The following is a 459,422-nucleotide window of genomic DNA, read 5'->3' as shown; positions in this document are numbered from 1 at the left end:
AACCACAGATTGTAAACTCCACAATCAGCACGGGGCCGTTGGGATCCGGACGATAGACCGTCTCGATCTCGCTGTCGGGAAGCAGCGACACATAGAACTCGGCCGCCTCCTCTCCCTTTTCCTTGAAAAACAGGCAGGTCCGCGCTTTCGCGCTGAAGTCGATCGAGCTGGCCGAGGCGCCCTCTTTCGCAGCTGTAGAGCGGGCCAGTTCGGCAAGCTGCGCCGATGCGGCCTTCCAGCCTTCCTCGAACCCCATTTCCAGATGCTTGTCGCGGGTGGCTTCCGTTGCGTGGCGGGCGCCCCAGACGAGGCGCGTGCCGCCATCCGGCAGGTCCGAGAGCTCGACGTAACCAGTCATGAAGGCATTTTCCCGCGGAACGAAATCTTCCGCAAAGGCGTCGGTAAAGGTCAGGCGTTTGCCGTCCACGACCTCCAGGAACATTCCAACGTTGTCAAAACGCTCGCCTTCCGGGCCGGCAAAAACACTGTTCATGCGGCCACCCGGACGCACGTCGAAATCAGCTTCGGCAACCGCCCAGGGTTTCGGGCAGAACCATTGCTTCAACAGGTCCGTATCCGTCCAGCAGCGCCAGACGACATGACGGGGAGCTGCGATCTTGCGGGTGATTTCAAGCGTCAGCCCGTCTTTGCGGATTTCAAAGTCACTCATTGTCTTCTCCCTTGCTGGCGACCCCTTTGCAGGAGTTCGAAACTGTATTTCAGGTGACCGGCGCCGTCCGCAGCAATCGTCGGCTCGCTCCCGGCCCTCACGTGAAGGAGGTCATCGGCCCCTCACCCACAGCAAACATACCGACTGGTTGGTATGCCGTCAACATACTCGGTCGCGCGCCGGTGGATTTCCTGTCTCCAGGGCATGATGCGACTGAGGACATGGCCTTGGGTCCGGCCCCATGCGCGAGGCGTTCACGCAGGTGGTCTGCTCCACGAGGAACACCCGTCGCGGCACATGGCCGGCCCCGGCGGAACCGCTACTGCGCGGGCAAGACGATCAGGGGAAAGTGATCAGTGCCGGTCGGCGACGGAGAGCGCCATGTTGCACAGCATTTCAAACATGACGGAGACGCCGAGAAACGCGGTTGCCCCGCTCGGGTCGAACGGCGGCGAGACTTCCACAAGATCCGCGCCGATGATGTTCACTCCGTCCAGGAGCCGTGCGACCTGCAGGGCCTGGAACGAATTCGGTCCGCCGACTTCCGGCGTTCCCGTTCCCGGAGCAAAGGCCGGATCGACAAAGTCGATATCATAGGAAACATAGGTCTCCCGCTCCCCGACGATGTCCCTGGCTTCCGCCATCACGTCCTCCGGGCCTCTGGCATGGAACTCCTCGATCGGCACCACCCTCACGCCGGCGCTGTCGGCAAACTCGCGGTCTTCATTGTCGTAGGCGGTGCCGCGTATGCCGATCTGGATCACGCGCTTGGGATCCAGAAGCCCTTCCTCCACCGCCCTGCGGAATGGCGTTCCGTGCGTGTATTGCATGCCACCGAAATAGCTCTTGTAGAGGTCCGTGTGGCTGTCGAAATGGATCATTCCCACGGACCCGTCCTTTGCCAGGGACCGCAGGATCGGCAGTGAACACAGATGATCGCCACCGGCCGTCAGCGGCATGATACCGGCGGCCACCACCCGATCGTAGAAAGCCGTCATCCGCTTGAGGCTGTCGTCGACGCTGGCCGGATTCGGACCGACATCGCCCAGATCCGCACAATTGACCAGCTCAAACGGCCGGACGCCGGTCGCCCCGTTCTGCGCGCGGATCATCGTCGAAAGGTCCCGGAGCTGGCGCGGCCCGTGCCGAGGCCCCGGCCGGTTGGTCGTCCCGCCATCCCAGGGCGCTCCGATGATGCCGATTCGGACGTCCCTTATCCGCGGATTGTCGAGGTCCACGAGCGGCAGACGCATGAAGGTCGGCACGCCGGCAAAGCGGGGAAGCTCGAAGCCTGATACGGGATGGAAGAAGGAGTCCGGCATCTGCACCACCTTTGGGAAGACATGTTTCTGCGGATCTAAGCAGATGACGCCGGCCCCGCCAACAGTGCTTTCAAAACAGGGGAACGGACCTTGGCTCAAGAGCGGCGTCTCCGCGACTGCTCACACCGTCGCGGCCCAGATCCCCTCGACAAATTCCGCCTCGCCCTCTCCCGGCCAAGGCGGCATTGCGATGCAGATGAATTTCAGCGGAACCATGCCCGTATTGCGGTATTGAAATGCCGTGCCGGCCGGAATGTCGATGGAAACGCCCGGCTCCAGGTCGACAGTGCCTTCCTCCGCTCCGCCGCGGCGCCATATCTGCCCGTGGCCTTCAAGAACGTGCCAGATTTCACTGACCGACTTGTGCCGGGTTGCCCGGTTGATCTGGCCCGGCGGCACGGTCGAATGGATCATGTTGCCCGTCGGACCATCCATGACGAACCGAATATCGGCGCCTGCCGGAGATTTCGCGTCCGGATGCTCCGGCAGCTTCGTTTGCTTCATCTCACCCTCACCTGTCAGGTGGTCTTGCCGAAAATTTCCCGGCCGATCAGCATGCGCCGGATTTCCGAGGTTCCGGCGCCGATCTCGTAAAGCTTGGCGTCGCGCAGCAGACGGCCGGTCGGGTATTCGTTGATGTAACCGTTGCCGCCAAGCAACTGAATGGCATCGAGCGCGATCTTGGTGGCGTTTTCGGCGGCATAAAGTATGGCACCGGCCGCGTCTTCACGGGTGGTCTCTCCCCGGTCGCAGGCCCTGGCGACCGCGTAGACGTAAGACTTGGTGGCATTCATCGTGACATACATGTCCGCCACCTTGCCCTGGACGAGCTGGAAGGTGCCGATCGGCTGGCCGAACTGTTCGCGCTCGTGGATATAGGGAATGACCACGTCCATCGCCGCCTGCATGATGCCGACCGCGCCGGCGGCAAGAACCGTCCGTTCATAGTCGAGGCCCGACATCAGGATAGTGACGCCCTTGCCGACCTCGCCCAGCACGTTCTCTTCCGGCACCTCGCAGTCGCGGAACACCAGTTCGCCGGTCTCCGATCCGCGCATGCCGAGCTTGTCCAGCTTCTGGGCAACGGAAAAGCCCGGAAATTCCCTTTCAACCAGGAATGCCGTGATGCCCTTGGGCCCGGCGTTCGGATCGGTCTTGGCATAGATGATCATGGTGTCGGCCGACGGGCCGTTGGTGATCCACATCTTGGAGCCGTTCAGGATGTAGCGGTCACCCTTCTTGTCGGCGCGCAGCTTCATGGAGACGACGTCGGACCCCGCGCCGGTCTCCGACATTGCCAGCGCGCCCAGATGCTCGCCCGTGATCAGCTTGCCAAGGTAGCGCTTTTTCTGATCGTCATTCCCCCAGCGCCGAAGCTGGTTGACGCAAAGGTTCGAATGGGCGCCGTAGCTGAGCCCGATGGATGCGGAGGCCCGGCTGACCTCCTCCATGGCGATGCAGTGCTCGAGATAGCCGAGACCGGAGCCGCCCCATTCTTCTTCCACGGTGATGCCGTGCAGGCCGAGTTCGCCCATTTCCGGCCAGAGCTCGCGGGGAAACCAGTCCTCCCGGTCGATCTTCTCCGCCAGGGGCGCGATACGGTCCTGACTGTAGGAACGGACCGTGTCGCGCAGCATGTCTGCGGTTTCGCCGAGGTCGAAGTTGAAACTCGGAAAATCGTTGCGGATCATTTCAATTCCTCCCAGGGCTCCTGCCGTCAGGAGCGCTCATTATCGAACAAGTCTTTCGTCCGGCTCAGTCCCTGACGCCGGAAACGCCCATCAGCGTGAAGAGGCCGGTCGCAACGTGCACCTGCGTACCGTCGTCCAGGCCGTAGACATCCGCCTTGGCAATGGTCAGGGTTCTGCCCGGCTTCACGACCCTGCCCCGCGCCAGCAAGATCTGCTGCCTTGCCGGATTGAGCAGGTTGATCTTGAATTCACTGGTCAGCACGCCGATCCCGGCAGCGAACAGGCTGAGAGCCGCATAACCGGCCGCGCTGTCGGCGATCGAGGTTGTTGCGCCCGCATGGAAAAATCCGTGCTGCTGGGTCACTTCAGGACGCAGTTTCAATTCCAGATCCACCGCGCCCGGTGCCAGGTGCACCAGTTCCGCCCCCAGATGGGCCATGAATTTCTGGGCGGAAAAACTCGCCCTGACGCGGGCCTGCCAATCCGGATCCTTCGGCGCAAACTCCATCACACCTCCTCCGAAGGCATGTCGGCGCAGAGTTCCGAGATGCGCGCCCGGGCGCCGGCTTCCACGTCATCGAGTTCCAGCAGGGTCAGTTCGATATCGCGCTGCTTTTCCAGAAGCTCTTCGCGGCGGGCGGCGATCCTGTCGAGCAGCAAACGCAGCTGGCCGGCTTCCCCCGGGGCGCTGCGATACATTTCGATCATATCCTTGATCTCGTTCAGGGAAAAACCGAGGCGCTTGCCGCGCAGGATCAACTTTATGCGCGTGCGGTCGCCGGGCGCGTAAAGGCGCTGCCGCCCCCGCCGGTGCGGTGAAACCAGGCCCTGCGCCTCGTAAAACCGCAAGGTCCGGGTGGTGATGTCGAATTCCTGCGTGAGTTGGGTGATAGTGTAATAGCGTTGCATGCCCGATCCTTCTTGCCGGGCACAATTCCGTCTTTTTACGTTAAAGTCAACAGATCGTTTTTACGTTTTAAATTACAAATAGTTACTCGTCACAATCTCAGGCCGTCGAGAGTCTCCCGAGAGTGGAGGACGTTCAGGTCCACATCGCCTTCGACGCCCTTCACCGATCCCCGGTTATGATACTGCCAGGCCACCCACTCCTCACCATAGCCGGGTGAGCGCCAGAGCGAACGTGCCCACAGCCGCCGATTCAATCCCTTCCCCTTGAGGTAGGCGCGGTAGAAATCTTCGGGAGAATAGAAGACGACCTCTTTCCCCCGCGCCCGCTCCACAACAGCGGTGAAGTCGGTGATTTCACGCAGCACTTCCTCGACCGGCGGGCGGCGGGCGCAATTGCCCGAGAATTCGAGATCCAGCATGGGCGCCAGCATGTCCTGCTCTTCCGGCAGCACGCTCAGGAAATTCTCCGCCTGCAACCGGCCCGGCTTGCACAGACTGAAAAAATGATATGCGCCGCGTGCCAGACCTGCAGCGCCGGAGCCGGCCCAATTGCGCGCAAACGCCCCGTCCTTGAAATCTCCGCCTTCACTGGCCTTCATGTAGACGAAGGCAACGTCATCCGCGGCCACCATGTTCCAGTCGATCTCACCCTGGTGATGAGAGACGTCGATGCCGCGAATGGGAAAATCGTCCCGGTCAGGTTCCCAGTTCATGAAGAAAAAGGCCGCTCCCACAATCGAGATCACTCCGCCGACCACAGTGTAGAACAGGGTCCGCAATGCCGCCTGCATGAAATTCATTCCGCCCCACACACAAAATCCCCGAAAGGCGCTGAGCCATCAGCACCTGCTGCCCGTTTCCGGACAATTCCATGGGATTATCGCCGGGGCTCGCTCAAAATCCGTTAAAACTCGGGATAGAAATTCGGCCAAAGCGGAGCAGCTGCCAGTTCCAGCACGTTGCCGTCCGGGTCGTGGAAATAAAGGCTTGTGCCACCGGCCGGCCAGGTGACCTCGCTGATGATATCGACCCCCTGCTCCTTCAGATAGCTGCGCCAGGGCTGCAGCTGATCCTCGGCAATCCTGAAGGCGAAATGGGAGGGGCCGGTCAGATCGTGTCCGGGCACGACACCCCCTTCCGTTTCGACATCCTCTCCCGTATGGCCGCGATGAAAGATCAGCAAGGCTTGGGCGGGACCAGCATCATAGGCATAAAGGCGATCGCCCGACACCATCCGTTTCAGCCCGAGAACGCGTGAGTAGAAGGCATGGGCGGCGTCCATGTCATCCACGTAGACGGACGTTTCAAGAATGCCGTCGATCATCGGCCTGGACATCGCATCAAGCTCCCGGCGTGAACCATGTGAAGTTTCATCTTAACTTGCAGCAGAACCCTTGCAAGACACGATGGTTCCGATACGCCGGTGACCGCATGTCAGGACCGGAACCGACTCCTGATCGCAGAAGCGGTTCCGGATTTCACCTGACATGGCCGCAATTCGCTCAGACCACGGTCAGCTTCACATCGATATTGTTGCGGGTTGCGTTGGAATAAGGGCAAACCTGATGCGCCTTGGCCACCAGATCTTCGGCCGTCGCCTTGTCGAGCCCCGGCAGAGAGATCTCCAGAGCGACCTTAAGACCGAAACCACCTTCGGACCGCGGGCCGATGCCGACGGTCGAGGTAATGGCGGTATCGGCCGGCACGGCAATTTTCTCCTGACCGCCGACGAATTTCATTGCCCCGATGAAGCAGGCCGCATAGCCGGCGGCAAACAGCTCTTCCGGATTGTTGCCATCCCCGCCGGCACCGCCGAGTTCCTCCGGCGTCGACAGCTTGACCTTGAAGGACCCGCTCAACGTCTCCGCCGCGCCATCCCGGCCACCGGTTGCCTTCGCCCTGGTTTCATAAAGCACATCTACGGCCATCAGCCTTCTCCATCATTTATCCGAAAAACTCAACATTATCATCGCAAAAGATATTATCGTGTGCGATATAAATTATTCACATATACCGATCGCCGTAACTGGTCAACTTGTTGCGACCATATCGCGCGCGATTTATAAGGTGGCGCATGAGTGAAACGAACAACCAGATGTCGCTGCTGGACGCGATCGGTTTTTCCGCGTCCGAGCCGACCCCAAACCCCAAGAGATCCTCCAGCAGGCCCGGCGGCAAGACTGCAGGCGGGCACAAGGCGAAGGGATCCGAAGACGCGGCCGGCGTGAATGCGGCTGGCGGCCCGCCACCGACAAGTCCGGACGAAGCGCCCGCTTCACCCCCGGACCTTGCCGGAGAACCGCTGACGCTCGACAGGCATTTGTGCTTTGCGCTCTATTCAGCCAACCATGCCATGCATGGCGTCTACAAGGCGCTCTTGAAGGAAGTCGGCCTTACCTATCCGCAGTTCCTGGCCATGACCGTGCTCTGGGAGACCAACAATGTGCCGGTCGGGACGATCACGTCCAAACTTCAGCTCGACACCAACACGCTGACGCCGCTCCTGAAGCGCCTGGAAGCCATGGGCCTTGTCACGCGCACCCGCAACACCAAGGACGAGCGTCAGGTGATCCTGAAACTGACCCGCAAGGGCCGCGCCCTGCAGAAGAAGACGGAGCATTTCGGCAACTGCATCTTCTCGGCCACGGGTCTGAGACCCGAAGAGGTCGCCGAACTGCAGAAAAAGGTCATGCAACTGCGCGACAACCTGCGCGCCGCGGGGGTGGAGACCTAGGGCCGGAGGTCACCAGCGACCCGCTCAATGCTACATTCACCTCTTTTCCGGGACCGAAGCAGGAGGCGGGACTATGCCGAAACCAGCATACTGGAGGCCCGAGCGGCGGAACCGAAACATAGGGACCGCGGCGTCCGGATACGATCAGTCGAATGAGATGACGATCCCGGAAGCCCGGCGCGACAGGTTCGGGCAATTCACAACATGCTATTTCGAGCGACTGAAGCCAGACCACATCCAGACCGTTGAGATCGGCACGCAGTCCATCAAGCTCATTTACGAGAGCCCGCGGGAGGGCTTCACTTACGGCTGCACACCGCCAGACGTCATGAAGATGCTGGATAGCAGTGTTGAGCATATTCCGATATTTCCGGACATTATTGCATTGCGCCAACCGACGCGAAAACAGCGCAGCATGGAGCCGGTCTGGGGCCGTTGCCTCTATTTTGCCGAGTTCGGAATCTGCGAGGGATCGGCGATTATTCTCGAGTCGCAAGACATGTCGGGTCTGCAAAGGTATCCCAAACGTATGTCACTGCAGGACGGCGCGGAGCTTGAACGTCTCAGGAATGACGGCCATCGCGTCACTGAAACCAGACGCTACTTCGAGGCAGGTTTCGAACCGTCAGCGGTCCGAAACACCGTCTTGTACCGGACGCTACTACATGAACTCGGACATTGGGATCAGTACTGCAGGGAGGTACTTGACCCTACATCCCGCCTCGCAGGCAGTGAGGAGGCCGCCTGGGAACTGTATTGCTCCAAACCGGCGTCCGAGAAGGAAGTCTATGCCCATAAATTTGCAGAAGCGCTTGCCCAAAAGCTGCGCGCGTCCGGCACTATCCCCTTTGACCCGCAACCATTCGTGGCGAACTCTAACGGACCAAGTTGACGCCTACAGCGGCAATTGGAACCACAACGCTGCGATGCCGAGGAAGGCGAAGAAACCGATAACGTCCGTCACGGTGGTCACGAAGACGCTGGAGGCGATGGCCGGGTCGACGTTCATCCGGTCGAGCACGATTGGGATCAGGAGACCCGAGAGCCCGGCGAACAGCATATTGATAATGATCGCCCCGCCAATCACGATGCCGAGGCCGATATTGTCGAACCACAGCCAGGCGGTCAGCCCGATCAGCAGGGCCAGGGCAACTCCGTTCAGCAGGCTTACAAGAATTTCCCGGTTGAGCACCCGCACCAGGTTGCGGGCACTGAGTTCCTGGGTGGCGATGCCGCGCACGGCGACGGTCATCGTCTGCGTGCCGGCGTTTCCGCCCATGGAGGCGACAATCGGCATCAGAACGGCGAGCGCGACCATCGCCTCGATCGTGTTCTCGAACAGGGCGATCACAACCGATGCCAGGATAGCCGTGCCGAGATTGACGACGAGCCAGGTGAGGCGCGATCCGGCGATCGTCATCACGGTGTCGGATATCTCTTCGTCCCCCACCCCGGCCAGGGCGCGCAGGTCTTCTTCCGCCTCCTCCTGGATGACGTCGACGATGTCATCGACGGTCAGGACACCGACCAGCCGTTCGTTTTCATCGACGACGGCCGAGGAAACCAGATTGTAGCGCTCGAACCGGCGGGCGACCTCTTCCTGGTCTTCCGTCGCCAGGACCGCCTGGCGGGTTTCCTCCATGACGGAGGCGACCTTTTCGTTGCGTTTTGTCCGCAGGATCTTGTCGAGATGCACGGAGCCGAGCAGCTTGAACGCCGGGTCGACCACGTAGATCTCGTAGAAACTGTCCGGCAGGTCTCGCGCCTCGCGCATGTAGTCGATGGTCTGCCCGACCGTCCAGTACTGGGCGACGGCGATGAACTCGGTCTGCATGCGCCGTCCGGCGCTGTCTTCGGGATAGTCGAGCGCCTTCTGCAACTGCGCGCGATCGGCATAGGGCAGCTCTTCGAGAATGGCCGCCTGGTCGTCCTCGTGCAGATCTTCCAGAATGTAGACGGCATCGTCGGAATCGAGGTCGCCGAGACCCTCCGCGATGACTTCCTTCGGCAGGTGCTCCAGAAGCTGGAGGCGGACCGCCTCGTCAATCTCGGTGAGGGCCGTGTAGTCGAAATCCTCACCCAGGAGCCGGATGAAGGCGCCTCGGTCTTCAGCCTCGAGGGTTTCGAGAAGGTCGCCCGTGTCGGCTTCGTGGAGATCGGCGGCAAGCGTTCTGAGCCCGGCCTCGTCATTCGCTTCGATGGCCGCTTCGACGGCAGCGATGAAGTCCGGATTGAGATGCCCTTCCTCATCACGCACCGGGATTGCCGGTTCGGAAGAGACTGTGGCATCGAGCTCAGTTGCTTCGCTCATCGGCTCCCCCTTGGTGCCCGTCTACCTCCTCCGGCCCTCGCCGCCGGATGCTTTGGACCACAACTAGCGTCTGCCATTCGAAAGCGCTACCGCAAATGCGAAATCCGGAGCACAGAACCGGTGCATGAGGCCGGAACCGTATTCAAGGACCGGAGCACTCCTTGTGCCTGGCCACAGCCCTGAGTTTTTTCAGATAGTCGCGCGTCTTGTCGGACAGGATGGCTTCGTCCGGCGAAATGCAGCGCCCTGCCCGCCGGAATGCCCGCCGTGCCCGCTCGCTCTTGAGACACACCTGTCCTTCTGCGAGCACTTCCTGTTCGACGTACCAGAGCTGCTGGCAGGTCATGGCCCCGAAGGTGCCCGGGTTCGCCGAAAAGGTTTGGGCAGCCGCGGGAAACACAGCAGCGGCGGCCAGGGCCGTGCCGGCAAAAGCCAGGTAGCGAAACAAGGAAACGTCCATGAATGTTCGATCGAATCGATTCTGTTTGAAAAGCATGGAAGAGCACAATCCGGGCCCAAAAAGGGCAGCCCCGATGCCGCTTGCCACGTCGCTATTCGGGCGCGCACTCGGGCGGCCGCGTATCCATGGTCCAATTGCCGACAACCGTTGCCGGCAGCGCCGTCTTGAATGATTTGCCCTTGTGGGTCCCCTTGCCGGTCAGGAGATTGACGTCGCACACCCCGTTATGGTCCGGATCCAGCGTTTCGTAATAGGTGTACGTATAGCCGGCCACCTGGAACTCTCCCTTCCGATAGGCGATCGTCAGCACCTGCTCCCACCGGTCCCGCCCGACCGAAGAATTCTCCGAATGGATCTTCAGGGATCCGCTTTCCGTCGCTTCAAGCCACGGCCCCTGCCCGGAGAGGCTGCCGCGCCAGACAATCTCCGGCGCATGAACCGCTTGTTGCCAGCCGCTTCCGGCCTCGGTGAAGATGTAGAGATCCGCCCCCTCTTCCGTCTCGACGAGAACCGCGCGGTAGTGATCGATATCGCCGTCTATCGGCACGGTTTCCACGCCGGCAACATCCATTGCGGGAACCATCGGCTGCTGCGCGGCGGCTGCCCCGGGCAACGTCAGACAGGCAAATGCGGAAATTGCACCGGCAACGGCTATTCTTGATCTCGGCACCATGGGCTCCTCGCCTTCCATCTGTAATCCGGCCACTGCTTCGTGAACCACACTACACGCGAATTGCACTGGAGCCCAAGGCCTGGGGCAGCCGAGACAAACGAAACCCACAAAGCAAAAAGGCTGCCCGGGGGCAGCCTCAGACTGCTGACAAACCCGCCGATTTCGGCGGGTTTGTTTTTTGAGATTTGTTTTGCCGTTATTTCTGGGTTTTGAATTTAGCGTGGTCGGGCTTTTTGCCTGTCAGGCCCGTACTTGTTTGGGTGGTTTGGTGAGGGCCATCGCGATCTTCTTGATGTTCTGGGCGGCGGCGGCGAGGAGGCACTGCATCTGGACGCGCACCAGACTTCGGAACCTGGCGTATCTGTGGCCATGGAGCTGTTTGGCATCGGCAAACGAACGCTCCACGGTTTCCTTTCGACGCTTGTAAACAGCCTTGCCCCAGGGTGTCAGGCGATATGTATCGCTTCGCTCCCTGCTCTCCTGCCAGACATGGCGGGTGATGGTGCGCTCAGCCCTGGCATTGGAGGTGCAGGAGGCCAGAAGCGGACACTTTTTGCAGATGGCAGGGTCGGAGCGGTAGTGTTTGTAGCCGTTCCTGTCCGTCGTTGCATAGGTCAGCAGCCGGCCTTCGGGACAACGGTAGCCATCGGTTTGCTCCTCGTAAGCGAAGCTTGATTTGCGCATCATGCCGGGCTTTGGGGCAGACGGGCGGCGGTATCCGGTCACCCCCAGAATATCCCGCTCCTCCAGTCCCCGGGCTATCGCTGAAGTGGCATAGCCCGCATCAAGACCAACCGCCTTGACCTGGAAGCTGAAGCGGTGTGCCTGACGGTCCAGCCGGTTCAGATAAACAATGCTGTCATGGACATTGGCCGGTGTGGTGAAGGTGTCCGTGACGATCCCCAATTTACCGTCCACCGTGCGGTGGTCCAGATAGAAGAAGCCCTTTGGCTTGCCCTCACGCACCATGTAGCCGCTGTCCGGATCCGTGCGGCTCACCTTGGTTTGCTTGACCTCAGGAGAGCGCTCCTGCTCCTTTAGCGGCTTCTGGCCATGCAGCCTGCGTTCCGCCTCAACCGCCCGGTCCAGGTCCGCCCAATAATCGGCCCGTGACTTCTCGATTTGAGCCAGATCGTATTTGCCTTTGTTGGCATTCGCCTTCAGATGTGTCGAATCCGTATAAAGCACCGTGCCGTCTACAAGGCCATGAGCGATCGCCTGCTCGACAATGTGGTCGAAGATATCCTGGGCGACAGACGCGTCGTTGTAGCGACGCCGCCGGTTCTGGCTCAGTGTCGAGGCGTCGAACACCTTGTCCGTCAGCTTCAGCCGCAAGAACCAGCGGTAGGCGACATTCACCTCGATCTCGCGCACCAACTGGCGCTCCGAGCGGATGCCGAACAGGTAACCGATGAACAACGCCTTGAACATCAACGTCGGATCCAGCGGTGGACGGCCGTTGTCTGCGCAGTAGAGCGCCGAGACACGGTCATGGACGAACGAAAAGTCGATCACCGCGTCAATCTTGCGCAAAAGGTGATCGGCGGGAACAAGCTGCTCGAGTGTAACCATCTCGAGCGCTGTCTGATCGGGGCCGGGCTTCTTCAACATCTAAACAGTGAATCAAAAACCCCTGGACAATGCCAGGGGTTTGTCAGCAGTCTGAGGCGGCCCGGGGGCAGCCTTTTGGAGCAGGATGTCCTGCTGAATTTGGTGCGGTCGAGAAGACTCGAACTTCCACGGGTTTTACCCCACAGCGACCTCAACGCTGCGCGTCTACCAATTCCGCCACGACCGCATATCTGGTAGTTCCCGGCGCCTCTCGGCGTCGAGGCGCTCCATGTAGCAAAAGGATTTTGGGGGCGCAAGAGCCGAAATCGGAATAATTCACAGGCGCCCGACATTTCTTCCGCTATGCCGTCAAAGCGGCCCGTCCGTCCGCATCGGCCGGATCTCCGGCGGGCGCATCAGCACTTCCGTGATGGAGATACCGATCCGTTCCCCAAGGAGCACCACCTGCCCCTTTGCAACGAGCGTATTGTTGGCGTAGATCTTCACGTCGTCGTCCTCGGCGACATCGAGATCGATCACGGCGCCACGGCCCATGCGCAAGAGCTGATGAACCGGCATTTCGGATTCGCCGAGCACAACGGAGATGTCGACATTGATCTCATCAAAGGTGGTCATAAGACGACTGGATCCTTACATAGGGCGATACCCGCCAGCACTCACCATACCACGGCAAGGCAAGCCTGCTCAAAAAACAAAGAAGTGTCATCCACATGTCACCTGCCGATCGCGACGCCATTTCCCTCAGTTTTCTGCCGCAACCCGGCGCACTGCCGGTGGAATGGCGTATTTCAGATGATCTGGTCGACTACGGCACGGCGATCGCGGAGATGGATGACAGGGTTGCGAGAATCATTGCAGGCGAGGCTTGCGAGCAGGTATGGCTGCTCGAACACCCGCCGCTTTACACCGCCGGCACCAGCGCCAACGACGGCGATCTCGTCGCGCCGGACCGGTTTCCGGTCTACCGCACCGGCCGCGGCGGCCAGCACACCTATCACGGCCCCGGGCAGCGGGTCGCCTATGTGATGCTGGATCTGAAGCGGCGCCGGCAGGATGTGCGCGCCTTCGTCTCGGCCCTTGAAGCCTGGCTCATCAACACGCTCTGGCAGTATCACATCCGGGGCGAGCGACGGGAGGACCGGGTCGGGGTCTGGGTCCGGCGGCCCGATCGCGACGCCACGGCGGAAGACAAGATCGCCGCGATCGGCATTCGCCTGCGCAAATGGGTCACCTTTCACGGCATCAGCTTCAATGTCGAACCGGACCTGGAGCATTTTTCCGGCATCGTCCCATGCGGCGTCACCGACCACGGTGTCACCAGCCTCGTGGATCTCGGCATTCCGGTCACCATGGCCGAAAACGACAGCGTCCTGCGCGCCGAATTCGAGAAGATCTTCGGAGAAACCATTTCGCTCTGAGGCCGGATTTCAGGTCAGCGACCGCAGGAAGGCCTGCAGCCTGGTCGTGCCTCCAGGTGCCCAGCCGAGCGCTTTCAGATTGCCGGCCTCCATCACCCCCACAGGACCTTCCCCGCGCGCCGGCAAGAGCCCCGTGAGGCCTTTGATGCCGGCATAAAGCCCCAGAAGGTCCCGGCGGTCGAGCAGGATGTCGGAAACGTTGAAAACCTCGAACGGCGCGTCCGGCCGCATGCGCAGGACCAGCGCGACCGCTTCGGCCAGATCCTCGCCGTGAACTTCCGTCGCAAGCCGCGGCGCGACGGCCTCGCCGCGTTCGAAAGCGTCAAACAGGCCGGACCATTTGTGGCTCTGTGTCCCTGGCGGCGTTCCATAGACGCCGGTCACCCGAAAGACGGTCCCGCGGAAGCCGGCGCCACACACCATCTTCAGAGCTTCCTCCCCCGCGAGCTTCACCTGGCCGTAAAGAGTTCCGGGTTTGGTTTCGGCGTCCTCCTTGAGAACGGCCCAGTCACCAGCGTCCGAATAGACCGCCCGGCTGGAAAGAAACACGCTGTGCCTGACCCCTGCCGACCGTGCCGCGTCGAACAGGCGCTGAGTTCCTTCGGCGTTGAGCCTTATGAAACCGTGCGGATCATCCCCTTCCCCGCCCCGGTATTTCCCCGGAACGTGCGAAAGCGCGCAGTGAACCAGGGCATCGGCGACCGGCAACCTGACGTCTTCTTGCGAAAGATCCCACGCCTGAAACCCGGCCCCCGGCTGATCAGGCGGCTTTCGCCCGAGAACAGTCAGCCGGTGCCCCTCCCTTGACAGGCGGGCTGCAATAAACCGGCCCAGCGAGCCGCTGGCGCCTGTCATCAGGACATGCATTCAGGACGCCTGCCTCTTTCCCGGGAATTCCGGACCGGGCAAGGCCGAGAGATCCGGCGGAATGCCGTCGCCCGTCGCAAAGGCGCGCCACAGGTCGATCAGCGGCCCCAGCCGGTCGGCCTTGTCGTGCCCACTCTGCCAAGGCTTTTCATACTGATAGTGCAACACGTGGATCTGCTTCCAGTCCCAGAGTTCCGGCAGGTTGAACCAGACATATTGCAGCATGTTGTAGAAAACCGGCAGGCCGTGCCAGTCCGGAAAGAAACTTTCCAGGAATGTCTGGTCGGTGCGCCGCCAGAAGGCGTCCCGCTGATCAAGGCGCGCAAGCATGGCCTCGAAGGTGGCCTGATCCGGCCTCGCCGTGAAGACGCCGCTGTTCATGCGTTGGAAGTCGGCAAGGCTTTCGTAAACATTGGGGGCCGCGCAGAATTCGGGGTAGCCGAACAGCTTGTCGCAGTTCTTCAGGACAAGCGCATCGGCATCGATGAAGACCACCTTCTCGTAATCCTCAAGCTGCCACAGCCGCAGCTTCACGAAATTGTCGAGCGGCGTGTGGAACACCGGTTTGCCGCCCTTGGTGAAGGGGGCGGCCGCGTGCAGCCGTCCGCGTTCATGGCGCTCGTTGAACGCCGCCGTCGTCGGCAGTCGCTCACAACGCCCGAGCCGCGGATTGAAGGGCCGCAGCAGCTCAAGATCCTGTTCCTCAACGCCCGGCGTGAACAGGACGACCAGATCGGCCCCGGTATCCGTCCGCCGGAGAGAGCGCAGAAGAGCGGACGCCCCGAGCACGTAGTCCCGGTTCGTTACCAGCGTGACATAGGCGAAGGTACCGGAGGGGGCCCGGTCGAACTCGGGTGCGTCGCTCATCGATAGGCCTCAGGAGACCGATTTCAGCCGCGGATGCTCCGGATCTCGCTCGATTTCTTCCGCAATCTCCCTGGTCCATGCGGAGACCGCCGGCACGCGGGAGCGGTCCACCCGATAGGCATATGTCTTGGCCACATCCACCACTTCGCTGAGCAGCCCCTCTTCCAGGGTGATCGGATCGAGCCCGAGCTCCAGGAACTGCTTGTTCTCGACCACGAGATCGTTTTCCGGAGCCTCCTTGCGCGGGTTCGGCAGATAGGCGACCTTTGCGCCGGAAAGGCGCGAAATCAGCTCGGCCAGATCGCGCACCCGGTGGGTTTCCGTCATCTGGTTGAAGACCTTCACCCGCTCGCCCTTGCCTGGCGCGTTTTCCAGGGCAAGCTCGATGCAGCGCACCGAATCCTGAATGTGAATGAATGCTCTGGTCTGGCCGCCCGTGCCGTGAACCGTCAGCGGATAACCGATCGCCGCCTGTATGAGGAAGCGGTTGAGCACGGTGCCGTAGTCGCCGTCATAGTCGAAGCGGTTGATCAACTGCTTGTGGCGCAAGGTCTGTTCCGTGTGCGTCCCCCAGACGATGCCCTGGTGAAGATCGGTGATCCGCAGGCCGTCATTCTTCGCGTAGAACTGGAACAGCAGCTGATCCAGGCACTTGGTCATGTGATAGATCGACCCGGGATTGGCCGGATAGAGGATTTCCTGCGCCGCCTTGTCGCCGCTCAGCGTTTCCACATCGACGCTCAGATAGCCTTCCGGAATGGCGGCACCCACACTGGAATAACCATAGACGCCCATTGTGCCGAGATGGACGAGATGCGCATCCAGGTCCAGGTCCACCATGGCGTTCAGAAGGTGGTGGGTGGCATTGACGTTGTTGGTGACGGTGTAATTCTTGTGGTGGTCCGACTTCATCGAATAAGGCGCCGCGCGCTGCTCGGCGAAGTGAATGATCGCATCCGGCCGCTGATCGGCAAGCCAGGACTTGAAGACTTCATAGTCCCGGGCAATGTCGATCAGATGGAAGTGGATGGTGTTGCCGGTTTCTTGCTTCCAGATACGGGTGCGTTCCTGAATGGAATCCATCGGGGTCAGGGACTGGACACCGAGTTCCGCATCGATCCAGCGACGGCTGAGATTGTCGATGATGTGGACTTCGTGGCCCTTGTCCGACAGATGCAGGGATGTAGGCCATCCGACGAAACCGTCGCCACCGAGAATCGCAATCTTCACAAGAAATCTCCCTGGGTTACGCTGCAAAGAAAAAAGCAAACAGCTCTCATTGTTCCATGCGAAAGACCAGATCATTGCGATAATTCAATGACAAGACAACTTCGAATTCCGAAATTGATATAGTTTTTCCGGTCGGCGCTGGTGTCAGCCGATGTCGCGGACTTCGAACGGACCACGCGCCGGTTCGGTTGCGTCCAGGTCCTTGATCAGGTTCACCCTGGCCAGGGACGGCCCCATCCAGAGCGCATCCAGCATGTCCACGACTGTGTCGGACGGTCCTGTGAAGACCGCCTCCACGGCGCCGGATTCCAGGTTCCGGACCCAGCCGGACAAGTCCCTCGCTTCAGCTTCCTCCGCGCACCAGGCTCTGTACCCGACCCCTTGCACACGGCCTTCGATCAGCACATGAACGGTCAACGGATCGGTTGTCATCAAGTTCTCCTGTCGCTGATTGCCTTGTCAGCTTAGTTCAGATTACCGCAGACGGAAATGTCTCCGCACAGCCAAAGCGTTCAGCCCCGGACGGCGGCCGCGGATTGCCGGGCGGACTTCTTCTGTTCATCCATCATGACCAGCAATGATGCCCCCACTATGACGAGCGCGCCGGGCCAGAAGGCGCCGGAAGGGGCAAAGCCGAATGCAAGAAATCCGACAGCGATGTTGAGCGGCAGTTTGAGATGATCGAACGGCTGCACGAACGCCGCATCCGCCTGCTGATAGGCCAGTGTCAGAAGGAAGTTTGCCAGCACCGTCAGTAGGCCGGCCGCAACAAGAAGCCAAAGCGCGAGACCGGACGGCACGATGCCGCCGTCGCCCAGTGCCAGCACGGCGTTGACCGGCGTCAGCAGCAGGAGAAGATAGACGGTAATGGAATCGGCTTGTTCGGTCTGGGTGAGCTTCTTGGTCACAAGCGAGGTGCCCGCCCAGAAAGCGGCCGCCGCGACCGGCAGCACCGCTCCCCACTGGAACACGTCTTTCCATGGCTCCAGGATGATCATCCCGCCGGTGAACCCCGCAACGGTGGCGAGCCAGCGGACCGGCCCGACCCGCTCGCGGAAAAACAGCTTTGCGCCGATGATGACAAAGAACGGCGAGGTCATTACCAGCGCAATCGCCTGCCAGATTTCCACGCGCGCAAGACCGGCAACCCACATTTGAATGCCGATGACGGCCAGCGCCGCGCGCAGAAGGTGCCAGCCTATCTGCCGGGTTCTCAAGGCCGTAAGGCCGCGCCTCAGCACCCAGGGCAAGGCAACAAGAAGGCCCAGCGCATATTGCCAAAAGGCGGCGGAGGTCGATGGCACACCCAGTTGCATGGTCGAGGCCTGCAGGGCGCCGTTGACCAGGGCGAAAGATGCCCCCGCCCCGATCATTGCCAGGGCTGCGAGCAGCGGTTTGTGTGATGACTTTGCATTCAAGGCGGTCATGTCGTGGTCCGTTCCAGTTTATCGTCCAGAACAGCCTCAAAAGACACGCGCCCGCAGATCCCGGGAGACCCGCGGCCAAGTTCTCTCCCATCCGGACTGTTACCGTCGGCTCCGGCCTCTCACCGGATCTGCTGACCCCTGGAACACCTATCCGTATTCCAGGGCGCTCGCGGGCTCCAGGTCTCCCTGATACCGCCGGTGGGGAATTTCACCCCGCCCCGAGAACTGTTCTCATGTATTTTCAGTATCGCTGAAAGCACCGAAAGGCAATCGCAAACTGGTTCCGGGCACCGGCGATGGGACCTTGTCTTCGCGTATCACGCCGTGCAGACCCGGTTTCTGCCCTTGTCCTTGGCCTGGTACAGCGACTGGTCGGCGCGGATGATCGCCTGGCTCAATTTCTCGCCATTGCCGACATCCGCAACGCCGATGCTGATCTCAAGCGATATATCCAGACCATCGAAACTGACGGGAGCGGTCTCGACCCGTTTGCGAACGCGCTCCGCGATCCGGTAGGCCTTCCGCAGGTCGCAGTCGTAAAGCAGGCAATAGAACTCCTCCCCTCCGGCTCTTGCGAAAATGTGCGGCTCGGCAAGTTCCGCGTCGAGGATGGTGACGAGGTGACACAGGGCGGCGTCTCCGCACGCATGACCGAAATGGTCGTTGATCTGCTTGAAATGATCAACGTCCACGACAAGCACCGACAAGGCAATGGCGTCCTGCCGGCACCGGGCCTCGATCTCGCCCGCCAGCTCGAAGAACCGCCGCCGGTTGTAGGCGTTGGTGAGGTCATCCCGTTCCGCTGCCCGCTTCAGCCGCTCCTCGAGCTGCTTGCGCTCGGTGATGTCCAGCATGGCGCCGGCAAGTCCGTTCACCCGACCGGTGGTCTTGTCGCGCGTGACGGCCTTGTGAAAGGTCACATGGCGATACTCGCCGGTCGCGAACCTGACCTCCGCATCGTAAATCTGGACACCGCCCGCCTGCATCAGCTTCTCGTCGGCGGCCTCGTAGACCTGTGCCAGTTCCTGCGGGGCGACATCATAAACACTGGAACCGCGCACTTTGTCCGCGGGCAATCTGATGAATCGCTCAAAGGCCTTGTTGCAGCCACGATAGATGCCATCCCGGTCCTTGAAGAAGATCGGCGAAGGCAGGTTGTCTATGGCTGACTGCAGGATGTCCCGTTCATTGGCGGTTTCCCGGCACCGATGGTTCGCCCGTTCCGCGCGCGCGATCGCCTTTTCCGCGCGCTTCAAGGCAATGGCCATCGTCGCGCTGTCGCACGCGGACACGACATCATCCGCTCCCGCTTCCAGCAGTGCCATCTGGGTCTCGGCATCCGGCATCTCATCGGCACAGGCGATGAAGATGCAATCCTCCCCAAGCAGCGAAACCGCCTCGCCCAAAAGGCTCGTCAGTTCACCGGGCTCAGCCGCCACCAGGCAGATACGGAACGTACTGATTTCAGTGTGGAGATAGGGATCGATCGGATGAAGATCATAGCCGCGGGGCAGAACAGGCGGCAGCCTTCCGGCGCGGGTACAATAGCCAACGCCCACCGCCCCGCGGGACGGCGTCGCTCTATCGCCCGTATCCGCAGCGTCCATTCGTACCCGCCTCGTTCAGAATTATGCGTTCACTTACCTTAAGGAACACGGTCTGAATCAGGGGTTAAAATGACGGCGAGGATTGAGGAGAACCCATGCGACGAAGGCGGCACGCGACGTCAATCCCGGCCTGGTGCCTGTCAGGCTGCTGGCAACGCTGCCGCTTGAAGATACGAAATCATCTCGGCAGGCCTTTCGGCGATCAGGACCGGGTTTTCCGCCGCGAGTTCGTCGCGGCTGCCATATCCCCACAGCACCCCTATGCCGGCCACCCCATTGGCATTGGCACCGGCAAGATCATGCTTGCGGTCGCCGATCATGATCGTTCGGGACGCCGCGATCTTCTCTTCCTCGAGAACATGCGCGATCAGCTCTGTCTTGGCGGATCGGGTGCCGTCGAGTTCGGATCCGTGTACCTTGCCGAAATAGGGCATCAGCCCGAAGTGCTCCACGATCTTGCCGGCATAGGCATGGGGCTTGGAAGTGCAGACATGCAGGCGGATGCCGGCGCTCTGCAATTGCTCAAGGGCTAGGGGAATGCCTTCGATCAGCGCATTCTCGAACAGACCGGTAACCGTATAGCGTTCCCGGTAGAATGCGACGGCATGATCCAGCCGCCCTTTCTCATCGGTCTCAAGCAGCACCTTGAAACTGTCCCAGAGCGGCGGCCCGATGCACCAGCGCAGATCCTCCGCCGGCGGCGCGAACCTTCCCATCTTCTCCATTGCGAACTGGATCGACCGGACAATACCGTCGAAGGGATCGGTCAGGGTCCCGTCCAGGTCGAATAATGCGGTCAGAAGCGGCATATGGCCCCCGGGAAAGAAGGTGCGTCCTGTAACTTTACCATTACGAGTTGCCGTACCGTGTACGAGGTTCCGCTGTCAAATCAGGTGCCGGCCCCTCAAGAGAACTCCATGATCACTGCATCCACAGCCAGGCTGTCGCCCGGTGCCGCCTTGACCGCGGTAACGACGCAGTCCCGCTCCGCGCGCAGCACATTCTCCATCTTCATGGCCTCGACCACCGCCAGTTGCTCTCCGGCTTTGACTTCCTGCCCTTCGGCAACATGAATGGAGACGACGAGCCCCGGCATCGGACAAAGGAGCATCTTGGAGGTGTCGGGCGGCAGTTTATCCGGCATCAGCCGGTCCAGTTCGGCAATGCGCGGTGTCATCACCTTGGCGGTGACGGAGTAACCCTGCCAGTCCAGACGATAGCCGCCGGGCAGCTTTCGCACCTGAACCGTCACCGACCGCGAACCTACCCTGCCCGACCATAGCGGTTCGCCCGGTGCCCAGTCGGATCTCGACATTCATGACCGGACCGTCGCCGATCGCGACATCGATTTCCACCGGCGTTCCCGGATATCCCGCCGCCAGCCGGATCGGCAGATATGTCTTGTCCAGCTTGATCACCCAGTCCTCGCGCACCGCGCCCGAATGCGGACGCAGGCGCCCGGGCAGATGGTCCAGGCGCTCCCGCTCCAGCGCGCCCATGGAAAGCACCACCGCGGCGAAAACGGCGTAGGCATCATCGTCCGGAGTGGCGGCAAAGAAGCCGTCGGGATACTCGTCGGCAATGAAACTGGTCGACAGATCACCGGCCTTCCAGCGCGCATGGTTCATGAGCGCCGTCAGGAACGGGACGTTGTGCTGAATGCCATCCACGTAAAAGGCGTCGAGCGCCGAACTCATCGCATCGATCGCTTCTGCTCGCGTCGACGCATGGGTGATCAGCTTGGCGATCATCGGATCGTAGAACATGGAAATCTCCGACCCTTCCACGACGCCCGTATCGTTGCGGATCGACAATTCGTCGGAAAACACCTCCTCCGGCGGCCGGTAGCGCACCAGCCGTCCGATGGAGGGCAGGAAACCCCTATAGGGATCTTCAGCATAGATCCGGCTTTCCACCGCCCAGCCGTTCAGCTTCACCTCGTCCTGCGTCAGGGACAGTTCCTCGCCCGCCGCAACCCGGATCATCTGCTCGACGAGATCGACACCGGTGACCAGTTCCGTGACCGGGTGTTCCACCTGAAGGCGGGTATTCATCTCCAGGAAATAGAAGCTCTTGTCCTGACCGGCAACGAATTCGACCGTTCCGGCGCTGTCATAGTCGACGGCCTTGGCCAGCGCCACGGCCTGCTCGCCCATCCTGCGGCGGGTCTCCTCGTCCAGGAGCGGCGACGGCGCTTCCTCGATGACTTTCTGGTTGCGCCGCTGGATGGAGCATTCCCGCTCTCCAAGGTAGATCACGTTGCCGTGCTTGTCGCCGAGGACCTGGATTTCGATGTGGCGCGGATTTTCGATGAACTTCTCGATGAAGACGCGGTCGTCTCCGAAGGAAGACGCGGCTTCGGATTTCGAACGGGCATAGCCATCGCGCACTTCCGCCGCGTTCCAGGCAATGCGCATGCCCTTGCCGCCGCCGCCGGCCGATGCCTTGATCATCACCGGATAGCCGATTTCCTCCGCGATCCGGACCGCCTCCTCGATGGACTCGATCACGCCGAGATAGCCGGGAACCGTACTGACCCGGGCCTCATTGGCAAATTTCTTGGATCTCGATCTTGTCGCCCATCGCCTCGATGGCACGCTTATTGGGACCGATCCAGACGATCCCCGCAGTATTAAGCGCGTCCGGAAAACTGGCCCGTTCGGACAGAAACCCGTAGCCGGGATGAACGGCCTCCGCACCGGTCTGCTTGCAGGCGGCAATGATCTTGTCGGCAACCAGGTAGGATTGGGACGCGGAGGCCGGGCCGATATGAACCGCCTCATCCGCCATCTCGACATGCACGGCATCGCGATCGGCGTCGGAATAGACTGCGACCGTCTTGATTCCCATGCGGCGCGCCGTCTTGATGACCCGGCACGCGATCTCGCCGCGATTGGCGATAAGAATTTTCGAGAACATGCGTTTCCACCCAGCTGGATCGGATTTTTTGGCGTTAAATCAGTTGTCGTCGATCATGACACATCCGGCTCACCCTATCGGAATTCGGCCAGACGGCCCAATGAAGATGCGAGCGCGCGACCGGACGCCATAACAACAACAACCGGTATAAGCCTCCGTCCTGTCGCTGCGCAACTTATCCAAATGGCGAGACGGGTCTTTGCGGATAGCGCGCCTTTCGCCGATGGCAAACACCGGGATGTGCGCTTGATCACAATTCCGGCATACAGCGCGCTGTACACTCCTCCCGTGACCTTACCCAAGATACAATCCGATAGAGTTGACTTCAGACGGGAGCTAAGGAATGCGGAAATGCCACCTTTTGACAGCAGCACTTGTGCTCGCAGGCATGGGCGTGACCACAGCAGCGGACGCCGCGCGCCCCGACCTTCGCCAGATGACCTGCGCCCAGGCGCAGGAAATGGTTCGCCGGCACGGCGCCGTGGTCTTCACGACGGGCCGGCATACCTATTCGATGTTCGTCTCGAACATCAGCTACTGCGATCGTAATCAGCGGCTATTCGTCCAATACGGCCCGACGCGCGACCACCCCCAGTGCCCGGTTGCGTATGAATGCAAGGAACCCTTGTTCCCGCACGGCCTTTGGGATTGATGCGATCCACCCTGCTTCCGGTGACCTGGCGATAACCGTCAAGCTCGTCATGACGGCTCCGACACTCCGGATCTCAAAGCGGGATGTTGTCGTGTTTCTTCCAGGGCATTTCGACTTTCTTGGAACGCAGCAGGGCAAGCGCCTTTGCCACGCGCCGGCGGGTCGAATGCGGCCGGATGACGTCGTCGATATAGCCGCGTTCCGCCGCCACGAACGGATTGGCGAAACGGTCTTCGTATTCCCTGGTCCGCTTGGCGATCTTGTCCTTGTTGCCCAGCTCGGACCTGTAGAGTATTTCCACCGCTCCCTTTGCCCCCATCACCGCAATTTCCGCCGTAGGCCAGGCGTAGTTGATGTCGCCGCGGATATGCTTGGAGCTCATCACGTCATAGGCGCCGCCATACGCCTTGCGGGTAATCACGGTGATTTTCGGCACGGTTGCCTCCGCATAGGCAAACAGCAGCTTGGCACCGTGCTTGATGAGGCCGCCATATTCCTGCGACGTTCCCGGCAGAAAGCCCGGAACATCAACGAAGGTGACGATCGGAATGCCGAAACAGTCGCAGAAGCGGACGAACCGGGAGGCCTTCCGGCTGGCGTCTGAATCGAGCACACCGGCCAGGACCATCGGCTGGTTGGCGACGATGCCGACCGTGCGGCCTTCCACCCGCCCGAAGCCGGTTATGATATTCTTTGCAAAATTGCCCTGAATCTCGAAGAAGTCGCTCTCATCGACCGTTTTCAGAACGAGTTCCTTCATGTCGTAGGGCTTGTTCGGGTTGTCGGGGATGAGCGTATCGAGACTCATGTCGATCCGGTCCGGATCGTCGTGGTTCGTCAGTTCCGGCAGGTCCGCCAGATTGTTCATGGGCAGAAAGTCGATCAGCCTGCGCATTTGCTGCAGGGCCTCAACGTCATTGTCGAAGGCGCCATCGGCGATCGAGGACTTGGTCGTGTGGATCGAGGCACCGCCCAGTTCTTCGGCCGTCACGGTCTCGTTGGTCACCGTCTTCACCACATCCGGCCCGGTCACGAACATGTAGGAGGTGTCCCGCACCATGAAGATGAAATCCGTCATGGCGGGCGAGTAGACGTCCCCCCCGGCACACGGTCCCATGATCAGGGAGATCTGCGGAATGACGCCGGAGGCCAGGACATTGCGCTGAAACACTTCCCCGTAGCCGCCGAGAGCCGCAACGCCCTCCTGGATGCGGGCGCCCCCCGCGTCGAACAGGCCGATAATCGGCGCGCGGTTCTGCAGGGCCATGTCCTGGATCTTGGTGATCTTTTCCGCGTGCGCTTCGGAAAGCGAGCCGCCGAACACCGTGAAGTCCTTGGAAAACACGTAGACGGTGCGACCATTGACCGTTCCCCAGCCCGTCACGACGCCGTCGCCCGGTATATGCTGTTCATGCATGCCGAAATCGGTGCAGCGATGCTGCTTGAACATGTCGAACTCTTCAAACGAGCCCTCGTCCAGCAGGATTTCTATGCGTTCACGCGCCGTCAGCTTCCCCTTGGAATGCTGCGCATCGATCCGCCGCTGTCCGCCGCCCAGCCGCGCCGTATCGCGGCGCCTTTCCAATTCGGCCAGAACTTCTTTCATCCGGTCCTCCACAACCTTGCTTGGGACACGCCGTACCATGATCCAGGAACCGAGAACAGTCAGCACATGGGCTTATGGTTCCCAGGGGTCACTCCGCATTCCGCCAAAACATGATCTGCAACACATTTGCGCGCTCGGACTCCTCTTGATCTGCGGGACCCGGGGTCAGCTCCACTATTCGACCCCAGATAGATTGCGTTTGGGGCAAATCCGTAGCGTAATGATCATGGTTCCATCAAAACTCATGCACACGGAAACAATGTTTTGTTGCATGCTGGCGGAGGGGTTTTGCGATGTCTTTATACAGTCCCGACACAACCTGGATGGCTCTCTTGGGCGGCGGGTTCTCCGGATCGGTTCTTGCCGGCGGCAGCGTGTTTCAATTCGACCTCTGGAACCTGGGCGCACAGCGGCTGCCGGTTCAGGTCCTGGTGACCGGAAAGCGGGCCGGCATCATGGCGGAGGTTGGAACCGCGATGGCCGTCCTTCTGGTGACGGGCTGCAAGACGGAGCGGGATATGGACGGCATCACATCCTCCGGTCTCGATTGGGAATTTTCCTTCGGCGGAGATGCCGATGCCGTGGCCAAGACGGGCGTGAAGGTGTTCAGGGAGGTCATGAGCGCCGCCGGCAAGAAAACCGGCGAATGGGCGGCGCAGGAATCCGCCAAGCGGCTTGCCCAGTACATCGTTGGCGATCTGGGTGTCGTTCAGGCGGGGCGGCAATTCAACCTGCTGCCGACGCCTCTCTCCCTGTCGGCGGGCGCCGGTATCTTCTACGAGTGGCAGACCCTTCGTGTCCTGGACGGGGAAATCGGCTGGAACTACATCTCGCCGAAATGGTCGGTCGAGAACCGCGGCGGCGACGTCTACATGCGGATGAAGGACATTCCGGTCCAAAACGGTGCCACCATCCATCTTGGTTTCGCGGTTGATGAGTCGTTCCAGATCGACCCGGATCTCAAGTGGACGCGAACGCCTTCCGGCCCCAGAATTGGCAGCAGCAGTCTGCACATCGAGTGTGCAGTTTACGGTGGAGAGCTCTACCAGACGAGCAATCCGAACGCGGAGCCGGGCATCAACCTGAGTGCGCTGCAACCGATCGGGAGAAGCGAAACCGGCATGCTCTCGGTGACCCAGACCACTGAGGTGGAGAAGAACGGGAAACTCACCATTTACCCGAAGATTTTCAAGTTCACCAACTATGCGTACTGGTCGGCAGACGACACTATGAAGGTGCATGTGGACGCCCAGGGAAAAATCAAAAAAGTAGAGGGGACAACGGCTTATCGGGACTGATATTCACCGTATGCCTATTTGGCGGGCAGTGCCGCTGCGAGATTGCGCTTTGACACCTACAAGAATTTCGCCATGATTGCTGTAACAAGCATGACGAGGCATAAGGGGAGGCAATGGCGGACGCTCGCAGTTTCTTTAACGAAATGCTCGACGAGTCCGGCAGGCCGCGTCAGCCCTATGCCAGGATTTCCGAGTGGCTTGAAGAAAAGCCTTCCAACTTCCTGACGAAGAAAAGCCGGGATGCCGAAACCATATTCCGGCGGCTCGGCATCACCTTTGCGGTCTACGGCGCGGAGGAAGCGACCGAGCGGCTGATACCGTTTGATCCCATTCCGCGCATCATATCGGCATCCGAGTGGCGGCGCCTGTCGGCCGGCATCGACCAGCGCGTGAGGGCCCTCAACGCCTTCATGCACGACATCTACCACCGCCAGGAAATCCTGCGGGCCGGCAGGGTTCCGGCGGATCTCGTCTTGCAGAACGACGCCTTCCTCCCGGAAATGGCCGGGTTCACGCCGGCACGGAAGGTCTACGCACACATCATCGGAACCGATCTCGTGCGTGTGTCCGAGGACGAATTCTATGTCCTGGAGGACAATACCCGCACACCTTCCGGCGTCTCCTACATGATGGAAAACCGGGAAACGATGATGCGGCTCTTCCCCGAGCTCTTCCAGACACACCACGTCAGCCCAGTCGAGCAATACCCGGAGAACCTGCGCCAGACGCTGGAAAGCGTTGCGCCGGACCCGTCCAAATCGACCCAGACCATCGTCGTCCTGACGCCGGGCATCTACAATTCCGCTTATTTCGAACACGCGTTCCTGGCCGACTCCATGGGCGTCGAACTCGTGGAGGGCCGCGATCTGTTCGTGGATGCCGGCAAGGTTTTCATGCGCACGACGCGTGAACCCAAACAGGTCGACGTGATCTACCGGCGCATCGACGACGCGTTCCTCGACCCCCTCACCTTCAATCCCGGCAGCATGCTCGGCGTGCCCGGGCTGTTCGACGCCTACAGGGCCGGCAACGTCACCATCTGCAACGCACCGGGAACCGGCATTGCCGACGACAAGGCCATCTACGCGTACGTTCCCGACATCATCGAGTTCTATACGGGCCAGAAGCCGATCCTGAACAACGTGCCCACCTGGAACTGTTCGCGTCCGGACGATCTGGCCTATGTGCTCGACAATCTGGAGGACATCGTCGTCAAGGAAGTGCACGGCTCCGGCGGCTACGGCATGCTGATCGGACCGACGGCCAGCAAGCGCCAGATCGCCGAGTTCCGGAAGATCCTGGAATCCAACCCGGGCAATTATATCGCCCAGCCCACACTGGCGCTCTCCGCCTGCCCGACCCATGTGGCCACCGGGATTGCTCCGCGCCATGTGGATCTGCGCCCCTTCGTCCTGATCGGCGACCAGGTGCGCATCACGCCGGGCGGCCTGACCCGTGTAGCGCTGAAGAAAGGCTCCCTCGTCGTCAATTCCAGCCAGGGCGGCGGAACCAAAGACACCTGGGTACTTGAGGACTGAGAATCGGATGCTCGGAAGAACCGCCTCTTCGCTGTTTTGGATGTCCCGCTATCACGAGCGCGCGCAGAACCTGACCCGCCTGCTGGAAGTCGCCTATCGCGGCGCCATCATGTCCCATGCCGGACAGGACGCCGGAACCCACTGGACCTTTGCGCTCGCAAATGCCGGCTGCGACGACCGCTACGCGCAAAGATACGATGAGGTGAACATCCGCAACATCAGCGCGTTCATGATCTTTTCGAAGGACAACCCGTTAAGCGTGCGCACGTGCCTGGAACTGGCGCGCAACAATGCAAGGGCAGTGCGCACCAGCATCACGGCCGAGCTCTGGGAGGCCATCAACACCACCTGGATCGAATTCACCGATGTCAGCCAGCAGAGCGTCACGCCCGAAAGGCTTCCCGACTTCCTGGCCTGGGTGAACCAGCGCGCGCATCTGTTCCGCGGTGCGCTGTTGAACACCATCCTGCGCGACGACGGATATTTCTTCAGCCAGATGGGCAACTTCATCGAGCGTGCGGACAACACCGCACGGATATTGAACACCCAGTACTGGACATTGCTGCCGGACAGCGACATTGCCGATGACGGGGCGATGGATCGCTATCAGTGGTCGGCGATCCTGCGTGCCCTGTCCGGGCGCCGCAGCTACCGCTTCGCCTACCCGAACGCCCGGTTGAAAGCCTTCAACATCGCCGAATTCCTCATTCTGCGCCAGGAAATGCCCCGCTCACTCGCCCATTGTTATGCGTGGCTTGCCGATACCGCCGAGGATCTGGCCCAGTTCTACGGGTCACGCGAGCCGAGTCTCGATCTGGCAGCCGAGATCTTCCGCACGTTGTCGGAAAAACAGATGCGCGAAATCTATCAGGAAGGGCTGCACGAGTTCCTGACGGATATCGTCGGCAAGAACAACCAGTTGGCCCATCAACTGAGCCAGGACTACAATTTCGCCTGACCTTCGAACCCGCAGATCGGTGCCGCATGCGATTATCCGTCCGACATACAACCCGCTACCGTTACGATACGCCGCTCACCAATGCCATGCAGCAGCTGCGTCTGACGCCGGAAGACGGCCCGACGCAGAAAATCGTCGAGTGGTCCATCCAGGCCCCCGGCATCGAGCGTGCAACCACCTATAAGGATGCCTTCGGCAACCAGGTCCATATGGTCTCAGGGGGCGGTACGGTTCACGACGTGGAAATCACCGCATCCGGAGTGGTCGATACAATCGACACCAACGGTATTCTGGGGCATGAGCCGGATGCCGGGATACCGCCGCGCATCTTCACCAGGATCACGCCGCTGACCCAGGCCAACCAGGCGATCCGCAGGCTGGCGTCGCAGGCGGAAACCGACGACAGGGTCGCCGGCTTTCACGCGCTCATGCATACCATCCGGGAGCGGGTCGACTACAAGGTCGGCGTGACGGAAACTCACGCTTCCGCAACTTCCGCGCTGGCGGCCGGTGAAGGCGTCTGCCAGGATCATGCGCACATTTTCATCGCCGCGGCACGGTCCATCGGCATTCCGGCCCGCTATGTCTCGGGCTATCTGCTGCTGGAAGACGAGCAGGCATCGGAAGCCCATCACGCCTGGGCCGAAGTGTTCCTTGACGGCCTTGGATGGACCGGCTTCGACATATCCAACGATATGTGTCCGACAGACCGCTATATCCGCTTGACGGTGGGCCTCGATTCCCGTTCAGCTGCTCCGATCAGGGGTATCCGCTTTGGCGGACTGGAAGAAAACCTTCACGTTGAAGTGGACGTCGCTCAAGCGGCTTTCCAACAGCAGCAATAGCTGTCATCTTCCGCACGCCATGGCCGGCCCCGCGCGCCGGGCAGTTAAAGGGCAAGGAAATGACCTATTGTGTCGGCTTAAAACTGGATCGCGGCCTCGTCTTCGCCGCTGACACAAGAACCAATGCCGGTGTCGACAACATCTCCAGCTTCAAGAAACTCAGTGTCTGGGATGAACCGGGAGAGCGTGTGATCACGTTGCTTTCATCGGGCAATCTCGCCGTCACCCAGGCGGTCATCTCCCTGCTTAGCGAACACATCACCACGGCGGAGACCGACCGGACGACGCTGATGACCGCCAGGACAATGTTTCAGGTCGCCCGCCTGGTTGGCAGCGCGGTCCGCGAAGTCAAGGCGATCGACGGCGAAGCCCTCGCCGCCAGCGCCGAAAGCTTCTCTGTCACCTTCATCCTGGGCGGCCAGATCAAGGGGGAACGGCCGCGCCTGTTTCAGATCTATGCCGCCGGCAACTTCATCGAAGTCTGCGACGACACGCCGTTTCTGCAGATCGGTGAGCACAAATACGGCAAGCCGATCCTCGACCGCGTGACGCGTCCCGACATGCGTCTTGGCGAGGCCGCAAAACTGGTGCTGCTGTCCTTCGACTCCACCTTGCGTTCCAATCTTTCGGTCGGCATGCCCATCGACATGCTGCTTTACAACACCGATTCCTTTTCCACCGAACGCCAGGTCCGTATCGAGCAGGACAACCCCTATTTTCAGAAGTTGTCCCGCACATGGTCCGACAAGCTGCGCGAAGCCTTTGCCGATATCGAAGAATTCGAGATCTGAACGTTTGACGGACTTCAGAAGCGATGCGGAGTCCTAGGTCCCCGCTTTCGCGGGGATGACAGTGTGTGTAATTTGTGGCCAACACACTGATGGCACGCCATGCGATACCACACTTATTTTACATATATTCTTGCGAGTAGACCGGGCGGAACACTTTATGTAGGCGTGACCAATGATTTGGTTCGGAACTATGCAGCATCGTGACGAATCAGCAAGCAGTTTCACACGACGATACGGCGTACATCGTCTTGTCTACTTTGAAGCCCACACTGGTGTCGAATATGCAATCAAGCGCGAAAAGAATATCAAGAAGTGGAATCGAGTCTGGAAAGTTGAGCTGATTTCCGAATTCAATCCAGATTGGCACGATCTTCTTCCTGGTCTTATTGGACCGGCCTAAAGCCAACTAAAGTTGTCATCCCCGCGAAAGCGGGGACCCAGGACTCCTCGTCTTCCAATATTGCTCAAGCGGGCATCAGCTCGTTTGTACGCAAATAGTCCCGGCGCGCTTACGCCTCGCGCAGGATCAGCACTGCCGCATCGAACTCGGTCCGCTTATAGGCCCGCACGCGCGCTGCCTCCGCGTCCTCGCCCCACCGTTCGATGTTGAAATCCTCTTCGACATGCGCGGCTTTCCAGACGCTGTCGGCATCAAGATGGCTTTCCCGCAAGGCGAGCGCCAGAAGCGCCGAGCCGGTGAGGCTGGTGATGGTGTGGAGGGCGGCAAGGCGGAGAGGCGTTTCGCCGGAGATCCGTGCCCGGTAGGCCGCAAGCAGGGCATCGGGCTGCGGCGCATGGATAATGCCTTCGATCAGCACGAACCGTCCGCCAAGCAGCATTCCGGCCCAATCGACCACCGGATCCCAGAGCCTGCACTGCGTGTCGATCAGGCTTTCGGGATCGTCCGCGCGGTAGCAGAGCGCATCGTTGCCGGCAAAGCGGACGATATCGTCGGCCACTTCGTCAAACCGCACGGAGACCGCATCCAGGGCCGAATTGGCAATGCGGGTCAGCGGCATTCTGGCCGGATTGATTTCCTTCTCCTGGGCGGCCCATTCGGCCGCAACCGCTGCGCCCAGCCTGTCGCTCGGCAGTAGCAATGTCTGCTTTCCGGGCGTTTTCACCGGGCGGCCGTCCAGGTGGATCGCATAGCCGCCTTCCGTTTCCCGGTGGGCTGCCTCCTTGTAGAACCGTTTGGGCAACTCGCGCCGGGAGAGTTCGCGTGCGCGCTGCTCCGGATCCTTCCCGATTTCTTCGTGCAGCGTCTGAACAAAATCGCGCATCAGACTGGTTCCTCGTCAAAATCCAACACTTCGGCCAGAGCCCGTTCCAGCTCGGGGAAGCTGTGAATGATCCGGTCCGCCCCGCTCGCGGTCAGCATCGCCTGATCATGGTAACCCCAGGTGACCCCGATCGAACGCGCCCCGGCCGCCCTGGCCATCTCCATGTCGAAAGCGGTATCGCCGATCATGAGCGTGCGATGCGGCTCGGCGCCCGTCTCCGCCATCGCCCGCAGGATCATGTCCGGATGCGGTTTGGAGGGCGACGTGTCGGCTGTCTGGATGGTGACGAACCAATCGTGGAGGTCATGGGTGTCCTGCATGTGCCGGACGCCGCGCAACGCCTTGCCGGTCGCAATGCCCAGCAGAAAATCCGCCCGGGCACGGAGGCTCCCGATCGCCTCTCGTGCGCCGGGATAGAGCGGGTCGATGTCGAGCCCCTGTCCGCGCCGGGAGATCTTGGACTGCCGGTAGGCCTCCGCCATTGCCGGAACCAGATCGATGCGGGTCGGGCCGACCAGATCCGCGAACGCTTCGTTGAGCGAACGGCCGACGATCGACAGGGCGGTCCGCCGGTCCGGCATCGGCAGGCCGACGGCTTCAAACCCCACCTGCAGACCGTGCAGGATGGTGTTCTGGCTGTCCACCAGCGTGCCGTCGACGTCAAAGATGATCAGGTACATGAAAGGCCTTCCGCAAGCGTTCGCCACGCATGTGCCGGGTTTTGACCCGGGGGTCAAGAGGCCCGGCCAAATCGGGCAGCCCGGCCGATTTCACATAAGATCCACAGGCCGGCGCATGAGACCCTGCAATCTTTGGATATCTCCGAATTGGCGGGAACGCCCGAAATTCGCCGCTTTAGAGTGCTTGGAGATCGGATGATCTGCCGCGCACCGGTGCGTAAACCCCTTGGTTACCATGTTTTGCGATAGTTCGTGCGCGGGTGGGCATGATCGCTTGGGACAAATTTGTCGCCAAACAATACGGATCTTGGACCGCAGCCTTATCGGCTGCGGGCAGCGGAATGGTGTTGCCTGAATGCAGCAAAGAAAACAGCTATTGAATCGAAAGGGCGGCAAGAGCGCCCTGGGGAGAGAGCGGACTTTCTACGCGGTTCTGGCAGCAGCCAGTCTACTGGTGTCCGGTCTGGCCGTGGCGGCGACCCTGCTGGGTCCCGCGCTGGCGCCTTCCCATTTCTCCAACGTGACCCCGGCGGCGGAAGCACTGACGCTCTCGCATGTCGCGCAGACATCCGGCGTGCCGGTTTCAGCGGCAATGAAAGCGGGCCGGCAAACGGCGCAGCGCGCCGGGAACGACACGCCGGTCCAGTCCCCTCCTTCGCCGGCTGAACCAGAACTGGCGGCTTTGGCGGAGGCCGAACAACGGCAAACCGAAACCAAGCTGGCCGCAGCCAAAGCGGAAGAAACCGAACGGCAGACTGAAGCGGCAAAGGCGGCCGAAGCTCAGCAGTCTGCCAAACAGACGCTCGCGGCCAAACTGACCAGGGTCAATCAGGCGCGCACGCTGCAATTGGCCCGGGCTGCCGAGGCGCGTACGCAGGCTCTGGAAAATGCCGAGGAAGCGGCCACTACGGTCGCCGCAATCCCGGAAGTCCCTGCAGCACCGGCGCAAAAACAGGCCGAGGCCGCACCGAATACCCAGCCGATGCCTGCTGTCGCCCTCGCCTCGCTCGAACGGCCCGCGATGCGCTCGCTTGCACGAGCCGCTCCGGAAAAGCCGGGAGCAATCGTGCCGCGCGTGCCCGCCGTCAAGCCAGAACCGCCCCAGCGTGCAGAACGCACGACTCCCGAACCCGCCGTCCAGAAGCCGGACGAAAAGCCGGAAGCGGCTGTCCTCGCCTATGCAACGCCAGGCAATCCGGAAGATGAGGAAAACGACGTTTTCAGCGGCATCGGAAAACTGTTCGGCGGCGGCACGGCTGCGCCGGGGCGCGGAATTGCCGTCTACGACATCAGTGCCGCGACCGTGCACATGCCCGACGGCAGCAAACTGGAAGCCCATTCCGGCATCGGAAACAGGATGGACGATCCCAAGCACGCCTACGTGAAGAACTACGGACCGACCCCGCCGAATGTCTACAAGTTGCGCATGCGCGAACGGCTGTTCCACGGCGTGGAGGCCATCCGGATGCTCCCCTATGACCGGACGGCCATGAAGGGCCGTGACGGCATGCTCACGCACACGCGCCTGCTGCGCCGGTCCATCGGTTCCCACGGCTGCGTGGCCTTCAAGGACTACAACAAGTTCCTCACGGCCTTCAAACAGGGCAAGGTCAAGACCCTGATCGTGGTGCCGTCAATGAACGACCTGCCGAGATACATGGCAATGCATGAGCGCGGCTATCAGGCCTAATATCAACCGTCATAATCTATGACAGTTGGCATGACAGGCTTGCGGCCCGCGGGCGGATTGGTTATGCCGCAAGGCATGGCCATTTCCACCCCGGATCTAGGCTGATCTAGCCGGAGCGCTTTGTGACCAAGATCATCCTGGTACTTCTGTTGCTGACCGCCGCAATCCAGGTCATCAAGCCGCTCGGCTGGCCCGGTCTCAAAAAGCGCGCAGACGCCTGGAAACTGGTCGCGGGCGTTGTCGGCGTCGCCTTCGTATCGGTGATACTGGCCGCATTGTTTCAGGGGTTTTGAGCAGACGGCCCGGTCAGCGTTTGATCACGCTCTCGTCCGGATCGTCGGCCTCCGGATCGTATTCCCTGGCATCGAAGCCGAGTAGATTCCAGGTCTGCTGCATATGCGGCGGCAGGGGTGCGGAGACGTCGATCATGCCGCTGCCGGAGGGATGCGGGATGACGATCCGCCGGGCCAGCAGATGCAGCCGGTTCTGAATGCCGCCGGGCAGCTCCCAGTTTTCGATATTGAAATACTTGTCGTCGCCGATGATCGGATGACCGATATGGGCGGCATGGGCGCGCAACTGGTGCGTCCGGCCGGTCACCGGTTTCATCGTCACCCAGGATAGCTTCTGGGCCGACTGCTCGAAAACCGAGTAGAGTGAGACCGCGTGCTGGGCATCTTCGTCCCCCTGACGCACGATCTGCATGCGCTCCTCGCCTTCGTTGCGGGCAATGAAGGTCGAAATCCGGCCCTGGCGCGGCTTCGGCACACCCGCCAGCATCGCCCAGTAGATCTTGCGGGTATTGCGGTGACGGAAGGACTTGGTGAGTTCCTGGGCCGCCTGACGGGTGCGCGCGACGAGGATGATGCCGGAGGTCTCACGGTCGAGGCGGTGCACGAGGCGCGGCTTGTTGCCCTTGGCATCCTTGAAGGCATCCAGCATGCCGTCTAGATGGCGGCTCAGTCCCGACCCGCCCTGAACGGCAAGGCCGGCCGGCTTGTTCAGCACCATCACCTGATTGTCTTCGTAGAGCAGCATGTCCTCCACGGCCCTGCGGTCATCGGCAATCAGCTTGGTCGATTTCGGTCTTGCGTTCTTCTTGTCGTCCGCCGGCAGTTCGACGCCGAGCGGCGGAATGCGGACCATCTGGCCCTTTGCAATCCGCGTGCTGGCTTCCACCCGTTTGCCGTCCACACGCACTTGTCCGGTGCGCAGCAGTTTCTGCAGGCGGCCGAAACCGAGACCCGGATAGTGGGCCTTGAACCAACGGTCGAGGCGCATGCCCGCCTCGTCGGCGGCCACTTGTTTCTGTTCAATCGCGGACATGTTGTTCTCAAATTCGCCGGCAGGACGCATCCGGTCCCGCGCAATCCCCGGCCCGGCTGATACCGCACCGGGCGAAATTCGTTCCGGAGCGTATAGGCGTATTTGCCTTCAAATGAAAGGAAAACTTAGCTTCCCGCCACGCGCATGATCATCAGGCCGGCGAAAACGGCTAAGATCGACAGGACGACGGATGCCAGCACATAGATCAGCGCCAGGTGGGTATCTCCACGCTCCCAGAGAACGGAGGCGTCGAGGGAAAAGGCGGAGAAGGTGGTAAAGCCGCCGAGAATGCCGGTGGCAACGAAATAGCGCAGGGACTGCAGATTGCCGCCCTCCTGCTTCACCAGCCAGCCGATAAAAAGTCCCATTACCAGCGAGCCGGCGACGTTCACGGTCAGCGTGCCGACCGGAAATCCCGGGCCGAACAGGCGCAGTGTTGCGAGCGACACCAGATGCCGCCCTCCGGCGCCTATTCCGCCACCCAGCATGACCAGAAGAAGATGCTTCAAATTACTGCCCCGACGTTGATTGCCGTTTGTCGTCCCGGCCGGAGCGACGCGCATAGCCGGGCTCGGGTACCCGGCCGTTCCTGCGGGCACCACCATCTCGCGTAGACAGATCCCTGCCCCCGCTAGGATGACAAGTCAATGGTGCATTTGACGGGTTTTAGCGAGATCCCGCGGTCCGCTATCGGGCTGCGGACTTCATCACTGCGGCCAAACGTGCCGCAGGCTGCGATCGGACAGGAAATCACGTTCCTCCCCTGCCGTGCGGTCAAGCCTCCTCCGCCACATGGGCGAAGTCGGGATAGATTGTCCGGATCAGAACATCGACCCTTTCGAGTTCCTCCGAGATTTCAGTCAGCTTGCCGCGCTCTTCCTCCAGGATCGCCAGAAAGATCCTGGCGCGGGCCTGGTTGATCTGCATCTGTGGCAAGGCGCCGCCGCCCGCGGCAGACAGGACGACGCTGACAAGCCGGTCGGCCGCATTCAGCCGCCCCCACAGATAGTCATGCTCGCGCCAGCCACGGTTGAAGAAAGCCCCGAAGGCATTCAGCGATTTGCCCTTCAGGTCGAATCCTTCGGTATAGAGGCTGTCGGCATCCCGCGGGCTGATCCGGTCGACAAGGATTTCGGTGACTTCCGAAAAGTCGTTCCGCTGCAGCACCGGGAATGTAATCAGGTCGTAAAACCCGAAGCCGATATATGCGCGCAGCAGAGAAGCGTGACGTTCCTTGTCCAGCAATTCCCGCGCCGTCTCCGCAAAAAGCTCGTCATGCAGCCGGTCAAGATCCGCCAGTCCCATCATCTGGGTCAGGCTGGCGACCAGTTGAACGACCTGGTCGCGGCTGGTGGGCCGGCCGGCCGCGAGATCGCTCACAAGCTGCGCGGCCATGCCCCGGCAACTGCTGCCGAAAAACAGCTCCTTCCAGCGCCAGCCCAAGTGGTCGATCTGATCGTAGAAGAGGCCCTTCATGTGGTCGAGCGCTTCCGTATCGGGAGGCGGAAGTCCTGATTCCGGTTCGAAGTGGTAGAATCCGTTCAACTTGCGGACCACGAACCGCAGACGGCGGATGCGGTAGTCGACATCCAATCCGCGCAACAGTGCCAGGATGTAGGGATCCGTGCGGCCCAGAAGGTCCGTGCTTTCCACGGTCAGCCGGGAAAAGTGCTGGGAAAACCGTGCAAGCACGGCTTCCTCATGTTTCTGGGCGCCGATTATTCCGCTGAGCTCGACCGTCAGCCCGGCAAGCCGTTCGGCAAGGGCATGCAGCTTCAGCGACTGGTAGTTCAAAAAGGCGAAGCCGGCCTGCTCGAAGGCGGCCCCCGTTGCATCCTTGCGGCATTTGGAAAGCATTTCCGGGGTTACCGTTCGCCGCTTTGGCAACAGCCCCTTCACCGCCTCTTCCACCATCGGTCCGGCGGAATCGATCAGCTGTGCCAACCAGCGGCTGCGCCGGTTGCTCTGTTCCAGTTCCTTCAGATCGTCGCCGATCGGTTCGTTGCGCGGGATATGGGCCAGTGAGGCGAGGATCACCCTGAAAAAGCCAGGCACCTCGCGCGCAAGACCATTGGTTTCGGCGGGCTCGACCGGCGCCGGATCGACGTAAATCAACCGCCGCGCCACCTCGCGGGCCGCCGGCCGGTCCTGGATCACCTGGATCACCGGCGCGAAAGGCTTGTTCATGACAACGCTGCCGTCCACGAAACAATGCTGCGAAACCACTTCCGGAGCCAGGCCCAGTCCACGTTGCAGAAACGCATCCCGGTGCTTCCAGGGCAGGTCATACCGCTCCAGGACGCGCTCCATTTCCGCGACTGTGGACGGCGGAAAGGCCCCGGGGAACGAGGATGTCGCCCGCGCGGCAAACACCAGCTCGGGAATGTTTTCGGTCGCGAACTGGCTTTCGACGAGCCCGGGAGAACGGTGGACGGCGTGGAAATTCAGGATCCGCCGGTGATCCCATTCCTCGACGAAATCGGGGTCATCCAGATGAATCCGCCGCTTGATCCCGTTGTAATCGGTAAGGGTGACGAACAGATCCAGCGTCTGCCCGCGCGGTATCAGCGTGCGCTGCTCCTCTCCGTCCCGTTCCATTTTCTGGCACGCATCCAGCATCCAGCCGATGAACCTCTTGCCCGAGAACGGCGGCGTGAACCATCTTGCCTGCATGAAGTGACGCAGCTTCTCGCGCGTTTCGGCGCTTTCGATCTGCTTGTCCAGACGCGTGGAAATCAGCTGATCCAGGACCGGCGAAATCGAGATCTTGAGATAGCGCGACAGGCCGGATTGCGGGCGCGCGAGACGCGTGACGTCGGCCTTCTCGAGCCACATCCGGCTGTGGCTGTCGAGCGGCAGGTCATGGGCGATGGCTCTTGCCAGCATGATGCCGTTGACCCCGCCGGCGGATGCGCCGGCAATCGCGTCGACGACGACCCGGACATCGGCGGCGCCGGAGACGAGATCAAGGAGTTCGGTGAATGCGCTCTGGACCGGAGACAGGTCCGGCCCGGCCGTTTCCTGGCCCGTTCCGTTGGTTCGCCGGTCGAGACGGTAGCTCGATGCGCGAACCAGGTTCAGAACCTCCCGGCTGACCCCATGCATATAAATGGCGAGCGAAACGCCGCCATAAAATACGAGAGCAAGTCTGAGCTCGATTTCCTTCATGAGGTCACTGCACCGGTTTCCATTCTTTGTAGCACAAAAGAATGGTCGAATTCTTTATCGGGCGGCGAAATCGGAACTGCGAGGGCACCTCGCGCGACACTATGACCATGGCGGTGGCCACACGTTATGCCCGGCTGAGACTTTGCTCCCGGACAACGGAAAACAGTCAAAGGCGGAACATACCCCGGCACCAAGCGGCTCACGCCGCCTGTCAGCCGCGCTCCTTGCGCAGCTTGTCCCAATACTCCAGCCGCTTGCGCAATTCCCGTTCGAAGCCGCGTTGCGGGGGATCGTAATAGCTCTGCCGGCCGAGCTGTTCGGGAAAATAGTCCTGTCCGGAAAAGCCGTCCGGCGCGTCATGGTCGTATTGATAGCCCTCGCCGTAGCCCTCCTGCTTCATCAGCTTGGTCGGGGCATTCAGGATATGCTTGGGCGGCAGCAGGGATCCGCTGGTTTTGGCATCGCGCATGGCCGCCTTGTAGGCCACATAGGCGCCGTTTGATTTCGGTGCCGTCGCCAGGTAGATGACCGATTGCGCCAGGGCCAGTTCGCCTTCCGGTGAGCCGAGCATCTGGTAGGCGTCGCGGGCGGCGTTGGCCTGCACGAGGGCGTTGGGGTCGGCAAGGCCGATATCCTCGACCGCCATGCGGATCAGCCGGCGGGCGAGATACATCGGATCTTCACCCCGTCCAGCATGCGGCAGAACCAGTAAAGCGCCGCGTCCGGATCGGAGCCGCGCACGGATTTGTGCAGCGCGGAGATCAGATTGTAGTGCCCGTCGGCGCTCTTGTCGTAGATTGGCGCGCGCCGCTGAACGATCTCCTGCAGGCGATCCACATCGAACACCTCGTCATCCGCCGCAGCGCGCCAGACGTCCTCGGCCAGTGTCAGGGCCGAACGGCCGTCTCCGTCCGCCATGCGGATCAGGACCATTCGGGCATCCGCATCCAGCGGCAGTTTCTTGCCTTCCGCTTCCTCCGCCCGGGTCAGAAGCCTGTCGATCGCCTCCATGGAAAGCGAATGGAACGTCATCACATGCGAGCGCGACAGAAGCGCCGCATTCAGCTCAAAGGACGGATTTTCCGTCGTCGCGCCGACAAGCGTGATGGTGCCGTCTTCCATCACGGGCAGGAAGCTGTCCTGCTGGGCGCGGTTGAAGCGATGGATCTCGTCCACGAAAAGCAGTGTCGCCCGCCCGCCCATGCGGCGCGCACGCGCGGCCTCGAAAACCTTTTTCAGGTCGGCAACGCCGGAGAAGATCGCCGAGGTCTGCTCGAACGCCAGATCGGTCTCGTTGGCAAGCAGCCGCGCGATGGTGGTTTTGCCCGTACCCGGCGGGCCCCAGAAGATGAGCGATCCGAGCGTGCGGGTCTTCAGCATGCGCGAAAGCGTTCCCTCCGGCCCGAGAAGATGGTCCTGCCCCACCACGTCCGAAAGCCTGGTCGGCCGCATCCGATCGGCCAGCGGCCTTGGACCGGCTTTGGACAAACCCGAGGCTTCAAAAAGATCGCTCACGCCGGCCTTTACCCTCGCAAAATGATCTGGGACACCTTGCCGTCCCGCTCGATTTCGAGCTGCCAGACGCGCGGTGGCGCTTTGGTGATCGCCTCCAGCATGCGCGTTGACTCGATCGGCTGCTCGTTGACGCCGCGGATGATGTCACCCGGCCGCAGGCCCACCCGGTCCGCCGTGCTGCCGCGCTCGACCTCGGCGATGACGACGCCTTCGAACAGCCCTTCAATGCCGAGTTCTTCCGCAACAGCGGGCGACAGGTTCATAACCGTCGTTCCTTCGAACGGCGAATAGCTCCGCAGTTCCCTCGTGTCCCGCGGCACCGATTCCGGTGCCGGCTTGAGAGGCACGGACAAGGTAACCTCCTTGCCGCCGCGCAGCACCACGAATTCCACGCTCTCACCGATCATTTTCGTGGCGAACCGGTAGCCGAAGGAATTCGGATCGGTCACTTCCTTGCCGTCAACCGCAATCACGAGGTCACTGACCTTGAGACCGGATCGTTCGGCCGGGGAGCCTTCGAAAACCGCCGTCACAAGAACGCCGCGCGGCCTGTCCAGGGAAAGAGCCTCGGCAATCTCGGAATTGACCATCTGCACCGTCGCCCCGAGCCAGGGCCGCTGCACCTTGCCGCCATGATCGGCGGCATCGGCGACGAACCGGGCCATATGAGCGGGAATGGCAAAGCCGATGCCGTTGGAGCCGCCTGAGCGGGAAAAGATCGCCGTATTGATGCCGACCAGCTTGCCGGCCATGTCCACGAGCGCGCCGCCGGAATTGCCCGGATTGATCGCGGCATCTGTCTGGATGAAGAACTGGAAGTCCGTCACGCCCACCTGGGTCCGCGCCGTCGCCGACACGATCCCCTGGGTGACTGTCTGCCCGACGCCGAACGGGTTGCCGATCGCCAGCACGATGTCGCCGACGTCCAGATTGTCGGAGTCGGCAAATTCCACGTGCTCGAACGGACCGTCTGCCTTGATCTTCAGCACGGCAAGATCCGTGCGCTCATCCATCAGGACGATGTCCGCGTCGAACTCGCGCCGGTCGCTCAGGGCAACGCGCACCTTGTCGGCGTCCTTGATGACGTGGTGGTTGGTGATCACCGTTCCGTCTTGGGAGATGATCACGCCGGAGCCGAGCGAGGATTCCACCCGTTCCCGCGGACGGCCAAACCCGCCGCCCGGTTGCCCGAAGAACCGGCGGAAGAAGGGATCGTCGAAAAAGGGCGAAATCTGCTGGCGCTGCACGACCTTCCGGCTGGCATAGACGTTGACGACCGCCGGGGCGACCTTCTTGACGATCGGGGCGAAGGACAGCTTGATCTGTGCTTCGCTCTGCGGAACGAGGCGCAAGTCGCTCGACGACGTCTGCGCAAATCCCGCTGCGGACCAGAGGACGATCAGCCCCGCAAGTGCTGCTCGGACCAGGAATCCTGTAGTGCCAGTTTTTGCCAGGCGCATGGCCGGAAGCCCTCTTCTTCGAATCTTTCGGATCGTTTGGCGTTACATGGCAGATAGGGAGGAAAAGAGGCAAATACAAAAGCAAAGAGCCGCCGGAAAACCGGCGGCTCAGACTGCTGACAAACCCGCCGATTTCGGCGGGTTTGTTTTTTGAGATTTGTTTTGCCGTTATTTCTGGGTTTTGAATTTAGCGTGGTCGGGCTTTTTGCCTGTCAGGCCCGTACTTGTTTGGGTGGTTTGGTGAGGGCCATCGCGATCTTCTTGATGTTCTGGGCGGCGGCGGCGAGGAGGCACTGCATCTGGACGCGCACCAGACTTCGGAACCTGGCGTATCTGTGGCCATGGAGCTGTTTGGCATCGGCAAACGAACGCTCCACGGTTTCCTTTCGACGCTTGTAAACAGCCTTGCCCCAGGGTGTCAGGCGATATGTATCGCTTCGCTCCCTGCTCTCCTGCCAGACATGGCGGGTGATGGTGCGCTCAGCCCTGGCATTGGAGGTGCAGGAGGCCAGAAGCGGACACTTTTTGCAGATGGCAGGGTCGGAGCGGTAGTGTTTGTAGCCGTTCCTGTCCGTCGTTGCATAGGTCAGCAGCCGGCCTTCGGGACAACGGTAGCCATCGGTTTGCTCCTCGTAAGCGAAGCTTGATTTGCGCATCATGCCGGGCTTTGGGGCAGACGGGCGGCGGTATCCGGTCACCCCCAGAATATCCCGCTCCTCCAGTCCCCGGGCTATCGCTGAAGTGGCATAGCCCGCATCAAGACCAACCGCCTTGACCTGGAAGCTGAAGCGGTGTGCCTGACGGTCCAGCCGGTTCAGATAAACAATGCTGTCATGGACATTGGCCGGTGTGGTGAAGGTGTCCGTGACGATCCCCAATTTACCGTCCACCGTGCGGTGGTCCAGATAGAAGAAGCCCTTTGGCTTGCCCTCACGCACCATGTAGCCGCTGTCCGGATCCGTGCGGCTCACCTTGGTTTGCTTGACCTCAGGAGAGCGCTCCTGCTCCTTTAGCGGCTTCTGGCCATGCAGCCTGCGTTCCGCCTCAACCGCCCGGTCCAGGTCCGCCCAATAATCGGCCCGTGACTTCTCGATTTGAGCCAGATCGTATTTGCCTTTGTTGGCATTCGCCTTCAGATGTGTCGAATCCGTATAAAGCACCGTGCCGTCTACAAGGCCATGAGCGATCGCCTGCTCGACAATGTGGTCGAAGATATCCTGGGCGACAGACGCGTCGTTGTAGCGACGCCGCCGGTTCTGGCTCAGTGTCGAGGCGTCGAACACCTTGTCCGTCAGCTTCAGCCGCAAGAACCAGCGGTAGGCGACATTCACCTCGATCTCGCGCACCAACTGGCGCTCCGAGCGGATGCCGAACAGGTAACCGATGAACAACGCCTTGAACATCAACGTCGGATCCAGCGGTGGACGGCCGTTGTCTGCGCAGTAGAGCGCCGAGACACGGTCATGGACGAACGAAAAGTCGATCACCGCGTCAATCTTGCGCAAAAGGTGATCGGCGGGAACAAGCTGCTCGAGTGTAACCATCTCGAGCGCTGTCTGATCGGGGCCGGGCTTCTTCAACATCTAAACAGTGAATCAAAAACCCCTGGACAATGCCAGGGGTTTGTCAGCAGTCTGAGCCGCCGGAAAACCGGCGGCTCTTCGCAATTCCGCCCGCTGGCGCTATGCGGAGCGCACCTGAGACAGGAAGCTGCGCACTTCCTTGTCCAGTTGCTCCGCTTCCATTGCCATGTCGGCAGCTTCTTCGGAGAAGTTCTGCGCGGCCATGTTGGTATCGTTGGAAAGCGCGGAGACGTTGCGGATGTCTTCGGTCACCTTGGAGGTGCCGCCGGCGGCCCGCTGCGTGTTTTCCGCAATGCCCTGCGTGGCGTAGCTCTGCTCGGTCACAGCAGCAGCAACATCGCTCACCGACTGGGTGATCTCGTCGATGGTCTTCTGAATGTCGCTGATCGCACCAACGGCGTCTTCCGTCGCGCTGCGGATTGCGTCGATCTGTTGCTGGATCTCGCCGGTTGCCTTGCCGGTCTGCGAGGCAAGCTCCTTCACTTCAGCGGCAACCACTGCAAAGCCCTTCCCGGCCTCCCCGGCGCGGGCCGCCTCGATGGTGGCATTCAACGCCAGAAGGTTGGTCTGGTCCGCAATGTCGCTGATAAGGGTGACGACCTCACCGATCCGGTTGGCCGCTTCGGCAAGCGACTTGACCGTTTCGTTGGTGGTTTCGGCACGCTTGGTCGCGTCAACGGCAACGCTGGACGAGCGTTCTATAAGCGTGGAGATTTCCTGGATCGAGCTTGAGAGCTGGTCGGAAGCTGCTGCGATGGATTCCACTTCAGACAGGGTTTCTTGCGACATCGTCGCGGCATTGGCCGACGTCTCGCCGGCGACATCGGTCATATCGCGCATCTTGCCGGCGGACTCGCGCAGCTTTGCAGCAGACCGGGCCACCTTGTCGACAACAGTGCCCACCGTCGCCTCGAAGTCGCCGGCAAGACTTGCCAGCATCTCCTGGCGCTGCTCGGCCTGACGCCGGGAGGCATCCGCCTCTTCCGCGGCGCGGCGCTCGTTGTCTTCGGCGGCGTTCTGGCGGATCTGCAGGACCGCCCGGCCGATATCGCCGATTTCGTCCTTGCGGTAGGCCGCCGTGATTTCCGCTCCCAGATCTCCGGATGCAATTGCATTCAATGCGCCGACGAGCGTGGACAGCGGGCGGGTGATGGATTGGGAGAAGAAGAGCGCGATCACCGCCGCCACCGCGATGGTCGCCAGCGACCACATGAACATCTGGTCGCGCATGTTCATGACTGCCGAGAGGGTCTCTTCGACGCTCTTTTCAGCGACGATCGCCCAGGTCTGCCCCCGGAAGGTCAATGGCCGCGCCACCATCAGGTCTGCAACGCCATCCGCACCGGTGACGATCCCGGCCGCTTCGGAACCGCTCGCGGCCGCCAGTGCCGGCTCCGCATCGGAAGTAGCGGCAAGCGCCGTCCGTTCGGCAGCCAACGGCATGTCGCTGAGCACCAGGCCGTCCTGGTCGATCAGGTAGACCTGGCCCGTGTCACCGAGGTCTTCCCGGTTGGCGACAACCTTGTTGAGGAAGGAAGGATCGAGACGGAGCGCAACGACGCCGCTCATGCTCACTTCGCCAAAGGAACTCATATAGACGGGAGAAGCGAGAAACAGAGAGCTCTCGCCACCTGCCGGACCATAGGCTTCAAAGGCGCTTGCGACGATCTCGCCCTCGGCCAGTTCCTTGGCGGCATTGTAGATCGCGTCCAGTCCGGTGTCGCCGGCAACGCCGCCCTCCAGCCGGGAGAGAAACTCGCCGCCCTTGGTCACCGAATAGAGAACAAGCCCGTTTGCGTCGATCATGTAGATATCCGCATAGCCGCCGTTCTTCCAGACATTGAAGAGTGCCGGATGCGCCTCGGAATGGCGCCAGGCATACATCGTCTTCTGTTCCTTGCCGGAAATGCTTGCCCGCTCCATCGCCGTTTGACCGCTATGGAACAGGTCGAGAATTTCGTCCTTTTCCTTGTCGATGTTCATGGTCGCATTGCCGAGGTTGCCCATGACATCCGCGACGCTCGAGGCAAGGTTGACCGTCTCCGCGGCAGCGGCCTGAAGTCTGGATTCCAGCAAGGCGGATCGGGCGGTGATCACCATGCCGAGTTCCGCCTGCGCAGCCTTCTGCAGGCCATCCCGGCCGGTCATGTAACCGATCACGCCGACCGCCGTACAGGCGGCGACGGTAACCAGTATCATCAATGCCGGAATAACAAAGGAAAGACGAAGAGAAGATGAAAACCTCTTCGAACTCGAATTTTTTCTGCCAAACACTGCGAATCTCCCCAGCCTTGCATTCCTCTGCCTCGAATGCGCCGAAAAGATAAGTGCCTGTTCCTTAAATCATTGATAATCTCAGGTAGAATTACGTAGGCGATCCCGCAGCAAACTGCTAAGCCGCGCAGACAGCAAAAAAGGGCGGACCTGAGGCCCGCCCTGTTCTTCAATGCGCTTTTGCAGATCTTACGCTGCGTTCTCGGCCGCTTCTGCAGCTTCGGCACGGGCGCGGTCTTCTGCGCCGCGAGCCGCCGGATCCCGGTCGACCAGCTCGATGACAGCCATCGGAGCATTGTCGCCGTAACGGAAACCGGCTTTCAGAACGCGCGAGTAGCCGCCGCTGCGGTCCTTGTAACGCTCACCGAGCGTGTCGAACAGCTTTGCGACCATCGCCGTATCGCGGATCTGCGAAATGGCCTGACGACGCGCATGAAGATCACCGCGCTTGCCCAATGTGATGAGCTTGTCGATGATCGGCTTCATTTCCTTGGCCTTCGGCAGGGTCGTGACGATCTGTTCGTGATTGATCAGCGACGCTGCCATGTTCGCGAACATAGCCTTGCGGTGGCTAGAGGTCCGGTTGAGCTTGCGGCCGGATTTACCGTGGCGCATGGCCCTCTCCTTTTTCTGTCAGGCAGTCTGCTAATCTCTTCAAAGCACTTGCCTGGTTGATGCTCCAGGGACGCGTACGTCCCTCAGTACTGATGGTCTTCGTAACGCTTGGCGAGATCGTCGATGTTCTCAGGCGGCCAGTTGGCGACTTCCATGCCGAGATGCAGACCCATCTGGGCGAGAACTTCCTTGATTTCGTTGAGCGACTTGCGGCCGAAATTCGGCGTCCGCAGCATTTCCGCTTCGGTCTTCTGAATGAGATCGCCAATATAAACGATATTGTCGTTCTTCAGGCAGTTTGCAGACCGTACCGACAGTTCCAGTTCGTCGACCTTCTTCAGAAGCGCCGGGTTGAACGCCAGTTCCGGGACAGAGTCCTCGGCAACCTCGCGCTGCGGCTCTTCGAAGTTGACGAAGATCGAGAGCTGATCCTGCAGAATGCGCGCTGCATAGGCCACGGCATCGTCCGGCTTCACGGAACCATCGGTTTCGACAGTCAGGGTCAGCTTGTCATAGTCAAGAACCTGGCCTTCACGGGTGTTTTCCACCTTGTAGGAGACCTTCTTGACCGGAGAGTAAAGGCTGTCGACCGGGATCAACCCGATCGGTGCGTCTTCCGGGCGGTTGCGGTCGGAAGAAACATAGCCTTTGCCGGTGTTGACGGTGAATTCCATGCGGATTTCAGCGCCTTCGTCCAGCGTGCAGAGGACCAGTTCCGGGTTCAGAACTTCGACGTCGCCGACAGTCTGAATGTCACCTGCGGTCACAACACCCGGGCCCTGCTTGCGCACGACCATGCGCTTGGGACCTTCGCCTTCCATGCGGATGGCGATTTCCTTGATGTTGAGCACGATATCGGTGACATCTTCCCGCACGCCCGGGATCGACGAGAACTCGTGCAGAACACCGTCGATCTGAACCGCGGTGACGGCTGCCCCCTGCAGGGAGGACAGCAGGATACGGCGCAACGCGTTGCCCAAGGTCAGACCGTAGCCACGCTCGAGAGGCTCGGCAACGACCGTTGCCAGGTAGCGAGAATCGTCGCCCGGCTTGACCTCGAGCTTGGTCGGCTTGATCAACTCTTGCCAGTTTTTTTGAATGGTCACGTTTTCGTCCCTTCGGCTATCCCGCCTGGCGCTTCGGGGCCAGGCCATTCTTTGCCATTTGGAGAAACAAGTACCTAAAGCTGGGAAGCCTTAGACGCGGCGGCGCTTGCGCGGACGGCAGCCATTGTGCGGGATCGGCGTCACGTCACGGATGGACGTGATGAGGAAACCGGCGGCCTGTAGCGCGCGAAGAGCGGATTCACGACCGGAACCCGGGCCACGAACTTCAACTTCCAGCGTGCGCATGCCGTGTTCGGCAGCTTTTTTCGCAGCGTCTTCCGCAGCAACCTGGGCTGCATACGGCGTGGACTTGCGGGAGCCCTTGAAACCGAGCGTTCCGGCGGACGACCAGGAGATCGTATTGCCCTGTGCATCGGTAATCGTGATCATGGTGTTGTTGAACGTGGAGTTCACATGCGCGACGCCAGAAGAAATGTTCTTGCGTTCGCGGCGACGCACGCGCGTCGTGTCTTTAGCCATTCTTTTGTCCTTGTTTTGATCTCGTCACTGCCGTAGTTCCGGCAGCTCCACCAACAATCGCAGTGCGATGTTATTTCTTCTTGCCAGCGATCGGTTTCGCCGGACCCTTGCGGGTACGTGCGTTCGTGTGCGTCCGCTGCCCGCGAACCGGAAGGCCGCGGCGGTGACGAAGGCCGCGGTAGCAGCCAAGGTCCATAAGACGCTTGATGTTCATTGCCGTCTCACGGCGAAGGTCACCTTCCACCATGTAGTCACGGTCGATGGTTTCGCGGATGGACAGCACTTCGGCATCCGACAGCTCGTTGACACGGCGCGACGGGTCGATGTTGTTCTTTTCGATGATTTCCTGCGCGAATTTCGCGCCGATGCCGTGAATATACTGAAGAGCGATCACGGTGCGCTTATTCGTCGGGATGTTAACGCCAGCAATACGTGCCACGTTGTATCTCCATGTTGAGCGGCGGGCCAAGGCCTAACCGCAGTGAGCAAAACCCGCGTCCGGTGGAGGCCGGCCCTTGCGGGTGTACGAAAATGCCGGGGTACCCCGACACAGAGAATGCCGGTCCCACATGCATGGAACCGGCTCAACTGTAAGGTAGAGCGGGTCGTTTAGCGGCTCTATACCTTTTCGTCAAGTCCTTGCAGCACGGTTTCTATAGAGGCCGTGACTTCGTCAATGGACTGCATGCCGTCGATCACGGAAAGTAGACCGGCTTTCTCGTAATAAGGCACAATAACTGCGGTATCGCGGTTGTAAGCTTCGAGGCGCTGCTTGAAAACTTCCGGGTCGTCATCCTTGCGGACCGGTTCGCCAGCGGCCTTGGCATCTTCCGCCCGCTTGATGATCCGGTCTACCAGCTTTGTCTGGTCGACCCGCAGTTCTATGACGGCGTCGAGCTCCAGATTTCCCGACTTCAGCATCACGTCCAGAGCTTCCGCCTGGGCGAGCGTGCGGGGGAAACCGTCCAGAATGAAGCCCTTCTTGGCGTCGTCTTCCGCGATCCGGTCCCGGATGATGCCGACAACGATCTCGTCGGAAACGAGACCACCGGCATCCATCACTTCCTTCGCCTTGAGGCCGACCGGGGTGCGGGCAGCAACGGCGGCGCGCAACATGTCGCCGGTTGAAAGCTGAGGGATGTCGTAGTTCTCGACGAGGCGTGCGGCCTGTGTCCCCTTACCCGCTCCTGGCGGTCCTACCAGAATAAGCCTCATCGGCGCCTCCCCCTGAGTTTCGCTTTTTTCACCAGACCCTCATACTGATGCGCAAGCAAATGGCCCTGGATCTGCGATACGGTATCCATTGTCACGCTCACGACAATCAACAGTGAGGTTCCTCCGAAATAGAACGGAACGCCCGTCGCGGATATGAGGAATTCGGGTAATAGACAAACGATGGTGATGTATATCGCGCCGACGGTCGTGATGCGCGTCAGGACATAGTCGATATACTGAGCCGTCCGCTCGCCGGGCCGGATTCCCGGGATAAAGCCGCCATGTTTCTTCAGATTGTCGGCCGTATCGCTCGGATTGAAGACGATCGCCGTGTAGAAGAAGCAGAAGAAAATGATCATCCCGGCATAGGCAACCATGAACAGTGGCTGCCCGTGACCGAGTGCCGCAGTGATGTAGGTCAGCCACTCATTGCCCGAGCCCTGGCCGAAACCGGCAAGCGTTGCCGGGACGAGCAGAAGCGAAGAGGCGAAGATCGGCGGAATGACACCGGCGGTGTTGAGCTTCAGCGGCAGGAACGAGGTGTTGCCCTCGAACATGCGGTTGCCCATCTGGCGCTTCGGATATTGGATCAGCAGGCGGCGCTGCGCCCGCTCCATGAATACGATGAACCCGATCACGACGACGGCCAGAATGATGACCGCAAGAATGATCCAGGTTGCCAGGGAGCCCTGACGGCCGAGTTCCAGGGTCTGCACCACCGCCGCCGGAAGGCCCGCGACGATGCCCGCGAAGATGATCAGCGAGATGCCGTTGCCGATGCCGCGGGACGTGATCTGTTCGCCCAGCCACATCAGGAACATGGTTCCGCCGACCAGCGTGATGACCGTGGAAGCGCGGAAGAACCAGCCCGGATCGGTCACGACATTCGCCGCCCCTTCCAGACCGATGGCAATGCCGTAGGCCTGGAACGCGGCGAGAATCACGGTTCCGTAGCGCGTATACTGGTTGATGACCTTCCGGCCCTGCTCGCCTTCCTTTTTCATCTGCTCCAGCGACGGCACGACGGTCGTCATGAGCTGCATGATAATGGAGGCGGAAATATAGGGCATGATGCCGAGGGCAAAGATCGCCATACGCTCGACGGCGCCGCCGGCAAACATGTTGAACATGCCGATGATGCCGGACTGCGCCTGGTTGAACGCCTGCGCGAACGCCTCGGGATTGATGCCGGGCATGGGAATATAGGTGCCCAGTCGATAAACCAAAAGCGCCCCCAGCGTGAACCAGATGCGCTTCTTGAGCTCTTCAGCCTTGGCGAAAGCTGAGAAATTGAGATTAGACGCCAGTTGCTCGGCGGCGGATGCCATGCCCTACTCCGGTCAGATACTTGCCCACAAACGGGAAAGCCCAGGCTGTTAAGCCTGAGCTCCCAGAACGGCCACTTTGCCGCCCGCTTTTTCGATTGCTGCAACAGCACCCTTGGAGGCACCTGCAACTTCAAAGGTCACCGCAGCGGTGAGTTCACCGTTGGCGACGATGCGCACACCGTCACGGATCCGCTTGACGACGCCGGCAGCCTTCAGTGCTTCGACGGTGACCGTCTCGGAAGCATTGAGCTTGCCCGCATCGATGGCCTTCTGAACGCGGCCGACGGATACAGTGTTGTAGTCGTTGGCAAAGATGTTCGTGAATCCGCGCTTCGGCAGGCGGCGGTGAATCGGCATCTGGCCGCCTTCAAAGCCTTTGATCGCCACGCCGGACCGGGACTTCTGACCCTTCACACCGCGGCCGCCGGTCTTGCCTTTGCCGGACCCGATGCCGCGGCCAACGCGGATGCGGTCTTTGACGGCACCTTCGTTGTCACGAAGTTCATTGAGCTTCATGTTTTCTCTCCTCACCCCGTCCTTACGCGTCGTCTTCGACGACACGAACGAGATGCTGGACCTTATTGATCATGCCGCGCACTTCGGGAGTGTCCTTCAGTGTGGAACGGCGGTGCATCTTGTTCAGGCCGAGACCGATGAGCGTCGCGCGCTGATCCTTCGGACGGCGCAGCGGGCTGCCGATCTGTTCGACCGTAACAGTCATTTCGGTGTTCGCCATGGAACCTACCCTCTTTCAGCTGGGGACCGGAGCCGCCAAGGTCAAGCCTCGGCGGCAGCCGGAGCCGCCTCATCGGTGTTGTCCCGGCGCCGAGACTGCAGCACGGAGACCTTGAGGCCCCGGCGGGCAGCCACGGAACGCGGGCTGTCTTCCTTGGTCAGTGCAGCAAAGGTTGCACGGACCATGTTGTAGGGGTTTGAGGTCCCCAGCGACTTTGCCACAACGTCCTGAACGCCGAGCGTCTCGAAGACGGCGCGCATCGGGCCGCCTGCGATGATGCCGGTACCGGCCGGAGCTGCACGCAGCAGCACCTTGCCTGCCCCGTGACGGCCCTCGACATCGTGGTGGAGTGTCCGGCCTTCACGCAGCGGCACGCGGATCATCGTGCGCTTTGCAGCTTCCGTTGCCTTGCGGATGGCTTCCGGCACTTCGCGTGCCTTGCCATGACCAAATCCGACACGGCCCTTCTGGTCACCAACCACGACGAGTGCTGCGAAGCCGAACCGGCGGCCACCCTTGACCACTTTCGCAACGCGGTTGATGTGAACGAGCTTGTCAACGAATTCGCTGTCTCGCTCGTCGCGATCGCGATTATCCTGTCTCGCCATATTATACGTCTTCCGTTCTTAAGAGCGCCAACGGGCGCTGGTCAGAATTCAAGTCCACCTTCGCGGGCTGCATCAGCAAGCGCTCTCACGCGCCCGTGGTACATGTACCCGCCACGGTCGAACACGACCTGCTTGACACCGGCGGCAACTGCACGCTCGGCGACAAGCTTGCCAACGGCTGCGGCCGCAGCAACGTCGGCGCCCGTCTTCAGGCTGCCCTTGAGATCTTTTTCGATCGTTGAAGCAGAGACAATCGTATGTCCCTTCGCGTCGTCGATGATCTGGGCGTAGATCTGCTTCGACGAGCGGAAGATAGAAAGGCGCGGACGGCCGTTCGCGGCTTTCTGGATCGAACGGCGCACGCGATCGCGGCGGCGCTCGAAAGCTTGTTTGCTGTTCGCCATGATCTGGGTCCGTTACTTCTTCTTGCCTTCTTTGCGGACGATTTGCTCGTCTGCATATCGAACGCCTTTGCCCTTGTAGGGCTCCGGCGGGCGGAATTCACGGATTTCGGCGGCAACCTGGCCGACAACCTGGCGGTCGGTACCGGTTACGCTGATTTCCGTCGGTTTCGGGCACACGATGTCGATGCCTTCCGGGATCGGATAGACAACATCGTGCGAGAAACCCAGTGCCAGCTGAAGATTCTTACCCTGGACCTGCGCGCGGTACCCGACGCCGGTGATGGCGAGGTCTTTCTTGAAGCCCTCGGTCACGCCGGTGATCAGGTTCGACACCATCGACCGGCTCATGCCCCACATGGAGCGGGCCGGCTTGGTGTTGTTGCGCGGATCGATCTTGATTCCATCGTCCGTCATTTCGGCCAGAACCAAGTCGTTGAGCACGAAAGACTTTTCGCCTTTCGGGCCCTTGACCGTAACCTTCTGACCGTCGATCGATGCCGTTACCCCGCTTGGCACGGGGACTGGCTTTTTGCCAATACGAGACATTTGACCAACCTTGTCGTTTATCTAAAGTAAGGGAGCTGCATCAGAAGACGCGGCAAAGAACCTCACCACCTACGTTCTCTTCCCGCGCCTGATGGTCGCTCATGACGCCGCGCGGGGTCGAAATGATCGACACGCCCAGGCCATTGGAGACATGCGGGATGTTTCTCACCGACGAGTAAACGCGGCGGCCCGGCTTTGAAACCCGCTCAATCGTGCGGATAACCGGTTCACCGTCGAAATACTTCAGTTCGATTTCCAACTCGGACTTGCCGCCCTCGTATTCCACCGTGGTGTAGCCACGGATGTACCCCTCTTTTGCCAGCACATCAAGTACATGTGCACGCAATTTGGAGTTTGGTGAGCTGACCTTGTTCTTGCGACGCATTTGCGCGTTGCGAATCCGGGTCAGCATATCCCCCAACGGATCAGAAATTGCCATCGGAGTTTCTCCTTACCAGCTCGACTTGACCAGGCCTGGGATCTTGCCCAGGGAACCCAGTTCACGAAGCGCAATACGCGACATCTTCAGCTTGCGGTAGTAACCGCGCGGACGGCCGGACACTTCGCAGCGGTTGCGAATGCGGTTCGGCGCGGAATTCCGCGGCAGTTTCGCCAGCTTCAGGCGGGCATTGAAACGCTCTTCAAGCGACAGACTTTCGTCTTTTGCCATTGCCTTCAGAGCGGCGCGCTTTTCAGCGTATTTCTTGACAAGCCGCTCGCGGTGCTTGTTTTTTTCGACTGCGCTTTTCTTCGCCATCGTCGGTCCCTTCCTTGCCCGTTACTTCGTGAACGGGAAGTTGAACGCGCGCAGAAGCTCGCGCGCTTCGTCATCACTCGGCGCCGTTGTGCAAATGATCACGTCCATGCCCCAGATCTGGTCGACCTTGTCGTACTCGATTTCCGGGAACACGATGTGTTCCTTGATGCCCATGGCGTAGTTGCCGCGACCGTCGAAGCTCTTCGGATTCAGACCACGGAAGTCACGCACGCGCGGCAGCGCGATGTTGACCAGACGGTCCAGGAACTCGAACATCTGCTGGCGGCGCAGGGTCACCTTGGCACCAAGCGGCATGCCTTCGCGAACCTTGAAGGTCGCGATGGATTTCTTCGCCGTGGTGATCACCGGCCTCTGGCCGGCGATGAGAGCCAGGTCGTCTGCAGCGATGCGGGCCTTCTTGGAATCGGCAACCGCTTCGCCGATGCCGATGTTCAACACGACCTTTTCCAGCCGCGGAACCTGCATGACGTTCTTGTACTCGAACTTCTCCTGAAGCTGCTTGCGCACGACTTCATCATAATGCGTCTTCAGACGCGGCACGTAAGTGGTCTCAGCCATCGATCAGGTCTCCCGAACGCTTGGCCACACGGACCTTGGTGCCATCGTCCTTCACCTTGAAGCCGACACGCGTCGCCTTGCCGTCCGCCGGATCGGCCAGTGCGATGTTGGACAGATGGATCGGGGCTTCCTTGGCCACGATGCCGGCTGTCTGCGTCTGGGTCTGCTTCTGGTGACGGCGAACCATGTTGACACCGCGGACCAGGGCCTTGTTGTCGGCGGTCACGATCTTGATGACTTCGCCGGACTTACCCTTGTCACGGCCGGTCAGCACAACCACCGTGTCGCCTTTTTTGATTTTCGCAGCCATCAGAGCACCTCCGGCGCGAGCGAGATGATTTTCATATGGTTCTTGGCTCGGAGTTCACGCGGCACCGGACCAAAGATACGGGTGCCGATCGGCTCCTTGTTGTTGTTGACCAGCACGGCCGCATTGCGGTCGAACCGGATCACGCTGCCATCGGGACGGCGGATATCCTTTGCCGTGCGCACGACGACAGCCTTCATCACGTCGCCCTTTTTCACGCGGCCCCGCGGAATAGCCTCTTTGACGGAAACAACAATGATGTCACCGACCTGGGCGTATTTGCGCTTGGAGCCGCCGAGCACTTTGATGCACATGACACGACGGGCGCCGGAATTATCGGCGACGTCGAGGTTTGTTTGCATCTGAATCATGACTGGCTGCCTTGTTCTTCTATCGGCGCTCGTACCACGGGCGCCTGATGCTCACTGAATGGAGCGTGGTCACTGAGCGACCACGGTCCAACGTTTATTTTTGGAGATCGGCGCGCATTCTTCGATCAGAACAATGTCGCCAACCTTGTACTGGTTGGTCTCGTCGTGTGCACGGTACTTCTTGGTCCGGCGCACAGTCTTCTTCAGCAGCGGGTGCGTGAAGCGACGCTCCACATTAACCGTCACCGTTTTGTCATTGGCGTCGCTAACAACGGTGCCCTGCAGGATACGCTTCGGCATAGCCGTCTCCTTACGCGTTCGCCGACACGCGCTTTTCGCGCATGATCGTCTGAATACGCGCGATATCGCGGCGGATCTGCCGGACACGCGCTGTGTTTTCAAGCTGACCCGTTGCCTTCTGGAAGCGCAGGTTGAACTGCTCTTTCTTCAGGCCCTCAAGCTCACTGCGGAGCTCGTCGAGGGTCTTTGCCCGTACATCGGTAGCCTTCATGGCTCTAAACTCCTCGCCTGCCTACTCGCCGATACGCTGAACGAACCGGCACTTGATCGGCAGCTTGGCAGCAGCAAGACGCATGGCTTCGCGAGCCACGTCTTCCGGCACACCGTCGATTTCAAACATGATCCGGCCCGGCTTGACGCGGCAAGCCCAGTAATCCGGCGATCCCTTACCCTTACCCATGCGGACTTCGGCAGGCTTCGAAGAAACCGGAACGTCCGGGAAGATACGGATCCAAACACGACCCGCACGCTTCATGTGACGGGTCATAGCACGACGGGCCGCTTCGATCTGACGTGCAGTTACACGTTCCGGCTCAATCGCCTTCAGACCGAATGCGCCGAAGTTGAGGTCGGTGCCTCCCTTCGACAAGCCGTGGATGCGGCCTTTGTGCTGCTTGCGGAACTTTGTGCGCTTCGGTTGCAGCATCGTTCTTCTCTCGTCTTTCTTATCTTACGAGCGGCAGGCAGCTTGACTTAAGCTGCGCGCTCGCGGCCCCGATCCCGGCGTCCGCCGCGATCACCCTGGTTACCTTCGGAAGCGGAGGTCGCACGGCGTTCGGACGCCATGGGATCATGCTCCAGAATTTCACCCTTGAAGATCCAGACCTTCACACCGCACACGCCGTAAGCCGTGTGAGCGGACGCGATACCGTAGTCGATATCGGCACGCAGGGTGTGGAGCGGCACGCGGCCTTCACGGTACCATTCGATACGCGCGATTTCCGCGCCACCGAGACGGCCGCCGCAGTTGATCCGGATGCCCTGGGCGCCGAGACGCATGGCGGACTGAACGGCCCGCTTCATGGCGCGGCGGAAGGCAACACGGCGTTCCAGCTGCTGAGCGATCGAGGCGGCGACCAGCGTCGCATCGATTTCCGGCTTGCGCACTTCGATGATGTTGATGTGCACTTCCGACTTGGTGATTTCGGCGATCTTCTTGCGAAGACGTTCGATGTCGGCGCCCTTCTTGCCGATGACCACACCCGGACGACCGGAGTGAATGGACACGCGGCACTTCTTGTGTGGGCGCTCGATAACCACCTTGGAGACCGCAGCCTGCTTCAGTTCCTTCATCAGGAACTCACGGATGCGGAAGTCTTCGTGAAGAAGATCGCCGTACTCGTTCTTGTTCGCGAACCAGCGGGAGTCCCAGGTGCGGTTGATCCCGAGGCGCATGCCGATCGGGTTGACTTTGTGTCCCATCAGGCAGTCTCCTCAACTTCGCGCACGACGATGGTCAGGTTCGAGAACGGCTTCTCGATCCGTCCGACGCGGCCACGTGCACGGGCCTGGAACCGCTTGATGACAAAGGCTTTGCCAACATGAGCTTCGGCAACCATCAGGTTGTCAATGTCCAGGTCATGGTTGTTTTCCGCGTTGGCAATGGCGGACATCAACGTCTTCTTGACGTCCTGCGCGATGCGCTTGCGGGAGAATGTCAGGTCCGCGATCGCGGAACCGACTTTTTTACCACGGATCGCAGCCGCAACGAGGTTCAGCTTGCGCGGCGAAACGCGCAGCATACGGGTCATTGCCCGGGCCTCATTGTCAGCGAGCGTCCGCTCACGCTTCGGCTTGCCCATCGCTACTTCCTCTTCGCCTTCTTGTCGGCGCCGTGTCCGTAATAGGTCCGGCTCGGCGAGAACTCGCCAAACTTGTGACCGATCATCTCTTCAGACACCAGCACCGGAACGTGCTTTTGACCGTTGTAGACGCCGAAGGTCAAACCTACGAACTGCGGGAGAACCGTTGAGCGGCGGCTCCAGGTCTTGATGACCTCGTTCCGGCCGGACTCACGGACCTTGTCCGCTTTCTTCAGCAGATACCCGTCGACAAACGGACCTTTCCAGATCGAACGTGCCACGATCCTTGCCCTTTACTTCTTGCGCGCGTGGCGGCTGCGGACGATATACTTATCGGTCTGCTTATTACGCCGCGTGCGTTTACCTTTGGTCGGTTTACCCCAAGGGGTAACCGGATGACGACCGCCTGAGGTCCGGCCTTCACCACCACCATGCGGGTGGTCGATCGGGTTCATGGCAACACCGCGGGTATGCGGGCGAATGCCAAGCCAGCGAGAGCGGCCTGCTTTACCGAGGTTCACGTTCGCGTGGTCCGGATTGGACACGGCGCCAACGGTTGCCATGCAGGAGCCGAGTACACGGCGCTGCTCGCCAGACATCAGGCGCAGCGTGGTGTAACCCTGGTCGCGGCCGACGATCTGAACGAAGGCGCCGGCAGAGCGGGCGACCTGGGCGCCCTTGCCCGGCTTCAGCTCGATATTGTGTACGATCGTTCCGACCGGAATGCGCGCCAGCGGCGCGGCATTGCCAGGCTTCACGTCGACGTTTTCACCGGCAACGACAGTGTCGCCGACAGCCAGGCGCTGCGGCGCCAGGATGTAACTCAGTTCGCCGTCTTCATAACGGATGAGAGCGATGAATGCGGTCCGGTTCGGATCGTATTCGAGGCGCTCTACCGTCGCCGGCACGTCCCACTTGCGGCGCTTGAAGTCCACAAGGCGGTAAGTCCGCTTGTGACCGCCACCACGGTTCGGTGCCGTCAGGCGACCGGCGTTGTTACGCCCGCCGCTCTTGGACAGACCTTCGGTCAGCGTCTTGACCGGCTTGCCCTTCCACAGACCCGAGCGGTCAACCTGTACCAGCTGACGGCGGCCTGGGGACGTCGGGTTGAATGTCTTAAGTGCCATTTTTCTTAAGTCCCCGTCCTTAGAGCCCGGTGGTCACGTCGATGCCGTGACCTTCCTGCAGCGTTACGACGGCCTTCTTGAAGTCAGACTGACGGCCAAGACGTCCGCGGAAGCGCTTCACCTTGCCCTTGCGGACAAGAGTGTTCACTGCCGTGACTTTGACACCGAACAGCGCTTCGACCGCGGCCTTGATTTCCGGCTTGGTTGCGTCGTTGGCAACCTTGAAGACAACCTTGTTCTCTTCAGAAGCCATCGTCGACTTTTCGGTGATCACCGGGCCGACTATTTTGTCGTAGTGAGGAAGATTGCTCATTTGAAGCGCTCCTCGAGTGCGGACACCGCGGCCTTGGTCAACACAAGCGTGTTGGCCCGCAGAATGTCGTAAACGTTGATGCCCTGAACCGGCAGCACATCCAGATGCGGAATGTTGCGCGATGCCAGTGCAAAGTTGTTGTCGACTTCGGCGCCGTCAATCACCAGGGCGTTGGTCAGGCCGAGCTTTGCAAGCTGAGCCTTCAGTGCCTTGGTCTTGGATTCGGCGGCCTTTGCGTCTTCCACGACAACGATGCTGTCTGCCCGGGCTTTCGCCGACAGAGCGTGCTTCAGGCCGAGGGCGCGGACCTTCTTCGGCAGCTCATGGCTGTGGTCGCGAACGACCGGACCGAATGCCCTGCCCCCACCGCGGAACTGCGGGGCCTTCTTGTTGCCGTGACGTGCACCGCCGGAACCTTTCTGGCGAACGAATTTCTTCGTCGAACCAGTAACTTCCGAACGGCCCAGTGTTTTGTGGGTGCCGGCCTGGCGTTTCGCCAGCTGCCAACGCACCACGCGGTGGATCAAATCGGTGCGCGGCTCGAGACCGAAGATCTCGTCAGACACCGTGATCGAACCGGCCGCCCCACCTTCGAGGGTCTTGACCTGGAGTTCCATCACTCACTCTCCTTCCCGGCGGCCGCAGTCGCTTCGGATGCCTTGAAAGCACCCGGAACCGGAACGTTTTCCGGCAGCGCCTTTTTGATCGCGTCGCGAACCAGGATCCAGCCGCCCTTGGCGCCCGGAACAGAGCCCTCGACCATGATCAGGCCACGCTCAACATCAGTGCGCACAACCTTCAGGTTCTGCGTGGTCACCCGGGCATCGCCCATGTGACCGGCCATTTTCTTGCCCTTGAACACGCGGCCCGGGTCCTGACACTGACCGGTGGAACCGTGCGAACGGTGCGAGACGGAGTTACCGTGCGAGGCACGGCCGCCACCAAAGTTGTGGCGCTTCATCGCACCGGCAAAACCCTTACCGATCGAAGTCCCCGTCACGTCGACAAACTGACCTTCGACATAGTGGTCAGCGGTCAGTTCCGCACCGATGTCGATCAGGTTGTCCGCGGAAACGCGGAACTCGACCACGGTCCGCTTCGGCTCGACCTGTGCAACGGCAAAGTGGCCGCGCATCGCCTTCGGCGTGTTTTTGACTTTGCGGCCACCCGCGCCGAGCTGCAGCGCGGTGTAACCATTCTTTTCATCAGTCCGCTGAGCTACTACCTGGCAATTTTCCAGCCGCAGCACAGTGACCGGAACATGCTCGCCCGCATCGTTGTAGATGCGGGTCATGCCCACTTTCTGAGCGATCACTCCAGAACGCATGGATGTGTCCCCTTCGACCCGGCTTACAGCTTGATTTCGACGTCGACACCAGCGGCCAGATCGAGCTTCATCAGCGCGTCGACCGTCTGGGGCGTCGGATCAACGATATCGAGAAGGCGCTTATGCGTACGCATCTCGAACTGATCGCGGCTTTTCTTATCGATATGCGGTCCGCGAAGCACTGTGTACTTCTCGATCCGCGTCGGCAGCGGTACGGGACCCCGTACCTGAGCACCGGTCCGCTTGGCCGTATTGACGATCTCCTTGGTGGAGGCGTCCAGAATACGGTGGTCGAACGCCTTCAGGCGGATCCGGATGTTCTGACCGTTCATTGTTATTGTTCCCAATAAGACTGCAGGCCTGCCCGCGTAGTAATTCGGTACACCGGCAGGCCCGGCTGTCGATTATTCGATGATGGATGCGACGACGCCGGCGCCGACGGTGCGGCCGCCTTCGCGGATAGCGAAGCGCAGGCCTTCTTCCATGGCGATCGGCACGATCAGTTCGACGTCAACCGAGACGTTGTCGCCCGGCATCACCATTTCCGTGCCTTCCGGCAGCGTCACCACACCGGTCACGTCCGTCGTGCGGAAGTAGAACTGCGGGCGGTAGTTGGTGAAGAACGGGGTATGACGGCCGCCTTCTTCCTTCGTCAGGATGTAGGCCTCGGCCTTGAACTTCGTGTGCGGGGTAACCGAACCCGGCTTGCAAAGAACCTGGCCGCGCTCAACGTCGTCACGGCCGATACCGCGGATCAGCGCACCGATGTTGTCGCCCGCTTCGCCGCTGTCCAGCAGCTTGCGGAACATTTCAACGCCGGTAACCGTCGTCTTGCGGGTGTCCTTGATGCCGACGATCTCGACTTCCTCGCCCACCTTGACGATGCCACGCTCCACACGCCCGGTCACAACCGTGCCGCGGCCGGAGATCGAGAACACGTCTTCGATCGGCATCAGGAACGGCATGTCCTTCGGACGTTCCGGGGTCGGGATATACGCGTCGACCTGAGCCATCAACTCACGGATCGCATCGCGGCCGATGGCCGGATCGCGGTTTTCCACGGCCGCCAGGGCCGAACCCTTGACGATCGGAATGTCGTCGCCCGGGAACTCGTAGGAGGACAGAAGTTCGCGGACTTCCATTTCGACGAGCTCGAGCAGCTCTTCGTCGTCGACCTGGTCGACCTTGTTCATGAACACCACCAGCGCCGGAACGCCGACCTGGCGCGCCAGGAGGATGTGCTCGCGGGTCTGCGGCATCGGGCCGTCAGCCGCCGAAACCACCAGGATGCCGCCGTCCATCTGCGCCGCGCCGGTGATCATGTTCTTCACATAGTCGGCGTGGCCAGGGCAGTCGACGTGAGCGTAGTGACGGTTTTCCGTCTCGTACTCAACGTGTGCCGTGGAGATGGTGATGCCGCGGGCCTTTTCTTCAGGCGCACCGTCGATCTCGTCGTAAGCTCTCGCCGTCGCACCGCCGGTCTCGGCAAGTGTCATGGTGATTGCTGCAGTCAGCGTCGTCTTGCCATGGTCAACGTGGCCAATCGTGCCAATGTTAACGTGCGGCTTCGTGCGCTCAAATTTTTCTTTCGCCATCGGATTACTCCGTTTCTCTATTTCTTTTGACGTTAAGAAGCTGGGATCAGGCGTATTTCGCCTGAACCTCTTCGGCGACAGCCTGCGGCACTTGCTCGTAGTGATCGAACACCATCGAGTACTGGGCGCGGCCCTGAGACATGGAACGCAGGTTGTTCACATAGCCAAACATGTTGGCCAGCGGAACCATTGCGGTGATGACAGTGACGACACCCCGGTTTTCCGTACCTGCGATCTGGCCACGACGGGAGTTCAGGTCGCCGATCACATCACCCATGTAGTCTTCCGGGGTGACGACCTCGACCTTCATGATCGGCTCGAGCAGTTTCGGACCTGCCTTCTGGATGCCTTCGCGGAAACCGGCACGGCCGGCGATTTCGAAGGCCAGAACGGACGAGTCAACATCGTGATAGGCACCGTCGACCAGGGTTGCCTTGATGTCGAGCATCGGGAAGCCGGCGATCGGGCCGGACGACATGACGCTCTCGATACCTTTGGTAACGCCCGGAATGTATTCCTTCGGAACGGAACCGCCGACGATCTTGCTTTCGAAGACATAGCCCTGGTTCGGCTCTGCCGGCTCGATGATGAGCTTGATGCGAGCGAACTGGCCGGAACCACCGGACTGCTTCTTGTGGGTATAGTCCACTTCAGCAACCTTGGTGATGGTTTCGCGGTAGGCAACCTGCGGAGCACCGATGTTTGCCTCGACTTTGAACTCGCGCTTCATGCGGTCGACGATGATGTCCAGGTGCAGCTCGCCCATGCCGGCGATGATGGTCTGACCGGATTCTTCGTCGGTTTTCACGCGGAACGACGGATCTTCGGCAGCCAGGCGGTTCAGGGCAAGGCCCATTTTTTCCTGGTCACTCTTGGTCTTCGGCTCGACCGCGATCTCGATAACCGGCGCGGGGAACTCCATGCGCTCCAGGATCACCGGCTTCAGCGGATCACAAAGGGTGTCGCCGGTCGTGGTGTCCTTCAGGCCTGCGATGGCGACGATATCACCGGCATAGGCGACATCGATGTCTTCGCGCGAGTTGGAGTGCATCTGCATCATGCGGCCGACGCGCTCACGCTTTTCCTTCACGGTGTTGAGCAGGGACACGCCCTTGTTCAGAACACCGGAATAGATGCGGCAGAAAGTCAGCGAACCGACGAACGGGTCGTTTGCGATCTTGAACGCCAGGAGGCTGAGCGGCTCATCGTCGGACGACTTGCGAAGGACTTCACCTTCGGTCTTCGGATCGATACCCTTGATCGCCCGAACTTCGATCGGGCTCGGCAGGTAGTCGACAACGCCGTCCAGCAACGGCTGAACACCCTTGTTCTTGAATGCCGAACCGCAGAAGACCGGAACGAAGTCGTTGTTGATCGTGCCCTTGCGGACCAGTTCCTTCAGCTTTTCCACGGACGGCTCTTCGCCTTCCAGGTAAGCTTCCATTGCCGCTTCGTCGACTTCGACGGCCGTTTCCACCAGCAGGTCGCGCATTTCCTGCGCACGGTCCTGAAGGTCGGCCGGAATCTCGACTTCATCCCAGGCAGCACCGAGGTTTTCAGCCTCCCAGATGAGCGCCTTCATTTTCAGAAGGTCGACACAGCCGGCAAAGTCGTTTTCAGCTCCGACCGGGATCTGCATGACCAGCGGGGTCGCGCCGAGGCGCTCCTTGATCATCTTCACGCAGCGGTCGAAATCGGCGCCGAGCTTGTCCATCTTGTTGACGAAGATCATCCGCGGGACGTGATACTTGTCGGCCTGGCGCCAGACAGTCTCGGTCTGCGGCTCAACGCCTGCGTTTGCGTCCAGAAGGGCGACAGCGCCGTCAAGAACACGCAGCGAGCGCTCGACTTCAATGGTGAAGTCGACGTGACCCGGGGTGTCGATGATGTTCAGACGCTTTTCTTTCCAGAAAGCGGTGGTCGCAGCAGAGGTGATCGTGATGCCACGCTCCTGCTCCTGCTCCATCCAGTCCATGGTGGCCGCGCCGTCATGGACTTCGCCAATCTTGTGGCTCTTGCCAGTGTAGTAGAGGATCCGCTCGGTCGTAGTCGTCTTGCCGGCATCAATGTGAGCCATGATGCCGAAGTTGCGGTAGTCCTCGATATTATGCGTGCGCGCCATAGCGTCAGCCCTTCGAAGTCCTGATTACCAGCGATAGTGCGAGAACGCGCGGTTGGCATCGGCCATCCGATGCGTGTCTTCGCGCTTCTTCACTGCGGTGCCACGGTTGTTTGCCGCGTCGAGCAGCTCGCCGGAAAGACGACCAACCATCGTGGTTTCGTTGCGGTTGCGTGCAGCAGCGATCAGCCAGCGGATTGCCAGCGCCTGACGACGGTCGACACGAACCTCGACCGGCACCTGGTAGGTCGCACCACCAACGCGGCGGGAGCGCACTTCCACTTGCGGCATGACGTTCTCAAGAGCCGCGTGGAACACTTCGATCGGGTTCTCGCGGGTCTTGTTTTCAACGACGTCGAAAGCACCGTAGACGATGCGTTCTGCAACAGATTTCTTGCCGTCGTACATGATCGAGTTCATGAACTTGGTGACGACGGTATCCCCGAATTTCGGATCCGGGTTGATTTCGCGTTTTTCAGCGCGGTGACGACGGGACATCTGATGTGCTCCTTACTTCGGCCGCTTCGCGCCGTATTTCGAACGGCGCTGCTTGCGATCCTTGACGCCCTGGGTATCGAGCACACCACGAATGATGTGGTAGCGCACACCCGGCAAGTCCTTCACGCGGCCGCCACGGATCATCACCACCGAGTGTTCCTGAAGGTTGTGGCCTTCACCCGGGATGTAACCGATGACTTCAAAGCCGTTGGTCAGGCGGATCTTGGCCACCTTACGCAGAGCCGAGTTCGGCTTCTTCGGCGTCGTCGTGTAAACGCGGGTGCAAACACCACGCTTCTGGGGGCAGGCCTCCATGGCCGGCACCTTGTTCCGCTTCGGCGGATCTTTCCGCGGCTTGCGGATCAACTGGTTGATGGTCGGCATTCTTTGCCCTTTACCTTGTCCATCCAAAAATTCGTATGCAACTGCAGTCCCCGCAGATTCGACACGTCGTATAGACATGCAGAATCGCGCCCGCACGCTCTCAGGAGCGGCCGGCGCTGCGAAAAACCAGAGGACCACGAGTTGCCTCGCGGTCATGCAATCGACGCGTATTCGCCTATATAACCCGGCAGCGTTTAAGAGGATTGGGTCCTACGCTTTGGATGCGCTGGACGGTTCACTCTTACCGCCTGCCCTTGGGATGCGCGGAAACTACTCACATGCACCCATTGCGTCAAGTGCTTTGTCGAAAAAACAGCAATTCCGCCGGCTGCCGAACTGCACTCTCAATTTCCGACACGATTTCCGCCCCTTAGCGCGCGTCACCGCAACAATAGGACGGTGGTTTTGTAATTTTCTTTCGCGGCCGGCACGGCGGCCCACCGCGGATTTTGATCGTGAGCCGATCGCGCAGGTCCCGTCGGGCCGGGTTGGCGGGTATCCGCGCCCGGCGGAAGCGTTGCGACTCGCTGGAGCCGCAGGCGATTCCTTTGAGCGCGAGTACGGTCGCCGCCGCTCCTGCATGGGCAAACCTACCCTGCAGGCTCTGCCGGGCCCGTCCCGCTGTGCAGGAACGCCTTCAGCCCGTGAAGGTCACGATGGCGACATTGCCTTCAAGGGCGTCCTGATAGGCTTCCTCGTAAATCGCGTCGTCCGGTTCGCCGTCCATGATGCCGATCTGGTCGAGCTCGGCCTCCGCGTATCCCTGGGCCGACAGCGACTCGAGCGTCTTGCGGACAGCGTCGTCATCATCGGCTGCCGTCAGCAGCGCCTGGATCGTGATCGCGTCTTGCGGGGCGGCCTCTTCGTTTTCCCAAACGCGGCCGATCACGATGTACACCACCGGATCAAGTTCAGGTTCGTTATCATTCATCACTGGTCTCACCCTGGCTCAGGTTAAAAGAAAGGCCGCCCGGGGGCGGCCTTTCGATTTGTCTTCGTGAGGCCGGTTATTCGGCCCCGGTCATGTCTTCCAGCAGGCCTTCCGCCGCGCTTTCCGAAGACTGCTGCCGCTGCGCTTCCTGGATTAGGTCGTCGCGATGGACTGCAATCTGGCGGATGCGCTTCATGACCCCGCCGGTGCCGGCCGGGATCAGCCGGCCCACAATGACGTTCTCCTTCAGACCGACCAGCGGGTCGATCTTGCCATTGACGGCAGCGTCCGTAAGAACGCGGGTCGTCTCCTGGAAGGAGGCGGCCGAGAAGAAGGATCGGGTCTGCAGCGACGCCTTGGTGATCCCGAGAAGAACCGGAACGCCCTTCGCCGGATCGCGCGCAGCGTCGACCGCCTTGCGGTTGGCTTCTTCGAAGTCGATCTTGTCGACCTGCTCGCCGGAGAAGAACTCGGTGTCGCCCGTATCGGTGATCTCGATCTTCTGCAGCATCTGGCGAACGATCACCTCGATGTGCTTGTCGTTGATCGTCACACCCTGCAGACGGTAGACTTCCTGGATCTCGTTGACGAGGTAGGCAGCCAGGGCCTCCACGCCTTTGACGGCCAGAATGTCATGCGGTGCCGGGTTGCCGTCGAGGATGTATTCCCCCTTCTCGATGGCATCGCCTTCCTGCAGGTGGAAGTGCTTGCCCTTCGGGATGAGGTATTCGACGGGCTCGACACCCTCCTCTGCCGGCTCGATGATGATGCGGCGCTTGTTCTTGTAGTCGCGGCCGAAGCGGATCGTACCATCGATTTCGGCGATGATCGCATGATCCTTCGGACGGCGGGCTTCGAACAGTTCCGCAACACGCGGCAGACCACCGGTAATGTCCTTCGTCTTGGCGCTTTCCAGCGGGATACGGGACAGAACGTCACCGGCCTTGACCGATGCGCCCGGCTGAACGGACAGGATCGCATCCACCGAAAGCAGGATGCGGGCATCCGAACCGCGGGCCGACTTCTTGATCGTCCCCTTCTCGTCCTTGACGACGATGGCCGGCTTCAGATCGGCACCACGCTGGGACGAACGCCAGTCGATGACGACACGCTTGGTAATACCGGTCGCCTCGTCGGCCGTTTCCTGAACGGACGCGCCGTCGACCAGGTCTTCGAAGTCCACGATACCGTCGACTTCCGCGAGCATCGGACGGGTATACGGATCCCATTCGGCAATCCGCTGACCCCGCTTGACGGAATCGCCTTCGTCGACATGCAGCTTGGAGCCGTAGGCGACGCGATGCACGGCGCGCTCGTTGCCGTCGCTGTCGATGACAACGATGGACATGTTGCGGACCATGGCAATCAGGTTGCCTTCGGAATCGCGCTGTACCGAGCGGTTCCGGATCTTGATCGTGCCGTCGACATTGGATTCGATGAACGAACTGTCGACAACCTGGGCCGTACCACCGATATGGAAGGTACGCATGGTCAGCTGCGTGCCCGGCTCACCGATGGACTGCGCGGCGATGACGCCGACAGCCTCACCAAGGTTCACCGGCGTACCGCGTGCAAGGTCGCGGCCGTAGCAGGTCGCACACACGCCCGTCTCGGTTTCACAGGTCAGAACCGAGCGGATCTTCACCTGCTGAACCTTCGCCGCTTCGATGGCTTCAACGTCCTTCTCGTCGATCAGCTTGCCTTTCGGGACAAGCAGCTCGCCGCTCAGGTTGTCGAATACGTCTTCCGCGGTCGTACGGCCGAGAACGCGCATGCCGAGCGTGGCAATGATGTTACCCGCATCGACGATAGGCGCCACGGTAATGCCGCGCACGGAACCACAATCCGGTTCAAGGATGATGGAATCCTGCGCAACGTCCACGAGACGGCGGGTCAGGTAACCGGAGTTCGCGGTCTTCAAGGCAGTGTCGGCCAGACCCTTACGGGCACCGTGGGTGGAGTTGAAGTACTCCAGAACCGACAGGCCTTCCTTGAAGTTCGAGATGATCGGGTTCTCGATGATCGAGCCGTCCGGCTTGGCCATCAGGCCACGCATGCCGGCCAGCTGCTTCATCTGCTGGGGCGAACCACGCGCACCGGAGTGGGACATCATGTAGACCGAGTTCATCGGCTTCTGGCGTCCGGTTTCCTCATCGATCTGGACCGCCTTGATGCGGGCCATCATCTCGTCGGCGATCTTGTCGGTACATTTCGCCCAGGCGTCGACAACCTTGTTGTACTTCTCGCCCTGGGTGATCAGACCGTCATTGTACTGCTGCTCGTATTCGGTTGCGAGCGCGGACGTCTCGGCGACCAGGTTCTGCTTGGTTTCCGGGATGACCATGTCGTCCATACCGAAGGAAATGCCGGCGTTACAGGCATTCTTGAAGCCAAGCTGCATGATCCGGTCACAGAAGATGACCGTCTCCTTCTGACCGCAGGCACGGTAGACCGTGTCGATCATCTTGGAGATTTCCTTCTTGGTCATCAGCTTGTTGCAGACCTCGAACGGCACCTCGTGATGCTTGGGCAGAAGTTCCGCGATCAGCATCCGGCCCGGTGTGGTCTCGTTGATCTCGGACGTCGGATTGCCGTCCGCATCGATGGACTTGTACCGGCCCTTGATCTTCGTGTGCAGCGTGATGACCTTGTTGGCCAGCGCATGGTGGATCTCGCCGACATTGCCGAAGGCCATGCCGTCTCCCGGCTCGCCCTCTGCCATGATGGACAGGTAGTAGAGACCCAGAACAATATCCTGCGACGGCACGATGATCGGGCCACCGTTGGCCGGGTGCAGAATGTTGTTGGTGGACATCATCAGCGTACGCGCTTCCAGCTGGGCTTCCAGCGACAGCGGCACGTGAACGGCCATCTGGTCACCGTCGAAGTCGGCGTTGAACGCCGAACAGACGAGCGGGTGCAGCTGGATCGCCTTGCCTTCGATCAGCGTCGGTTCGAACGCCTGGATACCTAGGCGGTGAAGCGTCGGCGCGCGGTTCAGCAGAACCGGGTGCTCGCGGATCACCTCGTCAAGGATATCCCAGACTTCCGGGCGTTCCTTTTCCACCAGCTTCTTGGCCTGCTTGACGGTCGAGGAGAAGCCCTTGGCGTCGAGGCGCGAATAGATGAACGGCTTGAACAGCTCAAGCGCCATCTTCTTCGGCAGACCGCATTGATGCAGCTTCAGTTCTGGACCCACGGTGATCACCGAACGGCCGGAATAGTCGACGCGCTTGCCGAGCAGGTTCTGACGGAAGCGGCCCTGCTTGCCCTTCAGCATGTCGGACAGCGACTTCAGCGGACGCTTGTTGGCACCGGTGATGACCCGGCCGCGGCGGCCGTTGTCGAACAGGGCGTCAACGGACTCCTGCAGCATGCGCTTTTCGTTCCGGATGATGATGTCCGGAGCACGCAGTTCCATCAGCCGGCGCAGACGGTTGTTCCGGTTGATGACGCGGCGGTAGAGATCGTTCAGATCCGACGTCGCGAACCGGCCGCCGTCAAGCGGAACCAGCGGACGCAGATCCGGCGGGATGACCGGAACGACGGTCATGATCATCCATTCCGGACGGTTGCCCGATTCCATGAAGGCTTCGATGACCTTCAGCCGCTTGGCCAGTTTCTTCGGCTTCAGCTCGGTGGTTGCTTCGGCGATTTCCTGGCGCAGCTTTTCGCTCTCGCGCTCAAGATCCATGCTCATCAGGATCTCGCGGATCGCCTCGGCGCCGATCATTGCCGTGAAGGCATCCTCGCCATACTCGTCCTGAGCGGCGATGAAGTCTTCTTCAGACAGAAGCTGGTGCTGCTTGAGCGGCGTCAGGCCCGGCTCGAGAACCACGTAGTTCTCGAAATAGAGCACGCGCTCCAGATCCTTCAGCGTCATGTCGAGCAGCAGACCGATGCGGCTCGGCAGGGACTTCAGGAACCAGATGTGCGCAACCGGAGCTGCCAGCTCGATATGGCCCATGCGTTCACGGCGCACCCGCGACAAGGTGACTTCAACGCCACACTTTTCACAGATGACACCCTTGTATTTCATGCGCTTGTATTTGCCGCAAAGACATTCGTAGTCCTTGATCGGGCCAAAGATACGTGCGCAGAACAGACCGTCCCGTTCAGGCTTGAACGTACGGTAGTTGATGGTCTCCGGTTTTTTGATTTCACCGAAGGACCAAGACAAGATCTTTTCCGGACTCGCAAGCGATATCCGGATCTGGTCGAAGGTCTGGGCGGGAGCCTGTTGATTGAACAGGTTCATGACCTCGTGATTCATGATCCATCTCCTTCATGCGCGGTTGGGGAGCGGGCTTTAGTGCCCCTCCCCGTTACCGGCATTCCAAGTCATTTGGGGTCCGTTACCGGTGTTACTCGGCGGCGTCCGCGGTTTCTTCATCGGTAAGCAAGGGTGCATCGGAACGTTGAAGCTCAACGTTCAGCCCCAAGGACCGCATTTCCTTCACAAGCACGTTGAAGCTTTCCGGAATGCCCGCTTCGAACGTGTCGTCGCCGCGGACAATGGCCTCGTAGACCTTCGTACGGCCGGCCACGTCGTCCGACTTGACTGTGAGCATTTCCTGCAGCGTGTAGGCTGCACCGTAAGCTTCAAGAGCCCAGACCTCCATTTCCCCGAAGCGCTGGCCGCCGAACTGCGCCTTACCACCGAGCGGCTGCTGGGTGACAAGCGAGTACGGACCGATCGAACGGGCGTGGATTTTGTCATCGACCAGGTGATGGAGCTTCAGCATGTAGATGTAGCCCACGGTCACCTTGCGATCGAATTCCTCACCGGTCCGACCGTCATATAGAACGGACTGGCCGCTCGTATCGTATCCGGCGCTTTCCAGTGCCTCGACAACGTCCGGTTCACGGGCCCCGTCGAAGACCGGCGTTGCAATGGAAACGCCCTTCTTCAGCTGGTCCGCGAGGCGCTCGATGCTCTCGTCATCGTACTCCGCGACATTATCGCCCTTCATGTTGTCACCATAGATCTCGACGATCTTGCCGCGCAACTGCTCGATTTCGCCGGACTTCCTGTATTCTTCATACAGTTCGCCGATCCGGTTGCCCATGCCGCGGCAAGCCCAGCCGAGGTGGGTTTCCAGGATCTGACCGACGTTCATGCGCGAGGGCACGCCGAGCGGGTTCAGCACGATATCGACATGCGTGCCGTCTTCCAGGAACGGCATGTCCTCGCAGGGGTTAATCTTCGAGACCACACCCTTGTTCCCGTGGCGGCCGGCCATTTTGTCGCCCGGCTGGATCTTGCGCTTCACAGCGACGAAGACCTTGACCATCTTCATGACGCCCGGCGGAAGTTCGTCACCGCGCTGCAGTTTCTCCACCTTGTCGATGAACCGCTGCTCGAGCCGCTTGCGGCTGTCGTCATACTGGCCGCGCAGGGCTTCGATTTCGGACATGAACTTCTCGTCGTCGGTGGCGAACTGCCACCACTGCGAGCGCGGGAAGTCGTTGAGAACGTCCCCGGTCAGCACGGTGTCCTTCTTGAAGCCCTTCGGGCCGGCAACGGCGGTCTTGTCGATCAGCATCTCGGCCAGACGGCCATAGACGTTGCGGTCGAGGATGGCCTGTTCGTCGTCACGGTCCTTTGCGAGGCGTTCGATTTCCTCGCGCTCGATCGCCATCGCGCGCTCGTCTTTTTCAACGCCGTGGCGGTTGAAGACGCGCACTTCGACGACGGTGCCCGAGACGCCCGGCGGCAGGCGCAGGGAGGTGTCGCGGACGTCGGAGGCCTTCTCGCCGAAAATGGCGCGCAGAAGTTTTTCTTCCGGCGTCATCGGGCTTTCGCCCTTCGGCGTGATCTTTCCGACCAGGATGTCGCCCGGCTGCAGCTCGGCACCGATATAGACGATACCTGCTTCATCGAGGTTCTTCAGCGCTTCTTCCGAAACGTTCGGAATATCGCGGGTGATTTCTTCTGGACCAAGCTTGGTATCACGCGCCATCACCTCGAACTCTTCCAGGTGGATGGAGGTGAACACGTCGTCGGAGACGATGCGCTCGGACAGAAGGATCGGATCCTCGAAGTTGTAGCCGTTCCACGGCATGAACGCGACGAGCACGTTCCGGCCGAGAGCCAGATCGCCGAGGTCGGTCGACGGACCGTCCGCGATGATGTCGCCCTTGTGAACCTTGTCGCCCACACGCACCAGCGGCCGCTGGTTGATGCAGGTGTTCTGGTTGGAGCGCTGATACTTCTGCAGACGATAGATGTCGACGCCGGACTTGCCCGGATCGATCTCTTCCGTTGCACGGATGACGATACGCGTCGCGTCCACCTGGTCGACGACGCCTGCACGGCGTGCGCCGATGGCAGCACCGGAATCGCGGGCCACGATCGGCTCCATGCCGGTGCCGACGAACGGCGCTTCGGCGCGCACCAGCGGCACGGCCTGACGCTGCATGTTCGAGCCCATGAGAGCGCGGTTGGCGTCATCGTTCTCAAGGAACGGAATGAGCGCGGCCGCAACCGAAACGAGCTGCTTGGGCGACACGTCCATGAGGTCGACCTTGTCGGACGGGACCATCATGTTTTCACCGGCGTGACGGCAGGTGATCAGCTCTTCCGTGAAGCGGCCTTCCTCGTCATAGACGGCATTGGACTGCGCCACATAGTGCTTGGCTTCCTCCATCGCGGACAGATAGACGACCTCGCGGGTCACGGCGCCGCCCTTCACTTTCCGGTACGGGCTTTCGATGAAGCCGTACTTGTTCACGCGTGCGAAGGTTGCCAGCGAGTTGATCAGACCGATGTTCGGGCCTTCCGGGGTCTCGATCGGGCAGATACGGCCGTAATGCGTCGGGTGAACGTCGCGAACCTCGAAGCCCGCACGCTCGCGGGTCAGGCCGCCCGGGCCAAGCGCCGACAGGCGGCGCTTGTGAGTGACTTCCGACAGCGGGTTGGTCTGGTCCATGAACTGCGACAGCTGCGAGGAGCCGAAGAATTCACGCACGGCAGCGGCAGCCGGCTTCGCATTGATCAGGTCCTGCGGCATGACCGTGTCGATCTCGACGGAGCTCATGCGCTCCTTGATCGCGCGTTCCATGCGCAGCAGGCCGACGCGGTACTGGTTTTCCATCAGTTCGCCGACCGAGCGGACACGGCGGTTGCCGAGGTTGTCGATATCGTCGATTTCCCCCTTGCCGTCGCGCAGTTCCACGAGCACCCGGATAACCTCCAGGATGTCGTCCTTGCGCAGCGTGCGGACCGTGTCTTCGCATTCCACGTCGAGGCGCATGTTCATCTTCACGCGGCCAACGGCGGAAAGGTCGTACCGCTCCGGATCGAAGAACAGCGACTGGAACATCGCCTCGGCGGTGTCGATCGTGGGCGGCTCGCCCGGGCGCATCACGCGGTAGATGTCGAACAGCGCGTCCTCGCGGGACTCGTTCTTGTCGACCGCAAGCGTGTTGCGGATATAAGCGCCGGTGTTGATGTGGTCGATGTCGAGAATCGACAGGTCGTGATAGCCGCGCTCGACCAGCTCTTCCAGCAACTTGCCGTTGAGCTCGTCCCCGGCTTCGCAGTAGATCTCACCCGTCTTGGCGTCGACGATGTCTTCGGCAAGATACTGGCCGAAGAGGTCCTCGTCGGTGACCTTCAGCGCCTTGACGCCCTTTTCGTCGAGCTGCTTGATCGTGCGGGCGGTGATCTTGCGGCCGCCTTCGATCACCACTTCGCCGCTGTCGGCGTCGATCAGGTCATAGGACGCCTTGGTGCCCTTGAGGCGATTGCCGTCAAACGGCATGCGCCAGGAACCGTCCTTCTGACGGGTATACTCGACCCGATTGTAGAAGGTGTTGAGGATCTCCTCGCCGTCGAGGCCGAGCGCCATCAGGAGCGACGTCACAGGAATCTTGCGGCGGCGGTCGATACGCGCATGAACGACGTCCTTGGCATCGAACTCGATGTCGAGCCAGGAACCGCGATACGGGATCACCCGGGCGGCAAACAGCAGCTTGCCGGAAGAATGGGTCTTGCCCTTGTCGTGGTCGAAGAAGACCCCCGGGGAGCGGTGCATCTGGGAGACGATCACGCGCTCGGTGCCGTTGACGATAAAGGTGCCGTTGTCGGTCATGAACGGCATGTCGCCCATGTAGACATCCTGCTCCTTGATGTCCTTTACGGACTTGGCGCCGGTGTCTTCGTCGACGTCGAACACGATGAGCCGCAGGGTGACCTTCAGCGGAGCGGCGTAGGTCATGTCGCGCTGACGGCACTCGTCGACGTCGTATTTGGGAGCTTCAAATTCGTAGGAAACAAATTCCAGAAGCGAAGTACCCGCAAAATCGGAAATCGGAAATACTGACTGGAAGACCGCTTCCAGGCCTTCACTTTTGCGGCCACCGCCCGGCATCTCGTCGACCTGCAGGAACTGGTCGTAGGATGCTTTTTGAACTTCGATGAGATTGGGCATAGCCGCGACATCGCGGATGGTTCCGAAATATTTACGGACCTTTTTGCGACCGTTGAACGTTTGGGTCATTGTCGCTCCTCGTAGCAGCCGGGTAACGGCTTCCCGAAACGCCCCTTTTCCAATCGGGCCAGCGCCCGGGCGCTTCGGAAAACCGTCCCCCTGGATCAATCCGCTTTGAAGTGCCACCACTTGAAAGCAGACCGGTTAGGGGTCTGGTGCATGCCTGCCCGCGTTCACGCGGATCAAGGTTGCCCCAGTGGTACGTTCGCCCCGGAAACGGGAAGTCCCGCCGGGGCAAGTAACGGTCCCGGACGAACCGGGACCGCCTGAAAGGCAAAAGCCTTCTTACTTCAGCTCGACGGAAGCACCAGCTTCTTCGAGCTTCTTCTTCAGCTCTTCTGCTTCGTCTTTGCTAACGCCTTCCTTGACCGCCTTCGGAGCGCTTTCGACGAGCTCCTTAGCTTCCTTCAGGCCAAGACCGGTGATTGCGCGGACTTCCTTGATGACGTTGATTTTCTTGTCGCCGGCAGAAGCCAGGACCACGTCAAATTCGGTTTTCTCTTCAGCAGCAGCACCCGCATCAGCAGCAGCACCGCCAGCAGCAGCAACAGCAACCGGAGCAGCGGCGGAGACGCCCCACTTTTCTTCCAGAAGCTTGCTGAGTTCAGCAGCTTCCATAACGGTCAGTGCAGACAGTTCATCAACGAGCTTTTCAAGATCAGCCATTTTGTAAGTACCTTAGGTTCGAACCAATTCTGGTTGCGTCAGACAGTGTGTTTGGGAGCCTATGCGGCCTCATCCTTCTTGGCGTACGCGCCGAAGACGCGGGCAAGCTGCCCGGCCGGTGCGTTGACAACCTGAGCAATCCGGGTCGCCGGGGTCTGAATCATGCCAACCAGTCTCGCGCGCAGCTCATCGAGCGACGGCATGGTTGCCAGAGATTTGACCCCTTCCGGATTGAGGTTGGTCGTGCCCAGAGCACCGCCAAGGATTGCAAACTTCTCGTTTGCCTTGGCGAAATCGACGGCTGCTTTCGGAGCGGCTACCGGATCGTCGGAGTAGACGATGACGGTCGGGCCCTGAAACAGGTCGGAGATGTGCTCAAGGTCGGTGCCTTGAAGGGCGAGTTTCACAAGGCGGTTTTTTGCGACTTTCACAGTGCCGCCGGCTTCGCGCACGGATGCCCGCAATGCGGTCATCTGAGCAACCGAAAGACCTGCATAGTGCGCGACAACGACAACACCGGCATTACCCAGCTCGGCGTTGAAAGACGTCACGAACTCGTGCTTTTCCGCTCTTTCCACTTGCCTTCTCCATTTGACGGCGTTGCCGCCGCCGGTTTACCTTTGCCGCCTGACGGATGGCTCCGAACCCGGAACCGTCCTGTCGGACGACGCTCAGGGTCCTGTCCCCTTGCCTGTGCGCCGGAAGCGCGCGGCAAGGTCTGGTTCGAACCTGGTGTTCCGCTCACGGAGCGGAGAAATTCGGTTCTCACCCATCTATGCAGGCCCTCAGGGGCTTAAACCGGTTACCCGGCACCTGCAGTCTCGGACAGGGCAACCCGGCAGCGAACCGCCGGGTCTTTTCAGCCTTTCGGCCGAAATCTCTGTATCAATCCGGAGAACCCGGATTATTCGCCGGCCACGGTGGCCAGATCGACCTTCACGCCCGGGCCCATCGTCGAGGACACGGCAATGCGCCTCAGGTAGGAGCCCTTCGCACCGGCAGGCTTGGCCTTCTGAATGGCATCGATCAGAGCCTTGACGTTCTGAGTGATGGCCTCTTCAGTAAAGGACACCTTGCCGACGCCGGCATGGACGATCCCGGCCTTTTCGACGCGGAACTGCACAGCACCGCCCTTGGCATCGCGAACAGCGGACTTGACGTCCGGGGTCACGGTGCCGACCTTCGGGTTCGGCATCAGGCCGCGCGGGCCGAGCACCTTGCCGAGACGGCCGACCAGCGGCATCATGTCCGGCGTTGCAATGCAGCGATCGAAGTCGATCTTGCCGCTCTGCACTTCCTCGACGAGCTCTTCCGCACCGACGATATCGGCGCCGGCTGCCTTTGCTTCCTCGGCCTTGTCGCCACGGGCGAACACCGCAACACGGACCGACTTGCCGGTGCCGTTCGGCAGAACGCAGACGCCACGGACCATCTGGTCCGCATGGCGCGGGTCAACGCCGAGATTGATCGCAATTTCAACGGTTTCGTCGAACTTGGTCTTGGCACGCTCTTTTACCAGGCTGATCGCCTCGGTCAGCGGATACACCTTGTTGCGATCGATACCTTCGCGCGCTGCGCGGATACGTTTTCCAACCTTTGCCATGATCTTACTCCGTTACCTCGAGGCCCATGGAACGGGCGGAGCCTTCGACCATCAGCATCGCAGCTTCGACGTTGGTGGCGTTCAGGTCCTTCATCTTGGCTTCGGCGATTTCCTTCACCTGCGCCCTGGACACGGAACCGACCGTGCCGCGGCCCGGGGTCGGAGCGCCCTTCTGCACCTTCGCAGCTTTCTTCAGGAAGAAGCTGACGGGAGCCGTTTTCACTTCGAAAGTGAAGGACTTGTCGGAGTAGTATGTAATCACGGTCGGGCACGGAGCACCCTTTTCAACATCCTGGGTCTGGGCGTTGAACGCCTTGCAGAATTCCATGATGTTCAGACCACGCTGACCGAGCGCCGGCCCGATGGGCGGCGACGGTGTAGCGGAACCTGCAGGCACCTGAAGCTTCAGGAAGCCAACGATTTTTTTCGCCATGTCTTTCTCCAGTCATTCACAGCTGAACGGCAATCCAGCTGCATGGGAGTTGGTGGTGCGGTCCCTGTCAGGCGCCCGGCGATGAGCATCCGGACCTTCCACCCACTTCATCCCGGCAAAAGCGACGAGGCTTTCCACCAGGCACTCACGCCGCCCCGCCGGGCGGCAAACGGTCAGAGTTTGTCGACCTGACCGAATTCCAGTTCAACCGGCGTCGCACGTCCGAAGATGGACACCGCCACCTTGAGGCGCGCACGCTCGTCGTCAACTTCCTCGACCAGGCCGGAGAAGGACGCGAACGGCCCGTCGGACACGCGCACCTGCTCGCCGACCTCGAAGGTGACCGAAGGTTTCGGCCGGTCCACGCCTTCCTGAACCTGGTTCAGGATACGCATGGCCTCCGCTTCCGGAATCGGCATCGGCTTCTGATCCGCGCCCAGGAAGCCGGTTACCTTCGGCGTGTCCCTGATCAGGTGAAACGCCTCGTTGGTCATCTCCATCTTCACCAGGACATAGCCCGGGAAGAACTTGCGCTCAGCGTCAACCTTGCGGCCGCGGCGCACTTCGACGACCTTTTCCATCGGAACGAGAATTTCCTCAAACAGATCGGATAAACCTTTCTGCTCGGCCTTTTCGCGGATGGACTCGGCGACCTTCTTCTCGAAATTGGAATAGGCGTGCACAATGTACCAGCGCTTGGCCATAGTTCTCAGTTCCGTTTCTTGTTCTTTGTCTGCAGACCCAACAGGTGGACTTGAAATTAGCCGCCGATGCCCAGGAGATATCCGATCCCCAGGCTCATCAGCTGATCTGCCAGAAGGAAAAAGATCGAGGCGATCAACACCATGACGAACACCATCACGGTGGTCACAGCCGTCTCGCGGCGCGTCGGCCACGTCACCTTGGACGTCTCGGAGCGCACTTCCTGGATGAATTTAAAGGGATTGGTCTTCGCCATTCCGATTCCGGTCTGTGAAATACGAGTGGGCGCGCGAAAAGACTCCGCGCGCCTCACTCGAGGAAACTCTTTAAGCCCTCGAGGCGGATTAATCAAGAGCAAATTGGCAGGGGCAGCAGGGTTCGAACCCGCGACCTACGGTTTTGGAGACCGTCGCTCTACCAGCTGAGCTATACCCCTTCAAGATGATCGCTCTCGCGACCCCGCTCCTGATACCTCTTGAGCCGGCTTACCGCAACACTTAAGAGGCAGGAGTGCCGGGAACAAGTCCCGGCACTCCTGTTTCATCTTATTCGATGATGGATGCGACGACGCCGGCGCCGACGGTGCGGCCGCCTTCGCGGATAGCGAAGCGCAGGCCTTCTTCCATGGCGATCGGCACGATCAGTTCGACGTCAACCGAGACGTTGTCGCCCGGCATCACCATTTCCGTGCCTTCCGGCAGCGTCACCACACCGGTCACGTCCGTCGTGCGGAAGTAGAACTGCGGCCGGTAGTTGGTGAAGAACGGGGTATGACGGCCGCCTTCTTCCTTCGTCAGGATGTAGGCCTCGGCCTTGAACTTCGTGTGCGGGGTAACCGAACCCGGCTTGCAAAGAACCTGGCCGCGCTCAACGTCGTCACGGCCGATACCGCGGATCAGCGCACCGATGTTGTCGCCCGCTTCGCCGCTGTCCAGCAGCTTGCGGAACATTTCAACGCCGGTAACCGTCGTCTTGCGGGTGTCCTTGATGCCGACGATCTCGACTTCCTCGCCCACCTTGACGATGCCACGCTCCACACGCCCGGTCACAACCGTGCCGCGGCCGGAGATCGAGAACACGTCTTCGATCGGCATCAGGAACGGCATGTCCTTCGGACGCTCCGGGGTCGGGATATACGCATCGACCTGAGCCATCAGCTCACGGATCGCATCGCGGCCGATGGCCGGATCGCGATTTTCCACGGCCGCCAGGGCCGAACCCTTGACGATCGGAATGTCGTCGCCCGGGAACTCGTAGGAGGACAGAAGTTCGCGGACTTCCATTTCGACGAGCTCGAGCAGCTCTTCGTCGTCGACCTGGTCGACCTTGTTCATGAACACCACCAGCGCCGGAACGCCGACCTGGCGCGCCAGGAGGATGTGCTCGCGGGTCTGCGGCATCGGGCCGTCAGCCGCCGAAACCACCAGGATGCCGCCGTCCATCTGCGCCGCGCCGGTGATCATGTTCTTCACATAGTCGGCGTGGCCAGGGCAGTCGACGTGAGCGTAGTGACGGTTTTCCGTCTCATACTCAACGTGTGCCGTGGAGATGGTGATGCCGCGGGCCTTTTCTTCAGGCGCACCGTCGATCTCGTCGTAAGCTCTCGCCGTCGCACCGCCGGTTTCGGCAAGTGTCATGGTGATTGCTGCAGTCAGCGTCGTCTTGCCATGGTCAACGTGGCCAATCGTGCCAATGTTAACGTGCGGCTTCGTGCGCTCAAATTTTTCCTTCGCCATCGGCGTCGCTCTCTGTCCAATACTCTGTTCGGTCGATACAGGGCTCGAGCGGGACGCGCCCCGGCGCCTTGGACAGATCCTCGAGCGACGAAATGCTTCCCGTAGAACTTCTTGTCAGGATTTCCGGGCGAAAGAGCCTTCCGTTCCGGACACTCCGATCAGGCACCCATGATGGAGCGGGTGAAGGGAATCGAACCCTCGTCGTCAGCTTGGAAGGCTGCTGCTCTACCATTGAGCTACACCCGCACAACGAGAGAACCAGGATGGTGGAGGAGGTTGGATTCGAACCAACGTAGGCATAGCCAACGGATTTACAGTCCGTCCCCTTTAGCCACTCGGGCACTCCTCCATCTCGTCCTGCTTCACGCCGAAGCGATCAGGATGGCTTAACCGAAGAGCCCGCCCGGAAGGGGCGAGCAATCCCGTGGCGCGTGTTATGCAGATGCGGACCTGCCCTGTCAACGCTGATTTTGCAAAGAAATGAACAAAATCAGTGAGACGTCCGAAACGGCCACTTCGAACGCTTCAGATCGCCTGTGCCGGCGGCGCCCTGAAAGCGCATGGCTCAAAAAGAAGCCCCCGGATTTCCCGCGATTTTGCCATGTGGCTGCGCTCCAGCAGCCCTGACCTGTGGACAATCTCGCCAGCAGCGCCGGCATGGCGCCGGCACCGAATTCGACGCAACTCCGCCCTTTCCCGTGCCGCCTTTCGCGTCCGGGTCAAACCGCCGCTTGCGCGTTCGACATCGTTGTTGTATCTACAACAAATGACTTCAGCATTCAACGATATCGACTTCGTCCACATGGGCCGCACCTGCCTGGGCCATGCCGCCCGGCGAACGGCAAACCTGCTCACCCGGCATTACAACCGGCACATGGCCCCGCTCGGACTGGAGCTCACCCAGTGCCAGCTGCTGGCCGCGATCGCGGAAGGGTCCGCGACTTCAGCCTCGCAGATCGCCCGCTTCCTCGGCATCGACCGCTCGACGCTGGCGCGAAACCTGGAGCCGCTGGAGACCGCCGGCCTCATCGCCCGGCAAAGAACCGCCGGACGGACAGTTCTGCCAGTGCTGACGCCTGCCGGCGAAAGAAAGGTGATCGAGATCCACAGGACCTGGCAGCGGGCCCAGGCCGAGCTCTGCGACCTGCTGGGCCCGGACGCGGCCGAATCCTCCCGGAGCCAGATGTCGGCACTGCGAAAGGCCGTCCATATCCTTGAACACAGTGGTTCGCCGCAGCCCGAAGCTGCCGCAAAAACGCCAACCGCCTCTCCCTCCTCCCCGACAGGACAGCAGTCATGACTGACACCCACGTATATAAAGAAGACGGCCCGGCGCCCGGTCCCCTGCCGATGGCTGCGGTCGCCAGTCTGTCGGGCATGGACATCTTTGCAAGGATGATGGCCGGCGAACTGCCCGCCCCGCCGATCATGATGCACCTGAACATAAGAATGAAGGAATTCTCCGAAGGCCGGTCCGTCTTCACCGGCATGCCAGCCAGGGAGTTTCTCAACCCGCAAGGCACCGTGCACGGCGGCTGGATCTCGACCCTGATCGACACAGCCCTGAGCTGCGCCGTTCACACGGCTCTCAAGCCCGGTGAATTCTACACGACCACCTCCCTCACGGTGAACATGGTCCGCCCGCTCAAGACCGATAGCGGCGAAGTCACCTGCGAGGGCCGGCTGGTCCACCGTGGTTCCCGCCTTGCGACGTCCGAAGGCGACCTCAGGGACGCGCGCGGCAAGCTGATCGCCCACGGCACGGTGAGCTGCATGATTCTGCGCACCTCCTGAGCGGACACTTTCAACAGGCACGCACCGGCCTGCCCTCTTCCCCTTCCATCCATTTCCGGCTAGAGCTGCGCCATGACGGAAAACACGAAATCGGGGCGCTTCAAACCCCGCGCCGGGCACGGTTCAGGCTTTCACAAGAAGGGCGGCGGCAAGCCTGCGCCGCGCCGACCCGGCCTGCCGCCGGAAGGCCCGGTCCTTCTTTATGGTCTGCACACCGTGGAAGCGGCCTTTGCCAACAAGGACCGCAAGCGGCTGAAGCTCTTTGCCACCGACAACGCGCTGCGCCGACTGGAGGAGCGCGGTGTTGTGATCGATGTGCCGGTCGAGATGGCGATGCCGAGGGCGCTCGACCGCATGGTCACGAAGGACGCCGTCCACCAGGGCATGATTCTGGAGGCCGATCCCCTGCCCGCCTACGGCGTGGAACAATTGACGGGCGCCCGGCTCGTGCTGGCCCTCGACCAGGTGACCGACCCGCACAATGTCGGCGCCATCCTGCGCTCCGCCGTTGCGCTGGAAGCCGACGCGGTGGTCACCACCGAACGCCATGCGCCGGAAGAAGGCTCCGTGCTCGCCAAATCCGCCTCCGGCGCCCTCGACATGATCAAACATGTCCGGGTGAAGAACATGGCCCGCTTCATCACCGAAATGGGGGAAGAAGGCTTCGGCTGTATCGCGCTCGACAGTGACGGCCCGGCCCGCCTGGAAGACACCGTCTTTACCGACAAGACCGTTCTGGTGCTCGGCTCGGAGGGCAAGGGCGTACGCCAGGGCGTGCGCGAGGCCTGCGGCCAGCTCGCCCGGCTCGACATGCCAGGCAAGCTCCGCTCTCTCAATGTCTCCAACGCGGCGGTGCTGTCCCTTTATGTCGCCCGCATGAAGATGGGCCTTTGATACGCAACCGGTGTGGCCCGCACGGCAGGATTATCCACAGCGACCAGGCAATTTCGGCAAGTGCTGTAAGGACTTGCAAAATTAATAGCAGCCGGATTTGAAATTTTTCCCTTGAAGCATGGACAAGCGCGCCCAATCTGATAGAAGCCATTTCCTGCGCCGGTATAGCTCAGCTGGTAGAGCACGTGATTTGTAATCTCGGGGTCGCGGGTTCGAATCCTGCTGCCGGCACCATATTTTCCAATGTCCAGCCCGAAGACATAGGTAACAGTTTGTACCGGAGACATGGGTTACAACCTCGTGCCGAACGGGTTGTCGATTGTCTGTAGCGTTCTCTGCTCCAGGTCGATGTATCCCAGATCATAGCTCATGAAGCTGATCAGCCAAATGCCGTCGTCCACTTCGGTTATACCGAGGCGCTGACCGGCTAGTACGGTAGAGATGTTGATCTTCTTTCGATACATGCAGATCCGGCCGCATGCGGCGACCAGGACATCCCTGTCGTGGAACGGATAATCCAGCTCCGGCAGGCCCTGGTACTGTCTTGGTGAGGCCGTGTAGATCTCGGCCGGCGTCGTCATCGCCAATCCTTCGTGAGGCCGTTCCGCATTGAATTCCTTGAGGAAAGCATCGAATCTGCCTTGCTGTTGAAGGCTGTTCATGGCCGGCGGGCGGGTAGCTTCCTTCTTCAGGGTCAGTGCGCTCTTCGCGACCAAGGTTGTTCAGATAAGCAAAAATAGCGCTCTTGCATTCGTCATAAGCTTGAATGCCGACCGATATTGTTGAACCATCCGCCAGCACAACTGGCCCTGACGGCGATCCTTGCAGACGCAGGCTCCGTCTCCTTCTCAAAGCAGAACCTCGATACTGCGAATGTCACCGACGCCACTCAGCAAAACCGAGACGATGATGGCCCCATCCGGTGCAAGCAAGCACGCGCAATCCATTGTTCAGGACGCAAATGGACGTCCCTTCCGGCCATCTTAATGCCAGAACATCAGATACCAGAGAAAGATGTGAGAGAATAACTCAGATCAGCCCCTCGCAGCCAACCTCTCGGCGAAAGACACAGTCCGGTCGATGTAGTCCTTGGTGACATAGTTCACGAAGCCAAGCCGATCTCCGGCTTCGAAACTGGCCTGATAAAACTTCAGTTTAGCCACATCGCCAAGCAGCGCCAAAGCTGCGAGATGCCAGATGGGCCGAGCGCCGGGTGCATTCGTCGGCAACGCCGCATGGTCACGCAACGCCTTGTCCAAATCCTGCGCCTGCGCCCACGCTATCGACTCATCCGATGCCCGCCGGACGTGCTCTTCTGTTATGGCCGGAACCTGATAGCACAGTCCTCGTCTACGTCGCACGAGCGGCGCGTATCGCCGATGTCCAGGATCTATAGCTTTGCAGCCACATGAAAAAGCCTCCGTAGACGCTGTAACATCAGCTTCAAGCTGCTGCTCCCTGCCATACTTTCGTATTCCGTAGCCAAGATCAACCACCCGGTCTGGCAGGTGGAATAGTGAAAACTTATCCCCCACCTCGTCCGTATAGGTGTGCCAGCCCAAGGTCTTCAATAATTGCGTAACCTCTTTAGTCTTCATTGGCCTGCCCCCGGAAGCGTTCTGATTTCGATTGGAATGCCGTTTGGGTAACCTTGCTCTTTCAGTGGCACGTCCGGTTTCAATCCGAACCGAGCTGCCACCTCCCCCTCGGAATCGCGTTCCCATCCTTGATCTGCGGATAGATCTCACTCTGCCTGATCGTCAGATCTGCATTGCCGGTTTTAATCTCGATGATTCCCTTTGTCCCATCCGGCGCTTCGTAGATGATATCGGGCCGACAGCGACCTGAGCCGCAGGAACTACCAAACGATGCCTCGCGCCGTGAAACCGTATAGCCTTGCCCCTCCAACTGGTTGATTACATCGGTGCGCATCTCATTGTGATGGTCATAGTGATCTCGGACTGTCAGGCGCGGCCCCGTATTTGGAGCCTCGTTTGACCTATCGCCACTATCCCAGCCTATTGGTCCGACGAGTCTCGGTCCACCACCGCCGTTGTTATTGTCATAATCGTTATTGCGCCCCAGATCCTCATCGGTCACACGTGGACCACCATTGTCACCGATCCCCCGGCTGGCCAGTATCTGCCAAGTACGCTTCAGGGCGTCCTGACTGAGGGACTGGCCGTTCATCGCTCCACCGGTCAAGACATAGTTTCCGGTTTCGTGATCTAAGGTGAACTCCAGTGATGTAGCTGTTTGATTGCCCTCAATGGATACGGCAACCGTTCCCGCCGGACCATCGATCTTGATGTCGTAGCGGGTGCCATCGCTGTCGGTGTGTATGTATTCGGCGACATCTCCGGCAGGTCCGGTGGACCCGAGCAACGCTCCAATCGGCCCAAGGGCTCTCGTTAGCGCTTTTGCCGCGACGTTGCTGCCGATCCAGTTTGCAATATCGAGGCTGGCATCCGCCTGATCCGGTGTGAGGGAGATGGTTTGGCCGTTGGCCAAACTAATCGTGCAGATCGGCTGTGCGTGGGCGGGCGAAATGATCCAATCGAACAGGCTCCAGCCCTGCTTCTGTCCGCAACTTGCCAGTTGCTCTTTCACTTCAGGATCATTTTGGGCCTCCCGCACAACCTCTTTGAGTTTTTCGGCGTCTTCCGGTGGCAGCCTCTCTTCTGCCGCCAGCGCATCAACAACAGCATCTGCGATGTCGTTCAGCGTTTTCCCCGCAACCTCGATCGCTTCGACCGCCTTTCTGACGCTGGTATCGCTCACATAGAACTCAAACCCCTCCTCTTTCTCCGACGTCACCTCGATCACCGCATCCGGGTCCCGGTTGACGTTGGCAAGTTGGGTTTCCGTGGCAGAATTGTCCTCAGCAGCCTCCGCATCCGCCTCGGCCCGCAGGGCTTCGGCGGTTTCCAGGTCGCCGGCGGCCTCCGCTTCGTCCGCCTGTGCTTCGAGGTCCGCGGCCTTGACGCCGTCGCCGTCGCCATCATGCACCGTGATGTTTCCCTCGCCGGTGGTGGCTCGGGCGATGCCTTCTTTTTCGGAATTGGAATAGGCGCCCTCGATGGAGACGCCCGGGGTGAAGCCGCCGTCCTGGTTCGTGTTGCCGGGATTGATCGCACCGCTCTGAGAGCCTTGGCCAAGGGAGGTGCCGAGGGAGACATTCACGCCACCGGAAACCTGGGTGGAGCGGTCGTGAAGGGCGATGTCGCGGGTTTCGAGTGTATCCGTGTCGAGGGTCAGTTCACCGGAGCGTGACGCGATCACGCCGCCGGTGACAGACGTCTTCTCGCCCACATCGACATCGAGTGCGCCCTCGGTGACGATGCCGGAGGCTTCGTTTACCCACGCTTTGCTTTGCGATCCTTTCGAGCCGTTGACCCCACCGAATGCAGACACTGTCGGTGGACCGTTCGTGCTGAACCCGACGGATACGCCCGCATTGAAGCCGGCACTTTTGTTGGAGCCTTCAGCCGTGTCCAGCCGGCTTTCCACGGTCAGGTTCCGGCCGACGTTGACATCGGCGGTCTCCGCCTCCGCCCGTGCGCCGGAAAGCGTCAGGTCGCGGCCGGCATCGATGTCCAGATTACCCCCGGCGGTGACGGTGGTATTGAACTGGTTGGTTTCGGAAAGGGCGTAGCTGCCCTTCTGGCCGGAGACGTCCAGGCCGACACTGAGGCTGGGTGCCAACCCGTCTTTCGCCCCACCGACGCCAAGCGTCACGCCAATCCCGGCAGAGAACGAGGAGTTGCTGCCCTTGGCTTCAAGCGTGTTTTGGGCCGACTCCAGAGTGATGTCGCGCCCGGCTTCCAGAGTGATGTCATTACCGGCGTCGATCCGAGCGCCTTCCGCCGTGATATCGCGGCCCGCATCAATGGTCAGGTCATTGCCGGCCGAAACGGACGAACCGACGGCCTGGCTGCTGGATTGCGAAGCCTCGCTTCGTTCGCTGGTGACACCGACGCCGATCTTCACACCTGCAATCGTGCCGCCGGTGCGCATGGCGTCGAGGCTGTTGATGGCATCGACCGCGCGAAGAGCCCCGGAACCTGCGCTGATGGCCTTGTTCAATCCACTGCCGGTCCCGGACGTGACTGCCCTCGGCGTATCGATCAAGGTTTTTACTGGCGCGGAAATATTCTCGAAGGCCGACACGGTGACGGCGATCTGGTCGAGCTTGTGCTTCTCGCTGCTGGCGGCAAGATCCGCGACACTTTCAAGAGCAACATCTCCGCCGGCTTCGAGAGTGATGTTGTTTCCGGCCGACAGGATCGCCGCTTCGGATGTGATATCTTCGCCTGCCCTGATCGTCAGGTCGTTGCCGGCACTCACGGCCGAGGTGACGTTCGTCGTGCTGCTGCCCTGATAGCCGTCTTCGGTTTTCCGGTAGCCGGCGGCAAAGCCGAGGCCGCCTGGCGTGCTCTCGGCAAAGAAGCCGGACTTCTTCTGCTCATGACTGAAGGAAGAGGAGGTCTGATCCGCTTCCAGAGTGACGTTTTGCCCTTCAAGCGTTGCGTCGTTGCCGCCGACGACGGTCGAACCTTTCACACTCAGGTCCGCGCCCGACTTCAATGTCAGGTCGCCGCCGGACATGAGCAGTGACGCGGTATGGCTGGTCGAGGCTTCCTCCGTAAGAGTAGAAGACTTGCGCATGAAGCCGCTGGAGCGGGAATCGTAGAAATTATAGTGCTGAGCGGTGTCGCCCCTCACCTGCAACCCCTCCCCGGCCGTGACCGTGAGATCGTCTCCCGCGATCACGTTGCTGGCCTTCACACCGACGCCACCTCCGGCGGTAATGGTCAGGTTCCCTCCGACGTCCAAGTTGGAATCGATCACTGAGGAGTTGTCCCAGATCTGGTGTCGCAGGTCTCCGGAGGATTGGTGTTTGACTTCCTCGCGCTTGCGGTTCTGGACAGACTCTATGGTGACATCGCGGCCGGCATTCAGGTCGACCGCGCCGCCCGCGGAAACATTCGATCCGCTGATCGTGAGGTCCCTGCCCGCGTCGATGACGAGGTTTCCGCCAACAGAAAGGTTCGACGACTGGTGTTTCGTCTCATTCATTCTGTTGGTGCTGCCGTCGATATCCATGTTGAAGGCGGTTTCCGTCTTCAACGTTTCCAGGCGGACGTCACCTCCGGCCTGAAGGGACGCGTCCCCGTCGGAGGCGATATTCCCGCCGACGCTGACAATATCTTCCTCCGCGTTCAGCGCGAGAGAACCGGATGCCGCGATGCTGGCGCGCTGTTGATTGGATTGCGTGGTGCCGCCCACATAGTCTCCCGAGCGGACCAGCGTTTCGTTCCGGATGTTTGCAGCCGAGATGTCAACCGTTTCACCGCTAATGGTGCCCGAGAGGTTTGCCACGGTCTCATCGGCGCTCAGCGTGACATCCGTTGCGGTAATCGATCCTCCCCGGTTGGTCAGGTTGGTTTCTGCTTCGACCTCGAGCGAAGCGACCGCCGTCAGCGCGCCTTCGTTGTTGATCTCATTGGATTGCAGCTTGATGGAACCGCCCGTAATCCGAGACCCGGCAAGCTGGATTGTGGAACGGTTGCCGGGAGCCAGATAGAGGCGCGGCGCGAGAACCTTCTGGCCATTGACCGTGATTTCCTCCAGCCAGACAATGTCGGTGGTCAGAGCGGCAATCTGGTCAGCAGAAAGGGCAACACCCGGAACCAGTTCCAGGTCCTGCTGAGCGGTAACTGCATTCTCGTAAAGCTGTTTCACGCTGTCGTAGTCAGTCGAGGTGCCTGCGAGTGTGCGCCGACCCGCTTTCTTCAACAGTTGGTCGCGGATATAGCTGTTTTCGATATAGGCATCGCCGAGACGCTTCTGCGTGATTTCCGGCGCAAAACCTGGAAGCTGCGCCAGGAACAGATCAGAATTATAAAAGCGGCTGAGATCAACGAATTCCGCCCGGGTCTCAAAAAGGAATTTGGCTTCCGGGGCCGGATTGACGATCGTCAGAGAAGACGAAGGGGGCTGGAAAACCGGTGCATGGTCATCGGTCGAAGGCACGGCGTCGCCGGAAGACAAGCCGACTTGTCCGCCATTTTCGCGAATGCTCTCATTGTCGATTCGGTCGGTAAACGTTCCCTGTACGTTGCCGTTGGCGGAAATGGTGGCTGGAATCGAGTCAAGCGTAACAGAGGTGATCGTCGTGCCCCGGTCCCGGACATGCCTGAAGGTTTTCCGACCGTTCTTTTTCTTGTAGCGCCACTCCTTCTTGGCAATGGTGGTCGTTTCAACGATTTCCCGGCCCTGGTTGACAAGGGTGTTACCCGTCAGCGTGACGTCGCCGTTAGCAGCGACTTCCGAGTACCGGTTCTCGATCGTGTTAGCATCGATGATCAGATTGCCGCCCGATAGCAGCTTGGCGCTTTCACCGTTCTGGTCGAGCGTTTCGGTGACGACCGTGGTAACCGTTTCGTGCTGGTCGCAGATGCTACCGCCGTTCCAGTTGCAGGGCGTGATGGTCCGGGTTCTGGTGGTCGTCGTCGTGACCGTGGGTTCCGTCCCCTGGTTGACGAAGGCGGTCGCGAAGATGGAAAGGTTACCGTCGATTGCCTCAATATGGCCTTTGTCGTTGATGATTGTTCCGGCTCGGCTCTCGGCTGTTGCACCCTGGAACAAAAGGTTCCGCCCGGCCAGTATTGTGTCCGAATTGGTGAAATCGCTTGCGAATGACAGCGTAACGTCTTGCTTCGCACCAATTATGCCGTCGTTCGTCCCGTCCCCCGCCAGGCTGACGAGGGTGTTCCTGTTAGCGCTGATCGAGCCTTCGTTGGTGAAGCTCCCGGTCACCGACAGGAGCGTGTCTCGGCCCGCGCCGATTGATCCTTCGTTCAGAAGGTCGATGAAGCTGAGTATCGTGTCCTGTCCCGCGCGGAATTCGCCCTGGTTCAGTCCGTCCGCGGCAGCGATCGTTGCATTGCCGGTCTGCGTCGAGACCTTGCCGCCCTCTGCGGTTTTCAGGGAATGATCAGAATTGAGGGAAAGCGTCTCATAGGCGTTCACGGTGCCTTCGACATCCAGCAGGTTCGACGCGCTCATTGAGACCGACTGGCCCGCATTCACCGTTGTTCCGGAAGCGACGGCGATGGTGTCGTCGGCCGTCACAGTCAGCGTGCCCTCGCCTACGGCAAAGCTTCCGTCCGTATTCATGCCCGCACCGATCAGCGCCGCAGCCAGTTCGGCATCGGCTCCCGCCTCGATGTCCACATTGCCGCGCGCGCCTGCGATCACGTGGTTCAGGAAGGTCGTGCTGGCATTGCTGGTCAGGCCGAGGTCGGTTGCAGCGTGGAGGTTCTCGGTTACTTCGACGCCCGCGGAATTCGAGCGGGCCTTGATCGCGCCCTGGGACGAGGCTTTCCGCATGACGAGTTTGCCGTCGGCGGTCAGCACCATTCCGCCGGCACCTGCCGCCATGTTTTCAGGGGTGCGCACGCCAACGCCGGCTTCTGTCCCTTCCAGCGAGATCCGGTTGGCGTACATGCCGCCGAGCGCGGAGGAGTCGATGCTGAATTCCGGCTTGTCGCTGCCATCATCCGCTTTGACGGACTTCACGACCCGATTGGCATAATCAATGTCGTTCCGCCCGGTGATTACTCTGACGTCCTTGCCGTGAATGGCGCCGTTGATCGCAACGCTGCGGCTGATCACATCGAAATAGTCAGTGGACCGTGCGTCGAGCCCAAGGGCGCCAATGGAGATGGCGCCATCGTTGACGGACAGGCCGGTCAGGGCGCCGCTGGTGGGATCGAGAACCGGTGTTCCGGTCGTCAGTGTCGCCCGGGGCGTGTTGATGAAGCCGCAGCCGTTGCAGGTGATGCCGTTGGGGTTGGCCAGGACATAGTCGGCCGTGCCGCCGAAGACCTCCGTCGCGCCTTCCAGCAATGAAGGATTGGCACTGGTGACTTCGTTCAGGATGATCCGGGCGGTGGATCCTGACGCAAGGTTCGGGTTCCCCAGAATCGCTCCACCCAACTGAGACGTGCCGACCACCTTGGAATTGTTGAGAATGAGACCCTGCTGCCCGACATTGAAATCGTTGAACTTGTTGTGGGACAGACCTGATCCGTTCGGCCTGGCGATATTGACCATGGGCACGCCGTTGGGCGCTGCCGTGATCCCCGGAGTGTGTTGCGCACCCGCGGTAGGATCCGCGCTCAGCTCCTGCGCATAGGGTGCAAACGTCGTTTGCAGCAGGAAGCTGCCGGCGGTCACGAGCGTAATCGAAAGGGAAACAAATTTATTGATCAAACCGGTTGCAGGCATCGTCTTCAACTTCTTTGCTAGAATTTGCTGAGCGTGAGGCCGGCGCGCAGGCGCAGCACGGGCTCGTCATTGAAATCGTCGGGAGCAAGGAGCGGGCGTTCATAGGATATTTCACCGAAGACCCAGCCTCCCTGTAGCCGGGCGCCTATGGCGGCCCCCATCAGGTTGCGGTTGATGCCGGGAGTGCTAGGCCCCTCAAACTGCCAACCGGCGTCGAGGCCCGCGAAGAGACTGAGCTGGCCGAGATACTCCAACTGTTCTTGTGAGAAAATGTCCGGTGCGAAGGACACTTCGTTGCGGCTGTAAAATCCGTTTTCCGCCGACAGGCTGTCCGTGTCGAAGCCGCGCACGCTCGATGCGCCTCCGATGCCGAGTTGTTCGGAGCCGAAAAGGGCCACCGGGGTGTATTGCCCGCGCACGCGGGAACTCAGGAAAAGACTGCCACCGCCGGCCGCCCAACCCCGCGACAATCCAAGCTCGCCATCGAACTTGGTGAATTGGGCTTTGGGAACGCTGGAATCCGCATCGCCATTATCTACAGGCGCCCCCCATAGCGGGAGCCCCTGATCGATACCGAGCCGTGCGGAAAGCGAACCACCCAAGAACCGGCGGGTATGGGCGAACTCAAGCCGGCCCACGCTCAGGACGCGGCTGGATGTCTCCAGAAGGGCATCTTCCAGATAGTTCTCCGCCTCCTTGAAGTTCAGGCTGGCGCGCCCGTAGGTCTTGCTTACCTGGTCCCGGAACAGCAGGCGTTCGATTTCGCCTTTGTGGGACCAGTTCGTGCCGGTCGTCTTGAATGACTGTACCTGGCTCTCAACTTCCGAGAGATAATTGTAGTAGGAAGACGACCAGCGCCAGGTCCACATGCCGCGCGGCACGGTAATATAGAGCGATGTGTTCCCGCTGATTTGCGACTCGTCGAGACTCGGATCGCTGTGCTTGTGGGAGATGGAGATGGTTTCAAACTGGCCGAACAGATCTTCAATGCTGAAACTGCCCTCGAACTGGGCCTTGCCTGTACTCTCGGCACCGGAATTGTCGACGCCAACGGTCGCCTGCCAGGGCCTTGCTGAGGTAATGTCGACGACTACGATGCTCATTCCGGCCGTAGAGCCGGGTTGGAAACTGATTTTGGCATCTTTGGATGACAGGGAATTTATCTGATCCAGTCCCTGCTCAATCCTTCGGATTTGCAGAAGTTTTCCGTTCAACGACGGGAGGACGCCGTATCCCGTTTTGCGCAGTTTCCCGTTTTGACGCAGTTGGACCTGTTCGATGCGCCCCTCGACCACCTGAATGCGCAAAGTTCCGGTTGAAAGATCCTGCTCCGGAAGGTAGGCGCGGCTGGTGACGTAACCGGCATCGACATAGAGATTGGTCGTATCCCGAACCAGCCCGAATATTTGCTCCAGCGCAAAACACTTGTCGGCCGGCACCAGTTCTTGCAGCCTGGCGTCCGGGAATACGGTCGCCTTTTCGAAAACCACTGTCCCGACGTCGATGCAAGGCCCCGGTCCGGAATCGCCCGGTTGCGTGGCCGTCGGCTCCCGGTCGCTTTCCTTCACTGGGCCAACCGGCGGCAGGGTTTGTTTCAGGAGGCGATCCTGCTCGTCGAGAAGATCCCGCTGGCGTCTCTGCAACTCTTCGCTCTGCTGAATTGCATCCTGAGCGGGCATTGGAGCGGCCGAGGAAATATGCGGCCACAGAAGTAGAGTGACCCAAGGTAAGATTTTGAAACAGCGCATGAATTACCGGCAAAGCACATTTTATAATTGGAGGCCGGATTACAATTTTTGGTCGCCAATTGCAACCTGCCATTGCTGATTTTCACAGGCGCAATTGTATTTCTCGTTTCCTGTCCGTTAACAGCGACGAAGAAACCTGCCGATGCTCAGCCTACAGGGCTGACCAGGATCGTCTGTGCAGAAGCTCAATGGCTTACGACGCCGGCCACACGCCAATCGACACTTATTCGCAACGAACCAGGCTGCTCAGAACCGGTTTCCAAACGATATCGAGAGTTTACTCCTTATAACGGGATCCCAAGTCTGCTGATTTCCACCGCTCCTCAGAAATCCGCGATTTTTGGCAAGGTGTAAACTCAGTGCACGAACCGCATTTGAGTTTTTACACCTCGAATGGGGGCCGGCGATTGATTTCTAAGGGTAATTTCAAATGGCGGCAAAGCGTCCGCCGCGATCCAAGCCACTGGCGCCATCCGAACTTGCGCGCCGAGCTCCATTTAAAAATATGAGGAATGTCGAAAAACCGCGAGTTACCAGCTAATCCCACCAAATCCCGGAATAGCCATTGGTGCCATCCGTTCTTGCGCGTTACACTCGGCATCCAGACGTTAGTTAGATCGTAGCCGATCAAATTCAAAGTCCAGGTGGACGTCCGCCTCGAAGTTTGGACATCTCCGCTCAGCGCCGTAAGCCGGATGGCTTTCCTGCGCCGTTGTTTCCCTTAAGCAACCGTTCTAATTGGGCAAAAAGCTGTCAGCGGAAGGCAGTCAGCACGCGACAATCACGTACTTTGGCGATAGCTGTCAAATCTCTCTTTCGAAGCGTTTTCTACAGATGCCCTGCGAGTGCCGTTCGCTGGGCGGATTCGATCCGGATTGGCTAATTCGATGGCCCCTCATCAATAATTTTCGAATAACCCGGGTCTCCCATCAGACCGAAAATTTCAATTTAGATGCCGTGGCTTAACTGATTTTCAGCAGCCGAAGTTTCGGCTCACCGGCTCTTCAGATCGTCAACAATACCGTTTTTTCCTTGTATTTGTATGATGTTGTACAGTATGATCTTCAGCGAGTAGAAGCGAACTTTGCGCCCTTTGGCTCTTTGGTAATTGCTCTGGCTGGTGCAAGTCACCTCGGGAGGTCGGAGATTGGGTGCCGTGACGATCGCTCTTTTCTATCCCCCGCAACGCTTGGCCCAGACCAAACTGGCTCGCGCTCCATCGCGAGGCTGTGTGCAAATTCGACTGGGAGGAAATGATGATGAAGTCGACTTTTACAGCAACAGTGTTAGCACTCGCTCTCTCCACATCGGTTGAAGCCGCTGACAAGGTCAAATTTCAGCTGGATTGGCTGCCGGGAGGAGACAAGGCGCCCATCTATGTTTGTATCGAGCGCGGATTCTGTGAAAAGGCAGGTCTTGATGTCACGATCGAACCGGGTCGCGGCTCTTCCGAGGCGTTGACCAAACTGGCCACCGGCAGCTCCGATATCGGAATTTCGGGGATCGGCGCGCTCATGGCGGCCCGTGCCAACGAAGGCATCGAGGTGACCGCGGTCATGTCGGTGTTCAACAAGGGCCCGCATGCGTTTTTCACGCTCAAGGGCAACAAGATCGATGACTTCGGGGATATCGACGGCAAGAGCGTCGCGACGTCTCCGTTTACCTCGTCGAACGTCTACCTGCCGCTCGTCCTGCAGGACAACGGCATCTCGATCGACAATCTCAAACTGACCAAGTCCGATCCGGGCGCACTGGGGCCCATGCTGGTTACCGGCCAGGTCGATGCGATCATTGCCTGGCTGACGGATCTTTCGCGCTACGAGCGCCAGGCGGCTGCCGGTGGCAGGGAACTTATGATCATGCCCTGGTCCGAGGCAGGGCTCGAGATGTATGCGACATCTCTGGTTGCCTCCAATCGGTTCCTCAAGGAACGGCCTGATGTCGCCCGCCGCTTTGTAGGAGCCTTTCGAAAGTCCGTTGAATATGCCCGCGAGAATCCGGCCGATGCCGCACAGGCAGTCGCCGACGCCGTGCCGGAACTCGACGCTGCCGATGCCGAAGCAAGCCTTTCCGACGCACTGGTGCTGATATTCAATGAAGTAACCCACGCAGAAGGCCTGGGAACGCTCGATCCGGACCGTTTGGCTGCGACCTGGCAACGTGTTGCGGCAGCACAGGGCATCGAAGTCGAGGCTCTGGATCCGGAAAGCATCGTCGACCGCAACTTCATTGAGGAGAATTGAGCATGACAAACCTCACCTCTCCCGCGATCAGGTTCTGCGATGTGGAAATGAAATTCGACACGCGGGCCGGGGAATTGCTCGCCCTGCAGCATGTCGACCTGACCATCATGGATTACGAGTTCGTCGCCATACTCGGTCCGTCTGGCTGCGGCAAGTCAACGCTGATGCGGCTTGTCGCCGGCCTGCTCGAACCGACGGCCGGTCTGGTCGAGGTTCACGGAACCCGTGTGACGGAACCACGCGACAATATAGGCATCGTTTTTCAGAAACCCACGCTGCTGCCCTGGGCGACGCTCGAGGACAATGTGGTCTTTCCGATGAAACACAAATACGGCCGCGTCACCCCTGAGCAACGCGAAAGAGCACACGAGCTGCTGGAACTCGTCGGACTGGCCAATCTGGAAAAACGCCGGCCAGGACGCCTGTCCGGCGGAATGCAGCAAAGGGTCGGGATTGCCCGCGCCTTGCTGCACAATCCCGACATTCTGCTGATGGACGAGCCGTTCTCGGCACTCGACGCCCTGACGCGCGAGGAAATGGGCTTCGAGCTGCTCAATATCTGGCAGAAGCACCGCAAGACGGTGATGTTCATCACCCATTCCATCGTCGAGGCGGTTCTGCTGGCCGACCGCGTGGTCGTGATGAGCAACGGCCCCGGGGCCCGTGTGGCCGAGGACTTTCGTGTCCCGGCTCCCCGTCCGCGGACCGGCGAGTCCATGCGACTGAACGAAATGCAGGATCTCGCAGCGCATCTGCGCAGTCTCCTGATGACCCGAAAGGCAGCGTGAAATGGCCGACGCGATGAACCGTCTCAACCGAATTCCCGGCCTGCTGCCGGGTCTGACTTTCCTCACCATCCTCGTCTGCTGGGAACTGAGCACGCGATTGCTGACGATCCCGTCCTTTCTGCTTCCCGCGCCCAGCCGCATAGCGGAAGGGTTCGACGCAGTCACGGCTTCGCGCTGGCTGGCCCACGTGTGGGCAACGCTTCGCGTGGCATTGCTCGGCTTCATCACCGCCATCGCGGTGTCGCTGCCACTGGCTATCCTGCTGACACGCTCCCGCCTCGTTTCGACCGGGATCTATCCGTTGCTCGTGGTCATCCAGTCGACACCGATCGTCGCGGTGGCCCCGATCATAATCGTGACGATGGGCTCCGGCGACGTCAGCCGCGTGCTGATCACCTTCCTGATCTCCTTCTTCCCCCTGGTCGTATCGATGACCACCGGGCTGAAGGCGACACCGGAAGAGCTGATCGAACTCAGCCACTCGCTCAAGGCTCCGTTGCTTCGCGAATTCTCCCAGATCCGCATTCCGTTTGCGATTCCCTACATCTTCTCGGGTCTCAAGATTTCGGTGACGCTGTCGGTAATCGGCGCGGTGGTGGCAGAATTCGTGGCGGCGGAACAGGGCATTGGATACTTCATCCAGTTCTCCACATCGCTGTTCAAGATCCCGGAAGCCTGGGCCGGCCTCGGTATCCTGGTGGTGATGTCCTTGACCCTCTTCCAGATAATCGCACAGATCCAGCGCCGCCTTTTCCCCTGGAGCCTGCCGAGGGAGGGAAAATGACCAGCTTTCTCATCAAGAATGCTGAAGGGGTGCTGACCGGGAAAACCGGTCAGCATGCCCGGGCAACAGGCGACATTCGTGTCGAAAACGGGATCATCAGCGAGATCGGCGCACTTGAGAAGCGGCCGAACGAACGAGTGATCGATGCCAGCGGCTGCGTGGTCACGCCAGGCCTGGTCAACACTCATCATCACCTGTTCCAGAGCTGTCTCAAGGCTGTGCCTGCCGGAATGAACGAGCGGCTGGCAACCTGGTTGCGGCTGGTTCCGGTGTCGCACTGGCATCTGCTGGACGGCGACGTGATGAAGGTTTCGGCGATGGTGGGCATGGCAGAGCTTGCCTTGAGCGGTGCCACGACCGTGGCCGATCACCACTATTTCTATTCGGACCGCTATGATTTCGACCCCAACGAAGTGCTCTTCGATGTGGCGGACCGGTTCGGCATGCGTTTCCTGCTGGCCCGCGGCGGGGCGACCCAGGCTCGAAAATACGATACCGACGACGTTCCCCCGCTACCGATCGAGCCGCTGGATGACATGATCGACGCGGTGACAACCGCGGCTCAACGCTGGCACGACCCGGCACCCGACGCAATGCGCCGGGTCGCCTTCGCACCGACGACGCCCACCTTCTCCCTGCCCGACAGCGCTTTGCGCGAGGTGCGCGCGGCAACCCGCCACCTGGGGCTGAGACTGCATTCGCACCTGTCGGAAAACATGGACTATGTCGAGTATACGATGGGCAAGTATGGAATGCGGCCGGTGCACTGGCTGGCCGAACAGGACTGGCTCGGCGAGGACGTCTGGTACGCGCATATGGTCGAAATCGACGATAGCGAGATCGCCGTACTTGCCGAAACCGGCACGGCGATGTCCCATTGTCCGCAGGCAAATGCACGCCTGGGATCCGGCGTGGCGCCGACCTCCGCATTGCACGCGGCTGGTGGCACTGTCTCGCTGGCCGTGGACGGGGCAGCCGCAAACGAAGCCGCGGATATGGGCACGACGCTCTATCTCGCCTTCGCCCTGCCCCGCGCCTCGGAAAAGGAGGCCGCGGCCAGCCGCGCCGAAACCGTGCTCAGCTGGGCCACGGCCGGCGGCGCAAGAGCGCTGGGATTCGATACGATCGGCACGATCGAAGTGGGCAAGAGCGCCGACCTTGCCATCTTTGAGTTGAACCGGCCGCGTTACTTCGGTCAACACGACCAGGCAATCAGTCCGATCATCTCGGCCGGAGACCTGTCCGTGCGTCATTCCTTCGTCCGCGGAAACACGATTGTCGAGAACGGCGAGTTACCCTGGCTTGACATGGAATGGCTGCGTGCCGAGGCGCTGCGCGTCGTCAACAAGCTCAAGGCGGCCGCCTGAAAAACCGGGGAAAGGGCAAGCCCTTTCCCCTCGCCACACGCGGTTGCGTCGAGATTTCCGTCAGACATTTTCCCATCTGCTGCCGAAACGCCCGAAGACGCCTGCGCATTCCGCCGGAGCAGCCAGGCCAACAAGACGGGGCTGACAAGTCGAGCGAGCTAGCTGGTGATCAAAAGGCCCTTTCGGGAGATCTGCACGGCACCAGCACCAACACCCGGGGCCTGAGGCCGCTCACCTGTCCAGCGATGCACCTTGCCGGTATCCAGATCGAAGAGATCCAGCACGCGTCCCACCGTGTGATCCACCATTTCGTCAAGACTTTCGGGACGCGCATAGAATGCCGGCACCGGCGGGTAGACAATAGCTCCCATCTCCGTAACGGAAACCATGTTGCGCAGATGCCCCAGATGTAACGGGGTCTCGCGCACCATCAATACCAGCTTGCGCCGTTCCTTGAGCACCACGTCCGCGGACCTCGCCAGGAGGCTCGTGGTGGTGCCGCAGGCGATTTCCGCCATGGTCTTCACCGAACAGGGCGCAATGACCATGCCCATCGTCCGGAAGGACCCGGAGGCACAGGCCGCGCCGATATCCTTGTTGGAATGTGTCACGTCGGCGATCTTTTCCAGATCGCGCGGACCGAAGGCGGTCTCATGCGCCATGGTGAGGCGGGCTGCGTTGGACATGACCAAATGGGTTTCAACACCCAGTTCGCGCAATGCCTCGAGCATCCGCTTGCCGTAGATGATCCCCGAAGCGCCGGAAATGCCGACGATCATTCGCCTGGGGTTCTGGTTGTCCATCTTGTACTCCTGTCCGGCTGCCGACCTTTCCTGTGACCCGTCCGGCCGCCTCATTGCGCTGCGAACGGCTCACACTGTTCCTGATGAACTCGCCTGGAGCTGCTGCAACAGGTCTTTGGCCCGTGCCTGCGCAGCTTCGGAAATCTGAGCCCTGATGCCGTGGAAGTCGGGGCCACGGGTCGCGTCGAGCCCCATGCGCGAGGTCGTGCCTATTCCGCTGGCCGACGGATCGAGCGCATTGCCGGGCAGGCCTTCAACAATCACCACGTCGCGATGCGGCTGGAAGTGAGCGGATACCGCCCAGAGCACTTCTTCGTCGCGCGTGATGTCCACATCGGCATCGACCACGATCACGTTCTTCAGGTACTGGTCCCAGCCCATCAGCCCGAGCATCACCTGCCGCGCTTCGCCCTCCCGGCTCTGGTTCATCGCGACATAGGCGTGAAAATGCGTGCCGGAGGAAGGGTAATGCACGGCCGTCACGGACGGGAAACGCGCCTTGAGCTTTTCCACCATCTCCGCCTCGCGGGGAATCCGGCCAAGGTTCAGATGCTCGGCGGAATTGCCGCCGGCGACGCTGACCAGGATCGGCTGTTTGCGGCGGAGGATCGCCTCGACGGTGAAGAGATTATTCGTCGAGCGATCCGAGGAATAACCGGTGAATTCACCGAACGGCCCCTCTTCGACAAAGGCTTCGTGGTCGATCACGCCCTCCAGGACGATTTCGGCCTGGGCCGGAACGCGGATGCCGTATTTGGGTGTCCTTACGACCTCGAGGGGCGCGCCCATAAGCCCGCCGGCAATGTCGCGCTCGTCTTCCTCAAAAGCCAACCGTGCCGAAGCTGCCAGCATGAACAGGGGATGGCCGCCGATCACCATGGCAACGGGCATCGGGCGGCCCTTCTCTTTCGACAGGTTCAGCAGCCGCCACAGGTGGCCGCGCGAATGCAGCGAGGTGGCGAGCTGGTTGCGCGAGCGGATCATCGCGCGGTGGTAGGAGAGGTTACCTATACCTGTATCCGGATGTTCGCCGATTATGATGCCCGAAGTGATGTATTTCTGGCGATCGGTCTCAAAGTGCTTGAGCATCGGCAGGGTGTTCAGGTCGACGTCCGCTCCCGCAACCACGTGCTGCATAACCGGCCCGGTGGCGACTTCCATCGGCGCCATCGCAGCCCGAGAGCGGGCCTGATAGGCTGCGTGCAGCCCGGCCTCGCCGGTTTCGAACAGGTGCGCGATCCGCCGGCGCGATCCGAACAGATTGCAGACCACCGGCGCATCGAGACCAGTCACGTTGTTGAGCTTTAGGACGGGCTGCCGCCCCTGCCCTGCCAGTGCCCAGATAAGCGCCGTTGCGTCCTGATCATCCGAAACCGGTGCGTCGATCTCGATGATGTCGTCGGGACAGGATGCGCGATAGGCGGCCAGGAAATGCCGGACATCCTGAGGGTGGAATTCGGCGGTCTTGCCCATGAACATTACTGAAGCCTCCAGTGAGACGGAAAGGAGGCGGTGGCGCGCTGCAAACGCCACCGCCCAAGGATCAGGCCGGTTCCAGATGTTTTCCGGTCACCCGGTCCACGCCGGCATAGGTGTCTTTCAACCTGGCCTCGGCATCCTTCAGATCGCGCGGCGGCGGGGTCGGGTCGATACCGACCAGCCGGGCGATGTTGTTGCCGAGATATCCTTCAAGGTCATCTTCGGAGAGGTTCATCCCGTGCGGCGGCTCATGACAGAGCACTTCGAGCTCCCGCAGCCACATGCCGGGATCGTTGGGCGGAGAATCCGTACCGAAGACGATTTTGTTCCTGGGGAGCTGCTGGGCGAATTCCACGATGCGCGATTGGAAGCACCAGCCGCTCTCGCAATAGACATTGGGCGTGTCCATCGCCATCCAGAACGCTTCGAAGCTGTAGTTGCCGCCGGTCTGGATACCGAAATGGCCGATGATGAAATTCACCATCGGGAATTCCCGGATGATCGGATAGAACATCGTCGGTATCGTGTAGGGCCCGTCACCGGTATGGATCAGCACAACGATGCCCAGTTCGGCACATTTCTTCATTGCCGGACGCAACCAGTCGAGCGCCCGGTCCGGACGGTAGCCGTGCATGTTGGCATGAAGTTTTATCATCTTGAAACCGTATTCCTTGTGATGGAATTCGATCTCGGCGGCGCCGTTTTCCGGTCCCCAACGCGGGTTGTAATTGAAGTTGCCGATGAAGCGGTCCGGGTATTTCTGGCAGAGCTCGGCGCAGTAGGCCATGTAGTCGCGAATGCCCTCGCGGCCCATGCGATTGCCGTCGCGATATCCGGTATTGCCAGGCGGCGGCTGTATGAAGCCCATGTCGATCCGGCGCGGCTTGCCGTTGATCATGTACGGTCCGTCCATCATTTTCAGCATTCGTTCGCCGGTGAAGGGCTCGCCGGTGTGGCGCCAGGCCTCGTCCACCAGGTTGGTGGGATGGAGATGGGTGTCGATAATCATCTGTCAGTCCTTTGCATACGTTCGATGGCGCTCTATTCGGCGGGCTCCAGGGCAACCCCGTTGCCACGCAAATAAGCCTCGGCCTCTGCGAGCGAACGTGGCGGCGGGGTCGGCTCGAGTCCGATCATTCGGGCGACATTGTTGCCGAGGTAGTCCTCGAGGGTTTCCTCATCGAGGTTCAGGCCCTGGGGCGGTTCGTGGCAAAGCACTTCAAGCAGGTTGATCCACATGCCCGGCTCGTTCGGCGGGGTGTCGGTTCCGAACAGGATCTTGTGCGGCGGCAACTCCTTCGCGAATTCCACGATCCTCGACTGAAGGCACCACCCGCTTTCGGCATAGACGTTGGGTTCATCCATCGCCATCTGGAACGGTTCGAACGTGTAGACGCCTCCGGTCTGCACGCCGAAATGCGCGAGGATGAAATTCACGGAGGGGAATTCACGGATGATCGGCACGAATTCGGTGGGGATCGAATAGGGCCCATCTCCGGTATGCAGCTTGACCATCACACCAAGATCGGCACACACGCGCATTGCCGGGCGCAACCAGTCCAGCGCCCGGTCCGGGCGATAGGCATGCATATTGGCCTGCAACTGCACCATCTTGAAATCGAACTCCTTGACATAGCGTTCGATTTCTTCCGCACCATTCTGGGTGCCATAGCGCGGGTTGTAGACGAAGCATCCGATGAACCGGTCCGGATGCTCGCAGACCATTTTTTCGGTATACGCCATGTATTCGCGGATGGCGTGCTTGCCTTCCTTTTCATGGATACCGTGGGTGTAGATCGTGTTGCCCTGCGGCGGCTGGATGAACGCCTTGTCAACACGGCGGGGCTTGCCGTTCACGTAGAAAGGGCCGTCCATCATCTTCAGCAGCCGCTCTCCGGTAAATGGCTTGCCGTCGTGGCGCCAGGCCAAGTCGACGAGATCCGTCGGATAGCAACTCAGGTCGATAATCATAGGGGGTCTCCTGTGATGTGGTGCCTGGCCGCAAGACACACATCCCCAGCGCCGCCGCGGGTGTTCGCTGACGGTTTCGGAACAGCAGCGCGGGGCGCCGTGCAACAGCTTCTGATCCGATTGGAAACTTTGGGGGGATGTGACATCGCAGCCTCACCTCTCAACGGGTTGGTGAGCAATTGGCTGCGCTTCTACTCTGCCATGACCCTAAATCACGGACTTAATATTGTCAACAATCTAATTCAAGTATCTACAATCAATGATCTTTTCATCAAAAAAAGGCCCGCATCCGGGAGACGCGGGCCAGTGACCTGCCTTACGATCAGAGGAGATGGGATCAGTCGATGAGGCAGGCGGAGAGTTTGGCGGCGAGTTCCTCACGGTCCAGGTCGCGGCCAATGAACACGATCTTCGAAAGTCTCTGTTCGGCTCGCCAGGGACTGTCCGGGCGCAGATCGAAAAGCTGGTGCACTGCCTGCAAGACGAAAAAGCGGTCTTCGCCGGCGATCGACAGAATGCCCTTCGTCCGAAAGATTGCCGCCCCCCGCTCCTCAAGATAGCCGGTCAGCATGGCCTGGAGTTTTTCCAGCACAAACGGCTGGCCGAAGGTGAAGCTCACCGAACTTACGGTTTCATCATGAAGGTGTCCGTGGTGATGGTGGTCATGGTGATCGTCACCATCCAGATCGATCTGAAGGATTTCTGCGCGTTCGCGAAGATAGGAGGGCTGGAAGCCGTTGATATTCAGGATCGAGCCGAGATCGACCACGCCGTATCGGGACCGCAGGATCGGCGCTGTCTGATTGAGATTGCGCAGCTCCGATTCAAGCTTGCTCAATCCCTCGTCACACGCCAGATCCACCTTGTTGACGATGATGCGATCGGCAGCAACGATCTGGTCGACCGCCTGATTATCGCGGCCGTCGAGCACCGGATCATAGAGGTGCTGGTCGATATGCTTGGCATCCACCAGCGTCACGATCGCGTCCAGATTGACCTCCTCGGCAACGCCGCGGTCGGCGAAGAACGCCGTCGCGACGGGTGTCGGATCGGCCAGACCCGAGGTCTCGACGATGATGTGGTCGAACTTGTCCTTTTGCTTCAGGAGTTTGTTCATGACGTCTATCAGGTCATTTCGCACATCGACGAAGCAGCAGATGCAGCCGTTCTGCATCTGGTAGATTTCCTCCTCGGAGGCCAGGACGAGATCGCTGTCCACATCGACTTCGCCGAACTCGTTTTCGATCACCGCAATGCGGTATCCGTGTTTTTCCGTGAGGATATAGTTCAGGAGCGTGGTTTTCCCTGAACCCAGGAAACCGGTCAGGATCGTAATCGGGATCTTGTTCTTTTCGATCTTATGGACCTGCATCACTGATCCTCCCTTTGTTTCAATGCGTTGAGTATGTCCTCAGGCGTTATCGGATAGTGGCGGAAGCGCACGCCGATGGCGTCGTGAATCGCATTGGCGATGGCCGGGCCGATCGCGATGATCGGATCTTCGCCGACACCCTTGGCCCCCCAGGGGCCCGAGGGATCGGGAGCGGCTTCCAGAATCACGGTGTCGATTTCAGGCATGTCCATCGACAGCGGCATCTTGTAGTCGACCAGGCCCGCGTTCAGGGAGCGTCCGTTTGTCGTATCGATGACGTAGTCTTCGGTCAGCGTGTGGCCGATCCCCTGTTGGATACCGCCCTCGATTTGGCCCTGTGCGGCTATCGGGTGGATCACCTTGCCGACGTCATGAACCGGCATGACACGATCGACCTGAACGAGGCCCGTGCCGGTATCGACGGTCACTTCAACGAAATGAGCGGCAAAGGAATAGGACTTCGTCGGCTCATAGGTTCCCTTGCCCAGAATATTCGCTGCAGGGATGCCCTTCGATGGCCCCATCGCCTCGGCCACTGTCATGGTCAGGCCCGGCTGTCCGGTCACGTGGATCACCCCGTCCACCAGCATGAGCTCCTCGACCGGCACATTGGCTTTGGCCGAGGCTCGTTCCAGAACGCCCGAATGCGCCTTGCCGGCGGCGATCCTGGCGGCGCTCCCGACCAGATAGGTGGTGTGCGACGCGAAGGCACCGATATCCCACGGCACGGCATCGGTATCGCCATGGACCACCGAAACGCTCTCAAAAAGCACACCCAGCTCTTCAGCAACGATCTGCGCCAGCGCCGTATGCGCGCCTGTGCCCAGCCCGGCCGCACCGGTCATCAGCGTTATCGAACCGTCCTCGTTCACCTTGACGACCGCGTTGCCCTGCTCCTTGATGCCCGGATATGCGGACGATCCATGCATCTCGCAGCCGACGCCCCAGCCCTTGCGAATGTGAGGACGGCTCGGATCCGGACGGCGGTCCAGGCTGCGCCGGGCCTTCCAGTCGAAACCGGCGATCCCGTGCTCGATACACGCCTCCAGTCCCCGGCCGACGATCGGATGGCCGGACGGCGCGATATCGCCTTCGCCGACGGCGTTCTTCCGCTTCAGGTCGGCCGGGTCGACCCCCAGCCGCTCGGCCGCTTCATCCATCTGAATGTCAAGCGCGTAGTAGGTCTGCACCACGCCATAGCCGCGGAACGCTCCGGCAATCGGTGTGTTCGTATAGACGCATCGTCCGTCGAGCCGAACATTCTCGCAGCGATACAGCGACGTGGCGGAGTTGGTGCCGACAATGGTCACGCCCGGTCCGTGCGATCCGTAGGCTCCCGAGTCGTAGACAATCTTCATGTCGCGCGCGGTGATGGTGCCGTCGTTGCGGAATCCCTGTTTCAGCCACAGCTTGAAAGGGTGCCGCGACCGGCCGGCGATGAAGGTTTCGCGCCGGGTGAATTCCATCCGAACCGGGCGGCGGGTCGCCTTGGCCAGAAGCGCACAGAGAAACTCATGCTGGAAGCAATCCTGCTTGGCGCCGAAACCTCCGCCCATATGGTCGACCAGTACCCGCACCTTGTTGACGGGCAGGCCCAACACCTCGGCCAGGATGCCACGAACCATGAAGGCGGTCTGGGTGGAGGTCCAGAAGGTCAACTTGTTTGACCCGTCCCAGTCGGCCAGGCAAACGTTGGGCTCCATATAGGCCGGAACCGGCCGGCCGCCGGAAAACTCGCCTTCGAGGACGAAATCGGCTTCCGCAAAGCCCTTCTCGACATCGCCGCGCTCGACCCTGACCGGTTCAAGCACCAGGTTGCCGCCCGGCCCGACATCGTGGATCAACGGCGCGCCGGGCCGTATCGCCTCCTCGGGCGTGAAGACGGCGGGCAGTTCCTCATAGTCCACTTCGATAAGATCGAGCGCTTCGTCGGCGATTTCTTCGCTTATGGCGGCAACCGCGGCGACGCCCTCGCCAATAAACCTCACCTTGTTGTCGAGGATGAACTGGTCCTTTGTGCAGGACGCCGAGCGCGGGTGCGGCGAGCCGTAATGCAGCACGCGCGGCACATCCTCGTGCGTCAGCACTGCCTTGACGCCGGGATATGCGAGCGCCTTGGAAACATCGATGCGCCTGATGCGCGCATGAGCCACATCGGCGCGCTTGATCTTGCCGTACAGCATGCCGACAGGTTTCAGATCGGACACATAGCTGCCTGCGCCGGTCACCTTTTCGATCACGTCTTCACGCTTGACGCTCTTGCCTATGATCCGAAACTCGTTCTTCAGATTGGGTGTGGGCATGTTCATAAGGTGACCTCCGTCTCGCGGGTCGTGCGCATCTCCTGCGCGGCGCTGCGGATCGCATCGAAAATCTTGGTGTAACCGGTGCAGCGGCAGATGTTGCCGCTCAAGCCGAACCTGATTTCCTCGTCGGTCGGATCCGGGTTCTCTTCCAGCAGTTGTCTGGCCATCATCAGAATGCCGGGCGTGCAGAAACCGCATTGGGAGGCGCCGTGCCGCATGAAGGCATCCTGCAGCGGATGCAAGGCTCCGCTGGCGCTCTGCAGCCCCTCGACCGTTTCCACCCGCTTGCCACTGGCTTCGACGGCCAGCATCAGGCATGCATTCACCGGCTGGCCGTCCACCAGAACGGTACAGGCTCCACAGTCGCCGACATCGCAGCCTTTCTTGGTGCCCGTCAGCCCTGCCTCTTCGCGAAGCGTGTCCAGAAGCGAGCGATGTTCCTCGACGATCACGTCATGGGAATCGCCGTTGATGATCAATTCGACAATCTGTTTCATGCGGTTGCCTCCAATGCTGTTCTGACGGCACGGCGGGTCAGCACGTTCACCATTTCGCGGCGGTAATCGGCGCTGGCGCGCACGTTGCTGATGGGGGTGCAGTCGTTCATGGCCTGAACGCCGGCACGATCAATGACGTCGTCATCAAGAAGAGACCCGTTGAGGATCGCTTCGGCTCCGGTTGCCCGCACAACGGTCGGGCCGACCGCACCAAGCGCAATACGGGCCTGGGAGCAGCGATTGCCTTCACGCACGAAGCTGACCGCAACTCCGACGGTCGCCAGTTCCATTGCCTTGCGGCGGCCATGCTTGATGTATGCGCGAACGCTGTTGGCTTCGGGCGCCGGCAGGATAATGCCGGTCGCGATTTCACCGCGCTTCAAGACCGTCCGGCCCGGACCGGTAAAGAATTCGCTCAATGGCATCCGGCGCATGCCTTGCGGCGTGTAGTAGTGAATGATCGCGCCGTCGGCGATCAACGGCGGGATGGTGTCGGCGGATGGAGAAGCCCGGCAGATATTCCCGACGACTGTTGCCCTGTTGCGCACCTGGATCGATCCCAGGGACCGCAGCGCTTCGGCGAAGTTCGGGTATGTTTGCTGTACGCCTGTCAGGGTTTCCAGCTGACGGGCCGTGACCAACGCGCCCAAGGTCAATCCCGTAGCCGGATCCCAGCTGATGTCACGGATACCGGGAATGGATTTGATATTGACCAGGTGTGAGACTTTCCGCAGTCTTTCGCGGATTTCCACCAGAAGGTCGGTGCCCCCGGCAAAAACATAAGCGTCATCCCCCAGCTCGACCAGAAGCTTCGAGGCTTCCTCGAGCGTGGAAGGTTCATGATAGGCAAAGCGTCGCATGATTGCTCCCTTGGCTTGCGCACATGGCGCGCGGTTGAAAACACGGCCGCTTATCCAAAGGGGGCTACGCCAGTAAGGTTATCGCATTCAGGGCGGCGGCGGAGAGCCTCCTGAAACTTCTGCGGATCTGATGTCCCGCAACATTTCCGCCTGCAACGCGTTCAACAACTCGGTGTTGTAATGCGCCGCCTCTTCGCCGTCTCCACGTGCCAGGGCACCGAGGGTCTTGATGTGCAGCGCGTGGCCGGAAAACTCGGATACCTTTCCATCACGGAACGGCAGCAACAGCGGTTGACAGTTAATCAGGTCGTCGAGAAACCTCGACATGTACTGGTTGCCGGCGTGATGGCCGAATTCCATGTGAAAGCTGCGCGAGAGATGGCGGGCGTCCTGGATCCGCCCTTCATCATAGGCCGCCCCTTCAGCACGAACGATGTCCTGCAAGGCAGCGGCAACGGTATCGTTGTAACGTTGGGCCAACTTTCCCAGCAGCGCCGTCTCGATCACAATCCGGGTTTCGAAGACCTGAACTGCCTCCTCTGTCGTCAACTGGGCGACCCGCGCTCCCTTGTTCCTGCTGATTTCCACCAGCCCTGCATTTTTCAGCCGCAGCAATCCGTTGCGAATCGCCTGCCTGTTGGCCCGCGCAACCTCCGCGAGTTCACGCTCGACCAGACGCTCGCCCGGCAGCAGCCGTTGAGCCTGAACGGCGTCCACCACGACGGCAAAGACGCGCTCTTCTGCCTCCGGCCCGCTTTTCAGCTCGGATCTGCGCGCAGGTGGTCTGCGAAATGGCGAGTATTTCACCGGAACCTCTTCGTTTCTTTCACATCACAATATGAGCGGAAGAGATTTTTGTCAACAATCAGTTCTTATTCCATGTTTATCAGTGCTTTGTCATATAACTTGCAACATGGCTGCGGATTTCATTCCCCTCTCTGAACACCTCTCACGAGAGCATTGCGGGAATCGCAGCGGCTCAGGTCAAGACCATCAGGTCTTTTGGAGCCGCTTGCTTGACGCGTGGGAGAAATGCTCGCCGAGCGGCGGGCATCTGGACTGAGCTGCACAAGCCAATGAAGATCCCTGCTGCGGACAAGGTGTTGCGCGTCGAGGACGTTCTCTCGGCTCAGGACAAAGCAGCCAGAGCCTCTGCGTGCAGGGCAGCGCTGGCCGCGGCGACAACCTGGCCCTCCGAATGCAGGCCCAGGGCCTCGCCTTTCCAGTCGCTGATCACGCCTCCCGCACCCTCGATCACCGGAACGAGGGCCATGTAATCGTAGGGATGCAGGTTCATTTCGAAAACCAGATCAACATGGCCCGAAGCCAGCAGGCCGTAGCCGTAGCAGTCGCCCCCGAAGCGGCGCATGGCGACTTTTCGCGAGAGCGCCTCGAACTGCGCGGTTCCCGCCGCGTCGAACGTGTCGGGCGTCGTGGTATAAAGGATCGCGTCGGCCAGCCGGGTCCGGCCGCTGGTGCGGCACAGCGCACCATTCAGTGTCGACGGTTTGCCGCGCAGCCCCATCCAGCGTTCGCCGGTCGGCGGTATCGAGATGATGCCGAGTTCCGGCGTCCCGTTGAAAAGGCAGGCAATCAGGGTGCCGAAGGTCGGCATCCCGGAAACGAAACTCTTTGTGCCGTCAATCGGGTCGAGCACCCAAACGTAGTCGGCATCCAGGCGGGCGTCCCCGTGCTCTTCGCCAAGGATCCCGTGGGTCGGGAAGCGTTGGGCGATGCTTTCACGCATGGCCGCCTCGATGGCGCGGTCGGCCTGCGTGACCGGGGAGAGATCGGGCTTTTGCTCCACGTCCAAGGGCTTGCGGAAGTAGGTCATCGCCATGGCGTCGGTGACGTCGGCAAGCCCGTCGGCAAAACGCGCCAGCATCTCCGTCTCGGGCGGCGTCGTGGAGCGCTGCATGGATTTTCCTTGTCTGCGGGGGTTGGCAGGCCGCGGCGGTCGGCCTGTAAAATTAACCGTAGACAAAATCCACAAAAGTGCAAGACTACACAAATATCCCCAAGTCCGTGAGCAGCGGGCGCGGCAATCAGAAGGGGTCTCGGGAGGACCCGCAGCGATCCGGGGCAGGCAATGGCTCAGGAACGCGTGGACTAACAAGGAGAGACGACAATGAGGACTTGGACCAAATTCACCGTGGCTTCGCTGGCCGCCCTCGGCATGGCGGCAAGCGCGTCGGCGGACGTGATCACCGTCTATACCGCGCTCGAGGAAGAAGAGATCGCGGGATATATCGAGGCAGCCCAGAAGGCGATGCCCGAAACCGAAATCAACGTACTGCGCCTGTCCACGGGCAAGCTGGGCGCGCGTCTTCTGGCAGAAGCGGGGAACCCGCAGGCCGACGTGATCTGGGGATGGGCCGTCAGTGCCATGATGGACCCCCAGATCCTCGAGATGCTGGAACCCTACGCGGCCAAGGGCGTCGATGTCCTGCCTGCCACCTTCCGCGGTGAAGACGGCAAGTGGTTCGCACCGATCGGCTACATGGGGGCATTCTGCGTGAACACGGCACGGCTTGAGGAAAAGGGCCTTCCGATGCCCAAGAGCTGGAAGGATCTCGAGAACCCGGACTTCAAGGGCGAAGTCCTGATGCCCGACCCGAATTCTTCCGGCACCGGATATCTGCACGTCAACGCGGTTCTGCAAACCATGGGCGAAGAGGCCGGCTGGGCGCAGCTCGAAGCCATCGATCCCAACATGGCGCAGTATACCTCGTCCGGATCCAAACCCTGCAAGTCCGCACGCGTCGGCGAATACACCGTTGGCATCTCCCTGGCATTTACCGCGATGCAGTCCATCGAGGAAGGCTATCCGCTGGCCATGGTCTTCCCCGAGGAAGGCGTGGGCTATGAACTGGAAGCCTCGGGCCTGATGACCAGCTCCGACAACAAGGAGGCGGCGAAGGCCTTCCTCGACTGGACGATGTCGGACGAGGCAATTGACCTGTACCAGCAGTACAAGGCGCTGATCACGGTTCCGGGTGTCGATGCCTCGCAAGCGGCCGAGGAAGCGGGCCTGCCGGCCGACATATCGACCGTCCTGGCGGATATAGACTTTGTGAAAGCAGCCAAGGACCAGACGGCTGTCAAGGAAACCTGGAAGGAAAAGCTGGGCCGCTGATCCCAGGGCGGCACGAGCTGCCACCAGCTGCGCGCGGGTCTTCGCTGGAGGCCCGCGCCACTTTGACAGGAGGCCTGACCCGCCGTGTATCTGACCGTCCGCAACGCCACCAAGACCTTCGGGTCCTTCACAGCGCTCGACAACGTCTCGATCGAGATCGACCAGGGCGAATTCGTCTGTCTGCTGGGTCCGTCCGGCTGCGGGAAGACGACGCTCCTGCGGCTGATCGCGGGGCTATCGGAGCTGAACGGCGGCGAGATCCTTCTGGAGGGTGCGGCGCTTTCGGACCTTCCCGCACGAAAGCGGGGCTTCGGGATCGTGTTCCAGTCCTACTCGCTCTTTCCCAACATGACAGTGGCCGAGAACATCGGCTACGGGCTGAAGATCCGTGGCACGCCGTGGGCCGAGATCTCACGGCGTGTGATGGAGCTTCTGGAGCTGGTGAAGTTGCCGCAGGTCGCCGACAACTTCCCTGGCCAGCTGTCCGGTGGACAGCAGCAGCGGATCGCGCTGGCCCGGGCGATCGCCGTCGATCCGCGTGTGTTGCTGCTGGACGAACCCCTTTCGGCGCTGGACGCAAAGGTCCGGGCCGAGCTTCGCAGCGAGATCCGCCATGTTCAGCGCTCGCTCGGCATTCCAACCCTGATGGTGACACACGACCAGGAAGAGGCACTGGCGCTGGCGGACAAGATCATCTGCATGAATCATGGCGTCGTGGTGCAGGCCGGGACGCCGGAAGATCTCTACCACCGTCCGGCGACGCGCTTCGTCGCGGACTTCATGGGGATCAGCAATCTCGTCCCCACCGACCCGATCCGCCGCGAATTCCCGGATCTGATGGCAAAGCGGCCAGAGGGGGCGGACGCGGGGCATGTTGCCTGCATTCGCCCGGAACAGATCGGCCTGACGCCGGCGCGGGACGGTAATGCCACCGTGCGCAGCATCAGTTTCCTCGGCAATCTGCGGCGACTTGAGGTGGACAGCGCGGTCGGCCCGCTGGTCGTCGAGACACACGGCCGCAATCCCTGTCGCGAGGGCGAGCGCGTGAACCTGAGCATTCCGCCGGACGCCTGTACCTGGGTGGCTGACGACCTGGCCCGCCAACCGGCCGGGACCGCGGCATGAGCGGTGTGGAGCCGATGACCACGTCTGCGCGCAGACAACCTGATGCGGACCGGTTGCTGACGCTTGTCTGCGTCGGGCTGCCGCTGCTTGGGCTCGTCCTCTTCTTCCTCTACCCGATGGTGATCGTGTTCCTGCGCTCCTTGACGGTTGACGACGGCTACGGGCTCGACAACTACACGCGGGTTCTGGGTTCGGCGGGATTCTGGCGCGCGACCGAACATTCCCTGATCATGGGCGGCGCCACCACGGCCCTCAGCGTCTTCCTGGGTTTCATCATCGCGCACGGGCTCTATCGCTGCGCTTTCCGGGGCAAGTGGCTGATCCGCAGTGTGATCGTCCTGCCGCTGCTCGCACCCTCCCTGGTGCAGGCGCTCGGGCTGATATTCCTTCTGGGGCGCAACGGCGTCATCAGCCGTGCCCTGGGTGTCGAGATCGAAATCTACGGCTTCTGGGGTTTGCTGATCGCCAACACTCTCTATGCTCTGCCGCAGGCGGTGATGATCATCGGTGCGGCGCTGGTCCTGCTGGACGCGCGCGTTTACGAAGCGGCGGAAGTCATGGGCGCCTCGCCGTCACGCCAGTTTCGCGACCTGACCCTTCCCGCCGCGCGCTTCGGGATCCTGAACGCGGCCTTCGTCTGCTTCACAATCACGATCACCGATTTCGGCAACGCCGCGGTGATCGGCGGGGACTACTCGGTCCTAGCGACCGAAATCTACTCCCAGGTAGTCGGTCAGCGGAACTTCAACATGGGCGCAGTGGTCGGCATCATGCTGTTGCTGCCGACCGTGGTTTCCTACGCCATCGAGCGCCAGGCGATGAAACGGCAACAGATCGGACAGCCGGCCGGTCAGGTGCCATATCGGCCGTCCTTTGCACCAGTGCGCGACCTGATCATGGCGTCCCTGTCGCTGCTGATCTGCGCGGGTATCGTCGCGGTTATCGGCATCGTCGTCTATGCAAGCTTCGTCACCCTCTGGCCTTACAACATGACGCTGTCGTTCAAACACTACGACATCACGCTGGCCGGTGGCTATTCCTCGCTCTGGATGACCATCGTGATATCGCTCATGGCGGCGTCGGGAGGCACTCTGGCCGTCTTCCTCCTGTGCCTGGGGCTCCGCCGGCTTCCGCGCAGTGCCGCCCAGCCCATCCAGATGCTGGCCGCCATGCCGGCCGCCGTGCCCGGGATGGTGCTGGGGCTCGCCTATATCCTGACTTTCAATTCAACGGCGACACCGCTCTACCTTCTCTATGGCACGGCCGCCCTCATCGCGATCGTCAACTTCTACCACTATCACACGCAGAGCTTTCTGACGGTGATGACCGGCTTTCGCCAGTTGCCCCAGGCGCTCGAAGAAGCGGCGGCCAGCCTTGGCGCAGGCCTGGCCCGGACAGCCGTCGATATCGTCGCGCCCTTCATCGCGCCCATGCTCGTCTCGGTTTTCTTCTTCCTCTTCATGCGGTCCATGGTGACGCTGTCGGCGGTCGTCTTCCTCACCACCCCGGACTTGAGCGTCGCGGCAGTCACCATCATGCGGCTGGACGATGCCGGTCTGACCTCCCAGGCGGCGGCCTTTTCCACCTGCGTGATGGCGGTCGTCAGCCTGGCCCTGCTGAGCATGAAGGGAACGCTGGCATTGATGGGACGACGCAACCGGATCAAGGAGCCTGCCTGATGTGGGCAAAGGAACGTCACCGGCTCATCCTGTCCATGCTGAGCGCGAACCAGCAGGTGAGCGCCAACGACCTGGCGCAGATGCTGAACGTCTCTCGCGAGACGGTGCGCCGCGACCTGCTGGACCTCGAGGAGGCAGGACAGGTCAGCCGCGTGCATGGCGGTGCGGTTCTGCCCGAACCGCGTTCGGAGGAGCCTTTCCGCCAGCGGATGACGACGCAGATCTCGCGCCAAGTCCGAGATTGCCCGCAAGGCCGCCGGGCTGATCCAGCCCGGGCAGACGATCCTGGTGGATGCCGGCACCACCACGGCCATATTTGCACGGGAGCTGGTCAAACTGTCGGGCCTGTCAGTGATCACCAACTCCCTGGATATCGCGAGCACGCTTCAAGGGGCCGGCAAGGATGTCCTGCTGCTCGGCGGCCGGATGGCCGCCGACGTCCCGGCGACGGTGGGGGAACTCACCCTGTCCGAGATCCGCCGTTTCCGTGTCGACCTTTGCTTCTCCGCCCCGGTAGCGGTGCATCCGACCAAGGGCGCGTTCTTCTACGACCTGCAGGAAGCCGAGATCGCCATCGCCATGGCGGCTCAGGCACCGCAGACGGTGATCCTGGCCGACCAGAGCAAGCTTGGCAAAACCAGCCGGGTTCAGTCCTGGGAGGCAGGAGAGATCGGCACGCTGGTGACAAACAAGGCGGCGGCAGCAGAGCAGATAGCGGCCTTCCGTCAAACCGGTGTGGATGTCGTGACCTGAGAACCGGAAGACGCTCGACAAGCGGGGCCAATTGGCAATGCAAAGTTTTCGGTACGCGCGCCTGGTTCGGCAATCTGGTGCGGCCATTCAATGCTGTCTTTGCTCGGGCGTCGTGGGCGGAGCGGCCCCTTGCGATGGAAGGCGAGGACCTATGGACCACGAAAGGGGCGAACGGAGTAGGACACCTTGCTCTGCACCCCATCACCAACCCATTGTGGTGGATGCTCACGTTGACCAAGTCCCCATTTGAGCCAGGCATTCACCCACAGCCAACACCTAACCTGCTCCCGGCACAGTAAAAACAAAAAGTACAAGGAAAACGAGCGGAGCAAGTGATGGACGAACCTTATATGTAGTCACCGAGTTCAACCGCTTTGAGGAAATCCTGCCAATTCCCGAAGATGCGGATATCATCTTCTCCGCCAATATCGGGAGCGGATACAAACGAAATCTCACCATCTTCCACCAAAAATCCGAATTGCGTCCCTCCACCGTCTGACGCAAAAAAATGGTACTTTTCAGGGTATGCTACGAGATTTGGCTCTCTTAAGTTCGATACTTCTTGTTGTGTCCAGACAGCAAGGTATCCTTCGCCCAACCAACCTTCAGCACTAGAATAGCGCCGATAAAATTGGTTAAGTTCAAAGTCTTTCCCAAGTTCTGGCCAAATATCTGACACCTCTCCGGCGTTCTCAACAGGACGTTTCTTGCGAATAACGTCGAAACCAATCATCGCTTCAAATCCCTTTGCAAACGGTTCCACCAAGGTGTCACCTCGGACCGATGGGTTCCGCAAGGTAAATACACATTATTTGCAGGATCAGTTGGGCTGCCTCCGCATTTAACGGGCACAATCCCATGGATTTCATGGCGTTCTGGTACAACATCTTGGCGTCGTATCATCGGCTAATCCTAGTAATCCCGGAATTGCCGTCAGTACCATCCGTTCTTGCGCGTTACACCATGTCCCGCCTCGTCAGAAATTCACGGCCAGATCAGCCTGTCCGTCCTGTGACCTGACGGCCTCCGCCCGGAACACAGATCCCACGCCGATCAGAACCGGATTGTCAAACCCCAATTGCGCGACACCTGATCCAAGCTCCCCCAGCGTGCCCGTCCAGCGCCGCTCACGCTCACGCGAGATGGCGGAGACGGCGACGGCCGGGGTGTGCGGCGATAAGCCCTCGCCGATCAGCCGGGCGCTGATTTTCGCCGCCATGCGGGCGCCCATGTAAAAGACGGTGGTGGTCGCGGCATCGGTCAATCCGCGCCAGTCGACCGATTGAGGCAGATCGCCATGGCGGGAATGGCCGGTGACGAAGCGGACGGACTGGGCGTGGTCCCGGTGGGTCAGGGAGATGCCGAGGCGCGCCGCCATTGCGGACGCTGCGGTGATGCCCGGGACGACCGTTGACGGAATGCCTTCGGCGGCCAGCCGGTCGAGCTCCTCGCCGCCCCTGCCGAAGATCATCGGATCCCCGGATTTCAGCCGCACCACATGCCTGCCCTGGCGTGCCAGGGAAACCATCATGGAATTGATGTCTTCCTGCCGGCAGCTTTCCCGGCCACCGCGCTTGCCGACCAGCATGCGCTTTGCCTCCCGGCGGGCAAGCTCCAGGACGGCATCGTCGACCAGATCATCGAACAGGATCACATCCGCGGACTGCAGCGCGCGAACAGCCTTCAGTGTCAGATATTCGGCATCCCCCGGGCCCGCCCCGACCAGCGTGACCCGGCCGGTCGCCGATATTTTCGCATCGCTCACGAGCGCAGTGCCGAGCCGGTCCGCCTGCTCCTGCGGTGCCTTTTTGCCCGAGAAAGCAAGATCCGAAAACTGCTCCCAGAAACGGCGGCGCTCCTGACCCGCCTCCAGAAATGCAAGCGCCTTGCCGCGCAGCTTTCCGGCGAGTGCCGCCCAACCCTGCAGGCTTTCCGGCAACAGGGTTTCGATGCGCCTGCGGATCGCCTGACCGAGAATGGGTGCAACACCGGCGGTCGAGATACCGATCACCACCGGCGAGCGGTTGACGATGGAGCCGAACTGGAAGTCGCAATAAGGCGGGTTGTCGATGACATTCACCGGAACGCCGGCCGCGCGGGCGGCCGAAACAAAGGCGGCGGCTTCCTCGTCTCCGTCTGCATCGGCAATCGCGAGCGCCGCTTCGTGAAAACTCTCCGCCGACCATGCTCTTTCATGATGGACGAACCCGCCCTTGATACTGCCTGCCTTCAGCAAATCATCAAAAGCCGGTTCCAGCTCTTTTGCATAGACGTGAACCTCGGCCCCTGCGGCTGCCAGAAGCTCGGCCTTCCAGGCGGCCGCTTCCGTGCCGCCGGCCAGGATCACCCTGCGGCCTTCCAGCGGGAAGAACAGCGGCAGGCTTGCCAGCGCGCCGACACGTGCCGCACGGCGGCTTTCAGGCTCAACCGGCTTGCGCGATATCGCTGTCATGGAGGCTTTCCTTTGCAAACTCGTCAAGAAGCGTCTGGATTTCCGACCGGCAGGAGCCGCAATTGGTGCCGGCCCCGAGCCGTTCGCCGACTGCCCCGACGCTGTCCGCGCCGGCGCTTGCGGCCTCGGCAATCTGATTGCAGCCGATCTGGAAGCAGGAGCAGACGATGGCTCCGGGATCGGGCCGGTCCGCCGGGGCGCGCCCGGCGAGGATCCGGGTCCTCTGGTCCTTCGGCAAGGGCTCGCCGGCCAGGAGGCCGCAGGCCCATTGCCGCGAGACCTCAACCGACGTCAGCGAGAAGAAGAACGCCCCCTGAAGGATATCCTTCTCCCACCAGGCCTGACGGCTCCACCCGGCGGTGACATCCTCGATCCGCAGGAAATCGTCGCCGGACGCCCCGAGCGACGAGGCAATTTCCTTGAAATCGGCCTCGGTCCGCCCGGCAAACTCCAGCCGGTAGCCGCCTTCGATCGGGGCAATTGCCCAGTAATCCGCCGGAATATGCGCCGGCCGCGATCGGAGCACCGCAAAACCGAACCAGGCCATCTTCAGTTTCGACACCGCGACAGGTGTGAATTTCAATCCCGGCTGACCGGAATGCGGATCCGTGTCGGGCGCGACGACCGCGTCAATGCGGGCACAGGACGCGAACCGGTCCGTCCAGTGCATAGGCACATAGACTTCCCCCTCGCGCACCCGCTCGGTGATGAGCGCGCGCACATCGACCGAACCGAACGGGCTTTTCACACGCATCAGGTCGGCTGGCTGTATGTCCAGCCGCGCCGCGTCCCGCGGATGGATCTCGGCGAAGGGCTCGGCGATGTGGGATGTCAGCCGAGGGGTCTTGCCGGTTCGGGTCATGGTGTGCCACTGGTCGCGCACCCGGCCGGTGTTCAGCACGAAAGGATAAGCCCGCTCTCTCTTGCGCGGTGGCTGACAGGCAACCGGAACGAACCGCCCCTTCCGGCCTTCCGTAAAAAAGCCGCCCTCTGCGAAGAACCTGGTTTCCGCCGCTGATCCGTCGACCGCCTGGGGCCACTGGAAAGGCGGAAACGTGTCATAGGTCGTGTCAGAGGCATCCCCGTAGGCACCGATATCAAAATCGCGCGTGCCGCCATTCCTGTAGCCGGAAAGCGCGGCGTGCTCGCGGAAGATCGCCGCCGGGGTCTGATAGGCAAATGCTTCGCCATGGCCCATCTTCCGGGCAACTTCCGCCATCTGCCACCAGTCGGGACGCACATCCCTCGGCAGGTCCAGAAACCGCCTCTGTCGGGAAATCCGGCGTTCGGAATTGGTCACCGTGCCGTCCTTCTCGCCCCAGGCGGCCGCCGGCAACAGCACATCGGCATAGGGCACCGTGTCCGCGCTTCGCGTGACGTCCGAGACCACGACGAACGGACACGCCCGCAACGCCTCGGCCACGCCGTCCGCATCCGGCAGGCTGTCCACCGGGCTTGTGGCCATGATCCACAGAGCCTTGATCCTGCCGGACCTGACGGCCTGAAAAAGCTCGACGGCTTTCAGCCCCTGCTTGTCGGCAACGACCGGGCTCTTCCAGAATTCCCGGACGAGTTGGCGGTGATGGGGATCTTCCAGCGCCATGTGACCGGCGAGCATATTGGCAAGGCCGCCCACTTCCCGGCCGCCCATGGCATTCGGCTGGCCGGTGACCGAGAACGGCCCCATGCCCGGCCTGCCGATCCGGCCGGTTGCCAGATGGGTGTTGATGATTGCGTTGACCTTGTCAGTGCCCACCACAGACTGATTGACGCCCTGGCTGTAGACGGTCACCGTCTTTTCCGTGCGGGCCACCATCTTGTAGAACAGCGCGATATCCTGCCGGGAAAGGCCGGTCTTTTCCGCAATCTCACCGATTGCACATGGTCCGGCAGCTTCAACCGCCTTGTCAAATCCTTCCGTGAACCGGTTGATGTAATTGCGATCAAGGGCAGCCGCCTCGGCAAGAAACGCCAGAAGGCCGTTGAACAGGGCGACATCGCTGTCCGGCTTGAGGGCAAGGTGCAGGTCGGCGATCGAACAGGTTGCCGTCCGGCGCGGGTCGACGACCACCACCCGCATCGCCGGATTGGCCGCCTTGGCCGCTTCCAGGCGCTGAAACAGCACCGGATGGCACCAGGCAAGATTGGAGCCCACCAGAACCACCAGATCCGCAAGCTCCAGATCTTCATAGGTTCCCGGAACCGTATCGGCCCCGAAGGCGCGCCGGTGGCCGGCAACGGAAGAAGCCATGCACAGGCGCGAGTTGGTGTCGATATTCGCCGAGCCGATGAAGCCCTTCATCAGCTTGTTGGCAACGTAATAGTCCTCGGTCAGGATCTGCCCGGACACATAGAACGCAACGCTGTCGGGACCGTTCTCCCGGATCGCCTGCGTGAACCGATACGCCACAAGGTCGAGCGCGCTCTCCCAGTCGCTCCGCTTGCCGGAGACTTCCGGATAAAGCAGCCTGTCGTCGAGCGACAGCGTTTCCCCGAGGGCCGAACCCTTGGAACACAGCCGGCCGAAATTGGACGGGTGTTCCGGGTCGCCTGCAACGGTCACCGTCCCGTCTTCGTGCCGGGTGGCGAGCACACCGCAGCCGACGCCGCAATAGGGGCATGTCGTCCGGGTGGTCTTCTGGCTGGTCTCTTCTGTCATGCCGTCCTTTCCGGGCACCGGAGTTACCACGCGTTGTAGGCGAGATACTTGCCGGACATTTCGATCTTCACCCGGTCGCCCTTGGGATTTTCCACACGGGTCACCGACATGTCGAAATCGATGGCGGACATGATGCCGTCCCCGAACTTCTCGTGGATCAGCGCCTTGATGGTCGGGCCGTAGACGCCGACGATCTCGTAAAGACGGTAGATGCACGGATCCGTCGGGACGGCCTGCTCCCAGATCTTCGTCGGGCTCTCCTGCAGGATGAGGGCGGCCTCCTGGGGCAGTCCCAGAACCTCCGTCATCGCCCGCGCCTTTTCTTCCGGCATGGCATTCATGCCCATGGCGGCCGAATGGGTCCAGACGGGCGACATGCCGACCGTCTCGGCGATGCCTTCCCAGGTCAGGCCCGCCTGGCGCTTTGCCGACAGGATCATTCCGGTAACGTCTTCACGGGTGAGCGCAGTCATGATTGTCTCCTAGGAATTGCCAAAGAGTTGGTAGAAAAGAACGGCGCACAGCACCGCAAGAACGGCGGAGACCAGTTGCCAGAAGCGCACCGGATCCCTTTCGGCCAGGGGCACGAACTGGCCGGTGGTGAATGCCGCATTGGGCCGGCGCAGATCTTCAAGGAATTCGCTCAGCACCTCGTAGCGCCTGCCCGGCACCGGATGAACCGCCCGGCAAAGGGCGCCATCCACCCAATCGGGAACCCGTTCGGTCATCGAGGAAGCGCTGCGGAAGCGAAGTGCCGCCTGGGCCTTTTCGCTGGTCGCCCTGGCGACCGCCGCGCCATAGGGCAAGCGCCCGGTCAGCATCTCGTAGGCGATCACGCCGAGTGAAAAGAGATCGCTCCGCTCCGTTCCCAGATATCCGAGGAACACTTCCGGAGCCGTATACTGATGGGTCCCGAGGATCTCCGCCTTGTCGAGCGCCGGCGCCGCTTCTATCACGCCGGCAATTCGAACCGAGCCGAAATCGATGATCTTCACCGTCCCGGTCTTGTCGATCATGATGTTCTCGGGTCTGAGATCCTGGTGGACCATTTCCTTGCGATGAAACGCGCGTAGTCCCCTGGCAATCTGTTCCAGGAGACCACGCACCGTCTCCAGGTCCGGGTGGGGATTGTCCGTCATCCACTGCCGGAGGGTCTGGCCCTCGACATATTCGGTCGCGACGAAAAGGGTTTCGCGCTCCTGCGGATAGGGTGCAGCCTTGAGGACATGCGGCGACGAAATCCGGCGCGCGATCCATTCCTCCAGGGCGAAACGGCGCAGATAATCATTCTCGCCGCGCAGATCCACGGACGGGAATTTCAGCACCACCGGATCACCGGTTGCCTCGTCTTCGGCAAGATAGATGTGACTGCGGCTGCTGGAATGCAGGTTCCGGCAAAGCCGATAGCCCTCGAAGTGGCCCGGAACACGCGGCAGTGGTGCCGGCGGCAGCGTCTCCCCACCTGCCAGGAAATCGGGTGCGTCCGCCTCCGGTAGCCGGGTTACCCGTGCGATCTGGATGGTGAGGTTATCCGTACTGCCCGCTTCGAGCGCCAGCTCAACCGCGGCTTTGGCCGCGGCATCCAGATCGTCGGCGCCGGCAATCCGGGCGGCAAGCTCCTTCGGCGGCAGGAATTCATGAACCCCGTCCGTCGTCAGCACGAATATATCGCCCGCCTTTAAATCGAGCGCGAGATAATCGAGATCGATGGACTGAGCCAGCCCGAGGCCCCGGGCCAGATAGCTTTCTTCCGGCGAAACACGGACCCGGTGGTCTTCCGTCAGCTGTTCCAGGCTTTGCCCGGAGAGCCGCCAGATGCGGCTGTCGCCCGCATGGAAGAGATGCGCCCGGCGGCCCTTCAGGACCAGCGCGGAAAAGGTGCAGACATGGCCGAGGTCGCGGGAGCTTGCCTGCCTCGTCTGGCCGAAGAGCCAGGAATTCGTCGCCGAAATCACCCGGCTGCCGGCGGTCTTTACCGACCAGGCCTCGGACGTGCAGTAATAGTCGGACAGGAAGGATTTGACGGCCGTCTCGGCCGCGATCCGGGCATCCGGACTGGAAGAAATGCCGTCGGCAATCGCAAGCGCTACTCCCTTGTGCACCAGCACCTGGCCCACCGGCACCAAGGCACCGTGGAAGTCCTGGTTCTCCTGCTTCCGCCCGGCAGCGGAATACTGGCCGGTTTCAATGCCCAGGGCGTTTTTGGAGATTGCATCAGCACGGGTGGTTTTCCTCCGCAGGACAAGTCCCGCCGCCAAAGCAGGTTGAGCCGTGGCGGCGGGACGCGGGCTTATTCGGCCGGTGCGGCAGCCGGTGCCTTTTCATAGCCGGCATTGCGCTTCGGAGAGGTCTTGTAGTGAGTGGCGTAGATCATCGCGCCCACGAAGGTGAGCCCCCCGACAAGGTTGCCGATGACGGTCGGCAGTTCGTTCCACAAGATGTAGTCCATCCAGGTGAACTGGCCGCCGAGCATCAGGCCGGACGGGAACAGGAACATGTTGACGATGGAGTGTTCGAAACCGAGGTAGAAAAACACCAGGATCGGCATCCACATGGCAATGACCTTGCCGGAAACGGAGGTGGACATCATGGCGGCAACAACACCGGTGGACACCATCCAGTTGCACATCACCGCACGGACGAACAGCGTCAGCATGCCGGCCGCACCGGCGGCCTGATATCCGACCGTTCGGCTTTCGCCGATCACGCCGATTTTCTGGCCGACCGCATTGGGTTCGGTCGAGAAGCCTGTGGTGAAGATGATCGCCATGAATACCGCCACGGTCATCGCGCCGGCGAAGTTGCCGACGAAGACCAGGCCCCAGTTGCGCAGCACGCCGCCGACCGTTACGCCAGGGCGCTTGTCGAGCAGCGCCAGCGGGCACAGGGTGAAGACGCCCGTCAGAAGGTCGAAGCCCAGCAGGTAAAGCATGCAGAACCCGACCGGGAAGAGCAGCGCGCCGACCAGGAAGTCACCGGTATTGACGGCAACCGTCACAGCAAAGGCCGCCGCAAGCGCCAGGATGGCTCCGGCCATATAGGCGCGGATGAGCGTATCCTTGGTGGACATGAAAATCTTGGACTCGCCCGCGTCGATCATCTTTGTGGCGAATTCCTGGGGATTTACGTAAGACATTCGGATTCCTTTCGCAGTTGCTCCGGCAGGTCAGACAGCTTCATGTGAGAACGAGAGGTCGATGAAGATCCGGCCCTCTTCAAGCCGGACCGGAAAGGCCAGTGTCCGGCCTTCGTCGGCGCCCTGGGCGGTGCCGGTTTCCAGGGAAATTACCCAATTGTGCAACGGGCAGGTCACGCAGCCGTCATGCACGATCCCCTGGCTGAGAGGCCCGTTCCTGTGCGGGCACCTGTCTTCCAGCGCGTAGACGTCATCGGTGACGGTGCGGAACACCGCTATCGTCATCTCTCCGTTCTTCACGCAGCGCGCGCCCGCCCGGGGAATGTCGTCCAGGGATCCGATGTGGATCCAGTTGCGGATATCGGCGGTCATTCGGCAGCCTCCTTGGAAATAACGGCCATCGGGTTGAACTCGTGTTTGTCCTTGCCGGAGACGCGTTCCGACCACGGGTCGACCTGGGCAAATTTCTGGGAGAAGACGAAGCGGTCGCGGTAGGCCTTGCGCTTGTCCGCGTCCTCCATGATCTGGCGGCGGATCTCGTCGTAGCCGATGCGCCTGGCCCACTTGTAGATGCGCTCCAGGTAGTGGCCCTGCTCGCGATACATCTGAACCAGCGCCGCGATGTGCTCGAGCACGTCTTCTTCGGTCTTGACGTTGCCGAGGATTTCCGTGCCCTTGATGTCGAGGCCCGCGGCACCTGCGAAATGGATCTCGTATCCGCTGTCGACGCAGATGATGCCGACATCCTTGCAGGTGGCTTCGGCGCAGTTTCTCGGACAACCGGAAACGGCCATCTTCACCTTCGCCGGGGTCCAGGAGCCCCACATGAATTTCTCGATCCTGACGCCGAGGCCAGTGGAATCCTGCGTCCCGAAGCGGCACCACTGGGATCCGACGCAGGTCTTCACGGTGCGAAGGCCCTTTGCGTAAGCGTGACCGGAAACGAACCCGGCCTTGCCGAGGTCGTCCCAGATTGCCGGCAGGTCTTCCTTGCTGATGCCCAGCATGTCGATACGCTGACCGCCGGTGACCTTCACCATCGGGATATTGAACTTGTCCACCGCGTCGGCGATGGCCCTGAGTTCCGTGGAGGACGTAAGGCCGCCCCACATGCGCGGCACGACCGAATAGGTGCCGTCCTTCTGGATGTTGGCGTGGACGCGTTCGTTGATGAAGCGGGACTGATAGTCGTCCGCATATTCGTCCGGCCAGTCGGAGACGAGATAGTAGTTCAGCGCCGGCCGGCACTTTGCGCAGCCGCCGGAGGATTGCCACTCCAGTTCCTGCATGACGGCCGGGATGCTCTTCAGCTCCTTGGACTTGATCAGGCGGCGGACTTCGTCATGTCCGAGAGGCGTACAGCCGCACATCGGCGTAACCGCTGCCGGATTGTAGCTTTCACCGAGCGTGACCTGCAAAAGCTGTTCGACGAGCCCGGTGCAGGTGCCGCAGGAAGCGGACGCCTTGGTGTGCGCGCGCACGCCGTCGACATTGGTCAGGCCCTTTTCCGAGATGGCGGAGACGATCGTCCCCTTGCAAATGCCGTTACAGCCGCAGATCTCCGCATCATCCGGCAAGGCTGCAACGGCCGCCGTAGGGTCCAGGGGGCGCCCCCTGATACGCCTGGCCGAAAATGAGCGTTTCACGCATCTCGGAGACATCGGTCCCCTTCTTCAGCATGTCGAAGAACCAGCCGCCGTCGGACGTCTCGCCGTAAAGAACGGCGCCGAGAATGCGGTTTTCCTTCAGGACCAGACGCTTGTAGACGCCGGCGGTAGCATCGCGCAGCACGATCTCGTCGCGGTCCTCGCCGTCGGCAAAGTCACCGGCCGAATAAAGCGTCACGCCCGTGACCTTGAGTTGCGTGGCGGTTTCCACCGGGCGGAAGGCCGCCTCCTTGCCGACAAGCGTGGCCGCCGCCACCTTCGCCATGTCATAGAGGGGCGCGACGAGGCCGTAACAGGTTTTCTGGTGTTCGACACACTCGCCGACTGCCAGGATGTCGGGATCGGAGGAGCGCATCTGATCGTCGACGACGATGCCCCGTTCCACATGAATGCCGGCGTCGGTGGCGATGCGGACTTCGGGCCGGATGCCGACCGCCATGACCACAAGGTCGGCGGGATAGACGGTGCCGTCGTCCAGCAGAACCGCCTCGGCCTTGTCCTCGCCGAGGATCGCCTTGGTTTGAGCCTGGCAGTGGATCTTGATGCCCCGGCCTTCCAGATCCTTTTGCAGGAGGAAACCGGCGGCCGGATCGAGCTGGCGCTCCATCAGGTGTCCCATCAGGTGAAGCACCACGACTTCCATGCCGCGCAGCCGGAGAGCCGCAGCGGCCTCGAGCCCAAGCAGGCCACCGCCAATCACGACCGCCTTGGCGTCGGGCTTGCCTGCCGCGGCAACCATTGCGTCCACGTCGTCAAGATCGCGGAATGCGCGAACGCCCGGCAGATCCTTCCCGGCAATCGGAATGATGAACGGCGCCGACCCGGTCGCCACGACGAGCTTGTCGTAGGAGATTTCACCCTGCGCCGTAACCACGGTTTTCTTCTCGCGGTTGATGCCGGTGACAGTCTCGCCAAATCGGCAATTGACGTCGTAGCCGGCGTACCAGTCGGCGTCATGCGTAACGATCTGGTCGAATGTCTTTTCCCCCGCCAGCACGGGCGACAGCATGATGCGGTTGTAGTTTCCGCGGGGCTCTGCTCCGAAAAGCGTGACGTCATAGGCGCCGGGGAAGTTCTCGAAGAGGTGCTCCAGCATGCGGCCCGAAGCCATTCCCGCACCAACGACGACAAGTTTCTGTTTGCTCATTTTGTTTTCTCCCTCCTGATGCGCAGCGCTTATTCGGCAGCCTCGACGGCCGCCTTCTGGCGGGCCAGTCGAGCGGCTCGCTTCTGCTGGATGGATTGAAGTTGTTCCTGAGTGGGGTTCGCGCCGCCCTCATAGGCCTCCAGGAAGTCCAGAAGCTCTTCGCGGTAGGCGTAGTAATCCGGGTGAGCGAGAAGCTCCTTGCGCGAGCGCGGACGCGGCAGGTCCACTTCCATGATGTTGCCGATACGGGCATTCGGGCCGTTGGACATCATCACCACGCGGTCGGCGAGGAGGATGGCTTCATCGACGTCATGCGTGACGCAGACGGCCGTCACCTGGGTACGCTTCCAGACATCCATCAGGACGTCCTGCAGCTCCCAGCGCGTAAGGCTGTCCAGCATGCCGAAGGGCTCATCGAGCAGCAGCAGCTTCGGTGACAGCGCAAAGGCGCGGGCAATGCCGACGCGCTGCTTCATGCCGTTGGAGAGGTCTGCGGCTGCCTTGTGCATGGCATCGGCAAGGCCGACCTTGGCAAGGTAATATTCGATCACGTCGCGCTTTTCGGCCCTGGACGCATCCGGATAGACCTTGTCGACACCGAGTTCGACGTTCTCCCATGCGCTCAGCCACGGCATCAGGCTCGGCGCCTGGAACACGACAGCCCGATCAGGGCCTGCCTGCGTGACATGCGTGCCGTCCAGGACGATCGCGCCTTCCGTGATCTTGTTGAGGCCGGCAACCATGGAAAGGACCGTGGACTTGCCGCAGCCCGAGTGGCCGATCAGGGTGATGAACTCGCCCTTTTTCATCTTCAGGTCGAAGCCGTCGACAACGGTCAGCGGCCCCTTGGGCGTGGGGTAGACTTTCTTGAGCTGGGAAAACTCCAGATAGCGGTCCTGGGTTACGGCCTCCGACGCCCGCTCATAGGCGGCCGGCAGCTTGTCGCCGGCCCTGGGCCGCTGGGTGATCGGGACGATGTTCGGCAGAATGATGTCGCGTTCGAGGTCGGCACCGCGTTCGGAACCGGCCTCGATCAGATATTCGGTAACTTCCGCGCGCAGCCGGATGAAATCGTCATCGTGGTTGAGCTCGCCCCGGTCGCGCGGGCGCTTGAACGGCACTTTGAATTCAGGCCCGAGCGTGGCCGGTGTGCCGGGCTTCAGCGGGATGATCCGGTCCGCCAGCAGAATGGCCTCGTCCACATCGTTGGTGATGAGGATGATGGTCTTCTTTTCCTCTTCGCAGATCGCGGCGAACTCGTCCTGCAGCTTGGCGCGGGTGAGCGCGTCGAGCGCGGATAGCGGCTCGTCGAGAAGGAGGATCTCCGGCTGCATGGCGAGCGCCCGGGCAACGGCCACCCGCTGGCGCATGCCGCCGGAAAGCTCCGCCGGCTTGCGGTCCCTGGCATGGGCCAGTCCCACCATCTGGATATACTTGTCGCAGATGGCCTTCCGCTCGGCCCCGCTCTTCTTCTTGAAGACGCTGTCGACGGCCAGCGCCACATTGCCGGCGACGGTGAGCCAGGGCATCAGCGAATAGGACTGGAAGACGACGCCCCGGTCGGGGCTCGGACCATCGATCTCCTTGCCCTTGAAGATGACGCCGCCCTGCTCCGGCTCGATAAGCCCCGCCAGCAGGGAGATGAGCGTGGTCTTGCCGGTGCCGGAGAAGCCGACAATGGCAATGAACTCGCCCTCTTCGACCTTCAGATGGATGTTTTCCAGCACATCCGTCCGGCGGGCGCCTTCACCATACGATTTGGAGACGCCGGAGATTTCCAGAATGGACATGTCGCTCTCCCTACCGGTTCGCCGAGAATGTGAAGGCGCGCTGCAGGGCGAACATCAGCCGGTCCAGCATGAAGCCGATGATGCCGATGGTCAGAACTGCGACCATGATCTTGGCGAGCGACTGCGAAGAGCCGTTCTGGAACTCGTCCCAGACGAATTTCCCCAGACCAGGGTTCTGCGCCAGCATTTCCGCGGCGATCAACACCATCCAGCCCACACCCAAAGACAGGCGCAGGCCGGTAAAGATCAGCGGCAGCGACGACGGCAGGACGAGCTTGGTGACGGTTTTCCATGTCGGCAGCTGCAGGACGCGGCCGACATTCATCAGGTCCTTGTCGACGGATGCAACGCCCAGCGCCGTGTTGATCAGGGTCGGCCACATGGAGCAGAGCGTGACGGTGACGGCGGAAATCAGCAGCGACTTGGAGAGCCAGTCGACCGGATCGGCATAGGTCGCTGACACGATCATGGTCACGATAGGCAGCCAGGCGAGCGGCGAGACCGGCTTGAAGATCTGGATAAGCGGATTGATGGCGCCGTTGATCGAACGCGAAAGGCCCGATGCGATCCCGAGCGGCACGGCGATGAGCGTGGCGATCAGGAACCCGAGGCCGACCGTCTTGAGGGACGTGCCGATCTGGTCGATATAGGTCGGCTTGCCGGTGTAGTCTCGCCACTTGATCTTGTCCGTCTGGCCGTCCGCCTCGTATTTGGCGTTCCGTGTTTCCTGGCGGTCAAAGAAGGCCGCGGCTTTTTCCCGCTCGCGCACATGGTCTTCCCAAAGGTTGACGGTTTGCGTCCACACGGCCGCAGGTCCCGGCACCGCTCCGAGAGACGTCTGCACCTGCGGTGCCAGGACGCTCCAGAGAACGAGAAATGCCGCGATCCCCAGAAGCGGGATCAGGAGCACGCGTTTGAGTTCGCCCATCTGCTCCTTCGCACTGTCGCCCGCGGCGATTTTCAGGAGCGGCACGATCCAGGAAAGACCCAGCGCATCCAGCCAGCCGGCGGCCCTGTTGATGAGCGTAAAGAGCTTCTCCCGGCGCGCGGCGCGGGCAAGATCCTGGCTGCCTGCGGTATCGGCATTTGCCATGATGTCGATCCTTGTTCGAATATCTGCTGTTTCGTTTCAAACGGAAAAGAGGGAGCGGCGGCGCTGCATTGCCGCCGCTCCAGTTGGGAGACCTAGCCGCCGACGACCTGGTTGCCGTCGACCACCTGCTTGCCCTTCAGGCCGATCGGCAGGCTGTCGATGTAGGCGTTCGGCTGTTTTCCGTCGTAGGGAATGCCGTCGATGATGTCCTCAGCCGGGGTCGGAGCGCGGTAACCGTCGCTCTCCCAGGGGAAGTCGTCCTTGGAGACGTGCCCTTCCTCGACCAGCATCTGCGCGGCTTTCAGGTAGATGTCCGGCTGATAGACGGACTGCGCGACTTCGTCATACCAACTGTCCGGCTTGTGCTCGGAGATCTGGCCCCAGCGGCGCATCTGGGTCAGATACCAGACGGCGTCGGAGTAGTAGGGATAGGTCGCGTAGTAGCGGTAGAAGACGTTGAAGTCCGGAACGTCCCGCGTGTCGCCCTTCTCATATTCGAAGGTCCCGGTCATGGAGTTGGCGATGACTTCCTCGTCCGCGCCGACATATTCGGAGCGGGACAGGATCTCGACGGCTTCCATGCGGTTGGCGTTGTCGTTCTCGTCCAGCCACTTGGCCGCGCGGATCAGCGCCTTGGTAAGGGCAAGCGTGGTATTCGGATTTTCCTCGGTGAACTCCTTGGTAAGGCCGAAGACCTTTTCCGGGTTGTTCTTCCAGATTTCGTAATCGGTGACGACCGGAACGCCGATACCCATGAAGACCGCCTGCTGGTTCCAGGGTTCGCCCACGCAATATCCGTGGATGGTACCGGCTTCCAGCGTCGAGGGCATTTGCGGCGGCGGCGTTACCGAAAGCAGCGCATCGGCCTGGATCTGGCCGGAGATGTCGGTGCCGGAATAAAAGCCCGGGTGAATGTCACCGGAGGCGAGCCAGTAGCGCAGTTCGTAATTGTGGGTCGACACCGGGAAGACCATGCCCATCTTGAACGGCTTGCCTTCGCTCTTCAGCTTGTCGACCACCGGTTTCAGTGCGCTCGCCTTGACCGGATGCGCCGGCTTGCCGTCGTCCTGCATCTCCAGATGCGGCTTCATCATCTCCCAGATCTCATTGGAAACGGTGATGCCGTTGCCGTTCAGGTCCATGGAGAAGGGCGTCACGATATGCGCCTTGGTGCCGAAGCCGATAGTCGCGGCCAGCGGCTGGCCGGCCAGCATATGTGCTCCGTCCAGTTCGCCGGTGATCACCCGGTCCAGCAGCACTTTCCAGTTGGCCTGCGGCTCCAGCGTGACGAACAAGCCTTCTTCTTCAAAATATCCAAGTTCATAGGCAATCGCGAGCGGTGCCATATCGGTAAGTTTGATGAAGCCTATGGTCAGCTCGTCCTTTTCAACATCCAGCATCTCGGCGAAGGCACCGGAAGCAGGCACCAGAGCCGTGGCGGCCATAAAGGCGCCAAGCGCAACCCGGCGTGTGATTTTGTAAGACTTTGCCATTGTCACGTCCTGTTCCCTCTCTTGCCCCGGGCGGTCGTCGCCTGGCCCAGGTCCAAACAAAAAAGCTGCCGCCCGACCGTGCATGAATGGGAGGAGGAACCATGCAAGTCAGTGCGGCAGCTTTGCCTGAGCGCCCTTCGATGAGCGCGATATTTCATAGGCCGGCGTTGGCCACGTCTTTCTCAAAGCAGAATGCGTGCCAACTCCGGATTTCCTAGATTAACTTGTGTTTTTCAATGACTTGGAGAGATTCCGAAACTCAGGCAACTTTCGGGTTGTGCATGATTTGTTGGCGCATGGTGCAAGCAGATGATCTTTTTTTGTGCAATGCAGCGAGCCTGCCGAGAAAATGCGCACGCAATGGCGCGCGTCCGCTGACCGGGGCCGACGGGGATAGCCAGACGGGGGAAACCGGGCGTGAAGAACCGGACGTGAAGAACCGGGGATCGGGATGAATACAGGGGGACCTAGAAACGCTTTCCGTCGAACATCCGGATGGAGTTCTCCGACGGCAGGTCGGTCAGCCCCAAGGCAGAGCGGTAGGCAGCGGAGGAAAAAATCTGCTCCACCTTGCGCGCACTCTCGGCCGTCCGGTCGGTCTGGCCCCAGCGCACCATCTGCTCATAGAACCATTTGCCGTGGACAGCCATCGGTGCCGCCTTCGCACCGCCGGAAAAGGCCAGGAAATCCGGCACGTGCTTCTGCAGGTCCGGACCTAGCTGCATTCGGCCGGTCAAGGCAGGAAGACAGATCTCCCGATCGCAGGCGAGAAGGTCCGGCCGGCTGAGCAGTTCGGCGAGTTGCGGCGCGTTGTCGGGCACGGCGCACCAGTCGGCCGCAGCGGAAAAGGCGCGCACCAGCGCCGCAAGCGTGTCCGGATTGGCCTCGGCCCATTTTTCGGTCACGCCGAGAACCTTTTCCGGGCTGTCCGGCCAGATAGCCTGCTTGTAGGTGGCGATCCGCCCGGTTCCTGCCGCGACTGCCGCCGTGTTCCACGGTTCGCCCACACAGTAGCCGTCGAGTTGACCGGCCGCGAGGGCATCGGCCATCAGTTGGGGTGCGAGAACGGTGATCTCGACATCCTTGTCCGGATCTATACCGGTGGCCGCGAGCCAGTATCTCAATTCATACGCATGTCCCGAGAAGGGATGCACCACGCCGAAGCGAAGTGGCGGCGCGCCCGCCCCATGGTGGAGCGTGATGATCTCGCCCAGCGCCCGGCCCGTCGACGCGGGATCTCCGCCTGGATCGGCCCCGGCCGCAGCCATTTCCTTCCAGAGCCCGGCAGCGACCGTAATGGCATTGCCGCCAAGCCCCAGCAGCATGGGCGCCAGCATGGGAACGGAAAGACTGGTCAGGTTCAGGCTGGCAGCGATCGGCATGGGAGCGAGCATGTGGGCAATATCGAAGTGCCCGACCGCAATCCGGTCGCGGATATTTGCCCAGGAGGTTTCCCTGACGAGCTTCAGCGCGACCCCTTCCCGTTCGGCAAAGCCCAGTTCCGAGGCTGCCACGAGAACCGCGCTGTCCAGCAGCGGTATGAAACCGGCGATGACTGGTTTCAGGTTCGTTTCCATTTGCCTCCGGCCCCCTGGTTGACCGCCCCTCCCCGACCGCTATCGTTATCGAACATCGTCTAGTCCTCCAGCAGTCCGCTGGCGATCACCAGGCTCTGCGCCACATCGATGATCTTGCGGCTCTGTTTCATGGCTGTGCGCCGCAAAAGGTCATACGCCTCCTGCTCCGACAGCCCTTTGGATTTCATGACGATGCCTTTGGCCCGATCGATGGTCTTGCGGTCGGCAAGTTCGGTGCGCGCTTCCTCAAGCTCTGCCGTCAGCCTGGAGAACGCCCGGAAACGGCTGATGGCCATATCCAGGATCGGCTTGACCCGCTCCCGTTTCAGTCCGTCCACCACATAGGCGGAAACGCCGGCATCGACTGCCGCCTCGATCGAGTGGCTGTCCGCCTTGTCGACGAACATCGCGATCGGCCGCCGGACGGCCCGGGACACCTGAAACATGTGCTCCAGTTGGTCCCGATTCGGGTTCTCGAGGTCGATGACGATGACATCGGGATTGATGTCCGCGATCTGCCGTACCAGCCCGTCCATCTGGTGCACGAGAATGACCTGATCGTGCCCAGCATCGTGCAGTCCCTGCTCGATGATGGAGGCCCGGATCTTGTTATCGTCGATCACCAGAATGGAAAGCGCGCCGCTCATGCCGTTATTATGCGCAAGGCTACTTTTTATGCAACAACAATGCTGCGCCGCAACAACACAAATTGCCAAAGAATTGATAAGCTTTTGTTATTACTGGTCTATCCATCATGCGGACCATTGCTGCGGTACGAACAGGCAGTGGACGATCACGCTCACGACGCCGGTTTCCGGGACCTGAATGACCTGTATCCTGCACGGATGGGTTCAGCATATGATTCCGGCAAGGAGGATCGATGGAATGGAATCCGGAATGAGACCAGGCCGGCTCCCGGCGGAGATCGCGAGGCGCTCGAGAGCACTGCTCACTGTGGCGATACTGGCCCTTTCCGTCAGCGCCCTCGCCCCCTCGATCTCCCGCGCCGCCGAGCTCGAGGTCATCGACAGTACGCAGGCGCCCTGGCCGTCGATCGGCCGGGTGAATGTCGCCGGCTTCCGGTCGACCTCCATGTGCACCGGCACGCTGATAGCCCCGACCGTCGTCCTCACCGCCGCGCATTGTCTCCATGACCTGAGAACGCTTAAGCCGTTTCCGGCCGATGACGTGCTTTTTCTCGCCGGGGTTCGGCGGGACCAGTACGCGGCACGGCTGGAAGCGGCCTGTTTCAGGACTGCCGAGGGATTTGCTCCTGTGAAGAAGCCGACGCTCGGTGATATCCAGAAGGATGTCGGCGTCATTATCCTGAAGGAAGCCAGCACGCTGCCGCCGGTCCCGCCCCTGCAACTTCGGGACGCATCGGCGCTTGGCGCGCAAACCAGCTTTCAGTCCGCCGGATACCGGCGCAGCCGGCGCTACCTGCCGACGCTCGTCCCCGCCTGCAGGGTTCTGGGGACGGCTGAGGAAAGCTGGATCACCGATTGCACGACGGAAAGCGGCGCCTCGGGCGGCCCTCTTCTTCTGGAGACGCCGGGGGGCTTGCGGGTTGCCGGCGTGATGTCGGCCAGGATCGACGACAATCGCTCGGCCATCGTACCGTTTTCGGCATGGCAGGACTTGCTTGAAACCCTCTCCTGCGATCCTGCTGGCACGACATCCGGTCCGGCACTCAGATCCTCGCTCCCGGGGGAGGACTGAACGCAAATTTTCCCTGCCCCTGACGGCTGAGCCCGGCTATGGTGTGTATTCCCGGCGGCCAAGTTGTTTTGAGCCAACGCGTTTCAGACCCGGTTTCGAGAAAGACGCAGAGATCGATTGGACGATGAACCATTCCCCGCCCACACATCCTCCGGAGACGGTCCATTCCTTTTCGACGGACAAGCTGGCCTTTATCGCCAGCGATACCGCGGAAGCCACGGCTGCCCTTGAAAGCCTGTCGGAAAAATACGGCAATGTTGCCGCGGAAGACGCCGATGTGATCGTCGCCCTGGGCGGGGACGGGCTCATGCTCCAGACCCTTCACGCCCATATCGGCGGCGGCAAACCGATCTACGGCATGAACCGCGGCTCCGTCGGTTTCCTGATGAACGAATACCGGGAGGACAATCTCAGGGAGCGGCTCGCCAAGGCGGACATCACCACCATTCGCCCGCTTGAAATGAAGGCGACCGACGACACCGGCGCGGTGCACATGGCCATGGCCATCAACGAGGTCTCCCTGCTGCGCCAGACGTCCCAGGCCGCCCGCCTGAGAATTTCGGTCGACGGCCGCGTCAGGCTCAAGGAACTGATTTGCGACGGCATCATCGTCGCAACCCCTGCCGGCAGCACCGCCTATAACCTGTCCGCCCATGGCCCGATCCTGCCGATCACGGCCCAGCTCCTGGCCCTGACGCCGATCAGCGCGTTCCGCCCCCGCCGCTGGCGCGGCGCCCTGCTGCCCAACGGGGCTCACGTCGATATCGAAATCCTAGAACATGAAAAACGCCCTGTCAGCGCCTCTGCGGACCACAGGGAATTCCGGCGCGTCCTGCATGTCTCGATCAGGGAATCGGTCGAGACGGAGGGCCTGATCATGTTCGATTCGGACCATGGCTGGGATGAGCGTATCCTGACGGAAATGTTCCGCTACTGATACATAGCGTAATTCCGGCGGCCAAAATCATGTCCGGCAAGGGCCTGTTAAGCATGAGTGACGATACTGCCTTGGCAGGTCGTGCTGAAACCGGAGATGAGGACAAACGAACTATGACTGACACCGCGAAGGATCAGGAATATGAGATCTTGTCCCCGCCGTCCGATCTGCGCAGAAAGGTCCGGGAACTGACGCCCCGCGAAGCGAAGAAGTTCGACCCGGTGAAAGCGGCCGAAGCGGCCCTGCAGCGGCTCTCGAAGAATTTCGGCACGTGGATGGACAATGAAACCAGGGACCTGATGAGCGCCTGGGAGGCTGTCCGGAACGAAGGGCTGACGGAAGAGACCCTGGCAACACTGTTTCGTGCCGCCCACAACATCAAGGGCCAGGCCCTCACCCTCGGCTTTCCGCTGGTCGGTCAGGTCGCGGCCAATCTCTGCCATCTGATCGAAACCGTACCCGGCCCCGAATCCCTGCCACTGGGGCTCATCGGCCGCCACGTGGAAGCGATCCGCGCAATGGTCATGGAAGGCGCCAAGGACGACGCCAACAAAACCGGCGTGAAGCTGCTGGAAACGCTGCAGGGTGTCACGGACGAATATCTGGCGCAGTTTCCACCGGAGCCGGAAGAAGCCTGAGCGAAAGCTGTTCCCGAGGCTCGCCCGGTCTGCCCGGTCGATCCACGGAAAGAGAGCCTGCCGGCCGGTGTCTCCGGAAATGATATCAGGTAAATTGACCCGCGGCTGAAGCGGCACGCGGCCTCATGCGGCCGCCGTCACCCGCAGGGTGCTGTTCCTGACCAGAAGCCGCGCCTCCAGTCTCGCAACGTCGATGGCAAAGCGGCGCAGGAAGGCCATGACGTCCTCGTCGGCTCCCAGAGCACCGTCCTGCAACTCGGCAAGCAGCGTCTCGGTCAGCATCCGGGCCTCGTCGAGCGCCAGATCGTAGGTGAAGTCCGCATCCGCCTGCCGGGCAATATCGATGGCAAGCAGAAAGGCCTGATGGGCTCGCAGCGGCAATCCGGCCTTGCGCAAGATCGCCTGAAGGGCCGAACGGCGGACCGTCAGCAGCAGTTTGCACAGACGCGGCAGTGGCACCTGCCCGAGATTTGCCAGGGCCGCAGCAAAGAAGCGCAGGCGCCCGCAGCACACGGACCGCAGCAGCAGACGCGTCGTCAGCCTGCCTTGTGCCCGAAGATGCTCAACAAATGCGGGCAGCTCTTCCGCGTGTGCCTCAAGCGCGAGGCGCAGCACCACCTTGTCTTCGGCATCGCTCAGGAATGTGCGCCGCTGGTGTTCGGGAACCCGTTCGAGAACGATCGGATGGTCGTCCAGGTTTTCGGCGAGCCGCATCAGCAACTGGTAGCGCACCGGCAGCGGCAGGTCCCGTGTTTTCAGGAGCTTGTCGCAAATGTCCGGACGGTCGTCGAACCGCTGCGCCAGGCGCAGCAGCGACGATTGCAGCACTTGCGCACCGGTATTCCGAAGCAGGCTGCGGCAGGCGGCTTCGCTGCCAACCTCGCAAATCGCGGCCGCGACGGATGCAGGCAGGTTCTCCCGCTCCGCAATCGCGCATTGCACGGCGTCACTGCCCTCGGCGAAGAGATCGACCAGTTCCGCCTCGCTCAGAATGGGAGAAGACTTCAGGATCGGTATGGCGACCTCGTCGACGTCGCCGGCCAGGCACCGGATAACGTGCCCGGGAGCACGGGAACTCGTGGCCAGGGCCTTGGCGATGGCCTTCCGGACGGCCCGGCTCGGATCATCGAGAAGGATCGTCAGGGCCGCGGTCATGCCGGCCTGTTCCTGGCTGCCGGGTTCGGCAGCCAGACAGCGTTCCGCGAATTCGTGCGCGGCCAAAATGTCCAGGGTGCGCTCATCATCGTTATTCAGTTGGAATAAATCGTGTACGGTCATGCCGGTAAAACAATCTTGCCAAGGGTCTGTTCTTATTATGACATCGAAGGCTTAACGATCGGTTCACCATAATTTTTCCAGGGCTGGACCCTGCCGCTAGGCCGGCGGCAGGAGGTCCTTCTGTTCTTCTTCCGCCTTCAGGCGCAGGAAACGCGTCAGATCCATCGGAGCGCCCTGATCGGCCAATGCCAGTTCCTGGGCGGCAACACGGCTCGAAGCACCGGAAAGGCCGCCGAACATGGCCACCTCTTCGACGGCGGCGAAAGCGGACGCGAACCGCGGATTGACCGCAGCTTGCGAAGATCCCTGATCGTTGCGGAACAGTGCTTCAAACGGATTGGCGGTTTCGGTGGCCTGGAAGGCCGACAGGACGCGGCTCGTGGCATCGTCCACATCCGTTCCGTTGATCGACGATTCGCCGGGTTCGGCAGGCAGCGGCGCGGTGGCCGGTGCGCTCACCCGTTCTTCCTGCAGGAAGACAGCGCTCGCGGTTCTGCCGGCGTACCGGCTTGGACGGCCCTCCGGCAGCGGCACGGTCGTTTGCGCCAGCTCAAGCGCACTGGCATCCGGATACTCCGGGAGCGCCTGACCTGCTGAGGCGATCGCTCCGGGGGCAGCCGGTTTGGACCGCATGGCAAACGCGGCGGCCGGATCACCGGCCAGATGGTCGAAAGACTTTTGGTTGATCTGCGGCGCACCGTTGACCGGCTTTGCATTGGGCAGGGTCGCGACCTGGGTCAGTTCGCCGGAGGTGCGCAGGTTTTTCTTGCCGCTGACTTCCGCGATCATCGTCACCGCATCGTGTTTGGAGACGATGACCTCGTAGACCTCCTGCATGGACCGGGCCTTGCCGTTCCTTTCATAGAAGATCGGCTTGTTCGCCCGCGCCTGGGCCGAGAACACCTTGTCGGCCCGCATATCGGGATCCGCTGCGGCTGCATCGATCAGCTTGCTGGCGCCGTGCGCACCCAGAAAATGTGCCATGTAGAGTTCGCCATCGGTCGGCCCCCGGCCGATTTTGCGCTCAAGATAATCGGAATTCTTCTGCGTCAGTGCGCCCGCCATCATCGACGAGATTTCCGGATCCTTACGCAGGTCGAGTATTTCGCGGCGCATCTGGGGATCGCTTACGTAATATTTGCCGTTTTTGGACCGCTCGATCTGGTCGGAGTATTTTTCCAACCCATGTCGCGGTCCCGCTTCCTTCATCGTTTCCAGCCACGTGGATCTCGATAAACTGGAACAGCCCGGTCGCACTGGATGTTCTTGCCTTGGCCGTCGGATTGAACGCCGACTCCCGTGCAGCAGTCTTCACCAGGTAGTCAAATGACGTACCTGTCGAACTACTCGCAGACTGAAACGCAAGCTCGATCCGAGACGCGATCGAGGTGGTGTCAGCAACCTGCATGACCCTGTCTCCTCGACGGAACTAAGTTATACTTTATTAACCTTCAGCGTTAACTTTCGCGCCCAAAGGGTTAACAAAACCTTAACAGCACGCAGACTATGGACTGAACAAGCGGAGGCGCGACTTTTTCTTTTTCCGCTGCGCAAATCTACTGATGCGACTCGCCGGTTTTGTGGAGATCAAAGGCTTTTCCTGCCTTTTCTTGTGAAAAGCCGTCAGCGAATTCAGCTGCCACCGCATCCGATTACTGCCCTTTGCGGTGAGTCGGCAACGCCAAAATGAAAAAAGACGCCGACTCGGCCGGCGCCTTCTTCGAATTAACGCGTCGCAATGACGTGGCAAAAAGCACGCTACGTTTTCGGCCGGACCATCTGGAAAACCTCGCTCACCACCGCATAGTCCATGTAGCCCAGGCGTGCCAGCGGCTTGTATCGGGTGACGTCAACGCGGCCATCGACGATCACGTGGTCATCGATGTGAACGCCGACGACCTGGCCGAGGACCATGTAGCTGTCGGTCTCCTGGCCATCGAGACCTTTCAGGTGAATCGTCTCAAGATGTCTGCACTCAAGTGCCGTCGCGGCCCTTGCAACCCGCGGCGCCTTTATCAGCCTGGACGGTGCCGTTTCCAGCCCGGAGAGTTCGAATTCCGAGGTCTCGTGCGGCACGGTAGCGGACGAAAGGTTCATTTCATCCTTCAGATCCCAGCTCGCCATGTTGCAGACGAACTCGCCGGTGGCGTCGATATTCGCGACGCTGTCCTTGTATCCCGAGGAAGAAAACATGACAATCGGCGGCCGGTCGCAGAGACAGTTGAAGAAGCTGTAAGGTGCGAGATTGGCACGTCCGTCCTTGTCCAGGGACGAGATCCAGCCGATCGGCCGGGGCGCCACGATCGCCTTGAGCGGATTATGCGGCAGGCCATGATCGTTCTTCGCGGTTTCGTAAAACATGGCTATTCGGCCTCTGCCCAATTGGTGATGAGTTGAGAAAGCTCCGGACGGGGCCGCTCGAAAGGCGGCTGGGTCGGCGTTCCGATATGGACGAACCCGGCAAACCGCTCGCCTTCCCGGGCGCCGAGATAGCGGGCAGCCTCGTCGTCCAGGGCGTACCATTCCGTCAGCCACTGGGAGGCAAAGCCTGATGCCGCCGCGGCGGTCAGCAGGTTCATGCACACGGCGCCTGCCGAAAGCTGTTGTTCCCACACCGGAATCTTCGGGTGTTCGGCGGCCATGCTGACGACCCCGACCACGACCGGTGCCCGGGTGAAGCGGGTCAGTTCCTTCTGGCGCTGGTCCTGATCCAGCGGCCCGTTGTCACGCTCATAGCGCGCGGCAAGCGACTCGCCGATCGTTTTACCCTGATGCGCGCGGTAAAGAATGAAGCGCCAGGGCGCCAGCTTGCCATGGTCCGGCACTCTCGCCGCAATGGTGAGAATGTCCCTGATCTGCGTCTCGTCCGGCCCCGGCTCCGTCATGGTGATGGCCGGGTGTGAGCGCCTGTTTCTGAGGAATTCAAGAGTTGCCGGTGATCCGGAAGCAAAGCTCGGCATCAATTCGTCCTGTCTGGATAGTCGCATTCGCGACCATCCCCCTAATTGATTGAACGCGATTGTCAACTTTAACTGTCTGGACCAAAGGCCGTCTTGCGACGCGGCCACGCGCGTTCCATCTTGATCGCGTGCGCCGACGAAGCGGGCGGGAATGCCAATTCCCCAAAGCAACGGGTCAGCACCCTAGCACCGGCATGGGTCGTCTGCGGATCGGCCAGTGCATTCAATCTTATGGATACGGCCCTGGATTGCCTCCATGTCTTGAATTTGCCAGATTTTCAGGTCCATTAGAGAAAATGGGGCACAATCGATCACGTTTGGTGTAAAACTGAAAAGTCCGGTAAAAATTCCGGACTCAAAATGATAATGAAGTGGGCATGTTGAATTCTGAATCTGTCTCGGGCCGCATGTCATTTGGACGGGTCATCAAAAGCGCAGCCCTTTCGGTGATGCTGTGCGCCTCTCTGCTGGCCGCAAACCAGGCTGCCGTTTTCGCGCAGTCTGCCGAGGCGCCCATGCCGCCCGCGCCCAAGCCCGACCCTCGGGCAGCCGTCGTGCCGCCGGAAGAACCTATCCTGAACCTGCTCGACCGGGAGCCGGAGCCGCTGTTTTCCGACACGCTGGTTCCCTATGCCCCCGCCCATTCGGGCATGACGGGCGTAAGCGAAGGCCTCGATCAGGGCGCGCTTTACCTGATGGCGAAAGTCTCCCAGGACAGCCCTCCCCTCGATGACGGCCTCGTCTGGCGCATCTATTCCGAGACGACGACCGCCGACGGCCGCCTGCAACTGGTCGCAACGTCGGAAGGCGGCGATGCGGAATTCCGCCTGGATCCCGGCGCCTACCTGATCCACACCGCCTACGGCTACGCGCAATCGACGAACCGGATCGTGATCGGCAAGGAAGTCATGTCCAAGATGGTGACGCTGAATGCCGGCGGCATCAAATTCGGGGCTTCCCTGAAGGACGGCGAAGAGCTCAAGGGTCGCCCGGTTTCCTTCAGCATTTACGGAAGGGAGTTCGATGAGCGCGGCGAGCGCGATCTGATTGCATCCAACATCAAACCCGGCTCCATCGTCCGCCTTGCCGCCGACACGTACCACGTCGTCAGCCGCTACGGCGATGTGAACGCCGTCGTGCGCGCCGATATCCAGGTACTGCCGGGCAAGCTGACTGAAGCGACGATCTTTCACAAGGCAGCGGATATTACGCTGAAACTCGTCAACGAGCGCGGCGGCGAAGCCATTGCCAACACCACATGGTCGGTGCTGAGCCCCGGCGGCGACGTGGTCGTGGAAGCGATCGGCGCGTTCCCGGACTTCGTGCTGGCCGCCGGTGAGTACGAGGCTCTCGCCCGCAACAACGGCCGCACCTATCTGCACACGTTCGAAGTGGTGCCCGGCCATGACCGCGAAGTTGAAGTGGTCACCAGCGTGAGCGAATTGGCGAGCGAGCAGGCACAGAACTGAACGGATCGCGTTCGCTTTTGCCAACACCCCCGCAGGGCCGGAAAGATCTCAATCAAGACAACGATCGAAAAGCAGAAGGGGCGGAGAACCGCCCCTTCCGACTCGACAGATGACCACGTACGACCTCTCCATCGTTACGTATGAACGAAGCGAAGCGGAGATCCGGCATCGCAGAGTTGAGGTCTATCGGACAGAAGGCGAACGCTTGTGGCTCTCCGATCCCGGCTCTGCGCTGACGCTTGGCCGGGATGATGATGGAGAGGCTTGTCACTGGCCCGAGGAGCGGACAGTCGCTCCTTGAAACCTTAGCACCAACGTCGTTCCAGACGACTGCTGCAACGCGCATTGCCGTCAAGCCGGGACTTCTCCCATGAAACGGGGGAAGTTGGTCTACTTCAAATCAGGCGGTGTCGCTTCTTCCACGAAAGCGGCAACGGCCTCGTCCAGCCCCATCGGGGTCTGGTCCTTGGAACCGAGACGGCGGATGTTCACGGTCCGCTCTTCCGCTTCCCGCATGCCGCAGACGAGGATCACGGGCACTTTCGCGTGCGAGTGTTCGCGGACCTTGTAGTTGATCTTCTCGTTGCGGAAGTCGGTTTCCACTTTCAGTCCCTTGGATTTCAGCAGATCCGCCACTTCCTGGCCGTATGCATCGGCTTCGGAGGTAATGGTCGCCACCACGATCTGAAGCGGTGCGAACCAAAGCGGGAAATGCCCGGCATAGTTCTCGATCAGAATGCCGAGGAACCGTTCCATGGATCCGCAGATCGCCCGGTGGATCATCACCGGCGTTTTCTTCTCGCCGTTGCTGTCGACATAGAAGGCGCCGAACCGTTCCGGCAGGTTGAAGTCGACCTGGGTCGTTCCGCACTGCCATTCGCGGCCGATCGCGTCGCGCAGGGTGTACTCGAATTTGGGGCCGTAAAATGCGCCCTCACCCGGCAGGATATCCGTCTTGACCCGTCCTTCTGACTGGATCTCGATCTGCTTCAGAACCTCTTCCATGATCGTTTCGGCATGATCCCACGCCTGGTCGGTACCGACACGCTTCTCCGGCCGGGTGGACAATTTGACGACGATCTGGTCGAAGCCGAAATCCTTGTAGACCGACAGGATCAGGTCGTTGATCTTCAGGCACTCGTCCGCAAGCTGCTCTTCGGTACAGAAGACATGGGCATCGTCCTGGGTGAAGCCACGCACGCGCATCAGGCCGTGCAGGGCGCCGGAAGGCTCGTACCGGTGCACCACGCCGAATTCGGCAAGGCGCATCGGCAGATCGCGGTAACTCTTCAGGCCGTGCTTGAAGATCTGAACATGCCCGGGACAGTTCATCGGCTTCAGCGCATAGACGCGGTCGTCCTCGGCTTCCTCGTCGGCGCACTGCACGGAGAACATGTTCTCCTTGTACCAGCCCCAGTGGCCGGAGGTCTCCCAAAGCGACGTATGCAGCACCTGCGGCGCATTCACTTCCTTGTAGGTGTCCTTCAGCACCCGGCGCTTGTAGGCGATCAGGTTCTGAAACATATCCCAGCCGTTGGGATGCCAGAAGACGACGCCCGGTCCCTCCTCCTGGAAGTGGAACAGGTCCATTTCCCGGCCGAGCTTGCGGTGATCGCGCTTCTCGGCTTCTTCCAGCATATGGAGATAGGCCTTGAGGTCCTTCTCGTTATTCCAAGCCGTCGCGTAGATGCGGGTCAGCATCTCGTTGTCGGAATTGCCGCGCCAATAGGCGCCGGCCACCTTCATCAGCTTGAACGCATCGCCGATCTGCCGGGTGGACACCATGTGTGGACCGCGGCACAGGTCCAGCCACTGGCCCTGCTTGTAGATCTTGATTTCCTGATCAGCCGGAATGGCATCGACCAGTTCCACCTTGTAGTGCTCGCCCTTGGCGGCGAAATAGCGCTTGGCTTCCTCGCGGGACCAGATTTCCTTGGTGAACTGCGCGCCGCGCGCAATGATCTCGCGCATTTTCTTTTCAATGACGGGCAGCTCTTCCGGCGTGAACGGCCAGTCGTCGCCGGTATCGGGATGAACGCGTTTGAAATCGTAATAGAAGCCGTTTTCGATCACGGGACCGATCGTGACCTGGGTGCCCGGCCACAATTCCTGGACCGCTTCCGCCATCACGTGCGCCGCATCGTGACGGATCAGTTCCAGCGCGCGCGGGTCGTCACGGGTGACGATCTCGATCCGGTGGTCGGTCTCGATGGGGTCGGAGAGATCCTTGAGTTCGCCGTCCAGGGCTACTGCTACAGCCTTTTTGGCGAGCGACTTGGAAATGCCCTCGGCGACCTGGAAACCGGTGAGGCCGGACTCGTATTCGCGCACGGAGTTGTCGGGGAAGGTCAGGCTGATCATCATTTTTCTCCTGCTCACTCCTGCAGACAAGGCAGGTAAGCTGTTCAAACGCAATAGAATGGGCCGGACATAGGAGATTAGAACTGGTCCGGCAACCTTTTTCCGACCCGTTTCACTCGATTTTTTGGCGATTTGCAGGGCATTTTTCAGATCATCTGACTTCAAGCCGGCGCACGAACCAGCGGATGAGCTGATCCCAGACCGCGTCTTTTTCGGCAGAGTCTTCAACACCGTGATCAAGATTTGGATTGTCGTTGATCTCGATAACCACGACACGATCGCCGATCACCTTCAGATCGACACCGTAAAAACCGTCCCCGATCAGGCGCGCGCCCCGCACGGCGATGTCGACCACCGCCGGCGGTGCCTCCGCCAGCGAAACGGTCGTGTAGCCGCCCTCGACCGACTTCTTGCCCGCTTCATGGCGCACGATCTGCCAGTGCTTCTTGGCCATCTGATACTGGACCGCGAACAGCGGCTCACCATCCAGGACGCCGATGCGCCAGTCGAACTCCGTCGGGCAGTATTCCTGGGCGATCAGGATGGCACTTTCCTGGAAGAGTTCCTTCAGCTTTTCCCTGATCGGCTCCGCTCCGGCAACACGGAACACCCCCCGGCTGAAGGAGCCGTCCGGGATCTTGAGCACGATCGGCGAGCCGAGCTGCGCCTCCAGGTCATTGGCCTCTTTCTGGGAGGCCAGAACAATGGTCCTGGGCGTCGCGATGCCGTGGCTGTTCAGGAGTTCGGTCAGGTAGACCTTGTTCGTGCAGCGGATCATCGACACCGGATCGTCGATCACCGGCATGCCTTCCTGCACCGCCCGCCGCGCAAAACGGTAGGTGTGATTGTCGATATTGGTGGTCTCGCGGATAAACAGCGCGTCATACTGGGCGAGCTTGTCCAGGTCGCCCTTGCCGATCGGGATCACTTCGACACCGTGGCGCGCGGCGACCTTTGCCATGTGTTTGAGCGAGGCCATGCTGGAGGGCGGCAATTCCTCCTTCGGATCGGAAAGCACCGCCAGAGAGTATTTCATCACCGCCCGCTGCTTCGGCGCCCGCCAGGGCCGCGTGGTGTAGGTCTCGATGGCGGCGAGGAACCTTGCCCGTTCTTCCGGCGTCAGGTCGTCGACGGCCAGAACGCGTATCCGCTTGATGCTGCGCCACTCACCCTCTTCCAGCACCACTTCCAGGACCGGCGCCCGGAACCAGTCGAAAAGCAGGCGGGAAAAGGGCTCCAGCGCCGGATCGCTGAACTGGCCGAGGTAGACCAGCATCCGCGTGATACCGGCCGCCTGGTCCGCGGCCATCTTGCGCAGGCACCTGTTCAGCCGGTCTTCAAGTTCAGGCAGCGCATGCTGGTAAAGTTGCTTGCGCGACAGCTCGACCATCGTCTCGACAGTCGGGACAACGCGGTGCTGTCGGGCTTCGGCCAGAAGCGAGGCGTAATAGCCGGCTCCCTGATAGGCGTAGGAGCGCGAAAGGTTCAAGATGGTCGGATTGGCCCCGGCAAAAAGCTTCGGATGCATGAGATACTCACGCACCGTCATGACCTTGTGCGGCGTTTCGGTGTTGGAAACGTCTTTGAGATTGTCGACCAGAATGACCCAGGAGGACATGGGATCAGGACACCTTTCTTATCAGTATCTGCGCACGAACACCGCTGCGGCCCCAACGGGCCATACGGTCGAATTCAGCAAATGGAATGGGCAAATTGGCGGCATCCGACGGGCTTTCATAGCCCTCGTGCTCCAGCCACGGATCGTGGATGATCAGATGCCGCTCGTCCGCGTCGTGAACCAGGACCCAATGGGGCACCTTTTTGCCGAACATGCGGTACCCGGAGATCAGGACGATCGCCAGCCTGCCGCCCGCAACTTCTGCGGCGATGGCCACCGCATCAAGCGGCTGGTCCGACCGGGCGACTTGCAGCTTTTCGGCCTCGGCGCGATAACCTTCCTGCACCAGCGTCAGCACCTTGCGCTTCTCCGGATCCCGGACGGACTGGAGGAACAGCGGTTCATCGGGAAAGAGCCGTACTTCCGCGGCAAGGCCACGGCGGGCCAGCGCATTGGCCAGGCCGAAGGGACCGCACCCTCCATGGCCGGAGGCCAGATAGACGGTGGTCGCCTCGCGCCACAAGGTGAGTTCGTCAAGCGCCGCGGCCGAAATCGCAGGATCGAAATGCTTGAGCGCCATCAGCGCACAGGCGGGCCCGCAGGTGAATTCCGTGGTCTGGGAATAGTAGGGCGCCTTGCCGGATCCAAGACCCGGACCGTGCAGGAGCTTTTCCATCCGCAGCGCCGCGCAGCCGTCGTCGTAATAGTCGTCGATCCGCCCGAGGTCCCGGTAGCCGGATTTGCGGTACAGGCCGATGGCAGCCTCGTTGTCCGCGCGCACTTCCAGGCGCAGCACGATGCGATCTGCTTCAAAGGCCGCCGTTTCGGCCGCCGTCAACAGCGCTCTGCCCAGCCCCTGCCCCCGGCAGGCAGGATCGGCCGCCAGTGAATAGAGACGGGCAAGCGCCGTGCCCTGGCGCAACAGCAGGAGCGCATAACCGCAGATACCCGCCGGTCCGCAAGCGACGAGAAGGCGGGCTCTCGGACTGTCCAGAAACCTGCGGAAACTTCGCCGCGAAATACGGTCTCCCGCGAAAGCATGGTTTTCGATGCGGAAGAGGTCGGCAAGATCACCCGCAGTGGCTGCGCGGATCCCGATATCCCCGGTTGCGGCCTGGGGAGGTGCCTTGTTCATGGTGCCTTGAAAGACCCAAGTCGTCCGGTGCGCCGCGCCCGGAATCCATCCATCATTGGCGACGATCTGGAGGACGACCTCACGTTGAAATCGCTCACGCTCAAACCTATCGACGGCTATTGCCGAATACACCGATTTTCGTATGCTGTCTCTCGGTTTTTTCGCACTGATCACACATTTCCCCGACCGGACTTCGGCTGTCTTTTTTCGCTCCCCCCCCGGGCGGAGCCACGGTGTCTACCGGCGCTCCTCACCTCCGACGACCAGCGGCGGCAGGCGGCGCCGGATCGGCTGGGACTTGACGATGGACGTGCTCGTTTCCGCCTTGTCGGCAATCCGGTCCAGAATTCCGTCCAACTGATCGATGGACGGCACGGCAAGCCGGGCAATGAAGCAGTCCTCTCCGGTAACCTTGTCGCACTCGCAGAACTCCGGAATTTCCTGAATGAGCTGTTGCACGATGTGCAGTTTCCCGGGCAGCGGCCGGATGCGGACAATCGCCTGAAGACTGTAGCCGAGCGACCTTAGATCGATCTCGGCCGAAAAGCCGCGGATGACGCCGCGCTCCTGCAGCCGCCGGATCTCGCTCCGAAACGCCCGGCGATGACAGACCGGCATGGGCGGCAAGGTCCTTCAGGGACATCCGTGCATCGCTGATCAGCGCTTCGATAATTTTACGATCCGCATCATCCATCTTCATAATCCACCAAACTAACCGGTTTCACCTTAGATAATGCATTAAATATCGCAATTCACCTAATAATTCAAATGGAACGCCTCACCGATCTTTGCCACATTTGAACGAACGAAACGCAAGGAGGCAAAGATGGACAAGACTTTCCGTGGCGCGGCCGAAATGACCGCTGCAATGACCATTCTCGGCACAATTGGCCTGTTCGTGGTCCTGTCCGGCCAGGCGGCCGTCGACGTGGTGTTCTGGCGGTGCGCGTTCGGCGCCCTCGCCCTCGTGCTCATCTGTGGGGCCCAGGGCCTGCTCCGGCGCAAGATCAGCTTGAAGAAGCTCGCCATTGCGGCGGTGGGCGGCGTTGCGATCGTCGTCAACTGGGCGATGCTCTTCAGCGCCTATGGCGAGGCCTCGATTGGGGTCGCCACGGCAGTCTACAATACCCAGCCGTTCATTCTGGTCGGTTTCGGTGTGCTGTTTCTGGGCGAACGTATCACCGCGACCAAGCTCGGCTGGCTGGGCATCGCCTTTGCCGGCGTTCTGATGATCGTCCAGGCGAAACCGGGCAGCGTCGACTATGCCGGGTCGAATTACGCCCTCGGCATCGCCCTTGCCCTCGGAGCAGCGTTCTTCTGGGCCGTGGCCGCGCTTCTGACCAAAAAGCTGACCGGCACCCCGCCGCAGCTGATCGCTCTCATCCAGGTCTGTGTGGGCATCCTCATGCTCGCGCCCTTCGTCAGCTGGAACGCACTGCCCGAAGGTGGAACGGCCTGGGGCGCGCTGCTCACGCTCGGTGCCGTTCACACGGGCATCATGTACATCCTGATGTATGGCGCGGTCCAGAAGCTGCCGACCTACCTGCAGGGTGCCTTTTCGTTCATCTATCCGGTGGTGGCGATCTTTGTCGACTACGTGGCCTTCGGCCACCGGCTGCAGCCGCTGCAGCTCGTCGGCGCCGCGGCGATCATCGTGGCAGCCATGGGCATGACCTTCGGCTGGCGCCTGATCCGGCGGAAAGTCCCGGTTGGAGCGTCATAGATCAACCTCTGGCCGGGCCGGACTGAATGATAAGTCGATCGCATGATCCGTGCGTGAGCCTGCAGCGGTCTCAGGAACGCGGCAGGCTCTCACGGCAAAGCCGCCCTCGCCCGGTCCTTGCCGGCCTTGCGCAGCGCGGCGTCGCGGACCTGTCTGGCCACAGCCTCCGTCCCGCCGCGTGTTTCCCGGATCATGGCCAGGTCCTCTTCCCCCGACCCGTTCATGGGCGCAATGGCAAGATCCGTGTAGCTGCGCCGGTCCGCCGATGCCTTTACTCTCCGGTAGATCCGGTAAACCCGCCATGTGGCCGCTGCATAGGCCCAGTGCCTGACTGCGATCTCCGCCAGATAGCGCGGATAAAAGACGAAGGGACTTTCGACCGGCAGCCCGCTGCGCCGGTCCTTGCGGAATTTCAGCCGGAAGTAGCCGCCTTCCAGCGGATGCACGCCTTCGCGTTGCACCATCAGCTTGAACCACATCATCAGAAACAACTTGTTGCCCGGTCGTCCCTTCTTGTGGGCGGCCGCCCGTCGCAGCACCGTTTCGATGTGCTCATCGGAATAGTAGCTGTCCCAGGCCTGCCGGTACGCCTCCTCCCACTCCGCGTCACTCATCCTGGGGTGATGGGTCACACGATGGTTGAGATCGTATTTGTTGAGGTCCGGGTCCATCCAGGTGCCTTTCGACAGGAGCACCTTGTGGTCTTCCGATCCCGGAAGCGGCGTCAGATAAAAGAATTCAAGCAAGTCAAGCGGCAGTTCCTTCTTGATGATCTCGACATCGTGCAGAACCGCTTCTTTCGTATCTCCCGGGAACCCGATGATGTACCCGGCATAGGTTGTGGCGCCATGGTCACGCCATTTCTGCAGCATCTCCCGGTATTCGGTGATCTTGTTCTGGCGCTTCTTGGCTGCCATCAGGTTGTCGGGATTGATGTTCTCCAGGCCGATAAAGACCCGGTTCACGCCAGCCCGGGCTGCCTTTTCGATGAAGTTCTCGATCCGGTGGCAAAGCGTATCCACCTGAATGATGAACTTGATATCGAATTTTTCCTCTTCCCGCAGGAGAATCAGCCGGTCGAAGAGCGATTCCCATTCCCTGTTGCGGGCAAAATTGTCGTCGGTAATGAAAAACCGATTGATGCCCTGGGCATAATTGCCCCGGATGATCTGTTCCAGGTCGTCGGCAGATCGAAAACGGCTCTTGCGGCCCTGAACGTTGATGATCGTGCAGAACGAACACTGAAACGGGCAGCCGCGGCCGAGATCGAAACTGGAATGCGACCCGGCGGTATACTGTATATGTTTTGATGGCAGGATCGGTGTTGGCTCACCGGTGAGCGACGGCAGGTCCAACATGAAATTGTAGAGCGGCTTCAGCTCCCCTGCCCAGGCGTCGCGAAACACCATGTCCAGCCTCTGGTCTTCCGCCTCTCCTGCAAACAGGCTTACACCCTCCTTCTGCAGCTGGACCATCCCTTCCGGCATGTCGTCGAGCATGGCGATGCAGCCGGAGACGTGAAATCCGCCGATTGCGGTCGGCAGGCCCTCCTTCAGGAACCTCCGGGCCAGATCGGTGGCGCGTGGAAACTGGTTCGATTGAACGCCTACAAGAGCAATGAGGGCCTTGCCACCCTGCCTGCGGATTTCCCGGGCAATCCTCTCCGGATGCACCCGCTTGTTGGTTTCGTCGTAGGTATGCAGATGGATCTTGACGCCCTCGCCCAGGGCACCCCGCTCGCGGGCGGCTTCCGCAAGGCCGTTCAGGCTGGCCAGCGTGTTGGATGGTATTGCCGAACGCAGCCACTGGATCGGATAGCCGTCGTCGTCGTAATGGGTCGGCTTGATCATCACGAAATGGAAGTCATGCGCGTCCATGTGCCCCTCCGCCTTCAGGCTGATGGAGCGAGCTTCGCACCCAGGTTCCGCAGGGTCAAGTTTTCATGGCAATTGCCACAGTGTCGGGCTTACCGATCCAGACGATGCTCGGGAGGAATGTGGCGACCGCTCCAGCGGCCATAGCGCCAGGGCAGCAGCCAGTGGGCGTCGTCCGGCAGGGTTTCGGGCAGCGGATCGAATCCTGATGCGCCCCATGGGTTGCATCTGAGGATCCTCGCCAGGCCGATCCAGCCGCCGGCCCAGAACCCGAACCTGCGGATGGCCTGCTCGGTATAGTCGGAACAGCTCGGCGCATAGCGGCACCCCCGGCCCATGAAAAGGGACAGCGAATGGCGATAGAGCCAGATCAGCCCGATCGCCGCCCGGCCCGCGATCGAAAGTGGCCGGCCGGTCGCAGGAGGAGATTTTCTCGATGAGCACATGAACGCGGTCACACTGGCTCAAGCCGGTTGTCAGGCGGCCGCCCCGCCTGTTTTCTGTTTCGCCTCGATCTGGTCAAGTGCATCCACGACGGCATCGAATGTCAGCATGGTCGAGGCGTGCCGCGCCTTGTATTCCCTGACCGGCTCGAGGAATTTCAGATCCGCGAACCTGCCCGCCGGCGGCTCGCCGCCCTCCTTCAGCATGGCGCGCATCGTCTTTTGAACCTCACGCAACTCCTCGCTGTTTGCGCCGATCACGTTCCTGGCCATGATCGAGGAAGACGCCTGGCCGAGAGCGCAGGCTTTTACGTCATGGGCAAAATCCGTCACCAAGCCATCCTTCATGCACAAGTCGACAAGGACGGTCGATCCACAAAGCTTGGAATGAGCCTTTGCGCTCGCGTCCGGATGGTCAAGACGGCCGATCCGGGGAATATTTCCCGCGAATTCCAGGATCTTTGCATTATATATATCGTCAAGCATTCTCGCCTCATCGTGAAAGCCTGTGATGCCCGGCACATTGAAGGCACTCCAGTTTCACATATATAGATCAGACGCCACGGCAATTTCGCAAGGGGCAGAGTGGTCGCAGTTGGTAATCTTGAGTGACGCATGCGCGCTTGCAACCGGTTCGACCCGCATGGAAACTGTACGTTCGCTTTTTGCGTGGAATATGATAAGGGTCCCCCGCCTCAGTCAGTACCAGTCCGGAACAACGGTCGGACCTGGAGTATCTGAGACGTGATCCGTGCACATACGAGCGCCGTATGACGAGTGACAAGGGTAATATCGCGAGGATCCCAATGGACGCTGTCCTCAAGCCGGTTGAAAAATCGTTTGAAAGAAAAAAACCGGACCAATTGCTTCGCCCCAGCCGCGAAGAGGCTGAAGCTGCCGTTCGTACGATCATCGCCTGGACCGGGGACGACCCGGATCGCGAGGGCCTTGTCGAAACTCCGAAACGTGTCGTCAAGGCGCTGAGCCAGCTCTACGGCGGCTATTTCGAGAACGCGTCCGAACATCTAGAGCGGACATTCGAGGACGTGGGCGGCTACCACGATATCGTCCTGGTGCGCGGCATCCCGTTCCATTCCCATTGCGAACACCACATGCTGCCCTTCATCGGCGAGGCGCATATCGCCTATTATCCGGCGGAAGGTGTCGTCGGCCTGTCGAAACTGGCGCGGGTCGTCGATATCTACGCCAAGCGCCTGCAGACGCAGGAACATCTGACGGCACAGATTTCCACGGCGATTGACGATGCGCTGGCACCACGCGGCCTGGCCGTGATGATCGAAGCCGAGCATCAGTGCATGACCATGCGCGGCGTTCAAAAGCCCGGGGTTTCCACGATCACCACCCAGTTTACCGGGGTCTTCCAGGACGACCCGGCCGAACAGGTCAAGTTCATGACCATGGTGCGCGGCAAGGCCGGCTGATTTCCGGACTCCCCGCTTCGCATTTGCCAGTCTCGAGAGTATCCGCCGGATGGCGCAATGCTCTCTGGCTTGTCGTTTCCAGGCGGGATTGAACCGCTGAACCGGATCCCGCTGTGCCGGGGCTCTTCCAGGACGTTTTTTGCCATGTGCAGTTCCAGGCTTTCCGATCGCGGCGACAAAGACAGCATTGAAACCGGCGATCTCCTGATGCCCAAATTCGACGGGGACGGGCTGATCACTGCCGTCGTGACGGATGTGGCTACCGGTGAAGTGCTCATGGTCGGCTATATGAACGCCGAGGCCCTGGAGCGGACCATTGAAACCGGGGAAGCCTGGTACTGGAGCCGGTCGCGCCAGAGTTTCTGGAAAAAGGGCGAAACCTCCGGTCAGGTCCAGAAAGTGCATCAGATCCTGACCGACTGCGATCAGGACGCCCTCGTCCTCAAGGTATCCGTGGAAGGCAACGGTGCCACGTGCCATGTCGGCTACCGGTCCTGCTTCTTCCGGAAAATCGTCAATTCCGGCTCGGGTCCGCTGCGCCTGGAACGTGTCGAATCCGAGCGCGTCTATGCGCCCGAGGACGTTTACGGCAAGTCGTAAGCTGTGCCGCCCGTTCCGGTGCGGCAGCGGCGCACGCCGGCTAATTAATTGGCAAACTTACAGATTTCTGCAATTAGCACTACAACTTATAAGTAGTAGCACTTATATCGTACACCGTCCGATAATGCCTAGACTTTGTCCGGGCGCGAACAGAATGACAATTTCGGCCGCCCTCCATTTTCCGCAGACTTAGGGAGAGGTTATGGCGGACAAGGAAGCTCAAACCATTCGGGATGAGCGGATTGCGTTCATCCTGCTGGCGGTGGTCCTGGCCCCGGTGCTCTCGGTTGCAATCGTCGGGGGCTACGGATTTATCGTCTGGATGTCCCAGCTGATCCTCGGCCCGCCCACGGGCTGATGTCATGCCGGTAGACCCCGATTTTTTCCCAAGCCGCAGGGCTTTTCTCAAACTGCCTGGCGAGCCCAAAGCCGATGCGCTCCGGCCGCCCTGGACGGACGAGGAAGCTGTCGCAGCGCGTTGCACGAGCTGCTCGGCCTGCGTCGACGCCTGCCCGGAATCCATCCTGCAAACCGACCGGCAAGGCCGGCCCGTGGTCGTCTTTGACGGACGGGAATGCACCTTTTGCCGTAAATGCGCCGAAGCCTGTGAGGTATCCGTTTTCGATCTCGCGCGCCCACAACCATGGGGCCTCAAGGCGGTGATCGGCGAAGGATGTCTGCAGGACCACGGCATCAGCTGTCAGCTCTGCCGGGACAGCTGCCCGGTCTCGGCAATCCGTGTCGATCTTGGCAAGCGCCCCTTCGGCCGCCTGACGATCGACACCGGGCTTTGCACCGGCTGCGGCGCGTGTCTGAGCGTCTGCCCGCAAGAGGTTCTTTCCCTGACCGATTCCACTTCTGAAACGGAGGCCGCATGAACGATCTCGTCCATATCGCCAGCCTGCTTGTCCAGGTCCTGCCCGGAAAGCGCGCCCTCACCGAAGCTGCCATCCTTGAATTCAGCGGCGCCGAGATCGCCCATGGCGACGAGAGGGGCCGGCTGATCGTGACGCTGGAGGCCCCCAGCGAATCCCAGATCCTTCAAAACCTTACCGACATTCAGCTGCTCGCCGGCGTGGTGAGCGCTTCCCTTGTCTACCACCAGACAGACGGCGGGCCGGACCCCGTGTCCGCCGGCATCTGAGGAGAACATCATGAGCGGAATTAGCAGACGCGACGTCATCAAAGCGCAGGCGGTGGCCGCCGCGGCCGCCGCGGCCGGCATGCCCGTGCCGGCCGCCGCCCAGAACCTGGTGACCGACGCCAGACTGACGGATCTGAAATGGTCCAAGGCCCCTTGCCGCTTCTGCGGCACGGGATGCTCGATCATGGTTGCCACCAAGGCCGGACGGGTCGTTGCCACCCACGGGGATGCGGAATCGGAGGTCAACCGCGGCCTCAACTGCGTCAAGGGCTACTTCCTGTCCAAGATCATGTACGGCCGCGACCGGCTGACGACGCCGCTGCTGCGCAAGACGGACGGCAAGTACGACAAGAACGGCGCATTCGAGCCGGTCTCGTGGGACGAAGCCTTCGACATCATGGCCGAGAAGTGGAAGGCCACGCTGAAGGAGAAAGGCCCGAAGGCCATCGGCATGTTCGGCTCCGGCCAATGGACCGTCTGGGAGGGCTATGCGGCTTCCAAGCTGATGAAAGCCGGTTTCCTGTCCAATAATATCGACCCGAACGCGCGCCACTGCATGGCCTCGGCGGTTGTCGGTTTCATCCGCGCCTTCGGCATCGACGAGCCGATGGGCTGCTACGACGATTTTGAAAATGCGGATGCCTTCGTGCTCTGGGGCTCCAACATGGCCGAGATGCACCCGATCCTGTGGACCCGCGTCGCCGACCGGCGCCTCAGCCATCCCCATGTGAAGGTTGCCGTCCTGTCGGTCTTCGAGCACCGCAGCTTCGATCTGGCGGATATCCCGATCATCTTCACACCGCAATCCGACCTGATCATCGCCAACTACATCGCCAACCACATCATCCAGGCCGGTGCGGTGAACGAGGACTTCGTTTCCAGGCACATCAATTTCCGCAAGGGCGACCCGGACATCGGCTACGGGCTCAGGCCGGAAAACCTGCTGGAACAGGCCGCGGTCAACCCGGGCAGCGGCGATTCCCAGCCCATGACATTCGAGGAATACGCGGAATTCGTGAAGCCTTACACGCTGGACTATGCCGCGGAACACACCGGCGTTTCCAAGCAGCGACTGCAAGAGCTCGCCGAGCTCTACGCCGACCCGGACACCAAGGTCATGTCCTTGTGGACCATGGGCGTGAACCAGCACACCCGCGGCGTGTGGATGAACAATCTCATCTACAACCTTCACCTTCTCACCGGCAAGATCTCCCAACCGGGCAATTCCCCCTTCTCCCTGACCGGCCAGCCGTCTGCCTGCGGCACGGCGCGCGAGGTCGGCACGTTTGCCCACCGCCTGCCGGCGGACCTTGTGGTCACCAATCCGGAACACAGGGCGACGGCGGAAAAGATCTGGAAGCTGCCGCAAGGCGCGGTGCCGGATTGGGTCGGCGCCCATGCCGTCTTGCAGAACCGGATGCTGAAGGACGGCCTGATCAACTGCTACTGGGTACAGGTCAACAACAACATGCAGGCGGCCCCGAACATGATGGAGGAAGGCCTGCCGGGCTACCGCAATCCGGACAACTTCATCGTCGTGTCGGACGCCTACCCGACCGTGACCGCGGAAGCTGCCGACCTGATCCTGCCAACTGCCATGTGGGTGGAAAAGGAAGGTGCCTACGGCAACGCGGAACGCCGGACCCAGTTCTGGCACCAGCTGGTGGATGCGCCCGAGGGCGCAAGATCGGACCTGTGGCAGCTGGTGGAGTTTTCCAAGCGCTTTACCACCGACGAGGTCTGGCCGGCGGAGCTGCTCGACGCCAACCCCGATTTCAAGGGCAAGACGCTCTACGAGGTTCTTTACGAGAACGGCAAGGTCAACGCCTTTTCCAATGACGAGCGCGAGGAAGGCTATGCCAATGACGAAGCCGATGAGTTCGGCTTCTACATCCAGAAGGGCCTTTTCGAGGAATATGCCGAGTTCGGCCGCAAGCACGGCCATGACCTGGCGGATTTCGACACCTACCACAAGGTCCGCGGACTGCGCTGGCCGGTGGTGGACGGCAAGGAAACCCTCTGGCGCTACAATGGCCAATACGATCCTTACGTCAAAGCCGGCGCGGATTTCGAGTTTTACGGCAAGCCGGACGGCAAGGCTGTCGCCTTCGCCCTGCCCTTTGAACCGGCGGCGGAAATCCCGGACGAGGAATATCCGTTCTGGCTGTCCACGGGCCGCGTTCTGGAGCACTGGCATTCCGGCTCGATGACGCAGCGCGTGCCCGAACTCTACAAGGCGGTGCCCGACGCCGTCTGCTTCATGCACCCGGACGATGCCCAGATGCTCGGCGTTCGCCGGGGTTCGGAGATACGCATCAAGTCCAGGCGCGGCGAGATGCTCACCCGCGTGGAAACCCGCGGCCGCAACAAGCCGCCGAGGGGTCTCGTCTTCGTCCCCTGGTTCGACGCCCGGCAGCTGATCAACAAGGTGACGCTGGACGCGACCGATCCCCTGTCGAAACAAACCGACTTCAAGAAATGCGCCGTGCGCATTGAAGCAGTGTGAGGTGTGCCATGAAACGCATTGCAATGAGCCTCTTTGCCGCTGCCAGCCTCGTGGCCGCCACCGCATTCGCGCAGGAGAACGTTTCCACGCTGCGGCCGACCACGCCGCTGGCGGAGAACGACACACCGGCGCCCATGGCCAAACCGGTCAATTCCGATCTGCGGCAGGTGCGCAACTATCCCGAACAGCCGCCGCTGATCCCCCACTCGATCGACAATTACCAGATCGACATGAACGTCAACAAATGCCTCACCTGCCACTCTCGCACGGCCATAGAAATCAGCCAGGCGCCGATGGTGTCCATCACTCACTTCATGAACCGGGAGAACCAGTTCCTGGCGTCCGTCACGCCCCGGCGCTACTTCTGCACCCAGTGCCATGTACCGCAGACCGATGCCAGGCCGCTGGTTGAGAACGACTTCGTCGACGTGGATGCAGTCCTCGACTATATCAAATCGAAAGAGGGAACCGACTGATGATGGCGCTCCTCAAGAGGCTCTGGAACACCATACGTCGGCCCAGTGTCCACTACAGCCTGGGCTTTCTGACCCTGGGTGGATTCGTGATGGGTATCATCTTCTGGGGCGGCTTCAACACCGCGCTCGAACTGACAAACACGGAAAAGTTCTGCATCAGCTGTCATGAAATGGAGAACAACGTGTTTCAAGAAATGAAAAGCACGATCCACTACACCAACCGTTCCGGCGTGCGCGCCACCTGTCCGGATTGCCACGTTCCTCATGACTGGACCGACAAGATCGCCCGCAAGATGCAGGCCTCGAAGGAAGTCTGGGGCAAGATCTTCGGCACGATCAACACGCGGGAAAAGTTCCTGGAACACCGTCTCGAACTGGCACAGCGCGAATGGGCACGGCTGAAGGCCAACAATTCCCTGGAATGCCGGAACTGCCATTCGGCGGATTCCATGGACATCACCCGCCAAAGCGCCAGGGCATCCGAACAGCATGAGCGCTTTCTCTTCACCGGCGAGAAAACCTGCATTGACTGTCACAAGGGCATCGCCCACGAGCTACCCGACATGTCCCATTCCGCCTGGTTGCACGAGAGCGCGGACGATGCAGTGGCAAAAGCCACCATCTACCTGGCCAAAACGAAACCGGAGTGAGGAGCAGCCGGCAGGGCTCTTCCTCTCCCTGATTTCGCGGACACTGGAAGGTCAGCCGGCAGGCGTCCATTTCCCCGCAAGGGGAGACGGAGACCGAGCCGAGGAGCTGATGGATATTGGGAATAAGTCGCTAAGAACGAACCGGAATGGTTCTCGCTTTCCATCCGCTGTTTCGAAGCGAGATGAGTTCACGTCGGACCATTCGACCGGAGAACAGAGTCCGCGCTGCGCAACGAATTTGCCGGCCTTGTCGCGATGAGCCCGTGCCGAAGTTTCCAGATATGTCAGGGCATTCCGGGAACGCCCCGCCGAAGGCTTACGCCATCGTGATGTAGCTGCGCATCTGCTCGGCTTCGAGTTCGATCTGCGCGATCTTGAACTTGACCACATCGCCGATGGAAATCACGCCACTGAGGGCGCCGTCTTTCAAAACCGGCAGGTGGCGGAAGCGGCCTTCCGTCATCTGTGACATCACGGCGTTGATACTGTCTTCCTCGGTGCAGGTTTTGACGTTCTTGGTCATGACGTTCAACACGGGCTGTTTGAGTGCCGACACGCCCTGGGTGCCGATCACGCGAACGATATCGCGCTCGGACACGATCCCTTCGATCGCCTTGTCTTCACTGCAGACCAGCACGGCACCGATCTTGTGTTTCGCCAGGGTTTCGCAGACGTCGCTCACCAGCGCGTCGCTACTGACTGTAATGGTATCGTGGCCTTTCCCACTCAGGATTGCGGCAACGGTCATTTAAGAACACCTCCCATGGCATCAACCAGCCCGACACATACGGGACGACACCATCATGGCAAAAAAATCACCCGGCGCAAACTGTTGAGGCGACGCCGCGTCAAATTCGCCGTTGCGGCACTGGATCGAAGAAGGGAAACAAGACCAGACCCGCAACAAATCCGCCGATATGCGCCTGCCAGGCGACGCCGGCCGCTTCACCGGCCACCGGACCGCTCATGATTCCAAAAAACAGGTTCAACCCGAACCAGACCGCCACAAACACGAGAACCTGCTGATTCCGGAAGCATACCGAGAGCGGCTGCGCAGGAACCAGATAGGCCGCCCTGTCCGACCTGCGGATCGCCCCAAGTGGCCCCCCGAGTTCGAACACGAACCGGATTGCAGCGGCCATCTGGCCGGAAATGGCGGCTGACGCGCCGATCATCGGCGCGGTTTCGCCCCAATGGGTGGCCAGATGCGCAAGCGCGCCTCCAATCGAACACAGCACCGAGAAGAGGAGAAAACGCCCGGCGCCGAATCGGCGCGCCACCGCGCTGCCGAAAATGGCCATCCAGAGCAGGTTGAAAATGATGTGCATCGCCCCGCCATGCAGCAGGCTGTAGGTCACGCTCGCCCAGACCGCCGATGCCAGATCCAGCGGCTGAAGGTGGGACAAGGCGGCATACTTGGCGGGCCAGAAAGCAAACAGGTAGATGATCAGGTTGTCCCAGCTCGCCGGCAGCAGCAGCGAGCGGGCAACATGGATGACGACCATGGCCGCCCCCAGCCAGACAATGACATCCGGCAGGTTGAAGACGGGCGGCCCGGACGGCCGCCTGGGGCCGCTTGGCCTTTGAGCCTCTTCGCGCCGGGTACGCTCTTCATCGAATTTGTAAATGTTCATGGAGCCTGTGCCTTTTTGCTTTTTCTAAGCAAGATGGGGAACAAAACAAGGGCGCGTCCTTACCGATCCCGTCACTTCGCACAAATATGGTGAATTTGCACTTGTGTGCAGGAGGCAAAAGACAAAGCGCCGGCCATCCTGCGATGACCGGCGCTTCGCCGTGCCCCCTGAAACAGGTCGCGTCCCCACGCGCCCGGTCTAAGGCCCGATGTTCACGAGCTTGCCGGCGCTTCCACCCGAGGCGGCCTTAAGAGGCCGTTCCTGCCGGGCCCGCAGCCGGGACAACAACAGCGGCGTCCTCCCGATCGCCGCCATCCATGAACAGTTCCTTAAATTGCCGACATAAACGACCCAAGACAAGCTTTACCGAAAATTAACCTTAATTGCGCCGCCCATGCTCCTGAATCTGCGGTTTTGCGAGTTGGCACGCCCCCTGCTTGGTTCAGGCCAGAAACCTATATGGCTAGATAAAACGTCCCGTTTTGGAACAAGCGTTGTCTTGAGACGAAACACCGGACCGAAAAGGCAAAGAGGCGAAGCAAGATGAAACACGGCGTGACGCAAACTCTTTATTCCTATTGGGACAACCTTCGCGGCGCCCGCCCTGCTCCCAACCGCAGCGAAGTCGATCCGGGCGAAATCCGCGGTCTCCTGGGAGACACTTTCATTCTTGAGACAAATGGAGCTCGCGACGTGCGGTATCGCCTGGCCGGCACCCGGCTGTGCTCGGCGCATTGCCGGGAGTTGAAGGGGCGCAACTTCCTGCGCGGCTGGAACACCAAGGACAAGGAAGCGCTGGAAAGCCTGATTGCGGCCATTACCGAAGATGCCGCCGTCGCCGTCCTGGGCATCAACGGTCATACCGAACGCGACCAGATCCTGCAGATGGAAATGCTGCTGGTCCCGCTCAACGTTCCCGGCGAAGGCCGCATCCGCATACTCGGCAGCTGCGCGCCCATGGAAAAACCCTACTGGCTGGGACTGCATCCGATCCTGAGCCAGACCGTCAGCAGCCTGCGCCTGGTCTGGCCGGACGAGCGGCCGTATTTCGTCAATGGCCCGGGAACGATGAACCCGATTCTGCCGCGCTTTACAGCTGAGGGCATGTCCATGCCGACACCGCCTCTCCCGCGCGGGGCCGAGCGCAAGGTCGGCCACCTGACCGTTTATTCGGGTGGCAAATCCTGACAGCCCCTCCGGCGTGACAGACAAGCACCGGAACGGGTCCGCCCGTTCCGCAGCGTTCCGGCAAAAAAGCCTCAGAAGATCAGAGATTGCTGATGTATTTCTTACAACTTTAGCAGGTTCCGCGAGTTTTCTGTCTATTTCTACTGCCGATTGCCCCGATGAAATGAAATGCACGCTTCGACATCGGAGATCAGGATGGGCTCATCCCGCTCCAGAGACGAGGGAAACTCTTTCCGGATTTAGCGTGTTACTGGGTTCAACTTCGATCAAGTACCCGGAGCTTGCACGGAGCCTGCCCCCGGCGCCGTCCGATCCAGGTTTTCACCACACGCGCCTTCCTTTCGACACAATAAATTTCACCAGGTACTGGACCTGAGCCGCGTCTCGGCTACACTGCAATTACATATCGTTAACCCCGACAGTCTAAAGTGGTTAAGAGGACTATCGAGGATCTCTTTACCGCCCGGTGTTTGGATGCGGGTCCCATGGTTTTGGATAAAGCAGGCATGAGCGCCGGATTGGCAACAGCAACAGCGGGAAGCAGGTCGCTTCAAGTCACTGACCGCCGGCGACATCAACGGGTTCAGGTGAATATCCTGGGTCGGTTTATGCTTGAGGATCGCCGTGAATATCCCTGTCAGGTTATAGACATGTCTCCCGGAGGCATGGCGATGATAACGCCCGTCACCGGCCGCGTCGGCGAGCGGGTGATCGCCTATCTGGATCACATGAGCCGCGTGGAAGGGCGAATCGCCCGGCTGATCGATGGCGGCTTTGCCGTTCAACTGCAGAATACCGCACGCAAGCGTGACAAGATCGCGAACGTCCTGACCTGGCTCGCCAACAGGGACGAGCTCAACCTTCCGGAAGATCGTCGCCACGACCGTTTCGTGCCGAAGAATCCGATCACCAGAATGATTCTTCCGGACGGCTCCGAACACTCCTGCCGGATCGTCGACGTCTCGCTGTCGGGTGCGGCCCTGGCTACCGAAACCATTCCCGAGATGGGCGACAGCATCACGCTCGGCAAGATGCGCGCCCGCGTCGTCCGCCGGATTGAAGGCGGTATTGCCGTGGAATTCGCACCGGTACAGAATCGCGACCTTCTCGAACAGCACATCTCAATCTCCGAAAAACGCTGACCGCAGCCTGCACCGGCCGCGCGACTTGATTTCTGAAGCCCTCACCCAACGCGCAAGGGCCGGTGTTCTGACTTGATCAGTCACCACAAGCGCGCATGGGCGCCGCAGCGACGCTGCCTGCCACGGGCGACATTTTTTTCAAGAAAAACAAAAAAATTGAGCGCCAGGACGTCCAAAATGGCCCGTCCAGCGGTGCCGCGTGGCTGTTTCGCGCGCAACGGCCGTGCAGCATAAAGCGCCTGCAAAAAGCGCGGATTTCCTTTTCCTTCAAAGGCTTACAGAGGAAAGATCAAATTTTATGAAAATGCGATTCCAACTTTACTAAAACAAGCGTCAAATAAGCATAAAACAAAGAGAAAACACGGTTCAAATACCTCTATTATTTTAGGATGAAGATTTTCCGGAAGTAAAAATCATTGATGCATCGTTGCTCCAGCCTTGGGGAGGGCGTAACGATGAAACTACTTCAGAAGATCCTTTTCGCAGCAGTATTGACGGCAACCGCCGTAGCAACGGGAACGACGGCTTTTGCCGGTCCGGGCCGTTTCATGGAAATGAAGACGGTCGTCAAACCACCGATCGGCTACAAGCAGTTTTGCCGCGACAACGCCTGGGCATGCCCGAAAGAGCGATACGATCCGCTTGTCGTGCGCCTCGACGAGGCGAGATGGCAGGAGCTCATCGCCATCAATGCCGACGTCAACCGGCGCATCCGCCCGATGTCCGACGAGGACCTGTTCGGCAAAGCCGAGCACTGGACCTATCCGGCCGACGGCTATGGCGATTGTGAAGAATATGTCCTGGAGAAACAGCGCGTCCTGATGAAGGCCGGCTGGCCGAAGAGCGCGCTGCTGATCACGGTCGCAAAGGATACGAGCAATGCCGGCCATGCGGTTCTGACCGTGCGCACGGACCACGGCGACATGATCCTCGACAACCAGGTCGAGGCCGTTCTGCCCTGGTACTCGACCCCTTACCGCTACATCAAGCGTCAATCCGCCACTTCGCCCGTGGAATGGACGGGCATCGCCGATACCCGCGTGACCACGGTCAGTAGCGTGACAAGATAAGGCACAGACAGCATCGGTCCGGTCACCCGGGCCTTCAGAACGATCCGGTCGCGTCCCCACCCTCCCCATCCCTACCACGACCGGGTCCAGGGAACCGGCCCGCCCCCGCAGGCCGGTTCCCGCATTTTCCGGGTGGGAATCGGGTGTCAGATCTCCGTGAGGCCCGCCTTGAAGCGCCGCCAGTTGCGCACATAGCCTTGCGCGGATTTGCGGATATCTTCCCCAGCCTGCTCCGGCAGCGTGCGCACGATCTTGCCGGGCACACCGACGACCAGGGAATTGTCGGGAATTTCCTTGCCCTCTGCGATGAGCGCGTTTGCGCCGATGATGCAGTTCGAGCCGATAACGGCACCGTTCAATATGGTCGCGCCCATGCCCACAAGCGTGTTGTTCCCGACCGTGCAGCCGTGGAGAATGGCCCTGTGGCCGATGGTGCAGTCGGCACCGATCGTCAGCGGGAAGCCCATATCCGTGTGGAACACGGAGCCGTCCTGGACATTGGAACGCGCACCGATGGTGATAAGCTCGTTGTCCCCGCGCAAAACCGCACCAAACCAGACACTCGCCTCGTCCTCGAGACGAACGGCGCCGATCACGGCCGCATCAGGGGCAATCCAGTAGTCACCGCTTTCGGGAAAGTCGGGCTTGCGGCCGTCGAGCGCGAAAACAGGCATGGTACCTCAGGAAAATCCGAGAAGGATCAGAGCGACATTCATCACCATGACGCCCGAGCACATGCTCCACATGCCGGCGATGGTGGATGAGGCAACGAGCCAGCCAAGGGGCCGGTTCTCGATACGCCGGCCGCGAATGGCATTGCGCATGATGATGAACGGTCCGGCAAAGACGCACATGAATATGCCGGCCATAAATGCCATGAGGCCCTCGGCCGCGAAATTGAAGCGTGGCGGCTCCTTGGTGATCAGCTGATAGAGGCTGCCCAGGACGCCGGCCGCCACGAAGCCGGCGCATGCGATATATCCAACAAGAAGAAGTTCGAAGAACACGACCGTTAACCCCTTGTTAACCCTTACACCCGGAAGGTGATTAAGAAATCCTAAAGGGTCAAGTGCAAACACTGTGCCGGAAAGGCAAATGGGCGGAAACCCTCACATATGGCCGGTCGGACCGGCAGCTGGACCATCTCTGGCAGGGACAGGCGTTCCATTCCGGCACAGGTTGTCCCAGTTTTGCGCACCAGCCTCCGGCCCGGTTCATCGCCGCAGTGCGCCTGCGAACCATGGGCCGGCGGAGGCCTGCTGGTGATCCCCGTCTCCCTTCCGGCTCCGATCAACTCCCAGCCCCGCCATTTCACATTCCTCGCCCTGGCGATCTGCGTACTCGCGGCGGCTTATATCGTCGAGCGGGTAAGCTATTGGTCCCGTTACTGGCAGACCAACACGGCCGGCGCCTTGGCCAGCGAACCGGTTTCTCTCACCATCGGCACCGCGCAGTTCCGCCTGCCGGTCGGCTATATCGACACGATGCGCCAGCGCCACCAATCCCTCGGCGGGGACAGCGAATTCGAAGCGCTGCGCCTTTCGATGCACTGGCCGGACCTGGGCAGCGCGGCCTCCAGGACCCCTCAACGCGGGGCGGCAGACGAAATTCTCGTCGAGCTGGAACACAATCCCGGCCGCGAAAGCCTGCGGGCGCGGCTGGATCCGTTCTACCGCCGCCTTGCCAGGGGCGCTGAGCTCTCCGGCCCGGACGGGCTGAAGATCCTCACTCTGTCCGCCCGCCGCACGCCCAAGACCGATCTGATCGTCTACGATCCTTCGGTTCGAAACGGTTTCATCGCTCGCTGTCTGAGGAAATCAACGACGGAAAGTGCCACGTGCCACCGCGCCATCCTGTTGGCGTCGGGCCTTGAACTGCGCTACCGCTTCGATCAGGGCCTGCTACCGGACTGGCGGAAGCTGGACAGCGCCATCATCGCGAAGGTGGAAAGCTTCAGGGTTCATGCAACGGCGATGGCCCGCGGCCCGGAGCAGAACTGAAAAAGCGGCCGCTTTTCACCGGCCGCTTACACTTGCAATCAATGGACTTTCGGCTCAGACGTCTTCCAGATCAATCTCCAGAATGGCCATCTGGAAGTTCCAGCTGAGGTCTTCGTCCTCGTCGTCGCGGAAGATCACACCGATAAATTCATCACCGATATAGACTTCCGCGGAGTCGTCCTTGCGCGGCCGGGCCTTGACCTGGATGCTCGGCGAACCGAACTTCGAACGCAGGTAGGCTTCGATCTTGCGGATTTCATCGGGTTTCACGGCGCTCTCCTTGTGAATTGCTCTTGGCACTAACTGGCGCGGACCCTACAAGAGCGAGCGCAAATGCCAAAGCGTTTCCATCACCTTTCCCCGTCTTCCTGCCCCGTCCGGGCAGCGGCAGGCCTCACTCGGCCTGGCCGGTATCTTCTCCCAAGAGCTGGTTCATGCTTCTGGCCGGTTCCGCGCAGCCGGCCTTGCCGACGATCTTGGCCGGCACACCGGCGACCGTGGTGTTCGGCGGCACGTCGGACAGGACCACGGATCCGGATGCGATCCGCGAGCAATGGCCGATCTCCAGATTGCCCAGTACCTTTGCGCCGGCGCCAAGCAGGACGCCGTGGCGGATCTTCGGATGGCGGTCGCCGCCTTCCTTGCCCGTGCCGCCGAGAGTGACGCCCTGAAGGATGGAGACATCGTCCTCGATCACCGCCGTACCGCCCACGACGATGCCGGTGCCGTGATCGATGAAGATGCCGCGGCCGACCGGAACGGCCGGATGAATATCGATCTGAAAGACTTCGGAGGCGCGGCTTTGCAGATAAAGGGCGAAATCCCTGCGTCCCTGGCACCAGAGCCAGTGTGCCAGCCTGTGGGTCTGAAGGCCGTGGAAGCCCTTGAAATAAAGGACCGGCTCCAGGAAGCGGTAGCATGCCGGATCGCGGTCATAGACCGCAACGATGTCGACGCGGAAGATCTTGGCCAGTTCCGGATCGTCCGCCAGGGCCTCCAGATAGGTCTGCCGGATCAGCGATGCGGAGACGATGTCCCTGCCAAGCCGGTCGCCAAGCCGGTGGACGACGGTTTCTTCCAGACTGTCATGATTGAGCACGGTTTCGTAGACAAAGGAGGACAGGGCCGGTTCGGCCGTCACCATCGCCTGCGCTTCTTCCCGCAGCTGCTGCCAGACCGGATCATGGGTCGGAACATGCTTCAATTCGGTTTTGCCGATCGATGCCGACATGGCCTGTCTCCTTCTCAAGCCGTCATACAAGGTCCTAAAATAGGACTGACATATGATATTCCCAAATCAAACTTGCTGATATCAGATATGAACGACCATTATGAACCGTGAAGTCCAAAAAATCCAGCGACTTAACAACGCACGCCACATCCTGGGAGCCGATATGCCGACTGAAGGCCCGGAAGATGCGAATTCAGCCAATCCTCTGGTGATCGTCAAGGGGCCCGTTGCCGTGCTCCTCCTGAACGCTCGCGAGAAGAAAAATGCCCTGCCCCTTGCTGCCTGGCAGCGATTTCCCGAGGTTCTGAGCGGCCTGCAACAGGACCCGGACATCCGCGTCTGCGTCGTGAAGGGCGCGGGCGGCAAGAGCTTCTGTGCGGGCGCGGACATCTCCGAATTCGAGGCCATCCGCTCGTCCCCTGAAGCGGCGAAACGCTACGACGACATCAACGTGGCCGCATTCAAGGCCTTGAAGGCGCTTTCCGTTCCGGTCATCGCGGCGATCGAGGGCCCGTGCCTCGGCGGCGGGCTCGGGCTCGCCCTTGCCTGCGATATCAGGATCGCCGCCCAATCGGCGTTCTTCGGAATACCGGCAGCAAGGCTCGGACTGGCCTATCCCCCCGAAGCGCTGAGCGACCTTCTGGAAGCCGTTTCCCTGTCGGACGCCAAACAGCTGCTGTTCACCGCCGAGCGCGTTTCCGCGGACAAAGCCCTGCAGATCGGCCTGATCAACGAAGTCGTGGCCGAGGGCGAACTCGACCGCCGCATCGCCGCCCTGTGTGCCACGATCAGCTCGAACGCTCCGCTCTCGCTCAAGGCCGCCAAACACGCACTGGATCATCTGGCCCGGCCGACCGGTACCACCGACCTTGGCGCCGCCCTGCAGAACGCCCAGACCTGTATCGACAGCGAAGACTACCGGGAGGGATACAGGGCCTTCCTGGAAAAGCGTGCTCCCGAGTTCAAGGGACGCTGAACTTTAAAGACACGATTGCGAGATCCGTTCTCTTCCAGCGGGCCAGGGCCCTACCGGAATCGATTTTTCAGGAAATGCGGCCAAGTCTCTGCAATAGCGCAGCTATTCACTCAGGCAATCACCGCATCGGCCTTCAGGTCGAGCAGAAAATCCTCGACGGCAGCGGCGAAGATATCGTTCTTGTCGCCAGCGACCATGTGGCCCGCGTCGCGGATGTCGGTGAATCTCGCGTGGGGGACCTGTTGCTGGAACTCGCGTACATGTTCCATCGACACCAGCTCCGAGTTCTGGCCGCGCACCAGCAGTACCGGCAGGGACAGGTTTCCGGCGGCCGCGTGGATTTCATCCTGGACAGAGACCGCCTGTCCCGGATCCTGATGCTGTTTGGCTTTCAGGAAGGCAGGGTCCCAATGCCAGCGGAAACGGCCGTCGTCATGCAGCCTGAGGTTCTTGGAAAGGCCGGAGAGGTCCTTGGGGCGCGCCCGGTTGGGCAGGTACCGCGCGATCGCGTCGGCGGCCTCCTCGACGCTCGCAAAGCCTTCATCGACCCTGTCCCCCATGAAGCCGAGTATCTTGCTGACGCCGCCCATGTCGATCCGCGGCGTGATATCCACCAGCACCAGCGCCGCCAGTGCGCCGTTGCTCTCCCGTCCTTCGGCGAGCATGCCCGCAAACCCGCCGAGCGAAGCTCCCACGACGACCGGTTTGGCACGGTGGAGAGCCTGGATCTGACGGGTGACGGCGACGAGATCCTTGGCAAAGTCGAAAAAACTGTAATTGCCGCTCGCCACCCAGTCGCTCTCGCCATGGCCGCGCTGATCGAGCGAATAGACCGGATGGCCGAGCTCCGCGATGCGCGCGGAGGCCGCGTCCCAGGAATGCCGAGTCTGGCCGCCGCCGTGCAGCATGACCACCGGCTGTCCGCCCTCTCCATACCGGTCGGCGACAAGACCGTTCTTCTCGGCCCCTTGAAAGACGACACGCTTTGGACCCATGACTTCTCCCCTATGCCGGCGCCTGTTTCGGCCCCACAGTTCCTTCAGGCATCCACGTTGTTCAGGAAAGCAAGAACGCCCTGTTTGTGAACCTTGTCGCCGACGGCCAGCATATGATCGCGTCCCGGGATCTCCAGCACCTCGGCATGGGGGATCAGCGCGGCGAGCTTCTGCGGCGAGCCGGCAATATCGTCCCTGGTTCCAACGGCAACCAGAACCGGGCGCTCGATTCTGGCGACATCCTCTTCGCTGATTTTCTGGCGCGAGGAGCGCATGCAGGCAGCCAGCGCCCGGCGATCCGAACCGGTCTGCTCGGCAAAGGCGCGGAACGCACGTCCATTCCGGTCGCTCACGTCCTGCAGGCGCTCGGCCTCGAGCGCGGTGGCTATCGGCTCCGGATCGCCCACGCCTTCGATCATACCGTAACCTAGCCCGCTGAACACAGCCCGCCGGACACGGTCCGGATGATTGAGTGTCAGGAAGGCCGATATGCGCGCGCCCATGGAATAGCCCATGACATCGGCGCGCTCGATACCGAGATGATCGAGAACGCGCCTTGCATCCTCGGCCATGACCGGTGCTCCGTAGTCGGCCGGATCATGGAATTTCTGGCTGTCGCCGTGTCCGCGGTTGTCGATGGCGATCACGCGCCGACCGTCCTTCACCAGAAGGTCGACCCAGCCGGGATAGATCCAGTTCACCTGCTTGTTGGACGCAAATCCATGAATAAGCAGGATCGGGTCGCCCTCCCCTTCGTCGAGGTAGGCGATCCTCACTCCATCGGCTTCAAATTCAGGCATAAGAAGAACTGACCCTTACGTAAACGGAAAACCTCTTTATGGCTACAGTAAGAGGTTTGCACATCGATGGCAAAGCCGAATTGGCTGAAAAAGCGCAGGCAACCAATGCGGCGGTGGATCGCAGGACCATGCCCCTACCCATTCGTTTTACAAATGGATATGGTCGGAAAAATTTGTTATCGGGGCACGAAATCGAAGGCCCTTCCGTAATATCAAAGAGGAATGTGACAATGGCGGATCATGTTGTCCCGCATTTTCAGAATTCGAGCGGACACGATTCCGTGGCGATCGGCGCACGCGAGTTCATGTGCATCGGTGCCAATCCTCCCTTCGACCATCCCCACATCTTCCTGGACATGGGCACGGACAACGAGATGGTCTGCCCCTATTGCTCCACACTCTACAAGTTTGACCCAACCCTGCAGGCGCACGAGTCCTCCCCGAGGGATTGTAGCTGGACACCGGCCGCCGCTTGACCCGAAAGCGGTCTCATGACCCAAGATGGTGATGTTCAGCACCCGATCGTCATCGCCGGGGCCGGCATTGGCGGCCTTGCCGCTGCCCTGGCCCTGGCGCAACAGGGGCATCGGATCGTGCTCATGGACAGGGCCCGGCAGCTTTCGGAAGTCGGCGCGGGCCTGCAGCTGTCCCCCAATGCCTGCTCGGCCCTGGACCGGCTCGGCGTACTCGACGCCCTGAAGCCCGTTGTTTGCGCGCCGGATTCCTTGAGGATCTGGTCGGGAAGATCGGGCCGCCAACTGGGCCGCGTGCAACTCGGCAGCTTCATAGAGCAGCGCCACGGATATCCCTTCTGGGTGGTTCACCGCGCGGATCTGCAGCGCATTCTGTTGGACAAAGTCCGCGAAACGCCAGGCATCACCCTCCGGCTTGGAGCGGAGGTCCTCGACCTTGCGCCGTCCCCCTATGAACACCTTGTCTGCATCTACCAGGACGAAAACGAGACGGGAAACCTGCACTGCCGGGCGCTCATCGGCGCCGATGGCGTGTGGTCGAAGACCCGCAAGATCGTTCCCAGGCATCAGAACGCCCATTTCAGCGGCCAGGTTGCCTACCGAGCAACGATTCCGATCGACAAGGTAGCGCCGCGGTGGACCCGGGATTCGGGACTTTGGCTGCACAGCAATTCCCATCTTGTCCACTATCCGGTTCGCGGCGACCGCGAGCTCAACGTCGTGGCTTTGGCGGAAGAGGCGTGGCAGGACGAGACGTGGTCGGCAAAAGCGGACAAGGAAGCCCTGTTGCACCGGTTCAAGGACTGGCCCTCCGATGTGCGCAATCTGCTCAGGCTGCCTGAAACCTGGCTGAAATGGGCGCTGTGCAGCGTCGACGCGTTGGGACCCTGGACCCATGGCCACGTAGCTCTCATGGGAGACGCGGCCCACGCAATGCTGCCCTACATGGCCCAGGGAGCAGCCATGGCGATTGAAGACGCCATCGTTCTGGCGAGGCACCTGCCCGGGGACGTGAAGAACATACCCGCCGCACTCAGAGCCTTCGAGCGATCGCGGAAGCCGCGTGTCTCGCACATTCAGTCCATCGCCTTCCGCAACGCCAGGGTTTTCCATTATACCGGAGTTCCGGCGTTGGCCCGCGACACGGTTCTGCGCCTGTCGAAACCGGCAAGGATGACGGCGCGCTTCGACGGCATCTACAGCTGGACAGCGGACCAATGATGCCGGCTTTCGCTTGAGCTCGGCAGAAAGCTGGGATAAAGCCAATCCCCATCCATGTGTCAGGGAGTTCTTGAAGATGACCGGTGAGAAGGCAGATGATGTTGTAACCGCTGCGTTTCTGGTCATTGGCGACGAGATCCTGTCCGGCCGCACCAAGGACAAGAATATCGGCTTCGTGGCCGATTACCTGACCTCGCTCGGTATCGACCTCAGGGAGGTCCGGGTGGTTCCGGACGACAGGACCGAGATTGCAGATGCGGTCAACGCGCTGCGCGCCAGATATACCTACGTCTTCACCTCCGGCGGCATCGGGCCGACCCACGACGACATTACCGCCGAAAGCATCGCGGCAGCCTTTGGTGTTCCGCTGAACCTCGATCCACGCGCGGTCGCGCTGTTGGAAACCCACTATGCTCCCGGCCAGTTCACACCGGCGCGCCAACGCATGGCGCGCATTCCCGAGGGCGCCGACCTGATTGAAAACAAGGTCTCCAAGGCGCCGGGTTTCAGGATCGGCAACGTGCATGTCATGGCCGGCGTTCCCGCCATCATGCAGGCCATGATGGACGCCATCGCGCCCACCCTGGCGACCGGCCGGATAATGCTGTCGGAAACCGTTGCCGCCGATATGCCGGAAAGCCGGATCGCGGACCGGCTTTCCGCGATTCAGGACGCTCATCCGGAGACGCTGATCGGTTCATACCCGAGTGCTTCGGAAGGAAAATTCACCACACAGATCGTTATCCGGTCACGGAACGAGGCTGCCTTGAAAGCCGCGGCCGCGGACGTGGCCGAGGCGGTTGCCGACATCCTGGGATAACCTGAAGGACGAGATATGGAAAACCCCGCCCAAAACAAAGCATTCCCGGTGTCCTGGGACATGTTTCACCGAGATTCCCGCGCGCTGGCCTGGCGCCTGTCGAGCGAAGGCCAGTGGAGAGCCATCGTCTGCATCACCCGGGGCGGCCTCGTGCCCGCCGGTATCGTTGCGCGGGAGCTGGGGATCCGGACAATCGAGACGGTCTGCATCGCGTCCTATCACGATTATGACAACCAGGGCGAACTGAAGGTGATCAAGCCGATCGACCCGAAGGTGATCGATCTGGAATCCGGCGAAGGCAGCGGCGTACTGGTGATTGACGATCTGGTCGACACCGGAAAGACGATGATGATCGTGCGCGAGATGCTTCCCAAGGCCCATTTCGCAACCGTCTACGCCAAGCCCCAGGGCGCTCCAATGGTCGATACCTTCATCACGGAAGTCTCCCAGGACACCTGGATCTACTTCCCGTGGGACATGGGCTGGCAATTCCAGCCGCCGCTGTCAAAGGATACGGCCGGGTAAGTTTGCGCGTGGCCATCACCGGAAGGTGAAAGCTCCGCCACTTTTCCGCCAGTATGTTCGGCTTTACGCTATAAAGGACCGGTCAGACCCTGTTTGACCGGTCGTTTCGTCTGCGCGAAGACTTTGTGATCGAACACGGGATACGGAATGCTGAACCGACGACTGTTTCTTGCCTCCGCCGCGGCCAGCCTCGCCGCCGGTTGTGCTTCCAGCAGGCAGACCGGCGAACGGCTGCCCGGTACCGCCGCCGGCCCGAACAATCGAATCCCGCCGGAATACCTCTACATGTACAGGGCAATGCCCGAAGAGCGTTTTCCTATTCCCGCAGTCGACTTGACCAAGATCGACCCGGTCTATTACCGGCGCTACGTCGACTACAGTTCAACGGAGCCAGCCGGAACGATTGTCGTCGATACGCCGAACAGGTTCCTCTACCTGACCATGGAAAACGGCAAGGCAATGCGCTACGGCGTCGGCATCGGCCGTGCCGGCTTCGGATGGGGCGGACGCGCCCATATCGCCAGCAAGCAGGAATGGCCCAGATGGCACCCCCCGGGGGAAATGATCGACCGGGAGCCCGAGCTCGAGAAATACCGCGACGGGGGCATGGATCCCGGTCTGGACAACCCGCTCGGCGCCCGCGCGCTCTACATCTATGAAGGCAACCGGGACACGCTCTACCGCGTCCACGGCACGTCAGAAACCTGGTCCATCGGCAAGGCCGTGTCTTCAGGCTGCGTCCGACTCCTCCAGCAGGACGTCATAGACCTTTACAACCGGGTTCCCGAGGGGACGCCGATCGTCGTGATCCAGGACCAGCAAGCCGTTGCTGCCGGACCGGAGGTTTATTCAGGGCCTGGAGAAACTGGTGGAGTTGGTGGACCTGATGGACCTGACGTCTATTCGGATACGCAGGTCTATTCGGGACCGGTGGTCTATTGAAGCCTCGCCGTTGCGGTGCCCGATTGGGCGCCGAAAACCGGTAATACCAACCGTCATTGATTATGACTCATCTGATGGACCATATCGGTTTGCCGGCGAGGCGCGTCGCGCAGCTCGACCGTCCGGTCGGGCAAGCGATGCAACGACGTCCGGCGGGCCGATATGGTCCACCGAAGGCCCTGTTTTCGAAACGCCCGGGCGTCGTCGCACTTCTTGGCCGATGCCCCGCATCGCCCTGCGAAGAGCTCCTCGCCGGACGGTCCGAAAACTCGGTCAGATGGGTCATAATCAATGACGGTTGGTATAGATCCGCACCCTAGACGTCGATCCTCACCCGCCTGACCGCGTCAATGCCGTCCAGGCGGACGTCGCAGCCGATGGCGAACGCCTCCACGCCGGCCTCGCGGGCGGCCGCGAATGCGGCGGCATAGGCCGGGTCGAGGTCGGCAGCAAGACTGAGACTGCTGCAATCGGGGCGTTGGACCAGAAACACCATGACCGCCCGGTGGCCGTCCGCCACCATATCGGCCAGTTCGGCGAGATGCTTGGCACCTCTGGCCGTGACGCTGTCGGGAAACTCCGCAAGGCCGGCCTCGCGCATCAGGTGGACATTCTTCACCTCGACATAGGTCTTCGCGCCGTCCTCGCCTTCCAGCAGGATGTCGACGCGTGAGTTCCGGCCGTATTTCACCTCACGCCTGAGAGACTGGAAGCCGGACAGCTCTTCGATCCGGCCCGCCGCCAACGCCTCTTCCACCAGCTTGTTGGGATGCGCGGTATTGATGCCGACCAGAGCGCCGTCCGCCTCCACCACTTCCCAGGAATACTGTAATTTGCGCTTGGGATTGTCCGACCCGGACAGCCAGACCCGCGCCCCCACCTCCTTGAGGCCGAGCATGGAGCCCGGATTGGCGCAATGGGCCGTGATGGCGGAGCCGCAGTCATCGAGGATGACATCGGCCAGAAAGCGTTTGTAACGCTTGACGAGACGGCCGCTGACCAGCGGAGCGGAAAACTTCATGGGGTCCTACCCTCTTTGTGAGCAGTACAGACGAACGCCGGGAATTTACTTGGCCCAGAAATCCGGGTCCAGAAGCACCAGAACGGTGAAGAGCTCGAGACGGCCGGCAAGCATGGCAGCGGAAAGCAGCCACTTGGCCCCGTCCGGCAACGGCCCGAAGTGACCGGCGGGTCCGATCACCGGGCCGAGGCCGGGACCGACATTGCCGACCGACGTCGCGGCCGCGGAAATGGCCGTGACGAGATCGAGATCGAAGAAAGACAGGGCAACGGTGATAACGCCCACCGAGCCCAGATAGACCACCAGGAACGCCAGAACCGAGAAGGAAAGTTCCGGTGACAGGCGGGTGCTGCCATATTCTTCCGACATGATCCGGTGCGGCCGCACCATCCGGCGCAGATGCGCACGCACGGTTCCGAAGAATACCAGAAAGCGGAAAATCTTGATGCCTCCGGTCGTCGACCCGGTGCAACCGCCTACGAACATCAACAAAAGTGTGATGCCGACCACGGGCGGTCCCCACTGGGCAAAATCCCCGAGCACGTAGCCGGTCCCGGTGGTAATCGAAACCACTGTGAACGTGGCCATGAGCAAGGCATCGTCAAACTGAAGGTCCATGTTGATGCCCAGGTAGACGGTCAGCATCAGCGCCACCACCGTCAGAAAGCCGAGCAGCGCCCTGACCTGCGGATCGCGCCACATCAGAAGCGGATGGCCGCGCAAGGCCTGCACGATCAGAACGAAGGGCAGGGCTCCGACGATCATGAAGACCACTGCCACCCAGGAGGTCGCGGGGTTCTTGAAGTAGCCGAACGACACGTCATGCGTCGAGTACCCACCAGTCGCGATCGTGGTCAACGCATGATTGAACGCATCGAACAGTTCGACACCTGTCACCAGATACGCTGCAATGCACAGAACCGTCAGGAAGACATAGGCGAGCCCGATCAGACGGATCAGTTCCACGGAACGGCTTACGATTTTCTCCGACCGGTCTGAACTTTCGCTCTGGAACAGTTGCATTCCACCGATCCTCAGAAAGGGGAGCAACACGATTGCCATGACGATGATGCCGACCCCGCCCATCCATTGCATGATGGAGCGCCACACCAGGAGTCCTGGCGGAAGACTATCGAGCCCCGTCAGAACGGTAGCCCCCGTGGTCGTGAAACCCGAGACCGCTTCAAAGACGGCGTCGGCATAGCCGATGCCCAGCCACAGGAACGGCAAGGCGCCGAATGCCGGCAGCGTCGCCCAGGCCAGCGTGGTCAGGATGAATGTCTGGCGGATGTCCAGTCCGTCCTGGAGCGCCCCTCCGACGGCAATCGACAGCAGCATGCCCACCATGCCCGTCAACAAGGCCGAGAACACGAATGCCTGCCAGTCGGCATTTTTCTGCGCCACGTCGACAATGGCCGGAATGAGCATGGCCGTCGCGAGCCCGACATACAGAAACCCGAGAACGTTCAACACTGGTCTGAGAGAAATCAAGTACTGTTCTTCCCGAAAACCGCCGTCCGAAACCCCAGGCTCCAAATTCAGAACTGGCAAATTGCCCGCTTGGAGCGAGATGAGCTCTCCTCCTAGCGCCTTTCGCGGCATTTTCCAATGGGCCAGGAAACGTTCCAGGCAAGAAGCATGTCGAGCGGGCCCGTGAACGAGGGGCTGGCACCCCCTGGCAATAATACGGATTCGGGGCGCTGAAACCTGTACTTCCGGCAGTACTTCAAGTTCGAGATTGCCGTTTCCAGACAACACTATGGCTGTTTTCCGGCACATTCGGTTGCTCTGTTCAGACTTTGATAGTGAAAGAATAATACTTTAACGTGCTATAGTTCAGAGAACGTCTTATGCGTGAAATTAGCTAGGGATTGGTGCAATACACAGGCTAGGTCTACACTCGCTTGCATTCCGGATCGGTTTGATTCTGGTTATCATGGTGCTCTGCAGCATCGGACTCGTGTCCGGTCTGAGCTACCTCGAGCTTTCCAGAGCCAGTGAAGAAAACGCCGCGATCCGGATCGACCGTGCTGCCAGGGCGGCCGTTGCGCTCCTGGGATTGGGTACGGATTCGGCCTTGCGCGCTGAGTTCGACGATGCCGGGAGCCCGATTGCCATGCGCATCGCAGGCGCTGCCGATCCATTGGCGGGTGAAGAACTGACCGGGCTGGCGGAGGCGATCGGCCGAGCAAATCAGGGATCTGTCAATCTGTTCAGATGGTCGCCGGAAACCGCATCTTTCAACCGTTTTGCCAGCACCCTCACACGGCCGGACGGCGGTCCGCAGGCGGCCGTGTCAATTCAGGAGGGCCATCCGGCCTACTCCAGCCTGATCGCAGGCAAACCGTTCACAGGGCGCGTTCCCGTCGATGGCCGGTCGCGACCGGCCTATCTGGCGCCCATCCTCGCCGACGACGGCGAGGTCGCCGGTGCCTTCGCCGTTGACATCGGCCCGCTGGACGACCTGACGCGCGCCGAGAACCGTCTCAGGGGCCGCATTGCAGCCGTTGCGATATCGGTCCTGACAGGTGTCGTCCTGATCGGGGGCCTTTTCCTGCGCTTCGAGCTGCTGCCCTTGCGCAAGCTCGCCGAGACCGCCGAAGATCTTGCCGGCGGCAGGCAGCCCAAGAACGTTCCCTATACCGAACGGCAGGACGAGATCGGCGACCTCGCCCACGGCCTGGAGCGGGTAACGGACCTGCAGGACAAGCTGCACAAGCTCGCCTACACCGATCCCGTCACGACGGCCGGCAACCGCGCGCGCTATTTCCTGGATCTCAGCAACACGCTGAAGCAGGCAGAAACCGGTTCGAACTGTGCTTCCCTGATCCATATCGATTTCAACGGTTTCGCCAAGGTCAATGACACGTTCGGCCATCAGGTCGGCAATCGCGTCCTCCTCCAGGCCTATGTCCGCCTTGCCAACGTCTTTGGACCGCGCGCAAAGATCGCCCGCATTTCCGCCGACGATTTCTGCATTCTGCTGCCGTCGGACAACAAGGGGATGCTCGCCGAGGATTATGCGGTAAAGGCGATAGAAATCCTGTCGACGCCTTTCCAGGTGGAAGAAGCGGAAATACGCGTGGAGCCGTGCATCGGCATCGCCCTCCTGCCCCAGGACGCTCACGATGCGGAAAACGCTCACCGGGTTGCGGGACTGGCACTGCGCGCGGCCAAGACGAGCAAAGGCTCCCGGTACGTGTTCTTCTCCGCGCCTCTCAACGAACGCGTCCAAGCGGAAATGCTGATGGAAACGCTGTTGCGCTCGGCCCTGAAAACCGGCTTGCTGAAACTGCATTATCAGCCGCAGGTCCGCCCCACCGATGGCCGGTTGATCGGCCTGGAAGCACTGGTTCGCTGGCCGCATGTGGAACGCGGGCTCATTCCGCCGGGCGAATTCATACCGATTGCGGAGAAGACCGGGCTTATCCTGGAACTCGGGCAATATGTGCTGGAAAAGGCTTGCAAACAGGCCGCGAAATGGCGGCAAACAGGTTTTGCTTTCAACCGCGTTTCGGTGAATGTCTCGCCCCTGCAGTTCCGCCAGCCCAGATTTGCCGCAATGGTCCGGCAAATGCTGACGACCTATGGGTTGCCTGCCCGCATGCTGTGTCTGGAAGTGACTGAGAACGTCTTTCTCGACACAAGCGAACAACTGGTCCTCGACATTCTTTCCGAGCTTCAGGACATCGGTGTGCAGCTGTCCCTCGACGATTTCGGCTCGGGATATTCATCGCTGAGCTATCTGCACAGCCTGCCCTTCCAGGAACTGAAGATCGACCGCGCCTTCCTGACAGAGGCCGACCGGCATCCGCAAAAGGAACAACTGTTTGAGGCCATTGTCGGGCTGGCGCGCAGCCTGGGCCTGCGCGTCATAGCGGAAGGGGCCGAAACCGCCGGAGAGTACGTGCTGTCGGCTGAGCATCAATGCGATGCCATCCAGGGCTATTTCTGCTCGCCCGCCGTTTCGCCGGAACACATCGAGGACTGCCTCGACGAGTTCCACAAGATCCGGACGTCGCTGCACAAACAGATCGAACAGAAGCGTGCGTGAGGTGGGTCAGACCGATGGCCGACCGACTGACGGCAGAATTTCTCAATCGGGGAATTTGCCGGTCATGAGGAACGGAACGGCATCCAGCTTGTGGGCATTCATCATTTCCGCGATCTGCTCGATCGCTGAAACCAGTTGCTTGCGCTCGCCGCTGTCGAGGCTGGCGAACTTCTTCTCGAATTCGTCATGTAGCAGTCCGGGCAGGTTTGAGGCAACCGTCGCCCCCTTCTCCGTCAGTCTGGCATGCACGATCTCGCCTGTCGGACACGGACCGGTAGCGCTCGATCAGACCCTTTTCCTCCAGTTTGTCCAGGATGGTTACCACGGTCGCCGAACTCAGATCGGCATTGTCGGACAGGGCTTTCGTGGTCACCTGCCCCAGGTCACGAATTCCTTGCAACACAACGATTTGTGGTATGGTGAGGCCGGTCAGCCGGGAGACTTCCCGAGAACGCAGATCAATGGCCCTTACAATCTTCCGGATGGCCTTGACCACTTGCAACGACTCCATCGCCTCCATAATTGCACCTCATTCATTTGAACTCTAATCATTAGAGCTCTATATAGTGACCGTCTTTTCAAGAAACGGAGATAATTGTCAATATGTGCGGCATATGCGGCGAAGTTGTTTTCAATGGCACCAAGGCCGATGTTGTCCGGATCAGCCGGATGACCGACGCCATGGAGGCCCGCGGCCCGGACAGTATGGGAGTGACCCAGCGCGGCCGGGTAGCCTTTGGCCACAGGCGCCTGAAAATCATTGATTTGAGCGACCATGGTGCGCAGCCCATGACGGACACCGCCCTCGGGCTGTCCCTGGTCTTCAACGGCTGCATTTACAATTACAAGGAATTGCGCGCCGAACTGATCGAAAAGGGCTATTCCTTTTTTCAACCAGCGACACCGAAGTGATCCTGAAAGCTTGGTCGGAATGGGGCAAAGACTGCTTCTCCAGGTTCCACGGCATGTTCGCCGTCGCCATTCACGAGCACGACAGCGGCCGCTTTCATCTGGCGCGCGACCGGTTCGGCATCAAGCCGCTCTATTACAGCGAAGCCGGCGGCCGCCTGGCCTTTGCCTCCTCCCTGCCTGCCCTGCTGGCCGGAGGCAATATCGATACGTCGATCGACCGGGTCGCGCTGCACCATTACATGAGCTGGCACGCGGTGGTTCCCGCGCCCAGGACGATCCTCAACGGCGTCCGGAAGCTGCCCGCGGCAACGGTCCGCACCTTCGAGGCCGACGGCCGCTCCAGCGACTTCACCTACTGGGAACCTGTCTTTGCCAAAACACCGGAAGACCTGGCCCGCAGCGCGGAAGAGTGGCGCGACATGGTGCTTGAGGGCCTGCGCAAGTCGGTTCGCCGGCGCATGGTGGCGGACGTGCCCGTCGGCGTTCTGCTGTCCGGCGGTGTCGACTCCAGCCTGATCGTCGGCCTGCTTGCCGAAGAGGGCCAGAGGGACCTTGCGACCTTCTCGATCGGCTTCGAGGAAGCCCATGGCGAAAAGGGCGACGAGTTTCAGTATTCCGATCTGATCGCGGAGCACTACGGCACCAATCACCACAAGATCTTCATTCCCTCCTCCGAGCTCCAGGACAATCTTCCCGGAGCCATCAGGGCGATGTCGGAACCGATGGTGTCCTACGACAACATCGGCTTCTATCTGCTTTCAAGGGAGGTCTCGCGACACATCAAGGTGGTGCAATCCGGCCAGGGTGCCGACGAGGTTTTCGCAGGCTACCACTGGTATCCGAAGCTGACTGGCTCGAACAAGCCGTTGCAGGACTATGCGTCTGCCTTTTTCGACCGCACCGAGGAGCAGATGGCGGAAGCGGTCTCGCCCGCCTATCATTGCGAAAAGGACGAGAGTCTCGCCTTTGCGGAGGCCCATTTTGCAAGGCCGGGGGCGGAGGATCCCGTCGACAAGGCATTGCGCCTTGATACCAACGTGATGCTGGTGGATGATCCGGTCAAACGCGTCGACAATCACTCGATGGCCTGGGGCCTCGAAGCGCGCGTGCCGTTTCTGGACCATGAGCTCGTGGAACTGGCGGGACGGATTCCCGCGGAATTCAAACTCGCGCAGGAAGGCAAGGGTGTCTTGAAGGAAGCGGCCCGCAAGGTAGTCCCGAGTGCGGTGATCGATCGGCCGAAAGGCTATTTCCCGGTCCCGGCGCTGAAATACATCCAGGGCGACTATCTGGACATGGTGCGCGATGCGCTGAGCAGCCAGGCCGCAAGGGAGCGCGGGCTGTTCAACACCGCTTATCTGGACAAGCTCTACGCGGACCCGACGAAATATATCACCCCGTTGCGTGGATCCGAACTGTGGCAGGTTGCGTTGCTTGAGATGTGGCTGCAGGCACAGGAGGTCTGATCCATGGCCGAGCATGAACCGTCACGTCCGAAGGGGGCATTCGACCACCGCCTCAAACGCATGCGCGAACACGGCCTCAAGCCGGAATACCGGCGCGAGGAAACGGAGGCCCAGCAGAACCGCTATATCAATTGCGGCTGGGGCCGCCTCGTCTTCGCCAATACCTATCATGACACCGAAAAGCTGGTGGAGGTCCTGCGCGATGAAGGCCCCGACCGGCGCGACATCGCCTTTTACGTGCGCGATCCGCACGTGCTTGTCGGCTCCGCGCCGCAGGAGCTGTTCCTGGATCCCTCCCACACATTCCGCCTGGATCTGGCCACCTATCGCCCGGCCCGAAGCAGGCGCAAGGGCTTCACCGTCCGGCGCCTGTCCTCGCGCAGCGACGCGGAGGCGATCAACGAGCTCTACATAACCCGCGGCATGGTGCCCGTGCCGCCGGAATTCTTCTGGTCGGAACTCGACCCCAGAACCATGACGGTTCTGGTTGCCGAAGAAGATGACAGCGGACTGATTGTCGGCACCGCCATGGGCGTCGATCACAACCGCGCGACGGATGGCGCCGATCACGGCGGTTCGCTCTGGTGCCTCGCCGTCTCGCCACAGGCGCGCTTTCCGGGCATCGGAGAAGCCCTCGTGCGGCGCATGGCCGAAGTCTTCAAGGGCAAGGGCATTCCGCATCTGGACCTTTCCGTGCTGCATGACAACGACCTTGCCATCGGCCTTTACGAGAAGCTCGGCTTCGAGCGGGTGCCTTACTTCACGGTCAAGCGCAAGAACACCTTCAACGAAGCCCTGTTTGCCGGTCCCGCGGTTGAAGACAAGCTCAATCCCTATGCCACGATCATCGTCAACGAGGCGCGGCGGCGCGGCATCCTGGCGGAAATCATCGACGCCGAAGGCGGGTTCTTCCGGCTCTCCTACGGCGGCCGGTCGATCGCCTGCCGGGAATCCTTGAGCGAATTTACCAGCGCCGTCGCCATGTCGCTCTGCGACGACAAGGCCGCGACGCGGCGCATCGTCAAACGGGCAAGCGTCGAGGTGCCGGACCAGATCAAGGCCGATTCGCCGGACGAAGTCGCCGCCTTCCTGGAAAAACACGGTTCCGTGGTCGTCAAACCGGCACGCGGCGAACAGGGCAAGGGGATTGCCATCGACCTGACCACGCTTGACGAAGTCATGGCCGCCATCGACGTTGCCAAGACCTATTCCAGCGATGTCCTCATCGAGGAATTCGTCACCGGCCAGGACCTGCGACTGGTCGTGATCGACTACAAGGTTGTCGCGACGGCCCTGCGCAAACCGGCCGAGGTGACCGGCAACGGCCGGGCGACGATCCAGGAACTCATCGACAACCAGTCCCGCAGACGCTCCGCGGCAACCGGCGGCGAGATCGAAGATCCTCGTCGACGACGAGGTGCGGCGCTGCGTGAGCGCGAGCGGCTTCGAGCTGGACGATGTGCTGCCCGAAGGCCGGAAGCTTCCCGTGCGGCGGACCGCCAATCTTCATACCGGCGGCACCATCCACGACGTAACCGGAGAAACGCATCACACCCTGATAGACGCGGCGATCAAGGCGGCGCGTGCGATCGAAATTCCCGTCACAGGCATTGACTTGATGGTCAAGGACCCCCGACAACCGGAATACCGTTTCATTGAAGCCAATGAACGGCCGGGGCTTGCAAATCACGAGCCGCAGCCGACAGCAGAGCGCTTCATTGATTTCCTGTTTCCCCTGTCGGTACCTCAATCCGTCAGGACAAGCTTGAGCCGGGTTGGGACATGACACTTTTGAATATCGACATTCAATATCTGAGCGAGACGCTGGAGGGGCTTTTGAAGATCCCGAGCCCGACCGGATACACGGATGAGATTGTCCGGCACGTGTCGAAGAAACTGGAAGCTCTGGGTGTCTTTTACGAGGTCACCCGGCGCGGCGCTGTGCGCGCCAGGATCTCCGGCCGGAGCCGCAGGCCGGCCCGGGCCTTCGTTTCGCATCTCGACACGCTCGGCGCCCAGGTCAAGGCCCTGAAGGAAAATGGCCGCCTGGAACTCGTGCCGATCGGCCACTGGTCGGCGCGCTTTGCCGAAGGGGCGCGGACCACGGTCTTTTCCGAGAACGGTGCCTACACGGGCACGATCCTGCCTCTCAAGGCCTCGGGCCACACCTATAACGAAGGCATCGATAACCTTCCGATCGGCTGGAATTACGTCGAATTGCGCGTCGATGCCTATTCAAAGTCGACCGACGATCTTCACCGGCTCGGCATCGATGTCGGCGATTTCGTTGCCATCGATCCGGCTCCCGAGTTCCTCGAAAACGGCTTTATCGTCTCCCGGCATCTGGACAACAAGGCCGGAGTGGCGGTGATGCTGGCCGCCCTCAAGGCAATGACGGAATCGGATATCGAGCCGAACGTCGATATCTTCTGGCTGTTCACCATCGCCGAGGAAACGGGCCACGGCGCACAGTCGATCCTGACCCCCGACATCGCTTCCATGGTGGCCATCGACAACGGCACCACGGCACCGGGGCAGAATTCGGACGAATTCGGGGTCACCATCGCCATGGCCGACCAGACCGGCCCCTTCGACTTCCATCTGACACGCAAGATGGTCCAGCTCTGCCGTGAAAACGATATCAAGTTCCAGAAGGACGTCTTTCGCTACTACCGTTCGGACGCTGCCAGTGCAATCGAGGCCGGTGCCGACGTGCGCACGGCCCTGATCACCTTCGGCGTCGACGCCAGCCACGGCTATGAGCGCATCCACATGCATGCGCTGCGCTCGCTGGCGGAACTTGCCACCGGCTATGCCCTCAGCCCCGTCGAAATCCAGCGCGACGCCCGCGAATTCGCAGGCCTGACCGGGTTCACCCACCAGCCCAGGGAAGACGCGGACCAGCACCTCAATCCGGAGACGGAGGAACCGGAGCCGGAACCCGAACCGGAAGCCGAGCCCGTCGACGAGTAACCCCAATGCTCCACGACGTCGCGGGAGCGAAACGCTGTCGTGGCGTTTCCTCGCAGCGTTTCTCCGAGCGCCACCTGCGTATGTCTCACCGCGAGGAGAACTCGTCCAGACGCCGCGCGAAGCCCTGTCCGGCGGGACCGACAGGCTTTCGCCTGAAGAAGCCGCCACTCTCAGATCACTTGACAATAGCGATGCCTTACCCGGGGTCCCGGTCAATATATCCGTGATATGAGCGGCTTACTTGTAAACCGGCAAACCGCTTCAGTTTCGCTGTCGTAAAATTTCATAAAAGTATAATCGCATAGACATCTGACTCCCCCGCAAATCTGCTAGTTGCCTCCCGGTTTCGCGGAGGTATGAATGCTTGTCATCGAGCAACTGACGAAAGTATTTGGGGACCTGACGGCCGTCGACGGCGTCTCCCTTGCAATTCCCAAAGGCCAGATGGTCGGGGTGATCGGACGCTCCGGCGCCGGCAAGTCGACCTTGCTGCGCATGGTCAACCGGCTGACCGATCCAAGCCGGGGAACAATCATCAACGAGGGGCGGGACATCACCGCGCTCAGCGGACGGGACCTGCGCCTGTGGCGCGCGTCCTGCGCGATGATCTTCCAGCAGTTCAATCTGGTCGAGCGCATGGACGTGCTGACGAATGTCATGATCGGCCGGATCGCCCATACGGGGTTAGTCCGCTCCATGGCCCGGTCTTTCACAGATACGGATCGGGCACGGGCCATCGAGGCGCTCGACCGGCTCGATCTGGTGCCGCAGGCCCTGCAGCGCGCGGGCACGCTTTCCGGCGGACAGCAGCAGCGCGTCGCGATCGCCAAGGCGCTTGTCCAGAACCCGCGCATCATGCTTGCCGACGAGCCGATCGCCTCTCTCGATCCGGCCAATGCAAGCCGGGTGATGGAGGCCCTGCGGGAGATCAACAAGACCGACGGTCTCACCGTACTGGTCAATCTGCACACGCTCGACACGGCCCGTGCCTATTGCGACCGGATCATCGCCATGCGTGCGGGACGGGTGCAGTTCGACGGCGCGCCCGAAACCCTCACCACCGACCGGGTGCGACAGATCTACGGCACCGGGGACCTGTCCGGCGACATTGACGAGGCCGTGACGTCCACCTCCCTGACAGTGCAGGCGCCCCCGCAGCACAAACGGGCCGTCGGGGCCTGAGGCACGGATGACTTTCCTGCGTTCAGGCAAGTCGGCTGAAGGCAGGTTGATCCAAGGCAGCCGGGGCGGCCCCAGCCGCTCCGGCGCAGTTCAAGCGGCAGCGTCCGCTTCACCGCCGGCGACCCGGCATAAAAGGAGCATATCGATGAAGGCCATTCTTGCAGCAGCTGTGTCCGCAGCCGTCCTCGCAGCCTCTCCGGCATTGTCGGAAAGCTGGCAGGATCAATACAAGACCGTAAGGTTCGGCGTGCTGTCCGGTGAAAACGAAAAGGACCGGATTGCCCGCTACACCCCGTTTGAGCGTTATCTCGAGAACGAACTGGGCGTGGAAGTCGAGATCTTCACCGCCGGTTCCTATGACGGTGTCATCCAGGCGCTCGCAGCCGACCAGATCGAATTCGCATTCCTCGGCTCGTCCTCCTATGCCGCGGCCTATACCGAAACCAATGCCGGCGTGGTTCCGCTGGTGTCCCGCCTGCAGAAGGACGGTTCCACCGGTTATTTCTCCGTCATCACCGTCCGCTGCGACAGCGGCTACAAAACCCTTGAAGACCTGAAGGGAAAGACGCTGGCCTTCGCCGATCCGGACTCCACCTCCGGCTACGCGGTCCCCTTCTTCAATCTCAGCAAGCAGGGCTACGACCCGAAGACCTATTTCGGCGCGGTTCCGTTTTCCGGTGCCCATGAAACCGGCGTGCTCGGCGTCTACAACAAGCAGTATGACGCGGCAGCGACCTACATTACCAACGAAGAAGACGGCATTCCGCAGCGCATGGAAACCAAGGGCATGATCGAGGAAGGTGCGATCTGCACTATCTGGAAGTCCCCGGAAATCACTTCCGGCCCGCTGGCGGCCCGCGCCAACCTGCCCGAAGGCCTGATCAAGGATATGCGCAAAGCTGTGATGGACAGCCCGGAAAAGGATACGCTGGCCTTCATCGAAATGACCGGTGGCGAGGATTCCACCCAGGAAGGCTGGATCGAGGTCGATCACGACCGCTACGAGTGGATCGTCGAAATGCGCGACTGGCTGAAGAAGCAGCGCCGCGGCGGCTGACCCCCTTTCAAAGAGAGGCGCCGGTCGGTGCCTCTCCGTTCCTGCTTTCAATACGCGTCACGGGCCATGTCAGCACTTTCCCCCGCAATCGACCGATTCGAAACGGATTACGCGGCTGCGCGCAGGTCAGCGCGCCGGGTCAATGTCGTTTCCACCGCACTGTTTTCCATCTGTTTCCTTGCCGCCGCCTGGATGGGCGGTTTCCTTGACATGACCGAGGTCACGCTGGCGACCGGCGAACGGGTTTCCATGTGGAAGATCTGGGCGGGACTTCCCCGTCTTGGCGAATATCTCCACAAGACCCTGCCGGTGCTCCACTGGGAAACCCTGGGCGCCGATCTCGGCAGCTGGTTCTGGCGCTGGAAGGTCTGGCTGCGTCTGCTCGTCGAGACTATCCTGATTGCCTATATGGCAACGCTCCTCGGCATCGTCGGCGCGTTTCTGCTCAGCTTTCCCGCGTCCCGCAACCTTGCCCCGAACGCAGTCGTCCTGAACCTCACCCGCCGCTACCTGGAGATCCTCCGCACCGTCCCCGATCTCGTCTGGGCGCTGATCTTCGTCTTTTGCTTTGGCGTTGGCCCGCTCGCCGGTGTGCTCGCCATCGGCTTTCACGCAACCGGGGCGCTCGGCAAGCTCTATTCGGAAGCCAACGAGAATGCCGACATGCGCCCGGTTGAGGGCATCAGGGCCTCCGGCGGCTCCTGGTTCGACCAGGTGCGCTACGGCATCGTTCCCCAGGTCATTCCCAATATCATCAGCTACACGGTGCTGCGCTTCGAGATCAACGTGCGCTCGTCATCGATCATCGGTTTCGTCGGCGCCGGCGGTCTGGGCCAGGAAATCCGGGTTTCCATGTCCCTGCAGGAATACACCGACCTTTCCGCCCTCTTCCTGATCATCTTCGCGGCGGTGATCGTCATCGACACGGTCAGTGAAAAAATGCGGCACCGGATCATTGGCCTGACCGGCAAAGGAGTCTGACGGTGAAAGACATGTCCCCCGATTTGCACAGGGCGAAAAGCCTCGTGCCGGCCGCCTTCGAAACCAGCCTGAGAACGAGAATGGTCCGCATGGCGTCGTGGACGGCCTTCGTCCTGCTGACCGCCTGGTGCCTTTGGGCGTTCGGCGTCTCGCCCGCCCGGCTTGCCGAGGGCGCCCTGCGCTTCGGCAATGTCGTCTCCTTCATGTTCCCGCCGCATATCTGGACAAGCTGGGCAGAATGGCAGGAGATCCTGAAAGGCCTCGGAGAAACCGTCGCTATGGCCTTCATGGGTACGGTTCTGGGTGCTGTCGTGGCATTTCCGCTGGCATTTCTCGGCGCCAGGAACATCATGCCGTCCACCTGGTTCCGCCTCACCATCCGGCGCGGCTTCGATGCCCTGCGCGCCGTCGAGCAGCTCATCCTGGCGCTGATCTTCATCCGGGCCTTCGGCCTTGGCCCCCTTGCCGGCATCCTGGCGATCGCCGTTTCCGAAGTCGGGACCTTTTCGAAACTGTTCTCCGAGGCGATCGAAAACACATCGAAGAAACCTGTCGACGGATTGAAGGCATCGGGCGGCGGCAGCATGCAGACCATCCGCTTCGCCGTCCTCCCCCAGGCCCTGCCGGTGATCCTGTCGATCATCCTATACAATTTCGAATCCAACACCCGCTCGGGCACCATCCTCGGCATCGTCGGCGCCGGCGGCATCGGCTTCCTGCTGGCGGATCGCATCAGCGCCTACCGCTGGCCGGAAGCCTGGACGATCATTTTCCTGATCATCCTCACCGTCTACCTGATCGACGGATTTTCGGGTTTTCTCAGGAAGCGGATCATCGGAGGCGAGACGCGCAAGACCAAATGAACTGAACTGAATAGCTTGAGGAGGCTTACCGCTTGATGGCACTTCGGAGGATCGCAGAGCCGGGGCTCAGTGCATTCAATCCTGTGGGCCGCTATCCCTAAAGCACCCGCTGCCCGGCCCGCCAGGCCCGTTTGACGAAGGGGTGACCGTTGAAGAGGCCGACCTGAAGAAGGTCTGCGCGTTTGCCTTCGGCGATCTCGCCCCGGTCGGCCAGGCCGGCGACTTCCGCGGGCGTCTTCGTAACCATGCGCACGGCTTCGGCGAGATCCGCGGTGAAGGCTTCGTCGGCGGCGATCATGAACGCGCTGTCGAGCATCGAGCGGGGCACATAGTCCGAGGCCAGGATATCGACCAGGTTTTCCGCCATCAGATCGCTTACCGCCACATTGCCGGATTGCGACCCGCCCCTGAGGATGTTGGGAGCACCGCCGACGACGTGCATTCCATGTTCCTTCGCCTTGCGCGCAGCTTCCGGAGTGCAGGGAAACTCCGAAACGACAATTCCCTCCGCCGTTGCCTCGTCGATATGATGAAGCTCGGTATCGTCATGGCTGAGCAGCGGCAGGTGATGCGCGTGCGCCAGTGAGACGACGGCAGGCCGGACGATCCGGCTGACCTCGTCCGAACGGTTCAGCAGCTCCTGCGTTTCCTTCTCCACCACCGACCGGGAGAACCCGCTATCGGCCATCCGGCGTTCTATATAGGCTTTGATATTCTTGCTCTGCCGGCGTCCCGGCAGATGCTCCATCACCGAGATCATCCGCACGATGTCGCGGCCGATATTTTCCTCCGCAAGCGGAGCCGTGTCCGGATCGGTGATTTCGCAGCGCAGATGCACGAGATGCTCGGCGCGCAGCATGCCGGCGGCCTGCGCGGTTTCCAGCGCGTCGATCATCGGACCGAGGATCTCCCTGCGCTCCGGGTTCTTGATCGTCGCGCCGACGCACAGACTGTCGAAAACCGTGGTGATCCCGCTGCCGATGATCTGCGCATCATGGGCCATCGCCGCCCGCAGCGGATCCCAACGCACATGCGCACGCGGAAAGACGTGCTTTTCAAAATGATCGGTATGGATGTCGACCAGCCCGGGCAGCAGATAATCTCCCCCCAGATCCTCTCCGGCCTGGGGTGCCGCGCCCGTATCAACGCCGACAATCACTCCGTTCGAGAAGGCCGCATGACCGGATATCACCTCCCGCCCCAGAACGATCCTGGCGTTTTTCAGGACGGAAAACTCACTGCCGGTCGGCGCACGCTTGTCGGAAAAGGTCATGAAACATCCTCCCGGGGCCCGGCCCCGGTCAATTCGGTCTGGAAGCGTCTTCTACAGCTTTTCCCGGCGCAAATTGTGACAGTTCGGGAAAGAGACTGTGACAGGGCAAAGAAAGTTCAAAAATCGCGGCGCGGATGCATCGGCTCCGGCCAAGTGCTATATTGCAGGTAGGCGCTGCGGCACCCAAGCGGCCGGTGGAGCACAAACCCGCGCTCAAGCAGGCCAAGGGCCGGTAGCGCACAAACGGTGCTCAAGCAGGCCGACGGCCGGTAGCATACTTAGAATGGTGCGGGCGACGGGACTCGAACCCGTACAGCCTAGGGCCGAGGGATTTTAAGTCCCTTGTGTCTACCAGTTCCACCACGCCCGCTGTCTGTTTTCACGTAGCGGGCTTGCAACAATTACGCAAGCATGGGCGACGAGAATTCAGATTCCGCGCGGCAGGTTTCCACTTCCACGTCATTTTACTGGAACAGGAACTGGAAATTGGCACCGCCGGAAGGTATGGAACATATAAGAACCGAAGAATTCCGGGCCCCTGCTCCAGGCGGCGATCAGGCCCGGCCAATTGTGAGACAAGGTCCCGATGGTCACCTATATCGACGCGGCGGAAGCTCCATTGAAGAACACCGGACAGGTGCGCCTGTACGGACGCGAAGATTATGAAGGCATGATGCGCGCCGGACAGTTGACGGCCGCCTGTCTCGACGAGCTGGCGGATATCGTCAAACCGGGTACGACCACCGAGGAAATCGACGAGTTCGTCTACCAGTACGGCATGGATCGCGGCGCCATCCCGGCAACACTGAACTATCGCGGCTATACCAAGTCGAGTTGCACGTCGATCAACCACGTCGTCTGTCACGGCATTCCCAACAACAAGGCGCTGCGGGAAGGCGATATCGTCAATATCGACGTGACGTTCATCCTCGACGGCTGGCACGGCGATTCCAGCCGTATGTATCCGGTCGGCGAGATCAAGCGCGCAGCCGAACGCCTGATCGACGTAACCTATGAAGCGCTGATGCGCGGCGTCGATGCGGCCCGGCCCGGCAACACCACCGGCGATATCGGCGCCGCGATCCAGACCTACGTGGAGGCGGAGCGCTGCTCGGTCGTGCGCGACTTCTGCGGTCACGGTCTCGGACTTCTGTTCCACGACACACCGAATATCCTCCATTATGGCCGTCCGGGCGAAGGGGTCGAACTGAAACCCGGCATGATTTTCACCATCGAGCCGATGGTCAATCTCGGCCGTCCCCACGTGAAGGTGTTGAGCGACGGCTGGACGGCGGTCACCCGCGACCGGTCGCTATCGGCGCAGTTCGAACATTCCGTCGGCATCACGCCGGAGGGATGCGAGATTTTCACCACCTCTCCCAAAGGCATTCACAAGCCGGGTCTCCCCAACGACTAGATGTGCGGTTTCGGCGCATTGCCCTTCCGAACGCTCCCGCTGCTGGAGGACGCCGGTGCAGCGGGCAGAGAAGCGGCAGGCCTGTTTGACAAGAAAGAGAATACATCGCCGCACCGGCAGAGGAGTTTTGCGCGTGATCGACGGCGCTGATGTGAGGCAGAGACCATGAGCGCCGAAGATCACAAGGGGCACCGTCAAAGACTGCGCGACCGGTTCCGCAACACCGGCGAACAGAGCCTCGCCGATTACGAGCTTCTGGAATTCCTGCTGTTTTCCGCCCTGCCCCGCCAGGACACGAAGCCGATCGCCAAGGCTCTCCTGCAGCGCTTCGGCTCCTTTTCCGCCGCCCTTGCCGCGCCGCGTGCCCGGCTCAAGGAAATCGACGGGCTGTCGGACATCAGCGTAGACACCTTGAAGGCGGTTCATGCCGCCATCGTCCGCTACCATCGGGCGGAGCTGAACCAGCGCCGGCTTCTCGATTCCTGGTCCAAAGTCATCGACTATCTGCAGGCGTCCATGGAACACTCCGATGTGGAGCAGTTCCGGGTTCTCTATCTGGACAAGAAGAACGGCCTGATCGCCGATGAAGTCCAGCAGACCGGCACCGTCGATCACACGCCGGTCTATCCGCGCGAGGTCATCCGGCGGGCACTGGAACACTCCGCGACCGCGCTCATCCTCGTGCACAACCATCCCTCCGGAGACCCGACGCCTTCGCGGGCGGATATTCAGATGACCCAGAAGATCGTCGATATCGCCAAACCGCTCGGGATCGAAGTTCATGACCACATCATTGTCGGTCTCAGAACCAATGTCAGCTTCCGCGGCCTGCAGCTGATCTGAGTGCCGCCGGCACGCCTGTCCCGGACCGGTTAGCCTGCCTTGCCGGAATCTTTCCGGACGGTCTTTCGGTTTTTACTCTTATTTTACTAAGAATTTGGGGACATTCCTTAACCCGCATCGACAATACTCCGCCCGAATAGAACGGGCCATGCATGCATAGATCGACCAGAAATTTCGGCGGACACATAGCCAATGCGATCATCGTGCCGATGATTGTGGTTGTGCTGGTTTCCATGCTTGGCGTTTTCGGCGTGATGCACTGGTCCGCCCGCATTTCCGACGGAAGTGCTGAACAGTCGCAGCAAACGCTCGTTGCCGGAGCCCTGGAGCTCACCCGGAACTACATGACCAAGCAGCAGACCGGCGTCGTGATCTGGGAAGAGGCCTATCATCTTGTGAACCAGCCGTCCCCGGACCCGAGCTGGATCTACAACAACATGACCAACTGGCTGTTCCAGAACCATGGATTTACCAAGTCCCTCCTGGTCGGCACCGACTTCCAGGTCCAGAACGCCTACTCCTCCGACAACAGCAGCCTCTGGCTGACAGAGGGATTGGTGGAGGAGCTGAAACCGGCGGTCGCGAAGGTTCGGGCCCGCTACATCAATTCCTTCGGAAAAACGCCTTCCGGCCTTTACCGGTTTGCCCCGCCGAGTGGAGAAGCCCGCCGGTCGATTGCCGAAACGGGTGTCGTCTCCATCAGAGGCGAACCTTATCTGTTCACTGCCGCGGCCGTCGTCCCGCAGATCCTGTCGATCACGGAAGAGCGCCGCCCGCCGACTACCCTTGTGAGCCTCGTGCCGTTGAGGGGCGAGAAGCTTGCGGAGATTTCGGAAGTGTCCCGCCTGGACGGCGTCGTGCTGACCAATGCGCAAGAGAACCGGACAGGCGTCGGGCGCTATCAGTTGCGTTCGCCGGACGGGACCAATGTCGGCATCATTGCCTGGCAGGCCAATCTTCCCGGAAGCCAGATGCTCGAGCGTATCAACCCCTTCCTTGCAATCGCCGCCATCATGATATCGATCCTGGTCATCGCGGTAACGGTCTTCACCCGCCAGATGACCAAGCGCCTTGCCCGGAGCGAGAAGATGGCGACCCACGCGGCGCGCCACGACGCCTTGTCCGGCCTGCCCAACAGGTCCAGGTTCCATGCCCTCCTGAGCGATGTGCTGGAGAACGGGTTCACCAGCGGCACCAACACGGCCGTGGTCTATATCGACCTGGACCATTTCAAGGACATCAACGATACGCTCGGCCACTCGGCCGGCGACAAGGTCATCGTTGCCGTCGCGCAGCGCCTCAAGCGTGTGGTGCCCGAGGGCAGCATCGTCGCACGCATCAGCGGCGACGAGTTCACCATGGTCATCAAGAACTGCGAAAGCGACGAGTGGCTGGAATACATCCTGGATCAGGTCCAGGACGAAATCGGCCGGCCGGTGATGATCGGCAGCCGCGAATTGTTTGCCAGCCTTTCCATGGGCGTGGCAATTGCCCCGAGAGACGGCAGCAGTCCCGACGAACTTCTGCGCAGGGCCGATATCGCCCTTTACGACGCCAAGGCAAACGGCCGCAGCCGCCGCTCCTTCTTCGAACAGCACATGGAACACAACGTCCAGTCCAAGGACCGGCTGTCCCGGGACCTGCGCCTGGCGCTGAAAAACGACATGCTCGAACTAGCCTATCAGCCGCAATCCGACACGGATGCGCGGCGGATCGTTTCGGTCGAGGCTCTGGCGCGCTGGACCAAGGAAGACGGCACGGTCGTCTCCCCGTCCCAGTTCATCCCCGTCGCCGAGGAAACCGGCCTGATCAACGATCTCGGCATCTGGGTGCTGAACAAGGCCTGCGCCAGGGCGCATGACTGGCCGGGCATCATCGTGTCCGTCAACGTATCGCCCAACCAGTTCAAGCATCCGCGCTTTGTCGAAAAGGTCATGGCAATCCTGGCGGCCAACAACCTGCCGCCGCAGCGTCTGGAAATCGAGGTCACGGAAACCGTGTTTGCCGGACGCAACGACTCCGTTCTCAAGGCGCTGCGCCGGTTGAAGAACCTGGGCGTGAAGGTTGCGCTGGACGATTTCGGTTCGGGCTATTCCAGCCTGAGTTACCTGCGCCGCTTCCCGTTCGATACGCTGAAGATCGACCGGGATTTCGTGTCCGACATGAACGGCAATCCGGAGGCCGAGGCCATTCTGGTCTCGATCATCCAGCTCGGCAAGGCCCTGGGCATGACGATCGTCGCCGAGGGCATCGAGACGATCGAACAGATGCGTTTCCTGCAGGCCCATGACTGCCACCGGATGCAGGGCTATTTCATCTCCCGGCCGTTGTCGGCAACGGACATGAGCACGTTTCTCGATGCGTTTCACGGCGCAGGCAGCACCGGCTTCGGGCTCGACCTCAGCTACCAGCCGCGCGCTGTCGAGGGCTGAAAGGGTCACATCCCGAGGCGGTTGCTGATTTCCCGGGAAAAGGCCGCAAAGCTTGCAAAGGGTGCTTCCTGCGCCCTTTCCAGCCATGTAGCCGGAGCCCGCGTGGCAAGGCTAAGCCCCGTCTGGCCGAATTCGGTCCGCACCATGTCGCAAAACCACGCCTTGTGCTGCTGGCGGCGGCGCGAGATCAGAGCACCGGTTTCGCTCAGATGGACGTGATGACGCGTCATGTGGGCGACAAGCTCACCGATGCCCTCTTTTGCATGTGCCGAGACCTCGCACACGGGCACCTGCCAGGACCGGTCGTCGCCTTTGCTCAGCGACAGGGCTCCCTTGACGTCCGATGCCGCCCGGCGGGCCAGGGCACCCATGTCGGCCTTGGTGACGGCCACCACATCCGGCAATTCCATGATGCCGGCCTTCATGAATTGAAGACTGTCGCCCGAGCCGGGCTGGATACACAGGACGACCGTGTCTGCCGCCTGCTTCAGGTCCCCCTCCGACTGCCCGATGCCGACCGTTTCCACGATCACACGGTCGCAAACGCAGCGCAGGACCGCGATCGCCGCGACCGCATGATCCGACAGTCCGCCCAGGCGGTCCCGCGCCGCCATGGAGCGGACAAAGACCTGTTCGTCGGAAGGATCGGTCTTCAGCCGCGTCCGGTCGCCCAGCAGGGCCCCGCCGGATATGGCCGACGACGGGTCAATCGCCAGAACGGCGACCCTCCTGCCCTCGTCCCGGTAAGCCCTGATCAAGGCATCGGTCAGGCTGGACTTGCCGACACCGGGCGGTCCCGTCAGCCCGACGACCTGCCCGAGCGGCTCGCCGCAGATGCGGTCGAGGAAAGCGGCCGTCTCACCGTCGGAGCGGTGCGTTTCCAGCCTGGACAGGAGCCGCGCCAGCGGCCGTTTGCCGCCCGCGCGCAACTCCTCCAGCGACGGCAGCTGTCCGCTCACACCACGACCCCGCTCGCACCGGCACGCCGCAGGACCGGCATCTCTCAGCCCTGTCTGTTCTTCAGCGCCGCCTGCGCGGCCGCCAGGCGGGCGATCGGCACACGGAAGGGCGAGCAGGACACGTAGTCGAGGCCGACACGTTCGCAAAATCCGATCGAGGCCGGATCGCCGCCATGTTCGCCGCAAATGCCCAGCTTGATGTCCGGACGGGCGGACCGGCCGCGCTCCACGCCGATCCGGATCAGTTCGCCGACGCCTTCCTGGTCGAGCGAGACGAACGGATCCTGCTCCAGAATGCCCCGGCTCTGATAGGTGCCGAGGAACGAGGCGGCATCATCGCGCGAAATACCGAAGGTCGTCTGCGTCAGGTCGTTGGTGCCGAAGGAGAAGAACTCGGCCGACTGGGCAATCTCCGCCGCCTTCAGCGCGGCGCGCGGCAGTTCGACCATGGTGCCGATCTGATAGGTCAGCTCGGTGCCGCTTTCTTCCATCACCGCCTTTGCCATCGCCTCGATGCTCTGCCGGACAAGGTCGAGTTCGCCCTTCAGGCCGACCAGCGGCACCATGATTTCCGGTACCACCGGCGCTCCGGTGATCTTGGCCGCTTCGACGGCGGCTTCGAAAATGGCCCGCGCCTGCATCTCCGCAATCTCCGGATAGGAGACCAGCAGGCGGCATCCGCGGTGGCCGAGCATCGGGTTGAATTCGTCCAGCGCCAGCGCCCGGTCGCGCAGCAGTTCGGGATCGGCGTTCATCGCCTTGGCAACCTCCGCCAGTTCCTCGTCCGACTTCGGCAGGAACTCGTGCAGGGGCGGATCCAGCAGGCGGATGGTCACCGGCAGGCCGTGCATGATCTTGAAGATGTCGGTGAAGTCCTGCCGCTGCATCGGCAGCAGCTTGGCGAGCGCCGCCCGTCTTCCCGCTTCCGAATCCGCCAGGATCATTTCGCGCACGGCGATAATCCGTTCGCCTTCAAAGAACATGTGCTCGGTGCGGCAAAGGCCGATGCCTTCCGCGCCGAAGTCCCGTGCGACCTTCGCATCCTGAGGGGTTTCGGCATTGGTGCGCACCTTCATGCGCCGCACCTTGTCGGCCCAGCCCATCAGCGTTCCGAAATCACCGGACAGCGTCGGCTGCAGCATAGTGACTTCGCCGAGGAGAACCTGCCCGGTCGCCCCGTCGATCGTGATGATGTCACCTTCCTTGAGCTGCCGGCCCGCGACGTTGATGAGGCCGTTGCGGTAGTCGATCCGCAGCGTTCCGGCACCCGATACGCACGGTTTGCCCATGCCCCGGGCGACGACGGCGGCGTGGCTGGTCATGCCGCCCCGGCTGGTCAGGATGCCTTCGGCCGCATGCATGCCGTGAATGTCTTCCGGACTGGTCTCGATCCGCACCAGAATGACCTTCCTGCCCGCCGCCTTCGCTTCCTCGGCCGCATCGGAGGAAAAGACGATCGCGCCGGATGCAGCGCCCGGCGAAGCCGGCAGGCCGGTGGTCACGATGTTGCGTTCCGCTTTCGGGTCGATGGTCGGATGCAGCAACTGGTCGAGGGCCGCAGGTTCGACCCGCCCGATCGCCTGTTCTTCCGTCAGCAGGCCATCTTCGACCATGTCGACGGCGATCTTGAGGGCCGCCTTCGCCGTGCGTTTGCCGGCACGGGTCTGCAGCATCCAGAGCTTGCCTTCCTCGATGGTGAATTCCAGGTCCTGCATGTCCTTGTAGTGGGCTTCCAGCCTGCCACAGTAGGACTGGAATTCGGCAAAGGCTTCCGGCATCAGGGCTTCCAGGGACGGCATCGAAGAGCCTGCTTCCTTGCGGGCCTTTTCAGTGATGTCCTGCGGCGTGCGGATGCCTGCGACCACGTCCTCGCCCTGGGCATTGACGAGGAATTCGCCATAGAGCGCGTTTTCGCCGGTGGAAGGATTGCGGGTGAAGGCAACGCCGGTGGCCGAGGTCTGGCCCATGTTGCCGAACACCATCGCCTGGACGTTGACGGCGGTTCCCCAGTTGCCCGGGATATCGTGCAAGCGCCGGTAGGTGGCCGCGCGCGGCGTCATCCAGGATCCGAAAACCGCACCGATGGCGCCCCAGAGCTGCTCTTGCGGGTCCTGCGGAAAGGGCCGTTCCAGCGCCTCTTCGACCAGTTCCTTGAACTTCTCGATGATGCCTTGCCAGGCGTCCGCGTCGACCTGGGTATCAAGCGTCAGGTCGTTGCGCTGCTTGTAATCTTCCAGCACTTCCTCGAATTCATGGTGATCGACCCCGAGAACCACGTCGGAATACATCTGGATGAAGCGGCGGTAGCTGTCATAGGCAAAGCGCCGGTCGCCGGCCTCCGAGGCAAGAGCCTCGACTGTCTGGTCGTTGAGCCCGAGGTTGAGAACCGTGTCCATCATCCCGGGCATGGAAACCCGCGCCCCGGAGCGGACGGATACCAGAAGCGGACGTTCGAGGCCGCCGAACTCGCGGTTGGTCGCCGCGCCGATCTTCTCCAGCGCGGCGGAAACGTCGGCCGCGAGCTCTTCCGGATAGCTCTTGCCGTGTTCGTAGTACCAGGTGCAGACCTCGGTGGTGATCGTGAAACCGGGGGGCACAGGCAGGCCCAGGCTGCTCATTTCGGCAAGATTTGCGCCCTTCCCGCCAAGCAGGTTGCGCATATCCGCGGCGCCTTCCGCGGCGCCGTTGCCAAAACTGTAGACCCATTTGGCCATTTTCAACTCTCCTCACCTGGTGCAGAGACGTCCCGCCTCCGTCGTTTTTGCACTGCACATAACTGCTACGGCAGAAGACAGTCTTCAAGACCTTTTTGTCCGAAAGAGGATTCCTTTCACCTTTGGTCATGGGAATTCTTGCGTTCGGCAAAATCAAATGGATTTAAACTGACAGAAAGTTATCCGCCTTGCCTTGCCGGTCAGCCTTAAAGACGCCATTGTCAACGGCAATAAGCCATACTCCAGAACTGTCGAGCGAACCGAAGTGCGAGGATTGATGAACCAAATGACCGGCGCCGATTCCAGGATGCACCGCAGGCCCTTCAAGCTGAAGCTCCTTGCGCTGGTAAGTGCGATCGCCCTCGTGCCGGCGGCCGCCGCGGCCGAGACGAGCGCGGGCGCGGAAGCCTTGGGCACGCCGTCCGACCTGCCGCTCACACTGACCGGGAGTTATCTTTCCGGACGTCTGGCCGGATTCCAGAAAGACTACGCCCAGGGTGCCGCCTTCTTTGAAGAGTCCCTGGCAGCCGACCCGTCCAACCCGATGCTTCTGGAGCGCACCTTTCTCCTCAAGCTGGCCAATGGCGATGTCGAGCAGGCCGTTGTCTATGCCGACGAACTGGAAAAAAGCGGACTGCAGAATTTCCTGGCTCAGCTGGCCGTCGGCGCGCAGCGCATGGTCGATGGCCAATATACCGCGGCCGATGAAGCACTGGCAAAGGGCAGGAACGGCCCCCTCGCCCAGCTTTCCATCGGCATTTCCCGCGCATGGGCGCTCTACGGCAGCGGCAAGGTCGATGAGGCCGTCGCCATGATCGACGGTCTCAGCGGGCCAGACTGGTTCGAGGTCTTCAAGGCCACTCACAAGGCGCATATTCTGTTCGCCGCCGACCGGCCCCAGCAGGCTCTTGCGGCCATTGAAGACGCCTATGAGGTCGATCAGGGGGCTATTCGCGTTGTCGACGTCTATTCCCGCCTTCTTGCGGCCAATGGCCGGCAGAAAGAAGCTCTGGACGCGCTTATCCAGTACGAGGAACAGTTCCGGGGCCACCCGAAGCTTGAGCAGACGAAAGAGATTATCGAAGGCGGCGCGGTCGTCCAGCCATTGGTCACCGATCCGGCCGAAGGCATGGCGGAAATCCTCTATGGCCTCGGCTCGGTCATCGGCCGTGACGGAGGTGAGGAACTGTCGACCTCCTATCTCCAGCTTTCGCTTTACCTTGACCCGGACGCCGAATTTGCAGCCATCGCGCTTGGTGCCGTTTTCGAACGCATGGAACAGCCCGAACGGGCGATCGAGGCGCTCAAGAAGGTACCCGACGACAGTGTCCTGAAGCGCGAAGCCGAAATCCAGATCGGCCTGAACTACAATTCGCTCGACCAGATGGACGAGGCCCGTTCGCATCTTGAAACGCTGATCGAGCAGGATCCGTCCGACCTGGAAGCGGTCATCGCGCTCGGCAACATCCTGCGCGCTCACGAGATCTACGCGGATGCGGAAGCGGTCTACACCAAGGGCCTCGACACCATCGATCAGCTGGAAAAGGAGCACTGGCTCCTGCTTTATTTCCGCGGCATTGCCCGTGAACGGCTGAACAAATGGGAGCTGGCGGAGGCGGACTTCCGCAAGGCGCTGGAGCTCAATGACCAGCAGCCGCTGGTGCTGAACTACCTCGGCTATTCCCTGGTGGACCAGGGATTGAAGCTCGATGAAGCCCTGGAGATGATCAAGACCGCCGTGGACCTCCGCCCGACCGACGGTTACATCGTCGACAGCCTGGGCTGGGTCTATTATCGCCTTGGGCGCTACGAGGAAGCCGTGAAGGAACTTGAGCGGGCCATCGAGCTGCGCCCGGCGGATCCGGTGATCAACGATCACCTGGGCGATGCGTACTGGATGGTCGGGCGCCGGCATGAGGCCCGGTTCCAGTGGAACCATGCAAGGGATCTCGGTCCGGAGGAAGACGAACTGCCCAAGATCCTCGACAAGATCGCCAACGGCATGCCGGAAACCCCGAAGACGGACGCCGCCAAAGCGGAAAACGACAAAAACGGCGGCTGACCGGGGCTGCCATGACCCCCGCCCAGCCCAGCCCGTCACGGGTGTCGCCACGAGTGGAGCTTGCTCGGGCCAAAGTGAATTTGGCCCTGCACATCACCGGCCAGCGCCCGGACGGCTACCATCTGCTGGAGTCTCTGGTGGTGTTTCCGCAAATCGGCGACCGGATAGCCCTGGAACCGTCGGACAGGCTCGAACTCGTCGTGGAGGGCCCCTTTGCCCGGGATCTGAAAGGCCCTTCGGAGGACAATCTGATCCTCAAGTCGGTAAGAGCCTTTGCGGAAAGGGCCGGACTTCCCCCTCCCACCGTGCGCCTGACGCTCACCAAACGCCTGCCCGTCGCTTCCGGGATCGGCGGTGGCTCGAGCGATGCGGCAACCGCGCTGCGTCTTGTTGAGGATTTCACCGGCATATATCTGGACGACGCTGATCTCTACGCTCTGGCCCTTTCGCTCGGGGCCGACGTGCCGGTGTGCATGTATCCCGAGCCGCAGATCATGCGCGGTATCGGCGAGGAACTTGAACCCGGGCCGGACCTGCCCGCTTGCGGCATCGTTCTGGTGAACCCGAAGGTCGGCGTTTCCACCGCCGAGGCGTTCAAGGCCATGGACCGGCGGGACAACCCGCCAATGCCGCTCGTTCCGGAAAGTTTCGATACTCTGGACCAGTTGACCGGCTACCTGGCAGGCTGCCGGAACGACATGCAGGATGCCGCCGTCGGTGTCTGCAGCGCCATCGGCGACGTCCTCAGCGCACTGGAAGCCGATGACCGCGTCGAACTTGCCCGCATGTCGGGCTCGGGCGCCACCTGCTTCGCCCTGTGCGAGGTGATGAATGCGCTTGATATCGAACGGGAACTGAGAAACGGCCACCCGGAATGGTGGATCGCATCCGGACCCTTGTCGTGAGGCACCGGGACGCAATACCGCCCACCCGCTTGTGACACCGGATCGGCGGCAGGACCCCTAGGCCGGCCCACACTGCGCGAACCGCCGCTCTCAAATGCAGGTTTCGAATCGCATTCCAATAGCTTGCGCGGATCAGCTCACACGCGAGATGCAGAAGGCGACGGCATCGGCCATGGCATCGTTGTGCGCGCCCCCGGGCAGCGTTTCCAGCGCCTGCAGGGCCTTTTCGCCATAATTGCGGGCCCGTTCCACGGTATCGGCCAGAGCATCGTGTTTCTTCAGGAGCGCGATCGCCTGTTCCAGATCGCCGTCCTCGATGTCTTCGCCTTCGAGGCAGCGCCTCCAGAACGTGCGGTCCTGTTCCGAACCGCGCGCAACGGCCAGCACGACCGGAAGCGTGATCTTGCCCTCACGGAAATCGTCGCCGATGTCCTTGCCCAGATCCGCGGAAGACCCGCCATAGTCGAGCGCATCGTCCACGAGCTGGAAGGCATACCCCAGCTCCATGCCATAGGTGCGCGCTGCCTGTTTCATAGCCGCATTCTGCCCGGCGATCACCGGGCCGACCTCCGCCGCGGCGGCGAACAGCGCTGCCGTCTTGGCTTCGATCACGCGCAGATAGTCCTCTTCGGTTGTGGTGATGTTCTTGGCGGCGCCAAGTTGCAGCACTTCACCCTCGGCAATGACGGCCGAAGCGGAGGACAGGATGTGCAGCGCTTCCAGGGAACCGACATCGACCATCATCTTGAAGGCCTGGCCGAGCAGGTAATCGCCGACCAGAACGCTCGCCTGGTTGCCCCAGAGCTTGCGAGCCGCGAGCTTGCCGCGGCGCATATCGCTTTCATCGACAACGTCGTCGTGGAGCAGTGTGGCGGTGTGCATGAACTCGACGCTGGCCGCCAGGGTCACGTGACCATCGCCCTGATAACCGAACATTTCCGCACACGCGAGCGTCAGCATGGGACGCAGCCGCTTGCCGCCGGATGAAATCAGATGCTTGGCGATCTCCGGAATCAGCTCGACATTGGAGCCTGCCTTGGAGAGGATCAGCTCATTGACATCTGACATGCCCGCGGACACAAGATCCACGAGAGACTGTATGCTCGGACGGCGCGGTTGACTGTCGGAATATGTTGCAACAACGGCCACTAATGGCACTCCCCTGAATATTTGAGCGGACAATATGTTGCGACGGCGCGCTGAGCAAGACGCCAAACCGTTGACAAGGTGTTGAAATGTCCCGAACAGCGGGTTTTGCTGTACACCAGTGCTGAAAGATAGTGTCTGGCACGCCTTTCCGCCATGCTGCTAATGCAGGGAATCTTATGGAAGAACTCGTCAGAACAAACGATCCGGTCCTGATTTCGTTCCTGGAATCAATTCTGGAGGAGGCCGGCATCAAGCATTTTGTCGCAGACGGCAACATGAGCATCATGGAAGGCTCTTTGGCGATGATCCCGAGGCGGATCCTGGTCACGTCCGAGCAGATCGCGAAGGCGCGCATGCTGGTCCGGGAAGCTGGCCTGGAACACGAGTTGCGTCCGGAAGACGGGCAGATCTGACATGACCATGCCGCAGGATCCGGAGGAGCTCGAGACGACGCGCGATGCCTTTCTGGGCGGCAAGGTCTATGTGCACCAGCCCAGGCGCGGCCGTCACCGGGCGGGTCTCGACGCGGTCTATCTGGCAGCTGCCCTGCCTGACGGCGCCACGGGGCACGTGGTCGACATCGGGGCGGGCGTCGGAACTGCCGGCTTTTGCGCCGCCGCCCGCCTGCCCGGCATCAGGGTCACCCTGGTCGACGTCGATCCCACCGCCCTCGCCCTCGCCCGGCGCGGCCTCGAGGATCCCGCAAATGCTGCCTTCGCCGACCGGGTTTCGCTGGTGGAAGCGGACGTTACCGCCAAGGGCAGCCTGCGCCATGCGGCCGGCCTGAAGCCGTCCATGGCCGATCATGCCATCATGAATCCTCCCTATTACGGGGCCGACAGGTTCCGCGCCTCCCCCAATGAGGGGCGGGCCGGAGCTCACATGCTGGATGAACGGGGCCTGGAGCCCTGGGCGAGGACGGCGACGGACGTCGTCCGGGAAGGCGGCAGCCTCACGGTGATATTCCGCGCCGACGGCCTGCCCGAACTGCTGAACGTGCTGCCGGGCCGTTTCGGCTCGATAGACGTCATTCCCTTGCGCCCGCGGCCGGACGCTCCGGCAACCCGGGTCCTGATCCGCGCCATCCGGGCCAGCAAGGCCCCGATGCAGCTGCTGTCGGGCTTCGTGCTGCATGAAGGCGGCGGATCGGACTTCACCAGCCAGTCCCGCGCCATTATGCGCGATGGGGAAGGACTCGGCCTTCTCCCGCGCCGCTAGGGTATGGCACAGCTGCTTTCATCGGCTCACGGGCGAAAGCAGGCCGACCCGTCCGCCAGTTCACTTTCAGCTCAATGCATCACGAATTCGCCGTTTGCGTAGCGGAAATCCACCGGTGCAATGAGCTTTTGATGAGCGATGCGCACAGAGTGAATGCAGCCGTCTATTTCCTTTTCCCAGAAATGCAGGAACCGGTTCAGTTCCGGAAATTTCGGGGCAAGGTCTTCCGTCTGCCAGAGGAAGCTTTGCAGCAGTATCGGATGATCGGGAAGCCTGTAGTGAATCTCGGCAGTCAGCAGACCAAAGCCGAGAAGCCGCTTTTCAAAGTCTGAGATGGTATTCATGCCAGTTCTTTCCTTTCTGCAAGAAAAGAGTGTCACGGATACCCGGTTAACCAAACACAACTTTGGAACAATTATTGTTTATAAACAGCACTTTAGCAGCAACAACACGTTACTGCTAACAATGCGCCAAGGCGACGGTCACTTGGATTGGATGGTCGTCAGATAGCCTAAAAAGGCATTGATGTCATCCGGTTCGAAGGCGAACTCGGGCATATTGTCGTGACCGGTGACAATTCCCTCTGCAAGTGCCTCTTCAAGGCTCTCCAGCGGATAGAGACCGGACAGGTCTCTGAATGCGGGGGCTCCTTCCTGCGCGCTGGTATCCTCTTCGCCCACCGCATGGCAGGCGGCGCAGTGTATTTCGGCGAGCTCCCGCCCGGTCGCCACGCTTGTGGCATCAGACGGGTAAGGCCCGTCCAGGGCAAACGCCTGACTGCTGCTTGCGGCGAGGCACAGAGCAGCCCAACAGGTCTTCCAGTCAGCCATCGCGTTTCCCTCCCTTGAATCAGACCCGGCACTTATAGAGGATCGATGATCCGAAACACATTAGCAAGAACACGGGGGGTGCGATCCCTTATCGGCTGCCGGGGCATGTTCTCGCAGCCTTTCTGCCTATATAACCAACGAACACGTGCCCGTTCCGGAGGATCCATGAACCCGACACCTCTCCCCGCTTCCATTGACGATACGCTCGAGTTGCTGAACCAGGCGGGGTATGTCGCCGACCGGTCGTTGGCCACGGTCCTGCATCTTGCGCTCAGGATGAAGCGGCCGCTTTTCCTGGAAGGCGAGGCAGGAGTGGGGAAAACCGAAATCGCCAAGGTTCTCGCTTCCTCTCTCGGCCGGGATCTCATCCGCCTGCAGTGTTACGAGGGCCTGGATATCTCATCAGCGGTCTACGAGTGGAACTATCCGGCCCAGATGGTGGAGATCCGTGTCGCGGAAGCAGCCGGCGACATGGAACACACGGAGCTTTCCAAGTCGATCTTCGATGAACGCTTCCTGATCAAGCGCCCCGTGCTCCAGGCGCTGGAGCCGTCACTCGCGGGAGCGCCCGTTTTCCTGATCGACGAACTGGACCGCGCGGACGAGGCCTTCGAGGCGTTTCTCCTGGAAGTTCTGGCGGACAATCAGGTGACCATTCCCGAACTCGGGACGGTGAAAGCGGCGGAACCGCCGATCGTGATCATCACCACTAACCGCACGCGGGAAATCCACGACGCGCTGAAGCGGCGATGCCTCTATCACTGGGTCGACTACCCGGACGCGCAGCGGGAGTTGGAAATCGTCCGCCGGAAAGTGCCCGGAGCCGCAGAACGGCTCGCGGCGGAAGTCGTCGCCTTCGTGCAGAAACTGCGGGCCGACGAGGACCTGTTCAAACAGCCCGGCGTTGCGGAAACCCTCGACTGGGCGACGGCCCTGTCGGAGCTGAACGAGATTGCGCTCGATCCCGACATGGCCAGCGACACGCTCGGTGTCCTGCTGAAATACCAGGACGATATCGAACGGGTCCGCGGCTCGAAGCTGCGCCAGATGATCGACGACATCCGCAAAGAGGCACCGCACCGGCAATCCGTGCCGACGGTTTGAGGCGGTGCCCATCGTGACGAAAGGCCCCTCCTCCCTGCCCCGCCCGGCAAAGGTTTCGCCAGGAGACGCCCATGCCCGCCGATCCTGAACTGCGCTCGCGCATCACCGACAATATCGTCTATTTCGCAAGAACCTTGCGCAAGGCCGGCGTGCCGGTCGGTCCGGCTTCCGTCGTGGATGCCGTGACGGCGGTCGAAATTGCCGGAATAGAAAACCGGGAGGACCTTTACTGGACGCTGCACGCGGTCTTCGTGCGCAAGCGCGAACACAGGGTCCTCTTCGACGAGGCCTTCCGGATCTACTGGCAAAGCCGTGGCCTGATCGAGAAGATGCTGGCCATACTTTCGCCGGTCGCCCCGCCCCGCGGCACACCGGAAAAGCCCAAGGCCGGCCAGACCCGCGTCTCCCAGGCCTTCCAGGCCGCCCGGGAACGGGCAGCGGAAGAAACCGTCCCGGAAATAGAGGTGGACGCCAGGTTCACCGTGTCGGGCAAGGAACTGCTGCAGACCAAGGACTTTGCCCAGATGACCGCAGAAGAAGTCACCCAGGCCAAACAGGCGCTGCGGGCGATGGTCCTGCCGATGGACAGTATCCGGCTTCGCCGCCTGAAGGCCGCCTCAAAGGGACGCATCGACCCACGCCGCACCTTGCGCGCCTCGATGCGGGCCGGCGGCGACATCATCGACCTCAAGTTCCGCAAGCCGGTCGAAAAGCAGCCGCCACTGGTGGCCATCTGCGACATATCCGGCTCCATGAGCCAGTATTCGCGCCTGCTCCTGCACTTTCTCCACGAACTGACCGCCGTGCGGCGGGACGTGCACACGTTCCTCTTCGGCACGCGGCTGACCAACGTGACCCGGCAGCTCAGGATGAAGGACCCGGATGAAGCGCTGGAAGCCTGCACCCAAGGTGTCGAGGACTGGTCGGGCGGCACGCGAATAGCGTCGGCGCTTTACGATTTCAACCGGCACTGGTCGCGCCGCGTGCTCTCCGGCAATCCGACAGTGCTGCTGATCACCGACGGGCTGGAGCGCGATACGGACGAAGACCTCGAACGGGAAATGGACCGCCTCCACCGCTCCTGCCGCCGGCTGATCTGGCTCAATCCCCTGCTGCGCTTCGACGGGTTCGAGGCAAGAGCCAAGGGCATCCGCGCCATGCTGCCCCACGTGGACGAATTCCGCTCGGTCCATTCGCTGGACGCGGTTGCGGACCTGGTGGCGGCATTGTCGGGTACCAAGGCCCGAACGAGGGAGACAGACCCCAGAAGCTGGTTGCGGTCTCAAGGAAGATAGTGACGCCGCTCGACAGCGTCGCTCAAGGCAGGGCGACCACCGGCGTGCTGACCCCCACCCGCTGGAACAGGTCCGTAATGTCGTGATTGGCCATGCGAATGCATCCGTATGACACCGCGCGGCCGATGGAGCCCGGGCGGTTGGTGCCGTGAATGGCGTAATTGCCGTTGGACAGGGTCATGGCCGCAACACCCATCGGGTTGTTCGGCGCGCCGCCCCGGATCAGGGCGGGCAGATGCGGAAAGTCCCGGCGCACTTCCGGCGACGGCGCCCAGTCCGGCCTGATGTATTTTGCCGTGATCCGGGCCTGGCCCGTCCAGGATTTCCGGCTCTTGCCGACCGCCACCGGGTAACGGATGGCCCGGTTTCCCCCAAGCACCAGATAGAGCTGCCGTTCCGAATTCCGGATGACGATTGTCCCGGGACGGAACCTGGCATCGCTGAAGCCCACCAGATCCGCCGCCTGAGCTGACGGGGGAATTACAATGCTTATGGCGAGGGCAAGGCCAGCCAGGACTGTGAAGCGGAAGGAAGAGGCCGGATGCATGACAATCCCCTTGTTCTGAGCAGGAGATTACAGCGCCCGGCAGCTTGAAAGAACGGCAGGGTCCCTATTTTCTTACCAAAAGGTTAACGCGCGTAGTTCGCGGAGCGGATCCGTTCGGTCACATGTGCCGGTCCGACGCCGGAGGCCCCATGGGTCGCAAGCCCCGGCACACTGGCTGTGACAGCGGTCACTATGCCGGTGGGGCCAGCAGGGTGATAGTCCCGCCAGACGTCCGGCGAAGAACAGTGCCGGACGCTCCCAGCGGTTCCACCCTCTCCAGTTTGATCCGATCCAAGGACTGAAAGAATGCTCAAGTTTCGTTCCACCCTCGCAGACATCGCCCGACGGGCGGCGCAATCGCTCGCCATGCTGGCCTGCATCGCTACGCTTTCGCTCGCGCCGGCCGAGGCGGGCTCGCTGTCGGGAACATACGTCCTCGCGCCCGCAGATATCGACACCGGCTTTTCCGTAAAGGTTCTCGGCCGCGGCCCGGTCACCGGGCAGTTCCAGAAAGTTTCCGGAACAATGATCCTCAACCAGAACCGGCCGGAAAAGAGCCGCGTGACGGTGGACGTCGATCTCAGGAGTATTGAGACCGGTAGCGACAGGATTACGGACTTCTTGAAGAGTTCGGCCATGTTCAACGTGGCCAAGCACCCGATTGCCCGCTTCGAGAGCACGAGCGTGCGCATCACGGGCGAAAATTCCGCCGAAGTCGAGGGCGTCCTGACCATGCGCGGCCAGAAGAAGCGTACCAGGCTTTCGGTTACGGTGAACGGCGAGACGTCGAGCAGCCGTGTGGACTTCCAGGTATCGGGCGGGTTCTTCCGCAGCCTCTATGGCATGGAAGCCGGTCTGCCGATCTATGCCGACAAGGTCAACCTGAAGATCAACGGTACCGGGCGTCGTAGCTGAACCACTCCCGGTCCCGAATGACAGCACGCGCGCCTCACGGCCGCGTGCTCATTTCCTTCCCTGACGCGGCTCTTATTGCGCCCCTCTCAGGCGGGGACCGCCGTCACGCCATTCGTACCAGACATAGCCCGGCACGTTGCTGTCGCCGTTCTCGTCGAACGAGACCGGCCCCAGCACGGTGTCGAAAGTGCCTTGATCGAGTGCCGCGGAAACTTCTTCAAGTGCCGTGCCGCCGGCCGCTTCGGCCGCCTGTGCCCAGGCCTGAACGGCCGCGTAGGTGGTCAGCGCATAGCGATCCGCCGGCTTTCCGGCTTCTTCCAGTGCGCTTATGACAGTCCGGGCGGCCGGAATGTCCCGCGGGTTCAGCGGATAGCTCAGCAGAGTGCCGTTGGCCGCCGGGCCTGCCACCGACCAGTAGTCTTCGGTCACCAGGGCATCGCCCGCGACCAGAACCGCGCCCAGGTCCTGCCGCTCCATTTCTAGCTTGATCAGCCCGGCTTCCGGCGGATACCCGCCCAGATAGACGACGCCGATGTCTTCCAGGGCGAGCTGGGACACCAAGTAGCGGTAATCGTCATCACCCGCGTCAAAGCCAAGGGCAATGCTCTCGGTTGTTCCAAGCTCCGTCATGACGGACTTGACCGCATCGGTAAGGCCTTTGCCGTAGACGGTCTTGTCATGAAGGATCGCAATGCGTTCACCGCCGAACTCCTGCGCCAGAAGGCGGCCGGCCAGCCGGGCCTGCTGATCGTCCCTTGGCGCCATCCGGAACACGCCTTCGCCCGGCCGCTCGTCGGTATATGCGGGCAAGGTGGTACCCGGAGAAATCTGGACGATGCCGGCATTCGAATAGACATCGCTAGCCGGTATGGAAGCGGCAAAGCACAGATGCCCGGCGACGAACCGGACACCCTTGCCGACCAGCTGATTGGCCACGGCCCTGGCCGTTTCCGCGTCACAGTTATCGTCGGCAATTTCAAGAACCAGCGGTTCGCCGTTCACGCCGCCGGCGGCATTGATGTCGGCAATTGCCTGCTCGGCTCCGGCCTGCATCTGGGCGCCGAACTCCGCGAACTGGCCTTTCATCGGGCCCGCGACGGCGATCGGAATCTCGGCAGACGCCGCGCCGGGCAAAATGCAGGAAACCAGAACGGCCGCGCTGGCGGCAAGCTGCAGATATCTCATCGGCCTCCCCGGATTTCCAAGTGTTTCGTTTCTTACAGGTACCCCGAGCAGAGGCCAAGCTCAATGCGCCCGCATGCAAAATGCCGGCTGCTCCGAACAAGCGGCCTGTTCCGGAAAGCTGTGCTCCCTGGCAAGATGGATCGGGAAATCTTCAACGATCGGCCCGCTTGTCCGCTTTCTCGCCCTTTCACTTGACGGCAACTTGATCTAGGCACAGTGGAACAGGACGAATAAACTCCCGTTTCGTCAGAAGCTTGATCCGATTCCCTTGCCCCCAAGGAGCCGACAGAATGTCCTCATCCTCCTCAGATTCGACAGACCAGGGCAAGCTGACACTGGATGCACAAAGCTTTCGGGAAGCGATGAGCCGGATCGCGGCGGCCGTGCACGTGGTGACGACGGATGGCCCGGCCGGGCGCATGGGCGCCACCGTTTCCGCCGCCTGTTCGGTCAGCGATGATCCTCCAAGCATCCTCGTCTGCCTCAACCGCCTTACCCGGATCCACGCGGCCGTGCTGACGAACCGCAGTTTCTGCCTCAATACCCTGGGCGACGATCACGAGGAGATTTCCGAGGCTTTTGCCGGGCGGAACAAGCTGGAGATGGACGACCGGTTCGCAAAGGGCAGCTGGACGCGGCTCGCAACCGGCTGTCCGGCACTCGACAATGCTCGCCTCAGTGTCGATTGCGAGGTGTTTTCGGTCACCGAAATGGGCACCCATTCCATTATCGTCGGTACGGTCGCCGATTTGCGGGTTTCCGCCCCCGGCAAATCCCTGCTCTATGTGCGCCGGGGATACAAAAGCCTCGACACGTGATCTGCTTCGGATCACATTCCTCTTTCCGCTCCGTCAAACCTGGACTGACAGCTCATGGCCGGCCTGCGCAACCTCATCACCGACGTTCCCGGCCTCAAGGTCGGCAATGCCTCCGACGAGGAGCTGAAATCCGGCGCGACGGTTCTTGTCCCGGACGAGCCCGCCGTCACGTCCGTCGCAATCCATGGGGGCGCGCCCGGCACACGGGAGATCGCACTGCTGGAGCCGGAACAGACGATCGAAAAGATTGACGCCATCGTGCTCGCCGGCGGCTCCGCCTTCGGCCTCGATGCCGGTGCGGGGGTTCAGGGACGCCTGGCGGACCTCGGCTACGGCTTTCAGATCGGCCCCGTCCGGGTTCCGATCGTGCCGACCGCGATCCTGTTCGATCTCCTGAACGGCGGCGACAAGAGCTGGGGTCAGGCAGCGCCCTACCGCGATCTCGGCCGCTCCGCGCTGGACGCCATCGGCCATGAGTTTCCCCTTGGCTCGGTCGGTGCCGGGACCGGTGCGACGACCGCCAACCTGAAAGGCGGTCTCGGCTCCGCATCACAGGTGCTTCAGAACGGCGTCACGATCGGGGCGATTGTTGCGGTCAATGCGCTCGGACGGGCAACGATCGGCGACAGCGCGCATTTCTGGGCCGCACCCTTCGAAATCGACGGGGAATTCGGAGGCCGGGGAATGGCACACCCCCTGCCTGCGGACAGCACCGCCGTGCGAACGAAACTCGACGGGCTGAAGGCCGGCGCCAATACCACCATCGCAGCCGTCGCCACGGACGCGATCCTGACCAAGGGTGAAGCCAAGCGCCTTGCCGTGATGGCTCACGACGGCCTCGCCCGGGCGCTCTGGCCGGCGCACACGCCTTTGGACGGCGATCTGGTTTTCGCTCTGTCGACCGGTCAGCGCAAACTGAAAAACGGTCTGGAAGACATGGTCCAGCTCGGGGCCGCCGCAGCCGCCTGTCTTGCGCGCGCCATTGCCAGAGGCATCTATCACGCCTCCCCCGCCCCGGGCGATCCGGTCCCGACCTGGCGGCAGCGGTTCGGACGCTAGAGAAAGGCCTCAGGCAGCCCTGCGGCCCAGTTGCCCGGCGCGGCTCAGCATCTTTTCCCGGTCGCTGCCACTCGACCCGCGGACGGGTGCGAACATGTGATATCCCCTGGGCTTGAGCCCACAGAAGTCGAGGATCTGCTTTTCGGTCTGCTTGCGCGCGCCGGAGCCGTAGATCCAGCGGAAGTACCAGCCCGGCGTATCCGAGGTCACCAGCACCTCTGCCGTGCGCCCCGCAAGCAGCTTTTCCGGCAGGGGTTTTCCCGAGACATACCGGAATGCCATGCCCGGCAGCAGGATCCGGTCGAACACGCCCTTCAGCTTGGCGGGAAGCCCGCCCCACCAGAGGGGATGGACGACGACGAAGTGCTCGCACCAGACGATATCGTCCCAGAGCGCCTGAAGATCCGGTTCCCATGGCCGGGTGCCGGAAAAAGTCGACTGGCCGAAGTCGGGGTTGAACGCCATCCCGGACAGATGCCGCACGCGGACTTCGTGTCCGTTATTCCAGGCACTATGGGCGTATGCATCGCCCAGGGCCTGGCAGAAGGTATCTTTGGCCGGATGTCCGTCGAGGATCAGAATACGTGTCATCTCACACCTTTTCCGGAGCCTTCAGCGCTGGTAGGCGAACTGACTGCTCCAAGATCTTGCGATTGTTTCATTTTTCTGCATTCGCGCGGTTCGACGCGAATGCAGTTCGATCCAGCTGGTGCGGCTCAACTCTAAAATTGACCACGGTCATTTATTGACATCGTTACGCTTGTAGGTCAAGGTATTTTTTGACCGTGGTCATTTTTATGAGGATTCATGACACGCAAACCGCAGCAGCGCAGTGTTGCCACCAGAGCACGGGTGCTGCAGGCCGCCAGGGAACTGACCCATCGCCACGGCCTGGAACAGGTCACCGCCGAATCCGTCGCCGTGGAAGCCGGGGTCGCCAAGGGAACCGTGTTCGCGCATTTCGGGGATATGGACGGCCTGCTCTCACATGTGCTGCTGGACCGGCTGAACGCGCTTCACTCAACGCAGGAGGAAGAGGCTGCCTCGGCGGAAATGCCGGCGGATCCCGTCGGAAATCTGCTCCGGCGGATCATGGCCTTCATTGCGGTGATCACGGACAGCCCGACGATCCTGCGTCTGTTCCTGGACAATATCGGCGTGACGAAACCCAATTGCGCTGCGGAATTCGTCGAGACGCTCGGGGCGCTCGATGCGGATCTGGCCTCATATCTGGGAACCTGGCAGGCTGACGAAGCCGTCCGTCCGGCCTTGCGGCAAGACCGCTCTCCGGCGGAATTGGTCGATGGACTGATCGCCTTCATGATCCACGGGGCGATCCTCTTGAAAAGTCATCAATTGACCGATCGCGCCGCGCTGGAGGCCAGGCTGCGGCGACACGTGGAAGCCTATCTGCTCGCTTGCTGATGGAGAGACACTACGTTTCGTCCGAATGACGCCAGGCGGACAAAGCTCAATCGCCGTCGGGAAGTTCCGCCGGCCAGTTCACCACGTGATGCTCGTAATCCTGAAGCGCCATGCCGTCTTCGGGAACAGTCCGGCCGCGCACCGATATTCCGGCCTGGTGCACCGTCTCCGGATCGCCGGAGACCAGAGGATGCCACCAGTAGAGATCAAGCCCCTCCCTGACCAGTCGATAGGCGCATGTCGGCGGCAGCCAGGTCAGCGTGCGCACTTCTTCCGGCGTCAGCTGAATACAGTCGGGCACTGTTGCCGCCCGGTTCTCATAGTCCTTGCAGCGGCAGCTCCGACCGTCCAAAAGGGTGCAAGCGACGTCGGTCCAGACGATCTCGCCGGTGTCCCAGTCTTCCAGTTTGTTGAGACAGCACCGGGCACACCCGTCGCACAGGGACTCCCACTCGGAGGTGCTCATGTCCTCCAGGGTCTTGGTTTTCCAGAACGGCAGGTCGCCAGTGAGTGAGTCCGCTTTCATTCTTCTTTCTTTGCCGTTGGAAAGCCGGTTCCCGCCTATCATGCAAACGGCAGGGCGGCAAGCGGTTGCAAGCCTGTCCCTCGCCTTCCGGCGCCCGCTGATCCGGCCCGGAGCGGCCAGGATTCAGGAAAGATCAATAAACCATACGTCATATAGACTGCGATCCGAGACTGGTTTTCACGCACCCAAAAAACCGGTAATTTGAAATCGGCCCCTCTTGATCCCGGACACAGAGTATCGCGTGGCAGACGAACGGCAATCAAATGACAAAGACGGCAACGTTACGCTGCGCAAGCGTGGCCGTATCCGCCGGTTTTTCCTTGCGATCGATGCCCTTGTCGACACCGCGCTCTGGAAAAGCGGCACCGCGTTGCGCCGTACGATCGAAGGCTACGACGCTTTTCTGCGCCGGTTCCGCGCTCATGGGATCTGGCGCGCCTTGTCGGAGCTGTGTTCCGATGGCCTGACCTTCGGCGTCATCGGCTTCGTGATCGTGCTGGCCTTTGCCCAGCCCGCCTTCGAGGCAACCCGCTATGCCGACTGGAAGACAACCGAGGATTTCGCCGTCACCTTTCTGGACAGGTTCGGCAATGAAATCGGACGCCGGGGCATCGTACTCAACGACAGTGTTCCCCTGGAGGAGATTCCCGATTCGCTCGTCAAGGCCACACTGGCGACCGAGGACCGGCGCTTCTTCATGCATTTCGGCATCGATTTCGTCGGCACCTTCCGCGCGATGGTGGAAAATGCCCGCGCAGGCGGTGTCGTCCAGGGCGGATCGACACTGACCCAGCAGCTTGCCAAAAACCTCTTCCTGAACAACGAGCGCAGCCTGAGCCGCAAGATCAAGGAAGCGTATCTGGCCCTGTGGTTGGAGGCCAATCTCTCCAAGCAGGAAATCCTCAAGCTCTACCTGGACCGGGCCTATATGGGCGGGGGCGTTTTCGGCGTGACTGCCGCCGCGGAGTTCTATTTCAACAAGAACGTGCGCGAGCTGACACTCGCCGAAAGCGCCATGCTTGCAGGCCTCTACAAGGCGCCGACCAAATATGCCCCGCATATCAACCTTCCCGCGGCGCGCGCCCGCGCCAATGAAGTGCTGACCAACATGGTTCAGTCCGAACTCCTGACCGAAGGACAGGTGATCGGCGCCCGCCGCAACCCGGCCCTGGCGGTTGACCGCTCCCAGGAGCAATTGCCCGAATATTTCCTCGACTGGGGCCTGGAGGAGGTGAAAAAGCTCGCCCGCCGCAATCCCGCCCTCGCCCGCGACCGTATCGTGACGGTCCGGACAACCCTGGACCCGGCCCTGCAGCGCCAGGCGGCCCTGGCGGTCGAAACGGTCTTGAGAGAGAACGGCAAGCTGCGCGATGCGAACGAAGCCGCCCTGGTCTCGATGATCCCGGACGGAGCCGTGGTCGCCATGGTCGGCGGAAGGTCCTATGGCGAAAGCCAGTTCAACCGCGCCGTCAACGCCCTGCGCCAGCCGGGATCCTCCTTCAAGCCCTTCGTCTATATGACCGCGTTCCTGAACGGCTATACCCCGGAGAGTATCGTACCGGACCGGCCGGTCTGGATCGGCAACTGGTCGCCGAAGAATTACACGAGAAGCTATCGCGGCCCCGTCAGCCTGAAACTGGCGCTGACCAAGTCGATCAACACCATTCCGGTGCGCCTTTCCCTGGATTTCGGCCGGGAGAAGATCATCGAAACCGCCTATGCCATGGGCATCTCGCATGAGCTGGAGAATTCTCTCTCTCTGCCCATCGGATCATCGGAAGTGACCGTGATCGACATGGCATCGGCCTATTCCTCATTGGCCAACGGCGGGTACAAGGCCGCCCCTTACGCCATCTTGGAAGTTGCCAACAGTGCCGGTACGGTGCTCTACCGCCGGGAAAGGGATGGGCCGGAGCCAAAACGGGTGCTGCCCGAAGACAAGGTCCACCAGATCAACGATATCCTAGTCAATGTGGTCGAGGAAGGCACGGGGCGGCGGGCCCGGATCGACGGGGTTGTCGCCGCCGGCAAGACCGGCACGACCAACGCCTACAGGGACGCCTGGTTCGTCGGCTACACCGGCAACTTCACCACCGCCGTCTGGTTCGGCAATGACGACTTCACCTCGACCCGGCGCGTGACCGGCGGCAGCCTGCCTGCAATGACCTGGCATCAGTTCATGGACTATGCCCATAACGGCATTGAGCTTGCCCGGATGCCGGGCGTCGATGCCGAGACCCTTCCTCGACTCGCGCGCGCCGCCCCCACCACGCAGGCCGACGAGGACGCCGAGGCGCCACAGCCGCGCGTCTTGAAACGGCGCACGCAGGAACTGCTGCTCGGCATCGGCGACAATCTGCGAAGGATTGTGGCACAGGACAGTGCGAAGGCGGATATCGAGCCGGCTACCTCCACCGCCGCGACCGACCTGGCGGCCGCGCAATGACCGACGCCGCTCTCCGGCCGCACAAGGCCACGCATGGCGAAGCCGACTGGTACCAGGACGAACTGCCACGGGCCATACGGCCCTACCGCGGTCACCCTGTGCGCACGCTGTTTACGATCGCCGTAATCCTGGTGCTGGCGTCGCTCCTGGGAATCAGCTCAGCCTATCTGGTCATCGAGCGCGAGCAGCCCCTCGACGCGGTCACCCTCGGTCCTTGGCACGCCTATCCGAAGGCGGGCACCGCGGAAGCGGATCCCTATTCCGTCGCCATCTACACGCGCGGCGCCGTTATCCCTCTGGCCAGCGGCGAAGGGCTTGCGCTGGTCGCGCGGGAAGACAGCGCGGGGCGTCAGCTCGACCCGACCTGCGTCTACCGGATCGCGGGACAGACCCCCTCCGCAAGGCTCTGGACGATCACCACGGTGAACGGTCACGGCAATCTGGTTAAAACGCTGTCCGGACGCGTGCAATTGGTCAGCCAGAACCTCCTGCGCAATGCGGACGGCTCGTTTGAGATCACCGCCGCCAAGGCGGCCCATTCCGGCAACTGGCTGCCGCTGGCCGCCGACGCCCGAGCCGGCGACGGCCTGCGCTTCGTTCTGCGGCTCTACGATGCACCGGTCACCACGGGTGCGGCCCTCGACGGCGTCAACATGCCGGTCATAGACAGGCTGGGCTGCCCATGACGCTTTCGCCCCGCTTCAGCCTCACTGTCGGCATGCTGGCAACGCTCTGTCTTGCCGCCATCATCCACATACTGGTGGTGCTCGCCATTCCGCGCAACGTTCAGCACAGCGCCTACGACAACATCGCCAAACACGGGCCCGACCGGCAGTTCAACCTGCTGCCGGATGTCGAACCCGGCCAGGAGGCCCTGCCGGACCTCGACCCGGCGATGAAACATGCCGTCTGCCGGTTCCAGCTGGCCAACGGACCGGTGCTCTTCGACGCCAGCATTCCGGTGTCCTTCTGGTCGATCGGGCTGTTCAATTCGGCCGGGGAAGCCGTCTACAGTCTCAACAACCGCACGGCCGGCGCTGAGCGTCTCTCCATGCTGGTGCTGACCACGGAACAGCTCTCCATCCTGCGCGAGCGGCCGCCGGAGAACCTTGAGGATCTGATCGTCATCGAGACGGAAGACACCCTGAGCGGTTTTGCCCTGCTGCGGGCCTATGTTCCGCATCCTTCGAAAGCGGATGCGGTCGACGCGGCGCTGAAACGCGCGCTCTGCGGGAAGATATAGCGGCCGGCACGGCGCGCCTTGCCTTACTTGACCACCGGCGCCCTCTCCAGGCCCCACCCCTTGTAGATCCGGGATCGGCGGACCGGCTCGTCATAGCCAGAGCCGTTCGGCGTCTCGCAGCTGGCTTCGGCGAGCCTCACCTGGCCTTCCAGTTCCCGGATGGCGTTGTTGACCTTCCACAGGCGATCGCGGCTCGGCGTTTCGATTTCCAGGCCGTCCAGCGCCTTCCTGTAGGCTATGATGCGGTAGCGCAGCGCCTGGCCGACCCATTTGATCATGACCCGGTTTTCCCAGACACGCGCCTTGGCGCCTTCATAGGTTTCCTCGGTGGTGATCGGCTTGTTCTTCAGAACCCGCAGCCGCTCGTCATCCGCCGCGCGCACCCTGATCGCGACCTCGCAGAAGGGCATGACCAGTTCCGCGTCGCCCGAAGCATCCGCGGCGATCTTGTCGTAGCGGGCATCGGAGGACTTGAACCTGTCAGAGCGCAGATAGAGGAAATAGAGATCGGGCGGCACACGGCCTTCGGTTTCCGGCAGGACACGCGTGCGCGACAGTTCCACCATGGTTCCGCCGATCCAGTCCTTGGTCCAGGGCGGCCGGATCAGCGTCCAGCCGCGATTGCGCAGCAGCTTTTCATCATTGGTGTAGTTGAACTTCGAGACGGGGTCGCCGCGAAGCCGGGCAGCTTCATTTCCTACCGCCGGCATGAGATCGTCATGAATGACGGAGGGTTTCGCCCTGCCGAAATCGCCTGTCGGGCGCGTGCACGCGCTCAACGCGGTTGCGGCAACAAGCACCATCGCGGCGAGTGCCGGCGCCTGCCTGATCCATTGGCCCCTGCCCTTCACGGGCGCGGAGCCGGAATATGCCGCTTTACCTGTGCCCATCGGGCGTGTCTCCAGACGCTTGTCATGTCAGTGGTGCGGCTGGAGGGGCGGGACCGTCAGTCCTTGTCGGAGCCAGCAGGTCCAGCAGCCTTTCCGATGGTGTTGATTCGCGCGGCAAGATCAAGGTCATGACGCTCATAGCGGATACCTGGGAAGAGGATAACCTCTCCAAAGGTCTCCCGGCGCTGTGGTCGCGGATAGTTGCGGCCATGGCTCACACGTGCAGCGGGCCGGCGCGCTGATGCAAAGTCCAACAAGGTGCCCATCGTCTCCTCCTTCGGTGCCGATCTCCCGAGCGGTGTATTACCGGCCGGACACGGTCAAACGGGCGACGCATTACTTCCTGCAGCCATCATTAAGAAGCTGTCAGGGTTAACAGCATGCTAACGCTTTTCCGGCAATTTGAACGAAACAACTACTGCCGGTCGTCCGGTCTCCTGTATTTCGTAGACGGGTGTCATGCGCCAATCTCAATCCTTCAACCGTTGTGTGCCCGGTTCGGTTCCGCCTCAGAAGAACGCGGCCAGCCGGTCCTCAGATCGCGGCATTCTGCTCGCAGCGACGGAACTCTTTGTCGAGCGCTCCCGGCATGATGCTGAAGAAACTAAGATTTTTCTGGAGCTGGCGCGAAACCTCCTGCCGTCCACCGTGCCCGAAGACCGGCGCCGGATCGCCAATCTGCTGGCGGCGCATCCGGAGATGCCGGATGATTTCCTGGAGCTTCTGGCATCCGACGAGGACGAACTCACCGCCTATCCGGCGCTTCGTTGCAGTCCAAGGCTTTCTGTGGATCTCCTTTTGCGGGTTGCCAGATCCGGCCCGGACTCCTTGAGAAAGGCGATCGCCAACCGTCCCTCGCTGCGCGAATCGGTGATCAGCGCCCTGTGCCAACATGCCGGTGCGAATGTCATCAGCATCCTTCTTGATCGGGACGATGTAACTCTGACACAGGCTCAACAGACAAAATTGAGTTGTCGTAGTGACATTGTTGCTACCCTTGGTTTAGTATTAGCCGGTCAGGACGCACTCAATCCGGATGGTCTGATGGCTCAATATCTGCACTTGCCCGCCCCCTTGAAGGCGAAAGCCATCGCGGCGGCTGAAATGACCAGCCTGCTCAGGCAGGCGCAAACGCCAGGCGGAACCGCGGAGCATCGCCCGGATTCGGCGCACCTCCGGCTGCAGAGCGCGCTGGTGGAAGAAGCCGTTGCCCAGAACAGGACGCACTTTGCCGACCTGCTCGCGCAGGGCCTCGGCTTGCCGCAAAGCAGCTGCGATCTTCTGCTGCAGGCGGACCAGAGCGACGGGCTGACGATTGCGCTGAAAGCACTCGGCATGTCTGCCTCCCAGACAACCACCATCCTGATCAGACTGTTCGGCGACAGCATACCGCTGAACAGTCTGCGCAACCTGCTGCGCCTGCACGGCACGCTAAGCTTCGGATCCGCCAACGTCCTTGTCGGCCAGTGGATGCTGCAGGGGCAAGCCGACCAGACGACGGGCGCTCACAAACCGGCCCCACAGCACGCGCCGCAGTTCCAGGAGCGCCGACGCCGCGAGGACATGCCGGGCTTCCCCTCCGAAGACCGGAGCGCGCGTCAGGGCGCAAGCCACGGTCAGGGCCGCCGGGTGAGCGGCGAATAGACCGACCGGCGGCGGCCCTCTACCGCGGGTAAGAGGCAGCGTGGGAATCGACCCCACGGCGATTGCCTGCGACCGAGAGCGAGGAACACGCAGTCGTTTCTCTGGATCAGACTGGATATTCTCTGGAAATGGCGGATGCGGCACTGGTGACCTCACAGGTCCGGTCGTCGCCAGGTCGAAGTGCTGAACCGGACGCTCCGCTGCAAAAACTCTAATACCGGAACACATCCGACCCCGGCCGGGGGTCGTCGCTTGCGATGGGGAGATCGACCCGGCCATCGCGTGCTTCGATTTCGACCAGCCAGTAATCCGGGTCCATACGCGCTTCGCTGCGCAGGCGCTCGTCCAGTCCCTCCCGGCCCACCTGCGACAACACCTGTTCAAACAGACGTCCGTCCGGCAGGTCGCTGAACATTGATTGCGGGGCGGGGCCGTAGAGGTCGAAGCGGCCGTCCAGCCGATCCACGCTGACGAACACGGCGCCGGCTTCCGCCGCCCCTCTTTTTGATACGGCGGCAAATCCGCCTTCACCGAAAATGCGGCGGACAAGTGCGCTGACGAAGAATTCCGAAGTGACCCGCATTGTCAGTCCTGTGCTGGAGCGGCTGCGAGCGGCGCCGCGTCCCGCCATGATCAGATGTCGGCATCCGAGATGCAAACCTGAACGCCGGTTGCCCGGGATACGGTCCCTAATAGCAGATGTCAGCGCGAAAGCGAGCGGCCGCTGATCGTCTCGAGACGCTCGATCACCTTCGGGCCCGGCTCGCCGGTCAGCGGCAGTCCCCGGTCGAGTTCAAAGCGTTTGATGGCGGCCGTCGTGTTTTCGCCCATCACGCCGTCGGCCTTCAAAGGACCGTAGCCGAGCTCCGACAAAGCCTTCTGCACCCTCATCAGATACGGATCGGCGTCGATGTCGGAGACTGTCTCGGCCGAGGCCATCTGCGCTTCGGTCCCGGAGAATCCGGGTTTGACATCGGGAACGGGAATCTGCCCCGCAAGCGGTTCATCGCCGTGCATGAGCACGAGCGCCAACAGCGCCTCGTTCGCCTCGCCCGTCTCCATTCGGCCGGCGCGGCGCTCAAAGGCGCGGATCGCACGTTCCGTTGCCGGGCCGTTCAATCCGTCGAGCGGCCCCTTGTAGAGGCCAATCCGGCGCATGGCGATCTGCATGTCCAGCACCAGCGTGGAAATTTCCTGAACCTGTATTCCGTTGCGGCGGCCGGCAGGTTCGGGAAGCTGCATCGTGTCGTGCCGATCGCGCGTTGCAAACAGCGGCGCAGGATGCCGGCCCGGCTGCAGACCGACCGCGTTGGCGACGATCAGGCAGGCGGTCAGTCCCATGACGACGGTGCCGCCGGCTGCGACCGGATTGTCCAGCGCAACATGGCCTGCCCGCGACATGAAGGTTTCCCGGCCCTTGGCCTGTTTTGTGTTCCTTGATTGTTTTGCCATGCCGCCGCCTATGCCGTTTTCGCCAGCTGCCGGATATCCGTCACAGCTTCGGCTGAACTGACACGCAAGGCCGGATTGGAACGCACAGGCAAACACACGACGACACTTTCTCCCTGACCCAGCGTGGTGACGAGCGAAAGTCGCCCACCGGTCCGCTCAAGCAGTTCACCGGCAAAGTCGAGGACGGATCTGCAGCTCTCCGCGCTCCAGCTGAGGCTCGACTGCCGGTTCCTGACCGAAAGCACGACTTCCAGATCGCTGGGTTTCTGGGAGCCCGCATATTTCCGCTCGCCCGAGACGGTCACCGTTGCACCGCTTCCCGAGGATTCGATCATGCAGGAAAGGATGAAGCTGAACGCTTGGCGAACCCGCTTCTCATCAGCCACGGCAGCCGGCAGGTCCGGTCCGGTCCTGATTTCAATGCCGACACCCTTCCCTGCCGCGCTTTGAGCGAGTAGCTCGCGACACTGGTCCAGGCAGGACCGCAGGTCGAAAGCGCCATAGACGGGGTCAGTTCCTGCGGTAACGTCGGGCATGAAATCCAGAACGCCGCCAAGCCGCTTGAGACCCGCCTCCCCGGCCTCTTTCACCAGGCAGGCTGCATCGCGAATATCGTTCACCGGCATCCCCTCGCCGCCGGCTTCCAGCCGGGAGGCATGGGCGATGATTTCCGAAAACGCGTTGCGGGCATCAATGCCCGCGGTTTCAAGCAGCGACCTGGAAACCCTGCCGGTCCGGCTTTCCCCGAGCGAGCGGACGAATTCCGGATCGCCTTCCTGCAAGCGCTCATCCAGCGGACGGACGGACAGAAGAAGCCTTCTGGTTTCCCCGGATGACTGGTCGCCCGCCGCCGGCCTTACATGCAGGTGCAGCGAACGGTACTCCGCCTGCCCGGTCTCCCCGGGCCTCGCTGCACCGATGCGCAGCCGAATACCGAACCCGGCCGGTGCGCCGCTGTGCCGGACGTCGGACAGCCGGCTCAGATAAAGCGGCCGGTCGGCCACATGCAATCGCTGGAACAGCCAGTCTTCCCCGCCCGCCGTCGGCACCGTACCGAAGATCCGTTTGACCGGACCGCCCAGGATCCGCATCCGTCCATCCTCGTCGAGTTCGCAGAAGATCTCTGACGCACTCTGACTGATGAGCTGCCGCCTGGTCTCAGATACCTGCACCGCGTTTTGCGCCCGCTTGCGGTCCAGCGATATCCGCAGCCCCAGCATGCCGACATAAATCAGCGCGGCCAGGACCGCGATGAAGCGGACCGGCCCGGGCAGCGGTTCGAATTGCGGCAGCGGCACGGAAAGAAAGCTGATCGCGGCCAGAAGCGTGCAGCAGAGCGCGGTAATGCCGATCGCCGTCCTGCGGCTCGTCGAGAACGCTGCTTCCACCGGCGGGATCAACAGCCAGGCGAGCGCAAAGGAATCGCTGCCGCCGGTCAGCAGACAGACCCCGGCGACGAAGCAGGCGAACAGTGTTGATGACAGACCGATCGCCCGGTTCAGATCTCCGGACTGCGACAGGTAAAGCGTCTGCGGCCACTGGCTCAGCATCCAGGCCAGCACGAGAATGGCGGCGGCATGGGGCGGGCCGGCCAGGGCGAGGTGGAGCGGCAGGACGAACAGAGCGGCGGCACCGCTCACGATACCGCTGATCAGAAACGAGCGATGCAGAGGAGCCATGAATACGTCTTCGGCGGCCTGAGGATGAATCATCCCGTCGACTCGCGCAGCCCAATGCTCCAACAAATCACTCAAACAATTCAAAATCTTACGCACTCTACGCTACCACACAACAGACGCGGCGTTTTCCGCTCGCAACTCCCATGGGCTCATTGTGTGCAGCAGCACTTAAGGAACGATAAAGGATGAATCGAAATTGCCAAAAAAGTACGAAACCGGTTCGCCACAGGCGGTTGTGCGGAGATGTCTAAAACTTGAATCAATTTATCGGAAAACTCGACTTAAATACCTGTTTCATTTTACGAAAATTGGCCTCGCGGGCTCAACCGGACATTCTCATGTCGTTGTTATGGTGCAGTCATAAAACAAGCGTGCCAACGGCATAAGGCGCGCTGGACTGAACAGACTATGGGTAGCGACATGTTCTTTCTGTTGAGGACAGCCTTCTGGCTCACACTGGTGCTGGTCCTGATTCCCCTTGGATCGGGTAGCGAAAGCACGTCAGAGGAAGCTGTAGATCCCGTCTCCGCCTTTCTGGCGGCGCAGGCAGCCGTATCGGACATCGGCAGCTTCTGCGACCGCAACCCCGACGCCTGCGAAACAGGCGGCGAAGCGTTGTCGGCCATCGGCAGCCGCGCCCGCGATGGCGCCCGGATCGTCTATGAATTTCTCGACACGCAGGTTGCCGAGCGAGTGGAAAGTGATGCCCTGGTAACAGGCTCCACGCCCGCACAGCCGACTGTTGACGCGACTTCGCTCGCGGCCGGTGCTCCTTCCTGGCAACCGGCCCTGGATAACGCCTCCCCCGAGGAGGCAGCTTTTGGGCCCGTGCCGCGGCCCAAGCCACACTCAGGCGTCAAATCCTGAGCAGACAATCCGCCGTTCTGGTTCCTGCGACCTCCTGGAACCGAAACGGTCGATTGCGCCCCCGCTGGAGCAGTGCCCGACAAGCACTGCGCCGACGGCTTTACTCCGGCGGATCATTCCGCAACGCCGCAGATGGACAGCTGCCCAGCCCGTCTGCGGCGTATTTTTCTTTTCCGCGCCTGACGCACATGCCCCATAAGCCGCCGCTTTCCCGTTACCCGCATTTGCACTTTGCGATGGGCAGGCTATATGAAGGCGTAACACCGATCTTGATCGGTCAGGACCTGTCGGCGTTCCACAACGGTTGACCGCCGGCGCATTGCCGAACGCGTTTCAGATCGTTCGGACGGGCATGATCAACGACGATTGGCACACGAACCTTCAATGAACGGCGTCATGACGACAAGCTTAAGCGAAATCCTTGAGACCTTCGACTTTCTGGACGATTGGGAAGACCGCTACAAATACCTGATCGATATCGGCAGGGAGATGCCGCCACTGTCCGAAGCGGAACGGACGGAGCAGACCAAGGTGCGTGGCTGCGTGTCGCAGGTCTGGCTGATTACCAATGTCGGCCCCGGTCCGGACGGCGTCCCTGTCCTGACCTTCAGGGGCGAAAGCGATGCCCTTATCGTCCAGGGCCTGGTTGCCATCGTGACGGCGCTGTACAGCGGCAGGACGGCGCAGGAAATTCTCGACACGGATGTTGACGCCGTCTTCGCCAAGCTCGACCTCAAGGAACACCTGACACCGCAACGCTCAAACGGCCTCAAATCCATGGTCGGCAGGATCCGTTCGGACGCGGAGGCGGCCCTGGCGGCTGCCTGATACCCCAGCGGTCGCGAGCGGCCGACGACTGGACAAACAAAAAAGAGCTGCCCGCCCGGCAGCTCTTTTTCTATCAGATGATCTTTTCAACCTGATTTTACTTGGAGCGCTTGCGCTGCTGGCCGAGGCCCATTTTCTTGGCCAGCTCTGAGCGGGCCGCAGCATAGTTCGGTGCGACCATCGGATAATCTGCACCAAGGTCCCATTTTTCCCGGTACTCTTCCGGGGTCATGTTGTAATGGGTGCGCAGATGCCGCTTGAGCGACTTGAACTTCTTGCCGTCTTCCAGGCAGATGATGTAGTCGGGCATTACCGACTTCTTCACCGGCACGGCGGGCTTCAACGGCTCCGGCTCCGGTTCGCTGGAAGCGGTCGCAGTCCTCTGAAGAGCACCGTACACTTCGTTGATCAGACTCGGCAGATCCGTTGACGCAACGGTGTTGTTGCTGACATAGGCTGAGACAATATCAGCCGTAAGATCAATCAGATTTGCATCCACCGGACTATCAGTCATATTTCACCCGTTCTCTACTGATTCCAAAATTAGCTGCGGCGTTTAACCTGCGGAAAGTCGGAGCCCTAAGCGTTTATGGAAAATACGTTACTTGCGGACTTAGAAATCGAAATCGATTCTACTTTGCAGGCGAACTTCACAGCCTTATATCGCCGGTTTCGTGATATCACAACCCCAGAAATCAAATAAAAGTCGGCAATGCGCAATAAAAATTGAATTCAATAAATATTGACTATTTCGGCTGCACCTGAATTCGCAATGTACCCATAGTATAGCCGCGTGCCCGACTTCCCCCACGCCAAAGCAGTGGGCGGGTCACGCCTCCCCCGATCGCCGCACGGTGTCGGCCAGCGCATCCTCTTTGGTGTCAGCACAGGGGCGATATCCTGCCGCATATGCAGCTTTCGCCAACAAATGGGCCGAAATTGGGGCGGTAAGAAGGAAGAATACAACCCCCGCGATCGCTCGCGTGATCACCCCCAGGTCATTCGCGTGTGCCGCCAGGGCGAGCAACATGACGCCGGAGCCGAGCGTTCCCGCCTTGGAGGCGGCATGCATGCGCATATAAACGTCCTTCAGACGGATGAGGCCGATTGAAGCAATCAGGGAGAACAGTGCACCGATCACAAGCATCGTGCCGGTTATGATTTCCAACAGCGCGCTCATTCTCCCGCCTCCCGGCGTTTGATGCTTTCTTCAACTTCAGCCATGATCGTCTTGTCACCGGCCATTCCCCGGTTCATCACGAAACGGGCGAAAGCGACCGTTGCCAGGAAGCCGACGAGACCCAGCGTGATGGCAATGTCGATATACAGATAGTAACCGGTATACACGCCGATTGCGGCGATGAACCCAATGCCGACCGTGACCAGCATATCCAGTGCGACCACACGGTCCGGGAGGCTGGGCCCCACGACGATCCTGATGACGATGATGATGAAGGATACCGTCAGGATGGCCAGCGAAACATTGACCGAAATAGCCAGAAACTGCGCTGCGAAGGCCTCGAACGAGCTCATCTGAACACCTCCAGGATTTTCCGCTCGAAGCCGTTCTTGATGTCGTCGATGCAGGCTTGTGTATCGGGCACGTCGATGCAGTGAACATAGAGGATCTTGCGGTCCTCCGAAACATCCACTGACAGCGTTCCCGGCGTCAGGGTGATCAGATTGGCGAGCATGGTGATCTCGAAGTCCCTGTCCACGGTCAGCGGAAACGCGATGATACCGGGCTGCAGCTCGATCCGGGGCCGCAGCACGATCAGGGCAACGCGCCAGGCCGACAGCACGAGTTCGTAGACGAACAGTACCGCCAGCCCAAGGGCCTTGCCGAAACGGTGAAAATAGACCGCGGTGCCGACCTGTTCCCGGATCAGATAGAGGGCGCCCAGCCCGAGAACGAAACCGAAGGCCAGATTTATCTCGGCAAAGTTGCCCGTGACCGCACCCCACGCAAGAGCAAGGAGGATGTTAATGAGGAAGAGACTTGTCATCCCTGCTCTCCAAAGACCGAGCGCAGGTAGCCGAACGGTTCGACGATTCCGCCGGCGCCTCGCGTTGAAAGTTCAATCATCCATTCCGGCTGCAGGCCAAAATAGACGACGAGGGCGGTCAGAATTCCGAGCGGCAGCCAGACCGCGCCGCCCGTCAGTTGTATGGCCGAACCGTCCGCCGACGGAGCCGCCTCACCGTCAGGCGTTCCTTCCGGACCACCACGCCAGAAGGCGAAGATCCAGATCCGGCCCATGGCGAGCGTAACCAGGAAGCCGCTGACAAGGATAGCCGCACCGAGCCATGCCCTGCCATCGGAAAATGCCGCATCGACCAGGATGACCTTCGGCCAGAACCCGGAAAACGGCGGCAGGCCTGAGACCGCGAAGCCGAGGACAAGGAATACGCCCGCAAAGGCGGCACTCTTTTGATAGAGCCCGCCGAGTTTGCGAAGGTCGTAGGAGCCACCCATCATGCACATGATGCCGGAGACCATGTAGAGCGCGGTCATCACGATGATGGAGTGAACGGCATAGAAGATCGCGCCGGAAAGCGCCAGCGTCGACCCGACCGAGATCCCCGCCAGCATGGAGCCGATCCCGGCAATCACGACATATCCGAGCAGACGCCGCACCTCGCTCTGCGCCAGCGCCCCGAGCGCGCCGGTGAGAAGCGTTGCGATGGCCACCGCGGCAACCACGTCCGACATGTAGCCGCGCGAGGCGGGCAGCAGCAGGACGAAGACCCGGATCAGCGCATAAACGCCGACCTTCGTCAGCAGGCCGGCGAAGACTGCCGACACGACCACGTTGGGCGTGTGGTAGGAGGCCGGGAGCCAGAAGTTGACCGGAAAGGCGGCCGCCTTCATGGCGAACGCGAGAAAGTAGAGCGCTGCGACGGTCGCAAGCGTGCCGGAGGCGGGATTTTCGAGCGCCGCCACCTTCATGGCGATATCCGCCATGTTGAGCGTGCCGAAAATGCCGTAGAGCAGGCCGGTGGCAATCAGGAACAGATTGGTGGCGACGAGGTTGAGAACGCCGTACTTGACCGCGCCGTCCAGCTGGATCCGGTCGTTGCCCAGGATCAGAAGCCCGTAGGACGAGATCAGCAGCACTTCGAACCAGACATAGAGGTTGAAGATGTCACCGGTCAGGAAGGCGCCGGAAACGCCGGTCATGAGCAGCAGCAGGAACGGATAGAAGCCGTATCGGCGGCCCGTGCTGTCAACGGTGGCAACGCCGAAGACCCCGGCGCAAAACGCCACGATGGAGCCGATCATCGAGAGCGTCACGCCGAGCGTGTCGACGGTAAAGGCAATGCCGAAGGGCGGCAGCCAGCTGCCCATGACCATGGTGATGACACCATGGTCGAGCACCCGGATCAGAAGGGCGAGATTTGCCAGGACCAGGAGGGCCAGGAACCCGATCCCGATCTTGGGCTGCAGGTCGGTGTTCTTGCGCAGCATCAGGCACAGGGAGCCGCCCAGGATGGTGATCAGCGTCGGTGCCACAACAAGCCAGTCTCCGGCCGGGATCGCCGCGGTCGTCATGGCTTGAGAGATATCGACGGAAACGGAGGAACCGGCCATGTAGTTCAGTACCCTTGCGGCGGAGTTTGGTCGTGTTCAGGTTCGGCAAGACGCATTTCGTTCACACCGTCCGTCCCCAGCTCCTGATAGGCCCTGAATGCCAGTACGAGCAGAAAGGCAAAAAACGAGAATGAAATCACGATCGCGGTGAGCACCAGTGCCTGCGGCAGCGGGTTGGCCGTGGCAACGTCCGGCACATAAAGGTCGGGCGGGATAAGCGGCGGGTCTTCGCGGGTAAGCCGGCCGTTGGTGAAAATGAGCATGTTCACCGCATTGCCGAGAATGGCGATGCCCAGCAGAATCCGCACCAGCTGTGTGGACAACATCAGGTAAACGGCGACCGTAAAAAACAGGCCGATCATGATGACGACACCGGTTTCCATCAGTCGCTCTCCCTTTCTTCCAGCGCAAGCGCAATGGAGCCGATGGCTCCGACCACGACGAGGTAGACGCCGATATCAAAGACCAGTGGCGTGGACAGCGGGATCTCCACGTCGAACATGTGGAAGATCAGCCACTGGCTGGTCATGTAGGCCTCCGACTGGAAGAACGACAGCGTACCTGCCAGAGCCGCCATGAAGAGCCCAAAGCCGGAAACCGTCATCGGATGAAACACCATCGCACGGCGCACCGAGGCCACGCCGCAGGCGATACCGAAAATCGCAAGGGCCGACGCCGCGATCAGACCGCCGATAAACCCGCCGCCCGGATCGTTGTGTCCGCGCAGCAGAACGAAGACCGAAAACAGAACCATCAGCGACGTCAGATAAGGGGCGATCGTGCGGAAGATGATCGTGCGCATCAGCTGGCCTCCGTGGCTTGAGCGTCCAAAGTCGTCGTTGGAGGAGTCTCGGCGGGCCTGTCCGGCTTGGTGCGCACCCGGATCAGTGCCAGGACACACAGGCCCGCAAGCACGACCACCGCGATTTCGCCAAGCGTGTCGACGCCGCGGAAATCGACGATGATGACGTTTACGATGTTGCGGCCGTGAGCGACCGTTCGGCTGAACTGAGCGAAGAAGTCCGAAAGACGGCTATCGAACGGCTGCTGCGTGATTGCGAGCATGGTCAGCGTCAGGCCAAGACCGACCCCCGCCGCGACGGCGCCGGTAAGCAGGGTCGCGGGCAGCGGACGGTGGTCCCGCGGCGACAGGTTGAGCCGGGTCATGACCAGCGCGAGGATGACGACGGACAACGTCTCCACCATGAACTGGGTAAATGACAGATCCGGCGCGCCGAACATCATGAAGAACAGGGCCACGGCAAAGCCCTGGATGCCGAGCGACACGATCGCCGTCAGGCGGGTCCTGGCGATCAGCACCGCGACCAGGCCCAGCACCGCGATGAGAAAGATGCCCCATTCGTAGAAACGGTAGTCCGGCATTTTCGGTATGGCCGGATAACTTCCCGTCAGATAGCCCGGCAGCAGCACCGCAAGCGCGGTGAAGCCGAAAGTGTACACCATGTACGTACGCATCTTGCCGTTCTGCAGCCACCGCGTGAGCCATGCGGAAAAGCCGACGATGCCCGCAACGAACTGGTCGAACCCCTTGTCCGGCCCCCAGCCTATGGCGGTCAGAACGCCGGCAAAGAGGTTGCGCAGCCGGTCGAGCTGCGTGAACAGCAACGCGCCGAGCGCGACGGTGATCAGCGACAGGATCAGCGGCGCGTTGAATGAAGTCGGCAGCAGATGAAGATCCACCTGGGTGAATTCCCCCAGCAGCGACGACAGTGTCGGGCCGACGAAAAGTTCACCGGTCGTGTGCGCGATGAGCGCAAGCCCCAATCCGGTTACCGACAGCACGACGGGCCCGGCGAACAGCAGCAGCGGCCCCTCATGGGCGGCTTTGGGCGTTTCTATCCTGGGCCCGAAGAAGGGCTTGATGGCAACAGCGGCGGCGATCACAAGCATCAGCGCGTTGCCGACGACGGCCGTAACTGTCACCGCAAGACCCATCTCCGGCCATCCCCAGGTGCCGTAATAGAGCACTTCCTTGGCAATGAAACCGATGAAGGGCGGCAGACCGGCCATGGAGAGGCTCGCAAGGCATGCGGCGGCGAACGTGATCGGCATTGCGGACCGCAGGCCGCCGAGTTTCGTGATGTCCCGCGTTCCCGCTTCGTGGTCGATGGTGCCGGCGATCATGAAGAGCGCGCCCTTGAAGAGGGAATGGGCCAGCAGATAGAGCACTGCCCCTTCCAGCGCCTTTTCATGACTGGTCCCGGTCAGCATGACGAGCAGGCCGAGCGAGGCGACCGTCGTATAGGCCAGCATCAGCTTCAGGTCGGTCTGGCGCACGGCAAGAAAGGTTCCGACAAGCAGCGTTATCCCGCCGAAGACCGGCAGGACGGTCATCCAGAGCGCCGTATCCCCCAGCAGCGGATGCATGCGCATCAACAGATAGACACCGCCCTTGACCATGGTGGCCGAGTGCAGGAACGCGGACACCGGCGTCGGTGCCTCCATCGCGTTCGGCAGCCAGAAATGGAACGGGAACTGCGCGGATTTCGTGAATGCCCCGCCAAGAACCAGCAGGAAGATCGGCAGGTAAAGCCCGCTGTCCTTGATGATGTCAGGCGATGCCAGCAGGGTCGACATCTCGATCTCGCCGGTCGCCGAGATGATCACGATGAAGCCGGCCAGCAGGGCCAGGCCGCCGCCGCCCGTCACCACCAGGGCCTGGAGCGCGGCGCGGCGCGAGGCACTACGCAGGTGATCGAAGCCGATTAGCAGGAAGGACGTGATCGAGGTGAGTTCCCAGAAAATGAACAGCGAGATCAGGTTGTTGCACAGCACCAGACCGAGCATCGCACCCATGAACATGAAGAGGAACGAAAAGAACCGCCCCTGTTGCGGATGTCCCTTCAGGTAACCGCCGGCGTAGAGAATAATGAACGTGCCGATACCGGAGATCAGCAGCGCGAAAAGTGTCGACAGGCCATCCACATAAACGGAGAAGTTCACGCCGTAGCTGGGCGCCCAGGCCCGCGAGGCAACGAAGGTCTCTCCGTGGGAAACCGGACCGATGAACCCGGCGAAATGCGCGAATATCAGTGCCGGCACGATCGCCAGTGGCCATGCGGCGTTATGTTTGAACCAGCGGGTGAGAACAGGAGCAACCACGGCCGCGGCAAAGGGTGCCAGAACGGCATAGAGTGTGGTGTCGTCGATCACTGCTGGCGTCATGCTGATCTTTCATCACGTCTACGAAGAAACGACAGGTGTCAATTTCACCGAATCAATACCTTTTCCGCGGGATAATAACGGCCCGGAAATTTAATGACACGTCTTAGGCAAGGGTTTCTGCCAGTTCAAGCGCCCATAGACCTTTTTCGAGCTTTTTAACCACATCGGCCAATGCCCGTGTGAACCGTCAAACCCGCTCGTCGGACATTCCCCACCGGTGCCCGCACCAGGTCGTGCTCGACAGTTTTGCCGATTGTGCCTCGGCTTTTCCTGGCATTATCGAGAGAAAACGCGTTTGCAGAAGGCCGCTTTGCCGGATCAAACCGGTGTAGGCCACTTGATTTCACTGGCTGAATACCGTTCAGTCAGAAAAACGTTGCCACCGGATTCCTGAGCGAGGCAAAGATGGCGTTGGACACCAGAACGGGCGCTCCTTCCGGAACGGATCTGCTCCGCCCGTCCAGCATCGATTTTGAGTCGCTGGTCAAGCTCAGCAACGAAGCGGTGCTGCTTCTCGGGCTCGACGGCAGGCCGGCTTTTGTCTCGCCGGCGGTCGAGCGGCTGCTTGGCTGGAATGCGGAAAGCCTGGCCGATCATCTGACGGATCTCGTTTATCTCAGCGGCAACAACGCAAACGCGGAGTTGTTGCAGCAGATCCTTTCCGGGCGCGGCGATCCGGACCGCCTGCTGCCCAAGGCGGATTTTCAGCTCCGCTCGGCAGCCGGTCCCCTGATGTGGGCGGAGGTGAACACCCGGGTTCTGAAGGATGGCTTCGGAACGCCCTATGCGTTTGCCGTGTATTTTCGCGACATCACCAGGCGCAAGGAACTGGAATGCCAGCTTGAGGCCGCCACGCAGACGGACCCGCTGACCGGTCTCTATAACCGCCGCGCCTTTGAAGACAATCTGAAGCGGGAATGGGCCATTGCCCTGCGGGAAAAAACGCCAACGAGCCTGATCAAGGTCTCACTCGACCGGTTCGAAGCCATGACCGATCACTTTGGCCCGGAGGCGGTCGAGGACTGCCTGACCAAAGTCGCGGACGCGCTGAAGGACACAGCCCGCCGGCCGGCGGACGTCACCGCCCGCACGGCCACATCGGAATTTTCACTGTTGCTGCCCCGGACCCATGCAATGGGTGCGGAAACCATCAGCGCCTATATCCACGTCGCCATCCAGGATCTCGGCATTCCGAACCCGGACAATAGCGCCGGTAACGGTGTTTTGACCGCCTCCGTCGGCGCCGCATGCGCGGTGGCCGAACAGAACGGCATTGCCGAAAGCGCCGATTTCATTCTTTCCGCCGCGGAAAACTGCGTGTTCCAGGCCCGGCAGGAAGGCGGCAACCGGGTCAAGACGGTCATGAACGTTCTGGGGCGATAGCAACCGGCGGGCGAATACATCTTGCCGCCTCTCGTCCTCCCTCCTATGTCTTGACCGGACAGTTAAATCAGGAACCCGGCAATGAGCGACGATACCCACCGGCAGGACGAAGACGGTCCCCGGGTCAAGAAAACCACGGCTGAATGGATGCAGCAGCTCTCGCCCGAGCAGTTTTACGTGACCCGGCAGTCGGGCACCGAGCGTCCGTTCACCGGTCCCTATTGGGACAACAAGCTGATCGGCCGCTATGACTGCGTGTGCTGCGGAGCGCCGCTGTTCATGTCGGACACCAAATTCGACGCCGGGTGCGGCTGGCCGAGCTTCTTCGAACCGGTCAATCCGGATGCGATCCGCGAACTGGAAGACCGCGCCCATGGGATGATCCGCACGGAGATCCGCTGCAGGAACTGCGACGCTCATCTCGGTCATGTCTTCCCGGACGGTCCGCCGCCGACCGGGCTGCGCTACTGCATGAACGGCCACGCCATGACGTTCGTCCATGGCGGGCGCCTGCCTGCCGCGTCCGGAGAAGGTGAACCGGGCTCGCAGTGAACCCAGCCCTTACCGAAGCCGACAGCCCTTGATGCTGCGATCCCGGATCACACGTCCGCCAGGTCCTTGTCCTTCGCCCTGGCCGACAGTATCCGGCCGATATTGACCTCCACCCAGTCGGCAAAGTCGCGCACCTTGACCGCGACTTCACGACCGATCGGTGTCAGGCTGTAATCGACCCGCGGCGGCACGACAGGATGGGAGAAGCGGTTGACAAAGCCGTCCGCCTCCAGGGTCTGCAGGGTCTGGGCAAGCATTTTCTCGCTGACACCGTCGATCTTGCGCCGGAGATCCGAGAACCGGTGATCCTTCTCCAGAAGCGCGATCAGGACGAGCACGCCCCAGCGGCTGGTCAGATGGTTCAGGATCTCGCGTGACGGGCAACTCTGGCTGAAGACCGCACCGCGCCGCACGAGAGCGGACAGCGACTTTCCCTCTTTCCTGGACAGGTCATTCTCCACCGGCTCTTGTCCGCTCATCGCTTCGTCCCGCTTTTCCATCGTGACATCATCTTTCCAAAACTAACCTTTTTGTATGTACTAACAAAAAGAAAGTTATGAGTCTATACGGGGTGCATCCGCCTGAATTCCAACGATCGACCTCAAGGAGAACAGTCAATGATCGCAATTACGGGTGCCAATGGCCAGTTGGGCCGCCTCGTCCTGAAACATCTCGGCAAACTGACCGATGAACCGGTCCGTGCACTGGTCCGCTCGCCCGAAAAGGCGCAGGATCTGGTGTCCAGCCAGGTTTCGGTAGCGAAATTCGATTATGATGACTCGGCCGCCCTGCCGGATGCACTGACAGGCGTCGACCGTTTGTTGCTCATCTCCGGCTCCGAAGTCGGCAAGCGCAGCGCCCAGCACGCTGCCGTCATCGAGGCCGCAAAGGCGGCCGGGGTCGGTTTCATTGCCTATACCAGCCTTCTGAACGTGCCCCGCTCCAGCCTGACGCTGGCAGCCGAACATGTCGATACGGAAAAGCAGTTGGCGGAAAGCGGCATTCCCCATGCGGTGCTGCGCAACGGCTGGTATCTGGAAAACTTCGCCGGAACCATCGCCGCCGCCCTTGAACACGGTGCCGTCATCGGCGCCAGCGGAGACGGCAGATTTGCTGCCGCCGCGCGCGAAGACTATGCGGAAGCAGCAGCCCGGATCATCTCGGGCGGCGACGTCAGCACCCGGGCAATCGAGCTTGCCGGCCATCCGGCCTTCAGCCGGGCCGATCTTGCAGCCGAGCTTTCGGCCCGGACCGGACGTGAGATCCCGTTCAACAACCTGCCCGAAGACGCCTATGCCGGGATCCTGGTTCAGGCCGGGCTGCCGGAAGGATTGGCCGCGGCTCTCGCCGATGCCGACCGGGGCGCGGGGCAAGGCGAGTTGTCCAGTTCTTCGACCGCGCTCGCGGAGCTCATCGGCCGCCCGACCAAAAGCCTGAGCGCCTTCATCGCTGAAACCGTCAGATAAGGCGGCGCCAGGCAGGAATTCCTTTCCTCCATATGCGCAGGGGCCACGCGGCGCCCCTGCGCATTCATTTCAAAAACTGTTCGATTGCTTCAAGGATATTTGTTGGTCGCTTTTCGGCGAACCTGATAGTCAATAAATTCCTGAAGTATGCGAAAGCCGTCCATGTCCATCGCCGCAACACCCGATCCGTATGTCCAGGATGGACCCTACGCCTGGTTCCGCCTGGCGATTTCCATTCTGCTCAGCACGATCGGTGGGGCCGGCATGTGGGCGGTGGTGATCGTCATTCCGGCCGTTCAGGCGGATTTCGGTATCGACAGGGCCGACGCCTCCCTGCCCTACACGGCGACCATGCTCGGCTTTGCCGCGGGCAACTACCTTCTTGGCCGGGTCGTCGACCGGTTCGGCATCGTCCCGCCGGTGATCGCGTCGGCCGTCTTCCTCAGCTCCGGTTTTGCCCTCGCGGCACTCGCCCCGGGGATCTGGCTGTTCACGCTCGCCCAAGGCGTCCTGATCGGCCTCGGCACGGCAGCGACATTCGGCCCGCTGATCGCAGATGTTTCGCACTGGTTCGTCAAGCGCCGCGGCTTTGCAGTCGGATGCGCGGCCTGCGGCAACTATCTCGCCGGAGTGCTCTGGCCCTCCCTCATCCAGTGGAGCCTGCTGACCACTGACTGGCGCGGCACCTATCTGCTGATAGCGATCATCTGCCTGGTGGCCATGGTGCCGCTGGCGCTGATCCTGCGCCGGCCACCGCCTGCGATCGCCCTTGCCGCGGGTTCCGGCTCCAGCGCTTTCGGCCAGCAGACCACCGGCCTCTCGCCCGCGGTCGTGCAGAAACTGCTCGTGATTGCCGGGATCGGCTGCTGCGTGGCCATGTCCATGCCACAGGTTCACATCGTCGCCTATTGCGTCGACCTCGGCTTCGGCGTCGCGCCGGGTGCGGACATGATTGCCCTCATGACCGGAGCCGGCATCATCAGCCGCCTGGCCTCCGGGCTCCTGGCGGACAGGTTCGGCGGCGTCAAGACCCTGCTCGCGGGCTCGGTCCTGCAATGCGCGGCGCTGTTCCTCTATATCCCGTTCAACGGCCTTGCTTCGCTCTATCTGGTCTCGCTGATCTTCGGCCTCTCCCAGGGCGGCATCGTACCGAGCTATGCCGTCATCGTGCGGGAATACCTGCCGGCCCGGGAAGCGGGACAGCGCGTGGGCCTGGTGATCATGGCCACCATCCTCGGCATGGCGCTCGGCGGCTGGCTTTCGGGATGGATCTACGACCTGACCGGCTCCTACCAGGCCGCATTCCTGAACGGCATCGCCTGGAACCTGCTCAACATGTCGATCATGATCTTCATCCTGATGCGCGGGCGCAGACGAGACGGGGCGGTCGTCACTGCCTAGTCGGATCTCGACCGCAGCAGGAAGATGAAGAACAGCCCGCCGATCAGCCCCGTGACGATGCCGATCGGCATGTCCTGCGGCGCCATGAAGGTGCGTGCCAGGATATCGGCCCAGATAAGAAAGATCGCGCCCAGCAGCAAGGAGGCAGGCAGGACACGGGTGTAGCTGCCGCCGACCAGGAACCGCGCAATATGGGGGATCATCAGGCCGACAAAGCCGATGATCCCGGAAAAGGCCACCATCACCCCGGTGATGAGGGCCCCCACCACGAACATGGTCAGCCGGAAGCGGATGACGGCAATGCCGAGCGTTGCCGCCGTTTCGTCGCCGATCGTCATGGCGTTCAGGTCCGCTGCCCAGGCAAGCAGACAGGGAACGGTGACGAGCAGGATCGCAAACGGGAACACCAGATGCTCCCACTGCGCCAGACCCAGGCCACCCAGCATCCAGAACACCACCGTATGGGTCGCACGCGGATCGCCCAGGAAGATCAGCACATTCGCAAACGACATGATGATGAAGGAAACCGCGACCCCGGCAAGAACCAGCCTTCCGGCACTGCCGGCGGCGGCAAAACGCGTGACGCCAAGAACCATGAGCGTTGCCGCCAGCGCACCGGCAAAGGCCATCAGCGGCACCGTCAGCAGCCCCAGGAACAGGCCCGTGTGAAGCAGTGCCAGAATGGCCCCTGCCGCACCGCCGGAGGAAATTCCCAGCAGATGCGGATCGGCAAGCGGATTGCGGGTCACCGATTGCAGGACGGCTCCGACGATGGCGAGCCCCGCGCCGACCATGCCGGCCAGCAGGGCGCGCGGAAACCGGATTTCCCAGATGATCGCTTCCCGGCCGTTCGACCAGTCGACCTCCACGAGGCCCGGCATGATCCTGTTGGCCAGGATGCCGAACACCGTCTCCGCCGGAACGGGCACGGCACCGGCGGAGACGGCAACAATCACGGAAACCGCCAGCAGCAGAAGACAGGCCGTGAGGAAAAGGCCAAAGCGGCGGCCTGCCGCCCGAACATGCCGTTGCGGGTCATATGCGCGGGCGCTGCCGCCGGATAGCTGCTGCAGCAAGGATCATTCCCCCCAAAAGGCGTCTGCCAGTTTCCGGATCGCCTTGATGTTGCGCGGACCGGGTGTCGCCTCGACATATTCCAGCGTGACGAAACGGTCGTTCCGCACAGCATCGATACCGGCGAGGGCCGGATTGTTCCTCATGAAGTCGCGCTTCTGCTCGGCGGTCACCGTGCCGTAATTCACGATCACGATCACTTCCGGGTTCTTGTCGACCACGGTTTCCCAGTCGACCGTCGACCAGCTCTTCTCGAAATCGTCCAGCACATTGATCCCGCCCGCCGCTTCGATCAGCGCCGTCGGCATTGCATAGCGCCCGGCCGTGAACGGCTTGTCCTCGCCGCTGTCATAGACAAAAACCTTGAGCGGCCTGTCGACGTCACCGATCGCGGACCTGATCCGGTCGAGTTCCAACTTGTAGGCCGCGACCAGATCGTAGGCCGTATCTTCCACAGCGAAGATCCGCCCGAGATTCAAGAGATCCCGGTACATGTCCTCCATGGAGACCTTCAGCTTGTCGCCGATGTGAATGCAGGATTCGCTGAGCTCGTAGACGTTGATGCCGAAAGGCGCCAGCGTCTCCGGGGTTACCTCGCCGCCCACTTTCATGCCGTAGTTCCAGCCGGCGAAATAGAAATCCGCATCTGCGCCGATCAGGACTTCCCTCGTCGGATACTTGGCGGAAAGTTCCGGCAGTTCTGCAATGCCATCGCGCATTTCCTCGTCCAGCGTCTTCCAGCCGGAAATGCCGGTATAGCCCACCATGCGATCGCGCAGGCCGAGGACGAGCATCATTTCCGTGAGATTGACATCGTTGGAAACCGCGGCCTTCGGCGGCGCCTCGAAGGTGACTTCGCGGTCGCAGCTCTGGATAGTGGTTTGCGCGAATGCAGAACCTGCATACAGGCTGACGGCCAGGCTCAATGGCAGACGTTTCATGTCGTTGCTCCGGTAAGTCAAAGATGAAATGTGAGATGCGGCCGATCACTGACGGCAAGGCGTTCCAGCCGGGCCTGGACGGAATAGGCCATTTCTATATTGCCGGGCGTCAGGACCTGATCGGGCGCACCATGGGCAATCGTTCTGCCTTCATGAAGAAGCAGCACCTGATCGCAGACGTCAGCGGCCAGGTTGAGATCGTGCAGGCTGGTGACGATCGTAATGTCGAGGCTGCCGACAAGCGCGACGATTTCGAGTTGATGGCGGATGTCGAGATGGTTGGTCGGTTCGTCCAGGATCAGAAGCCGCGGTTCCTGGGCGAGCGCGCGGGCCACCATCACGCGCTGGCGCTCGCCGCCGGAAAGCGTCCCGAAGGAACGCTTGGCGAAGCCCAACAGCGCCATGCGCTCGAGGGCATCCTCGACAATCTCCGCGTCCCGCCTGCCGCCGCTTGCCGGTCCTGCGGCATGCGGGCGGCGGCCCAGAGCGACGATTTCCCGGACGCTCAGCGAAAAGTCGGTCGGCTGCTCCTGCAGAACAGCGGCGATCTTCCGGGCCGCGGCGCGCGCGGACATGCGCCAGATATCCTCGCCGTCCAGCAGGATAGATCCCGTGCCGGGCTTCAGATAGCGATAGAGCAACCGCAGAAGCGTCGATTTGCCGGCGCCATTGGCACCGGCAATGCCGAGGATCCGGCCTGCGGCAAGGTCGAAGCTGACGGGTTGCAGAATGGATTTCCCCTGCCCTGTCTTCCAGCTTGCATTGCGAACGGCGAGCTCGGAGCCGCTCACGACAACACCGTCTCGTCCGCGCCGGTGACGATCATTGCCGCGGGGATGCGCGCAAGGGTGCTGCCGCGCAGCTTTCCGGGCCGCTGCCCGGATACGCACCAGCCGTCTTCCTGCTCGCGGTAGAGCTGCGCAAAGGCCACGAGATCGTCGATATCCGTTTCCGGATCGATATCGCCGAACAGATAGGTTGCCTTGGCGCTCGCCTTGAAGGCAATCGTGCAGGGCCGCGAACATCCGGCCATGCAGGCGGTGCCGGAAACCTCGAAGTCGTCGCCGGTCACCGGCGCCGCCCGTCTCAGGGCCTGCTGCAGCTTGCAGATCAGCTCGAAGCCGGGACGGCAATCGCCCCCCTTGTAGCGGCACGAAGTGCAGATGAAAATCCTGTGCGGCTCACTGCTCATCGCTCGCCTCCCTCGAGGCGTGCACTTTTGGCTGCCGGCCGCCTTCCCGGCGGTAAATCGCCCCTGCTGCCCTGCAATGCCGTTTCCTTTCGCGCCTCTTCATCCGTGATTTGTAATGTTATTACATTACCTATAACGCTGCTTTCAAGAGCAAATCCGCGCTTGCCCGGCGCCAGGGCTCTGGCCGCGCGGTCGCCAAGGCAGCTCGCCTCGGCCAGGAGGAAGGAAATTTCAAAGGTGTTTTTCTGTGCAGTCCGGTTCATATCGCCCTCCGCGATTGCGCGGGGCGTCAAAGAACCGAATGCCACATTCTGCCGATCGGGGCTGAATCGCCATGTCACTCGCTCCTCCGGGACACCCCGCCCGGGTTGAAGTTAAGGGTGAAATGGCAGGTCTCCTGACTTGCGGGTCGCAGCTTGCCTGATCCTTCCCGGGGTTTCCCCAGTGGCGCTTTCAGGTTCGCTCACCGCTCACAGTTGCGGGGGCAGTCACGGATTTGGTGCCTTCTGGCTACGCCGCACCGTGTTCCCTTTTAATCCCGATCCGGAGTGCGGAATCGGAAACCATGGCTTCCTGAGTGCGGGATTTTTTGCCGCGTGTCAACAAGGCGGCGGCGCAACCTTATGCGCGGGTGTCACTCTGTCCTCTTGCCATCTTCTCCCAAAAATCCTACCTCCGGGTCCATGAAACAGCATGCCTTTCCCCCGCGCGCCGAAGCGCGCCCGACCACCCATGAGACCCACGGCATTTCGCGCCAGGATGACTACGGATGGCTCCGTGCCGAGAACTGGCAGGAGGTCATGCGCGACCCGTCCGTGCTCGATGCCGACATCCGCGCCTATCTGGAGGCAGAAAACGCCTATCAGCAGGCGCAGATGGCACCGACGAAGGAGTTGCAGGAGCAGCTCTTTGCCGAGATGCGCGGCCGCATCAAGGAGGATGACAGCTCCGTTCCCTCCCCCGACGGCCCCTATGCCTACGGATTGAAATACGAGACCGGCGGTCAGCAGCCGATCTTCTTCCGCACGCCGCGCCACGGCGGCGAGGAAACGGTGCTTCTTCACGGCGACAGGGAGGCCGAGGGCAAGGCCTATTTCAGGCTCGGCGGCGCCGGTCACTCTCCGGACCACAAGCTGCTTGCCTGGGCCTTCGACGATAAGGGCTCGGAGTATTACGCGCTGCAGATCCGCGACACCTCCACCGGCAAGGACTTCGACTACCGGATCGAGGACACGGGCGGCGGCGGCGTGTTTTCCGCCGACAACAAGTATCTCTTCTACGTCCGCCTCGACGCCAATCACCGGCCCTCGAAGCTGTTCCGCCACGAAATCGGCACTGACCCGGCCAAGGATGTGCTGGTTTACGAAGAAAGCGATGCCGGGTTCTTCATGGGCGTCGGCAAGACCCAGTCGGGCGAGACCATCGTCATCGACATTCACGACCACGAAACATCGGAAGTCCGGATGATCCCCGCGGACCAGCCGACTGCCGATCCGGTTCTGATCGCACCTCGCGACACCGGCATAGAATATTCCATCGAAGACCACGGCGACACGCTCTACATTCTCACCAATGCCGACGAGGCCGAGGACTTCAAGATCGTCACTGCTCCCAAGGCCGATCCCGGCCGGAACAACTGGCGGGATCTGGTGGCTCACAAGCCGGGCTGCCTCGTCCTGTCGCACAACGTCTACAAGACCTTCATGACCCGGCTGGAGCGCGAGGACGGCCTGCCGCGCATCGTCATCCGCCGGCTCGCCGACGGCATCGAACACTCGATCGCGTTCGACGAGGAAGCCTATTCGCTTGGCCTTGGCGGCGGCTACGAGTTCGACACGTCCAACATCCGCTTCTCCTATTCCTCCATGACGACACCGTCGCAGACCTTCGACTATGACGTGGAAACCCGCGAGCGGCTGCTGATGAAGGAGCAGGAAGTGCCCTCGGGCCATGATGCGGATGACTATGTCACCCGCAGGCTGATGGCCGAGGCTGAGGACGGACAAAAGGTGCCGATCTCCCTGCTCTACCGCAAGGACACTGCGCTCGACGGGTCCGCACCGCTGCTGCTTTACGGCTACGGCTCCTACGGCATCACCATCCCGGCAAGTTTCAACACCAACGCCCTGTCCCTCGTCGACCGGGGCTTCGTCTATGCCATCGCCCATATCAGGGGCGGCAAGGACAAGGGTTTCCACTGGTACAAGCACGGCCGCCGGGAATTCAAGAAGAACACCTTCAATGACTTCGTCGCCGCGGCGGACCATCTTGTGGCCGGCAAGTTCACCTCCCACGACCGTATCGTCGCCCATGGCGGGTCCGCGGGCGGAATGCTGGTGGGGGCGGTTGCCAATATCGCTCCGGAAAAATTCGGCGGCATCATCGCCGAGGTTCCCTTTGTCGACGTCCTCTCCACGATGCTGGACGAGACCCTGCCCCTGACCCCGCCGGAATGGCCGGAATGGGGCAACCCGGTCACCGACAGGCAGGCTTACGAACATATCGCCTCCTATTCGCCCTACGACAATGTCGGCGCCAAGGACTATCCGGCGATCCTGGCGGTGGCCGGCCTTACCGATCCGCGCGTCACCTACTGGGAGCCCGCCAAATGGGTCGCCAAGCTGCGCGCCACAAAAACCGGCGACAGCCTCCTGATGCTGAAAACCAATATGGAAGCCGGACATGGCGGTGCTTCCGGCCGCTTCGACCGGCTGAAGGAGGTCGCCCTGAACCAGGCGTTCGCGCTGATGGTGGCCGGCAAGGCCTGACCCTCAGGCAGTGACCGGCAACGGCTTTGCCCGGCGTTCATTCCCGGCCCGCGCGGGAGGAACGCGGGGCGGCAATCGACCGATGCGGCACGGCTCCAGTCGGCCGTGCCCGTTCGCCGGGAAGGCTGCAAGCAATAACCGTGCGCTGCAAGGCTCTGTTGATCGTGACTTGATTTTGACCAGGTCTTCCGATCAATTGAAGCGTATTGGAAATCAGTCGTTTGAGATGCATTCGACGTGCAGATCACTGGAGTTCACCATGAACCGCAATACCTGCAGTCTCGCTCAAGTTGCCCGCGGACTGAAGAGCCGCCTGCGTTTCGCAGCGCTCGCGGTGACGGCCGTCAGCCTGGCCGCGTGCCAGCAATACCAGACGCCTGAGGATCTGCTGTTTGCCCCGACATTCAACAAGAGCCGTCAAAACATTCCCTACACCTACAACACGCCCTATGACTGCCGGACGTTCACAGGCTCGGGCTGGAAGGGAATCGCCGCGGGGCGGGTCGTCAATTTCAGCCAGAAATACCTGATTTCCGAGGCAGGCTGCTTCAGGACAAGGCAGGAGTGCGAGGCCTATCTCTCGCTGATGCGCAGCTATATCGATGTGCCGCGCTACATCAGGTGCAGCCCGTACTCGGCTTGACGGCACATCATAGGGGCAGGTGCCCTGAAGAACTGGACGCGCCGCCAGATAGGCTTCAACGAAATCACGCAGGTAAATCGCCAGCGCTGACGGGCTAACTCGTCAGCTCAAAGCACCTTTCGGAAGAACAGCGTTTCCCTGATCGGCGTATCATAATAGGCGGTGGTTACCTCGAAACCGGCCGCCTGGTACAGCTTGATGGCGCCCGCCATGGAGGGCAGCGTATCCAGGAACATTTCCCGGTAACCGGCCCGCCGGGCAGCCTCAAGGACCCGGTCGACAAGGGCGCCGCCGACGCCTCGGCCCCTGCCTGCCGGCAAGACATAGAGCCGCTTCATTTCGCAGGCCCCGTCCGGTCCCAGGGCGCGCAGCCCCACGCAGCCCAGATGTGCCCCGTCGGGATCCTTCGCCAGGTAGAGACCTCCGGAGGGCGGCGCGTATTTGCCCGGCATGCCGGCCAGTTCTTCTTCGAAACCCTGGTAGGAAAGATCGATGCCCAGCCAATCGACATAGGCCCGGAACAGTGTCTTCACGGTTTCCAGGTCTTCGGACGTATCGACCGGCGAGATCATGAAATTGTTCGATGAGGTCATAGGTGGATGGACAACACGGCAGGCGGGACGGTTTAACCGGATTCAGACCGGCGGGATGGCTTTCAGATAGGCGGCAATCGCTTCCCGGTCGCGGGCCGGAAGTCTGGCCATGTTTTCCTGAACATCCACCATGTCGCCGCCGACGGAATCATATTCGGGCGTGAAGCCGCTTTCAAGAAAATAGGCAATGTCGGCCGCGCTCCAGCTGCCAAAGCCGCCTTCAACGGGCGTGATATTGGGTATTTTCCCCTTGCCTGTCATGTTGGGCGCTCCGCCCAGCCAGTGGGAAAACTCCAGGCCGCCGGCAAAATCACGCGCGGTATGGCACTCGCCGCAATGGCCCGGGCCTTCCACCAGATAGCGCCCGCGCTCCCAAAGCTCACGATCGGCGTCGCCATTGCCGGCCGGTGCGGCAATCACCGGTGCGGGGTCGAGATAAAGACGCTTCCACAGGCCAAGGCCGCGCCGGAGGTTGTAGGGAAAGGCAAGTTCATGGTCGCCGGGTATGCCGTCGACAGCGGGCAATGTCTTCAGATAGGCAAACAAATTGCCGACATCCTCGCCCGACATTCTGGCGTAGGACGTATAGGGAAACGCCGGATAGTAATTGCGTCCGTCCGGAGAAGTGCCGTGCATCATGGCATTGGCGAAATCCTCCAGGGACCAGGCGCCGATTCCATCGCCGCCGGAAGAGATGTTCGGCGCCACGAAGGCGCCGAAGGGCGTTTCCAGCCGCTGCCCGCCGCCGAGCTTGAGCAGGTCTTCCCCTTCCGCCCCCTTTGCGGCATGGCAGGACGCGCAACCGCCGGTCCAGAAGACGAGCTCGCCCTTGGCGGGATCGTCTTCGCTCAGCAAGGCAGCTTCCGAGGCGTTCAGCCGGGTCGGAGCGGAGAGGGCCCAGCCGATGCCCGCTGCAGCCAGCATGAGCACGACGAGGGCGATCAAAGCCTTTTTCACGGGGCCTCTCCAGGTTTCTTCCTTGCCGGACCTCGGTCAGGAGCCGGTCAGTTGCTCTTACGATAAGTCTCGTGACAGGCCTTGCAAGCCTGGAGCACCGGGCCGAAAGCGGCCTTGAAGGCCTCGACATCGGCCGGCCCTTCCTTGCCGGAAGCTTCCACGGCCTTTTCGGCCGCCGCCGCAAAATCGGCAAGCTTCTCGTCAAACCCTGCCCGGTCCTCCCAGACCGCGGGCAACGCGGCGGTGTCCCCCTGGTCCGATCCGGCGGGAAAATAATCGCCATAGGCCAGTGACGCTGCACGCATGGTCGCGATGGCCGCTTTGCCGGCAGCCGGGACGTAGTCGATCTCGCCCTTCATCATTCCGCCGCCGAGCCCTGCCGCCGCGCCGACCGATGACATGATGGCCTGGCGGGTCTTGATGGGATCTTCGGCCGCGTAGGCAACGGTGGCGGCCAGCCCCAGTCCCGCTATCAGGCTCACTGCCGCAGCTTTCCGGATAATCCGCATGTTCCTCTCCCTCTCGATCAACGCGTTTGACGGTGCGTAAGGCACCAGGGCAAGTACAGCGCAAGAACGGGTCGGTAATAAAATCACGCTCCCGTGAACACGGCACTTATCGCTGAACAGTGTGTCAACGCTGACGAAACGTCATGGACAAAAAGAAAACCCCGGCCCTGCCGGACCGGGGTTCTGGAAATGCAGAAATTGAAGCAGCCTTATTTTGCGGCCGCTTCGTAGAGTTCCAGGACGTAGTCCCAGTTGATCAGGTTGTCGACGAAAGCTTCCAGGTATTTCGGACGCGCATTGCGGTAATCGATGTAATAGGAATGCTCCCACACGTCGCAGCCGAGGATCGGGGTGGCGCCATGAACGAGCGGGTTTTCGCCGTTCGGCGTCTTCATGATTTCCAGCTTGCCGTTCTTGACAGCAATCCAGGCCCAGCCGGAACCGAACTGGCCGACACCGGCTGCCACGAAGTCGGCGCGGAACTTGTCATAGCCACCCAGATCGCTGTTGATCGCGGAAGAGAGCGCGCCCGGCAGGGACGTTCCGCCACCGTCCTTCTTCATCCATTTCCAGAAATGGATGTGGTTGTAGTGCTGGCCGGCATTGTTGAACAGCGGCGCGTTCTTGCCGTGGCTTTCCTTGACAATCTCTTCCAGGGACTTGCCTTCCAGGCCACTGCCTTTGAGCAGATCGTTGCCCTTTGAGACATAGGCCTGGTGGTGCTTGTCATGGTGAAACTCGAGGGTTTCAGCAGACATGTAAGGGGCCAGTGCATCATATGCATACGGCAGGTCAGGCAATTCGAAAGACATGACAAACTCCTCAAATAGATCGGTGACCGGCGGCCTGGACCAGTGGTCCGGCGAGGGCCGCGTCGAGCGGGAAAATAAGAGTCCTGAGCCGTGACGGCAAGCGCGGAACGCAAAATAAGAAAGTTTTTTCTTTTTTATTTTGCAGTTCCGGCGGAACGGCATCATATCCCGTCAGATTTTCGCTGCTCCATCTAAATGCCCGCAGGGAACGCAAGTTCCCTTGCCGCCCGTCTTCACGGCATTGATTCACGCGGAAAAGAATTTGTGTGATCTCCAGCACGATCAATTCTGCATATTAAGACTATCTCTTGCCTCGCAGCCAACAACGGCCGTCATTTAAAAAGGAATATGATTATGAGATTCAACAATACTTACACTATCGCCGCCCTTGTTGCCGGTGGAATTCTTGTCGCGACCACGATCACTTCACAGGCCGGTCCGAGCGACGGAAGTAACCTCGGCGATTGCTACAACAACTGGATCAGCTATTGCAACGCCGAGACCAGCGGTTATCCGAACAGCTGCTATACTGAAAGCATGGACCATTGCGACGCGGTTCACAAATCCATCTCGGAAATGCCGGGCGCCAAGCTCAAATCCGTGAAGACCAGCGCTCTGCGCAAGGCCACACGCTCCGATACCCGCCTTATCGTTCCGGCCGTCCAGCCCGTCCGCCGCGCGAACTGATAGTCGCGCCGCTCTCTCAAAAGCCCTGCAGTGATCCCATTGCAGGGCTTTTGTGGTTTTGAATGACCGACAGCCGGCCGGTTGCGACCTCCCGGTCAGAGCATGTTCCCCAGTGACAAGCGCTGTTGGGCATGGCAGGTAATCATATCCTGCGTCGAGGCGGCTCCGCCCTCGGTTTCCTGCCCAGCCTTCCATGAGGTCCGCATGCCATCACAAGACCGGGCACCCGTGGCGCTTGCCCTTGGTGGACTGTTTTCGCTGGCTGCGGCCATGGGCATCGGCCGGTTCGTCTATACGCCGATCCTGCCCTTCATGGCTGATGGCCTGAACCTGCCGGCGGAAGATGCCGGGCTGATCGCCTCGGCGAATTTCCTCGGCTATCTGGCCGGAGCCCTTGCAGGCACCTCCAAATCCCTGCCCGGCCGGCCGAGGGTCTGGTTTCTCGGCGGCCTCCTCGTCAGCGCCCTGACCAGCGCGGCAATGGCCCTGACCGTTTCGCTTTGGGCGTTTCTCTTCATCCGCTTCGTCAGCGGCGTCGCCAGTGCCTTTGTCCTGGTCTTTTCGACCACCCTGATCCTCGACCGGTTGAACGTTGCCGGTCGTGGCGGCCTCTCGGCCCTTTATTTTGCCGGTGTCGGCTGCGGCATCGCCTTCTCGGCCCTGCTTGTTGCAGGCCTTGATCAGATGGCGGCCGACTGGCGGCAACTCTGGCTGGCGAGCGGCGGCGCGACACTTGTGTTTCTGCTGATCGCGGCAGGACTTGTCCCCGACGAGCCGCCGGCAGCAAAAGCTCCGGCCGACGGCAGCACCCGGCTTCCCGCGGATGCGAGCTATATCAATGCAAGTCTGCTGCGCCTCATCCTCGCCTATGGTCTCTTCGGCTTCGGCTATGTGATCACCGCGACCTTCGTATCCACCATCGCGCGGAGCACGCCGGAGCTGCAATCCACCGAGCAGCTTGTCTGGCTGGCAGTGGGACTGTGCGCCGCGCCGTCAATCTATGTCTGGAACAGGATTGCCCTCAGGACAGGTGCCCGCAGGGCCTTCGCCCTCGCCTGCATGCTGGAGGCGACAGGCGTGGCCCTGACCGTTGCCGGCACCGGCCCGGCGCTGTTTCTTCTGGGAGCGGCGCTTCTGGGCGCCACGTTCATGGGCATCACGGCGCTCGGATTGATGGAGACCCGGCGGCAGGCCAGTGCGGGCGGGCTCGCCGCCATCCGGCAGATGCTGGCGGTCCTGACCGCCAGTTTCGGCCTCGGCCAGGTTCTCGGCCCCTGGTTCGCCGGCCGGCTGTACGAAATGACCGGCTCCTTCCAGTTGCCCTCGCTGGCGGCGGCCGCAGCGCTTGTCATCGCGGCCGCGCTGGTCGGTCGCCAGGGCTGAACCTCACGCGTGGGCAAAGTCCCAATAGAGGTCCCGCGCCCGCGCCGCGATCGGTCCCGGCTGAAGGTCCCGCTCCTCGATGCGCTTGACCGGGGTCACCTTGTTGTAGTTCCCGGTTGAAAAGATCTCGTCGGCTTCCAGGAATTCGCCATACTCCATCGTCCGTTCAAAGACGTCGTAGCCGGCATCTTTCAGAAGCCGGATCACACGCTGGCGGGTGATGCCGTTCAGGAAGGTGCCGTTCGGTGCCGGCGTGTGCACGTTGCCGTCCTTCGCCATGAAGATGTTGGCGGATGTCAGTTCGGCCACGTTGCCGAGCATGTCGCGCACGAGCGCATTGTCAAAGCCCCTGTTCTTGGCCTCCAGCATGGCCCGGGCATTGTTCGGATAAAGACAGCCCGCCTTGGCGTTCACGGGCATGCATTCCATGGTCGGGCGCCGGTACGGAGAAAGGGTTATGCTCATGGCTGCGTCCGCGGGGGCCATCGGCGCATCGAACAGGCACAGGCAGAAACGGGTGCTCTCCGGATCGCCGGTGATGATCCCCGGGCCGTCCCGTTCGGCCCAGTACATCGGCTTGACGTAGATCTGCTGATCGCTTCTGAACCTGGCGCAGCCTTCACGGGTAAGCTCGACCATCTCGCCCACCTCCATGGTCGGTCGGATGCCGAGCGCGATCGCGGAATCGTTGACGCGCTTGCAGTGCTGGTCGATGTCCGGCATCACGCCTTCAAAGAAGCGCGCCCCGTCGAAAACACTGGACCCCAGCCAGGACGCATGGGTGCGCGGGCCCATGATCGGTGGATTGCCATCGTGCCATTTCCCGTCGATCCAGGTCCACGTGTCACTCCAACCGCTCATGTCTCTTCCCTTTTGATTGTTGCCGGCCGGCAGGTCGTTGTCCCGAAACAACACCGGCCCAAACCCGAGGTCAATAGCTTACCGGAATTTTCGAAAAAGTTGCTGCCCTTCTTCCAAACAGACCAGCCTGGCGAGATAAATCTGTTCGCTTGCGAGCAATTGTCGATAAGAATATTCCACTGGCCGCGTGACACCCAAATATCCACATATTGACATGCCGAAACAGATGTTCTGTAAATGTTCCCATCCTTCCAATGGAGCTATCTGATATGGAACAGCGCATTTCAATGGTCACGCTCGCAGTGCCGGATGCCTCCGAGGCGCGCCGCTTTTTCGAGGTGGGGCTTGGCTGGCAGGTCAATGCGGCTCCTTCACCCGACATCGCCTTCTTTCAGATACCGGGCGGTGTATTTGCCATCTACAGCCGTGAGGCCCTTGCCAGGGAGATCGGGCGCCCGGTTACGGACCACACGACCGGCGCCGTCACGCTTGCCTGGAACGGCCGCTCCGAGGAAGATGTCGATCAGGCTTTCCAGAAGGCCCTGTCCGCCGGTGCCAAACCGGTCAAACACCCGGAAAAGGCGTTCTGGGGCGGCTATTCCTCTTACGTGGGAGTGCCGGGCGGACACCAGCTTGAGATCGCCCACAACCCGTTCTGGTCCGTCGAGCCGGACGGGGCGATCACACTGCCGCCTCCGCAGTAAGGGCTCCGTCGTCCGGCTACGACTTATTTCCCGGCCGACAGCGCTTGACGCACGCGCCGCCGCACTGTTCTCTTCCGCCGTTGCCGGATCGGCGGCGGCCGATCGATACCGGTTGACCGTGCAAGAACCGATCGTCGGTAAAGTCGGAGCGATGGAGGGCTGAACATGGCGCAAGCCGCTTATGTGTTTGATGCGTATGGCACCTTGTTTGATGTGCACGCTGCCGTCCGCAAGCATGCCGCCAAACTTGGGCCGGACGCCCAGAGACTTTCCTCGCTCTGGCGCGAAAAGCAGCTGGAATACTCCTGGGTCCGTGCCCTGATGGGGCAGTACAAGGACTTCTGGGAGTTGACGCAGCAGGGCCTGGACACGGCCTTCGCCCTGGTGCCCTCCGCCGACAAGTCCTTGCGCGAGGATCTCTTGAGCGCCTATTGGGAGCTCGACTGTTACCCGGAAGTGCCCAAGGTCCTGACCGACCTGAAGGCCTCCGGCGCAAAAATCGCCATTCTGTCCAACGGCTCGCCGGCGATGCTGGAAGCCGCCGCAAAGGCTGCCGGCCTGACCGAGCTTTTCGATGAGATCTTTTCCGTCGATACGCTGAGGACCTTCAAGACCGACCCGCAGGTCTATGAAATGGTCACTACCCATTTCCGCATCTACCCGGAAGAGGTGTCCTTTCAGTCGTCCAACCGCTGGGACATTGCCGGAGCGAGCGCCTTCGGCTTCCGCACCGTTTGGGTGAACCGGATGGGCATGCCGGACGAATATCCCGATCTTGCCGCCAAAGCGGTGCTGGCCGACCTGACGGGGCTCACGACACTCGGATAGAGCACGACCGTTCTTCGACGATCGGTTTGGAATTTTTCCGATCGCTCAATAGTCGTCACCATTCTTCTCATTTTGGAAAAGATGTTTTGCAGGCGTGGCTCCGGCGGAAATCCCGATGACCGACATCTTCAAGTCGGCGCTGCCATTCCTGGGGCTCCAGGTTGTCGGACTGGTGCTGTGTATGGTCTTCCCGGAGCTGATCACCTGGCTTCCGAATGTGGTCTACGGGTGAGGCATTGCTCAGGCGGCAGAGGACGACACGTAAAACCGGACGACGAACACCAGCACCAGGACCCACAGCACGATGACCACAGCCGCGGCGGCCAGGCTGACCGGTTCTCCGGCGGCCCGCGCCGCCCGGTCGCGGCACTCGTCCATCACGTCGCCGGGTATCAGTTTCACCACGAGGGCGATGCCAAGCGGCAGAAGCAACAGATCGTCCAGGTAGCCGAGGACAGGAATGAAATCCGGAATGAGATCAATCGGCGAGACTGCATACGCCGCGATGAGGACGGCAAGGCCCTTGACGTACCAGGGCACTCTCGGGTCGCGGCTGGCCAGATAGAGGGCGTGAATATCCCGTTTGACGAGACCGGACCATTTGCGAAGGCTCCACCCCATTCAATTGACTTTTCACTCGTTGCGGCCGCGAATATCTTCCCTTCTGCAACACGGGTCAAATGCGTTCAGAACGCCGTGGCTGAACGTAACCGGTCATAGGAATACCGACTTATCGCGCCTGTGGTGTCATTTCCTCAAAACACTGAAGATCGGTATCGACATGGTCCCAGGAAACGGCCCGCGAGACATAGATCGCCCACTCCGGAGTGACGCTGTCAGGATCATCGAGCGAGGAGGTCCGGACCACGACCAGCCCCTCCATGCCGGTGCGCGTGTGAAACAGCGCACTGCCGCAGACCGGGCAGAACCGCCGGTTGATTTTCCGGCCGCTGTCGGCCGTCTTCTCAAATTCGGAAACCCTGCCCGTCAGCAGGAAGACGTCCTCGTCGAAGACGGAATGCGTCGCATGTCCCGTCCCGCCGATCTTCCGGCAGTCGGTGCAGTAGCAGTGGACGGTGATCTTCGGCGGCGCCTCGCACACATAGCGCACGGCTTCACAAAGGCATCCGCCCGTCAGTCTCTCGCTCAATCCGCAACTCCCCGATATGGCGACTGTCTTGCTTGCCGTTACTCCGCCGCCTCGGCCGGGCCGTAACCGAGTTGTTCGTTCAGCTTGCGGATCAGGTCGACGGCCGCTTCCGCGATCACGGTTCCGGGCGGGAAGATCGCGGCCGCGCCGGATTTATGGAGCTCGTCATAGTCCTGCGGCGGCACGACACCGCCGACGACAATCATGATGTCCTCCCGGCCCTCGTCCGCCAGCGCCTTCTTCAGAGCCGGAACCAGCGTCAGGTGACCGGCGGCCAGCGAGGAAACGCCGACCACGTGGACATCGTTTTCCACCGCCTGGCGCGCGGCTTCTTCGGGCGTCTGGAACAACGGGCCGATGTCGACGTCGAAGCCGAGATCGGCAAAGGCGGAGGCGATCACCTTCTGGCCACGGTCATGCCCGTCCTGCCCCATCTTGGCGACAAGAATGCGCGGCCTCCGACCGTCGTTTTCCTCGAAGGCTTCGACCAGTTTCTGGACTTTCTCGATGGCGCCGGACATGGCCCCCGCCTCCCGTTTGTAGACGCCCGATATCGACTTGATCTCCGCTTTGTGCCGGTCGAAGACCTTTTCCATCGCCAATGATATCTCACCGACGGTCGCCATGGCACGTGCCGCTTTCACCGAAAGATCCAGGAGGTTGCCTTCGCCCGTCTCGGCACATCGGGTCAATGCATCGAGAGCCGCCCGGGTTTCCGCGTCATTGCGCTCCGCGCGCAGGCGCTTCAGCTTGTCGACCTGGGCACCACGCACCTGGGCATTGTCCACTTTCAGGACGTCAATGGACTGCTCGCTGCTCGGCTTGTACTTGTTCACGCCCACCACGGTCTGGGCGCCGCCGTCGATCCGTGCCTGCGTCTTGGCGGCGGCTTCCTCGATCCTGAGCTTGGGAATACCCTTCTCGATGGCCTTGGCCATGCCGCCGAGTTGTTCCACCTCGCGGATATGCGCCATCGCCTTTTCCGCAAGATCGGCTGTCAGTTTCTCGACGTAGTAGGACCCGCCCCAGGGGTCGATCACCTGGGTCGTGCCGCTTTCCTGCTGCAGGAACAATTGGGTGTTGCGGGCGATGCGCGCGGAAAAGTCCGTCGGCAGGGCCAGCGCCTCGTCCAGCGCATTGGTGTGCAGGGACTGGGTATGCCCTTGTGTTGCCGCCATCGCCTCCACGCAGGTCCGCATCACGTTGTTGAAGGCGTCCTGTGCCGTCAGCGACCAGCCGGAGGTCTGCGAATGGGTGCGCAGGGAGAGCGACTTCGGGTTCTTCGGCTGGAAGTTTTCTTCCATCAGCGTCGCCCAGATAAGGCGCGCGGCCCTGAGCTTGGCGACTTCCATGAAGAAGTTCATGCCGATCGCCCAGAAAAAGGAAAGCCGCGGGGCGAACTTGTCGATATCCATCCCGGCCGCCACCCCGGCGCGGGCATATTCGATGCCGTCGGCAATCGTATAGGCCAGTTCCAGGTCCGCCGTCGCCCCGGCCTCCTGCATGTGATAGCCGGAAATGGAGATCGAGTTGAAGCGCGGCATGTTCCCGGACGTATATTCGAAGATATCCGAGATGATCCGCATGGAATGCCTGGGCGGATAGATATAGGTATTGCGGACCATGAACTCCTTCAGAATATCGTTCTGAATGGTGCCCGAAAGATCCTTCTGGGCAACGCCCTGCTCTTCCGCAGCAACGATATAGAGCGCCAGAACGGGCAGCACGGCCCCGTTCATGGTCATGGAAACGCTCATCTTGTCGAGCGGAATGCCGGAAAACAGCGTGCGCATGTCATAGATGGAATCGATGGCCACGCCCGCCATGCCGACGTCGCCCGAAACGCGCGGATGGTCGCTGTCATAGCCCCGGTGGGTCGCAAGGTCGAAGGCGACCGACAGGCCCTTCTGCCCGGCGGCAAGGTTGCGCCGGTAGAATGCGTTGGAATCCTCGGCCGTCGAAAACCCGGCATACTGGCGGACCGTCCATGGCTGCTGGACATACATGGTCGGATAGGGGCCGCGCAGGAACGGCGGCAGGCCCGGCCAGGTGTCGACATGCTTCAACCCGTCGAGGTCTTCTGCCGTGTAGACCGGCGGCACCTCGATGCCCTCCGGGGTTTCCCAGTTTTGCCGCTCGCCGGCCTCCGCCGCCTTCAGAACGTTGCGGAACGGCTTATCGGAATAGTTCGGGATCCTGCTCATTTCTGGATCTCCAGGTCTGACTGTCCGCCGTCGCGCGCCCGCTCCAGCAGCGCATGCGCCTCACGCAGGAGCGCGAGCAGATCGCAGCCGGCATAAAGGAACGTGTCGATACCGGCCGCAGTATAACTTGTCTCGCGCGCTCCCGGCTTCCCGGCAAGATAAAGAGAAACCGCGCCTGCCTGCTTGAGTGCCCGCGCGGCCGCTTCTGCTTCGCGCTCGTAAACTTCGTCGGAGGACACCAGACAGGCGAGCGAAGCGCCGCTCTCCTTGAACGCGGCGACCAACTCGTCGAGGGACCCGTAAACCGCCGGCCCCACGGGGTGTATGTCCCCCGCGGCAAAGGCGTTTGCCGTCCATGTCGCCCGCGCCGTGAACTGCGCCAGCGCACCGAGGCTGGCAAGAAAGACCCTGGGCGCAGCCCCGGTCCGGTTTTCGAATTCGTCGGCAGCAGAGCGTAGGTCCTCGAAAGGCTCTGCCATGCGCTTGCGCTTGAGAGCAGGAACAGTCCGGCTTTCGGAGGGCTGCTTCGAGGCCGGCAAAGGCCGGCCCTCCAGGGCCAGTCGACGCAGAGCCGAAAACCATTCTCCGCTACCGGCCTCCGGCAGATCCAACGCTCGAGCATCGTGTGGAGCGTCCCCGCCCTCTTTTGCGGCCTGCAGCAGGCTGACTTTCTTTTCCGACAGGTCCGGGAACTCGCTCACCCCGGTGATGGGCCGCTTTCTGCGCGCGATCTTTCCGTCCAGCTCGGTCCGGGCCTCGCCGATGCGCTCCTGAACCAGCCCCTGCCCCAGCGCGCCAAAGAGGCCGCCCGCCGCTTCAATCTCCTGAAAGAGCTCCCAGGCGGCCGAGCAGAGTTTTTCAGTCCTGTCTTCAATCGCTCCGGAACCCGCGGCCGGATCGATCACTCTGGCCAGGTTGCTCTCCTCCAGCAGGATCGACTGGGTATTGCGCGCAAGCCCGCGCGCGAAGCCGTCCGGCAAACCGACGCCGAGCGTGTGCGGCAGGACCAGGACGCTATCGGCACCGCCAATGCCGGCCGCAAACACAGCCACGGTGTTGCGCAACAGGTTGACCCATGGATCGCGGGCCGTGAGCATCCGGAACGACGTGTTCATATGCAGTGCCATGCGCGCCTGCGGCAACCCGGCACCTTCCAGAACGCAAGACCAAAGGGCCCGGATCGCCCGTGCCTTGGCGATGGAACCGAACTGGTCCGCATTCGCGACAACGCTCATGGAAATCCGGTCCGCCCACTCCGCGGGCTGGAGCTTCGTTTCCTCGAGAACACGCAGATAGGCAGCGCCGGACGCAAGCACCAGCGCCAGTTCCTGGGCAGGCGTTGCCCCGGCGTCGTGCCACAGCTGACCGTCTGCCTTGACCACGCGTGCCAGACTGCCGAGATCATGGGCGGATTGGACCATGTCGCGGATCAGGCGGCCGGTCTCTTCCATGCCGGCCGGCACCATGCCCTCTTCCGCCATCAGGGCGAAAGGATCAAATCCGGCCGAGATCTTCACCGAGGCCGGGTCGAGTTTTCTCTTTTCCAGAAGTGCCAGCATCAAGGCGAGCTTTTCCGGAGCGCCGCGCCCTGCTTCGAGGCGAATATCGATGAGGTCCGGTTTAACACCCTGCAACAGGGTCTCCATCCCGGAAAGGTCCGCGACCCGAATGCCGCCGTCACCGGCAGTCGGTGCATCCGAAAAGACCAGCTCCAGGCCGCTGGCACCGCCTTCCAGGTCTTCCAGGATCTGTGCATTCGCGTGGCTCGGATCCGGAATGTCGATCCGCTGCACGACCGACCAGCCCTCTTCGGCCGTTCGCAGCGCCCTTGCCGGCGTATCGGAACGGCGCGCATAAAGCGGCGCGATCTGCAAACCGTCGTCGGTCAGGCCGAACAGTTTCTGCCGCGGCGCGCCCTTGAGGGCCTGATCCACCGCTGCCCACCACGCGTCTTCGCCGGCGGAATAGAAACTGTCGGGTCCGGTAAAGCTGAGCGGCATTGCAGCACTCTCCCTGAAGTCTGTTGAGACTTCTGCTCTAACACATTGAGATCAAGCTATTTTCTCCGTCTTCGCTTGCGCGCGCGAAAACAGGCTGATCCACGCCTCAGGCCCGTTTTAGTCCCAGCCCGCAAAGCTTTGCAACTCAGCAGAAAGGGTAAGCCAAGCCTTCCTTATAGCGCGAACGGGCCGGCGCCGTATTGTCTGTCCGACCGGTCTTGGCCGCCGCGCGCACCGGTTCGGCGGCATGCAAATTAATTAGACAAGTAAAATAATATTCGTTTCCAAAAACCGCCCGCTGTTCTTCATTATCCCATGACGACGCCCGTGTAGAAAGGCCGCAGATTTTGCCCGGCGGAACCTGAAACTGTCAAATTTTTGGCGTATTAAGCCAAATTAGCTACTTTTCCCTATTGGTACGATCATCAATTGTATTGTAGCGTGAAGCATGCTGACGCATGGGAATTTCTACCCTCATAACAAATGCGCGGCAGTCGGGTCCAGGTCACCTGAAAAGGTCGACAGGACACGTGATTAACCCATCAGCGGACCCTTACCGGCAAAGCCGAAGCGTCCGCAAATAGCGGCCCACCGGCCGCGAAGGATGTGCACGATGCTTGATCAAACAGAACTGAAAAGCAAACTGAGAGCGATCTCGGAAGCGAACGCCGCCCACCATGTCCTCGACATTCTGGAATCCAATCTCCGGCGCATGGGGGCAACGCATATCCTCATCACCGGAATGCCGATGCCCAACCGGCCGATCGACAATCTCGTTCAGCGGTTCCGTTGGCCCGACCAGCGCAATGACGGTATTGAAAGCACCTCGCTTTCGGCAAACGACAGCGCCCTGATGCTGGGTCTGGGGTCCAACCGGGCTCGCGTCTGGACGATAACCGCCGGTGATATGGAACACTCCGACCTTCTCGCCTCCGCGGGCGAAGGCAGCCAGATCGTGGTTGTGCCGGTGACCGAGCTCTATCCGTTCCAGGCTTTCGTGTTCGCAAGCGGCCCGTCGCTGCAGGTCAACAAGTACGACCTTTCCAACCTGGAAGCCCTGTCGGCCGCAGCCTTCTCGCGCCTGCGCGAGCTCGGCGTCATCTCCGGCCAGCGCCCGGGCGCCCTGTCGACCCGTGAGCGCAGGGTTCTGGAACTGACCGCGTTCGGCAAGACCGCCGGCGAAATCGCGGATGTGCTCGACATCTCCCAGCGGACCGTCCACGCGCACCTGCAGAATGCCAGCGTCAAACTGAATGCTTCCAACAAGACCCACACGGTCGTGGAAGCTCTGCGTTACGGCCAGATCAGCGTCTGACGCGCAAAGACCCGCCGGTAGACAGCTCTTGAGAAAGGCGCGCCCCCGGTGCGCCTCATCTCCTCATGTCGATTGCATCGCCAGTCCGGCTGCGCGTGGCGTGGCGGTATGGCCGATCAGCAATACTGACGCCAGCCAAGCTTCCCTGAACAGCCCGCCGTTCTTGCTTGCTCGGCGACAAAAGCGATGTCACTCGCACGGCCGGGCAAGCGAACCGTCCGAAGGCAGGCCCGATCGAACTTTCGTCACATCACGGACGCGCATTTTTGACAGGGCTGGGGTAGTCTGCCCGAAACTATTGGATTCGAAGGGTTTCGGGAAAAACGTGACGACAAACGACAGCATCTTCATCGGGGCAAGCACAAGGGATGAAACCCTGGCCCTCAAACTGGCCAACCGCCATGGCCTCATTGCCGGGGCAACCGGTACAGGCAAAACGGTATCCCTGCAAATCCTCGCCGAAGGGTTTTCCAGGGCAGGTGTCCCGGTCTTCTGCGCCGACATCAAGGGTGACCTTTCAGGCCTTGCCGCCGAAGGCGTGTCCCGGGACTTCCTGGAAAAACGCGCCAGGGATGTCGGCCTGGAAAAGACCTATCGATACGAGGCGGCGCCTGCGGTCTTCTGGGATCTTTTCGGCGAACAGGGCCACCCGATCCGTACCACGGTATCCGAAATCGGTCCGTTGCTGCTGGCCCGGATCCTGGAACTCAATGACACGCAGGAAGGTGTTCTCAACGTTCTGTTCGAGCTGGCGGATGACGAGGGCCTTCTGCTTCTGGATCTGAAGGACCTGCGCGCCATGCTTGCCCATGTGGCCGAGCGCGCGTCCGAACTCTCCACGCACTACGGCAATGTCTCCAAAGCCTCGATCGGCGCGATCCAGCGCCGGCTTCTGGTGCTGGAGCGCCAGGGTGGCGAACACTTTTTCGGCGAGCCTGCGCTCGACATTCGCGACTTCATCCGCAGCGCGCCGGACGGCCGCGGCATCGTCAACATTCTGGCTGCCGACAAGCTGATGACGTCGCCGAGGCTCTATGCAGTGTTTCTGCTCTGGCTGCTGTCGGAGCTCTTTGAGGAACTGCCTGAAATCGGCGATCCGGAGAAACCGAAGCTGGTGTTCTTTTTCGACGAGGCGCATCTCCTCTTCACCGACGCACCGAAAGCACTGATTGCGAAAGTCGAACAGGTCGTGCGCCTGATCCGCTCCAAGGGAGTGGGCGTCTATTTCGTCACCCAGAACCCCCTCGATGTGCCGGAAACCATTCTGTCGCAGCTCGGCAATCGCATTCAGCACGCCTTGCGCGCCTTTACGCCCCGTGACCAGAAAGCCGTCCGCGCCGCCGCCCAGACGTTCCGCCCGAACCCGGAACTCGACACGGAGCGTGTTATCACCGAACTGGGTGTCGGCGAGGCCCTGGTCTCCACGCTGGAGGGAAAGGGCATCCCCTCGATCGTTCAGCGCACGCTGATCCGCCCGCCCAGTTCCCGGCTGGGCCCCGCAACGGATGCAGAACGGCGCACGGCCATCCACTCAAGTCCGGTCTTCGGGGCCTATGACAGGCTCAAGGACCGCTTGTCCGCCTACGAGGTCCTTAAGGGCCGCGCCGAGGAAACACAACGCCAGGAGCAGCGTCGCCGCGACAAGGAAGCAGCCGGACCGCGCGAGGAAACGGAGCCGCGCCGGTCCCGGTCCGGCTTTCAGTTGCCGGATTTCGGACGGGACGACCGTCCGCGCCGGGAAAGCATCGAACGCCGGACCGGCCGCCGCAGCCAGCGGGACACGGTCCTGGAAGCCGGACTCAAGTCCGCCGCCAGAAGTCTTGGAACTTCCCTTGGGCGGGCGCTGGTGCGCGGCCTACTTGGCTCCCTCAAACGCGGCAACTGATCCTGTCATGCCGGCGCAAGCGAAAACAAACTTGGAGGTCGAGCGCAGTGCGCTCAAGACCGGCAAATGGGCAAATCTGTTCATGGCCCTTGCCGGTCTTCTGACGGCATGGCTGTCGCGCTCCGATGCAATGCTCGTCGACGGGCTCTATTCTGCGGTCAACTTCATCTCGGCAATTGCCGCTGCCCGCATCGGCACCCGCGTCGGCCTCCCGCCGACGCGCAGCCGCCCGTGGGGCTATGACTTCGATGAAGTACTCTACGTCACCTTCCGCAGCCTCATCCTGATTGGCGTCCTGGTTTTTGCCGCCGTCGTTTCAGGCTCGAAAATCTGGACCTTTTTTGCAGGCGGTGAGGTTCCCGAGCTCAAATTCGGTCCGATCGCCGTCTATGCGCTCATCATCATTGCCATCTGCCTGAGCCTTGCGGTCAACTATCACCGTGCCTACCGGAAAACCGGCAAACGCAGCGCACTCCTGAAGACCGAAGCCCGCGCAGCCCTCATCGACGGGGCTTTGAGCGTCGGCTCAGGTGCGGCGCTATTGTCCCTGCCCTTCCTGGAAGGCACCATCCTCGGCCCCTATGTGCCGATCGGCGATGCCGTCATCGTTCTGCTTCTTATCCTGGCGATCATCTGGCAGCCGCTCGCCGCCTTCCGCACGACGCTGGCCGATCTCGCCGGCGTCAGCGCGCCCGGCGGCACCTATGCCAAGGTCGCCCGCACCGCCCGCGATCTTGCCCGGGAAAAGGGCTACAGGTTTCACCGGGCCGCCGTGCTGCAGGCCGGGCGCATGCATTATGCCGCGATCTATCTGGATCCGCAGGCTCCGGTCGAGGCAGCGGACATCGACGCCTACCGCGACGAACTTACGGAGCGTCTTGACCGGTTACTCGGGTCGACGCGCGTCGAAGTCATCGTCACCGCCAGCGGCCGCCTCGCCAAAGAGCAAGCAAAACTCCCGCAATAGCAATCTCTGCTGGCGATAAGAGGCTGGTTACTCCTTCCCGCTATTGTTGCAGGGTCGCAAAGCTCGATGGGAGTCAACATGTTTTCAACTGGCAACCGGTCTCAGCCGATCGGTCACGTACGGCTCCTGAAGCTGATGGGAAAACTGGTCCAGGCTATGGTCTGCACCGTTTTGCTCCTTGGCTCGTCCGGGGCCTACGCGCAGGATCAAGGCGCATCGCCGGCCTCTCAGGAAGACCGGGAGGCGTGGACCGAACGGGCCCGGTTCTACCTTCGCGACAACCCCATTTCTCCCCCCGACACCACCAGCCCGCGCGCAACGCTGGAAAGCTTCGTGTTCATCATGGGCGAGGTCAACAGCCTGTGGCGTGCCGTGCGGCAGGACTACGAAGCCAGCAACCGGCTCTTGCTGAGCCCGGAACAGCACAAGCAGCTGGTGCTGATCAAGGCTCTCCTGGAAAAGGCGGCCCAGACGTTCGATCTTTCTGAAATCCCCGTCACCTCGCGCGAAAGGGCCGGCATCGAGACGGCCCTACAGTTTCAGGAGATCCTCGACCGCATTCCAGAGCCGGACCTTGCCAAAATCCCGGGCCAGCCCGCCGGCAGTTTCCTGTCACCGGGTGCTGAAGCGGGACTGCCCGAACGCTGGACCCTGCCCGGCACAAGCATCACCATCCTCCGTCAGGAAACCGGAGAACTGAAAGGACACTACCTTGTCTCGAAGGAATCCATCAGCCGGATTCCGGACGACTATGCCGTTGTCCGCGTGCTTCCCTTGCGCAGCGACCGCGGCGAAGATCTGTTCGAGTACTATGTCTATACGCCGGGCAATCTCATTGCCCCGCGCTGGTACGACATCATCAAGGCCGGTCCGGACTGGCTCCACTTCCATTTTGCGGACCAGGCCTACTGGCAGTGGCTGGCCCTGTTTGCCCTGCTTGCCGCGTACGCGGTCACCATCGGCTACTACATTCGCTGGCGCAGGTGGCGGGCCGTCTCGGTCAATGAACGCACCCGCATTGTCCATGCAATCGTCAATCCCGCGCTGCTGATCCTGAGCGCCGCCGTCTTCCGTTACCTGTGCGAAGACCAGATCAATATCACCGGCAAGGTGCTGATGATGCTCGGAACGATCACGACCGCGGTGATCTGGTCGGCAACCGCCTGGCTAGTCTATCAACTCCTGCAACTGCTCTACGTCTGGTTCATCCGCGGCCCGGGGTCGAACCGGAAGAGCCTGGATGCCAGCCTGCTGCGTACGGCCTTTCGCGTCTTTTCGCTCGCCATCGCACTGGTCGTCCTCGGCTACGGGGCAACGCAGATCGGCATTCCGATTTACGGGGTCATCGCAGGGCTGGGTGTCGGCGGCCTGGCTATCGCACTCGCGGCACAGCCGACGATCGAGAACCTCATTGGCGGCATCATTCTCTATGCGGACGGGATGGTCCGTGTCGGCGAATTCTGCCAGTTCGACGAACTGTCCGGGACCATCGAATCCATCGGCATCAGGTCAACGCGGATCCGCGCACTCGACCGGACGGTCATTACCATCGCCAATGCGGATCTCGCCAAGCGCAAGATCATCAACTACAGCCAGCGGGACCAGTTTCATTTCCGCCACCGGCTAGGGCTTCGCTATGAAACCAGTCCCGACGCGCTGAAGCGGATCGTGTCGGCCATCAATGACTATCTGGCTCAGCACCAGAAGATCCTGCCGGAGACGCTGCGCGTGCGCCTGATCGGCTTCGACGACTACGCGGTGACCATCGAAGTCTATGCCTATGTGGTGGCGTCCGCCTACACGGACTTCCTGGAAATCCAGGAAGAGATGCTCTTTGATATCCGCGCCATTATCGAGGCCAACGGCTCCGACTTCGCCTATCCCTCCTCAACGGTTTACCTGTCGAGGGATGGCGGCCTGCCCACCGAACCCGCGCGCCAACCTGCTGACGATCTACCCGGCGAGGATCGGCAGACAGCGTGAAGCGCGGTGGTGGCTCCGCCGTTCGGGCCGGAGCGGATAATCCATTTGCGCTCATGCCCCTGTTGTGGCCTGTTAGAGCCTTCCAACGGCCTGAGTCTGTCCGGCCCTATCCAAACCGCAGCAAAATCAAGGATCCGTCATGAGTTCCATCGACAAGGTCCTGGCACGCATTGATGCCAATCTCGACGCCAGCCTCGACCGCCTGTTCGACCTTCTCAAGATCAGGAGCATTTCCACCGATCCCGCCTTTGCCGCCCCTTGCCGGGAAGCCGCCGAATGGCTTGCAGCCGAGCTGACCGGGATCGGCATCGAGGCATCTGTGCGCGACACGAAGGGCCATCCGATGGTCGTCGGCCACCGCAAGTCGGGCAAGGCGGGCCCGCACGTGCTTTTCTACGGCCACTACGACGTCCAGCCCGTCGATCCCCTGAACCTATGGAAAAGCGACCCATTCGAGCCGGTAATCGAGACCAGGCCGGACGGCAGCAAGATCATCGTTGCCCGCGGGGCTGCCGACGACAAGGGTCAGCTGATGACCTTCGTGGAAGCCGCGCGCGCGTATATCGAGGAAACGGGAGATCTGCCGCTCGACGTCACGATCCTGTTCGAGGGCGAGGAGGAATCCGGTTCACCTTCCCTCCATCCTTTCCTGGAAGCCAACAGGGACGAGCTCTCCTGCGACCTTGCGCTGGTTTGCGACACCAGCATGTGGAACGCCGAGACGCCTGCGATCTCAGTCATGCTGCGTGGCATGGTCGGTGACGAAATCATCGTCAGGGCAGCCAACCGCGATCTGCATTCCGGCCTCTATGGCGGGGCGGCGCAGAACCCGAACCACATCGTGGCCAACATCATTGCCGGGCTCCACGACGAAAACGGCAGGATCACCCTGCCGGGGTTCTATGACGGCGTCATCGACGTGCCGGAAAGCGTCAAGGAGATGTGGCAGGAGCTCGGGTTTTCCATCGAGGAGTTCCTGGGCGACGTCGGCCTGAAATACCCGCGCGGCGAAAAAGGCCGCGAGCCGCTGGAGCACCTGTGGACCCGTCCGACGGTCGAGGTGAACGGCATGTGGGGTGGCTATCAGGGCGCCGGTTCGAAAACCGTGATCCCTGCGGAGGCCCACGCCAAGTTCACCTTCCGCCTCGTCGGCGACCAGGACCCGGACAAGATCCAGGAAGCCTTCCGCGCCTATGTCCGCTCGAAAATTCCGGCGGACTGCACGGTCGAATTCATAGCCAAGGAAGGCAGTCCCGCCCTGCGGCTCGACTTCGCCATGCCCGCCCTTGAAAAAGGAAGGCAGGCGCTCAAGGACGAGTGGGGCAAGGAAGCAGCCCTGATCGGCATGGGCGGATCCATCCCGATCGTCGGCGATTTCAAGCGCATGCTGGGCATGGACTCCCTGCTGATCGGCTTCGGCCTTGACGACGACCAGATCCATTCGCCGAACGAAAAATACAATCTGACCAGCTTCCACAAGGGCATCCGTTCCTGGGCACGGGTGCTTGACGAGCTGGCGAAATCCTGACCGATACCTGAGTAAAAGAGGGGCGGGCCAACGTCCCGGCCCGCCGTTTCCGGGAGAGCATATATGAAATCCATCTGCGTCTTTTGCGGTTCCAGCTACGGCGCTCTTGAAGCTTACAGCGAAGCGGCAAAGGCAACCGGCCGTACCATTGCCGAAAGCGGCTACCGGCTCATCTATGGCGGTGCCAGGGTCGGCCTGATGGGGACGGTCGCGGACGCCGCCCTTGCCGCCGGAGGCAAGGTCATCGGCGTTCTGCCGAGGGCCCTGCAGGACAAGGAAATCGGCCACGAGGGCCTCACCGAGCTGCACCTCGTCGGCTCAATGCATGAGCGCAAGGCCCAGATGGCCGACCTCTCGGACGCCTTCATCGCCCTGCCCGGAGGCGTCGGCACGCTTGAGGAGATTTTCGAGATCTGGACCTGGGGCCAGCTTGGCTATCACAAGAAGCCGTGCGGCTTCCTGAACGTGGAAGGCTATTACGATCATCTGATCGCCTTTCTGGATCACCAGGCGCAGGAAGGCTTCACCAGGAAGGCGATGCGCGACATGGCCCAGTTTGCCGAAACGGCCGAAGAGCTGATCGGAATGTTCAAATCCTATGACCCGCCGTCGTCGCCGAAATGGATCACCAAGGACGAGACCTGACCCGGCGGCGAATTAGCCAGGCAGGTTCCCCGACTGTCCACAGGGCCTGCCTGGCTGCTTTGCAAATCCGGCCTAAGTTGGTAAATCCACCAGACTTCAACTGTGCAATCGTGCACCGCAAGGTTCTACCCGAGACATTTTTATGCGTGTGAATGCCATCGTCTTCGCCTGTCTTGCCGCTTTTACGGGGGCTGCCTGCTCCCCGACCGCCGATTTCCAGTCGTCGGGCCGTCTGGCCAGGACGTCCGATCTGACGCTCGTGCAAATCACCGAGGACCATGTCGGCGGCATCACCAGCGAGACCCCTTACGCTTCCAAGGCGATCGAATCCGCCCTGCCCGGTTTCACCACCGACGGCATCCAGACCGCTGTTGAAGACAATACCGAATGGGCGCTTGCAGCCTTCAACAGCGACGGCTTCCAGGTCCTGCAGGTTTTCAAGGGCCAGAACGGCAAGGTGCGGACGGTCCACGGCGTGACCCATCACCTGCAGGGGCCCAATGGAGAGCGGATCGGCATGACCTTCTCCGAAGTCGGCTCCGCCCGCAGCGATTGCCGCGTCGGCAAGAACCTGTGGCGCGGCATGGCGATCTGCAAGTCGGAAGGCCATCCCAACGTCGAGCTGGTCTACGCCATTCCAGGCTACAAGGGACCGTTCGACCAGTTGCCGGCGGAAAACGACCTGTTCGACGCCGAGCTTCAACGCATTCTCTGGACGCCGAAAGGCTGAGGCTGCATCGGCGTCTCCCCGCGCCGCGATCCGCATTCCCCCAAAAGGGACGGTGACCTTCGGTGATTCCTGGTTTAAGCCTTGAACCATGACGAAGGCACGATCACCCGACCCGGAGCAGCTTGCAGCCGATCTCAAGGCCGGAAAGCGCGCGGCGCTTGCGCGCGCGATCACGCTGGTGGAGTCCAGGAAGGCCGACCACCGCCGCCTGGCGCATCGGTTGATCCAGGATCTGCTGCCGCTGACCGGCAACGCCTTGCGGGTCGGGATTACCGGCGTGCCGGGCGTCGGCAAGTCGACGATGATCGACACCCTCGGCACCAACCTGACCGCGGCCGGTCACAAGGTGGCGGTTCTGGCCGTTGATCCATCCTCCACCCGCACGGGCGGCTCCATCCTCGGCGACAAGACCCGGATGGCACGTCTGGCGGTCGACGCCAACGCCTTCATCCGACCCTCGCCCTCCGCCGGCACGCTCGGCGGCGTTGCCGCCAAGACGCGGGAGACCATGCTCTTGTGCGAAGCGGCCGGATTTGACGTGATCCTTGTGGAAACGGTCGGCATCGGCCAGTCGGAAACGGCTGTTGCGGACATGGTCGACTTCTTCCTGGTGCTCATGCTGCCGGGCGCCGGCGACGATTTGCAGGGCATCAAGAAAGGCGTTCTGGAAATTGCCGACATGATCGCGGTCAACAAGGCCGAAGGAGAAGGGGTGACGCGGGCCAAATCGGCTGCCTCGGACTACCGCGCCGCGCTGCATATCCTGGCGCCGAAGTCCCCGGTCTGGTCGCCGCCAGTGATTACCGTTTCGGGTTTCGCCAACGAAGGCCTGGATCACCTGTGGGAGCAGATCCTCCTGTACCGCACCCGCATGGAGGCCAGCGGTGAATGGAGCGAGAAGCGCAGCCGGCAACAGGTCGCCTGGATGTGGGACATGCTTCAGCAGCGCATGATGGAAGCGCTCAAGTCCAACCGGAAGACGGCGGACCGTCTGAAGGAGCTCGAGGCAAGCGTCCGGGCCGGCGAGACCGCCGTCTCCTTCGCCGTGGATGAAGTGGCCGCCCTCATGGGGCTCGACGAGTGATGCGCCGCGTCAGGACCATTCTGGTGACGGGCTTCTCGCCGTTTCCGGGAGCCCCCGTGAACCCGACCGAAAGGCTGATGCACCGATTGCCGAGGCGGCTGGGAAAGCACCAGTGCGGTGTCGAGTTCGTCTTTCATGTCCTGCCGACGACCTGGGCGGGACGCCGTGACGTGACGGACAGGCTGCGGCTGGATATCAGGCCGGACGCGATCGTGCATTTCGGTGTCGACGGCACGCGCCGCACGCTCAATATCGAAACCCGGGCGATCAATCGCGCCGTTCGCGTGCGTCCGGATGCAATGGGCCGCGCTCCTGAAAGACCTGAACTGGCACCGAGCGGGGAACGGATACGGCGCTCGACACTGCCGGGACGGGCGCTGTGCCGGGCCGCACTTGCCGCACGCGCGCCGGCCGCGCTGTCCGACAATGCCGGTACCTATCTGTGCAACGCGACGCTCTGGGACTCCATCGGCTCCGGCATCCCGAGCATTTTTGTCCATGTGCCTGCGCTCCCCAGGGGCCCGCGCGACAGCCGGCCCCCATATCATCTTGTCGAAGATGCGGCCGTCCGCCTGCTTCAGGAAACCGCACGGCGGCTGCCGTGAACCGGCCGCTACCGCCAGCGATCCAGCAGCCGCTCCACCTGGCGGATACAATCATCCGCCATTTCGGCAGACAGCCCCGCCCGCCCCAGAACGCGCAGACCCAGATAAGCTGACAGGATGCCTCTGGCGGTTTCCCGTGCCGCGGCCTCGTCCTGCCGGCTCTCCCCGGCAAGGGCTTCGAAAAACGCGGTCTCCAGCCGCCGCACCATGGCCTGCAACTTGGCTTCCGCCTCCCCGCCCTGGGCCGCCTTGTCGACAAGTGCGTTGCACAGGAAGCACCCGATCCGGTCGCCTTCGGCCAGGGCAGCCTCTGCGATCCTGGCGAACAGCGCAAGGATGCGGTCCCTGCCCGTTCCCACGTCCTTGTCGTTGAGGAAACGAACGGTCGGACTGATGACCCTGTCGTTGTAGCGGTCGAGGGCCGCCAGATAGACGGACTGCTTGTCGCCGAAGGCCTTGTAGAACGAGCCTTTGGTAATCTTCATGGCCGCAAGCAGCTCGCTCAGCGAAGCCTCTTCATAGCCAAGGTCCCAGAACAGGCTCATGGCTTTCTCCATCGCGTCGTCAGGGTCAAACTCGCGCGGTCTGGCCATTGTCTCTCCCGAAAAGCGTGATCACAGGCAGGTCACCTTTGTCTCACGCCCTTGTGTTTTGTACCGATCGGTTCCTAACCTTATTGTCCAGACATCGGCATCAGGCATTTTGGTGCGCAGTTAGGAACCAAATGGTACCGAACAAGCACGGCCAACGCAATCGCCTGTCTGCCGGTGAAAGGTCCATCGCGAAATTCCAAGCACCGGGAGTGTTTAGAAATGCTTGCAAATATGATCCGCAGCTCCGCCGCCGCCCTTGTCGTCGTCGGCGGCCTTGTTTCCTCCGCATTTGGCGCCGGTGTCGACGTGAATGCCACGGTCACCGGCCTTGCGCTGCGCGGCGTCGATCCGGTTTCCTATTTCACCGCGGGCGCGCCCCGGGAAGGTGACGTTGCCATTACCGAGGTGCACAACGGCGCCACCTACCGGTTCGCATCGGAAGAAAGCCGCAACCTGTTCAAGAGCAATCCTGACAAATACCTTCCGCAGTATGGCGGCTTCTGCGCCTTCGGAACGGCCATGGGTGTGAAAGTCGATGGCGATCCGGATCTGTGGAAGATCGTTGACGGCAAGCTCTACCTGAACCTTTCCGAAACCGTCCAGGAACGCTGGAACAAGGACATCCCCGGCTTCATCGAAACCGCCAATACCAAATGGGATGACCTCGAAAACGTCGATCCGAACGACCTCTGATCGATCTCAAGCCCCTGGAGATCGATCGACAAACCGGCCGGGCCCTTTGTGCCCGTGCCGGTTTTTTTCGTGCGCGCCGCCATTTGGACCGATCCGCACCCTCCGGCACGCCTCTTGCTGTTTTCACCACAGAAAACCGAAACGCTTCCCGATCCGGGACGCTTTGAAGCAATTGGCAAGGCTCATGACACGTGAACATTCGAAACTGAACCGACGCGCGTTTCTTGCCGGGACAGCTTTGTGCCTTTCCGGGACAGCCGCAGCGGCCCAGATGCAGGTCGCTGACCTCAGGGGCTCGATCGATTCCGAGGATTTGGGCCTTCTTCCCAATGCCGCCGACGATCAGACCGCGCAGTTTCAAAACGCGGTTAACCGGGCCGTGGAGCGCGGCCGGGCCCTGTTCCTGCCCGCAGGCACCTATCCGGTCGCCAACCTGCGCCTGCCGTCCGGCACGCTGATCGTCGGCGTTCCGGGCCGCACGCGCCTTGTCTACCAGGGCGGCGGCGGACAGCTGATCCGGGCCGAGGGCGTCAGCAATATATGTCTCGACGGCATCACCTTCGACGGCGCGAACCGCTCCATCGGCGATTTCACTGAAGGCCTGCTGCATTTTATCGGCGTGCGCAATGTCGTGCTCGACAATTGCGAGATCACTGGTTCCTCGAAATCCGGTCTCATCATGGACCGCTGTTCGGGCAGGGTGGAGAACTGCCGGATTTCCGGCGCCGCGGAGGCCGGCCTGCGCTCCAACGAGGCCGACGGCCTGGCAATCACAGGCAACACGGTCACCGATTGCGCCAATGGCGGCATCTGGGTGCACCGCTGGCGCGAAGGCGAGGACGGCACCATCGTCTCGGGCAACCGCGTGGAGCGCATCGGCGCCCGCTACGGGGGCACCGGCCAGTTCGGCAACGGCATCAACGTTTTCCGTGCCCATGGGGTGATGATCTCCAACAACCGGGTCGCCGACTGCGCATTTTCCGCCATCCGCTCCAACACCGGGTCGAATGTGCAGATCACAGGCAATTCCTGCCTGCGATCCGGGGAGACCGGCATCTATTCGGAATTCGGCTTCCAGGGCGCGGTGATCGCGAACAATATCGTCGACGGCGCAACCACCGGGATCTCGATCGCCAATTTCATGGACGGCGGCCGCATGGCCATCTGCTCGGGCAACCTGATCCGGAACATCTCCGAAGTGGGCCCCTATCCGCCGGAAGTCTCCGGTTTCGGCGTCGGCATCGCCGCGGAAGCTGACACAACGCTGACCGGCAATGTGATCGAGGGCGCGCCGAGATTCGGCATGCTGCTCGGCTGGGGTCCCTACATGCGCAACATCGCTGCTTCCCAGAACGTCATTCGGGATTGCGGTACGGGGATCGCGATCAGCGTGGTGGAAGGCACCGGCTCGGCCATCATCACCAACAACATCGTTCAGGGCGCGAAATCGGGCGCCATCAACGGCTTCCGCTGGCTGGAAAAAACAACGGGCGAGCTCGACAACGCGTCGGAATTCGCCAACCTGACGGTCCAGGGCAACCAGATCACCGCCTGAGCGGTTTCACTGGTCTGTAGATGAGGATGAGCGCAATGCATCCTCATCGTGAGGTCGCAGTTGCCGCCTCCGGCTTGTGTCGCGAGGCTTCCCTTCAGCGCGCAAACCGCAATGACAGGCACGACAGTCCGCCGTCGACCTTGCGCGCCTCATGGGTCGGCACGACGACCGCGGCGAATCCGGCCTCCTCAATGGCCGCCAGTGTCTTCGGGTAGCCTTCCGGCACAAGGACGACGTCGTTCACGCGGATGACATTGGCGGCATAGTCTTCGCCCTCCGGCACGACCACCACTTTCCGGCTGCCGAAAAAGCCGCTGGAAGCCATGGTTCTGGTCGCCAGGATAACGCCGTCGCCGAGCGTCGAACAGGCGGTCTTGAAGTGCAGCACGCCCTCCGGCGTTTCGCACACCGCCGCCTCATAGCCCCAGTCGCCGAGCAGCCTGGCGAAGGCATCCGCCCCCTCCCGATCGGTGCGTGCGGAAAGGCCGATCAGGATGATGTCGTCCAGCATCAGCACATCGCCGCCGTCGACATGGCCGGATCCGGGCAGCTCGATGACCGTGTCGAAGCGCCTTTCCAGCGCCGCGCGGATCTTCTGACCCTCCCCCAGGCGGCTCGCCGTCCCGGGCCGGAGCTGGAGCGCCCCTTCCGGCAGGCAGAAGGCCGGGTCTTCGACAAAGCAACTGTCCGGAAAGTCTTCAAGTGGCGGCAGAACGTCGACCGTAAGCCCGGCGGTTTCCAGCGCCTTCACGTAGAGTTCATGCTCCGCGCGGAATTTGGCGCCGCTCGGGCTGCCAGTATCAACCGCACGGATGCCGTCGGCAACGCTGTCCGCGGGCGTTCTGGTGATCGCATGGGTGAAACGGAAAGACAGGCCGGGACGATGTGGCATTCAGAGCTCCAGTAGAATGAAAAAGCTGACCTGCCAGAGCCCGGCCGGATTTTCTGGTCGAGATCGGGGCAGCAATCAGCCGGTCACGACAGCGCGGTCTTGAGCGCAGCGAGAAAATCACCGGTCGGCCGGATCTGCCCGGCCTGTGCTCCGCGCCGTGTCAGGATCGGCGGATTGACGAGCCGGTCCAGAAGCACAGTCTCGTCATCGTTCAACTCCAGCATCGCTTCAAGCACCGTTGCCATCATGACTTCGGACGCACGGGTCGCACCGTCGTCGCATTTCAGCGCGATGCCAAATCCAAGCTCCGGCACGGAGGCGCAAAAGACGCCCTCGGCGCCGGTCTTCAAGAACACCCGGCCCCGGAACCCTTCCATCACCCTGGTGCAGAAACGATCGGCGCCCGCGACCATGTACGGCTCGTTGATGCAGGCATTGAAGAGCCGTTCGGCGGCGTCGGCGCGCAAGGGCTCGAGCCCGGCGCCCGTGCCGAATGCGGCAAAGGCTCTGGCGAAGCTTTTCAACGGCGAGGCGTAGGTGGGAATGGAACAGCCGTCCGTACCGCAGACATCCTCCGAAAGCTTGTCGCCCGTCATCTGCTCCATCACCAGGCGCACTTCCTGCTGCACCGGATGGCTGGCCTCCACATAACCTTTGGTCTTTACGCCCATGACCTTGGCAAGGCCGAGGAAGCCCGCATGTTTGCCGGAGCAGTTGTTGTGCAGCCCGCACGGCGTCTCGTCCGCCATGATCAGCCTGGCCGCGTCTTCCATGCGTTGCGGCCATTGCGGCCCGCATTCCAGGGCGTCTTCGCCAAGGCCCGCCTTCATCAGCATGACGCGGGCGGAATTGGCATGCACATCTTCGCCGTTATGGGAGGCGCAGGCGAGCGAGAGCTCGGCGTCGCTCAGGTCCAGGGCATCCGCGGCACCCGATTCAACCAGCGGCAGGGCCTGCAACGCCTTGATCGCGGAGCGCGGAAACACGCGCGCGTCGACATCGCCGATGGCGCAGACAAGCTTGCCGTCCGTATCGACAATCGCCACGCGGCCGCGGTGCAGGCTTTCGATCACATTGCCGCGGGTGACGTCCACAAGTGCCGGATTGTCCATGGAGTTTCTCATTTCCACCTAAGAGGTAAGTCGGGCCAGAGGATAGGTCAGGCTAGACCGATTCCGTCCGGGCCGCAGTCAGGAAAACGGAAAGCCGGTCCAGTGCCTCGTCAATTACTTCGTCGCGTTTGCAGAAACAGAAACGGATATAGCCCCTGGGCGGCTCGGATCCGTAAAAGGCGGAGACCGGCACGGCTGCCACACCGGCGCGTGTCACCAGGGTCTCGCACGCCTCGACGTCCGTTTCGCCGAGCCCGAGGCCGTCGATGCCGCAGGTGAGGAAATAGGTCGCCGCACAGGGCAGAACGGAAAATCCGAGCGCGGCAAGGCCCCGCGCCATCCTGTCCCGCTTGGCCGTCAGGTCCTGCGCCAGTCCCTGGTAGTAGCCGTCATCCTTCCCGAGCCCGTAGGCCACCGCCTTTTGCAGATTGGGCGGCGTCGTGAAGGTCACCCATTGATGCGCCTTGGCGATCGGGTCCATCAGCGCCGCCGGCCCGGTCACATAGCCGACCTTCCAGCCCGTCAGCGAAAAGGTCTTGCCCGCCGAGCCGATCCGGACCGTGCGCTCGCGCATGCCCTCGAAGGTCATCAGCGGCCGGTGCGCCCGGCCATCGAACACCAGATGCTCATAGACTTCGTCGCAAATAGCATAGGCATCGTGTTTCCGGCACAGATCCGCAATCAATTGCAGTTCACCTTCCGAGAACACCTTGGCGGTGGGGTTCATGGGGTTGTTGAGGAGGACTGCCTTTGTCTTGTCAGAAAAGGCCGCCTCGAGCGCGTTCCGGTCGAGCGCCCATTCCGGCGGCGTGACCCGCACCCGCACGGGAACGCCGCCTGCCCGCTTTACCAGCGGCAGATAGCAGTCATAGAGCGGCTCGATCAGCACCACTTCGTCGCCCGGCGACACCAGCGCCAGAATGCAGTCGGCGAGCGCCTCCGTCGCGCCGGACGTGACCAGCACCTCGCTTTGGGGGTCGACGTCGATGCCATAGAAACGCTTGTTCGCATCGGCCACGGCCTGGCGCAGCTCGGGCACCCCCAGCATCGGCGGATACTGGTTGGGGCCTGCCATCAGCGCGTCCGCCGCTGCCTGGCGGATATCCTGCGGACCATCGACATCCGGAAAGCCCTGGCCCAAATTCACCGCGCCGTGGGCCATGGCAAGCCGCGACATGGTTTCAAACACTGTGGTGTCGATGCCGGTGAAGACCGGATTGGTCGGTTTCATGGTTGCTCCCGGGTGTTTTGCCGGTTCTAATCCGGCTCCGCGCCTGCGTCGAGCTTTTTCACTCTGCCGACCGCTTACTGCCGGGTTCGGAGCCCGGCTCCAGGATCTCATTCCACATTGCCGGCATGCACGGGAAATTTCCCGCCGAGCAATTCCTCCGTTAACGCTGTGATGATCGCATCCAGCTCCCCGCTTGCCGCCATCTGTTCCAGAACCGTCGTGATTTCGGGAACCAGGTCGGCGTGCTTTTTGTGCAGGAAGTGATAGAGATTTTCCCGGCCGATCGGCTGCCCCACGATCTCGCCCTCTTCGATGCCCAGTTGCCGGATCGTGACGGCCTCCGTCACCGTGCTGGTGAGGACAGCGTCCAGCTTGTCCGCCATCAGCAGCTTGAAAAGCTCGCGATTGGAATTTGCCCGCCAGACATCGCTCAGGTGTCTGGTCACATCCTCCGGCAGCACTGCACCGCGCAGATGCCCCACGCGCAGATACGGGAGGTCCTCGACGCGCTGCTTTGGTGCATTGGAGCGTTTGGAAAAAGCGGAAACCTCGAGCGTATGGATGGGAACGCCGATCCGGATCAGCGTGGGATGCATTTCGCTGACCGTCCCGACGCGAAGGACTTCGCCATCGACCGAACCGGAAGCGGCCACCAGAAGCGAGCGTTTTCCGGACGTGTAGTAGATGTCGAGATCGATGCCGAGCTTGCCATAGGCGGCTTTCAGCACGGCCGCTCCGATTACACCGTTCGGTGTTCCCTCAATCGTGGACAAAACCAGCCGCTGCTGGACGTCCGCACTCGTGCCAGATCCGAGAAGAAGGAGAAAAACGAATATTCCAACCAGGCGGCGCATGGCTCAATCACTCCCGGCAAACCATTAAAGTTTTTCACGTTTAAAAAATCAGATTTCCCTTTTAAAGCAGAACCGGAACCTGGAGAAATAACTTATGGTAGAATTCTTTCGAAGTTCCATAATATTCCGCGATACCTATATCGGCAACAAACCAGAACGACCCACCTGCGCATAAATCAACCTGATTTTGCTGAGAGGAAATTTTCCGCAAACGGAAAACTGTCGCAGAGGAAAGAGAAGCCGGCGACAGCCAAGAGCGGGTCAGCCGACCGCCGGCCAGGCCACCTCTCCCGCCCCAAGCCTTGACCCGGCGCCGCATCATTCAACAATATGCGGAGCGGGAAGTCCTCGAGCCGACTCACGGCACCCCCGGATTGTTTTGCCTCCTCCTGGCGGCGCGCCATTTCTACGCAACGGATTTCAGCATACAGGCAGGCACTTGGCTCTTAATCGGCGTATTCATATCACTCCGACGCTGACCACCGTGATCGGTGCCTTCGTGTTCGTGACCGCCGCGCTGGTTCTCCTCGTTCAGGCCGCCACCTCCGAAAGCGTCGTGCGCCATCTCGGCGGCTCCCTGATCGATCTGGGGATGGAGTCCCTCGAGCAGGCTTTTGCGGCCCAGGTCCAGGCGGTCGAGGAAGCCGGCGATTTCACGGCTTCGGCGCTGACGACCGGCAGCATCCTGATGGACCAGCCTCAGGAAGTCGCCGATTACCTGTTCGGCGCCCTTTCCGCCATGGAGCATGTCTCCTTCGTCATCGTTGCGGATGAGAACGGCAACTTCGTGCAGATCGACCGTGGCCGCGGTGACGGCATTCTCGTGCCGCAATTCGTTCCCGTTACCGACAAGACCCACGCACTGGCCTATCTGATCACGGCTTCGACCGGCAGGACCGAAGCCTTCTGGACTGGCCCGGAGTATTACCCCCAGCGCCAGCACACCTATATCGTCCATGTCACGCCGGTGCTGAAGGGCGGTCAGCACAAAGGCCTGGTCCTCGTCGCCATGTCGATGGAGCGTCTGTCGGAGATCACAAGCGAAATTTCCACGGATCTGGTCAGGGTGTTCATGATCAATCCGCAAAGCCACGATCTGATCGCCCACCCGGCCCTGTCTCAGGTGTTCCACAAACTGTCTCCGGCAAAACCGCTGATCAGTCTGGACGAGGTGCCCGACGCCTTCCTGAAAACACTCAGAAGCACCGAGCCGGTCGACCCGTCGGACTATGGTATCCACCCCGGACATGAGCTCAGGTCAGGTTACGATGCCGATCGGAACAAGCGTTTCATCGTTCTGCAGGCCGCCAGTGAAGGACCGACGGGGCTGCCGATGTCGATCGGCGCGCATTTTCCCGCCAGCATTGTGGAACAACCGCTCGAACAGCTGACCAATGCCATCCTGATCGGCGTGGCCCTGCTGGGACTGTCGCTGGTGGGTGCAGGATTGCTCGCCCATCGCATCGGCCTGCCCATCCGCCGGGCCGCGACCGGGGCCCGCGCCGTCGCGGACCTGGAACTGGACAGCGTCCAGGCTCTGCCTGGAAGCTTCGTGCGCGAACTCGATGATCTCGCCAGCGGCTTCAATTCCATGCTGAGCGGCCTCAAGGCGTTCAGCCGCTACGTTCCGAAGACGCTGGTGCGCAAACTCCTGCGCGAGGGCCGGGCCGACGCACCGCCGGAGGAACGCGAGGTTGCGGTGCTTTTCACCGACATCGCAGGATTTACCGCAATCTCCGAGGGCATGTCGGCGACGGAGACCGCCGCCTTCGTCAATCATCACCTGTCGCTGCTCGGAGCCGAGATCACGCGCCAGGGCGGCACGATCGACAAATATATCGGCGACAGCCTCATGGCGTTCTGGGGCGCGCCGGAGCGGCTGGACAACCCCGCCGAACCGGCTGCGCGGGCAGCCGTCGGCATGGCACGTGCCATCCGGGCGGACAACCATGCCCGCACTGCGCGCGGCGAAGCCCCCGTTCGCATCCGCATCGGCCTCCATCTCGGCCCCCTCGTCGTCGGCGACATAGGCGCGCCGGAGCGGGTCAACTACACGGTGATCGGCGACACGGTGAATGCGGCTTCACGTCTGGAAAGCCTCGGCAAGGAAATCGACCCCGAGGCCGAAGTCATTATCCTGGTGTCGGAGGACGTCGGCCGCAAGCTCGCTGAAGATCTCGGGCAGGAGCACATGGGCGCCTACAGGCTCGCGGGCCGGGTGGAACCTGTGGATGTCGTGAGGTTGGTAGTTTGACACTGACACACATCGTTGTCCACCTTGCGCAACGCTCCCGCTCGAGGACATGGTGGTCCCGGCAAACTTCCGGCAACAGGTGACGACATGAAAGTACTGCGCATCGTGGCGAACATAGCAACGGACAACGTCCAGGACCTTCAGACCTTCTATTCCGACCTGTTCGGCCTCGAGACCGTGATGGACCTCGGCTGGATCGCCACGCTCGCCTCCCGCGAAACCAACATCGCACAGATCAGTTTCCTCAGCGAAGGCGGTTCGGGAGCGCCCGTTCCGGACATCTCCATCGAGGTCGACAATGTCGATGAGGTCTATGCCCGCGCCCGGGAGATGGGATGCAAGATTGTTCACGACCTGACCGACGAGTCCTGGGGTGTAAGACGCTTCTTCATCGAGGATCCGGCAGGAAAACTGCTGAACGTTCTGTCACACCGCTGATAACCACCCAGGAGAAATTCGGACCGGCAGCGGATATGGCCGGATAGTCAGGTTCACACCTCGATGTCCCGGCCCCTGACCGGTTCCCGGCTGTCGATAATGAGGAGCCCCTCCGGCTTCAGAGCCGCTTTCAGACGGGCCCTCGCCTGTTTTTCCAGTTCCGCATGACGCCCGTCAAGCGCACCGACCCTCATGGCGAAAGCAATGTCGAAGGGCTCTTCGCCGGGGGGCAACTCAAAATTCTCGACGGCAATGTTGCGGAACTGCAATCGGCCGGTCTGGAGTTCTGCCCGCGACCCCTCCTCTGCCAGGCTGATGGCTTTGGCGGACCGGTCTATCGCCACGATCAGTCCGTCCCCAATCCGCCGCGACACCTCGCGGGCGGCAACCCCGGGACCGCAGCCGACTTCGAGCACCCGCAAACCGGGCGCCAGCGGCAGCGCGTTCACGTAATCGGCGATCCGGGGAGATATCTTGTTCGGCATAGTGGGGCCGCCATATCAAGGCCGCGGCAGGAACTGATGGTTGGAGCAACGTTCTTCTGGCTGCAGAGGGTGACCATGCAGAGCGGGTTCGCTCCTGCAGGTTTGGAAAACAAGATAGCAACCAGAACCTTCAGTTGTCATCCCCGCTGGGGATGACAAGCCGAACGCACAATCACCTGTCCAATGCCACTATGACTGTTGGATCAATCCGACCCCATCAACTTGTCGGGCCAACTCCGCGGTTTACCCCCGCTATTCAACCAAGGATTTAATTTGGTTAGAAAATTATGTCACGCCGAATAATAAGCATTCAAGAACATGACCTTGTCGAATATACCCCGTTTTACGTAGCGTTATACCCGATATAGTGATATATATTCCCTGCTTTGCATCATTTTTATATTGCGCAATTACAGATCGCTTGGCGTTTAAATTTTAATTCTTAAATAGTTAACAGTACGGACCCAGATTATGACCAAACATGTTAATCTTAACCCGCACCACGGTGTTGCGGGACGCCACCCCACGCGTGAATTCCTCGACACTCTCAGCGGCCATTCCGACCCGGGCAAGTTCGGCAGGATGTTCCCCGGTCTTCCGGCCCTCAAAGTCGCCGATGCTGCCCTGCAGGAGCTTGCAGAGGCAATGGTCGACAATGACGAACTTACCGGGGACAATCTAAACATTCCGGCGGGCTTCACTTATCTCGGCCAGTTCATCGACCACGACATAACCCTGGACCACACCTCGCTCGGTGAAAAAGCCCGGGATCCGCAGGCAACCGAGAATTTCCGGACACCAAGCCTCGACCTGGACAGCATCTACGGTAGCGGTCCCGACGGCAGCCCGCATCTCTATGCCCGAAACTTGGCGGGCGGCAAGACCAAGAAACTGCTGATTGGCCGAAACATCAATGTCGCATTCGGAAACGTTCAGGGGGATTTTCGCAATGACCTTCCGCGCAATCAGGAAGGCCACGCCGTCATTGGAGATCACAGGAACGACGAGAACCTGATTGTTGCCCAGACACATCTGAGTTTCCTGAAATTCCACAACACAGTCATAGACCTGCTTGCTGGCGAGGGTGTTCCGGAGGAGGACCAGTTCAATGAGGCCCGCATGCTGGTCACCTGGCATTATCAGTGGATGGTGCTCCATGACTTTCTGGGCAGGCTGACCATGACCGGCATCGTCGACAAGATCCTGCACGATGGTCGCAAGTTCTACCGGTTCAAGAAGCACCCGTATATGCCGGTGGAATTCTCCGGCGCGGCCTACCGCCTCGGCCACTCCATGGTGCGGCAGACATATGACTACAACCGCGTTTTTGAAGGTGCGGGCTTCGATCTCCTGTTCCAGTTCACTGGCCTTTCCGGCCAGATCATCGGCGAACTCGCCCCGCAACCCCCAACCGCGCCGCTGCCGGTTTCCGCGCTGCCGAGCAACTGGATTATCGATTGGCGTCGGTTCCATGAGGTCGATGCCGGCCGCAAGCCGCAATCTTCACGAAGGATCGATCCACTACTTGCCAGCGAGTTGCATCAGCTTCCGGGCGGCGGCGGCAATCTTGCGTTCCGCAACCTCAAGCGGGGTATCAATCTCGGCCTGCCATCGGGCCAGATGATTGCCTCGGTCATGCACATCCCCAACCCGCTGACTTCTGACGAAATCGCAAGCGGGCCGGACGGCGCAGCCGCCAAGAAGCACAATCTGCATACGCAGACGCCGCTCTGGTACTACATCCTCAAAGAAGCGGCCATCCGTTGCAATGGCGAGCGTCTCGGACCAGTCGGGTCCACCATTGTCTCGGAAGTACTGGTCGGCCTCGTCCATGGCGACCAGCAGTCCTATCTCTGGCAGAAGGGCCCCGGCTGGCGCCCGACCCTGCCCTCGAAAATCCCGGGAGATTTCACAATGGCGGATCTCCTGCATCTCGTGAACGACGTCAATCCAATCGGAGATTGACGCTACGGGACGAAAAACGCCGCCGGAATTCCTCCGGCGGCGTTCTGATTGCTGCTCGCCGCATTTACGGTCAGCGCACCAGGATGTTCCGGAACTGCCACGGGTCCGTGGTGTCAATGTCCTCCGGGAAGTATCCCGGACGGTTTTCCAGTGGCGTCCAGTCGGTATAGTAGCCTTTGACCGGGCCGAGATAGGGCATCTGGATTTCCAGGCAGCGCTTGTAATCCATCTCGTCGGTTTCAACGATGCCGGCTTGCGGATTTTCCAGCGCCCAGACCATGCCGGCGATGACGGCCGAGGTCACTTGCAGGCCGGTTGCGTTCTGGTAAGGGGCGAGCTCCCGGGTTTCTTCGATCGAAAGCTGCGAGCCGTACCAGTAGGCGTTCTTCTTGTGGCCGTAGAGCAGGACACCCAGTTCATCGGTGCCGTCCTGAAGCTCGCTTTCGTCCAGCACTTGCAGCTTGTCCTGGATCTTGCCGGCCGAGCCGAAGAGCTCGTGCAATGAGAGCACGGCCACATTGGCCGGGTGATAGGCATAGTGGCAGGTCGGGCGGTAGGTCGTCTTCTTGCCGTCGTCCAGCGAGAAATAATCGGCGATGGAAATCGCCTCGTTATGCGTGACCAGGAAGCCGTATTGCGCGCCCGGGGTCGGACACCAGGTGCGCACGCGGGTATTGGCACCCGGCTGCTCCAGATAGATCGCCGCCTTGCAGCCCTTCTTGTGCTTTCTGGCGTTGGCCGGTTTCCATTTTTCATGGGTGCCCCAGCCAAGCTCGGCGGGCTGGAAGCCTTCGGAAAGGAATCCTTCCACCGACCAGGTGTTCCAGAACTCGTTTGCCGGTTTCGGCTCCTTTGCCCGCTGCGTGTCGCGCTCGGCAATGTGGATGCCCTTGACGCCGACCTTCTTCATCAGCTTTGCCCAGGCCTTGCGGCTGGTCGGCTCCTTGAACTTGACGCCGGTGTCGGTGGCGATGTCCACCAGAGCCTGCTTGACCAGCCACGAGACCATGCCCGGATTGGCGCCGCAGCAGGAAACGGCCGTCGTGCCGCCCGGGTTCTTTTTCTTCTCCCTGCGCACGGTCTCGCGCAAGGCGTAGTTGGTGCGATCACCGGCGGAAGCCGTCTCATCGAAATAGAATCCCGGCCAGGGCTCCACCACCGTGTCGATGTAAAGAACCCCGAGTTCGCGGCAAAGCTTCATCATGTCGAGCGAAGACGTATCCACCGACAGGTTGACCACGAATCCCTGCCCCTCGCCTTCGCTCAGGAGCGGCGTCAGGACGTCCCGGTAGTTGTCGGGCGTCAGAGCGACCTTCTTGAACTTGTAACCGCGGTCCTTGACCAGCTTTGCATCCGTGTCGTCCGGATCGATCACCGTGAAACGGTTCTTGTCGAACTTGAAGTGGCGCTCGATCAGCGGCAGCGTGCCCTTGCCGATGGAGCCAAGGCCGATCATCACCAGCGGGCCGGTAATGGTGCCGTGCACCGGCCATTCCCGGGGCGCGGCTGCCTTGGCAGCAGGCTTCTTCGCCGCGGTCTTGCTTGGCGGAGATTTCCGTGCGGGAGCTTTCTTTGCCGGAGGCTTTGGCGCTGCGGATGCTGCGGCGGCTCCTTTGGCAGGCGCCGCTTTGGCGGGCGCCTTGCGGGTGGCTGCCGGCCTTTTTGCAGCGGCTGATGTTGCCGCAGCCGGCCTGGCCGCTGATTTGGCTGCTGCCGGCTTCGCGGCGGGCTTGTCCTGAGCTGTCTTCCGGCTTGCCGTCCTGGTGGCGGCGGATTTGGAGCTTGCCGGTTTCGCGGCTGCCGGTCTGGACGCCGGTGCTGTTGCCGCGGTTTTGCCTCGGGGAGCGGCTTTCCGGGCCGGTTTGCCGGCCGTCTTTTTTGCCGGCTCTTTCGGCGCGCCGCCGTTGGTTTCGTCGGTCATTTATAAGCTCCAATCTTTCCTGAATCCGCCGCCGTACCTTAAGCTCAGGGGCTGGCTGAATGAAATACCCTTCTTTGAAAGCGCACTAATTGCACTTTTTGATAGATGTGAACGGTCTTCGGCGGAAATGCAAGCTTTCATGGCGCTTGTTCTCGATGCCGCCGCCAGGCATGCGCCTGGAACCGTTCATTGGGTGATGGGGCCTTTTATAGGCTCTTTGGGTGGGGTGATGGGGCCCTTGCAGGTTCTTTGGAGATGGCGGCGTTGCCGCCATCCTCGCTTACGTATTCAGGCAATCTTCAGCAGCGGTGCGCTCTCCTGCGAAACCGCGATTGCTGCCATCGGATCGATTGCGCCGGCGGCTGTCAGCAGTCCGTCCAGCCCGGCCAGGTGGCCGGGAGCGAACTCCACCCCCAGGAACCGGTAATGGTCGACCGGGCCCGGCAGGGTCACATCGTCCAGGAGGCCTGCCGCAAAGCCGAAGCGGGCATAGTAGGGCAGATCACCGACCAGGATCACCGAGCCATGGCCGTGAACGGCCGCCTGGTTCAGCGCGTGGCGCATCAGCCGGTCGCCAACCCTGTGGCCCCGGCAGCCCGGGTCGACGGCCAGTGGCCCGAGCAGCAGGCTCTGGGCCCCGCTGCCGTCCGCCACGGACCACAGACGCACCGTCCCGACGAGCTTGCCGGATTCGTCCAGCGCGACAAACGCAAAGACCGGCAGACGGCCTTCACGCAGCCGCTCGGACGTCTTGGCGAAGCGCGCTTCGCCAAAACACAGGTCAAGCAGGGCCTCACGGGCACCGGTATGACCCGGTGCCTCGTCCACAATCGAGATCATGGCAGCCGTCCTCAGATAACGAAGGATGCCAGCGGCGCGAAGCCGTTGAAGCCGACCGAGGAATAGGTTGTGGTGTAGGCTCCGCACGCCTCGATCAGAACCTTGTCGCCGATGGACAGGCTGACCGGCAGCTCATACGGCGTTTTCTCGTAGAGAACATCGACGCTGTCGCAGGTCGGACCGGCCAGGACGCAAGGCGTGGTCGTATCCCCGTCCCGCGGCGTGCGGATCGGATAGCGGATCGCCTCGTCCATGGTCTCGGCCAGGCCGTGGAACTTGCCGATGTCGAGATACACCCAGCGGATCTCGTCCTGCGCGGACTTCTTCGAAATCAGCACCACTTCGGCCTCGATCATGCCGGCATTGCCGACCATGCCCCGGCCCGGCTCAACGATCGTAGACGGCAGACGGTTGCCGAAATGCTTGGTCAGCGCGTGGAAGATCGCCTCACCGTAGCTCGGTACGCCCGGAACGTCCTTCAGGTAACGGGTCGGGAAACCCCCGCCCATATTGACCATTTTCAGCTCAATGCCGCGCAGCGCCATTTCCTTGAAAACGCCTGCTGCCATGGCGAGGGCGAAATCCCAGGCCTGCAGGTTTGCCTGCTGGGAGCCGACATGGAACGAGACGCCGTAGGCAGCGAGGCCGAGCCGGTGTGCATGTTCCAGGACGTCGGACGCCATTTCAGGGTCGCAGCCGAACTTGCGGGACAGCGGCCATTCGGCGCCGGCACCGTCGCACAGGACGCGGCAGAAGACACGGGAGCCAGGGGCAGCGCGGGCGATCTTCTCGACTTCTTCGACGCAGTCGACGGCGAAGAGGCGGACGCCAAGTGCAAAGGCACGCGCAATGTCCTTCTCCTTCTTGATCGTGTTGCCGTAGGAAATACGCTCGGCACCTGCGCCGGTGGCCATCACCATTTCGATTTCGCCGACGGAGGCGCAGTCGAAGGACGAGCCGAGGCTTTCCAGAAGCGAAAGGACTTCCGGTGCCGGGTTCGCTTTCACGGCATAATAGACGGAGGTGTCCGGCAGGGATTTGGCGAAGGCTTCGAAGTTGTCGCGCACGATGTCGAGGTCAACGACGACGCACGGCCCATCGCTTTCACGTCGGCGCAGGAAATCGCGGATACGCTCGCTCATGGGAATCATCCCTCTCAAATCTGGCCGCAGACGCGCCTCAATGTCGGTTCGCGCGCTGCGTTCACGTCGCAGGATGCTGCAAAGCGCACCGGGCCTCCCCCGGGATGGAACCGGAGGCCGGGTTGACTGCAGCGACGGTTGGGCAATGCGCCTCTTGGAGAGCAATGCTTTCCCGCGTCGGGAATGCCGTTGATTGGATCGGAAGAACCGAACCGCACGTCGGGCAAGGATGTAACAAGTGCCTCTTCAGTGACCCCGGAGGTTGGAAACCCCGGCAGAGACCAAAAAAGCCCTCTTACGTCGTTGCTTTAAGCCGTCCGGATCATACTGCCCCGCCCCTTGGCGGATTTACTGGCAGCGGTCCCTTAAGAGATGTCTTGTGTCCGACACCCCATGGACGACCACGGGCACGTGCGAATTTGGGCAAGCCGTATATGCGCGTGTTCGACCTTCGATGCAATAGGAAAAACCCGGATTTCGAGAATTTTTTCTGCAGGATGGTCAATCGGGAATCTCAAGATGGTTTACGCCCGTTAATATATTGAGCGACAACAGCAATTTGACGGCTGGCATCGCAGCGGCCATGGTCGCTTCCCAGGGTTCGCGGCGCTCCTCAAAATGGCTCGTTTTCCCTGCTGCGCTGTCCTCGTTATGCTGTCACGACAACGTCTCGTCCCGTTCAAGATGCAAGGAGAAAATCATGGCTGCCCAGTCACCCCCGTTTGCGACTTCGACAGGCCCGCACCGGACTTCATGCTGCCGGCCACCGACGGCAAGACCTACAGCCTGAACGACATTGCGGGCGAAAACGGCACGCTGATCATGTTCATCTGCAATCACTGCCCGTTTGTGCTGGCAGTGATCGACAAGATCATTCGCGATGCCAAGGACCTGCAGCCCCTGGGGATTGGCGTTGCGGCGATCTGCTCGAACGATCCGGTTGCCTATCCGGACGACAACTTCGACAATATGCGCAAGATGGCGGAAGAACGCGGCTTTCCGTTCCCCTATCTGCACGATGAGGACCAGAGCGCGGCGACGCGTTACGGTGCGGTGTGCACACCTGATTTCTTCGGCTTCAACCGGGATCTCGGCCTGCAGTACCGGGGACGCCTGGACGCGACGCGCATGAACGCACAGGCCAGCGATCTGCCTCGCGAGCTGTTTGAAGCCATGAAACAGGTCGCGGAAACCGGACGGGGACCAGCCGAACAGATCCCCTCGATCGGCTGCTCGATCAAATGGAAGGCGTGAGCATGAAGATTGACAAGCTCGACCATGTCAACATCAGGACGACGCAACTCGATGTCCTGATCGCCTGGTACGAGGACGTTCTCGGACTGAAAGCCGGTCCGCGGCCCGATTTCCCCTTCCCCGGTGCCTGGCTCTATGCCGACGGCGCGGCGGTCGTCCACCTTGTCGGCATCGACGAGGCACCCGCCACCGGCACCGAGGAAAAACTGAAACTGGAGCATTTCGCTTTTACGGCGTCGGGCGCCGAGGATTTCGAGAACTTCCTTCACGAACACGGAGAACAGTATCGCCGCACCGTGCAGCCGGGCACGGGGACCGTCTCGATCAATGTCTGGGACCCGGACGGAAACCACATTCATGTGGATTTCCCGGCAGCCGGGTGACCTGCGGCAGACGAAACGCCTCAGAAGGTCTCATACCGGATCCGGTCGTCGCGAACGCCGATCGCCTTCAAGCCGGCTTCAAGGCCGGCGAGGAAGGCCGCCGGACCGCAGAGCAAGTACTGCGCCGGATCGGCGAGTGCGGCGAGATCTTGGGCGGATATCCGCCCTGTGTGATCAAAATCCCGACCTCGAAGATCCGATGCCGCGGGGCGGCTGTAATAGGTCAGGAAGTGAAGGTTCGGCCTTCCCGCCACCAGGCGCCTGATCTCCTCCCAGAACGGGTGCTGCGCGCCGTCGCGGGCCCCATGGACGAACCAGACCGGACGACCGGCCTCTTCCGCCGCCAGAATGTGCAGCATGCTGAGCATCGGCGTGATGCCGATCCCCGCGCTCGCCAGCACCAGCGGCATATCGGTCTCCGGCAGCGTGAAATCGCCGGCCGGTCTGCCGCTCTCGATGATCGCGCCGAGCTCAAACGCTTCGTGCAGGTGGCTCGACGCCGCACCGCCGGGCGTGCGCTTCACCGAAATCCGATAGTGCGGATCCGCGGGCGATCCGGACAGGGAATAGGTCCTGACGAGCTTGCCGCCACTCGGAAGCTTCAGCTCGATCGGCAGATGCTGACCGGCTTCAAAGGCCGGCAGCGGGCCCCTGTCGCGCGCTTCAAAGGTGAATGAAGTCACATCCTCACTCTCGCGTGTCTTCTTGATGAGCCGCAGAGAACGCGCGGTCTCCGCATCGTCCTGCCAGCGCAACCGCAGGGCCGATCCGAGCTCGACGATCTCGTCGATTTCGAACGATACCAGCAGGCGGACGCCTGACGCCTTGTGTTCCTCGTCCGGCGCGCTGTCGATCCTCGCCCGACCGGTCAGCTGCAGCAGGCTGCCGGTGGAAAAATCGAGAAACAGCAATCCGGTTCTCGCATCCTTGAGGATGTTGCCGAGCGTGTTGTAGTAGTCGTTGCCGGCATAATCGGGAAACCGGATGCGGCTATCGCTTGGCACCTCGACGAACCCGCGCTCGCCGCCGCGGTGGGACACGTCGAGCCCGAAGGCCGGGTTGTCGCCCTCACCGCGGTAGCCTGTGCCGATGAAGAACGTATTGGCCGTTCCGATCCATCGTTTCTGGGAGGCCGACAGCCTCGTTCCCCGCACAACTCTTGGCGCCGGTTCGTCGGGGCTGCGCCAGATATCCCGTGCGCGGATATATTGCGGGCAGTTGCCGAAGGACTGGTCGAGCTTGAAGTCGATGGTCTCGCCGTCCGCCCGCCCGATCCGTCCATTCGCCCTGTTCCGGCGGCGGGTGGCGAGTTCTATCCCGAGGATGGCCAGATCCGCGCCAGGCTGAAAAGCGCCTTCCAGCGCGTCGCCGTGGACGGGCCTGCTTCTGATCTCCAGGCTGGTCGGGTCCGGCGAGCGCACGAAACCGTCATCGCCCTCCACCAGCGTTGCCCACGGGCGCCCTTCTGCATCGCGGGCCGCCATGATGAGGAAAGGCTGTGCCTCGAAGAACTCCCGATGCTGGTCCGGCATGAAGCTGCGAATGGCCTTGCGGGCCCACTCTTCGACCTTGCGCACGCCAAGCCGCTCCTGGACGATCCTCTCGCCCTCGTGAAACGGAGAGGCACCATCCCGGGCGAGGGCGTTGAAATCTCTCTCCAACATCGGGGCAATCCTTGAAAGAACATAGGACCGGACGCCTCTTGCAAGGCATCCGGAAAGGGGAGCAGGTCAGGCGGCAAGTCCGACCTTGGTGGCCTGCATCGGCACAAATCCGGGCAAAGCCTCAACGCGAGCCAGAAACGCGCGGATGTTCGGGTAGGGATCGAGAGACACGTTCCCCTCCGGCGCATGGGCGGTATAGGTGTAGATCGCCACATCGGCGATCGACGGCTTTTCGCCGACCAGCCAGGCCCGGCCGCTGAGATGGCTTTCCAGGATATCGAAGGCATATTTGGCAATCGACTTCGCCCGTTCCGCGTCGAGCTGGGCTCCGAAGACCGTTGTCAGGCGCGCGGCGGCCGGACCGTTGGCAATCTCGTTGGCTGCCAGCGACAGGAACCGCTGCACCTGCGCTTCCCCGACGATGTCGGCCGGAATCCAGTCCGGGGCATATTTGCGCGCCAGGTAGACGAGAATGGCGTTGGAATCGGCAAGAACCACGGACCCGTCCTCAATGGCCGGAATCTTGCCGGCCGGGTTGAGCTTCAGGAACGGTTCTTTCTTGTGTTCACCGTTCGGCAGATCGACCGTGATGCATTCATGGTTGACGCCGATGAGGTTGGCGAAGAGTTCCACGCGGTGGCCGTGGCCGGACAGCGGGAAGGTGTAGATTCGAATGGCGCTGGACATTGCAGCTGTCTCCCTTTCCTGAACTTTTCGCGGCACCGGATCACCTGTTCCGGCCGCTGTTCACAATATGCATTGTCCTGCTTTGGGAAATAATCCCCCTCCTCATTCAATCTTTATGTACAACTGAAGGATAATAGCCACACCCTCAGCGGTGGACACCCAATGGACAAGATCGAAACCATTCGTGCCTTCATTGCCGTCGCCCGGGAAAACTCCTTCACGGCTGCGGGCCGCCGTCTTGGCATCTCGACCAAGCTGGTCAGCAAATATGTCCAGCACCTGGAAAACCAGCTGCAGACGCAGCTGTTCAACCGCACAACCCGCAGTGTCTCCCTGACCGATGTCGGCTCCGCCTACCTCGAACGCTGCCGCCCGATCCTGGAGCAGATCGACGAGCTGGATTCGCTGGTGCGCGAACGCCACGGCGCGCTCGCAGGCCCTATCAGGATCACAGCGCCAACCGGATTCGGCAGCACGAGACTGCCCCAGGCACTCGTCCCGTTCCTGCGCCGGCACCGGGACGTCGAACTCGACATGAAGCTGACCGACCACCGCGTCGCCCTTGTCGAAGAAGGTTTCGATCTGGCGATCCGTATCGGCACCTTGCGGGACTCGACGCTGATCGCCCGCAAGCTCGCCGACATGCCGCTGATCCTGTGTGCGTCGCCGGACTATCTCAACGCCCATGGCCGCCCGGAGGACCCGCGGGCCCTTTCCACCCATGTCTGCCTTGCGGACAACAACCAGCTGGAAGTCAATGTCTGGCGCTTCCGCTCCGGCGGCAACGAGCATGTGGTCAGGTTGAACGGCGCGGTCCAGGCGAATTCCCCCGGCGCCCTCGCCCAGCTGGCGATCGGCGGCCTCGGCATAACCCGCGCTCCGTTCTACGCGGTCGAAGCCGCGCTGGAGGACGGCCGGCTTGAGCGGGTCCTGCCGGACCATGAAACGGATGTCTTCGGCGTCTACGCCCTCTACCCGCCCAACCGCCATCTGACCCGCCGGGTCCGGGCCCTGATCGATCATCTGGCCGGCGAGTTCGGCCGGTAGGTGTGACGTTGCCACGGATTGTTCGTTGGAAGCGCGGGCGAAAAGATACAGACACGCCCTCATGCTGAGGAGGACCGTTAGGTCCGTGTCGAGGGGTTGGCCGCAACCTGGAGCAAGTGTCCCATCCCTCGAGACAGCGCTCCGCGCTTCCTCAGAGACTGGCCCGAAATGTATTGAGTGATCCCGGTCGCTTGTGATTCCGTTATTGCGCTAACAGAACGGAGCTTCACCATGTGGACCGAGATCACCCGTGCCAACTATGAGCGTCGTGGCCAGCGTTACGCAAGCGATCTGACGAACGAAGAGTGGGATTTGATCGCGCCTCATCTTCCGGAGAGGCGAGAGCGTGGGAGGCCGCGCACAACGTCGCTTCGGGAAGTGGTCAACGCGATCCTCTATCTGCTGCGTACGGGCTGCCCCTGGCGCTTTTTGCCAAGTGATTTTCCGCCGCGCTCGACTGTCCAGAGATACTTTTATGCGTGGCGTGACAATGAGTTATGGCGTGGGTTGAACCGGCGGATAGTGGAGCAGCACCGACAAGCGCAGGCACGCAGTGCCACTCCGTCCGCCGGTGTGATCGACAGCCAGAGCGTGGCAACGACCCAAGTCGGCGGGCCACGAGGCCTTGATCCCTTCAAGCGCATCAAGGGTCGCAAGCGTCACATCGTCACCGATACAGACGGGCTCGTTCTGGACGTTCTGGTGCATCCCGCCAATATCCAGGACGTGCACGCAGCTGTGCCGCTGCTGCAAAGCCTGCGGCGGATCTATCCCGATCTTACTCATATCTTCGCCGATCGCGTCTACCGTGGCCCGAAGCTTCTGGAAAAGCTCAAGGATTGCGGGCCATGGTCGATCGAAATCGTGCAACGGCCACCTGGGGTCAAGGGATTTGCGCTCCTGCCAAGACGATGGGTTGTTGAGAGAACCTTTGCCTGGTTCGGCCGACGCAGACGCCTTGCAAAAGACTTTGAAGCAAAACAGGAAACCCAAACCGCTTGGATCTATATCGCAAACATCGAACTAATCATCAGGCGACAGGCAAAGCTAACAAAATGAGTTTCGAGTCAGACTCTCAGGATGAGGTTATTGTTGCAGATGGCGAACTCAGGGCCGGCCAACCTCCCCACCCCCTCATGCTGCGGAGGGCTGAAGGCCCATCACAAAGCATGGGCGAAAGGGCTATTTAGGCAGCGGAAACGTGATCTCGAAACAGGCGCCTCTTTCCTCACCAGGCACAAGGCGGATCGACGCCTTGTGCGCCTTGAGCAATGCCTGAACGATGCCGAGGCCCATTCCCGTACCGCCGTTTTCCCGCCGCGTGGTGAAAAACAGGTCGAAGATCTGGTCCGCATTGCCCTGCGTGACGCCCTTGCCGTTGTCCGCCACCTTCACCATAAGCGTGCGCTCTGATCGCTCGACGGAAAATCGCACGCGACCGGCTCCGTGCTTAACGGAATTGTCGATCAGGTTCTCAAGAACGATGCGGGCATTTTCCGCCGAGAGCGGCAAGTCGCAGTCTTCCGTCCAGTCCACGGTAACGCCTTCGAAGCGGCTCAGGATTCCGCTCAGGACATCCGCCAGTCTGCATGTGCCGCCGATCTCGACACTGTCGGCTCGGGCAAGCTCGCGCAGGCGATTGAGAAGCAGCGAGGCGCGCTCCGTATCCTTGAGGATGTTGTCCAGGAACCGCGCACGCTCGGCCTCACTCAAATCGTCGCCGCCGTCCCGCAGCAGTTCCGCAGCCCCCTGGATGGCGGTCAGCGGTGTTTTCAGCTCATGGGTCACATGATTGGCGAAAGTGGAGATATAATCGTTCTGCTCGAACAGCTTGCGGGACATGTCGAGCATGCTCTGCGAAAGCGCATGAATTTCCCTGTTGCCGTGAATGGCAAGGGGTTTCAAAGCGTTACGATCTCCGCTTCCTATCTGGAGCGATCTTGTCGTGAGCGCCTTTATCGGACCCGATATGGCCCGGACAAAAATGAAACCGACCACGAAGGTTGCACCGAGTACGAAGGCCAGCACACCAAGGACGGTCTCGCGTTTCACGAACATCTCTTTCAGGATGTTGCTCGGCGTGCGCGAGGCATAGACCGCACCGGCCACCCTGCCCTCCACCACGATCGGCATGGCGGTAAACACCCTCACGGACGTGCCGCGGCTGATCGAATAGATCGGCTGCGGATTGTCGACCACCCGCTCCCTGAGCGCGCTGGCATAGCGCCCGGAAAGCGCTTGCCGCACCTCTTCCACATGCGCCAGCGACTGCCCCACTTCATCGCTTCCGGCAATCACCACACCGTTGAAATCCAGCAGCCGGAACCCGGCAAGCGTGCGCTTCTGCGTTTCCTGCAGGATCATGGCGATTTCTTCTCCGGCGCGGAGATAAGCCGCATGGGCCGGCTGATCGGCGTCTGCCGCGTCCGGACGTCTCGGCTGAATATCGGTCCGGTTGAGGTCCAGCTCCGGCAGTTGCGGCGCCCAGCGCCCGTTCGGGCGGCTGTAATAGGCTCCATCTCGGGGAGACGCGGAAACCATGGTGCCGAGCGGCAGCTCGTCTCCGCCGGCCTCGACAAGACGCTGTGCCGTCGCCGCCGCGATCGCGGCCGATTGAGCGATCAGTTCGGCTTCGGTCGCCTGGATGAGCTGGTTCTCATAGACACGGAAAAACACGATCCCCGCGAGCGGCACCAGCAGCATGATGCCAAGCACCAGCGCCACCACAAGACTGAGCGGCGGACGCCATCTGTCGCGGAAGGATCTGGAAAGCAGCATCGCCGGTCAGGACCCGCCGTCGCCCCGGCACGGCCCCAGCCGGAAGCCGACGCCATGCACGGTTTCAATCGCATCGCCGCACCCGGCGGCGGCAAGCTTGGCGCGAATGTTGCGGATGTGGCTGTCGATCGTCCGGTCGGACACGTGGATATTGTCCTTGTAGGCGCGATCCAGGATCTTTTCCCGCGTGAACACGATCTTCGGGCGGGCGAGCAGCGTTGCCAGGATATCGAACTCGATGGCCGTCAGGGCGACCGCCACCTCCCCCGCCGAAACCAGCCGCTGGTCCTTCTCCAGGGTCAGGACACCATGGCTGAGCCCCGCCTGTTCGCGCGCTCCGGCACCAGGCGGTTGCGAGACGCCGAACCGCTTGAGGATCGCCCCGACCCGGGCGATCAGCTCGCGCGGGCTGAAGGGTTTTGTCACATAATCGTCCGCGCCGAGTTCCAGGCCCACGATGCGGTCGATCTCGTCGTCGCGGGCCGACAGAAACAGGATCGGCACGTCGGACGTCTTGCGCAGGTGACGGCAGACCTCGAGCCCGTCCATTTCCGGAAGACCGATATCGAGCACGATCAGCGCAGGATCGAAGAGCGCCGCCTTGTCCACCGCTTCCTTGCCGTTGACGGCAATCTCGTAGGCATAGGAGGCCTTTTGAAGCGCGAAACAGATCACTTCCCGGATATGCGGATCGTCATCGACGACAAGAATGGTTTTGCTCTGCAAGACGATTTTTCCTGAAATTCACGGCTCCCGCAATCAATCGCGGGAGCGCTATCATTACCGGAGGCAAGATCAGGTTTCCAGCCACCAACCGTCCCGGCGGAGGGGCCGCGGCAGGGATCGGTCCAATTCTACGGCACCACCTTCCCGATGCCGGCGGAAAAGTCCTGCCAGCGCATCCGGCATCTTCCGCAACAGGCTCGTCAGGCACCTGCGGAAACGTGCGGCCAGGGCGAACAGGAGCATCACTATGCCGAATATGCCTTCCGGCTCGGGAGTGGAACTGCCACTCAGATTGAGCGACGGATAGGCATTTGCGGCAACGCCCGAGACCTGCGGCAGCGGAACGCTTGCCTGCGCGGCGGATGTTGGATCCGCATTGACCTTTCTTTCCGAGACGGCAACGAACGATGTGAATGGCGATTGCAGCGAATAGCTCAGCCCCAATTGCGTGATCTCGTCTTTCAGGCTCCGGTCACTCCCGCCGCTGATGGCGTAGTCGCGGTTCTTGTCGAAGATCTGTTCACGCGCCCAGATCAGCGGCAGCGCCGGCGCAGGCTCCGCCGCCTCGCTGGCGGCCCCCATCAGGTCGACATCCAGCGGCATTCTCGCCGGACGGCCGTTGACCGTTCCCTCGACATAGACCCTGTGTTTGCCGCCAGCTGGGTACCGTCCCAGCACACGAACGGAACCGCCCTCGAACAGATCCGGGATCCGGGAGGGCGCCTGATCATTGACCGTCAGCCCATTCCAGTCGATGGAAATATCCGTCAGCAGCGGCGTTTTCAGTTTTGCCGCCAGGCTTTCGGCAACCTCGTTGGCATCCTCGCCGACCGGCACGATACGGGCGTATCCCCTGCCCTCCTTCGCCATCGCCTCCAGCAGATACCGGTTGACCGCATCGCCCACACCGAAGGCGTAGATGCGTGCATTGCCGATACGCCGGGAGATCGAGGCAATGACCTGCGATTCCGCTCCGATATAGCCATCAGTCAGGAATACGACGATCCGCGTGGTATTGTCCGGCTGCGGCATGTCGAAGGCGGTGTTGATCGCCCGGTTGAGTTCGGTGCCGCCACTTGCGCTCAAACCAGAGACAAATCTGAGCGCGGCCTGCTTGTTGCGCTCCTTCGCCAGAACGGGTCCGGCAGCGAACTGCGACGTGTTGTCGGAAAACCGGAGAATGCGAACATAGTCATCTGGCCGAAGTGCCTGGATGGCCGCCTTCATGAACGTCTTGCTGGCTTCCATCGGCAGGCCGCGCATGGAGCCTGACGTGTCCAGGACGAACACCATTTCCCGCTGCCCGATCATCTGCTCCGCCGGCAGCTTCGGCGGCTCGATCAGGAGCGACAGATAGCCGCCCCGCTCCCGATCGAAATGGGACGTCAGTCCTGCTGACACATGTGTTTCGGATGCAAGTTCATAACGCAGAACGAAATCGCGATTGTCGATGTCCCGGCCATTCCTGAAGCGGACGGTTTTCCGCGTCTGGTCCCCAATCACCGACAGCGCGTGGGTGTCGCTCCAGAGTGCGGAGACCGGGATCGGCGATGCGAGGGTAAGATCAAGCGACACGCGGTCCGGATCGATATTCTCCGGCGCATCCTGCCCGATCACGCGCGGATAGTCGGGCAACTTCTCGATATGCCAGCCCGACACCAGCTCAGTTTCGGACGGCAGTTGAGCTTCCCCCGCCGTGGCTTCGTCACCGTCATGATAATTCGCTGAAAATACTGGAGCAGGCTCTTTTGCGCCGCCGCCTTCATAGCGTGGACCGACGACCATCGGGATGACGAGCTCATAGGCGCCGTCGATCTTCGCAACGTTCTGAACGTATTCGATGGTGATCCTGACCGGACGGCCCGGCATCAGATGGGCGATGTCCTGGGTAAACATGTTGGGCCGGTGCTGCGTAAGGAGCGAAGCAGCCTTGCCTTCCGCCTTTGCCTTGTTGAACATCGCCGTGGCCTGTTCCTTTTCCTGAATGCGCGCCACGATGGTTTCCCCATCCAGTTCCATGCGCATGGCATGGATGGCTGCCTTTTGGTTCATCGGAAAGAGATAGCTGGCGTGCAACGGCTGAGAGGTGGGATTGAGGAACGTTTGGGTCAGCGTGACATGGGCGACATCGCCGTCAATGTCGACATCGTAATCCGCCTCGAGCAACGGCAGGCGGAATTCCTTGCCGTTCAGTGTCGCGACAACGGAACCTGAGACCTCGTCCGTCTCGGGAACGGCTGCAACGGCAGGCCAGCCGAACGCGGTGGACGTGCTGACAACGGCAAATAGGACCCGTGTCAGTCGCATAGGGACTCTCATGGCAAATATCCTTCTGAAGTTGGATGGAGATCGAGAGCGGCAATAACCGCGCCTTCAAGGGCGGCCCGCCGGCCGTCGGGCACGGTCCAGGGCGTGATGCGCTGAACGCTGGTCCAGGTCGTCGAGGGCTTTTGCAACCATGCCCAGATGGCTTCTGCGATGTTGTGGGTGACGTCGCCATCGCTTGAGGTGAAAGTCACGGCCACGCGCCACTCTTCACCGGTCACCGCCCGCGCCCGGTAGAGAGCGGTCGGAACCGGGTCAAAACGCGTGCCCAGGAATTCAACGTCATAGCCGAGCCCGCGCAGGCAGTCGTCCGGGGCATGGAGGTGGCGCAAGGGAGATGACGTATGCACGAGGGTGAGTGCCAGCGGGCCGTATCGCTTCTTCTGGGCGTGACCGCCGAATTGACTGAAGTAACGCTTCTCGACAGGATGCAACTCCTCCTCGGCACCAACCTCTCCGCTCAGCGAGGCTGGCAGCGCCTGCGGCTTCGCCGCGGCGGAAACGTCCAGGGCCTGCCGGGGCAAGGCGACGATGACCAGCGCCAGTGCCAGAAAGACGAGTGCGCCCAGTTCCCGAGTGCCTCTCGACCCGATCCGGACCGGCAGGCAGGGCGGCACCGGCCGCTCGGTGACCGGCCTCGGCCTATAGAAGGCCAGGACCGGCGCCATCGACACGGCAAGGGTCAGGTAACCGATCATGTCGTGCAGCGGCCGCGCCATGACGTCGAGACCGAAAAAGCTCTCGGGCCAGGCAATGCCGGTCGCTAACACGCTGATGCGCAATGCGTTGCCGAGAAGGCTCAGGGAAAGGACGATGCCGAACCAGGGCAACGCAGTCGTCAAACGCGGCCGATAGAGCACATTGAGGATCACCAGGCAGGCCATGGCCAGCATCAGTCCGGATGTGCCGGAGCAGGGCAGATCGACCAGCACGTCTTTCCCCGCAAGCTCGATGCGAATGCCGGAACAGGAAAGATCGTTGAAGAACAGGCCAAGCCCCCTACAGGAAAGCCTGGCGGAGAGCTCCTGCAGCGGATATCCGATGACCCGTTGAAGAATCCGCTCAACCGGCAGCGTGAACAGAAACAGGACGGAAAGCCAGAATGCCGAGACCGGCCTGGCGCGTTCCCCGGTGCGCAGCAGCATTGCGAGCGCAAAGATGTCGAGCGACAGCGCAAATCCGCCGATCACGTTGATCGCCAGAACCTGGCTCGCAAGCCTGATGAGCGCCGAGACCGCCAGCAGTATGACAGCCGTCTGGCGGGATCGGGAGTTTATCCGGACAACGGGACTGGAGAGCGACCGGGCAAGAAGGGCGGCAATCGCAACGAGGTAAAGGGCGCCGGTCGAGGAATAGGATGGGTCGAACCAGGAACCTATGAGCCAGCGGAACGGTTCATAGGCCAGTATCAGCGAGGCGAGTGCAAAAGTGAGGAAAGTGGGAGCCGGAAATCTCATGCCCCCTTTGTCACGTCACCGCGTGCAGCTCTCTTTCAGGACTTGTGCAGACTTTGCGCAATTTCCGGGCCTGGCCGCCGGTCCCGCGGGTGCAGATCAGGCGTGGCGGGTCCGGGCGAACTCTTCGATGAGCTTGGGGAGAACGTCCAATTCGGGAAATCCCTCAAAGCTGTGCTTGGCGGGCGTCTGCGCCCAGGGCAGTTTTTCCGCCGTCATGGTTTCGATGAACGGCTCGCTCCAGCCCAGGTCCTCGAGCAACGTGGAACGGACATTGACGATGTCGTCATATCCGGGAATGCGCGTGAACATCCAGGTCTTGCAGTGGGGACAGAAGAAGTGATCGGCCCTCGGCCCCTGAAGCCCACCCTTTTCCGGCGTCCCCTCGCTCACGCGGAAGGCCGGCGCCGGCATGATCGCGCTCAGGGAATAGGCGCTGGAACTCATCTGCTGGCAGCCTCTGCAGTGGCAGGCAGCTGTGGCAAGTGGCGGAGCCGATATCTCGAAGCTAGTGCGACCGCAGCGGCACGTGCCTTTTACGGGAAAGTCTTGTCGACCCATGGTGCGTTCCTTCTTGCTTGAGATGCCGCCTCGGGTTGTGAGGCCTTGTAGGTTTTAACAGGGCAAGGCAGTCAATCAAGAATCTTTGGATCGAGGAGAACGGTTTTGGGCGGGGGCGAAACAGCACCGGCCAGTCATACCGACTCTGGCCACTGCAATGACGGCATCCGTTTCGGCACGGAGACAACATGCACGCAGCGGGTTTCACCGGTCTCCCCCTCTCCTCACAGTTGTCTTCAGAACCGTTTCGGATAAGCTCTGTCCCAAGGCGGGCGAGGCGCAGACGGGAGAAGCGAGATGCTGGAAGGAACATGTCACTGCGGCGGGGTCAGATGGATCCTCAAGACCATGCCGGAATCGGTGACCGCCTGCAATTGCACCTCTTGCCGCCGGTTTGGTGTCCTGTGGGCTTACGGCCATATCGATCACGACATCGATGTGACCGGCGAGACGAGGGCTTACCGGAAGACCGGAGGCACCATTGATTACCACTTCTGCCCGAAATGCGGTTGCACCACCCATTACGTGGCGGTGAAACCACAAGAAGACGGTCGCCACTGGACGGCGGTCAACGTGCGCCTGACCGAACCGGACCCGATCGCGGATCTGCCGATCGACCATTTCGACGGCCTGAAGACCTGGGACGACCTGCCGCGTGACGGGCGAACGGTCCGGGATATGTGGTTCTGAGATTTCGGCTGCCGGCCCGTCGAACTCAGTCCAACTCAGGCCAGCTTCTCCATCAGCGGCCGCAGGGCCGGATGGATGTTCGGGCTCTCCTCCCGGATGAAGCACAAGAGCGCTCTTTCGTTTTCGTGGAGCACACCGTCGCGGCCGATGCGGTTCACCAGCCAGGCAGCTTCGTCTTCAGTAACCACCTCGTTGACCGCGATTTCGGCTTCCATCGCCGCTCCCCGGGCAGCAAACGGATCGGGCCGGTCGGCATAGGCCTCGCGGATACCGCCGACGCCGCCACCGAACATTTTCTTGAAGAACCCGCCGAGCCCGCCGTCGAAGCCGCCGGGTTGGTCCAGCCAGTCCTCGCGGGCCAGCGCGATCTCTCGCGGCGGCGGGGTAAAGCCGGACATAGCCATCAGGTAATTGGCAACCGCCTTTGCGAACAGTTCCGACCATGCCGGAGCATTTTCCGCCTCGATGGTGGCGTCGTTCAGATCGAAAAGAACTTCCGCTTCCGCCTTTGAAATGGCAATGCCCCGGCTGCCGGCACCCGCGTAAAGCACCCTGCGCAGCAACTCGACTTCACCATCGGCAATGACGCCGGGTTTCAGTTCGTTGCCCGACCGGGTAACGCCCGTTCCGGAGATGACTGACTTTGCAACGGCCCTTAGGGCGAACTGCTCGAGGCTCTCCGGCGCCTCCCGGGCCTTTTCCAGGACATGCAGCACGGCATCGAGTTCCGTGCGGGTGCAAATGCGTCCATCCGCCGTGATCTGGCCAATCAGCCAGTCGGCGCTTTCTTGCGAGACGTAGCCTTCCGGCCTTGCCTGATGCACGAGAATGTCGCCAACCGCTTCGGGAAACAGTTCGTACCAGGTGCCGGCATAATCCAGGCCTGCATTGTTCAGCTTGAAGAGCGCTGCCCCCTCGGCCAGGGAAACGGCCATGTCGCCGTAAATATACCGGCGCAGCGTGATGACGTCGTCCTCGCTGACATGCCCGGCGGCAATCTTCGCCGCGACAAACTCTTCCAATCCCGGTTTGGCCATGATGTCCCCCACAAATCACTCAGAACTCACTTGGGGGAACTATTGCCCGAAAACCTTGAGAATCCTGTAACGGCAAAAGGGAGCCGAGGCCGGCTCCCTTCCGGTTTCCCCGCCTCGGCAGGTGCCGTAAGGCGGGGAAACGGCTCCAGTTGGGGCGCTGGAGTGTCCGGGAATTATCCGCGGTGATGGTCGCGGTGGTGTTTGTGTCCACCCTTGCCTTTGTTCTTTCCGCCCTTGAAGTCGGCCTTGGTGATGACGCCGTCCTTGTTGCGGTCGGCATGCTCCATCAGCCCGTCCAGGCGTTTGCCGTGTTCCTCGGCGGTGATGCCAAGGCTGCCATCGGCATCCGCGCGCTGGAACATGCTGACGATGCGTCCTTCATTGATTTCCAGCCACAGCGGACCGAAGTCGTCCAGCGAGAAAGAACCGTCGCCGTCCGTGTCCGCCAGGGCAAAGAGCTCGCCGCGCCGCGCGTCGAAATCTTCGCGGGACACCTTGCCGTCAGCGTCGGTGTCGAACATGCCCAGAAACATCCGGCCGCCATGGCCGCCATATCGGTGACCCGAGCCGCGCCGGCCACGCTCGTCATCTTCCGCGCCCGGTCCGCGCTGGCCGCGGACCTGTTCGACCGTGCCGTTGCCGTCCCGGTCCAGCATGTTGAACATCCGGTTGGCCGCCTGATCGGCTTCCTGCTGGCTCACGCTTCCGTCGCCGTCCTTGTCGATGAACTGAAATGCCCGGACCATGCGGTCGTTGGAACGGGTGAGGAATTCAGCCCTGGCTTCCTCCAGGCTGATATCGCCACTGCCGTCGGCATCGGCCGATGCGAAGCTCTGGGACCGGACTTCCTCGATTTCGGCTTCAGTGATCACGCCGTCGTCGTTGGCGTCGAAACGCTCGAAAAGACGTTCGAAGTGACGCCCGCCTCCATGGCGACCGTGCCCCTTGCCGAAATCATCATGTCCGCCGTGCCGGCCCATATGCGCGAAACGCTCGCCTGCAGGCTGTTGAGTGTGTTGCCCCCGTCCGCGTCTGCAGGGCCGCTCTGGGCCGAAGCAGACAGGCCGGCCGTCAGCGCGGTTCCCGCGACGCTCGCAGCCAGGGCGGCGATTGCAATCTTCTTGAACGGTTTCATTCCAACAACTCCTTGGTTCGTTTATGAACTGAAGGTAGGTGGCAATTGTCACAGGAATACCCTCCGCACGCGCCCGAAGTGTCGCCATCTGTCCCGCTGGGCCCAACCGACACACTTTGTTACAAGTTCGGTTCGCACCGTTTGCCCTCTGGTACTATTTTTAATGCGGAAACAGATAGATCAGGGGAACACCCCGCCGGAATGGAGAAGCATGTGAGCGACCCGAGTCCGCATATCCTGGTGGTGGACGACCACCGCGACATTCGCGAAACACTGGCGCGCTACCTGATCAGGAACGGCCTTCGCGCGAGTACCGCGGAAAACGCCGCCCATGCGCGCAAGGCCTTGAAAGCGGCCTCCGTCGATCTTGTCGTTCTGGACATCATGATGCCGGGCGAGGACGGGCTGTCGCTCTGCCGCCACCTGGTGGAAGCCGGCTCCATGCCGGTGATCCTCCTGACGGCCATGGCGGACGATACGGACCGGGTGATAGGACTCGAGATCGGCGCCGACGATTACGTGACCAAACCCTTCAACCCGCGCGAACTGCTCGCCCGCATCCGGGCGGTCCTGCGCCGCACATCGCTGGCGCCGCGGGAACGCGATCCGATCGAACAGGAAATGCTCCATTTCGACGGCTGGATGCTCAATGTCGCCCGGCGCGAACTGAAGGACCCGGAGGGCACCGCGGTGGCATTGTCCAGCGGCGAGTTCCAGTTGCTCTGCGCTTTCCTGAAACGTCCGAAAATGGTGCTGAACCGCGACCAGTTGCTGGACCTGACCACGGGCCGCACGCCGGCCGTCTTCGACCGGTCGATCGACAACCAGGTCTCGCGCCTGCGCCGGAAGATCGAGGTTGACCCGAAGGACCCGAAAATGATCAAGACCGTCTGGGGCGGCGGCTACATGTTTGCAGCCGACGTGAAAGACCAGACCGAATGAGCCTCACCACCCGCGCCCGCCGCAGCTTTCGGTATCTGTGGCCCGGAACCCTGGCATCGCAGCTCATCGTTCTGCTGCTGGTGGCCATCGTCGCGGCCCAGGCCTTGAGCGTCTGGATTTTCCAGGATCTCGCGCCGTATCGCGATGGTCGCCGCCGCCCGCGACAACCTCCTGATGCGGGCCGTCTCCGTCTCCGAGCTTCTGGAGGATACGCCCGAACACCTGCGGGACCGGATCGTCCAGGCCAACAACACCCGCTTCGCGGTGTTCTGGCTGGGCGAGACGCCGATTGCTCCGCAACCGGGCAACTCGCGGTTCGAACGGCGGCTGGAAGGCTATCTCAATGATCATCTCGGCCCGGGGAAGACCGCCCATCTCAACATTCATGCCGACGAGAGGCGCGGCCCGCGGGAGCGGGAGGCCGAGCCGGAAGCCCCTGCGAGCTGGCGCGCCGTCCCGCGAGACGAGCGGCCGCGCAACCTGCGCAAGATCATGAAGAAACCTGAGGATCTGTCGCTGTCGATCCGGATGCCTGACGGCCGCTGGCTGAACGTTGCCACCAGTTACAGGCCGCCGCCCGGCGGGCTCCTGCCCCTGCTGGTCCAGCTGGGCCTGACGGGGCTTGCAGCCACGGTCATTATCGGCCTGGCGGTTCGCAGGGTCACGCGGCCGCTCAAGGATCTTGCCGTTGCCGCCGAAAAATTCGGCCGTGGCGAGGAACAGGAGCCGCTCCGTCCCAGCGGCCCCGGCGAAGTGCAGGCGCTGACGTCAGCCTTCAACGAAATGCAGGGCCGGCTCACCCGCTTCGTCCAGGACCGCACCCGCATGCTGGCGGCGATCAGCCATGATCTCAGGACCCCGATCACTTCGCTTCGGCTTCGGGCCGAATTCATCGAGGATGAAGAAAACCGCGAGAAGATGATCGAGACCCTTGAGGAAATGGCAGCCATGACGGAGGCGACATTGCGCTTTGCGCGCGACGAGGCCGACGCGGAACAGGCGCAAAAGGCCGATCTCGGCGCCATCCTGGAAGCGCTCGCCGACGACCAGCAGGATATGGGTCGAGACTGTTCGGTCGATATTCAGGAACGCATCATTCTCTCCTGCCGCCCGCTGGCGCTGAAGCGAGCGCTGCGCAACCTCGTCGAAAACGCCATCCGCTATGGCGAATCCGTTTCGATCACCGCCGCCCAGGGGAGCGGCGAAGTGGCCATCCGCATCAGCGACAACGGGCCGGGCATTCCCGAAGAGCGGATGAACGATGTCTTCGAACCCTTTGTGCGTCTTGAAGAATCCCGCAATGAGGACACAGGCGGCATCGGCCTCGGACTGGCAATCTCGCGCTCCATCATCCACGCACATGGCGGAACGATCACGCTGAAAAACCTGCCCGACCGCGGGCTGGAAGCGGAAGTGACGCTGCCGGTCGGCAGGTGAGCGATCGGGGCCGGGCGACGATGGCTGCGCGACGATGGTTGAGCGATGGGGGTGACCTTTGCCGCAAGATGTCGCCGCGCAGCGCCGGGAGGCGGCCCGGTTCTTCAAGGATGCCGGAGAGCTCCCGGCCTCCCCTGGCCTGTCTCAACGAAGGCGGCAATCGCCCGGCATCACCGCCGGGCCTGCAACTCACCCGCATAGGTCTTGTCGTCAACCGGCTCCAGCCAGTCCGCCGTCGTCCCGTCCAGCGCTTCCTGGATGGCAAGGTGGACCAGCGACGTGTGCGGCCCCGCACCGTGCCAGTGCTTCACGCCCGGCGGGATCCAGATGACGTCACCGGGCAGGATGGACAGCTTTTCCTGGCCCCACAGGTGGACGAAGCCCGCCCCTTCCAGCACGTGCAGTGTCTGGCCGAGCGGGTGCGTGTGCCAGTTCGTCCGCGCCTTCGGTTCGAACGTCACCCGAAGCGCCCGGACACGGGCGGGAGCCGGAGCCTCGATGACCGGATCCTGCCACACCGTACCGGTGAAATAGTCGGGGTTCGCCCGCTTCGACGGGCGGGAGCCGGCTTCGTAGACAGTCAGGATACTCATGATACCTCCTTGCCAGTTGCTGCCGCGATCTGCGGTTTCCGGACTTTCGGCCAGTTGATCAGAACAACCCCGAAAATGGCAAGGCATATTCCGGCAAAGGTTTCCAGGTCCAGCGTCTCGGAGAGGAACACGACCCCGAGGAACACACCGATCCCGGAGCGCAAATAGGCCTGACTTGCGGTGCCCATCGGTCCCAGTGTCGTCAGCAGACGGAAATAGATCAGAAACGCCAGCGCGGTACAGGCGATACCAAGGATCACAGCAGCCCCCAGGCCGGTCAGGTCCGGCGACAGTTGCCACGGCCGGTCGGCTACTAGGCTCACCGGAACCAGCACGATTGCGGAGCACAGGAGCGTTCCGGCAGCAGGAACAATCGGCGGCAGACCGGAGAAAAGACGCCCTCGCAATGCGGCGATGCCATAGAGCGCGGCACTGGCGAGAACGGCCAGTTGGGGAACCAGAGTCTCGCCGATATCCTTCAGCGCTCCGACCCCGACAATCAGGACGATTCCTCCGAATCCGGCAAGGACGCCGATCAGCTGCCTGGGGCCGGGACGCTGGCCGCTTTGCAGGATCAGGAACGAAAAGACGAACACCCAAAGCGGCGAGGTCGAGTTCAGCACGCTGGAAACCGCGGTTCCGGCATATTGCTGTCCCCACGCCAGAAGCAGCCAGGGACCGGTGCTGTTGACCAGCGACTGGATGAAGAACAACCGCCAGGACGGACCATCCAAAGGCATGCGAATGCCCCTCACCGCCATGATGGCAACGAGGACCAGAGCGGCAAAGCTAACCCGAACAGCGATGAGGGTTGCCGGAGGAATGGTTTCCAGTGCCAGGCTGATCCACATGTAGGACGAGCCCCAAAGCAGGGCGAGGCAGCCCAGAAGCGCATATTCAAAAGAACGGTTTTGCATGGAAAATCGACGCTGGCCAGGGAGTTGCGACGCGATGTCGTTGGAAGTGCTTGTGAGCGGAGAAAATATTCATACCCTGATCGTGAAGATGCCCGCCAGGATCGCCTCGAAAGGCATGCGGCGGATCCTGCGCAACGCCGTTTGCGCTGCTCATCAGGATGGGTGGCGAACAATCACCTGGTCGTTCGCTACCCGTTGAGCGCGCGGCTGTCCTCGGGCGCCTCTTCCCGCTCTTCCATGCCGTAATCGCGAAGCACATGGGCGACCCGCAGCCGGTAATCCTTGAAATAGCTCGTGCGCCCGACCCGCTGCGCCTTGCGGTGCTGGGTCAGCCGGCGCCATTCCTCAAGGGCGGCTTCGTCCCGGAAAAAGGAGATGGACAGCAGCTTTTCAGGATTCGTCAGGCTCTGAAACCGCTCGACCGATACAGAATCCGTCGATCGCCTCGATAAGCGGCCGCAGTTCCGCGGCCATGTCGAGATAGTTCTGCTTCTTGTCCGCATGCGGGATCACTTCGAAAATCACTGCAATCATGTCCTGTCTCCTCCATGCGGTGCGGAGGCCAGTTTCAGGAAGGTGCGGTCTTCCCGCAAGATGAATTTTTCCCGTTGCGCGAATGCATAGTTCTCCTGTCCGAGCGGGTCTGCCGCAAGCCGCGCCCGATAGGCTTCGTAGGCGGCAAGGCTCTCGATCGAATAGACCCCGTATGCGAGCGTCGAGGAGCCTTCATGAGGCGCGAAATAGCCGATCAGATCGGCGCCACAGCGCGGGATCGCTTGCCCCCAGTTGCGGGCATATTGCTCGAATGCCTGCTTTTTCGTCGGGTCGATGTGATAGCGGATGAAACAGGTGATCATGGGCACTTTCCTTTCCGGTGGCATTGAGGCGTCCTCTGTGCCATGGTCGGCGTCAGTGATGCTTCGATGAGGATCGAACCATGAAAGACGGACCGGACATCGCGCGGATCGGTGCACTGATTGGCGACCCTGCCCGCGCAAACATTCTCGGTGCCCTGATGAGCGGCAAGGCGCTGACGGCGACGGAACTTGCCGCGGAAGCCGGGATCACCGGCCAGACCGCCAGCTCGCATCTGAAAAAGCTGATGGATGGTGGCCTGCTGGGCCAGACCAAGCAGGGCCGCCACCGCTACTTCACCCTGGCCGGCCCCGAGGTCGGCGCGGTTCTTGAATCCCTCATGGGCCTTGCCGCCCGCAAGGGGCACCTGCGCACCCGCACCGGCCCGAACGACATTGCAATGCGCTCGGCAAGGGTCTGCTACGACCATCTTGCCGGTGACATGGCGGTGCGGATCTTCGACAGCCTCGAAACACGCGGCTTCCTGTCCGTTTCCCGGGACAAGGGCGGGCTCGGCCTGACCTCTGCAGGCAGCAAATTCGTATCCGGCCTGGGGATAGACCTGGACACGCTTGCCGGCAGCCGCCGCCCTTTGTGCCGTGCATGCCTCGACTGGAGCGAACGGCGCAATCATCTGGCAGGCAGCCTGGGAGCGGCTTTGCTGGACCGGTTTCAGGAAAACGGCTGGCTGCGCCGGGAAAACGACAGCCGTGTCGTGCATATCTCGCCGAAGGGAAGCGCCGAGCTCGGCAGGTTGTTTCCGCTCGGCTGACGTCCGACGGCCACGAAAACAAAAACCTTCCGCAGAGATCCGCGGAAGGTCCGTGTTGTTTCAGCAGTCCGCCAGCCCCTACTCGGCGGCTTCCATCCGTGCCGGATCGTAGTTCAGGATCGGAGCCAGCCAGCGTTCGGCGTAGTCGAGATCCCATCCCTTGCGGGCGGCATAGTCCTCGACCTGATCCTTCTCGATCTTGCCGACGCCGAAATAGTGACTGTCCGGATGGCCGAAATAAAGGCCCGAGACAGAGGACCCCGGCAGCATTGCCCGGCTTTCCGTCAGCTGAACGCCGGTCAGGCGTTCGGAATCGAGCAGGCGGAACAATGTGTCCTTTTCCGTGTGATCCGGCTGGGCCGGATAGCCGGCGGCCGGACGGATGCCCTGGTACTTCTCCGCGATAGTGTCCTCGATCGACAGGTTTTCGTCCGGGGCGTAGCCCCAGAGATCCTTCCGCACGATCTGATGCAGCTTTTCGGCGAAGGCTTCCGCCAGGCGATCGGCAAGAGCCTGGGAGAGGATCTTGTTGTAATCGTCCTCTTCCCGCGCATAGCGGGCCGCCAGAATGTCCTCACCGTGTCCGGCGGTGACAGTAAAGCCGCCGATCCAGTCCTTGATGCCGCTGTCGAGCGGTGCCACGAAGTCGCTCAGCGCGACATTGGCCCGCCCGCCGGCGGTTCTGGTCATCTGCTGGCGCAGCGTGTGGAAGGTCCCCAGAGTGTCGCTCCGGTTCTCGTCGGAAAAGATGCGGATATCGTCGCCAACGGCGTTTGCCGGCCAGAGGGCGGCAACGCCGTTGGCCGTCAGCAGCTTATTTTCAACGATCTCGTCAAGCATGCGCCGTGCATCGTCGTAAAGCGCTTTCGCCGCCGGGCCGTAGCGGTTGTCGGTCAGAACGGCCGGATAGCGCCCCTTGATTTCCCAGGTGGCGAAAAACGGCGTCCAGTCGATGAGCGGCACCAGGTCTTCCAGCGGAAAGCTCTCGAATACCGTCGTCCCGGGCTTCTTCGGTGCGACCGGCGGTTTGCCGGCGAAGTCCGCCTTGAAGGCGTTCTCACGGGCTGCTTTCAGCGCGGTGCGCTGCTGGGTCCCGCGGCTCGCCGCGTGTTTCTCGGCGATGTCTATGTATTCGGAACGTATCTGCGCGTAGTAGGGCTCGCGTCCGTTTTCGCTCATCAGCTTGGAAGCGACGCCGACCGCGCGGCCCGCGTCGGTGACGTAGATCGCCTGTCCCCGGTCGTAATTCGGGTGGATCTTGACCGCCGTGTGGATCTTCGACGTGGTGGCACCGCCGATCAGCAGCGGCACGTCCAGCCCCTCGCGCTGCAGTTCGGCAGCAACGTGGCACATTTCGTCGAGCGAAGGCGTGATCAATCCGCTAAGGCCGACAATGTCGACCTTTTCCTGTTTGGCGGTTTCCAGGATCTTCGCCGCCGGAACCATTACGCCCAGGTCGATCACCTCGAAATTGTTGCACTGGAGCACGACGCCGACGATGTTCTTGCCGATGTCGTGGACGTCGCCCTTCACGGTCGCCATCAGGATCTTGCCCGCCGTCGACACGCCGGTGCCGCCCCTCTCCTTCTTTTCCTTCTCCATGAAGGGCATCAGGTAGGCGACGGCCTTTTTCATCACGCGTGCGGATTTCACCACCTGCGGCAGGAACATCTGACCGGATCCGAACAGATCGCCGACCACGTTCATGCCGTCCATCAGCGGTCCCTCGATCACATGGAGCGGCCGGTCGAAGGCCTGGCGGGCCTCTTCCGTGTCCTCTTCCACGTAATCGGCGATCCCGTGGACAAGCGCGTGCTCAAGACGCTTGGCGACGTCCCATGTGCGCCAGGTAAGATCGGCTTCGCGTTTCTGGCCGCCCTCGCCTTTCCAGCGTTCCGCGGCCTCCAGCATGCGATCCGTGGAGTCGGGACGGCGGTTCATCACCACGTCGATGCAAAGCTCGCGCAGCTCGGGCTCCAGGTCGTTGTAGACCGCAAGCTGCCCGGCATTGACGATACCCATGTCCATGCCGTTCTGGATGGCGTGGTACAGGAACACCGAGTGCATGGCCTCGCGCACAGCCTCGTTGCCGCGGAACGAGAAGGACAGGTTCGACACGCCCCCGGAAACATGGGCGTGGGGCAGGTTTTCGCGGATCCAGCGCGTCGCCTCGAGGAAGTCGACGCCGTAGTTGTTGTGTTCCTCGATGCCGGTCGCGACCGCGAAGATGTTCGGGTCGAAGATGATGTCTTCCGGCGCGAATCCGACCTTCTCCGTCAGCACCTTGTAGGAGCGTGCGCAGATCTGGGTCTTGCGCTCGAACGTATCGGCCTGACCGTCTTCGTCGAAGGCCATGACCACGACCGCCGCACCGTATCGGAGCACGAGTTTCGCCTGTTCGATGAACGCCTCTTCGCCTTCCTTCAGCGAAATGGAGTTCACGACACCCTTGCCCTGGATGCACTTGAGACCGGCTTCGATGACGGTCCATTTCGAGCTGTCGATCATCACCGGCACCTTGGAGATGTCCGGTTCGGCCGCCACGAGGTTGAGGAAGGTGACCATCGCCTCTTCGGAGTCCAGGAGCCCTTCGTCCATGTTGACGTCGATGATTTGGGCGCCGTTTTCCACTTGCTGGCGCGCGACCTCCAGGGCCGTGGCGTAGTCGCCCTCCTTGACCAGCTTGCGGAAGCGGGCCGAACCGGTGACGTTGGTCCGCTCGCCCACATTGACGAAATTGGTCTCCTTGGTGATCACGAACGGCTCGAGACCGGAAAGGCGCATGTGCCGCTCGATCTCGGGGATTTCGCGTGGCTTCTTGTCCGCCACGGCCTCGGCGATTGCCTTGATGTGGGCAGGCGTGGTGCCGCAGCAGCCGCCGACCATGTTGACGAGGCCGGACGCGGCAAATTCCTCGATCAGCTCGGCCATCTGTTCCGGGCTCTCGTCATATTCGCCGAATTCGTTGGGCAGGCCCGCGTTGGGATAGGCGCATACAAGCGTGTCGGCAACGCGGCCAAGCTCGTCCACATGGGCCCGCATCTCCTTCGCGCCGAGCGCGCAGTTGAGGCCGATGGTGAGCGGATTGGCGTGGCGGACCGAGTTCCAGAAGGCTTCCGGCGTCTGGCCGGACAGCGTGCGGCCGGAAAGATCGGTGATCGTGCCGGAAATCATGACCGGCAGGATCTCGCCGTTTTCCTCGAAGACCTCTTCAATCCCGAACAGCGCGGCCTTGGCATTAAGCGTGTCGAAAATCGTTTCGACCAGCAGAATGTCGGCGCCACCGGCGATCAGGCCGCGGGCGGCCTCCGCATAGGCAATACGCAGATCATCGAAGCTCACGGCCCGGTAGCCGGGATTGTTGACGTCCGGCGAGATCGAGGCGGTCCGGTTGGTCGGCCCGAGCGTACCTGCGACGAAGCGCGGACGCGACGGATCCTGTGCCATGACCTGATCGCAGGCCTCACGGGCGAGTCTGGCGCTTTCGAAGTTCAGTTCGTAAGCCAGTTCCTCCATGCCGTAGTCGGCCTGGGCGATCGTCGTGGAGGAGAAGGTGTTGGTCTCGACGATATCGGCACCGGCTTCCAGATAGTCGATGTGGATCTTCCGGATTGCATCGGGCAGGGTCAGACTCAAGAGGTCGTTATTGCCCTTGATGTCCGACGGCCAGTCGGCGAACCGCTGGCCGCGATAGGCTTCTTCGTCGAGTTTCAGGAGCTGGATTTCCGTACCCATCGCGCCGTCGAGGACGAGGATACGGTTTTTGGCGAGGTCACGAAGGCGCTGAAAAGCGTCGGACTTTTTCACGAGTGTTTCCTTCCGGAAATTTATTCATTGGTTGGGCCGGCTTGTACCGGCGCGAATTCATTAGCGGGAAGCTGGGGCAGCTTCAGGTTTCAGTCGGAATCCTCGTCGCGAGAATCCCAGTACTTGAACCGGTGCTCCGCATCATCCTCGGTCGGATGCCAGTCTTCGCCGTAGGCCTGGAACACGGCAATCAGCCCCAGGATCTCCAGTGCCGAATGGCCACGGAATTCGTGTTCCTGATTGCTGGCAACGAGAAGGGGCGTTGAGCCCGCTCCGCTCTCGATGGCATGAAGCGTGAAACCCTGTTGACGCAGCAGGGCGTAGGCAGTCGATTCAACGTGTTCGGCGGTGCTTATCTTGGCCATTTCAAACACCTTCTCGCTTCCCAGCGGTCCAACCGGCTACCCTTGCGCGCCCATCCGGATTTCTCCGCAAAGGGCGCTTCACGGAGCTATTCAGGCCGCCAGGTTTTCCTTCGTCTCCGGCTTGCCCATGCCGAGCATGTGGCAGATGGCGTAAGTCAGGTCGGCGCGGTTCATCGTGTAGAAGTGGAAATCGCTGATTCCGCGATCCACCAGGTCCATGACCTGCTCGCAGGCAACCGCAACCCCCACCAGCTTGCGCGTGTCGGGATCTTCGTTCAGACCCGCAAACCGGCGCGCGAGCCACTGCGGAATGGACGTGCCGCATTTGGCCGAGAATACCATGGTCTGCTCGAAATTATGGATCGGCAGGATGCCGGGTATCACCGGAACGTTGATACCGGCCGCAGCGATCCGCTCCAGATAGGCATCGAACATGTCGTTATCGAAGAAATACTGCGTGATGATCCGGTCCGCGCCGGCGTCGACCTTGCGCTTCAGATTGTCGATTTCCATCTGCCAGCTGTCGCTTTCCGGGTGCTTTTCCGGATAGCCCGACACGGAGATCTCGAAATCGGCGATCTTCTTGATGCCGGCAACAAGGTCCGATGCGTAGGCATAGCCGTTCTCATGGGGCTTGTAGCGGGTGCCGATGCCTTCCAGAGGGTCGCCGCGCAGGGCCACCAGGTGCCGTACACCAAGCGCCCAGTAATCCTTGATCACGGCATCGACTTCGTCGCGCGACGCACCCACACAGGTAAGATGCGCGGCCGGCGCCACGTCTGTTTCCTTCAGAATGCGCGCGACAGTCTTGTGCGTGCGCTCGCGTGTGGAACCGCCGGCACCATAGGTTACGGATACGAAAGACGGATCAAGCGGGGCCAGGCGCTGCACTGTGTTCCAGAGCGTTTCCGCCATCTTGTCGGTCTTGGGCGGAAAATACTCAAAGGATGCCGTAATCGGCGAAGTTGCAGTCTCATGCGACCGGCGCTTGGAAAATACTGACATATTAAGCGACCTCTCGGGACGTATTTTGTGCTGGCAGGTCCGTGACAATCCGACGGTCACGGGCAAGCCAAAGCGTAACGGTTAAGTTGTTATCGGTTTCATCCGGAACGAGGTCCGTGACCTGTTCCAGATCAAGTTCAAGAGCCTCAAGCCAGCGTTGCATCTGGTCATGGGCAAATCCGAGCCGGCGGTGTGCGTGCTTTTCACGCAGGAATTCCAGCTCGTGCGGGGCAAAATCGACGACGAGCAAATGCCCGCCGGGCCGCAGCGCCCGCGCCGCTTCACTCAAGGCCCGTGCAGGCTCCTCCAGGAAGTGAAGAACCTGATGGATCGTCACAACATCGAAGGAGCGCGGCGGAACGTTGAGCGCATAAACATCACCGTGACGGACCTGGGCGTTGGTAAGGCCCGCCTTGGCAAGGTTTGCCCGGGCAACGGCAAGCATATCGTGCGATGCATCGATGCCGAGCGCCGTCGTATACTGATCCGCAAACACTTCCAGCAGCCGGCCCGTTCCCGTTCCCAGGTCCAGGAACGACTGGAACGGCCTGTCACCGATCGCCTTGCGGATGGCCGCCTCGACATCAGCCTCGGCGACATGGAGCGAACGCTCCCGGTCCCAGGTGAGTGCGCGGGCCGCGAAGTAAGCCGCAGCCTCCTCCGCCTTGGCCTTGCGGATCGCCTGGAAACGTTCCTGATCGGCCGCAAGAACCGGATCTTCACTGGAAATGCGGTCAACAAGACTTCTGGCGAGCTTCCCTTCCGGGCCGTCCGCCAGGCGGTAATAGACCCACGCCCCTTCCGGGAAACGCTGGATCAGATCTGCTTCGGCCAGAAGCTTCAGGTGGCGGGAAATCCGCGGCTGGCTCTGACCGAGGATGGCGGTGGCATCTTTGACCGTCAGCTCGCTTTCCGCCAGCAAGGCAATCAGCCGTAAACGGGTCGCCTCGCCCACGGCCCTGAGGGCGGCAAGGGTATCGTCTAGGGAAAGGGTCTGTTCATCGGTCATGCGCTTAGCCATCAATGTCGATATAAAGATATCTTTATATGACTTCAAGACTGATGGCAAGTGCGGAGTTCGTTTGCGACACGAACCGGTCCGTATGCGCCCCCGGCCACGCAATGCGATGATTTGACGATCGCACGGCAGAGGGGCTCTATGACTTCAGGTGACCGGTCCGCGGTTCCAGCATGTGGTCGAACAGGCCCATCTGAACCGCGGCCGGCAGGTCCGTGTGGGAAACGAGCTCTGTCCCCTGAAGTTCCCGCTCGTAGAGCTGGCTGATGTCGCTGGTGTCGACCGTCTGTCCGTGAACGACTGATTCCAGCTTGGTCCTGAAGGCCTCCAGGCCGCCCATGGAGGAAAAATGCCATCCGGCATCGGAAATGATCTTCACCGGCCGGCTGATTCCGGAAAGCTTGCCGTTCCGGATCCGCAGCAGGGGCTGGGTGAGAAATCCCGGCAGATAGGATTTCTTCGTCATCCGCGCCTTGGTGCGGCGCAGTTGCTGCGGCGTCGTCAGATATCTCTTCTCGATCATGCGCGAGCCGAGCAGCCAGGTCTTGCCCGGAACGATACGGTTGAGATGATGCTTGTGAAGGCTCTGTTCGAAGACCAGCAGCCTGTTTCTGTAAAGCCGCTCCCGCAGAACACGCTCCAGCGCCGACGAGCGGACGATCTCATCCACATCCGATAGCAGGATCACATCGTCGCCGTCACAACCCTCCAGAGCCTGGGCGATGCAGTTCCTCTGATAGTTCTCCCGCTCCCAGTCCTTTTTCCTGCGGTTCTTGTAGACCCCGAGCGCAGGCGGCAGTTCATCGGGAAAGGCAATCTGCAGGTCGATGATCTTGTCCGCCCAGGGCGCAAACCGCTCCCGGTTCTCGTCGAAATAATAGGGCTTCGCGCCACCGCGCTGCGTCTGGTTGGCTTCGACCAGAACGAAATGATCGACATGATCACCCATCTCCCGCAACCGGAGCTCAAGCAGGTCGAATTCGTTGTGGAAGACAAAACAGTCGTAGAGTTTCATGGCAATCCGATTTCAAAAACGCTGGCGGCTAGAGGCTCTTCCAGAGCCGGAACTTCCCCCGCATCATCTTCTCCTGAAAGAACCGCCCCGCCTTGAACGGCCGCGAAAGCTCCAGGCCGTCCGTGGAACACGCGCCGGAGAGGAACACCTCGTCGAAGCGTTTCATGACATGTGCGGGCCGGTAGCATGCAACGCTGGAACGCGCCAGTTCGCAATCGCTCGCGGACGGGGAATACCCGGTCAGCAGGCGAACGAGATCCCGGCGGGTACGGTAGACCCACTCGCCTCTCGGGCTGAGCGCAACATGGTTCTGATCCATGCCCCCCGCCCAGCTGAACACCGGTTTGCCGAACATCAGAAACTCGGCAATCGCCAGGCCGAAGCTCTCGCCGATCTTCTTGGCATTCAGGCCCGCATCGCAACTCGCGATGAAGCGGGTCTTCTCCTCGGACGCGACCACCGGCGGCAGGAACAGGGCCCTTTCGTGGGAGATGAATTTTTCCGTGTTCACGAACAGGAAATAAAGATCGGACCGGCGCTCCAGCGACTGGGCGACCGCTTTTTGCGCAAAGGGAATGTTGAACTGATCGAAGCCGCCATACCGGCCGACCACGAAGGCATCCCGCGGAATGCCAAGCTCGGGCCGGATGGAGCCGGCCACGTCCGGCAGGTCGACAATATGCGGCACGGCCGGTGCCCGGCCGCCGGTCATCCAGTCTGCCAGCCAGTCCGAGACATAGGCATAAACATCGCCATGAGGTTCGAAATGGCGGAACACCGCATGAACGCCCGAACGCGCGGCGCTCAAGGTCAGCGGACGGCGGCGACCGTCGCGGATGTAGTAACAGAAGTCGAGCTGATAGGGGTCGCTGACCGCCCGCCCGTCCACACCCGCAGGCACGGGAACAAGCCTCAAGGACCGCTTGAATTTGTCGACGACGGCCGGCGAGCTGTTGGCGCCATCGTAGAAAACGATCGCCTCGCGGCCGAGTATGTTCTGGGTGCCGAGCGCATAGTCGTAAAGCGCGACGCTCATGCCGCGTTCGTTGAGTGCCCCCGCCTGAAAACCGATCCGCATTCCGATCCTGCATTTTTGATTATGCCGGGACCGATATAGGATTTCAGGCAGGAGGTCCATGCACTTGCAGTGCGGCGCGTCCGCCCGCATCCGCCTGCCGGAAAGGCAAAGGTCCGGTGCAGGACCGGACCTTCTTGAAAACCACGGCTTGTGACGCCCAGATCAGCCGTTCATAACGTTGCCGTTCCAGTGAGCCATCTTGCGCTTGGCTTCCGCGACCGACATGCGCTCGTACAGAGCCATGGCATCGCTGCGCACTTCCGGCGTCAGACGGTGGCGCCAGGGGCCGATCGACAGCAGCGATCCGACGGTGATCGACGAGAAGCCCGAGGCCTTGGCCAGGATCACGAAGGGTTCCGGGTCCGGGCGCACCATCCAGTGGCTCACTTCCTCGACGCCGCAGCGCACCAGCCAGGCGAAGGTCGCAACGGCTTCGGCGAACCGGTCTTCGGATGCGAAACGCCGCAGCGCCGCCTCGTTGACCATGCCGCGCTTTGCCAGCAGCAGCACGCGGCTGCGGGCGGTTTCGAAGTCGTAGCGGCCGAGCCAGTACTGGTTCGACATGCGCTGAGCAGCCACATCGGCAGCTTCCTCGAGACGCTCGGCTTCCTGGTTGCGGCCGGCCGCACACAGCTTCCTGCGAACCTCTTCACTGGCCACAGACACGAGGCTGGCGATATGCGCTTCGGCCAGATCGCCCCGCTCGCTCAAGGACAATTGCAGCGTGGCATCGGAGGCCGCATCGCTGATCAGGGTCATGATCGAGGCGTCGGACAGGCTGGCGCCGTCATTGCTGGCAACCTTCCGCTTCACCTTGAGGTCGCCCTGGCGGACGAGGATATCCGTCACTTCTTCGGACAGCACCTCGCGCTGTGCGATCGCGACCCGGTGCGCGTTGCCGCGCTTTTCCGCGATCCTGATCAGGTCCGCATCGCGCAGAACGGTCGATCTCAAAAGGATCGGTTCCGCGACTTCGATGTCGTCGTCCGCAAGGCGGCGGATCGTTTCTTCCGGGCCGCGGCGCAGGCTCGCCATCTGGTCCGCCACATAGCGCCGGACTTCAGCCTCGACCATGTCGACAAGGCGCAGGAGAACCGAGTCATAGATGTCGACCTGTTCATCCGAACAACGGTCGGACGTCAGAGCGAACAACGTTGCGACGTGTCGGGCCAGCTCGGCCCGCCGGGCGCTGCCAGCTTCACCGGTCAGCTCCGAGAAGTTCACCAGTTCTGTTTTCAACGCTTCAGTCATTCTTCGATACCAGTTCTCAATTAATGCCGAAAATACGGCGTTGATAGCGAAGATGGATTGGAGAATTAAAGAAGAGCAAAACGCGATTTTCCAGAATGTAATCGTCTTTTTCTAAAACTTGAGGACAATTTTATCTACGTCGCTTTGCGGCGGTTCAGAAGATTGAAAACAATCGGCTTTCGCCACGTTCATAAGCGGTTAACCGCGTAAGAATGAGCCGCGAAAAACTTGTGAGCCCACAAGCAAAAGTTTTGCCGCCTGCCTTTTTCACTGTCGTGAGGGAGGCCGCCGTTCCCCTTTTCGTTAACGGCGGTCCCAGCTCGTGAGATTCGGCCGCCCCGGCCCTGTGTCAGCGGCGCGTGGAACCGGAAAACCCGTTCAACGCAGCCACGACGTGCCTGGAATCAAAACCGGCGCTGAAAAGCGCCGGTCCGAACATTCCTCCTGCCGGTTTCTCACCACGCAGTCATTCAGCAGCAGCCAGAAAGTTCTTTGACGTGTCTCCGTCGCCGCTGCCGCCGTCATTGTGCTTGTGCAACTGGCCAAGCAGCTGCCGGCGTTTCGCGGCAGCCTTCTCGATATTGGCTTCCTTCACCGGACCGAAGCCGCGGATCAGGTCAGGCACCCGGGCAAGTTCCACCAGCAGCCCGTACTGGCTGTCCGGCAGCCGGTTCAGGATTTCAGCGATGTCCCGCTCATATTGGGCGATCAGCGCCCGCTCGGCCTTGCGCTCGGCGGTGCGGCCAAACGGGTCGTACCACTTGCCGCGCATGCCCTTGAACTTCGCCAGCAGATTGAAGACGCTGAAGATCCACGGGCCGAATGCCATTTTCACGGGCCGGCCGGTCTTCGGGTCCATACGCCGGGAAATCAGCGGCGGAGCCAGGTGGACCTTGAGTTTCTTCGGGTCCTCGAACCGCTGCGCGATTTTCTCAGCGAAGGCCGGATCGGAATATAGCCGTGCGACCTCATACTCGTCCTTGTAGGCCATCAGCTTGAAAAGCAGGTCCGCAACGGTCTGGGTCAACCGGTAGGTGCCGGGCCCGTGCGCCGCATCCGCAGCCTTCACCTTGCCCACAAGATCCGTGTAGCGGGCCGCATAGGCGTCATCCTGATAGGCCGTCAGCTCCTTCGCATTGAAGGCGATCTTCTCGTCCAGTGTGAATTCCTGCGGCCTGGTTTCCGCCGGAATGGAGTTCAGCAGCACTTCCGGCTCGGCAGCCAGAACCCGGCCGGCACGGAAGGCCTTGATGTTGTTGGCAACGGCCGCCCCGTTCAGTTCCAGCGCCGTCTCGATCGCATAATCGGAGATCGGCAGGGCGCCGCTCTGATAGGCCATGCCGACCAGCAGCATGTTGGCATAGATGGCATCGCCCAGAAGCTTCTCGGCAATATCGGCCGCGTTGACGGGCAGATAGGTGCCGGAAGCCTCACGCAGGGAGGCGTCCATGCGCTTTTCGTCGAAGGAGAGCGTCTGCTTCAGAACGAACTCCGCGGTCGGCGCGACCTTGGTGTTGGCCACGGTCAGGGTGTGGCCACGATGAGCCAGTGCAAGCTGGTCCGCATTGGTGGCCACGACCATGTCGCTGGCGATCAAGAGGTCGAGGCTTGCCGCCGGAACCCGCGGTCCCTCGATGGACCGGCCGCTCGCGGCAAAGCGGATATGTGAGGTAACGGGTCCGCCCTTCTGGGCAAGACCGGTCATGTCCAGTGTCGAGGCCTGCTTGCCGTCCACATGGGCGGCCATGGCCAGGACGGCGCTGATGGTCGTCACGCCCATGCCGCCGATACCGGCAACCAGCGCGTTCTGCGTGCGCTCCAGCGAGGCCAGGACCGGTTGCGGCAGGGCGTCGGCCAGCGCATCGATATCGACATCGGCCTTTTTCGGCTTCTTCAGCGCCGCACCTTCGATTTCCACGAAGGACGGACAGAAGCCCTTGATGCAGGAGTAATCCTTGTTGCAGCTCGACTGGTTGATCACCCGCTTCTCGCCGAACGGCGTCGGCAGCGGTTCGACCGACAGGCAGTTGGACTGGACGGAACAATCGCCGCAGCCCTCGCAGACGCGGTCGTTGATGAAAAGCCGCTTGTCCGGATCCGGAAACTGGCCGCGCTTGCGCCGGCGGCGCTTTTCCGCGGCGCAGGTCTGGTCGTAGACGATCACCGAAACGCCCTTGAAGGTCTGCAGGTCCTTCTGCACGTCCATGAGCTCGTCCCGGTGGTGAACCATCGTGCCGGCCGCGATCGGGTTCCCGGAGCCGTAGATTTCCGGGCTCTCGGAGACGACGACAATCCGCTCCACCCCTTCCGCCTCGAGCTGACGGGTGATCTGCGGCACGGAAAGCTGACCGTCCACCTTCTGGCCGCCGGTCATGGCGACGGCGTCGTTATAGAGGATCTTGTAGGTGATCGGCACATTCGAGGCGAGTGCCTGGCGGATCGCCAGGATGCCGGAATGGAAATAGGTGCCGTCACCCACATTGGCGAAGACGTGCGTATCGCCGGAAAACGGCTGCTGGCCGACCCAGAGGATGCCCTCGCCGCCCATGGCGATCTGGCCCTCGGTGGTGCGCCCAGCCATTTCCGTCATGGCATGGCAGCCGATGCCGGGCATCGAGCGGGAGCCTTCCGGCGTGACGGTCGAGGTCGAATGCGGGCAGCCCGAGCAGAAATAGGGAATGCGCGCGGCCCGTTCGGCGTGGCCCTGCGCCCACATCGCCTGGCGGGTCATGCGGCTCGCGACTTCGCGCATTTCGTCGTTGACCACCTCGCCCGGCAGCCAGGCCATCAGGCCCTCGATGAGCTCCTGGATGGAAATTTCCAGCACATCCGACAGGAGCGGCGTTCCGTCCGGACGCCGTTTGCCCCAGACTTCCGGGCGGCTCATTTCCGGCCAGTGATATGAAATCTCCTTGATCTGGCTCTCCATGAAGGCACGCTTGTGCTCAACGACCAGAAGACGCTCGGCTCCCCTGGCGAAATCCCTGAGGCCCAGCGGCTCCAGCGGCCAGGTCATGGCCACCTTGTAGACGGCAAGCCCGATCGACCTGGCAAAGTCTTCGGTGATGCCCATCAGGTCCAGCGCTTGCAGGAGATCGCGATAGGCCTTGCCCGAAGCGACGATGCCGAGCTTCACCTGGCGGCGCGTGCCGAAGGTCACCCGGTCCAGACCGTTGGTGCGCACATAGTTCTGCGCGGCCGGGATGCGCAGGTCGCGCACGAGGCGTTCCGTTTCCAGGCGGTTGCCGAGAAGAAGGTCGCGGTTCTGGTGGTAATCCTTGCGCGGATCGCCGTCCAGCGGGCGCACCAGGCGCAGCCGGTCCGGGGAGACGTTCACGGTCGCCGAGGCGTCCATGGTGTCGGCCACGCAGATAAGCGCGGTCCAAAGACTGGTGAAACGGGACATTTCCAGGCCGTGCAGGCCGTAGTCGAGCACGTCCTGAATATCCGACGGATTGAACACCGGAATTTCCGCATGCTCGAAATAGAACTCGCTCTGCGCCGGAAGGATGGAGGATTTGGCAAGGTGGTCGTCGCCGGCAAGGGCAAGCACGCCGCCGTTGCGGTCGGTGCCGGAGGCGTTTGCCTGGCGCAGCGCATCGCCGGCCCGGTCCACGCCCGGAGCCTTGCCGTACCAGACGCCGAAGACGCCGTCATAAGCGGTCGGCCGGCCGACGCCGCCCTCGCCGCGCAGCTTCTGGCTGCCCCAGACGGCGGTCGCGCCCAGTTCCTCGTTCACGCCCGGCCTGAAGACGATATCGTAGCCCTTCAGGTGACGCTGCGCGCGCATCAGTTCCGTGTCGTAGCCTGCCAGCGGAGATCCGCGGTAGCCGGACACGAACCCGCCCGTCTTCAGCCCGGCCTGCACATCGAGCCTCGCCCGATCCAGCAACAGGCGGACGAGCGCTTGAATGCCGGTCAGATAGACCCTTCCGTCCGTGGCGACGTATTTGTCCTCCAGGGTCACGGGTGGCATATGCACATTCATCCGACGTCCTCCTCAACGGGCATTTGGGGCGCCCCGCGTCTCCAGGCAACCCGCGCTTCAGATTAATATCATCCTTTTCTTCGGCAATTTCTGTGCTATCGTCACGGTGAATGACCCCAATCACGCATAAAAATTCCCAAAATGAGCAATGCCCGATAAATATCTTCTCGACCCGTCCGACATCCGTGTTCTCCGAGTCCTGCAGCGGGATGCCTCCCTCTCCATAGCGGACGTCGCCAAGGAGGCGGGAATGAGCCAGACGCCCTGCTGGCGGCGGATAAAACGCCTTAAGGAACAGGGTATCATCAAGCAGATCACCGCCATCATCGACCGGGAAGCCGTCGGTCTCGGCTTTGTCGCCTATTCCTTCGTCAAGCTCGTTGTTCCCAGCCGGGATAACATGGAGACGTTCGACAGGCTGGTGCATCACTGGCCCGAGGTCGTCACCTGCGAGCGCATCACGGGCGCGGTCGATTACCTCATCAAGGTCGTCACCGATGATATCAAAACCTACGACAATTTTCTCCGCCTGAAGCTCCTGGACAACACGCTGGTCTCCGACGTGCAGTCGCGCATCGTGGTCAACACGGTCAAGGACACGGTCGCCCTGCCGCTGCGCGAGAACTGAGCGGGGCGGCAGGGCTCTGGTCGGGAAACGTCGCAACAGGTTACCGGAGAACATCATCTTCCGCCGACACTCCGGCCGAGAGCCGCTTGCAGATCCAATCCCCGCTTGCCCCAGTCCAGCCCGATCTCCACGTCCCCCGTCCAGGATGACCGCTTCGGGGGTTGGTCGGGCGGTGCCTTTCTACCCCCGCTCTGGAAACGATCAGATGTCACGTCATGCCAGCGATGACCACCGGTCAGGTGGCAGGGCCTCACCTCCCCTCTGGAGTCGTCCCCGACTTGATCGGGGCCCCAATCCACCTTTCCGCCGGCAGGAAGGCTGACCTGTGACAGATGGCCCGGCCCTGCCACCCTTCACCCGCTCTGGAAACCAATGGCTCTCCGATCGCGCTACGCTTGTCGGGGATGACCGCTTCGGGGTTTGGTCGGCCCTGCCTTTCTACCCCCGCTCTGGAAAAAGCGATCAGATGCCACGTCATGCCATCGATGACCACCGAACGCGCGAGGAGCCCACGCCCTGAGTTGGGTCAAGCCGACAAACCGAGTTGGCGCCAACGGTTCCACGCAAACCAGCTAGGTCACGAAGCGCAGGGGCGACAGGCCCGACATGTCGAGAAAGGGGCTTTTCCCCCGATCATCTCGGCAAGCAGGCGGCCGGTGATCGGCCCCAGGGTGAAGCCGTCATCGGCATGGCCGAAATTGAGCCAGAGCCGCGGGATCGTCGGCGAGGCGCCGACCACGGGAAGGGAATCCGGCAGGCAGGGCCTTGACCCCATCCAGGGCTCGTCCTGCAGCGGCCGTCCCAGCGGAAAAATCTCCTCCGCCCGTCTCCTGGCGAGTTTGATCACATTCGGATTGGGCGGCGCATCGCGGGCTGCCAGTTCCACACCGGTCGTCAGGCGGATGCCGTTGTCGGTCGGTGTCAAGGCAAATCCGTTGGCCACATCCACCACCGGACGCGACAGCGAGGCGCTCGACAGCGGCCGGTAGTGCATGTGATAGCCACGCTTGACCGCCAGGGGATAGGGTTCGCCGAACCCTTTCAGAACCTCCGACGACCAGGCGCCCAGCGCGATCACCGCGTTCTTGGCAAAGACAGGTCCGCGCTCGCCTTCCAGCGCGAACCCGCCGCGCTGGCGCTGCAGCTTGCCGGCATCGCCGCGCATGTATTCGCCGCCTTCCCGGATATAGGCCCGCCAGAGGGCGTCGAGGACGGCGCCGGGATTGGATACGGAACAGCTTTCGGGCCAATGCACGGCCGTCAGGCCGGTCGCTTTCAGGCCCGGTTCGAGCTTGGCAAGCTCGCCCGCCGAAAGTTCCTGATAGGCAACCCCGAAAACCCGGGCATAGAAGCGCTCGACCTCCCCGCTTCGGTAGGCGCTCTCGTTGCGGTAAAGATGCAGCCAGCCGCCCTGACGGTAGAACCTGTCCGCATTGATCGATCTGGCAAGCTCCAGATGTTCGCCAATGGCAAAGGCACGCAGCGGCGCAATGACCCTGGAATAGGTCTCCACACCCCTGCTGCTGCCCGCCGCCTTGTGGCGCCGCAGCCACGGCAGCATGCGAACAACGGTTCTGAGGTCATAGGAAACGGCACTCGACTGTTTCGCCAGAATGCCAAGCAGCTCCTGCGGGCGGTTGGGAATCGCGTGCGGCACGAACCCGTTGCGCTGGACAATGCCGGCATTGCCGGACGATGCGCCGGCACCCGGATGCGCGCGGTCGAGCAGGACAACATCGAGCCCCATGCGGAGCAGATGGATCGCCGTGGAGACTCCGACGATGCCGGCGCCGAGCACCATCACATCGAAGGATTGAATCTGCTTTGTCCTGTTATTCATCCCATTTCCGGCCGGACACGATCATAATCATGATCTGGCGTCCGGGCCCCGGATCCCTTAAGACGAGCAGAAGTGCCTGCCGCACCGCATATTTTTCAGGAGACAAGCTTAGATGATTCGAATGATCGGGGCAGGTTTGGCATGGACCGGACGACACGGAGCCGCCGCACTTGCTGTGAGTATCTTCATCGGCATGGCGCTTCCCGCCCTTTCGGCCCATATGCGACCCTATCTGGGCGTTGCCGTCTTCCTTCTCCTGACCCTGGCTTTCCTGCGGGTCGACCAGAATGCAATCAGGCACCGGTTGCGCCATCCGGGGCTGCTGATCGGCGCCCTTGTCTGGATGATGCTCGGCGCGCCGCTCCTCACCTGGTTCGCGATCGAGGCCATGGGCCTTGATGCGCTTGGACCCGACGTGATCCTGGCGCTGTTCATTGCGACCGCCGCGCCGCCCGTCATGGCGGCCCCTGCCTTCATCTACCTGCTCGGCCTCGACGCCACGCTCAGCCTGGCGCTGTCTGTTGCCGCGCTGATCGTGACGCCGCTCACCGCGCCGTTGATCGGCGAACTGATGCTCGGCCCGACCCTGCCGCTGAGCGTTGGCGGACTGGCGCTGAAACTGGCGCTGCTGCTTGCCGGCGCCCTGCTGGTGTCGGCAGTTTTCCGCAAGCTTGCCGGCCCGGAACGTCTCGCGCGCAGTTCCCATCATATCAGCGGCCTGAACGTCCTCCTGCTTCTGGTTTTCGCAGTCGCGGCAATGGACGGTGTCGCGGCAAGCTTTGCTACCCGGCCGCTCTTCACTCTTGCCCTGACGGGCCTGACCTTTTGTCTGGCGCTCATCCAGATCACGCTGACGCTGATCATTTTCGCGCCGGCCACGCGGGAGGATGCCTACGCGATCGCCCACACCTGCGGGACCCGCAATATGGGCCTCATGGTGGCGGCCTTCGGCGGCACCCTGCCGGAACTCACCTGGCTGTGGTTCGCGGTCGGCCAGTTCCCCATCTACATGCTGCCGATACTGCTCAAGCCTTTCGTCCGCGTTTTCTGCCGCCTAGACGCAAAAACTGTGACGCCGCACACCTGACAGGCTGCCTTGTTGCGCTAGGCTGCGGACCCTAATCTTCTCAACATCAGAGACAGCGAACCAAGGGAAGTGCATTGTGACCGTCCTCCGCGCCTTCATCAGAACCCTTACGAGGGCAATACCGCCGGTCCTACTGGCCCTGGCTGGTCTCTCCGCCCCGGCCACGGCCGGCGACACAGCCGACGTCCAGGTCCTCGGCTTTTCCGAGGACGGAGCCTATTTCGCCTTCGAACAATACGGCATTCAGGACGGGTCCGGCTTTCCCTATTCGGAGATCTTCGTCCTGAATGTGGCGCAGGACAGCTGGGTAAAGCCCTCCCCGTTCCGCCGCCGCGATCAGATCGACGACGGTGACGGCTATGATCCGGGAGCGCTCCTGTCAAAGACGCGCGCGGAAAACCGGTCAGCCGCTCAGTCTCTTCTGCAATCCATTGACATTGCCGGCAAAGGCCTGACCGCGGGCCACAATCCGCGCACGGAGCTGAGTTCAAATCCGCACCGGATGGTGGTTGCCCCGCGCGACTTCTTCAATGCCAAGGCTGACGCTGTCGAACTGAGCTTGAGCGAATATCCCCTGCCCTCCGGCGAATGCGCCAGTTACGGTGCGAAGACCAAAGGGTTCCGCCTGACCATGACGTACCAGGGCAATACGCGGGTTTTGAACGAAGACGCCAACCTGCCGGAAAGCCGCCGCTGCCCGCTCGGCTACCGGATCGAGCGCATCGTCACCCATTTCCCGGCAAACGCACCGCCCGTCTATGCCGTGCTGATCCAGATGGACAGCCACGGGTTCGAAGGACCGGACCGGCGCTTCCTGGCGATCACCGGGAAGCTTTGATCCGGCAGTTCATCCACCACCACCTCATGCTGAGGAGGGCCTTCAGCCCGTCTCGAAGCATGGGCGACACACTCTGAACAAGCGGCCCATCCTTAGAGACAGCGCTGACGCGCTTCCTCAGGATGAGGCTTTGGTTGCGGTTAACAGGCTGAAGCGCGATAGCTCCCGTTGCCCAGGTGATCCCGAACGACCGAGTCTAGCCTCCGGCGACAAGGCTGCGGATTGCTTCCGCCGTTTCGGAATTGGCCGGATAGAACGCCTCGATCGCCAGCTCCGACAAGGTGATGTCCAGCGCCGTGCCGAACACGGTGGTGGTGCTCAGGAATTCCAGCGGCCCAAGCTCGCTGGACAGCCTCAAGGGTACGGCGATGCCGCCGTAAGCATCGGTGTCGGCATGATGACCGGCCGGTCCGCTTGCGGGCACGGGGTAGGATTTCAACTCATCCATCAACTGCTGCAGCGCCGGATCGGCGGAGATCTCCACCTGATGGGACAGGCGGACGAGGATGTGGTTCCGCCATTCCCGGAAGTTGAGGATACGCGGCGCCAGGCCCTTCGGATGGAGGCTGAGGCGCAAGGCGTTGACCGGTGGCTGCAGGAGCTCGGGAGCGATGCCGACCAGAAGCGGTTGCACGGCCCTGTTGGCGAAGACCATGGTCCAGTGCCGGTCGACCGCCAGGGCCGGATGCGGTTCATGGCCCTTCAGGATCTGCTCGACGGCCGCCCGCGCGGCTTCCAGGGCGGGATCGCTCAACGACCGCTCGCGATGGACCGGCGCAAATCCGGCGGCCACCAGCAGCCTGTTCTGCTCGCGCAGGGGCACGGCCAGCTGTTCGGCCAGCCGCAGAACCATCTCCCGGCTGGGCCTGGAGCGGCCGGATTCCAGGAAGCTCAGATGGCGCTGCGAGATATCGGCATCGAGAGCAAGGTCGAGCTGGCTGCGCCGCCGGCGTTGACGCCATTCGCGCAGCAATTCCCCGACCGGCGGCGTGCCGCCAGCGGCGGCTGAAGAGTGCGTGTTTTCCATCATGGAACAACTCTATAGCGAGTCTTTGAGCACTCCTATTACCTCGCACGTAATCGACCTCAAACACGGAACCGGCAAGGATCAGGGCAACGGACGGCAGGTCGCCGCCCGAACTTCAGAAAGGAACTCCGATGCCCAGTCTTAAATCCGTTCTTGCCCTCGATGCTCTCACCTGCGCCGTCATGGGCGTTGCCCTGATGGCCGGTGCCCCGCTCCTGGAAACGTTGACCGCGATCCCCGCGGGACTCTCCTTCGCCGCCGGCGTGCTGCTGATCCCGGTCGCCGCCTTCATGGCGGTGGTCGCGGCCCGTTTCACGGCCGAACCGCGCGCCGTCTGGCTGGTCATTGCCGGCAATGGCGGCTGGGTCGCCGCCAGCCTCGTCCTTGTCGGCGCGGAACTCATCCAGCCGAACGCATTCGGGGTTGCCTTCATTCTGGTGCAGGCCGCCGCCGTCACGGCCCTTGCGCTGATGGAATTCGGCGCCCTGCGCGCAAACCGGCAGCAAAGCCTGGCCTGAAAGGCCTCTTCCATCGTCATCCCGTCGCTCCGTTATTCCGGCGACGGGATGACGCCCTCAAAAGCTACCGCAATGGAGACAGTCATGACCGCCTACGCAATCGCCAATCTTCAAAGCGTCAACATGGGTCCCGCGATCGTCGAATACCTGGAGCGCATCGATGCAACGCTTGCCCCATATTCCGGCCGTTACGTGATCCATGGCGGCCCGAAACAGGAACTTGAAGGCTGCTGGCCGGGTGATGTGATCATGATCGCCTTTCCCGATCTTGCCACTGCCAGGGCCTGGTACGGATCGCAGGCCTATGCCGCGATCAAGGCCCTGAGGACGGATAATTCCAGCGGCGAAGTCATCCTGATCGAAGGCGTGTCCGAGGACCACAAGGCAACCGATATCCTCGCCGGCGCGGGCGGGTGAGCTCCCGTTTTTCTTGCGCCTTCTTGTCAGGCATGATAGCGGCCTCTAACTTCTTTGAGCCTCCCGGAGCCAAGCCCGATGACCCGCCCGCTAGCGATCGCCCCCTCCATCCTCGCTTCTGATTTTTCCAAGCTCGGCGAGGAAGTCCGTGACGTTGTGAAGGCGGGTGCCGACTGGATCCATCTGGACGTCATGGACGGCCATTTCGTCCCGAACATCACCTTCGGTCCGGACGTGATCGCAAAGCTCCGCCCGCACACCGACAGCATCTTCGATACCCACCTGATGATCGCTCCCTGCGATCCCTACCTGGAAGCCTTCGCCAAGGCGGGCTCCGACATCATCACCGTTCACGCGGAAGCCGGTCCGCATCTCGACCGCTCGCTGCAGGCGATCCGTAACCTGGGCAAGAAAGCCGGCGTTTCCCTGAACCCGTCGACACCCGAAAGCGTCATTGAACACGTGCTCGACCGGCTGGACCTGATCCTGGTGATGACCGTCAACCCGGGTTTCGGCGGTCAGAAATTCATTCCCGCGATGGTGGAAAAGACGCGCCGCATCCGGTCCATGATCGGCGACCGGCCGATCGACCTGGAAATCGACGGCGGTGTAACTCCGGAAACCGCCCCGCTGGTCGCGGCTGCCGGCGCCAATGTCCTGGTCGCCGGCTCGGCCGTCTTCAAGGGCGGCACGACCGAAAGCTACAAGTCCAACATCGCCGCGATCCGCAAGGCTGCCGAAGAAGCGTAACGCCTCACGGCAGCTGCGTCAGGCTCTCCAGGTAAAGAGTGCCGTCCAGATCGACGAACCTGGCCAGGATGCCCTTGTCGTAGAGCTCGTCACCTTCTTCCCAGTCCGGATCGTATTGGCAGCCGACATAAACGTGATTTGGGTTTTCCGCCCCGATATCCGGATCGTAGCTCAACGACCAGACAGGTGTGGTGTCGCACGCCCCAAGGCTGGAGATCGCGGCGCTCAGCCCGGCGGCTCCGGTGGCAGAAGACATGAACCTCTGGAAGTCCAGTTCCGCGGAATATGCCGGTGCAATGTTAAAGCAACATATCAAAACAGCCGCACAAGATCTTGGCCTGAAAAGCATGTTTCATCTCCAAATTCGAAACAAAGGGGAAATTTTGTCGCAGCCGAGACCAGCATGGCAGGTCTCAAGAAAGCATAAATTTTCTCGAATGAGACGACAGTTCAGCTGACAGTGTGGCTGGACCGGCGCAGGAAACCCGGGTTCACGAGCCTGTCGCGCAGGCCCGTCGGATAAAGGTCCAGCCTTCTGGCGGCGAGTTCATCGAGCGATGCCCATCTGGCGATCCCGGCGATCTCCTCGCTTGTCTGGACGGTGATGATATCTCGCTGATAAAAATTGCTGTCTTCGAAATAGGCATCACACAGAAAGACGATCTCATGGCCCGGGGTGCCATGATGCTCGAAGAGGTTCTCCATCACAATGTACCTGTCGAGCAGCCCGATCCGGGTCCCCAGTTCTTCCAGAAACTCCCGCTGCAGCGTATCGCGCCACGGCTCGCCGAATTCGACGGTTCCGCCGAGCGGTCGCATCCCCTTCACCCGGCCGGCGTCGTCATGGATCTCGGACAAGAGCAGCGCGTCGTCACGCCAGATCAGCGCAAGCGCTTTCACGGTGATGGTGTTTGCCGGGCGCCAGGATGTCATCGCGGCCTCCTGAGGGCGGTTTCAGCAGAATATTTGACGTTGTTCGCCAGCCTCGCAAGCAAAAACAGCGGGTCTGGATTGAAGGCGCCGCCCCCTCTGCTATTCCGCAGCCAGCTTTTCCACTCTGACGAGGTTCTGCCTGCGATGATCCCGCGCTATTCCCGCCCTGACATGGTCGCCATCTGGTCACCGGAATCGAAGTTTCGCATCTGGTTCGAGATCGAGGCCCATGCCTGTGACGCGCTGGCCGAACTTGGCGTCATCCCCAAGGAAGCCGCCAGGACGATCTGGGACAAGGGCGGCAGCGCAACCTTCGACATCGACCGGATCGACGAAATCGAGCGCGAAACCAGGCACGATGTCATCGCCTTCCTGACCCACCTTGCCGAAATCGTCGGCCCGGACGCCCGTTTCGTGCACCAGGGCATGACCTCGTCCGACGTGCTGGACACCTGCTTCAACGTTCAGCTGGTGAAGGCCACCGACATTCTGCTTGCCGACATGGACGAGCTCCTGGCGGCGATCAAGCGGCGGGCCATGGAACACAAGGAAACGGTCTGCATCGGCCGCTCGCACGGCATCCATGCCGAGCCGGTCACTTTCGGCCTGAAGATGGCCGAGGCCTATGCGGAATTCGGCCGCTGCAAGACGCGCCTTCTCGCAGCCCGGGAGGAAATCGCCACCTGCGCCATTTCCGGCGCCGTCGGCACCTTCGCCAATATCGACCCGCGGGTCGAGGAACATGTCGCCAGGGCCATGGGGCTCAAGGCGGAGCCGGTGTCCACACAGGTCATCCCGCGCGACCGCCACGCCATGTATTTCGCGACCCTCGGCGTGATCGCCTCTTCCATCGAACGCGTGGCAACCGAAATCCGCCACCTGCAGCGCACGGAAGTTCTGGAAGCGGAGGAATTTTTCTCCAAGGGCCAGAAGGGCTCTTCCGCCATGCCGCACAAACGCAATCCGGTTCTCACCGAGAACCTCACCGGCCTTGCGCGCCTCGTCCGCGGCTTTTCGATCCCGGCCATGGAAAACGTTGCCCTCTGGCACGAGCGCGACATCTCCCACTCGTCCGTGGAACGCATGATCGGGCCGGATGCCACCGTCACCCTCGACTTCGCGCTCGCCCGCCTCACCGGCGTGATCGACAAGCTGCTGGTCTATCCCGAGCGCATGGTCGGCAACATGGACCGGCTCGGCGGCCTGGTGCATTCCCAGCGCATCCTGCTTGCCCTCACCCAGGCAGGCTCCTCCCGCGAGGACGCCTATCGCCTTGTCCAGCGCAACGCGATGAAGGTCTGGGAAAGCTATCAGGTGGCCGGTTCTGCCTCCGTCGACTTCATGAGCGAACTCCTGAACGACGAGGAAGTGCGCAAGTACCTCTCCGAGGAGGACATCCGCGACCGCTTCGACCTTGGCTACCACACCAAGCACGTGGACGTGATCTTCGAGCGGGTGTTCGGTGAAAGCTGAACATTTGTGAATTGAGGCCATCTGCCTGAGCAGATGGATTGCCGGCAGGGTTTCATGAAGATCGCGGTCATCTCCGACATTCACGGCAATGTGCTGGCACTGGAGGCCGTTCTTGCGGACCTCAGGATGGAGGCGCCGGACATCGTCGTGAACCTGGGCGACTGCGTCTCCGGCCCGTTGTGGCCGGAGGAAACGGCCGCCATCCTGCGCGAAACGGCCTGGCCGACGGTGCGCGGCAACCATGACCGGTTTCTCATCGAGGATCCGGTCGAAAAACTGGGACAGACCGACGCCTTTGCCATCGAACGGCTGACGGCTGAAAGCCTTGAATGGCTGACGTCCACGCAGCCGGTGATCCGGCTTACGGAGGAAATATTCCTGTGCCACGGCACGCCGGACGACGATGACCGGTACCTGACCGAAAAGGTGGAAGGGCCGAAGGGCCATCTGCCCGATGAGGACAACCTTCTGGAAGACCTGAAGGGCGAGACATCGCCCATCGTCTGCTGCGGCCACACCCACATTCCACGGCTTATCCGGCTCAGGGAAACAGGCCAGATCCTGCTCAACCCCGGCAGCGTCGGCCTGCCCTCCTACGAGGACGACCACCCTCACCGCCACAAGATGGAATCCGGCTCCCCGCACGCCCGCTATGCGCTGATGACCAGCAACGGCGGCGCATGGAACTTCCAGGACAAGGCCCTGAGCTACGATTGGGACGCGGCAAGCCGTGAAGCTGAGAAGAACGGTCGGCCGGACTGGTCCCGTTCACTGGCGCGCGGTTTCTACGGCCCGCTGTCCTGAGCCAACCCTCTCCTTCTCGGGACGAAAGAAGTCGGAACCAAACTACTCTCTCCCCTGTTTAAATACTAGGAATGGAGAGTAAGATGTCCATCAGAACACCGCTATTGAGCTGTATTGCATCGGTCGGGTTGCTCATTTCAGCCACTTTTCCCGGTGCCACGGCTCCCCTTTTGCTGCAGCGGCCACTGTATTCCGCCGCGGCTGAAACAGCCCCGCTCATTCGCGTGCATGATCGCCGGAGATATGACAGCAGGCGCGGTTTCTACACCTGGAACGGACGCCGCTACTACAATGGCCATCGCGGATACCGTACCCCTCGCCGCGGATATCGCAGCTACAATGGCTTTTGGTTTCCGCCTGCCGCCTTTGGCTTCAGGATAATGCCGGCTCCGCGCTACGTACCTCCGCCGCGGTACGGCCGCGGGCTGAGCCAGGCGCATTATCGCTGGTGCGACAACCGGTATCGCTCGTACCGCGGGTACGACAACACGTTCCAGCCCTATAATGGGCCGCGCAAACCCTGTGTGTCGCCATACTGGCCCTGACGGAAGCTCATCCCGCCAGGGTACGGACCGGTATCTTTAAAGGCAGCCTGCGCCACGTTGCGCGGCTGCCCGTTTGACAAGCGCAGCGATCCTCGGCATGAGAGCGGCACATCTTCTGTCTGCTCCCCACAGGTGTGCCCGTGAAAATCTCCGAGACCGACATTCTGCTCATTCCAGGATATGGCAAGATCCTTCCCGGCCACTGGCTGCTGCGCTGGCGGGACAAGATGGCGACGGCCCGAGTGGTGAAGCAGGCCGAATTGCATGTCCCGAGCAGGAAGGAATGGCTGGAGACGCTGGTGGAGCACGTCGAAGCCTGTGACAAACCGGTTGTCCTCGTGGCGCATTCCCTGGGCTGCATCCTGGTTGCGCACGGCGCTCACGCGCTGAAGGGCAAGATCCGCGGCGCCTATCTCGTTGCGCCGTCAGACTGGGACCGCAATGGGCTTGTGAAGGAATTCGACGGCGGTGATTTCAAGCCGGTGCCGCGCAACCCTCTGCCCTTCCAGGCCCATCTGGTCGCAAGCCGCAACGATCCCTACTGCGAGTTCGAAAGATCCCGGGAGTTCGCCATGGCCTGGGGCGCGAGCTTTCAGGATGCGGGGAACGCCGGGCACATCAACCTGGAAAGCGGCCACGGTCCGTGGCCGGAAGGCATGATGTCCTTTGCCCATTTCATGAAGCGCCTCGGCTGACCACGCCTTCGACCTCCTTCAGCGCCGCGTCGACACAATCGACGAGGAACGACCGGTCGATGCCGTGGGCCATCAGGCAATAGCCGTGATCAGCCGCCTCTTGCACCTTCTCCGCACTCATGCAGAAGATGCCTGCCAGTTTGCCGGCCTTCCGCGCCTTGTCGGCGATGCTTGCGGCGACCCTGGCGACCTGCTTGCTGTTCGGATCGACCGCGGCGCCGCCCGAAAGCGAGAGCGAAAGATCGCTCGGACCGACGAATACACCGTCGAGTTCCGGTACCGAGAGGATCTCATCCAGCGCGTCGATCGCCTCCGCGGTTTCGATCATCGCCAGGGAAAGCGTCTGGAAATTGGACTTCGCGGTGTAGTCCTCGATGGTCTGGCCGCTCAGTTCAGCTGCCCGGAAGGGTGACCAGCTGCGCTCGCCGGCCGGTGGGTACTTCACCGCACGCGCGAATTCCTCCGCCTGCCCGCGGGTGTTGATCATCGGCGCGATCAGGCATTCGGCGCCCATATCCGCCAGACGTCCCGCCAGTGCATTGTCGCCGATCGGGATGCGGGCGATCCGGTGCGCGCCTCCCGCGGCAATCGAGGCAAGCGCATCACAGGCATCGTCAAAACCGTAGAGCCCATGCTGGAGATCGATCGCCACCGCCTGATATCCGCCACGGGCAAACAACTCCACGATCATCGGCATGTTCAGAACCGACCAGCCGGTGATCACCGGCCTTCCGGAACGCATCTTGTCAGCAAGACTGGATATATCTGTCACGGTTTCCTCCTGTGAAGTCAGGGATCATCAAATCCCTGCATCGAGGCAACCGCAAGTGCTCTTTGCCGCGGCGGCATAATACCAACCGTCATTGATTATGACCCATCTGATGGACCATATCGGTTTGCCGGCGAGGCGCGTCGCGCAGCGCGACCGTCCGGTCGGGCAAGCGATACAACGACGTCCGGCGGGCCGATATGGTCCACCGAAGGCCGAGTTTTCGAAACGGCCGGTCCGGCGGAAACCACCGCCGGAAACGGAAAACGCCCGCCGTTTCCGGCGGGCGTTTCACAAACTCGGCTCGTGCGGTCAGCCCTGGCTCTGCATCTGCGCGATCGCCTTGTGCATCAGCTCGTCCATGGTGCGGCGGATCTGATGGTCGGACTGCTCGACATTGTTGGCGTCGAAATCCGCACGGATCTTGCGGAACACGTCCTCGTCGCCCGGCTCCTCGAAATCGGCGCGGACGACTTCCTTGGCGTATTCCTCGGCTTTTTCGCCTTCATGACCCAGGAGACCGGCTGCCCACAAACCCAGTAGCTTGTTGCGCCGCGCGGTTGCCTTGAACCGCAGTTCCTCGTCATGCGCGAACTTGTTTTCAAATCCCTGCTCGCGCTTGTCGAATGTGCTCATACCCGTCATCTCCTGAACTGCGCTCATGCACTCTTCCCCCTATATGGGGTCGATTTGGTCTCCTGCATATCCCCGCAAGCGCCGCAAATCAACGCAGATCCTGTCACCTTGCGTCAAAAGCATAACAGACCCTCGTCGTCGGCGGAAAACAGAACATTGTACTTTTGCCGCGCTTCGGGTAAGTTCCGCGCCGCAAAACAGGGATTGCCGCCTGAAGGCACCTGCCGGTCAGACCGAGATGTTCCGGTGGCTTCAGACCAGGTGAGCAAGGACCCTTTTGAAGGTTTCTCTAAAAAAGTACGGTATAGCCAATGAACCGCCGTCGGCGCATCTATGAAGGTAAAGGTAAAATTCTCTACGAAGGTCCCGAACCCGGCACGCTGGTTCAGCACTTCAAGGATGATGCTACCGCCTTCAACAACAAGAAACATGAGATTGTTGACGGCAAGGGCGTGCTCAACAACCGCATTTCCGAATTCATCTTCAACCATCTGAACGCCATCGGCATCCCGACTCACTTCATCCGCCGCCTCAACATGCGCGAGCAGCTGATCCGGGAAGTCGAGATCATTCCGCTGGAAGTGGTCGTGCGCAACGTCGCTGCCGGCTCCATCGCCAAGCGCCTCGGCCTGGAGGAAGGCACGCAACTGCCGCGCTCCATCATCGAGTTCTACTACAAGAACGACGAACTCGACGATCCGATGGTTGCCGAAGAGCACATTACCGCGTTCGGCTGGGCCACTCCGCAGGAGCTGGACGACATCATGGCGCTGGCCATCCGCGTCAATGATTTCCTGTCCGGCCTGTTCCTGGGCGTCGGCATCCGCCTGGTCGATTTCAAGATCGAATGCGGCCGCCTGTTCGAAGGCGACATGATGCGCATCGTGGTCGCGGACGAAATCTCTCCGGACAGCTGCCGTCTGTGGGATATCGAAACCAACGACAAGATGGACAAGGACCGCTTCCGCCGCGACATGGGCGGCATGCTGGAAGCCTACCAGGAAGTCGCCCGGCGGCTCGGCATCATGACCGCCAGCGAACGCCCGGTCGGCTCCGGACCGACCCTGGTGCAGTAAGAACGATCAGGATGCCCCCGCCGTCGAAAGATAGGCGGGGGTTTTTCCTATAACGTCGCTTCGTCCCTTCCAGAACCGGTCAAGCTGGTGTATGGAGCCCCCAAACGGCCCTGCCAGACTTTGATGGAGACAGAAACTCATGAAAGCACGTGTGATCGTTACCCTGAAAAACGGTGTTCTCGATCCTCAGGGAAAAGCCATCGAAGGGGCGCTTGGCGGCCTCGGATTTGGCGATGTCGGCTCCGTCCGCCAGGGCAAGGTGTTTGATGTCGAACTGACCGGCGCCGACACGGAAGCCGCAAAAGCCGAACTGGAGCAGATGTGCGAAAAGCTGCTCGCCAACACCGTGATTGAAAACTACGCGATCGAAATCGCGTAGCGGGGTATGTTTCATGGATGAAGACGCGCGCAAGGCCATCATCTTCATGGCCCTCAAGGCCGCGGTTTTCATCCTGGTGCCAGCCCTTGCGGCGCTGATCGCCGTTCTTGTACTGCTCTGACATTTCGGAACCGCTGCTATGAAGACCGCCGTCATCGTTTTTCCAGGCTCCAATCGCGACCGTGACATGTTCCACGCGCTGGAAAAGATCACCGGCACGCGCCCGCAAAGCGTCTGGCACACGGAAAGCACCCTGCCGGACGTGGATCTCGTTGTCGTACCCGGCGGGTTCTCCTATGGCGATTATCTGCGCTCTGGAGCGATTGCCGCCCGGTCGCCGATCCTGAACGACCTGGTCGCCAAGGCCGACAGCGGCGTTGCCGTCCTCGGCGTCTGCAACGGCTTTCAGATCCTGACCGAAGCGGGCCTCCTGCCGGGCGCCCTGATGCGCAACGCGGGCATCCGCTTCGTGTGCAAGGACGTGCTGATGGAGACCGTCAACAACGCGACCCGCTTCTCCTCCAAGTTCCAGAAAGGCCAGGTCTGGCGCTGCCCGGTGGCCCATCACGACGGCAACTATTTCGCCGACCCCGAGACGCTGAAGCAGATCGAGGACAACGGCCAGGTCGTCTTCCGCTATGCGAACGGCACCAATCCGAACGGCTCGATCAACGACATCGCGGGCATCACCAACGCCAGAGGCAACGTACTCGGCATGATGCCGCATCCGGAAAACCTGATTGAACCGCTGCACGGCGGTCTCGACGGCCGCCTGCTCTTCGAAAGCCTGCTCGACCGGGCGGCCTGACAAGGCCGTCCTCCGCAGGACCTCATTCCCCAGCCGCCCTCAAGTCCCATTCAGGAAGGATCGCTATGCGTCTGCGCATAAGCGGACGCACAGGCCTATTGATTTCGGGCACTTCCCGCCTCACCCTGCCACCAGAGGGAAAAGCCGGACGGGTGTCCCTTTCCTGATCGATTGCGACCTTGCCAGGAGGCGGAGATGACGGACCTTGAACTCGACAAAGACACGCGGATCCGCCTTGCTCTCCAGATCCAGCGATTCATGGCTGAGGACCTGGACGTGGAGATCGGCAACATGGATGCCGAAAAACTGATCGAGTATCTCACCTCGACCCTCGGCGCCCAGTTCTACAACCAGGGCCTCAAGGAGGCGCAGGCGCTTTTTGCCCGCAAGTCGGAGGAAATAACCTACGCCGTCTACGAGCTTGAAGTGCCGGAAGACCCGATACGGTAGGACCGATCACGCCGCCTGAGCGCGTCTCTGCCTGGGCGGATAGCCGAAGCGGCGGGAGAAGGCCCTTGAGAAGGCGGCGGGGCTGGTGAAGCCGCAAAGACTGGCAACGGACTTCACCTGCCGTCCCGTCTCGAGCTCGGCCCGGGCGATATCCAGCCGCCAATGGGCGAGATACACCATGGGCGTCGTCCCCACGAGTTCCTTGAAGGTGACCGCAAACTGGGTGCGGGACATGCCTGCCGTGTCGGCGAGCTTCTCCAGCGTCCAGGCTTGCGCGGGCGCCTCGTGGATGGCGACGAGGGCCGCTGCGATGCGCGGATGCGCAAGGCCGCTCAGGAGACCGCTATCGGCCCTGCCCTCCTCCATCGCATGGCGCAACAACCGGATGACCACCACCTCGCACAGGCGCTGAAAGGCGGCCTGGCCGCCGCAGCGCGGCGTGGTGACTTCCTCGATCAGCGGCATCACCACTGCCGTGAGATACGGCTGTTCGCCCAAGGGCACGCTGATGTGGTCCGGCAGCGCGTCGACGAGATGCCTGCCTATTCCCGAAATCATGATGCGCGCACCGACAAGCGGATTTTCATCGGCGATCGGCCCCATTTCCGGAACGGCCCGCGCGCCGTCCTTCAACGGACAGAAAGCCAGCCGCAGCGTTCCCGCGCTGCCGGAATAAATTGCGAAATTGGAAGTCTCCTGCACCGGGCAGTCGATCAGGATATCCGACACCTGCACCTTCAGCCGGTCGATGAGCGAGGACAGCCGGTCCAGCTTTCCGTTGAAGGATGTTCGAAAGGGAACCGGCATTTCCGTACTCCTAATCATCTTTTCCGGATGTTTCCTGAACATTCGTTCAATAACCTATGACGATCCGCAAGGCAATGTGAAGCCTTGCTCTTATGGAAAGAGGAAACAGAATGCTTGTCCCACGCCAGCCGGTCCCCGACCTGAAAGTTGAAACCCTGACCTCCGGCACTTTCGACATTGCCGGGGACGAAGCCGGGTTTGCCACTCTCGTCGTCTTCTATCGCGGCCTGCACTGCCCGATCTGCGGCACCTATCTGAAAGAACTCGGGCGCCTGACCCCGGATTTCGCCGCCAAGGGCGTCAAGACAATCGCGATCTCGTCCGACACCCGCGACCGTGCCGGGCAGATGGCCGACAAGGTAGGCTTTCCGGATCTCCGCTTCGGCTACGGCCTGCCGCTTTCCGTTGCCAGAAACTGGGGGCTGTTCATCTCCACCAGCCGCGGCAAGACGTCGATCGGCATCGACGAACCGGAGCTCTTTTCCGAACCGGGCGTGTTTCTGGTCAAGCCCGACGGAACGCTCTATTTCGCCGCCGTCCAGACCATGCCCTTCGTCCGCCCGCATTTCCAGGAACTGCTCGGCGCGCTCGATTTCGTGCAGAAAAACGACTATCCGGCGCGCGGCGAATATACAGGCGCCGTTTGACGCGTCTTGGCAAAGCCGCTCCTGCTGCGAGGAGCTGTCGGTCCGGCCCCTTCAGCAAAACAAAGAAATGCCGGACACGGGCTGCATCGTGTCCGGCATTGCTCCAGGTTCAAGATTGAACCCCTTCACGCCTGACGTGCCGGCTTATGGCCGGTGGCGTCGGGCGGAATGTTTCCCGACCGAATGGCCGCCCGCGCGGACATTTGATCGGGAAACATTCTCACCAGCTTGTTCCCCCGATCCCAAGAGTCAGCACCTCTGATTGCGGCACTTTTCGGGACGGGAGCGGCATACTTCGGCGACGCTCACCTGCGATGCCCCCACAGGTCCTTGCTGTCCCAAAACGGCCGGATGGCTTCCTGGTACGCGGCTTCGCGGGTCAGGCCCAGGTCATTGAGCTCCCTCTCGGTCAGATCCAGCAACTGTCTGCGTGTCCGCGCCGTGCGCGACCAGCCTGCAAGCCTTGCCGACAGAACCTCCAACAGCTCCCTGCGGAACCACAGCCTGGACAACCGCCGTCCCCTAATTGTTTCTATTGCACTCATTTTCACACCTCATAAGGGTAACAATCATCGAATAGAACGCATTGTAGCGCTACAATGTTATGAATTGACTCCTTTCAGGATGCAATATATTAAATTGTCACCATGACAAATTGGCACCCAGAGATTCCAGACGGCCAGGGGCCGCTCTATATCCGCCTCGCGGACCGGATCGCCGAGGATATTTCAACCGGCGCGCTGGCCGCGGGCGCGAAGCTGCCGCCCCAGCGCGACCTTGCCTATGACCTGGGCGTAACCGTCGGCACGATCGGCCGGGCCTATGCGATGATCCGGCAGCGGGGCCTGGTGAGCGGCGAAGTCGGGCGCGGCACGTTTGTGCTCGGCAGCCCCCATGCCGCCCAACTTGAGGAAAAGGCCAAACCGGACCTCGACCAGCGGTCCGGCCCCAGCCGGCAAGGCTCGGAACAGGCGACCGACTCCTGGATAAAAGGAGCCATGGCGGTCCCGCAGGACACCGCCTTCGGCGGAACCCGGATTTCCGTGCCCGCGCCGGAAGCCATCCGCTTCGACAGCACGACGGCCCCGGAAATCGGTCAGGCGGAAATCATCGGCAGACTCACTGCGGCGATCGTCGCTGATTGCCCCTATGACATTGCCAGCTATACGAGAGCCGTCCCGGACAGCTGGCGCATGGCGGGACAACAATGGCTGGCGCGCAACGGCTGGACGCCGCCGGAAGGCAGCATCGTGCCAACCCATGGTGCCCAGGCCGCCAGCATGGCGATCCTTGCCGCAACCACGGCCCCGGGCGACCAGATCGCGTTCGAGGATCTCACCTACAGTTCTATCGCCAGGGGCGCGGCACTGTCCGGACGCAGGCCCGTTGAGGTCGCGCGCGATGACGAGGGGCCCATTCCCGAAGACCTTGCCCGCGTCTGCGCGCAAAAGCATCCGAAAATGCTGTTCCTGACGCCGACCATGCATAACCCGACGGTTGGCCAGATGGGCGAAGACCGGCGCAGGGAGATTGTCGCCATTGCGCGCCGGAACAATCTCTGGATCATTGAGGATGAGGTCTACGGATCGCTGCGGGATACCGCGACTCCTCCTCTGGCCGCCCTGGCCCCGGAACGCACATTCCATGTGGGCTCCCTGTCCAAGTCGGTCGCCGCAGGTGTACGCGGTGGCTGGGTGTCCAGCCCGCTCTCCCATGCACAGCGGATTTACACCGCCCACAAGATGCTGACCGGCGGCATTTCGTTTCTCCTCGCCGAGCTTTCCGCCCGGCTGGTGCTGTCCGGCGCCGCCGTCGCGATGCGCGAAAAGATCCTGGCGGAAATCGCCGCCCGGCACGACCTGGTAAAGCACTATCTCGGCACCTACGACCTGGAAGCCGCACCGGATGCACCGTTCCTGTGGCTGAAGGTTCCCGAGCCATGGCTGTCAGGCACGTTCAAGGCGGCGGCGGCAGCTTCCAACGTCCTGATCGACGACGAGGACGAGTTCAAATCCGGCCGCTCCGGCAAGGTTCACCACCGGGTCCGGATCGGCGTCACCAATCCGTTGACGCGCGAGGAAACCGCCAAGGGGCTCGGCATCATCCGCAATCTCCTGGAAGACAGTTGCGCGTGCTACGACAGTTTCGAGTGAGGGTTGCCCCGCCCGTTCCTGTCGCGTTAAAAATATTCTCCGTTTCGTGATCGCAGCTATTGCGCCGTGCACCCGGCGCTCCCATTTGCCGGAAACCTCAGGTGAAGGTCTCCAAATAAATGACATATCTTGCAATTCTGCTCGGACTGGTTCTGCTGGTCGCGGGCGGCGATATTCTGGTGCGCGGGTCCGTGGGCCTTGCGCAGCGTTTCGGCATTTCCGAACTCCTGATCGGCCTTGTGCTGGTGGGCTTCGGGACCTCCACGCCGGAATTGATGACCAGCCTTTTGGCTGCCCTTGACGGTTCGCCCGGCATCGCCGTCGGCAATGTGGCCGGGTCGAACATCGCCAACATTCTTCTCATCCTCGGTCTCTCGGCCCTGATCTTTCCGATCCGCGTCCAGCCCGCCGCGCTCTACCGCGACGGTCCGGCCAACGCGCTGGCCGCGCTTGCCTTCACGGGCCTGGCCCTCACCGGCATGATCGGCCGGGTGGAAGGGATCGTCCTGCTGGCGGGCCTTGCCGGTTATCTCGTCCTCACCTACCGGATGGAAAGCGGCCGCAACACGCCGTCCGCCGAGATGCATCGCAGCGAAGCCCATTCGGTAACCGCGCAACCGGCGGCCGCCGGCCTGCCCGTCAATATCGCCATGGCCCTCGGCGGCCTGGTGATGATCCTCGGCGGCGCCCATTTCCTCGTCACCGGCGCCGTCAGCCTTGCGCAGGCCATGGGTGTCAGCGATGCCGTCATCGGCGTTACTATCGTTGCGGTCGGCACTTCCCTGCCCGAGCTGGTCACCTCCGTCATTGCCGCTGTGCGGCGCCAGGCGGATATCGCGCTCGGCAACATACTCGGCTCGAACCTGTTCAACATCCTCGGCATTCTCGGCATCACGGCCGCGATCGCCCCGCTTCAGGTGCCGCCCGAGATTGCCGGTTTCGACATCTGGGTCCTTCTGGCCGCCACCGCGGCGCTGATCGTCTTCTGCATGAGCGGCTGGCGCATCAGCAGGCGCGAAGGGGTGCTGATGCTGGTCGGATATGTGGCCTATACGGCAACGGTCACCGCAATGGCTCTTCGATGACGTTTGTCGAATTTCTTTGCGTTCCGAGGCTCCCCATTTCCGGGACAATCTGCTAAACGGCGGCATCATCGCCTGCCCGCGCCGCCGCGGCCTTGCCACGGCGGCCCAAAACACTGGAACGTCATGATCCCGAACGACATCAAGATCACGCCCGAACTGGTTGCTTCCCACGGTTTGAAGCCGGATGAGTATGAGCGCATTCTGGAACTGATCGGCCGGGAGCCGACCTTCACCGAGCTCGGCATTTTCTCCGCCATGTGGAACGAGCACTGTTCCTACAAGTCGTCCAAGAAATGGCTGAAGACCCTGCCGACCAAGGGCCCGCGGGTGTTGCAGGGACCGGGCGAGAATGCGGGTGTCGTCGACATCGGCGACGGGCAGGCCGTCGTCTTCAAGATGGAAAGCCACAACCACCCGTCCTACATCGAGCCCTACCAGGGCGCGGCGACGGGGGTGGGCGGCATCCTGCGCGACGTCTTCACCATGGGCGCCCGCCCGGTTGCGGCCATGAACGCGCTGCGCTTCGGCGCGCCGGATCATCCGCGCACCAGGCACCTGGTTTCCGGCGTCGTTGCCGGCGTCGGCGGCTACGGCAATTCCTTCGGCGTTCCCACGGTGGGCGGCGAGGTCGAGTTCCACGCCCGCTACAACGGCAACTGCCTGGTCAATGCCTTTGCCGCGGGCCTTGCAAGAACCGACGCCATCTTCCTCTCCAAGGCCGAAGGTGTCGGCCTGCCGGTCGTCTATCTCGGCGCCAAGACGGGCCGCGACGGCGTCGGCGGGGCGACTATGGCCTCTGCCGAGTTTGACGATACGATCGAGGAAAAGCGCCCCACCGTTCAGGTCGGGGACCCGTTCACCGAGAAATGCCTGCTTGAAGCCTGCCTGGAGCTGATGGATACGGGTGCGGTGATCGCTATCCAGGACATGGGCGCGGCCGGTCTCACCTGTTCCGCCGTTGAAATGGGTGCCAAGGGTGATCTCGGCATCGAGCTCGACCTCGACAAGGTGCCGGTGCGCGAAGAACGCATGAGCGCCTATGAGATGATGCTGTCGGAAAGCCAGGAGCGCATGCTCATGGTGCTGCGCCCCGAAAAGGAGCACCAGGCCGAGGCGATCTTCAAGAAATGGGGCCTCGATTTCGCGATCGTCGGCGTCACCACCGACACGCTGCGCTTCGTGGTCAAGCACCAGGGTGACGTCGTCGCCGATCTGCCCATCAAGGAGCTCGGCGACGAAGCGCCCGAATACGACCGCCCCTGGGTGGAGGCGAAGAAACGGCCGGTGCTGCTGGCCTCCCAGGTCGAGGAGCCCAGGGACTACGCCGAAGCCCTCAAGACCCTCGTCGGCAGCGCGAACGGCTCGTCCCGCCGCTGGGTCTATGAGCAGTACGACACGCTGATCCAGGGCAATACGGCGGAACGCCCGGGGGGAGATGCCGGCATCATCCGCGTCGAGGGCACCCGCAAGGGCCTTGCCTTCTCCGTCGACGTGACGCCGCGCTACTGCGAGGCCGATCCGTTCGAGGGCGGCAAGCAGGCCGTCGCCGAAGTCTGGCGCAACCTCACCGCTGTCGGCGCCGAGCCCCTGGCCGCCACCGATAACCTGAATTTCGGCAATCCGGAAAAGCCGGATATCATGGGCCAGCTCGTCGGCTGCATCAAAGGCATCGGCGAGGCGTGCAGCCGTCTGGACTTCCCGATCGTATCGGGGAACGTCTCGCTCTATAACGAAACCCACGGCGAGGCGATCCTGCCCACCCCGGCCATCGGCGGCGTCGGCCTGCTGCCGGATGTGAGCAATCATGCGACCGCCGCCTTCCGCAACGAGGGCGACGCGATCCTCCTCATCGGCGGCTTCGGCACGCATCTCGGCGCCTCGCAGTATCTGGCCGAGGTTGTCGGCCGCGAGGAAGGCGCCCCTCCCCGGTGGACCTTGCCGCCGAGAAGCACCATGGTACCCTTGTCCGCCACCTGATCGGCGCAAACCGCGTCACCGGCGTGCATGACGTTTCCTCCGGCGGCCTCGGCGTCGCGCTTGCGGAAATGGCGATTGCCGGTGGTATCGGCGCGACCGTCAAGGTGGAGGGCCGGCCTCATGCCGCCCTGTTCGGCGAGGACCAGGGCCGCTACGTCGTCACCGTGGCGCCCGGCGAAGTCGAAGCCGTGCTGGAGGACATCCTCGACAACGGCGTCGACGTTCAGCATATCGGCACGACGGGAGGCGGGGATTTGACTGTTGAAGGCATCCTCACCATATCCGTTGCAAACTTGAAGAAAGCGCATGAAGATTGGTTCCCGACATATATGGCAAATGCCTGAGCAATTGCCTTTCAGGAACGACCAACAAGGATGGACGCACGATGCCGATGAACGCGAATGAGATCGAAACCCTGATCAAGGCGGCTCTGCCTGACGCTCAGGTGGAGATCCGTGATCTGGCTGGAGACGGCGACCACTACGCGGCCAACGTTGTCTCCGAATCCTTCCGGGGCAAAAGCCGTGTTCAGCAGCATCAGCTGGTTTACGAAGCCCTGAAAGGCAACATGGGCGGCGCGTTGCATGCCCTTGCCCTTCAGACCCGCGCACCGGACTGATTTGACAGATTGCCGCACAAGGCGCCCACGAACTTGATTCTTTCCCCTGTCTCCGACAGACAGGCGGACACGACAGACAAAGGACCGACAGCCATGAGCATCCAGGACTGGATCAAAAACGAAGTCGACACCAACGACGTTGTGCTTTTCATGAAAGGCACCCCGTCCTTCCCGCAATGCGGTTTCTCCGGTCAGGTCGTACAGATCCTCGACTATGTCGGTGCCCCCTACAAGGGCATCAACGTCCTGGAAGACGACGAGCTGCGCCAGGGCATCAAGGACTTCTCCAACTGGCCGACCATCCCGCAGCTCTACGTCAAGGGCGAGTTCGTCGGCGGCTGCGACATCATCCGCGAAATGTTCCAGAACAAGGAACTGCAGGGCGTGCTGTCCGAAAAAGGCATCGAAACCAACCAGCAGACCGCCTGACGCGCGACGCAGGATTAACGGGATCAGGGGGCCGGCTTGCCGCCCCCTTTTTCTTTGAGGTTTTCGTCTCCCCGCCCTCACGGCATTCGGACAAGCGCAGCAAAGCTGCGCGCAGATCCGGACCGCCACGTGGTGGATAGCCCCTGCTCCCCCTGTCAAAACTACCCATATTCCGGATTTATCCAAAGTTTACCCGAATCAAATCGGGCAAAATTGAGGCACGCCCTCGGCAAGATTCGCCGAATCATCTAGACTGAATGGCAGGTGAATGCGGATTTCAGAATGGGTACAGATGTGCTCCGCCATTTTCCGACCATATCGCAAGGCTTGAGAAGACAGGCCGGGGAATGGGATCGGGGACTATGAACAAGATTGCAGTGACAACCACCTCCATCTTCGCGCTGGCGATTGCCGGGGCGGGATTTGTCCTGTCCGGTGGCCCGACGGCCGACAGCGAACTGCGCCGCATCGACTGCCAGATGATCACCATGTTCACGCCGGCCCGGCACAAGAGCGCCGAACAGCTTTGCGAAAACTATGGCGGCGTCGCGCTGAAGGATGCCGAGCCGAACAAGGAAGGCCTGATCATCCTGGTCCGCAACCAGCCGATGGGCGGCTTTGAAGGCGGCAAGGCGATTCCGTAAAACGCCCTCCGACGAACGGCACTTTGGGCTGCCCCGGAAGCCTCGATCGCTCAGACGAAACTGGAGATGGGTCCTACCGGTCCGCGTCCTGCGGCCGGCACAAGGGTGAGATCGCATAGGCCTCGACGGGCTCTGTGACATTGTGCAGGCGCACGGCGCCCAGCGCCTCCGCCGCGCAGCCGGCCACTTCCGCCACCTCCCGTGTGGTGACCACCGCATGGCCTTGCGCCTTGCCGTGATCGCCGAGCCGGGCGGCAATATTCGCGGCGCTGCCGATCACGGTGAAATCCAGCCGTTCCTTCGAGCCGACATTGCCGTAGGTCACCTCGCCAAAGGCGATGCCGATGGAGCAGGAAAGCCTGGCATTGCCCTCCCCGCCCGGCTCCTGCAGCCTGTTGACGATTTCATCGGCACTGGCAACCGCCTGGCGGCAGGCCTCCTGATAGCCGGAGCTGGCCGGAAAAATGGCCAGCACCGCATCGCCGATGAATTTCAGCACCTCGCCCTCATGGGCATTGATCACGTCCGTGGTGATCTCGAAGAACCGGTTGAGTTCGGCGACATAGGCGTCCCGGCCGAGCTCGGCTTCCAGCCGGGTCGAATTGCGCAAATCGCAGAACACGATCGCCGCGTCGATGACATCTCCGTCGCCCCGCCGGATTTCCCCGCCAAGCACCCGCGCGCCGGTGCGCTTGCCCAGATAGGTTTCCAACAGAGACGTGGCGTTGGAGGTCAGGGCGAAGACTTCGAAAAGCCGGCTGATCAGCGCCGAACACTCGAACACCAGCCCCAGATTGGCCGTGGTGAAGCCGTCCGGGTCGTCGCAGGCAAGCGTCATGACGTTGATCCTCCCGCCCGAAAAGGGAAGCGGCATGGCGACATAGTCGGTCACGCCCTGCTGCCTCAGATCTTCCAGGATCGGGAAGTTGAATTCGTCGGGATTGGAGTCGAGCTTCTGGCGGATGCCGCCGAGGCCATCGGCGACATGCTGCAGCGGGCTTTCCCGGAAGGCTGGGCTGTCCAGCACCTCGTAGGAGGGCGAAAAGCTCGTTACCTCGTCGCTGTCCCGCGTCCAGATGAAGTGCCGTCCGGCGATCATCGGATGAAGAGACCAGATCAGGATGGTCAGCCGGCAGACCGAGATGCCGTCCTCGACGAGCCTGCGGCCCAGCGCCGCCGTCAGTTCCTCGGGTGTGCGCTTCGCCCACGCTTCACGCAGCAGCCAGTCCACCGTCGGGCCGGTGATGTTGCCGGCAGGCGGCATGCCGAGGGCATCGCCCTGATGCTCGATACCCGACACGGTTCCCGGCATGAAGGCGACATAGCCGTCGACCGCCTTGCCCTCCGGCAGCGCGTTGCGGTAGCTCCAGGCGCCGTGCTCGAACACTTCCTCGCCGACATGCACATGGGCGTAGGACGCCGTTCCCTTGAACGGGCAGAACGTCCTGAAGTCGGGGGCCGGTTCCAGCTTCGCCACAACGTCTTCCCGCGGGAAATAGACGACCGGTGGCAGGCGGGTCTCGTACATCACCCGCGCACGCTCGGACCGGGCCAGCACAAAGTCTCCCCGCCAGGCCGTCACCGGTCCGGAGAGCGGCTCAACAAGGATGCCGTAGTCATTCGAGGTCTGCTGTACGCGCACTGTCATGTCGGTAATAGAGATAGGAGCCCGGGCGAGTCCTGTCCAGCGCTGTGTCACCCCTGTCTATGGGAGCGCCGGCCAAGCGCCAGCACGAGCCGGGCCACTCGCGGACCCGCCCCTATTCGGCGGCGAACAGCTTTGCCGTCATCGCAAGGCTCGCCCCGCACGGTTCTTCCGCTTCTCCGTCCCCCAGGACCTGTCCGGCGTCTGCCGGGCGCAGGTTGACGAAGTCGTAGAGCGCGCGGTCGAGAAGATGGGACGGCCGCGTGTTGGCCAGCGCGCGCGCCATGATGCCGAGCCGGCCCGGGTTTTCCTTTTCCCAGCCGGCAAGCATGCGCTTGACTTCCTCGCGCTGCAGCCCGTCCTGGGAACCGCACAGATTGCACGGAATGATGGGAAACTTCATGCCGTTCGAAAACCGGGCGATATCGCTTTCGGCCGCATAGGCGAGCGGGCGCAGCACCAGGAGGTCGCCCTCGTCATTGATCAGCTTCGGCGGCATGGAGGCCAGCCGGCCGCCGTGGAAGAGGTTCATGAAGAAGGTCTCCAGAATATCTTCCCGGTGATGGCCGAGCACGATCGCCTCGCAGCCCTGCTCCCTCGCGATGCGGTAGAGAATGCCCCGGCGCAGCCGCGAGCACAGCGAACAGTAGGTCCGGTGCTCGGGGATCTTGTCCGTAACGATCGAATAGGTGTCCTCGCGCACGATGACGTGCTCGATGCCGTTCGCCTGAAGGAATTCCGGCAGGACATGCGCCGGAAAGCCCGGCTGGGCCTGGTCCAGGTTGCAGGCGATCAGGTCGGCTGGCAGCAGCCCGCGCCATTTAAGTTCGCTCAGCACCGCCAGCAGCGTATAGCTGTCCTTGCCGCCGGAAAGACATACCAGCCATTTCGGCCGCTTCTCCTGCGAAGTCTCCGCCGGCAGCATGCCGAAGTCGCTTATCGCCTCGCGCGCCTGCCGCAACAGCCGCTTGCGCAGCTTCTTGAACTCCACACCGGATGGCGCCGCGCGCAAGAGCGGCGGAACCTCCACGCTGTCGGCAGCAATATCATTCATGTCCGAGGCCCTGCGGCTGATGTCCTGACGTCCCGCTGACATACCGGATCGCTCCGGCAGCGCCAAGGGGAAAGCCGGGGTTTTCAGGTGTGGAGCAAAGAACAATTTATCGCGAAATACAATGTGAGCAGTGCGTCTGCTTTGAACCGATAACCCAAACACCCCGTCGTTGCTGATCTGTCTCTCAATCAAACCACCCATGAACACAACAGATCGCCTAGGAGCATGATCACGGACGGACCTCGCCCAACCTTGAATTTCGGATTGCGGGTCGCACCTAATCAAAGCAGACAAACGGCACGCCGGCCATTACGTACACAGCCACAACACCATGCTCACCACAAAACGACCTCATCCTGAGGAAGCGCGCAGCGCTGTCTCGAAGGATGGGCCGCTTGCCCGGAGGGTGGAGCCCATCCTTCGAGACGGACCTAAAGGTCCTCCTCAGGATGAGGCCGTGCGTCCATTTCTTTCCGGCCCGGGATCTCCAAAAAAGAAAAGGCCCACCTTCCGGCGGGCCTTTCCGATGAACCATATTCGGCGGAGGATTACCGCGAATAGAATTCGACCACGAGGTTCGGTTCCATCTGTACCGGGTACGGCACGTCGGCGAAAGCCGGAACGCGGTTGTAGGTGGCGGTCATCTTGGAGTGATCGGCGTCGATATAGTCCGGCACGTCACGCTCTGCGGACTGGACGGCTTCCAGAACGAGGGCGAGCTGCTTGGACTTTTCGCGGACTTCAATCACGTCGCCCGGGCGAACCTGGTAGCTCGGGATGTTCACGCGCTTGCCGTTGACCTTGATGTGGCCATGGTTGACGAACTGGCGAGCGGCGAAAACGGTCGGAACGAATTTCGCGCGGTAGACGATCGCGTCCAGACGGCGCTCCAAAAGGCCGATCAGGTTTTCGGAAGTATCGCCGCGCAGGCGGGACGCTTCTCCATAAACCTTGTGGAACTGCTTTTCGGAAATGTTGCCGTAGTAGCCTTTCAGCTTCTGCTTGGCGCGGAGCTGAACACCGAAGTCGGACAGTTTGCCCTTGCGGCGCTGGCCGTGCTGACCCGGGCCGTATTCGCGTTTGTTGGCCGGGCTCTTCGGACGACCCCAGATGTTTTCGCCCATCCGGCGGTCGAGCTTGTACTTAACGCTGTGGCGCTTTGACATCGCGGTTTCCTTTGAATTCGCGTTTTTATAAAAGGAAACGCGCCCTCCTTTGTCGTTCCCGGTCCAAGGACCGGTTCGGACCGACAGGGATCCAGCAAGACGGCGCCGGCTGGATGCCCACGGGTGCGTAAATCCGGAAGGCGTTTGCCCCCGGACCGCGCGGAGATACAGGCAAGGCTCTCAAATGTCAATGCACGGGCGGCGCACAGGGCGGGAGAGGACGCGATTTTCCTGCCCTTCGGCACCTTCCGGGACCCTTTTCCGGCCTGCGGGCGGCGTCATTGTCATAATTTCTGCCGTAACGTCCATAAACGGTGAAAAATAATGCATAAATTTAGAGTTTTTTAATTGCAGTTTCACACTATGCAATCGCCGCTACAACTAGAGCGAATAATATCGTTGCGGCAGCACGTTGAAGCCCCCATTACACAATGAAAGTATCAGCAGCCAGACATTCTTTGCAGGATCAACATGTCAGCGAATAATATCACAGCACTTCAGACCGGCCTGGACAGCCCCGGTTTGCTACGTCATTCGCTGCAGGACATGCTGAACGCGCTGGACTATGCCCTCCAGCCGGTTGTCGACATCGGAACGGGCGTTGTCTACGGCTACGAAGCGCAGATCCGCAACTGGGAACTTGTCGGCGCGACGTCACCGGACCATCTGATCGATATCGCCCATGCGGAGGGTTTCCTGCCCGAACTGGAGGCCCAGCTTCTGCGCAAGGCCTTCGTGCGGTTCAAGGACCTGAAGATCGCCCAGGACACCAAGCTTTATTTCAAGCTGGACGGGCGCAATCTCGGCCGGGACGACGACCCGCGCATGCATCTGGCACAGATTGCCGGCGAGGCCGGGATGAGCGCCAACCAGATCTGCCTGGAATTCTCCGAACGCCATCAGCAGACCTTCACCGACGTCACCCACCATGCCGTCAATGCCCTGCGGCAGCTGGGATTCCTGGTGGCGCTCGACGACTTCGGACGCGGCTCGTCCGAGCTGCGGCTGCTGCACGACATGTCGCCGGATTACGTCAAGATCGACCGGTTCTTTCTGAACGGCATCGATTGCGACGCGCGGCGCAAGCTGTTCGTCACAACGGTGGCCAATCTCGCCCATGTGCTGGGCGCCCGGGTGATCGCCGAAGGCGTGGAAACGGACCGGGAATTCAAGGCGTGCCGGGAGGCGGGCTGCGATCTCATCCAGGGCTATTTCGTCGCCAAACCGTTTCAGGAGGCCTCCGGCGCCAAGCTCTTCTACGATCACATCCGCGCGCCCGGCCTCGGCCGCAAGCGGCGCGAGGAGCAGGAGCGCATCCGCAACGAACTCATCAAACTGCCGACCATACGGTTCGACGCTTCCATGAACGAACTCCTGGACATGGTGGTGCACAATCAGGACGGCAACGTGATCCCTGTCCTGGACAGCAACAACGAGCCGCGCGGGCTGATCCACGAGCGTGACCTGAAAGCCTATCTGTATGCCGGCGGCCCGGACGACGAGGACGCCAAGGCGGCGCTCGACTTTCCGCTGCGCTCCTTCGTGCGCGCCTGCCCGATCGCCGATATCGACAGCGATGCGGACATGCTGCTGGTGACATTCGCCTCGTCCATCAATTCCGACGGCATCATCATCACCGAGAGCTTCCGTTATGCCGGGTTCCTGTCGGCAACATCGCTCTTGAAGATCATCCACGAAAAGCGCCTTCAGGAAGCGCAGGACCAGAACCCCCTCACCCGCCTGCCGGGCAACGGCGCCATCACGCGGTTCATTTCGGAAGCCGCGCGCAAGGGCACGCAGGACCGGCATCTGTGCTACCTGGACTTCGACAATTTCAAGCCCTTCAACGATACCTACGGCTATCGCCAGGGCGACCGGGCGATCATCCTGTTCGGCGAACTGCTGCAGCGGCACATTGCCGGCACGGGAACGTTCATCGGGCATCTGGGCGGCGACGACTTCTTCGCCGGGATCCACCATTCCGACCAAACCGACGTCGCCGCCAGAATGCTCGCGATCAAGCGCGCGTTCCGCCTGGATGTGGAAAGCTTCTATGATCCGGAGCACCGGGCGCGCGGCTATATCGAGGCCCAGGACCGCTTCGGCACCACCCGCCAGTTCCCGCTCCTTCAGTGCTCCATCTCGGTCCTCAGCCTGCCCAAGGGCATGACGGTCCATCCGGACACGCTCAACGAGGAAATCATGGAGCTGAAGCGGGCGGCGAAGAGATCCGACGACGGCCTGGCGGTGAAAAGCCTCGCGGCGTGAGGCTGTACGGCCTCCCGCAGCTCAATCCCTCTCCAGCACCAGCCCGAACCCGGCAAGCAGGCGCACCAGGGCCGGGTCTTTGGGGTTTGAGGTGAAGATCGCCCGGTCCGGCGTGTCCGCCGGCGCACTTGCCGCGTCCGCCCCCAGAACCCGCACGAGCTGGCGGGCGATTGCCTCGGCCGGGTCCAGCCAGTCCACCGGCCAGGGCGCGATCTTGCGGAAGCGGTTGGTCAGGAACGGATAATGGGTGCAGGCAAGCACGACGATATCGGTCCGCCGGCCTTCGCTCTCCAGAAAGCAGTCCGAAATTTCCGCCAGAAGTGCCTCGTCGGCAACCGGATCGCCGCGAAGATGGTATTCGGCCATTTCCGCCAGCAGGTCGGAGCCCACCAGGCGCACATGGCACTGGCTGGCGAAACTCTCGATCAAGCTCCTGGTATAGGCCCGGCGCACGGTGCCGGGGGTCGCCAGCACCGAAATCAGCCCGGACGCGGTCCGCTCCGCCGCCGGCTTGATCGCCGGCACGGTGCCGACAAACGGCACTTGCGGATGCGCCCTGCGCAAGGCGTCTCCCGCCAGCGTGAAGGCGGTGTTGCAGGCAATGACCACCGCTTTCGGCTCATGGGTGGCAATCAGCTTGTCGAAAAGGGTCAGCAGCCGCGCCTTCAGGTCAGCTTCCGGCCAGCGGCCGATCGGAAAGGCCGCATCGTCGGCCACGTAAAGCAGCGGCTCATAGGGAAGCAGATACCGGGCCTCGCGCAGCACGGTCAGTCCGCCAAGGCCTGAATCGAAGAACAGAACCGGTCCGCCGCTCCCCATCGTGTTCACCTGTTTCCCACCTTTGCGCCTGATGCAAGCGGATCACGCAAGTTGAAGCTCATCACGCGGTTCAATTCAATCGAGAAGTGCTCTACCAGCGAGGGTTCGGGACGTCGTTCCGTGAGCCACCAAGCTGGCGGCATTAAGATACACACCCTCATCCTGAGGAAGCGCGAAGCGCTGTCTCGAAGGATAGGCCGCTTTCTCGGAACCTGCCGCCCAATCCTTCGAGACGCGAGCAAGCTCGCTCATCAGGATGAGGTTTGTTTTGTCGCGAGCGCTGTTGGTTTGAGTTGTCCGTCTTCTGAGCAAATCGCGGGGGTGGCAATTCCCACCCCTTCGAATTACCCCGTATGGTCAACCGTTGAACCACCACATCTAGCTTTCCTCGCCGTGCTCCCGGCTCTTGCGCGGCCGCGTTTCGCGTTTTTCCAGGGAGGCCACCACGCCCCGCAACGCGCGCACTTCCTGGTCCGTCAGTTCCGCCTTCTGGAAGATGTTACGCAGGGTCCGCACCATATGCGGGCGCCGTTCGGGCGGCCGGAAGAAGGTTGCCGCGTCCAGGGCGCTTTCCAGATGCTCGAAGAAGCGCAGCACTTCGTCCTTCTTCGCCGGCGGGTGCTCTTCGTCCGACAGGATGAACGGCAGCGCGCCGGAAGTGGCCGTCTTGCGCCACTCGTAGGCACACACCAGCACGGCCTGGGCGATGTTGAGCGACGCAAAATCAGGATCGACCGGCAGGGTGAGGATCGCGTCGGCCAGCGCCACCTCCTCATTGTTCAGCCCCCAGCGTTCCCGGCCGAACAGATAGCCGGTGGCATGGCCCATGCCGCCCAGTTCCACGGCCTTGCGTGCCGCTTCGTCCGGGCCGCAGACGGGCTTGGGCACTTCGCGGGAGCGGGCGGTGGTCGCATAGACGAATTGCAGATCGGCAATCGCCGCCTCCACACTGTCGAACACCTGCACCTTGTCGATGACATGGTCCGCCCGGCTCGCCGCCGCCCGCGCCTTTTCGCTCGGCCAGCCGTCGCGCGGGTTGACGATCCTGAGATCCGCCAGGCCGAAATTCGCCATGGCCCGGGCCGCCGTGCCGATATTCTCGCCAAGCTGCGGCTCGCACAGGATCACCGCCGGCGGCCTCGCCGTCACCGCACGGGCTTCTTCTCGTATCTTTGCGTTCTTGCTCATGGTGAGGGGATTTAGCGGTTTCCGGCAAAAATGGGAAGCAGCTTGAGGCATGAAGTCAACACGGAATTGACCCGTTGAACGGTGCCGGTTCCCGCTACGTCAAATCAAGTTCTCTATCGATGACCTCTTCCAGGACATTGCGCTCTCGCAGCGTTTCGATCGCCTGCTTGAGCCGATCGATATGCGGCACGGCCCGCCCTTTCAGGGATACGCCGACATGCACCCGGTTTTCCGCCTGAAACGAGAAATCGGCGACCTTGATCTGACTGAACATTTCGGGATCGGAATTCCGCAGCCCGAGAAAATGGGTTTCGCTCATGATCACCGCATCCGTGCGCCCGCTGGTCAGCATGGCGAGCAGATGTTCCACCTTGGCAACGGGCACCTTTTCGAAAAGATCCTTCTCTTTATCGAAGCCCGGAAAGTATTTGTGCCCCAGGAGGACGCCAATTCTCAGCCCGGCCAGATCGTCAAAGGACCTGATCGACACATCGGCAGAGGCCGTCACGAAAACCTTGTTTGAGATATCCCTGTACGGAATGAGCTCCATATGCCTGGCGCGGTCCGGGCCATACAGAAGGCCCGCCATCAAATCTGCAGAGCCGTTCTTCATCATGTTCAGGCATCTCTTGAACGGAATGTCCTGAGTAAATTTCAGGTCCAGCTCCGCCTGACCCGCGATAAGCTCCAGCAACTGTATGTTGATGCCGCTCCAGGTACCTGTTGTCTCGTCCCACACATGATAGGGCGGGTAATGGTCGACGCAGGCGGTGACCGTCTCAGCAGCCGCCGGCCTTGCCAGCGCCGCCATCGCCAGGAGAAACGAAATCAGCGGCAGTCGAAAGCGCCAGTACTTCAATTAGATAGCCTACCAGTTATTGTTGGGTGCGGAGTATATGGGCAACTCCGCCCACTGTGCAAATGCGTCAAAATACACAAGCCCGGCAGGATTTTTCACCTGGCCTTCCCAGGCACGGGCGAGCGACCACGAACGATTGAACCGGGGTTTCATCCGGTAAAGGCTCTTCGGGTACCCCGCGCCGCTCACTCGGAAAACCTCTTGCCATCCACCGCACACGCGTTAACCTTCCGGCTGCACATAGCGAGCCTCACAACCATGACAATGCCGCAGACCTATTTTCATGCCTCGCTGGATTTCGATGCCTTCATCGCCGATGTCCGCGACACGTGCATGCTGCAGACCCATCACCAGGCCTATCACACCCTGCGCGCCGTCCTGCACACGTTCCGCGACCACCTGACGACCGAACAGGCGCTTGCGTTTGCGGGCGTCCTGCCGGCCGTGACCCGGGCGATCTTCGTCGAGGACTGGCAGCCGTCCGACCTGATGCCCGACCCGTTTCCGGACCGGGCAACGTTGATCCGGGAGGTCCAGTCGGTCCGCCGGGACCATAATCTGGCGCCCGACAGCGCGATCGAGAATGTTGCATCGGCCCTCAGGCGGTCATCGGTCGATGAGCGGGAACTGGACCGGATACTGGCAACGTTTCCGGACGCGGCGGCCGCCTACTGGAAAACCTGATTCCGGAGAAGACGCCCCCTTCCCCCTTCCGTTCGATGGACTTTTCCTGAGCCTTTGCTAGAACTCCTCCGGACTTCCCCGCCTTCACCTTCCGAAGGGCTGGCAATTGATTGCGTACAATTGTATACGCATCTCGAAATTCATCCGGAGCAAGCTCCCTTCGCTCCCAGTGACCACGTACCGAACGCTAGGAAATGTGACAGTCATGGCCGACATCATCTACACCAAGGTCGACGAAGCACCCGAACTGGCAAGCGCCTCGTTCCTGCCGATCATCCGCTCCTTCACCAAGGCGGCCGGCCTGAGTGTCGGCACGAAGGACATTTCCCTCGCCGGCCGCATCCTCGCGAATTTCCCCGAATATCTGACCGATGATCAGAAGCAGCCGGACGATCTGGCGGAGCTCGGCGCGCTGGTGAAACAGCCGGACGCCAATGTCATCAAGCTGCCGAACATTTCCGCCTCCCAGCCGCAGCTGAACGCGGCGATCAAGGAACTGCAGGCCCAAGGCTACAAGCTGCCCGACTATCCGTACGAGCCGAAGACGGATGAGGAAAAGACCGTCAAGGCCAAATACGAAGCCATCAAGGGTTCTGCCGTGAACCCGGTTCTGCGCGAGGGCAACTCCGACCGGCGCGCGCCCAAGGCCGTCAAGGAATACGCCAAGAAGAACCCGCATCGCATGGGCGAATGGCTGCCGTCGTCGAAAACCCATGTCGCGACCATGGGCGAGCACGACTTCCGGGCCAACGAGAAGTCGGTGACCATTCCGGCCGCTTCCGCGGGCAAGGCCAAAATCGAATTCGTGGCAGGCGACGGCTCCGTCACTGCGCTGAAAACCGGCTGGCTGCTGGAAGAAGGCGATGTCGTGGACGGAACCTTCATGAGCGTCAAGGCGCTCAATGCGTTCCTGGAAAACCAGATCCAGGACGCGAAGGACCAGGGCGTCCTGTTCTCGCTGCACATGAAGGCCACCATGATGAAGGTCTCCGACCCGATCATCTTCGGCCATTGCGTCAAGACGTTCCTGAAGGACGTTTTCGACAAGCACGCCGCCACCCTTGCCGAGCTCGGCGCCAACCCGGATCTGGGCATCGGCGACCTGGAAGCCAAGGTCGCGACGCTGCCGGCGGGCAAAGCCGCCGAAATCCAGGCGGACATCAAGGCCGCCATGGCGGACGGCCCGGCCATGTACATGGTGAACTCCGACAAGGGCATCACCAACCTGCATGTGTCTTCCGACGTCATCATCGACGCCTCCATGCCGGCGCTGATCCGCGCGGGCGGCAAGGGCTGGGGCCCGGACGGCAACGAAGCCGACACGAAATGCGTGATCCCGGACAGCTCCTATGCCGGCGTCTATTCCGCCGTGATCGACTTCTGCCGCGAAAACGGCGCGCTGGATCCGGCCAGGATGGGCACCGTGCCGAACGTCGGCCTGATGGCCCAGAAGGCCGAGGAATACGGCTCCCATCCGCAGACCTTCAAGGCCCCTGCCGACGGCACGATCCGCATCGTCGACGCAAGCGGCAACACGCTGATCGAACATGGCGTTCAGGAAGGCGACATCTGGCGCGCCTGCCTGACCAAGGACGCACCGATCCGCGACTGGGTCAAGCTCGGCGTCACCCGCGCCCGCCTCTCCGGCATGCCGGGCATCTTCTGGCTGGACAGGACCCGCGCCCATGACGCGGAGCTGATCAAAAAGGTCGAAGCCTATCTGCCGGAGCACGACACGTCCGGCCTGGACCTTCAGATCATGGCGCCCACCGAAGCGGCGAGATACACCACGGAGCGGATCGCCAAGGGGCTGGACACCATCTCCATTACCGGCAACGTGCTGCGCGACTACCTGACCGACCTCTACCCGATCCTGGAAGTCGGCACCTCCGCGAAGATGCTGTCCATCGTGCCGCTGATGAATGGCGGCGGCCTGTTCGAAACCGGCGCCGGCGGCTCGGCTCCCAAGCACGTTCAGCAGCTGATCGAGGAAAACTACCTGCGTTGGGACTCGCTCGGTGAGTTCTGCGCCCTCGGCGCCTCGCTGGAGCACCTTGCCAACGCCAAGGACAATGCCAAAGCGGCCGTGCTTGCCGAAACCCTGGACACGGCGGTTGAAAAGCTGCTCGACAACGGCAAGTCCCCGTCCCGCAAGGTCGGCGGCCTCGACAACCGCGGCAGCCACTTCTACATCGCCCTCTACTGGGCCCGGGCCCTGAGCGAGCAGGACAAGGACGCCGAGCTGAAGGCCCACTTCACCCCGATCGCCGAGGCGCTTGCCACCAACGAAGACGCCATCGTCAGCGAACTCAACGGCGTCCAGGGCTCGCCCGTGGATCTCGGCGGCTACTACCACGCCCCGCAGGACAAGGTCTCCACGGCCATGCGCCCAAGCGCAACGCTTAACGGCGTCATTGGCTAAGCGCTGCAAAAATGCATAATCGAAAGGGCAGCTTCGGCTGCCCTTTTTGTATCCTTTCCAGCCTGCTCGCCGGATCCGACCATGACCAATGCCCCCACCGTGCTCAAGAACGGTGCCCAAAAGGAATTCAGGATCCTGTCGTCCCGCGACGGGCCGCGCGATGCCAAGTGGTGGGCGGAAACCTGTTTTCTGGTTCATGCGCTGAGCGACGGGGACAGGTCGACGGTTGAGGCGGCGATCCAGAAGAGCAAGGCGGGTGACGAGGCGGTGCTGATGACGGGGCGCGGCTCGGTCACCAACGAGCTCTATGCCCGGCTCATTCACCTGGGCTACATGGCTGCCGACCATGAGACGGTTCCGGAAGAACTGCGCGAAATGCTCGAGGGCCATACGCTGACCGGCTACGGAAGCGAATACGCACCGGATTTTCTGGCGGCTCAGCGGGCACAGGTGAACGCTGCCGGCGGCGAGCTTGGCCCCCTGGAGGCCTTTGCCAGGAACTTTTCGCAGATGGACAGCCATCACCGCGACCTGCCGGTCGAAGCGCTGCATTACTTCCGGGACTTCTTTGCCTCGACCGGCAATGAAATAGACGCCGATCCGGGATCCCCGCGCGAAGCGCTGCTGAGCGCCTACGAAAGGCTCGGAGTTCTTGAGGGCAACGGACAGGGGATCTGGCGCCCGACCCGTGAGGGAACCATGAACGCACCGTTCCTCCTGGACATGCTCCTGTGCGAACGCGGCGCGCTCACCGATCCGGCCTTGCATTGAAACACGACAGCGTGGAGATCAGCGCACTCATGAAAACCGGCATCAGGGCCGTCCTCTTCGACAAGGACGGCACCCTCCTCGACTTCGACGCGGCCTGGACACCAGCCTACGAGACGGCCGCCCTATTCGCCGCCGACGGCAACCGGGAACGGGCGCAGACCTTTCTTGAAAAGACGGGTATGGACCCGGTCACCCGCAAGTCGGCCGCAGGTTCGCTGCTTGCCGCCGGAAACTCGGCGGAAATCGCCGTCGCCTGGATTGCAGCCGGCGCCGCCTTCGAACCGGATGCACTGGCGGTCGAACTCGACCGGATCTTCATCGCCAGGATGCACGACGCGCCGCCCCTGCCCGGCATCCTGGAAACGCTCCAGATCCTCAGCCGGGCGGGATATCTGCTCGGCGTCGCCAGCAGCGACAGCGAGGCCGCGATCCGCACCTTTCTGAAAGGCTCCGGAATGGCGGAGTACATTGCATTCGTCACCGGCTACGACACCGGCTTCGGCCCCAAGCCCGAACCGGGCATGGTCCACGCCTTCGCCGAGGCTCTCGGCCTTGCCCCTGGCGAAATCGCCGTCATCGGCGACAACACCCACGATCTGGAGATGGCCAGATCCGCCGGAGTCGGCCTCGCCATCGGCGTCCTGTCCGGCACCAGTGGGCGCGAAGACCTGGAGCCGCTGGCCGATATTGTCCTCGGCAGCGTCAAGGATCTTTCCGCGCTGATCGCCGCGAAAGGCGACGCACTCGCAGACTGAGGGCGGCCTTGCGAGCCGCCCTGCTTGTGTTCGTAGAAATCTTGTGAACGGAACCTACCCGCGGATAAATGCCAGCACGTCCCTGTTGAACTCCTCGGCCTGCAACTGTGCCAGCCCATGGCCGGCGCCCGGGTAGATCTTCAGGGTCGCGTCGACAACGATCTCCGCGGCCCGGTGCGCAGACGCCTTGATCGGCACGATCTGGTCGTCTTCGCCGTGGACGACCAGGGTCGGCCGCCTGATGGCTTTCAGGTCATCGGTGTAGTCGACTTCGGAGAACTCGTGGATGCAGTCATACTGGCCCTTGATGCCCCCGGCCATGCCTTGCAGCCAGAAGCTTTCGCGCAAGCCATCGTTGCTCTCCACGCCCTCTCGGTTGAAGCCGTAGAAGGGGATCGTCAGGTCCTTGAAGAACTGCGAGCGGTTATAGGCCGTGCCCTGGCGGATGCCTTCGAAGACCTCCATGGGCGTGCCATGCGGATTGTCGGCGGTCTTCAGCATGAGCGGCGGAACCGCGCCGACCAGAACCACCTTCGCGACCCGGTCGTTCCCATGCCTGCCAACATAACGGGAGACCTCGCCGCCGCCGGTCGAATGTCCGATCAGGATGACATCCTTGAGGTCCAGGCGTTCGATCAATTCGGCCAGATCGTCCGCATAGCGGTCCATGTTGTTGCCGTCCCAGGGCTGGCCGGAGCGGCCGTGACCGCGGCGGTCATGGGCGATCACCCGGAAGCCGTTCTGGCCGAAGAACAGCATTTGCGCGTCCCAGGCGTCGGCGGAAAGAGGCCAGCCGTGGGAAAAGACGATCGGCTGTCCCTGTCCCCAGTCCTTGTAGAATATCTCAGCGCCATCGGACGTCGTGAAAGTGGTCATTTTCAAATTCTCCTTGTTCAACAGTTCCTTGCTCACCCCGAAACCCGGGGCCAGCGCCATGCCGAGCCCGAATATCCCGCCGGCAATCAGTGTCTGGCGGCGGTTCATCTGCGGCCCCTTGATCTTGATTCCCATCAGATCGTCTCCATTTACCTCGTGCACGATTTAATTGCGCGCGATGTATATGACGGCATGCGCGCGGCCTGTCAATACTTGCCAATGAAAAAATTGCTGCTTAGGAACGACACATGTCTGAAAAAACCGACCCGCGAGAGCCTTCAAGGCTCCTGTCCGACGCCCAAGCGCCAGATCCTGGCGCTGAACTGGACGATTTCCTCTGCTTTGCCGTCTATGAAGCCAACCTGGCGTTCAACCACATCTACCGGTCACTTCTCGAAGACCTCGGGCTCACCTATCCGCAATATCTGGTCATGACCCTGCTCTGGCGCCGCAACGGGCGTACGGTCAAGGAGTTCGGCGATGCGCTCAGCCTGGAATACAACACCGTGACGCCGCTGATAAAACGCCTCGAGACGATGGGGCTGGTCGACAGGATCAGGGACCGGGAAGACCAGCGGGTGGTCAAGGTCACGCTGACACCTCAGGGGTCCGCGCTCGAAGAAAAGGCAGGGGCCGTTCCCGACTGTGTCGCGGAAGCATCCGGTCTCACAGGGGAAGCGATCAACGACCTGACAACCGCGCTCGCCAAGCTGCGCTCGAATTTGAGGTCCTCCGGAAAAAGCTAGCGGTGGCGCCCCCAACAGGTTGTTCATGGAACGGCCTGGACGACCGGGGCTGTTGGGTCCAGGCTGCCGGGGGCCAATGCCCGCCTGCGCGCGCAGAGCGGCGCTGACAGCGGCTTTGCCGACAGGAAAGCGGGGTTGGCGGAGCGGGAACGGAGCGGATTGAAGCATTTGATCGCACGGTATATTTCGCCTCCGGCGACATGAAATATACTTAAGCAAGTCTCTTTCATTAAAATTTTCTGTATTTACGATAATTGGAATAAACACTTGTAAACTATATTACCAAGGGTAATCTGAAATAAAGCTCAAACACATCCAGAGAATTCGCAATGCCATATACTAAATTGGGCGCGTTCATCGCGGGAGTTGCATTTATCCTTGGTTGTATCCAAATGGCAGTTGCCTTTGGAATTGCTTCAGGCGCCATAGCCGAGCCCCGTCCGGGGCTCTTCCTGTGGGGTTTGACGACCCAGCAGGCTATCGACAGCGGCCTCCTGAAGATCCTGGCGGCGGTCGCTTTCGGTGTGCTCACCGAAATCAGCCGGTCGGTCGAGAAGAGATAAGCAACCGGGCGGTTCGACGATACCTGTGAATGGATACCGGGCGGCAACCAGTCGGTTCGGGACGCAGATCTCACGCTTGTCATTGGACAAGGCCACCACGGCCACTGCTGCCCGCAGTCGGCAACGCGGCACCACCGGGTCTTCCTGCCGGGTAGGACCGACCTCGGCGCGGACTTGGGATGAATTCGCTCAGTTCCCCAGTGCGATGACGCGAAAGTGCGATCCCCTGAACAATCGTCCAGTGCTGCCCGCATCAATCACCTGGCCTCCCCGCCCAAGGTGACAGGACGGCGCATCCCGACATCTCCCCCTTGCCTAATCAGACAGATTTTGTATACAAGCGCACACAATCAGAATCTGCTAAATCATCGGGTCAGAGATCGGGCCATAGCTCACAAAATCGACTGAAATGGATCATACTCGGAGACGGCAAGCCGGTTTCGATTTGCCGCGGCGACACGTATGGAGGTCGGGCGGAAGCTTTCCCCTGCCGCTTCGCCCCTTCAGCCGGTAATGTGAGCCTGTATCCTGATCGACGTACCCAACCGACCTTTTCAAGAACGCGAGGCCGAGTTTCCATGGCAAAGATCAAAGTCGACAATCCGGTCGTAGAACTCGATGGCGACGAGATGACCCGGATCATCTGGCATTTCATCAAGGAAAAGCTGATCCATCCCTATCTCGATATCGACCTGGAATACTACGATCTCTCGATACAGAAGCGGGACGAGACCGACGACCAGATCACGGTCGATGCCGCCAATGCCATCAAGAAACACGGCGTCGGCGTCAAATGCGCCACCATCACGCCGGACGAAGCCCGGGTCGAGGAATTCGGCCTGAAGCGCATGTACCGCTCGCCCAACGGCACGATCCGCAACATTCTCGGCGGGGTGATCTTCCGCGAGCCGATCATCATGCAGAACGTGCCCCGCCTGGTGCCCGGCTGGACCCAGCCGATCATCGTCGGCCGCCATGCCTTCGGCGACCAGTACCGCGCCACCGATTTCCGCTTTCCCGGCAAGGGCAAGCTGACCATCACCTTTACCGGTGAAGACGGCAAGGTGATCGAGCACGAAGTCTACGATGCCCCGTCCGCCGGGGTGGCGATGGCCATGTACAATCTGGACGATTCCATCCGCGATTTCGCCCGCGCGTCCCTCAACTACGCCCTCCAGCGCGCCGTGCCGTGCTATCTGTCCACCAAGAACACGATCCTGAAGGCCTATGACGGCCGCTTCAAGGACATCTTCGAGGAGATCTACGAGGCCGAATTCAAGGACAAATACGCCGAAGCCGGCATCTGGTACGAGCACCGCCTGATCGACGACATGGTCGCCTCCTCGCTCAAATGGTCCGGCGGATATGTCTGGGCCTGCAAGAACTACGACGGCGACGTCCAGTCCGACACGGTCGCGCAGGGCTTCGGCTCTCTCGGCCTGATGACCTCCGTGCTGATGACACCGGACGGCAAGATCGTCGAAGCCGAAGCCGCCCACGGCACGGTCACGCGGCACTACCGCCAGCACCAGAAGGGCGAAAGCACCTCCACCAACTCGATTGCCTCGATCTTCGCCTGGACCCGCGGCCTCGCCCACCGGGCAAAGCTCGACGGCAACGACAAGCTGGCCCGCTTTGCCGAGACGCTGGAAAACGTCTGCGTCAAAACCGTGGAATCGGGCCACATGACCAAGGACCTCGCCCTGCTCGTCGGTCCGGATCAGCCCTGGCTGACCACCACCGGCTTCCTGGACAAGATCGACGAAGGCCTGCAAAAGGCGGTGAGCGAGCTCTGAGCGCAGTCAATTTGGCCCCAGTGCAAAACACACGCTCCGGAGACGATCTCCGGAGCGTTTTCATTGTCCGCCATCCGGCCGCGGGTTAGGCTCCGACTCGGGTCGCGGGCCTGAGGAGAACACCGGTGCTGGCAATCGAAGAGCTGAAGACGCCGTTGATCGGCCCGGTCGACCTTTCGCTCGGCGCGGGCAGCTGCGTTTCGGTTTCCGGCCCGTCCGGCTCGGGCAAGACCCTGTTCCTGCGCGCGATTGCCGATCTCGACGTCAGCAGCGGCGCCGTTTTTCTGAAGGGTGTCGCCCGCGAGGCGATGGCCGCAACGCAGTGGCGCAGGAAGGTCGCCTTCATCCCCGCGGAAAGCGGCTGGTGGGCCGAGCGCGTGCGGGACCATTTCGAGGAAACACCGGAACTTGAGGAGCAACTCGAGGCCGTCGGCCTCGGCGGATCCCTTTCCTGGCAGATCGCCAGGCTGTCGACGGGCGAACGCCAGCGCCTGGCGCTTGTTCGTGCGCTCCAGCTCCACCCGGAGGTTCTGCTGCTGGACGAGCCCACCTCCGCGCTCGACCCGCCCTCCGTGAAGCGCGTGGAAGCCCTTCTTGAAGAGCGGATGCATGCCGGCTGCGCGATCCTGCTGGTCACCCACGATCCGGATCAGCCCAAGAGACTGGGCGCCCGCCGCTTCAAGATGACGGGCGGCAGGTTGACCGCGGACCAGCCACAGGAGGTGGCCCGATGAACACCTATCACGTTCTATCCTACTGGGATGTCGTGGCGGCCTCCGTCTTCCTGATCCTGAACGCCGTCTTTTCAATTGCGCTCGACCTCGGCCTGACCCGCACGCTGATCGTTTCGGCCCTGCGCATGACAGTACAACTCATACTCGTCGGACTGATCCTGAAGGCGATTTTCCTGTCCGCTTCCCTTGTGTGGACGCTGCTGGCCGCCGCCGTCATGGTGGTCTTTGCCGGCAGGGAGATCTGGGCCCGTCAGGAGCGGCGGCTGACGGGACTGTGGGGGCCCGGTCTCGGCGCAGGCGCGATGCTGATCGCCGGAACGCTGGTGACCTTCTACGCCCTTGCCGGTCAGATCCGCCCGGATCCGGTCTGGCTGCCTCAATATGCCCTGCCGCTATTCGGCATGGTGCTGGGCAATACCATGACCGGCGTCAGCCTGGGTCTCGACACCCTGCACAGCGGTCTTGCGCAGGGCAAGCGTGAGGTCGAGGCCCAGCTTCTTCTGGGCCGCACCCGGTGGGTGGCGATCCGTCCCGTGCTGCGCAGGGCGTTGCGCTCGGGCTTCACGCCGATCATCAACGCCATGGCCGCCACTGGCGTGGTCTCCCTGCCGGGCATGATGACCGGTCAGATCCTGTCCGGCATCGATCCGCAGGAAGCGGTCAAATACCAGCTTCTCATCATGTTCCTGCTTGGCGGCGCCACGGGCCTCGGCGTTCTCGGGGCGACCTTCGGCAGCATCTGGCGCCTGACGGACACAAGACACAGGCTGCGCCTGGACAGACTTACCGGAGGCACCTCATGATCGAACTTCACGGAGCGGATTATTCGGTTTACGTCCGCGCGGCGCGCCTGGCCCTGGAGGAAAAGGGCATTGCCTACAGGCTCCATTCCGTCGACGTCTTCGCCCCCGGCGGCCCGCCGGACGACTATCTGGCGCTCCATCCTTTCGGCAGGATCCCGGCACTGAAAAGCGGCAACTTCACGCTGTTCGAGACGACCGCCATCCTGCGTTATATCGATGAAGCCCTGGACGGGCCGCCGCTGCAGCCCGATACCCCGGAGGCGCGGGCGCGGATGACCCAGATCCAGTCGATCATGGACGGTTACGCCTACCGGACGCTGGTCTGGGACATCTATGTCGAGCGGGTGAGCAAGACGCGCGGCGGCGGGTCTGCCGACGAGGTCAGGATCGCCTCCGCCCTGGGGCCTGCCCGCAAGATCATCGCCGCTCTGGAACAACTCGTTGTCCCCGGTCCTTTTCTGCTCGGCGAACAGCTCACCCTGGCCGATTGCCATGCAGCGCCGATGCTCGCCCTTTTCGAAAAGGCGGAGGAAGGCGGCTTCTTGCTGAAGGCGGCTCCGAAGCTGTCGGAATGGCTGGCAAGATTCAAGGGCCGGGCGTCATTCGTGACGAGCGAGCCGGCCAGGCCGGACTGAGCGGCCGGTCAGGCGGGATCTTTTTCCGTTTCCCGCCCGTCGTCGGCAAACAGCTCCGGCTCTTCCCGGATCTCGTCCGCCGAGGCGAAGACACCGGCCTGCTGCAGCTCTTCCTCGGCCAGCTCTCCCAGAACCTTTTTGCCCGCAAAGGCGCGCGCGCGGGCTTCCTCCATGATCTTTTTGGCCAGCGCCGCGTCCCGGTCCATCAAATGCTTGAGGGCGCCGGCCTCCAGAACCAGAAGCTGGCAATCGGTATCGGCAATGATGGCGGCGGTGCGCGGGGTCTGGTTGATCAGCGCCAATTCGCCGAAAAAGCTGCCCTGCCCGAGATAGACCGTCTCATGGGGCAGCTTGATCGCCACCTCGCCATCCGAAATGAAGTACATCCGGTCGGCAACATCGCCCACGTGGGCGATGACGGCGCCCTTGCGCACGCTCAAGGCCTGCAGAAGCTTGGCGACCTCGGCAATTTCCGTCGCCTTGAGATCCTCAAACAGGGGCACTCTTGCCACCATGGACCAGGTCACCACGAAATCCCGGCTGTGAATCTCACGCGCGAAGGCCGAGGCGATGATACCCACCGGCAGCGCGATGAGCCCATAACCCATCAGCATCACCACGCCGCCGATCATCTTGCCCAGATTGCTGACCGGCACGACATCCCCGTAGCCAACGGTGGTCACCGTCGTGATCGCCCAGTAGATGCCGTGCAGGATGGAGCGGAATTTCTCCGGCTGATGCTGGTTTTCGATCAGGTACATGAGCGTCGCGGCCAGGAGGACGACCCCGAAAATGATCATGCTCGACCCGAGCAGCGCTTTCCTCTCGGCCGCAACCGCTGAAATGAGCGAGCGCAGGGCGGGCGAGTAGCGGGCAAGCTTGAAGAAGCGCAACAGCCGCAGGACAACGACAATCGTGACGGCCTGATCCGGCAGGAACAGAACGAAGAGCAGAGGCAGGGCCCCGATCAGGTCCACGATGGCATCGGGTTGCACGGCATAGCGCAGGCGCGAACGGATCGGGCCGAAGCGCCGCAGGGGCGGATGCAGATCCGCCACGTAGAGCCGCAGGATATACTCGGCAAGAAAGATCGCCCCGCAGCCAAGCTGCACCAGTTTGAGGTGGTCACCCAGGAACGCGTGAACCTCGGGAACCGTCTCGACCACGGCCAGCGCAATGTTGCTGATGATCAGGAAGATCAGGAACTGGCGCAGAAGACGTGCGGCGACCCGCCGCCCGCCCGTGTCTTCCAGCACCTCATAAAGCACCTGCTTGACGTCCCCGCTCCGCACATCACGCTCCGCGATTGATGGTTGTCTCTTAGTGTTTCATGAATAGCGGAAGAAGGAATAAGGACAAAGCCGTACCCGGGGCGAGCTGCGACAGGCCGCAGCGACGCGCGTTGAGGAGGCAGGGCCTTGTGGAGGGCGCCCGAGACCGAAAGCCTCCCCAGCATGAGCGACGGGGGAGGCAAATCCTCCCCCGCACATCACAATACGGTTCAGGCGTGTTACAGTCCGGCCAGATGCGCTTCGATGGCTGCGATCGCCGCATCGGCTTTCGAGCCGTCCGGACCGCCGGCCTGGGCCATGTCGGGGCGTCCGCCGCCGCCGCGCCCGCCGAGGGCTTCCGACCCGATCCGCACCAGGTCCACGGCACTGACCTTGTCCGTCAGGTCCTGGGTGATCGCGGTCACGATTGCGGCCTTGCCGTCTTCCGCCACGCTGATCAGCACCACGACACCGGAGCCGAGTTGGACCTTGGCTTCATCGGCCATGCCTTTCAGGTCCTTCGGGTTGATGCCATCCACCTTGCGGGCCATCAGCTTGAAGACGCCGGCTTCCTTCACCGGTGCGCCGCCCTCGCCGCCACCGCCCATGGCAAGCTTCTTGCGGGCATCGGCCAGTTCCCTTTCCAGCTTCCTACGCTCCTCGACAAGCTGGGCCACCCGCGCCGGCGCCTCTTCCGCGCCGGTCTTCAGGATGCCGGCAATCTCGCGCATGCGCCTGTCCTGGCTCTCCAGGTAGGCGCGGGCTTCAGATCCGGTCAGCGCCTCGATACGGCGCACGCCCGCGGCGACCGCGCCTTCGGAAACGAGCGTCACCAGACCGATGTCGCCTGTGCGCCTCACATGCGTACCACCGCACAGTTCCAGCGAATAGGTCTTGTCTGCCTTGTCGCCATGAAGCGCGGTGCCCATGGAGACCACACGGACCTCATCGCCGTATTTCTCGCCGAAGAGCGCCATGGCGCCGGCTTCGATGGCCTCGTCCACCGCCATCAGGCGGGTTTCGACCGGCGCATTCTGCAGCACGATTTCGTTGGCGTAGGATTCGACGGTTTCCAGTTCCTCTTCCGCCAGCGGCTTGGGATGGGCAAAGTCGAAGCGAAGCCGCTCCGGCGACACCAGAGAGCCCTTCTGAACCACATGGGATCCGAGCACTTCCCGCAGGGCTTCATGCACCAGGTGCGTCGCCGAGTGGTTGGCCCTGATAGCCGTGCGGCGGGCACGGTCCACCTTCAGTTCGAGAGCCAGTCCGGGCACCAGTTCTCCCTCTTCCACGACCACGCTGTGAACGAAGAGGCCCTCGGCCTTTTTCTGCGTGTTGGTAACCCTGACCCTGAGGTCCGTGCCCAGCATCTCGCCCGTATCGCCGACCTGGCCGCCGCTCTCGCCATAGAACGGCGTCTGGTTCAGAACCACATAGCCGCTCTCGCCGGCAGACAGCTTCGCGACTTCCTTGTCCTCGGCAGCGATGGCGGCAACGACGCCCTCGGCGGTCTCCGTCTCATAGCCGAGAAAGTCGGTGGCGCCGTGCTTTTCTTTCAATGCGAACCAGACCGCTTCCGTGGCCGCGCTGCCCGAGCCGGACCACGCCGCGCGGGCTTCCGCCTTCTGCCGTTGCATGGCCGCATTGAACCCGGCCGTATCGACGGAGATGTCGCGGGCGCGCAGGGCGTCCTGCGTCAGGTCGAGCGGAAAGCCGTAGGTGTCATAGAGCTTGAACGCAGTCTCGCCGTCCAACTGCCCGCCCGCGGAAAGGTCCGCCGTCGCGCTGTCGAGCAGTCCAAGGCCGCGCTCCAGGGTCTTGCGGAAGCGGATCTCTTCCAGTTTCAGGGTGTCCCTGACAAGGTCTTCCGCGCGCTGCAGCTCCGGATAGGCACGGCCCATTTCGCGCACCAGCGTCGGCACCAGCCTGTGCATCAGCGGCTCCGCGGCGCCCAGCAGATGGGCGTGGCGCATCGCACGGCGCATGATGCGGCGCAGAACGTAGCCCCGACCCTCGTTGGAGGGCAGAACCCCGTCGGCGATCAGGAAACTGGTGGACCGCAGGTGGTCGGCGATCACCCGGTGGCTGCCGAGCGCATCGCCTTCGGCATCGACACCCGTTTCATGTTCGGAAGCCGAAATCAGCGCCTTGAACAGGTCGATGTCATAGTTGTTGTGGACGCCCTGCAGGACCGTCGCCAGGCGCTCCAGTCCCATGCCGGTGTCGATCGAGGGACGCGGCAGGTCGATACGCCCTTCCCCGGTCTGCTCATACTGCATGAACACCAGGTTCCAGATTTCCACGAACCGGTCGCCATCTTCTTCGGCCGATCCCGGAGGGCCGCCCCAGATGTGCTCCCCGTGGTCGTAGAAAATCTCCGAACAGGGGCCGCAAGGGCCGGTATCGCCCATGGACCAGAAATTGTCAGACGTGGGAATGCGGATGATGCGGTCATCGCTCAGGCCGGCAATCTTCTTCCAGTAGACCGCTGCATCCGTGTCTTCGGCATAGACGGTCACCAGCAGCCTGTCCGCGGGCAGGCCGTAGACCTTGGTGATCAGGTCCCAGGCAAACTCGATCGCCCGGTCCTTGAAATAGTCGCCGAACGAGAAATTGCCGAGCATTTCGAAGAACGTGTGGTGGCGGGCGGTGTAGCCGACATTGTCCAGGTCGTTGTGCTTGCCGCCGGCGCGAACCACCTTCTGGGCGGTCGCCGCACGCGAATAGGGACGCTTTTCCAGGCCGGTAAAGACGTTCTTGAACTGGTTCATGCCCGCGTTCGCGAACATCAGGGTCGGGTCGTTGCGCGGTACCAGCGGTCCGGACTCGACCACTTCGTGATCGTTCTTCTTGAAATAGTCCAGAAAGGTTGAGCGGATTTCATTTACGCCGGTCATTCGGGTCTCGCATCGGTCCGTGCCCGGCGTCAGACCGGGCCTGTTGCAAATTCATCGGAGGCTGCGGGCCTGTCCTGGAAGCCGCGCCGGAACAGCCTTTTAACTTTGAGCTCAGACCCTGTCCAGCGCTTGCACGGGATCACCGCCAGGGTGCGAGCCCATAAATGAGGACGAAATGGCATGAGAAATGGCGAAACACCGTTAGGAAGGGTGCGTAGAGCGGGCTGTGCGCCCGGTCAAGCGCGCTGACGAAGCGGGGTGAAGCCATTTCTCATGTCCTTCGGATTTGACCGGATTGGGCCTCCTCTACGTCGCGAAAGGCTTGAAAATGAACCACATTTCCTGCGCTTCCGCTTCTTGAGGACGCGCAATCCGCCTCAAACCATTTCATCCTCATTTATGGGTCCGCACGCTACGGAATGCGGCGGATCCGCGAGCCGCGGCAAGCGTTTCACGGCGATTGTGACCGCAAGGACGGGAGAAGAACGCTGCAGAACAGGGTCCCGGCGCCTCGGGGGCAGAATCCGGCCGCTAAGCTCTCAACGCCAAAGCACCCTGCGCTCGCAAAAGCGCAGGGTGCTTTGCAGCAGATGGCCGGTCCACAGACCGGATTGCGATCAATCCTCGGCTTCTTCCGGCGCGGCATCCGGATCGATGATCGCTTCGGCAATCAGGCCGGCATTCTGTCGGACCGCCGCTTCGATCTCGGCGGCAATTTCCGGATTTTCCCGCAGAAACTGTTTCGCATTCTCGCGGCCCTGGCCAAGGCGCTGGCTGTTATAGGAGAACCAGGCACCGGATTTTTCAACGATATTGCCCTTGACCCCAAGATCGACCAGTTCGCCCATCTTGGAAACGCCTTCGCCGTAGATGATGTCGAACTCGACCTGACGGAAGGGAGGCGCCAGCTTGTTCTTCACCACCTTCACGCGGGTCTGGTTGCCGACCACTTCATCCTTGTCCTTGATGGACCCAATGCGGCGGATGTCGAGGCGGACGGAGGCATAGAATTTCAGCGCGTTACCACCCGTCGTGGTTTCGGGCGAGCCGAACATCACACCGATCTTCATGCGGATCTGGTTGATGAAGATCACCATGCATTTCGACTTGGAAATGGAGGCGGTCAATTTGCGCAGGGCCTGGCTCATCAGCCTTGCCTGCATGCCCGGCAGGCTGTCGCCCATCTCGCCTTCCAACTCGGCGCGCGGCGTCAGGGCCGCGACGGAATCGACGACCAGCACGTCGATCGCGCCCGAGCGAACCAGCGTGTCGGCGATTTCCAGCGCCTGCTCGCCCGCATCCGGCTGCGAAATCAGAAGATTATCGATGTCGACGCCCAGCTTGCGGGCGTAAATCGGATCAAGCGCGTGTTCCGCGTCGATGAAGGCGCAAATGCCGCCGGCCTTCTGCGCTTCAGCCACCGTGTGAAGGGCAAGGGTGGTCTTGCCCGAGGATTCCGGACCGTAGATCTCCACGACGCGGCCGCGGGGCAGGCCGCCGATGCCAAGCGCGATATCCAGACCCAGCGACCCTGTCGAGATGGCGGCAACTTCGACCACCTGCCCCTGCCCCATCCGCATGACAGAGCCCTTGCCAAAGGCCCGTTCGATCTGGCTGAGCGCTGCATCAAGCGCTTTTGTCTTATCCATCTGGCTGCTTTCTACGAGACGAAGTGTACTTTGCGACATTCCTTACGCTCCTTATTCCACGATGGACGCGCCGTTTCAATGGAAGCGTTTGTACACATTTTGTTCTCATTTGGCAATACGCCAAAACCGATTGGTATTAAAATAGAATTCGCTTTTTGTTTCCAGTATGTTCTCAAAACATACAACCTCAACTAACGCAACGTTAGAAAATTGCGGAAAAGTGCGTCATGTCGTCATGGTAGAGAATCACTCTCCCGCCGTGCAGACGGTTGCCGCCCTCACCCGGATCTGCTAGCCCGCATACTGACAGTCATCATCACCCGGCCAGCCGGTCCAGCCAAGGATGTCCGCCTCCCGTGCGCTCCTCCTCACCCAGTTCAGTGATCTGTATCGGTGCGATCCATCTCGACACGATCGCCCATGCCGGCGAGACCATTCGCCCGGAAACCTCGACTCCGGCGGCCTTCGTCTCCCGGCCGGGCGGGGTTGCGGCCAACGTCGCCCGGGCCCTCGCCCGGCTCGGCGTCGAGGCGCATCTTGTCGGCACCGTCGGAGACGACGCAGCGGCGCGCGAACTCACGCGGCGGCTGACCCTGGAAGGGGTGAAACTGGCTCATGTGCCGCGCCCCGGCCATACAACCGGGCAGTATCTCGCCCTCCATGATCCGGACGGAACGCTCGCCGCCGCCTGCGTCGACGACCGTGTCCTCAGCGAAGCCCCGTGCGACCTTTTCGATCCGGTCCTCGACGATCTCATCGCCGCATCGGCGCCGGAGACGATCTGGTTCCTGGATGCGAACCTGCCGGCGCCGATGCTGGCACATATCACCGGCCGGATCACCGGAGGGCGGATCGTCGCAAATGCCGTGTCCGATGCAAAGGCGCCCCGCCTGCAACCGGTTCTGCCCAGGCTCGACTGCCTGCTTCTCAACCGGGGAGAGGCCGCCGCCCTCACGGGCCTTGCGCAGGAAACCGGCGCGGAGGACCTGGCGAACGCCCTCGCCCGGACGGGAGTGCGCAGCCTTGTCCTAACCAGCGGCGCCGCCGACGTCCTCGTCTGGGAAGCCGGCAGCCTCAGCCGTTTTTCCACGCGGCAGGTTCCCATCGTCGACGTGACCGGCGCGGGAGACGCACTGACCGCCGGCATGCTGGCAGCTCTTGCCAGAGGATTTTCCCTTCGCGAGGCCGTGCCGTTCGGCCTCTCGGCCGCGGCGCTCACCTTGCGGGCGACCGGTGCGCTGGCGGATGATCTTTCCTGGGATGCCCTGCAGACATTTTGACCATTCGGACAAACTCCCGTCTTGGCGCCGCCCCGCCTTGCACCTATAACAGCGGCACGACATGCTGTGCCTGAACAGAAAAGCCTGGCGCCAATGACCACATCCCCCATGCCCCCATCCGCCTCCTTCCAGGATCTGATTGTCTATAGCGACGAAGTCCGCCAAGCCCTTGCCGGCGGCAGGCCGGTCGTCGCCCTGGAATCGACCATCATCACCCACGGCATGCCGTTTCCGCGCAATGTGGAGACCGCCCGGCAGGTGGAAGACGATATCCGGGCCGAAGGCGCCGTTCCGGCGACGATCGCGCTGATGGACGGCCGGATCATGATCGGCCTCGCCGATGCCGATCTCGACCGGCTGGCGCAGGCCGAAGACGTGATGAAATGCTCGCGGGCGGACCTTACCTTCGCGCTCGCCACCGCACGCTATGGCGCAACCACGGTCGCCGCCACCATGATGGCCGCCCATGCGGCGGGGCTGAAGGTCTTTGCAACCGGCGGCATCGGCGGCGTCCACAGGGGCGCGGAGACGAGCTTCGACATTTCCGCCGACCTCGATGAACTCGCCCGCACGCCGGTCTGCGTCGTCTCCGCAGGTGCCAAGGCCCTGCTCGACATCCCGAAAACGCTGGAAGTTCTGGAGACCAAGGGCGTGCCGGTCATCGCCTATGGCACGGAGGACCTGCCCGCCTTCTGGTCCCGCTCCAGCGGCCTGAAGGCCCCCTATACGCTGAATTCCGCGCAGGACATCGGCGCCCTCCTGAAAATGCGCGAACGCTTTCCCGGCCATGGCGGCGTCCTGATCGCCAATCCGGTGCCGCGGGAGCACGAGATCCCGCGGGATGAAATGACCGGCCATATCGACGCCGCGATCCGCAAGGCGGAAGCGGAAAACGTCAGGGGCAAGGACGTCACGCCCTTCGTTCTGGGCGCCATTCTCGATCTGACCGGCGGCCGCAGTCTGGAGACCAACATCGCGCTGGTGCGCAACAATGCCCGGCTGGCCGCCCGCATTGCCGCGGAGCTGGTCTAACTGCCTGCCAACCCGCAATTCACGCGAAACGCCCGATCTCGCTTACACATCTGTCGCATTAACCGTCTATGGATTGCCTTGACGGATTTCACCGTTTACGTGCACTGCAATCAGTTACAGTCTAGGGTATGGCCCTATAAAATTGAATGCACTGGTCTCTCTGGAGCGGACCGTATCCAAGGCGCGAAGGCGCAGGAAACCCGGCCGGTTTTCAAGTCTTCGCAACGCAGGAGACGGTCCGCTCCAGAGAGATCCAAAGGACACCAAAACGGCTGCGAGCAGCAGCGTCAAAGTCCTTGGCCGATGCACAAGCATCGACCTGCGGACTTTTCCTCCCCGCTCCTGGCCGTTTTGACGCCAGTGCGTTCAATTTTATGGGGCCATACCCTAAGCCGTTGACAATGCGGCATCCGCCTGCCCTAAATTTGCGGGTAGTGGCGTTAACAGGACGGTGCGGCAGACGACTTGCGGAATGGATCTGCAAGTGTGCCGCCGTCGTTGAAGGAGTCCCGAAATGACAGACGCGGCAGCACCAGCAAGCCCGGAAAATGCACCGGCAGCCACCGGAAGCCTCACACCGCTTCAATATCTCGACCGCGCCCTCTCGACGCTCCGGGACATCGGCATCCAGCCGGAGACCGAAACCGATGCGCCGATCAACGCGCTCCTGGAGCAGATCTCAGATCTCTCCCCGGACAAGGTGCTGGTGATCACCCGCACCCTCGGCCAGGCGTCCAACTTCAACGAGGTCGTCCGCTCCCAGGTGCAGCAGATGGATATCGGCGAGCGCTACGAGGAAATCACCGACGCCTTCAATTCCATCCGCGACGATGCCAAGGCGCTGGTCGACCAGCTGGCGGACGGCAGGATTTCCTTCACCGAGAACCTGTCCAACAAATGGCGCGAAATGCGCAGGGGCACGATTTCCGACCGGTTCACCGACATTCGCGACACCTACAAGGAAGTCGCCGTCGCCACCAAGGACCAGATCGAGCGCGAACAGACCATCCTGAATGCCTATCGTGATTTCCGCGGCGCGCTGAAACAGGCCGAAGTGACGGCGCTGGAACTGCTCAACATCGCAACAACCAGGCTGGACGCCACCAAGCAGGCGCTCGAGACCGCGTCCACCGAGGTCGAGGCCTATGCCGGCGGCGACGCGGCCCAGAAGGCCCGGCTGGAGCTGGCGCGGGACGAGAAGCTGCGTGAGATGCAGGACGAGGAAAAGCGCTACCAGATCGCCAAGGACCTCTCGGACAACCTGACGGTCGGCTACAACACCTCCGAAGTGATCATGGCGCGCCTGATGCAGACCACCAACGCCAAGGAGCGGGTCTATGCGCAGTCGGTCAGCTTCTTCTCCACCAACGAGTCCGTTCTGACCGCGCTCAACGCCTCCTTCACCGGCCTGCAGGGCCTGCACGAATCCACCGAAACGCTCAACGCCATGAAGGACGGGCTCAACAAGAGCCTGGAGACGCTGGCGGAGATCGGCGACACTGTGCAGAAGGAAGCGCTGAAGGCCGGTTACGGCCCGACGGTGGCGGCCGCCTCGGTCAAGAAGCTCGTCGATTCCGTCGTCAATTTCCAGGTTCACTCCCGGGAGATCATTTCGGAAATGCGGGAAATGTCGACAAAGAACTCCGAAGAGATCCGCAACGCGGTGGAAGACGGCAAGCGGCGCCTTGCCAAATTGACCGCGCAGTCCGGCGCGCTCTGATCCGTCCCGTTCCGGCCGGGCCGGACAGCCACCGGCCCGCCCAACCCGAACAGACAGGCACTGTATGGCAAGCAAGAGTTCCGCCCCTCTCGACGATCTGATGATGGCGATGGACGTGGTGGACACGTTGCGCCACGAAGAAGGACAGGTCGCCAGCGAGCTCCGGGCGGACGAGCGGGACGCTGCCATGATCGAGCGGCTGCGGGAGGTCTACAGGGCCCAGGGGATCGAGGTTCCCGACCACATCCTGAAGGCCGGCGTCGAGGACCTCAAGCGCGACCGTTTCGTCTATGCGCCGCCGCCCGCCGGGTTCAAGCGCACGCTGGCCATGGTCTATATCTCCCGCGGCACGTGGTCCAAATGGCTCGCCGCCGCCGCCGCCGTGCTGGTGGTTGCCCTGGGGGCCTGGTATTTCCTGGTGAAACTGCCCGCGGACCGCGCGGAAGCGCAGCTGACCGCGCGCCTGGAGGCCCTTCCGGCCACCTATTCCGAACTGGTCGGGCGTGTCGACACGCTGACGGAAAACGCGGAGGTAGAGGCCCAGGCCGCCCGCATTGCCAAGGACGGCCGGTTTGCCCTGTCCGACGGCAACAATGACGCCGCCTTCGAGGCGGAGGCGGATCTGCGCCAGCTGGTCGCCCGGCTTCAGGAGGTCTTCGAGGTGCGCATCGTCGCGCGCGAAGGCGTGCCGACGGGCATCTCCCGGATCCCGGACGCCAACCCGGAAACCGAGAACTACTACATCGTAGTGGAGGCCATCGACCCGGATGGCAACGTCCTGAAGCGCAACATCGTTTCGGAAGAAGACAACAGCACCCGGACCGTCGACATATGGGCACAGCGCGTTTCCGAGGTCATCTACAATGCGGTGCGCCGCGACAAGATGGAGGACGGCATCGTCCAGACGGGCGTCCTCGGCCGCAAGCGGAGCGGCGAGCTGAACATCAAGTGGCGCGGCGGCGTGCAGGACGGAGCGATTACGACATGGTGACAGGTGACCTGCGTTTCCCCGTGGAGGCCGCCAGATGCTGACCGGCCGCCAGACCCTGGGCACGATCGAACAGTCGCTGGAGGATCTGCGGCGCGAGGAGGCCGAGCTCTCCAAGCGCATCGAACGCTCCACCCGCGCCCTCACCGACCTGCAGGAGCGGCAGAGCGAAGCCTATCGGGATCTCGCCCGCTTCCGGCTCGATTCCGACGCCGCCGGCACGCTGAACACCCGCCTCGACAGCGCGGCGCGCGAGGCAAGGCGGCTTCTGGACAAGCGCAGCGCCGACTACAAGGTCCTCACCGAACAGCTGCGCCAGTGCGAGAGCGAGCGCTTTCAGCTGCAGAAGAAGCGCACGGAACTGGACAGCGCCCGCAACGCTGCCGAGACCCGGATGGACGAGCTGATGGAGGCCGTCGACGCCCGGCTCGAGGAGGACGCGGCCTATCTGGCCCAGCGCAAGGCGACGCAGGAGGCCGAGGCAACGGCGGAAGCCGCCGCCACCAAGGCCGGGATCGCCGAGGAGGACCGCCGGCAGAAGGGCAAGGCCTATGACGCCGACCCGCTGTTCGTCTATCTGTGGCAGCGCGGTTTCGGAACGCCGGACTACCGGCGCCGCGGCCTTGTCCGCTCGCTCGACCGCTGGGTCGCCGGCCTGATCGGCTATCATGATGCGCGGGCGAACTACGCCATGCTCACCGGCATTCCCGAACGCATGGCCAGGCACGCGGAACACTGCGCCGAAGTCGCCCGCCAGGAGCAGGAAAAGCTCGCCAGGATCAGCCGCGACGCCATGACCGACGCCGCCGGCAGCGACCTCGTCGGCTCCATCGAGACCATGAGCGAGGAGATCGACCGGATCGACGGCGAACTGGACACGCTCGACCGGCGCATCGAGACGCTCTCCACCGCCCTTGCCGAGTTCTCCAGCGGCGAGGACGCCGATTTCCAGAAGGCGGAGGAGCATCTGTCCGTTTCCCTGCAGGCCGACGACCTGAAGGAGCTGTGGCGCGAGGCACGCGAATCTCCCTCCCCGGAAGACGAAAAGATCGTCCAGCGCATCGAGGACCTGCGCGAGCGCATCGATCAGGTAGCGCGGGAAATCCGCCAGGACCGCGAATTGCAGCGCGACATCGGCCGCCGGCGCGGCGAACTGGCAGACGTCATCAAGCGCTTCCGCGCCAAGGGCTACGGCAGCTGGGAATCCACCTTCTCCGACGACAACCTCACCACGGTTCTCCTCGGCGAACTGGTGAAGGGCGCCATCACCGGGGCCGATTACTGGGCCCGGGCCGAGCGCTCGCACAAACGGCGCAAGCCGCGCGGCCGCCGGGTGGCCTTTCCGGGCGGCACCGGCCTGCCCAAATCCATGGGCGGCTTCGGCGGCGGCGGCTTCAAGGGCGGCGGCAGCTTCGGCGGCGGCGGTTTCAAGAGCGGCGGCAGCTTCGGCGGCGGTGGTTTCAAGACGGGCAGCAAGTTCTGAGCACTCCCGGAGGGCCGTGAATAGTGGATGACGCGTCTCCCGGTCGAAGTGACGCGCGGCCACCCCCGCCCGTCACCCTGAGGCGCCGCTCCATCCGAAACCCTCATGCTGAGGAGGGCCGTCAGGCCCGTCTCGAAGCATGGGCGGCACATTCCCGGGCAAGCGGCGCATCCTTCGAGACGCGAGCAGGCTCGCTCCTCAGGATGAGGACGTGCCTGCAGACAGGCTTGCAAGGAATAGCGACTGTTCCTCGTTCCGGGATCTCCGCCTCTCCACCCCACTCCCTCATGCTGAGGAGGGCCATAAGGCCCGTCTCGAAGCATGGGCGGCATACGCCCGGGCAAGCGGCGCATCCTTCGAGACGCGAGCGAGCTCGCTCCTCAGGATGAGGACGTGCCTGCAGACAGGCTTGCAAGGAATAGCGACTGTTCCTCGTTCCGGGACCTCCGCCTCTCCAACCCACTCCCCTCATGCTGAGGAGGGCCGTCAGGCCCGTCTCGAAGCATGGGCGGCACATTCCCGGGCAAGGAGCGCATCCTTCGAGACGCGAGCAGGCTCGCTCCTCAGGATGAGGACTCAGAACGAGGACGGGCTTGTGCATTAGCCCGGAAAGCTCGCCGCCACCTCTCGTTCAACAACTACTGACTTGCCACACCCGCCCGTCATCCTGGACAAGTGCAGCGTCAGCTGCGCGCAGATCCGGGATCCCGACATCAGCGCGAGCGCCAGCGAGCCCTTCTTTTCCTCGCACAAGGCGGCTTCAGCCACTCTGCCGGGTGAGGCTCCGCTCGGGCGCCAATCACCGCCTTTTTCCCAACAAAAGGCTTCGTTAAGAGTGTTTTGGCACGCTGAGGCGGAAAAAAGCTGCGCTCACGTGCAGTTTTGTTGTGCCGGATCGGAACGTGTTCTAGACCGGATCTTTGATTGCTCTTTAAACCTCGGAACAGCCGATGCGACAGATACTTTTGATCAGCCTTTGCGCCCTTGCCCTCGCGGCCTGCCAGAGCGGCCCGTCCCGCCAGGCTGCGCTTCCGAACCAGCCGCAGCTGGATGTTCCCGCCGGCGCCCAGACCGTTACCGTTGCCGCCTCTCCGGAGGCCGTGCGCGCCGCGCTGGTTGCCGGTGCCCAGCAGCAGGGCACGACGGTTCTGCAGAACCAGCCGAACATGGTTGTCCTGGAGCGGCCGATGCCCGGCGAGAACCCGGCGCTCGACGCCGAGTTCGGCCCCTCCGACAACGGCCAGCGCGTCATCCGCATCCGTGTCCGCTTTACCGGCGCGCCCTGCCGCACCCTGGCGGTGCAGGACCTGGCGGTGATCAACAACGTGCGCACCGCCCTGGAACAGAGCTTCGTGCTGCCGGGCAATCCGAACACCATGCAGAGCCTGCAGGGCCTGAAATCCCGCGCCGAACGCGGCAGCCCCTGCCCGCCGGCCGTTTCCTGACCGCCCGGGCCGCGGATTAATCCGGAACGAGCGGCGCGTGCCCGCTCATTCCGGCACCGCCTCCGGAGCGAACTGCGCCAGGAACTCCGCGCTCGGCGGGATCGGCGTGATGATGTCGATCAGGACGCCGTTCGGGTCGCGGGTGATGAAATGCCGCTGGCCGAAGGCCTCGTCCCGCAGGGCCAGCATGATCGGCAGGCCCTTGCCGCGCGCGCGCTCATAGACCGCGTCGACATCCTCCACCTCGAAATTGAGGATCAGCCCGCCCGCCCCGGCGCCGCGTGCCTCCGCCGGAATGGTGTCGTGGCTCCGGTCGAGCACCGCCAGGTTGACGCTCTCGTCTTCCGCCGACTGGAGATGCACGTACCAGTCGGCCTGAAACAGCGGCCTGAAGGAGAAGTTCTCCTGGTAGAAGCGCGCCGTCCCGGCCACGTCCGACGTCATCAGGACCGGATAATACTGGGTGCATTTCATCGCTTGTCTCCACAACTCTTGAGTATCCCTGCCCTTCGCCGGCCCGGATGCGCCGGGGGCCCGTGAGCCCGCCAAACAGCCCCACCGACAACCCCGCCCCCCAGGGCCCTTTTCATGCACGGCGAAAAGACATACAGTCTGCATGTATCTTACAATTAACATACAGGCTGCATGTATGCAAGAAGCAGGATCCCGCCGCACCCAGGCCGAGCGCCGCGCCGAAACCCGCAAGGCGCTGCTGGACGCCGCCCGCGAACTGATCGTCGAAAAGGGCTATGCGGAAACCGGCACGCCGGAGATCGTGGCAAAGGCGGAGGTCACCCGGGGCGCGCTCTATCACCACTTCGCCGACAAGGCGGACCTGATGCGCGCGCTGGTGCGCCGGGAGGCGGCCGCCATTGCGCGGGAGATCGACGCCGGCACGTCGCCCGGCCAGCCGCCCCTGGAGGCGCTGATGGCGGGCGCAAACGCCTATTTCTCGGCCATGGCCGTGCCCGGACGGGCGAGGATCATGCTGCTGGAGGGCCCGGCGGTGCTGGGGCTTGCAGAGATGGCGGATATCGACCGCGACACCGGCGGCGCGACGCTGCTGGAGGGCCTGCGCCATGCCGCAAGCCACGGCGCGCTTCAGGATGTGCCGCTCGCCCCCCTCGCCGCCCTGCTCTCCGCCGCCTTCGACCGGGCGGCGCTTGCCATTGCCGGCGGCGAGGACCGGCAGCCTTACGAGACAGCGACGCGGCAACTGCTGGCCGGGGTGCTGAAATCCTGACGGCAAGCGCCTGGCCCCTCACGGACACTCCGGAAAATATCCATGGCGCCTTTTCTTGGCCTTTGCTGCACTCCACGGGCAAGACAAACCCGATGTCATTGCGTTTTCTTGCAAATTCCATCCGCAGACAGAGTAATTCCCGCCCGGGCCCCAAATTGCCGGGCGAAAATGACATGAAATGATCACATATGAGGCCGCAACCATTTATCCGGGGGTGCGTTTCTCCGCCGACTATCAATCTCGGCATCCTGCCGTGTTGGCAGCGAATAGCCTGGCTGAAGACAGCCTCGCTAGAGAAGGAGGAAGCATCATGCGTAACGACTTCAAGAAGGCCGCCCTTGCGGGCGTGGCGATCCTGACACTTGGCGCCGGAACGGCCCTCGCGGACGTCGCGGCAACGGCCACCACCGACCTCAACATCCGCAGCGGCCCGGGTCCGCAGTATCCGGCTGTCGGCGTCATCGATGCCGGCGCACAGGCCACCCTTCAGGGCTGCGTCCAGGGCAGCAAGTGGTGCCAGGTCACCTATAACGGCACCACCGGCTTTTCCTATTCGGACTATCTGGCGGGAAGCTTCTCCGGTGAACAGGTCGTCGTGACCAACCGCATCGAGACCGAAGCCGTGCCGGTCGTCGAATATGAAGGCGGCGGCGAAGGCACCGTTGTCGGCGCGGCCGGCGGCGCGGTTGCCGGCGCCCTGATCGGCGGTCCCGTCGGCGCAGCCGTGGGCGGCGTTGCCGGTGCCACGGCAGGCGCGGTGGCAACACCGCCGGACGAGGTCCGGACCTATGTGATGGAAAACCGGGTCGAGCCCGTCTACCTGGAAGGTGAAGTGGTCGTCGGCGCCGGCGTCCCCGAACCCGTCCAGCTGCAGCCGGTGCCGGATCACCCCTACAGATACGGCTACGTGAACGGCCAGCCGGTCCTGGTGGATCCGAACACCCGTCAGATCATCTACGTCTATCGCTGATAAGCGATCCTGACTGACGGATGACGAAACAGGACAGCGGGAGCCGATGCCCCCGCTGTTTTTTTGTTTGGGGATACTTCTGGTTTTCTCGACCAACCGCTGAAGGGCACCGTTCCAAGCCGAGTAGATGCGTTCGGTAGGTGCCGGCCCGTTGCGTCCATGAGCGGACTCTGGATCAATAACCGCTTTGCGCCCGCAAATCGGTCTTCCAACGGTACTTGTTCCGATCCTAGTAGCAGTCGTTCGTTTCGCTGCGCATATAGACTTGAGAAGGAGGGGGCAGAGGCTGCCTGTATATTTGTTTGAATGCCATTTTCGGCCAGAAAGCGGATATTAGCGATTGGCTGGGCAGCTGGTTGTGCTTCAGGAAATTGAGTGAACTCTGGGCGGCATCTACAGCTACGTCGCTGTTTTTGTGTTAGAGAAAGCCCTACGAGAGCAACCGAGACCTGTAATGCAATTCATTCCAGAAGGCCCTAACATACCTGAAACATTGTTGAATGCTCACGCAGACGGCACCGTGGTTTTTTTCTGTGGGGCTGGCGTGTCCCTCGACGCAGGATACCCGCTCTTTGGAGGATTAGTTGAGGAGCTCAATAACAGAAACCCAACTACCTCCACGCCGGAACTTAGCGAAGCTATCGCAGAGAGTGAGTATGACTTTGCATTGTCGATCATTCAGAAGAAACTGGCAAAAAACGCAATTAAACTGAGGCGTGATACCGCGGACATCTTATCTCGTAGACCGAAAACACTAAAAAATCACAAGTCCATTCTTCGCCTTTCACGTTTAAGAGACGGCACTTGCCGCCTTATAACAACCAATTTTGATAGGCTTTTCGTAAAAGCGGCTAAGAGGACTACATCGATTAATATTGATAGCGCGCCTAAACTCCCCATTCCCAAATTCGATAGATGGAACAGTGTTTTGCATCTGCATGGGCTTTTGCCAGCTAAGCCCGACGATTTAGAACTAGGTAATCTAATCCTCACGTCCGCTGATTTTGGAGAAGCTTACCTCACTGATAGTTATTGCAGTCGATTTGTTGTTGAGCTCTTAAGAAATTTCACCGTCGTCTTCATTGGATACAGTTTGAACGATCGGGTGATGAGGTATTTGCTCGATGCAATCTCATATTCCGAGAAGTTTTTTGACGATACAAAAGATCATACTCAATTCAAGAAACCGTATGCGTTTGTTGAGCACAATGAGAACAATAAGGAAGATGAGTTTAGACGTTGGGATTTAAAAGAAGTAACACCGATACCATACTTTGTAGAAGAAAAGCTTCGACGTAATCGAGGTAGCCACTATAGGCTCTATGACACCCTCAACGCTTGGGCCGATTTAGCGTCCGGTGGACAAAATGCTCGTGTGACGCTCGCGCTAAATGAAGCAACAAAACCATTTTTGTCCGAAGACACGTTCGGTCAAGAACGTTTGCTGTGGGCGCTTCGCGATGAGGATGGCAAAGCAGCTGAAGCGCTCGCTTCTGTGGAAACGAGAGACCAGACAGCTTCAGTCGACTGGCTCCAATTCTTCGCGAAAAATGGCCTTCTTGATCAAGTCTACTCGCCTGAGGAATTTCAGTTACTCACGGCGCGACGTCAACGAGATGCAGCTAAGGGCCTAGAACAAAGTTACTTGGGATCAGTGACAAACGGGAGGGGCACCTCTCACCTAAAGCCCGTATCTGCGAGTCTGGTCAAATGGATGCAATGGCACCTTGACACGGTGGAACTGGTAGACTGGATACTTGAAAATGGAGCCGTGCCGCATCCTGGATTTTCATGGGAATATGGCCGCCCGCAAAACAAAGTACTGCGTCCTGCTCTTTCCCCTGAGCAAAAAAGACTTTGGGGAATACTGACCAGCGACGCATATGCGCAAACCCAATTGCCTACAAATCATTGGTTCGATTTGCGCGAGAATTTAGACCTAAGAAATCCCTCTGATGCATTAGAATTTCTGTCACATGTTGCACCCAAATTGATCATAAGACCCTCTACTTATAGGAAGTTCGAGGAGCATACTGAGTCCCTATTTGGGCAGTTCACATTTGAGCTGAAGCTTCGCAATCCGGAAATAGATTTTCAAGTTGACCAGATTGTCGCCACTCCTGCACGTCAGCATGGCCTCGAGAACCTTTGCGAACAACTTAGTCAACTGGTGTTGACTGGTCTAGAATGGCTCTCACTTGTAGACAAAGCAAGCAGTGAGAATGACCTAACAGGTTATTCGATACCATCCATTTCACCACACAGTCAGAATCAGTTTGTCGATGAGTTCGGTCAATTGGTCTTCTTGCTGCGGACAGCGTTTGATCGCAGGCTCGCATCCGACGTGGACAGTGCTGTATCTATCGCAGTCTACTGGGCTCAACAGAAATACCCATTGTTCAAGAGGCTATTCCTATATGCGGCCAACAAAAGTGGGTCCTCGCTTGATCGTTGGGCGCTTAATGTGTTGATTGAGGACGACGCAAAATGGCTATGGGCGCTTGATACTACCCACGAAGTAAAGGTCTACTTACGTGAACGCGTAAAGCATTGGCAAAACAAAGAAGTCTCACGCCTTTGCAGAGCCATCATCAAAGGTCCAAATCGAAAACAGTATCGCCACATGCCTAACCGAGAGTGGCGAGAACTTAGGGACCATATGATCATCATGTATCTGAGCAAACTGGAGCAAGGCAATGTGACGCTTCCTCCAGCGGTCGCCGATCGATTTTCAGCGCTGAAGCATAAGTGTCCATATACTCCTCCAGCAGACCAGAGTGACGAATTCTTAGTTTTTTCTGAGCCTTCCAGAGACCTAGATTGGGGCACAAGAACCGAACAATCGAAACTGATTGAGTTCGCGCAGATCACCCCTGCCAAACGTGTCCAACAGTGGACATCGGATCAGTCGCGTATTCTTCGTGAGCTGGCCGAAAGTGATCCGAAAGGAGCATTGGAAACCCTCGAAGAAGGGATCGAACAAAACTTAGAAGATGAGGAGTTTTGGAGCGAAGGCATCTCAGGATTAACCCACGCGATAGAACTGGCAATACTGAGTTCCGATGAAGGTTCCGAAAATGGCTGACGGAAAAGCACCAAACACCAGTCTGCCGCCAGACTATCTGGACCGACTGCTCAAAATATTGGCTAACTTACCCAAAAGAAGCCTTCAGAGCAGGAAGGTAATCAATACAATTGTTGAATTCTTAAGAAAGGTGCAAGGTACAGCACTTGCCAAGAAACAATACGTCGAAATCTGGGATCAAATCTGGGCAGCCAGCACTAGCTCCCCTTCAGAAGATCGCGAAATAAGTGATCCGGTCGGCTACGCGATTAATGATCCTGCAGGCAAGCTCACCGAAGATCTTCTTAAGTACCTCTGGCCCAAAGACGCGAAAGTGAACGGTGGAATTTCATCTGACCTCGCCAATCGCCTCAAAAAAATCGTCCAGAGAACCGATCATAGTGCAATTGACGCGTCTTCGGTGATCGTAGCATCCAGAGCGGAGGTTTTGCACGCAGTTGCACCAGAATTTACCAAGCAAGATATTCTGCCACTTTTCCGTTGGGATACTAACCCAAGCGCAGCAGCGTATTGGAGTGCATTTCTTTGGCCTGCGCGTATCAGCCCTGATTTGTTTAAGCTTCTTGAAGCAGATTGCCTAACCGCTCTGCGAAGACCCGATCAGTTCGAAGAACGCACCTACGAACATCTCTGTCAGCTTTTCCTTCTTGCAAGCATGGAGTTCAAAGCAGTTGACGAGAAAATCGTTCGAGAAATTCTTGATGAGATCGGGACAAAAGGACTGGAGTATATGTCGAGTTTCCTGCGGCATAGAATGCTCAATTCTAAAGAGGATGCCGCTAGCTATTGGATACAAACCATTAAGCCGTGGATTGAATTACATTGGCCTCGTGACGAAGCGAGACAAAGCAGTCACACGAGGGCGGATTTCGCGATGGTTGCAACGTATAGCAACGAATGCTTTCCAAGGGCACTACATTGGCTCGAGAACAATGGACTATTGGGAGAAACTCCCTCAGCTTCAACCATTCTATATTCTCTAAAAGATCGGGGCGGGAAGACGCACAAGGACTTCAAAGACAGCGCGATGCTACCGGAACGGTTCCCCGAGGAAGTCTTGCATCTGCTTTGGATTACGCGGCCATTCCAATGGGAGCACGGACAAGCGAGAGAAATACTTGATCGGATACTATCGTGTAAGCCTGAACTGGAAAAATCTATTGAATATCAGGATATTGCGGAAATGACATCGTGATGGAGTTCGCTAGATTCTGCCGTCGTTGTTGAGTAGACTTCGTTCGGCGCAGCTTTCGAACCAGTTTGTCTGCTTCAGCAAAAACCCGCCAATCCCTTCCGACCCCACTTTAGCCGGCCAATTCGCAGAGAACGAGCATTCCCTGGCCCCTACCCACCCACCGCCCTTGTCCCACTCCAAGCCTCCGCTCCACTTCCCACAAACGCCCACCGCGCCTGAAGCGCCGCGATTTTCTGTTCCACTCTGACCAGCGGCAATCTTGTGCCGCAGTGCGGGCTGAACCCAGCGAGTTCGAGCCGTGGGCGTGGAAGCGGGTTGCGGCGCAACTGATGGAGCGTCGTCCTTCGCCCTTGACTTGGCCGGACAGTCCACAAACGGCCAATTTGCCCCCCACGGACACCCAATGGTACACTTGCCATGCCTCCCGAAGACGCCCCATGTAGGCCAGACCGCAACGGCGAGGATGTATCCTCCCCTGGGCCCTGACGTCCGGATCACTGCCTCGAATGCTGCTTCGGGTTGACAGAGCAAGCATCAAGGTGAGGTTTGTGCCATGTCAGTCGGAATATTCGGCCGCGTTGAACGGTCCCCGAAAAATCCCGGGCTCTTCAGGATGCCTGACAGCCCGGGGCATTTCTTTGCCCGGCAGGGGGCGGGCAAGGGCGGAACGACCCGGCGGTTCGGCCGCAAGAACCTGATTGCCTTCCTGATGATCCTGATCGAGGAATGGCATCGCAAGCATCCGGATTTTCCGGTGCCGCTCGGCGACCTTGCCGAAGAAGACGGCAGCCACCAGAAGGATCACGCCACCCACGACGACGGGTTCGCCGTCGACATCTTCAACCTGCATCTGCTTCCGGGCAAGCACAAGGGCCCGCCCTACAGGCTGTCGGGCCACCAGAACCCGTTCTACGGCCGGGACAAGACCATCGAACTTGCCAGGGACATCGCTGCGAAGAAGCCGATCTTCTCCATGATTGCGGTCTATCACAACGATCCCGAACTACGCGACGAGGTGAACACGCAATTCCCGCTGCGTCCGCCCATAACGCACTTCGCCAAGCACGAGGACCACATACATGTGTCCTTGCACGATAACACCAGCCTGACGCCAGAGCAGATCGACAGCATTCTCGGCCTCAACAAGCTTGCAAAGCTGGTGGACAAGGCGCTCGACGAGTTGCTTGCGACGGGACAGATGCTGGTGTTCGGCGCACACGGAACCCTCGTGACGGCCCTGCAGACCGTCCTGAACGCGGCCGGGACCGCGCAGGGAACCACGCTGCCCCCGCTTCAGCCCGACGGTGCCTTCGGGCCGAAAACCAAGGGCCGGGTGCAGGAATTCCAGTCGCAGAACAAACTTGCCTCGGACGGGATCGTCGGACCGAAAACCAAGCAGGCACTGGCGAGCAACGTCTGACGCGCACGGCCGCCAACGCGATGTTCGGTGTCACCGGCCGCTGCCGGTTCCCTCCCGCCGGTGCGGCCCGATGCCGTCCGGTTACTGCGCCGTCCAGCCGCCGTCCACCGGAATCGTCGCCCCGGTCAGGTTATGCGCCTTAATGTTGCACAGCCACAGGGCCAGTTCGCCGATTTCCGAGGGGTCGGAGGTGCGGCGGGTGGGCTGTTTTTCGGCCAGGAGGTCGGCGATGGCCTTGTCCCGGTCGCCGCCGAACTCTGCTGCACGCGCCTCGACCTGGGGCGCGATAAGCGCCGTTTCCGTCCAGCCCGGCGCGATGCAGTTGACCGTGACGCCGCCGGAGGCCTTGCTGCCGGCGGCCGCATATTCCAGGGCGGCCACCTTGCTCATGCCGACGACGCCGAACTTTGACGCCACGTAGGGCGCCTTGTTGACCGACGCCACCAGCCCGTGCACCGAGGCGATGTTGATGACGCGGCCGTAGCCGCGCTCGGCCATCGCCGGCAGGGCCAGGCGCATGGTGTGGAAGACGCCCGAGAGGTTGACGGAGATGATCGCGTCCCAGGTCGCCGCATCCGCCTCCGCCAGGCTGGCCGTCTTCTGGATGCCGGCATTGTTGACCAGGATGTCGGCCGCGCCCCAGTCGGCAACAGTGGCCATCATCGCCTCGATGGCGGCAACGTCGCGCATGTCGGCATCGAAGAACCTGGCCTCCGGCGCACCGGCTTCCCGCATCGCGGCCACCGCCGCCTCAGCCTCGTCCGCCGTTGCCAGCCCGTGAACCGCAATGCGCGCGCCCGCGCCCGCCAGCGACCTTGCAACCGCCAGGCCGATGCCCTGCACCGATCCCGTGACCAGCGCCGTCTTTCCGCTCAAATCGCTCATGCCGTTTCCTCCGTGTTGATCATTGCGCCAGGGTCCACACCCTAAGTTCCGTCTTCAGGATCTTGCCATAGTTGTTCTTCGGCAGGGCCGGAACGAAGCGGTAGGCCTTGGGCCGCTTGAACCGCGCGATCCGGTTAAGGCACAGCGCGTCGAGCTCGGACGCTTCGGCCTTTTGCCCCGCGTGGCAGGCGACGAAGGCCACCACCACCTCTCCCCATTCGGGATCCGGCCTGCCGATCACCGCCACCTCGTGGACGGCCGGGTGGGTCAGCAGCACCTCTTCCACCTCGCGCGGGTAGATGTTGGTGCCGCCGGAGATGATGACGTCCCGGGAGCGGTCCTGCAGGGTGACGTAGCCGTCCGCGTCCATCCGGCCGAGGTCGCCGGTCCACAGCCAGCCGTCGCGGATGGTCCTGGCGGTCGCCTCCGGGTTCTCCCAGTAGCCCTTCATCACCGTCTCGCCGCGCACGGCGATTTCGCCCACCTCGCCGCGCGGCAGCTCCCGGCCGGCCTCGTCGAGCACGGCGACCCGGACGACCGACTGCGCGGTGCCGACGGAATTCAGCCGCTCGCGCCAGCGCGGGTGCTCCCGGTCGCTGACCTCGTGGCGCTGCAGGGCGGTGATGCCCATCGGGCATTCCCCCTGGCCGTAGATCTGGACGAAGCGTGCGCCCATCACCTCCACCGCCTCCAGGATGTCCGCCTCGTACATGGGCCCGCCCGCATAGACGATGGTGCGAAGCCCCCTGCCCGTCGTGCCGGCCGCCTTGGCCGCATCGACCAGCCGGCGCACCATGGTCGGCGCCGCGAACATGGACACCGAGCCGATGAGCGGCGCGATCTGCAGGATCTCGCCGGCCTCGAAGCCGCCGCTCTGCGGCACCACATGGCGAGCGCCCTTCATCACATGCATGAAATTGTAGAGCCCGGCGCCATGGCTCATCGGCGCGGCGTAAAGGATGGCGTCCTGCGGGCGCACGTCATCGACATCGACGAAATAGCTGAGCGCCATGGAGGTGAGATTGCCGCATGTCAGCATCACGCCCTTGGGCCTGCCCGTCGTGCCGGAGGTGTAGAACAGCCAGGCGAGGTCCTCCGGCTCCAGCGGCACCGGCTCGTCCAGCGGCGCGCCCGAGCGCATGGCATCGAAGTCTGAGCCCTGAAGGGAGACGATGGTGACGGTTTCCGGCACATGCGGCGTCAGCGCGGCGGCGGACTTGTCGTCGGCAAAAACGAAGCGCACCCCGGCATGGCCGATCATCCAGGCCGCTTCCCTCTCGTGCAGCTTGGCGTTGATCGGCACGGCGGCCGCGCCCGCCCACCAGATGCCGTAGAGCGCTTCGAGATACTCCGTCCGGTTCGACGCGAACAGCGCCACGCGGTCGCCTTTGGCCGTGCCGCGGGCGGCAAGCGCCGCGCCGATCGCACCGACGCTCCTGGCGAATTCCCCATAGGTCGCCCTGCGCTCGGTGCCTTCCAGCAGCGCCGCATCGCCTGGATGGCGGATCGCCGTCCGCCGCAGCCATTCAGCCGGGTTCATGTCATCCTCCCCAATGTTCCCCCTGGCCCAATGCGGGCCCGATGCGCGCTTCCGGCAGGGCGCCCTCACACCGCTGAAGAAGCCCCACCCAGAGCCTCATCCTGAGGAGCGAGCCCCGCTCGCGTCTCGAAGGATGGCCCGCAGCCCCGGGCACCCTGCGACGAACAACCTGAATGCCCTCCCGGCATGCGGTTGCGGGTGTCCCGTCAAGCGCTCGGAACCATCCGCTTTTTCTGTTCATCGTCAATGAAAGCGGTTCGGTCCGGCGGCGTCATTGATACTATCGCGGCAGGCGGGGGGATATTCCGTCGATATACGTAATGGAGTGACGATGGAGGACCTGGCAGTCCTTGCCTTTGACAACGCGCCGGTGGGGCTGGTTTTCTCCGAAAACCGCATCATCCGGCGCTGCAATCCGCGGATTGCCGAGATGTTCGGTTACCCGCTGGACGAGCTGCGGGACGCCTCCCTTTCCGTTCTCTATCCCTCGTCGGACGAGTTCGTGCGCATCGGCCAGGCCGGCGCGGAAAGGATGGCCGGCAGCGGCCGCTACCGGGACGAGCGCATCATGCGCCGCCGCTGCGGCGAGCTGTTCTGGTGCCGCGTCCGCGGCCAGTCCCTCGACCCGGCGGCGCCGTTCGCCCGTGCCGTCTGGTCCTTCGCCGACATCTCCGAGGACCGCCCGATCGCCGAAATGAGCCGGCGCGAGCGGCAGGTCGCCAGGCTGCTGGCGGAAGGCCACACCTCCAAGGAAATCGCCCGCGCCCTGGAAATCTCCCCGCGCACCGTCGAGGTCCACCGCGCCCGGCTGATGAAGAAATTCAGCGCCCGCAACAGCCTGGAGCTGATTGCCCATATTGCCGGCATCCCCTTGTGACGCCTCGGCCCTGACAACGCCGCCGCCTCACGATGAGGTCTTTTCCTGCCCGGGACCGCGCTCGGCGCCGGTGCGCCTTGCCGGCCCGCCCGTGGCCTGACCGGTCCGTGCCATCGTGCCGAAGTTGAACCAGGCGCCCAGGCGCCGGACAAGGCGCGGCGGGCCGTCGACGGTCAGGCGGCCGGTCTCCATGGCGGCACCGAGCGCAAGGTCGCCGCGATAGATGTGGATGAGATCCGGCAGGCTGGCGGCGAGATAAAGATCCGGCGCTCCGCCCGGATCCGACACGCACAGTTCCAGCGTTTTCCGTTCGCAGACGAACCAGTAGAACCGCTTGTTTTCCGGCTGGTCGGTGACGGCAAGCCGGAGGACGGTCCGCCCTGTGCCGAAAGCGGCCGGGTCAACGGAATATTCCAGTCCCCAGATCAGCAGGCCGAGATCGATTTCGCCCTCCTCCAGATCGCGGCGCGTCCAACGCTGGCCCCAGACCGCCAGCGCCCCGACCAGGGGCAGGAACTCCGCGCCCGCATCCGTCAGGTAGTAGGTCCAGCTCTTTCCGCTGGCGCTGCGCCGGCGCTCGACCAGCCCCTCGTCCTCCAGCTGGCGCAGCCGCCGGGCGAGCAGGGTTGCCGACATGTGCGGCACGCCGCGATGGATGTCGTTGAAGCGGCAGGCCCCGGCGCCGAGATTGCGAAGCACCAGCGCGGTCCAGCGTTCGCAGAAGATTTCCGCGGCCTTGGCGATCGGACAGAACTGGCCGTAGCTCTTCATCGGACCCTCCGTCAGTCTCGACCAGCATAGCAGCGACGCCGGGCGGAAAATACTCCAGATCGTGGAGTATCGCGCAAGCCGGGCCATGAAACACAATGGCCGGGACAACGGCGCGAGGAGGACGTCATGAACACCATCGTCACCGACAACCCCGCAGCGACCATGTGGGGCAGCACCGGCAAGGCCTATGACGGGATATCCTTCGGCCTCTCCGACACCATTTCCCACGCCGTGCAGATGCTCTGGCCAAGGCCCGGGGAACGGATCCTCGACATCGGCACGGGCACCGGCTGGGCGGCGCGCCTTGCGGCCGGACGCGGCGCCTCCGTGACCGGCATCGACATCGCCCCCGGCATGATTGCGGCGGCAAAGGCCCTTACGCAGCATCAGGACCCGCGCCCGCAGTTTCTGCCGGCCCCTGCCGAAGCCCTGCCCTTTGAGGAGAAGTCCTTCGACGGCATCATCTCGACCTACGGCGTCATCTTCTCCGATGACCCGGCCGCGGCCGCAAGGGAGATGGCGCGCGTGCTGAAGCCCGGCGGCCGCTTTGCGCTGGCCACCTGGGCGGATGAAACGGAGGGCTACATTGCCGGCTTCTTCAACCTCATCGCCGCCTTCTCCGACGCCCCGCGCCCGGCTTCCTCCCCCTTCGACTGGGGACGGCCGGACTGGCTGCAACAGATGTTCGCGGACGACTTCCGGATCGGCTGGCGAAGACAGACCACCACTTTCTACGCCCCGGATCCGGCCGCCGTCTGGCACGAATACCTCCGGGGCTTCGGCCCTGTCGCCGCCACCCACGCCGCCCTGCCCGACGCGCGGCGCGCGGAGTTCCGCGAGGCCTTCGAGGCGCTGCACCGAAAATACGAGACGGAAGTCGGGCTGGTCATTCCCCGGCAGGCACTGCTGGTGCGCGGGAAGCGGGTTTGAGGCGGCTCAATCGGGATGAATGTCCCGCGGCGTACAGCCGCTTTCCAGCACCACCGCGATCCAGTTCACATTTGCCTTGAGCCCGAACCCGTCGAGCCATGCCTGTTGCAGCCTGTAGGCGGGCAGTTCCTGGGCCCCGGGGCAATACCAGTGCCCCGCCGCGGCCTGCCTGTGATGGACCAGTTCGTGCAGCAGCACGCTGACGTCCACCGGGTTGCGCGGGCTCCACGGGCGCACCAGCCAGATGGTCTTGCGGTCCGCGTCGTAATATCCGCGCGGATTGCTGTCGTGAGCGACCCGCACCGCGTCCGCTGGAAACAGGAACGGGCCCGCATCCATCCAGCGGATCGCCGCCGCCTCCTCGCGTCGCGGCAATGACGTGTTGTCGTCCAGCCAGTCCTGGAGATGGCCGACAAGGCCGGGCATGTCGCCGGCGTCCTGCAGGGCCGCAGGTTCGGCCGGCTGGGCGGCAGCCGGAGCCAGGACTGCAAGAAGGCAAAGCTGGAGGGTGCACGCCAGACGCAGTCCGGCGAGGTGTCCGAGTGCCATGACGGCCTCCGCTGATTTTGGAATTTGCTGAGGGAATGCTACGATCGTCGTGCAACAGACACAAAAGGTGAAAATTCACCTCCTGCTGAAGGGAATTCACTTCCTATGGGCCGCAGGTTTCCACCGTTTGCGGCGGTTCGTGCCTTCGAGGCGGCCGCGCGTCACAAGAGCTTCAAGAAGGCTGCGGACGAGTTGTGCCTGTCGCCTTCGGCTGTCAGCCATCAGATCCGGGCGCTGGAGGAATATCTCGACACGGCGCTGTTTGAGCGCAAGGGCAACGGGATGGACCTGACGCTGACGGGCCGCGGTTATGCGGGCAAGCTGACGCATCTTCTCAACAGTTTCGAGGAAACGACCCGCGCCGTTCAGGAGGCGGGCCAACGGCCGTTCCGGGTTCTGTGCACGCCGGGCTTTGCGGCGCGCTGGCTTGTGCCGAGACTGGACCGGCTGAGCTTCGGCGACCGGGTGCGCCTGCGCGTCTCCTCCGGCGCACCGTCGGTGGATTTTTCCGTCAACGACAGCGATCTGGTCATTCAGTGGAGCGACGATCCGGTGCCGGGCGTGAGGAGCGAACGGCTGATGTCGTCGCACCGCTATCCGGTTGTCAGCCCGGACCTGCTGGCGCGCGAGAATATCCGCAAGCCCGACGACCTGCTTCGCCTCCGGCTGATGCACGACGAAACGGGGGACGCCTGGGAGGAATGGTTCACGGCCGCCGGCCTGGCACCACCCGAGATGCCTCGCGGACCGGTCTTCCCGAATTGCGAACTGGCGACCACCGCGGCGGAGAAGAGCCAGGGCGTGTCGCTGGCTTATGACGCGATGGTGCGCGGCACGGTGGCGTCGGGACGGCTGGTCCGACTGTTCGACACGGTGACGATGCCGATCGTCATATACTCCGTGGCCTATACCGAGGCGCGTGCCGCCGACCCGATGGTCCGGGCCTTTCGTGACTGGATATTCGCAGAGGTCCAGCGGGACGGGATGATCCGGTCCGGGATGGCGGCAACGGGCTGAGACGGCAGTTTTCCGGGCGGCGGATCAGGGCGCGGCCATGGCCTCGACGGTCCTGAAAATCTGCGTTCGAAGCCATTTGTGAACCGGGGACCGGTCGTGCCGGCGATGCCAGTAGAGGCGCAGTTTCTGCGGCGGGATGTCGACCGGAGGGCGGTATATCGCCAAGCCGAGAGCGGACGCCGTATCTTCCGCCAATTGTCGGGGCAGCGCGGCTACCAGCCGGCTCTTTGAAACGGCAACGGCCACAGCGTGGAAATGCGGCAACGCCAGAACGACACGCCGGCTGCGGCCGACACCCGCCAGCGCCGTATCGACAACGCCATTCAGGCTGCCGTCCACCGAGCGCAGGGCGTGCGAGAGCTCGCAATAAAGATCGAGCGGCAGAGCACTTCCCGGCATAATCCCGCAATCCCTGATCCGGAGATGATCTTCGGCCGCCACGATCCGGAATTCCGACTGCATGAGCGCCGCGCTCGATACCCAGTCGGCATCCATCGGCATGTCGCGTTCAAGTGCCATGTCGACCGTACTGTCCCGCAGGAGCGTTTCCACCTCGCCCGTCGCTCCCTCGATCATGCGCAGCGTAACCCCCGGAGACGTCCGGGCAACCTGCAGATGGAGCTTCGGCAGGATGAGCGTCGCAAAGAAATCCGCTCCGCACAGCGTGAAAACCCGCTCCAGCTCTTCGGGCCGGAACGGCTCCTCGTCCATGATGGCGCCTTCGATCTCCTGAAGCGCCTTCTGTATCGTCGTCGCCAGAGCCTCGGCGCGCGGCGTCGGCACCATGTCGTTGCCGCGCCGAACGAACAGCTCGTCGGCGAAATGGTGTCTCAGCCGCGACAGGGCATTGCTGACCGCGGGCTGGCTCAGGCCGATCATCTCGCCCGCGCGCGTCGCGCTGCGTTCGCGCATCAGCGCATCGAAGACACGCAGCAGATTCAGATCGAAACTCGCGAAATTCATTCCAGTGATTGACCCGATACAAATTTGAAATTCGGCGCGGCGGACAAGACAAAGTATGAATTGGTCATGGGCTGAATAACAAGACCCCTGCAAACAGCATCGGGACCGCAGGTCCTCCCGTGCTTTCGGCCGCCTGATTGGAAGGAAACGACGATGACCGCTTCGAGATCGGCCTTCACCCTCGCCGTCCTGATTGCCGTTTTCGGCATGGGCTGGGGAATTGCCATGGCGATCAGCCACGATCATTCCACCGCCCCGGCCCACGCCCACCTGAACCTGCTCGGGTGGGTCTCGCTGTTCGTGATGGGGCTGTTCTACCGGCAGCACCCCAACCTTGACCGCAACCGCCTCGCCATCGTCCAGGTGGCCGTCTGGGCCCTGGCCTCGATCACGCTGGCCGCCGGCATCGGTCTTATCTACGCAGTCACTCCTGAGGCGGAACCTCTGGCGGCCATCAGTTCGATTGTCCTGCTTGCCGACATGCTGCTCTTTGCATGGCTGGTCATCCGCAGCAGGGACAACCGGCCGGCGCTGAACGAGACGCCCCACGAGGCCATTCTGCACGGGGCCGAGTGATTTCGTCGTCGAGGCGTGAGGTCCGCCGGCCACGACCGGCGATGCGGACGCGGGACCGCGGCATTACAGCCAGCCGCGGTGCTTGAAGTAGAGGTAGGGCAGGATCGCCGCCGAGATCATCAGCCCGATCGCGAACGGATAGCCGAAAAGCCAGGAAAGTTCCGGCATGTGGTCGAAGTTCATGCCGTAGATCGAGGCGATCAGCGTCGGCGGCAGGAAGACGACGGCGACCACGGAGAAGATCTTGATCGTGGCGTTCTGCTCGATATTGATCATGCCGAGGCTCGCCTCGAGCATGAAGGTGATCTTCTGCGACAGGAATCCGGAATGGTCGGTGAGCGAGCGGGCATCCCCGGAAAGGGTGCGTATGCGCTCGCGCAGGTTCGGAGAGCAGTCCCGTTCCAACGCTACATGACCAAGGAAACCCGCCAGCCGCTCGAGCGTCGCGAGGCTGTCGCGGATGTTGGAGTTCAGGTCGCCCTTGCGGCCGATCTCCTCAAGAACGTCCTGAAAATCCCTTGGCGCCGCCTTCCTTTCCGCCTTGCGGAAGATCAGCGCCGAAATGGCGTCGACGTCGCGCCCCGCCCTTTCCAGCACGTCTGCCAGCCTGTCGATGATCGCCTCGAGAAGTCCGACCAGAACCGTCTCCGCATCGGGCAGCTTCATGGCCGTCCTCTGTGCCTGGGTCGGAAAGGTCGTGAAGGCGCGCGGGTCATGGTACCGCACCGTGATCAGTTGCTTGCCGGACAGGATGAACGAGACGGGCGCCATCTCGGGGTCGTCATCGTCGGTCTGCGCCGGCAGGATCGCCGTCATGAAGGCGGCGCCGTTTTCCCGGTAGAGACGCGAGGAAATCTCGATTTCCTCCATGTCGGCCCGGTCCGGAATGGTGATACCCAGGCACTCGCCAAGCGGTGCTACCTCCTCCGGACCGGGATCCTGCAGGTCGATCCAGACGGCGTTCAGGTCGGGACTGGACGTGTTTTCATCGGAGACAAGGCGGCTTTCGGCGATGCTGTAGGTCTTGATCATGGGCGTTCCTCCGCGCGGGGACAGGGGCTGTGGGTATCGCCATGAACAGTCGCAAAAGTTGGGCGACGCCATCAACCGGATTCATTCCGGCCGCGACGCCGACCCGTTGTCTGGCCCATGTGTTGCTTGAATTTCGGGACGACGGCCCGCCGCGCGCGGTGTGCGGACGGTCCAGCGTACGGATCCACAATGCGTGTCGGGGCCGTGCCGGGCGTCACCGGATCACGGTTATATCGCATTCGGCCTTCTGTACGACCTTGTCCGATACGCTGCCGAACAGAACCGAGCGGACGCGGCTCAGTCCCCTGCGCCCCAGCACAAGCAGATCCGCATCGATGTCGGAGGCAACCCTGAGGATCTCATCGGCATAGTCTCCGCTTTCGATCCTTGTGCGGATGTTCCTGGCGCCTGCCTCCTGGGCGACCACCCGTGCACATTCGATGATGTAATCGCCGATCTCCGACACCGCACGTGCCTTGTCTCCGTCAGGCTGCGCCAGGATATCCGTGATGCTTCGCGGCAGGTTGATCGGGTTGGGAGGCGCCTCGTCGGTCGACTTCGCGATGAGATGCTCCGAGACGGCAAGATGTTCCAGCTCTTCTCGCGCTTCGCCATGCATGAGAACGTGCAGGATCGTCAGATCACCACCGATCTTCGCCGAAATTTCCGAAGCGAAAGTCAGGGCTCGATTGGCGATGTCCGACCCGTCGATCGCGACCAGAATCCTGTTAGGCATCGTTTTGCTCCCAGCTGTCCGTTGAACGGCGACCCGACTGCGGCTGATGAGATGTTCCGGCACCCCGCCGCTGTGCTGCGTCATTGCCCGCACCACAGGAACGGAAAGGAACACATCTTTCGCCGCAAGCGTCCGTGGCGAGCGGCCAGTTTAGCAAAAATCGGGGAAATGAGCGAATGGTCGCCGGTGCTCGGCGCATCGGGCATTGATGCACGGCGGCAAACGAGCAGACCCCGGGCGCCACTTGCGTGCGCCCGGGGTCGTTTCAAGAGATAATCGCTGCGGCCCTGCCGGGCTCAGGCGATCAGATGATCCGAGAAGATCGACAGGTCCAGTCCGCTTGTCGCCGCCAAAGGATTGCCGGGGTCGAAAACCGTGTCATAGCCCATGTCTTCCAGGGCGGCGATCGTTGTGTTCGACAGGTAGTTCCCGCTCGTGTTGATGAAACCGGTCATGATCTCGTTGCCGAAATCAAAGCCGTCGGTATCCGCAAGACCCGGGAGGGGACCCTCGTTCCAGTGGCCGCCGGCCGTGCCGGCTCCACCGTCCGTTTCCACGGAAACCGTGTCCGCGCCGAATTCGAAAGCGAAGGCAAGGTCGGCGTTGGCGCCGTTGAATTCCATGGTGCCGTAGGCGTTGCTGGTGACCAGCCCCATGTAGTCCCACATCGTGCCGAAGCCCAGCACGTGGACCATTTCGTGGAACACGATGTCGTTGAACATGGCCATCGCGTCGAAGTCTTCCGCGTCGGCGATGTCGAATTCCATGATGCCGGCGGCAGGCAGGAAGTCGGCCGTCCGGTAGGTGGTCGGGCCGGCCTGGCCCAGAATGCCGCCTGTGCCGTCGATGTCGGTCAGCGTCGCGTCGATCCGTATATCGTCGATCACCGCGCCATTGTAGTAGACGTCGGTAATGTCGCCGAGAATGATGGTCGACAGAAGGTCGGCCGCGTCCAGGAAGCTCTGCTGCAGGGCCACGGTCCAGGTGCCGCCGAAACTGATCTCGATGTTGAACCCCGAGCCGTCGGCCGAACCGGAGGTGTAGCTGTTCAGCAACGTCCCGCCCGTTCCGCCGTCTGTGCTGCCATCCGTGCCACCGTCAGTGCCGCCATCGTTCTTGCCGCCGCCTTTGCCGCCGCCGTTTCCACCGCCATTGCTGCCGCCCGTGCCGTCGTCAGTCTCCCCGTCGGTGTTGCCGCCGCCCTTGCCGTTACCGCCCTTGGCCGACCCGAACCCGTCGCCGAAATCAATCTCGTTTCTTCCGGAGCGCGACCCGCCGAAGCCGCGATGTTCCCCAGGGGAAAAGGAGCCGCCGAAACCGGATGAACCGGCCGAAAACATATCGGACGCGCCCATTCCGGCGCCGTCACTGTCGCCGTCGGTCTCAAGCATCGGTTCGCCGGTTTCATCGCCTTCGGATGCGGGATCGAAAGAAGGCTTGCCGTCGTCTGACCAGCTCACGGGCGCAACATCGGAGCTGTCATCCGCAGGGCCTCTGTCGAACCAGAAATCGAAACTGTCATCAAACAATCCGGCGACCGTCTCGCCGGCGGCCTGCCCTCCGGCGTCTTGATTTTCAGGAAAGGCAATGAAATCGGGAACACCATCGCCATTTCTATCAATAAAGAGGAACGAATCTGATTTCAGGAAGCTGTTGTTTTTGAAGGACATCTTTTTACCGCCGGAGTTGTTTCCGGGTAAATATTGAACACCCGCGTTAATTTTTGGTATTGGAGACACGGTAAATTGCACAGATACTTCACTTACCCCAGAGTCAACCTGAACGCGCACCAGGGAATAGTTCCCGCCTTCGCGAGCCTGCCGGTCGCGTCACGATCCGGGTTGCACCCTATTTCCGCTCCGGCGCCAGGCAGTGGTGGAACTTGTAGTAGCCCGCCAGTTCCCATTTCAGCGGCTTGTCCTTCGGCCCCTCGTCGATCATCTTCAGCGTGTAGGTTTTCGTGTTGAGGCCGCCAAGACTGGAGGCGGACTGGGTGATGGACACCTGCGCCGACGTGGCACCGGGGCCGATCATGCCGGAGACCGAATTCACCATCGAGACATGGCGCGTGCCACCGCTCCCTTCCCGGCTGAGTATGTCCCCCGCCCGGACATCGGCAACGCCCGCGCGCTTCTTCAGCTTGCCGTCGAGATAGTTGATGTGGTCGCCGCCATTGATGCCGAGTGATGGATACTGGCTTTCCAGATAGGCGCCTGTGAAGCCGTTGCAGTCCAGCCCGAGATACCACTTGGCATAGTCCTGCAGGCCCATCACGTAGTTCCAGTGAACGCGGCCGAGGTTGATGTCGGCGGTCTTGAGGTAGAAGTCGATTACCGTGAGGATGCGGCGCATGCGGTCCGGCGTGCCCTTGCCGTAGAAGCCGAGCTGCAGATCCTTCCAGGTGATGTCCACCCACAGCCAGGGCTTGAAATAGTCGGAACCGACAAGGCCGAACGCCAGCAGTCCGGACTTGTCGTCCCAGGTATGCTTGTCGGCGCCGTTCCTGCCGTCCTTGTACCTGTCCTTCTTGGTCAGGAACCACCTGAGATCCTGCAGGGCCGCGCCGTTGAACTTCTTGTTGCGCGGCTCGCCCGAGAGATAGGACTGTACGTTTATGAATTCCGTTCCATTCAGCGTATGGACAATGATCGGCTTGTACTGTTGTTCAAAAATCGACGGCTGCATTACCATGACAGCGTCCCTCTTCGTCCTGAGAGACCCACGACGGGTCGATCTCAACCTAACCTCACGGAAAGCCGAAAACAGCGGTCTGCGTCACATCCGCAACCATTTCCCGTGCACACCCGCCGCTTTGTCTGTATCTTGCCCGAACATTTTTGGAAGTTTCATGTATGCCAACCATTTACCAGCTTAAATCCCGCTTTCAGGATCTGCTGCGCCCGCTCTGCCGCGCACTTGCGGCAAGGGGCGTTACCGCCAATCAGGTGACGCTTGCAGCCCTCGGCTTTTCGGTTCTGGAGGGCGCGGCGCTCTGGCTGTTTCCGGGCGCTTTCCTGCCGCTGATCCTGCTGCCGCTCGTCCTCTTCATCCGCATGTGTCTCAACGCCATCGACGGCATGCTGGCGCGCGAGCACGACCAGAAATCCAGTCTCGGAGCGATCCTCAACGAACTCGGCGACGTCCTGTCCGACGCCGCGCTCTACCTGCCCTTTGCCGCTCTGCCCTTCGTCTCCGCCCCGCTTGTGGTCGGGCTCGTGGTGCTGGCGATCATCGGCGAGATGACCGGTGTGGTCGGTGTGCAGATCGGCGCCGGCCGCCGCTATGACGGCCCTTTCGGCAAGAGCGACCGGGCGGCCCTTTTCGGTCTCTGCGGGTTTCTGATGGCGCTCGGGCTAACGTCTCCCCTTCTCTATCAGGTCCTTTTCGGCGCGGGGCTCGCCCTTTCCGCGCTGACCATCTGGAACCGCGCCCGCGCGGCGCTCAAGGAGCTTGACCCCGCATGACACTGCAGACGATCCACTGGGCGCTGATCGGCATCTGGGCGCTGCTGGCTGCCGCCAGCGTCATTGTCTACGTGATTTCCAGGCGCTCGAAAAAGCCCGTGACCGAGCTTGTCCAGCGCACCCAGAGCTGGTGGGTCATGGTGGCGATCTTCACGATCTCCTTCCTGGTCTCGAATACACTGTCGATTATCGTCTTCGGTCTGGTCAGCTTCCTGGCGCTGAAGGAATACTTCTCCATGATCCCCACCCGCCGGACCGACAGGCGGGTGCTCTTCTGGGCCTATCTGTCGATCCCGGTTCAGTATTTCTGGGTCTATGACAGCTATTACGGCATGTTCGCGGTGTTCATCCCGGTCTACATGTTCCTGTTCCTGCCCTTCGCCAGCCTCATGACACAGAAGACCGACGGTTTCCTGAGGGCGATCGGCACGCTCAACTGGGGCATGATGCTGTGCGTCTTTTCCATCAGCCACGCGGCCTTCCTGCTGATCCTGCCGCCGACGGAAGAGAGCAGCGCCGGCGGGCCGGGTCTGCTGCTTTATCTGATCTTCCTCACCCAGTTCAACGACGTCGCCCAGTATACCTGGGGCAAGATGTTCGGCAGGCGGAAGATCATTCCCGGCGTCAGCCCGAACAAGACCTGGGAAGGATTTCTGGGCGGCGTCGCAACCACTTTCGTCCTGGCGATCGTGACGGCGCCGCTTGTCACGCCCTTCGACCTTGCCCACGCTGCGGCGGCCGGCCTTCTCATTCCCGTTGCCGGCTTCATAGGCGACGTGACTGTCTCGGCGCTCAAGCGCGATCTCGGCGTCAAGGACACCGGCAGCCTCATCCCCGGCCATGGCGGCATCCTGGACCGCATCGACAGCCTGACCTACACCGCCCCGCTGTTCTTCCACTTCACGCGGTATTTCTACTATTAGAGAGCACACTGCCCCCATGCTCCAGAAGCTCTTCTATATCTTCGTAAAGGTCGCCGTACTGTTCCTTCTGGGGCTGAACGTGCGGCGCAAGGAACTGCTGCCCGCGGACGGCCCGGCGATCATCGTCGCCAATCACAACAGCCATTTGGACACGATGGTGCTGATGGCCCTGATGCCGTTGTCGAAGCTGAAGGACATCAAGCCCGTCGCGGCGGCGGACTATTTCTTCGCCTCGCCCGCAAAAGCCTGGCTCTCGGAACGCGTGCTCGGCATCATACCGGTGGAACGGGGCGCCAAGGGAAAGGCGGCGGACAAGGCGGCGGATCCGCTGGAGGGCTGCTACCGGGCGCTTGGCGAGGGCAAGGTCCTGATCCTCTTCCCGGAGGGCTCGCGCGGCGAGCCGGAGACGATGACCGACCTCAAGAAAGGCGTTTCCTATCTCACCGAACGCTTTCCCGACGCCCCTGTCGTTCCCGTCTTCACTCACGGTCTCGGCAAGGCCCTGCCGAAGGGGTCCTTCCTGCTGGTGCCGTTCTTCTGCGATATTTTCGTCGGAGAACCAATCACTTGGGCCGGCGACCGGAATCGTTTTATGAGCGCCTTGCAGGACCGCTTCAAGAAACTCTCCACGGAAAAGACTTTTGCGCCCTGGGAGTAATATTTATGCCGCCCTCTGGGGCTTTGCCGAGGCGACGCTGTTCTTCATCGTGCCCGATGTGCTGCTCACCAGTCTGGCGCTGAGCTCGCTCGCAAGGGCGCTGAGGGCTGCGGTGGTCGCGGCGCTTGCCGCCACATGCGGCGGCCTCATGGTGTGGGTCTTTGCCAATGAAGCGCCGGAGACGACCCGCGCCGTACTGCTGCATGTTCCCGGAATATCGGAGGCGAGTTTCGCGACGGTCCGGCAGCTTCTCCGCAACGGCCTCTTCGACGGCATGCTGCTCGGCGCCTTTTCCGGCGTGCCTTACAAGATCTTTGCCGCCGAAGCCAGCTTTTCCGGCACCAGCCCGCTGACGTTCGCCCTGCTCTCACCGGCCGTACGACTGCCGCGCTTCGTGGCGATGAGCGTGGCGGCCTGGGGCCTGTCGCGACTGGTCGGAGAACGGCCCACCGCGGCACAGAAACTGGGGATCAGTCTGGCGTTATGGGCCGTGTTCTACGTCTACTATTTCAGCGTGGTGGGCTGGTGAGCGGGAGCCCCCTGGCTCCGTCATTCCAGACAAGTGCAGCAAGGCTGCGCGCAGATCTGGAATGACGTGAGAGGAGACAAAGCCTCCTACTCGCTCAACACGTCCTTCACCGTCGTCGCCAGCTGTTTCAGCGTGAACGGCTTGGGCAGGAAGTAGAATTTCTCGCCCGGCGGCAGGTTTTCCTCAAAAGCGTCTTCCGCATAGCCGGAGACGAAGATGATCTTCAGGTCCGGGCGGGTCTTGCGCAGTTCGACCAGCAGCGACGGGCCGTCCATTTCCGGCATGACCACGTCGGAGACGACGAGGTCGATCTTGCCGTCGGTCTGCTCCATTACTTCCAGCGCCTCGTTGCCGGAGCAGGCCTCATAGACCGTGTAGCCGCGGGAGGCGAGCGCGCGGGCGCCGAAGGCGCGCACGGCCTCCTCGTCCTCCACCAGCAGGATCGATGCCGAGCCGGTCAGGTCCTTCACCTTTTCCGGCTCGCTCTCCTTGACCTCGATCTTCTTCTGCTCGACCACCTGCGGGATGTGCCGCGGCAGGAACAGGCGGAACGTCGTTCCGGCTTCGACTTCCGACGTGCAGAAGATGAAGCCGCCGGTCTGCTTGACGATGCCGTAGACCGTCGACAGGCCGAGCCCCGTGCCCTTGCCCACTTCCTTGGTGGAGAAGAACGGATCGAAGATCTTTTCCATGATTTCCGGCGGCATGCCGTGGCCGGTGTCTTCCACCTCCACCAGCGTGTATTCGCCCGGAGGCATGCCCCGGGTGTTTTCGAACTGGGTGCTTTCCGCCTGCCCCACGTTGCGCGTGCGGATCGTCAGGCGCCCGCCCTCCGGCATGGCGTCGCCCGCGTTCACCGCCAGGTTCACGATCACCTGTTCCAACTGGTTGAGATCGGCCATGACCGGCCACAGGTCGCGGCCATGCACCACCTTCAGTTCCACCTTTTCGCCGAGCAGCCGGTCGAGCAGGATGGAAAGGTCGGCCAGAACGTCGTTGAGTTCCAGCTGCTGCGGCCTCAGCGTCTGGCGGCGCGAGAAGGCCAGCAACTGGCGCACGAGGCCGGCCGCGCGGTTGGCGTTCTGCTTGATGTTCATGATGTCCTGGAAGGACGGGTCGGTGGGCCGGTGGCTGGCCAGGAGCAGGTCCGAAAAGCCGATGATGGCGGTCAGCACGTTGTTGAAATCGTGTGCGACACCCCCGGCGAGCTGGCCGATCGCCTGCATCTTCTGGCTTTGCGCGAACTGGGCCTCCAGGGCCCGCTGCTGGGTGGTTTCCAGCGCGTAGACGATCGCCGCCTCGCCGTCGCCCTCGCCCTCCTGCACGGCGGACACATAGAAGGTCGCCGAACGCGGATCGTTGCCTTCGACCAGAGGAATGTCGATCGGTGCGATTTCGCCGATGCCGTTCGCCGCGGCCCGCAGGGCCATGGCCAGCTCGCCGCGGCCGCTGTCGGCGACATAGGCCTCCAGCTTGGGCGACTCGTCCCCCGTATCGACGGCTCCGAACAGTTTCAGGAACGGCGCGTTGGTGCGCAGCACCCGGCCCTCCTTGTCAAGCGATGCAATGGCGATCGGCGTGTTGTTGAAGAAGCGCGCAAAGCGCACTTCCGCGGCTCTCAGCGCCTCGGAAGCCTCCTCGCCGCGGGAACGGTTCAGAACCAGCGTCCGGCTGTCGCCGGCGTGGCCGTTCTCGCCGAACGGCACCCTATGCAGCAGGCGCACGGGAAGCCCGCGGCCGTTGCGGGTGACGAAGTCGAGGTCGAAGGTCTCGCTCTTCACCTCGCCCGCCTGACCCTTCACGGAGCGGATCAGCTCCGTGCCGTCGCCGCGCACGATGTTGGAGAGGTCCAGGTCCCCCGCGTCGAACTGGGCAAGGTCGTAGCCCAGCCAGTCGGCAAGGGTTGCGTTCAGATAGACGATGCGGCCTTCCGCATCGCAGGAAAAGAAACCGGCCGGCGCATGATCAAGGAAGTTGATGACCCGCTGCAGTTCCTGAAACGAGTTTTCCTGTTCCGCCCGGTCGCGAGTGATGTCCGCCAGTTGCCAGACGGCCATGGGCTTGCCGCCGCCGCGCTCCTTGGAGACCTGCAGCGGGCGCACCGACACGCGGTACCAGCGCGCGGAACCTTCCGCCCGGCCGAGCGGGAACGGCATGCGGATTTCCTCCTGCGCCCTGCGGCCGTCGCGCATGGCCTGGGACAGGCGGAAGATGGCATCGGCCGCATCCGGGTCGGAGGAAAACACCCGTTCGACAACCCGGATATCGGCAGCGCTCTCCGCGCCGGTCAGGTCCGCATAGGCCTTGTTGGCATAGACGAGGCGGCCTTCCAGGTCGGTGATCAGCGCGCCGTCTTCCAGAGTGTCCATGAACGCGGAAGCAAGCGGATTGGCCTCGCCCGGGCGGGCGGACATGCGCAGGAAACCGATCGCGCCGGCAAACAGGCAGAACACGCCCACCACGGCCAGAATGCCGAGCAGCGCCAGGATGAACGGCTGCGCAACCTCCCGGTCCATCACCGCAAAGGCAGCCGCCGCGCCGACGAGCAATAGCGCCAAGCCTATCAGCAGGCCTATGTTACCGGAACGCTCCGGGCGGCTTATCATCGGCCCGCTCGGCGTCCCGTCCATGTCACTCATCAGTCCTGTCTCCCCGGCCCGATCTCGATAAAACTTTCGGCCGTTTGTAAGCATTCTGTGCTTACCATCCAATTTCAACTGATATGAGGCCCAGTCCTGTTGAAATTCACCCGTTTGACGCAATTCAAACCGGCGGTGTCACTCATCGGGCCTAGTTCGCCCGCCAGGCCGCCCGCTTGCGCATCCGGAACACGAAGCCTATCACCTCGGCAACCGCCTTGTAGTGCTCCTCCGGCACTTCCCTGTCGATTTCGACAGTCGCATAAAGCGCCCGGGCAAGCGGCGGATTCTCGATCACGGGGATCTCGTTTTCCTTGGCAACTTCACGGATTTTGAGCGCAATGGCGTCCGTGCCCTTGGCTAGGCAAACCGGTGCCCCCATACCTTCATCATATTTCAGCGCCACCGCATAGTGGGTCGGGTTGGTGACCACCACGGTGGCCTGCGGCACCGACGACATCATCCGTTTGCGCGAGCGCTCCATGCGCAGCTGCCGGATCTTGCCCTTGATCTGCGGGTCACCTTCGGTCTGCTTGTATTCTTCCTTGATCTCGCGCAGCGACATCTTCTGCTTGTTGTACCACTTGTTGCGCTGATAGATGAAATCGGCCGCCGCCACAACGGTCATCACCGCCAGGATCGCGGCCAGAACCTGCAGGATCAGGACACGCGCCTCCTGCAGGATCACCAGCGTATCCGCATGGATCATCACGTCGGCTTCATCCCGGTGCGGCCACAACACCGCGACCATGACCGCCCCGACGACCGAGATCTTCACCATCCCCTTGGCGAAGTTTACCAGACTGTCGGCCGAAAACAGCCGCTTGAATCCGGAAGCCGGCGAAATCTTCGAAAGTTTCGGCTTGATCGTCTCGGCGGTCAGCAACGGCTGGTGCTGAACCAGGTTGCCGGCCACCGCCATCAGGACGAGGCCCAGCAGCGGCACGCCGACGATCAGCGCGACGGACTGTCCCGTGTCCCGCCAGAGCGCCCTCAGCGCATAGCCGTCGACGGGGATCTGGTGGGCATGCTCCATGTAGCCCTTCATAAGGTCGCTCAGCGCCGCGGCCGTTCCCGGCGCGAAGATCGCGATCATCAGCGTTGCCCCGGCCAGGGTGAACCAGGTGCTGACTTCCTGAGATTTCGGTACGTCCCCCTTGTCATGCGCTTCTTTCAAGCGCTTGTGCGTGGGGTCCTCTGTCTTTTCCGAGTCGTCGCTATTGTCCGCCATCGCGCAGCGCTACCCCAGGATGAACTTGCCGAGCGCTTCCCTGAAATGTTCCAGATAGAACATCATCAGGGTCGTGATCAGCACCATAAGCATGAACAGCCCGACCGCGATATTCACGGGCATGGCAATGAAGAAGATCTGCATCTGCGGCATCAGCTTGTTGAGCAGGCCGAGGCCGAAATAGAAAACCAGTCCGACAACCAGGAAAGGCGCGCTCATGCGCGTCGCGATCGAGAACACATGGGCCACCGTTTCCGTCGCGTTCTGGGAAAAATCGCCCACCGGCAGCGGATTTCCCGGCGGAAAGATCGTGAAACTGTCGTAGAGCGCGGCGATCACAAGATAATGGGTGTCCGTGACGAATACGAGCGTCATGGCGAGGATCGACAGGAAGTTGCCGTAGAGCGCGCCCTGTTGCCCTTCATTGGCGATATCCGTTCCGAGCGCGAAGGCCAGCCCGGACTGGTTTGCGATGATGACGCCGGCGATCTGCAGGACAGAGGTGATCATCTTGGCGCACAGGCCGATCCCGAAGCCGATGGCCAGTTCCCCGCCGAGCAGCACCAGCAGCCGCATCGGATTGGCGGTCAGCTCCGCCGGATACTGCCCCGCGCCGACGGGATAGAGCACCAGGGTCAGGGCCAGGGCGATCGTCAGGCGGAACCGCATCGGAATGACGCTTTCCCCCAGCGCCGGCAGCAGCATGATCATCGTGCCGAGGCGCGCAAACATCAGCAGGAATGCGGCAGCGACGTCGGGCAGAAAATCGAGCTGTATGGTCATCCCTAACTCGTGGCCAGGATCATCTCCGTCACCCGTCCCATGAAGGCCTCCAGCAACTGGCTCATGAACGGCAGGGTGATGAGGAGCGTCACGAAAATCGCCAGGATCTTCGGCACGAAAACGAGCGTCATTTCCTGAATCTGGGTCAGCGCCTGGAACAGGGCGATGACCACGCCGACGAGAAGGCCGACGATCATCACCGGCGCGGCGACCAGGATCATCGTCCAGACCGCTTCCCTGCCGATGTCGAGAACTTCACCGCCCGTCATTCAGGCGCCCTCCGCTAGGTCGTGGTGACGATTTAACCATTGTGCCGGCGTGACACATTTCGTTCATGGCGAGACGCGAAATGCGCAGCAGTGTGGCCCACTTCAAGCATTTCGCAACGACGTCCAGGGGCGAAATGTGCCTCGTCCCGAAGAGATCAAATCGGCATCCGCATGATTTCCTCATAGGCGGAAATGACCCGGTCGCGCACCGCCACCATGGTTTCCAGGGCGACTTCCGTCTCGGCGATGGCGGTCACCACGTCGACGACGTCGGTTCTGCCCTCGATCAGCCCGACCGCCTTGTCATCCGCCTTGCGGCCCTGGTCGACAACCGTCTCGACCGCCTCCTGCACCATCTGGCCGAAGTCGACCGCCTGCGGCTTGGCACCCGCGTCTTCGGCGGCACGTGCCTGCTGCTGCAGTCTTGCGGCCATCTGATAGGCATTGCTTGCAATTGACGCGGTGGACATGACCCCCACTCCCTTTCACGTTTGGTTGCTGCGGATCACGCCCGCAGGATATCGATCGTCCGCTGCAGCATCCGGCGCGTGGTTTCGATGACGTTCAGATTGGCTTCATAGGACCGCTGCGCCTCGCGCATGTCGGTCGTCTCGATCAGCGTATTCACGTTCGGCTGCAGCACGTATCCGTTCTCATCGGCCGCCGGATGGCCCGGCATGTGGTGGGACGGGAAATCGGACTGGTCCTCGGCAATCTTGCCAAGCTCCACCTTCTGCGCACCGAGTTCCTTGTCGAACTGCGCCTCGAAAGTCGGGATTTTGCGGCGATAAGGTTCTTCCCCCGGCGCCTTTCCGGTCGAGTTGGCGTTGGCGATGTTTTCCGCAATGATGCGCATGCGCCCGTTTTGCGCCTTGAGGCCGCTTGCCGAAACAAACAGGGATTTGATCAGGTCCATTTCATCGGTCCTTCCTGCTGGGCTGAGCTCGGGCACACCCGCCTGAACTCAGAAAAACTGCCTGTTTTCACTGTATCGGCGCGGCCGGTCGGTGCTCTTCGAAGCGCGCTAGACACTCTTCGACAACGCGGTGCGGATCAGTCCAAGGCCCTTGGTGTAAAGGGTCGTCGCCGCCTGGAAATCCATCTGGTTCTCGGTCACCTTCATCATCTGCTCTTCAAGATTGACGCTGTTGCCACTGGGCGTCACCTCGAAGGAATCCAGCATTTCGACCTTGGCATCCCTGGTCCCCGATCCCGACATGGAACTGGCGATATGACCGACCTTCGTGGTCTCGGCCGCCAGCACCAGGCTTTCCCGGCCAACGTGATCCTTGAAGCTGTAGGCCTTGACGTCCCTGGCGCCAAAGCCGGGCGTATCGGCATTGGCGATGTTTTCGGCCAGCACTCCCTGGCGCGCCTGATGCCATCGCATTTTCGATTTCAGCGCCTGGAACAGCGGCAGGTCCATCACAGCCATTCAATTCACCATTCGTTAACCAACTAGGCAATGTTTGCCGGTCAAATGGTTAATGAAGGGTTAACGGATAAAAACCACTTTTGACGCAAACCTCTCAAAAACCAGTGGAAGAGGACAACATTCCTTTGCATTTCGCGAAATGAGCCCCGCCGCCGGCAGGCATATTTTGCCCGCTTCTGTTAACTTTAAGACCTAGTGAGATTCGAAGCGGATCAGCAAGCAGCCGGAACGGGCGATTGACGGGACCAAAAGCTTCCACGGCTTTGAAAAGCGAAACAACAAAAGAGGTTTGCGGCGATCGGCCAATGCTGGCGCGTTTCCCGGATTTGCTGGGGATAAGCGGAAAACTTCCCAAATCAGGGCACAGAAGCAAAGTAACCGGCATCGGCGGAAAGACTGCAGCAGGGGCGGCACGAGGAAGACATGTACAATTGGATTGAAACGACGTTCAACGTGAGCGGAGGTGTTACACAAGTGATCGCGGTGCTTCTCGCGCTCGCAGCCGTCCTTCTGCTGTTCGGCCTGTTCATCTTCATTCTCAGGCGCCTGATGGGATCCGACCCCCAGCAGAACCGGAGCAGGCAGCCCCGTATCGCCGTCATGGACAGCGCCGCCGTCGACACCAAGCGTCGTCTCATCCTGATCCGCAGGGACAATATCGAACACCTGATTCTTGTCGGCGGCCCGAGCGACGTCGTCGTGGAACAGAACATCATCCGCCACGCCCCGCTCGGCAGCGCGCGTCCCGGCACCATGGCCCAGGCAGGCGTGCCTGGGCAGGTCAAGAGCCCTGTGGCGCCCGGCCCCGACCTGCCGCCGCGCCCGGACGAGTGGGCCGCGGCGACCGAGACCGCTCCCCCGCCGCCTGCCGTCCAGGCCAGGCCTCCTTCGCCGGCGCCCCGGCCCGCGGCCGCAGCTTCTCCCTCGGCCCCAGCCGCGACCTCAGCCCCGGCACGTGCTCCGGCGGCGCCCTCCGCACCCGCACCAACTGCGACGGCCCCGGTGGCGCCGGCTGCCCCCAGGCAACCGGCCATGGAAAAGGCGCGGATCAATCCCTTTGCCGCCAAGCCTCCCCAGACGGATGCCAAACCGGCAACAGCGTCGCTCGACGTCAGGCCGGACCCGAAACCGGAACCTGCCGGCAGCACCGGCCGCGCCGCGGACCTGCTGCGCGCGGCAACCCAGAACGGTTTCAACAGAACCGTCTCGAAACCCCAGTCGCCTGCGGTCCCACCTGTGGCAGATATGGCGGCAGGTGCGGAGAAGGCCCATCAGGCGCCGGAAGTGAAGGTCGAGCCCGCCCCCGTCAGGGAAGAGGCCACGCCGGCCGCCAGCGACACCGCTTCACCCTTCAAGTCCCTGACGCGGCCGTTCAGCCCGCGCGAGCGCCCCTCCTATGGCGGCTACTCCATCACGCCCCCGGCGTCCGGCCCCGCCGCACGCGCAAAGACCGCTCTGCTGAAACCGGTGGAAGCTGAGCAGCCCGCGCACAAGATCGAACCCGTCCTGCCCGCCGCTCCCGCACCGGCCGCCCCGCCCCCGCAACCGGAGCAGCAGGCCGAAACCGACCGGATTGCACCGGATGTTCCGGACGAGCGCCACGAGGATGCCGGAGAGGTTCCGGCGGAACCGGAAACCGCCGGCGTGGCCGCTCGTGAAGAGGACCGGGTGAGCGAAGAGACTGACAGCACGCCTGCGGCCGCGGCCGATCAGGATGAAACCGCAACCGCTTCCCTGGCGGAGCCGGAGGCTGCCGGACCGTCCGGCAACGAGCCCCAGGAGGACGGCGCGGCCGAAACCGTCGCGCCCAAAACCGTTACGCAAAGGGATATCGAGCTTGATCTGGGAGACCTCATTGTCGACGACGGCCCGGCGGAAGCCGAGCCGGGCCCGGATGACCTTGCCGACACCCAGCCAGACAGACAGGACCAGGCCCAGGGCGCTGGCGACACCCCGGAACGCAGCTCGGCGCCCGAAGTCAAGCTGACGGACACGGACGTCAAGCCGGCGGCCAAACCGTCGGCCGGACTGGGCGACCGGAACCCGATCGAAGAGGAAATGGCCAGGATCCTCGATGAACTGGGCGGGCAGTCACGAGGATGACGCAGGACAACCGCTTGGTGCCACGCCTCAGGTGGCCTGTTGGTTTGGCGGGACTGCTGGCGTTTCTGGCCGCGGGCCTGATCTTTTTCGCGGGCCCGGCAACCGCACAGGAGATTTCCATAGGCCTCGGCGATGACGCCAGCCTGACCGAACGCGCCGTTCAGCTCGTCATCCTTCTGACGATCCTGTCGCTCGCTCCGTCGATCCTGGTGATGGTGACGAGCTTCACCCGGATCGTCGTCGTCCTTTCGCTGCTGAGATCGGCAATCGGCCTGCAGACCGCGCCGCCGAACATGGTCATGGTCAGCCTGGCGCTGTTTCTCTCCGCCTTCATCATGATGCCGACGCTGCAGTCGGCCTATGATGCCGGCGTTCAGCCGCTCGTGGACGGCAACATCGAATTCGAAGAGGCCTTCGATCGTGCTTCGGATCCTTTCCGGACCTTCATGCTGTCACAGGTCCGCGAAAAGGATCTTGCGCTGTTTCAGGAGCTTTCCGGCCAGGAGGCACCGGAGGGACCGGAAGAACTTTCCATGGCGACGCTCGTACCGGCCTTCATGATTTCCGAGTTGCGGCGGGCGTTCGAGATCGGCTTCCTGCTCTATCTGCCGTTTCTCATTATCGACCTCGTCATCGCCTCTGTGCTCATGTCCATGGGCATGATGATGCTGCCGCCGGTGGTCATCTCCCTGCCGTTCAAGCTGATCTTCTTTGTGCTTGTCGACGGCTGGAACCTGGTGGCCGGTTCACTGGTCAAGAGCTTTGGCGGCGGCTGAAGCGCCGCTCGAACGAGTTCTATCGGGCAATGCATCGGCGCTGCCCGAATTCCCCTACAAGTAGAAGAAAATTAACATAGACATGTAACGATCCGCATTCGGTTTCAAGGGCGCCCCGCGCCCTGGATAGGCATGGAAAATTGGTGATAAGAGAGCAACTGGAGCAACTTGCCAGGATCAAGGAACCGGAGGCGAGATCGAAGCTTATCCGCACGCTCGTTGGCGAATATGCACGGTCGGAAGACCATGAACCCAGCGAGATGGAACGGGAGCTTTTTTCAAGGATTGTTCTTTCCGTTTTCGATCAGCTCGACCGCGCGGCACGTTACGAACTCGTCGTCCGCCTCGCCAAGACCGACCGCATCATTCCCGATCTCGCCGACAGGCTGGCCCAGGAGGACTACGAGCTCTCCGAGCCCGTCATCGAATGCTCGCCGATGATCAGCGTGGATGCGCTGATGCAGATCGCCAAGTCCGGCGGCAACGACAAGCGGCTTTCCGTCGCCCGCCGGTCCGGCCTGAACGAGGAAATCACCGATACGCTGATTGCCCGCAGCAGCCGGAATGTCGTCCACGCCCTGCTGGACAATCCGGATGTCCCCTTTTCGGTGAAGGGCACTCTGGCGCTTCTGATCTTCGCCAATTCGGAGGCTGAAGTTCTCGCGGGCATCGCCAAGCGCGCCCTCAAGGACGAGGAATTCCTGCAGACCCAGATCGACATTCTGGAAACCAACTGTCCGCTCATTCCCCCACCGCTCAAACGGGCGCTGGAGACGGGAGACTTGGAGCGCCTTGCCAGGTCCATCAAGGACCTGGAACGGGACGGCGACATTGACCTTGACGGCATGTCCTACTCCCGCCACGAAGCCAGCATCCAGATCGCCAATGGCGAATTGTCCTTCGACGCGATCCTGCGCACCCTCTTCGAGCAGGAGCGCATCGACGCGGCGATCTGGCTGATCGGCCGCAAGATCAATCTTGCCGACGAAGTGGTTGCCGATACGCTGAAGTCGGACGCGGACGGGGCGATCATGCGCCTCATGCTGCAGACCGGGATTCACGAAAAAACCTATCGGGATTTCCTCAGGGCCCGCTGCGAGTGGCTCAACCGCAGCACCAGGTCCATCCCGGACTTGGTCATGCGCTACAAGGCGGAACTGAAGAAGCCCCGCCAGGCAGCCGCCAAAAGCAGCTCGGCAGCGCTCTAAGATACGGCCTCATCAGATGGAATGCACTTGTCCCTGCGGAGCGATCCGAAGGACGCCGGACCGCGTGAGTGATAGCGTCAGAATTGATCGCTGATGGCGCGAAACGCCCTAACCTGCCGTTTCACTGTCCGCCTCGACGGCCGCCCGACCTGAGCCGCGGCTCGGTGACATGTACTGGCGGCGGTATTCCTTCAGGAAGGTCTCGAGGGACTCGATGTCCGCGAGCCGGGTGGCGACCTCGAGGAACTCGACACCCTGTGCCTCCACGGGCCGGGTAACGACCTCGAATGCCAACGCTTCCGGGCTGTCGGACATTTTCGCCATGTATTTCGTCTGCAGCCGTTGCAGGCTCAACTGGTCTCCGGCAAGCGAATAGGCAATCCCTGCCCGCAGGATATCGCGGCGTTCCAGTTCATCGAGCGCAATGTTGTCGGACCAGCGCGAACCGTGCATGGCCTCGAGCTGTTCGCCCGCCTCCCGCCAGCTTTCCGCCGCCCAGAACGTGTCGGCCCGCAGCCGGTCGACATCGGAACCGCGCATGTTGCGCACCAGTTCGAGCGCGAGATCCGGCCGTCCGCTCTCCGTAAGCGCCCTGGCTTCGACGATGTTGCGCTGCCGTTCAAGCGTCGAGGGCAGGCTGGCCTGCCGGGTGAGGTTCAGCACCCGCAATGCCTCTTCGGCCCTGCGGTCCATCAGGTAAATCGCCGCAAGATCGGCCGCGATCTGGGCTCTCGCGGCCCCCTTCAGCCGGTTGTCGACCTGATGGCGCAGCAGCTCCGCGGCCTGGTCGAGCAGATCGACTTCGACCAGCCGCTTGGCCAGAAGACGGACCAGTTCATCCCCCTCACGGCCAATCGGCGTCAGTTCCCGGAAATCGTAGAAAAGCGCCAGCGCCTTGACCGGGGGCATTTCCTCCGCCTTGCCGTCCAGGAACAAGGCGTTGAACAGGCCGTTCATCTCTTCCTGCAGCAGGCGCGTGGTATCGGATTCCGGCTCGGCCTGAACCGCTGATTTCATCGCCTCGAACGCTTCGCGGTACTGCCCGCGCTCGGCATGAAGCTGCGCCAGGAAACGCAGGGTCTTCAGCTCGATCTCGTCACCGCGCCAGGAGGTTGCCAGCCCGGCCAGCCGGTCGACTGTTTCCTGCACGCCGGCGACCCCGTCCCGGTAGCGAATCCTCAGCGCCCGGTACTCCGCCTCCGCGGCCCGGGGCCGGTCTTCGGAACGGGCCACGAGGTCGAACACCGTCAGCGCTTCCTGGGACCGCCCGGAGGCATCGGCAATGCGGCCGCGCAGAATATCGTAGCGGGCGGCCTGCGCGCGGCTGACTTCGCTCGGCTCGATTTCCGCCAATATGCTGTTGGCGACGCCGAAATCGTTGACTTCCACCATCGAGTGGGCGGCGGCGAGCTGGAATTCGGTCTGAATGGCCGGCGGATAATTGCCAACCACGGCCCGGCCGCGCGGCATGGCAATCCGTGCCGCAGTCCAGTTCCCCAGGCGGGCATCCACGATGGTCTGCCAGACGGCTGCGTCCGGACTGTTTTTCAACTCCGACCGGTTCAGATGGGCATAGGCCTCCTCCGGACGGCCGGCCATGGTCTGCGCGGCGCCCATCATCAGGTTGAACGAGCTGTCTTCCGCCAGCGCCGGCTCTTCTTCCCGCGCCAGCTTCATCAGCCCGAGGGCTTCATGCGCGAACTGGTGCGCCAGATAGAAACGCGACAGCGCCATAAGCGGCTTGCGGCGCTTGCCCTCGGGCGCGCTGGCCAACTGTTCCTGCAATTCCGAAAGCCGCTCGCGGAAAGCCCGCGGCCCCTCTGTGCTCAGGGACACGAACTCGACGTAGTTCTGGTCTTCCGGATCGACAACGATACTGAAGGCGCCGGTACGCCCCTTCAAATGCCGGTCCGACAGGGAAAGGCCGCCTTCCTTTTCGATGATGACGTCATCACCGAGGATCTTCATGTTCACCCCGTCTGACTTCGCCGCGATGGCAATGCCCTGAGCGGAACTGAGGGCGTGCAGGTCGACGAATTTCTGGGGTTTCAGCAGGCCTCTTGGTGGGCCAAAGCCCGTCACCAGCGAAATCGTGTCCCCAACGAACGGGTCCGTCACCTGACGGATATTCTGCGGGTCCTTGTACAGAACCCTGAGAATAGCCCCGCCATCGCCGCGCAGGTTGCGCTCAAGCCGCAGCGGTACGGACGGTTCCATGATCATGTCGCCGATCACCAGCGACCAGGCATTGCCATCCACCCCCACGGTCGCCAGTACCGGATCGTTCATGTCCAGGCGCAGGATCTGGTAATCCTCGAACTGCTGGACGTCGATAGTTTCCGCCGTTTCGGCGAGAGCGGAAACCATGCCGCGCGTGTCGATGGTGGCGTCCGTGTCGAAGACCAGCCAGATGCTGTCATTGCGCCGGAAGACGGCGCTGGAAACCGGTTCGGAGAAGGGAAAGACCACGCGCACCGTCTGGCCGATCCGGCGCGCTTCCGCGGCGACGAAGTTGCGAACCTCTTCCGCGAAATCCGCCGGCGGACGCTCCGGCGACGGCGGCATCTGCTCAAGATCCTTGCCGCCCTTCGCCCGCCAGGTGTCCGGTTTGCCTTCCGGGCTGTTCGGCAGCATTATCGCGGCCGGAATTCCGTTGCCGCCCAATGCCGGTGAATTGCGTAACTCGACCGGCGCCGCGGGTTTGGGAGCGTCCGGCTGGCCGGGCTCGCCGTTATTTTCGACAGCCTCCAGCGTCGGAATGCCATTGTCGCGCCCCGCCGCCTGCGGCACTTCCGGCTGTTGCCTGGAAAGGTCGAGCATCGGCGCCTGGCGCACCACCTCTTCGTCTTCCAGGGGCGCGATGCCCGACAGGGGCAGCGCACCGGGAGAGGCCTGCGCAACCGCAAGCGGCGCGTCTTCTCCCGTGCGATCCAGAGCCTGCCGATCGGCTCCGGCAGGGATCGCCGACGTAACCAGGCCCTCGCCGGGATGGAAATCGGACGCCCGCCGTTTTGGCAGAGCGGAGGCGACAAGCTCGGGGGCCGGCAGTGTTTCCACCGCCGGAACGGCGGCGGTTTCTCCGGCCGCGGCAAAGGCAGTTTCAGACGCTTGCGGCTCCGTGGCGCCCTCTCCGGCGTCGGCAAGGAGCGCCTCTGCTGCCATCATGCCCGGCTTCGAACGCGGCACCATCGCCAGTAGAGGCGCCTGGATCTCTTCGGCCCGTCCGGCATGCGGAGACGGCTCCGGGGAAAGAGAGGCCGAATTTTGCGGGACGGCTGTGGTCGGCTGACCGGCCGCCGGCGCACGCGCGCCTTCTTTCTTCTCAAGCCGCTTCAGCGGCACGGTCACAAAGCCCGGGGAATCGTCGGCGGTCGATTCCTTCAGGACCCCGCCTCCGGTGGAAGACGCCGTCCCTGCCGCCGGCAGGCCCTGGGGATCTTTCACTTCCCGATTGTCGCGCAGACCGTGCGCCGTGATCATGTCCTTGCGGTTTTGATTGTCCTCGACCGACAGTTCCTTGTTGATCAGCGAATTGGCCGGATCGTTGAGCTGCATGTTCTCCGGCGTGATGTCGATCACATAGGTCTGCTCCTCGCGGAAGGCGCGGATGTCGACCGACGGCTCGACGCGCATCAGGAACTTGAGCTTGCCCTTGTCCAGAAAGGACGTGGTATCGATCACACCCTGCGGCAGATGTGCCCGCAGGTGGGAGATATCCAGCTGGGCGGGATGGTTGAAGGTCAACTTGATAATGTCGTTCTCACGCACGAAAGCCGTGTCGAACTTGATCGACCAGTCGAAGACGAGGCGGGTAAAGGTGGGATGCTCGCCCACATGCAGGGTGACTTCGGGACCTTCCTGCGCCTTCAGCCGCGCCTGTTCCAGCGCACGTACCTTGCGCATGGCCGCTTCCGCGCGCTTTGCCAGGTCGCGGACAACATCGTCGGGAAGCCCCGGCGGCAGGCCCTGCCAGTCCAGGGGCAGAATGTCGACGAACAGCTTTTCGCCCGCCTCCAGCGTGTTGATCTGGAATTGGTTCTTCAGCGCAAACCGGATCGCGCTGCCATCGGGATCCCGCCGGGCAATGGTGACGTATTTGTCGAGATCGAGAGGCACGCTGTCGACATTGACGTCGATCGCGTCCTCGAAGGAGATCCGCAGCACGCCGCCGGTAATCACGGCATCATAGATCGGCAGCAGCGTCCGGTCCTTGAAGGTCAGAACGATGCGGCCATGGCCGTTTTCCTGGGATACCTCGAGATCCACCGGCTCAAGATTTTCCGCCAGCACGGGGGCGATGCTCCCCGGGACAATCACGGCGCACGCCAGCCAGGCAGCCGCGGCAGGGCGCAATGCGGCCCGTGCCCCGCCCTGCAGGGCGGAAATACAGCGTTTCCCAAATGTCAGGAACAGTCCCGGCAAGTTGCTTTGTCCTCGATGGCGCCAACACGCTATTGTTAATGAGGTGTTCTTAACGTGCCCTTACGCGACGCTTGCAAATCCGCTATTTCGTTCAGTTTGACGGGATTTTCGGCAGCGCTTGATCGGTCGGCGGCTGGGACTTCGCCGTCTGGGCCGGCGCTGCGGTAAGGGGGGCATTGCTGGCGATGGCAACGGTCAGTCTTTCCGCGGCCTCCGGAGACATCCTGGCCAGGACGTCCGCCATCTTCCTCGGCTTCATCTGCCGCACGACCTTCAGCAGGATCGGCAGGCTCAGCCGGTCGAAAATCCGCGCGGCGTCCTTGGCCTTCATGCTTTCGTACATGGTCACCAGGCCGGCGATTTCGTTCGCGTCCCGCTTCTGCTTTTCCGCAATGGCGGCATCGATCCGCCCTTCCAGTTCCTTCAGTTCGTCGACCCGTTTCTGGATGCGTTCCTCGGTGGCCTGCAGCAGCTTCTCGCGCAGGTCCAGCTGCCCCTCCTGCGCCTGAAGGTTTTCGCGGCGTTTTCCAAGGCTTTCCAGGACGGCACGCTCCGCCGCCGACCCACCGATTTCCAGACTGTCCGGCAGAACCGGGTGCTCAGCCTCGTCCTCGTCCGCAGCCGGCGGTGGCGGCGTGACTTCCGCCGTCGTCTCGCCGGAAGCCTCGGCACCCTCGCCACTGTCGGAGGCCTTCTCCTGGGCGACTGCCCCATTGATGGGAAACCTGGCGCTGTCGGGGCCCAGTGTCAGGCCGAGCAGCTTCAGGGCGAGCAAGGCACTCGCCGAAATCCCCAGTAATGGCAACAGTCTCAGGTTCATGCAGCTGCGCCTTTACGCCTGCGAAACTCTTCCAAACGCGCCGTTGCTTCCGCCGCAGCGTTGCAGATGTCCGACGCTCTCGTGCTGCGCTTGCGCTCCGGCTCGCCGGCCGCCTGCCCGCCATAGGCGCCCGAAGGCGCGTAGGCGTGCGGCTGATGGCCGTAGACCGGCGCTTCGGACGGAGGCTGCACAGCATATGCCTCTTCCCGCGGAGCGGCTTGCCGCTGAGGCGTGGCCGCACGCGCCGCCTCGGCAATCTGCGTGATGCGGGTAAAGATTTTCTCACCTTCGCTGACCTGCTCGGACAAAGTCTGTGACATGGTTTCGGCCTGCTTGAGCCGGCTGCCCAGGGTCCTGTCCGCCTCGGCCGCGGTGGTCTTCAGGCCGAGGATTGCGCGTTCTGCGATTTCCGTTGCCGTCATCAGTTCCGCAATGGTCGCCCGCAGAACCTGTTCATCCGCACGCAGCCGCTGCAGACGCCGGTTGAGGATCCAGCAGTAACCGATCGTGATCAGCAACAGAATCGCGACCAGCCCCTCAATGATCATTCCCAGTGGCAATGTGGTCATTATTGCTCCATTTCGCTCTGCATGGCGCGCTCGAAAGCGGCCAGAGTCATCTTGGGCTTGCGCAAATTCTTTGCGACTCGAATGGCGATCGAATCCTCCACCCTGCCGAGGGTACCCTCGGTCAGCGGAACGTTGCCGCATTTGATGGTCACGGGATCGTGCGGGTCGACATCGAAGACCAGCGTCTGGCCGACATCGAGGCTGAGCACGCGTCCGAGCGGCAGATAGGTTTCGTAGAGAACCGCATCGACCTCGATTTCCGCAGCGTGGATCTCGGTCGCCAGATGGCCTTCCCAGATCGGATCGCGGCCGAACTTTTCGCCCATGAACATCTGCAGCAGCAGATCGCGGATCGGCTCCAGCGTCGCATAGGGCATCATGATCTCGACCGAGCCGCCCCGGTCTTCCATGTCGATCCGAAGCTCGACGAGGATGGCCGCGTTGGCCGGACGGGAGATCGCGGCAAAGCGCGGGTTCGTCTCAAGCCGTTCGAGATTGAAATGGATCGGCGACAGGGGTGCGAAGGCGTGCTCGGCATCCTGCAGGATCAGCGCCACCATCTGCTGGACGAGGCCGGTCTCGATGGTCGTATAGGGCCGGCCTTCGACGCGCACCGCGGACGTTCCGCGCCCGCCGCCGAGCAGGACGTCGATGATCGAATAGATCAGACTGGATTCAACCGTGATCAGCCCGAAACCGTCCCACTCCTCGGCCTTGAACACGCCGAGAATCGCCGGAAGCGGAATGGAATTCAGGTAGTCGCCGAAACGGACGGAACTGATGCTGTCCAGCGACACTTCGACGTTGTCCGACGTGAAGTTGCGCAGCGACGTGGTGGTCAGGCGCACCAGCCTGTCGAACACGATTTCGAGCATCGGCAGACGCTCGTAGGACACCATTGCGGAGTTTATGAGCGCCCGGATGCCGCTCTGGTCGCCCGCGATCGTGTCCTCGATGTTGAAACCGAGAAGGTTGTCGATTTCTTCCTGGTTGAGAACGCGGTCGGCGCCCCTGGTGGCATTTTCCAGGTCCGGCTCGCTGTCGTCGATCATGGCCGCCCATTGGGCCGCCATGTCGTCGGAGCTCCCGGCCCCCTGCTCTTCCAGAGCGGCACCCCAGGCAGCAGCCAGATCTTCGTCATCGTCGCTGCCGGCTCCCTGCTCCGCCAGGGCAGCCCCCCAGGCGTCGGCCATATCCTCTTCGGACAGGAAGTCGTCGTCGTCGTCGGTGTTAGCCATTCAAACCATCACTGAACAAGGATTTCCTTGAACAGCACCCCTTCAACCTTCGCCGGATAAACCGACACATTGATCCGCCTGAGCAATTCTTCCTTCAGACGGAACAAACCGGCAGACCCTTCCAGGTCCGCAGGGCGGAGCTCACGCAGATAGATCTGGAATGCATCCAGAATGCGCGGCAGATACGGTTGGATCTGATCGACCATTGCACGATTCTCGAGCTCCAGCGCGATCTGAACCTTCAGATACGTCGTGCGCCCGTCGGTCGCCAGGTTCACCGTCATTTCCGGCAGGTCGTAAAACACCACCGGCTTCTGAACTTCCTTCGGCGTTTCCGACGTTTCGGGCGCCGGCCTCGGCGCCGCGTCACCCATCAGGAAATAATACCCTGCGCCCCCTGCAGCCAGGAGAACCACCAGAGCAATGCCGCCAAACAGAAACAGCTTCTTTCTGCCGCCACTTGCGGCGCCTTCAGCCCCGTCTTCGCCGAAATCATCGGCGGCGGCGTTTTCGTCAGCCATTCCGCACCCCGCTTGAGCCACGCCCGCGCGCGTTATTTATTACTAAAGAGTTAATGGTTAACGATTGGTTACCAAACCATTAACGCGAGTCACCAGGCAATTATTGCCAAGTGGTAAAGTTCTGCCGGAATCTCTTGCCGCATGCATCCATGCCCTTCGGCTTTTACCCAGATTTCCCAACGATTTAAAAATTGGCACGCCACGTGCATTAACCTTAACGAGCTTGCGGATCTGGGGAGATCGGCCGGCTCATCGGGGAGCATGAAGGGAAACGTTCGCTATGGAGAACGCTCAACTGGTTGCCTTGTCGAGGCAATCGATATTGCGGAAACAGCTTGATGTGGTTGCCAACAACATGGCCAACATCAATACCACGGGGTTCAAGTCGGACAGTCTGCATTTCAAGGAATATGTAATGCCGATTGCCAGCGCGAGCGCGTTCGAGCCGCAGGATCAGGACATCTCTTATGTGGATATGTTCACGACCCGGACCGACTTCGACCACGGCCCGATCAAGCTGACGAACAATGATTTCGATCTTGCGCTGAACAGCGACGGCTTCTTCGTCGTCGAAATGGAAGACGGCACGCAGGCCTATACCAGGAGCGGCTCCTTTCTCCTGGACAACACGGGCCAGCTCATCACCGCGGACGGCCATCCCGTCCTGACCGATGTCGGACCGGTCACCTTCACTCAGGAGGACGGCCTGGTCGAGATTTCCGGCGACGGCACGATCTCCACGGAGCTCGGCATTCGCGGCCGGATCCAAGTGGCCGAGTTCGAGGACGTCCGCGCGCTGGAGAAGATCGGCGACACCCTTTTCAAGGGCGAGAACCCCATCCCCGCCCAGGGCGTGCGCATGGTACAGGGTGCTGTTGAAGCCTCCAACGTCTACGGCATCACCGAAGTCACACGCATGATTGAAGTCACGCGCGCCTATGACTCGACTTCCAAAATCGTCAAGGACCTGGATGAGTTGCGCCGACAGGCGATCTCCACCCTTGGCAACTTCCAGGCATAAGCGGCAACAGGATCCAGACCGATGAAAGCACTCCAAATCGCCGCGACCGGCATGAAGGCGCAGGAACTGAACGTCGAAGTGATTTCGAACAACGTCGCCAACATGCGCACGACCGGCTACAAGAAACAACGGGCGGATTTCCAGGACCTGCTTTACCAGAACCTGCGCCGCATGGGCACGGAAACCTCCGACACCGGAACGATCGTTCCCACCGGCATCCAGATCGGCTCGGGCGTCAAGCTTGCCTCCACGACCCGCATCATGTCGCAGGGCTCCCTGGAGCAGACCGGAAAGCAGCTTGACCTGGCCATCCGCGGCGAAGGCTTCTTCCAGATCGAGCTGCCCGATGGCACGACGGGCTACTCCAGGGACGGATCGTTTGAGCGCGATGCGGAGGGGCAGCTCGTGACCGTCGACGGGTACATCGTCGATCCGGGCATTACCATTCCGGAAAACACCCAGGACCTGACGATCTCCAATACGGGTGTGGTCCAGGGTGTGGACCAGAACGGCAACACCGTCCAGCTTGGTCAGGTTCAGCTGGCCCGGTTCGTCAACAAGGCGGGCCTGGAATCGATCGGTGACAACCTCTACCTGGAAACCGACGCCAGCGGCCGGCCGCAAACGGGAAATCCGGCCGATGACGGTTTCGGCTCCGTTCAACAGTATTTTCTGGAAATGGCCAATGTGGATGCGGTGACGGAAATCGCCGATCTGATCTCGGCCCAGCGCGCCTATGAGATGAACTCCAAGATCATCCAGGCCGCCGACCAGATGTACTCCACCACCACGAACCTGCGCTAAGACCGGAAGGCTTGAAATGATGAGACATCTGTTCAAAGCCGCGATCGGCCTCATGCTGGCGGTCTCCGCCGGCAACCCGGCCCTGGCCGGCGAGGCCCCGGTCCTGCGCTCCCAGGTCATGACCCTGTCCGAAATCGTGACGGTCGGAGATTTCTACTCGAATGCCGGAGAACACGCCTCCCAGCCCCTGTTCCGTTCACCGGACATGGGAACCTCGGGCGAGGTCGACGCGGAAGTGGTGGCCGAGCGCGCACGGGCGGCCGGACTGAAAACCGCCGGCACCGACGGATTGCGGAGCGTCGCCGTCCACAGGGGCGCGACCCGCTTCGGTCACGAACAGCTTACCGCTCTGGTCCGGAACACACTCATCGGGAACAGCGCCGGCCTCGACGCCGAAAGCCTGGAAGTCAACCTTCTTCAGGCGCCGGACGAGATCCTCGCCGACCCGCAAGTGCAGAACCCGATCCGGATCGACCGGGTCGACTGGTCGCAGACGAGCGGGCGCTTCACCATCCAGGCCGTCGCGGCCGTGGAACATGGCCGCATGCCGTTTACCCTCTACGGGACGGCCGTGGAGATGGTTGATGTGGTCGCCCTGGCGCAGCCCTTGCGCCGCGGCGATATCCTGAAGGAAGACGATCTCGCCACGGTCAGGCTTGCGCGCAGCAAGGTTCCCGCAGGCGTCGTCATGGACACCGCGGAGGTTGCGGGCATGCAGGCGCGGACCAATCTGCGCGCCAATTATCCCCTCTCCTCCCGCGATTTTCAGCGTCCGGTGCTGATCCGCCGGGGCGAGAAAGTCACCGTGGTCTACGAATTACCGGGCATGAAACTCTCCTCCCGGGCAGAAGCTCTGGAAGACGGCGCCAAGGGTGATGTGGTCGATGTCATGAACCTTCAGTCACGGCGCATCGTCCCGGCAACCATCTATTCGCGCGGCCAGGTGCGCGTCCTTTCCTCCAATCCCGTCGTGGCCAGCTTGAACAGCGAGACCAACCAATGATCCGTATTCCCAAACACCTGCTGGCAAGCATTGCCCTGGCCGCCATGGCCGCGGGATGCGGCACTGCCGACAAGCTGGCCAATGTCGGCCAGCAACCTGCCCTGAACGCCATTCAGGATCCGACCACCACACCGGGCTACCGGCCCGTGCAGATGCCCATGCCGGAACCCCAGCAGGCCCATTACAACCCGAACTCCCTCTGGCAGTCCGGCAGCCGCGCCTTCTTCAAGGACCAGCGTGCCAGCCAGGTCGGCGACATCCTGACCGTCGTCGTCACCATCAGTGACGAGGCCGAGATCGAAAACAGGACGGAACGCCGCCGGACCGAGAGTAGCGGTGCCGGGGTCGGCGGCGCCGTCGGCACAGCCATTGACACGGTCTTCCTGCCGGCCGGCGTGGCGGCCAGCGATCTTGCCAATGTCAACAGCAACTCGAGGTTCGAGGGCAATGGCAGCGTCGACAGAAACGAAAACCTGCAAACGACCGTTGCCGCCGTCGTTACCCAGGTCCTGCCGAACGGCAACCTGGTCATCGAAGGCCGTCAGGAGGTCCGCGTGAACTTCGAGGTGCGCGAGTTGATCGTCGCCGGTATCGTTCGTCCGGAAGATATAACCGCCAACAACCGTATCGCCAGCGAGCAGATTGCCGAAGCACGCATCGGCTATGGCGGCCGCGGCCAGATCAGCGACGTTCAGCAACCGCGTGTCGGCAACCAGGTCATGGATATCCTGCTGCCGTTCTAGGCCGGGAAAGCCGAACCTTTGCAATTATCCGGGGCACCCTGCCCATCTACACAGGCAGGGTGCCCCGGGCTCCCGATCCACAGTCCCCCGGCCAGATGCCGTGGACGTGTTCTAGAAGCGTCCCCGGCTCCGGCTGATGACGGGCATGGCGTCTCGCTCCCCGAGCGCCATGCCCGTTCTCATTTGGGCCGTGCCCGGCCGACGGAACAATGGTCTTGGAATAGAACTATTTTCCGCAGCAACTGGCGCGTGTCATTCCCTGCAAGGATGACGCCGTTCCGTTTTCAGCTAAGATGGCCTTCGGTATCCGTCCCGGCGAGGGCCTCATGCGTCTTTTGATCATTGTTTTCATTGGCCAATTTCTTCTTTCCGCCGCACCGGCCGCCGCGGCCTGCGGCAACGGCCCCGGCGGCTTCGATGCCTGGCTGGACAGTTTTGTTGCACAATCCCCACGCTATGGCCTTGATCCGGGAACGGTTCAGGCGGCCCTGCGGAATGTCCGTTACGATCCGAAGGTGATCCGGCTCGACCGCAACCAGAAATCCTTCAAATTGAGTTTCGAGCAGTTCTACGCCAAGCGGGTCAACGACGCGATGATCCGAAAGGGACAGAAGCTTCTCGGGACCCATGCGCGGCTGTTCAATGCAATTGAAAGAAAATACGGCGTTCCCGCACCGGTGATCCTTGCGATTTGGGGCCTGGAAACCAACTACGGCGCTTTCATCGGCAACATGCCGGTGCTGCAGTCCCTGGCAACGCTTGCCTATGACTGCCGCCGGTCCGACTTCTTCACGAACGAACTCGTCGCCGCGCTGATCATCGTGCAGCAAGGCGACATGTCGCCGGCCGATATGAAGGGGGCCTGGGCCGGGGAAATCGGCCAGACGCAGTTTCTGGCCTCGTCCTACGTCAAATACGCTGTCGACTATGACCTCGATGGCCGCCGCGACCTGATCCGCTCCATTCCCGACGTGCTTGCATCAACGGCGAACTATCTCGCCCAGCACGGCTGGCGCCGGGGTCAGGGCTGGGGTCCGGGTACCGCGAATTACGACGTGCTGACACAATGGAACCGGGCCAGCGTCTATGTCCAGACGATTTCGGTGATGGCATCCAGGATAGGAGGATGAACGGTTCGCGCAGCATGTTGTGCGGCAATTTTAATGCCGTTTCGTTCGTCACACGATTGTAACCGCCTCCGCGCAATACCGGCCACAGAAGAAACAAATGACTTTGCCCTTGCATCCTGCCCGGATGTCCATGTTTCCTGATCAACAACGCCTGCTTCGCTTTCTGTAAGGAGCTTCACATGTCCAGCATCAAAGATTTTTCCCTGTCACGGCGCAGCCTGCTGATGGGGGCCGCCGCCACCGGTCTCACCACGGCCCTGCATCCCTATTCCGTCCTGGCGAGCGAAGGCACGGCGCATATTCGCCTGATGGAAACCACGGATCTCCACGTTCATGTGTTCCCCTACGATTACTACAGCGACAAGCCGGTCGACACGGCGGGCCTTGCCCGGACCGCGAGCCTGATCCGCAACATCCGGAACGAGGCGACAAACTCCGTCCTGGTGGACAATGGCGACTTCCTGCAGGGCAACCCGATGGGCGATTTCGTCGCCTATGAACGGGGCATGCGCGAAGGCGACCTTCATCCGGTCATCAAGGGCATGAACGTTCTTCAATTCGATGCCGGGACCCTCGGCAACCACGAATTCAACTACGGTCTGGACTTCATGACGAAGGTGCTCGCCGGCGCCAATTTCCCGATCGTGTGTGCGAATCTGGTCAAGGGCTCGACGCTGGCCGGCAACGCCCGCCAGGACAAGCTCTTCCTGAAGCCCTACGTGATCGTTGACAAAGAGGTCGTCGACGGTGCCGGCAATTCCCATCCGATCCGGATCGGCTTCATCGGCTTCGTACCGCCACAGATCATGAACTGGGACCGTCGTCATCTGGAAGGCAATGCCAACACCCGCGATATCGTCGACGCGGCCAGAGCCTTTGTTCCGGAAATGCGCGAGCAGGGCTGCGACCTGGTAATCGCCCTCTCCCATTCGGGCATTGACGCCAACGACTATTCCGGCGGAATGGAAAATGCCTCCCTGCACCTTGCCGGTGTCGACGGCATCGACGCCGTCTTTACCGGCCACCAGCATCTCGTCTTCCCTGGACCGGCCTATGAAGGCCTGCCGGGCATCGACAGCAAAAAGGGCACGCTGTTCGGAAAACCCGCCGCCATGGGCGGCTTCTGGGGCTCGCACCTCGGCGTCATCGACCTGATGGTCGAACGGGACGGCAACGGCTGGCGGGTCGCAAACTTCATGACCGAAGCCCGTCCGATCTACGAAAAGGACGGCCGGGAGGTCATTCCTCAGGTTGAAAGCCAGCAGGATGTTCTCGATGCGGTCAAGGAAGACCACGAAGCGACGCTGGCCTATGTCCGCAGGCCGGTCGGCAAGACATCGGCACCGCTGCATTCCTATTTTGCGCTGGTTGCCGACGACCCGAGCGTTCAGATCGTCTCCAGGGCGCAGACCTGGTACATCGAGCAGATGCTCAAGGGAACCGAGTGGGACGGCCTGCCGATCCTCTCCGCCGCAGCCCCGTTCAAGGCCGGCGGCCGCGGCGGTCCGGACTATTACACCGATGTTCCGGTGGGCGACGTCGCCATCAAGAACGTGGCTGACCTTTATCTTTATCCCAACACGGTGCGTGCGGTTGCCATCAAAGGCGGCACGGTGAAGGAGTGGCTGGAGCGCTCCGCCGGCATTTTCCTTCAGGTCGAACCGGGCAAGGCCGATCAGCCGCTGATCAACCCGGAATTCCCGAGCTACAATTTCGACGTCATCGACGGGGTCACCTACGAGATCGACCTGAGCCAGCCGTCGAAATACGATTCCAAGGGCGAGGTGGTCAATCCGGATGCGAACCGCATCGTCAACCTCCAGTTCAACGGCGCGCCGCTCGACATGGATGCGGATTTCGTCGTGGCCACCAACAACTACCGCGCCGGTGGGGGCGGCAACTTCCCCGGCATTACGGACGACGTCGTCATCTTCGTGGCACCGGACACCAACCGCGACGTTCTGGTCCGCTACATCGTCGAACAGGGCACGGTCAATCCGTCCGCCGACGCCAACTGGACCTTCAAGGCAATGCCGGACACGACCGTGCTGTTCGAAACCGGCCCGGGCGGGACCGAACATGCAGCTTCTGTCGAAGGGGTGACGATCGAACCGGCCGGTGACGGTGCCGAGGGCTTCGCGCTCTACCGCATCACGCTTTAGGAACCGGTCGAAAAATTCCAGGCTGTCAGCCCATGGACTGACGGCCCGGTTTGCTAGGATATGGCCCCAATGGAAAGTGCCACGGCGGGCACGCCGGCATCGGGGACGGTGCGCGATCAAGCTCAGGCAGACGCACGATCTGATCACGCCAGTTGCGCTCCACGCGGCTATACGCAGAAACAAAAAACCTTCCCGCGAAGGGGAAGGTTGAAAGGTGCTCGGGGCTGCCAATTGCATGGCAGGCCTGCCGTTACTGGAAATCAGTCGTCGCGATAGACTTTTTCCCGACGCTCATGTGCTTCCTGAGCCTCGATCGACAACGTCGCGATCGGCCGTGCTTCGAGGCGCCGGAGAGAGATTGGTTCGCCGGTCTCTTCGCAATAGCCATAGCTCCCGTCGGAAATGCGTTCCAAAGCATCATCGATCTTTGAAATCAGCTTCCGTTGCCGATCCCGCGCGCGCAGCTCAATGGAGCGGTCTGTTTCAGACGACGCACGGTCGGCAAAATCGGGATGGTTCTGGCTTTCCTCCTGAAGGTTGGTAAGTGTTTCCTTGCTTTCTTTCAGGATCTCTTCTTTCCAGGCAAGCAGCTTGTTTCGAAAGTACTCACGCTGCCTGTCATTCATGAACGGCTCGTCTTCCGAGGGTCGATATTCAGACTCTATTTCAACCGTCATCAATAGCTCCGGATTACCGTTAGGCCGGGCGCAATATATAGGTGCTTCCGCCAGCCGACAACGGTTCATTTGGGAAAAATTGGGGTAAAGAAAGGTTATATCTTTCAATCCGTTGCGTTAGTTACCGAGAAATTGACTGTAATTTCCACTCAACCTTAGGGCGCCCTAGTCCGGAAATCGCCCGAGCTTCGCCAGTTCCACCTTGACCCGCAATTCAATCTCTTCGAGCACGGAATCGATTCTCGCGTCGCCGCTGTTCTGACGTTTGGCAACCTGCCGCGCAAGCAGCTCCAGCCGGTCTTCCGAAACCTGCCCTGCGAGCAGGTCCGTGCGCACCGTTTCAAGCGCGTCGAGCAGCGTATGGCCGTGCCTGGCGGCCCGTGAGCGGCGCTCGGCACGCTCATCCACTTCCTGAAGTGCAAGGAGGGCATCCATGCCCTGGATGCCGGTGCCGCCTGCAGTCTGCGAAGAATGAGACACTTCGCCGCCGGCATCCGGCGTGAACTGATCGGTCCCGGAGGGCGAGCGCTTTTTCGCCCCCTTCCCCTGAACACCGGTAATCGGTTTATTGCCTGTGATACGCATCGTTGCTTTCCGGTCACTCTGACGGCAATCCTGCGACGCTTGGCCACCTGCCCGTCAGATTCTGCCTGGAAGGGTAAATGAATCCTTGCGCATCAGGCAATATTTGCCGGGTCGCAAACAGCGTTCATCAACTCAATTCCTTACTTTTGAGGGGATAGGCTGGCATTTGCATCCGCAAAATGCGCAGAATCCGGTCAGTCTGGCGGAAGGATCCACGTGCCGGGCCAAAGTGGCACGAGTCTCGCATTATGAATTGCGAGATTATCTGCGCCGGCAGCTTCGCCGGTACCTGAAAACGGGCAAGAAACTGTAATGCGATATTTGGGTGAAAAGATTTCCGGCTGGATCGCGCGGGCAACGCTGGCAGCGGCCGCCTGTGCCGTGACGGCGGGAATTGTCCTCTCCCCGCTGATGCAGCGTCGCGGATCAAGGACATTGCCGACTTCGAGGGTATCCGGGAAAACCAGCTCATCGGCTACGGTCTGGTGGTCGGCCTGAACGGATCGGGCGATTCACTCAACAACTCGCCCTTCACCCAGCAGAGCCTTCAGGCGATGCTGGAACGCCTCGGTGTGAACACCCGCAACGTGGAGCTGAACACCAACACGGTCGCCGCCGTCATGGTGACGGCCAACCTGCCGGCATTTGCCACGCAGGGCACCCGCATCGACGTGAATGTCAGCGCCCTCGGCGACGCGGAGTCCCTGCAGGGCGGCACGCTTCTGGTCACGCCGCTGGTCGGTGCGGACGGCGAGGTCTATGCCATCGCTCAAGGGTCGGTCGCCATCGGCGGTTTTTCCGCGCAGGCGGAAGCGGCCTCCGTAGTGCGCGGCGTACCGACAGCCGGGCGCATCTCGAACGGCGGCCTTGTCGAGCGCGAACTGGAATTCAAGCTTGCCTCCCTGACCACCCTGCGCCTTGCCCTTCGCAATCCGGATCTCACCACGGCACGGCGAATTGCCCTGTCGATCAACGAACTGATCGGCCTGCCGACAGCCGAACCGCTTGACCCGTCCACCGTGCGCCTGGACCTGCCGCGGCACTATGACGGCAATATCGTCGATCTTCTGACGGATATCGAGCAGCTGATCGTCGAGCCGGACCTGCCTGCCCGCATCGTTATCGACGAGAACTCGGGCATCATCGTCATGGGGCAGGATGTGAAGGTCTCGATGGTCGCCGTGGCGCAAGGCAACCTGACCGTGACCATCGCGGAGACGCCGCAGGTCTCGCAGCCCCTTCCCTTCTCCGATGGCGAGACCGAGGTCGTGCCGCGCTCCGAAGTCACCGTCAACGACGACGAGAACCGGAAACTGGCTATCGTTCCGCAGACCATCACGCTGAAACAGCTGGTGGACGGCTTGAACGCCCTGGGCATTGGCCCGCGTGACATGATCTCAATCCTGCAGGCCATCAAGGCTTCCGGCGCCCTGCAAGCCGAAATCGAGGTGCTGTGATGCTGCAATCGGCTACACCGGCAAACGCCCAGCCCAATCCGATGGATGCGCTCCGGGGCGTCGACCGGACCAACAAGACCGCGGTTCGCGAGGCTGCGGAAGAATTCGAAGCCGTGTTCCTCAACACCATGCTCCAAAACATGTTTACCGGTCTCGATGACGGTGGCACATGGGGCGCCGGAACCGGGTCGGACGCATGGCAGAGCCTGCTGATCGACGAATATGCGAAGACCATCGCCCAAACCGGCGGCATCGGCCTCGCAGACAATGTTGAACGTGAACTGCTTGCATTGCAGGAAGGGGCCAGATGACTGCTCAGCCAAACACGAATACCTTTCCGTTCTCGCTGGAGCGGCCGGCGAGCCGGCAGGAGGCCGAGGAATTCTGCTCCGCGCTTTCCGGCACGATGGAAGCGCTTTTGTCCGTGATTGAAATGGAAACCGAACTGGTGCGCGCGGGCAAGCTGAAGCAGGCCGGCGAATTGCAGCCGGACAAGGCCCGGCTGATCCATGAATATACGCGCGGCATGATGACGGCCAAGGAACACGCCGTCGCCCTTGGCAATCTGGCTCCGGCAGCGACCCAGTCCCTGCGCCGCCAGCATGGCGAATTCCAGCCGGTTCTGCGGATCAACCTGGCTGTGCTGTCCACCGCGCGCGACGTGGCCGGCAGCATCGTGTCGGCGGTGGCCAAGGTGGCGGGCGCCAAGAACGCAACCGCTCCTACCACTTACGGGCGAAACGGCTCTGCGCCCTCCGGCCCGCAATCCGCACGCGGGATCGCCGTCAACCGCGCCCTTTAAGGGTCAACGGAGCCGCGTTGATGTTTGCCTGAAAGCTCCCCTCCGCGGGAGCTTTTTCGTTTTTGAGCCTTGCCAGTCCCCCCGGTGCCGGACGCGCACCAAGGCTGCGGCAGGCCCGGCAACGAATCAGGAACAGCCACAACCGGATGGAAACCGGCCTCTAAATTCCTAACATTTTCGTTAACAAAAGATTCATTCCCTTACGTTAAGTTTGCTGAGCATGGGTATAGGTCACCCGGAGGACAAGATGCTGGATACGGGATTAGCCCGGCCGCCATCGCCGACATACACGGCGATTACGCCGGTCACGCGGGCTCCGGAGCGCAATGCGCCTGCCGCCAATACGGAATTGCCGGCCGAGGACACCGTCAGGCCCTCCGTGGAAACCAGTGGTGGCCGGAGAGCTGCCGACAACGGACGCAACGGGCAGGAACAGACGGACCCGGTAACGCCGCGCGTGGAGCGTCACAACGTTCTGGATCCGGAAAGCGAAAGCCTCGTCTATGTGGCAAGGAACACCGAAACCGGCCACGTCGTACGGCAGATCCCGAGCGAAACGCTGCTGCGCCTGCGCGCCTATGCCAAGTCCGTTGAAGATCAGCAGCCCAAGACAGAGCAACAGCCGTTTCAGCGGATTGCCTGACTTGCATTCAACGCACCGGCTGCGCGACTGCAGCCGAGTCTGAACGAGATACCTGGTTTCATTCCTGAAGATCTGTCTCGCGAAGCGGCTACAGCCTGCCGCGTCCAGTACCGGCCCCTGCCCTTTTCGCGCGGATCCCGAAGCCCCATCGACGCCGCGGTAAGTTGCCCCCGCCCACGCAGTACGTCGGCCGGCTCCCGCAGATCCAAGTGCCCTTATTCAGCCTCTGACATTAACGCGCCGCCCCTCCGGATGCGCGCATTCTCTCCTGTGCCGCTTGCCGTCCGCCGGCTTTCCGCAAAGCGGAAACTTCATCGACCTACCCGATAACCCACTGTTATTACGGAAGAATAATCGAACATAGCAACTCCCGGAATTACAACCTTTCACCTCCAGTTAAGGTTAATTTGCGCTAACCACGTTTGTTTAGATTTTCTTACCTGCCACAGCCGCCTTATGTGCCTCGGATCCAGGAAGGGTCCTCGTATCTCGTAGTCCTAGGAAGGAACACATAATGGCTGACCTTACGCTGTCCAGCGCGGTTCGTGCGAACCTCAACACCCTCCAGTCCACCGCTGAAATGATGTCCAGTGTCCAGAACAAACTGGCCACCGGCAAGAAGGTGAACTCGGCACTGGACAATCCGAACAGCTTTTTCACCGCCTCCGGCCTGACATCTCGTGCAAACGACCTGTCCAATCTGCTGGACGACATGGGCCAGTCGGTCCAGACGCTGAAGTCTGCAGACCAGGGCATTTCCAGCATCACCAAGCTGGTCGAGTCCGCAAAGGCGAAAGCCAACCAGGCACTGCAGACCCAGAGCCAGTATGAGCGCAAGCAGTTTGCCAGCCAGTACAACGAACTGCTGACGCAGATCGAAGACCTGGCTAAAGACGCCGGCTACAAGGGCAAGAACCTGCTTGCAGGCGACGGCAACGACCTGACGACCATCTTCAACGAAGATTCAACGTCCAAGCTGAAGATCGATGCGGTCGACTACACCGACACGTCCCTCTCGACCGGTCTAAACCTGTCCGATCTGGCAGAAGGCCAGGGCAGCGCCACCTCGTTCCAGTTGCAGGGTGGCAAGGTCACGCTGTCGCTGACCGATGGCACATCCGCGCTGAACTCCAGCTCCACTCTGTCCGAATCGAATTCGATTTCTGCCACGACAACTCTTCAGTTCGTTGACAACACAGCCACGACACCTGCCGCGCTCTCCGGCACCTCGATCACCGCAGGCGCGACCGTTCAGGATCTGGTCGACGGTCTCAACAGCGTTGCCGGGGTTCGTGCCGAGTTTGACGATGCTTCTGGCGAGCTGACCATCTACAGCGATGAGGATATCTACCTCAACGATACCGGAGCTACGGTCGGCGCCGTTCTCACCATCGACGGCGACAACGCGGAAGTCGATGCGGCAGCGTTTACCGCAACAAGCCAGCTGCTGTCCGACAGCGGCTCCTTCGCTGTCGGTGACACGTTGACCCTGACAGACGGCAACGGCTATGAGCTCGGTTCGCTCGAAGTCGAAAGTGACACAAGCGTTGACGACCTTGAAAACTTCATCAATGACTTCAAGGGTGTCACGGCCGAATTCAACACAAGCTCCGGCAAGTTGAACATTACGTCGGAGACCGATCTTGCGCTGACCAGCGACAATGCTGATTTTGCGAGTTCGGGATTCGTCGCCGACACTGACGGCGTAACGCTCTCGGCCTTGTCCGACAGTGGCTTTGCTTCCGACAATTCCATCAATCGGGTCGTAGATCGACTGAACACCGCTCTGTCTTCGCTCAGAACACAGGCTTCGGAGTTCGGTACCAATCTTTCTATCGTTGAAAACCGTCAGGATTTCACCAAGAAGATGATCAACACGCTGGAAGAAGGTGCCGGCAAGCTGACCCTGGCTGATACCAACGAGGAAGGTGCAAACCTTCTGGCCCTGCAGACCCGCCAGAGCCTGGCGTCCACCTCCCTGTCCTTCGCGGCACAGGCGGACCAGAACGTTCTGCGACTCTTCTAAGCCTGAAGCACACGCTTCATCACGATACGAAAAAGCGGGCCCTGCCCGCTTTTTCTCTTTGAGTATCCAATTGGTGACTTCAGCGACCGCTCCGCCAGTACGAATGGGAGCCAACCTGCCCGCTCCACTGTCAGCGATCTCGCGCTTTTCCATCGGAGACACCAGTTCGCGCGCACTCCCACCGCTACAGGTCACGCAGAACCGCCGCAGACGGCACGCAGGCGCAACTACGTCGCGGTAACGATCAGCAGCCGCATTGAGATTTTTTTGCGCAGTAACTTCCCAGCATGCGGTTACTTTTCAAAAAACTTCGGATTTCCGTGCCAAAGCGCCAGAAAAAGCCGAACTGGCGTCGATAGGTCTACGCATTTTCAGCAGTGACAACTCCTTGAAATGAAAATTGAAATCATTCCTGCCTCTTATTGATGTTTCTCACAGGACGCGCCTACGCGTTAACCTTCCGACAACCATATTTTTCAGTCGCTTAACCATTGATTAAGGTTAACGGTCAATGATCCGAGGCAACCTGCTCAGGACGAGCAGATGAAATTTGACCCAGGAAAGGGATAACGATGCCAGATATTACTCTGTCAGCTGCCGTACGGCAAAACCTCCTCACACTTCAGTCCACAGCTCAGTTCATGTCCGGCGTCCAGAACAAACTGGCGACCGGTATGAAGGTGAATTCGGCACTGGACAATCCGAACAGCTTTTTCACCGCCTCCGGCCTGAATTCCCGTGCAAGCGATCTGGGCAACCTGCTGGACGACATGGGCCAGTCCCTGCAGACCATCAAGGCTGCGGACAAGGGTATCCAGACCATCACCAAGCTGGTGGAAACGGCAAAGGCGAAAGCAAACCAGGCCCTGCAGACCCAGAGCCAGTTTGAGCGCAAGAAATTTGCCGAGCAATACAATGATCTGCTCGAACAGATCGAAGACGTTGCCAAGGATAGCTCCTACAAAGGCAAGAACCTGCTCGCAGGTGACGGCAACGACCTGACGACAATCTTCAACGAAGATTCAACGTCAAAACTCACCATTGAGGCCGTAGACTATACCGACACGGCCCTCTCCCAAGGCCTTAATCTGTCCGATCTGGCAGAAGGCCAGGGCAGCGCCACCTCGTTCCAGTTGCAGGGTGGCAAGGTCACGCTGTCGCTGACCGATGGCACATCCGCGCTGAACTCCAGCTCGACCCTGTCCCAATCGAATTCGATTTCTGCCACGACAACTCTCCAGTTCGTTGACAACTCAGGCACGGCACCTGCCGCGCTCTCCGGCACCTCGATCACCGCAGGCGCCACCGTTCAGGATCTGGTCGACGGTCTGAACGGCGTTGCCGGGGTTCGTGCCGAATTCGACGACAACACTGGCGAGCTGACGATCTACAGCGATGAGGATATCTACCTCAACGATACCGGAGCTACGGTCGGCGCCGTTCTCACCATCGACGGCGACAACGCGGAAGTCGATGCGGCAGCGTTCACGGCAACAAGCCAGCTGCTGTCCAACAGCGGCTCCTTCGCTGTCGGTGACACGCTGACCTTGACAGACGGCAACGGCTATGAGCTCGGTTCGCTGGAAGTCGATGAAGAGACCACGGTCGACGATCTTGAAAACTTCATCAATGACTTCAATGGCGTGACTGGAAAATTCGACACAAGCTCTGGCAAGTTGAATATCACGTCTGACACTGATCTCGGTCTGACCAGCAGTAACTCAGATTTCGCGAGTTCAAGCTTCGTCGCCGACACTGACGGTGTGACGATTTCCGCCCTGTCCGACAGTGGCTTCTCGACGGATACCAAGGTCAATCGCGTCCTCGACCGGCTGAATACCGCCCTGTCGAACCTGCGGTCCCAGGCTTCCGAGTTCGGCACAAACCTTTCCACAGTGGAGATCCGTCAGGATTATACCAAGACGATGATCAACACGCTGCAGGAAGGTGCCGGTCTCCTGACGCTGGCCGATACCAACGAAGAAGGTGCGAACCTGCTGGCTCTGCAGACCCGTCAGCAGCTTGCTTCGACGTCGCTGTCCTTCGCCTCCCAGGCCGACCAGACAGTGCTGTCCCTCTTCTAATTCAGCCAGAATCAGTCGGTCATCCGACTCACCAGCTGACAAAAAATTACGGCGGGCCTATGGTCCGCCGTTTTCGTTCGGCTCGAAGTACTGCCTTGAGCGCAAAAAATTTCTTATTTCTTTTCAACGCTTTAAAAGAAAGCTTTTGGTAACTTTCATTTATATAGCGTTAACGAGTGCATCCCCGATTAACTTTCCATTTAGTTTTACGTCAAAGGCACGCGCTTATCTTGAAGCGATTGAGTGCCCCTAGACGAGTGCTGAATAGGAAAAGCGGTGAAGCCTGATGCCTGATATTGTTCTTTCCAGTGCGGTCCGGGACAACCTCCTGTCGCTCAAAGAAACGGCAGACCTGAGATCTGTTACCCAGACTCGTCTTGCGACGGGCCTGAAGGTGAATACTGCGCTCGATAACCCGAACTCCTATTTCACTGCGCAGTCTCTGAATGACAGGGCAAGCGACCTGTCCAACCTCCTGGACAACATGGGACAGGCGGTCCAGACGATCCGCGCCGCGGACAAGGGCCTCACCTCGATTACCAAACTGGTGGAGTCCGCGAAAGCGATCGCCAACCAGGCGCTGCAGACTTCGAGCGAATACGAGCGCAAGCTGTACACCAGCCAGTACAACGAGCTCCTGACCCAGATCGAGGACATGGCCCGGGATGCGGGCTACAAGGGCAAGAACCTTCTCGCCGGGATGGGCAATGAGTTGAAGGTTATCTTCAACGAAGACAGCACGTCCAATCTGACGGTCAACCCGGTTGACTTTACCGACACGTCCCTCGATGACGGCCTCAATCTGGATGACCTGGATGCGGGTGGAACCGGCACGTCCTCCTTCAACCTCTTCGGCGGGCAGACCACGCTCACCCTGACGGGTCTTCAGGCGTCCTCCAATCTTACCGACCTGGCCGACTGGTCCAATGGGGACGTCGTCACCATCACCGATTCCTCGGGCACCACCAGCCTGACCGTCGGGACGGACATCACCACCGTCCAGGACTATCTCGATGCGCTGAACGGCCTGAACGGCGTTCATGCCTCCTTCGACGAGGCGACCGACGCCATTACGCTGACGTCGGGTCTCGACAATACCGCTTACATCTCCAAGGACAATGCCGGCGGCGGCACCGCGACCGATGGTGGCGCCACCGGCGGCACGACGACGTCGCTCACGGTGACTGCGCTGAGTTCGACAGCGACGCTGATCACGTCCGGCGGCTTCCAGGCCGGCGACACCATCACCATCACGGACGGCAACGGCTTCGAGCCAGCGTCGCTGGAAATCGACGGCGAGACCACTGTCGAGGATCTGGTCAAATTCATCAATAACGTCAAGGGACTGGACGCTACCTTCTCAGGCGGCGGCATCAGCCTGATCGGCGAAGTCTCCTTCGACATCACCAGCAGCAATACCGACTTCAACCGAACGACACTCGGCAGCACGTCCGGAACGGTCGGGCTCTCGGCGGCTTCGTCGGAATTCAAGTCCGATACCGACATCAACCGCACTCTGCAGGCGATCAACGCGGCGCTGGACGAACTCAGGTCCGCCGCCCGGTCGATGGGTACCGCGCTTTCCACTGTGGAAATCCGGACTGATTTCACCAAAAAGCTGATCAATACGCTCGAAGTCGGCGCCGGCAATCTGACCATTGCCGACATGAACGAGGAAGGCGCAAACATGCTCGCCCTGCAGACGCGGCAGCAACTTTCCTCGACTGCCCTGTCGCTGGCGAACCAGGCCGACCAGAGCGTCCTGAGCCTGTTCGGTTAACACTGACGGTTAATTTCATTAGGGTATTGGCCACGACCGTTAACAGTTTCGTTAACGTTTCAAAGCGATACTCGTGCGTGGAGGTCAAGGAATGGCGCTTAAGGTTGAGCTGAAACCTGGCGAACGGATTATCATCGGTGACAGCGTCATCACGAATGATAATCAGCGGACCCGCCTTTTCATTGAAGGTCAGGCGCCCATTCTGCGGGAAAAGGACATTCTCACGCCGGCCACCGCCGATACACCAGCCAAGAGGGTCTATCTGGCCGTCCAGCTCATGTATCTGTCGAAGGACATGGAGAGAATTCAGGAGAATTACTTCACCCTCGTCAATGACATTGTGAAGGCAGCGCCGAGTACGATTCCCTTCGTAACGAGGATTAGTAACGCGATAATAACCGGCGCCTTCTATAAAGCACTGAAAGAAGCACGCAAGCTCATCGAGTATGAAGGGAAGCTGATAAGTCATGTACAAGCAGGCAGCGCAGGCTTACCAGAAAACGAGCCAGGTGACGGCAGTGTCACCGAGGGAGCTGGAAGCGAGATCTGCTGATGAAAGCCGCAGCAAGGCTTCAGTTGATCAAGGATGAATGGGAGGATTCTTCGCTCGCCGAAAAGGACGACGCTCTGGTCTATAACCGGAAGCTCTGGACGATCCTGGTAACCTCGGCCACCAGCGAAGAAAATCAATTGCCCCAGGGCATCAAGAACAACATCGCGTCGCTCGGCGTGTTCGTTTTCAAGCAGACCATGACGGTCATGACGACCGATGATGCAAACAAGCTCGATACGCTGATCAGCATCAATCGGGCCATCGCCGAAGGCCTCAGGTCTCAACCGTCATCCGAATAACATCGAAGCGGTACACCATCCAATGAACCGGCTGCCATGCGGCCGGTTTTTTCGTGTGCTCGAGGGATTTCTTCAGCCATTCAAACGTTGCCGTCGTCCGGTGATTTTGGCTCGAGCAGCTTCATCGTTCGGCTTACCAGCGCGTCCGCGAATGCGATATCCAGCGGCTGATGCCGGACCAGCAGGCGGTAGAACAGCGGTCCATAGATCATGTCGAGCAGGACCTCTATGTTCTCGGGTTTTCCGATCCCGCCGCCGGCAGCAGCCTGTTCGAGCAATCTTCGCCCCTCTTCCCGGCTGGAAAGAATGACCTGGTTGCGGAACGCCTTCGTCATTTCGCTTTCCGGGTCGGCAGCCGCCAACGTCATCGCAATCTGGCGCCCCCGGGTCGAGGCAAATGCCTGGACAAGCGCGCGAAGCTGAGCACGCAAGGCGGCTTCCAGATCCCGTTCGTCATCCTTGGCCTCCATCGGCTTTCCCGCCATGAGCGCCGCCATGGCAAGTTCGATGGCATTGGACCAGTTGCGGTAAATCGTGGGCTTTCCCACGCCGGAGCGTGCGGCGACGGCCTCCATGGTGAGGCGGCCGAAGCCTTCCTCCATGAGGATGTCATAGGCCGCCTGTAGAGCCCTTCTGCGGGCCGCCCGGCTTGGCGGCCGTCCGCGACTCCGGGTTGTTGCTGACTGTTCTTGACTCATTTCTTTACGGACCGTAACGTAAAGAAATAAAAGATACAAGGACAGGTGCCATGAGTTCGATCACCGCCATTATTCCCTATATTATTGCCAAGGATGCAGCGTCGGCGATCGCCTTCTACCAGGAGGCGTTCGATGCGTCCGAACTCTTCAGGATGACCGACCCCTCAGACGGCCGCATCGGCCATGCCGAACTGAAGATCGGCGAAAGCATTCTGATGCTTGCCGACGAATATCCGGACTTCGGCGCCTTGAGCCCCGATACAATCGGCGGCTCCCCGGTTACCTTTCACCTCTCCACCGGAGCCGTCGACGCGGATCTGGCGCGTGCGGTCAAGGCCGGGGCAACGGTGCTGCGGGCTGCGGCGGACCAGAGCTACGGCGAGCGCAGCGCAATGGTGCTCGATCCGTTCGGCCACCGGTGGCACCTGTCACAAACGATCGAGACGCTGCTGCCGGAAGAGATGCAGAGACGCTGGGATGAAGAAGCCGGGTCGTGAATTCAGCGGCGAATTCACAGATAATCGGACAGCGTCAGATTGAAGATGATCGAGGAGGCCCGGTAGGACACTTCGATGTTGTTCTGAAGCGTCAGGATTTCCGCGGCGAGCTGATCCTTGTCAACGCCTTCGATACTGTCGATCGTGCCCTCATAACTGTTCTTCATCTGCACGTGCCGCTCTTCGGTAAGGGAAACCGTGCGGTGGGTGATGGCGATATCCGTGGCAATGTCGACGATCCCCGACTGATCCACGCCGGCGGGCTGCAGGATTTGCCGCATATTCGTCGACAGGGAGTTGTAGTACTCCTCGTCGGTCTGCGTTCCGCCGGAAAAATCCGCCGCGGCGAAAGTTGCAAGCGACTGAACCAGTTCCTTCAGCGGCGTCTCATTGGCTCTGACGCCGTAATTCACCGTCAGATTGCTGTCGATTACCGCATTCTTGTCGGCCCTCGGATCAGTGGTGGCGGTATTGCGCCCGGTATACCAGCCAAGCGTGGTCGCACTGCCGTCGATCAGCGCCGTCGCCGTGTCAAAGGGCGGTCCGTCCACCCGCTGGGGCGCTTCACCGCCAAAGGTGCTGAAGAACTCGTCAGCCGCCCATTCGTCGGACGCCGCACGTAGCGTCGTCTTGGCCTGGCGTTCGATCTCCGCGGCGATGACGTCTCTCAGGTTCTGCGCGGTCTCCTCCAGATCGTCACCAATGAGGAAGGCCCCGTCTTCCTCAAGGGTCGCCGAGGCGGTGAATTCAAGGGAGATCGTCTCCGTGTGATCGGGCGGCAGGCTGAGTTCGATCGAGATTGTTTCGCCCAGCTCCGGCTGTCCGGTGAACTGCACGTCGAAACTGTCGGGATCGGCGGCAGCCGGGCCGGTGATCGAGACGTTGGAAAGCGTGGAAGCCACCGAAGAAATGTCGAAGCCGAAATCGTGAGCTCCGTCTTCCGCTATGGTGAACGTCGAGTCCGTCGGAACGGCGCCCGCATAGTTGGTCGTCAGCGCCGACGTCGTCGTTCGGCCGGTGTTCGAAGCGCCGAGATTGGCCTGGGCATATTCGCTCATCACGGTTTTCAGGCCATCAAGTCCGTCAGCACCGTTCAGAATGGCATCGATCGCCGCCGTAGGGTTGGTGACTGCGTCCGTTCCGCCGAACACGAAGAAGCCGGCGACTTCCGTGTTCAGAATGTTGAGCGCCTCGTTGAGCAGGAGTTTTGCACGCGACTGCGTCTGCGTCTTGCCATCATGCTGCAATATGAAGTCGTTGGTATCGAGTGCGGACTTGGCGTCCCGCCGGATATCCTCCAGCCGCTCCAGAGACATGTCCAGTGTCTTCAGATGCAGATCGGAAACGGTGATCGTCTGCTGATAGGTCTCGATCGAGCTGACTTTTTGCGTCAGTTGAATATCGAGAAGCCGCCTGTCGCCGACATCGCCGAATGTCGTGCCGACTTTGCCTCGGGCCAGCTGCGTCGTCTTCTCGGCCAGAAGATCGTTCAATTCGCTGAGCTGCCTTGTGAGATAGGTCCGCGAGGTGGTTATGGAAGAGACGGTCATGACTCACCTTACCCTTAAACGATGTTCAGGAGCTCGTCGAAGAGCTCTTTGACGGTCTGCATGACGCGGGCGTTGGCCGCATAGGCGTTTTCCAGCTGAACCATGAAGGCAAGCTCGGCATCGAGATCGACCGCATAGCTTTCTTCGTAGCGGATCGCCAGGTTCATGGTGAGCGCTTCCTTGGACTTCGAGTAGGTCGCCGCGTCGTCTGCCTGGTTGCCCTGGAACGCCACCGTATGATTGACGAAATCGAGAACGGTACCCTGGAACGGTGTGGACGTGGAGCCGATGCCCGAGCCCGGATCGAAGTGGGTTTTGCGCGAACTCAGCGCATTGGCGAGATGCTGGACCCTCGCCGGATCGTTGGTGGAGTTTGCCGTCGGCGTGGTCTGGTAGTTGACCAGCAGTCCGCTGTCGGCCAGCAGGTCCGGATTGATGCTGATCCCGCTCGCATAGCCGACGCGCTGGCCGCCGTTTTCCAGGGCATCGGTGAAGAGGTCCGTCCCGGCCCGCTGATCGACGAAGATCGCCAGCCCCAGCCCCTGGTCGGAGTTGGCGGTCACGGTGACCTCGGCGGAAAGGCTCTGAACGCTTGTCGGCCCGCCAGTATCGCCCAGGATCCGGAGGTTGTCCGACCCATCGTTGCTGACCTGAAGTCCGGTGCCGGCAAGTGCCGCGGTAATATTGGTGATGTAGGTCGCCGGTGTGCCGCTGGAAATATCGATCCCGTAGACGGTGTCGCCCGGATTTGCGGTTGCGGAATTGTCGAGCGGCAGAAGCGAGGCGTCGTCAACGGCGACAAGAGTTACGGTCTGCGCCTGCCCGGATGAGTCGGTGTATTCCAGGGTAACGGTATTGCCCGGCTGCAGAGCCGACACATCCAGATCGTAGCCGCTGTCCGGACCGACGGTTGCCGCCGTGCTGTCGACGGTGACGTTCGAAAACGCCAGCGACACCTCCGCGGCGATCGTGTCAAGCTGCGTCTGGGCCTCCGTCAGGATATCGTCGCGCAATTCCGCCATCGCCACCATGGAACCGGACCTGGAGGCTGCGATCAGATCGTAGGTGCTGCCGCCGGGCGTCCTGACGGTGATCGTATTGCCCGGCTGCCCAGGTTGAAGCGAATGGGTGGACGTGAAGCTGAGCGTGGATGGCTTGCCGTCGGCATAAAGCTGCTGTCCGTCGGCCGTCTGGATGGCGAGCGTGCCGTCCGCCCCTCTGGATACCTCGACATCCAGATAGCCGGACAGTTGCTCGACGAGCCGGTCGCGCTCATCTTCCATTTCAGCGGTCGTGACGCCGGCCTGCGTCGCATCGCGAATGGCAGCATCGGTGTCCTCGATGCTGCTCAACAGCCGGTTGACGCTTTCCGTCTGCCGGGCGAGTGCATCATCAGCTTCCTGACGGAGACTGGTGATTTTTTCATGAGAGGAATTCAGTTCGCGGGCAAATGCATCGGCAGCGGCGACCGCCTCGCTCTGCACCGCATAGTTCCCCGGATCGTTCACCAGTGTCTGCAGGGCCGACGACATCCGGCCGGCAACCGCGGTCAGGCTGCTGGTGTCGCCAATGGTGCCGAAAATGTCGTCAAGCCGGTCGGTATAGTCGGCGAGATGCTTGGCGTAGTTCGTATCGGCCAGCGAACCGAAGTAATTCGCCTGGACCTGCTCGTTGATGACCCGGCGCAACTCGGTTGCTTCGATGCCGGCGATGTTGCCATTGGCATCGACATAGGCGTTTGCCGAAACCGTCTTTTTGGAATAACCGGCCGTATCGGCATTTGCGATATTCGCCGCGGTGACGTCCAGCTGCCGCTGGTTGTAGCCAAGCCCGAAGACTGCGGTATTCAGGGCGCTTGTCAGACCCATGGCGAATGTCCTTGCAACACGTTACCTGGTGCAATGTCCTGACGGACACGTTGCGCCAGCACTTTGAAACCGTTCAACCTTTCTGCGTTCAGGTGTTTCAACCTGCCTGCAGGCTGATCCAGTCAGGAAAGCCGGCGGGTCGGACCCGCCGGCCGGCCGGAAGTTACCGGACCATGTTCAGGGCGCTGTCCAGCATCTCGTCCGCGGAAGTGACGATCCGCGAGTTGGCTGAATAGGCCTGCTGCGTGACGATAAGCTTGGAGAACTCGTCCGCGATATCGGCGTTGGACAGTTCCAGCTTCTTGGCAAGGATCTGCCCGCCGCCGGTCAGATCCGCCACGCCCGAGGACGAGGTTGCAGAAAAGCCGGAACCGTCGACACGCTTCAGGTTCTGTTCCGCAGCAAAGGTGGCGAGCGGGATTTCATAGACCGGGCGCTGCTGGCTGTTGGAGTAGCTGGCGATCACGCGACCGGACTGGTCGACGGCGACAGCGGTCAGTTCACCTGCGGGATAGCCGTCCTGGGCGAGGGAGACGGAACTCGCCGTCCCGTCAAGGTCCGCGTACTGGGTCAGCGAACCGCCGGAAAAGGACACTTCCACATTCGAAGCGGCCGTGCCGCCGATGTCCAGCGATGCGATCGTGAAGCCATCGCTTGTGCCGTTCACCGCACCGATCGTGCCTGCCGTCATGTTGGTCATGGCGCCGGTACTGTCGAATTCGATCTCGCCGACATTGTACCAGGTATCCGTCGTGTCATCGCCGGTTCCGACATACATGTTCCAGGTGTCATTCACCGGAACGCCAGCATCCGCATTTGCGGTTTTGGCATAGCGGACCTCGACACTCATCGGCGTGCCGTTCTGGTTGTAAATCGTGATAGAGCCACCGGATATGGAGCTGTTCAGGAAGTCCTGATTGTCAGCCACTGCAACGTTGCCGGTGCCGACCGACGCATTGAGCAACGCCGTGGCCTCATCCGTGCCGTCGTAATCCGTGGTAGCCGGAACGCGTGGCAGGTTCGCCTGGTAGTCGATCGCGGTGGTCGACGAAGCAGCCAGCGGCTGGTTCTGGATCCGGATCACCGTGGGATCATCGCCAATGGGGTTGCCGGTATTCGGATCCAGCTGGAAGCCCTGCAGGTAATATCCCGCACTGTTGATGAGATACCCTTCCCTGTCGCGCTCGAAATCGCCCGCACGGGTGTAATATGTCTCTTCCGCGAAGGAGGTTGAGCCATCGACCACGTCGGCGGCCTTGGTCACGACGAAATATCCGTCGCCGTTGATCGCCATGTAGGTGTCCACGTCGACCGACTTGATATCGCCCTGCACGGTATTGGTTGCACGCGAGGTCGCATATGTGGTGCCGGAGACCTGAGCCGCCTGTGTTGCACCGCTGCCCGACACGAGATCGGCGAATGTTGTATCCAGCCGCTTGTAGCCGGTCGTCTGCGAATTCGCGACGTTACCGGAAATATTCTCCAGAGCTCTGGCCTGTGCGGTCAATCCCGAAACGGCCGAGTTGATAGCCCCATAAATACCCATGTTTCGTCCTCTTAATAGATCGGGCACTGCTGACGCGGACTTGCGCCCGTAATCGGCTTCCCTCCGCAAGGGACGTGCCAACTATTGAGGTAGTGAATTTTCTCTTTAAAATTCAACATTTTACCTGACAGAAAGATTGACGGAAGCGGAAATTCAACCCGGCAAGCCCGGCCGGGCGGGCAAAAACTTCCCCCGCGATGGGCAAGAGTGTCCCCATGAAACGGGACCGGGAAAGCGTTTCCGCTTTACGGACTTGCTTCCTCCGGTGGGGCCTGCCACTTTCCGCGCAAGGACACACAGAACGGACGGTCATATGCGTTTCGAAGGAACTGAGAGCTACATCGCCACGGAGGATCTGCGCGTTGCTGTCAATGCAGCCGTTGCGCTGGAGCGCCCGCTCCTCATCAAGGGCGAACCGGGGACCGGGAAAACCGTGCTCGCCGAAGAGGTGGCCACGGCACTGAAGGCGCCCCTCATAGAGTGGCACGTGAAATCCACCACGAAAGCCCAGCAGGGCCTTTATGAATATGACGCGGTCTCCCGCCTGCGCGACAGCCAGCTTGGCGACGAACGGGTCAAGGACATCAACAACTACATCCGCAAGGGCAAGCTGTGGGAAGCGTTCGATTCCCCGGTAAAGCCGGTTCTGCTGATCGATGAAATCGACAAGGCCGACATCGAATTCCCGAACGACCTGCTGCTGGAACTCGACCGGATGGAGTTCCACGTCTACGAAACGGGCGAAACTGTCCGGGCCCGGCAGCGGCCGATCGTGATCATCACCTCCAACAACGAGAAGGACCTGCCCGACGCGTTCCTGCGCCGCTGCTTCTTTCACTTCATCAAATTCCCGGATGAGGAGACCATGGCCGAGATCGTGGAGGTTCATTTTCCGGGCATCAAGCAGCGGCTGCTTGCGCAGGCCCTGCGTGTCTTTTACGAGGTCAGGGACGTTGCCGGCCTCAAAAAGAAGCCGTCGACATCCGAACTGATCGACTGGATCAAGCTGCTATTGAACGAGGACATCGATCCGGAAACCCTTCGTCAACAGGATAGCTCCAGACTGATCCCTCCGCTGCACGGCGCGCTGCTGAAGAATGAGCAGGACGTCCACCTGTTTGAACGCCTGGCCTTCATGTCGCGCCGGGGACGGACGTGAACGGATAGGAGACTGTTTTGGCAAGACCGCCCGTGGTTCTGTATGTGCTCGCGGCCCTGAGCCTGTGCTCGCTCGCGCTGCCGGCCGGCGCGCAGGTCCCGCCCGAGTATGATGCGGGCTGGCAAAGCGATGTCGGCGGACTGCGTCATTTCACCGGCCTGCGCTGCCCGGACATGATCGGCCCCTTCTACCGGGTAAAGGTCATGAAAGGCGACGGCGTCAGCCTCGCCGGGTGTGTCTATACCGGCCGCGACGGGATTTCCGCCGTTCTGCGCAAGCACCTTCCGGACACTGGCCGTCAGCAGGCGCTGACATTCTCGCGCAACTACAAGGCCGCCGGGTTCGATCCCATCAAGCTGAGCGGCGCCGCGGCGTCAGGCATATCGTTCCGGACGAGCAAGCAGACGCCGGGCACCCTGTGCGAAACGCTCTGGTATTTTACCGCCGAAGAGGCGGACTATACGTTGTGGCTGGCCTATACGCTGCCGGCCCAGGAAATCGAGGTCGGGCCGGCCATGGCTGCGTTCACGGAGGCCCTTGCCGGTCAGAACTGACAGTTGGCCGGACCGAGATCGGTGAAACACGGGGACAGACATGCGGCTGCTGCTTCTAAGACATGCCAAATCCTCCTGGGGCGATCCGGACCTTGCAGATATCGACCGCCCGCTGAACGGCCGCGGCAAGACCGCCGCGACGACCATGGCAAGATATCTGAAAGACAACGCGCTTCTACCGAACCAGATTCTGTGTTCAACCGCGCTGCGGACCCGCGAGACCCTCGCCCGGCTGCTGCCCTTCCTGCCGCAGGAAGCACACGTCCAGCTGATCTCCGACCTCTACCAGCAAAGCGAAGACGACTATCTCGGGATCATCCGCAGACATGGCGGCCGGGCGCAGAACCTGATGGTCCTGGGCCATAATCCGGCCATGGAAGACACCGCCCTCGCCCTTTCCGGGACGTCCAGCTCCCAGGCAATGACGAATCTTGAAGAGAAATATCCGACGGGCGCCCTCGCCGTGATCGATTTCGACATTGCCGACTGGTCCGAGCTTCATCCCGGGACCGGCCACCTGGAAAGGTTCACCAGGCCGAAGGATGTCAGGGACGCGGCCGGCTGACCTTCACGCCAATCGGCATTTGCACTTGGCCGCGCACGCGCTTACATGAACGCGCTGGAGGCCCACGTGAACCCATTGACGAAATTGACGGAAGAAGCGCGGCTGAGCCTGGCCAATCTTGCCGATGCGGCGAGCGGCCTGGCGGTCCCAAGCCTGCGTCTCGGCGTGACCGGTCTTGCCAGGTCCGGCAAGACCGTCTTCCTGACCGCCCTTGTGCACAATCTGGTTCACGGCGGACGCCTGCCGGTGTTCAGCGCGGCGGCCGGGCGGCGGATGACCGGGGCGAAGCTCCAGCCCCAGCCGGACGATGCCGTTCCGCGCTTTGAATATGAGGCCCATGTCCGCGCCATGGTGGACAAGCGCATCTGGCCCGAATCCACCCGCCAGGTCGCCGAACTGCGCCTGACCATCGACTACGAGAGCGCCTCCTATTTCTATCGCAAGCTTGGTCCCGGCCGCCTGCATCTGGACCTGATCGACTATCCCGGCGAGTGGCTCCTGGATCTGCCGCTGCTTTCCAAGGACTACGCCACCTTTTGCGCCGATGCCCTGCAACGGGCACGGGCGCAGGGCCGCAGTGAAGTCGCCGCCCCGTTCCTGAAGGCATTGGCGGCGGCGGATCCCGACGCCCGGGAAAACGAAGCGGCCGCGCAGGATCTCGCGGCAGGCTTCAAATCCTACCTCGCGGCCTGCCGGGCGGACGCCCATGCCCTCTCCATGCTGCCGCCCGGCCGGTTTCTGATGCCGGGCGATCTCGACGGGTCCCCTGCCCTCACCTTTGCGCCGCTGGACATTCCGGCCGATGCAGCGCCCGCGCGCTCCGGAACGCTGCGGGCAATGATGGAGCGGCGCTACGAAGCCTACAAGACCCACGTGGTCCGCCCGTTCTTTCGCGATCACTTTGCCCGGCTCGACCGCCAGATCGTGCTGGTGGATGTCCTTCATGCGATCAATGCCGGCCCGCATGCGATCGCCGACCTGGAAGTGGCCTTGAGCGAAGTGCTCGCCGCCTTCCGCCCCGGCAAGCGCAGCTGGCTGTCCTCCATCCTCACCCGGCGTATCGACCGGATCCTGTTTGCCGCCACGAAGGCCGATCACCTGCACAGGACCGATCATGACCGGCTGGAGGCGATCCTGAAGCGACTGGTCACCCGCGCGGAGGAACGCGCCCGTTTCAAGGGCGCGGAGGTGGATGTGATTGCCATGGCCGCGGTGCGCGCCACGCGGGAGGCCACGGTCAAGCATCGGGGCGAAGAGCTTCCGGCGATCCTGGGCACCCCGCTGCCCGGTGAGCGCCTCAACGGCGAGACCTATGACGGCGAAGCGGAAATCGCCATGTTTCCCGGGGACTTGCCGCAAGATCCTGAATCACTTTTTCGGCACGTTGAATCAGCTTCTGAAGACGCTCGAGCAGAGTTTGAGGCGGCACAGCGCGACCTCCAGTTCCTGCGGTTCCGCCCTCCCGTCCTGGACACGACGGCGGAAGGCCTCACCCTGTCGCTGCCGCATATCCGGCTGGACCGCGCGCTTGAATTCCTGATCGGAGACCGCCTGGCATGATCGGCACACCACCCCCTTCCGGTCGCAGGCCGGCCGCCTTCCGCCTTGACGACAGCAAGGTCCGGATGAGCGATGACGAGACCAGGACGCCTTCCCTGGATGAAGCCCTCATCACCCAGGCTCTTCAGGATGACGAAGAGCCGCGTCTGCCCCGGGATGCCAGCACGCCGAAAACCGGGGTCCGTTTCGGCAAATGGCTGATGATCGGGCTGTCCGGGCTCGTATCGCTTGCCATCGGCCTTGCGATCGACAGTCTGATCCGGGATCTCTTCGCCCGTACGGACTGGCTTGGCTGGCTGGGTCTTGCCCTTGTCGCCTTGGCCGCACTCGGGCTTCTTGGACTGGCTGCGAAGGAACTTGCCGCCCTCGCCCGTGTTGGCCGCATCGATGATCTGCGTGACCGCCTTCAGCAGGCGGCCGAAGCGGACGATGCCAGGGCCGCAAGCGCCGGGCTCAAGGAATTGCTGGCGCTCTATCGCGACCGGCCGGAAACGGCACAGGGCCGAAAGGCGCTTGCCGGGCATATGCGCGAGGTCATCGACGGACGCGACCTTGTCAAGCTTGCCGAACGGGATCTCCTCAGTCCGCTGGACCTCGAGGCCCGGAGGATCGTCATGAACAGCGCCAAGCGCGTGTCGCTGGTCACCGCTGTAAGCCCCCGCGCGCTGGTCGATCTTCTGGCGGTTCTCTATGAGAACCTGAGGACCGTCCGCCGGCTCTCGATCCTTTATGGCGGACGGCCGGGAACGCTTGGATTTGTGCGCCTAACCCGGCAGGTCGTGACCCACCTTGCCGTCACCGGCGGAATGGCCGCGGGCGACAGCCTCGCCTCCCAGGTACTCGGGCACGGGCTGGCGGCCCGCCTGTCGGCCCGGCTCGGCGAAGGCGTGATCAACGGTCTCCTGACCGCCCGCATCGGCATCGCCGCCATCGCCGTCTGCCGGCCGGCCCCCTTCGTTGCCGGCAGGGGACCAACAATCTCCGAATTCATGGGAGAGTTGATCTCCTCGTCCGAGAAGGCCGAAAAGGCAGCCTCAGCTTCCCAGAAACGCGATCAGACGGCCCGCGAATAGCGCCGGCAGCCAGCAGCACAGGGAAATCAGGCCGGGCGTGCGAAGACTGCGTTCAGGAGCCCCGGCCATCCACCATCCGTAACGCAGATGCGTCAGGATGGCGGACAGGCTTCCAATGGCGACAAGGCTCAGTTTGATCTGAACGACCGGCATGCGCAGATAGTCGACCGGCTCCAGCGACAGCATGAAGGCGCCGGTCAGCACCGCGAGCGCCAGTCCCGTTGCCGCCACGGGCACGAGACGCCGCGCCAGGGCGGCAACCGGCAGGCCGGATCCCACGCCGATCAGTCGCAGGTCCATCGGCACGATAGCGCCAACCAGAAGGGCAATCCCCAGAACATGGGTGCCGTTGACAAAGGCGTAGCCCCAGCGCGACCGGCGCAGCCATACGGCAAGGTCCGTCTGAGAGACCCAACCGGCCAGATCCAGCAGGAGGTCAGTCACGGTCCGGATAGAGCGGGTATTCCTGACCGCCGATGATGATATTTTCCGCCTTCATCAGCCGCTCGGCGATGTCGGCAGACGGCTCGCCGATGAAGGTCGCCTCCGTGCCGGGCGCCAGGTCTCCGTCCTTCAGGCCCGCCCGTTCGTTGCGCCAGGGCTGTCCGACTTCCACCGTCCATATCTCGCCTTCGGCATCCACCTTCACCACACCGTGGGGATTTCCCAGCTTGGCTTCGGTGATCACTCCGGTGAGTTCGATATTGTCGCCCGTGGTCCATCTCCAACCGTGATGGGCAAAGCCAGCTGCGGCCGAGAGCGACAGGACCGCAACGGCAAGACAGATTTTCGCAAGTCCGAAACGCATATCCTTCTCCTTTTCGGAACTTCCCCATAGCTAGTGCAGAATTCCAAGACGTCAGCGGTATTAGCGTCGATTTGGCTGAAACAGTCCGGCAGCAATTGGCGCAGACAGCGCAAATCCCGTCTCGACAGGCACCCCGGGCGCCGCTACCTTCGCCCCATGTTCATCACCTTTTTCACCGAACTGAAATCCGCGGGCGTTCCGGTTTCACTGCGGGAATATCTGACGCTTATGGAGGCGCTGGAGAAGGATCTGGCGGAGAAGAGCGTCGAGGATTTCTACTACCTCGCCCGGCTTTGCCTGGTGAAGGACGAGAGCAACCTGGACAAGTTCGACCGGGTCTTCGGCCATGTCTTCAAGGGGCTGGACCTGCTGAGCGAGGTGCCGGCCACCGACATCCCGGAAGAATGGCTGCGAAAGCTTGCCGAGAAGCACTTGAGCGAAGAGGAAAAGGCGCAGATCGAAGCGCTCGGCGGGTTCGAGAAACTGATGGAGACCCTGCGCGAACGGCTCAACGAGCAGGAAAAGCGCCACCAGGGCGGCAGCAAATGGATCGGAACAGCCGGAACATCGCCCTTCGGCGCCTATGGCTACAACCCGGAAGGCGTGCGCATCGGCCAGAAGGAAAGCCGGCACAGGCGCGCGGTGAAGGTCTGGGACAAGCGCGAGTTCAAGGATCTCGACGACACCCAGTTGCTCGGCACCCGCAACATCCAGGTGGCCCTGAAGCGCCTCAGGAATTTCGCGCGCATCGGCGCTGCGGAAGAGCTGGACCTCGACAGCACCATCCGCTCGACCGCCCACAAGGGGCTGCTCGACATCAAGATGCGGCCGGAACGGCACAATGCGGTCAAGGTGCTGCTGTTCTTCGATATCGGCGGCTCGATGGACGACCACATCCGCGTCTGCGAAGAGCTGTTTTCAGCGGCGCGGTCCGAGTTCAAGGTGATGGAGCATTTCTACTTCCACAATTGCCTTTACGAATATGTGTGGAAAGAAAACCGCCGCCGGCAGACCGAGCGCATCCCGACTATGGACGTGCTGCACAAATACCCCGCGGACTACAAGATCATCTTCGTGGGCGATGCTTCCATGAGCCCCTACGAGATCGCCTATCCCGGCGGATCGGTGGAACACTGGAACGAAGAACCGGGCGCGGCGTGGATGCAGCGCGTCACCGGGCTCTACAAAAGCGCGGTCTGGCTGAACCCCGTGCGCCAGGAACACTGGCACTACACCCCTTCCATCCGGATGCTGAACGATCTGATGTCAGGCCGCATGTTCCCGATGACCGTCGAAGGCCTGACGGAGGCGATGTCGGAACTGGCCCGCTGACGACCGGGCTCACTGCCCTTTGACAAGTGGCACCGCAGCCGGGCCTTGGGTCAGAGCCGCCTGCGGATTCGGGAACGGACCGGTCAGCTGCCGCGCAGCACCATCACCGAACACGGCGCGTGGCGGACGATGTGGGCCGCGTTGGAGCCCATGAAGTAGGTGGAAAAGCCGGGCTTGTGCGATGTCATCAGGACCAGATCGCACGCCGCTTTTTCCGCTTCGTCAATCACCTCGTGATGGACGGCGCCTCTGCGGATGCTGGTATCCACTGTCCCGGCGGGAACATCCAGCCCTGCACTGATCTTGTCGAGCATGGCGGTGGTCTGCTCGACCTCACGCTTTTGCCAGCCTTCGGGGAGCTGGCTGGCCACGAAGCTCTGCACCTCCGGACAAACCGCCAGCAGGTGGATTTTGGCGCCGTAGTCGCGCGCCAGTTGCGATGCCTTGGCAAGGGCGTCTTCGGCGAAGGCCGACTCTGCCGGATCAACGGGAACGAGGATTTTCTTGAACATGGATCATCTCCTCAAGTGGCGGCGGCTGTGCCGGCCATGGTCGATTTTACCACTCTTGGCCCGGACGGACACAACCGCCATGAGGCAGATCAATCCGGATCCGTACCGCCGAAATACCGTCCGGGCGTGACACCGAAAGACTTCCTGAACGTCGCGACGAAGGCGCTCGGCCCCTCGTAGCCGAGTTTGTGGGAGACATCGGATACGCTGCGCCCGGAGGCCAGCAGTTCCAGCGCCCGGAACAGCTTCACCTGCCTGCACCAGGTACGGTAGCTGAGGCCGGTTTCCACCTTGACCCGCCTTTCAAAGGAACGCACGGACGTGGCGCAGCGTTCCGCGGCTTCGGTGAGCGAGGGAACATGCGCCGGGCAGCGCACCACGGCCTCGCACAGGTCCCGCAGCCGCGCATCCTGGGGCATCGGAAGTTGCAAAGGCGCGGCCGGCAGCAGTTTCAGCTGGTCCAGGATGACGGCGGCAATCCGGGCGGCCGGTCCGTTCTCGGTTTCGGCACGCGGATAGGACATGAATTCCAGGATCAGCGCACGCAGCAGTGTGGTCACCTGCATCACCTGAGGCGTCTGCGGCAGGTCCTGGGCGTGGGGAAACTGCACGTAGATGTAGCGGATCTCCGTGTCCGTCAGATAGCGCGTCTGATGGCCGACCCGCGGCGGCAGCCAGACGGCCCGTTCGGGCGGCACGAAATAGGTGCCGTGCTCCGTATCGATGGCGATCGAGCCTTTCACCACATGGAAAAGCTGGGCGGCATCATGGGCATGCCAGTCATTGTTCAATCCCCGGGGCTGCGTGCGTGCATAACCAATGATCGGCGCGGCTATCGCCTGTTTTGGAAACTCGGCAAGTTCCGGATGAATTCCCATCGACCTGATCCCTTCTCCCGCGGAGCGAACTTCGGCCCTTGCCTCCCGGTCAGGAGGCGCGGCCGAACCCTCCGGACCATATAGTCAGAATTTTGGCGAGTGGAAAACATCTCATGACAAAACAGCGCTAACACGCAACGCCTGATCAGGTATAGAAGCTGGGCTCAGCGCTGGCGGATCCTTATCTATTTACGGCTACGGAATGACATACTTCACCCAGACTGCCCACCCGAACGAAGCGACCGGCTGGCGCTCGCCCGCGGTTCTCCTGATGATCATGGCCGGGGCCATGCAGCTGTCCTTTGCGGCCTGGTGGAACCTGATGAACAACTTCGCGGTTCAGGAGCTGGATTTCACCGGCCGGGAAATCGGCATTCAGCAATCGATCCGCGAGATCCCGGGCTTTCTGAGTTTCCTGGCCATCTATCTGCTTCTCATGATGCGCGAGCAGACGCTCGCCTATGTCTCGCTGCTGCTGCTCGGGATCGGCGTTGCCGTCACCGGCTATTTCCCCACCGCCATCGGCTTTTATGTGACCACCCTGATCATGTCGATCGGGTTTCACTATTACGAGACGATGGCCCAGTCGCTGTCCCTGCAATGGCTGCCCAAGGCGACGGCGGCGGCGAGCCTCGGCAAGATCATCTCGGTCGGCGCCTTTGCGCAGTTGATCGCCTATGGCGTCATCTTCGTCGCCTGGAAGATGTTCGACCTGTCCTTCACGGTCGTGTTCGCGATTGCGGGCGGCCTGTCGCTGGTCGTGCTCGCCTTCCTGATCATGGCCTACCCGCATTTCCGCGAAGGTGTCCCGCAGCACAAGAAGCTGATCCTGAGAAGGCGCTACTGGCTCTATTACGCCCTCACCTTCATGGGCGGTGCCCGCCGGCAGATCTTCACGGTCTTTGCCGGCTTCCTGATGGTCGAGCGTTTCGGCTATGACGTTCATGAGGTCGCCGGGCTGTTTCTGCTGAACGGTGCATTCAACATGGTGCTCGCCCCCAAGATCGGCAGGCTGATCGTCCGCTTCGGCGAGCGCAAGGCGCTGATCCTGGAATATGTCGGCCTGATCCTGGTTTTCGTCAGCTATGCCTTCGTCACCAACGCGACCCTGGCAGCCAGCCTCTACGTGATCGATCACGCCTTCTTCGCCATCGCGATCGCCATGAAGACCTATTTCCAGAAGATCGCCGACCCGGCCGACATCGCCCCGACCGCGGGCGTCGCCTTCACGATCAACCACATCGCGGCGGTCTTCATCCCGGTCCTGTTCGGCCTCATCTGGCTCGTTTCCCCGGCCGCGGTGTTCCTGGCGGGTGCCGGCATGGCGGCGGTCAGCTTGCTTCTGGCAACGCTGATCCCCAGCAATCCGGAAGAAGGCAAGGAAGTCGACTTCTGGTTCCGCAAGCCGGCGGTTCAACCGGCGGAGTGAGCGGGTTCAAGCGCGCTGAGACGTGGATCCTGATCGAAGGGCGGTTATCCGCCCTTCGTCATTCTGGACGAGTGCCGGCAAACACGAAACCCGCCGGAGTGCCCCGGCGGGTCACCACCAAATCAGCTGCTTCTGGAGACTTCTCAGGCCTGCCGCTCCGGCACATGGACGACGAGGCCGTCCAGCTCGCCTGTGACCTTGATCTGGCAGGAAAGGCGCGAGGTCGGCTTCACGTCATAGGCAAAGTCGAGCATGTCCTCTTCCATCGGTTCGGCAGTACCCGTCTTCCCCGCCCAGGCATCGTCGACATAGACATGGCAGGTCGCGCATGCGCAGGCCCCGCCACATTCAGCCTCGATGCCCTGGACCATGTTCTTGATGGCATTTTCCATCACCGTGGAACCTTCGGTGGCGTCAACCTCGGTCCGGGTTCCATCAGCGTCTATGAATGTGATTTTCGGCATACGTCGCGTCCAGGCCTTACATTTCGGGTTCAGCTGCCCCGACATAAAGCTTCCTTGGGAAAGGTCAAGGACCGTGCCGTTTCAACGCGGCAATCTGCCCCGAAATTGCTACCCGATCAATTCGCGAGCGCGTTCGTAGCCTGTGAACCTTTTAGCCTTCCAGCAAGTCCCGGATGTACCGGTTTGCCTCATCGACCGCGGCAATCAGCCCTTCGGTGGCCGTATCCGACGTGGATTGCATTCTGACTTCCAGGTTTTCGCACACCATGGCGACCCGTTCAGCGCCGATCGCCCGGGCGGAGCCCTTGAGCGTATGGACCAGATCGAGACGCACGCCGGCGTCGTTCTCGCACGCCAGCCGTTCCAGAGTGGTCGAGGACTGCGATTTGAAAAGATGCAGGACCTGGACCTCGAGATCCCGGTTTCCAAGGGTGTTCGTAGCCAGTTGCACCAGATTGATCGGTGCTTCGGGTCCGCCGCGACCGGCAACGCGGGCCATGGATGAAGGGGCCATGCGGGTGCTCCAAACTCTACGCAATACATGCCTGACGGCACCCTGCCGCAAGCTATGATTGAGTAAGTCTGTGCCGAAACACCCAAACACCGGGTTAAACCGGCGCGCCAGACCGGGCATTGAGGCCAATGTCCCCAAAAAATTGTTTTTTTGGTTAACGCGCGTTAATTCAGGTTGCCAAACAGTCTTAAAAAATTCCTTGCAAATCCGCCATTTTCCAAATTGTTAAAATTTTAACGACCTGATTCGCCGTTAACTTTTTTTGCGGATTTCACTTGCCGACAGCGCGTCGATCGCTGCAGGCGTCAGCTTGCAGACCAGCCAGTCGGGCTTGATTGGGTTGGAAAACCAAGGCTCTGCCCAGCCTGCATCGATGCAGGCCCGGATCGTGCGGGTCGGAATTTCACGGCCGTTGTCGTCGAAAAGAGGCAATTTCCCCCCGGCTGGTCGAGCCCTTTCCGCAACCAGCGCTTTTGCGGAGCCGTTAAACTTCCCGCCTTGAGCGCAACCGCTTCCACGGTTTCGCGGCCATCTTCCTTTGCGTCAGCAGGCTTTGATTCAGCCATTCAAACCGCCCCCTAAGTGACTCAGGCTATTGCTGTTTCTTGTCGGTTGGGAGAGATTGTGCCATTACAGTTACTGATGCGGCAAGGTGGGGAGTGAACCGTCGAACGGAAAGTTCGCGGTCGGTCAGCGGCGGCCCTCCTCAAGACAGACATTTGCAGCGCCGTTCAGGCGAACCGCGACTGCAACCAGTGGCGCATCGGGTGGAAACTTCAAGAAGCTGCGCCAGCAGCTCGGTCGAGTTACCGGTGTGTAGTGAGTACGGACGTGAGGCGACTCTAAATGGCAAATCCGACAAAGGCGAAAGACCCGGCGGAAGCAGCGCTGTCGGCGGTTGAAGAGGCCCTGAAGCTTGATTTCGGCGGCCCTGAAACTGCAAAGGATGCGGCGGCCGAGGCAGGTGCGACTGCGGAAACCGAACCGGCTCGCAGGCCTCAATCGACAGGATCGTCGCAGCGCGACGAGCAGCGTCAGGCCCGGCGCCGTGCGGGGCGCAGCGGACGCCCGCCCGCAGCCAATGACGACCGCCGGAACATCGGCAACCTGATCTATGCCCTGCAGCGCCGTCCGTCCTCCGCCCCCTTCTGGGGCGCCCTCGCCCTGAGCGCGGTCTGGGCGGCCCTTGGAAGCAGTCTCTTCCTGACCACCTTTTCCGATCAGGTGAACGCACTCAGCGATGCGCAGTCCCTGGTCAACTCGCCCGAATTGATCCTGGGGGCCGTCGGCATCGTCGTGCCGATCATCTTCTTCTTCGTCATGGCCATGATGATCTGGCGCGCGCAGGAAATGCGCATTGTCGCCCGCGGCATGACGGAAGTCGCCCTGCGGCTGGCCGAACCGGAAGACATGGCCAAGGAATCCATTCTGAGCGTGGGACAGGCCATCCGCCGCGAAGTTGCGGCCATGGGCGACGGTATCGAGCGCGCGATCGCCCGCGCCAGCGAACTGGAAGTCCTGGTTCACAACGAAGTGTCGTCGCTGGAACGCTCTTATAACGATAACGAGCTGAAGATCCGCGGCCTGATCGACGAACTGGTCAGCCAGCGTGAGTCCATCGTCATGAATGCCGAAAGGGTGCGCGAGACCATCGCCGGCGCACACGAAAGCTTCGCTTCACAGCTTTCCGACACGTCTGGTGAACTGGGCACCACCGTCGATCAGGCGACCCAGCGGATGATCGATGCGGTCAACAGCCGCGTGGAGGAACTGACTTCCACCGTGGATTCGCGCATTGAATCCCTGGGTGCCACCCTCAATGCCTCCGGCAGCGAACTGGTGGAATCCCTGACGGTGCGGGCGGAAGACTATGTTTCGCGCCTGTCGACCACCGGCAGCGAACTTGTCGACAACCTCGCCGAAACCGGCTCCACCATGTGGGAGACGCTTACGGTGCGCGGCAACGAGGTGAACGAGCGGTTTGCCGAGACGGCCAACACCTTCGTCGAGACCCTGACCGCCCGCAGCGGCGAAATCGACGCAACGCTGACGGCCTCCAGCACCTCCGTCATCGAAACCCTGAGCAACAAGGCCGACGAATTCCGCTCCACGCTGGAATCCACGGGCGCTTCGGTCGGCGACATCATCACCCAGCGCGGTGAGGAGATTAACGCCAACCTGTCCCTGACTTCCGGACGCCTGATCGACACCATCACGTCCCGCACCGAGGATCTGGTTTCCACGGTCGACAGCCGCGTGACCTCTTTGGACGAGTCCCTGGCCGAAACCGGGAACCGGGTGGTCGAGAGCATTTCCGAAAAGGGCCAGATGGTTACCGACACCATCTCCATGCGCGGAGCGGAAATCGTCGACACGCTGTCCAGCCGCTCCACGGAAGTCGCCGAAATCCTGCGCGGCACCGGCGAAAGCATCGTGGTGGATCTCTCCCTGCGCGGCGGCGAGATCGCGTCCAAGCTGGACGAAACCGCCGGTTCGCTCACGCAGACCATCTCCGTTCGCGGCGGCGAGCTTGCCGAAAAGCTCGATCACATTTCCGAGCGCATCTACACCGCCATCTCCATCAACGGCAGCGAGCTGGACGAGCGTCTGGCCGCCCGCAGCAACGAGATGGCGTCGATCCTGGAGCAGCAGACCATCGACTTCCGGGAAACGCTGGAAGGCGTTTCCGGCCAGTTTGCGGCCAATCTCGGCGAACAGACCGGCGCACTCACCCAGACACTTGCCGAAACCGGTACCCAGCTTGCCGAACTCATCGGCAGCCGCGGCGACCGGGTCGCCGGCGAGATCAACCAGATCAGCGGCAAGATCGCGGAAACGCTGGAAACCCGCGGCCAGGCTTTGCAGGAAGGCCTCTCCACGCGCCTGTCGGAGCTGGAGACGATCGTCACGGACCGCGGCGGCCAGCTGATCGACGCTTTCGACACCAAGACCCTTCTCCTGTCCGAAGCGCTCGACTCCCGCCTGTCGACCCTCGACACCACCTTTGCCACCCGCATCGACGCGATGGACGCCTCGCTCGGCGACCGGATCGCCTCCATGGACGCGTCCCTGGATCAGCGGTATTCGGCCATCGATACGACGCTCAGCGAGCGCATCAGCACCATGGATTCGTCCCTCGAGCAGCGTTTCTCCTCCATGGATGCCACACTGAGCGACCGCATCAGCACGATGGATGCGTCTCTCGAGCAGCGCGTCTCCTCCATGGATGCCACGCTGAGCGATCGCATCTCCACCATGGACAATTCGCTGGAACAGCGGTTCTCCTCGATGGACACGTCCCTCGTCGACCGCATCTCCACGATGGATGCTTCGCTGGAGCATCGCGCCCTGACGATGGACACATCCCTCGGCGAGCGGATTTCCACCATGGATGCCTCGCTCGGCAGCCACATCAACACGCTCGACCTCTCGCTGGACCAGCGCACGGCCGCCTTCGAGGCAACTCTGGAGACCCGCACGCAGATCCTGTCCGACGCCATCGATCAGCGCACGGCGGGCATCAGCGACGCCCTGGAAGAAAAAACCCGCAGCATCACCGATGTTCTGGCGGACCGTTCCGACGCCATCACACTGCAGCTCGGTCAGCGCATCGAATCGGCCGGCAATACGCTGGCGGAACGTGCGGAAGAGATCGGCCAGTCCCTGTCCACGCGCGTCGATGAAGCCGCAGGCTCCATGGCCGAGAAGGCGGAGCTTCTGTCGGCTTCCATGACCAGCGGCACGGAGCGCATCGACGAGACCCTCGACGCGCGCGCGCGCCAGATCTCCGAGACCCTGATTTCCCGGACCAGGGAAATCGCCGAGGCCTTCGTCTCCGGCCAGGACGAAATGACATCGGCCCTCGACACCCGCCTGACGGAAGCCGGCAACGTGCTGGGCAAGCAGAGCGAACAGCTCACGGAGTCGTTGTCCGAGCGCATCGCCGAAATCAACGTGTCCCTGGGTGCCAAGGTGTTCGAGGTTGCCGAAACCCTCGACACCCGCGCAAGCCAGCTGGAGACGCTGCTCAACGAGCGCCTGGAAAGCATCACCGGCACCCTCACCGGCGAGAGCGAGCGGGCGCGTGACATTCTCACCGCCGTCATCTCCGAAGCCGGGGCAACGCTGTCCACCGAAAGCACTCAGCTGCGCGACGTGATTCAGGAAGCCGTTACAGCGGCGGTTCAGACGCTCTCCGACGAGCGGACCAAGACCGTCGAGATCGTTGACGGCGCCCTCAGCCAGGCAACCGAGAAACTCACCGGCGAAGGCGACCGCATGCGCCAGATCGTCCTCGGTTCCGTGGGCGAGGCCCGCGGCGTGCTGGTCGGCGAAAGCCAGAAGGCGGCCGATGCCGTTACCTCTGCCATGCAGCAGGCAACCACCTCCCTTTCCGGCGAAAGCAGCCGGATCCGCGAGCTGGTTCTTGCCGCCGTCGGCGAAGCTGCCCGCGCCATGGCGGCGGAAAGCGAAAAGGCCCGTACGCTCTATGCCGGCACGCTGGCGGAGTTCTCCGGGTCCCTGACCGGCGAGAGCGACAAGGTCCGCGGCGAACTCTCCGGCCTGATCGCAGAGATTTCCGGCAACCTTTCCGCCGAAAGCGAACAGGCACGCCTGACGCTTGCAAAGACGCTGGAAGAAATGCGCGGCCAGATGTCGAGCGAGGCCGGCATGGTCCGGGCCCGCGTCAACAGCGCCGTCTCCGAAGCCTCCGAACTGCTGGTCAGCCGCGGCAACGAAGTCGCCAACGAGCTGCTTGAAAAGGCAAATTCCCTCAACGAGGCGTTCGGCGCCCGCTCCGGCGAACTTGCCAAGATCGTCGGCACGGACGGCAACGAGCTCATCAGTGCCATCGAATTGCGTGCGAACGACCTCACCGGGCGTCTCTCGGAGGTGCATGGCGCAATCCTGGAAGCCATCACGGTCAAGGGCCGCGATGTCACCGATACCTTCGCGCATACCGGCCTCGATGCCACCCGCTCGCTGGTGGAAGCCGGCGATCGGATCGTCGCCAGCATCAACGAGCGCAGCGAACAGGCAAGCAGCCTGCTCACCGACACCAGGCAGCGCCTGGAATCGGATGTCACCGAGATCCTCAACAAGATCGAGACCTCCAACACCAACTTGCAGAGCATTGTCGCAACCGCCGGCGAGAACCTCACCGAAGTGGAAGGCAACCTTGCCCGCCGCGCCGGCGAGTTCCGCTCCGCGGTCGACCGCGCCGTGACGGAGACCAACTCCACAACGTCGCTGATCACCGAACAGGTCGGCAATCTGCGCGATGTGACGGAAACCACCCTGGCGGATATCCAGAACCTGACCGGCCGCTTCGGCGACCAGTCCGAGGAGCTCACCAAGGCGGCCCGCCATCTGGAAGAAACCAACCGGTCCGTGGAAAGCCGCGTTTCCGAACGCCGCACGGCGATCGAGGAAGTGGCCGATACGCTTCTGGCCAAGACCGAAGCCGTCGACACGCTCATGCGCTCCTTCACCCAGACCCTGTCCGAGACGCTGGAAACAGCCGACGACAAGGCCCGCGATGCAGCAAACATGCTGAGCGCGGCGGCGGAGGCAGCCACCAAGAAGGTGTCGGAACAGTTCGAGTCCATGCGCCTTACCGCAGGCATGGAAGGACAGAAGGCACGCGATGCGATCCGCGCGGCCCAGGACGACATCGTCGCCGAAATGGCCCGTACGGTCAGCGATGCCTCCGACCGCTTCAACGACGCGGCAACCCGCATGCGCGACGTTGCCCGCGACGTCCACCGCGAGCTGGAAGCAACCCGGAACGAGCTGAAACAGGGCGTTCTCAACCTGCCGGAGGAAGCGGAAGAATCTTCCGCTGCGCTGCGCAAGGTGGTCAATGAGCAGATCCGCGCACTGACCGAGCTCTCGGAGATCGTCGCCAAGCAGTCCAACGCCCTCGACATCTCCCGTCCGCAGGCACAGGTGGCATCGGCCGGAATGGCCCCTGCCCCGCAGCCGGCAGTGGCACAAGCACCGGCACCGGCACCGGCGGCAAGTTTCGCCCCGGCGGAACCGCGCAGTCAGCAGGCCGCACCGGTCAGCGAACCGCGTCAGGCGCAAGGCCGCCCGGCAGAGCCCCGCCGCCAGCCGCAGGCCGACACGGCCGCGCCCGGCGGCAAGGGATGGGTCGCGGATCTTCTTCGCCGTGCATCGCGCGATGAAGATGCCAGCTCGGACACGGACATGAGCCGTACGCCGCTGCAGACCGTCGAAAGCCTCAACTCGCTGTCCGTCGACATCGCCCGTGCGATCGACCACGAGACGTTCATCGACCTGTGGAACCGGTACCGCAAGGGTGAGCGGCACGTCTTTACGCGCCGTCTCTACACGTTGCAGGGGCAGCAGACCTTCGACGAAATCCGTCAGAAGTATTCCCGCGACCCCGAGTTCCGGACGGCCGTGGAACGCTATGTCACCGATTTTGAGCAGCTTCTCGCCCAGGTGTCGCGCAACGACCGCGACAACATGCTGAGCCAGACCTATCTCACATCGGATACCGGCAAGGTCTATACGATGCTGGCCCACGCCAGTGGCCGTCTCGACTAGGAGACCCGCACCAAGACACGAAAGACGGCCGATCGGCCGCCTTTTTTGTTGTTCGGTGTCCGCACGCCATGATCCGGGCTCGCGGCCAGCCCTCCGGCAGTTTGGGTGCAGGCCCGCAAGGCGGGTTCGCTTCGCTCACAACTGACGAGCCGGCTTCCGGATCTGCGCGCAGCTGTGCTGCGCTTGTCCGCAATGACGAGAGGCGCGTGGGCGCCGAAGGTCTCTCATGACAGTACCGTCTTAGGGCGCGTCTCGATTGAATCGAAGCATTTGATGAGGAAGTCTGGTTCACCCGGGTGCGGTGCGATGTCTTGCATCGGCAACCGGCGGAACGACGCCGGTGCACTCCATTTTACCGGTCCGCACTCTAGACGTTCTGCAACGTCCAGGCCGTTATTTCGGTGAAGACGCGGTCGGCGGAAGCGTTCATGGCTTCGACCGCCTGATCGACGGAGGTGCCTCCGGACGGGGTCTGCGCGCTGAACACCTTCGTTGCCACGGTGCGGCCGTTGCGGTCGTTGACCACGCGGGCGAAAATCTCGACGAAGCCGCGGCTGGCGCCGTCCACTCTCAGCTCGAACGACCGGATTTCCGTCTGCAGCTGATAATCGATCAACAGACCTTCGCCCGGCAGCCCGACGCCGCGGAGCCGGCCGGTGTCCTGCAGGGTCTGCGCCAGTTTCGCCTGGACGACGTTCGGCAGGGTATCCGCCCAGGCGGAGTTCGGAAAATAGCTGTAGATCGGCCCTTGATCGACCACGGCAATATGGCTGGTATCCAGCGCCTTGAGGGCGCGCGGCGCAGTGACCAGCACTTGCACGCCGCTGGAGCGGCCGGTGAAACCGCCGCCGGCATCGACGGTGTCGAGTCCGTAGTAGGCAGAAGGTGCGGAACTGGCACAGCCGGAGACGAGGACACCGAAGCCCAGGGCGCTCAAAACGCTCCGGCGTGTCATGTCTGTGGTTGCCTTCGTCATAAGCCCCTGCCCTTGATATTCTCTGTTACCGCCGCCGGCCGCCGGAATAGGTCGGCACATCGTCACCGCCGAAGATCACCCGGCTGGGATTGCGTTCAAGACTTTCCGCAACGCGCTGGAACGACACCAGTGTCCGGTTGAGTTGCGCCACCGCACTGGCGAAATCCGCCGAGCCCTGCGTTGCGAATTTGGCCAGGCCGCCTGCGATGGAATCCGCCCGGCTCTCGAAGGCAACCGCGACCTTGCGGATCGCCTGCGCCGCGAGCGTTGCCTCCTTGATAAGACCCTCCCCGTCGCCCTCGACCATGTCCGAGACCTTTTCGACCAGGCTTTCCACACGCACGGAGGTGGAGTTCAGCGTTGCCGTCATCTGCTTGGCGTCGGTGATGATCTGGTCCACATCAGGCGTCCGCTTGGAAAGATCCGCCGTCATCCGCTGCACATCGTCCGCAGCTTTGCGCGCGCTCTTCAGGATTGCCGGAACCCCGTCCTCCGGATGAGCCAGGTCCGCGGCCGCAGTCTCGACGGAGCCGACGATATTGGCGACCTTTTCAGGATCCACCGCCTCCAGCAGGCCTTCGGCCGTCTCCAGGGTCGTTGCGAAGCGATCTGCCGCACGTTGAACATCCGTGATCAGCGCGGCAATACGGTCATCCTGGCCGCGGACGGTCGCCGACACCTGCTCGAAATTCTGGATCGTGGACTTGGTGGACGCGATGATCTCGTTGATCTGGCCCTGCTGATTGTTGAAGTTGTCGATGATGGTCGAGACCTTGTCGACTGCCTCGCTCACCTGCTGCGGGTCGACACTGGCAACGAGTTCGTCGACACGTGTCAGCGACGCATTCAGCCCGTCGGCGAAGCTGCCGAGCGAGCTGACGACCTGCTCCACCTTGAGCGGGTCGACGGCGGTGGCAATCTCGACGCCGCGGGTCATGATGGTATCGGCCTTCAGAACGATCTCACGCCCACCGTCGATCATGTCGCTGATCGCGCCTTCCTTCTCCTTGAAGGTTGCGACGATGTCGTCGACATTCTGCATGGTCTGGCGGGTGGACACAATCAGCTGGTCGATGTCGCCGCTGCGCTCGTCAAGCACCCCCAGCGCTGCCGCGCCCTTCATGACCCGTTCGACCTCTTCCGGCTTGACCGCCGCAATCACGCCGCGGACCTCTTCCAGGCCATCATTCAGGCCTTTGGTGAACTGATCCAGTTCCTTCGCCGCCCCCTGCGCATCCGCCAGCAGGAGGTCGATATCGTCACTGGCATTGCCGAGGCTTTCGGAGAACCTGGTCAGGTCATCGACGATTGCGGTCACCTTGTCGGACGGAACGGCGGCCAGCAGGCGTTCGCCTTCTTCCACCAGGCTCTCCATCCGAACAGACAGGCTGGAGAAGGATTCGGAGGCCTTGCCGATGCTCGCCATGAAGTCCTCGACGCCGGCGGAATTTGCCGCCAGGGCATCGGAGAAGGTTTCGGCATTGGTGATGATGCGGGTGATTGCCGGCCGGTTCTCCTTCAAGAGATCATCGACCGTCTGCATGGTCGAATCCGCCCGCTTGAGCACATCGCGCGCGCCGTCGACAATGTCGTCGAAGAAGGATCTTTCCGCGTAGAGAACCGGCGTCTCGCCTTCCTCGACGTTTTCCAGCAGCAACGGAGAGTCGGACGACCCACCGCTCAGATCGACATAGGCAACGCCTGTCAGGCCGGTGAAATTCAACGTTGCCTTGGAATCCTCGCGCAATGGGGTGTCCGGCCTGATGCGGACGGTCGCAATCACCTTGGCCGGATCTTCCGGTGCAAATCCGAGCGCACTGACGTCGCCCACCTTGATCCCGTTGAACAGGACCTGTCCACCGACCGGCAGCCCCGTCACCGGACCCGGAAACACGATCTTGACTTGCACGTTCTGCCGGGACTCGGCGGTGGCGGCAAGCCAGTATACAAAGCCGAACGCACTGATCAGGATGGCAACCATGAAGGCACCGATCAGGATATAGTTCGCGCGGGTTTCCATTCAGTCCAACCTATGCTCGGCGCATTGCCCGTTCACCCCTGAAATAGGATTTAATCCAGGGATCGTCGTTTTTCATCATGTCGTCCAGTGTTCCGATGGCCAAAACGCGTTTTTGCCCAAGAACTGCAATGCGATCGCAGATAGAGTGAAGGCTATCGAGATCGTGTGTCACCATATAAACGGTCAATCCAAGGGTCGAACTGAGTTTCGCAATCAGCGAATCAAAAGCCGCCGCCCCGATCGGATCGAGTCCTGAGGTCGGCTCGTCCAGAAACACCAAATCAGGATCCAGTGCAAGGGCGCGAGCCAGGCTCGCCCGTTTGACCATGCCGCCGGAGAGTTCGGAGGGCAGCTTGTCGGCAGCGTCCTGCGGCAGGCCGACAAGTTCCAGCTTCAGTGTTGCCAGTTCATCCATCAGCCGCGGCGAGAGTTTCAGATGCTCGCGCATGGGAACCTGAATGTTCTGCTTCACGGAAAGCGCTGAAAACAGGGCACCTTGCTGGAACAGCACCCCCCACCGGCGCTCGATTGTCTTGCGCTGCTTTTCGCTGGCCGATGACAGGTCGTGGCCGAAAACCGATATCGACCCCGCCCGCTTGGGCGTCAGTCCCAGTATCGCGCGCATCAGCACCGATTTGCCTGTTCCCGAACCGCCGACGAAGCCGAGCACCTCGCCCCTTTTGACGTCGAGATCGAGATTCTGAAGGATGATCTTGCTGCCGAAGCCGACGGTAATACCTTTGACCGACAACACGTTTTCGGCGTCGTCCTCCCGCGGGGCATCGTTTTTTTCGAGCTCTTCGGCTTCACTCAGCGGCATGAGATCGGGTCAAACTCCAATGGCTGCAAAGAAAATGGCGAACAGGCCGTCCACGACTATAACGAGAAAAATGGCCTTCACCACAGACATGGTTGTATGACGCCCGAGCGATTCGGACGAGCCCTCGACTTTCAATCCTTCCACGCAAGCGATCAGGCCGATAATCAGGGCCATGAAGGGCGCCTTGACCAGGCCGACGACCATTGTCTCGACTGTGATGGCCGCCTGCAACTGCGTCAGAAACGCCGCCGGGGGTATGTCCAGATACATCCAGGTGATCAGCCCCGCGCCGAACAGGGCGGAAATGTCGGAAATGAACGTCAGGATGGGCAGGGAGATCATCAAGGCCAGGATGCGCGGCAGCACCAGAACCTCGGTCACGCTGAGGCCGATCACGTGCAGGGCGTCCACCTCCTCCTGCATGCGCATGGAGCCGAGCTCGGCCGTGAACGCCGACCCGGACCGGCCGGCCACCATGATGGCAGTCAGGATCACGCCTATCTCGCGCAGGATGAGGATGCCCGCCAGATCCACGACGTAGATATCCACCCCGAACTGCCTCAGGTAAAAGCCGCCCTGCTGGGAGATGATCGCACCGATGAGGAAGCTCATCAGGGCCACGATCGGGACGGCACCGATGCAACTGCGGTCGAACTGGACGGCTATGGAGATGCTTCGCAGGCGCTTTGGCTGCATCAGCACCGTGGAGAGGACCAGGCCGAGCGAGCCGAGAATATGCAGCATGGCAAGACCGTCCTTGCCCGCATCGACCACCTCGCGCCCGGTATCCTCCAGGAATCCGACGATGGAAAAACCGTCCCGGTCCGGCTTCCATCGCGGCGGATGATGGCGCTCAATTTCGGCAAACAGTGTCTCGCGCACGGGTGTCAGGCCGGTCAGATCGACCCTGCGCCCTTCGAATTCCAGCCGTCCGCGGACGCGGTGGATCAGCCAGGCGCCGCTTGTATCCAGATGCTCCACTTTGGAAACATCGATACAGGTCAACCGGTCCATCGCGACTTCGAGCCTGCCAAGTTCCGCCTCCGCATCGCCGATGGTGCTGACGGTCCAGTCACCGCACAGGGCCAGAAACTGGCGATCGGCTCCATCCGCCTCCAGATGCATCTCCGGCGCAACGTTTTTTTCCAAGAATGCCATTCCGGCTGGCTGCCCTCTTGCCGCTGGTTCGATATCCCCCGTATACCTGATGGAGAAGTCTATTACCAACCCGTCGTAATCACGACAGGACGGTATAACCTCCTGTAACCACTTGGAAGCTCAGTTCATGGAAATTGCCCGCCCCTACCTTCTGTTTCTTGGCGACGTTCCCGATGCACTGGCGGCGAAGACCGCAATCGGCATCGTGGACTGGCGCAAGGACTGGTGTATCGGCCAGGTACGTCTTGAAGGCTGTGCCGCCGACACCGGCCTGCCGGACATGTCGGTCCCGGAAGGGGCTGCCGCCGGGGCCAGGACCTTCATCATCGGAGCAGTGAACGCCGGCGGACGCCTGCCAGACCACTGGGTCGCCTCGGTTGTCGAGGCCCTTGATGCCGGCATGGACGTCGCCTCCGGTCTTCATGTGCGCCTGAGAGACATTCCAGCGATCAGGGATGCCGCGGAACGAAACGGCCGCCAGCTCCACGACGTGCGCCACAGCACCATGTCCTTCGACACCGGCAAAGGCAGCAAACGCCCCGGCAAGCGCATTCTTGCGGTTGGCACGGATTGTTCCGTCGGCAAGAAATACACTGCCCTTGCCATGGACAAGGCCATGAACGAACGCGGCTATAACAGTTCCTTCTGCGCCACGGGGCAGACGGGGGTCTTCATTTCCGGCCGCGGCGTCTCGCTCGATGCGGTGATCGCCGATTTCATTTCCGGCGCCGCGGAATGGCTGTCCCCGGCAACGCAGGAAGATCACTGGCAGATTATCGAGGGACAGGGCTCGCTGTTTCACCCTTCTTTCGCCGGCGTGACGCTCGGACTTCTTCACGGCTCCCAGCCCGACGGCTTCATCGTCTGTCATGAGCCGACCCGCACCAGGATGCGCGGTGTGGAGACGCCCCTGCCGACGATCCAGCAGGTGATCGACCTGACCATCCAATGCGGACGGCTGACCAATCCGGATATCCGCTGCGTCGGCATTGCGGTGAATACCGCTGCGCTCGGCGACAGCGAAGCGCTCGCCTATCTCGCCAAGATCGGCGAACAGCACGGCCTGCCGGCGACCGATCCGGTGCGCTACGGCATGGATGTCTTTGTCGACAAGGTCTCCGCCGAATTTGGTGCCCCATGACTCTTTCTGTGAACGCCGCAGCAGAACGCTTTGAAATTGCGGGCGGATTCAAGATCTCGCGCGAAACGAGAACCCACGCGCAAGTCGTCGTCGTGACCTTGACCGACGGCGAGCATACCGGCCGCGGCGAATGCGTTCCCTACCCGCGCTACGGCGAGACGCTGGAAAGCGTTCAGACCCAGATCGCGGACATCGCCGCCGTGCTGAGGGATGGTCTCACCCGCTCGGCGCTGCAGGAGGCGATGCCGGCGGGCGCGGCGCGCAATGCGGTCGATTGCGCCCTTTGGGACCTGGAAGCCAAGAAGGCCGGCAAGTCCGCCGCCGAACTTGCCGGGGTCGGCCTGTTGAAGCCCGTCACCACGGCATTCACCATCAGCGTCGACACGCCCGAGGTGATGGCGGAAAAAACCAGGGCTGCGGCCCACCGCCCGCTTCTGAAGGTCAAGCTGGCGGGCCCGGGAGACGACGAGCGAGATCGCAGCGGTGCGCAAGGCCGCCCCCGAGAGCACCCTGATCGTCGATGCCAATGAAGCCTGGGACGAAAGCTGCTTTGAAAGAAACATGGCCGCTTGCGAGGCGGCGGGCGTCGCGCTGATCGAACAGCCGCTGCCGTCGAAAAGCGACGATCTTCTGGCCGGGATCACGCGGTCCGTCACTATATGCGCCGACGAAAGCCTGCATCCGGGCAAGAGCGTCGACGGGCTGCGGCGCAAGTACGACGCGGTCAATATCAAGCTCGACAAGGCCGGCGGACTGACCGAGGCCCTGAAGCTCGTGGACCAGGCCAGGAGCCAGGATTTCAAGATCATGATCGGCTGCATGCTCGGCACCTCTCTGGCCATGGCTCCGGCGGTGCTGATCGCGCAGAAGGCGGATTTCGTCGACCTGGACGGGCCGCTTCTGCTGGCCAGGGACAGATCGCCGGGCCTCAGGTTCGAAGGCAGCACCCTCTTCCCGCCGCAACCGGAGCTCTGGGGATAGAGGTCTCGGCGGGAAAGCCCTTCGGACCGCTCCCGGCAGTCGGCTTCCTTCCGCTATGGCCGTCCATACAC

At 61.5% G+C, this 459,422-nt stretch carries 427 protein-coding genes, 6 tRNA genes, 12 pseudogenes and 2 riboswitches (1 of these 447 only partly in view); of the genes and pseudogenes, 189 read left to right on the top strand and 256 right to left on the bottom strand.

The annotated features are described in order from the left end of the window. The 9 genes from ON753_RS26695 to ON753_RS08490 all read right to left on the bottom strand — a co-directional run. Positions 1-670, bottom strand: partial view of a VOC family protein gene (locus tag ON753_RS26695; protein ID WP_323054705.1) — the 5' portion only. The gene continues 299 nt to the left of window position 1, outside the view; the window shows 670 of its 969 coding nt (coding positions 1-670); its start codon is at positions 668-670; its stop codon lies off the left edge, out of view. Between the two features lie 353 nt (positions 671-1,023). Next, positions 1,024-1,992: an agmatinase gene (locus tag ON753_RS08525; protein ID WP_265962125.1), complete on the bottom strand. Its 969-nt coding sequence runs from the start codon at positions 1,990-1,992 to the stop codon at positions 1,024-1,026. 120 nt (positions 1,993-2,112) lie between these two features. Next, positions 2,113-2,496 carry a cupin domain-containing protein gene (locus tag ON753_RS08520; protein WP_265962124.1) on the bottom strand — a complete coding sequence of 128 codons (384 nt, stop codon included), beginning with the start codon at positions 2,494-2,496 and terminating at the stop codon, positions 2,113-2,115. A gap of 14 nt (positions 2,497-2,510) precedes the next feature. Continuing rightward, positions 2,511-3,683, bottom strand: coding sequence for an isovaleryl-CoA dehydrogenase (locus ON753_RS08515; protein WP_265962123.1), 1,173 nt, complete (start codon positions 3,681-3,683; stop codon positions 2,511-2,513). Positions 3,684-3,747: 64 nt separating this feature from the next. Then, the gene (locus ON753_RS08510; protein WP_265962122.1) at positions 3,748-4,191 is read right to left on the bottom strand and encodes a PaaI family thioesterase; all 444 of its coding nucleotides are present in this window, start codon (positions 4,189-4,191) and stop codon (positions 3,748-3,750) included. Next, positions 4,191-4,592, bottom strand: a complete 402-nt coding sequence (locus tag ON753_RS08505; protein WP_265962121.1) for a MerR family transcriptional regulator — start codon at positions 4,590-4,592, stop codon at positions 4,191-4,193. Before ON753_RS08505 ends, ON753_RS08510 begins: the two co-directional genes overlap by 1 nt. Before the next feature lie 89 nt (positions 4,593-4,681). Continuing rightward, complete coding sequence (locus ON753_RS08500; protein ID WP_265962120.1) at positions 4,682-5,383, bottom strand: glycoside hydrolase family 25 protein; 702 nt, start codon at positions 5,381-5,383, stop codon at positions 4,682-4,684. 113 nt (positions 5,384-5,496) lie between these two features. After that, entirely contained in the window at positions 5,497-5,928 is a 432-nt protein-coding gene (locus ON753_RS08495) for a VOC family protein (protein ID WP_265962119.1), read from the bottom strand. Between the two features lie 166 nt (positions 5,929-6,094). Next, positions 6,095-6,520 carry an organic hydroperoxide resistance protein gene (locus ON753_RS08490; RefSeq protein ID WP_265962118.1) on the bottom strand — a complete coding sequence of 142 codons (426 nt, stop codon included), beginning with the start codon at positions 6,518-6,520 and terminating at the stop codon, positions 6,095-6,097. Between the two features lie 146 nt (positions 6,521-6,666). Here ON753_RS08490 and ON753_RS26690 point away from each other — a divergent pair, with 146 nt between their 5' ends. Together ON753_RS26690 and ON753_RS08480 are read left to right on the top strand one after the other, a co-directional pair. Beyond that, complete coding sequence (locus ON753_RS26690) at positions 6,667-7,326, top strand: MarR family winged helix-turn-helix transcriptional regulator (protein WP_323054704.1); 660 nt, start codon at positions 6,667-6,669, stop codon at positions 7,324-7,326. Positions 7,327-7,483: 157 nt separating this feature from the next. Continuing rightward, entirely contained in the window at positions 7,484-8,218 is a 735-nt protein-coding gene (locus tag ON753_RS08480; RefSeq protein WP_265962117.1) for a hypothetical protein, read from the top strand. Between the two features lie 3 nt (positions 8,219-8,221). On the opposite strand, the gene mgtE is transcribed toward ON753_RS08480, so the two are convergent. The 6 genes from mgtE to ON753_RS08450 form a co-directional block, all read right to left on the bottom strand. Next, positions 8,222-9,637: a magnesium transporter gene (gene mgtE / locus ON753_RS08475; RefSeq protein ID WP_265962116.1), complete on the bottom strand. Its 1,416-nt coding sequence runs from the start codon at positions 9,635-9,637 to the stop codon at positions 8,222-8,224. Positions 9,638-9,779: 142 nt separating this feature from the next. Then, a complete protein-coding gene (locus tag ON753_RS08470) occupies positions 9,780-10,097 on the bottom strand; it encodes a hypothetical protein (protein ID WP_265962115.1) in 318 nt (105 codons plus the stop codon). 91 nt (positions 10,098-10,188) lie between these two features. Then, on the bottom strand, positions 10,189-10,767 hold the full coding sequence (locus ON753_RS08465) for a hypothetical protein (RefSeq protein WP_265962114.1): 579 nt from the start codon (positions 10,765-10,767) through the stop codon (positions 10,189-10,191). Between the two features lie 243 nt (positions 10,768-11,010). Continuing rightward, complete coding sequence (locus tag ON753_RS08460) at positions 11,011-12,381, bottom strand: IS1182 family transposase (protein ID WP_264417572.1); 1,371 nt, start codon at positions 12,379-12,381, stop codon at positions 11,011-11,013. A 100-nt stretch (positions 12,382-12,481) separates the two neighbouring features. After that, positions 12,482-12,568 (bottom strand) — tRNA-Leu (locus tag ON753_RS08455). A gap of 122 nt (positions 12,569-12,690) precedes the next feature. Next, positions 12,691-12,957: a FliM/FliN family flagellar motor switch protein gene (locus ON753_RS08450; RefSeq protein WP_265962113.1), complete on the bottom strand. Its 267-nt coding sequence runs from the start codon at positions 12,955-12,957 to the stop codon at positions 12,691-12,693. Between the two features lie 95 nt (positions 12,958-13,052). Between ON753_RS08450 and lipB the strand changes: the two genes are divergently transcribed. Continuing rightward, positions 13,053-13,760, top strand: coding sequence for a lipoyl(octanoyl) transferase LipB (gene lipB, locus ON753_RS08445; RefSeq protein ID WP_265962112.1), 708 nt, complete (start codon positions 13,053-13,055; stop codon positions 13,758-13,760). A 9-nt stretch (positions 13,761-13,769) separates the two neighbouring features. Here lipB and ON753_RS08440 read toward each other — a convergent pair whose 3' ends face one another. The 8 genes and pseudogenes from ON753_RS08440 to ON753_RS08405 all read right to left on the bottom strand — a co-directional run bounded on the left by ON753_RS08440 (position 13,770) and on the right by ON753_RS08405 (position 22,677). Then, entirely contained in the window at positions 13,770-14,627 is an 858-nt protein-coding gene (locus tag ON753_RS08440) for an NAD-dependent epimerase/dehydratase family protein (protein WP_265962111.1), read from the bottom strand. Continuing rightward, on the bottom strand, positions 14,628-15,494 hold the full coding sequence (locus ON753_RS08435) for a glycosyltransferase (protein WP_265962110.1): 867 nt from the start codon (positions 15,492-15,494) through the stop codon (positions 14,628-14,630). A gap of 9 nt (positions 15,495-15,503) precedes the next feature. Further along, positions 15,504-16,724 (bottom strand): NAD-dependent epimerase/dehydratase family protein, encoded by a 1,221-nt coding sequence (locus tag ON753_RS08430; protein WP_265962109.1) that lies wholly within the window; start codon positions 16,722-16,724, stop codon positions 15,504-15,506. 144 nt (positions 16,725-16,868) lie between these two features. Beyond that, positions 16,869-17,156, bottom strand: coding sequence for an acylphosphatase (locus tag ON753_RS08425; RefSeq protein WP_265962108.1), 288 nt, complete (start codon positions 17,154-17,156; stop codon positions 16,869-16,871). An 80-nt stretch (positions 17,157-17,236) separates the two neighbouring features. Continuing rightward, positions 17,237-18,151 carry a DMT family transporter gene (locus ON753_RS08420; protein WP_265962107.1) on the bottom strand — a complete coding sequence of 305 codons (915 nt, stop codon included), beginning with the start codon at positions 18,149-18,151 and terminating at the stop codon, positions 17,237-17,239. A 75-nt stretch (positions 18,152-18,226) separates the two neighbouring features. After that, a riboswitch (FMN riboswitch) is annotated at positions 18,227-18,381 on the bottom strand. Positions 18,382-18,468: 87 nt separating this feature from the next. Beyond that, positions 18,469-19,758, bottom strand: coding sequence for a sensor domain-containing diguanylate cyclase (locus tag ON753_RS08415; protein ID WP_265962106.1), 1,290 nt, complete (start codon positions 19,756-19,758; stop codon positions 18,469-18,471). Between the two features lie 140 nt (positions 19,759-19,898). Further along, complete coding sequence (locus tag ON753_RS08410; protein WP_265962105.1) at positions 19,899-20,567, bottom strand: HAD hydrolase-like protein; 669 nt, start codon at positions 20,565-20,567, stop codon at positions 19,899-19,901. A 95-nt stretch (positions 20,568-20,662) separates the two neighbouring features. Beyond that, positions 20,663-22,677, bottom strand: a pseudogene (locus tag ON753_RS08405) (acetyl-CoA carboxylase biotin carboxylase subunit). A gap of 361 nt (positions 22,678-23,038) precedes the next feature. On the opposite strand from ON753_RS08405, the gene ON753_RS08400 reads away from it, so the two are divergent. Continuing rightward, positions 23,039-23,329 (top strand): hypothetical protein, encoded by a 291-nt coding sequence (locus ON753_RS08400; RefSeq protein WP_265962104.1) that lies wholly within the window; start codon positions 23,039-23,041, stop codon positions 23,327-23,329. A gap of 73 nt (positions 23,330-23,402) precedes the next feature. Here ON753_RS08400 and ON753_RS08395 read toward each other — a convergent pair whose 3' ends face one another. Continuing rightward, the gene (locus tag ON753_RS08395; protein WP_265962103.1) at positions 23,403-24,935 is read right to left on the bottom strand and encodes an acyl-CoA carboxylase subunit beta; all 1,533 of its coding nucleotides are present in this window, start codon (positions 24,933-24,935) and stop codon (positions 23,403-23,405) included. A gap of 293 nt (positions 24,936-25,228) precedes the next feature. Between ON753_RS08395 and ON753_RS08390 the strand changes: the two genes are divergently transcribed. The 6 genes and pseudogenes from ON753_RS08390 to ON753_RS08365 all read left to right on the top strand — a co-directional run bounded on the left by ON753_RS08390 (position 25,229) and on the right by ON753_RS08365 (position 30,765). Further along, complete coding sequence (locus tag ON753_RS08390) at positions 25,229-26,233, top strand: hypothetical protein (RefSeq protein ID WP_265962102.1); 1,005 nt, start codon at positions 25,229-25,231, stop codon at positions 26,231-26,233. Between the two features lie 113 nt (positions 26,234-26,346). Further along, the gene (locus ON753_RS08385) at positions 26,347-27,771 is read left to right on the top strand and encodes a circularly permuted type 2 ATP-grasp protein (RefSeq protein WP_265962101.1); all 1,425 of its coding nucleotides are present in this window, start codon (positions 26,347-26,349) and stop codon (positions 27,769-27,771) included. A 7-nt stretch (positions 27,772-27,778) separates the two neighbouring features. Beyond that, a complete protein-coding gene (locus tag ON753_RS08380; RefSeq protein WP_265962100.1) occupies positions 27,779-28,729 on the top strand; it encodes an alpha-E domain-containing protein in 951 nt (316 codons plus the stop codon). A 26-nt stretch (positions 28,730-28,755) separates the two neighbouring features. Next, complete coding sequence (locus ON753_RS08375) at positions 28,756-29,574, top strand: transglutaminase family protein (RefSeq protein WP_265962099.1); 819 nt, start codon at positions 28,756-28,758, stop codon at positions 29,572-29,574. A 59-nt stretch (positions 29,575-29,633) separates the two neighbouring features. Then, positions 29,634-30,365: a proteasome-type protease gene (locus ON753_RS08370; protein ID WP_265962098.1), complete on the top strand. Its 732-nt coding sequence runs from the start codon at positions 29,634-29,636 to the stop codon at positions 30,363-30,365. Between the two features lie 99 nt (positions 30,366-30,464). Next, positions 30,465-30,765, top strand: a pseudogene (locus tag ON753_RS08365) (GIY-YIG nuclease family protein). A gap of 109 nt (positions 30,766-30,874) precedes the next feature. Here ON753_RS08365 and ON753_RS08360 read toward each other — a convergent pair. Both ON753_RS08360 and ON753_RS08355 read right to left on the bottom strand, forming a co-directional pair. After that, positions 30,875-31,648, bottom strand: coding sequence for an ATP12 family chaperone protein (locus ON753_RS08360; protein ID WP_265962097.1), 774 nt, complete (start codon positions 31,646-31,648; stop codon positions 30,875-30,877). Further along, complete coding sequence (locus ON753_RS08355; RefSeq protein ID WP_265962096.1) at positions 31,648-32,328, bottom strand: HAD-IA family hydrolase; 681 nt, start codon at positions 32,326-32,328, stop codon at positions 31,648-31,650. The genes ON753_RS08360 and ON753_RS08355 overlap by 1 nt, the downstream gene beginning before the upstream one ends. 376 nt (positions 32,329-32,704) lie before the next feature. Here ON753_RS08355 and ON753_RS08350 point away from each other — a divergent pair, with 376 nt between their 5' ends. After that, complete coding sequence (locus ON753_RS08350) at positions 32,705-34,018, top strand: tlde1 domain-containing protein (RefSeq protein WP_265962095.1); 1,314 nt, start codon at positions 32,705-32,707, stop codon at positions 34,016-34,018. A gap of 122 nt (positions 34,019-34,140) precedes the next feature. Beyond that, positions 34,141-34,311, top strand: a complete 171-nt coding sequence (locus ON753_RS08345; RefSeq protein ID WP_265962094.1) for a hypothetical protein — start codon at positions 34,141-34,143, stop codon at positions 34,309-34,311. A gap of 13 nt (positions 34,312-34,324) precedes the next feature. Here ON753_RS08345 and ON753_RS08340 read toward each other — a convergent pair whose 3' ends face one another. The 51 genes and pseudogenes from ON753_RS08340 to ON753_RS08090 all read right to left on the bottom strand — a co-directional run bounded on the left by ON753_RS08340 (position 34,325) and on the right by ON753_RS08090 (position 78,776). Continuing rightward, the gene (locus ON753_RS08340; RefSeq protein ID WP_265962093.1) at positions 34,325-35,344 is read right to left on the bottom strand and encodes an RluA family pseudouridine synthase; all 1,020 of its coding nucleotides are present in this window, start codon (positions 35,342-35,344) and stop codon (positions 34,325-34,327) included. 125 nt (positions 35,345-35,469) lie between these two features. Further along, positions 35,470-35,853 (bottom strand): fluoride efflux transporter CrcB, encoded by a 384-nt coding sequence (gene crcB / locus ON753_RS08335; protein WP_265962092.1) that lies wholly within the window; start codon positions 35,851-35,853, stop codon positions 35,470-35,472. 265 nt (positions 35,854-36,118) lie between these two features. Then, the gene (locus ON753_RS08330; RefSeq protein WP_265962090.1) at positions 36,119-38,512 is read right to left on the bottom strand and encodes a patatin-like protein; all 2,394 of its coding nucleotides are present in this window, start codon (positions 38,510-38,512) and stop codon (positions 36,119-36,121) included. A 211-nt stretch (positions 38,513-38,723) separates the two neighbouring features. Then, positions 38,724-40,027, bottom strand: a pseudogene (locus ON753_RS08325) (replication-associated recombination protein A). Positions 40,028-40,035: 8 nt separating this feature from the next. Beyond that, positions 40,036-41,487 carry a DegQ family serine endoprotease gene (locus tag ON753_RS08320; RefSeq protein WP_265962089.1) on the bottom strand — a complete coding sequence of 484 codons (1,452 nt, stop codon included), beginning with the start codon at positions 41,485-41,487 and terminating at the stop codon, positions 40,036-40,038. 212 nt (positions 41,488-41,699) lie between these two features. Beyond that, positions 41,700-43,070: an IS1182 family transposase gene (locus ON753_RS08315; protein WP_264417572.1), complete on the bottom strand. Its 1,371-nt coding sequence runs from the start codon at positions 43,068-43,070 to the stop codon at positions 41,700-41,702. A gap of 99 nt (positions 43,071-43,169) precedes the next feature. Beyond that, entirely contained in the window at positions 43,170-45,269 is a 2,100-nt protein-coding gene (locus ON753_RS08310; RefSeq protein ID WP_265962088.1) for a methyl-accepting chemotaxis protein, read from the bottom strand. A gap of 264 nt (positions 45,270-45,533) precedes the next feature. Beyond that, on the bottom strand, positions 45,534-45,959 hold the full coding sequence (gene rplQ, locus ON753_RS08305; protein ID WP_265962087.1) for a 50S ribosomal protein L17: 426 nt from the start codon (positions 45,957-45,959) through the stop codon (positions 45,534-45,536). A gap of 83 nt (positions 45,960-46,042) precedes the next feature. Then, positions 46,043-47,113, bottom strand: coding sequence for a DNA-directed RNA polymerase subunit alpha (locus tag ON753_RS08300; RefSeq protein ID WP_265962086.1), 1,071 nt, complete (start codon positions 47,111-47,113; stop codon positions 46,043-46,045). A 42-nt stretch (positions 47,114-47,155) separates the two neighbouring features. Continuing rightward, positions 47,156-47,545 carry a 30S ribosomal protein S11 gene (rpsK, locus tag ON753_RS08295; protein ID WP_265962085.1) on the bottom strand — a complete coding sequence of 130 codons (390 nt, stop codon included), beginning with the start codon at positions 47,543-47,545 and terminating at the stop codon, positions 47,156-47,158. Between the two features lie 70 nt (positions 47,546-47,615). After that, a complete protein-coding gene (gene rpsM / locus ON753_RS08290; protein WP_265962084.1) occupies positions 47,616-47,984 on the bottom strand; it encodes a 30S ribosomal protein S13 in 369 nt (122 codons plus the stop codon). Between the two features lie 179 nt (positions 47,985-48,163). After that, positions 48,164-48,760, bottom strand: a complete 597-nt coding sequence (locus ON753_RS08285; RefSeq protein ID WP_265962083.1) for an adenylate kinase — start codon at positions 48,758-48,760, stop codon at positions 48,164-48,166. Continuing rightward, on the bottom strand, positions 48,757-50,088 hold the full coding sequence (gene secY, locus ON753_RS08280) for a preprotein translocase subunit SecY (RefSeq protein ID WP_265962082.1): 1,332 nt from the start codon (positions 50,086-50,088) through the stop codon (positions 48,757-48,759). Before secY ends, ON753_RS08285 begins: the two co-directional genes overlap by 4 nt. Positions 50,089-50,136: 48 nt before the next feature. Then, positions 50,137-50,604, bottom strand: a complete 468-nt coding sequence (gene rplO, locus ON753_RS08275; RefSeq protein WP_265962081.1) for a 50S ribosomal protein L15 — start codon at positions 50,602-50,604, stop codon at positions 50,137-50,139. A gap of 22 nt (positions 50,605-50,626) precedes the next feature. After that, entirely contained in the window at positions 50,627-50,824 is a 198-nt protein-coding gene (gene rpmD / locus ON753_RS08270) for a 50S ribosomal protein L30 (RefSeq protein WP_265962080.1), read from the bottom strand. A 41-nt stretch (positions 50,825-50,865) separates the two neighbouring features. Next, on the bottom strand, positions 50,866-51,432 hold the full coding sequence (rpsE, locus tag ON753_RS08265) for a 30S ribosomal protein S5 (RefSeq protein WP_265962079.1): 567 nt from the start codon (positions 51,430-51,432) through the stop codon (positions 50,866-50,868). 41 nt (positions 51,433-51,473) lie between these two features. Then, the gene (gene rplR / locus ON753_RS08260; RefSeq protein ID WP_265962078.1) at positions 51,474-51,836 is read right to left on the bottom strand and encodes a 50S ribosomal protein L18; all 363 of its coding nucleotides are present in this window, start codon (positions 51,834-51,836) and stop codon (positions 51,474-51,476) included. A gap of 12 nt (positions 51,837-51,848) precedes the next feature. Further along, on the bottom strand, positions 51,849-52,382 hold the full coding sequence (gene rplF / locus ON753_RS08255) for a 50S ribosomal protein L6 (RefSeq protein ID WP_265962077.1): 534 nt from the start codon (positions 52,380-52,382) through the stop codon (positions 51,849-51,851). Positions 52,383-52,422: 40 nt separating this feature from the next. Beyond that, positions 52,423-52,821: a 30S ribosomal protein S8 gene (gene rpsH, locus ON753_RS08250; protein ID WP_265962076.1), complete on the bottom strand. Its 399-nt coding sequence runs from the start codon at positions 52,819-52,821 to the stop codon at positions 52,423-52,425. 12 nt (positions 52,822-52,833) lie between these two features. Continuing rightward, positions 52,834-53,139 carry a 30S ribosomal protein S14 gene (rpsN, locus tag ON753_RS08245; protein ID WP_265962075.1) on the bottom strand — a complete coding sequence of 102 codons (306 nt, stop codon included), beginning with the start codon at positions 53,137-53,139 and terminating at the stop codon, positions 52,834-52,836. Between the two features lie 21 nt (positions 53,140-53,160). Next, entirely contained in the window at positions 53,161-53,718 is a 558-nt protein-coding gene (gene rplE / locus ON753_RS08240; protein WP_265962074.1) for a 50S ribosomal protein L5, read from the bottom strand. Beyond that, a complete protein-coding gene (rplX, locus tag ON753_RS08235; protein WP_265962073.1) occupies positions 53,711-54,028 on the bottom strand; it encodes a 50S ribosomal protein L24 in 318 nt (105 codons plus the stop codon). Before rplX ends, rplE begins: the two co-directional genes overlap by 8 nt. After that, a complete protein-coding gene (gene rplN / locus ON753_RS08230) occupies positions 54,028-54,396 on the bottom strand; it encodes a 50S ribosomal protein L14 (RefSeq protein ID WP_006936443.1) in 369 nt (122 codons plus the stop codon). The genes rplX and rplN overlap by 1 nt, the downstream gene beginning before the upstream one ends. A 69-nt stretch (positions 54,397-54,465) precedes the next feature. Further along, complete coding sequence (gene rpsQ, locus ON753_RS08225) at positions 54,466-54,696, bottom strand: 30S ribosomal protein S17 (RefSeq protein ID WP_265962072.1); 231 nt, start codon at positions 54,694-54,696, stop codon at positions 54,466-54,468. A gap of 10 nt (positions 54,697-54,706) precedes the next feature. After that, positions 54,707-54,907: a 50S ribosomal protein L29 gene (gene rpmC, locus ON753_RS08220; RefSeq protein WP_265962071.1), complete on the bottom strand. Its 201-nt coding sequence runs from the start codon at positions 54,905-54,907 to the stop codon at positions 54,707-54,709. A 21-nt stretch (positions 54,908-54,928) separates the two neighbouring features. Further along, positions 54,929-55,342, bottom strand: a complete 414-nt coding sequence (rplP, locus tag ON753_RS08215) for a 50S ribosomal protein L16 (protein WP_265962070.1) — start codon at positions 55,340-55,342, stop codon at positions 54,929-54,931. 47 nt (positions 55,343-55,389) lie between these two features. Then, positions 55,390-56,118 carry a 30S ribosomal protein S3 gene (gene rpsC / locus ON753_RS08210; protein ID WP_265962069.1) on the bottom strand — a complete coding sequence of 243 codons (729 nt, stop codon included), beginning with the start codon at positions 56,116-56,118 and terminating at the stop codon, positions 55,390-55,392. Continuing rightward, the gene (gene rplV / locus ON753_RS08205; protein WP_265962068.1) at positions 56,118-56,498 is read right to left on the bottom strand and encodes a 50S ribosomal protein L22; all 381 of its coding nucleotides are present in this window, start codon (positions 56,496-56,498) and stop codon (positions 56,118-56,120) included. Before rplV ends, rpsC begins: the two co-directional genes overlap by 1 nt. Before the next feature lie 2 nt (positions 56,499-56,500). After that, positions 56,501-56,779 carry a 30S ribosomal protein S19 gene (gene rpsS / locus ON753_RS08200; protein ID WP_265962067.1) on the bottom strand — a complete coding sequence of 93 codons (279 nt, stop codon included), beginning with the start codon at positions 56,777-56,779 and terminating at the stop codon, positions 56,501-56,503. 12 nt (positions 56,780-56,791) lie between these two features. After that, positions 56,792-57,625, bottom strand: coding sequence for a 50S ribosomal protein L2 (gene rplB, locus ON753_RS08195; RefSeq protein ID WP_265962066.1), 834 nt, complete (start codon positions 57,623-57,625; stop codon positions 56,792-56,794). 19 nt (positions 57,626-57,644) lie between these two features. Continuing rightward, positions 57,645-57,938, bottom strand: coding sequence for a 50S ribosomal protein L23 (locus tag ON753_RS08190; RefSeq protein ID WP_155189788.1), 294 nt, complete (start codon positions 57,936-57,938; stop codon positions 57,645-57,647). Next, on the bottom strand, positions 57,935-58,555 hold the full coding sequence (rplD, locus tag ON753_RS08185; protein ID WP_265962065.1) for a 50S ribosomal protein L4: 621 nt from the start codon (positions 58,553-58,555) through the stop codon (positions 57,935-57,937). Before rplD ends, ON753_RS08190 begins: the two co-directional genes overlap by 4 nt. Continuing rightward, positions 58,555-59,265, bottom strand: coding sequence for a 50S ribosomal protein L3 (gene rplC, locus ON753_RS08180; RefSeq protein ID WP_265962064.1), 711 nt, complete (start codon positions 59,263-59,265; stop codon positions 58,555-58,557). Before rplC ends, rplD begins: the two co-directional genes overlap by 1 nt. Before the next feature lie 23 nt (positions 59,266-59,288). Beyond that, positions 59,289-59,597 (bottom strand): 30S ribosomal protein S10, encoded by a 309-nt coding sequence (gene rpsJ, locus ON753_RS08175; protein ID WP_006936455.1) that lies wholly within the window; start codon positions 59,595-59,597, stop codon positions 59,289-59,291. 72 nt (positions 59,598-59,669) lie between these two features. Then, positions 59,670-60,860, bottom strand: coding sequence for an elongation factor Tu (gene tuf / locus ON753_RS08170; protein ID WP_265962052.1), 1,191 nt, complete (start codon positions 60,858-60,860; stop codon positions 59,670-59,672). A gap of 46 nt (positions 60,861-60,906) precedes the next feature. Further along, complete coding sequence (gene fusA, locus ON753_RS08165; protein ID WP_265962063.1) at positions 60,907-62,982, bottom strand: elongation factor G; 2,076 nt, start codon at positions 62,980-62,982, stop codon at positions 60,907-60,909. 24 nt (positions 62,983-63,006) lie between these two features. Further along, on the bottom strand, positions 63,007-63,477 hold the full coding sequence (gene rpsG / locus ON753_RS08160) for a 30S ribosomal protein S7 (protein WP_265962062.1): 471 nt from the start codon (positions 63,475-63,477) through the stop codon (positions 63,007-63,009). A gap of 12 nt (positions 63,478-63,489) precedes the next feature. Beyond that, complete coding sequence (gene rpsL / locus ON753_RS08155; protein ID WP_006936459.1) at positions 63,490-63,861, bottom strand: 30S ribosomal protein S12; 372 nt, start codon at positions 63,859-63,861, stop codon at positions 63,490-63,492. A 637-nt stretch (positions 63,862-64,498) separates the two neighbouring features. Further along, entirely contained in the window at positions 64,499-64,792 is a 294-nt protein-coding gene (locus tag ON753_RS08150; RefSeq protein ID WP_265962061.1) for a regulator, read from the bottom strand. Between the two features lie 76 nt (positions 64,793-64,868). Then, on the bottom strand, positions 64,869-69,065 hold the full coding sequence (rpoC, locus tag ON753_RS08145) for a DNA-directed RNA polymerase subunit beta' (RefSeq protein WP_265962060.1): 4,197 nt from the start codon (positions 69,063-69,065) through the stop codon (positions 64,869-64,871). A 91-nt stretch (positions 69,066-69,156) separates the two neighbouring features. Continuing rightward, entirely contained in the window at positions 69,157-73,296 is a 4,140-nt protein-coding gene (gene rpoB / locus ON753_RS08140) for a DNA-directed RNA polymerase subunit beta (protein ID WP_265962059.1), read from the bottom strand. Positions 73,297-73,572: 276 nt separating this feature from the next. Further along, on the bottom strand, positions 73,573-73,953 hold the full coding sequence (gene rplL, locus ON753_RS08135) for a 50S ribosomal protein L7/L12 (protein WP_265962058.1): 381 nt from the start codon (positions 73,951-73,953) through the stop codon (positions 73,573-73,575). 59 nt (positions 73,954-74,012) lie between these two features. After that, positions 74,013-74,531 (bottom strand): 50S ribosomal protein L10, encoded by a 519-nt coding sequence (gene rplJ / locus ON753_RS08130; RefSeq protein WP_265962057.1) that lies wholly within the window; start codon positions 74,529-74,531, stop codon positions 74,013-74,015. Positions 74,532-74,857: 326 nt separating this feature from the next. Then, entirely contained in the window at positions 74,858-75,556 is a 699-nt protein-coding gene (gene rplA, locus ON753_RS08125; RefSeq protein ID WP_265962056.1) for a 50S ribosomal protein L1, read from the bottom strand. A 4-nt stretch (positions 75,557-75,560) separates the two neighbouring features. After that, positions 75,561-75,989: a 50S ribosomal protein L11 gene (gene rplK / locus ON753_RS08120; RefSeq protein WP_265962055.1), complete on the bottom strand. Its 429-nt coding sequence runs from the start codon at positions 75,987-75,989 to the stop codon at positions 75,561-75,563. A gap of 173 nt (positions 75,990-76,162) precedes the next feature. Further along, positions 76,163-76,693, bottom strand: coding sequence for a transcription termination/antitermination protein NusG (gene nusG, locus ON753_RS08115; RefSeq protein WP_265962054.1), 531 nt, complete (start codon positions 76,691-76,693; stop codon positions 76,163-76,165). A gap of 56 nt (positions 76,694-76,749) precedes the next feature. Further along, entirely contained in the window at positions 76,750-76,947 is a 198-nt protein-coding gene (gene secE, locus ON753_RS08110) for a preprotein translocase subunit SecE (protein ID WP_265962053.1), read from the bottom strand. A 104-nt stretch (positions 76,948-77,051) separates the two neighbouring features. After that, positions 77,052-77,127, bottom strand: a tRNA-Trp gene (locus tag ON753_RS08105). Positions 77,128-77,236: 109 nt separating this feature from the next. Next, positions 77,237-78,427 (bottom strand): elongation factor Tu, encoded by a 1,191-nt coding sequence (gene tuf, locus ON753_RS08100; protein WP_265962052.1) that lies wholly within the window; start codon positions 78,425-78,427, stop codon positions 77,237-77,239. Positions 78,428-78,599: 172 nt separating this feature from the next. Beyond that, a tRNA-Gly gene (locus ON753_RS08095) sits at positions 78,600-78,673 on the bottom strand. Between the two features lie 18 nt (positions 78,674-78,691). Further along, positions 78,692-78,776, bottom strand: a tRNA-Tyr gene (locus ON753_RS08090). 417 nt (positions 78,777-79,193) lie between these two features. On the opposite strand from ON753_RS08090, the gene ON753_RS08085 reads away from it, so the two are divergent. The 4 genes from ON753_RS08085 to ON753_RS08070 all read left to right on the top strand — a co-directional run bounded on the left by ON753_RS08085 (position 79,194) and on the right by ON753_RS08070 (position 81,349). Beyond that, positions 79,194-79,727, top strand: a complete 534-nt coding sequence (locus tag ON753_RS08085) for a MarR family winged helix-turn-helix transcriptional regulator (RefSeq protein ID WP_265962051.1) — start codon at positions 79,194-79,196, stop codon at positions 79,725-79,727. Further along, positions 79,724-80,221 (top strand): PaaI family thioesterase, encoded by a 498-nt coding sequence (locus ON753_RS08080; protein WP_265962050.1) that lies wholly within the window; start codon positions 79,724-79,726, stop codon positions 80,219-80,221. The genes ON753_RS08085 and ON753_RS08080 overlap by 4 nt, the downstream gene beginning before the upstream one ends. Positions 80,222-80,293: 72 nt before the next feature. Next, positions 80,294-81,115 (top strand): TrmH family RNA methyltransferase, encoded by an 822-nt coding sequence (locus ON753_RS08075; protein WP_265962049.1) that lies wholly within the window; start codon positions 80,294-80,296, stop codon positions 81,113-81,115. Positions 81,116-81,273: 158 nt separating this feature from the next. Then, a tRNA-Thr gene (locus tag ON753_RS08070) sits at positions 81,274-81,349 on the top strand. Between the two features lie 56 nt (positions 81,350-81,405). Here ON753_RS08070 and ON753_RS08065 read toward each other — a convergent pair. The 4 genes and pseudogenes from ON753_RS08065 to ON753_RS08050 form a co-directional block, all read right to left on the bottom strand. Next, a pseudogene (locus tag ON753_RS08065) lies at positions 81,406-81,813 on the bottom strand (IS481 family transposase); the annotation flags it as partial. Positions 81,814-82,149: 336 nt separating this feature from the next. Next, positions 82,150-82,713: a DUF6990 domain-containing protein gene (locus ON753_RS08060; protein ID WP_265962048.1), complete on the bottom strand. Its 564-nt coding sequence runs from the start codon at positions 82,711-82,713 to the stop codon at positions 82,150-82,152. 79 nt (positions 82,714-82,792) lie between these two features. Then, positions 82,793-89,395, bottom strand: coding sequence for a hemagglutinin repeat-containing protein (locus tag ON753_RS08055; RefSeq protein ID WP_265962047.1), 6,603 nt, complete (start codon positions 89,393-89,395; stop codon positions 82,793-82,795). A 32-nt stretch (positions 89,396-89,427) separates the two neighbouring features. Next, positions 89,428-91,089 (bottom strand): ShlB/FhaC/HecB family hemolysin secretion/activation protein, encoded by a 1,662-nt coding sequence (locus ON753_RS08050; protein WP_265962046.1) that lies wholly within the window; start codon positions 91,087-91,089, stop codon positions 89,428-89,430. 1,328 nt (positions 91,090-92,417) lie between these two features. Here ON753_RS08050 and ON753_RS08045 point away from each other — a divergent pair. The 4 genes from ON753_RS08045 to ON753_RS08030 are packed head-to-tail and all read left to right on the top strand — an operon-like array spanning position 92,418 to position 96,340. Further along, on the top strand, positions 92,418-93,401 hold the full coding sequence (locus ON753_RS08045; protein WP_377047180.1) for an ABC transporter substrate-binding protein: 984 nt from the start codon (positions 92,418-92,420) through the stop codon (positions 93,399-93,401). A gap of 2 nt (positions 93,402-93,403) precedes the next feature. After that, positions 93,404-94,189, top strand: a complete 786-nt coding sequence (locus ON753_RS08040) for an ABC transporter ATP-binding protein (protein WP_265962044.1) — start codon at positions 93,404-93,406, stop codon at positions 94,187-94,189. Between the two features lies 1 nt (position 94,190). Further along, positions 94,191-94,973, top strand: a complete 783-nt coding sequence (locus tag ON753_RS08035; RefSeq protein WP_265962043.1) for an ABC transporter permease — start codon at positions 94,191-94,193, stop codon at positions 94,971-94,973. Beyond that, on the top strand, positions 94,970-96,340 hold the full coding sequence (locus tag ON753_RS08030; protein ID WP_265962042.1) for an amidohydrolase family protein: 1,371 nt from the start codon (positions 94,970-94,972) through the stop codon (positions 96,338-96,340). The genes ON753_RS08035 and ON753_RS08030 overlap by 4 nt, the downstream gene beginning before the upstream one ends. 158 nt (positions 96,341-96,498) lie before the next feature. Here the strand turns inward: ON753_RS08030 and ON753_RS08025 are convergent, their stop codons facing one another. From ON753_RS08025 to hisN, 10 genes are all read right to left on the bottom strand, one after another. Further along, positions 96,499-97,143 carry a UbiX family flavin prenyltransferase gene (locus tag ON753_RS08025; protein WP_265962041.1) on the bottom strand — a complete coding sequence of 215 codons (645 nt, stop codon included), beginning with the start codon at positions 97,141-97,143 and terminating at the stop codon, positions 96,499-96,501. 69 nt (positions 97,144-97,212) lie between these two features. Then, on the bottom strand, positions 97,213-98,622 hold the full coding sequence (locus tag ON753_RS08020) for a UbiD family decarboxylase (RefSeq protein WP_265962040.1): 1,410 nt from the start codon (positions 98,620-98,622) through the stop codon (positions 97,213-97,215). A 64-nt stretch (positions 98,623-98,686) separates the two neighbouring features. Then, the gene (locus ON753_RS08015; protein ID WP_265962039.1) at positions 98,687-99,631 is read right to left on the bottom strand and encodes an amidohydrolase family protein; all 945 of its coding nucleotides are present in this window, start codon (positions 99,629-99,631) and stop codon (positions 98,687-98,689) included. A 32-nt stretch (positions 99,632-99,663) separates the two neighbouring features. Then, positions 99,664-100,593 (bottom strand): amidohydrolase family protein, encoded by a 930-nt coding sequence (locus ON753_RS08010; RefSeq protein WP_265962038.1) that lies wholly within the window; start codon positions 100,591-100,593, stop codon positions 99,664-99,666. 337 nt (positions 100,594-100,930) lie between these two features. Continuing rightward, on the bottom strand, positions 100,931-101,965 hold the full coding sequence (locus ON753_RS08005; RefSeq protein ID WP_265962037.1) for a CobW family GTP-binding protein: 1,035 nt from the start codon (positions 101,963-101,965) through the stop codon (positions 100,931-100,933). Next, the gene (locus ON753_RS08000; protein ID WP_265962036.1) at positions 101,965-104,274 is read right to left on the bottom strand and encodes a xanthine dehydrogenase family protein molybdopterin-binding subunit; all 2,310 of its coding nucleotides are present in this window, start codon (positions 104,272-104,274) and stop codon (positions 101,965-101,967) included. The genes ON753_RS08005 and ON753_RS08000 overlap by 1 nt, the downstream gene beginning before the upstream one ends. Next, positions 104,271-104,768, bottom strand: a complete 498-nt coding sequence (locus tag ON753_RS07995) for a (2Fe-2S)-binding protein (RefSeq protein ID WP_265962035.1) — start codon at positions 104,766-104,768, stop codon at positions 104,271-104,273. The genes ON753_RS08000 and ON753_RS07995 overlap by 4 nt, the downstream gene beginning before the upstream one ends. Next, positions 104,765-105,628 (bottom strand): FAD binding domain-containing protein, encoded by an 864-nt coding sequence (locus ON753_RS07990; protein ID WP_265962034.1) that lies wholly within the window; start codon positions 105,626-105,628, stop codon positions 104,765-104,767. The genes ON753_RS07995 and ON753_RS07990 overlap by 4 nt, the downstream gene beginning before the upstream one ends. Positions 105,629-105,715: 87 nt before the next feature. Further along, on the bottom strand, positions 105,716-106,435 hold the full coding sequence (locus tag ON753_RS07985) for a GntR family transcriptional regulator (RefSeq protein WP_265962033.1): 720 nt from the start codon (positions 106,433-106,435) through the stop codon (positions 105,716-105,718). Between the two features lie 322 nt (positions 106,436-106,757). Continuing rightward, entirely contained in the window at positions 106,758-107,546 is a 789-nt protein-coding gene (gene hisN / locus ON753_RS07980; protein ID WP_265962032.1) for a histidinol-phosphatase, read from the bottom strand. Positions 107,547-107,756: 210 nt separating this feature from the next. Between hisN and ON753_RS07975 the strand changes: the two genes are divergently transcribed. The 5 genes and pseudogenes from ON753_RS07975 to ON753_RS07960 all read left to right on the top strand — a co-directional run bounded on the left by ON753_RS07975 (position 107,757) and on the right by ON753_RS07960 (position 112,321). Beyond that, positions 107,757-108,764, top strand: coding sequence for an ABC transporter substrate-binding protein (locus ON753_RS07975; RefSeq protein ID WP_265962031.1), 1,008 nt, complete (start codon positions 107,757-107,759; stop codon positions 108,762-108,764). Positions 108,765-108,848: 84 nt separating this feature from the next. Continuing rightward, positions 108,849-109,889, top strand: a complete 1,041-nt coding sequence (locus ON753_RS07970; RefSeq protein WP_265962030.1) for an ABC transporter ATP-binding protein — start codon at positions 108,849-108,851, stop codon at positions 109,887-109,889. Next, positions 109,886-111,568, top strand: coding sequence for an ABC transporter permease subunit (locus tag ON753_RS07965; protein ID WP_265962029.1), 1,683 nt, complete (start codon positions 109,886-109,888; stop codon positions 111,566-111,568). The genes ON753_RS07970 and ON753_RS07965 overlap by 4 nt, the downstream gene beginning before the upstream one ends. Further along, positions 111,568-111,690 (top strand): annotated as a pseudogene (locus ON753_RS26790) (HTH domain-containing protein); the annotation flags it as partial. The gene ON753_RS07965 and the pseudogene ON753_RS26790, both read left to right, overlap by 1 nt. 118 nt (positions 111,691-111,808) lie before the next feature. Next, positions 111,809-112,321 (top strand): DeoR/GlpR family DNA-binding transcription regulator, encoded by a 513-nt coding sequence (locus ON753_RS07960; RefSeq protein WP_323054799.1) that lies wholly within the window; start codon positions 111,809-111,811, stop codon positions 112,319-112,321. A 346-nt stretch (positions 112,322-112,667) separates the two neighbouring features. Here the strand turns inward: ON753_RS07960 and ON753_RS07955 are convergent, their stop codons facing one another. The 13 genes and pseudogenes from ON753_RS07955 to ON753_RS07895 form a co-directional block, all read right to left on the bottom strand. After that, entirely contained in the window at positions 112,668-113,084 is a 417-nt protein-coding gene (locus tag ON753_RS07955; RefSeq protein WP_265962028.1) for a hypothetical protein, read from the bottom strand. A gap of 213 nt (positions 113,085-113,297) precedes the next feature. Continuing rightward, positions 113,298-114,773 (bottom strand): siroheme synthase CysG, encoded by a 1,476-nt coding sequence (cysG, locus tag ON753_RS07950; RefSeq protein ID WP_265962027.1) that lies wholly within the window; start codon positions 114,771-114,773, stop codon positions 113,298-113,300. Continuing rightward, entirely contained in the window at positions 114,745-117,432 is a 2,688-nt protein-coding gene (locus ON753_RS07945) for a nitrate reductase (protein ID WP_265962026.1), read from the bottom strand. Before ON753_RS07945 ends, cysG begins: the two co-directional genes overlap by 29 nt. A 23-nt stretch (positions 117,433-117,455) precedes the next feature. Next, entirely contained in the window at positions 117,456-117,905 is a 450-nt protein-coding gene (gene cynS, locus ON753_RS07940; protein WP_265962025.1) for a cyanase, read from the bottom strand. 9 nt (positions 117,906-117,914) lie between these two features. Continuing rightward, positions 117,915-119,627 (bottom strand): bifunctional protein-serine/threonine kinase/phosphatase, encoded by a 1,713-nt coding sequence (locus ON753_RS07935; RefSeq protein ID WP_265967095.1) that lies wholly within the window; start codon positions 119,625-119,627, stop codon positions 117,915-117,917. 95 nt (positions 119,628-119,722) lie between these two features. After that, entirely contained in the window at positions 119,723-120,568 is an 846-nt protein-coding gene (locus ON753_RS07930) for a formate/nitrite transporter family protein (RefSeq protein ID WP_265962024.1), read from the bottom strand. A 30-nt stretch (positions 120,569-120,598) separates the two neighbouring features. After that, positions 120,599-120,940, bottom strand: coding sequence for a nitrite reductase small subunit NirD (gene nirD / locus ON753_RS07925; RefSeq protein WP_265962023.1), 342 nt, complete (start codon positions 120,938-120,940; stop codon positions 120,599-120,601). After that, positions 120,937-123,382, bottom strand: a pseudogene (gene nirB, locus ON753_RS07920) (nitrite reductase large subunit NirB). Before nirB ends, nirD begins: the two are co-directional and overlap by 4 nt. 29 nt (positions 123,383-123,411) lie before the next feature. Further along, the gene (locus ON753_RS07915; protein ID WP_265962022.1) at positions 123,412-125,172 is read right to left on the bottom strand and encodes an ABC transporter ATP-binding protein; all 1,761 of its coding nucleotides are present in this window, start codon (positions 125,170-125,172) and stop codon (positions 123,412-123,414) included. A gap of 10 nt (positions 125,173-125,182) precedes the next feature. Continuing rightward, on the bottom strand, positions 125,183-126,265 hold the full coding sequence (locus ON753_RS07910) for an ABC transporter permease (RefSeq protein WP_265962021.1): 1,083 nt from the start codon (positions 126,263-126,265) through the stop codon (positions 125,183-125,185). Positions 126,266-126,357: 92 nt separating this feature from the next. Continuing rightward, the gene (locus ON753_RS07905; protein ID WP_265962020.1) at positions 126,358-127,758 is read right to left on the bottom strand and encodes a CmpA/NrtA family ABC transporter substrate-binding protein; all 1,401 of its coding nucleotides are present in this window, start codon (positions 127,756-127,758) and stop codon (positions 126,358-126,360) included. 467 nt (positions 127,759-128,225) lie between these two features. After that, positions 128,226-129,335, bottom strand: a complete 1,110-nt coding sequence (locus ON753_RS07900; protein ID WP_265962019.1) for a CmpA/NrtA family ABC transporter substrate-binding protein — start codon at positions 129,333-129,335, stop codon at positions 128,226-128,228. Between the two features lie 59 nt (positions 129,336-129,394). Further along, positions 129,395-129,982: an ANTAR domain-containing response regulator gene (locus tag ON753_RS07895; protein WP_265962018.1), complete on the bottom strand. Its 588-nt coding sequence runs from the start codon at positions 129,980-129,982 to the stop codon at positions 129,395-129,397. Between the two features lie 250 nt (positions 129,983-130,232). Between ON753_RS07895 and ON753_RS07890 the strand changes: the two genes are divergently transcribed. The 3 genes from ON753_RS07890 to ON753_RS07880 all read left to right on the top strand — a co-directional run bounded on the left by ON753_RS07890 (position 130,233) and on the right by ON753_RS07880 (position 132,629). Then, positions 130,233-131,054 (top strand): trypsin-like serine peptidase, encoded by an 822-nt coding sequence (locus tag ON753_RS07890; protein ID WP_265962017.1) that lies wholly within the window; start codon positions 130,233-130,235, stop codon positions 131,052-131,054. Positions 131,055-131,178: 124 nt separating this feature from the next. Then, positions 131,179-131,991, top strand: coding sequence for an NAD kinase (locus ON753_RS07885; protein WP_265962016.1), 813 nt, complete (start codon positions 131,179-131,181; stop codon positions 131,989-131,991). 113 nt (positions 131,992-132,104) lie between these two features. Beyond that, positions 132,105-132,629, top strand: coding sequence for an Hpt domain-containing protein (locus ON753_RS07880; protein WP_265962015.1), 525 nt, complete (start codon positions 132,105-132,107; stop codon positions 132,627-132,629). A gap of 123 nt (positions 132,630-132,752) precedes the next feature. Here the strand turns inward: ON753_RS07880 and ON753_RS07875 are convergent, their stop codons facing one another. The 5 genes from ON753_RS07875 to ON753_RS07855 all read right to left on the bottom strand — a co-directional run bounded on the left by ON753_RS07875 (position 132,753) and on the right by ON753_RS07855 (position 136,867). After that, positions 132,753-133,907 carry a DUF2336 domain-containing protein gene (locus tag ON753_RS07875; RefSeq protein WP_265962014.1) on the bottom strand — a complete coding sequence of 385 codons (1,155 nt, stop codon included), beginning with the start codon at positions 133,905-133,907 and terminating at the stop codon, positions 132,753-132,755. A gap of 96 nt (positions 133,908-134,003) precedes the next feature. Beyond that, complete coding sequence (locus tag ON753_RS07870) at positions 134,004-135,089, bottom strand: hypothetical protein (protein ID WP_265962013.1); 1,086 nt, start codon at positions 135,087-135,089, stop codon at positions 134,004-134,006. Further along, a complete protein-coding gene (locus tag ON753_RS26785; protein WP_265962012.1) occupies positions 134,995-135,315 on the bottom strand; it encodes a transglycosylase SLT domain-containing protein in 321 nt (106 codons plus the stop codon). The genes ON753_RS07870 and ON753_RS26785 overlap by 95 nt, the downstream gene beginning before the upstream one ends. 350 nt (positions 135,316-135,665) lie before the next feature. Beyond that, entirely contained in the window at positions 135,666-136,268 is a 603-nt protein-coding gene (locus ON753_RS07860) for a flavin reductase family protein (protein WP_265962011.1), read from the bottom strand. Positions 136,269-136,270: 2 nt separating this feature from the next. Beyond that, on the bottom strand, positions 136,271-136,867 hold the full coding sequence (locus tag ON753_RS07855) for a nitroreductase family protein (protein ID WP_265962010.1): 597 nt from the start codon (positions 136,865-136,867) through the stop codon (positions 136,271-136,273). A gap of 377 nt (positions 136,868-137,244) precedes the next feature. Here ON753_RS07855 and ON753_RS07850 point away from each other — a divergent pair, with 377 nt between their 5' ends. Continuing rightward, positions 137,245-138,336, top strand: coding sequence for a hypothetical protein (locus ON753_RS07850; protein ID WP_265962009.1), 1,092 nt, complete (start codon positions 137,245-137,247; stop codon positions 138,334-138,336). Between the two features lie 390 nt (positions 138,337-138,726). Here the strand turns inward: ON753_RS07850 and thrS are convergent, their stop codons facing one another. The 4 genes and pseudogenes from thrS to ON753_RS07830 all read right to left on the bottom strand — a co-directional run bounded on the left by thrS (position 138,727) and on the right by ON753_RS07830 (position 144,144). After that, positions 138,727-140,697: a threonine--tRNA ligase gene (gene thrS, locus ON753_RS07845; RefSeq protein WP_265962008.1), complete on the bottom strand. Its 1,971-nt coding sequence runs from the start codon at positions 140,695-140,697 to the stop codon at positions 138,727-138,729. Between the two features lie 151 nt (positions 140,698-140,848). Next, positions 140,849-142,315 (bottom strand): RimK family protein, encoded by a 1,467-nt coding sequence (locus ON753_RS07840; RefSeq protein ID WP_265962007.1) that lies wholly within the window; start codon positions 142,313-142,315, stop codon positions 140,849-140,851. A 4-nt stretch (positions 142,316-142,319) separates the two neighbouring features. Further along, complete coding sequence (locus ON753_RS07835) at positions 142,320-143,450, bottom strand: GNAT family N-acetyltransferase/peptidase C39 family protein (protein ID WP_265962006.1); 1,131 nt, start codon at positions 143,448-143,450, stop codon at positions 142,320-142,322. Between the two features lie 237 nt (positions 143,451-143,687). Next, positions 143,688-144,144 (bottom strand): annotated as a pseudogene (locus ON753_RS07830) (Lrp/AsnC family transcriptional regulator). A 132-nt stretch (positions 144,145-144,276) separates the two neighbouring features. Here ON753_RS07830 and ON753_RS07825 point away from each other — a divergent pair. Further along, a complete protein-coding gene (locus tag ON753_RS07825; protein WP_265962005.1) occupies positions 144,277-145,173 on the top strand; it encodes a DMT family transporter in 897 nt (298 codons plus the stop codon). 89 nt (positions 145,174-145,262) lie between these two features. Here ON753_RS07825 and ON753_RS07820 read toward each other — a convergent pair whose 3' ends face one another. From ON753_RS07820 to ON753_RS07810, 3 genes are all read right to left on the bottom strand, one after another. Continuing rightward, positions 145,263-147,050, bottom strand: a complete 1,788-nt coding sequence (locus tag ON753_RS07820) for a B12-binding domain-containing radical SAM protein (protein ID WP_265962004.1) — start codon at positions 147,048-147,050, stop codon at positions 145,263-145,265. Positions 147,051-147,139: 89 nt separating this feature from the next. Beyond that, entirely contained in the window at positions 147,140-147,493 is a 354-nt protein-coding gene (yidD, locus tag ON753_RS07815; protein WP_265962003.1) for a membrane protein insertion efficiency factor YidD, read from the bottom strand. Positions 147,494-147,523: 30 nt separating this feature from the next. Then, positions 147,524-147,976, bottom strand: coding sequence for an iron-sulfur cluster assembly scaffold protein (locus ON753_RS07810; protein WP_265962002.1), 453 nt, complete (start codon positions 147,974-147,976; stop codon positions 147,524-147,526). Between the two features lie 320 nt (positions 147,977-148,296). Between ON753_RS07810 and folE the strand changes: the two genes are divergently transcribed. From folE to ON753_RS07770, 8 genes are all read left to right on the top strand, one after another. Continuing rightward, positions 148,297-148,932: a GTP cyclohydrolase I FolE gene (gene folE / locus ON753_RS07805; protein WP_265962001.1), complete on the top strand. Its 636-nt coding sequence runs from the start codon at positions 148,297-148,299 to the stop codon at positions 148,930-148,932. A 144-nt stretch (positions 148,933-149,076) separates the two neighbouring features. Then, a complete protein-coding gene (gene hisI, locus ON753_RS07800) occupies positions 149,077-149,532 on the top strand; it encodes a phosphoribosyl-AMP cyclohydrolase (protein WP_265962000.1) in 456 nt (151 codons plus the stop codon). Between the two features lie 202 nt (positions 149,533-149,734). Then, positions 149,735-149,890 (top strand): periplasmic nitrate reductase, NapE protein, encoded by a 156-nt coding sequence (napE, locus tag ON753_RS07795; protein WP_265961999.1) that lies wholly within the window; start codon positions 149,735-149,737, stop codon positions 149,888-149,890. 4 nt (positions 149,891-149,894) lie between these two features. Then, on the top strand, positions 149,895-150,410 hold the full coding sequence (napF, locus tag ON753_RS07790; RefSeq protein ID WP_265961998.1) for a ferredoxin-type protein NapF: 516 nt from the start codon (positions 149,895-149,897) through the stop codon (positions 150,408-150,410). Then, positions 150,407-150,676 (top strand): chaperone NapD, encoded by a 270-nt coding sequence (locus ON753_RS07785; protein WP_265961997.1) that lies wholly within the window; start codon positions 150,407-150,409, stop codon positions 150,674-150,676. The genes napF and ON753_RS07785 overlap by 4 nt, the downstream gene beginning before the upstream one ends. A gap of 10 nt (positions 150,677-150,686) precedes the next feature. Then, positions 150,687-153,182 (top strand): nitrate reductase catalytic subunit NapA, encoded by a 2,496-nt coding sequence (gene napA, locus ON753_RS07780; protein WP_265961996.1) that lies wholly within the window; start codon positions 150,687-150,689, stop codon positions 153,180-153,182. Positions 153,183-153,190: 8 nt separating this feature from the next. Further along, positions 153,191-153,658, top strand: a complete 468-nt coding sequence (locus ON753_RS07775) for a nitrate reductase cytochrome c-type subunit (RefSeq protein WP_265961995.1) — start codon at positions 153,191-153,193, stop codon at positions 153,656-153,658. Further along, positions 153,658-154,308: a cytochrome c3 family protein gene (locus ON753_RS07770; RefSeq protein ID WP_265961994.1), complete on the top strand. Its 651-nt coding sequence runs from the start codon at positions 153,658-153,660 to the stop codon at positions 154,306-154,308. Before ON753_RS07775 ends, ON753_RS07770 begins: the two co-directional genes overlap by 1 nt. A gap of 316 nt (positions 154,309-154,624) precedes the next feature. On the opposite strand, the gene ON753_RS07765 is transcribed toward ON753_RS07770, so the two are convergent. Together ON753_RS07765 and ON753_RS07760 are read right to left on the bottom strand one after the other, a co-directional pair. Next, a complete protein-coding gene (locus tag ON753_RS07765) occupies positions 154,625-155,056 on the bottom strand; it encodes a CBS domain-containing protein (protein WP_265961993.1) in 432 nt (143 codons plus the stop codon). A gap of 100 nt (positions 155,057-155,156) precedes the next feature. Beyond that, positions 155,157-155,942, bottom strand: a complete 786-nt coding sequence (locus tag ON753_RS07760; RefSeq protein ID WP_265961992.1) for a rhomboid family intramembrane serine protease — start codon at positions 155,940-155,942, stop codon at positions 155,157-155,159. 543 nt (positions 155,943-156,485) lie between these two features. Here ON753_RS07760 and ON753_RS07755 point away from each other — a divergent pair. The 4 genes from ON753_RS07755 to ON753_RS07740 all read left to right on the top strand — a co-directional run bounded on the left by ON753_RS07755 (position 156,486) and on the right by ON753_RS07740 (position 159,342). Next, positions 156,486-157,130 carry a PAS domain-containing protein gene (locus tag ON753_RS07755; protein WP_265961991.1) on the top strand — a complete coding sequence of 215 codons (645 nt, stop codon included), beginning with the start codon at positions 156,486-156,488 and terminating at the stop codon, positions 157,128-157,130. 506 nt (positions 157,131-157,636) lie between these two features. Next, a complete protein-coding gene (locus ON753_RS07750; RefSeq protein ID WP_265967093.1) occupies positions 157,637-158,272 on the top strand; it encodes a PilZ domain-containing protein in 636 nt (211 codons plus the stop codon). 95 nt (positions 158,273-158,367) lie between these two features. After that, positions 158,368-158,574, top strand: a complete 207-nt coding sequence (locus ON753_RS07745; RefSeq protein ID WP_265961990.1) for a hypothetical protein — start codon at positions 158,368-158,370, stop codon at positions 158,572-158,574. A 153-nt stretch (positions 158,575-158,727) separates the two neighbouring features. Next, positions 158,728-159,342, top strand: a complete 615-nt coding sequence (locus tag ON753_RS07740; protein WP_265961989.1) for a transglutaminase-like cysteine peptidase — start codon at positions 158,728-158,730, stop codon at positions 159,340-159,342. Positions 159,343-159,488: 146 nt separating this feature from the next. On the opposite strand, the gene ON753_RS07735 is transcribed toward ON753_RS07740, so the two are convergent. Beyond that, entirely contained in the window at positions 159,489-160,016 is a 528-nt protein-coding gene (locus ON753_RS07735) for a gamma carbonic anhydrase family protein (protein WP_265961988.1), read from the bottom strand. Positions 160,017-160,022: 6 nt separating this feature from the next. Next, the gene (locus ON753_RS07730) at positions 160,023-160,349 is read right to left on the bottom strand and encodes a DUF6949 family protein (protein WP_265961987.1); all 327 of its coding nucleotides are present in this window, start codon (positions 160,347-160,349) and stop codon (positions 160,023-160,025) included. A 255-nt stretch (positions 160,350-160,604) separates the two neighbouring features. On the opposite strand from ON753_RS07730, the gene ON753_RS07725 reads away from it, so the two are divergent. Then, entirely contained in the window at positions 160,605-161,342 is a 738-nt protein-coding gene (locus ON753_RS07725; protein ID WP_265961986.1) for a hypothetical protein, read from the top strand. 54 nt (positions 161,343-161,396) lie between these two features. Here the strand turns inward: ON753_RS07725 and ON753_RS07720 are convergent, their stop codons facing one another. Together ON753_RS07720 and cysE are read right to left on the bottom strand one after the other, a co-directional pair. After that, entirely contained in the window at positions 161,397-161,612 is a 216-nt protein-coding gene (locus tag ON753_RS07720) for a DUF3126 family protein (protein ID WP_265961985.1), read from the bottom strand. A 124-nt stretch (positions 161,613-161,736) separates the two neighbouring features. Continuing rightward, a complete protein-coding gene (gene cysE / locus ON753_RS07715) occupies positions 161,737-162,573 on the bottom strand; it encodes a serine O-acetyltransferase (protein WP_265961984.1) in 837 nt (278 codons plus the stop codon). Between the two features lie 163 nt (positions 162,574-162,736). Here cysE and ON753_RS07710 point away from each other — a divergent pair, with 163 nt between their 5' ends. Continuing rightward, positions 162,737-163,549 carry an enoyl-CoA hydratase gene (locus ON753_RS07710; protein ID WP_265961983.1) on the top strand — a complete coding sequence of 271 codons (813 nt, stop codon included), beginning with the start codon at positions 162,737-162,739 and terminating at the stop codon, positions 163,547-163,549. Positions 163,550-163,659: 110 nt separating this feature from the next. On the opposite strand, the gene ON753_RS07705 is transcribed toward ON753_RS07710, so the two are convergent. Together ON753_RS07705 and ON753_RS07700 are read right to left on the bottom strand one after the other, a co-directional pair. After that, positions 163,660-164,544, bottom strand: a complete 885-nt coding sequence (locus tag ON753_RS07705) for an alpha/beta fold hydrolase (RefSeq protein ID WP_265961982.1) — start codon at positions 164,542-164,544, stop codon at positions 163,660-163,662. Positions 164,545-164,588: 44 nt separating this feature from the next. Further along, entirely contained in the window at positions 164,589-165,344 is a 756-nt protein-coding gene (locus tag ON753_RS07700) for an alpha/beta fold hydrolase (RefSeq protein ID WP_265961981.1), read from the bottom strand. Between the two features lie 230 nt (positions 165,345-165,574). Between ON753_RS07700 and ON753_RS07695 the strand changes: the two genes are divergently transcribed. The 5 genes from ON753_RS07695 (at position 165,575) to ON753_RS07675 (ending at position 169,325) form a co-directional block, all read left to right on the top strand. Then, positions 165,575-165,820 carry a zinc-finger domain-containing protein gene (locus tag ON753_RS07695; protein WP_265961980.1) on the top strand — a complete coding sequence of 82 codons (246 nt, stop codon included), beginning with the start codon at positions 165,575-165,577 and terminating at the stop codon, positions 165,818-165,820. Positions 165,821-165,835: 15 nt separating this feature from the next. Then, positions 165,836-167,038 carry an FAD-dependent monooxygenase gene (locus ON753_RS07690; protein WP_265961979.1) on the top strand — a complete coding sequence of 401 codons (1,203 nt, stop codon included), beginning with the start codon at positions 165,836-165,838 and terminating at the stop codon, positions 167,036-167,038. A gap of 76 nt (positions 167,039-167,114) precedes the next feature. Then, the gene (locus ON753_RS07685) at positions 167,115-167,858 is read left to right on the top strand and encodes a competence/damage-inducible protein A (RefSeq protein WP_265961978.1); all 744 of its coding nucleotides are present in this window, start codon (positions 167,115-167,117) and stop codon (positions 167,856-167,858) included. A gap of 15 nt (positions 167,859-167,873) precedes the next feature. After that, complete coding sequence (gpt, locus tag ON753_RS07680) at positions 167,874-168,383, top strand: xanthine phosphoribosyltransferase (RefSeq protein ID WP_265961977.1); 510 nt, start codon at positions 167,874-167,876, stop codon at positions 168,381-168,383. Positions 168,384-168,530: 147 nt separating this feature from the next. Continuing rightward, entirely contained in the window at positions 168,531-169,325 is a 795-nt protein-coding gene (locus tag ON753_RS07675; protein ID WP_265961976.1) for a L,D-transpeptidase, read from the top strand. A 316-nt stretch (positions 169,326-169,641) separates the two neighbouring features. On the opposite strand, the gene sfsA is transcribed toward ON753_RS07675, so the two are convergent. After that, positions 169,642-170,346 carry a DNA/RNA nuclease SfsA gene (gene sfsA / locus ON753_RS07670; RefSeq protein ID WP_265961975.1) on the bottom strand — a complete coding sequence of 235 codons (705 nt, stop codon included), beginning with the start codon at positions 170,344-170,346 and terminating at the stop codon, positions 169,642-169,644. Positions 170,347-170,391: 45 nt separating this feature from the next. Then, positions 170,392-171,816, bottom strand: a complete 1,425-nt coding sequence (locus ON753_RS07665) for a TrkH family potassium uptake protein (RefSeq protein WP_265967092.1) — start codon at positions 171,814-171,816, stop codon at positions 170,392-170,394. A gap of 490 nt (positions 171,817-172,306) precedes the next feature. Between ON753_RS07665 and ON753_RS07660 the strand changes: the two genes are divergently transcribed. Continuing rightward, entirely contained in the window at positions 172,307-174,400 is a 2,094-nt protein-coding gene (locus ON753_RS07660) for a putative bifunctional diguanylate cyclase/phosphodiesterase (RefSeq protein ID WP_265961973.1), read from the top strand. A gap of 42 nt (positions 174,401-174,442) precedes the next feature. Here the strand turns inward: ON753_RS07660 and ON753_RS26685 are convergent, their stop codons facing one another. Together ON753_RS26685 and ON753_RS26680 are read right to left on the bottom strand one after the other, a co-directional pair. Then, positions 174,443-174,649: a hypothetical protein gene (locus ON753_RS26685; protein ID WP_323054699.1), complete on the bottom strand. Its 207-nt coding sequence runs from the start codon at positions 174,647-174,649 to the stop codon at positions 174,443-174,445. Then, entirely contained in the window at positions 174,585-174,911 is a 327-nt protein-coding gene (locus tag ON753_RS26680) for a MarR family winged helix-turn-helix transcriptional regulator (RefSeq protein ID WP_323054798.1), read from the bottom strand. The genes ON753_RS26685 and ON753_RS26680 overlap by 65 nt, the downstream gene beginning before the upstream one ends. 92 nt (positions 174,912-175,003) lie before the next feature. Between ON753_RS26680 and ON753_RS07650 the strand changes: the two are divergent. The 7 genes and pseudogenes from ON753_RS07650 to phnE (ON753_RS07620) all read left to right on the top strand — a co-directional run bounded on the left by ON753_RS07650 (position 175,004) and on the right by phnE (ON753_RS07620) (position 183,834). Then, positions 175,004-176,778: pseudogene (locus tag ON753_RS07650) on the top strand (N-acetylglutaminylglutamine amidotransferase). A 3-nt stretch (positions 176,779-176,781) separates the two neighbouring features. Then, positions 176,782-178,564, top strand: a pseudogene (ngg, locus tag ON753_RS07645) (N-acetylglutaminylglutamine synthetase). Next, on the top strand, positions 178,561-179,751 hold the full coding sequence (locus ON753_RS07640) for an osmoprotectant NAGGN system M42 family peptidase (protein ID WP_265961972.1): 1,191 nt from the start codon (positions 178,561-178,563) through the stop codon (positions 179,749-179,751). Before ngg ends, ON753_RS07640 begins: the two are co-directional and overlap by 4 nt. 360 nt (positions 179,752-180,111) lie before the next feature. Next, a complete protein-coding gene (phnC, locus tag ON753_RS07635; protein ID WP_265961971.1) occupies positions 180,112-180,933 on the top strand; it encodes a phosphonate ABC transporter ATP-binding protein in 822 nt (273 codons plus the stop codon). A gap of 145 nt (positions 180,934-181,078) precedes the next feature. Beyond that, entirely contained in the window at positions 181,079-181,990 is a 912-nt protein-coding gene (gene phnD, locus ON753_RS07630) for a phosphonate ABC transporter substrate-binding protein (RefSeq protein ID WP_265961970.1), read from the top strand. Between the two features lie 66 nt (positions 181,991-182,056). Beyond that, complete coding sequence (gene phnE / locus ON753_RS07625) at positions 182,057-182,971, top strand: phosphonate ABC transporter, permease protein PhnE (protein WP_265961969.1); 915 nt, start codon at positions 182,057-182,059, stop codon at positions 182,969-182,971. A gap of 11 nt (positions 182,972-182,982) precedes the next feature. Then, the gene (gene phnE / locus ON753_RS07620; protein ID WP_265967091.1) at positions 182,983-183,834 is read left to right on the top strand and encodes a phosphonate ABC transporter, permease protein PhnE; all 852 of its coding nucleotides are present in this window, start codon (positions 182,983-182,985) and stop codon (positions 183,832-183,834) included. Positions 183,835-183,931: 97 nt separating this feature from the next. Here the strand turns inward: phnE (ON753_RS07620) and ON753_RS07615 are convergent, their stop codons facing one another. Further along, positions 183,932-185,107 (bottom strand): alpha-D-ribose 1-methylphosphonate 5-triphosphate diphosphatase, encoded by a 1,176-nt coding sequence (locus tag ON753_RS07615; protein WP_265961968.1) that lies wholly within the window; start codon positions 185,105-185,107, stop codon positions 183,932-183,934. A gap of 284 nt (positions 185,108-185,391) precedes the next feature. Continuing rightward, positions 185,392-185,477 (bottom strand) — tRNA-Leu (locus ON753_RS07610). A 216-nt stretch (positions 185,478-185,693) separates the two neighbouring features. Here ON753_RS07610 and map point away from each other — a divergent pair. The 3 genes from map (at position 185,694) to ON753_RS07595 (ending at position 189,799) form a co-directional block, all read left to right on the top strand. Continuing rightward, the gene (gene map, locus ON753_RS07605; RefSeq protein ID WP_265961967.1) at positions 185,694-186,524 is read left to right on the top strand and encodes a type I methionyl aminopeptidase; all 831 of its coding nucleotides are present in this window, start codon (positions 185,694-185,696) and stop codon (positions 186,522-186,524) included. A 165-nt stretch (positions 186,525-186,689) separates the two neighbouring features. Next, positions 186,690-187,367 carry a RadC family protein gene (gene radC, locus ON753_RS07600; protein ID WP_265961966.1) on the top strand — a complete coding sequence of 226 codons (678 nt, stop codon included), beginning with the start codon at positions 186,690-186,692 and terminating at the stop codon, positions 187,365-187,367. A 152-nt stretch (positions 187,368-187,519) separates the two neighbouring features. Then, positions 187,520-189,799: a bifunctional diguanylate cyclase/phosphodiesterase gene (locus tag ON753_RS07595; RefSeq protein ID WP_265961964.1), complete on the top strand. Its 2,280-nt coding sequence runs from the start codon at positions 187,520-187,522 to the stop codon at positions 189,797-189,799. A 5-nt stretch (positions 189,800-189,804) separates the two neighbouring features. Here the strand turns inward: ON753_RS07595 and ON753_RS07590 are convergent, their stop codons facing one another. Further along, on the bottom strand, positions 189,805-190,758 hold the full coding sequence (locus tag ON753_RS07590) for an ArgK/MeaB family GTPase (RefSeq protein ID WP_265961963.1): 954 nt from the start codon (positions 190,756-190,758) through the stop codon (positions 189,805-189,807). A 44-nt stretch (positions 190,759-190,802) separates the two neighbouring features. Continuing rightward, on the bottom strand, positions 190,803-193,472 hold the full coding sequence (ppdK, locus tag ON753_RS07585; RefSeq protein WP_265961962.1) for a pyruvate, phosphate dikinase: 2,670 nt from the start codon (positions 193,470-193,472) through the stop codon (positions 190,803-190,805). A 277-nt stretch (positions 193,473-193,749) separates the two neighbouring features. On the opposite strand from ppdK, the gene ON753_RS07580 reads away from it, so the two are divergent. Both ON753_RS07580 and ON753_RS07575 read left to right on the top strand, forming a co-directional pair. Further along, a complete protein-coding gene (locus tag ON753_RS07580) occupies positions 193,750-195,534 on the top strand; it encodes a tetratricopeptide repeat protein (protein ID WP_265961961.1) in 1,785 nt (594 codons plus the stop codon). Positions 195,535-195,545: 11 nt separating this feature from the next. Next, positions 195,546-196,439 (top strand): 4-(cytidine 5'-diphospho)-2-C-methyl-D-erythritol kinase, encoded by an 894-nt coding sequence (locus ON753_RS07575; RefSeq protein WP_265961960.1) that lies wholly within the window; start codon positions 195,546-195,548, stop codon positions 196,437-196,439. Positions 196,440-196,571: 132 nt separating this feature from the next. Here ON753_RS07575 and ON753_RS07570 read toward each other — a convergent pair whose 3' ends face one another. Beyond that, positions 196,572-197,507, bottom strand: coding sequence for a polyprenyl synthetase family protein (locus tag ON753_RS07570; protein ID WP_265961959.1), 936 nt, complete (start codon positions 197,505-197,507; stop codon positions 196,572-196,574). A gap of 257 nt (positions 197,508-197,764) precedes the next feature. Between ON753_RS07570 and ON753_RS07565 the strand changes: the two genes are divergently transcribed. Together ON753_RS07565 and ON753_RS07560 are read left to right on the top strand one after the other, a co-directional pair. Then, positions 197,765-198,001, top strand: coding sequence for a putative signal transducing protein (locus tag ON753_RS07565; RefSeq protein WP_265961958.1), 237 nt, complete (start codon positions 197,765-197,767; stop codon positions 197,999-198,001). A 1-nt stretch (position 198,002) separates the two neighbouring features. Further along, complete coding sequence (locus ON753_RS07560; protein WP_265961957.1) at positions 198,003-198,806, top strand: tRNA1(Val) (adenine(37)-N6)-methyltransferase; 804 nt, start codon at positions 198,003-198,005, stop codon at positions 198,804-198,806. A 71-nt stretch (positions 198,807-198,877) separates the two neighbouring features. Here the strand turns inward: ON753_RS07560 and ON753_RS07555 are convergent, their stop codons facing one another. Then, positions 198,878-199,150, bottom strand: coding sequence for an usg protein (locus ON753_RS07555; RefSeq protein ID WP_265961956.1), 273 nt, complete (start codon positions 199,148-199,150; stop codon positions 198,878-198,880). A gap of 138 nt (positions 199,151-199,288) precedes the next feature. Further along, positions 199,289-199,636 (bottom strand): c-type cytochrome, encoded by a 348-nt coding sequence (locus ON753_RS07550; RefSeq protein ID WP_265961955.1) that lies wholly within the window; start codon positions 199,634-199,636, stop codon positions 199,289-199,291. A gap of 165 nt (positions 199,637-199,801) precedes the next feature. Here ON753_RS07550 and ON753_RS07545 point away from each other — a divergent pair, with 165 nt between their 5' ends. Both ON753_RS07545 and ON753_RS07540 read left to right on the top strand, forming a co-directional pair. Then, a complete protein-coding gene (locus ON753_RS07545; protein WP_265961954.1) occupies positions 199,802-200,740 on the top strand; it encodes an AAA family ATPase in 939 nt (312 codons plus the stop codon). Between the two features lie 71 nt (positions 200,741-200,811). Continuing rightward, positions 200,812-202,035 (top strand): vWA domain-containing protein, encoded by a 1,224-nt coding sequence (locus tag ON753_RS07540; RefSeq protein WP_265961953.1) that lies wholly within the window; start codon positions 200,812-200,814, stop codon positions 202,033-202,035. Between the two features lie 22 nt (positions 202,036-202,057). Here the strand turns inward: ON753_RS07540 and ON753_RS07535 are convergent, their stop codons facing one another. Beyond that, positions 202,058-202,582, bottom strand: coding sequence for a L,D-transpeptidase (locus ON753_RS07535; RefSeq protein ID WP_265961952.1), 525 nt, complete (start codon positions 202,580-202,582; stop codon positions 202,058-202,060). A gap of 306 nt (positions 202,583-202,888) precedes the next feature. Between ON753_RS07535 and ON753_RS07530 the strand changes: the two genes are divergently transcribed. Next, positions 202,889-203,497: a YceI family protein gene (locus tag ON753_RS07530; RefSeq protein ID WP_265961951.1), complete on the top strand. Its 609-nt coding sequence runs from the start codon at positions 202,889-202,891 to the stop codon at positions 203,495-203,497. A gap of 72 nt (positions 203,498-203,569) precedes the next feature. On the opposite strand, the gene ON753_RS07525 is transcribed toward ON753_RS07530, so the two are convergent. Further along, on the bottom strand, positions 203,570-204,682 hold the full coding sequence (locus tag ON753_RS07525; protein ID WP_265961950.1) for a branched-chain amino acid ABC transporter substrate-binding protein: 1,113 nt from the start codon (positions 204,680-204,682) through the stop codon (positions 203,570-203,572). Positions 204,683-204,972: 290 nt separating this feature from the next. Here ON753_RS07525 and ON753_RS07520 point away from each other — a divergent pair, with 290 nt between their 5' ends. Then, on the top strand, positions 204,973-205,500 hold the full coding sequence (locus tag ON753_RS07520; protein WP_265961949.1) for a flavin reductase: 528 nt from the start codon (positions 204,973-204,975) through the stop codon (positions 205,498-205,500). 54 nt (positions 205,501-205,554) lie between these two features. Beyond that, a complete protein-coding gene (locus ON753_RS07515) occupies positions 205,555-206,559 on the top strand; it encodes a P1 family peptidase (RefSeq protein ID WP_265961948.1) in 1,005 nt (334 codons plus the stop codon). A 9-nt stretch (positions 206,560-206,568) separates the two neighbouring features. Here ON753_RS07515 and ON753_RS07510 read toward each other — a convergent pair whose 3' ends face one another. After that, positions 206,569-207,150, bottom strand: a complete 582-nt coding sequence (locus tag ON753_RS07510; protein WP_265961947.1) for an NAD(P)H-dependent oxidoreductase — start codon at positions 207,148-207,150, stop codon at positions 206,569-206,571. A 216-nt stretch (positions 207,151-207,366) separates the two neighbouring features. Between ON753_RS07510 and ON753_RS07505 the strand changes: the two genes are divergently transcribed. After that, a complete protein-coding gene (locus tag ON753_RS07505; protein ID WP_265961946.1) occupies positions 207,367-207,984 on the top strand; it encodes a TetR/AcrR family transcriptional regulator in 618 nt (205 codons plus the stop codon). Positions 207,985-208,030: 46 nt separating this feature from the next. On the opposite strand, the gene ON753_RS07500 is transcribed toward ON753_RS07505, so the two are convergent. After that, positions 208,031-208,510 carry a YcgN family cysteine cluster protein gene (locus ON753_RS07500; protein WP_265961945.1) on the bottom strand — a complete coding sequence of 160 codons (480 nt, stop codon included), beginning with the start codon at positions 208,508-208,510 and terminating at the stop codon, positions 208,031-208,033. A 241-nt stretch (positions 208,511-208,751) separates the two neighbouring features. Here ON753_RS07500 and ON753_RS07495 point away from each other — a divergent pair, with 241 nt between their 5' ends. The 3 genes from ON753_RS07495 to ON753_RS07485 are packed head-to-tail and all read left to right on the top strand — an operon-like array spanning position 208,752 to position 212,199. Further along, on the top strand, positions 208,752-210,956 hold the full coding sequence (locus tag ON753_RS07495) for a transglycosylase domain-containing protein (protein ID WP_265961944.1): 2,205 nt from the start codon (positions 208,752-208,754) through the stop codon (positions 210,954-210,956). Next, the gene (locus tag ON753_RS07490; protein ID WP_265961943.1) at positions 210,953-211,642 is read left to right on the top strand and encodes a DUF1214 domain-containing protein; all 690 of its coding nucleotides are present in this window, start codon (positions 210,953-210,955) and stop codon (positions 211,640-211,642) included. The genes ON753_RS07495 and ON753_RS07490 overlap by 4 nt, the downstream gene beginning before the upstream one ends. Continuing rightward, positions 211,639-212,199: a DUF1254 domain-containing protein gene (locus ON753_RS07485; RefSeq protein ID WP_265961942.1), complete on the top strand. Its 561-nt coding sequence runs from the start codon at positions 211,639-211,641 to the stop codon at positions 212,197-212,199. Before ON753_RS07490 ends, ON753_RS07485 begins: the two co-directional genes overlap by 4 nt. A gap of 23 nt (positions 212,200-212,222) precedes the next feature. Here ON753_RS07485 and ON753_RS07480 read toward each other — a convergent pair whose 3' ends face one another. Both ON753_RS07480 and ON753_RS07475 read right to left on the bottom strand, forming a co-directional pair. Further along, entirely contained in the window at positions 212,223-213,089 is an 867-nt protein-coding gene (locus ON753_RS07480; protein WP_265961941.1) for a hypothetical protein, read from the bottom strand. Between the two features lie 56 nt (positions 213,090-213,145). Further along, entirely contained in the window at positions 213,146-213,355 is a 210-nt protein-coding gene (locus ON753_RS07475) for a hypothetical protein (protein WP_265961940.1), read from the bottom strand. A 193-nt stretch (positions 213,356-213,548) separates the two neighbouring features. On the opposite strand from ON753_RS07475, the gene ON753_RS07470 reads away from it, so the two are divergent. Then, entirely contained in the window at positions 213,549-214,733 is a 1,185-nt protein-coding gene (locus ON753_RS07470) for a DUF2336 domain-containing protein (RefSeq protein ID WP_323054696.1), read from the top strand. A 211-nt stretch (positions 214,734-214,944) separates the two neighbouring features. Here ON753_RS07470 and ON753_RS07465 read toward each other — a convergent pair whose 3' ends face one another. The 3 genes from ON753_RS07465 to ON753_RS07455 form a co-directional block, all read right to left on the bottom strand. After that, positions 214,945-215,316, bottom strand: a complete 372-nt coding sequence (locus ON753_RS07465) for a DUF1491 family protein (protein ID WP_265961939.1) — start codon at positions 215,314-215,316, stop codon at positions 214,945-214,947. Positions 215,317-215,435: 119 nt separating this feature from the next. Further along, on the bottom strand, positions 215,436-216,185 hold the full coding sequence (locus tag ON753_RS07460) for a peptidoglycan-binding domain-containing protein (protein WP_265961938.1): 750 nt from the start codon (positions 216,183-216,185) through the stop codon (positions 215,436-215,438). A gap of 8 nt (positions 216,186-216,193) precedes the next feature. Further along, positions 216,194-217,864 (bottom strand): PAS domain-containing sensor histidine kinase, encoded by a 1,671-nt coding sequence (locus ON753_RS07455; protein ID WP_265961937.1) that lies wholly within the window; start codon positions 217,862-217,864, stop codon positions 216,194-216,196. Positions 217,865-218,284: 420 nt separating this feature from the next. Here ON753_RS07455 and ON753_RS07450 point away from each other — a divergent pair, with 420 nt between their 5' ends. Together ON753_RS07450 and ON753_RS07445 are read left to right on the top strand one after the other, a co-directional pair. Beyond that, on the top strand, positions 218,285-218,731 hold the full coding sequence (locus ON753_RS07450) for a DUF5330 domain-containing protein (RefSeq protein ID WP_265961936.1): 447 nt from the start codon (positions 218,285-218,287) through the stop codon (positions 218,729-218,731). A 396-nt stretch (positions 218,732-219,127) separates the two neighbouring features. Continuing rightward, the gene (locus ON753_RS07445) at positions 219,128-219,559 is read left to right on the top strand and encodes a SufE family protein (protein WP_265961935.1); all 432 of its coding nucleotides are present in this window, start codon (positions 219,128-219,130) and stop codon (positions 219,557-219,559) included. 97 nt (positions 219,560-219,656) lie between these two features. Here ON753_RS07445 and ON753_RS07440 read toward each other — a convergent pair whose 3' ends face one another. The 8 genes from ON753_RS07440 to ON753_RS07405 form a co-directional block, all read right to left on the bottom strand. Next, positions 219,657-220,073, bottom strand: coding sequence for a Ros/MucR family transcriptional regulator (locus tag ON753_RS07440; protein WP_265961934.1), 417 nt, complete (start codon positions 220,071-220,073; stop codon positions 219,657-219,659). Between the two features lie 315 nt (positions 220,074-220,388). Next, positions 220,389-220,739: a monovalent cation/H(+) antiporter subunit G gene (gene mnhG / locus ON753_RS07435; protein ID WP_265961933.1), complete on the bottom strand. Its 351-nt coding sequence runs from the start codon at positions 220,737-220,739 to the stop codon at positions 220,389-220,391. Further along, entirely contained in the window at positions 220,736-221,092 is a 357-nt protein-coding gene (locus ON753_RS07430) for a cation:proton antiporter (protein WP_265961932.1), read from the bottom strand. Before ON753_RS07430 ends, mnhG begins: the two co-directional genes overlap by 4 nt. After that, positions 221,089-221,565, bottom strand: a complete 477-nt coding sequence (locus ON753_RS07425) for a Na+/H+ antiporter subunit E (RefSeq protein ID WP_265961931.1) — start codon at positions 221,563-221,565, stop codon at positions 221,089-221,091. Before ON753_RS07425 ends, ON753_RS07430 begins: the two co-directional genes overlap by 4 nt. Beyond that, positions 221,562-223,151: a Na+/H+ antiporter subunit D gene (locus tag ON753_RS07420; RefSeq protein ID WP_265961930.1), complete on the bottom strand. Its 1,590-nt coding sequence runs from the start codon at positions 223,149-223,151 to the stop codon at positions 221,562-221,564. Before ON753_RS07420 ends, ON753_RS07425 begins: the two co-directional genes overlap by 4 nt. A gap of 5 nt (positions 223,152-223,156) precedes the next feature. Then, the gene (locus ON753_RS07415; protein WP_265961929.1) at positions 223,157-223,534 is read right to left on the bottom strand and encodes a Na+/H+ antiporter subunit C; all 378 of its coding nucleotides are present in this window, start codon (positions 223,532-223,534) and stop codon (positions 223,157-223,159) included. Continuing rightward, a complete protein-coding gene (locus ON753_RS07410; protein WP_265961928.1) occupies positions 223,534-223,953 on the bottom strand; it encodes a Na(+)/H(+) antiporter subunit B in 420 nt (139 codons plus the stop codon). Before ON753_RS07410 ends, ON753_RS07415 begins: the two co-directional genes overlap by 1 nt. Continuing rightward, positions 223,953-226,337, bottom strand: a complete 2,385-nt coding sequence (locus ON753_RS07405; RefSeq protein WP_265961927.1) for a putative monovalent cation/H+ antiporter subunit A — start codon at positions 226,335-226,337, stop codon at positions 223,953-223,955. Before ON753_RS07405 ends, ON753_RS07410 begins: the two co-directional genes overlap by 1 nt. A 405-nt stretch (positions 226,338-226,742) precedes the next feature. Here ON753_RS07405 and ON753_RS07400 point away from each other — a divergent pair, with 405 nt between their 5' ends. Both ON753_RS07400 and msrB read left to right on the top strand, forming a co-directional pair. Continuing rightward, positions 226,743-227,720: a sensor domain-containing diguanylate cyclase gene (locus tag ON753_RS07400; protein WP_265961926.1), complete on the top strand. Its 978-nt coding sequence runs from the start codon at positions 226,743-226,745 to the stop codon at positions 227,718-227,720. Between the two features lie 81 nt (positions 227,721-227,801). Further along, positions 227,802-228,272: a peptide-methionine (R)-S-oxide reductase MsrB gene (gene msrB / locus ON753_RS07395; protein ID WP_265961925.1), complete on the top strand. Its 471-nt coding sequence runs from the start codon at positions 227,802-227,804 to the stop codon at positions 228,270-228,272. A gap of 47 nt (positions 228,273-228,319) precedes the next feature. Here msrB and ON753_RS07390 read toward each other — a convergent pair whose 3' ends face one another. After that, on the bottom strand, positions 228,320-228,751 hold the full coding sequence (locus ON753_RS07390; protein WP_265961924.1) for a winged helix-turn-helix transcriptional regulator: 432 nt from the start codon (positions 228,749-228,751) through the stop codon (positions 228,320-228,322). A gap of 138 nt (positions 228,752-228,889) precedes the next feature. On the opposite strand from ON753_RS07390, the gene ON753_RS07385 reads away from it, so the two are divergent. Continuing rightward, complete coding sequence (locus ON753_RS07385; protein ID WP_265961923.1) at positions 228,890-229,738, top strand: NmrA family NAD(P)-binding protein; 849 nt, start codon at positions 228,890-228,892, stop codon at positions 229,736-229,738. A 162-nt stretch (positions 229,739-229,900) separates the two neighbouring features. After that, positions 229,901-231,139 (top strand): MFS transporter, encoded by a 1,239-nt coding sequence (locus ON753_RS07380; protein WP_265961922.1) that lies wholly within the window; start codon positions 229,901-229,903, stop codon positions 231,137-231,139. Here ON753_RS07380 and ON753_RS07375 read toward each other — a convergent pair. The 5 genes from ON753_RS07375 to ON753_RS07355 all read right to left on the bottom strand — a co-directional run bounded on the left by ON753_RS07375 (position 231,136) and on the right by ON753_RS07355 (position 234,609). Further along, the gene (locus tag ON753_RS07375; protein WP_265967089.1) at positions 231,136-232,113 is read right to left on the bottom strand and encodes a FecCD family ABC transporter permease; all 978 of its coding nucleotides are present in this window, start codon (positions 232,111-232,113) and stop codon (positions 231,136-231,138) included. The two genes, ON753_RS07380 and ON753_RS07375, sit on opposite strands and share 4 nt — an antisense overlap. A 105-nt stretch (positions 232,114-232,218) precedes the next feature. Continuing rightward, positions 232,219-233,154: an ABC transporter substrate-binding protein gene (locus tag ON753_RS07370; RefSeq protein WP_265961921.1), complete on the bottom strand. Its 936-nt coding sequence runs from the start codon at positions 233,152-233,154 to the stop codon at positions 232,219-232,221. Between the two features lie 17 nt (positions 233,155-233,171). Further along, entirely contained in the window at positions 233,172-233,945 is a 774-nt protein-coding gene (locus ON753_RS07365; protein ID WP_265961920.1) for an ABC transporter ATP-binding protein, read from the bottom strand. Beyond that, on the bottom strand, positions 233,942-234,346 hold the full coding sequence (locus ON753_RS07360; protein WP_265961919.1) for a DUF1636 domain-containing protein: 405 nt from the start codon (positions 234,344-234,346) through the stop codon (positions 233,942-233,944). The genes ON753_RS07365 and ON753_RS07360 overlap by 4 nt, the downstream gene beginning before the upstream one ends. Beyond that, on the bottom strand, positions 234,343-234,609 hold the full coding sequence (locus ON753_RS07355) for a hypothetical protein (protein ID WP_265961918.1): 267 nt from the start codon (positions 234,607-234,609) through the stop codon (positions 234,343-234,345). Before ON753_RS07355 ends, ON753_RS07360 begins: the two co-directional genes overlap by 4 nt. A 107-nt stretch (positions 234,610-234,716) precedes the next feature. Beyond that, positions 234,717-234,929: riboswitch (cobalamin riboswitch) on the bottom strand. Positions 234,930-235,029: 100 nt separating this feature from the next. Here ON753_RS07355 and ON753_RS07350 point away from each other — a divergent pair. Next, the gene (locus ON753_RS07350) at positions 235,030-237,114 is read left to right on the top strand and encodes a S9 family peptidase (protein WP_265961917.1); all 2,085 of its coding nucleotides are present in this window, start codon (positions 235,030-235,032) and stop codon (positions 237,112-237,114) included. 259 nt (positions 237,115-237,373) lie between these two features. After that, the gene (locus ON753_RS07345) at positions 237,374-237,757 is read left to right on the top strand and encodes a hypothetical protein (RefSeq protein WP_265961916.1); all 384 of its coding nucleotides are present in this window, start codon (positions 237,374-237,376) and stop codon (positions 237,755-237,757) included. Positions 237,758-237,864: 107 nt separating this feature from the next. On the opposite strand, the gene ON753_RS07340 is transcribed toward ON753_RS07345, so the two are convergent. The 5 genes from ON753_RS07340 to ON753_RS07320 form a co-directional block, all read right to left on the bottom strand. Then, entirely contained in the window at positions 237,865-238,329 is a 465-nt protein-coding gene (locus ON753_RS07340; protein WP_265961915.1) for a GNAT family N-acetyltransferase, read from the bottom strand. A 63-nt stretch (positions 238,330-238,392) separates the two neighbouring features. Then, entirely contained in the window at positions 238,393-239,307 is a 915-nt protein-coding gene (locus ON753_RS07335; RefSeq protein WP_265961914.1) for a cytochrome c, read from the bottom strand. Positions 239,308-239,354: 47 nt separating this feature from the next. After that, positions 239,355-239,816: a c-type cytochrome gene (locus ON753_RS07330; protein WP_265961912.1), complete on the bottom strand. Its 462-nt coding sequence runs from the start codon at positions 239,814-239,816 to the stop codon at positions 239,355-239,357. A gap of 209 nt (positions 239,817-240,025) precedes the next feature. Beyond that, positions 240,026-240,628, bottom strand: coding sequence for a superoxide dismutase (locus tag ON753_RS07325; protein ID WP_265961911.1), 603 nt, complete (start codon positions 240,626-240,628; stop codon positions 240,026-240,028). A 10-nt stretch (positions 240,629-240,638) separates the two neighbouring features. Beyond that, positions 240,639-240,908, bottom strand: a complete 270-nt coding sequence (locus ON753_RS07320) for a hypothetical protein (protein WP_265961910.1) — start codon at positions 240,906-240,908, stop codon at positions 240,639-240,641. A 74-nt stretch (positions 240,909-240,982) separates the two neighbouring features. Here ON753_RS07320 and ON753_RS07315 point away from each other — a divergent pair, with 74 nt between their 5' ends. Together ON753_RS07315 and ON753_RS07310 are read left to right on the top strand one after the other, a co-directional pair. Next, the gene (locus ON753_RS07315; protein WP_265961909.1) at positions 240,983-241,315 is read left to right on the top strand and encodes a hypothetical protein; all 333 of its coding nucleotides are present in this window, start codon (positions 240,983-240,985) and stop codon (positions 241,313-241,315) included. Between the two features lie 204 nt (positions 241,316-241,519). After that, entirely contained in the window at positions 241,520-242,698 is a 1,179-nt protein-coding gene (locus ON753_RS07310; protein WP_265961908.1) for a YbfB/YjiJ family MFS transporter, read from the top strand. 3 nt (positions 242,699-242,701) lie between these two features. On the opposite strand, the gene ON753_RS07305 is transcribed toward ON753_RS07310, so the two are convergent. Further along, a complete protein-coding gene (locus ON753_RS07305) occupies positions 242,702-243,559 on the bottom strand; it encodes a branched-chain amino acid aminotransferase (protein ID WP_265961907.1) in 858 nt (285 codons plus the stop codon). 269 nt (positions 243,560-243,828) lie between these two features. Here ON753_RS07305 and ON753_RS07300 point away from each other — a divergent pair, with 269 nt between their 5' ends. Both ON753_RS07300 and ON753_RS07295 read left to right on the top strand, forming a co-directional pair. After that, positions 243,829-244,263, top strand: coding sequence for a VOC family protein (locus ON753_RS07300; RefSeq protein WP_265961906.1), 435 nt, complete (start codon positions 243,829-243,831; stop codon positions 244,261-244,263). Positions 244,264-244,428: 165 nt separating this feature from the next. Continuing rightward, complete coding sequence (locus ON753_RS07295; protein WP_265961905.1) at positions 244,429-245,091, top strand: haloacid dehalogenase type II; 663 nt, start codon at positions 244,429-244,431, stop codon at positions 245,089-245,091. Positions 245,092-245,331: 240 nt separating this feature from the next. On the opposite strand, the gene ON753_RS07290 is transcribed toward ON753_RS07295, so the two are convergent. The 4 genes from ON753_RS07290 to ON753_RS07275 form a co-directional block, all read right to left on the bottom strand. Continuing rightward, positions 245,332-245,712 (bottom strand): YkvA family protein, encoded by a 381-nt coding sequence (locus ON753_RS07290; protein WP_265961904.1) that lies wholly within the window; start codon positions 245,710-245,712, stop codon positions 245,332-245,334. Between the two features lie 109 nt (positions 245,713-245,821). Then, a complete protein-coding gene (locus ON753_RS07285) occupies positions 245,822-246,241 on the bottom strand; it encodes a GFA family protein (protein ID WP_265961903.1) in 420 nt (139 codons plus the stop codon). A 38-nt stretch (positions 246,242-246,279) separates the two neighbouring features. Beyond that, positions 246,280-248,445 carry a methylmalonyl-CoA mutase gene (scpA, locus tag ON753_RS07280; RefSeq protein ID WP_265961902.1) on the bottom strand — a complete coding sequence of 722 codons (2,166 nt, stop codon included), beginning with the start codon at positions 248,443-248,445 and terminating at the stop codon, positions 246,280-246,282. Further along, positions 248,442-250,445, bottom strand: coding sequence for a methylmalonyl-CoA mutase family protein (locus ON753_RS07275; RefSeq protein WP_265961901.1), 2,004 nt, complete (start codon positions 250,443-250,445; stop codon positions 248,442-248,444). Before ON753_RS07275 ends, scpA begins: the two co-directional genes overlap by 4 nt. Positions 250,446-251,058: 613 nt before the next feature. Here ON753_RS07275 and ON753_RS07270 point away from each other — a divergent pair. The 9 genes from ON753_RS07270 to ON753_RS07230 all read left to right on the top strand — a co-directional run bounded on the left by ON753_RS07270 (position 251,059) and on the right by ON753_RS07230 (position 261,187). Further along, positions 251,059-251,760: a helix-turn-helix domain-containing protein gene (locus ON753_RS07270; RefSeq protein ID WP_265961900.1), complete on the top strand. Its 702-nt coding sequence runs from the start codon at positions 251,059-251,061 to the stop codon at positions 251,758-251,760. Between the two features lie 325 nt (positions 251,761-252,085). Then, complete coding sequence (locus ON753_RS07265) at positions 252,086-253,645, top strand: helicase HerA-like domain-containing protein (RefSeq protein ID WP_265961899.1); 1,560 nt, start codon at positions 252,086-252,088, stop codon at positions 253,643-253,645. Between the two features lie 31 nt (positions 253,646-253,676). Beyond that, complete coding sequence (locus ON753_RS07260; protein ID WP_265961898.1) at positions 253,677-254,612, top strand: cation transporter; 936 nt, start codon at positions 253,677-253,679, stop codon at positions 254,610-254,612. A gap of 78 nt (positions 254,613-254,690) precedes the next feature. Then, positions 254,691-256,595 (top strand): mechanosensitive ion channel family protein, encoded by a 1,905-nt coding sequence (locus ON753_RS07255; protein WP_265961897.1) that lies wholly within the window; start codon positions 254,691-254,693, stop codon positions 256,593-256,595. 139 nt (positions 256,596-256,734) lie between these two features. After that, positions 256,735-258,123: a dipeptidase gene (locus ON753_RS07250; RefSeq protein ID WP_265961896.1), complete on the top strand. Its 1,389-nt coding sequence runs from the start codon at positions 256,735-256,737 to the stop codon at positions 258,121-258,123. A gap of 63 nt (positions 258,124-258,186) precedes the next feature. Beyond that, entirely contained in the window at positions 258,187-258,768 is a 582-nt protein-coding gene (locus ON753_RS07245; protein ID WP_265961895.1) for an LOG family protein, read from the top strand. 142 nt (positions 258,769-258,910) lie between these two features. Further along, positions 258,911-259,498, top strand: coding sequence for a DUF1131 family protein (locus ON753_RS07240; protein ID WP_265961894.1), 588 nt, complete (start codon positions 258,911-258,913; stop codon positions 259,496-259,498). A gap of 88 nt (positions 259,499-259,586) precedes the next feature. Further along, the gene (gene meaB / locus ON753_RS07235; RefSeq protein WP_265961893.1) at positions 259,587-260,582 is read left to right on the top strand and encodes a methylmalonyl Co-A mutase-associated GTPase MeaB; all 996 of its coding nucleotides are present in this window, start codon (positions 259,587-259,589) and stop codon (positions 260,580-260,582) included. Beyond that, positions 260,582-261,187: a pyroglutamyl-peptidase I gene (locus ON753_RS07230; protein ID WP_265967088.1), complete on the top strand. Its 606-nt coding sequence runs from the start codon at positions 260,582-260,584 to the stop codon at positions 261,185-261,187. The genes meaB and ON753_RS07230 overlap by 1 nt, the downstream gene beginning before the upstream one ends. A gap of 8 nt (positions 261,188-261,195) precedes the next feature. Here the strand turns inward: ON753_RS07230 and ON753_RS07225 are convergent, their stop codons facing one another. Further along, complete coding sequence (locus ON753_RS07225; RefSeq protein ID WP_265961892.1) at positions 261,196-261,780, bottom strand: TetR/AcrR family transcriptional regulator; 585 nt, start codon at positions 261,778-261,780, stop codon at positions 261,196-261,198. 219 nt (positions 261,781-261,999) lie between these two features. On the opposite strand from ON753_RS07225, the gene ON753_RS07220 reads away from it, so the two are divergent. Both ON753_RS07220 and ON753_RS07215 read left to right on the top strand, forming a co-directional pair. After that, on the top strand, positions 262,000-262,473 hold the full coding sequence (locus ON753_RS07220; protein WP_265961891.1) for a YHS domain-containing (seleno)protein: 474 nt from the start codon (positions 262,000-262,002) through the stop codon (positions 262,471-262,473). Positions 262,474-262,657: 184 nt separating this feature from the next. After that, positions 262,658-264,028, top strand: coding sequence for a TIGR03808 family TAT-translocated repetitive protein (locus tag ON753_RS07215; RefSeq protein ID WP_265961890.1), 1,371 nt, complete (start codon positions 262,658-262,660; stop codon positions 264,026-264,028). 94 nt (positions 264,029-264,122) lie between these two features. On the opposite strand, the gene ON753_RS07210 is transcribed toward ON753_RS07215, so the two are convergent. The 4 genes from ON753_RS07210 to ON753_RS07195 form a co-directional block, all read right to left on the bottom strand. Then, positions 264,123-264,920, bottom strand: coding sequence for a dimethylarginine dimethylaminohydrolase family protein (locus ON753_RS07210; protein WP_265961889.1), 798 nt, complete (start codon positions 264,918-264,920; stop codon positions 264,123-264,125). Positions 264,921-265,003: 83 nt separating this feature from the next. Beyond that, a complete protein-coding gene (locus tag ON753_RS07205; RefSeq protein ID WP_265961888.1) occupies positions 265,004-266,032 on the bottom strand; it encodes an asparaginase in 1,029 nt (342 codons plus the stop codon). A 52-nt stretch (positions 266,033-266,084) separates the two neighbouring features. Then, on the bottom strand, positions 266,085-267,263 hold the full coding sequence (locus ON753_RS07200) for an aminotransferase (RefSeq protein WP_265961887.1): 1,179 nt from the start codon (positions 267,261-267,263) through the stop codon (positions 266,085-266,087). A gap of 107 nt (positions 267,264-267,370) precedes the next feature. Further along, entirely contained in the window at positions 267,371-268,117 is a 747-nt protein-coding gene (locus ON753_RS07195) for a substrate-binding periplasmic protein (protein ID WP_265961886.1), read from the bottom strand. A 439-nt stretch (positions 268,118-268,556) separates the two neighbouring features. Between ON753_RS07195 and ON753_RS07190 the strand changes: the two genes are divergently transcribed. Continuing rightward, positions 268,557-270,371: an adenylate/guanylate cyclase domain-containing protein gene (locus ON753_RS07190; RefSeq protein WP_265961885.1), complete on the top strand. Its 1,815-nt coding sequence runs from the start codon at positions 268,557-268,559 to the stop codon at positions 270,369-270,371. An 87-nt stretch (positions 270,372-270,458) separates the two neighbouring features. Then, positions 270,459-270,809, top strand: coding sequence for a VOC family protein (locus ON753_RS07185; protein ID WP_265961884.1), 351 nt, complete (start codon positions 270,459-270,461; stop codon positions 270,807-270,809). A gap of 53 nt (positions 270,810-270,862) precedes the next feature. Here the strand turns inward: ON753_RS07185 and ON753_RS07180 are convergent, their stop codons facing one another. Further along, the gene (locus tag ON753_RS07180) at positions 270,863-271,294 is read right to left on the bottom strand and encodes a class I SAM-dependent methyltransferase (RefSeq protein WP_265961883.1); all 432 of its coding nucleotides are present in this window, start codon (positions 271,292-271,294) and stop codon (positions 270,863-270,865) included. Between the two features lie 471 nt (positions 271,295-271,765). On the opposite strand from ON753_RS07180, the gene ON753_RS07175 reads away from it, so the two are divergent. Next, positions 271,766-273,259 carry a peroxidase family protein gene (locus ON753_RS07175; protein WP_265961882.1) on the top strand — a complete coding sequence of 498 codons (1,494 nt, stop codon included), beginning with the start codon at positions 271,766-271,768 and terminating at the stop codon, positions 273,257-273,259. A gap of 70 nt (positions 273,260-273,329) precedes the next feature. Here the strand turns inward: ON753_RS07175 and ON753_RS07170 are convergent, their stop codons facing one another. From ON753_RS07170 to ON753_RS07155, 3 genes are all read right to left on the bottom strand, one after another. Then, positions 273,330-274,715, bottom strand: a complete 1,386-nt coding sequence (locus ON753_RS07170) for a homospermidine synthase (RefSeq protein ID WP_265967087.1) — start codon at positions 274,713-274,715, stop codon at positions 273,330-273,332. Between the two features lie 753 nt (positions 274,716-275,468). Continuing rightward, positions 275,469-276,020 carry a GNAT family N-acetyltransferase gene (locus ON753_RS07160; protein ID WP_265961881.1) on the bottom strand — a complete coding sequence of 184 codons (552 nt, stop codon included), beginning with the start codon at positions 276,018-276,020 and terminating at the stop codon, positions 275,469-275,471. A gap of 11 nt (positions 276,021-276,031) precedes the next feature. Then, complete coding sequence (locus ON753_RS07155) at positions 276,032-277,162, bottom strand: type III PLP-dependent enzyme (protein ID WP_377047195.1); 1,131 nt, start codon at positions 277,160-277,162, stop codon at positions 276,032-276,034. Positions 277,163-277,846: 684 nt separating this feature from the next. Between ON753_RS07155 and ON753_RS07150 the strand changes: the two genes are divergently transcribed. Both ON753_RS07150 and ON753_RS07145 read left to right on the top strand, forming a co-directional pair. Continuing rightward, on the top strand, positions 277,847-278,416 hold the full coding sequence (locus ON753_RS07150) for a thioredoxin family protein (RefSeq protein WP_265967086.1): 570 nt from the start codon (positions 277,847-277,849) through the stop codon (positions 278,414-278,416). Between the two features lie 2 nt (positions 278,417-278,418). Beyond that, entirely contained in the window at positions 278,419-278,799 is a 381-nt protein-coding gene (locus tag ON753_RS07145; protein WP_265961878.1) for a VOC family protein, read from the top strand. Between the two features lie 20 nt (positions 278,800-278,819). Here ON753_RS07145 and ON753_RS07140 read toward each other — a convergent pair whose 3' ends face one another. Further along, positions 278,820-280,463, bottom strand: coding sequence for an FAD-binding oxidoreductase (locus ON753_RS07140; RefSeq protein WP_265961877.1), 1,644 nt, complete (start codon positions 280,461-280,463; stop codon positions 278,820-278,822). 66 nt (positions 280,464-280,529) lie between these two features. Next, positions 280,530-281,150, bottom strand: coding sequence for a glutathione S-transferase family protein (locus ON753_RS07135; RefSeq protein ID WP_265961876.1), 621 nt, complete (start codon positions 281,148-281,150; stop codon positions 280,530-280,532). A gap of 162 nt (positions 281,151-281,312) precedes the next feature. Between ON753_RS07135 and ON753_RS07130 the strand changes: the two genes are divergently transcribed. Then, positions 281,313-282,197 (top strand): LysR family transcriptional regulator, encoded by an 885-nt coding sequence (locus tag ON753_RS07130; RefSeq protein WP_265961875.1) that lies wholly within the window; start codon positions 281,313-281,315, stop codon positions 282,195-282,197. Positions 282,198-282,428: 231 nt separating this feature from the next. Further along, complete coding sequence (locus ON753_RS07125) at positions 282,429-283,256, top strand: IS5 family transposase (RefSeq protein ID WP_265961599.1); 828 nt, start codon at positions 282,429-282,431, stop codon at positions 283,254-283,256. Between the two features lie 123 nt (positions 283,257-283,379). Here ON753_RS07125 and ON753_RS07120 read toward each other — a convergent pair whose 3' ends face one another. The 5 genes from ON753_RS07120 to ON753_RS07100 all read right to left on the bottom strand — a co-directional run bounded on the left by ON753_RS07120 (position 283,380) and on the right by ON753_RS07100 (position 290,041). Then, positions 283,380-284,975, bottom strand: coding sequence for a sensor histidine kinase (locus ON753_RS07120; RefSeq protein WP_265961874.1), 1,596 nt, complete (start codon positions 284,973-284,975; stop codon positions 283,380-283,382). A gap of 6 nt (positions 284,976-284,981) precedes the next feature. Next, the gene (locus ON753_RS07115; protein WP_265961873.1) at positions 284,982-285,701 is read right to left on the bottom strand and encodes a response regulator transcription factor; all 720 of its coding nucleotides are present in this window, start codon (positions 285,699-285,701) and stop codon (positions 284,982-284,984) included. A gap of 69 nt (positions 285,702-285,770) precedes the next feature. Beyond that, complete coding sequence (locus ON753_RS07110) at positions 285,771-288,008, bottom strand: VIT and vWA domain-containing protein (RefSeq protein WP_265961872.1); 2,238 nt, start codon at positions 288,006-288,008, stop codon at positions 285,771-285,773. A gap of 8 nt (positions 288,009-288,016) precedes the next feature. After that, the gene (gene xrtT / locus ON753_RS07105) at positions 288,017-289,483 is read right to left on the bottom strand and encodes an exosortase T (RefSeq protein WP_265961871.1); all 1,467 of its coding nucleotides are present in this window, start codon (positions 289,481-289,483) and stop codon (positions 288,017-288,019) included. Between the two features lie 96 nt (positions 289,484-289,579). Then, entirely contained in the window at positions 289,580-290,041 is a 462-nt protein-coding gene (locus tag ON753_RS07100) for a GFA family protein (RefSeq protein ID WP_265961870.1), read from the bottom strand. 297 nt (positions 290,042-290,338) lie between these two features. Between ON753_RS07100 and ON753_RS07095 the strand changes: the two genes are divergently transcribed. Further along, a complete protein-coding gene (locus ON753_RS07095) occupies positions 290,339-290,731 on the top strand; it encodes a GFA family protein (protein WP_265961869.1) in 393 nt (130 codons plus the stop codon). A gap of 35 nt (positions 290,732-290,766) precedes the next feature. On the opposite strand, the gene ON753_RS07090 is transcribed toward ON753_RS07095, so the two are convergent. From ON753_RS07090 to ON753_RS07080, 3 genes are all read right to left on the bottom strand, one after another. Next, positions 290,767-291,768 carry a hypothetical protein gene (locus ON753_RS07090; RefSeq protein WP_265961868.1) on the bottom strand — a complete coding sequence of 334 codons (1,002 nt, stop codon included), beginning with the start codon at positions 291,766-291,768 and terminating at the stop codon, positions 290,767-290,769. Between the two features lie 173 nt (positions 291,769-291,941). Beyond that, positions 291,942-292,748 (bottom strand): EF-hand domain-containing protein, encoded by an 807-nt coding sequence (locus ON753_RS07085; RefSeq protein ID WP_323054694.1) that lies wholly within the window; start codon positions 292,746-292,748, stop codon positions 291,942-291,944. Then, a complete protein-coding gene (locus ON753_RS07080; RefSeq protein ID WP_265961866.1) occupies positions 292,637-292,903 on the bottom strand; it encodes a hypothetical protein in 267 nt (88 codons plus the stop codon). Before ON753_RS07080 ends, ON753_RS07085 begins: the two co-directional genes overlap by 112 nt. A 213-nt stretch (positions 292,904-293,116) precedes the next feature. On the opposite strand from ON753_RS07080, the gene ON753_RS07075 reads away from it, so the two are divergent. Together ON753_RS07075 and ON753_RS07070 are read left to right on the top strand one after the other, a co-directional pair. After that, complete coding sequence (locus tag ON753_RS07075) at positions 293,117-293,845, top strand: response regulator (protein ID WP_323054692.1); 729 nt, start codon at positions 293,117-293,119, stop codon at positions 293,843-293,845. Positions 293,846-293,989: 144 nt separating this feature from the next. Then, positions 293,990-295,282 (top strand): ATP-binding protein, encoded by a 1,293-nt coding sequence (locus ON753_RS07070; RefSeq protein ID WP_265961864.1) that lies wholly within the window; start codon positions 293,990-293,992, stop codon positions 295,280-295,282. A 170-nt stretch (positions 295,283-295,452) separates the two neighbouring features. Here ON753_RS07070 and ON753_RS07065 read toward each other — a convergent pair whose 3' ends face one another. The 4 genes and pseudogenes from ON753_RS07065 to ON753_RS07050 all read right to left on the bottom strand — a co-directional run bounded on the left by ON753_RS07065 (position 295,453) and on the right by ON753_RS07050 (position 297,649). Further along, positions 295,453-295,875 (bottom strand): (R)-mandelonitrile lyase, encoded by a 423-nt coding sequence (locus ON753_RS07065; protein WP_265961863.1) that lies wholly within the window; start codon positions 295,873-295,875, stop codon positions 295,453-295,455. Further along, entirely contained in the window at positions 295,872-296,792 is a 921-nt protein-coding gene (locus ON753_RS07060) for a DMT family transporter (protein ID WP_265961862.1), read from the bottom strand. The genes ON753_RS07065 and ON753_RS07060 overlap by 4 nt, the downstream gene beginning before the upstream one ends. Before the next feature lie 188 nt (positions 296,793-296,980). Beyond that, positions 296,981-297,326, bottom strand: a pseudogene (locus tag ON753_RS07055) (antibiotic biosynthesis monooxygenase family protein). After that, positions 297,323-297,649: an NIPSNAP family protein gene (locus ON753_RS07050; RefSeq protein ID WP_265961861.1), complete on the bottom strand. Its 327-nt coding sequence runs from the start codon at positions 297,647-297,649 to the stop codon at positions 297,323-297,325. Before ON753_RS07050 ends, ON753_RS07055 begins: the two are co-directional and overlap by 4 nt. Positions 297,650-297,729: 80 nt before the next feature. Between ON753_RS07050 and ON753_RS07045 the strand changes: the two genes are divergently transcribed. Then, entirely contained in the window at positions 297,730-298,419 is a 690-nt protein-coding gene (locus ON753_RS07045; RefSeq protein WP_265961860.1) for an ArsR/SmtB family transcription factor, read from the top strand. 78 nt (positions 298,420-298,497) lie between these two features. On the opposite strand, the gene metH is transcribed toward ON753_RS07045, so the two are convergent. The 8 genes from metH to ON753_RS07005 all read right to left on the bottom strand — a co-directional run bounded on the left by metH (position 298,498) and on the right by ON753_RS07005 (position 311,946). Further along, a complete protein-coding gene (gene metH, locus ON753_RS07040) occupies positions 298,498-302,226 on the bottom strand; it encodes a methionine synthase (RefSeq protein WP_265961859.1) in 3,729 nt (1,242 codons plus the stop codon). An 89-nt stretch (positions 302,227-302,315) separates the two neighbouring features. Then, positions 302,316-302,591: a hypothetical protein gene (locus tag ON753_RS07035; protein WP_265961858.1), complete on the bottom strand. Its 276-nt coding sequence runs from the start codon at positions 302,589-302,591 to the stop codon at positions 302,316-302,318. Positions 302,592-302,681: 90 nt separating this feature from the next. After that, positions 302,682-303,596 carry a methylenetetrahydrofolate reductase [NAD(P)H] gene (gene metF, locus ON753_RS07030; RefSeq protein WP_265961857.1) on the bottom strand — a complete coding sequence of 305 codons (915 nt, stop codon included), beginning with the start codon at positions 303,594-303,596 and terminating at the stop codon, positions 302,682-302,684. Position 303,597: 1 nt separating this feature from the next. Beyond that, positions 303,598-304,605, bottom strand: a complete 1,008-nt coding sequence (locus tag ON753_RS07025; RefSeq protein WP_265961856.1) for an ArsR/SmtB family transcription factor — start codon at positions 304,603-304,605, stop codon at positions 303,598-303,600. Between the two features lie 148 nt (positions 304,606-304,753). Continuing rightward, positions 304,754-305,629, bottom strand: a complete 876-nt coding sequence (locus ON753_RS07020; RefSeq protein ID WP_265961855.1) for a glycosyltransferase family 17 protein — start codon at positions 305,627-305,629, stop codon at positions 304,754-304,756. A 28-nt stretch (positions 305,630-305,657) separates the two neighbouring features. Next, positions 305,658-306,707 (bottom strand): glycosyltransferase family protein, encoded by a 1,050-nt coding sequence (locus ON753_RS07015; RefSeq protein ID WP_265961854.1) that lies wholly within the window; start codon positions 306,705-306,707, stop codon positions 305,658-305,660. 162 nt (positions 306,708-306,869) lie between these two features. Beyond that, complete coding sequence (locus tag ON753_RS07010) at positions 306,870-307,958, bottom strand: DUF2336 domain-containing protein (RefSeq protein WP_265961853.1); 1,089 nt, start codon at positions 307,956-307,958, stop codon at positions 306,870-306,872. Between the two features lie 466 nt (positions 307,959-308,424). Further along, complete coding sequence (locus ON753_RS07005) at positions 308,425-311,946, bottom strand: indolepyruvate ferredoxin oxidoreductase family protein (RefSeq protein ID WP_265961852.1); 3,522 nt, start codon at positions 311,944-311,946, stop codon at positions 308,425-308,427. 148 nt (positions 311,947-312,094) lie between these two features. On the opposite strand from ON753_RS07005, the gene ON753_RS07000 reads away from it, so the two are divergent. Further along, positions 312,095-312,574: an Lrp/AsnC family transcriptional regulator gene (locus ON753_RS07000; RefSeq protein ID WP_265961851.1), complete on the top strand. Its 480-nt coding sequence runs from the start codon at positions 312,095-312,097 to the stop codon at positions 312,572-312,574. A 577-nt stretch (positions 312,575-313,151) separates the two neighbouring features. Here the strand turns inward: ON753_RS07000 and ON753_RS06995 are convergent. Continuing rightward, positions 313,152-314,414: an NAD(P)/FAD-dependent oxidoreductase gene (locus tag ON753_RS06995; RefSeq protein ID WP_265961850.1), complete on the bottom strand. Its 1,263-nt coding sequence runs from the start codon at positions 314,412-314,414 to the stop codon at positions 313,152-313,154. Between the two features lie 175 nt (positions 314,415-314,589). On the opposite strand from ON753_RS06995, the gene ON753_RS06990 reads away from it, so the two are divergent. Together ON753_RS06990 and ON753_RS06985 are read left to right on the top strand one after the other, a co-directional pair. Continuing rightward, positions 314,590-315,501 carry a sodium:proton symporter gene (locus ON753_RS06990; RefSeq protein ID WP_265961849.1) on the top strand — a complete coding sequence of 304 codons (912 nt, stop codon included), beginning with the start codon at positions 314,590-314,592 and terminating at the stop codon, positions 315,499-315,501. Positions 315,502-315,577: 76 nt separating this feature from the next. Further along, complete coding sequence (locus ON753_RS06985) at positions 315,578-316,339, top strand: DUF2259 domain-containing protein (protein ID WP_265961848.1); 762 nt, start codon at positions 315,578-315,580, stop codon at positions 316,337-316,339. A gap of 196 nt (positions 316,340-316,535) precedes the next feature. Here the strand turns inward: ON753_RS06985 and ON753_RS06980 are convergent, their stop codons facing one another. Further along, a complete protein-coding gene (locus ON753_RS06980; protein WP_377047413.1) occupies positions 316,536-317,366 on the bottom strand; it encodes a helix-turn-helix transcriptional regulator in 831 nt (276 codons plus the stop codon). Between the two features lie 131 nt (positions 317,367-317,497). Between ON753_RS06980 and ON753_RS06975 the strand changes: the two genes are divergently transcribed. The 3 genes from ON753_RS06975 (at position 317,498) to rpe (ending at position 319,051) form a co-directional block, all read left to right on the top strand. Further along, positions 317,498-317,884: a hypothetical protein gene (locus ON753_RS06975; RefSeq protein WP_265961846.1), complete on the top strand. Its 387-nt coding sequence runs from the start codon at positions 317,498-317,500 to the stop codon at positions 317,882-317,884. 84 nt (positions 317,885-317,968) lie between these two features. Further along, positions 317,969-318,301 carry a DUF1330 domain-containing protein gene (locus tag ON753_RS06970; RefSeq protein WP_265961845.1) on the top strand — a complete coding sequence of 111 codons (333 nt, stop codon included), beginning with the start codon at positions 317,969-317,971 and terminating at the stop codon, positions 318,299-318,301. A 78-nt stretch (positions 318,302-318,379) separates the two neighbouring features. Then, positions 318,380-319,051: a ribulose-phosphate 3-epimerase gene (gene rpe / locus ON753_RS06965; protein WP_265961844.1), complete on the top strand. Its 672-nt coding sequence runs from the start codon at positions 318,380-318,382 to the stop codon at positions 319,049-319,051. 4 nt (positions 319,052-319,055) lie between these two features. Here the strand turns inward: rpe and ON753_RS06960 are convergent, their stop codons facing one another. Further along, on the bottom strand, positions 319,056-319,307 hold the full coding sequence (locus ON753_RS06960) for a hypothetical protein (protein WP_265961843.1): 252 nt from the start codon (positions 319,305-319,307) through the stop codon (positions 319,056-319,058). 194 nt (positions 319,308-319,501) lie between these two features. Beyond that, positions 319,502-319,984 (bottom strand): NUDIX hydrolase, encoded by a 483-nt coding sequence (locus ON753_RS06955; RefSeq protein ID WP_265961842.1) that lies wholly within the window; start codon positions 319,982-319,984, stop codon positions 319,502-319,504. Between the two features lie 144 nt (positions 319,985-320,128). Here ON753_RS06955 and purB point away from each other — a divergent pair, with 144 nt between their 5' ends. From purB to ON753_RS06935, 4 genes are all read left to right on the top strand, one after another. After that, positions 320,129-321,457: an adenylosuccinate lyase gene (purB, locus tag ON753_RS06950; RefSeq protein WP_265961841.1), complete on the top strand. Its 1,329-nt coding sequence runs from the start codon at positions 320,129-320,131 to the stop codon at positions 321,455-321,457. A gap of 54 nt (positions 321,458-321,511) precedes the next feature. After that, positions 321,512-322,261, top strand: a complete 750-nt coding sequence (locus ON753_RS06945; RefSeq protein WP_265961840.1) for a metallophosphoesterase family protein — start codon at positions 321,512-321,514, stop codon at positions 322,259-322,261. A 71-nt stretch (positions 322,262-322,332) separates the two neighbouring features. Continuing rightward, positions 322,333-322,806, top strand: a complete 474-nt coding sequence (locus ON753_RS26675) for a BA14K family protein (protein ID WP_323054691.1) — start codon at positions 322,333-322,335, stop codon at positions 322,804-322,806. 140 nt (positions 322,807-322,946) lie between these two features. Next, positions 322,947-323,501, top strand: coding sequence for an RBBP9/YdeN family alpha/beta hydrolase (locus tag ON753_RS06935; protein ID WP_265961839.1), 555 nt, complete (start codon positions 322,947-322,949; stop codon positions 323,499-323,501). Here the strand turns inward: ON753_RS06935 and ON753_RS06930 are convergent. Together ON753_RS06930 and ON753_RS06925 are read right to left on the bottom strand one after the other, a co-directional pair. Continuing rightward, positions 323,482-324,273 carry an HpcH/HpaI aldolase family protein gene (locus tag ON753_RS06930; protein WP_265961838.1) on the bottom strand — a complete coding sequence of 264 codons (792 nt, stop codon included), beginning with the start codon at positions 324,271-324,273 and terminating at the stop codon, positions 323,482-323,484. The genes ON753_RS06935 and ON753_RS06930 overlap by 20 nt on opposite strands. Before the next feature lie 309 nt (positions 324,274-324,582). Further along, a complete protein-coding gene (locus ON753_RS06925; RefSeq protein WP_265967084.1) occupies positions 324,583-324,906 on the bottom strand; it encodes a DUF1476 domain-containing protein in 324 nt (107 codons plus the stop codon). A gap of 311 nt (positions 324,907-325,217) precedes the next feature. Between ON753_RS06925 and purC the strand changes: the two genes are divergently transcribed. From purC to ON753_RS06900, 5 genes are all read left to right on the top strand, one after another. Continuing rightward, the gene (purC, locus tag ON753_RS06920) at positions 325,218-325,982 is read left to right on the top strand and encodes a phosphoribosylaminoimidazolesuccinocarboxamide synthase (RefSeq protein WP_265961837.1); all 765 of its coding nucleotides are present in this window, start codon (positions 325,218-325,220) and stop codon (positions 325,980-325,982) included. A gap of 139 nt (positions 325,983-326,121) precedes the next feature. Further along, on the top strand, positions 326,122-326,361 hold the full coding sequence (gene purS / locus ON753_RS06915; RefSeq protein WP_265961836.1) for a phosphoribosylformylglycinamidine synthase subunit PurS: 240 nt from the start codon (positions 326,122-326,124) through the stop codon (positions 326,359-326,361). A 13-nt stretch (positions 326,362-326,374) separates the two neighbouring features. Then, complete coding sequence (locus tag ON753_RS06910; protein ID WP_265961835.1) at positions 326,375-326,482, top strand: phosphoribosylformylglycinamidine synthase-associated small membrane protein; 108 nt, start codon at positions 326,375-326,377, stop codon at positions 326,480-326,482. 18 nt (positions 326,483-326,500) lie between these two features. Beyond that, positions 326,501-327,169 (top strand): phosphoribosylformylglycinamidine synthase subunit PurQ, encoded by a 669-nt coding sequence (gene purQ / locus ON753_RS06905; RefSeq protein ID WP_265961834.1) that lies wholly within the window; start codon positions 326,501-326,503, stop codon positions 327,167-327,169. 195 nt (positions 327,170-327,364) lie between these two features. After that, a complete protein-coding gene (locus tag ON753_RS06900) occupies positions 327,365-327,619 on the top strand; it encodes a DUF2164 domain-containing protein (RefSeq protein WP_265961833.1) in 255 nt (84 codons plus the stop codon). Between the two features lie 6 nt (positions 327,620-327,625). Here the strand turns inward: ON753_RS06900 and ON753_RS06895 are convergent, their stop codons facing one another. Next, positions 327,626-328,426 (bottom strand): helix-turn-helix domain-containing protein, encoded by an 801-nt coding sequence (locus ON753_RS06895; RefSeq protein ID WP_265961832.1) that lies wholly within the window; start codon positions 328,424-328,426, stop codon positions 327,626-327,628. 110 nt (positions 328,427-328,536) lie between these two features. On the opposite strand from ON753_RS06895, the gene ON753_RS06890 reads away from it, so the two are divergent. Continuing rightward, positions 328,537-329,073 (top strand): peroxiredoxin-like family protein, encoded by a 537-nt coding sequence (locus ON753_RS06890; RefSeq protein ID WP_265961831.1) that lies wholly within the window; start codon positions 328,537-328,539, stop codon positions 329,071-329,073. Between the two features lie 305 nt (positions 329,074-329,378). On the opposite strand, the gene ON753_RS06885 is transcribed toward ON753_RS06890, so the two are convergent. Next, entirely contained in the window at positions 329,379-329,585 is a 207-nt protein-coding gene (locus ON753_RS06885; RefSeq protein ID WP_265961830.1) for a DUF1127 domain-containing protein, read from the bottom strand. A gap of 135 nt (positions 329,586-329,720) precedes the next feature. Here ON753_RS06885 and ON753_RS06880 point away from each other — a divergent pair, with 135 nt between their 5' ends. The 6 genes and pseudogenes from ON753_RS06880 to ON753_RS06855 all read left to right on the top strand — a co-directional run bounded on the left by ON753_RS06880 (position 329,721) and on the right by ON753_RS06855 (position 335,980). Beyond that, on the top strand, positions 329,721-331,226 hold the full coding sequence (locus ON753_RS06880) for an aminotransferase-like domain-containing protein (RefSeq protein ID WP_265961829.1): 1,506 nt from the start codon (positions 329,721-329,723) through the stop codon (positions 331,224-331,226). Positions 331,227-331,345: 119 nt separating this feature from the next. Continuing rightward, on the top strand, positions 331,346-332,311 hold the full coding sequence (locus ON753_RS06875) for a calcium/sodium antiporter (protein ID WP_265961828.1): 966 nt from the start codon (positions 331,346-331,348) through the stop codon (positions 332,309-332,311). A gap of 123 nt (positions 332,312-332,434) precedes the next feature. Beyond that, a pseudogene (purL, locus tag ON753_RS06870) lies at positions 332,435-334,632 on the top strand (phosphoribosylformylglycinamidine synthase subunit PurL). 41 nt (positions 334,633-334,673) lie between these two features. Continuing rightward, entirely contained in the window at positions 334,674-334,907 is a 234-nt protein-coding gene (locus ON753_RS06865) for a BolA family protein (RefSeq protein WP_265961827.1), read from the top strand. A gap of 93 nt (positions 334,908-335,000) precedes the next feature. Continuing rightward, on the top strand, positions 335,001-335,336 hold the full coding sequence (gene grxD / locus ON753_RS06860) for a Grx4 family monothiol glutaredoxin (protein ID WP_265961826.1): 336 nt from the start codon (positions 335,001-335,003) through the stop codon (positions 335,334-335,336). Between the two features lie 362 nt (positions 335,337-335,698). Further along, complete coding sequence (locus tag ON753_RS06855) at positions 335,699-335,980, top strand: antitermination protein (protein ID WP_265961825.1); 282 nt, start codon at positions 335,699-335,701, stop codon at positions 335,978-335,980. A gap of 73 nt (positions 335,981-336,053) precedes the next feature. Here ON753_RS06855 and ON753_RS06850 read toward each other — a convergent pair whose 3' ends face one another. From ON753_RS06850 to rpsD, 3 genes are all read right to left on the bottom strand, one after another. Continuing rightward, on the bottom strand, positions 336,054-337,628 hold the full coding sequence (locus ON753_RS06850; RefSeq protein ID WP_265961824.1) for a DUF427 domain-containing protein: 1,575 nt from the start codon (positions 337,626-337,628) through the stop codon (positions 336,054-336,056). Positions 337,629-337,740: 112 nt separating this feature from the next. Further along, positions 337,741-338,679, bottom strand: coding sequence for a tRNA 2-thiocytidine(32) synthetase TtcA (gene ttcA / locus ON753_RS06845; RefSeq protein ID WP_265961823.1), 939 nt, complete (start codon positions 338,677-338,679; stop codon positions 337,741-337,743). 548 nt (positions 338,680-339,227) lie between these two features. Continuing rightward, complete coding sequence (gene rpsD / locus ON753_RS06840; RefSeq protein WP_265961822.1) at positions 339,228-339,845, bottom strand: 30S ribosomal protein S4; 618 nt, start codon at positions 339,843-339,845, stop codon at positions 339,228-339,230. Positions 339,846-340,316: 471 nt separating this feature from the next. On the opposite strand from rpsD, the gene ON753_RS06835 reads away from it, so the two are divergent. Then, entirely contained in the window at positions 340,317-342,113 is a 1,797-nt protein-coding gene (locus ON753_RS06835; protein ID WP_265961821.1) for an EAL domain-containing protein, read from the top strand. 21 nt (positions 342,114-342,134) lie between these two features. Here the strand turns inward: ON753_RS06835 and murI are convergent, their stop codons facing one another. From murI to ON753_RS06820, 3 genes are all read right to left on the bottom strand, one after another. Then, complete coding sequence (gene murI, locus ON753_RS06830) at positions 342,135-342,932, bottom strand: glutamate racemase (protein ID WP_265967083.1); 798 nt, start codon at positions 342,930-342,932, stop codon at positions 342,135-342,137. 378 nt (positions 342,933-343,310) lie between these two features. Continuing rightward, positions 343,311-344,120 (bottom strand): RNA methyltransferase, encoded by an 810-nt coding sequence (locus ON753_RS06825; protein ID WP_265961820.1) that lies wholly within the window; start codon positions 344,118-344,120, stop codon positions 343,311-343,313. A 94-nt stretch (positions 344,121-344,214) separates the two neighbouring features. Then, a complete protein-coding gene (locus ON753_RS06820) occupies positions 344,215-344,979 on the bottom strand; it encodes a substrate-binding periplasmic protein (protein ID WP_265961819.1) in 765 nt (254 codons plus the stop codon). A 258-nt stretch (positions 344,980-345,237) separates the two neighbouring features. Here ON753_RS06820 and ON753_RS06815 point away from each other — a divergent pair, with 258 nt between their 5' ends. The 4 genes from ON753_RS06815 to ON753_RS06800 all read left to right on the top strand — a co-directional run bounded on the left by ON753_RS06815 (position 345,238) and on the right by ON753_RS06800 (position 349,611). Then, positions 345,238-345,663 carry a DUF2267 domain-containing protein gene (locus ON753_RS06815; protein ID WP_265961818.1) on the top strand — a complete coding sequence of 142 codons (426 nt, stop codon included), beginning with the start codon at positions 345,238-345,240 and terminating at the stop codon, positions 345,661-345,663. Positions 345,664-345,868: 205 nt separating this feature from the next. Continuing rightward, positions 345,869-348,085, top strand: coding sequence for an NADP-dependent isocitrate dehydrogenase (locus ON753_RS06810; protein WP_265961817.1), 2,217 nt, complete (start codon positions 345,869-345,871; stop codon positions 348,083-348,085). A gap of 81 nt (positions 348,086-348,166) precedes the next feature. Continuing rightward, positions 348,167-348,856: a hypothetical protein gene (locus ON753_RS06805; RefSeq protein WP_265961816.1), complete on the top strand. Its 690-nt coding sequence runs from the start codon at positions 348,167-348,169 to the stop codon at positions 348,854-348,856. A gap of 29 nt (positions 348,857-348,885) precedes the next feature. Then, positions 348,886-349,611 carry an HAD family hydrolase gene (locus ON753_RS06800; RefSeq protein ID WP_265961815.1) on the top strand — a complete coding sequence of 242 codons (726 nt, stop codon included), beginning with the start codon at positions 348,886-348,888 and terminating at the stop codon, positions 349,609-349,611. 54 nt (positions 349,612-349,665) lie between these two features. Here ON753_RS06800 and ON753_RS06795 read toward each other — a convergent pair whose 3' ends face one another. Then, on the bottom strand, positions 349,666-350,487 hold the full coding sequence (locus tag ON753_RS06795; protein WP_265967081.1) for an alpha/beta fold hydrolase: 822 nt from the start codon (positions 350,485-350,487) through the stop codon (positions 349,666-349,668). A gap of 248 nt (positions 350,488-350,735) precedes the next feature. Here ON753_RS06795 and ON753_RS06790 point away from each other — a divergent pair, with 248 nt between their 5' ends. The 6 genes from ON753_RS06790 to ON753_RS06765 all read left to right on the top strand — a co-directional run bounded on the left by ON753_RS06790 (position 350,736) and on the right by ON753_RS06765 (position 355,764). Then, positions 350,736-351,233, top strand: a complete 498-nt coding sequence (locus ON753_RS06790; protein ID WP_265961814.1) for a MarR family winged helix-turn-helix transcriptional regulator — start codon at positions 350,736-350,738, stop codon at positions 351,231-351,233. A gap of 392 nt (positions 351,234-351,625) precedes the next feature. Then, positions 351,626-351,796 (top strand): hypothetical protein, encoded by a 171-nt coding sequence (locus tag ON753_RS06785; RefSeq protein ID WP_265961813.1) that lies wholly within the window; start codon positions 351,626-351,628, stop codon positions 351,794-351,796. A gap of 578 nt (positions 351,797-352,374) precedes the next feature. Next, positions 352,375-353,592, top strand: a complete 1,218-nt coding sequence (locus ON753_RS06780; protein WP_265961812.1) for an NADP-dependent isocitrate dehydrogenase — start codon at positions 352,375-352,377, stop codon at positions 353,590-353,592. 125 nt (positions 353,593-353,717) lie between these two features. Further along, a complete protein-coding gene (locus ON753_RS06775) occupies positions 353,718-354,326 on the top strand; it encodes an ABC transporter ATP-binding protein (protein ID WP_323054689.1) in 609 nt (202 codons plus the stop codon). Next, complete coding sequence (locus ON753_RS06770; protein WP_265961811.1) at positions 354,323-355,129, top strand: ABC transporter permease; 807 nt, start codon at positions 354,323-354,325, stop codon at positions 355,127-355,129. The genes ON753_RS06775 and ON753_RS06770 overlap by 4 nt, the downstream gene beginning before the upstream one ends. Then, positions 355,126-355,764 (top strand): glutathione S-transferase family protein, encoded by a 639-nt coding sequence (locus tag ON753_RS06765; protein WP_265961810.1) that lies wholly within the window; start codon positions 355,126-355,128, stop codon positions 355,762-355,764. The genes ON753_RS06770 and ON753_RS06765 overlap by 4 nt, the downstream gene beginning before the upstream one ends. 8 nt (positions 355,765-355,772) lie before the next feature. On the opposite strand, the gene ON753_RS06760 is transcribed toward ON753_RS06765, so the two are convergent. From ON753_RS06760 to recA, 3 genes are all read right to left on the bottom strand, one after another. Next, positions 355,773-357,056 (bottom strand): cyclic nucleotide-gated ion channel, encoded by a 1,284-nt coding sequence (locus ON753_RS06760; protein WP_265961809.1) that lies wholly within the window; start codon positions 357,054-357,056, stop codon positions 355,773-355,775. A 218-nt stretch (positions 357,057-357,274) separates the two neighbouring features. Continuing rightward, the gene (gene alaS / locus ON753_RS06755) at positions 357,275-359,932 is read right to left on the bottom strand and encodes an alanine--tRNA ligase (RefSeq protein ID WP_265961808.1); all 2,658 of its coding nucleotides are present in this window, start codon (positions 359,930-359,932) and stop codon (positions 357,275-357,277) included. A 617-nt stretch (positions 359,933-360,549) separates the two neighbouring features. Next, on the bottom strand, positions 360,550-361,620 hold the full coding sequence (gene recA / locus ON753_RS06750) for a recombinase RecA (protein WP_265961807.1): 1,071 nt from the start codon (positions 361,618-361,620) through the stop codon (positions 360,550-360,552). Positions 361,621-361,937: 317 nt separating this feature from the next. Between recA and ON753_RS06745 the strand changes: the two genes are divergently transcribed. The 6 genes from ON753_RS06745 to ON753_RS06720 all read left to right on the top strand — a co-directional run bounded on the left by ON753_RS06745 (position 361,938) and on the right by ON753_RS06720 (position 369,529). After that, the gene (locus ON753_RS06745; RefSeq protein ID WP_265961806.1) at positions 361,938-362,861 is read left to right on the top strand and encodes a PfkB family carbohydrate kinase; all 924 of its coding nucleotides are present in this window, start codon (positions 361,938-361,940) and stop codon (positions 362,859-362,861) included. A gap of 93 nt (positions 362,862-362,954) precedes the next feature. Then, positions 362,955-363,893 carry a pseudouridine-5'-phosphate glycosidase gene (locus ON753_RS06740; protein WP_323054688.1) on the top strand — a complete coding sequence of 313 codons (939 nt, stop codon included), beginning with the start codon at positions 362,955-362,957 and terminating at the stop codon, positions 363,891-363,893. 514 nt (positions 363,894-364,407) lie between these two features. Next, positions 364,408-365,613 carry a cell surface protein gene (locus ON753_RS06735; protein ID WP_265961805.1) on the top strand — a complete coding sequence of 402 codons (1,206 nt, stop codon included), beginning with the start codon at positions 364,408-364,410 and terminating at the stop codon, positions 365,611-365,613. Between the two features lie 64 nt (positions 365,614-365,677). Then, positions 365,678-366,604 (top strand): DUF6384 family protein, encoded by a 927-nt coding sequence (locus tag ON753_RS06730; protein ID WP_265961804.1) that lies wholly within the window; start codon positions 365,678-365,680, stop codon positions 366,602-366,604. A gap of 34 nt (positions 366,605-366,638) precedes the next feature. Next, positions 366,639-368,084 carry a coiled-coil domain-containing protein gene (locus ON753_RS06725; protein ID WP_265961803.1) on the top strand — a complete coding sequence of 482 codons (1,446 nt, stop codon included), beginning with the start codon at positions 366,639-366,641 and terminating at the stop codon, positions 368,082-368,084. A gap of 950 nt (positions 368,085-369,034) precedes the next feature. Beyond that, positions 369,035-369,529, top strand: a complete 495-nt coding sequence (locus ON753_RS06720) for a hypothetical protein (protein WP_265961802.1) — start codon at positions 369,035-369,037, stop codon at positions 369,527-369,529. A 45-nt stretch (positions 369,530-369,574) separates the two neighbouring features. On the opposite strand, the gene ON753_RS06715 is transcribed toward ON753_RS06720, so the two are convergent. Then, positions 369,575-370,003 (bottom strand): VOC family protein, encoded by a 429-nt coding sequence (locus tag ON753_RS06715; RefSeq protein ID WP_265961801.1) that lies wholly within the window; start codon positions 370,001-370,003, stop codon positions 369,575-369,577. A 175-nt stretch (positions 370,004-370,178) separates the two neighbouring features. On the opposite strand from ON753_RS06715, the gene ON753_RS06710 reads away from it, so the two are divergent. The 5 genes from ON753_RS06710 (at position 370,179) to ON753_RS06690 (ending at position 377,442) form a co-directional block, all read left to right on the top strand. Continuing rightward, a complete protein-coding gene (locus tag ON753_RS06710; RefSeq protein WP_265961800.1) occupies positions 370,179-370,772 on the top strand; it encodes a TetR/AcrR family transcriptional regulator in 594 nt (197 codons plus the stop codon). A gap of 310 nt (positions 370,773-371,082) precedes the next feature. After that, positions 371,083-371,742, top strand: coding sequence for a DUF1236 domain-containing protein (locus ON753_RS06705; protein ID WP_265961799.1), 660 nt, complete (start codon positions 371,083-371,085; stop codon positions 371,740-371,742). A gap of 454 nt (positions 371,743-372,196) precedes the next feature. After that, entirely contained in the window at positions 372,197-374,827 is a 2,631-nt protein-coding gene (locus ON753_RS06700; protein ID WP_265961798.1) for an SIR2 family protein, read from the top strand. Further along, positions 374,805-376,022 (top strand): hypothetical protein, encoded by a 1,218-nt coding sequence (locus ON753_RS06695; RefSeq protein WP_265961797.1) that lies wholly within the window; start codon positions 374,805-374,807, stop codon positions 376,020-376,022. The genes ON753_RS06700 and ON753_RS06695 overlap by 23 nt, the downstream gene beginning before the upstream one ends. Before the next feature lie 613 nt (positions 376,023-376,635). Further along, the gene (locus ON753_RS06690; RefSeq protein WP_265961796.1) at positions 376,636-377,442 is read left to right on the top strand and encodes a peptidoglycan-binding domain-containing protein; all 807 of its coding nucleotides are present in this window, start codon (positions 376,636-376,638) and stop codon (positions 377,440-377,442) included. An 81-nt stretch (positions 377,443-377,523) separates the two neighbouring features. On the opposite strand, the gene ON753_RS06685 is transcribed toward ON753_RS06690, so the two are convergent. Together ON753_RS06685 and ON753_RS06680 are read right to left on the bottom strand one after the other, a co-directional pair. Then, entirely contained in the window at positions 377,524-378,327 is an 804-nt protein-coding gene (locus ON753_RS06685; protein WP_265961795.1) for a 3-hydroxybutyrate dehydrogenase, read from the bottom strand. 19 nt (positions 378,328-378,346) lie between these two features. After that, positions 378,347-379,867: an AMP-binding protein gene (locus ON753_RS06680; protein ID WP_265961794.1), complete on the bottom strand. Its 1,521-nt coding sequence runs from the start codon at positions 379,865-379,867 to the stop codon at positions 378,347-378,349. 331 nt (positions 379,868-380,198) lie between these two features. Here ON753_RS06680 and ON753_RS06675 point away from each other — a divergent pair, with 331 nt between their 5' ends. Further along, a complete protein-coding gene (locus ON753_RS06675; RefSeq protein WP_265961793.1) occupies positions 380,199-380,744 on the top strand; it encodes a LuxR C-terminal-related transcriptional regulator in 546 nt (181 codons plus the stop codon). Positions 380,745-380,771: 27 nt separating this feature from the next. Here ON753_RS06675 and ON753_RS06670 read toward each other — a convergent pair whose 3' ends face one another. Then, positions 380,772-381,515 carry a winged helix-turn-helix transcriptional regulator gene (locus ON753_RS06670; RefSeq protein ID WP_265961792.1) on the bottom strand — a complete coding sequence of 248 codons (744 nt, stop codon included), beginning with the start codon at positions 381,513-381,515 and terminating at the stop codon, positions 380,772-380,774. 126 nt (positions 381,516-381,641) lie between these two features. Here ON753_RS06670 and ON753_RS06665 point away from each other — a divergent pair, with 126 nt between their 5' ends. Further along, entirely contained in the window at positions 381,642-382,445 is an 804-nt protein-coding gene (locus tag ON753_RS06665) for a class I SAM-dependent methyltransferase (RefSeq protein ID WP_265961791.1), read from the top strand. Between the two features lie 6 nt (positions 382,446-382,451). Here the strand turns inward: ON753_RS06665 and ON753_RS06660 are convergent, their stop codons facing one another. Continuing rightward, on the bottom strand, positions 382,452-382,994 hold the full coding sequence (locus tag ON753_RS06660) for a DUF6647 family protein (protein WP_265961790.1): 543 nt from the start codon (positions 382,992-382,994) through the stop codon (positions 382,452-382,454). 105 nt (positions 382,995-383,099) lie between these two features. Between ON753_RS06660 and ON753_RS06655 the strand changes: the two genes are divergently transcribed. Continuing rightward, on the top strand, positions 383,100-384,011 hold the full coding sequence (locus ON753_RS06655; RefSeq protein ID WP_265961789.1) for a LysR substrate-binding domain-containing protein: 912 nt from the start codon (positions 383,100-383,102) through the stop codon (positions 384,009-384,011). Between the two features lie 24 nt (positions 384,012-384,035). Here ON753_RS06655 and ON753_RS06650 read toward each other — a convergent pair whose 3' ends face one another. Further along, positions 384,036-384,974 (bottom strand): LysR family transcriptional regulator, encoded by a 939-nt coding sequence (locus ON753_RS06650; protein WP_265961788.1) that lies wholly within the window; start codon positions 384,972-384,974, stop codon positions 384,036-384,038. Between the two features lie 153 nt (positions 384,975-385,127). Here ON753_RS06650 and ON753_RS06645 point away from each other — a divergent pair, with 153 nt between their 5' ends. Continuing rightward, the gene (locus ON753_RS06645) at positions 385,128-385,550 is read left to right on the top strand and encodes a hypothetical protein (protein ID WP_265961787.1); all 423 of its coding nucleotides are present in this window, start codon (positions 385,128-385,130) and stop codon (positions 385,548-385,550) included. Between the two features lie 63 nt (positions 385,551-385,613). On the opposite strand, the gene corA is transcribed toward ON753_RS06645, so the two are convergent. From corA to ON753_RS06625, 4 genes are all read right to left on the bottom strand, one after another. Next, on the bottom strand, positions 385,614-386,582 hold the full coding sequence (corA, locus tag ON753_RS06640) for a magnesium/cobalt transporter CorA (protein ID WP_265961786.1): 969 nt from the start codon (positions 386,580-386,582) through the stop codon (positions 385,614-385,616). Between the two features lie 214 nt (positions 386,583-386,796). Further along, positions 386,797-387,318, bottom strand: coding sequence for a universal stress protein (locus tag ON753_RS06635; RefSeq protein WP_265961785.1), 522 nt, complete (start codon positions 387,316-387,318; stop codon positions 386,797-386,799). Between the two features lie 296 nt (positions 387,319-387,614). Next, positions 387,615-388,847 (bottom strand): leishmanolysin-related zinc metalloendopeptidase, encoded by a 1,233-nt coding sequence (locus ON753_RS06630; protein ID WP_265961784.1) that lies wholly within the window; start codon positions 388,845-388,847, stop codon positions 387,615-387,617. Between the two features lie 319 nt (positions 388,848-389,166). Then, on the bottom strand, positions 389,167-390,009 hold the full coding sequence (locus tag ON753_RS06625; protein WP_265961783.1) for a hypothetical protein: 843 nt from the start codon (positions 390,007-390,009) through the stop codon (positions 389,167-389,169). 161 nt (positions 390,010-390,170) lie between these two features. Here ON753_RS06625 and ON753_RS06620 point away from each other — a divergent pair, with 161 nt between their 5' ends. The 4 genes from ON753_RS06620 to ON753_RS06605 are packed head-to-tail and all read left to right on the top strand — an operon-like array spanning position 390,171 to position 392,892. After that, positions 390,171-390,782 carry a CDP-alcohol phosphatidyltransferase family protein gene (locus tag ON753_RS06620; protein ID WP_265961782.1) on the top strand — a complete coding sequence of 204 codons (612 nt, stop codon included), beginning with the start codon at positions 390,171-390,173 and terminating at the stop codon, positions 390,780-390,782. Continuing rightward, the gene (locus ON753_RS06615; protein ID WP_265961781.1) at positions 390,779-391,705 is read left to right on the top strand and encodes a phosphatidate cytidylyltransferase; all 927 of its coding nucleotides are present in this window, start codon (positions 390,779-390,781) and stop codon (positions 391,703-391,705) included. The genes ON753_RS06620 and ON753_RS06615 overlap by 4 nt, the downstream gene beginning before the upstream one ends. A 16-nt stretch (positions 391,706-391,721) precedes the next feature. Continuing rightward, positions 391,722-392,363, top strand: a complete 642-nt coding sequence (locus ON753_RS06610) for a lysophospholipid acyltransferase family protein (RefSeq protein ID WP_265961780.1) — start codon at positions 391,722-391,724, stop codon at positions 392,361-392,363. After that, positions 392,347-392,892 carry a hypothetical protein gene (locus ON753_RS06605; protein ID WP_265961779.1) on the top strand — a complete coding sequence of 182 codons (546 nt, stop codon included), beginning with the start codon at positions 392,347-392,349 and terminating at the stop codon, positions 392,890-392,892. The genes ON753_RS06610 and ON753_RS06605 overlap by 17 nt, the downstream gene beginning before the upstream one ends. A gap of 86 nt (positions 392,893-392,978) precedes the next feature. Here the strand turns inward: ON753_RS06605 and cckA are convergent, their stop codons facing one another. From cckA to flgB, 7 genes are all read right to left on the bottom strand, one after another. Continuing rightward, complete coding sequence (gene cckA, locus ON753_RS06600) at positions 392,979-395,531, bottom strand: cell cycle histidine kinase CckA (protein WP_265961778.1); 2,553 nt, start codon at positions 395,529-395,531, stop codon at positions 392,979-392,981. A 151-nt stretch (positions 395,532-395,682) separates the two neighbouring features. Beyond that, a complete protein-coding gene (flhB, locus tag ON753_RS06595; protein ID WP_265961777.1) occupies positions 395,683-396,762 on the bottom strand; it encodes a flagellar biosynthesis protein FlhB in 1,080 nt (359 codons plus the stop codon). A 9-nt stretch (positions 396,763-396,771) separates the two neighbouring features. Further along, positions 396,772-397,545, bottom strand: a complete 774-nt coding sequence (fliR, locus tag ON753_RS06590; RefSeq protein WP_265961776.1) for a flagellar biosynthetic protein FliR — start codon at positions 397,543-397,545, stop codon at positions 396,772-396,774. A gap of 2 nt (positions 397,546-397,547) precedes the next feature. Next, a complete protein-coding gene (gene fliQ / locus ON753_RS06585) occupies positions 397,548-397,814 on the bottom strand; it encodes a flagellar biosynthesis protein FliQ (protein ID WP_265961775.1) in 267 nt (88 codons plus the stop codon). A 155-nt stretch (positions 397,815-397,969) separates the two neighbouring features. Further along, positions 397,970-398,284 carry a flagellar hook-basal body complex protein FliE gene (fliE, locus tag ON753_RS06580; RefSeq protein WP_265961774.1) on the bottom strand — a complete coding sequence of 105 codons (315 nt, stop codon included), beginning with the start codon at positions 398,282-398,284 and terminating at the stop codon, positions 397,970-397,972. Between the two features lie 35 nt (positions 398,285-398,319). Then, the gene (flgC, locus tag ON753_RS06575; RefSeq protein ID WP_265961773.1) at positions 398,320-398,730 is read right to left on the bottom strand and encodes a flagellar basal body rod protein FlgC; all 411 of its coding nucleotides are present in this window, start codon (positions 398,728-398,730) and stop codon (positions 398,320-398,322) included. 108 nt (positions 398,731-398,838) lie between these two features. Then, entirely contained in the window at positions 398,839-399,249 is a 411-nt protein-coding gene (gene flgB / locus ON753_RS06570) for a flagellar basal body rod protein FlgB (RefSeq protein WP_265961772.1), read from the bottom strand. A gap of 423 nt (positions 399,250-399,672) precedes the next feature. Between flgB and ON753_RS06565 the strand changes: the two genes are divergently transcribed. The 3 genes from ON753_RS06565 to ON753_RS06555 all read left to right on the top strand — a co-directional run bounded on the left by ON753_RS06565 (position 399,673) and on the right by ON753_RS06555 (position 403,336). Next, positions 399,673-401,352, top strand: a complete 1,680-nt coding sequence (locus ON753_RS06565) for a flagellar biosynthetic protein FliO (RefSeq protein ID WP_265961771.1) — start codon at positions 399,673-399,675, stop codon at positions 401,350-401,352. Beyond that, positions 401,349-402,128: a flagellar type III secretion system pore protein FliP gene (gene fliP, locus ON753_RS06560; RefSeq protein ID WP_377047405.1), complete on the top strand. Its 780-nt coding sequence runs from the start codon at positions 401,349-401,351 to the stop codon at positions 402,126-402,128. Before ON753_RS06565 ends, fliP begins: the two co-directional genes overlap by 4 nt. A 143-nt stretch (positions 402,129-402,271) precedes the next feature. Further along, complete coding sequence (locus ON753_RS06555; protein WP_265961769.1) at positions 402,272-403,336, top strand: DUF2336 domain-containing protein; 1,065 nt, start codon at positions 402,272-402,274, stop codon at positions 403,334-403,336. Between the two features lie 108 nt (positions 403,337-403,444). On the opposite strand, the gene ON753_RS06550 is transcribed toward ON753_RS06555, so the two are convergent. The 5 genes from ON753_RS06550 to ON753_RS06530 form a co-directional block, all read right to left on the bottom strand. Next, on the bottom strand, positions 403,445-407,758 hold the full coding sequence (locus ON753_RS06550; RefSeq protein ID WP_265961768.1) for a hypothetical protein: 4,314 nt from the start codon (positions 407,756-407,758) through the stop codon (positions 403,445-403,447). 91 nt (positions 407,759-407,849) lie between these two features. After that, on the bottom strand, positions 407,850-408,578 hold the full coding sequence (locus tag ON753_RS06545; RefSeq protein WP_265961767.1) for a MotE family protein: 729 nt from the start codon (positions 408,576-408,578) through the stop codon (positions 407,850-407,852). After that, positions 408,575-409,147, bottom strand: a complete 573-nt coding sequence (locus ON753_RS06540) for a DUF6468 domain-containing protein (RefSeq protein WP_265961766.1) — start codon at positions 409,145-409,147, stop codon at positions 408,575-408,577. The genes ON753_RS06545 and ON753_RS06540 overlap by 4 nt, the downstream gene beginning before the upstream one ends. Beyond that, positions 409,147-410,340, bottom strand: coding sequence for a flagellar motor switch protein FliM (gene fliM / locus ON753_RS06535; RefSeq protein ID WP_265967078.1), 1,194 nt, complete (start codon positions 410,338-410,340; stop codon positions 409,147-409,149). Before fliM ends, ON753_RS06540 begins: the two co-directional genes overlap by 1 nt. 53 nt (positions 410,341-410,393) lie before the next feature. Then, a complete protein-coding gene (locus ON753_RS06530) occupies positions 410,394-410,906 on the bottom strand; it encodes a flagellar basal body-associated FliL family protein (protein ID WP_265961765.1) in 513 nt (170 codons plus the stop codon). Between the two features lie 280 nt (positions 410,907-411,186). Between ON753_RS06530 and flgF the strand changes: the two genes are divergently transcribed. The 6 genes from flgF (at position 411,187) to ON753_RS06500 (ending at position 417,769) form a co-directional block, all read left to right on the top strand. After that, entirely contained in the window at positions 411,187-411,927 is a 741-nt protein-coding gene (gene flgF / locus ON753_RS06525; protein WP_265961764.1) for a flagellar basal-body rod protein FlgF, read from the top strand. A gap of 21 nt (positions 411,928-411,948) precedes the next feature. Then, positions 411,949-412,731 (top strand): flagellar basal-body rod protein FlgG, encoded by a 783-nt coding sequence (gene flgG, locus ON753_RS06520; RefSeq protein WP_265961763.1) that lies wholly within the window; start codon positions 411,949-411,951, stop codon positions 412,729-412,731. Between the two features lie 16 nt (positions 412,732-412,747). After that, the gene (gene flgA, locus ON753_RS06515) at positions 412,748-413,734 is read left to right on the top strand and encodes a flagellar basal body P-ring formation chaperone FlgA (protein ID WP_265961762.1); all 987 of its coding nucleotides are present in this window, start codon (positions 412,748-412,750) and stop codon (positions 413,732-413,734) included. Beyond that, entirely contained in the window at positions 413,731-414,477 is a 747-nt protein-coding gene (gene flgH, locus ON753_RS06510) for a flagellar basal body L-ring protein FlgH (RefSeq protein WP_265961761.1), read from the top strand. The genes flgA and flgH overlap by 4 nt, the downstream gene beginning before the upstream one ends. Before the next feature lie 326 nt (positions 414,478-414,803). After that, on the top strand, positions 414,804-415,607 hold the full coding sequence (locus ON753_RS06505; RefSeq protein ID WP_265961760.1) for a lytic murein transglycosylase: 804 nt from the start codon (positions 414,804-414,806) through the stop codon (positions 415,605-415,607). A 179-nt stretch (positions 415,608-415,786) separates the two neighbouring features. Further along, positions 415,787-417,769: a bifunctional 2',3'-cyclic-nucleotide 2'-phosphodiesterase/3'-nucleotidase gene (locus tag ON753_RS06500; protein WP_265961759.1), complete on the top strand. Its 1,983-nt coding sequence runs from the start codon at positions 415,787-415,789 to the stop codon at positions 417,767-417,769. A gap of 260 nt (positions 417,770-418,029) precedes the next feature. On the opposite strand, the gene dksA is transcribed toward ON753_RS06500, so the two are convergent. Then, positions 418,030-418,446 (bottom strand): RNA polymerase-binding protein DksA, encoded by a 417-nt coding sequence (gene dksA, locus ON753_RS06495; protein WP_265967077.1) that lies wholly within the window; start codon positions 418,444-418,446, stop codon positions 418,030-418,032. A 165-nt stretch (positions 418,447-418,611) separates the two neighbouring features. Continuing rightward, positions 418,612-419,031, bottom strand: coding sequence for a flagellar assembly protein FliX (locus ON753_RS06490; protein ID WP_265961758.1), 420 nt, complete (start codon positions 419,029-419,031; stop codon positions 418,612-418,614). A 374-nt stretch (positions 419,032-419,405) separates the two neighbouring features. On the opposite strand from ON753_RS06490, the gene ON753_RS06485 reads away from it, so the two are divergent. From ON753_RS06485 to ON753_RS06445, 9 genes are all read left to right on the top strand, one after another. After that, positions 419,406-420,488 (top strand): flagellar basal body P-ring protein FlgI, encoded by a 1,083-nt coding sequence (locus ON753_RS06485; RefSeq protein WP_265967076.1) that lies wholly within the window; start codon positions 419,406-419,408, stop codon positions 420,486-420,488. After that, the gene (locus ON753_RS06480; protein WP_265961757.1) at positions 420,488-420,799 is read left to right on the top strand and encodes a rod-binding protein; all 312 of its coding nucleotides are present in this window, start codon (positions 420,488-420,490) and stop codon (positions 420,797-420,799) included. Before ON753_RS06485 ends, ON753_RS06480 begins: the two co-directional genes overlap by 1 nt. After that, positions 420,796-421,290 carry a flagellar protein FlgN gene (locus ON753_RS06475; RefSeq protein WP_265961756.1) on the top strand — a complete coding sequence of 165 codons (495 nt, stop codon included), beginning with the start codon at positions 420,796-420,798 and terminating at the stop codon, positions 421,288-421,290. The genes ON753_RS06480 and ON753_RS06475 overlap by 4 nt, the downstream gene beginning before the upstream one ends. A 247-nt stretch (positions 421,291-421,537) precedes the next feature. After that, entirely contained in the window at positions 421,538-421,933 is a 396-nt protein-coding gene (locus tag ON753_RS06470) for a hypothetical protein (RefSeq protein ID WP_265961755.1), read from the top strand. 514 nt (positions 421,934-422,447) lie between these two features. After that, complete coding sequence (locus ON753_RS06465; protein WP_265961754.1) at positions 422,448-423,959, top strand: flagellin N-terminal helical domain-containing protein; 1,512 nt, start codon at positions 422,448-422,450, stop codon at positions 423,957-423,959. Positions 423,960-424,531: 572 nt separating this feature from the next. Continuing rightward, positions 424,532-426,043, top strand: a complete 1,512-nt coding sequence (locus ON753_RS06460; protein ID WP_265961753.1) for a flagellin N-terminal helical domain-containing protein — start codon at positions 424,532-424,534, stop codon at positions 426,041-426,043. 286 nt (positions 426,044-426,329) lie between these two features. Then, positions 426,330-427,823 (top strand): flagellin N-terminal helical domain-containing protein, encoded by a 1,494-nt coding sequence (locus ON753_RS06455; RefSeq protein WP_265961752.1) that lies wholly within the window; start codon positions 426,330-426,332, stop codon positions 427,821-427,823. A 91-nt stretch (positions 427,824-427,914) separates the two neighbouring features. Further along, the gene (gene flbT, locus ON753_RS06450; protein ID WP_265961751.1) at positions 427,915-428,376 is read left to right on the top strand and encodes a flagellar biosynthesis repressor FlbT; all 462 of its coding nucleotides are present in this window, start codon (positions 427,915-427,917) and stop codon (positions 428,374-428,376) included. Beyond that, complete coding sequence (locus ON753_RS06445) at positions 428,376-428,675, top strand: flagellar biosynthesis regulator FlaF (protein WP_265961750.1); 300 nt, start codon at positions 428,376-428,378, stop codon at positions 428,673-428,675. The genes flbT and ON753_RS06445 overlap by 1 nt, the downstream gene beginning before the upstream one ends. A gap of 80 nt (positions 428,676-428,755) precedes the next feature. Here the strand turns inward: ON753_RS06445 and ON753_RS06440 are convergent, their stop codons facing one another. After that, the gene (locus ON753_RS06440; protein ID WP_265961749.1) at positions 428,756-429,373 is read right to left on the bottom strand and encodes a TetR/AcrR family transcriptional regulator; all 618 of its coding nucleotides are present in this window, start codon (positions 429,371-429,373) and stop codon (positions 428,756-428,758) included. 50 nt (positions 429,374-429,423) lie between these two features. Between ON753_RS06440 and ON753_RS06435 the strand changes: the two genes are divergently transcribed. Further along, positions 429,424-429,870, top strand: coding sequence for a VOC family protein (locus ON753_RS06435; protein WP_265961748.1), 447 nt, complete (start codon positions 429,424-429,426; stop codon positions 429,868-429,870). 14 nt (positions 429,871-429,884) lie between these two features. On the opposite strand, the gene ON753_RS06430 is transcribed toward ON753_RS06435, so the two are convergent. The 3 genes from ON753_RS06430 to ON753_RS06420 form a co-directional block, all read right to left on the bottom strand. Beyond that, on the bottom strand, positions 429,885-431,420 hold the full coding sequence (locus ON753_RS06430; RefSeq protein WP_265961747.1) for a flagellar protein: 1,536 nt from the start codon (positions 431,418-431,420) through the stop codon (positions 429,885-429,887). A 14-nt stretch (positions 431,421-431,434) separates the two neighbouring features. Beyond that, positions 431,435-433,288: a flagellar hook-associated protein FlgK gene (flgK, locus tag ON753_RS06425; protein WP_265961746.1), complete on the bottom strand. Its 1,854-nt coding sequence runs from the start codon at positions 433,286-433,288 to the stop codon at positions 431,435-431,437. 163 nt (positions 433,289-433,451) lie between these two features. Further along, positions 433,452-434,834 (bottom strand): flagellar hook protein FlgE, encoded by a 1,383-nt coding sequence (locus ON753_RS06420; RefSeq protein WP_265961745.1) that lies wholly within the window; start codon positions 434,832-434,834, stop codon positions 433,452-433,454. A 313-nt stretch (positions 434,835-435,147) separates the two neighbouring features. Here ON753_RS06420 and ON753_RS06415 point away from each other — a divergent pair, with 313 nt between their 5' ends. From ON753_RS06415 to ON753_RS06395, 5 genes are read left to right on the top strand one after another with little or no spacing between them, the layout of a single operon-like run. Then, positions 435,148-435,993, top strand: a complete 846-nt coding sequence (locus ON753_RS06415) for an AAA family ATPase (RefSeq protein ID WP_265961744.1) — start codon at positions 435,148-435,150, stop codon at positions 435,991-435,993. A gap of 17 nt (positions 435,994-436,010) precedes the next feature. Further along, a complete protein-coding gene (locus tag ON753_RS06410) occupies positions 436,011-436,547 on the top strand; it encodes a hypothetical protein (protein WP_265961743.1) in 537 nt (178 codons plus the stop codon). 40 nt (positions 436,548-436,587) lie between these two features. Further along, positions 436,588-437,112, top strand: coding sequence for a SixA phosphatase family protein (locus ON753_RS06405; RefSeq protein ID WP_265961742.1), 525 nt, complete (start codon positions 436,588-436,590; stop codon positions 437,110-437,112). Positions 437,113-437,157: 45 nt separating this feature from the next. Continuing rightward, the gene (locus ON753_RS06400; protein ID WP_265961741.1) at positions 437,158-438,672 is read left to right on the top strand and encodes a YcjX family GTP-binding protein; all 1,515 of its coding nucleotides are present in this window, start codon (positions 437,158-437,160) and stop codon (positions 438,670-438,672) included. Beyond that, positions 438,669-439,745, top strand: a complete 1,077-nt coding sequence (locus tag ON753_RS06395) for a YcjF family protein (RefSeq protein ID WP_265961740.1) — start codon at positions 438,669-438,671, stop codon at positions 439,743-439,745. The genes ON753_RS06400 and ON753_RS06395 overlap by 4 nt, the downstream gene beginning before the upstream one ends. Here ON753_RS06395 and ON753_RS06390 read toward each other — a convergent pair. Together ON753_RS06390 and ON753_RS06385 are read right to left on the bottom strand one after the other, a co-directional pair. Beyond that, on the bottom strand, positions 439,707-440,189 hold the full coding sequence (locus ON753_RS06390) for a DUF2214 domain-containing protein (RefSeq protein WP_265961739.1): 483 nt from the start codon (positions 440,187-440,189) through the stop codon (positions 439,707-439,709). The genes ON753_RS06395 and ON753_RS06390 overlap by 39 nt on opposite strands. Continuing rightward, on the bottom strand, positions 440,182-440,553 hold the full coding sequence (locus tag ON753_RS06385) for a DUF6152 family protein (protein WP_265961738.1): 372 nt from the start codon (positions 440,551-440,553) through the stop codon (positions 440,182-440,184). Before ON753_RS06385 ends, ON753_RS06390 begins: the two co-directional genes overlap by 8 nt. A 156-nt stretch (positions 440,554-440,709) precedes the next feature. On the opposite strand from ON753_RS06385, the gene ON753_RS06380 reads away from it, so the two are divergent. Next, positions 440,710-441,885 carry a vWA domain-containing protein gene (locus ON753_RS06380; RefSeq protein WP_265961737.1) on the top strand — a complete coding sequence of 392 codons (1,176 nt, stop codon included), beginning with the start codon at positions 440,710-440,712 and terminating at the stop codon, positions 441,883-441,885. An 83-nt stretch (positions 441,886-441,968) separates the two neighbouring features. On the opposite strand, the gene ON753_RS06375 is transcribed toward ON753_RS06380, so the two are convergent. Together ON753_RS06375 and ON753_RS06370 are read right to left on the bottom strand one after the other, a co-directional pair. Beyond that, on the bottom strand, positions 441,969-442,397 hold the full coding sequence (locus tag ON753_RS06375) for a universal stress protein (protein WP_265961736.1): 429 nt from the start codon (positions 442,395-442,397) through the stop codon (positions 441,969-441,971). 89 nt (positions 442,398-442,486) lie between these two features. Beyond that, positions 442,487-443,275 (bottom strand): AraC family transcriptional regulator, encoded by a 789-nt coding sequence (locus ON753_RS06370; RefSeq protein ID WP_265961735.1) that lies wholly within the window; start codon positions 443,273-443,275, stop codon positions 442,487-442,489. A gap of 202 nt (positions 443,276-443,477) precedes the next feature. On the opposite strand from ON753_RS06370, the gene ON753_RS06365 reads away from it, so the two are divergent. Continuing rightward, a complete protein-coding gene (locus ON753_RS06365; protein WP_265961734.1) occupies positions 443,478-444,704 on the top strand; it encodes an MFS transporter in 1,227 nt (408 codons plus the stop codon). A 143-nt stretch (positions 444,705-444,847) separates the two neighbouring features. Here ON753_RS06365 and ON753_RS06360 read toward each other — a convergent pair whose 3' ends face one another. The 3 genes from ON753_RS06360 to ON753_RS06350 all read right to left on the bottom strand — a co-directional run bounded on the left by ON753_RS06360 (position 444,848) and on the right by ON753_RS06350 (position 446,114). After that, a complete protein-coding gene (locus ON753_RS06360) occupies positions 444,848-445,168 on the bottom strand; it encodes a 2Fe-2S iron-sulfur cluster-binding protein (RefSeq protein WP_265961733.1) in 321 nt (106 codons plus the stop codon). Positions 445,169-445,319: 151 nt separating this feature from the next. Then, positions 445,320-445,682 (bottom strand): Hpt domain-containing protein, encoded by a 363-nt coding sequence (locus ON753_RS06355; RefSeq protein WP_265961732.1) that lies wholly within the window; start codon positions 445,680-445,682, stop codon positions 445,320-445,322. Between the two features lie 252 nt (positions 445,683-445,934). Next, positions 445,935-446,114 carry a hypothetical protein gene (locus ON753_RS06350; protein WP_265961731.1) on the bottom strand — a complete coding sequence of 60 codons (180 nt, stop codon included), beginning with the start codon at positions 446,112-446,114 and terminating at the stop codon, positions 445,935-445,937. 414 nt (positions 446,115-446,528) lie between these two features. On the opposite strand from ON753_RS06350, the gene ON753_RS06345 reads away from it, so the two are divergent. Then, positions 446,529-452,255, top strand: a complete 5,727-nt coding sequence (locus ON753_RS06345) for an apolipoprotein A-IV repeat region-like domain-containing protein (RefSeq protein ID WP_265961730.1) — start codon at positions 446,529-446,531, stop codon at positions 452,253-452,255. A 367-nt stretch (positions 452,256-452,622) separates the two neighbouring features. Here the strand turns inward: ON753_RS06345 and ON753_RS06340 are convergent, their stop codons facing one another. Genes ON753_RS06340 through ON753_RS06325 form a run of 4 tightly spaced genes read right to left on the bottom strand, consistent with a single transcriptional unit; the run spans position 452,623 to position 457,229 of the window. Continuing rightward, positions 452,623-453,210 carry an ABC-type transport auxiliary lipoprotein family protein gene (locus ON753_RS06340; RefSeq protein WP_265961729.1) on the bottom strand — a complete coding sequence of 196 codons (588 nt, stop codon included), beginning with the start codon at positions 453,208-453,210 and terminating at the stop codon, positions 452,623-452,625. 46 nt (positions 453,211-453,256) lie between these two features. Next, a complete protein-coding gene (locus tag ON753_RS06335; RefSeq protein WP_265961728.1) occupies positions 453,257-455,251 on the bottom strand; it encodes an MlaD family protein in 1,995 nt (664 codons plus the stop codon). Positions 455,252-455,261: 10 nt separating this feature from the next. After that, positions 455,262-456,071, bottom strand: a complete 810-nt coding sequence (locus tag ON753_RS06330; RefSeq protein ID WP_265961727.1) for an ABC transporter ATP-binding protein — start codon at positions 456,069-456,071, stop codon at positions 455,262-455,264. Between the two features lie 9 nt (positions 456,072-456,080). Next, a complete protein-coding gene (locus ON753_RS06325; RefSeq protein WP_265961725.1) occupies positions 456,081-457,229 on the bottom strand; it encodes an ABC transporter permease in 1,149 nt (382 codons plus the stop codon). A gap of 127 nt (positions 457,230-457,356) precedes the next feature. Between ON753_RS06325 and dgcN the strand changes: the two genes are divergently transcribed. Together dgcN and dgcA are read left to right on the top strand one after the other, a co-directional pair. Then, positions 457,357-458,370 (top strand): N-acetyltransferase DgcN, encoded by a 1,014-nt coding sequence (dgcN, locus tag ON753_RS06320; RefSeq protein WP_265961724.1) that lies wholly within the window; start codon positions 457,357-457,359, stop codon positions 458,368-458,370. Continuing rightward, a pseudogene (gene dgcA / locus ON753_RS06315) lies at positions 458,367-459,351 on the top strand (N-acetyl-D-Glu racemase DgcA). Before dgcN ends, dgcA begins: the two are co-directional and overlap by 4 nt. Positions 459,352-459,422: the final 71 nt, after the last annotated feature.

It is taken from the genome of Roseibium salinum (genome assembly GCF_026240905.1).
GTDB lineage: Bacteria > Pseudomonadota > Alphaproteobacteria > Rhizobiales > Stappiaceae > Roseibium > Roseibium salinum.
Note: the sequence above shows the minus strand (reverse complement) of the source record. Positions and strands in the feature narration are given on the sequence as shown.

Coding starts and splice junctions, on each gene's coding strand:
- ON753_RS08525 (WP_265962125.1), bottom strand. CDS start 1,992: ATGCCGGACTCCTTCTTCCATCCCGTATCAGGCTTCGAGCTTCCCCGC.
- ON753_RS08520 (WP_265962124.1), bottom strand. CDS start 2,496: ATGAAGCAAACGAAGCTGCCGGAGCATCCGGACGCGAAATCTCCGGCA.
- ON753_RS08515 (WP_265962123.1), bottom strand. CDS start 3,683: ATGATCCGCAACGATTTTCCGAGTTTCAACTTCGACCTCGGCGAAACC.
- ON753_RS08510 (WP_265962122.1), bottom strand. CDS start 4,191: ATGGAGTTTGCGCCGAAGGATCCGGATTGGCAGGCCCGCGTCAGGGCG.
- ON753_RS08505 (WP_265962121.1), bottom strand. CDS start 4,592: ATGCAACGCTATTACACTATCACCCAACTCACGCAGGAATTCGACATC.
- ON753_RS08500 (WP_265962120.1), bottom strand. CDS start 5,383: ATGCAGGCGGCATTGCGGACCCTGTTCTACACTGTGGTCGGCGGAGTG.
- ON753_RS08495 (WP_265962119.1), bottom strand. CDS start 5,928: ATGTCCAGGCCGATGATCGACGGCATTCTTGAAACGTCCGTCTACGTG.
- ON753_RS08490 (WP_265962118.1), bottom strand. CDS start 6,520: ATGGCCGTAGATGTGCTTTATGAAACCAGGGCGAAGGCAACCGGTGGC.
- ON753_RS26690 (WP_323054704.1), top strand. CDS start 6,667: ATGAGTGAAACGAACAACCAGATGTCGCTGCTGGACGCGATCGGTTTT.
- ON753_RS08480 (WP_265962117.1), top strand. CDS start 7,484: ATGACGATCCCGGAAGCCCGGCGCGACAGGTTCGGGCAATTCACAACA.
- mgtE (WP_265962116.1), bottom strand. CDS start 9,637: ATGAGCGAAGCAACTGAGCTCGATGCCACAGTCTCTTCCGAACCGGCA.
- ON753_RS08470 (WP_265962115.1), bottom strand. CDS start 10,097: ATGGACGTTTCCTTGTTTCGCTACCTGGCTTTTGCCGGCACGGCCCTG.
- ON753_RS08460 (WP_264417572.1), bottom strand. CDS start 12,381: ATGTTGAAGAAGCCCGGCCCCGATCAGACAGCGCTCGAGATGGTTACA.
- ON753_RS08450 (WP_265962113.1), bottom strand. CDS start 12,957: ATGACCACCTTTGATGAGATCAATGTCGACATCTCCGTTGTGCTCGGC.
- lipB (WP_265962112.1), top strand. CDS start 13,053: ATGTCACCTGCCGATCGCGACGCCATTTCCCTCAGTTTTCTGCCGCAA.
- ON753_RS08440 (WP_265962111.1), bottom strand. CDS start 14,627: ATGCATGTCCTGATGACAGGCGCCAGCGGCTCGCTGGGCCGGTTTATT.
- ON753_RS08435 (WP_265962110.1), bottom strand. CDS start 15,494: ATGAGCGACGCACCCGAGTTCGACCGGGCCCCCTCCGGTACCTTCGCC.
- ON753_RS08425 (WP_265962108.1), bottom strand. CDS start 17,156: ATGACAACCGATCCGTTGACCGTTCATGTGCTGATCGAAGGCCGTGTG.
- ON753_RS08420 (WP_265962107.1), bottom strand. CDS start 18,151: ATGACCGCCTTGAATGCAAAGTCATCACACAAACCGCTGCTCGCAGCC.
- ON753_RS08415 (WP_265962106.1), bottom strand. CDS start 19,758: ATGGACGCTGCGGATACGGGCGATAGAGCGACGCCGTCCCGCGGGGCG.
- ON753_RS08410 (WP_265962105.1), bottom strand. CDS start 20,567: ATGCCGCTTCTGACCGCATTATTCGACCTGGACGGGACCCTGACCGAT.
- ON753_RS08395 (WP_265962103.1), bottom strand. CDS start 24,935: ATGAAAGAAGTTCTGGCCGAATTGGAAAGGCGCCGCGATACGGCGCGG.
- ON753_RS08390 (WP_265962102.1), top strand. CDS start 25,229: ATGTCTTTATACAGTCCCGACACAACCTGGATGGCTCTCTTGGGCGGC.
- ON753_RS08385 (WP_265962101.1), top strand. CDS start 26,347: ATGGCGGACGCTCGCAGTTTCTTTAACGAAATGCTCGACGAGTCCGGC.
- ON753_RS08380 (WP_265962100.1), top strand. CDS start 27,779: ATGCTCGGAAGAACCGCCTCTTCGCTGTTTTGGATGTCCCGCTATCAC.
- ON753_RS08375 (WP_265962099.1), top strand. CDS start 28,756: ATGCGATTATCCGTCCGACATACAACCCGCTACCGTTACGATACGCCG.
- ON753_RS08370 (WP_265962098.1), top strand. CDS start 29,634: ATGACCTATTGTGTCGGCTTAAAACTGGATCGCGGCCTCGTCTTCGCC.
- ON753_RS08360 (WP_265962097.1), bottom strand. CDS start 31,648: ATGCGCGATTTTGTTCAGACGCTGCACGAAGAAATCGGGAAGGATCCG.
- ON753_RS08355 (WP_265962096.1), bottom strand. CDS start 32,328: ATGTACCTGATCATCTTTGACGTCGACGGCACGCTGGTGGACAGCCAG.
- ON753_RS08340 (WP_265962093.1), bottom strand. CDS start 35,344: ATGTCCGCGATTGAACAGAAACAAGTGGCCGCCGACGAGGCGGGCATG.
- ON753_RS08330 (WP_265962090.1), bottom strand. CDS start 38,512: ATGAAGGAAATCGAGCTCAGACTTGCTCTCGTATTTTATGGCGGCGTT.
- ON753_RS08320 (WP_265962089.1), bottom strand. CDS start 41,487: ATGCGCCTGGCAAAAACTGGCACTACAGGATTCCTGGTCCGAGCAGCA.
- ON753_RS08315 (WP_264417572.1), bottom strand. CDS start 43,070: ATGTTGAAGAAGCCCGGCCCCGATCAGACAGCGCTCGAGATGGTTACA.
- ON753_RS08310 (WP_265962088.1), bottom strand. CDS start 45,269: ATGATACTGGTTACCGTCGCCGCCTGTACGGCGGTCGGCGTGATCGGT.
- rplQ (WP_265962087.1), bottom strand. CDS start 45,959: ATGCGCCACGGTAAATCCGGCCGCAAGCTCAACCGGACCTCTAGCCAC.
- ON753_RS08300 (WP_265962086.1), bottom strand. CDS start 47,113: ATGGCCTGGCCCCGAAGCGCCAGGCGGGATAGCCGAAGGGACGAAAAC.
- rpsK (WP_265962085.1), bottom strand. CDS start 47,545: ATGGCTAAAGACACGACGCGCGTGCGTCGCCGCGAACGCAAGAACATT.
- ON753_RS08285 (WP_265962083.1), bottom strand. CDS start 48,760: ATGAGGCTTATTCTGGTAGGACCGCCAGGAGCGGGTAAGGGGACACAG.
- secY (WP_265962082.1), bottom strand. CDS start 50,088: ATGGCATCCGCCGCCGAGCAACTGGCGTCTAATCTCAATTTCTCAGCT.
- rplO (WP_265962081.1), bottom strand. CDS start 50,604: ATGAAGCTCAATGAACTTCGTGACAACGAAGGTGCCGTCAAAGACCGC.
- rpmD (WP_265962080.1), bottom strand. CDS start 50,824: ATGGCGAACACCGAAATGACTGTTACGGTCGAACAGATCGGCAGCCCG.
- rpsE (WP_265962079.1), bottom strand. CDS start 51,432: ATGGCGAGACAGGATAATCGCGATCGCGACGAGCGAGACAGCGAATTC.
- rplR (WP_265962078.1), bottom strand. CDS start 51,836: ATGGCGAACAGCAAACAAGCTTTCGAGCGCCGCCGCGATCGCGTGCGC.
- rplF (WP_265962077.1), bottom strand. CDS start 52,382: ATGTCTCGTATTGGCAAAAAGCCAGTCCCCGTGCCAAGCGGGGTAACG.
- rpsH (WP_265962076.1), bottom strand. CDS start 52,821: ATGGCAATTTCTGATCCGTTGGGGGATATGCTGACCCGGATTCGCAAC.
- rpsN (WP_265962075.1), bottom strand. CDS start 53,139: ATGGCGAAGAAAAGCGCAGTCGAAAAAAACAAGCACCGCGAGCGGCTT.
- rplE (WP_265962074.1), bottom strand. CDS start 53,718: ATGGCTGAGACCACTTACGTGCCGCGTCTGAAGACGCATTATGATGAA.
- rplX (WP_265962073.1), bottom strand. CDS start 54,028: ATGGCTGCGAAAATCAAAAAAGGCGACACGGTGGTTGTGCTGACCGGC.
- rplN (WP_006936443.1), bottom strand. CDS start 54,396: ATGATTCAGATGCAAACAAACCTCGACGTCGCCGATAATTCCGGCGCC.
- rpsQ (WP_265962072.1), bottom strand. CDS start 54,696: ATGCCGAAGCGTATCCTGCAGGGCACCGTTGTTAGCGACGCCAATGAC.
- rpmC (WP_265962071.1), bottom strand. CDS start 54,907: ATGAAGGCTACCGATGTACGGGCAAAGACCCTCGACGAGCTCCGCAGT.
- rplP (WP_265962070.1), bottom strand. CDS start 55,342: ATGCTGCAACCGAAGCGCACAAAGTTCCGCAAGCAGCACAAAGGCCGC.
- rpsC (WP_265962069.1), bottom strand. CDS start 56,118: ATGGGACACAAAGTCAACCCGATCGGCATGCGCCTCGGGATCAACCGC.
- rplV (WP_265962068.1), bottom strand. CDS start 56,498: ATGGGCAAGCCGAAGCGTGAGCGGACGCTCGCTGACAATGAGGCCCGG.
- rplB (WP_265962066.1), bottom strand. CDS start 57,625: ATGGCACTTAAGACATTCAACCCGACGTCCCCAGGCCGCCGTCAGCTG.
- ON753_RS08190 (WP_155189788.1), bottom strand. CDS start 57,938: ATGAGCAATCTTCCTCACTACGACAAAATAGTCGGCCCGGTGATCACC.
- rplD (WP_265962065.1), bottom strand. CDS start 58,555: ATGGAACTCCAGGTCAAGACCCTCGAAGGTGGGGCGGCCGGTTCGATC.
- rplC (WP_265962064.1), bottom strand. CDS start 59,265: ATGCGTTCTGGAGTGATCGCTCAGAAAGTGGGCATGACCCGCATCTAC.
- rpsJ (WP_006936455.1), bottom strand. CDS start 59,597: ATGAACGGTCAGAACATCCGGATCCGCCTGAAGGCGTTCGACCACCGT.
- tuf (WP_265962052.1), bottom strand. CDS start 60,860: ATGGCGAAAGAAAAATTTGAGCGCACGAAGCCGCACGTTAACATTGGC.
- fusA (WP_265962063.1), bottom strand. CDS start 62,982: ATGGCGCGCACGCATAATATCGAGGACTACCGCAACTTCGGCATCATG.
- rpsG (WP_265962062.1), bottom strand. CDS start 63,477: ATGTCCCGTCGTCACCGCGCTGAAAAACGCGAAATCAACCCGGATCCG.
- rpsL (WP_006936459.1), bottom strand. CDS start 63,861: ATGCCGACCATCAACCAGTTGATCCGCAAGCCGCGGAAAGATCCGCCG.
- ON753_RS08150 (WP_265962061.1), bottom strand. CDS start 64,792: ATGAATGATAACGAACCTGAACTTGATCCGGTGGTGTACATCGTGATC.
- rpoC (WP_265962060.1), bottom strand. CDS start 69,065: ATGAATCACGAGGTCATGAACCTGTTCAATCAACAGGCTCCCGCCCAG.
- rpoB (WP_265962059.1), bottom strand. CDS start 73,296: ATGACCCAAACGTTCAACGGTCGCAAAAAGGTCCGTAAATATTTCGGA.
- rplL (WP_265962058.1), bottom strand. CDS start 73,953: ATGGCTGATCTTGAAAAGCTCGTTGATGAACTGTCTGCACTGACCGTT.
- rplA (WP_265962056.1), bottom strand. CDS start 75,556: ATGGCAAAGGTTGGAAAACGTATCCGCGCAGCGCGCGAAGGTATCGAT.
- rplK (WP_265962055.1), bottom strand. CDS start 75,989: ATGGCGAAAAAAATCGTTGGCTTCCTGAAGCTTCAGGTGCCTGCAGGT.
- nusG (WP_265962054.1), bottom strand. CDS start 76,693: ATGGCCAAGCGCTGGTACATTGTGCACGCCTATTCCAATTTCGAGAAG.
- secE (WP_265962053.1), bottom strand. CDS start 76,947: ATGGCGAAGACCAATCCCTTTAAATTCATCCAGGAAGTGCGCTCCGAG.
- tuf (WP_265962052.1), bottom strand. CDS start 78,427: ATGGCGAAGGAAAAATTTGAGCGCACGAAGCCGCACGTTAACATTGGC.
- ON753_RS08085 (WP_265962051.1), top strand. CDS start 79,194: ATGACTTCAGCATTCAACGATATCGACTTCGTCCACATGGGCCGCACC.
- ON753_RS08080 (WP_265962050.1), top strand. CDS start 79,724: ATGACTGACACCCACGTATATAAAGAAGACGGCCCGGCGCCCGGTCCC.
- ON753_RS08075 (WP_265962049.1), top strand. CDS start 80,294: ATGACGGAAAACACGAAATCGGGGCGCTTCAAACCCCGCGCCGGGCAC.
- ON753_RS08060 (WP_265962048.1), bottom strand. CDS start 82,713: ATGAAGACTAAAGAGGTTACGCAATTATTGAAGACCTTGGGCTGGCAC.
- ON753_RS08050 (WP_265962046.1), bottom strand. CDS start 91,089: ATGCCCGCTCAGGATGCAATTCAGCAGAGCGAAGAGTTGCAGAGACGC.
- ON753_RS08045 (WP_377047180.1), top strand. CDS start 92,418: ATGAAGTCGACTTTTACAGCAACAGTGTTAGCACTCGCTCTCTCCACA.
- ON753_RS08040 (WP_265962044.1), top strand. CDS start 93,404: ATGACAAACCTCACCTCTCCCGCGATCAGGTTCTGCGATGTGGAAATG.
- ON753_RS08035 (WP_265962043.1), top strand. CDS start 94,191: ATGGCCGACGCGATGAACCGTCTCAACCGAATTCCCGGCCTGCTGCCG.
- ON753_RS08030 (WP_265962042.1), top strand. CDS start 94,970: ATGACCAGCTTTCTCATCAAGAATGCTGAAGGGGTGCTGACCGGGAAA.
- ON753_RS08025 (WP_265962041.1), bottom strand. CDS start 97,143: ATGGACAACCAGAACCCCAGGCGAATGATCGTCGGCATTTCCGGCGCT.
- ON753_RS08020 (WP_265962040.1), bottom strand. CDS start 98,622: ATGTTCATGGGCAAGACCGCCGAATTCCACCCTCAGGATGTCCGGCAT.
- ON753_RS08015 (WP_265962039.1), bottom strand. CDS start 99,631: ATGATTATCGACACCCATCTCCATCCCACCAACCTGGTGGACGAGGCC.
- ON753_RS08010 (WP_265962038.1), bottom strand. CDS start 100,593: ATGATTATCGACCTGAGTTGCTATCCGACGGATCTCGTCGACTTGGCC.
- ON753_RS08005 (WP_265962037.1), bottom strand. CDS start 101,965: ATGCAGGTCCATAAGATCGAAAAGAACAAGATCCCGATTACGATCCTG.
- ON753_RS08000 (WP_265962036.1), bottom strand. CDS start 104,274: ATGAACATGCCCACACCCAATCTGAAGAACGAGTTTCGGATCATAGGC.
- ON753_RS07995 (WP_265962035.1), bottom strand. CDS start 104,768: ATGAAACAGATTGTCGAATTGATCATCAACGGCGATTCCCATGACGTG.
- ON753_RS07990 (WP_265962034.1), bottom strand. CDS start 105,628: ATGCGACGCTTTGCCTATCATGAACCTTCCACGCTCGAGGAAGCCTCG.
- hisN (WP_265962032.1), bottom strand. CDS start 107,546: ATGCAGCGCTCCACGACGCCGCCCGAGACGGAGATGCTGGCGCGTTTT.
- ON753_RS07975 (WP_265962031.1), top strand. CDS start 107,757: ATGAGGACTTGGACCAAATTCACCGTGGCTTCGCTGGCCGCCCTCGGC.
- ON753_RS07965 (WP_265962029.1), top strand. CDS start 109,886: ATGAGCGGTGTGGAGCCGATGACCACGTCTGCGCGCAGACAACCTGAT.
- cysG (WP_265962027.1), bottom strand. CDS start 114,773: ATGACAGCGATATCGCGCAAGCCGGTTGAGCCTGAAAGCCGCCGTGCG.
- ON753_RS07945 (WP_265962026.1), bottom strand. CDS start 117,432: ATGACAGAAGAGACCAGCCAGAAGACCACCCGGACGACATGCCCCTAT.
- cynS (WP_265962025.1), bottom strand. CDS start 117,905: ATGACTGCGCTCACCCGTGAAGACGTTACCGGAATGATCCTGTCGGCA.
- ON753_RS07930 (WP_265962024.1), bottom strand. CDS start 120,568: ATGTCTTACGTAAATCCCCAGGAATTCGCCACAAAGATGATCGACGCG.
- nirD (WP_265962023.1), bottom strand. CDS start 120,940: ATGACCGCCGATATCCGCAACTGGATCCACATCGGATCCCTGGACGAC.
- ON753_RS07915 (WP_265962022.1), bottom strand. CDS start 125,172: ATGTCCATTCTGGAAATCTCCGGCGTCTCCAAATCGTATGGTGAAGGC.
- ON753_RS07910 (WP_265962021.1), bottom strand. CDS start 126,265: ATGGCAAATGCCGATACCGCAGGCAGCCAGGATCTTGCCCGCGCCGCG.
- ON753_RS07905 (WP_265962020.1), bottom strand. CDS start 127,758: ATGGCAAAGTCTTACAAAATCACACGCCGGGTTGCGCTTGGCGCCTTT.
- ON753_RS07900 (WP_265962019.1), bottom strand. CDS start 129,335: ATGGAAACGAACCTGAAACCAGTCATCGCCGGTTTCATACCGCTGCTG.
- ON753_RS07895 (WP_265962018.1), bottom strand. CDS start 129,982: ATGAGCGGCGCGCTTTCCATTCTGGTGATCGACGATAACAAGATCCGG.
- ON753_RS07890 (WP_265962017.1), top strand. CDS start 130,233: ATGAGACCAGGCCGGCTCCCGGCGGAGATCGCGAGGCGCTCGAGAGCA.
- ON753_RS07885 (WP_265962016.1), top strand. CDS start 131,179: ATGAACCATTCCCCGCCCACACATCCTCCGGAGACGGTCCATTCCTTT.
- ON753_RS07880 (WP_265962015.1), top strand. CDS start 132,105: ATGACTGACACCGCGAAGGATCAGGAATATGAGATCTTGTCCCCGCCG.
- ON753_RS07875 (WP_265962014.1), bottom strand. CDS start 133,907: ATGACCGTACACGATTTATTCCAACTGAATAACGATGATGAGCGCACC.
- ON753_RS26785 (WP_265962012.1), bottom strand. CDS start 135,315: ATGCAGGTTGCTGACACCACCTCGATCGCGTCTCGGATCGAGCTTGCG.
- ON753_RS07860 (WP_265962011.1), bottom strand. CDS start 136,268: ATGTTTTACGAAACCGCGAAGAACGATCATGGCCTGCCGCATAATCCG.
- ON753_RS07855 (WP_265962010.1), bottom strand. CDS start 136,867: ATGCCGAGCTTTGCTTCCGGATCACCGGCAACTCTTGAATTCCTCAGA.
- ON753_RS07850 (WP_265962009.1), top strand. CDS start 137,245: ATGTTGAATTCTGAATCTGTCTCGGGCCGCATGTCATTTGGACGGGTC.
- thrS (WP_265962008.1), bottom strand. CDS start 140,697: ATGATCAGCCTGACCTTCCCCGACAACTCCGTGCGCGAATACGAGTCC.
- ON753_RS07840 (WP_265962007.1), bottom strand. CDS start 142,315: ATGTCCTCCTGGGTCATTCTGGTCGACAATCTCAAAGACGTTTCCAAC.
- ON753_RS07835 (WP_265962006.1), bottom strand. CDS start 143,450: ATGAACAAGGCACCTCCCCAGGCCGCAACCGGGGATATCGGGATCCGC.
- ON753_RS07825 (WP_265962005.1), top strand. CDS start 144,277: ATGGACAAGACTTTCCGTGGCGCGGCCGAAATGACCGCTGCAATGACC.
- ON753_RS07820 (WP_265962004.1), bottom strand. CDS start 147,050: ATGGACGCGCATGACTTCCATTTCGTGATGATCAAGCCGACCCATTAC.
- yidD (WP_265962003.1), bottom strand. CDS start 147,493: ATGTGCTCATCGAGAAAATCTCCTCCTGCGACCGGCCGGCCACTTTCG.
- ON753_RS07810 (WP_265962002.1), bottom strand. CDS start 147,976: ATGCTTGACGATATATATAATGCAAAGATCCTGGAATTCGCGGGAAAT.
- folE (WP_265962001.1), top strand. CDS start 148,297: ATGGACGCTGTCCTCAAGCCGGTTGAAAAATCGTTTGAAAGAAAAAAA.
- hisI (WP_265962000.1), top strand. CDS start 149,077: ATGTGCAGTTCCAGGCTTTCCGATCGCGGCGACAAAGACAGCATTGAA.
- napE (WP_265961999.1), top strand. CDS start 149,735: ATGGCGGACAAGGAAGCTCAAACCATTCGGGATGAGCGGATTGCGTTC.
- napF (WP_265961998.1), top strand. CDS start 149,895: ATGCCGGTAGACCCCGATTTTTTCCCAAGCCGCAGGGCTTTTCTCAAA.
- ON753_RS07785 (WP_265961997.1), top strand. CDS start 150,407: ATGAACGATCTCGTCCATATCGCCAGCCTGCTTGTCCAGGTCCTGCCC.
- napA (WP_265961996.1), top strand. CDS start 150,687: ATGAGCGGAATTAGCAGACGCGACGTCATCAAAGCGCAGGCGGTGGCC.
- ON753_RS07775 (WP_265961995.1), top strand. CDS start 153,191: ATGAAACGCATTGCAATGAGCCTCTTTGCCGCTGCCAGCCTCGTGGCC.
- ON753_RS07770 (WP_265961994.1), top strand. CDS start 153,658: ATGATGGCGCTCCTCAAGAGGCTCTGGAACACCATACGTCGGCCCAGT.
- ON753_RS07765 (WP_265961993.1), bottom strand. CDS start 155,056: ATGACCGTTGCCGCAATCCTGAGTGGGAAAGGCCACGATACCATTACA.
- ON753_RS07760 (WP_265961992.1), bottom strand. CDS start 155,942: ATGAACATTTACAAATTCGATGAAGAGCGTACCCGGCGCGAAGAGGCT.
- ON753_RS07755 (WP_265961991.1), top strand. CDS start 156,486: ATGAAACACGGCGTGACGCAAACTCTTTATTCCTATTGGGACAACCTT.
- ON753_RS07750 (WP_265967093.1), top strand. CDS start 157,637: ATGAGCGCCGGATTGGCAACAGCAACAGCGGGAAGCAGGTCGCTTCAA.
- ON753_RS07745 (WP_265961990.1), top strand. CDS start 158,368: ATGGGCGCCGCAGCGACGCTGCCTGCCACGGGCGACATTTTTTTCAAG.
- ON753_RS07740 (WP_265961989.1), top strand. CDS start 158,728: ATGAAACTACTTCAGAAGATCCTTTTCGCAGCAGTATTGACGGCAACC.
- ON753_RS07735 (WP_265961988.1), bottom strand. CDS start 160,016: ATGCCTGTTTTCGCGCTCGACGGCCGCAAGCCCGACTTTCCCGAAAGC.
- cysE (WP_265961984.1), bottom strand. CDS start 162,573: ATGTCGGCATCGATCGGCAAAACCGAATTGAAGCATGTTCCGACCCAT.
- ON753_RS07710 (WP_265961983.1), top strand. CDS start 162,737: ATGCCGACTGAAGGCCCGGAAGATGCGAATTCAGCCAATCCTCTGGTG.
- ON753_RS07705 (WP_265961982.1), bottom strand. CDS start 164,544: ATGGGTCCAAAGCGTGTCGTCTTTCAAGGGGCCGAGAAGAACGGTCTT.
- ON753_RS07700 (WP_265961981.1), bottom strand. CDS start 165,344: ATGCCTGAATTTGAAGCCGATGGAGTGAGGATCGCCTACCTCGACGAA.
- ON753_RS07695 (WP_265961980.1), top strand. CDS start 165,575: ATGGCGGATCATGTTGTCCCGCATTTTCAGAATTCGAGCGGACACGAT.
- ON753_RS07690 (WP_265961979.1), top strand. CDS start 165,836: ATGACCCAAGATGGTGATGTTCAGCACCCGATCGTCATCGCCGGGGCC.
- ON753_RS07685 (WP_265961978.1), top strand. CDS start 167,115: ATGACCGGTGAGAAGGCAGATGATGTTGTAACCGCTGCGTTTCTGGTC.
- gpt (WP_265961977.1), top strand. CDS start 167,874: ATGGAAAACCCCGCCCAAAACAAAGCATTCCCGGTGTCCTGGGACATG.
- ON753_RS07675 (WP_265961976.1), top strand. CDS start 168,531: ATGCTGAACCGACGACTGTTTCTTGCCTCCGCCGCGGCCAGCCTCGCC.
- sfsA (WP_265961975.1), bottom strand. CDS start 170,346: ATGAAGTTTTCCGCTCCGCTGGTCAGCGGCCGTCTCGTCAAGCGTTAC.
- ON753_RS26680 (WP_323054798.1), bottom strand. CDS start 174,911: ATGGAGTCGTTGCAAGTGGTCAAGGCCATCCGGAAGATTGTAAGGGCC.
- ON753_RS07640 (WP_265961972.1), top strand. CDS start 178,561: ATGACACTTTTGAATATCGACATTCAATATCTGAGCGAGACGCTGGAG.
- phnC (WP_265961971.1), top strand. CDS start 180,112: ATGCTTGTCATCGAGCAACTGACGAAAGTATTTGGGGACCTGACGGCC.
- phnD (WP_265961970.1), top strand. CDS start 181,079: ATGAAGGCCATTCTTGCAGCAGCTGTGTCCGCAGCCGTCCTCGCAGCC.
- phnE (WP_265961969.1), top strand. CDS start 182,057: ATGTCAGCACTTTCCCCCGCAATCGACCGATTCGAAACGGATTACGCG.
- phnE (WP_265967091.1), top strand. CDS start 182,983: ATGTCCCCCGATTTGCACAGGGCGAAAAGCCTCGTGCCGGCCGCCTTC.
- ON753_RS07615 (WP_265961968.1), bottom strand. CDS start 185,107: ATGACCTTTTCCGACAAGCGTGCGCCGACCGGCAGTGAGTTTTCCGTC.
- map (WP_265961967.1), top strand. CDS start 185,694: ATGGTCACCTATATCGACGCGGCGGAAGCTCCATTGAAGAACACCGGA.
- radC (WP_265961966.1), top strand. CDS start 186,690: ATGAGCGCCGAAGATCACAAGGGGCACCGTCAAAGACTGCGCGACCGG.
- ON753_RS07595 (WP_265961964.1), top strand. CDS start 187,520: ATGCATAGATCGACCAGAAATTTCGGCGGACACATAGCCAATGCGATC.
- ppdK (WP_265961962.1), bottom strand. CDS start 193,472: ATGGCCAAATGGGTCTACAGTTTTGGCAACGGCGCCGCGGAAGGCGCC.
- ON753_RS07580 (WP_265961961.1), top strand. CDS start 193,750: ATGAACCAAATGACCGGCGCCGATTCCAGGATGCACCGCAGGCCCTTC.
- ON753_RS07575 (WP_265961960.1), top strand. CDS start 195,546: ATGACCCCCGCCCAGCCCAGCCCGTCACGGGTGTCGCCACGAGTGGAG.
- ON753_RS07570 (WP_265961959.1), bottom strand. CDS start 197,507: ATGTCAGATGTCAATGAGCTGATCCTCTCCAAGGCAGGCTCCAATGTC.
- ON753_RS07565 (WP_265961958.1), top strand. CDS start 197,765: ATGGAAGAACTCGTCAGAACAAACGATCCGGTCCTGATTTCGTTCCTG.
- ON753_RS07560 (WP_265961957.1), top strand. CDS start 198,003: ATGACCATGCCGCAGGATCCGGAGGAGCTCGAGACGACGCGCGATGCC.
- ON753_RS07555 (WP_265961956.1), bottom strand. CDS start 199,150: ATGAATACCATCTCAGACTTTGAAAAGCGGCTTCTCGGCTTTGGTCTG.
- ON753_RS07550 (WP_265961955.1), bottom strand. CDS start 199,636: ATGGCTGACTGGAAGACCTGTTGGGCTGCTCTGTGCCTCGCCGCAAGC.
- ON753_RS07545 (WP_265961954.1), top strand. CDS start 199,802: ATGAACCCGACACCTCTCCCCGCTTCCATTGACGATACGCTCGAGTTG.
- ON753_RS07540 (WP_265961953.1), top strand. CDS start 200,812: ATGCCCGCCGATCCTGAACTGCGCTCGCGCATCACCGACAATATCGTC.
- ON753_RS07535 (WP_265961952.1), bottom strand. CDS start 202,582: ATGCATCCGGCCTCTTCCTTCCGCTTCACAGTCCTGGCTGGCCTTGCC.
- ON753_RS07530 (WP_265961951.1), top strand. CDS start 202,889: ATGCTCAAGTTTCGTTCCACCCTCGCAGACATCGCCCGACGGGCGGCG.
- ON753_RS07525 (WP_265961950.1), bottom strand. CDS start 204,682: ATGAGATATCTGCAGCTTGCCGCCAGCGCGGCCGTTCTGGTTTCCTGC.
- ON753_RS07520 (WP_265961949.1), top strand. CDS start 204,973: ATGTCCTCATCCTCCTCAGATTCGACAGACCAGGGCAAGCTGACACTG.
- ON753_RS07515 (WP_265961948.1), top strand. CDS start 205,555: ATGGCCGGCCTGCGCAACCTCATCACCGACGTTCCCGGCCTCAAGGTC.
- ON753_RS07510 (WP_265961947.1), bottom strand. CDS start 207,150: ATGACACGTATTCTGATCCTCGACGGACATCCGGCCAAAGATACCTTC.
- ON753_RS07505 (WP_265961946.1), top strand. CDS start 207,367: ATGACACGCAAACCGCAGCAGCGCAGTGTTGCCACCAGAGCACGGGTG.
- ON753_RS07500 (WP_265961945.1), bottom strand. CDS start 208,510: ATGAAAGCGGACTCACTCACTGGCGACCTGCCGTTCTGGAAAACCAAG.
- ON753_RS07490 (WP_265961943.1), top strand. CDS start 210,953: ATGACCGACGCCGCTCTCCGGCCGCACAAGGCCACGCATGGCGAAGCC.
- ON753_RS07485 (WP_265961942.1), top strand. CDS start 211,639: ATGACGCTTTCGCCCCGCTTCAGCCTCACTGTCGGCATGCTGGCAACG.
- ON753_RS07480 (WP_265961941.1), bottom strand. CDS start 213,089: ATGGGCACAGGTAAAGCGGCATATTCCGGCTCCGCGCCCGTGAAGGGC.
- ON753_RS07475 (WP_265961940.1), bottom strand. CDS start 213,355: ATGGGCACCTTGTTGGACTTTGCATCAGCGCGCCGGCCCGCTGCACGT.
- ON753_RS07470 (WP_323054696.1), top strand. CDS start 213,549: ATGCGCCAATCTCAATCCTTCAACCGTTGTGTGCCCGGTTCGGTTCCG.
- ON753_RS07465 (WP_265961939.1), bottom strand. CDS start 215,316: ATGCGGGTCACTTCGGAATTCTTCGTCAGCGCACTTGTCCGCCGCATT.
- ON753_RS07460 (WP_265961938.1), bottom strand. CDS start 216,185: ATGGCAAAACAATCAAGGAACACAAAACAGGCCAAGGGCCGGGAAACC.
- ON753_RS07455 (WP_265961937.1), bottom strand. CDS start 217,864: ATGGCTCCTCTGCATCGCTCGTTTCTGATCAGCGGTATCGTGAGCGGT.
- ON753_RS07450 (WP_265961936.1), top strand. CDS start 218,285: ATGTTCTTTCTGTTGAGGACAGCCTTCTGGCTCACACTGGTGCTGGTC.
- ON753_RS07445 (WP_265961935.1), top strand. CDS start 219,128: ATGACGACAAGCTTAAGCGAAATCCTTGAGACCTTCGACTTTCTGGAC.
- ON753_RS07440 (WP_265961934.1), bottom strand. CDS start 220,073: ATGACTGATAGTCCGGTGGATGCAAATCTGATTGATCTTACGGCTGAT.
- mnhG (WP_265961933.1), bottom strand. CDS start 220,739: ATGAGCGCGCTGTTGGAAATCATAACCGGCACGATGCTTGTGATCGGT.
- ON753_RS07430 (WP_265961932.1), bottom strand. CDS start 221,092: ATGAGCTCGTTCGAGGCCTTCGCAGCGCAGTTTCTGGCTATTTCGGTC.
- ON753_RS07425 (WP_265961931.1), bottom strand. CDS start 221,565: ATGACAAGTCTCTTCCTCATTAACATCCTCCTTGCTCTTGCGTGGGGT.
- ON753_RS07420 (WP_265961930.1), bottom strand. CDS start 223,151: ATGGCCGGTTCCTCCGTTTCCGTCGATATCTCTCAAGCCATGACGACC.
- ON753_RS07415 (WP_265961929.1), bottom strand. CDS start 223,534: ATGGAAACCGGTGTCGTCATCATGATCGGCCTGTTTTTTACGGTCGCC.
- ON753_RS07410 (WP_265961928.1), bottom strand. CDS start 223,953: ATGCGCACGATCATCTTCCGCACGATCGCCCCTTATCTGACGTCGCTG.
- ON753_RS07405 (WP_265961927.1), bottom strand. CDS start 226,337: ATGACGCCAGCAGTGATCGACGACACCACACTCTATGCCGTTCTGGCA.
- ON753_RS07400 (WP_265961926.1), top strand. CDS start 226,743: ATGGCGTTGGACACCAGAACGGGCGCTCCTTCCGGAACGGATCTGCTC.
- msrB (WP_265961925.1), top strand. CDS start 227,802: ATGAGCGACGATACCCACCGGCAGGACGAAGACGGTCCCCGGGTCAAG.
- ON753_RS07390 (WP_265961924.1), bottom strand. CDS start 228,751: ATGAGCGGACAAGAGCCGGTGGAGAATGACCTGTCCAGGAAAGAGGGA.
- ON753_RS07385 (WP_265961923.1), top strand. CDS start 228,890: ATGATCGCAATTACGGGTGCCAATGGCCAGTTGGGCCGCCTCGTCCTG.
- ON753_RS07380 (WP_265961922.1), top strand. CDS start 229,901: ATGTCCATCGCCGCAACACCCGATCCGTATGTCCAGGATGGACCCTAC.
- ON753_RS07370 (WP_265961921.1), bottom strand. CDS start 233,154: ATGAAACGTCTGCCATTGAGCCTGGCCGTCAGCCTGTATGCAGGTTCT.
- ON753_RS07360 (WP_265961919.1), bottom strand. CDS start 234,346: ATGAGCAGTGAGCCGCACAGGATTTTCATCTGCACTTCGTGCCGCTAC.
- ON753_RS07355 (WP_265961918.1), bottom strand. CDS start 234,609: ATGAACCGGACTGCACAGAAAAACACCTTTGAAATTTCCTTCCTCCTG.
- ON753_RS07350 (WP_265961917.1), top strand. CDS start 235,030: ATGAAACAGCATGCCTTTCCCCCGCGCGCCGAAGCGCGCCCGACCACC.
- ON753_RS07345 (WP_265961916.1), top strand. CDS start 237,374: ATGAACCGCAATACCTGCAGTCTCGCTCAAGTTGCCCGCGGACTGAAG.
- ON753_RS07340 (WP_265961915.1), bottom strand. CDS start 238,329: ATGATCTCGCCGGTCGATACGTCCGAAGACCTGGAAACCGTGAAGACA.
- ON753_RS07330 (WP_265961912.1), bottom strand. CDS start 239,816: ATGCGGATTATCCGGAAAGCTGCGGCAGTGAGCCTGATAGCGGGACTG.
- ON753_RS07325 (WP_265961911.1), bottom strand. CDS start 240,628: ATGTCTTTCGAATTGCCTGACCTGCCGTATGCATATGATGCACTGGCC.
- ON753_RS07315 (WP_265961909.1), top strand. CDS start 240,983: ATGAGATTCAACAATACTTACACTATCGCCGCCCTTGTTGCCGGTGGA.
- ON753_RS07310 (WP_265961908.1), top strand. CDS start 241,520: ATGCCATCACAAGACCGGGCACCCGTGGCGCTTGCCCTTGGTGGACTG.
- ON753_RS07305 (WP_265961907.1), bottom strand. CDS start 243,559: ATGAGCGGTTGGAGTGACACGTGGACCTGGATCGACGGGAAATGGCAC.
- ON753_RS07300 (WP_265961906.1), top strand. CDS start 243,829: ATGGAACAGCGCATTTCAATGGTCACGCTCGCAGTGCCGGATGCCTCC.
- ON753_RS07295 (WP_265961905.1), top strand. CDS start 244,429: ATGGCGCAAGCCGCTTATGTGTTTGATGCGTATGGCACCTTGTTTGAT.
- ON753_RS07290 (WP_265961904.1), bottom strand. CDS start 245,712: ATGGGGTGGAGCCTTCGCAAATGGTCCGGTCTCGTCAAACGGGATATT.
- scpA (WP_265961902.1), bottom strand. CDS start 248,445: ATGAGCAGGATCCCGAACTATTCCGATAAGCCGTTCCGCAACGTTCTG.
- ON753_RS07275 (WP_265961901.1), bottom strand. CDS start 250,445: ATGCCGCTCAGCTTTACCGGACCCGACAGTTTCTATTCCGCCGGCGAA.
- ON753_RS07270 (WP_265961900.1), top strand. CDS start 251,059: ATGCTTGATCAAACAGAACTGAAAAGCAAACTGAGAGCGATCTCGGAA.
- ON753_RS07255 (WP_265961897.1), top strand. CDS start 254,691: ATGTTTTCAACTGGCAACCGGTCTCAGCCGATCGGTCACGTACGGCTC.
- ON753_RS07250 (WP_265961896.1), top strand. CDS start 256,735: ATGAGTTCCATCGACAAGGTCCTGGCACGCATTGATGCCAATCTCGAC.
- ON753_RS07245 (WP_265961895.1), top strand. CDS start 258,187: ATGAAATCCATCTGCGTCTTTTGCGGTTCCAGCTACGGCGCTCTTGAA.
- ON753_RS07240 (WP_265961894.1), top strand. CDS start 258,911: ATGCGTGTGAATGCCATCGTCTTCGCCTGTCTTGCCGCTTTTACGGGG.
- meaB (WP_265961893.1), top strand. CDS start 259,587: ATGACGAAGGCACGATCACCCGACCCGGAGCAGCTTGCAGCCGATCTC.
- ON753_RS07230 (WP_265967088.1), top strand. CDS start 260,582: ATGCGCCGCGTCAGGACCATTCTGGTGACGGGCTTCTCGCCGTTTCCG.
- ON753_RS07225 (WP_265961892.1), bottom strand. CDS start 261,780: ATGGCCAGACCGCGCGAGTTTGACCCTGACGACGCGATGGAGAAAGCC.
- ON753_RS07220 (WP_265961891.1), top strand. CDS start 262,000: ATGCTTGCAAATATGATCCGCAGCTCCGCCGCCGCCCTTGTCGTCGTC.
- ON753_RS07215 (WP_265961890.1), top strand. CDS start 262,658: ATGACACGTGAACATTCGAAACTGAACCGACGCGCGTTTCTTGCCGGG.
- ON753_RS07210 (WP_265961889.1), bottom strand. CDS start 264,920: ATGCCACATCGTCCCGGCCTGTCTTTCCGTTTCACCCATGCGATCACC.
- ON753_RS07205 (WP_265961888.1), bottom strand. CDS start 266,032: ATGGACAATCCGGCACTTGTGGACGTCACCCGCGGCAATGTGATCGAA.
- ON753_RS07200 (WP_265961887.1), bottom strand. CDS start 267,263: ATGAAACCGACCAATCCGGTCTTCACCGGCATCGACACCACAGTGTTT.
- ON753_RS07195 (WP_265961886.1), bottom strand. CDS start 268,117: ATGCGCCGCCTGGTTGGAATATTCGTTTTTCTCCTTCTTCTCGGATCT.
- ON753_RS07185 (WP_265961884.1), top strand. CDS start 270,459: ATGAAAGTACTGCGCATCGTGGCGAACATAGCAACGGACAACGTCCAG.
- ON753_RS07180 (WP_265961883.1), bottom strand. CDS start 271,294: ATGCCGAACAAGATATCTCCCCGGATCGCCGATTACGTGAACGCGCTG.
- ON753_RS07175 (WP_265961882.1), top strand. CDS start 271,766: ATGACCAAACATGTTAATCTTAACCCGCACCACGGTGTTGCGGGACGC.
- ON753_RS07170 (WP_265967087.1), bottom strand. CDS start 274,715: ATGATCGGCCTTGGCTCCATCGGCAAGGGCACGCTGCCGCTGATCGAG.
- ON753_RS07160 (WP_265961881.1), bottom strand. CDS start 276,020: ATGATCTCGATTGTGGACGAGGCACCGGGTCATACCGGTGCCCGTGAG.
- ON753_RS07155 (WP_377047195.1), bottom strand. CDS start 277,162: ATGAGCGAGCGTATCCGCGATTTCCTGCGCCGACGTGAAAGCGATGGG.
- ON753_RS07150 (WP_265967086.1), top strand. CDS start 277,847: ATGCAAGGAGAAAATCATGGCTGCCCAGTCACCCCCGTTTGCGACTTC.
- ON753_RS07145 (WP_265961878.1), top strand. CDS start 278,419: ATGAAGATTGACAAGCTCGACCATGTCAACATCAGGACGACGCAACTC.
- ON753_RS07140 (WP_265961877.1), bottom strand. CDS start 280,463: ATGTTGGAGAGAGATTTCAACGCCCTCGCCCGGGATGGTGCCTCTCCG.
- ON753_RS07135 (WP_265961876.1), bottom strand. CDS start 281,150: ATGTCCAGCGCCATTCGAATCTACACCTTCCCGCTGTCCGGCCACGGC.
- ON753_RS07130 (WP_265961875.1), top strand. CDS start 281,313: ATGGACAAGATCGAAACCATTCGTGCCTTCATTGCCGTCGCCCGGGAA.
- ON753_RS07125 (WP_265961599.1), top strand. CDS start 282,429: ATGTGGACCGAGATCACCCGTGCCAACTATGAGCGTCGTGGCCAGCGT.
- ON753_RS07120 (WP_265961874.1), bottom strand. CDS start 284,975: ATGCTGCTTTCCAGATCCTTCCGCGACAGATGGCGTCCGCCGCTCAGT.
- ON753_RS07110 (WP_265961872.1), bottom strand. CDS start 288,008: ATGCGACTGACACGGGTCCTATTTGCCGTTGTCAGCACGTCCACCGCG.
- xrtT (WP_265961871.1), bottom strand. CDS start 289,483: ATGAGATTTCCGGCTCCCACTTTCCTCACTTTTGCACTCGCCTCGCTG.
- ON753_RS07100 (WP_265961870.1), bottom strand. CDS start 290,041: ATGGGTCGACAAGACTTTCCCGTAAAAGGCACGTGCCGCTGCGGTCGC.
- ON753_RS07095 (WP_265961869.1), top strand. CDS start 290,339: ATGCTGGAAGGAACATGTCACTGCGGCGGGGTCAGATGGATCCTCAAG.
- ON753_RS07090 (WP_265961868.1), bottom strand. CDS start 291,768: ATGGCCAAACCGGGATTGGAAGAGTTTGTCGCGGCGAAGATTGCCGCC.
- ON753_RS07085 (WP_323054694.1), bottom strand. CDS start 292,748: ATGGGCCGGCACGGCGGACATGATGATTTCGGCAAGGGGCACGGTCGC.
- ON753_RS07080 (WP_265961866.1), bottom strand. CDS start 292,903: ATGAAACCGTTCAAGAAGATTGCAATCGCCGCCCTGGCTGCGAGCGTC.
- ON753_RS07070 (WP_265961864.1), top strand. CDS start 293,990: ATGGTCGCCGCCGCCCGCGACAACCTCCTGATGCGGGCCGTCTCCGTC.
- ON753_RS07065 (WP_265961863.1), bottom strand. CDS start 295,875: ATGAGTATCCTGACTGTCTACGAAGCCGGCTCCCGCCCGTCGAAGCGG.
- ON753_RS07060 (WP_265961862.1), bottom strand. CDS start 296,792: ATGCAAAACCGTTCTTTTGAATATGCGCTTCTGGGCTGCCTCGCCCTG.
- ON753_RS07050 (WP_265961861.1), bottom strand. CDS start 297,649: ATGATCACCTGTTTCATCCGCTATCACATCGACCCGACGAAAAAGCAG.
- ON753_RS07045 (WP_265961860.1), top strand. CDS start 297,730: ATGAAAGACGGACCGGACATCGCGCGGATCGGTGCACTGATTGGCGAC.
- ON753_RS07035 (WP_265961858.1), bottom strand. CDS start 302,591: ATGGCCAAGATAAGCACCGCCGAACACGTTGAATCGACTGCCTACGCC.
- metF (WP_265961857.1), bottom strand. CDS start 303,596: ATGTCAGTATTTTCCAAGCGCCGGTCGCATGAGACTGCAACTTCGCCG.
- ON753_RS07025 (WP_265961856.1), bottom strand. CDS start 304,605: ATGACCGATGAACAGACCCTTTCCCTAGACGATACCCTTGCCGCCCTC.
- ON753_RS07020 (WP_265961855.1), bottom strand. CDS start 305,629: ATGAAACTCTACGACTGTTTTGTCTTCCACAACGAATTCGACCTGCTT.
- ON753_RS07015 (WP_265961854.1), bottom strand. CDS start 306,707: ATGCGGATCGGTTTTCAGGCGGGGGCACTCAACGAACGCGGCATGAGC.
- ON753_RS07010 (WP_265961853.1), bottom strand. CDS start 307,958: ATGACTGAAGCGTTGAAAACAGAACTGGTGAACTTCTCGGAGCTGACC.
- ON753_RS07005 (WP_265961852.1), bottom strand. CDS start 311,946: ATGAATGTGCATATGCCACCCGTGACCCTGGAGGACAAATACGTCGCC.
- ON753_RS07000 (WP_265961851.1), top strand. CDS start 312,095: ATGCCCGATAAATATCTTCTCGACCCGTCCGACATCCGTGTTCTCCGA.
- ON753_RS06995 (WP_265961850.1), bottom strand. CDS start 314,414: ATGAATAACAGGACAAAGCAGATTCAATCCTTCGATGTGATGGTGCTC.
- ON753_RS06980 (WP_377047413.1), bottom strand. CDS start 317,366: ATGGAAAACACGCACTCTTCAGCCGCCGCTGGCGGCACGCCGCCGGTC.
- ON753_RS06975 (WP_265961846.1), top strand. CDS start 317,498: ATGCCCAGTCTTAAATCCGTTCTTGCCCTCGATGCTCTCACCTGCGCC.
- ON753_RS06970 (WP_265961845.1), top strand. CDS start 317,969: ATGACCGCCTACGCAATCGCCAATCTTCAAAGCGTCAACATGGGTCCC.
- rpe (WP_265961844.1), top strand. CDS start 318,380: ATGACCCGCCCGCTAGCGATCGCCCCCTCCATCCTCGCTTCTGATTTT.
- ON753_RS06960 (WP_265961843.1), bottom strand. CDS start 319,307: ATGTCTTCTGCCACCGGAGCCGCCGGGCTGAGCGCCGCGATCTCCAGC.
- ON753_RS06955 (WP_265961842.1), bottom strand. CDS start 319,984: ATGACATCCTGGCGCCCGGCAAACACCATCACCGTGAAAGCGCTTGCG.
- purB (WP_265961841.1), top strand. CDS start 320,129: ATGATCCCGCGCTATTCCCGCCCTGACATGGTCGCCATCTGGTCACCG.
- ON753_RS06945 (WP_265961840.1), top strand. CDS start 321,512: ATGAAGATCGCGGTCATCTCCGACATTCACGGCAATGTGCTGGCACTG.
- ON753_RS26675 (WP_323054691.1), top strand. CDS start 322,333: ATGGAGAGTAAGATGTCCATCAGAACACCGCTATTGAGCTGTATTGCA.
- ON753_RS06925 (WP_265967084.1), bottom strand. CDS start 324,906: ATGAGCACATTCGACAAGCGCGAGCAGGGATTTGAAAACAAGTTCGCG.
- purC (WP_265961837.1), top strand. CDS start 325,218: ATGAACCGCCGTCGGCGCATCTATGAAGGTAAAGGTAAAATTCTCTAC.
- purS (WP_265961836.1), top strand. CDS start 326,122: ATGAAAGCACGTGTGATCGTTACCCTGAAAAACGGTGTTCTCGATCCT.
- ON753_RS06910 (WP_265961835.1), top strand. CDS start 326,375: ATGGATGAAGACGCGCGCAAGGCCATCATCTTCATGGCCCTCAAGGCC.
- purQ (WP_265961834.1), top strand. CDS start 326,501: ATGAAGACCGCCGTCATCGTTTTTCCAGGCTCCAATCGCGACCGTGAC.
- ON753_RS06900 (WP_265961833.1), top strand. CDS start 327,365: ATGACGGACCTTGAACTCGACAAAGACACGCGGATCCGCCTTGCTCTC.
- ON753_RS06895 (WP_265961832.1), bottom strand. CDS start 328,426: ATGCCGGTTCCCTTTCGAACATCCTTCAACGGAAAGCTGGACCGGCTG.
- ON753_RS06890 (WP_265961831.1), top strand. CDS start 328,537: ATGCTTGTCCCACGCCAGCCGGTCCCCGACCTGAAAGTTGAAACCCTG.
- ON753_RS06880 (WP_265961829.1), top strand. CDS start 329,721: ATGACAAATTGGCACCCAGAGATTCCAGACGGCCAGGGGCCGCTCTAT.
- ON753_RS06875 (WP_265961828.1), top strand. CDS start 331,346: ATGACATATCTTGCAATTCTGCTCGGACTGGTTCTGCTGGTCGCGGGC.
- ON753_RS06865 (WP_265961827.1), top strand. CDS start 334,674: ATGCCGATGAACGCGAATGAGATCGAAACCCTGATCAAGGCGGCTCTG.
- grxD (WP_265961826.1), top strand. CDS start 335,001: ATGAGCATCCAGGACTGGATCAAAAACGAAGTCGACACCAACGACGTT.
- ON753_RS06855 (WP_265961825.1), top strand. CDS start 335,699: ATGAACAAGATTGCAGTGACAACCACCTCCATCTTCGCGCTGGCGATT.
- ON753_RS06850 (WP_265961824.1), bottom strand. CDS start 337,628: ATGACAGTGCGCGTACAGCAGACCTCGAATGACTACGGCATCCTTGTT.
- ttcA (WP_265961823.1), bottom strand. CDS start 338,679: ATGAATGATATTGCTGCCGACAGCGTGGAGGTTCCGCCGCTCTTGCGC.
- rpsD (WP_265961822.1), bottom strand. CDS start 339,845: ATGTCAAAGCGCCACAGCGTTAAGTACAAGCTCGACCGCCGGATGGGC.
- ON753_RS06835 (WP_265961821.1), top strand. CDS start 340,317: ATGTCAGCGAATAATATCACAGCACTTCAGACCGGCCTGGACAGCCCC.
- murI (WP_265967083.1), bottom strand. CDS start 342,932: ATGGGGAGCGGCGGACCGGTTCTGTTCTTCGATTCAGGCCTTGGCGGA.
- ON753_RS06825 (WP_265961820.1), bottom strand. CDS start 344,120: ATGAGCAAGAACGCAAAGATACGAGAAGAAGCCCGTGCGGTGACGGCG.
- ON753_RS06815 (WP_265961818.1), top strand. CDS start 345,238: ATGACAATGCCGCAGACCTATTTTCATGCCTCGCTGGATTTCGATGCC.
- ON753_RS06810 (WP_265961817.1), top strand. CDS start 345,869: ATGGCCGACATCATCTACACCAAGGTCGACGAAGCACCCGAACTGGCA.
- ON753_RS06805 (WP_265961816.1), top strand. CDS start 348,167: ATGACCAATGCCCCCACCGTGCTCAAGAACGGTGCCCAAAAGGAATTC.
- ON753_RS06800 (WP_265961815.1), top strand. CDS start 348,886: ATGAAAACCGGCATCAGGGCCGTCCTCTTCGACAAGGACGGCACCCTC.
- ON753_RS06795 (WP_265967081.1), bottom strand. CDS start 350,487: ATGACCACTTTCACGACGTCCGATGGCGCTGAGATATTCTACAAGGAC.
- ON753_RS06790 (WP_265961814.1), top strand. CDS start 350,736: ATGTCTGAAAAAACCGACCCGCGAGAGCCTTCAAGGCTCCTGTCCGAC.
- ON753_RS06785 (WP_265961813.1), top strand. CDS start 351,626: ATGGCAGTTGCCTTTGGAATTGCTTCAGGCGCCATAGCCGAGCCCCGT.
- ON753_RS06780 (WP_265961812.1), top strand. CDS start 352,375: ATGGCAAAGATCAAAGTCGACAATCCGGTCGTAGAACTCGATGGCGAC.
- ON753_RS06770 (WP_265961811.1), top strand. CDS start 354,323: ATGAACACCTATCACGTTCTATCCTACTGGGATGTCGTGGCGGCCTCC.
- ON753_RS06765 (WP_265961810.1), top strand. CDS start 355,126: ATGATCGAACTTCACGGAGCGGATTATTCGGTTTACGTCCGCGCGGCG.
- alaS (WP_265961808.1), bottom strand. CDS start 359,932: ATGACCGGCGTAAATGAAATCCGCTCAACCTTTCTGGACTATTTCAAG.
- recA (WP_265961807.1), bottom strand. CDS start 361,620: ATGTCGCAAAGTACACTTCGTCTCGTAGAAAGCAGCCAGATGGATAAG.
- ON753_RS06740 (WP_323054688.1), top strand. CDS start 362,955: ATGACCACATCCCCCATGCCCCCATCCGCCTCCTTCCAGGATCTGATT.
- ON753_RS06735 (WP_265961805.1), top strand. CDS start 364,408: ATGACAGACGCGGCAGCACCAGCAAGCCCGGAAAATGCACCGGCAGCC.
- ON753_RS06730 (WP_265961804.1), top strand. CDS start 365,678: ATGGCAAGCAAGAGTTCCGCCCCTCTCGACGATCTGATGATGGCGATG.
- ON753_RS06725 (WP_265961803.1), top strand. CDS start 366,639: ATGCTGACCGGCCGCCAGACCCTGGGCACGATCGAACAGTCGCTGGAG.
- ON753_RS06720 (WP_265961802.1), top strand. CDS start 369,035: ATGCGACAGATACTTTTGATCAGCCTTTGCGCCCTTGCCCTCGCGGCC.
- ON753_RS06715 (WP_265961801.1), bottom strand. CDS start 370,003: ATGAAATGCACCCAGTATTATCCGGTCCTGATGACGTCGGACGTGGCC.
- ON753_RS06710 (WP_265961800.1), top strand. CDS start 370,179: ATGCAAGAAGCAGGATCCCGCCGCACCCAGGCCGAGCGCCGCGCCGAA.
- ON753_RS06705 (WP_265961799.1), top strand. CDS start 371,083: ATGCGTAACGACTTCAAGAAGGCCGCCCTTGCGGGCGTGGCGATCCTG.
- ON753_RS06700 (WP_265961798.1), top strand. CDS start 372,197: ATGCAATTCATTCCAGAAGGCCCTAACATACCTGAAACATTGTTGAAT.
- ON753_RS06695 (WP_265961797.1), top strand. CDS start 374,805: ATGAAGGTTCCGAAAATGGCTGACGGAAAAGCACCAAACACCAGTCTG.
- ON753_RS06690 (WP_265961796.1), top strand. CDS start 376,636: ATGCCTGACAGCCCGGGGCATTTCTTTGCCCGGCAGGGGGCGGGCAAG.
- ON753_RS06685 (WP_265961795.1), bottom strand. CDS start 378,327: ATGAGCGATTTGAGCGGAAAGACGGCGCTGGTCACGGGATCGGTGCAG.
- ON753_RS06680 (WP_265961794.1), bottom strand. CDS start 379,867: ATGAACCCGGCTGAATGGCTGCGGCGGACGGCGATCCGCCATCCAGGC.
- ON753_RS06675 (WP_265961793.1), top strand. CDS start 380,199: ATGGAGGACCTGGCAGTCCTTGCCTTTGACAACGCGCCGGTGGGGCTG.
- ON753_RS06670 (WP_265961792.1), bottom strand. CDS start 381,515: ATGAAGAGCTACGGCCAGTTCTGTCCGATCGCCAAGGCCGCGGAAATC.
- ON753_RS06665 (WP_265961791.1), top strand. CDS start 381,642: ATGAACACCATCGTCACCGACAACCCCGCAGCGACCATGTGGGGCAGC.
- ON753_RS06660 (WP_265961790.1), bottom strand. CDS start 382,994: ATGGCACTCGGACACCTCGCCGGACTGCGTCTGGCGTGCACCCTCCAG.
- ON753_RS06655 (WP_265961789.1), top strand. CDS start 383,100: ATGGGCCGCAGGTTTCCACCGTTTGCGGCGGTTCGTGCCTTCGAGGCG.
- ON753_RS06650 (WP_265961788.1), bottom strand. CDS start 384,974: ATGAATTTCGCGAGTTTCGATCTGAATCTGCTGCGTGTCTTCGATGCG.
- ON753_RS06645 (WP_265961787.1), top strand. CDS start 385,128: ATGACCGCTTCGAGATCGGCCTTCACCCTCGCCGTCCTGATTGCCGTT.
- corA (WP_265961786.1), bottom strand. CDS start 386,582: ATGATCAAGACCTACAGCATCGCCGAAAGCCGCCTTGTCTCCGATGAA.
- ON753_RS06635 (WP_265961785.1), bottom strand. CDS start 387,318: ATGCCTAACAGGATTCTGGTCGCGATCGACGGGTCGGACATCGCCAAT.
- ON753_RS06625 (WP_265961783.1), bottom strand. CDS start 390,009: ATGGTAATGCAGCCGTCGATTTTTGAACAACAGTACAAGCCGATCATT.
- ON753_RS06620 (WP_265961782.1), top strand. CDS start 390,171: ATGCCAACCATTTACCAGCTTAAATCCCGCTTTCAGGATCTGCTGCGC.
- ON753_RS06615 (WP_265961781.1), top strand. CDS start 390,779: ATGACACTGCAGACGATCCACTGGGCGCTGATCGGCATCTGGGCGCTG.
- ON753_RS06610 (WP_265961780.1), top strand. CDS start 391,722: ATGCTCCAGAAGCTCTTCTATATCTTCGTAAAGGTCGCCGTACTGTTC.
- cckA (WP_265961778.1), bottom strand. CDS start 395,531: ATGAGTGACATGGACGGGACGCCGAGCGGGCCGATGATAAGCCGCCCG.
- flhB (WP_265961777.1), bottom strand. CDS start 396,762: ATGGCGGACAATAGCGACGACTCGGAAAAGACAGAGGACCCCACGCAC.
- fliR (WP_265961776.1), bottom strand. CDS start 397,545: ATGACCATACAGCTCGATTTTCTGCCCGACGTCGCTGCCGCATTCCTG.
- fliQ (WP_265961775.1), bottom strand. CDS start 397,814: ATGACGGGCGGTGAAGTTCTCGACATCGGCAGGGAAGCGGTCTGGACG.
- fliE (WP_265961774.1), bottom strand. CDS start 398,284: ATGTCCACCGCGTCAATTGCAAGCAATGCCTATCAGATGGCCGCAAGA.
- flgC (WP_265961773.1), bottom strand. CDS start 398,730: ATGGACCTGATCAAATCCCTGTTTGTTTCGGCAAGCGGCCTCAAGGCG.
- flgB (WP_265961772.1), bottom strand. CDS start 399,249: ATGGCTGTGATGGACCTGCCGCTGTTCCAGGCGCTGAAATCGAAAATG.
- ON753_RS06565 (WP_265961771.1), top strand. CDS start 399,673: ATGTACAATTGGATTGAAACGACGTTCAACGTGAGCGGAGGTGTTACA.
- fliP (WP_377047405.1), top strand. CDS start 401,349: ATGACGCAGGACAACCGCTTGGTGCCACGCCTCAGGTGGCCTGTTGGT.
- ON753_RS06545 (WP_265961767.1), bottom strand. CDS start 408,578: ATGAACCTGAGACTGTTGCCATTACTGGGGATTTCGGCGAGTGCCTTG.
- ON753_RS06540 (WP_265961766.1), bottom strand. CDS start 409,147: ATGACCACATTGCCACTGGGAATGATCATTGAGGGGCTGGTCGCGATT.
- fliM (WP_265967078.1), bottom strand. CDS start 410,340: ATGGCCGACGCCTGGGGGGCTGCCCTGGCGGAGCAGGGAGCCGGCAGC.
- ON753_RS06530 (WP_265961765.1), bottom strand. CDS start 410,906: ATGGCTGACGAAAACGCCGCCGCCGATGATTTCGGCGAAGACGGGGCT.
- flgF (WP_265961764.1), top strand. CDS start 411,187: ATGGAGAACGCTCAACTGGTTGCCTTGTCGAGGCAATCGATATTGCGG.
- flgG (WP_265961763.1), top strand. CDS start 411,949: ATGAAAGCACTCCAAATCGCCGCGACCGGCATGAAGGCGCAGGAACTG.
- flgA (WP_265961762.1), top strand. CDS start 412,748: ATGATGAGACATCTGTTCAAAGCCGCGATCGGCCTCATGCTGGCGGTC.
- flgH (WP_265961761.1), top strand. CDS start 413,731: ATGATCCGTATTCCCAAACACCTGCTGGCAAGCATTGCCCTGGCCGCC.
- ON753_RS06505 (WP_265961760.1), top strand. CDS start 414,804: ATGCGTCTTTTGATCATTGTTTTCATTGGCCAATTTCTTCTTTCCGCC.
- ON753_RS06500 (WP_265961759.1), top strand. CDS start 415,787: ATGTCCAGCATCAAAGATTTTTCCCTGTCACGGCGCAGCCTGCTGATG.
- dksA (WP_265967077.1), bottom strand. CDS start 418,446: ATGACGGTTGAAATAGAGTCTGAATATCGACCCTCGGAAGACGAGCCG.
- ON753_RS06490 (WP_265961758.1), bottom strand. CDS start 419,031: ATGCGTATCACAGGCAATAAACCGATTACCGGTGTTCAGGGGAAGGGG.
- ON753_RS06480 (WP_265961757.1), top strand. CDS start 420,488: ATGCTGCAATCGGCTACACCGGCAAACGCCCAGCCCAATCCGATGGAT.
- ON753_RS06475 (WP_265961756.1), top strand. CDS start 420,796: ATGACTGCTCAGCCAAACACGAATACCTTTCCGTTCTCGCTGGAGCGG.
- ON753_RS06470 (WP_265961755.1), top strand. CDS start 421,538: ATGCTGGATACGGGATTAGCCCGGCCGCCATCGCCGACATACACGGCG.
- ON753_RS06465 (WP_265961754.1), top strand. CDS start 422,448: ATGGCTGACCTTACGCTGTCCAGCGCGGTTCGTGCGAACCTCAACACC.
- ON753_RS06460 (WP_265961753.1), top strand. CDS start 424,532: ATGCCAGATATTACTCTGTCAGCTGCCGTACGGCAAAACCTCCTCACA.
- ON753_RS06455 (WP_265961752.1), top strand. CDS start 426,330: ATGCCTGATATTGTTCTTTCCAGTGCGGTCCGGGACAACCTCCTGTCG.
- flbT (WP_265961751.1), top strand. CDS start 427,915: ATGGCGCTTAAGGTTGAGCTGAAACCTGGCGAACGGATTATCATCGGT.
- ON753_RS06445 (WP_265961750.1), top strand. CDS start 428,376: ATGAAAGCCGCAGCAAGGCTTCAGTTGATCAAGGATGAATGGGAGGAT.
- ON753_RS06440 (WP_265961749.1), bottom strand. CDS start 429,373: ATGAGTCAAGAACAGTCAGCAACAACCCGGAGTCGCGGACGGCCGCCA.
- ON753_RS06435 (WP_265961748.1), top strand. CDS start 429,424: ATGAGTTCGATCACCGCCATTATTCCCTATATTATTGCCAAGGATGCA.
- ON753_RS06430 (WP_265961747.1), bottom strand. CDS start 431,420: ATGACCGTCTCTTCCATAACCACCTCGCGGACCTATCTCACAAGGCAG.
- flgK (WP_265961746.1), bottom strand. CDS start 433,288: ATGGGTCTGACAAGCGCCCTGAATACCGCAGTCTTCGGGCTTGGCTAC.
- ON753_RS06420 (WP_265961745.1), bottom strand. CDS start 434,834: ATGGGTATTTATGGGGCTATCAACTCGGCCGTTTCGGGATTGACCGCA.
- ON753_RS06415 (WP_265961744.1), top strand. CDS start 435,148: ATGCGTTTCGAAGGAACTGAGAGCTACATCGCCACGGAGGATCTGCGC.
- ON753_RS06405 (WP_265961742.1), top strand. CDS start 436,588: ATGCGGCTGCTGCTTCTAAGACATGCCAAATCCTCCTGGGGCGATCCG.
- ON753_RS06400 (WP_265961741.1), top strand. CDS start 437,158: ATGAACGCGCTGGAGGCCCACGTGAACCCATTGACGAAATTGACGGAA.
- ON753_RS06395 (WP_265961740.1), top strand. CDS start 438,669: ATGATCGGCACACCACCCCCTTCCGGTCGCAGGCCGGCCGCCTTCCGC.
- ON753_RS06385 (WP_265961738.1), bottom strand. CDS start 440,553: ATGCGTTTCGGACTTGCGAAAATCTGTCTTGCCGTTGCGGTCCTGTCG.
- ON753_RS06380 (WP_265961737.1), top strand. CDS start 440,710: ATGTTCATCACCTTTTTCACCGAACTGAAATCCGCGGGCGTTCCGGTT.
- ON753_RS06375 (WP_265961736.1), bottom strand. CDS start 442,397: ATGTTCAAGAAAATCCTCGTTCCCGTTGATCCGGCAGAGTCGGCCTTC.
- ON753_RS06370 (WP_265961735.1), bottom strand. CDS start 443,275: ATGGGAATTCATCCGGAACTTGCCGAGTTTCCAAAACAGGCGATAGCC.
- ON753_RS06365 (WP_265961734.1), top strand. CDS start 443,478: ATGACATACTTCACCCAGACTGCCCACCCGAACGAAGCGACCGGCTGG.
- ON753_RS06360 (WP_265961733.1), bottom strand. CDS start 445,168: ATGCCGAAAATCACATTCATAGACGCTGATGGAACCCGGACCGAGGTT.
- ON753_RS06355 (WP_265961732.1), bottom strand. CDS start 445,682: ATGGCCCCTTCATCCATGGCCCGCGTTGCCGGTCGCGGCGGACCCGAA.
- ON753_RS06345 (WP_265961730.1), top strand. CDS start 446,529: ATGGCAAATCCGACAAAGGCGAAAGACCCGGCGGAAGCAGCGCTGTCG.
- ON753_RS06340 (WP_265961729.1), bottom strand. CDS start 453,210: ATGACACGCCGGAGCGTTTTGAGCGCCCTGGGCTTCGGTGTCCTCGTC.
- ON753_RS06335 (WP_265961728.1), bottom strand. CDS start 455,251: ATGGAAACCCGCGCGAACTATATCCTGATCGGTGCCTTCATGGTTGCC.
- ON753_RS06330 (WP_265961727.1), bottom strand. CDS start 456,071: ATGCCGCTGAGTGAAGCCGAAGAGCTCGAAAAAAACGATGCCCCGCGG.
- ON753_RS06325 (WP_265961725.1), bottom strand. CDS start 457,229: ATGGCATTCTTGGAAAAAAACGTTGCGCCGGAGATGCATCTGGAGGCG.
- dgcN (WP_265961724.1), top strand. CDS start 457,357: ATGGAAATTGCCCGCCCCTACCTTCTGTTTCTTGGCGACGTTCCCGAT.